At 67.0% G+C, this 395,133-nt stretch carries 360 protein-coding genes and 4 pseudogenes; 212 read left to right on the top strand and 152 right to left on the bottom strand.

The window, feature by feature from the left end:
- The 9 genes from LJF27_RS24535 to LJF27_RS24495 all read left to right on the top strand — a co-directional run.
- Positions 1–129, top strand: a 129-nt coding sequence (locus LJF27_RS24535; RefSeq protein WP_073664670.1) for an aldehyde dehydrogenase family protein, incomplete at its 5' end; no start/stop codon positions are given.
- A 357-nt stretch (positions 130–486) separates the two neighbouring features.
- Complete coding sequence (pqqA, locus tag LJF27_RS24530) at positions 487–558, top strand: pyrroloquinoline quinone precursor peptide PqqA (RefSeq protein WP_003106462.1); 72 nt, start codon at positions 487–489, stop codon at positions 556–558.
- A 52-nt stretch (positions 559–610) separates the two neighbouring features.
- Positions 611–1,525, top strand: a complete 915-nt coding sequence (pqqB, locus tag LJF27_RS24525; protein WP_003106464.1) for a pyrroloquinoline quinone biosynthesis protein PqqB — start codon at positions 611–613, stop codon at positions 1,523–1,525.
- Positions 1,526–1,534: 9 nt separating this feature from the next.
- Complete coding sequence (pqqC, locus tag LJF27_RS24520; RefSeq protein WP_003111679.1) at positions 1,535–2,287, top strand: pyrroloquinoline-quinone synthase PqqC; 753 nt, start codon at positions 1,535–1,537, stop codon at positions 2,285–2,287.
- On the top strand, positions 2,284–2,562 hold the full coding sequence (gene pqqD / locus LJF27_RS24515; RefSeq protein WP_003088542.1) for a pyrroloquinoline quinone biosynthesis peptide chaperone PqqD: 279 nt from the start codon (positions 2,284–2,286) through the stop codon (positions 2,560–2,562). The genes pqqC and pqqD overlap by 4 nt, the downstream gene beginning before the upstream one ends.
- Positions 2,534–3,679 (top strand): pyrroloquinoline quinone biosynthesis protein PqqE, encoded by a 1,146-nt coding sequence (gene pqqE, locus LJF27_RS24510; RefSeq protein ID WP_003119136.1) that lies wholly within the window; start codon positions 2,534–2,536, stop codon positions 3,677–3,679. The genes pqqD and pqqE overlap by 29 nt, the downstream gene beginning before the upstream one ends.
- 4 nt (positions 3,680–3,683) lie before the next feature.
- Positions 3,684–5,510: an alpha/beta hydrolase family protein gene (locus LJF27_RS24505; protein ID WP_003121719.1), complete on the top strand. Its 1,827-nt coding sequence runs from the start codon at positions 3,684–3,686 to the stop codon at positions 5,508–5,510.
- Positions 5,511–5,595: 85 nt separating this feature from the next.
- Entirely contained in the window at positions 5,596–6,759 is a 1,164-nt protein-coding gene (ercA, locus tag LJF27_RS24500) for an alcohol dehydrogenase-like regulatory protein ErcA (protein ID WP_003088548.1), read from the top strand.
- Positions 6,743–8,437, top strand: coding sequence for a NahK/ErcS family hybrid sensor histidine kinase/response regulator (locus tag LJF27_RS24495; RefSeq protein ID WP_003106469.1), 1,695 nt, complete (start codon positions 6,743–6,745; stop codon positions 8,435–8,437). The genes ercA and LJF27_RS24495 overlap by 17 nt, the downstream gene beginning before the upstream one ends.
- A gap of 32 nt (positions 8,438–8,469) precedes the next feature.
- On the opposite strand, the gene LJF27_RS24490 is transcribed toward LJF27_RS24495, so the two are convergent.
- From LJF27_RS24490 to LJF27_RS24465, 6 genes are all read right to left on the bottom strand, one after another.
- On the bottom strand, positions 8,470–9,678 hold the full coding sequence (locus LJF27_RS24490; protein ID WP_003450410.1) for an MFS transporter: 1,209 nt from the start codon (positions 9,676–9,678) through the stop codon (positions 8,470–8,472).
- Positions 9,679–9,802: 124 nt separating this feature from the next.
- Complete coding sequence (locus tag LJF27_RS24485; protein WP_003088555.1) at positions 9,803–10,366, bottom strand: putative glycolipid-binding domain-containing protein; 564 nt, start codon at positions 10,364–10,366, stop codon at positions 9,803–9,805.
- A complete protein-coding gene (locus tag LJF27_RS24480) occupies positions 10,363–10,719 on the bottom strand; it encodes an MmcQ/YjbR family DNA-binding protein (RefSeq protein WP_003450413.1) in 357 nt (118 codons plus the stop codon). Before LJF27_RS24480 ends, LJF27_RS24485 begins: the two co-directional genes overlap by 4 nt.
- Before the next feature lie 18 nt (positions 10,720–10,737).
- On the bottom strand, positions 10,738–11,016 hold the full coding sequence (locus LJF27_RS24475) for a peptidylprolyl isomerase (protein WP_003088559.1): 279 nt from the start codon (positions 11,014–11,016) through the stop codon (positions 10,738–10,740).
- 57 nt (positions 11,017–11,073) lie between these two features.
- On the bottom strand, positions 11,074–13,029 hold the full coding sequence (locus tag LJF27_RS24470) for an acetoacetate--CoA ligase (protein WP_003450416.1): 1,956 nt from the start codon (positions 13,027–13,029) through the stop codon (positions 11,074–11,076).
- A gap of 67 nt (positions 13,030–13,096) precedes the next feature.
- Positions 13,097–14,017, bottom strand: coding sequence for a LysR family transcriptional regulator (locus LJF27_RS24465; protein ID WP_003450419.1), 921 nt, complete (start codon positions 14,015–14,017; stop codon positions 13,097–13,099).
- A 131-nt stretch (positions 14,018–14,148) separates the two neighbouring features.
- On the opposite strand from LJF27_RS24465, the gene LJF27_RS24460 reads away from it, so the two are divergent.
- The 4 genes from LJF27_RS24460 (at position 14,149) to LJF27_RS24445 (ending at position 18,506) form a co-directional block, all read left to right on the top strand.
- Entirely contained in the window at positions 14,149–14,847 is a 699-nt protein-coding gene (locus LJF27_RS24460) for a CoA transferase subunit A (RefSeq protein ID WP_003088566.1), read from the top strand.
- 34 nt (positions 14,848–14,881) lie between these two features.
- On the top strand, positions 14,882–15,538 hold the full coding sequence (locus tag LJF27_RS24455) for a CoA transferase subunit B (RefSeq protein WP_003088567.1): 657 nt from the start codon (positions 14,882–14,884) through the stop codon (positions 15,536–15,538).
- A 149-nt stretch (positions 15,539–15,687) separates the two neighbouring features.
- Positions 15,688–16,869, top strand: a complete 1,182-nt coding sequence (locus LJF27_RS24450; protein ID WP_003121716.1) for an acetyl-CoA C-acetyltransferase — start codon at positions 15,688–15,690, stop codon at positions 16,867–16,869.
- Between the two features lie 212 nt (positions 16,870–17,081).
- On the top strand, positions 17,082–18,506 hold the full coding sequence (locus tag LJF27_RS24445) for a short-chain fatty acid transporter (protein ID WP_003088572.1): 1,425 nt from the start codon (positions 17,082–17,084) through the stop codon (positions 18,504–18,506).
- A gap of 200 nt (positions 18,507–18,706) precedes the next feature.
- On the opposite strand, the gene bdhA is transcribed toward LJF27_RS24445, so the two are convergent.
- The 7 genes from bdhA to hmgA form a co-directional block, all read right to left on the bottom strand.
- Positions 18,707–19,477, bottom strand: a complete 771-nt coding sequence (bdhA, locus tag LJF27_RS24440) for a 3-hydroxybutyrate dehydrogenase (protein WP_023116593.1) — start codon at positions 19,475–19,477, stop codon at positions 18,707–18,709.
- Between the two features lie 33 nt (positions 19,478–19,510).
- Positions 19,511–20,902, bottom strand: coding sequence for a GntP family permease (locus LJF27_RS24435; RefSeq protein ID WP_003124730.1), 1,392 nt, complete (start codon positions 20,900–20,902; stop codon positions 19,511–19,513).
- Positions 20,903–21,179: 277 nt separating this feature from the next.
- Complete coding sequence (gene hbcR / locus LJF27_RS24430) at positions 21,180–22,610, bottom strand: sigma-54-dependent transcriptional regulator HbcR (RefSeq protein ID WP_003124729.1); 1,431 nt, start codon at positions 22,608–22,610, stop codon at positions 21,180–21,182.
- 68 nt (positions 22,611–22,678) lie between these two features.
- Positions 22,679–24,031 (bottom strand): MFS transporter, encoded by a 1,353-nt coding sequence (locus LJF27_RS24425; protein WP_003088580.1) that lies wholly within the window; start codon positions 24,029–24,031, stop codon positions 22,679–22,681.
- Between the two features lie 84 nt (positions 24,032–24,115).
- Complete coding sequence (gene maiA, locus LJF27_RS24420; protein WP_003128823.1) at positions 24,116–24,754, bottom strand: maleylacetoacetate isomerase; 639 nt, start codon at positions 24,752–24,754, stop codon at positions 24,116–24,118.
- Entirely contained in the window at positions 24,751–26,049 is a 1,299-nt protein-coding gene (gene fahA, locus LJF27_RS24415) for a fumarylacetoacetase (RefSeq protein ID WP_003120210.1), read from the bottom strand. Before fahA ends, maiA begins: the two co-directional genes overlap by 4 nt.
- Positions 26,050–26,053: 4 nt before the next feature.
- Positions 26,054–27,352 (bottom strand): homogentisate 1,2-dioxygenase, encoded by a 1,299-nt coding sequence (hmgA, locus tag LJF27_RS24410; RefSeq protein WP_003100397.1) that lies wholly within the window; start codon positions 27,350–27,352, stop codon positions 26,054–26,056.
- A 160-nt stretch (positions 27,353–27,512) separates the two neighbouring features.
- Here hmgA and LJF27_RS24405 point away from each other — a divergent pair, with 160 nt between their 5' ends.
- Entirely contained in the window at positions 27,513–28,316 is an 804-nt protein-coding gene (locus LJF27_RS24405) for an IclR family transcriptional regulator (RefSeq protein ID WP_003111362.1), read from the top strand.
- 67 nt (positions 28,317–28,383) lie between these two features.
- Here LJF27_RS24405 and liuE read toward each other — a convergent pair whose 3' ends face one another.
- From liuE to liuR, 6 genes are all read right to left on the bottom strand, one after another.
- On the bottom strand, positions 28,384–29,286 hold the full coding sequence (gene liuE, locus LJF27_RS24400; protein WP_003100393.1) for a bifunctional 3-hydroxy-3-isohexenylglutaryl-CoA lyase/hydroxymethylglutaryl-CoA lyase: 903 nt from the start codon (positions 29,284–29,286) through the stop codon (positions 28,384–28,386).
- A gap of 20 nt (positions 29,287–29,306) precedes the next feature.
- Positions 29,307–31,274, bottom strand: coding sequence for a methylcrotonyl-CoA carboxylase subunit alpha (gene liuD / locus LJF27_RS24395; protein ID WP_023116592.1), 1,968 nt, complete (start codon positions 31,272–31,274; stop codon positions 29,307–29,309).
- The gene (locus LJF27_RS24390; RefSeq protein ID WP_003450449.1) at positions 31,271–32,068 is read right to left on the bottom strand and encodes a gamma-carboxygeranoyl-CoA hydratase; all 798 of its coding nucleotides are present in this window, start codon (positions 32,066–32,068) and stop codon (positions 31,271–31,273) included. The genes liuD and LJF27_RS24390 overlap by 4 nt, the downstream gene beginning before the upstream one ends.
- Before the next feature lie 13 nt (positions 32,069–32,081).
- On the bottom strand, positions 32,082–33,689 hold the full coding sequence (gene liuB / locus LJF27_RS24385) for a methylcrotonyl-CoA carboxylase subunit beta (RefSeq protein WP_003100387.1): 1,608 nt from the start codon (positions 33,687–33,689) through the stop codon (positions 32,082–32,084).
- A gap of 122 nt (positions 33,690–33,811) precedes the next feature.
- Positions 33,812–34,975 carry an isovaleryl-CoA dehydrogenase gene (gene liuA / locus LJF27_RS24380; protein WP_003100385.1) on the bottom strand — a complete coding sequence of 388 codons (1,164 nt, stop codon included), beginning with the start codon at positions 34,973–34,975 and terminating at the stop codon, positions 33,812–33,814.
- Between the two features lie 48 nt (positions 34,976–35,023).
- Positions 35,024–35,428, bottom strand: coding sequence for a liu genes transcriptional regulator LiuR (liuR, locus tag LJF27_RS24375; RefSeq protein ID WP_012614228.1), 405 nt, complete (start codon positions 35,426–35,428; stop codon positions 35,024–35,026).
- A 192-nt stretch (positions 35,429–35,620) separates the two neighbouring features.
- On the opposite strand from liuR, the gene LJF27_RS24370 reads away from it, so the two are divergent.
- Entirely contained in the window at positions 35,621–36,550 is a 930-nt protein-coding gene (locus tag LJF27_RS24370) for an SdiA-regulated domain-containing protein (RefSeq protein WP_003088602.1), read from the top strand.
- Positions 36,551–36,572: 22 nt separating this feature from the next.
- Here LJF27_RS24370 and LJF27_RS24365 read toward each other — a convergent pair whose 3' ends face one another.
- From LJF27_RS24365 to mexX, 3 genes are read right to left on the bottom strand one after another with little or no spacing between them, the layout of a single operon-like run.
- The gene (locus LJF27_RS24365; RefSeq protein WP_003100379.1) at positions 36,573–36,791 is read right to left on the bottom strand and encodes a hypothetical protein; all 219 of its coding nucleotides are present in this window, start codon (positions 36,789–36,791) and stop codon (positions 36,573–36,575) included.
- Positions 36,791–39,928, bottom strand: a complete 3,138-nt coding sequence (gene mexY / locus LJF27_RS24360) for a multidrug efflux RND transporter permease subunit MexY (RefSeq protein WP_023116591.1) — start codon at positions 39,926–39,928, stop codon at positions 36,791–36,793. The genes LJF27_RS24365 and mexY overlap by 1 nt, the downstream gene beginning before the upstream one ends.
- A gap of 15 nt (positions 39,929–39,943) precedes the next feature.
- Positions 39,944–41,134 carry a multidrug efflux RND transporter periplasmic adaptor subunit MexX gene (gene mexX, locus LJF27_RS24355; RefSeq protein ID WP_003118551.1) on the bottom strand — a complete coding sequence of 397 codons (1,191 nt, stop codon included), beginning with the start codon at positions 41,132–41,134 and terminating at the stop codon, positions 39,944–39,946.
- Between the two features lie 164 nt (positions 41,135–41,298).
- Between mexX and amrR the strand changes: the two genes are divergently transcribed.
- Positions 41,299–41,931, top strand: coding sequence for a TetR family transcriptional regulator AmrR (gene amrR, locus LJF27_RS24350; RefSeq protein WP_003088626.1), 633 nt, complete (start codon positions 41,299–41,301; stop codon positions 41,929–41,931).
- A 5-nt stretch (positions 41,932–41,936) separates the two neighbouring features.
- Here amrR and LJF27_RS24345 read toward each other — a convergent pair whose 3' ends face one another.
- Positions 41,937–42,161, bottom strand: a complete 225-nt coding sequence (locus LJF27_RS24345; protein WP_023116590.1) for a DUF3203 family protein — start codon at positions 42,159–42,161, stop codon at positions 41,937–41,939.
- A 153-nt stretch (positions 42,162–42,314) separates the two neighbouring features.
- Between LJF27_RS24345 and LJF27_RS24340 the strand changes: the two genes are divergently transcribed.
- Positions 42,315–43,676 (top strand): UDP-glucose 6-dehydrogenase, encoded by a 1,362-nt coding sequence (locus tag LJF27_RS24340; protein WP_016253509.1) that lies wholly within the window; start codon positions 42,315–42,317, stop codon positions 43,674–43,676.
- A 47-nt stretch (positions 43,677–43,723) separates the two neighbouring features.
- Positions 43,724–44,563 (top strand): UTP--glucose-1-phosphate uridylyltransferase GalU, encoded by an 840-nt coding sequence (gene galU / locus LJF27_RS24335; RefSeq protein ID WP_003088639.1) that lies wholly within the window; start codon positions 43,724–43,726, stop codon positions 44,561–44,563.
- Positions 44,564–44,743: 180 nt separating this feature from the next.
- Here galU and LJF27_RS24330 read toward each other — a convergent pair whose 3' ends face one another.
- On the bottom strand, positions 44,744–45,166 hold the full coding sequence (locus tag LJF27_RS24330; RefSeq protein WP_003100368.1) for a VOC family protein: 423 nt from the start codon (positions 45,164–45,166) through the stop codon (positions 44,744–44,746).
- A gap of 144 nt (positions 45,167–45,310) precedes the next feature.
- On the opposite strand from LJF27_RS24330, the gene gorA reads away from it, so the two are divergent.
- Positions 45,311–46,666: a glutathione-disulfide reductase gene (gene gorA, locus LJF27_RS24325; RefSeq protein WP_003100366.1), complete on the top strand. Its 1,356-nt coding sequence runs from the start codon at positions 45,311–45,313 to the stop codon at positions 46,664–46,666.
- A 54-nt stretch (positions 46,667–46,720) separates the two neighbouring features.
- Here the strand turns inward: gorA and LJF27_RS24320 are convergent, their stop codons facing one another.
- Both LJF27_RS24320 and LJF27_RS24315 read right to left on the bottom strand, forming a co-directional pair.
- Positions 46,721–47,722 (bottom strand): bile acid:sodium symporter family protein, encoded by a 1,002-nt coding sequence (locus LJF27_RS24320; protein WP_003121709.1) that lies wholly within the window; start codon positions 47,720–47,722, stop codon positions 46,721–46,723.
- Positions 47,723–47,875: 153 nt separating this feature from the next.
- Complete coding sequence (locus LJF27_RS24315; RefSeq protein WP_003088646.1) at positions 47,876–48,268, bottom strand: hypothetical protein; 393 nt, start codon at positions 48,266–48,268, stop codon at positions 47,876–47,878.
- 132 nt (positions 48,269–48,400) lie between these two features.
- Here LJF27_RS24315 and LJF27_RS24310 point away from each other — a divergent pair, with 132 nt between their 5' ends.
- The 3 genes from LJF27_RS24310 (at position 48,401) to LJF27_RS24300 (ending at position 49,956) form a co-directional block, all read left to right on the top strand.
- Positions 48,401–48,874, top strand: coding sequence for an Lrp/AsnC family transcriptional regulator (locus LJF27_RS24310; RefSeq protein WP_003100361.1), 474 nt, complete (start codon positions 48,401–48,403; stop codon positions 48,872–48,874).
- A 23-nt stretch (positions 48,875–48,897) separates the two neighbouring features.
- Positions 48,898–49,215: a winged helix-turn-helix domain-containing protein gene (locus tag LJF27_RS24305; protein ID WP_015648689.1), complete on the top strand. Its 318-nt coding sequence runs from the start codon at positions 48,898–48,900 to the stop codon at positions 49,213–49,215.
- Positions 49,216–49,284: 69 nt separating this feature from the next.
- The gene (locus LJF27_RS24300) at positions 49,285–49,956 is read left to right on the top strand and encodes a hypothetical protein (RefSeq protein WP_003450462.1); all 672 of its coding nucleotides are present in this window, start codon (positions 49,285–49,287) and stop codon (positions 49,954–49,956) included.
- A gap of 76 nt (positions 49,957–50,032) precedes the next feature.
- Here the strand turns inward: LJF27_RS24300 and LJF27_RS24295 are convergent, their stop codons facing one another.
- Entirely contained in the window at positions 50,033–50,290 is a 258-nt protein-coding gene (locus LJF27_RS24295) for a hypothetical protein (protein WP_015648690.1), read from the bottom strand.
- The gene (locus LJF27_RS24290; protein WP_015648691.1) at positions 50,287–50,541 is read right to left on the bottom strand and encodes a DUF1127 domain-containing protein; all 255 of its coding nucleotides are present in this window, start codon (positions 50,539–50,541) and stop codon (positions 50,287–50,289) included. The genes LJF27_RS24295 and LJF27_RS24290 overlap by 4 nt, the downstream gene beginning before the upstream one ends.
- A gap of 179 nt (positions 50,542–50,720) precedes the next feature.
- Between LJF27_RS24290 and LJF27_RS24285 the strand changes: the two genes are divergently transcribed.
- From LJF27_RS24285 to LJF27_RS24275, 3 genes are all read left to right on the top strand, one after another.
- Entirely contained in the window at positions 50,721–52,145 is a 1,425-nt protein-coding gene (locus LJF27_RS24285) for a PLP-dependent aminotransferase family protein (RefSeq protein ID WP_003088661.1), read from the top strand.
- A gap of 134 nt (positions 52,146–52,279) precedes the next feature.
- Complete coding sequence (locus tag LJF27_RS24280; protein WP_003100352.1) at positions 52,280–53,188, top strand: siderophore-interacting protein; 909 nt, start codon at positions 52,280–52,282, stop codon at positions 53,186–53,188.
- A complete protein-coding gene (locus tag LJF27_RS24275) occupies positions 53,188–53,862 on the top strand; it encodes a class I SAM-dependent methyltransferase (RefSeq protein WP_003100350.1) in 675 nt (224 codons plus the stop codon). Before LJF27_RS24280 ends, LJF27_RS24275 begins: the two co-directional genes overlap by 1 nt.
- Before the next feature lie 7 nt (positions 53,863–53,869).
- Here LJF27_RS24275 and LJF27_RS24270 read toward each other — a convergent pair whose 3' ends face one another.
- The 3 genes from LJF27_RS24270 to LJF27_RS24260 form a co-directional block, all read right to left on the bottom strand.
- The gene (locus LJF27_RS24270) at positions 53,870–55,528 is read right to left on the bottom strand and encodes a thiamine pyrophosphate-binding protein (RefSeq protein ID WP_023082943.1); all 1,659 of its coding nucleotides are present in this window, start codon (positions 55,526–55,528) and stop codon (positions 53,870–53,872) included.
- 242 nt (positions 55,529–55,770) lie between these two features.
- Positions 55,771–56,082 (bottom strand): AzlD domain-containing protein, encoded by a 312-nt coding sequence (locus LJF27_RS24265; RefSeq protein ID WP_003121706.1) that lies wholly within the window; start codon positions 56,080–56,082, stop codon positions 55,771–55,773.
- Complete coding sequence (locus LJF27_RS24260; protein ID WP_003162262.1) at positions 56,067–56,777, bottom strand: AzlC family ABC transporter permease; 711 nt, start codon at positions 56,775–56,777, stop codon at positions 56,067–56,069. The genes LJF27_RS24265 and LJF27_RS24260 overlap by 16 nt, the downstream gene beginning before the upstream one ends.
- Positions 56,778–57,330: 553 nt before the next feature.
- Between LJF27_RS24260 and LJF27_RS24255 the strand changes: the two genes are divergently transcribed.
- The 4 genes from LJF27_RS24255 to LJF27_RS24240 all read left to right on the top strand — a co-directional run bounded on the left by LJF27_RS24255 (position 57,331) and on the right by LJF27_RS24240 (position 62,974).
- Positions 57,331–58,707: a glutamine synthetase family protein gene (locus LJF27_RS24255; protein WP_003118546.1), complete on the top strand. Its 1,377-nt coding sequence runs from the start codon at positions 57,331–57,333 to the stop codon at positions 58,705–58,707.
- A gap of 156 nt (positions 58,708–58,863) precedes the next feature.
- A complete protein-coding gene (locus tag LJF27_RS24250; protein WP_003142573.1) occupies positions 58,864–60,234 on the top strand; it encodes an APC family permease in 1,371 nt (456 codons plus the stop codon).
- A gap of 487 nt (positions 60,235–60,721) precedes the next feature.
- Positions 60,722–61,951, top strand: coding sequence for a serine/threonine transporter SstT (gene sstT / locus LJF27_RS24245; protein ID WP_003114881.1), 1,230 nt, complete (start codon positions 60,722–60,724; stop codon positions 61,949–61,951).
- Positions 61,952–62,071: 120 nt separating this feature from the next.
- On the top strand, positions 62,072–62,974 hold the full coding sequence (locus LJF27_RS24240) for an RluA family pseudouridine synthase (protein WP_003106501.1): 903 nt from the start codon (positions 62,072–62,074) through the stop codon (positions 62,972–62,974).
- 158 nt (positions 62,975–63,132) lie between these two features.
- On the opposite strand, the gene LJF27_RS24235 is transcribed toward LJF27_RS24240, so the two are convergent.
- From LJF27_RS24235 to cmrA, 4 genes are all read right to left on the bottom strand, one after another.
- Positions 63,133–65,007, bottom strand: a complete 1,875-nt coding sequence (locus tag LJF27_RS24235) for a DUF3857 domain-containing transglutaminase family protein (protein WP_003114879.1) — start codon at positions 65,005–65,007, stop codon at positions 63,133–63,135.
- Positions 65,008–65,180: 173 nt separating this feature from the next.
- A complete protein-coding gene (gene yidD, locus LJF27_RS24230) occupies positions 65,181–65,441 on the bottom strand; it encodes a membrane protein insertion efficiency factor YidD (protein ID WP_003106504.1) in 261 nt (86 codons plus the stop codon).
- Positions 65,442–65,499: 58 nt separating this feature from the next.
- Positions 65,500–66,855 (bottom strand): hypothetical protein, encoded by a 1,356-nt coding sequence (locus LJF27_RS24225; RefSeq protein ID WP_023103215.1) that lies wholly within the window; start codon positions 66,853–66,855, stop codon positions 65,500–65,502.
- An 87-nt stretch (positions 66,856–66,942) separates the two neighbouring features.
- A complete protein-coding gene (cmrA, locus tag LJF27_RS24220) occupies positions 66,943–67,875 on the bottom strand; it encodes an AraC family transcriptional regulator CmrA (protein WP_003106506.1) in 933 nt (310 codons plus the stop codon).
- A 587-nt stretch (positions 67,876–68,462) separates the two neighbouring features.
- Between cmrA and LJF27_RS24215 the strand changes: the two genes are divergently transcribed.
- On the top strand, positions 68,463–68,759 hold the full coding sequence (locus LJF27_RS24215) for an antibiotic biosynthesis monooxygenase family protein (protein WP_003118540.1): 297 nt from the start codon (positions 68,463–68,465) through the stop codon (positions 68,757–68,759).
- A gap of 57 nt (positions 68,760–68,816) precedes the next feature.
- On the opposite strand, the gene LJF27_RS24210 is transcribed toward LJF27_RS24215, so the two are convergent.
- Positions 68,817–70,811 carry an alkaline phosphatase D family protein gene (locus LJF27_RS24210; RefSeq protein ID WP_003118538.1) on the bottom strand — a complete coding sequence of 665 codons (1,995 nt, stop codon included), beginning with the start codon at positions 70,809–70,811 and terminating at the stop codon, positions 68,817–68,819.
- Between the two features lie 327 nt (positions 70,812–71,138).
- On the opposite strand from LJF27_RS24210, the gene LJF27_RS24205 reads away from it, so the two are divergent.
- Together LJF27_RS24205 and LJF27_RS24200 are read left to right on the top strand one after the other, a co-directional pair.
- Positions 71,139–71,645 carry a sigma-70 family RNA polymerase sigma factor gene (locus LJF27_RS24205; RefSeq protein ID WP_003088700.1) on the top strand — a complete coding sequence of 169 codons (507 nt, stop codon included), beginning with the start codon at positions 71,139–71,141 and terminating at the stop codon, positions 71,643–71,645.
- A complete protein-coding gene (locus tag LJF27_RS24200; RefSeq protein WP_003107078.1) occupies positions 71,642–72,595 on the top strand; it encodes a FecR family protein in 954 nt (317 codons plus the stop codon). The genes LJF27_RS24205 and LJF27_RS24200 overlap by 4 nt, the downstream gene beginning before the upstream one ends.
- A gap of 37 nt (positions 72,596–72,632) precedes the next feature.
- On the opposite strand, the gene cynS is transcribed toward LJF27_RS24200, so the two are convergent.
- Positions 72,633–73,103, bottom strand: coding sequence for a cyanase (gene cynS, locus LJF27_RS24195; protein WP_003088707.1), 471 nt, complete (start codon positions 73,101–73,103; stop codon positions 72,633–72,635).
- Between the two features lie 39 nt (positions 73,104–73,142).
- On the bottom strand, positions 73,143–73,805 hold the full coding sequence (gene cynT / locus LJF27_RS24190; protein WP_003107081.1) for a carbonic anhydrase CynT: 663 nt from the start codon (positions 73,803–73,805) through the stop codon (positions 73,143–73,145).
- Between the two features lie 114 nt (positions 73,806–73,919).
- Here cynT and cynR point away from each other — a divergent pair, with 114 nt between their 5' ends.
- Positions 73,920–74,807 (top strand): transcriptional regulator CynR, encoded by an 888-nt coding sequence (gene cynR / locus LJF27_RS24185; protein WP_003114874.1) that lies wholly within the window; start codon positions 73,920–73,922, stop codon positions 74,805–74,807.
- 6 nt (positions 74,808–74,813) lie between these two features.
- Here the strand turns inward: cynR and LJF27_RS24180 are convergent, their stop codons facing one another.
- Complete coding sequence (locus LJF27_RS24180; RefSeq protein WP_049877510.1) at positions 74,814–76,199, bottom strand: MFS transporter; 1,386 nt, start codon at positions 76,197–76,199, stop codon at positions 74,814–74,816.
- Positions 76,200–76,339: 140 nt separating this feature from the next.
- On the opposite strand from LJF27_RS24180, the gene LJF27_RS24175 reads away from it, so the two are divergent.
- The 8 genes from LJF27_RS24175 to LJF27_RS24140 all read left to right on the top strand — a co-directional run bounded on the left by LJF27_RS24175 (position 76,340) and on the right by LJF27_RS24140 (position 88,732).
- Entirely contained in the window at positions 76,340–77,242 is a 903-nt protein-coding gene (locus LJF27_RS24175) for a LysR family transcriptional regulator (RefSeq protein ID WP_023116588.1), read from the top strand.
- 262 nt (positions 77,243–77,504) lie between these two features.
- On the top strand, positions 77,505–80,462 hold the full coding sequence (locus tag LJF27_RS24170; RefSeq protein WP_009876340.1) for a TonB-dependent receptor: 2,958 nt from the start codon (positions 77,505–77,507) through the stop codon (positions 80,460–80,462).
- 3 nt (positions 80,463–80,465) lie between these two features.
- Positions 80,466–82,274, top strand: coding sequence for an extracellular solute-binding protein (locus LJF27_RS24165; protein WP_023116586.1), 1,809 nt, complete (start codon positions 80,466–80,468; stop codon positions 82,272–82,274).
- 1 nt (position 82,275) lies between these two features.
- Positions 82,276–83,349, top strand: coding sequence for a microcin C ABC transporter permease YejB (locus LJF27_RS24160; protein WP_023086306.1), 1,074 nt, complete (start codon positions 82,276–82,278; stop codon positions 83,347–83,349).
- 1 nt (position 83,350) lies between these two features.
- Positions 83,351–84,367: an ABC transporter permease gene (locus LJF27_RS24155; RefSeq protein WP_023116585.1), complete on the top strand. Its 1,017-nt coding sequence runs from the start codon at positions 83,351–83,353 to the stop codon at positions 84,365–84,367.
- Between the two features lies 1 nt (position 84,368).
- Complete coding sequence (locus LJF27_RS24150; protein WP_010792375.1) at positions 84,369–85,979, top strand: ABC transporter ATP-binding protein; 1,611 nt, start codon at positions 84,369–84,371, stop codon at positions 85,977–85,979.
- 145 nt (positions 85,980–86,124) lie between these two features.
- Positions 86,125–87,306, top strand: coding sequence for an aminotransferase class V-fold PLP-dependent enzyme (locus LJF27_RS24145; RefSeq protein ID WP_023116584.1), 1,182 nt, complete (start codon positions 86,125–86,127; stop codon positions 87,304–87,306).
- A 202-nt stretch (positions 87,307–87,508) separates the two neighbouring features.
- Positions 87,509–88,732, top strand: a complete 1,224-nt coding sequence (locus LJF27_RS24140) for a DUF2235 domain-containing protein (RefSeq protein WP_003088736.1) — start codon at positions 87,509–87,511, stop codon at positions 88,730–88,732.
- A 19-nt stretch (positions 88,733–88,751) separates the two neighbouring features.
- On the opposite strand, the gene LJF27_RS24135 is transcribed toward LJF27_RS24140, so the two are convergent.
- From LJF27_RS24135 to LJF27_RS24105, 7 genes are all read right to left on the bottom strand, one after another.
- Complete coding sequence (locus LJF27_RS24135) at positions 88,752–89,807, bottom strand: copper resistance protein B (protein ID WP_023110094.1); 1,056 nt, start codon at positions 89,805–89,807, stop codon at positions 88,752–88,754.
- Positions 89,804–91,648 carry a copper resistance system multicopper oxidase gene (locus tag LJF27_RS24130; protein ID WP_023116583.1) on the bottom strand — a complete coding sequence of 615 codons (1,845 nt, stop codon included), beginning with the start codon at positions 91,646–91,648 and terminating at the stop codon, positions 89,804–89,806. The genes LJF27_RS24135 and LJF27_RS24130 overlap by 4 nt, the downstream gene beginning before the upstream one ends.
- 148 nt (positions 91,649–91,796) lie before the next feature.
- Positions 91,797–92,435 carry a YdcF family protein gene (locus tag LJF27_RS24125; protein WP_003088740.1) on the bottom strand — a complete coding sequence of 213 codons (639 nt, stop codon included), beginning with the start codon at positions 92,433–92,435 and terminating at the stop codon, positions 91,797–91,799.
- Positions 92,432–93,100: an HAD family hydrolase gene (locus tag LJF27_RS24120; protein ID WP_003103648.1), complete on the bottom strand. Its 669-nt coding sequence runs from the start codon at positions 93,098–93,100 to the stop codon at positions 92,432–92,434. The genes LJF27_RS24125 and LJF27_RS24120 overlap by 4 nt, the downstream gene beginning before the upstream one ends.
- A gap of 1 nt (position 93,101) precedes the next feature.
- Positions 93,102–94,265 carry an MFS transporter gene (locus LJF27_RS24115; protein WP_003114866.1) on the bottom strand — a complete coding sequence of 388 codons (1,164 nt, stop codon included), beginning with the start codon at positions 94,263–94,265 and terminating at the stop codon, positions 93,102–93,104.
- Positions 94,266–94,308: 43 nt separating this feature from the next.
- Positions 94,309–96,033: a carbamoyltransferase gene (locus LJF27_RS24110; protein WP_023116582.1), complete on the bottom strand. Its 1,725-nt coding sequence runs from the start codon at positions 96,031–96,033 to the stop codon at positions 94,309–94,311.
- Between the two features lie 179 nt (positions 96,034–96,212).
- Positions 96,213–98,855: a TonB-dependent receptor gene (locus tag LJF27_RS24105; protein WP_009876346.1), complete on the bottom strand. Its 2,643-nt coding sequence runs from the start codon at positions 98,853–98,855 to the stop codon at positions 96,213–96,215.
- 275 nt (positions 98,856–99,130) lie between these two features.
- On the opposite strand from LJF27_RS24105, the gene fusA reads away from it, so the two are divergent.
- The 4 genes from fusA (at position 99,131) to LJF27_RS24085 (ending at position 106,465) form a co-directional block, all read left to right on the top strand.
- Positions 99,131–101,239: an elongation factor G gene (gene fusA, locus LJF27_RS24100; RefSeq protein WP_003160175.1), complete on the top strand. Its 2,109-nt coding sequence runs from the start codon at positions 99,131–99,133 to the stop codon at positions 101,237–101,239.
- A gap of 171 nt (positions 101,240–101,410) precedes the next feature.
- A complete protein-coding gene (locus LJF27_RS24095) occupies positions 101,411–104,005 on the top strand; it encodes a bifunctional diguanylate cyclase/phosphodiesterase (protein WP_003120255.1) in 2,595 nt (864 codons plus the stop codon).
- A 217-nt stretch (positions 104,006–104,222) separates the two neighbouring features.
- Complete coding sequence (locus LJF27_RS24090) at positions 104,223–105,653, top strand: purine-cytosine permease family protein (RefSeq protein ID WP_023116153.1); 1,431 nt, start codon at positions 104,223–104,225, stop codon at positions 105,651–105,653.
- On the top strand, positions 105,653–106,465 hold the full coding sequence (locus LJF27_RS24085; protein WP_003114860.1) for a nitrilase family protein: 813 nt from the start codon (positions 105,653–105,655) through the stop codon (positions 106,463–106,465). Before LJF27_RS24090 ends, LJF27_RS24085 begins: the two co-directional genes overlap by 1 nt.
- A gap of 122 nt (positions 106,466–106,587) precedes the next feature.
- Here LJF27_RS24085 and LJF27_RS24080 read toward each other — a convergent pair whose 3' ends face one another.
- Both LJF27_RS24080 and LJF27_RS24075 read right to left on the bottom strand, forming a co-directional pair.
- Positions 106,588–108,249 (bottom strand): hypothetical protein, encoded by a 1,662-nt coding sequence (locus tag LJF27_RS24080; RefSeq protein WP_003142545.1) that lies wholly within the window; start codon positions 108,247–108,249, stop codon positions 106,588–106,590.
- A gap of 176 nt (positions 108,250–108,425) precedes the next feature.
- The gene (locus LJF27_RS24075; RefSeq protein ID WP_003088759.1) at positions 108,426–108,635 is read right to left on the bottom strand and encodes a hypothetical protein; all 210 of its coding nucleotides are present in this window, start codon (positions 108,633–108,635) and stop codon (positions 108,426–108,428) included.
- Between the two features lie 513 nt (positions 108,636–109,148).
- Here LJF27_RS24075 and LJF27_RS24070 point away from each other — a divergent pair.
- Positions 109,149–110,051 carry a LysR family transcriptional regulator gene (locus LJF27_RS24070; protein WP_003121680.1) on the top strand — a complete coding sequence of 301 codons (903 nt, stop codon included), beginning with the start codon at positions 109,149–109,151 and terminating at the stop codon, positions 110,049–110,051.
- A gap of 36 nt (positions 110,052–110,087) precedes the next feature.
- Here LJF27_RS24070 and LJF27_RS24065 read toward each other — a convergent pair whose 3' ends face one another.
- The 5 genes from LJF27_RS24065 to kynB all read right to left on the bottom strand — a co-directional run bounded on the left by LJF27_RS24065 (position 110,088) and on the right by kynB (position 117,649).
- Positions 110,088–111,992 carry a 10S-dioxygenase gene (locus LJF27_RS24065; protein WP_023116581.1) on the bottom strand — a complete coding sequence of 635 codons (1,905 nt, stop codon included), beginning with the start codon at positions 111,990–111,992 and terminating at the stop codon, positions 110,088–110,090.
- Positions 111,993–112,031: 39 nt separating this feature from the next.
- The gene (locus LJF27_RS24060; RefSeq protein ID WP_003114856.1) at positions 112,032–113,906 is read right to left on the bottom strand and encodes a (7S,10S)-hydroperoxide diol synthase; all 1,875 of its coding nucleotides are present in this window, start codon (positions 113,904–113,906) and stop codon (positions 112,032–112,034) included.
- Positions 113,907–114,191: 285 nt separating this feature from the next.
- On the bottom strand, positions 114,192–115,598 hold the full coding sequence (locus LJF27_RS24055) for an amino acid permease (RefSeq protein WP_003088769.1): 1,407 nt from the start codon (positions 115,596–115,598) through the stop codon (positions 114,192–114,194).
- Positions 115,599–115,753: 155 nt separating this feature from the next.
- Positions 115,754–117,004, bottom strand: coding sequence for a kynureninase (gene kynU, locus LJF27_RS24050; RefSeq protein WP_003114854.1), 1,251 nt, complete (start codon positions 117,002–117,004; stop codon positions 115,754–115,756).
- 3 nt (positions 117,005–117,007) lie between these two features.
- The gene (gene kynB, locus LJF27_RS24045; RefSeq protein WP_003114853.1) at positions 117,008–117,649 is read right to left on the bottom strand and encodes a kynurenine formamidase KynB; all 642 of its coding nucleotides are present in this window, start codon (positions 117,647–117,649) and stop codon (positions 117,008–117,010) included.
- Between the two features lie 132 nt (positions 117,650–117,781).
- On the opposite strand from kynB, the gene kynR reads away from it, so the two are divergent.
- From kynR to LJF27_RS23980, 13 genes are all read left to right on the top strand, one after another.
- Complete coding sequence (gene kynR, locus LJF27_RS24040) at positions 117,782–118,258, top strand: kynurenine pathway transcriptional regulator KynR (RefSeq protein WP_003088777.1); 477 nt, start codon at positions 117,782–117,784, stop codon at positions 118,256–118,258.
- A gap of 201 nt (positions 118,259–118,459) precedes the next feature.
- Entirely contained in the window at positions 118,460–119,734 is a 1,275-nt protein-coding gene (locus LJF27_RS24035) for an aromatic ring-hydroxylating oxygenase subunit alpha (protein WP_003142518.1), read from the top strand.
- A gap of 87 nt (positions 119,735–119,821) precedes the next feature.
- On the top strand, positions 119,822–121,654 hold the full coding sequence (gene asnB, locus LJF27_RS24030) for an asparagine synthase (glutamine-hydrolyzing) (protein ID WP_023116580.1): 1,833 nt from the start codon (positions 119,822–119,824) through the stop codon (positions 121,652–121,654).
- Between the two features lie 27 nt (positions 121,655–121,681).
- Entirely contained in the window at positions 121,682–122,191 is a 510-nt protein-coding gene (locus LJF27_RS24025) for an aromatic-ring-hydroxylating dioxygenase subunit beta (RefSeq protein ID WP_003105327.1), read from the top strand.
- A 10-nt stretch (positions 122,192–122,201) separates the two neighbouring features.
- A complete protein-coding gene (locus LJF27_RS24020) occupies positions 122,202–123,104 on the top strand; it encodes an alpha/beta fold hydrolase (protein WP_003105331.1) in 903 nt (300 codons plus the stop codon).
- The gene (locus tag LJF27_RS24015) at positions 123,101–123,757 is read left to right on the top strand and encodes a hypothetical protein (protein ID WP_003118518.1); all 657 of its coding nucleotides are present in this window, start codon (positions 123,101–123,103) and stop codon (positions 123,755–123,757) included. Before LJF27_RS24020 ends, LJF27_RS24015 begins: the two co-directional genes overlap by 4 nt.
- A complete protein-coding gene (locus LJF27_RS24010) occupies positions 123,741–124,589 on the top strand; it encodes a class I SAM-dependent methyltransferase (protein ID WP_003105335.1) in 849 nt (282 codons plus the stop codon). Before LJF27_RS24015 ends, LJF27_RS24010 begins: the two co-directional genes overlap by 17 nt.
- Before the next feature lie 91 nt (positions 124,590–124,680).
- Positions 124,681–127,332 carry a TonB-dependent receptor gene (locus LJF27_RS24005; RefSeq protein ID WP_023116579.1) on the top strand — a complete coding sequence of 884 codons (2,652 nt, stop codon included), beginning with the start codon at positions 124,681–124,683 and terminating at the stop codon, positions 127,330–127,332.
- Between the two features lie 12 nt (positions 127,333–127,344).
- Complete coding sequence (locus LJF27_RS24000) at positions 127,345–128,424, top strand: LLM class flavin-dependent oxidoreductase (RefSeq protein WP_003120261.1); 1,080 nt, start codon at positions 127,345–127,347, stop codon at positions 128,422–128,424.
- Positions 128,421–129,701: an MFS transporter gene (locus LJF27_RS23995; RefSeq protein ID WP_003105341.1), complete on the top strand. Its 1,281-nt coding sequence runs from the start codon at positions 128,421–128,423 to the stop codon at positions 129,699–129,701. Before LJF27_RS24000 ends, LJF27_RS23995 begins: the two co-directional genes overlap by 4 nt.
- The gene (locus tag LJF27_RS23990; protein ID WP_016263530.1) at positions 129,688–130,884 is read left to right on the top strand and encodes an MFS transporter; all 1,197 of its coding nucleotides are present in this window, start codon (positions 129,688–129,690) and stop codon (positions 130,882–130,884) included. Before LJF27_RS23995 ends, LJF27_RS23990 begins: the two co-directional genes overlap by 14 nt.
- Positions 130,885–130,986: 102 nt before the next feature.
- Positions 130,987–131,496 carry a sigma-70 family RNA polymerase sigma factor gene (locus LJF27_RS23985; RefSeq protein ID WP_003107976.1) on the top strand — a complete coding sequence of 170 codons (510 nt, stop codon included), beginning with the start codon at positions 130,987–130,989 and terminating at the stop codon, positions 131,494–131,496.
- Positions 131,493–132,449, top strand: a complete 957-nt coding sequence (locus tag LJF27_RS23980) for a FecR family protein (protein ID WP_003118512.1) — start codon at positions 131,493–131,495, stop codon at positions 132,447–132,449. The genes LJF27_RS23985 and LJF27_RS23980 overlap by 4 nt, the downstream gene beginning before the upstream one ends.
- A 1-nt stretch (position 132,450) precedes the next feature.
- On the opposite strand, the gene LJF27_RS23975 is transcribed toward LJF27_RS23980, so the two are convergent.
- On the bottom strand, positions 132,451–133,296 hold the full coding sequence (locus LJF27_RS23975) for a CmcJ/NvfI family oxidoreductase (protein WP_003107935.1): 846 nt from the start codon (positions 133,294–133,296) through the stop codon (positions 132,451–132,453).
- 148 nt (positions 133,297–133,444) lie between these two features.
- A complete protein-coding gene (locus LJF27_RS23970) occupies positions 133,445–134,479 on the bottom strand; it encodes an AraC family transcriptional regulator (protein WP_003118509.1) in 1,035 nt (344 codons plus the stop codon).
- A 146-nt stretch (positions 134,480–134,625) separates the two neighbouring features.
- Here LJF27_RS23970 and LJF27_RS23965 point away from each other — a divergent pair, with 146 nt between their 5' ends.
- From LJF27_RS23965 to LJF27_RS23955, 3 genes are read left to right on the top strand one after another with little or no spacing between them, the layout of a single operon-like run.
- On the top strand, positions 134,626–136,101 hold the full coding sequence (locus LJF27_RS23965) for a flavin-containing monooxygenase (protein WP_003107859.1): 1,476 nt from the start codon (positions 134,626–134,628) through the stop codon (positions 136,099–136,101).
- A gap of 10 nt (positions 136,102–136,111) precedes the next feature.
- Complete coding sequence (locus LJF27_RS23960) at positions 136,112–137,041, top strand: alpha/beta hydrolase (RefSeq protein WP_003142502.1); 930 nt, start codon at positions 136,112–136,114, stop codon at positions 137,039–137,041.
- Positions 137,026–137,781: an SDR family oxidoreductase gene (locus LJF27_RS23955; RefSeq protein ID WP_023116578.1), complete on the top strand. Its 756-nt coding sequence runs from the start codon at positions 137,026–137,028 to the stop codon at positions 137,779–137,781. The genes LJF27_RS23960 and LJF27_RS23955 overlap by 16 nt, the downstream gene beginning before the upstream one ends.
- 220 nt (positions 137,782–138,001) lie before the next feature.
- Here the strand turns inward: LJF27_RS23955 and mdrR2 are convergent, their stop codons facing one another.
- Complete coding sequence (mdrR2, locus tag LJF27_RS23950) at positions 138,002–139,435, bottom strand: transcriptional regulator MdrR2 (protein WP_003106149.1); 1,434 nt, start codon at positions 139,433–139,435, stop codon at positions 138,002–138,004.
- Positions 139,436–139,567: 132 nt separating this feature from the next.
- Between mdrR2 and LJF27_RS23945 the strand changes: the two genes are divergently transcribed.
- The 6 genes from LJF27_RS23945 (at position 139,568) to LJF27_RS23920 (ending at position 144,803) form a co-directional block, all read left to right on the top strand.
- Positions 139,568–140,458 (top strand): DMT family transporter, encoded by an 891-nt coding sequence (locus LJF27_RS23945; protein ID WP_003120268.1) that lies wholly within the window; start codon positions 139,568–139,570, stop codon positions 140,456–140,458.
- 1 nt (position 140,459) lies between these two features.
- Positions 140,460–140,918: a Mov34/MPN/PAD-1 family protein gene (locus tag LJF27_RS23940; protein WP_003106151.1), complete on the top strand. Its 459-nt coding sequence runs from the start codon at positions 140,460–140,462 to the stop codon at positions 140,916–140,918.
- A gap of 22 nt (positions 140,919–140,940) precedes the next feature.
- Positions 140,941–142,359, top strand: coding sequence for a molybdopterin-synthase adenylyltransferase MoeB (gene moeB / locus LJF27_RS23935; protein WP_023116577.1), 1,419 nt, complete (start codon positions 140,941–140,943; stop codon positions 142,357–142,359).
- A gap of 18 nt (positions 142,360–142,377) precedes the next feature.
- The gene (locus LJF27_RS23930; protein ID WP_023116576.1) at positions 142,378–143,295 is read left to right on the top strand and encodes a PLP-dependent cysteine synthase family protein; all 918 of its coding nucleotides are present in this window, start codon (positions 142,378–142,380) and stop codon (positions 143,293–143,295) included.
- Between the two features lie 81 nt (positions 143,296–143,376).
- Complete coding sequence (locus tag LJF27_RS23925; protein ID WP_003120270.1) at positions 143,377–144,072, top strand: serine O-acetyltransferase; 696 nt, start codon at positions 143,377–143,379, stop codon at positions 144,070–144,072.
- Positions 144,069–144,803 carry an alanyl-tRNA editing protein gene (locus LJF27_RS23920; protein WP_003106155.1) on the top strand — a complete coding sequence of 245 codons (735 nt, stop codon included), beginning with the start codon at positions 144,069–144,071 and terminating at the stop codon, positions 144,801–144,803. The genes LJF27_RS23925 and LJF27_RS23920 overlap by 4 nt, the downstream gene beginning before the upstream one ends.
- A 91-nt stretch (positions 144,804–144,894) precedes the next feature.
- Here LJF27_RS23920 and LJF27_RS23915 read toward each other — a convergent pair whose 3' ends face one another.
- A complete protein-coding gene (locus LJF27_RS23915) occupies positions 144,895–145,293 on the bottom strand; it encodes a four-helix bundle copper-binding protein (protein ID WP_003106156.1) in 399 nt (132 codons plus the stop codon).
- Positions 145,294–145,463: 170 nt separating this feature from the next.
- Between LJF27_RS23915 and LJF27_RS23910 the strand changes: the two genes are divergently transcribed.
- Positions 145,464–147,236, top strand: coding sequence for a thiamine pyrophosphate-requiring protein (locus tag LJF27_RS23910; protein ID WP_016263528.1), 1,773 nt, complete (start codon positions 145,464–145,466; stop codon positions 147,234–147,236).
- Positions 147,237–147,254: 18 nt separating this feature from the next.
- Here the strand turns inward: LJF27_RS23910 and LJF27_RS23905 are convergent, their stop codons facing one another.
- From LJF27_RS23905 to LJF27_RS23880, 6 genes are all read right to left on the bottom strand, one after another.
- Complete coding sequence (locus LJF27_RS23905; protein WP_003106158.1) at positions 147,255–147,731, bottom strand: DUF4142 domain-containing protein; 477 nt, start codon at positions 147,729–147,731, stop codon at positions 147,255–147,257.
- A 67-nt stretch (positions 147,732–147,798) separates the two neighbouring features.
- On the bottom strand, positions 147,799–148,740 hold the full coding sequence (locus LJF27_RS23900) for a biotin-dependent carboxyltransferase family protein (protein ID WP_016263527.1): 942 nt from the start codon (positions 148,738–148,740) through the stop codon (positions 147,799–147,801).
- Positions 148,737–149,450, bottom strand: coding sequence for a 5-oxoprolinase subunit B family protein (locus tag LJF27_RS23895; protein WP_003113622.1), 714 nt, complete (start codon positions 149,448–149,450; stop codon positions 148,737–148,739). Before LJF27_RS23895 ends, LJF27_RS23900 begins: the two co-directional genes overlap by 4 nt.
- A complete protein-coding gene (locus tag LJF27_RS23890) occupies positions 149,447–150,190 on the bottom strand; it encodes a 5-oxoprolinase subunit PxpA (protein ID WP_003113623.1) in 744 nt (247 codons plus the stop codon). The genes LJF27_RS23895 and LJF27_RS23890 overlap by 4 nt, the downstream gene beginning before the upstream one ends.
- Positions 150,191–150,222: 32 nt before the next feature.
- Complete coding sequence (locus LJF27_RS23885; protein ID WP_003118505.1) at positions 150,223–151,452, bottom strand: OprD family porin; 1,230 nt, start codon at positions 151,450–151,452, stop codon at positions 150,223–150,225.
- Positions 151,453–151,476: 24 nt separating this feature from the next.
- Positions 151,477–152,748 carry an MFS transporter gene (locus tag LJF27_RS23880; RefSeq protein ID WP_003122793.1) on the bottom strand — a complete coding sequence of 424 codons (1,272 nt, stop codon included), beginning with the start codon at positions 152,746–152,748 and terminating at the stop codon, positions 151,477–151,479.
- Positions 152,749–153,002: 254 nt separating this feature from the next.
- On the opposite strand from LJF27_RS23880, the gene LJF27_RS23875 reads away from it, so the two are divergent.
- Both LJF27_RS23875 and LJF27_RS23870 read left to right on the top strand, forming a co-directional pair.
- Positions 153,003–153,956: a LysR family transcriptional regulator gene (locus LJF27_RS23875; RefSeq protein WP_003088829.1), complete on the top strand. Its 954-nt coding sequence runs from the start codon at positions 153,003–153,005 to the stop codon at positions 153,954–153,956.
- 106 nt (positions 153,957–154,062) lie between these two features.
- The gene (locus tag LJF27_RS23870) at positions 154,063–154,860 is read left to right on the top strand and encodes a putative hydro-lyase (protein ID WP_003102129.1); all 798 of its coding nucleotides are present in this window, start codon (positions 154,063–154,065) and stop codon (positions 154,858–154,860) included.
- Here the strand turns inward: LJF27_RS23870 and LJF27_RS23865 are convergent.
- Entirely contained in the window at positions 154,845–155,828 is a 984-nt protein-coding gene (locus LJF27_RS23865) for a hypothetical protein (protein WP_023116575.1), read from the bottom strand. The genes LJF27_RS23870 and LJF27_RS23865 overlap by 16 nt on opposite strands.
- Positions 155,829–156,019: 191 nt before the next feature.
- Between LJF27_RS23865 and ada the strand changes: the two genes are divergently transcribed.
- Positions 156,020–157,096, top strand: coding sequence for a bifunctional DNA-binding transcriptional regulator/O6-methylguanine-DNA methyltransferase Ada (ada, locus tag LJF27_RS23860; RefSeq protein ID WP_003161846.1), 1,077 nt, complete (start codon positions 156,020–156,022; stop codon positions 157,094–157,096).
- Positions 157,097–157,263: 167 nt separating this feature from the next.
- Here the strand turns inward: ada and LJF27_RS23855 are convergent, their stop codons facing one another.
- The 4 genes from LJF27_RS23855 to LJF27_RS23840 form a co-directional block, all read right to left on the bottom strand.
- A complete protein-coding gene (locus tag LJF27_RS23855) occupies positions 157,264–157,503 on the bottom strand; it encodes a DUF2790 domain-containing protein (RefSeq protein WP_003117330.1) in 240 nt (79 codons plus the stop codon).
- A 125-nt stretch (positions 157,504–157,628) separates the two neighbouring features.
- Complete coding sequence (locus tag LJF27_RS23850; protein WP_003113628.1) at positions 157,629–158,729, bottom strand: NAD(P)-dependent alcohol dehydrogenase; 1,101 nt, start codon at positions 158,727–158,729, stop codon at positions 157,629–157,631.
- Between the two features lie 332 nt (positions 158,730–159,061).
- Positions 159,062–159,490: a nuclear transport factor 2 family protein gene (locus LJF27_RS23845; RefSeq protein WP_003102139.1), complete on the bottom strand. Its 429-nt coding sequence runs from the start codon at positions 159,488–159,490 to the stop codon at positions 159,062–159,064.
- Between the two features lie 147 nt (positions 159,491–159,637).
- Complete coding sequence (locus tag LJF27_RS23840) at positions 159,638–160,543, bottom strand: LysR family transcriptional regulator (protein ID WP_003142490.1); 906 nt, start codon at positions 160,541–160,543, stop codon at positions 159,638–159,640.
- A gap of 125 nt (positions 160,544–160,668) precedes the next feature.
- Here LJF27_RS23840 and LJF27_RS23835 point away from each other — a divergent pair, with 125 nt between their 5' ends.
- The 4 genes from LJF27_RS23835 to LJF27_RS23820 all read left to right on the top strand — a co-directional run bounded on the left by LJF27_RS23835 (position 160,669) and on the right by LJF27_RS23820 (position 165,986).
- On the top strand, positions 160,669–161,805 hold the full coding sequence (locus LJF27_RS23835) for an SRPBCC family protein (RefSeq protein WP_010895600.1): 1,137 nt from the start codon (positions 160,669–160,671) through the stop codon (positions 161,803–161,805).
- Between the two features lie 36 nt (positions 161,806–161,841).
- Positions 161,842–162,774 carry a LysR family transcriptional regulator gene (locus tag LJF27_RS23830; RefSeq protein WP_003102145.1) on the top strand — a complete coding sequence of 311 codons (933 nt, stop codon included), beginning with the start codon at positions 161,842–161,844 and terminating at the stop codon, positions 162,772–162,774.
- Between the two features lie 104 nt (positions 162,775–162,878).
- Positions 162,879–164,516, top strand: coding sequence for a GMC family oxidoreductase (locus tag LJF27_RS23825; protein WP_023116573.1), 1,638 nt, complete (start codon positions 162,879–162,881; stop codon positions 164,514–164,516).
- A gap of 21 nt (positions 164,517–164,537) precedes the next feature.
- Positions 164,538–165,986, top strand: a complete 1,449-nt coding sequence (locus LJF27_RS23820) for an aldehyde dehydrogenase family protein (protein WP_003160203.1) — start codon at positions 164,538–164,540, stop codon at positions 165,984–165,986.
- A 35-nt stretch (positions 165,987–166,021) separates the two neighbouring features.
- Here the strand turns inward: LJF27_RS23820 and LJF27_RS23815 are convergent, their stop codons facing one another.
- From LJF27_RS23815 to LJF27_RS23805, 3 genes are read right to left on the bottom strand one after another with little or no spacing between them, the layout of a single operon-like run.
- Positions 166,022–166,657 carry an IbrB-like domain-containing protein gene (locus LJF27_RS23815; protein ID WP_003088853.1) on the bottom strand — a complete coding sequence of 212 codons (636 nt, stop codon included), beginning with the start codon at positions 166,655–166,657 and terminating at the stop codon, positions 166,022–166,024.
- Positions 166,575–167,087: a GNAT family N-acetyltransferase gene (locus LJF27_RS23810; protein WP_003102153.1), complete on the bottom strand. Its 513-nt coding sequence runs from the start codon at positions 167,085–167,087 to the stop codon at positions 166,575–166,577. Before LJF27_RS23810 ends, LJF27_RS23815 begins: the two co-directional genes overlap by 83 nt.
- Positions 167,084–168,310, bottom strand: coding sequence for a phosphoadenosine phosphosulfate reductase (locus tag LJF27_RS23805; protein WP_003113632.1), 1,227 nt, complete (start codon positions 168,308–168,310; stop codon positions 167,084–167,086). Before LJF27_RS23805 ends, LJF27_RS23810 begins: the two co-directional genes overlap by 4 nt.
- 853 nt (positions 168,311–169,163) lie before the next feature.
- Between LJF27_RS23805 and LJF27_RS23800 the strand changes: the two genes are divergently transcribed.
- The 8 genes from LJF27_RS23800 (at position 169,164) to LJF27_RS23765 (ending at position 178,124) form a co-directional block, all read left to right on the top strand.
- Positions 169,164–169,715, top strand: a complete 552-nt coding sequence (locus LJF27_RS23800; protein WP_003120281.1) for a fimbrial protein — start codon at positions 169,164–169,166, stop codon at positions 169,713–169,715.
- Positions 169,716–169,802: 87 nt separating this feature from the next.
- Positions 169,803–170,549, top strand: coding sequence for a fimbrial biogenesis chaperone (locus LJF27_RS23795; RefSeq protein WP_003088863.1), 747 nt, complete (start codon positions 169,803–169,805; stop codon positions 170,547–170,549).
- On the top strand, positions 170,533–173,151 hold the full coding sequence (locus LJF27_RS23790; RefSeq protein WP_003102159.1) for a fimbria/pilus outer membrane usher protein: 2,619 nt from the start codon (positions 170,533–170,535) through the stop codon (positions 173,149–173,151). Before LJF27_RS23795 ends, LJF27_RS23790 begins: the two co-directional genes overlap by 17 nt.
- Positions 173,148–174,509 (top strand): fimbrial protein, encoded by a 1,362-nt coding sequence (locus tag LJF27_RS23785; protein WP_003113634.1) that lies wholly within the window; start codon positions 173,148–173,150, stop codon positions 174,507–174,509. Before LJF27_RS23790 ends, LJF27_RS23785 begins: the two co-directional genes overlap by 4 nt.
- Positions 174,499–175,212 (top strand): fimbrial biogenesis chaperone, encoded by a 714-nt coding sequence (locus tag LJF27_RS23780; protein WP_003113635.1) that lies wholly within the window; start codon positions 174,499–174,501, stop codon positions 175,210–175,212. Before LJF27_RS23785 ends, LJF27_RS23780 begins: the two co-directional genes overlap by 11 nt.
- On the top strand, positions 175,209–176,066 hold the full coding sequence (locus LJF27_RS23775; protein ID WP_003113636.1) for an EAL domain-containing protein: 858 nt from the start codon (positions 175,209–175,211) through the stop codon (positions 176,064–176,066). The genes LJF27_RS23780 and LJF27_RS23775 overlap by 4 nt, the downstream gene beginning before the upstream one ends.
- A gap of 140 nt (positions 176,067–176,206) precedes the next feature.
- Complete coding sequence (locus LJF27_RS23770; RefSeq protein WP_003088871.1) at positions 176,207–176,731, top strand: DUF4142 domain-containing protein; 525 nt, start codon at positions 176,207–176,209, stop codon at positions 176,729–176,731.
- A 28-nt stretch (positions 176,732–176,759) separates the two neighbouring features.
- Positions 176,760–178,124: a cation:proton antiporter gene (locus LJF27_RS23765; protein WP_003113638.1), complete on the top strand. Its 1,365-nt coding sequence runs from the start codon at positions 176,760–176,762 to the stop codon at positions 178,122–178,124.
- Here LJF27_RS23765 and LJF27_RS23760 read toward each other — a convergent pair.
- Together LJF27_RS23760 and LJF27_RS23755 are read right to left on the bottom strand one after the other, a co-directional pair.
- Positions 178,102–178,551 (bottom strand): DUF421 domain-containing protein, encoded by a 450-nt coding sequence (locus LJF27_RS23760; RefSeq protein ID WP_003102168.1) that lies wholly within the window; start codon positions 178,549–178,551, stop codon positions 178,102–178,104. The two genes, LJF27_RS23765 and LJF27_RS23760, sit on opposite strands and share 23 nt — an antisense overlap.
- 25 nt (positions 178,552–178,576) lie before the next feature.
- Positions 178,577–179,101 (bottom strand): hypothetical protein, encoded by a 525-nt coding sequence (locus LJF27_RS23755; RefSeq protein WP_017149004.1) that lies wholly within the window; start codon positions 179,099–179,101, stop codon positions 178,577–178,579.
- A gap of 248 nt (positions 179,102–179,349) precedes the next feature.
- Here LJF27_RS23755 and LJF27_RS23750 point away from each other — a divergent pair, with 248 nt between their 5' ends.
- The 6 genes and pseudogenes from LJF27_RS23750 to LJF27_RS23725 all read left to right on the top strand — a co-directional run bounded on the left by LJF27_RS23750 (position 179,350) and on the right by LJF27_RS23725 (position 184,244).
- Positions 179,350–179,739: a response regulator gene (locus tag LJF27_RS23750; RefSeq protein ID WP_023116572.1), complete on the top strand. Its 390-nt coding sequence runs from the start codon at positions 179,350–179,352 to the stop codon at positions 179,737–179,739.
- Between the two features lie 17 nt (positions 179,740–179,756).
- Positions 179,757–182,279, top strand: a complete 2,523-nt coding sequence (gene ligD / locus LJF27_RS23745) for a DNA ligase D (protein WP_023116571.1) — start codon at positions 179,757–179,759, stop codon at positions 182,277–182,279.
- A 75-nt stretch (positions 182,280–182,354) separates the two neighbouring features.
- A complete protein-coding gene (locus LJF27_RS23740; RefSeq protein ID WP_003088893.1) occupies positions 182,355–182,570 on the top strand; it encodes a PLDc N-terminal domain-containing protein in 216 nt (71 codons plus the stop codon).
- Between the two features lie 19 nt (positions 182,571–182,589).
- Positions 182,590–182,829: a metallothionein gene (locus LJF27_RS23735; protein WP_003120196.1), complete on the top strand. Its 240-nt coding sequence runs from the start codon at positions 182,590–182,592 to the stop codon at positions 182,827–182,829.
- Positions 182,830–182,839: 10 nt separating this feature from the next.
- Positions 182,840–183,387, top strand: a pseudogene (locus tag LJF27_RS23730) (CinA family protein).
- Positions 183,384–184,244 carry an SDR family oxidoreductase gene (locus LJF27_RS23725; RefSeq protein ID WP_003100806.1) on the top strand — a complete coding sequence of 287 codons (861 nt, stop codon included), beginning with the start codon at positions 183,384–183,386 and terminating at the stop codon, positions 184,242–184,244. The pseudogene LJF27_RS23730 and the gene LJF27_RS23725 overlap by 4 nt, the downstream one beginning before the upstream one ends.
- A 19-nt stretch (positions 184,245–184,263) precedes the next feature.
- Here the strand turns inward: LJF27_RS23725 and LJF27_RS23720 are convergent, their stop codons facing one another.
- Positions 184,264–184,452 carry a hypothetical protein gene (locus LJF27_RS23720; protein ID WP_003088902.1) on the bottom strand — a complete coding sequence of 63 codons (189 nt, stop codon included), beginning with the start codon at positions 184,450–184,452 and terminating at the stop codon, positions 184,264–184,266.
- A gap of 242 nt (positions 184,453–184,694) precedes the next feature.
- Between LJF27_RS23720 and LJF27_RS23715 the strand changes: the two genes are divergently transcribed.
- Positions 184,695–184,982 carry a DUF2513 domain-containing protein gene (locus LJF27_RS23715; protein WP_003100808.1) on the top strand — a complete coding sequence of 96 codons (288 nt, stop codon included), beginning with the start codon at positions 184,695–184,697 and terminating at the stop codon, positions 184,980–184,982.
- A gap of 52 nt (positions 184,983–185,034) precedes the next feature.
- On the top strand, positions 185,035–187,473 hold the full coding sequence (locus tag LJF27_RS23710) for a glycogen/starch/alpha-glucan phosphorylase (RefSeq protein ID WP_003100816.1): 2,439 nt from the start codon (positions 185,035–185,037) through the stop codon (positions 187,471–187,473).
- Between the two features lie 6 nt (positions 187,474–187,479).
- Here LJF27_RS23710 and LJF27_RS23705 read toward each other — a convergent pair whose 3' ends face one another.
- A complete protein-coding gene (locus LJF27_RS23705) occupies positions 187,480–187,878 on the bottom strand; it encodes a hypothetical protein (RefSeq protein ID WP_003100818.1) in 399 nt (132 codons plus the stop codon).
- Between the two features lie 498 nt (positions 187,879–188,376).
- Here LJF27_RS23705 and LJF27_RS23700 point away from each other — a divergent pair, with 498 nt between their 5' ends.
- From LJF27_RS23700 to glgB, 9 genes are all read left to right on the top strand, one after another.
- Positions 188,377–188,544 (top strand): general stress protein, encoded by a 168-nt coding sequence (locus tag LJF27_RS23700; protein ID WP_003088912.1) that lies wholly within the window; start codon positions 188,377–188,379, stop codon positions 188,542–188,544.
- 80 nt (positions 188,545–188,624) lie between these two features.
- Positions 188,625–190,754, top strand: a complete 2,130-nt coding sequence (gene katE / locus LJF27_RS23695) for a catalase HPII (RefSeq protein ID WP_003100821.1) — start codon at positions 188,625–188,627, stop codon at positions 190,752–190,754.
- A gap of 96 nt (positions 190,755–190,850) precedes the next feature.
- Positions 190,851–190,985 (top strand): PSPA7_2676 family Cys-rich small protein, encoded by a 135-nt coding sequence (locus LJF27_RS30400; protein ID WP_003088917.1) that lies wholly within the window; start codon positions 190,851–190,853, stop codon positions 190,983–190,985.
- Positions 190,982–191,473 carry an MgtC/SapB family protein gene (locus LJF27_RS23690; RefSeq protein ID WP_003100824.1) on the top strand — a complete coding sequence of 164 codons (492 nt, stop codon included), beginning with the start codon at positions 190,982–190,984 and terminating at the stop codon, positions 191,471–191,473. The genes LJF27_RS30400 and LJF27_RS23690 overlap by 4 nt, the downstream gene beginning before the upstream one ends.
- Before the next feature lie 13 nt (positions 191,474–191,486).
- On the top strand, positions 191,487–191,729 hold the full coding sequence (locus LJF27_RS23685) for a hypothetical protein (protein WP_003088922.1): 243 nt from the start codon (positions 191,487–191,489) through the stop codon (positions 191,727–191,729).
- Between the two features lie 22 nt (positions 191,730–191,751).
- Complete coding sequence (locus LJF27_RS23680) at positions 191,752–192,633, top strand: Ku protein (RefSeq protein ID WP_003100825.1); 882 nt, start codon at positions 191,752–191,754, stop codon at positions 192,631–192,633.
- 143 nt (positions 192,634–192,776) lie between these two features.
- Positions 192,777–194,771, top strand: a complete 1,995-nt coding sequence (locus LJF27_RS23675; protein WP_003100827.1) for an alpha-1,4-glucan--maltose-1-phosphate maltosyltransferase — start codon at positions 192,777–192,779, stop codon at positions 194,769–194,771.
- Between the two features lie 10 nt (positions 194,772–194,781).
- Positions 194,782–198,084: a maltose alpha-D-glucosyltransferase gene (gene treS / locus LJF27_RS23670; protein ID WP_023110067.1), complete on the top strand. Its 3,303-nt coding sequence runs from the start codon at positions 194,782–194,784 to the stop codon at positions 198,082–198,084.
- The gene (gene glgB, locus LJF27_RS23665; protein ID WP_023116569.1) at positions 198,081–200,279 is read left to right on the top strand and encodes a 1,4-alpha-glucan branching protein GlgB; all 2,199 of its coding nucleotides are present in this window, start codon (positions 198,081–198,083) and stop codon (positions 200,277–200,279) included. The genes treS and glgB overlap by 4 nt, the downstream gene beginning before the upstream one ends.
- Before the next feature lies 1 nt (position 200,280).
- Here glgB and LJF27_RS23660 read toward each other — a convergent pair whose 3' ends face one another.
- From LJF27_RS23660 to glgA, 12 genes are all read right to left on the bottom strand, one after another.
- Positions 200,281–201,276, bottom strand: a complete 996-nt coding sequence (locus tag LJF27_RS23660) for a lysylphosphatidylglycerol synthase domain-containing protein (RefSeq protein WP_003113647.1) — start codon at positions 201,274–201,276, stop codon at positions 200,281–200,283.
- Positions 201,273–202,478: a cardiolipin synthase ClsB gene (gene clsB / locus LJF27_RS23655; RefSeq protein WP_003113648.1), complete on the bottom strand. Its 1,206-nt coding sequence runs from the start codon at positions 202,476–202,478 to the stop codon at positions 201,273–201,275. The genes LJF27_RS23660 and clsB overlap by 4 nt, the downstream gene beginning before the upstream one ends.
- Entirely contained in the window at positions 202,475–203,212 is a 738-nt protein-coding gene (locus LJF27_RS23650) for an endonuclease/exonuclease/phosphatase family protein (protein ID WP_003118105.1), read from the bottom strand. Before LJF27_RS23650 ends, clsB begins: the two co-directional genes overlap by 4 nt.
- Positions 203,209–204,147, bottom strand: coding sequence for a DUF72 domain-containing protein (locus tag LJF27_RS23645; RefSeq protein ID WP_003113650.1), 939 nt, complete (start codon positions 204,145–204,147; stop codon positions 203,209–203,211). The genes LJF27_RS23650 and LJF27_RS23645 overlap by 4 nt, the downstream gene beginning before the upstream one ends.
- A 3-nt stretch (positions 204,148–204,150) precedes the next feature.
- Positions 204,151–205,398 carry a zinc-dependent alcohol dehydrogenase gene (locus LJF27_RS23640; RefSeq protein ID WP_023116568.1) on the bottom strand — a complete coding sequence of 416 codons (1,248 nt, stop codon included), beginning with the start codon at positions 205,396–205,398 and terminating at the stop codon, positions 204,151–204,153.
- Between the two features lie 66 nt (positions 205,399–205,464).
- Positions 205,465–205,881: a CBS domain-containing protein gene (locus LJF27_RS23635; RefSeq protein ID WP_003088942.1), complete on the bottom strand. Its 417-nt coding sequence runs from the start codon at positions 205,879–205,881 to the stop codon at positions 205,465–205,467.
- Positions 205,882–205,980: 99 nt separating this feature from the next.
- Entirely contained in the window at positions 205,981–208,131 is a 2,151-nt protein-coding gene (glgX, locus tag LJF27_RS23630) for a glycogen debranching protein GlgX (RefSeq protein WP_023116567.1), read from the bottom strand.
- Between the two features lie 12 nt (positions 208,132–208,143).
- Positions 208,144–208,449, bottom strand: a complete 306-nt coding sequence (locus LJF27_RS23625) for a DUF2934 domain-containing protein (protein WP_003113653.1) — start codon at positions 208,447–208,449, stop codon at positions 208,144–208,146.
- Positions 208,446–211,226 (bottom strand): malto-oligosyltrehalose synthase, encoded by a 2,781-nt coding sequence (locus tag LJF27_RS23620; protein ID WP_003158703.1) that lies wholly within the window; start codon positions 211,224–211,226, stop codon positions 208,446–208,448. The genes LJF27_RS23625 and LJF27_RS23620 overlap by 4 nt, the downstream gene beginning before the upstream one ends.
- Positions 211,219–213,273, bottom strand: a complete 2,055-nt coding sequence (gene malQ, locus LJF27_RS23615; protein ID WP_003113656.1) for a 4-alpha-glucanotransferase — start codon at positions 213,271–213,273, stop codon at positions 211,219–211,221. Before malQ ends, LJF27_RS23620 begins: the two co-directional genes overlap by 8 nt.
- A complete protein-coding gene (treZ, locus tag LJF27_RS23610; protein WP_023116566.1) occupies positions 213,266–215,017 on the bottom strand; it encodes a malto-oligosyltrehalose trehalohydrolase in 1,752 nt (583 codons plus the stop codon). Before treZ ends, malQ begins: the two co-directional genes overlap by 8 nt.
- A complete protein-coding gene (gene glgA, locus LJF27_RS23605; RefSeq protein WP_003115521.1) occupies positions 215,017–216,558 on the bottom strand; it encodes a glycogen synthase GlgA in 1,542 nt (513 codons plus the stop codon). The genes treZ and glgA overlap by 1 nt, the downstream gene beginning before the upstream one ends.
- Positions 216,559–216,925: 367 nt before the next feature.
- On the opposite strand from glgA, the gene LJF27_RS23600 reads away from it, so the two are divergent.
- The 9 genes from LJF27_RS23600 to LJF27_RS23560 all read left to right on the top strand — a co-directional run bounded on the left by LJF27_RS23600 (position 216,926) and on the right by LJF27_RS23560 (position 222,583).
- Positions 216,926–217,291 carry a DUF3509 domain-containing protein gene (locus tag LJF27_RS23600; RefSeq protein ID WP_003113659.1) on the top strand — a complete coding sequence of 122 codons (366 nt, stop codon included), beginning with the start codon at positions 216,926–216,928 and terminating at the stop codon, positions 217,289–217,291.
- Between the two features lie 328 nt (positions 217,292–217,619).
- Complete coding sequence (locus LJF27_RS23595; protein ID WP_003088961.1) at positions 217,620–218,717, top strand: DUF3182 family protein; 1,098 nt, start codon at positions 217,620–217,622, stop codon at positions 218,715–218,717.
- Positions 218,714–219,490 carry an alpha/beta hydrolase family protein gene (locus LJF27_RS23590; RefSeq protein WP_003113660.1) on the top strand — a complete coding sequence of 259 codons (777 nt, stop codon included), beginning with the start codon at positions 218,714–218,716 and terminating at the stop codon, positions 219,488–219,490. Before LJF27_RS23595 ends, LJF27_RS23590 begins: the two co-directional genes overlap by 4 nt.
- 125 nt (positions 219,491–219,615) lie before the next feature.
- Positions 219,616–220,068 carry a PA2169 family four-helix-bundle protein gene (locus LJF27_RS23585; protein WP_003113661.1) on the top strand — a complete coding sequence of 151 codons (453 nt, stop codon included), beginning with the start codon at positions 219,616–219,618 and terminating at the stop codon, positions 220,066–220,068.
- 26 nt (positions 220,069–220,094) lie between these two features.
- Complete coding sequence (locus tag LJF27_RS23580) at positions 220,095–220,304, top strand: PLD nuclease N-terminal domain-containing protein (protein ID WP_003113662.1); 210 nt, start codon at positions 220,095–220,097, stop codon at positions 220,302–220,304.
- Between the two features lie 74 nt (positions 220,305–220,378).
- Positions 220,379–220,849: a hemerythrin domain-containing protein gene (locus LJF27_RS23575; protein WP_003113663.1), complete on the top strand. Its 471-nt coding sequence runs from the start codon at positions 220,379–220,381 to the stop codon at positions 220,847–220,849.
- Positions 220,850–220,852: 3 nt separating this feature from the next.
- Positions 220,853–221,929 (top strand): M42 family metallopeptidase, encoded by a 1,077-nt coding sequence (locus tag LJF27_RS23570; protein ID WP_003088971.1) that lies wholly within the window; start codon positions 220,853–220,855, stop codon positions 221,927–221,929.
- A gap of 26 nt (positions 221,930–221,955) precedes the next feature.
- Positions 221,956–222,306, top strand: a complete 351-nt coding sequence (locus LJF27_RS23565; RefSeq protein ID WP_003088973.1) for a YgaP family membrane protein — start codon at positions 221,956–221,958, stop codon at positions 222,304–222,306.
- A gap of 55 nt (positions 222,307–222,361) precedes the next feature.
- Positions 222,362–222,583 carry a hypothetical protein gene (locus LJF27_RS23560; protein ID WP_003113664.1) on the top strand — a complete coding sequence of 74 codons (222 nt, stop codon included), beginning with the start codon at positions 222,362–222,364 and terminating at the stop codon, positions 222,581–222,583.
- 32 nt (positions 222,584–222,615) lie between these two features.
- Here the strand turns inward: LJF27_RS23560 and LJF27_RS23555 are convergent, their stop codons facing one another.
- From LJF27_RS23555 to LJF27_RS23545, 3 genes are all read right to left on the bottom strand, one after another.
- Positions 222,616–222,924 carry a hypothetical protein gene (locus LJF27_RS23555; RefSeq protein WP_003144276.1) on the bottom strand — a complete coding sequence of 103 codons (309 nt, stop codon included), beginning with the start codon at positions 222,922–222,924 and terminating at the stop codon, positions 222,616–222,618.
- A gap of 283 nt (positions 222,925–223,207) precedes the next feature.
- Positions 223,208–223,555 carry a hypothetical protein gene (locus LJF27_RS23550; RefSeq protein ID WP_003088982.1) on the bottom strand — a complete coding sequence of 116 codons (348 nt, stop codon included), beginning with the start codon at positions 223,553–223,555 and terminating at the stop codon, positions 223,208–223,210.
- Between the two features lie 12 nt (positions 223,556–223,567).
- A complete protein-coding gene (locus LJF27_RS23545; RefSeq protein ID WP_003088985.1) occupies positions 223,568–224,158 on the bottom strand; it encodes a hypothetical protein in 591 nt (196 codons plus the stop codon).
- Positions 224,159–224,387: 229 nt separating this feature from the next.
- Here LJF27_RS23545 and LJF27_RS23540 point away from each other — a divergent pair, with 229 nt between their 5' ends.
- Positions 224,388–226,340: a hybrid sensor histidine kinase/response regulator gene (locus LJF27_RS23540; RefSeq protein ID WP_010794153.1), complete on the top strand. Its 1,953-nt coding sequence runs from the start codon at positions 224,388–224,390 to the stop codon at positions 226,338–226,340.
- A 3-nt stretch (positions 226,341–226,343) separates the two neighbouring features.
- Here the strand turns inward: LJF27_RS23540 and LJF27_RS23535 are convergent, their stop codons facing one another.
- Complete coding sequence (locus tag LJF27_RS23535) at positions 226,344–226,952, bottom strand: Yip1 family protein (protein ID WP_003116977.1); 609 nt, start codon at positions 226,950–226,952, stop codon at positions 226,344–226,346.
- A gap of 160 nt (positions 226,953–227,112) precedes the next feature.
- Between LJF27_RS23535 and LJF27_RS23530 the strand changes: the two genes are divergently transcribed.
- Complete coding sequence (locus LJF27_RS23530) at positions 227,113–227,334, top strand: hypothetical protein (protein ID WP_019726163.1); 222 nt, start codon at positions 227,113–227,115, stop codon at positions 227,332–227,334.
- On the opposite strand, the gene LJF27_RS23525 is transcribed toward LJF27_RS23530, so the two are convergent.
- Both LJF27_RS23525 and LJF27_RS23520 read right to left on the bottom strand, forming a co-directional pair.
- Positions 227,318–228,268: a methyltransferase gene (locus LJF27_RS23525; protein ID WP_003144272.1), complete on the bottom strand. Its 951-nt coding sequence runs from the start codon at positions 228,266–228,268 to the stop codon at positions 227,318–227,320. The two genes, LJF27_RS23530 and LJF27_RS23525, sit on opposite strands and share 17 nt — an antisense overlap.
- Complete coding sequence (locus tag LJF27_RS23520) at positions 228,252–229,628, bottom strand: iron-containing redox enzyme family protein (RefSeq protein ID WP_023116565.1); 1,377 nt, start codon at positions 229,626–229,628, stop codon at positions 228,252–228,254. The genes LJF27_RS23525 and LJF27_RS23520 overlap by 17 nt, the downstream gene beginning before the upstream one ends.
- Before the next feature lie 185 nt (positions 229,629–229,813).
- Between LJF27_RS23520 and LJF27_RS23515 the strand changes: the two genes are divergently transcribed.
- Both LJF27_RS23515 and LJF27_RS23510 read left to right on the top strand, forming a co-directional pair.
- Positions 229,814–230,947: a carboxylate-amine ligase gene (locus LJF27_RS23515; protein ID WP_023116564.1), complete on the top strand. Its 1,134-nt coding sequence runs from the start codon at positions 229,814–229,816 to the stop codon at positions 230,945–230,947.
- Positions 230,937–231,038: pseudogene (locus LJF27_RS23510) on the top strand (hypothetical protein); the annotation flags it as partial. The gene LJF27_RS23515 and the pseudogene LJF27_RS23510, both read left to right, overlap by 11 nt.
- Before the next feature lie 10 nt (positions 231,039–231,048).
- Here the strand turns inward: LJF27_RS23510 and LJF27_RS23505 are convergent.
- The 3 genes from LJF27_RS23505 to LJF27_RS23495 all read right to left on the bottom strand — a co-directional run bounded on the left by LJF27_RS23505 (position 231,049) and on the right by LJF27_RS23495 (position 232,402).
- On the bottom strand, positions 231,049–231,318 hold the full coding sequence (locus LJF27_RS23505; RefSeq protein WP_003116974.1) for a hypothetical protein: 270 nt from the start codon (positions 231,316–231,318) through the stop codon (positions 231,049–231,051).
- Between the two features lie 293 nt (positions 231,319–231,611).
- On the bottom strand, positions 231,612–231,896 hold the full coding sequence (locus tag LJF27_RS23500; RefSeq protein ID WP_003115518.1) for a DUF2061 domain-containing protein: 285 nt from the start codon (positions 231,894–231,896) through the stop codon (positions 231,612–231,614).
- Positions 231,893–232,402: a ferritin-like domain-containing protein gene (locus tag LJF27_RS23495; protein ID WP_003113674.1), complete on the bottom strand. Its 510-nt coding sequence runs from the start codon at positions 232,400–232,402 to the stop codon at positions 231,893–231,895. The genes LJF27_RS23500 and LJF27_RS23495 overlap by 4 nt, the downstream gene beginning before the upstream one ends.
- 253 nt (positions 232,403–232,655) lie before the next feature.
- On the opposite strand from LJF27_RS23495, the gene LJF27_RS23490 reads away from it, so the two are divergent.
- From LJF27_RS23490 to LJF27_RS23480, 3 genes are all read left to right on the top strand, one after another.
- Positions 232,656–233,540 carry a manganese catalase family protein gene (locus LJF27_RS23490; RefSeq protein WP_003120176.1) on the top strand — a complete coding sequence of 295 codons (885 nt, stop codon included), beginning with the start codon at positions 232,656–232,658 and terminating at the stop codon, positions 233,538–233,540.
- Between the two features lie 83 nt (positions 233,541–233,623).
- Positions 233,624–233,794 (top strand): hypothetical protein, encoded by a 171-nt coding sequence (locus LJF27_RS23485; RefSeq protein ID WP_023115357.1) that lies wholly within the window; start codon positions 233,624–233,626, stop codon positions 233,792–233,794.
- Positions 233,795–233,898: 104 nt separating this feature from the next.
- On the top strand, positions 233,899–234,324 hold the full coding sequence (locus LJF27_RS23480; protein ID WP_003116972.1) for a low affinity iron permease family protein: 426 nt from the start codon (positions 233,899–233,901) through the stop codon (positions 234,322–234,324).
- A gap of 19 nt (positions 234,325–234,343) precedes the next feature.
- Here the strand turns inward: LJF27_RS23480 and LJF27_RS23475 are convergent, their stop codons facing one another.
- Positions 234,344–235,510, bottom strand: a complete 1,167-nt coding sequence (locus LJF27_RS23475) for a zinc-dependent alcohol dehydrogenase (RefSeq protein WP_003120175.1) — start codon at positions 235,508–235,510, stop codon at positions 234,344–234,346.
- 259 nt (positions 235,511–235,769) lie between these two features.
- Here LJF27_RS23475 and LJF27_RS23470 point away from each other — a divergent pair, with 259 nt between their 5' ends.
- Positions 235,770–236,324 carry a ClpP family protease gene (locus LJF27_RS23470; protein ID WP_003113679.1) on the top strand — a complete coding sequence of 185 codons (555 nt, stop codon included), beginning with the start codon at positions 235,770–235,772 and terminating at the stop codon, positions 236,322–236,324.
- Between the two features lie 175 nt (positions 236,325–236,499).
- Complete coding sequence (locus LJF27_RS23465; protein WP_003113680.1) at positions 236,500–236,844, top strand: general stress protein; 345 nt, start codon at positions 236,500–236,502, stop codon at positions 236,842–236,844.
- A 162-nt stretch (positions 236,845–237,006) separates the two neighbouring features.
- Here the strand turns inward: LJF27_RS23465 and exoY are convergent, their stop codons facing one another.
- Complete coding sequence (exoY, locus tag LJF27_RS23460; protein ID WP_003115517.1) at positions 237,007–238,143, bottom strand: type III secretion system adenylate cyclase effector ExoY; 1,137 nt, start codon at positions 238,141–238,143, stop codon at positions 237,007–237,009.
- Positions 238,144–238,371: 228 nt separating this feature from the next.
- Between exoY and LJF27_RS23455 the strand changes: the two genes are divergently transcribed.
- On the top strand, positions 238,372–238,785 hold the full coding sequence (locus LJF27_RS23455; protein ID WP_003089022.1) for a CBS domain-containing protein: 414 nt from the start codon (positions 238,372–238,374) through the stop codon (positions 238,783–238,785).
- Here the strand turns inward: LJF27_RS23455 and LJF27_RS30485 are convergent.
- Positions 238,745–239,011, bottom strand: coding sequence for an alpha-amylase family glycosyl hydrolase (locus LJF27_RS30485; RefSeq protein ID WP_003147575.1), 267 nt, complete (start codon positions 239,009–239,011; stop codon positions 238,745–238,747). The genes LJF27_RS23455 and LJF27_RS30485 overlap by 41 nt on opposite strands.
- Before the next feature lie 197 nt (positions 239,012–239,208).
- Here LJF27_RS30485 and hcnA point away from each other — a divergent pair, with 197 nt between their 5' ends.
- The 9 genes from hcnA to LJF27_RS23405 all read left to right on the top strand — a co-directional run bounded on the left by hcnA (position 239,209) and on the right by LJF27_RS23405 (position 247,990).
- Positions 239,209–239,523 (top strand): cyanide-forming glycine dehydrogenase subunit HcnA, encoded by a 315-nt coding sequence (gene hcnA / locus LJF27_RS23445; RefSeq protein WP_003113684.1) that lies wholly within the window; start codon positions 239,209–239,211, stop codon positions 239,521–239,523.
- Positions 239,520–240,914, top strand: a complete 1,395-nt coding sequence (hcnB, locus tag LJF27_RS23440) for a cyanide-forming glycine dehydrogenase subunit HcnB (RefSeq protein WP_003089027.1) — start codon at positions 239,520–239,522, stop codon at positions 240,912–240,914. Before hcnA ends, hcnB begins: the two co-directional genes overlap by 4 nt.
- Before the next feature lie 2 nt (positions 240,915–240,916).
- The gene (hcnC, locus tag LJF27_RS23435) at positions 240,917–242,170 is read left to right on the top strand and encodes a cyanide-forming glycine dehydrogenase subunit HcnC (RefSeq protein WP_023116563.1); all 1,254 of its coding nucleotides are present in this window, start codon (positions 240,917–240,919) and stop codon (positions 242,168–242,170) included.
- Between the two features lie 153 nt (positions 242,171–242,323).
- Positions 242,324–242,908 (top strand): TetR/AcrR family transcriptional regulator, encoded by a 585-nt coding sequence (locus tag LJF27_RS23430; RefSeq protein ID WP_023116562.1) that lies wholly within the window; start codon positions 242,324–242,326, stop codon positions 242,906–242,908.
- A gap of 130 nt (positions 242,909–243,038) precedes the next feature.
- Positions 243,039–244,076 carry an NADP-dependent oxidoreductase gene (locus LJF27_RS23425; RefSeq protein ID WP_003113689.1) on the top strand — a complete coding sequence of 346 codons (1,038 nt, stop codon included), beginning with the start codon at positions 243,039–243,041 and terminating at the stop codon, positions 244,074–244,076.
- Positions 244,073–244,417, top strand: coding sequence for a putative quinol monooxygenase (locus LJF27_RS23420; protein ID WP_003113690.1), 345 nt, complete (start codon positions 244,073–244,075; stop codon positions 244,415–244,417). The genes LJF27_RS23425 and LJF27_RS23420 overlap by 4 nt, the downstream gene beginning before the upstream one ends.
- Positions 244,418–244,422: 5 nt before the next feature.
- A complete protein-coding gene (locus tag LJF27_RS23415) occupies positions 244,423–245,298 on the top strand; it encodes an NAD(P)-dependent oxidoreductase (protein ID WP_003113691.1) in 876 nt (291 codons plus the stop codon).
- Positions 245,299–245,385: 87 nt separating this feature from the next.
- Positions 245,386–246,981, top strand: a complete 1,596-nt coding sequence (locus LJF27_RS23410; protein WP_023116561.1) for an EAL domain-containing protein — start codon at positions 245,386–245,388, stop codon at positions 246,979–246,981.
- 124 nt (positions 246,982–247,105) lie between these two features.
- On the top strand, positions 247,106–247,990 hold the full coding sequence (locus LJF27_RS23405; RefSeq protein WP_003113693.1) for a DUF1911 domain-containing protein: 885 nt from the start codon (positions 247,106–247,108) through the stop codon (positions 247,988–247,990).
- 15 nt (positions 247,991–248,005) lie between these two features.
- On the opposite strand, the gene LJF27_RS23400 is transcribed toward LJF27_RS23405, so the two are convergent.
- From LJF27_RS23400 to LJF27_RS23365, 8 genes are all read right to left on the bottom strand, one after another.
- Entirely contained in the window at positions 248,006–248,683 is a 678-nt protein-coding gene (locus LJF27_RS23400; RefSeq protein WP_003113694.1) for an amino acid ABC transporter permease, read from the bottom strand.
- 1 nt (position 248,684) lies between these two features.
- On the bottom strand, positions 248,685–249,401 hold the full coding sequence (locus LJF27_RS23395; RefSeq protein WP_003162806.1) for an amino acid ABC transporter permease: 717 nt from the start codon (positions 249,399–249,401) through the stop codon (positions 248,685–248,687).
- 80 nt (positions 249,402–249,481) lie between these two features.
- A complete protein-coding gene (locus LJF27_RS23390) occupies positions 249,482–250,288 on the bottom strand; it encodes an ABC transporter substrate-binding protein (protein ID WP_003089047.1) in 807 nt (268 codons plus the stop codon).
- Between the two features lie 298 nt (positions 250,289–250,586).
- On the bottom strand, positions 250,587–251,063 hold the full coding sequence (locus LJF27_RS23385) for a hypothetical protein (protein WP_003089049.1): 477 nt from the start codon (positions 251,061–251,063) through the stop codon (positions 250,587–250,589).
- Positions 251,064–251,144: 81 nt separating this feature from the next.
- On the bottom strand, positions 251,145–252,092 hold the full coding sequence (locus LJF27_RS23380) for a LysR family transcriptional regulator (protein ID WP_003089050.1): 948 nt from the start codon (positions 252,090–252,092) through the stop codon (positions 251,145–251,147).
- A 67-nt stretch (positions 252,093–252,159) separates the two neighbouring features.
- Positions 252,160–253,680, bottom strand: a complete 1,521-nt coding sequence (locus tag LJF27_RS23375; RefSeq protein WP_019396795.1) for a tripartite tricarboxylate transporter permease — start codon at positions 253,678–253,680, stop codon at positions 252,160–252,162.
- A complete protein-coding gene (locus tag LJF27_RS23370; RefSeq protein WP_023096752.1) occupies positions 253,677–254,207 on the bottom strand; it encodes a tripartite tricarboxylate transporter TctB family protein in 531 nt (176 codons plus the stop codon). Before LJF27_RS23370 ends, LJF27_RS23375 begins: the two co-directional genes overlap by 4 nt.
- 27 nt (positions 254,208–254,234) lie before the next feature.
- The gene (locus LJF27_RS23365; RefSeq protein WP_003089055.1) at positions 254,235–255,248 is read right to left on the bottom strand and encodes a Bug family tripartite tricarboxylate transporter substrate binding protein; all 1,014 of its coding nucleotides are present in this window, start codon (positions 255,246–255,248) and stop codon (positions 254,235–254,237) included.
- A gap of 266 nt (positions 255,249–255,514) precedes the next feature.
- Here LJF27_RS23365 and LJF27_RS23360 point away from each other — a divergent pair, with 266 nt between their 5' ends.
- The 11 genes from LJF27_RS23360 to LJF27_RS23310 all read left to right on the top strand — a co-directional run bounded on the left by LJF27_RS23360 (position 255,515) and on the right by LJF27_RS23310 (position 269,801).
- Positions 255,515–256,840 (top strand): MFS transporter, encoded by a 1,326-nt coding sequence (locus LJF27_RS23360; RefSeq protein ID WP_003113698.1) that lies wholly within the window; start codon positions 255,515–255,517, stop codon positions 256,838–256,840.
- A complete protein-coding gene (locus tag LJF27_RS23355) occupies positions 256,833–257,792 on the top strand; it encodes an amidohydrolase family protein (protein ID WP_023116560.1) in 960 nt (319 codons plus the stop codon). The genes LJF27_RS23360 and LJF27_RS23355 overlap by 8 nt, the downstream gene beginning before the upstream one ends.
- A complete protein-coding gene (locus tag LJF27_RS23350) occupies positions 257,789–258,802 on the top strand; it encodes a 4-hydroxythreonine-4-phosphate dehydrogenase PdxA (RefSeq protein ID WP_003123450.1) in 1,014 nt (337 codons plus the stop codon). The genes LJF27_RS23355 and LJF27_RS23350 overlap by 4 nt, the downstream gene beginning before the upstream one ends.
- A gap of 172 nt (positions 258,803–258,974) precedes the next feature.
- Positions 258,975–260,225, top strand: a complete 1,251-nt coding sequence (locus LJF27_RS23345) for an OprD family porin (protein ID WP_009876399.1) — start codon at positions 258,975–258,977, stop codon at positions 260,223–260,225.
- A 185-nt stretch (positions 260,226–260,410) separates the two neighbouring features.
- Entirely contained in the window at positions 260,411–261,733 is a 1,323-nt protein-coding gene (locus tag LJF27_RS23340; protein WP_003113702.1) for an MFS transporter, read from the top strand.
- Between the two features lie 30 nt (positions 261,734–261,763).
- Complete coding sequence (locus LJF27_RS23335; protein WP_003113703.1) at positions 261,764–262,939, top strand: L-lyxonate dehydratase; 1,176 nt, start codon at positions 261,764–261,766, stop codon at positions 262,937–262,939.
- A 27-nt stretch (positions 262,940–262,966) separates the two neighbouring features.
- Positions 262,967–263,962: an AraD1 family protein gene (gene araD1, locus LJF27_RS23330; RefSeq protein ID WP_003123447.1), complete on the top strand. Its 996-nt coding sequence runs from the start codon at positions 262,967–262,969 to the stop codon at positions 263,960–263,962.
- Positions 263,963–264,090: 128 nt separating this feature from the next.
- Positions 264,091–265,674 carry an aldehyde dehydrogenase (NADP(+)) gene (locus LJF27_RS23325; RefSeq protein ID WP_023103182.1) on the top strand — a complete coding sequence of 528 codons (1,584 nt, stop codon included), beginning with the start codon at positions 264,091–264,093 and terminating at the stop codon, positions 265,672–265,674.
- A gap of 648 nt (positions 265,675–266,322) precedes the next feature.
- A complete protein-coding gene (locus LJF27_RS23320; protein WP_003089139.1) occupies positions 266,323–266,943 on the top strand; it encodes a paraquat-inducible protein A in 621 nt (206 codons plus the stop codon).
- Entirely contained in the window at positions 266,936–269,239 is a 2,304-nt protein-coding gene (locus tag LJF27_RS23315) for a PqiB family protein (protein WP_019726172.1), read from the top strand. Before LJF27_RS23320 ends, LJF27_RS23315 begins: the two co-directional genes overlap by 8 nt.
- Before the next feature lie 79 nt (positions 269,240–269,318).
- Positions 269,319–269,801 carry a transcriptional regulator gene (locus LJF27_RS23310; RefSeq protein ID WP_223309047.1) on the top strand — a complete coding sequence of 161 codons (483 nt, stop codon included), beginning with the start codon at positions 269,319–269,321 and terminating at the stop codon, positions 269,799–269,801.
- Between the two features lie 65 nt (positions 269,802–269,866).
- On the opposite strand, the gene LJF27_RS23305 is transcribed toward LJF27_RS23310, so the two are convergent.
- Positions 269,867–271,819, bottom strand: coding sequence for a sigma-54-dependent Fis family transcriptional regulator (locus LJF27_RS23305; RefSeq protein ID WP_023116559.1), 1,953 nt, complete (start codon positions 271,817–271,819; stop codon positions 269,867–269,869).
- Positions 271,820–272,057: 238 nt separating this feature from the next.
- Here LJF27_RS23305 and LJF27_RS23300 point away from each other — a divergent pair, with 238 nt between their 5' ends.
- The 7 genes from LJF27_RS23300 (at position 272,058) to LJF27_RS23270 (ending at position 279,182) form a co-directional block, all read left to right on the top strand.
- Positions 272,058–273,071 (top strand): phosphotransferase family protein, encoded by a 1,014-nt coding sequence (locus LJF27_RS23300; RefSeq protein WP_003158809.1) that lies wholly within the window; start codon positions 272,058–272,060, stop codon positions 273,069–273,071.
- A complete protein-coding gene (locus LJF27_RS23295; RefSeq protein ID WP_003089151.1) occupies positions 273,068–273,424 on the top strand; it encodes a DUF6285 domain-containing protein in 357 nt (118 codons plus the stop codon). The genes LJF27_RS23300 and LJF27_RS23295 overlap by 4 nt, the downstream gene beginning before the upstream one ends.
- Before the next feature lie 50 nt (positions 273,425–273,474).
- A complete protein-coding gene (locus tag LJF27_RS23290; RefSeq protein ID WP_010794173.1) occupies positions 273,475–274,647 on the top strand; it encodes an acyl-CoA dehydrogenase family protein in 1,173 nt (390 codons plus the stop codon).
- On the top strand, positions 274,647–275,414 hold the full coding sequence (locus LJF27_RS23285; protein ID WP_023116558.1) for an SDR family NAD(P)-dependent oxidoreductase: 768 nt from the start codon (positions 274,647–274,649) through the stop codon (positions 275,412–275,414). The genes LJF27_RS23290 and LJF27_RS23285 overlap by 1 nt, the downstream gene beginning before the upstream one ends.
- Before the next feature lie 86 nt (positions 275,415–275,500).
- Positions 275,501–277,147, top strand: coding sequence for an acyl-CoA synthetase (locus tag LJF27_RS23280; protein WP_011666659.1), 1,647 nt, complete (start codon positions 275,501–275,503; stop codon positions 277,145–277,147).
- 56 nt (positions 277,148–277,203) lie between these two features.
- Complete coding sequence (locus tag LJF27_RS23275; RefSeq protein ID WP_003089157.1) at positions 277,204–277,527, top strand: DUF485 domain-containing protein; 324 nt, start codon at positions 277,204–277,206, stop codon at positions 277,525–277,527.
- Positions 277,524–279,182: a cation acetate symporter gene (locus LJF27_RS23270; RefSeq protein ID WP_003158805.1), complete on the top strand. Its 1,659-nt coding sequence runs from the start codon at positions 277,524–277,526 to the stop codon at positions 279,180–279,182. The genes LJF27_RS23275 and LJF27_RS23270 overlap by 4 nt, the downstream gene beginning before the upstream one ends.
- 289 nt (positions 279,183–279,471) lie before the next feature.
- Here the strand turns inward: LJF27_RS23270 and LJF27_RS23265 are convergent, their stop codons facing one another.
- From LJF27_RS23265 to LJF27_RS23230, 8 genes are all read right to left on the bottom strand, one after another.
- A complete protein-coding gene (locus tag LJF27_RS23265) occupies positions 279,472–280,392 on the bottom strand; it encodes an NAD(P)-binding domain-containing protein (RefSeq protein WP_049269455.1) in 921 nt (306 codons plus the stop codon).
- An 88-nt stretch (positions 280,393–280,480) separates the two neighbouring features.
- Positions 280,481–281,734, bottom strand: a complete 1,254-nt coding sequence (locus LJF27_RS23260) for an aspartate aminotransferase family protein (RefSeq protein WP_003089166.1) — start codon at positions 281,732–281,734, stop codon at positions 280,481–280,483.
- Positions 281,735–281,779: 45 nt separating this feature from the next.
- Positions 281,780–283,204, bottom strand: coding sequence for a gamma-aminobutyraldehyde dehydrogenase (locus LJF27_RS23255; protein WP_009876410.1), 1,425 nt, complete (start codon positions 283,202–283,204; stop codon positions 281,780–281,782).
- Positions 283,205–283,282: 78 nt separating this feature from the next.
- Positions 283,283–284,614: an APC family permease gene (locus tag LJF27_RS23250; RefSeq protein WP_003122776.1), complete on the bottom strand. Its 1,332-nt coding sequence runs from the start codon at positions 284,612–284,614 to the stop codon at positions 283,283–283,285.
- Positions 284,615–284,626: 12 nt separating this feature from the next.
- Positions 284,627–285,784, bottom strand: coding sequence for an iron-containing alcohol dehydrogenase (locus tag LJF27_RS23245; protein WP_003158800.1), 1,158 nt, complete (start codon positions 285,782–285,784; stop codon positions 284,627–284,629).
- 230 nt (positions 285,785–286,014) lie between these two features.
- Positions 286,015–286,890, bottom strand: a complete 876-nt coding sequence (locus LJF27_RS23240; protein ID WP_003144183.1) for an alpha/beta fold hydrolase — start codon at positions 286,888–286,890, stop codon at positions 286,015–286,017.
- Entirely contained in the window at positions 286,887–288,413 is a 1,527-nt protein-coding gene (locus LJF27_RS23235; protein ID WP_004349748.1) for a flavin-containing monooxygenase, read from the bottom strand. Before LJF27_RS23235 ends, LJF27_RS23240 begins: the two co-directional genes overlap by 4 nt.
- Positions 288,414–288,796: 383 nt before the next feature.
- Positions 288,797–289,378 carry a TetR/AcrR family transcriptional regulator gene (locus LJF27_RS23230; RefSeq protein WP_003122773.1) on the bottom strand — a complete coding sequence of 194 codons (582 nt, stop codon included), beginning with the start codon at positions 289,376–289,378 and terminating at the stop codon, positions 288,797–288,799.
- A 448-nt stretch (positions 289,379–289,826) separates the two neighbouring features.
- On the opposite strand from LJF27_RS23230, the gene LJF27_RS23225 reads away from it, so the two are divergent.
- From LJF27_RS23225 to LJF27_RS23195, 7 genes are all read left to right on the top strand, one after another.
- Positions 289,827–290,714, top strand: coding sequence for a phytanoyl-CoA dioxygenase family protein (locus LJF27_RS23225; protein WP_003158799.1), 888 nt, complete (start codon positions 289,827–289,829; stop codon positions 290,712–290,714).
- 61 nt (positions 290,715–290,775) lie between these two features.
- A complete protein-coding gene (locus LJF27_RS23220) occupies positions 290,776–292,143 on the top strand; it encodes an NAD(P)/FAD-dependent oxidoreductase (RefSeq protein ID WP_003122771.1) in 1,368 nt (455 codons plus the stop codon).
- 110 nt (positions 292,144–292,253) lie between these two features.
- Positions 292,254–292,901 (top strand): hypothetical protein, encoded by a 648-nt coding sequence (locus LJF27_RS23215; protein ID WP_003122770.1) that lies wholly within the window; start codon positions 292,254–292,256, stop codon positions 292,899–292,901.
- Positions 292,902–293,455: 554 nt separating this feature from the next.
- Complete coding sequence (locus tag LJF27_RS23210; protein ID WP_003089182.1) at positions 293,456–294,880, top strand: DUF1329 domain-containing protein; 1,425 nt, start codon at positions 293,456–293,458, stop codon at positions 294,878–294,880.
- 23 nt (positions 294,881–294,903) lie between these two features.
- Positions 294,904–296,550, top strand: coding sequence for a DUF1302 domain-containing protein (locus LJF27_RS23205; protein WP_031643083.1), 1,647 nt, complete (start codon positions 294,904–294,906; stop codon positions 296,548–296,550).
- Positions 296,551–296,558: 8 nt separating this feature from the next.
- Positions 296,559–298,961, top strand: coding sequence for an efflux RND transporter permease subunit (locus LJF27_RS23200; protein WP_023116555.1), 2,403 nt, complete (start codon positions 296,559–296,561; stop codon positions 298,959–298,961).
- Between the two features lie 10 nt (positions 298,962–298,971).
- Positions 298,972–299,934, top strand: coding sequence for a WD40/YVTN/BNR-like repeat-containing protein (locus tag LJF27_RS23195; RefSeq protein WP_003144176.1), 963 nt, complete (start codon positions 298,972–298,974; stop codon positions 299,932–299,934).
- Positions 299,935–300,018: 84 nt separating this feature from the next.
- Here LJF27_RS23195 and LJF27_RS23190 read toward each other — a convergent pair whose 3' ends face one another.
- Positions 300,019–300,885, bottom strand: coding sequence for a phytanoyl-CoA dioxygenase family protein (locus LJF27_RS23190; protein ID WP_003089190.1), 867 nt, complete (start codon positions 300,883–300,885; stop codon positions 300,019–300,021).
- 294 nt (positions 300,886–301,179) lie between these two features.
- Here LJF27_RS23190 and LJF27_RS23185 point away from each other — a divergent pair, with 294 nt between their 5' ends.
- On the top strand, positions 301,180–302,379 hold the full coding sequence (locus LJF27_RS23185) for a PucR family transcriptional regulator (protein WP_023116554.1): 1,200 nt from the start codon (positions 301,180–301,182) through the stop codon (positions 302,377–302,379).
- Between the two features lie 22 nt (positions 302,380–302,401).
- Here LJF27_RS23185 and LJF27_RS23180 read toward each other — a convergent pair whose 3' ends face one another.
- Positions 302,402–302,944: a hypothetical protein gene (locus LJF27_RS23180; protein WP_003122765.1), complete on the bottom strand. Its 543-nt coding sequence runs from the start codon at positions 302,942–302,944 to the stop codon at positions 302,402–302,404.
- 470 nt (positions 302,945–303,414) lie between these two features.
- On the opposite strand from LJF27_RS23180, the pseudogene LJF27_RS23175 reads away from it, so the two are divergent.
- A pseudogene (locus LJF27_RS23175) lies at positions 303,415–304,377 on the top strand (IS3 family transposase).
- 129 nt (positions 304,378–304,506) lie between these two features.
- Here the strand turns inward: LJF27_RS23175 and LJF27_RS23170 are convergent.
- Together LJF27_RS23170 and LJF27_RS23165 are read right to left on the bottom strand one after the other, a co-directional pair.
- Complete coding sequence (locus tag LJF27_RS23170) at positions 304,507–305,133, bottom strand: hypothetical protein (RefSeq protein WP_169311264.1); 627 nt, start codon at positions 305,131–305,133, stop codon at positions 304,507–304,509.
- 177 nt (positions 305,134–305,310) lie between these two features.
- Positions 305,311–305,952 (bottom strand): hypothetical protein, encoded by a 642-nt coding sequence (locus LJF27_RS23165; protein WP_023087971.1) that lies wholly within the window; start codon positions 305,950–305,952, stop codon positions 305,311–305,313.
- 418 nt (positions 305,953–306,370) lie between these two features.
- On the opposite strand from LJF27_RS23165, the pseudogene LJF27_RS23160 reads away from it, so the two are divergent.
- Positions 306,371–307,248: pseudogene (locus tag LJF27_RS23160) on the top strand (IS3 family transposase); the annotation flags it as partial.
- Positions 307,249–307,303: 55 nt separating this feature from the next.
- Positions 307,304–308,125, top strand: coding sequence for a hypothetical protein (locus LJF27_RS23155; protein WP_225037530.1), 822 nt, complete (start codon positions 307,304–307,306; stop codon positions 308,123–308,125).
- A 304-nt stretch (positions 308,126–308,429) separates the two neighbouring features.
- On the opposite strand, the gene LJF27_RS23150 is transcribed toward LJF27_RS23155, so the two are convergent.
- From LJF27_RS23150 to LJF27_RS23115, 8 genes are all read right to left on the bottom strand, one after another.
- Positions 308,430–309,695, bottom strand: a complete 1,266-nt coding sequence (locus tag LJF27_RS23150) for a zonular occludens toxin domain-containing protein (RefSeq protein ID WP_229601890.1) — start codon at positions 309,693–309,695, stop codon at positions 308,430–308,432.
- An 8-nt stretch (positions 309,696–309,703) separates the two neighbouring features.
- Positions 309,704–310,063, bottom strand: a complete 360-nt coding sequence (locus LJF27_RS23145) for a DUF2523 family protein (RefSeq protein ID WP_023103176.1) — start codon at positions 310,061–310,063, stop codon at positions 309,704–309,706.
- Positions 310,064–310,071: 8 nt separating this feature from the next.
- Positions 310,072–311,382: an attachment protein gene (locus LJF27_RS23140; protein WP_229601888.1), complete on the bottom strand. Its 1,311-nt coding sequence runs from the start codon at positions 311,380–311,382 to the stop codon at positions 310,072–310,074.
- A 145-nt stretch (positions 311,383–311,527) separates the two neighbouring features.
- Complete coding sequence (locus LJF27_RS23135) at positions 311,528–311,758, bottom strand: hypothetical protein (protein ID WP_229601887.1); 231 nt, start codon at positions 311,756–311,758, stop codon at positions 311,528–311,530.
- Positions 311,759–311,769: 11 nt separating this feature from the next.
- The gene (locus tag LJF27_RS23130; protein WP_025921140.1) at positions 311,770–311,997 is read right to left on the bottom strand and encodes a hypothetical protein; all 228 of its coding nucleotides are present in this window, start codon (positions 311,995–311,997) and stop codon (positions 311,770–311,772) included.
- Positions 311,998–312,092: 95 nt separating this feature from the next.
- Positions 312,093–312,392 carry a hypothetical protein gene (locus LJF27_RS23125; protein ID WP_071534550.1) on the bottom strand — a complete coding sequence of 100 codons (300 nt, stop codon included), beginning with the start codon at positions 312,390–312,392 and terminating at the stop codon, positions 312,093–312,095.
- Between the two features lie 159 nt (positions 312,393–312,551).
- Complete coding sequence (locus LJF27_RS23120) at positions 312,552–312,788, bottom strand: hypothetical protein (RefSeq protein WP_229601886.1); 237 nt, start codon at positions 312,786–312,788, stop codon at positions 312,552–312,554.
- A complete protein-coding gene (locus tag LJF27_RS23115; protein ID WP_003159146.1) occupies positions 312,785–313,825 on the bottom strand; it encodes a phage/plasmid replication protein, II/X family in 1,041 nt (346 codons plus the stop codon). The genes LJF27_RS23120 and LJF27_RS23115 overlap by 4 nt, the downstream gene beginning before the upstream one ends.
- A 146-nt stretch (positions 313,826–313,971) precedes the next feature.
- Between LJF27_RS23115 and LJF27_RS23110 the strand changes: the two genes are divergently transcribed.
- Entirely contained in the window at positions 313,972–314,325 is a 354-nt protein-coding gene (locus LJF27_RS23110; RefSeq protein ID WP_016852912.1) for a helix-turn-helix domain-containing protein, read from the top strand.
- Positions 314,326–314,896: 571 nt separating this feature from the next.
- Here LJF27_RS23110 and LJF27_RS23105 read toward each other — a convergent pair.
- The 9 genes from LJF27_RS23105 to LJF27_RS23065 form a co-directional block, all read right to left on the bottom strand.
- Positions 314,897–315,190: a hypothetical protein gene (locus tag LJF27_RS23105; RefSeq protein ID WP_031634843.1), complete on the bottom strand. Its 294-nt coding sequence runs from the start codon at positions 315,188–315,190 to the stop codon at positions 314,897–314,899.
- Between the two features lie 262 nt (positions 315,191–315,452).
- Complete coding sequence (locus LJF27_RS23100) at positions 315,453–316,718, bottom strand: zonular occludens toxin domain-containing protein (protein ID WP_229601889.1); 1,266 nt, start codon at positions 316,716–316,718, stop codon at positions 315,453–315,455.
- 8 nt (positions 316,719–316,726) lie between these two features.
- Positions 316,727–317,086: a DUF2523 family protein gene (locus LJF27_RS23095; RefSeq protein ID WP_023103176.1), complete on the bottom strand. Its 360-nt coding sequence runs from the start codon at positions 317,084–317,086 to the stop codon at positions 316,727–316,729.
- A gap of 8 nt (positions 317,087–317,094) precedes the next feature.
- The gene (locus LJF27_RS23090) at positions 317,095–318,405 is read right to left on the bottom strand and encodes an attachment protein (protein ID WP_229601888.1); all 1,311 of its coding nucleotides are present in this window, start codon (positions 318,403–318,405) and stop codon (positions 317,095–317,097) included.
- 145 nt (positions 318,406–318,550) lie between these two features.
- A complete protein-coding gene (locus LJF27_RS23085; protein ID WP_229601887.1) occupies positions 318,551–318,781 on the bottom strand; it encodes a hypothetical protein in 231 nt (76 codons plus the stop codon).
- 11 nt (positions 318,782–318,792) lie between these two features.
- A complete protein-coding gene (locus tag LJF27_RS23080; protein WP_025921140.1) occupies positions 318,793–319,020 on the bottom strand; it encodes a hypothetical protein in 228 nt (75 codons plus the stop codon).
- 95 nt (positions 319,021–319,115) lie between these two features.
- Positions 319,116–319,415: a hypothetical protein gene (locus tag LJF27_RS23075; protein ID WP_071534550.1), complete on the bottom strand. Its 300-nt coding sequence runs from the start codon at positions 319,413–319,415 to the stop codon at positions 319,116–319,118.
- A gap of 159 nt (positions 319,416–319,574) precedes the next feature.
- Complete coding sequence (locus LJF27_RS23070) at positions 319,575–319,811, bottom strand: hypothetical protein (RefSeq protein ID WP_229601886.1); 237 nt, start codon at positions 319,809–319,811, stop codon at positions 319,575–319,577.
- Positions 319,808–320,848, bottom strand: coding sequence for a phage/plasmid replication protein, II/X family (locus LJF27_RS23065; RefSeq protein ID WP_003159146.1), 1,041 nt, complete (start codon positions 320,846–320,848; stop codon positions 319,808–319,810). Before LJF27_RS23065 ends, LJF27_RS23070 begins: the two co-directional genes overlap by 4 nt.
- Positions 320,849–320,994: 146 nt before the next feature.
- Here LJF27_RS23065 and LJF27_RS23060 point away from each other — a divergent pair, with 146 nt between their 5' ends.
- Positions 320,995–321,348: a helix-turn-helix domain-containing protein gene (locus tag LJF27_RS23060; protein WP_016852912.1), complete on the top strand. Its 354-nt coding sequence runs from the start codon at positions 320,995–320,997 to the stop codon at positions 321,346–321,348.
- A gap of 571 nt (positions 321,349–321,919) precedes the next feature.
- Here the strand turns inward: LJF27_RS23060 and LJF27_RS23055 are convergent.
- A complete protein-coding gene (locus tag LJF27_RS23055) occupies positions 321,920–322,213 on the bottom strand; it encodes a hypothetical protein (protein ID WP_031634843.1) in 294 nt (97 codons plus the stop codon).
- A 348-nt stretch (positions 322,214–322,561) separates the two neighbouring features.
- Positions 322,562–323,656 carry an MBL fold metallo-hydrolase gene (locus LJF27_RS23050; RefSeq protein ID WP_196694371.1) on the bottom strand — a complete coding sequence of 365 codons (1,095 nt, stop codon included), beginning with the start codon at positions 323,654–323,656 and terminating at the stop codon, positions 322,562–322,564.
- 349 nt (positions 323,657–324,005) lie between these two features.
- On the opposite strand from LJF27_RS23050, the gene LJF27_RS23045 reads away from it, so the two are divergent.
- From LJF27_RS23045 to LJF27_RS22960, 18 genes are all read left to right on the top strand, one after another.
- Positions 324,006–324,368, top strand: a complete 363-nt coding sequence (locus LJF27_RS23045) for a hypothetical protein (RefSeq protein WP_003117251.1) — start codon at positions 324,006–324,008, stop codon at positions 324,366–324,368.
- 49 nt (positions 324,369–324,417) lie between these two features.
- Positions 324,418–325,158: an SDR family NAD(P)-dependent oxidoreductase gene (locus LJF27_RS23040; RefSeq protein ID WP_003117250.1), complete on the top strand. Its 741-nt coding sequence runs from the start codon at positions 324,418–324,420 to the stop codon at positions 325,156–325,158.
- Positions 325,159–325,373: 215 nt separating this feature from the next.
- Positions 325,374–326,093 (top strand): MOSC domain-containing protein, encoded by a 720-nt coding sequence (locus tag LJF27_RS23035; RefSeq protein ID WP_003117249.1) that lies wholly within the window; start codon positions 325,374–325,376, stop codon positions 326,091–326,093.
- A gap of 118 nt (positions 326,094–326,211) precedes the next feature.
- Complete coding sequence (locus tag LJF27_RS23030; RefSeq protein ID WP_003089218.1) at positions 326,212–326,808, top strand: hypothetical protein; 597 nt, start codon at positions 326,212–326,214, stop codon at positions 326,806–326,808.
- Between the two features lie 532 nt (positions 326,809–327,340).
- Positions 327,341–328,777, top strand: a complete 1,437-nt coding sequence (locus tag LJF27_RS23025) for an undecaprenyl-phosphate glucose phosphotransferase (protein WP_003111160.1) — start codon at positions 327,341–327,343, stop codon at positions 328,775–328,777.
- Positions 328,777–330,243, top strand: a complete 1,467-nt coding sequence (locus LJF27_RS23020; RefSeq protein ID WP_003117248.1) for a mannose-1-phosphate guanylyltransferase/mannose-6-phosphate isomerase — start codon at positions 328,777–328,779, stop codon at positions 330,241–330,243. The genes LJF27_RS23025 and LJF27_RS23020 overlap by 1 nt, the downstream gene beginning before the upstream one ends.
- The gene (locus tag LJF27_RS23015; protein ID WP_023116851.1) at positions 330,243–331,154 is read left to right on the top strand and encodes a glycosyltransferase family 2 protein; all 912 of its coding nucleotides are present in this window, start codon (positions 330,243–330,245) and stop codon (positions 331,152–331,154) included. Before LJF27_RS23020 ends, LJF27_RS23015 begins: the two co-directional genes overlap by 1 nt.
- A gap of 29 nt (positions 331,155–331,183) precedes the next feature.
- Positions 331,184–331,954 (top strand): polysaccharide biosynthesis/export family protein, encoded by a 771-nt coding sequence (locus LJF27_RS23010; RefSeq protein WP_003089227.1) that lies wholly within the window; start codon positions 331,184–331,186, stop codon positions 331,952–331,954.
- A 14-nt stretch (positions 331,955–331,968) separates the two neighbouring features.
- Positions 331,969–333,957 (top strand): GumC family protein, encoded by a 1,989-nt coding sequence (locus LJF27_RS23005; RefSeq protein ID WP_003113719.1) that lies wholly within the window; start codon positions 331,969–331,971, stop codon positions 333,955–333,957.
- Positions 333,957–335,144 (top strand): glycosyltransferase family 4 protein, encoded by a 1,188-nt coding sequence (locus LJF27_RS23000; RefSeq protein WP_003158941.1) that lies wholly within the window; start codon positions 333,957–333,959, stop codon positions 335,142–335,144. Before LJF27_RS23005 ends, LJF27_RS23000 begins: the two co-directional genes overlap by 1 nt.
- Positions 335,134–336,462, top strand: a complete 1,329-nt coding sequence (locus LJF27_RS22995) for a cellulase family glycosylhydrolase (protein WP_003117345.1) — start codon at positions 335,134–335,136, stop codon at positions 336,460–336,462. Before LJF27_RS23000 ends, LJF27_RS22995 begins: the two co-directional genes overlap by 11 nt.
- 8 nt (positions 336,463–336,470) lie before the next feature.
- A complete protein-coding gene (locus LJF27_RS22990; RefSeq protein WP_023116852.1) occupies positions 336,471–337,679 on the top strand; it encodes a glycosyltransferase family 4 protein in 1,209 nt (402 codons plus the stop codon).
- A complete protein-coding gene (locus LJF27_RS22985; RefSeq protein WP_023116853.1) occupies positions 337,670–338,773 on the top strand; it encodes a glycosyltransferase family 4 protein in 1,104 nt (367 codons plus the stop codon). The genes LJF27_RS22990 and LJF27_RS22985 overlap by 10 nt, the downstream gene beginning before the upstream one ends.
- Before the next feature lie 2 nt (positions 338,774–338,775).
- Positions 338,776–340,212, top strand: a complete 1,437-nt coding sequence (locus LJF27_RS22980) for a biofilm formation protein PslJ (RefSeq protein ID WP_003089234.1) — start codon at positions 338,776–338,778, stop codon at positions 340,210–340,212.
- Between the two features lies 1 nt (position 340,213).
- A complete protein-coding gene (locus LJF27_RS22975; RefSeq protein ID WP_023116854.1) occupies positions 340,214–341,623 on the top strand; it encodes a lipid II flippase MurJ in 1,410 nt (469 codons plus the stop codon).
- 82 nt (positions 341,624–341,705) lie between these two features.
- Positions 341,706–342,773 (top strand): acyltransferase family protein, encoded by a 1,068-nt coding sequence (locus tag LJF27_RS22970; protein WP_003089238.1) that lies wholly within the window; start codon positions 341,706–341,708, stop codon positions 342,771–342,773.
- Positions 342,774–342,959: 186 nt separating this feature from the next.
- The gene (locus LJF27_RS22965; RefSeq protein WP_023116855.1) at positions 342,960–344,693 is read left to right on the top strand and encodes an FAD-dependent oxidoreductase; all 1,734 of its coding nucleotides are present in this window, start codon (positions 342,960–342,962) and stop codon (positions 344,691–344,693) included.
- A 55-nt stretch (positions 344,694–344,748) separates the two neighbouring features.
- Positions 344,749–345,750 (top strand): DNA topoisomerase IB, encoded by a 1,002-nt coding sequence (locus tag LJF27_RS22960; RefSeq protein ID WP_003113726.1) that lies wholly within the window; start codon positions 344,749–344,751, stop codon positions 345,748–345,750.
- Here LJF27_RS22960 and LJF27_RS22955 read toward each other — a convergent pair whose 3' ends face one another.
- Both LJF27_RS22955 and LJF27_RS22950 read right to left on the bottom strand, forming a co-directional pair.
- On the bottom strand, positions 345,751–346,044 hold the full coding sequence (locus LJF27_RS22955; protein WP_003113727.1) for an inner centromere protein: 294 nt from the start codon (positions 346,042–346,044) through the stop codon (positions 345,751–345,753).
- A gap of 71 nt (positions 346,045–346,115) precedes the next feature.
- Positions 346,116–346,577: an Lrp/AsnC family transcriptional regulator gene (locus LJF27_RS22950; protein WP_003089245.1), complete on the bottom strand. Its 462-nt coding sequence runs from the start codon at positions 346,575–346,577 to the stop codon at positions 346,116–346,118.
- A gap of 309 nt (positions 346,578–346,886) precedes the next feature.
- Here LJF27_RS22950 and LJF27_RS22945 point away from each other — a divergent pair, with 309 nt between their 5' ends.
- From LJF27_RS22945 to lpdA, 4 genes are read left to right on the top strand one after another with little or no spacing between them, the layout of a single operon-like run.
- Positions 346,887–348,119 carry a 3-methyl-2-oxobutanoate dehydrogenase (2-methylpropanoyl-transferring) subunit alpha gene (locus tag LJF27_RS22945; protein ID WP_003111886.1) on the top strand — a complete coding sequence of 411 codons (1,233 nt, stop codon included), beginning with the start codon at positions 346,887–346,889 and terminating at the stop codon, positions 348,117–348,119.
- Positions 348,116–349,168 carry an alpha-ketoacid dehydrogenase subunit beta gene (locus LJF27_RS22940; RefSeq protein WP_003089248.1) on the top strand — a complete coding sequence of 351 codons (1,053 nt, stop codon included), beginning with the start codon at positions 348,116–348,118 and terminating at the stop codon, positions 349,166–349,168. The genes LJF27_RS22945 and LJF27_RS22940 overlap by 4 nt, the downstream gene beginning before the upstream one ends.
- Complete coding sequence (locus LJF27_RS22935; RefSeq protein ID WP_023116856.1) at positions 349,169–350,455, top strand: dihydrolipoamide acetyltransferase family protein; 1,287 nt, start codon at positions 349,169–349,171, stop codon at positions 350,453–350,455.
- 3 nt (positions 350,456–350,458) lie between these two features.
- Positions 350,459–351,853 carry a dihydrolipoyl dehydrogenase gene (gene lpdA, locus LJF27_RS22930; protein ID WP_003120146.1) on the top strand — a complete coding sequence of 465 codons (1,395 nt, stop codon included), beginning with the start codon at positions 350,459–350,461 and terminating at the stop codon, positions 351,851–351,853.
- Between the two features lie 132 nt (positions 351,854–351,985).
- On the opposite strand, the gene LJF27_RS22925 is transcribed toward lpdA, so the two are convergent.
- Positions 351,986–352,804 (bottom strand): transcriptional regulator, encoded by an 819-nt coding sequence (locus LJF27_RS22925; RefSeq protein ID WP_003117809.1) that lies wholly within the window; start codon positions 352,802–352,804, stop codon positions 351,986–351,988.
- Positions 352,805–352,972: 168 nt separating this feature from the next.
- Between LJF27_RS22925 and LJF27_RS22920 the strand changes: the two genes are divergently transcribed.
- The 6 genes from LJF27_RS22920 to pvcD all read left to right on the top strand — a co-directional run bounded on the left by LJF27_RS22920 (position 352,973) and on the right by pvcD (position 359,792).
- Positions 352,973–354,418 (top strand): alanine/glycine:cation symporter family protein, encoded by a 1,446-nt coding sequence (locus tag LJF27_RS22920; RefSeq protein WP_003113731.1) that lies wholly within the window; start codon positions 352,973–352,975, stop codon positions 354,416–354,418.
- A 99-nt stretch (positions 354,419–354,517) separates the two neighbouring features.
- Positions 354,518–355,504: an asparaginase gene (locus tag LJF27_RS22915; protein ID WP_003120144.1), complete on the top strand. Its 987-nt coding sequence runs from the start codon at positions 354,518–354,520 to the stop codon at positions 355,502–355,504.
- A 214-nt stretch (positions 355,505–355,718) separates the two neighbouring features.
- Positions 355,719–356,705 carry a paerucumarin biosynthesis protein PvcA gene (gene pvcA, locus LJF27_RS22910; RefSeq protein ID WP_003089256.1) on the top strand — a complete coding sequence of 329 codons (987 nt, stop codon included), beginning with the start codon at positions 355,719–355,721 and terminating at the stop codon, positions 356,703–356,705.
- Between the two features lie 17 nt (positions 356,706–356,722).
- Positions 356,723–357,598, top strand: coding sequence for a paerucumarin biosynthesis oxygenase PvcB (pvcB, locus tag LJF27_RS22905; protein ID WP_003122753.1), 876 nt, complete (start codon positions 356,723–356,725; stop codon positions 357,596–357,598).
- Between the two features lie 51 nt (positions 357,599–357,649).
- On the top strand, positions 357,650–359,152 hold the full coding sequence (gene pvcC / locus LJF27_RS22900) for a paerucumarin biosynthesis protein PvcC (RefSeq protein WP_003089259.1): 1,503 nt from the start codon (positions 357,650–357,652) through the stop codon (positions 359,150–359,152).
- Entirely contained in the window at positions 359,145–359,792 is a 648-nt protein-coding gene (gene pvcD / locus LJF27_RS22895; RefSeq protein ID WP_023116857.1) for a paerucumarin biosynthesis heme-binding protein PvcD, read from the top strand. Before pvcC ends, pvcD begins: the two co-directional genes overlap by 8 nt.
- 232 nt (positions 359,793–360,024) lie before the next feature.
- Here the strand turns inward: pvcD and ptxR are convergent, their stop codons facing one another.
- On the bottom strand, positions 360,025–360,963 hold the full coding sequence (gene ptxR, locus LJF27_RS22890) for an HTH-type transcriptional regulator PtxR (RefSeq protein ID WP_003089264.1): 939 nt from the start codon (positions 360,961–360,963) through the stop codon (positions 360,025–360,027).
- Between the two features lie 562 nt (positions 360,964–361,525).
- Here ptxR and ptxS point away from each other — a divergent pair.
- The 8 genes from ptxS (at position 361,526) to LJF27_RS22850 (ending at position 370,713) form a co-directional block, all read left to right on the top strand.
- Complete coding sequence (gene ptxS / locus LJF27_RS22885) at positions 361,526–362,548, top strand: transcriptional regulator PtxS (protein WP_023116858.1); 1,023 nt, start codon at positions 361,526–361,528, stop codon at positions 362,546–362,548.
- Positions 362,549–362,619: 71 nt separating this feature from the next.
- Positions 362,620–363,402, top strand: coding sequence for a sugar phosphate isomerase/epimerase family protein (locus LJF27_RS22880; RefSeq protein ID WP_003113739.1), 783 nt, complete (start codon positions 362,620–362,622; stop codon positions 363,400–363,402).
- The gene (locus tag LJF27_RS22875) at positions 363,395–364,345 is read left to right on the top strand and encodes a sugar kinase (protein ID WP_019681710.1); all 951 of its coding nucleotides are present in this window, start codon (positions 363,395–363,397) and stop codon (positions 364,343–364,345) included. The genes LJF27_RS22880 and LJF27_RS22875 overlap by 8 nt, the downstream gene beginning before the upstream one ends.
- A gap of 62 nt (positions 364,346–364,407) precedes the next feature.
- Positions 364,408–365,715 carry an MFS transporter gene (locus LJF27_RS22870; protein ID WP_003113740.1) on the top strand — a complete coding sequence of 436 codons (1,308 nt, stop codon included), beginning with the start codon at positions 364,408–364,410 and terminating at the stop codon, positions 365,713–365,715.
- A gap of 18 nt (positions 365,716–365,733) precedes the next feature.
- The gene (locus LJF27_RS22865) at positions 365,734–366,720 is read left to right on the top strand and encodes a 2-hydroxyacid dehydrogenase (RefSeq protein ID WP_229601885.1); all 987 of its coding nucleotides are present in this window, start codon (positions 365,734–365,736) and stop codon (positions 366,718–366,720) included.
- A 167-nt stretch (positions 366,721–366,887) separates the two neighbouring features.
- Positions 366,888–367,604: a gluconate 2-dehydrogenase subunit 3 family protein gene (locus tag LJF27_RS22860; protein WP_003110746.1), complete on the top strand. Its 717-nt coding sequence runs from the start codon at positions 366,888–366,890 to the stop codon at positions 367,602–367,604.
- 2 nt (positions 367,605–367,606) lie between these two features.
- Complete coding sequence (locus LJF27_RS22855; protein WP_003110747.1) at positions 367,607–369,382, top strand: GMC family oxidoreductase; 1,776 nt, start codon at positions 367,607–367,609, stop codon at positions 369,380–369,382.
- 11 nt (positions 369,383–369,393) lie between these two features.
- Entirely contained in the window at positions 369,394–370,713 is a 1,320-nt protein-coding gene (locus tag LJF27_RS22850) for a cytochrome c (protein ID WP_023116859.1), read from the top strand.
- Positions 370,714–370,785: 72 nt separating this feature from the next.
- On the opposite strand, the gene LJF27_RS22845 is transcribed toward LJF27_RS22850, so the two are convergent.
- Positions 370,786–371,682, bottom strand: coding sequence for a LysR family transcriptional regulator (locus LJF27_RS22845; RefSeq protein ID WP_023116860.1), 897 nt, complete (start codon positions 371,680–371,682; stop codon positions 370,786–370,788).
- An 86-nt stretch (positions 371,683–371,768) separates the two neighbouring features.
- On the opposite strand from LJF27_RS22845, the gene LJF27_RS22840 reads away from it, so the two are divergent.
- Positions 371,769–372,839, top strand: coding sequence for a CTP synthase C-terminal region-related (seleno)protein (locus LJF27_RS22840; protein ID WP_003089287.1), 1,071 nt, complete (start codon positions 371,769–371,771; stop codon positions 372,837–372,839).
- Here the strand turns inward: LJF27_RS22840 and LJF27_RS22835 are convergent.
- Positions 372,803–374,008 (bottom strand): MFS transporter, encoded by a 1,206-nt coding sequence (locus LJF27_RS22835; RefSeq protein ID WP_003117816.1) that lies wholly within the window; start codon positions 374,006–374,008, stop codon positions 372,803–372,805. The genes LJF27_RS22840 and LJF27_RS22835 overlap by 37 nt on opposite strands.
- 146 nt (positions 374,009–374,154) lie before the next feature.
- On the opposite strand from LJF27_RS22835, the gene LJF27_RS22830 reads away from it, so the two are divergent.
- From LJF27_RS22830 to LJF27_RS22820, 3 genes are all read left to right on the top strand, one after another.
- Positions 374,155–374,745, top strand: a complete 591-nt coding sequence (locus LJF27_RS22830) for a TetR/AcrR family transcriptional regulator (protein WP_003113746.1) — start codon at positions 374,155–374,157, stop codon at positions 374,743–374,745.
- A 7-nt stretch (positions 374,746–374,752) separates the two neighbouring features.
- Positions 374,753–375,268 carry a GNAT family N-acetyltransferase gene (locus tag LJF27_RS22825; protein WP_023116861.1) on the top strand — a complete coding sequence of 172 codons (516 nt, stop codon included), beginning with the start codon at positions 374,753–374,755 and terminating at the stop codon, positions 375,266–375,268.
- 121 nt (positions 375,269–375,389) lie between these two features.
- Positions 375,390–377,087: a peptidoglycan D,D-transpeptidase FtsI family protein gene (locus tag LJF27_RS22820; protein ID WP_003110751.1), complete on the top strand. Its 1,698-nt coding sequence runs from the start codon at positions 375,390–375,392 to the stop codon at positions 377,085–377,087.
- A 7-nt stretch (positions 377,088–377,094) separates the two neighbouring features.
- Here the strand turns inward: LJF27_RS22820 and soxR are convergent, their stop codons facing one another.
- Positions 377,095–377,565, bottom strand: coding sequence for a redox-sensitive transcriptional activator SoxR (gene soxR / locus LJF27_RS22815; protein WP_003089301.1), 471 nt, complete (start codon positions 377,563–377,565; stop codon positions 377,095–377,097).
- Between the two features lie 77 nt (positions 377,566–377,642).
- Between soxR and pumA the strand changes: the two genes are divergently transcribed.
- Complete coding sequence (pumA, locus tag LJF27_RS22810) at positions 377,643–378,020, top strand: monooxygenase PumA (RefSeq protein ID WP_003089304.1); 378 nt, start codon at positions 377,643–377,645, stop codon at positions 378,018–378,020.
- A 24-nt stretch (positions 378,021–378,044) separates the two neighbouring features.
- On the opposite strand, the gene LJF27_RS22805 is transcribed toward pumA, so the two are convergent.
- Positions 378,045–379,106, bottom strand: coding sequence for an NAD(P)-dependent alcohol dehydrogenase (locus tag LJF27_RS22805; protein ID WP_003113749.1), 1,062 nt, complete (start codon positions 379,104–379,106; stop codon positions 378,045–378,047).
- A gap of 208 nt (positions 379,107–379,314) precedes the next feature.
- Here LJF27_RS22805 and LJF27_RS22800 point away from each other — a divergent pair, with 208 nt between their 5' ends.
- The 5 genes from LJF27_RS22800 to arsH all read left to right on the top strand — a co-directional run bounded on the left by LJF27_RS22800 (position 379,315) and on the right by arsH (position 383,137).
- Positions 379,315–380,205, top strand: a complete 891-nt coding sequence (locus LJF27_RS22800) for an AraC family transcriptional regulator (protein ID WP_003113750.1) — start codon at positions 379,315–379,317, stop codon at positions 380,203–380,205.
- Positions 380,206–380,283: 78 nt separating this feature from the next.
- Entirely contained in the window at positions 380,284–380,634 is a 351-nt protein-coding gene (locus LJF27_RS22795; RefSeq protein ID WP_003089312.1) for a metalloregulator ArsR/SmtB family transcription factor, read from the top strand.
- A 13-nt stretch (positions 380,635–380,647) separates the two neighbouring features.
- Positions 380,648–381,931: an arsenic transporter gene (locus tag LJF27_RS22790; RefSeq protein WP_023110035.1), complete on the top strand. Its 1,284-nt coding sequence runs from the start codon at positions 380,648–380,650 to the stop codon at positions 381,929–381,931.
- Positions 381,932–381,962: 31 nt separating this feature from the next.
- Positions 381,963–382,433 carry an arsenate reductase ArsC gene (locus LJF27_RS22785; RefSeq protein WP_003112098.1) on the top strand — a complete coding sequence of 157 codons (471 nt, stop codon included), beginning with the start codon at positions 381,963–381,965 and terminating at the stop codon, positions 382,431–382,433.
- 11 nt (positions 382,434–382,444) lie between these two features.
- Positions 382,445–383,137: an arsenical resistance protein ArsH gene (gene arsH / locus LJF27_RS22780; protein ID WP_003117819.1), complete on the top strand. Its 693-nt coding sequence runs from the start codon at positions 382,445–382,447 to the stop codon at positions 383,135–383,137.
- Between the two features lie 12 nt (positions 383,138–383,149).
- On the opposite strand, the gene LJF27_RS22775 is transcribed toward arsH, so the two are convergent.
- Positions 383,150–384,004, bottom strand: coding sequence for a helix-turn-helix transcriptional regulator (locus LJF27_RS22775; RefSeq protein WP_003122741.1), 855 nt, complete (start codon positions 384,002–384,004; stop codon positions 383,150–383,152).
- 287 nt (positions 384,005–384,291) lie between these two features.
- On the opposite strand from LJF27_RS22775, the gene LJF27_RS22770 reads away from it, so the two are divergent.
- The 6 genes from LJF27_RS22770 to LJF27_RS22745 are packed head-to-tail and all read left to right on the top strand — an operon-like array spanning position 384,292 to position 389,678.
- The gene (locus LJF27_RS22770) at positions 384,292–384,720 is read left to right on the top strand and encodes a hypothetical protein (protein ID WP_003089323.1); all 429 of its coding nucleotides are present in this window, start codon (positions 384,292–384,294) and stop codon (positions 384,718–384,720) included.
- A gap of 6 nt (positions 384,721–384,726) precedes the next feature.
- A complete protein-coding gene (locus LJF27_RS22765) occupies positions 384,727–386,184 on the top strand; it encodes a M48 family metalloprotease (protein ID WP_003124658.1) in 1,458 nt (485 codons plus the stop codon).
- The gene (locus LJF27_RS22760; protein WP_003122739.1) at positions 386,181–386,852 is read left to right on the top strand and encodes a hypothetical protein; all 672 of its coding nucleotides are present in this window, start codon (positions 386,181–386,183) and stop codon (positions 386,850–386,852) included. The genes LJF27_RS22765 and LJF27_RS22760 overlap by 4 nt, the downstream gene beginning before the upstream one ends.
- Positions 386,849–387,511, top strand: coding sequence for a hypothetical protein (locus LJF27_RS22755; RefSeq protein WP_003089328.1), 663 nt, complete (start codon positions 386,849–386,851; stop codon positions 387,509–387,511). The genes LJF27_RS22760 and LJF27_RS22755 overlap by 4 nt, the downstream gene beginning before the upstream one ends.
- The gene (locus LJF27_RS30480) at positions 387,512–389,056 is read left to right on the top strand and encodes a M48 family metallopeptidase (protein WP_023116862.1); all 1,545 of its coding nucleotides are present in this window, start codon (positions 387,512–387,514) and stop codon (positions 389,054–389,056) included.
- Entirely contained in the window at positions 389,043–389,678 is a 636-nt protein-coding gene (locus LJF27_RS22745) for a hypothetical protein (protein ID WP_009876436.1), read from the top strand. Before LJF27_RS30480 ends, LJF27_RS22745 begins: the two co-directional genes overlap by 14 nt.
- Before the next feature lie 12 nt (positions 389,679–389,690).
- On the opposite strand, the gene LJF27_RS22740 is transcribed toward LJF27_RS22745, so the two are convergent.
- From LJF27_RS22740 to LJF27_RS22725, 4 genes are all read right to left on the bottom strand, one after another.
- Entirely contained in the window at positions 389,691–389,978 is a 288-nt protein-coding gene (locus tag LJF27_RS22740) for a hypothetical protein (RefSeq protein WP_003144096.1), read from the bottom strand.
- A gap of 120 nt (positions 389,979–390,098) precedes the next feature.
- Complete coding sequence (locus tag LJF27_RS22735; protein WP_023116863.1) at positions 390,099–392,231, bottom strand: TonB-dependent receptor family protein; 2,133 nt, start codon at positions 392,229–392,231, stop codon at positions 390,099–390,101.
- 131 nt (positions 392,232–392,362) lie between these two features.
- The gene (locus LJF27_RS22730) at positions 392,363–394,774 is read right to left on the bottom strand and encodes a glucose/quinate/shikimate family membrane-bound PQQ-dependent dehydrogenase (protein ID WP_023116864.1); all 2,412 of its coding nucleotides are present in this window, start codon (positions 394,772–394,774) and stop codon (positions 392,363–392,365) included.
- Between the two features lie 153 nt (positions 394,775–394,927).
- A partial coding sequence (locus LJF27_RS22725; RefSeq protein ID WP_033941793.1) for a carbohydrate porin occupies positions 394,928–395,133 on the bottom strand: 206 nt, incomplete at its 5' end.

Below are 395,133 nucleotides of genomic sequence, written 5' to 3'. Positions count from 1 at the left end.
CACGCCGCGTTCGGCGGCTACAAGAAGTCCGGCGTCGGTCGCGAGACGCACAAGATGATGCTCGACCACTACCAGCAGACCAAGAACCTGCTGGTGAGCTACGACATCAACCCGCTGGGCTTCTTCTGAGCGGTCCTCAGCCGCCGCGGATCGCTCCGACCCGCGGCCTTTCCGCCAAGGCACCTGCGGGTGCGCTCGTCCCGCGTCCCGACGCGGCTTTCCCCATGGCGGGTTCTGGCGCGACGCGGCCCTGGCCGCGTCTTTTTTTTCGCCTCGCCGCCGCCCCTGCATGGACTAGGCTTCTGCCCTGCACCAGGGCGAACCAGGGGGGCGCAACGGCGTTCTCCCGGCGAACCTTGGGCGGGACAGGCAGTCCCTACCAAATCAGGGGGAAAACTCCTTCGAAAGTCTCATTCGGAGCGAGCCCCGCTGATGTTTAACTCGACCTGCCGGAATCGCCCGGCCCCACCAGAGAGGATCGACCCCATGTGGACCAAGCCCAGCTTCACCGACCTGCGTCTCGGTTTCGAAGTGACCCTCTACTTCGCCAACCGCTGATCCGTTCGGCCCCGGTCTTCCGGGGCCTCCCTCCAGCCCGCGGGGCAGACCCATGCACATCCGTATTCTCGGTTCGGCCGCCGGCGGCGGCTTCCCCCAGTGGAACTGCAACTGCCGCAACTGTCGCGGGGTCCGCGACGGCAGCGTAGCGGCCCAGCCACGCACGCAATCCTCCATCGCCCTGTCCGACGACGGCGAGCGCTGGATCCTCTGCAACGCCTCGCCCGACATCCGTGCCCAGATCGCCGCCTTCCCGGCCCTCCAGCCGGCGCGTCGGCCGCGCGATACGGCGATCGGCGCGATCGTCCTGCTCGACAGCCAGATCGACCACACCACCGGCCTGCTCAGCCTGCGCGAAGGCTGCCCGCACGAAGTCTGGTGCACGCAGATGGTCCACCAGGACCTCAGCGAAGGCTTCCCGCTGTTCCCCATGCTTTCCCACTGGAACGGCGGCCTGCGCCACCGGCCGATCGCCCTCGATGGCGAGCCTTTCGCCATTCCGGCCTGTCCGCGCCTGCGCTTCACCGCGATCCCCCTGCGCAGCAGCGCGCCGCCGTATTCCCCGCATCGCGGCGACCCCCATCCGGGCGACAACATCGGCCTGTTCGTCGAGGACCTCGATAGCGCCGGTACCCTGTTCTATGCGCCGGGCCTCGGCGAGGTGGACGAGGCGCTGCTCGAATGGATGCGCCGCGCCGACTGCCTGCTGGTGGACGGTACGCTCTGGCGCGATGACGAGATGCTGGTCTGCGAGGTCGGCGACAAGCTCGGCCGGCAGATGGGGCACCTGGCGCAGAGCGGGCCGGGCGGCATGCTCGAGGTGCTGGCGAAGGTGCCGGCCGCGCGCAAGGTGCTCATCCACATCAACAACACCAATCCCATCCTCGACACCGCTTCGGCCGAACGCGCCGAACTGGATGCCAGCGGCATCGAAGTGGCCTGGGATGGCATGCACATCCAGCTGTAGGGGGCCAACATGAGCCGTGCCGCCATGGATCGCGCCGAATTCGAACGGGCGCTGCGCGACAAGGGACGCTACTACCATATCCACCATCCGTTCCATGTCGCGATGTACGAGGGCCGTGCCAGTCGCGAACAGATCCAGGGCTGGGTGGCGAACCGTTTCTACTACCAGGTCAACATCCCGCTGAAGGACGCGGCGATCCTGGCCAACTGTCCCGACCGCGAGGTCCGCCGCGAGTGGATCCAGCGTATCCTCGACCACGACGGCGCCCCCGGCGAGGCGGGCGGCATCGAGGCCTGGCTGCGTCTGGCGGAAGCGGTGGGCCTGGAGCGCGAGCAGGTGCTGTCCGAGGAGCGGGTGCTGCCCGGCGTGCGCTTCGCCGTCGACGCCTACGTCAACTTCGCCCGTCGCGCCAGTTGGCAGGAGGCGGCGAGCAGTTCGCTGACCGAACTCTTCGCCCCGCAGATCCACCAGTCGCGGCTGGACAGCTGGCCGCGCCACTATCCGTGGATCGAGGCGGCCGGCTACGAGTATTTCCGCAGTCGCCTGGCCCAGGCCCGGCGCGACGTCGAGCACGGCCTGCGGATCACCCTGGAGCACTATCGGACCCGCGAGGCACAGGAACGCATGCTGGATATCCTGCAATTCAAGCTGGACGTGTTGTGGAGCATGCTCGACGCGATGAGCATGGCCTACGAACTCGAACGCCCGCCGTACCACACGGTGACCCGCGAGCGGGTCTGGCATCGGGGGCTGGCATCATGAGCCTGCCGTCGCTCGACAGCGTGCCGATGCTGCGCCGGGGCTTCCGCTTCCAGTTCGAACCGGCCCAGGACTGCCATGTGCTGCTCTACCCCGAAGGCATGGTCAAGCTCAACGACAGCGCCGGGGAAATCCTCAAGCTGGTCGATGGCCGCCGCGACGTGGCGGCCATCGTCGCGGCGCTGCGCGAGCGTTTCCCCGAAGTCCCCGGCATAGACGAAGACATCCTGGCGTTCCTCGAGGTGGCCCATGCGCAATTCTGGATCGAGCTGCAGTGAAAGCGTGGGGCCGCCGCTCTGGCTGCTGGCCGAGCTGACCTATCGCTGTCCGTTGCAGTGCCCGTACTGCTCGAACCCGCTGGAATTCGCCCGCGAGGGCGCCGAGCTGAGTACCGCGGAATGGATCGAGGTGTTCCGCCAGGCCCGCGAGCTGGGCGCCGCACAGCTCGGTTTCTCCGGCGGCGAGCCGCTGCTGCGCCAGGACCTCGCCGAACTGATCGAGGCAGGGCGCGGCCTGGGCTTCTACACCAACCTGATCACCTCCGGCATCGGCCTCGACGAGGCACGCCTGGCGCGCTTCGCCGAGGCCGGGCTGGACCACGTGCAGATCAGCTTCCAGGCCGCCGACGAAGAAGTGAACAACCTGCTCGCCGGCTCACGCAAGGCCTTCGCCCAGAAACTGGCGATGGCCCGCGCGGTGAAGGCGCACGGCTATCCGATGGTGCTCAACTTCGTCACCCACCGGCACAACATCGACAACATCGAGCGGATCATCCAGCTGTGCATCGAGCTGGAAGCCGATTACGTCGAACTCGCCACTTGCCAGTTCTACGGCTGGGCCGCGCTGAACCGTGCCGGGCTGCTGCCGACCCGCGCCCAACTGGAGCGCGCCGAGCGGATCACCGCCGAATACCGCCAGCGGCTGGCCGCCGAAGGCAACCCGTGCAAGCTGATCTTCGTCACCCCCGACTACTACGAGGAACGGCCGAAGGCCTGCATGGGCGGCTGGGCCAGCGTATTCCTCGACATCACCCCCGACGGCACCGCGCTGCCGTGTCACAGCGCGCGGCAATTGCCGGTGCAGTTTCCCAACGTGCGCGAGCACAGCCTGCGCCACATCTGGTACGAATCGTTCGGCTTCAACCGTTACCGCGGCGACGCCTGGATGCCCGAACCCTGCCGTTCCTGCGAGGAGAAGGAGAGGGACCACGGCGGCTGCCGCTGCCAGGCGTTCCTCCTCACCGGCGATGCCGACGCCACCGACCCGGTCTGCGCCAAGTCGGCACGGCACGACCTGATCCTCGCGGCCCGTCGCCAGGCCGAGGAGGCGCCGCTTGGCCTGGACGCGCTGACCTGGCGCAACCAGCGCGCGTCACGCCTGATCTGCAAGGCCTGAGGCAATGGTCGACTACGGCGACTGGCCGAGCGACTGGAGCGCCGAGCGCGCGGTGGCCGCCGGGCGCGATTTCAGCGAGCTGAAGGCGGCCCATGGCGGGCTGGCCTGGGTGGAATTCGATCCGGCCAGTGCGCGCTCGCGCCTGTACCTGTGGCGCGACGGCGTGCTGGAGGAGCCCACCGCGCCGGACGGCTCGGTGCGCAGCCGGGTCTACGAGTACGGCGGCGGCGCCTGCTGCGTGACGCTCGACGGGCTGGCCTGGGTCGACGAAACCGACCAGCAGGTACGCCGCTGGCGAGCGGGCCGCGCAGCCCAAGTGCTGGGCGGCGGGGCGCAGTGTCGCTACGGCGACCTGGCCTACGTCGATGCCTGGGATGCCCTGCTGGCGGTGGAAGAGAGCCATGGGCCGACCGGGGTCGTGCATCGCATCGTGCGCCTGGACGCCGATGGCGCGCGCCGGGTGCTGGTCGAGGGTGCCGATTTCTACGCCGCGCCGCGTGCCGCCGGCCAGGGGCGGCGGCTGGCCTGGATCGAATGGGACCGTCCGCACCAGCCCTGGACCGAGACCCGCCTGGGCCTGGCGGAGAATGGGCGTACGCGCTGCCTGGCCGGAGCCGGAGGCGGCGAGTCGATCCAGCAACCACGCTTCGATCCCGCCGGCCGCCTTCACTGGCTGAGCGACCGCGACGGCTGGTGGCGTCCCTGCGCCGAGGTAGCGTTGGCCGGCCGCTTCGCCGATGCCGACCACGCTGGCGCGCCCTGGCAATTGGGCGCTTGCAGCTACCTGCCGCTGGGAGAGGGAAGGCTGCTGCTCAGTCGCGTCGAGGCCGGCGGCGGGCAACTGTTCCTGCGCGAAGCGGACGGCAGCGAGCGGCGCCTGGCCGCGGACTGGAACCGGTTCGCCGGACTGGCCGCGGATGCCCGGGCGTTCTACTGCATCGCGGCGGCGGCCGGGCGCCTGCCGGCGCTGCTGGCGATCCATCGCGACGAGCTGCGTGTCGAGGTGCTGCGTGGCGGCGAGCGACCGCTGGCGGAGGACGACCTGTCGCATCCGCAGGCCTTCGTCTATGGGCTGGGCAACGGCGAAAACGGCCACGGTTTCTTCTATCCGCCGCGCAATGCCCGCCGCCGCGTCGATCCCCGACGACCACCGCCGCTGCTGGTGTGGCTGCATGGCGGACCGACCTCGATGCATTCGCCGGCGTTCGATGCCGGCCTGCAGTTCTGGACCCAGCGCGGTTTCGCCGTGGCCGCGCTGAACTACCGGGGCAGCAGCGGCTACGGCCGCGCCTATCGGCAGCGCTTGCGCGGCCAGTGGGGGCGCCTGGAGTTGCGCGATATCGAGGCCGCGCTGGCGCAGCTGGACGCGGAGGGACGGATCGACCGCGCCCGGGTCTTCGTCCGTGGCGCCAGCGCCGGAGGCTACAGCGCGTTGCGCGCCCTGGCTTGCCTCGATGGCCTGCGCGGCGGCGCCAGTCTCTATGGGGTCAGCGATCCGTTGGCACTGGCGCGTTGCACCCACAAGTTCGAGGGTGACTACCTCGACTGGCTGATTGGCGACCCGCTGCGCCAGCGCCGTCGCTACCTGGTGCGCAGCCCGGTGCTTCAGGTCGGGCGTATCCGCGCGCCGGTAGTGTTCTTCCAGGGCGGGCTCGACGCGGTGGTGGTGCCGGAGCAGACCGAGGCGATGGTCGCCGGCCTGCGGCGCAGCGGCGTGCGCGTGGAGTGCCACCGCTATCCGCAGGAGCGCCACGGTTTCCGCCAGCCGGCCAATCGCGCCCATGCGCTGCTGGCGGAATGGCGCTTCTACCTGGGCCTGCTGGAGGATTGAAAGGGCCGCCAAGGTCGCATTGCAATAACCGACGAATGCAGTAGGCTGCCGGCAATGTCCGATAACAATAAGAATGGTCTGTCAGATGAGCCACGACCTCAGCCAACTGCGTAAATTCGTCTCGCCCGAGATCATCTTCGGCGCCGGCTGCCGGCACAGCGTCGCCAACTACGTGAAGACCTTCGGTGCGCGCAAGGTCCTGCTGGTCTCCGACCCCGGCGTGCTCGCCGCCGGCTGGGTCGCCGACATCCAGGCAAGCCTGGAGGGGCAGGGCATCGACTACTGCCTGTATACCGACGTTTCGCCCAACCCCCGGGTCGACGAGGTGATGCTCGGCGCCGAGTTCTATCGCAGCGAGGGCTGCAATGTGATCGTCGCGGTGGGCGGCGGCAGCCCGATGGATTGCGCCAAGGGCATCGGCATCGTCGCCGCCCATGGCCGCAGCATCCTCGAGTTCGAAGGCGTCGACCGGCTGCGGGTGCCGAGTCCGCCGCTGATCCTGATCCCGACCACCGCCGGGACTTCGGCGGACGTCTCGCAGTTCGTGATCATTTCCAACCAGGACGAGCGCATGAAGTTCTCCGTGGTGAGCAAGGCGGTTGTGCCTGACGTCTCGCTGATCGACCCGGAAACCACGTTGACCATGGATCCCTTCCTTTCGGCCTGTACCGGCATCGATGCACTGGTACACGCCATCGAGGCGTTCGTCTCCACCGGCCACGGGCCGCTGACCGATCCCCACGCGCTGGAAGCGATGCGCCTGATCGATGGCAATCTGGTACAGATGATCGCCAATCCCGGCGACATCGCCCTGCGCGAGAAGATCATGCTCGGGAGCATGCAGGCCGGGCTGGCCTTCTCCAACGCCATCCTCGGCGCGGTGCATGCCATGTCGCACAGCCTCGGCGGCTATCTCGACCTGCCCCACGGCCTGTGCAACGCGGCGCTGGTCGAACACGTGGTGGCGTTCAACTACAGCGCCGCGCCGGAACGCTTCAAGGTGATCGCCGAGACCTTCGGCATCGATTGCCGCGGTCTGACCCAGGGGCAGGTCCGCCAGCGCCTGGTGGACCACCTGATCGCCTTCAAGCACGCCGTGGGTTTCCACGAGAGCCTCGCCCTGCACGGGGTCGGCAGCTCCGACATTCCTTTCCTCTCGCGCCACGCGATGCAGGACCCGTGCATCCTTACCAACCCGCGCGAGTCGAGCCAGCGCGATGTCGAGGTGGTCTATGGCGAGGCCCTCTGAGCAGCAGCAGGAGGCCCTGGCCGGGTTACTCGGCCTGGGCAGCCACTCCGCGCGCAAGAGCCACTACCCGGAGCTGCTGGCGCGCCTGGAGGAGCTGGAGGCCGAGCGCAACCGCTACAAATGGCTGTTCGAGCACGCGGTGCACGGCATCTTCCAGGCCAGCCTCGGCCAGGGGCTGCGCGCCGCCAATCCGGCGCTGGCGCAGATGCTCGGCTACGACGATCCGCAACAGGTGCTCTGGTCGCTGGAGGACATGGCCGGGCAACTGTTCGTCGGCGGCGAGGCCGAGATGCGACGGATCCGCGCGCTGCTGCGCGAGCGCGGCGGCCTGTTCGGCTACGAGACGCGCCTCTGGCGCAGGGACGGCAGTCACATCGAGGTATTGATGAACCTGCTGCTCAGGCACGACGAGGAAGAATTGGTCGAAGGTTTCGTCGCCGACATCACCGAGCGGGTCCAGGCCCAGCAGCGCCTGCAGACCATGAACGAGGAGCTGGAGCGGCGGGTAGCCGAGCGCACCCACGAGCTGGAAGAGCTCAACCGCCAGTTGCGCCAGGCGCGCGACGCCGCCGAAGCCGCCAACCACAGCAAGGACAAGTACCTCGCCGCCGCCAGCCACGACCTGCTGCAACCGCTCAACGCGGCGCGGCTGCTGGTCGACACCCTGCGCGAACGGGGCCTGCCGGCCGCCGAACTGCAACTGGTGGAGCGCACCCACCTGGCCCTGGAAGGCGCCGAGACCTTGCTCACCGACCTGCTGGAAATCGCCCGGCTCGACCAGAGCGCGATCCGTCCGGACCTGGACGACTATTCCCTCGACGAACTGCTCGCTCCGCTGGCCTCGGAGTTCGAGGAAGTCGCGCGTGCCGCCGGCCTGGCCCTGCGTGCGCGGATCCCGCGACTAGCAGTGCGCACCGACGCGCGCCTGCTGTCGCGGATCCTGCGCAACTTGCTCAGCAACGCCTGCCGCTACACCGAGCGCGGCAGCGTGCTGCTGGGGGCGCGCCGGCGTGGCGGCAAGGTACGCCTGGAGGTGTGGGACACTGGCCGGGGCATCCCCGCCGACCAGTTGCAGGCGATCTTCCTCGAGTTCAACCAACTGGACGCCGGGCGCGCTTCCGAGCGCCGTGGCGTCGGACTCGGGCTGGCCATCGTCGACCGTATCGCCGGCATCCTCGGCTACCGCATCGAGGTGCATTCGACTCCAGGCCGAGGCTCGCTGTTCGCCATCGAGGTGCCGCTGGTCCGCAAGCCGGCGCGGCCAGCACCCGGCGAGGCGATTGCGCGGGTTTCGGCTGGTGATCCGCTGCCGGGACGGCGGCTGCTGGTGGTGGACAACGAGACCGAGATTCTCTTCAGCATGTCCGCGCTGCTCGGCCAGTGGGGCTGCGAGGTGCTTACCGCCACCGACCTGGAAGGCGCGCGCAAGGCGCTCGATGGCCGCGCGCCGGATGCGATCCTGGTCGACTACCACCTGGACCACGGCGCTACCGGTTGCCAGTTGCTGGGCGCCTTGCGCGAGGACTACGGCGCGGAGATCGCCGCGGTGATGATCACCGCCGACCGCAGCGACGATTGCCGCCGCGCGCTGGCCCGCCTGGGCGTGCCGCTGCTCAACAAGCCGCTGAAGCCCGGCAAGCTGCGCGCGGCCCTGAGCGCCTTGCTCGGGGAGCTCTAGAACGCGTACCGCCGCCTGGGACGGTGCACGCCCTAGCCGGGCCGGCGGCTGCGCCGGTGCAGTGCGACGGCCAGGGCCAGCCCGCCGAGCGAGGCCAGGCAGGCGAAGAGGAACATCGAGCGGAAGCCGAACAGGTTGGCTACGAAGCCCACCAGGGGCCCGGTGATGCCCAGCGACAGGTCGACGAACAGCGAGTAGGCGCCCAGCGCCGCGCCACGGTTGGAAGCCGGTACCAGGTTCACCGCTTCCACGCCGAACGCCGGGAACACCAGGGAGAAGCCGAAGCCGGTGAGGGCCGCGCCGGCCAGGCCGACCCAGGGATTCGGCGCGCTCCACAGCAGCAGCAGGCCGAGGCTTTCGACGCCGAGGCAGATGATCGCCACGCGGAAGCCGCCGAGCCGGTTGATGCTATTGGCGAACAACAGCCGGGCGCCGATGAAGCAACCGCCGAAGGCACTCAGGCAGAGCACTGCGTTGGCCCAGCCACGGCTGGCGTAGTAAAGGGTGATGAAGGTGGCGATGGTGCCGAAGCCGATCGCCCCCAGCGCCAGGCCCATACCGTGCGGGGTGACCCGGCCGAGCACATGGTGGAACGGCAGTCGCTCGCCGTGCACCAGCGGCGCCGGCAACTTCGGCCAGGCCAGGGCGAAGCCGAGCGCCCCGAGCAGGACGATGGACGCGCCCATGCTCCACAGCCCCAGCCAGTGCACCAGCAGCACCCCTAGCGGCGCCCCGAGGGCGATGGCGCCATAGCTGGCGATGCCGTTCCAGGAAATCACCTTGGCGGTGTGCGGCGCGCCGACCCGGCCGATGCCCCAGCCGATCGCCGCCGAGCCGACCAGGCTTTCCGCCGCGCCGAGTACCAGGCGGCCGACCAGCAGGCTGGCCAGGCTCAGCGCCGGCCAGCCCTGGATCGCCACCGAGAGCAGCATGAACAGCCCGCTCGCGGCGCTGCCGGCCATGCCGTAGAGCACTGCGCGCTTCGGCCCGAGGCCGTCGATGACGCGCCCGGCGTAGGGTCGGGCGAGCAGGGTGGCGAGGTACTGCAGGCTGATCACCAGGCCGGCCAGCACCGAGCCGTAGCCGAGGTCGTCGTGCACGTAGCCGGGCAGCACCGCCAGCGGGATGCCGATGGTCAGGTAGCCGATGAAGGTGAACATCACCACCGAGACGATCTGCAGGGTGACGTTTTGCCGGGCGCTGTCCTGCGCCGGCGGGGTGGGGCGGATATCGACGGACATGTGGGAAACGCGGTCGCAGTGGGTTGTCGCGGTCCGCCATGATGACCGTTGCGGATGACGAATGAAAGCAGGCTAACGGATTCGCCGGGCTATCGGCGACGCGCGGTGCCCGGCGCTAGCGCGTTCAGAGACGCTGGAAGAGACCCGGGTAATCGATCACCAGGCCCTGTTCGTCCACCAGCAGTACCGCTTTGAACGCGCTGCCTTCGAGGTTCTCGTAGAGGTAGTGGCTGGCGTCCAGGCGGGTGTAGGCCTGGCGCATGCTACGCGGCTCCAGGGCCGGGGCCTCGATGTAGAGCGCGCGGATTTCCGCGCGCTGGCCATCGGCCAGGCCCAGGCGGCGGATCGGGAAAGTGTTGGTGAAGGGGCTTGGCCAAATATCGATGTCCAGGCAACCGTCGAATGCCGGTAGCGCTTCGCCGTCGCCGTCCTGCCAGTGGCCGCGGCCATCGGCGAGCAGGTGCAGCTTGCGCACCCCGGTTTCGCTTTCGACGTGGAACACTGCCTCACGCAGATGCCAGTCGGCGTCCCAGCGCAGCCGGTAGTCCAATTGGTAGGGCAGGCCGCTGCGTTCGTCCGGCGCGCGCAACTGGCTTTCCGCCTGGTCGTCCTCCAGGCGCAGGGCCTCCCAGCTGGACGACGGCGAGCGCCACAGGCCGGCCCAGGTGTACAGACGGTCGCGACTCATGCGTCGAGTACCAGGCCGAGGCGCTGGCGCCTGGGCAGGCGCGCCACCACCAACTGATGGGAACGGACCAGGGCCTCGCGCAACTCCGCCGCCTTCATCGGGTAGGGGCGGGCCATGACGATCCAGTGCGCGCGCGCCAGGTAGGGCGCCGGACGGATGCCGGGGCGGTCGACATAGCCGAGGAACAGCTCGCTGCCGACCTTGAAGGCCAGGCCGCCGTCCTTGTCGACGAAGTCGAGGATGGCGAACATCTTGTTGTCGGCCACCGAGAACACCCGGTTCGAACCCCACTTGAGGTCTTCCCGGGCGCCGGGCAGTTGCAGGCAGAAGGCGGCGATCTGGTCGGCGGTCATGGACGCTCCGGTGGCGGTTCAGTCGCGGAAATACACTTCCAGGAGATGGTAGCCGAACTGGCTCTTCAGCGGACCCTGGAGCACGCCCACGGGTTTCCTGAAGATGGCATTGTCGATGGACCTGACCATCTGCCCCGGGCGCACCTCGCCGAGGTCGCCGCCGCGCTTGCCGGACGGGCAGGTCGAATGCTTCTTCGCCAGCGTGGCGAAGTCCTCGCCCTTGGCCAGGCGCTGCTTCAGTTGCGCGGCCTCGGCTTCGGTCTTGACCAGGATGTGGCGGGCCATGGCGACGGGCATGGAATTACCTTTTGCGGTAGGACGGAACGCGCATTCTAGCCCAGGCTCGCCGCGGCTTCAGTCGCGCAGTTCGGCGAGGTCGCGATAAAGCTCCAGCGCCTGCGGGTTGGCCAGGGCGTCGGTGTTCTTCACCGGGCGGCCGTGGATCACGTTGCGCACCGCAAGCTCGACGATCTTGCCGCTCAGGGTGCGCGGGATATCGGCGACCTGGATGATCTTCGCCGGTACGTGGCGCGGCGTGGCGTTGGCGCGGATGGTCTGGCGGATGCGTTCGCGCAGCGGCTCGTCGAGTCGCACGCCGTCGCGCAGGCGGACGAACAGCAGCACACGCACATCGCCCTGCCAGTCCTGGCCGATGGCGATGGACTCGAGGACTTCCTCGACCTTTTCCACCTGGCGGTAGATTTCCGCGGTGCCGATGCGCACGCCGCCGGGATTGAGCACCGCGTCGGAGCGGCCGTGGATGACCAGCCCGCCGTGGACGGTTTCCTCGGCGTAGTCGCCATGGGCCCAGACGCCGGGAAAGCTGGCGAAGTAGGCGTCGTGGAACCTGGTGCCATCCGGGTCGTTCCAGAAGCCCAGCGGGATCGACGGGAAATGCCGGGTGCAGACCAGCTCGCCCTTGCCGCTGGCGAGGCGGCGGCCGTCGTCGTCCCAGATTTCCACGGCCATGCCCAGCGCCTTGCATTGCAGTTCGCCGCGCCACACCGGCAGCACCGGGTTGCCGATGGCGAAGCAGGAAACGATGTCGGTGCCGCCGGAGATCGACGACAGGCAGAGGTCGCTCTTCAGCTCGCGGTAGACGTAGTCGAAGCTTTCGTGGGCCAGCGGCGAACCGGTGGAGAGCAGTGTCCTCAGGCTGTCCAGGCGGTGGCTGTGGCGCGGGCGCACGCCGGCCTTCTCGAGCGCCGCCAGGTACTTGGCGCTGGCGCCGAACACGGCGATGTCCTCGGCGTCGATGAGGTCCAGCAGGCGCTCGGGGCCGGGGTGGAACGGCGAGCCGTCGTAGAGCACCAGGCTGGCGCCCACCGCCAGACCGGAGGCCAGCCAGTTCCACATCATCCAGCCGCAGGTGGTGTAGTAGAACAGCCGGTCGCCGTCGCCCAGGTCGGTGTGCAGGCCGTGCTCCTTGAGATGTTGCAGGAGCACGCCGCCGGTGGCATGGACGATGCATTTGGGGACTCCGGTGGTGCCCGACGAATAGAGGATGTACAGCGGCTGCTCGAAGGGCACCGGGGTGAAGACCGGCTCGCCCTCGGCCTGGTAGAACCCGTCCCACAGCGCGACCTGCGCCTGGCAGCGGTAGTCCTGCGGCTGCGCCTGCGGACGGTCGTAGGGCACCACCAGCAGTTGCTCCAGGCCGGGCAGGCCGGCGAGCACCTCGTTGAGCTTGGCGGTCAGGTCCAGCGACTTGCCGGCGTAGCGGTAGCCGGCGCAGGCGATCAGCACGCGCGGTTCGATCTGGCCGAAGCGGTCGATTACGCCCTGGGTACCGAAGTCCGGCGAGCAGCTCGACCAGGTCGCGCCGAGGCTGGCGGTGGCGAGCATGCCGACCACGGTCTGCCAGGTGTTCGGCATCAGCGCGGCGACCCGGTCGCCGGGGCCTATGCCCAGGGCGGCGAGGCGCTTCTGCAGGCCCGCCACGTGACGGGCCAGTTCGGCGTGGCTGAGCACCTCGCGGCGACCGTCTTCGCTCACCGCGATCAGCGCCGGGGCATCATCGCGGCGGCGCAGCAGGTGTTCGGCGAAATTCAGCGTGGCGCCGGGGAACCAGCGCGCCGAGGGCATCTGCGCGCCTTCCTCGAGGACCGCACGCGGCGGTTGCTGGAAGCGCACCTCGAAGAAGTCGACGATGGCCTGCCAGAACGCCTCGCGCCGCTGCACGCTCCAGGCATGCAGCGCCGGGTAGTCGACCAGGCCGAGGGCGTGCCGCTGGTTGACGAAGCGTCGGAAGGCCTCCATGCGACTGGCGGCGATGCGTTCGGCGGAAGGGCTCCAGAGCGGTGCGGGCATGGCGTGTCCGTCCTTGTTGTTGTTCCGGGACATGCAGGAAGCATAACCGGACCCGCCGCTGCCTGCCTCACTCCGTGGACTGGTCCTGCGGCAGCGCCAGCGAGCGCCAGTCGGTGCCATGCAGCAGCACGTCGCTGAGAGCCTGGGCGGCGGTGGACAGCTTGTGCTCGCTCAGCCGCAGCAGGCCGACCCGTCGCTGCACCTGCGGCGCGTAGAGCGGCAGGCAGCGCGCGCCGAGTTCCTGCATCTGCTGGATGCACAGGGTCGGCACGGCGCTGACACCCAGTCCCTGGGCGACCATCCGCCCGACCGTGACCAGTTGGTGGCTCTCGAACGCCACCGGCAAGCGGCCGTGCTCGGCGGCCACGCTTTCTTCCAGGAGCAGGCGCACCGCCGAGGGGCGTTGCAGGGTAATGAAGGGCTCGCTGAGCAGTTCGCGCCAACTGACCCGCTCCTGCCCGGACAGCGGCGAGCCGGCCGGCACCACGGCGACGAAGCGGTCGCTGTAGAACGGGGTGAACTCGAGGTTTTCCAGGGACTCCGGCTCGAAGGCGATGCCCAGCTCGACGCGTCGGTTGCGGACCATCTCCAGCACCTGCTCGTTGATCACGTCGTGCACCGCCACGTTGACCCGCGGGTGGCGTTCGCGAAAGGTCTTCAAGACCAGCGGCAGCAGGTTGCCGGCGAAGGAGGGCATGGCGGCGATGGAGACCTTGCCCAGTTGCAGGGTGAAGTGCTGGCGCAGCAATTCCTCGGTATTGTCCCAGTCGGCCAGCAGGCGCAGCGCCAGCGGCAGCAGGGTCTCGCCCTCGGGGGTGAGGCTGACGCTGCGGGTGGTACGTTCCAGCAGCGGACCGCCGAGGCTTTCCTCCAGGCTCTTGATCGCCAGGCTCAGGGCCGGCTGGGAGAGGTGCAGGCGTTCGCCGGCCTGGGCGAAGCTGAGGCTCTGCGCCACGGCGAGGAAGGCGCGCAACTGCTTGACGGTCATTTATTTGTTTTTCTCATCAATGGATTGGAAAAACAAACTTAACAAATCAGTCCGCAGCGGAGAAGCTCTGTGCGACCCGGCAGTCAGACTGCCGCACGCACAATCACAAGAGCCGGAAGAGGCACAGCAGCATGAGCGGACTCGACAAGCGAGTAGGCAGTTACGAAGAGGCCCTCGAAGGCCTGACCGACGGCATGACCGTCCTCGCCGGGGGCTTCGGCCTCTGCGGGATTCCCGAGAACCTGATCGCGGAAATCCGCCGGCGCGGGGTCAGAGACCTCACGGTGGTCTCGAACAACTGCGGCGTCGACGGTTTCGGCCTCGGCGTGCTGCTGGAAGACCGGCAGATCCGCAAGATGATCGCCTCCTATGTCGGCGAGAACGCCCTGTTCGAGCAACAACTGCTCAGTGGCGAGCTGGAAGTCGAACTGACCCCGCAAGGCTCGCTGGCCGAGAAGATCCGCGCCGGCGGCGCCGGCATCCCGGCCTTCTTCACCGCCACCGGCTACGGCACCCCGGTCGCCGAGGGCAAGGAGGCGCGCGAGTTCAATGGCCGCCACTACATCCTCGAACCGGCCATCACCGGCGACTTCGCCATCGTCAAGGGCTGGAAGGCCGACCATTTCGGCAACGTCGTCTATCGCCACACCGCGCAGAACTTCAACCCGCTGGTCGCCACCGCCGGGCGCATCACGGTGGTCGAGGTGGAGGAGATCGTCGAGCCCGGCGAACTGGACCCGACGCAGATCCACACCCCCGGCATCTACGTCGACCGGATCATCCAGGGTCGCTTCGAGAAACGCATCGAGAAACGCACGCTGCGCGCCTGACGGCGGCCGCTACAACGACAAGAGGTTTCCCCAGATGGCACTTACCCGCGAACAGATGGCGCAGCGCGTGGCGCGCGAATTGAAGGACGGCTACTACGTCAACCTCGGCATCGGCATCCCGACCCTGGTGGCCAACTACGTGCCGGAAGGCATCGACGTCATGCTCCAGTCGGAGAACGGCCTGCTCGGCATGGGCGCGTTCCCCAGCGAGGCGGAAGTCGACGCCGACATGATCAACGCCGGCAAGCAGACCGTGACCGCCCGCGTCGGCGCGTCGATCTTCGACTCGGCGCAGTCCTTCGCCATGATCCGTGGCGGCCACGTCGACCTCACCGTGCTCGGTGCCTTCGAGGTGGACGTGCGCGGCAACATCGCCTCCTGGATGATCCCCGGCAAGCTGGTCAAGGGCATGGGCGGCGCCATGGACCTGGTGGCCGGCGCCGAGAACATCATCGTCACCATGACCCACGCCTCCAAGGACGGCGAGTCCAAGCTGCTGCCGTACTGCACCCTGCCGCTGACCGGTTGCGGCTGCATTCGCAAGGTGCTCACCGACCTGGCCTACCTGGAGATCGAGGACGGCGCCTTCATCCTCCGCGAGCGCGCCCCCGGGGTCAGCGTCGAGGAGATCGTGGCGAAGACCGCCGGCAAGCTGATCGTCCCCGAGCACGTGCCGGAAATGAGTTTCTGAATCGCGGCCCGCGCGGCCGGCGCCTCCACGCAAGGCGCCGGCCGCGCGGACCGTCCTTTCCAGAGGGCGTAGGATAGGAGCCTGTCGCACCGCCTACGTCCACCCGCAGCGATTCGGCCCGGCCACGGGCGAATCCAGGAGAACCATCCATGCAAGACGTCGTCATCGTCGCCGCTACCCGTACCGCCGTCGGCAGCTTCCAGGGCTCGCTGGCCGGCATTCCCGCCCCCGAGCTGGGCGCCGCGGTGATCCGCCGCCTGCTCGAACAGACCGGTCTCGATGCCGGCCAGGTCGACGAAGTGATCCTCGGCCAGGTGCTCACCGCCGGGTCCGGGCAGAACCCGGCGCGCCAGGCGGCGATCAAGGCCGGCCTGCCGGTCGGCGTGCCGGCCATGACCCTGAACAAGGTCTGCGGCTCCGGCCTCAAGGCCCTGCATCTGGGCGCCCAGGCGATCCGCTGCGGCGACGCCGAGGTGATCGTCGCCGGCGGCCAGGAGAACATGAGCCTGGCGCCCTACGTCATGCCCGGCGCCCGCACCGGCCTGCGCATGGGCCATGCGAAGCTGGTCGACAGCATGATCGAGGACGGCCTGTGGGACGCCTTCAACGACTACCACATGGGCATCACCGCCGAGAACCTGGCGGAGAAGTACGGCCTGACCCGCGAGGAGCAGGACGCCTTCGCCGCCGCTTCGCAGCAGAAGGCCATCGCCGCCATCGAGGGCGGGCGCTTCCGCGACGAGATCACGCCGATCCAGGTCCCGCAGCGCAAGGGCGAGCCGCTGAGCTTCGATACCGACGAGCAGCCGCGCGCCGGCACCACCGTCGAGGCCCTGGCCAAGCTCAAGCCGGCCTTCAGGAAGGACGGCAGCGTCACCGCCGGCAACGCCTCCAGCCTCAACGACGGCGCCGCCGCGGTATTGCTGATGAGCGCGGCCAAGGCCAAGGCCCTGGGCCTGCCGGTGCTGGCGCGGATCGCCAGCTACGCCAGCGCCGGGGTCGACCCGGCGATCATGGGCATCGGCCCGGTCTCCGCCACCCGTCGCGCGCTCGACAAGGCCGGCTGGAGCCTGGAGCAACTGGACCTGATCGAGGCCAACGAGGCCTTCGCCGCGCAGTCCCTGGCGGTGGGCCGGGAACTGGGCTGGGATGCCGCCAGGGTCAACGTCAACGGCGGCGCCATCGCCCTTGGCCACCCGATCGGCGCGTCCGGCTGCCGGGTGCTGGTGACCCTGCTGCACGAGATGATCCGTCGCGACGCGAAGAAGGGCCTCGCCACCCTGTGCATCGGCGGCGGGCAGGGCGTCGCCCTGACCCTGGCCCGCGACTGATCCATCGACCTGCCGCTCGCGGCGTGATCGCGCCATGTCCTTTCGCGGGGGCATGGCGCGCTCGTGTCCAGGGAACGAGCGGCGGACGGCCTTGACCGTCCGACCGGCCCCGTACCGTTCCGCCCCTCGGGACGACCGGGTGCCCAGGGAGCCGTAGCACACACAGGCGGCCCCGTAGTCGCCGAATAACAATAAAACCGAGAGAATCCGCGATGACCGCTATCCTTCCCATCCAAGAAAGCCGCTCCGCGCGCTTTGCCATGCGTTGCTCGAACTGGGCCGAGCGCTGGTTTCCCGACTCCTGGGTGTTCGCCGCCCTGGCCATCCTCATCGTCAGCCTGGCCGCGCTGGCCATGGGCGCCGGACCGACCGCCACGGCGAAAGCCTTCGGCGACGGTTTCTGGAGCCTGATCCCGTTCACCATGCAGATGGCCTTCGTGGTCATCGGCGGCTATGTGGTGGCCAGTTCAGGCCCCGCCTCGCGTCTCATCGACCTGCTCGCGCGGGTGCCGAAGAATGGCCGCTCGGCGGTCTGCTGGGTGGCGCTGGTGTCGATGCTCGCCTCGCTGCTCAACTGGGGCCTCAGCCTGGTCTTCGGCGGCCTGCTGGTACGCGCCCTGGCGCGCCGCAGCGACCTGCGCATGGACTATCGCGCCGCCGGCGCCGCGGCCTACCTCGGGCTGGGCGCGGTGTGGGCGCTGGGCCTGTCGTCGTCGGCCGCGCAGTTGCAGGCCAACCCGGCCAGCCTGCCACCGTCGATCCTGGCGATCACCGGGGTGATCCCGTTCACCGAGACCATCTTCCTCTGGCAGTCCGGGGTCATGCTGCTGGCGCTGATCCTGGTCTCGCTGGTGATCGCCTACATGACCGCGCCGAGCGCCGCCAGCGCCCGCGACGCCAAGGATTGCGGGGTCGACGTGAGCTTCACCGCTCCGGCCAGGCTGGCGCCGACCCGGCCCGGCGAGTGGCTGGAGCACAGCCCGTTGCTGATCATCCTGCTGGTACTGCTGGCCGGCGGCTGGCTGGTCCACGAGTTCTCGACCAAGCCGGCGATCCTGGCGATCTCCGGGTTGAACACCTATAACCTGCTGTTCCTGATGCTCGGCGCGTTGCTGCACTGGCGCCCGCGCAGCTTCCTCGACGCGGTGGCGCGCGCGGTGCCGACCACCACCGGGGTGCTGATCCAGTTCCCGCTGTACGGCTCGATCGCGGCGATCATGACCACGGTCAACGGCAGCGACGGCGAGACCCTGGCCCACCATATCTCGACCTTCTTCGTACAGATCGCCTCCCACGACACCTACGCGCTGCTGATGGGCGTGTACTCGGCGGTGCTGGGCTTCTTCATTCCCTCCGGCGGCGGCAAGTGGATCATCGAGGCGCCGTACGTGATGCAGGTGGCCAACGAGCTGCAATACCACCTCGGCTGGGCGGTGCAGATCTACAACGCCGCCGAGGCGCTGCCGAACCTGATCAACCCGTTCTACATGCTGCCGTTACTCGGCGTGCTGGGGCTGAAGGCGCGCGACCTGATCGGCTTCTCGTTCGTCCAGTTGCTGGTGCACATCCCGCTGGTGCTGGTGCTGCTCTGGGCCCTGGGCAGCACCCTGGCGTACATCCCGCCGGTGATGCCGTAGCGCGTCGGCGGACCGACCTGGCCCCGATAACTTCCTCTCCCTGAAGGGCGAAGGTTGGGGAGAGGGTAGCCGCGCCGGGAAACGAGGTAACGGCGGATAACGCCTGTGGCGTTATCCGCCCTACGCAATGGGGCGGGCGAACTCCGGATGGTTCCCTCTCCCTTCAGGGAGAGGGTCTGGGGAGAGGCTGGCCGCCCCGGCTACTGCGCCACCCAGCCGCCATCCATGTTCCAGGCCGCGCCGCGCACCTGGTCGGCGGCTTCGCTGCAAAGGAACAGCGTCAGTCCGCCGAGTTGCTCGGGGGTGACGAAGGCCAGCGAGGGTTGCTTTTCCGCCAGCAGGTCATGTTCCGCCTGTTCGGGCGAGACGCCCTCGGCGATGCGCGCGTCGATCTGCTTCTGCACCAGCGGGGTCAGCACCCAGCCGGGGCAGATGGCGTTGCAGGTCACCGGCGTGCGCGCCGTTTCCAGCGCCACACTCTTGGTCAGGCCGAGCACGCCATGCTTGGCGGCGACGTAGGCGCTCTTCCCGGCCGAGGCGACCAGGCCGTGGGTCGAGGCGATGTTGACGATCCGCCCCCAGCCGCGCGCGAGCATGCCCGGCAGGGCCAGGCGGGTGGTATGGAACACTGAGGACAGGTTGATCGCGATGATCGCGTCCCAGCGTTCCGTGGGGAATTCCTGCACCGGCGCCACGTACTGGATGCCGGCGTTGTTGACGAGGATGTCGACGCCGCCGAAGGTCCGCTCGGCGAAGGCCATCAGTTCGGCGATCTGCTCCGGGCTGGAGAGGTCGGCCGGGTGGTGCTCTGCGCGCACGCCGCGGGCGCGGACCTGCGCCAGTGCCGCGTCGACCTCGCCGAAGCCGTTGAGGAGCAGGTCGGCGCCGGCCTCGGCCAGGCTCAGGGCGATGCCCAGGCCGATGCCGCTGGTGGAACCGGTGACCAGGGCGGTCTTGCCTTTCAGGGTCATGCTGTTTCTCCCGCTGGATGAAAAAAGGGCGGATCAGACCAGGCCGGTGGCGTAGAACAGCCCGATGACGAAGAACACCGCCAGGGTCTTGATCAGGGTAATACCGAAAATGTCCTTGTACGCCTCCCGATGGGTCAGGCCGGTGACCGCCAGGAGGGTGATCACCGCGCCGTTGTGCGGCAGGGTATCCATCCCTCCGCTGGCCATGGCGGCGACCCGGTGGAGGACTTCCAGGGGGATCTGCGCGGCGTTGGCGGCGGCGATGAAGGTATCGGACATCGCCGCCAGGGCGATGCTCATGCCGCCCGACGCGGAACCGGTGATGCCGGCCAGCAGGGTGACGGTGATCGCTTCGTTGACCAGCGGATTGGGAATGCTCTTGAGCGCGTCGGCCAGCACCAGGAAACCCGGCAGCGAGGCGATCACCGCGCCGAAGCCGTATTCCGAGGCGGTGTTCATCGCCGCCAGCAGCGAGCCGGCCACCGCGCTGCGGGTGCCTTCGGCGAGGCGGCTGCGGATCGCCGCGAAACCGCTCGCCAGCACCAGCAGGATGCCCAGCAGCAGGGCCGCCTGCACTGCCCAGATCGCGGTGAGCTTGCCGACCTCGGTCTGCAACGGCGTGGCCATGCCGGCCAGTTGCAGGGTATGGACCTGGCCGTACCATTGCGGGATCCAGTGGGTGAACAGCAGGTTGGCGACCCCGACCAGCACCAGCGGCGAGAGCGCCAGCCAGGGATTCGGCAGGCGCAGGTCATCGGCGGTCTCCGGCTCGTTGCGCAGGTCGCTGCCGTAGCCTTCGCCGTTGCGCCGCGCCTTGTTCGCCTGGCGTCGCAGGTAGAGCATGCCCACGGCGAAGACGAACAGCGCGCCGAGGGTGCCGAGCCAGGGCGCGGCCCAGGCGTGGGTGCCGAAGAAGGTCGAGGGGATGATGTTCTGGATCTGCGGGGTGCCGGGCAGCGCGTCCATGGTGAAGGAAAACGCGCCGAGGGCGATGGTCGCCGGAATCAATCGCTTGGGGATGTCGCTCTGGCGGAACATCTCCGCGGCGAACGGGTAGACCGCGAACACCACCACGAACAGCGAGACGCCGCCGTAGGTGAGCAGCGCGCAGACCAGTACGATCGCCAGCATCGCCTGGCGGGTGCCGAGCAGGCGGATCGCCGCCGCGACGATGGAGCGGGAGAAGCCGGCCAGCTCGATCAGCTTGCCGAACACCGCGCCAAGCAGGAAAACCGGGAAGTAGAGCTTGATGAAACCGACCATCTTCTCCATGAACACCCCGGTGAAGGTCGGCGCGACCGCGCTGGGATCGGTGAGCAGGACGGCGCCGAGGGCGGCGAGGGGGGCGAACAGGATGACGCTGTAGCCGCGGTAGGCGGCCAGCATCAGCAGGCCCAGGGCGGCAAGGGCGATGATCACGCTCATCGGGCATATCTCCACGGCGCTGCGGGGCGCGCTCCGCATGGGGAAGGGCGCTCCGGGCCTGTTTCTTGTTGTCGAACGGTGCGGGCACCGGCGTGACGGCCTGGAACGGGGCAGGGCCGTCGGAAAGGCACATTGCGATAACCGTGCCAGGCCCCAGAATCGCGGTTTTCGCGGGCTGCGGCGAGACGAAGGGGAGCGTGGGGAATAGCGTTGTCTCAAAATGGAGACGTAATCGAGCGAAAGTTCCGTGGCTATGCAGATCTCAGTTCGTCTCTATTTAGAGATGGGTCCCGTTATCGAGACGCATGCCCAGCGCCATGATCTTCTTGTACAGGGTCGAGCGACCCAGGCCCAGGCGTTTCGCCGCTTCCACCACATTGCCGGCACTCTGCGCCAGGGCCCGTCCGATCAGGTCGCGCTCGAAGGCTTCGCGGGCCTGTTGGAAATCCCCGACCGGCCTGTCGTCCGCCGCTCGAGGCAGCTCCGGCAGCGGTTGCAGGGGGCCCAGCGCCGCGCCGAGGGCGGCGGCGTCCAGCAACGGTTGGTCGGCCAGCAGCAGCGCGCGTTCCAGCACGTTGCGCAGTTCGCGGACGTTGCCCGGCCAGGCATGCCGGGCGAGCAGCGCCAGGGCGTCGCCGCCGAGTTCGTGGAGACGGCCGTGGTCGAGGCTGTCGAGGATCGACTCGCAGAGCGCCGGGAGGTCGTCCAGGCGCTGGCGCAACGGCGGGATCTCGATCGGCAGGACGTTCAGTCGGTAGTAGAGGTCAGCGCGGAAACGGCCTTCGCGCATCGCCTGCTGCAGGTCGATGGAAGTGGCGGCGACCAGGCGGATGTCGCTGCGGATCACTTCGTTGGAACCCACCGCTTCGAACTCTTTCTCCTGTAGCACGCGCAACAGCTTGCCTTGCAAGGCCAGCGGCATGTCGCCGATCTCGTCGAGGAACAACGTGCCGCCCTGGGCCACCTGCAACTTGCCTGGCCGGCCCTTGCGCTCGGCACCGGTGAAGGCCCCCGGGGCGGTACCGAAGAATTCGGCCTCCAGCAGGCTTTCCGGGATCGCCGCGGCGTTCACGCTGACGAAGGCCTTGTGCGCCCGCGGCGAAGCGCTGTGGATGGCGTGGGCGAGCAGTTCCTTGCCGGTGCCGGTCTCGCCGAGCAACAGCACCGGCGCTTCGCTGGCCGCGCCACGACGGGCGCGGCGCTTGACTTCCAGGCTGGCCGGACTGGTACCGACGAAGTGGCTGAAGCTGTACTTGGCCTGGCGCGCCTGCAATTGCGAGCGGGTCGAGGCCAGTTCGCGCTGCATGCTCAGGTAGCGGGTCACCAGCGGCGACAGCGAACGCAGTTCGTCGAGCAGGGCGAAGCCGATGGCGCCGATCACTTCGCCGGCGTCGTCGTGGATCGGCAGGCGCATCACCACCAGCGGGTCCTTCGCGCTATCCATCATGTCCAGCAGGATCGGCTTGCCGCTGCCTACCACCTCGCGCAGCAGGCTACCGGGGATCACGCTTTCGCAGGGCCGGCCGATAGCCTGCGCCGGGTCGGCGAGGCCGAAACGCTGGGCGTAGCGCTGGTTGATCCAGACGATGCGGGCCTCGCGGTCGACGATCACCGTGCCTTCGCTGGAGCCTTCGACGATCTCGAACAGCGAACGGATCGCCTGCTGGCGTACGCGTTGGTAATCCTGGAGGCTGTCGGCGTCGTTCATCGGCGGCTCCTGCGGCGGACGGCGAAACGGGCCGCCACTGTAGCCGGGAAGCCGCTCGCGGTGAAGGCTCAGGATTCCTCGACGGCCAGCGCGGCGGCGCTTTCCCGCTGCGCCTGGGCGGCGGGCGAGCGGACCTGGAGGATCAGTAGCGCGGCGAGCCCGGCGGGAATCGCCGCAAGCATGAAGATGTTCTCCACGGATATGTGCATGCCCAGCAGCAGGCTGCCGAACAGTGGGCCGAGGATCGAACCGAAGCGGCCCACGCCCAGCGCCCAGCCGGTGCCGGTGGCGCGTACCTGGGCCGGGTAGAAGTTGCTGGCGAAGGCGTTCAGGGTCAACTGCCCGCCGATGATGCAGAAGCCGGCGGCGAAGACGAACGCCAGCAGCCAGCGCGGCTGGTCGTGGTTGAGGCCGAGGAGCAGGGTGAACAGCGCGGCGCCGGCGAGAATCGCCGCCAGCAGGCGGACCTTGCTGCGCAGGCGGTCGGCGAGCCAGGCCAGGAGCATCGCGCCGAGGGTGCCGGCGAAGAGGAACATCGAGGTCGCCAGGTTCGCCGCATTGCGTGTCAGGCCGCTTTCCTGGAGCAGCGAGGGCAGCCAGCTGACCATGAAGTAGAGCAGGATCAGGCTGACGAAGAAGGTCGCCCAGAGCAGCAGGGTCGGCCGCGCGTAACCGTGGCGGAACAGCTCCAGCACGGTCAGGCTCGCCGCCGGCTCGGCGTCGGCTTGTGCCGGCGGCGGCTGCCAGCCCGGCGCCATGCGCTCGCTGAGCTGGCGTAGGCGGGCATAGGGCGGTGCGTCGCGGAGCAGGCGCGGCAGCGACTCCGGCAGGAACAGGAGGAGGAAGGGGAACAGCAGCAACGGGGTGACGCCGCCGGCGAGGAACACCGCCTGCCAGCCGAAGCCGTCCATGAAGGCGGCGGCGACGAAACCGCCGGCGGCGCCGCCGAAGGAGAAACCGCAGGCCGCCAGGGTGACCATCAGGGTACGCAGGCGCGGTGGCGAATACTCGGCCATCAGCGCCATGGCGCTGGGCATCGCCCCGCCCATTCCGATGCCGCAGACGAAGCGCGCCAGCATCAGGCTTTCCAGGGAACCGGCGAAGACCATCAGGACGGTCAGGCTGGCGTAGATCAGCACGCAGCAGAGCAGCACCCGGCGGATGCCGAAGCGGTCCGCCAGCGGCGTCACCAGCAGCGAACCGACGGTCAGGCCGAACAGGTTGGCGCTGAACACCGGGCCGAACGCGGCCTTGTCCAGGCCCCATTCCTGGGCCAGGGTCGGCACCACGTAGCCGAGCACCTGGGCATCGTAGCCATCGGTGACCAGCAACAGGGCGAGGAGCAGCAGCAACAGCCACTGGTAGCGGGACACGGGGCGCGCGTCGAGCGCCGCGCGAAAGCTGGCGATCTGGTTGTGCATCGCAAGGTACCTGAGGTTCTTATTGGTGATGGGGCGTCCGGCGGACGCCCCCCTTTATCTTCAGGAGCGGGACTCTGCGGTCCCTCAGGCGGCCGGGGTGTCCGGCTGGTTGGCCGGATGGGCCTGGCGGAACGCCGGATGGGCGGCGGCCAGGTCGGCGACCCGGCGGATCCGTGGCCAGGCGTCCAGCGCCACGCCGAAGCGCTCGGCGGCGTAGAGCTGCGGGACCAGGTAGACGTCGGCCAGGCCTGGCCGGTCGCCGAAGCACCAACCCTGGTCGCCGATCAGTTGCTCGACGGCGGCGAGACCCTGGCCGACCCAGTGGCCGATCCACTGCCGGACCTGCTCTTCGTCGTGTCCCCACTGGCGCAGCAGGTTGAGCACGCTGGCGTTGTGCAACGGGTGGATGTCGCAGCCGACCAGCGCCGCGACTCCGCGCTCGTGGGCGCGGCGCAGCGGATCGCTGGAGAGCAGGGCGGGGTGCGGGTAGCGCTCCTCGAGGTACTCGATGATCGCCGGCGACTGGATCAGCAGCTCGCCCTCGTCGACCTGCAGGGCCGGTACGCGGCCCTGCGGGTTGAGCGCCAGGTAGGCGGGTTGGCGGTGTTCGCCGCCGTCGCGGACCAGGTTGACCGGCAGCGACTGGTAGTCCAGCCCCTTCAGCGCCAGGGCGATGCGCACCCGGTAGGAGGAGGTGGAACGGTAGTAGGTATAGAGCTTCATCCGCGCGCCCCCGGATGGGCCGCGAGCACTTTGCCGCGACATTCGCCGAAACCGATCGAGACGTGTCCCTCGCGCTTGCAGCGGGCGCGGAGGATGACCTCGTCGCCGTCCTCGAGGAAGCGCCGGGTCTCGCCGGAGGCCAGTTGCACCGGCTGCTTGCCGCCAGCGGTGATCTCCAGCAGCGAGCCGAACTGGCCGGGCTCGGCGCCGGACAGGGTGCCGGAGCCGAACAGGTCGCCGGGCTGCAACTGGCAGCCATTGACGCTGTGGTGGGCGACCATCTGCGCCACCGTCCAGTACATGCTCAGGCTGTTGCTCAGGGTCAGGCGCTGCGGCGGCAGGCCTTTCTCGCGCAGGCCCTCGGTGAGCAGCAGGACCTCCAGCTCGATGTCGAAGGCGCCGTGGGCCTGGTCGTTGTCGTCGTAAAGATACGGCAGCGGCCGCGGGTCGCCTTCGGGGCGCGCTGGCTGGGCGCGGCGGAACGGCTCCAGGGCTTCGGCGGTGACCACCCAGGGCGAAACGCTGGTGATGAAGCTCTTCGACAGGAACGGGCCGAGCGGCTGGTATTCCCAGGCCTGGATGTCGCGCGCCGACCAGTCGTTGAGCAGACAGAAGCCGGCGATGTGCTCGGCGGCGCGGGAAACCGGGATGGCTTCGCCGAGGGCGTTGCCCTGGCCGATCCAGATGCCTAGCTCCAGTTCGTAGTCCAGACGCGCACAGGGACCGAACACCGGCTCGCTGGCGCCGGCCGGCAGGGTCTGGCCGTTGGGCCGGCGCACTTCGCTGCCGGAGACGCGCACGGTCGAGGCGCGGCCGTGGTAGCCGATGGGCACGTGCTTGTAGTTGGGCAGCAGCGGGTTGTCCGGGCGGAACAGCTTGCCGACGTTCTCGGCATGGCGGATGCCGACGTAGAAGTCGGTGTAGTCGCCGATCCTGGCCGGTAGGTGCATTTGGCACTCGGCGGCCGGATGGAGCAGTTCCGGGCGCTCCGCGGCGCCTTCGCCGAGCAGCTCCAGCAGGCGCTGGCGCAGCGCCACGCGGGCCGGCTTGCCGAGGGCGAAGAAGGCGTTCAGCGCGCCGCCGCGGGTGGCTTCGGCGGCTTCGCCGGCGGCACCCTCGAACAGCCCGGCGGCCAGCGCCGCGTCCAGGTCTAGGATCGAGTCGCCGATGGCCACGCCGCAACGCGGGCTCAGGCCGGCACGGCTGAAGATGCCCAGCGGCAGGTTTTGCAGGGGAAAGTCGGCATGCCCATTGGCGGAGGCGACCCAGCTACGAGTGGGGGTTGGCTGGTTCATGGGGTTATCTCCGTTGCGGGTTGAAGGTGGATACGAGCGACGCCCAGCAGGCATCGTAGTCATTCTGCAGGGCCGGCGTCTCGAGGGCGGCACGGCTCGGCCGGAGGACCTGGCTGGTCTCGAACATGAAGGCCATGGTCTGGTCGATCCTGTGCGGCTTGAGGTCGGCGGCGATGGCCTTGTCGCAGCTTTCCGCGTCCGGGCCGTGGGCGCTCATGCAACTGTGCAGCGAGGCGCCGCCGGGCACGAAGCCGCCGGCCTTGGCGTCATAGGCGCCCTGGATCAGGCCCATGAATTCGTTCATCAGGTTGCGGTGGAACCATGGCGGACGGAAGGTGTTCTCGGCCACCATCCAGCGCGGCGGGAAGATCACGAAGTCGATGTTGGCCAGGCCGGGGACGCTGGTGGGGGAGGTCAGCACGGTGAAGATCGACGGGTCCGGGTGGTCGAAGCTGACCGTGCCGATGGTGTTGAAGCGGCGCAGGTCGTACTTGTAGGGCACGTTGTTGCCGTGCCAGGCGACCACGTCCAGCGGCGAGTGGTCAAGCTCGCAGGCCCACAGCTCGCCGAGGTATTTCTGCACCAGTTGCAGCGGCTGGCGGCTGTCCTCGTAGCGCGCCACCGGGGTCAGGAAGTCGCGCGGATTGGCCAGGCCATTGCTGCCGATCGGGCCGAGGTCGGGCAGGCGCAGCGGCGCGCCGTGGTTCTCGGCGATATAGCCGCGTGCCTCGCCGTCGAGCAGCTCGACGCGGAACTTCATCCCGCGCGGGATCACCGCGATCTCCAGCGGTTCGACTTGCAGCGCGCCGAGTTCGGTGCACAGGCGCAGACGGCCCAATTGCGGGACCAGCAGCAGTTCGCCATCGGCGTCGTAGAAGCAACGCTCCATCGAGCGGTTGGCCAGGTACTGGTAGATGCTCACGCCGGCGGGCTTGTCGCCGGGCGCGTTGGCGGCCATGCGCAGCAGGCCGTCGAGGAAGTCGGTGGGCTGCTCGGGCAGTGCCAGCGGGTCCCAGCGCAGGCGGTTGGGAGTCGGCGCATCCAGTTCGGCACCGGCGATCTGTCGTTCCAGGCGGCGGAACGGCGGATGCTTGGCCGACGGCGTGATGCGGTACAGCCAGGTGCGCCGGGCCTCGCTGCGAGCCATGGTGAAGGCGGTGCCGGAGAGCAGTTCGGCGTACAGGCCGTAGGGCGCTTTCTGCGGGGAGTTCTGGCCGACCGGCAGGGCGCCGGGGAGCGCTTCGCTGCTGAATTCGTTGCCGAAGCCCGATTGATAGGCGAGGGCAGTGGAGTCGAGGTTCATCTGAGGCCTCCGGGGAGTGGGGGCAGCTTGCCGCCGATCCGCCGGGGACCTGGCACGCTGGCTGCGTTATTTTTATCGTAATTCAATTACGCATAACGTAATTTGAGTGGAAGGCAGCGTCAAGCTATAACGTCGGCCCCGCCCGCAGGAACCCGCGTCCATGGAAAAGAACAGCAGTCCCGCCGAAACCTCCGGCAAGCAGAAGGTCCGCTCCGCCGAAGTCGGTACCGATATCCTCAAGGCCCTCGCCGAACTCTCCCCGGCGACCTCGCTGTCGCGCCTGGCGGAGCATGTGGGGATGCCGGCGAGCAAGGTCCATCGCTACCTGCAGGCATTGATCGCCAGCGGCTTCGCGGTCCAGGACGCCTCCACCAATCATTACTCGCTGGGGCGCGAGGCCCTGCGCGTGGGCCTGGCGGCGCTGGACAGCATGGACGTGCTGAAGAGCGCCGCCGCGCCGCTGGCCGAGCTGCGCGACGTGCTCAACGAGACCTGCTTCCTCGCCGTCTGGGGCAACCGTGGCGCCACCGTGGTACAGGTGGAACAGGCGGTGCGCGCGGTGACGGTGGTCACCCAGGTCGGCTCGGTGCTGCCGCTGCTCGGTTCGTCCACCGGCCTGGTGTTCGCCGCGTTCCTGCCGGAACGCGAGGTGGCCGAGCTGCGCGAGGAAGAGTTGGCCGGGCGCGCCGACCATCCGCTGGCCGACCCGGCGGCCTACGCGGTGCTCCTGGAGGGCATCCGCGCGCGCGGCCTGCATGCGATCCATGGGCTGCTGATGCCTGGGGTGGAGGCGCTCTCGGCACCGGTGTTCGACGCCCGCGGGCGGGTGGCGGCGGTGCTCACGGTGGTCGGCCCGGCGAGCATCTTCCAGGCCGAGGAGCAGGGGCCGGCGGCGGAACGGCTGCTTGCGACGACTCGGGCTATCAGTTGGCGGATGGGGTATGACGGCACCCAGGGTGGATGATGCAGTCTCCGAGCCTGAGGGTGATGTCAGGTAGGGCGGATAACCGCCCGCGGTTATCCGCCGCTTCTCAGGCCTTGGCCAGCAACGCCTTCGCCGCTCGCGATCCGTTGCTCTTGCCGAGCACCGCGCAGATGCGCTGGCCGGCGTCGACCAGGGCGTGCATGTCGACCCCGGTATGGATCTCCAGGCCGTTCAGCAGGTAGAGGACGTCTTCGCTGGCGACGTTGCCGGTGGCGCCCTTGGCGTAGGGACAACCGCCGAGGCCGGCCACCGAGCTGTCGAATACCGCGACGCCTTCCAGCAGGCTGGCGTAGATGTTCGCCAGGGCCTGCCCGTAGGTGTCGTGGAAGTGCCCGGCGAGGCGCTCGCGGGGAACCTCGCTGGCCACCGCCTCGATCAGCCGGCGGGTGGCACCGGCGGTGCCGACGCCGATGGTGTCGCCCAGGGACACTTCGTAGCAGCCCATCTGCTGGAGTTCGCGGGCGACCCAGGCGACCTGGCGCGGATCGACATCGCCGTCGTAGGGACAGCCGAGCACGCAGGAAATGTAGCCGCGCACCCGCACCTGGTGCTGGCGCGCCGCCTCCAGCACCGGTACGAAGCGCTCCAGGCTGTCCTTGATCGAGCAGTTGATGTTGCGCTGGGAGAAGGCTTCCGACGCGGCGGCGAACACCGCCACTTCCTTCACTCCCGACTCCAGCGCCGCCTCGAAGCCTTTCAGGTTCGGCGCCAGCGCCGCGTAGGTCACGCCGGGACGCTGGCGGATGCCGGCGAATACCTCGGCCGAGCCGGCCATCTGCGGCACCCACTTGGGCGAGACGAAGCTGCCCACTTCGATGTAGTCCAGGCCGGCGGCGCTCAGGTCATCGACCAGGCGGATCTTGTCGGCCACCTCGATCGGCTGTTTCTCGTTCTGCAGTCCGTCGCGCGGACCGACCTCCACCAGGCGGACCTTCTTCGGCAGGTTCATGCTGTTCCTCGTCTTGGCTGTCAGGCCTGGTTCTCGTCCAGCTCCACCAGCGGCGTGCCTTCCTCGACCAGTTCGCCCTCGCTGCAATACAGCGCCTTCACTACCCCGGCGTGGGGCGCGCGGATGCTGTGCTCCATCTTCATCGCCTCCAGCACCACCAGGGTGGCGCCGGCTTCGACCGTCTGGCCGGGCTCGACCAGGACCCGCACGATACTGCCGTTCATCGGCGCGCTCAAACCGCCCTGGTGGGCATGGGCGGCCTCGGCCTCGGCGATCGGGTCGACGGCTTCGATGGCCAGCAGTTCGCCCTCCCATTCGAGGAACAACTGGCGTCCGCGGCGCAACGCCGCCGAGCGACGGGTGACACCGTCCACCCGGCTGACCAGGTCGTCGCCGTCCAGGCGATACTGGCTGGGGCTGGCGTGGCGCAGGCGGACGCAGCGGCGTTCGTCGCGGCAGCGCAGCATCAGGTCGGCCTCCCGCGCCAGGGCGCTGCGCCAGCCGTCGTTGCGGCTCCACGGCGAATGCGGGTCGTCGTCGCGACGGTGGCCCGGTTCGCTCTGCAGCCAGGCTTCGGCGGCGGCTTGCCAGAAATGCTCCGGCAGCGCTTGCGGCGCCGGCAGCAGGTCGTCTTGGTGGCGCGCGATGAACCCGGTGTCCAGTTCGGCGGCGGCGAACGCCGGATGGCCGAGGATGCGGCGGAGGAACGCCAGGTTGGTGCGCAGGCCGCCGACCGAGGTTTCCGCCAGCATCGCCAGCAGGCGCTGGCGGGCTTCCTCGCGGGTTTCGCCCCAGGCGATCAGCTTGGCCAGCATCGGGTCGTAGAACGGCGAGACCTCGTCGCCTTCGCGTACCCCGCTGTCGACCCGCCGGCCGGGGCCGGCGGGCGCTTCGCGGTACAGCGCCAGGCGGCCGCTGGCGGGGAGGAAGCCGCCCTCGGGGTCTTCCGCGTAGAGCCGCACTTCGATGGCGTGGCCGTTCAGCGGCACCTGTTCCTGTGTCAGCGGCAGCGCCTCGCCGCGAGCGACGCGGATCTGCCAGGCGACCAGGTCGAGGCCGGTGATGGCCTCGGTGACCGGGTGTTCCACCTGCAGGCGGGTGTTCATTTCCATGAAGAAGAACTGGCCGCGTTCGTCGAGGAGGAATTCGACGGTACCGGCGCCGAGGTAGCCGATCGCCTGCGCCGCGCGTACCGCGGCCTCGCCCATGGCCCGGCGCAGTTCCACACCGAGACCGGGGGCGGGGGCTTCCTCGACGACCTTCTGGTGGCGGCGCTGGATCGAACAGTCGCGTTCGTTGAGGTACAGGCAGTGGCCATGGCGGTCGGCGAATACCTGGATCTCCACGTGGCGCGGCTTCAGCAGGTATTTCTCCACCAGCATCCGCGCGTCGCCGAAGGCGGCCTTGGCCTCGCGCTGGGCGGAGGAAAGGGCCTCGGCCAGCTCGGCCTCGCGCTCCACCACCTTCATGCCCTTGCCGCCGCCGCCAGCGGCGGCCTTGAGCAGCACCGGGTAGCCGATGCGCCCGGCTTCCCGGCGGAAAGTCTCGAGGTCCTGGGCTTCGCCGTGATAGCCGGGCACCAGCGGCACGCCGGCTTCTTCCATCAGCGCCTTGGCGGCCGACTTGCTGCCCATGGCGTCGATGGCCGCCGCCGGCGGTCCGAGGAAGAGCAGGCCGGCTTCCTCGCAGGCGCGGGCGAAGTCGGCGTTCTCCGAGAGGAAGCCGTAGCCGGGGTGGATCGCCTGGGCGCCGCTGGCGAGGGCGGCGGCGATGATCCTGTCGCCGCGCAGGTAGCTGTCGACGGGCTTGGCGCCGCCCAGGTCGACGGCGATGTCGGCTTCGGCGACGTGGCGGGCGTGGCGGTCGATGTCGCTGTGCACGGCGACGCTGCCGATGCCGAGGGCGCGCGCGCTGCGCATCACCCGGCAGGCGATCTCGCCGCGGTTGGCGACCAGGAGGCGCTGGATGCTGCGGTAGTCCGGGTTCATGCGTCGTTTCTCCAGGCGGGCGTGCGTTTCTCCAGGAAGGCGCGCAGGCCTTCCTGGCCTTCCGGGCTGATGCGGATGCGGGCGATGGCCGCCTCGGTGTAGCGGCGCAGCGCCGGGCTCAGCTCGGCGGCCTCGACCTCATGGTAGAGCGCCTTGCAGGCGACCAGGGCGCGCGGGCTGTTTTGCAGCAGGTTGGCGATCCAGGCCTCGGCCTGGCTTTCCAGTTCGGCGGCGGGACAGCTTTCGCTGAGCAGGCCCAGTTCGCTGGCGCGGCGTCCGTCGAAGCGCTCGGCGGTCAGCGAATAGCGCCGCGCGGCGCGCTGGCCGATGGCCTTGACCACGAACGGGGCGATGGTCGCCGGGATCAGGCCGATGCGTACCTCGGACAGGCAGAAGGTCGCGTCGTCGCTGCCGATGGCCATATCGCAGCAACTGACCAGGCCGACCCCGCCGCCGAACACCGCGCCCTGGACCACCGCCAGGGTCGGCTTGGGCAGGTTGTAGAGATGGGTCATGAGTTCGGCGATGCGCTGGGCGTCGGCCAGGTTGCCCTGGTAGTCGAGGTCCACCGACTGCTGCATCCAGGCCAGGTCGGCACCGCCGCAGAAGTGCCGGCCACGGCCGCGCAGCACCAGCAGGCGGACCTGCGGGTCGCTGCCGACGCGATCGATGGCCTGCAACAGTTCGCCGATCACGACGGCATTGAAGGCGTTGTTCTTTTCCGCCCGGTCCAGCCACAGGGTGGCTACGCCGCGCGGGTCGATCTCAAGCTGGATGGTCTGGAATTCGCTCATGCTGGTCTGCTCGTCACATGCGGAACACGCCGAAGGCGGTCGGCTCGATGGGGGCGTTGAGGGCGGCGGAAAGCGCCAGGGCGAGCACCTCGCGGGTCTGCGCCGGATCGATCACGCCGTCGTCCCACAGTCGCGCGCTGGAGTAGTAGGGATGGCCCTGGTGCTCGTACTGCTCGAGGATCGGTGCCTTGATCTTCGCCTCCTCTTCGACGCCGAGCTGCTGGCCGGCGCGCTCGGCCTGCTCGCGCTTGACCTGGGCGAGCACCCCGGCGGCCTGTTCGCCGCCCATCACGCCGATCCTCGCGTTCGGCCACATCCACAGGAAGCGCGGGTCGTAGGCGCGTCCGCACATGCCGTAGTTGCCGGCGCCGAAGCTGCCGCCGATCAGCACGGTGAACTTCGGCACCCGCGCGCAGGCCACCGCGGTCACCAGCTTGGCGCCGTGCTTGGCGATGCCGCCAGCCTCGTACTTCTGGCCGACCATGAAACCGGTGATGTTCTGCAGGAACAGCAGCGGGATGCCACGCTGGCAGGCCAACTCGATGAAGTGCGCGCCTTTCTGCGCGGCCTCGGCGAAGAGGATCCCGTTGTTGGCCAGGATGGCGATCGGATAGCCGTGCAGGTGGGCGAAGCCGCAGACCAGGGTGGTGCCGAACAGCGCCTTGAATTCGTCGAACTCGGAGCCGTCCACCAGCCGTGCGATCACTTCGCGCACGTCGTAGGGCTGCTTGCTGTCGGCGGGAATCACCCCGTACAGCTCCTCGGCGGGGTACAGCGGCGCGCGCGGTGCACGGCATTGCAGCTGGCCCTGCTTGCGCCAGTTGAGGTTGGCGACGCAGCGGCGGGCGATGGCCAGGGCATGGTCATCGTCCTCGGCATAGTGGTCGGCGACCCCTGAGACCTTGCAGTGCACGTCGGCGCCGCCAAGTTCCTCGGCGCTGACCACCTCGCCGGTAGCGGCCTTCACCAGCGGCGGCCCGGCGAGGAAGATGGTGGCCTGTTCGCGCACCATCACGGTTTCGTCGGACATCGCCGGCACGTAGGCCCCGCCGGCGGTGCAGGAGCCCATGACCACGGCGATCTGCGGGATGCCGCGGGCACTCATGTTGGCCTGGTTGAAGAAGATCCGGCCGAAGTGCTCGCGGTCGGGGAACACCTCGTCCTGGCGCGGCAGGTTGGCGCCGCCAGAGTCCACCAGGTAGATGCATGGCAGGCGGTTCTCCAGGGCGATGGCCTGGGCCCGCAGGTGCTTCTTCACGGTCAGCGGATAGTAGGTGCCGCCCTTCACCGTGGCATCGTTGCCGACGATCATGCATTCCACCCCTTCGACCCGGCCGATCCCGGCGACGATGCCGGCGGCGGCGACCTCTTCGCCGTAGACTTCGTGGGCGGCGAGGGCGGAAAGCTCGAGGAACGGCGAGCCGGGGTCGAGCAGGCGGTTGATGCGTTCGCGCACCAGCAGCTTGCCGCGCGCGCTGTGCCGGGCCTGGGCGGCGCTACCTCCGCCTTCGTGGATGCGGCCGAGGAGGGTGCGCAGGGCGTTGACCTGTTCCAGCATGGTCGCGGCGTTGGCCGCGAACTCGGCGGAGCGTGGATTGATCTGGGTGTGCAGGATGGCCATGGCGGTGGCTCCGTGTCGAGGTGGGCGGAAGCGGTTGGCGCCCGCTCCCGACCTGGCGATGCGCCTGTCGATGCAATGGAATGCCCTCTCCCTGGCGGCAAAGGGCCGGGAAGAGCGAGGCTTCAGCGGGTTTCGTTGAACAGCTCGCGGCCGATCAGCATGCGGCGGATCTCGCTGGTGCCGGCGCCGATCTCGTAGAGCTTGGCGTCGCGCAACAGGCGGCCGGTGGGAAACTCGTTGATGTAGCCGTTGCCGCCGAGGATCTGGATCGCGTCCAGGGCCATCTGGGTGGCGCGCTCGGCGCTGTAGAGGATCACCCCGGCGGCGTCCTTGCGGGTCGTCTCGCCGCGGTCGCAGGCGGCGGCCACGGCGTACAGGTAGGCGCGGCTGGCGTTGAGGGCGGTGTACATGTCGGCCACCTTGCCCTGGACCAGCTGGAATTCGCCGATGCTCTGGCCGAACTGGCGGCGGTCATGGATGTACGGCACCACCACGTCCATGCACGCCTGCATGATTCCCACCGGGCCGCCGGAAAGCACCACGCGCTCGTAGTCGAGGCCGCTCATCAGTACCTTGACCCCGCCGTTGACCGCGCCGAGGACGTTCTCCTCGGGTACCTCGACGTCCTGGAAGATCAGTTCGCAGGTGTTCGAGCCGCGCATGCCCAGCTTGTCCAGCTTCGGCCCGCGACTGAAGCCTTTCCAGTCGCGCTCGACGATGAACGCGGTGATCCCGTGCGCGCCCTTGTCCGCGTCGGTCTTGGCGTAGATCACATAGGTATGGGCATCGGGACCGTTGGTGATCCACATCTTGCTGCCGTTGAGAACGAAGCGGTCGCCGACCCGGTCCGCGCGCAGCTTCATCGAGACCACGTCGGAGCCGGCGTTGGGTTCGCTCATCGCCAGCGCACCGATGTGTTCGCCGGATACCAGGGCCGGCAGGTAGCGGGCCTTCTGTTCGGCGTTGCCGTTGCGCTTGATCTGGTTGACGCAGAGGTTGGAATGCGCGCCATAGGAGAGCGCCACCGAGGCCGAGGCCCGGCTGATCTCTTCCATGACCACGGCGTGGGCCAGGTAGCCCAGCGCCGAACCGCCGTACTCTTCGTCGACGGTGATGCCGAGCAGGCCCATCTCGCCGAACTTGCGCCACATGTCCATGGGGAACTGGTTGTCCTGGTCGATCTGCGCGGCGCGCGGCTGCAGTTCGGCGGCGACGAAGCCGCGGACCTGGTCGCGGAGCATGTCGATGGTTTCGCCGAGGGCGAAGTTGAGGCTGGGATAGGTCATGCTTTCACCTGTAATTGTGCTTGTCCGGTTTAAAGCTTTGAATGAGGTTTATGTTTCAACTGTCTGTTTGTTATAGCTTTTGATCAGTGCCGCTCGACAGCGCTCCTCGGCAGTATCCAGTTCCAGCTGCATCTGTTCGATGTCCAGCAACTGTTGTTCCAGCTGGGCGCGGCGCTCGGCGATCTTCTCCAGCATGGTGTTCAACTGCTTCTGGTTGCCGCTGCTCGGGTCCGGGTCGTAGAGCTCGATCAGTTCGCGGCATTCGGCGAGGGAAAAACCGATGCGCTTGCCGCGCAGGATCAGCTTCAGGCTGACCTTGTCGCGCGGCGAATAGATGCGTTCCTGGCCGCGTCGCTCGGGGGAGAGCAGGCCTTGCTCCTCGTAGAAGCGGATGGCGCGGGTGGTGATGTCCAGTTCGCGGGCGAGATCGGAGATGGTGTAGGTGATGGACATGCGCAGGCACCTGCTTGTTTACCTTTACGTTAACGTAAAGCTGCACCGAAATCCTGTCAACGCCTGGAACGGGGGAAAAATGACAGCCGTGAAAGATGCTTGTCAGAAAGATTTAATCGGCGCCTCATGAAAGGGCGCGGATGGCTCTGTTCTGCTTCGCCGAACACTGTGTTTCTCGGAGGAGTCGTAACGATGAGTCGGCTGATGACCTACAGGACGCTGCTGGCTTGCCTGCTCGCCGCGTTGCTTGCGCTGCTGGTGGCGGGCCAGCAGCAGCGCGCGTTCGAGCGAATCTGGTTCAAGCTGGAGCAGCGCTACGGCGGCGATGTTGCGCGCGAGAACGCCCTGCGCCTGGCCGACTATCGGGTCGATATCGAAGCCCGCGTGCTGGGCGCGGAGTCCAACGTCTCGGCGCTGTCCTTCGACCCCAGCCGGCGCAGCCTGGTCAGCGTGACCAACCAGGACCCGCATTTCCTCGAGCTGTCGCTGGACGGCGAATTGCTGCGACGCATCCCCCTGCGCGGTTTCCAGGATCCGGAGGCTATCGAGTACATCCGGCCCGGCGTCTACGTGGTCGCCGAGGAGCGTCGCCAACGCCTGGTGGAGATCCATGTCGACGCCGACACCCGGGTGATCGACATCGACGATCCGCGCAACGCCCGGAAGTTCTCCCTGGGCAGTGCAAACAAGCGCAACAAGGGCTTCGAGGGGTTGGCCTACGACCCGCTGCGCGAGCGCCTGTTCGTGGCCCGGGAAAAGGCGCCGGTGGGCATCATCGAGGTAAACGGCTTCTTCAACGACCGCGGCGAGGCGCTCGACCTGAGCGTCGGCGGCGACCCGCAGCGCGATCGCGGGTTGTTCCTCACCGATCTGTCGAGCCTCTACTACGACAAGGCCAGCGATCACCTGCTGGTGCTTTCCGACGAGTCGCGGGTGGTCATCGAACTGGATCGCGCCGGGGATCCGCTCGGCAGCCTGACCCTGCGTGGCGGCAACCATGGCCTGACGGACGACGTGCCGCAGGCCGAAGGGTTGGCGATGGACGACCGGGGCAGCCTGTACGTGGTCAGCGAGCCGAACCTGTTCTACCGCTTCAGCCGAGCGCTGCCAGCGGCCGACTAGGGTGGGAAAAGGACGGCGGAATTCAGGCTTGCGCGCCGGATAGCGCCGGCGCGTAGCCGATCATCTGTCGCAGCAGCGGGTCGGTGAACTGCTGTTGCCAGTCGTCCAGCTTGCCCCGAAGGTCGGGGCCGTTGGCCGGAACGATGGGGGCCGCGCGCGGCTGGCGAGGCGTCGGCGAGCAGGCGCCGAGCAGCCCGACGCACAGTGCCAGGGTGGGGAGCGAGAGTTTCGCTAGGGGCATCAGGCTTGCTCCGTGGGGATCTGGGGCGAGTTGCCGGTGCGCGGCGCCTTGCGCAACCGGAACAGGCGCCCGACCACCAGGAAGAACAGCGGTACCAGGAACACCGCGAGTACCGTGGCGGTGACGATCCCGCCGAGCACCCCGGTGCCGATGGCGACCTGGGCGCCGGAACCGGCGCCGCTGGAGAGCGCCAGCGGGACCACGCCGAAACCGAACGCCAGCGAGGTCATGACGATCGGTCGCAGGCGCAGGCGCGCGGCCTCCAGGGTCGCCTGCAGCAGGCTCATGCCTTCCTGGTAATGGTCCTTGGCCACCTCGATGATGAGGATGGCGTTCTTCGCCGAGAGGCCGATGATGGTGATCAGGCCGACCTTGAAGTAGATGTCGTTGGGCAGACCGCGCAGGCTCACCCCGAGCAGTGCGCCGAGTACGCCCAGCGGCACCACCAGGATCACCGCCAGCGGGATCGACCAGCTTTCGTAGAGGGCGGCCAGGGCGAGGAACACGATCAACACCGAGAGGGCGAACAGCGCCGGCGCCTGGGCGCCGGACAGGCGTTCTTCGAAGGACTGGCCGGACCACTCGTGGGCGATGCCCTCGGGCAGGCCCTGCATCAATTGCTCCATCGCCTGCATGGCTTCGCCGCTGCTGTAGCCCGGCGCGGCCTGGCCCTCGAGGTTGAACGAGGGATAGCCGTTGTAGCGGGTCAGTTGCGGCGGGCCGAGGGTCCAGGCGGCCTTGGCGAACGTCGCCAGCGGCACCATCTCGCCCTGCTCGTTGCGCACGTGAAGCCGGCCGATGTCGTCGATGCCCAGGCGCTTGGCGCCGTCGGCCTGGACCACCACCTTGCGCACCTGGCTGCCGTGCATGAAGTCGCCGATGTAGTCCGAGCCGAACATCACCGCCAGGGTGGTGTTGATCTCGTCCATGCTCACGCCGAGGGTCTCCGCCTTGCGCCGGTCGATGTCCAGGCGGATCTGCGGCGCCTCGCCCTGGCCGGCGAACATCACGTTGGCCAGGCGCGGGTCTTCGGCGGCGCGCGCCAGCAACTGGTCGCGGGCCTTGACCAGGGCCTCGTAGCCAACCCCGCCACGGTCCTGCAGGCGGAAGTCGAAGCCGCTGGTGGAACCCAGGTCCGGCAGCGGCGGCGAGTTCATCGCATACACCGTACGGTTGGGCAGGCCGGCGAAGCGCTGGTTAATGCGCTCGACGATGGCGCCGACGTGCTGGCTGGCCTCCCGGCGTTCCGACCAGTCCTTCAGGGTGGCGAAGATCATCGCCGAGCTGGTGCCGTCGCCGTACAGGCTGAAGCCGCCGACCGCATAGGCGTAGGCCACCGGTTCGTGCTCCGCCAGGTAGCGCTCGACGTCGCCGACGTTGGCCATGGTCTCCGCCATCGGCGTGCCTTCGGGCTGCATCACCATGATCATGAAGTCGCCCTGGTCCTCTTCCGGCAGGAACGCCTGCGGCAGGCGCACGAAGAGCAGGGCGACCACGCCGATGACCAGGGCGTAGACCAGCATCCAGCGGATCGGCCGGGCGAGGATGCCGGCCACCGCGTTGCGGTAGCGTCCGGTCAGGCGCAGGAAGGCGCGGTTGAACCAGCCGAAGAAGCCGCGCTTCTCATGGTGGTCGGCGTCGATCGGGCGCAGCAGGGTGGCGCACAGGGCCGGGGTCAGCGACAGCGCGAGGAACGCCGAGAAGCCGATGGAGACCGCCAGGGTCACCGCGAACTGGCGGTAGATGTTGCCCACCGCGCCGCTGAAGAACGCCATCGGCACGAACACCGAGACCAGCACCACGGTGATGCCGACGATGGCCCCGCTGATCTGGCGCATCGCCTTGACCGTGGCGTCGTGCGGCGACAGGCCTTCCTCGGCCATCAGCCGCTCGACGTTCTCCACCACGATGATCGCGTCGTCCACCAGGATGCCGATCGCCAGGACCATGCCGAACATGGTCAGCACGTTGATCGAGAAGCCCAGGCCGAGCATCACCGTGAAGGTGCCCAGCAGGGCCACCGGCACCACCAGTGTCGGGATCAGGGTGGCGCGGAAGTTCTGCATGAACAGGTACATCACGGCGAACACCAGCAGCATCGCCTCGAGCAGGGTGCTGACCACCTTCCTGATCGAGATCTCGACGAACGCCGAGGTGTCATAGGGGATGTTGTAGCTCACGCCCTCCGGGAAGTAGCGCGACAGCTCGTCGAGGGTGGCGCGGATGCGCTTGGCGGTGGCCACCGCGTTGGAGCCGGGCGCCATCTTCACCGCCAGGCCGGTGGCGGTCATTCGGTTGACCCGCGAGACGAAGCCGTACTCGCTCTGGCCGAACTCGACGCGGGCCACGTCGCGCAGGCGGATCGCGCCGCCGTCGCCGCGGATGCGCAGCGGAATTTCGCCGAACTGCTCGGGCGTCACCAGGGTGTCGTCGACCTTCACCGTGGCGCTGATCGGCGCCGAGTCGGGGACCCCGAGGTTGCCGATGTCGCCCACGGTGAGGCGGGCGTTGTGCCGGCGCACGGCGTTGACCAGGTCGCTGGCGCTGAGGTTCATCGAGGTCAGCTTGGCCGGGTCGGGCCAGATGCGCATGGCGTACTCGGCGCCCCAGGTCTCGACCTTGCCCACGCCCTCCACCCGGCGCAGCGCCTGCAACACGTTGGACGAGGCGATCTCGCCCAGCTCCATGGCGTCGTAGCGGCCGCTGGAGGAGGTAAGGGTAACGATCAGCTGGATGCTGTCCGCCGCCTTCTCCACGTAGATGCCGTCGCGCCGCACCGATTCGGGCAGGCGCGACTCGACGATCTTCAGGCGGTTCTGCACTTCCACCGCGGCGAGGTCGGCGTTCACGCCCTGGCGGAAGGTCAGGGTCAGCGAGGCCTGGCCGGTGCTGCTGGTGGCCTTGGTGTAGAGCAGGCCGGGCGCGCCGTTCATCTCGCGCTCGATGATCGCGGTCACCGCTTCCTCGACCACCTTGGCCGAGGCGCCGGGATAGCTGGCGCTGACGTTGACCACCGGCGGCGCGATGTCCGGGTACTGGGCGACCGGCAGGAAGCGGATCGCCAGGACCCCGGCGAGCACGATCAGCAGGGAGATCACCCAGGCGAAGACCGGCCGGTCAATGAAGAAACGAGCCATTCGTAGCGTTCTCCGTCACTGGCCCGCCGGCGAGGCGGCCAGCGGTGAGGGGGCGTCGGCGCTGGCCGGCTGGCGGACCACCGCCTGGACGCTGGAGCCGGCGGCATGCTGGGCGGCGTTCTCGACGATCACACGCTCGCCGCCCTTGAGCCCGCGGCTGATGATCCAGTCGCGGCCCTGCAGGGTGTCGGCGCGGACCTCCACGTCTTCCACCACGCCCTGTGGGTTGACCACCTTGACCACGGCGGACTGGGCGGTACGGATCAGCGCGTCGCGCGGGACGGTGATCGCCTGCGGGTTCACCGCGCGCTGCAGGCGCACCTGCACGTAGCCGCCGGGCAGCAATTCGCGATGCGGATTGCGGAACAGGGCACGCATGGCGATGGTGTCGGTGCCGGGGTCGACCGCCAGGTCGGAGAACAGCAGCTCGCCGGCCAGCGGGTACTCGCTGCCGTCGGCCAGGACCAGGCGCACGGCGATGTCCTTGTCGGCGACACCCTTCACCTGGCCTTCGCGGATCGCCCGCTGCATGGCGGCGACTTCGCCGGCCGGCTGGGAGAAGTTCACGTAGATCGGATCGATCTGCTCGACGCGGGTCAGCGGTGTCGGCGAGTCCTCGCCGACCAGCGCGCCTTCGGTGACCAGCGCGCGCCGCGCGCGGCCGTCGATCGGCGCGGTGACCGTGGCGTAGCCCAGGCGCAGGCGGGCCTGCTCCAGTTCGGCCTTGGCCGAGGCGATCTGCGCCAGGGCCTGGCGCGCGTCGGTCTGCGCTTCGGTGTACTCGCGTTCGCTGATGGCGCGGTCCTTGATCAGGTCGGCGTAGCGCTTGAGCTTGTCGGCCGCCGCCGCGTGGCTGGCCTCGGCCCGGGCCAGGGCGCCGCGGCTGATGTCCAGGGCCGCCTTCAAGGGCGCAGGGTCGATCTGGAACAGCACGGTGCCGGCGCGGACGTCCTGGCCTTCCTCGTACAGGCGACGGGTGACGATGCCGGCGACGCGCGCCCGCACTTCAGCCTGGCGGTACGCTTCCAGGCGTCCGGGCAGCTCGCTGGTGATGCCGATAGGCGCCGGCCTGGCGACGATCACGCCGACCTCGGCGGGGGCCTCCGCAGTCTTCCCGGCGTCCGCTGCTTCTTCGCAGCCCAGCAGGAATAGGGCGACCAGGGCCGCCAGCAGCCCGCGCAGCGAGCCGGTCCATTGGATGTGCATGGGTGTCCCTCGATTCGTGAACTCGCGAGCTTGCCCGGGAAAGGGCACCGCAACTCACGAGCGGCGCGACAGTAGCATATAATCAATCATGAATGATTAATTAATTGGCGTTTCTGTAACATATCCTTATGATCTGCGGCGCCTTTCCCTTGTGAGGACGTTCAGTGGCCAGGAAAACCAAAGAGGAATCCCAGAAAACCCGCGACGGCATACTCGATGCCGCCGAGCGGGTTTTCCTGGAAAAGGGCGTGGGCACTACTGCCATGGCCGACCTGGCGGACGCCGCCGGGGTTTCTCGCGGTGCGGTCTACGGCCACTACAAGAACAAGATCGAGGTCTGCCTGGCGATGTGCGACCGCGCCTTCGGCCAGATCGAGGTACCCGACGAAAACGCCAGGGTGCCGGCGCTGGATATCCTCCTGCGCGCCGGCATGGGCTTTCTCCGCCAGTGCTGCGAGCCCGGTTCGGTGCAGCGGGTGCTGGAGATCCTCTACCTCAAGTGCGAACGCAGCGACGAGAACGAGCCGCTGTTGCGCCGCCGCGAGCTGCTCGAGAAGCAGGGGCAACGCTTCGGCCTCCGGCAGATCCGCCGGGCGGTGGAGCGCGGCGAACTGCCGGCGCGGCTGGACGTCGAGCTGGCCAGCATCTATCTGCAATCGCTCTGGGACGGCATCTGCGGCACCCTGGCCTGGACCGAGCGCCTGCGCGACGATCCCTGGAACCGCGCCGAACGCATGTTCCGCGCCGGCCTCGACAGCCTGCGCAGTTCTCCCTACCTGTTGCTGGCGGACGCCTGAGGGCGTCAATCGTCCGCCATCAGGTGCCTGCGCTGGTCCTCGGCGCCGGCGACCGCCAGCCGCTGGGCGTCTTCCTCGCTGATGTGCAGGCGCTTGCCGTCGATGTAGAGCACCGACAGGCGCGCCTCGGCGTCGGTACCGATGCGCAGGCTGTCGACCGGCGCGCGATGCCGGCTGCCTTCGATCTCCACGCTGCAGACGCCTTGTTCCGAATCGATTTCGATGGACATGGGAGCCTCCTGTTTTTTCCGCCTACCTTGGGTGGACCCCGGGCATCCGCGCGGGTTCTGTCACGGTAGCTTCACGCCAGCGTCACGCGCCTGCCACCGCGCTTGGCTGCAATCGTCCGCAGAGAGAGGGCGAGGCCAGCGGAGGACGACGCCATGCGGCTATGCGTGATTGGTGCGGGCTATGTGGGACTGGTGACGGCGGCCTGTTTCGCCGAGATGGGCAACCAGGTGCGTTGCGTGGAGCGTGACCGCGAGCGGGTCGCGCGGCTGAGACGCGGCGAGATGCCGATCTACGAACCGGGCCTGGAAAGCATCCTGCGCGATCAGCTGGACGCCGCCCGCCTGACCTTCACCGCCAGCCTGGCGGAAGGCCTGGCCGACGCCGAAGTGGTGTTCATCGCCGTCGGCACGCCGTGCGGCGAGGACGGCTCGGCCGACCTCAGCCACGTGCTGGCGGTCGCCGAGCAACTTGGCGCGCAACTGCGCCAGGCCTGCATCGTGGTCAACAAGTCGACCGTGCCGGTGGGCACCGCCGAACGGGTCGAAGAGATCATCCGCCTGGGCCTGGCGCGCCGGCGCAAGCGCTTCCGGGTGGCGGTGGCGAGCAATCCGGAGTTCCTCAAGGAAGGCTCGGCGGTGGACGACTTCAGGCGCCCGGACCGGGTCATCATCGGCAGCGCCGAGACGCAGGCCGGGGAAACCCTGCGCCAGCTCTACGCGCCGTTCCTGCGCAATCACGAACGGGTCCTGCTGATGGGGCGCCGCGAGGCCGAGTTCAGCAAGTACGCGGCCAATGCCTTCCTCGCCACCAAGATTTCCTTCATGAACGAGATGGCCGGGCTGTGCGCCCTCACCGGCGTCGACATCGAGGACGTGCGCCGCGGCATGGGTAGCGACAAGCGCATCGGTACCCATTTCATCTACGCCGGCTGCGGCTACGGCGGCTCGTGCTTTCCCAAGGACGTCCGCGCGCTGATCCGCAGCGCCGAGCAACAGGGCTTCGACAGCCAGATACTGCGTGCGGTGGAAGCGCGCAACGCGCGGCAGAAGGAACTGCTCTTCGAGACCCTCGGCGAACTGTTCCAGGGACGCTGGCAAGGGCGCACGGTGGCGCTCTGGGGGCTGGCCTTCAAGCCGGGTACCGACGACCTGCGCGAGGCGCCGAGCCTGGTCCTGCTGGAGGCGCTGCTGCGCCACGGGGTGCGGGTCAGGGCCCATGACCCGGTGGCCAACGCCGGGGTCGCGGCACGCTATCCGGACGCGCTGGCGTGCGCCCAGTTGACGCTCCACGACTCGCCCTACGCGGCCGTCGAGGGCGCCGATGCCCTGGTGCTGGTGACCGAGTGGAAACAGTTCCGCCAGCCGGACTTCCAGAAAATCCGTGGATCCATGCGAACTCCCCTGTTGGTCGACGGTCGGAATCTCTACGCACCGGCGCGGATGGCGGAACTGGGCTTCATCTACCAGGGCATAGGACGTCCAAGGGCCGGGCATTGTAAGGCGAGCGCAGCCTGATTAGACTGCGCGCCATCCGCATACTTCGTCCATGTCGAAGGATTCTCATGATCAAGAAATGTCTTTTCCCGGCCGCCGGTTACGGCACTCGTTTCCTCCCGGCCACCAAGGCCATGCCCAAGGAAATGCTGCCGGTGGTGAACAAGCCGCTGATCCAGTACGCGGTGGAGGAGGCGCTGGAAGCCGGCCTTTCCGAGATCGGCATCGTCACCGGCCGCGGCAAGCGTTCGCTGGAAGACCACTTCGACATCAGCTACGAGCTGGAACACCAGATCCGCAACACCGACAAGGAAAAGTACCTGGTCGGCATCCGTCGGCTGATCGACGAGTGCACCTTCGCCTACACCCGCCAGGTGGAGATGAAGGGCCTCGGCCACGCCATCCTCACCGGTCGTCCGCTGATCGGCGACGAGCCGTTCGCCGTGGTCCTGGCCGACGACCTGTGCCTGAACCTCGAAGGCGACAGCGTGCTGAAGCAGATGGTCAAGCTGTACAACCAGTTCCGCTGCTCCATCGTGGCGATCCAGGAAGTGCCGCCGGAAGAGACCAACAAGTACGGCGTGATCGCCGGCGAGATGATCCGCGACGATATCTTCCGGGTGAACACCATGGTCGAGAAGCCGAAGCCGGAAGAGGCGCCGTCGAACCTGGCGATCATCGGCCGCTACATCCTGACCCCGGACATCTTCGACCTGATCGAGCAGACTGAACCGGGCAAGGGCGGCGAGATCCAGATCACCGATGCCCTGATGAAGCAGGCCCAGGACGGCTGCGTGCTGGCCTACAAGTTCAAGGGCAAGCGTTTCGACTGCGGCAGCGCCGAGGGTTACATCGAGGCGACCAACTTCTGCTACGAAAACCTCTACAAGACCGGCAAGGCTCACTGAGCCTCGCCGTTCCCGATGAAGAACGCCGCGTCCCCGATGGGGGCGCGGCGTTTTTCGTATGAGGCGAACGGCCATGGGGGGTATCCGCCCTACCTGAGCTGTCGGCGGGCGTGGCGTTGTTGGCGTCGGGCGAATAACCCCGCCAGCCTGGCCTGGGCCACGCGGCGCCTCCGCGCCCGGTCAGGGAATCGGCAGCGCCTCGGAACCCGGGCCCAGCGGCTGGCCGTAGCTGAACTCCACATAGTTGCCCGCGGGATCGCGCAGGCCGCAGTAGTAGCCGACCGGATAGGGCTCGTCGCGCGGCGCCCAGACCAGGCAGCCGGCGGCCTCGGCGCGGCGCGCCAGATCGTCTACCGCGGCGCGGCTGGAGAGGGCGAAGCCGAAATGACTGTAATCGTCGCTGGCCAGGTTGCGCGGCTGGCCGCCGGGCATGATGACGAAGATGAAGCGTTGTTCCTGGCCGGGTTCGGCCATCCAGACGATTTGCGAGCCTTTGCCGGGGCGCCGGTGGATCACCCGCATGCCGCAGAAGGTTTCGTAGAAGGCGATGCAGGCGTCGAGGTCGGGGACGTGCAGCGCCAGGTGGGTGAGGGTGGGGGACATCGCGCTTACCTCCACGGACAAGCATAGCCCATCGCCTGCCAGGCCCTGCGCTGAGCCGTTTCGACAGGTTTCTGCGTCGATCCGGCGGGAGCCGACGCTGGTGAATGGGTTATGCTGGAACGCATCTGATCCAGGAGTAGGAACATGTCTTTCGATTTCGATCTGTTCGTCATCGGCGCCGGCTCAGGGGGCGTACGCGCCGCCCGCTTCGCCGCCGGCTTCGGTGCCCGTGTCGCGGTGGCGGAGAGTCGCTACCTGGGTGGCACCTGCGTCAACGTCGGCTGCGTGCCGAAGAAGCTGCTGGTCTATGGCGCGCATTTCAGCGAGGACTTCGAGCAGGCCCGGGCCTATGGCTGGAGCGCCGGCGAGGCGCAGTTCGACTGGGCGACCCTGATCGGCAACAAGAACCGCGAGATCCAGCGGCTCAACGGGATCTACCGCAACCTGCTGGTGAACAGCGGGGTGACCTTGCTCGAAGGTCACGCCCGTCTGCTCGATGCGCACAGCGTCGAGGTGGACGGCCAGCGCTTCAGCGCCAAGCACATTCTCGTCGCCACCGGTGGCTGGCCGCAGGTGCCGGACATTCCCGGCAAGGAACACGCGATCACCTCCAACGAAGCGTTCTTCCTCGAGCGCCTGCCGCGCCGCGTGCTGGTGGTCGGCGGCGGCTACATCGCCGTCGAGTTCGCCTCGATCTTCAACGGGCTCGGCGCCGAGACCACCTTGCTCTACCGTCGCGACCTGTTCCTGCGCGGCTTCGACCGCAGCGTCCGCGAGCATCTGCGCGACGAATTGGGCAAGAAGGGCCTGGACCTGCAGTTCAACAGCGACATCGCCCGTATCGACAAACAGGCCGATGGCAGCCTGGCCGCGACCCTCAAGGACGGCCGGGTGCTGGAGGCGGACTGCGTGTTCTACGCCACCGGGCGGCGGCCGATGCTGGACGACCTGGGCCTGGAAAACACAGCTGTGAAGCTGACCGACAAGGGCTTCATCGCGGTCGACGAGCACTACCAGACCAGCGAACCGTCGATACTCGCCCTCGGTGACGTGATCGGTCGCGTCCAGTTGACCCCCGTGGCGCTGGCCGAGGGTATGGCGGTGGCACGGCGATTGTTCAAGCCGGAGGAGTATCGCCCGGTGGACTACAAGTTGATTCCCACCGCGGTGTTCAGCCTGCCCAACATCGGCACCGTCGGCCTGACCGAGGAGGAGGCGCTGAGCGCCGGGCACAAGGTGAAGATCTTCGAGAGCCGCTTCCGGCCGATGAAGCTGACCCTTACCGACGACCAGGAAAAGACCCTGATGAAGCTGGTCGTGGATGCCCACGACGACAGGGTGCTGGGTTGCCACATGGTCGGCGCCGAGGCCGGCGAGATCCTCCAGGGTATTGCGGTGGCGATGAAGGCCGGGGCGACCAAGCAGGCGTTCGACGAGACCATCGGCATCCACCCGACCGCGGCGGAAGAGTTCGTCACCCTGCGCACGCCGACGCGCTGAGCCGCGTCTGAACGAAGAAGCCGGCCCCTGGGCCGGCTTCTTTCATTTTCGCGCTCAGCGCGAGGGGGCCTCGGCCAGCGCCGCCGCTGCGTCGTCGCGGCGCCTGGCGTAGCGTTGCGCGAGCACCGCGCAGACCATCAGCTGGATCTGGTGGAACAGCATCAGCGGCAACACCATCGGCCCCACCGCACTGGTGGCGAACAGCACCTTGGCCATGGGCACGCCGGTGGCCAGGCTCTTCTTCGAACCGCAGAAGACGATGGTGATCTCGTCTTCCTTGCTGAAGCCCAGGCGTCGCGCCAGCACCGTGGTCAGCACCAGGGCCAGGGCGAGGATCACGCAGCAGGCGACGGTCAGGCCGAGCAGCGCCAGCCAGGGTACTTCGTGCCACAGGCCCTGGATCACCGCGGCGCTGAAGGCGGTGTAGACCACCAGCAGGATCGAGCCCTGGTCGACATAGCGCAGCACCGGCTTGTTGCGCTCCACCCAGGTGCCGATCCAGCGCCGCAGGACCTGGCCAGCGATGAAGGGTACCAGCAGTTGCAGGGTGATCTTGCCGATGGCGTCCAGCGCGTTGCCGGTCTCGCCTTCGGCGCCGAGCAGCAGCTTGACCAGCAGCGGGGTAAGGAATACGCCGAGCAGGCTCGACACGGAAGCGCTGCATACCGCTGCCGGCACGTTGCCGCGCGCCAGCGAGGTGAAGGCGATGGAGGATTGCACCGTGGCCGGCAGGGCGCAGAGGAACAGGATGCCGAGGTACAGCTCCGGGGTGACCATCGGCGACAGTGCCGGTTTCAGCGCCAGGCCGAGCAGCGGGAACATCACGAAGGTGCAGGCGAACACCAGCAGGTGCAGGCGCCAGTGGGTCATGCCGGCGATGATCGCCTGGCGCGACAGCTTGGCGCCGTGGAGGAAGAACAGCAGGCCGATGCCGATGTTGGTCACCCATTCGAAGACCACGGCGGTCTGGCCGCTGCAGGGCAGGAAAGTGGCGAGAAGGACGGTGGCGATCAGCGCCAGGGTGAAGTTATCCGGAAGGAAACGCGGTCGGGACATGGGCACGCTCTGCAGGATCGGGGGAACACATGGCAGTCTTCTGGCTGCCTGGCGAACCTGCACTGTAGCCATGGGCTGGGCGACCGGCTAACGCCAGAAGGCCAGCCGATGACGCCGAATGGACAGGGCGGCCGCCGCGCCGCCCCGAGGGGCTCAGACGACGCTGGCCAGCAGCGGCTCGCTGACGCTGGGACGGACCTTGCCGGCATGGGGAGAGAACTCCAGGCGGACGGCGAGCACGGTGACCAGCGAGCGCAGCTTCTCCGCGATCACGCTGGCGCGGTGCTGGCTGAGGCCGGGGAAGGTCAGCAGCAGGCGGATCTTGTGGTCCTCGCGGTCGGCACGAACCCGCTCCGGGGTGAAGGATTGCACGGCGAACAGGTTGAGCACCCGGCACAACAGGTCCGGATCGGCCATGCCCTCGATATGGAAGATCGACAGGGTCTCGGTATCTGCGCAGGAGGTTTCCCAGACGTTCGGGCGGATCACCTGGCGTTCTTCGCCGTCAGGGTGTTTGGCCAGGAAAAGGGGGGCGAGGGTTGACATGTGACGCTCCAGGCAGTGTTTCGACGAGAGAAATTCTCCCAGAGGCGTGCCGGATTTTTTCTCCTGTTTTTGCGTGATTTTGCGCTATATGTGCATACTTGATTCCTATATTTTTCTTTGTAGGGAATATTTATGTCCATTCCATTGGATATATACGATCAGCGTATTCTTGCGTTGCTGCAGGAGGAATCCTCGCTTTCCACCGCCGAGATCGCCGAGCGCATCGGACTTTCCCAGTCGCCCTGCTGGCGGCGCATCCAGCGCCTGAAGGAGGAGGGGGTGATCCGCAAGCAGGTGACCCTGCTCGACCGCAAGAAAATCGGCCTGAATACCCAGGTATTCGCCCAGATCAAGCTCAACGCCCATGGGCGCAAGAACCTCACCGACTTCGCCGAGGCGATGCACCAGTTTCCCGAGGTGCTGGAGTGCCACGTACTGATGGGCGCGGTGGACTTCATGCTGCGTATCGTCACCCGCGATATCGAATCCTACGAACGCTTTTTCTTCGAGAAGCTGTCGGCGGTGCCGGGCATCCAGGAAGTGAACTCCATCGTCGCCTTGTCGGAAATCAAATCCACCACTACTTTGCCCCTGCTCGCTCCCTGAGCCTTCCCGGAGAACGCCTGCCCATGACCATCAGCAAGACCAAGTCCAGCTTCTACCGCCGCCTCTACGTCGCCTACCTGATCGACAGCGGCATCGCCAGCGTGCCGGAGATCATGGCCGCCACCGGCATGCCCCGGCGTACCGCCCAGGACACCATCGCCGCGCTGGAGGAACTGGACATCGTCTGCGAGTTCGAGCAGCGGGAGGGTGCGCGCAACCACCAGGGCGGCTATGTCATCCGCGACTGGGGGGCGGTACGGCGGGAGTGGGTGGCAGAACAGCATGAACGGATCGCCGCTGCCCTGGAGTATCCTACCGGCGGCAACCTGGCTGGCCGGTGAGGGAGAAGCTTGCCCGGTGAAACCGTCTTTGGCTTACCCGATGGAAAACAAGGAAAAAGGAGATCTCGTATGGACGCACAGGAATTGCTGGACGCACTGCGAAAGAAGCTCGGCACGAGATACCAGGGAGAGTTGGCCGAGGCACTCGGCGTTTCGCTGCAGACGCTGACGAACTGGAAGAACAGCGACAAGAAACTGAGTGTCGAGCAGATCGCCGGGGCTATCGCGAAATCTCGCCAGGCCGCGGTGAAAACCTCCCAGTACGAAACCATCCGACCTGTCGTGGAGTTCTACGGGATAGAACGCTACCGTTCGCGCGATGACAGGAAATGGCAACTCTTCCAGGCGAACACCCTTTATGCGCAGGGACTCAAGGACAAGCTGCTGGATGCCCACGGCATCTACATCTTCTACGATTCCCGCGGGCATTCCATATACGTGGGCAAAGCCCGCGAGCAAAGCCTCTGGAAGGAAATGAACCTCGCCTTCAACCGTCCAAGGGCCATCCAGAAGATCGTCCTGGTTCCTCACCCGAAGAGAAACCAAACATTCAGTCCAGGCCACGAGAAGTTGCGACAGCCGAAGGATACTCAGCTGGAACTCTGCGATCTGGCGTACTTCTTCAGCGCCTATCAGGTCGTTGACGGAATGATCAACGATCTCGAGGCTCTCATGGTCCGGGGGTTCGCCAACGACCTGCTGAACGTGAAGATGGAAACCTTCGCCCATAGCCGGAGATGAGTGTTCGCGTGCGGCAGGGAGGGTGGGTTAAAAGAAGGAGGGGCTCAAACTGCCTCCCCTCCCGAGCATGCGTTCTTCAGATGCCGCGCTGTTCCAGGGTGGCCTGGCGGGCGCGCTGGGCCAGCTCCTCGGCGGGCTGGACGCTGCTGCCGGCGGTAGGCGGCGGTGACGGCATATGCGGCTTGAGGTAGGCCGCCAGGCTGACGCCGCAGTAGACCAGCAGGGCCATGGTGATCAGCGCCTTGTATGGGTCGACGTCGGATCGGCGCTTGCAGACCATACAGATATGCCCTTCGCTGGCTGGGCGTTCGCCACAGTTGCGACAGCGGATCATGCCTTTCTCCCGCCGGACCTTCCCGCCTGCCAGAACGCCAGCGAGGCTTCCTCGCGGGCCTGCTCGGCGCTCAGGCCGATATCCTTCAGCTCCGCCGCCTCCAGGTCCAGCAGCGCGCGCCGGGTCAGCTGGCGTTGCCGGGCCAGGCGATAGCCGCGACGCAGGGCCTGCGCCAGGGTGTCCATCGCGGAGAGTGGGAAGGGGCCATCGAGGCGTTGGCGGCGCTCGGATTTCGCACTGAGTCGCGTCATGCTGCGTACTCCATATTGATCGGCTGGACGACGGAGATAGAATGGCCATCGCGCGCTGTTCCGTACAGGTCCAGAAAAGGTGGGTTGACTGCATACAGATCAAGCGCTCCCCGGCCTGAATGGTGGATTTCGCCACCATCTGTACCGGTCCCGCTTTCGCTCACCCTGGAGTCCCGCTCATGACCCTTTATCTGCAACTCGCCGAGACCCTCGGTTCGCGCATCGAACAGGGCCTCTACCGTCCGGGCGACCGGCTGCCCTCGGTGCGGGCCATGAGCATCGAGCACGGCGTCAGCCTGAGCACCGTGCAACAGGCATACAGGCTGCTGGAAGATCGCGGGCTGGCCGAGCCGCGGCCGAAGTCCGGCTATTTCGTACCGGCCGCGCGACAGATGCCGCCGCTGCCGGCGATCGCCCGCCTGGCCCAGCGGCCGGTGGAAATCTCGCAATGGGAGCAGGTGCTGGCCCTGGTCAGCACGGTGCCGCGACCGGACGTGGTCCAGCTCGGCCGCGGCATGCCGGACATCTCCAGCCCTTCGCTGAAACCGCTGACCCGCAGCCTGGCCCGGCTCAACCGCCACGCCGACGCCCGTGCGCTGGCCTACGACGGGATCCACGGCTCGCCGTTGCTGCGCGAGGAAGTCGCCCGCCTGTTGGTGGACTCCGGCTGTCGGGCCACCGCCAGCGACGTGGTGATCACCACCGGCTGCCACGAGGCCCTGTCGGTGAGCATCCGCGCGGTGTGCGAACCGGGCGATATCGTCGCGGTGGAGTCGCCGAGCTTCCATGGCGCCATGCAATCGCTGAAAGGCCTCGGCATGAAGGCCCTGGAGATCCCCACCGATCCGGTCAACGGCATCAGCCTGGAAGCCCTCGAACTGGCGCTGGAACAGTGGCCGATCAAGGCCATCCAGGTGACCCCGAACTGCAACAACCCGCTCGGCTACATCATGCCCGAGTCGCGCAAGCGGGCGCTGCTGGCCCTGGCCCAGCGCTACGACGTGGCGATCATCGAGGACGATGTCTACGGCGACCTGGCCTACACTTATCCGCGCCCGCGCACCATCAAGTCGTACGACGACGATGGCCGGGTGCTGCTCTGCGGGTCGTTCTCCAAGGTCCTGGCGCCGGGCCTGCGGATCGGCTGGATGGTACCCGGGCGCTACGCCGACCGCGTGCTGCACATGAAGTACATCAGTACCGGCGCCAGCGCCCTGCAACCGCAACTGGCGATCGCCGAATTCATCGGCAACGGCCACTACGAGCCGCACCTGCGGCGCATGCGCGCCCAGTACCAGCGCGGACGCGACCTGATGATCGACTGGGTGGCGCGCTATTTCCCGGAGGGCACCCGCGCCAGCCGCCCCCAGGGCGGTTTCCTGCTCTGGGTCGAGCTGGACGAGGCGTTCGACACCCTGCGCCTGGACAAGGCCTTGCGCAACCGCGGCGTACAAGTCGCGGTGGGCTGCATCTTCTCCGCTTCCGGCAAGTACCGGAACTGCCTGCGGATGAACTACGCGGCGTTGCCGACCCCGGCCATCGAGCAGGCGGTCAGGCGAGTAGGGGAGAGCGCTTGCGAGCTGCTGGAGCCTTGCGAGGCCTGAGCGACAGTCGTGCTTTCGACGCAGTCGACGATTGCGCAAATAGCAAATGCTAATCATTCGTATTGTTTGCTAGAGTTGCCTGACGCATGCATCCGCCGGCTCCACTGGGAGCCGGTCACCAGGAGACCATCGTCATGTCGCAACCCGCCTATCGTCTGTTCAATGTCGAACTCAAGCGCCGTGAGCAACTCAGCCCGGCGCTGACCCGCTTCGTCTTCGGCGGTCCGGAGGTCGCCGAGATGAAGACCCTTGCCGCCGACCAGCGGATCAAGATCTTCTTCCCCGATGCCAGCGGCCAGCCGCCCAGCCTGCCCGGCGGCAGCGAGTGGTACCAGGCCTATCGCAGCGTCGAGCCGGCCCGCCGGCCGCCGATGCGTACCTACACCATCCGTGCGCTGCGCGCCGAGCAGGAAGAGGTCGACGTGGAGTTCGTCCTCCACGGCGAAAACGGCCCGGCCTCGGCCTGGGCGACCCACGCGCGGATCGGCGACCGCCTGCAACTGGCCGCGCCCAACCGGCAATACGGCGATGACCCCGGCGGCTACGAATGGAAACCGCCGGCTGGCGTCCGCCATATCCTGCTGATCGCCGACGAAACCGCCTTGCCCGCGGTGGCGGGAATTCTCGAGGAGCTGGCCGGCGAAACCGAGCCGCCGGTGGTCGAGGCCTTTCTCGAAGTGCCGGGAGAAGCCGACATCCTCGACCTGCCGGCGATTCCCGCTGCGCGCCTGCACTGGCTGCCGCGCCACCAGGCCGGTATCCATTCGCGCAACGGCGAGCGGATGATCGAGGCGGCGCGCCAGGCGCGGCTGCCGGAACGCGAGGTGGCGGGTGGTGCGGCCCAGGAACTGGAGGACATCGATATCGACGAGGAGATCCTCTGGGAACTGGCGAGCCCCGAGAGCGGCAGTTTCTACGCCTGGGTCGCCGGCGAGTCGGCGGCGGTGATGGCGATCCGGCGCTACCTGGTGCAGGAGCGCGGTATCGACAAGCGTCATCTGACCCTGATGGGCTATTGGCGCCTGGGCAAGGTGTTCGACTGATGGGCCGCTTCGTCGGGAAACAGGCTGACGGCTACGAGACGCGGATCGGCCGCCTGTTGCCGGGCTACGAGTTGCTGCACCTGCTCAGTCGCGCGCAGTTGCTGGCCCGTCTGCCGGAGCGGGCGCGTCTGCTCAGCGTTGGCTGCGGCGCCGGCGGCGAACTGGCGGAGCTGGCCGGGTTGCGTCCGGGCTGGCGCTTCGTCGCGGCGGACCTGTCGGCCGACATGCTCGCCCTGGCCCGCCAGCGCTGCGCCAGGCTCGGCCTGCTGGAGCGGATCGAGCTGCATTGCGGCGACGTCGCCGGGCTACCGCCAGCGCCGCCTTGCGATGCGGCGCTGGTCCTGCTGGTGCTGCATTTCCTGCGCGGCGACCAGGCCAAGCGGCGCTTCCTCGAGGCGGTCGCCGAGCGTCTGGCGCCAGCGGCACCGTTGCTGCTGGCCAACCTGATGGAAGCCCGGGACGCCTTCGAACGCCCGGTGCAGGCCGAGGCCTGCCGCTTGGCCGGGCTTTCCCCGGAGGACAGTGACGGCATGCTGCAACGCTTGCGCGAGGATTTCGATCCGTTGTCCGAGCAGCGCCTCGGCGAACTGCTGGAAGACACCGGCTTCGTCCTGCCCAGCCGCTATTTCCAGGCCGTGGGCTACCAGGCCTGGATCGCCTTCCGCGCCGGCTGAGGATGCCTCAGGCGAGGCGCGCCTGCGGCGTGATCTGGCGCGGGTCGGTCAGCAGCTCCAGCAGCGCCGGGCGTCCGCTTTCGCGGGCGCGGCGGAACGCGGCGGGGAAGTCGGCGCTGCACTCCACTCGTTCGGCGTGGGCGCCGAAGGCTCGCGCCAGGGCGACGAAGTCGGGGTTGTCCAGGCGGGTGGCGGATACCCGCCCGGGATATTCGCGTTCCTGATGCATGCGGATGGTGCCGAGCATGCCGTTGTTGACCACGATCACCACCGGCGTCGCGCCGAACTGCGCGGCGGTCGCCAGCTCCTGCGGATACATCATGAAACAGCCGTCGCCGGCGAAGCACACCACGCTGCGCTGCGGATCGCGCAGGCTGGCGGCAATCGCGGCGGGCAGGCCGTAGCCCATGGCGCCGTTGGTCGGCGCCAACTGCGTGCGGGCCTGGCGATAGCGGTAGAAGCGATGCACCCAGACGGCATAGTTGCCGGCACCGTTGGCGATCACCGCGTCGTCCGGCAGGTTTTCGCTGAGGTACGCGACCACGGACGCCAGGTCGACGCCCTGGATGGCGGGGTCGCTCGCGGCCGGGGTCGAGTAGGCCAGGTAGTCGGCATGGGCGGCTTCGCGCCAGTCCTGCCAGGTGCTCGAGGGCAACGGCGCGAGGTCGGCCAGGGCCTCGGCGAAGGCACACGGGGTGGCCTGGATCGGCAGTCGCGCCAGGTAGACGCGGTTCAGTTCCGCGCTGTCCGGATGCACGTGGATCAGCGTCTGCGCGGGGGCCGGACTACGCACCAGGCTGTAGCCGGCGCTCGGCGTTTCGCCCAGGCGCGCCCCGACCACCAGCAGCAGGTCGGCCTGGCGCAGCCGCTCCAATAGCGCCGGCGCCGCGCCGAAGCCCAGTTGTCCGGCGTAGTGCGGGTCACGGTTGTCGAACAGGTCCTGGCGACGGAACGAGGTGGCGACCGGCAGGCCATTGGCCTCGACGAAGGCGCCTAGCCGTTTCCTGGCGGCGCTGTCCCAGCCGCTGCCGCCAAGTACCAGCAGGGGGCGCCTGGCGTTCGCCAGCAGTTCGCGCAGTTCCGCCATCGCCGTGGCGCCCGGCCGCCCCGGAAGCACCCTTGGCTCCGGCGCATCGGCGACCTGCGCGAAACCGAAGAGGATTTCCTCGGGCAGGGCGACCACGACCGGGCCCGGTCGGCCCGAGGTGGCGACGCTGAAGGCGCGGCCGACGATCTCCGGGATGCGTTCGATACGGTCGATTTCCACGGCCCACTTGGCCAGGCCCGAGAACATCTGCACGTAGTCGACTTCCTGGAACGCCTCGCGGCCCTTGAAGGCGCTTTCCACCTGGCCGACGAACAGGATCATCGGCGTCGAGTCCTGCTGCGCCGTGTGCACGCCATTCGCCGCATGGGTGGCACCGGGGCCGCGGGTGACGAAGCAGATGCCTGGTCGGCCGGTCAGCTTGCCGTAGGCATCGGCCATGTTCGAGGCGGCACCCTCGTGGCGGGTGACGACGGTGCGGATGCCGTCGGCGTCGTGCAGCGCGTCGAGCACCGGCAGGTAGCTTTCCCCGGGGATGCAGTAGACGGTATCGACGGCATTGCGCCGCAACGCCTCCACCAGGATCTGCCCGCCGTTGCGCTGGGGAAGGGAGTCGGACATGAGGGCCTCGCTGCGCACGTTGTGGTTGCCCCGATCTTCGGCCCAAAGCGCGTCAGCGCCAAGCGACCTTTCTTCGCGAGTTCATTCCCGTGGCGCATGAACCTGGCATTCCTCTGTTGCGAAGGCATACAGGAAGTTCGGCAGCCAGGCGAGGCGTCGGGAGCTTTCGTCTACCGCACTCGTCGCTGCGGACTTCTATATGGATTCCTCCCGACTATCCACGTGGCTGCTATGGAGTCCACTCAGACCAACCACTTGAACAGGAAGAAGAACGCCATGCCCAGCAGCATGCTCGCCAGGGTATTGCGGGTATAGAGCACCAGCGCCACGGTGACTGCGCCGCTGACCAGGTAGGGATTGTCGTAGCCGAGGTCGATGCGGCCCTCGGGCATGAACACGATGGGGCCGCAGATCGCCGTGAGCATTCCCGGCACGGCGAAACCGAGGAACTGCCGCAGGTTGCTGCCGAGACGGATCGGCAGGCGCGGTTCGAGGAACAGGTAGCGGTTGAGGAAGACGATCGCGCCCATCCCGAAGATCACTGCCCAGACCATGGCGCCTCCCGATACAGCTTGTTGCAGATGAAACCGGCGGCCATCCCGGCGAGACCGGCGAGGACCAGCGCCGAACTCCATTGCCAGTGGCTGAACAGCACCGAGCAGAACAGCGAGGTGGCCACGCAGACCAGCGTCGGTACGTTGCGCACCAGCGGCGCGACCAGCGCGATGAAGGTGGCGGCGATGGAGAAATCCAGGCCCAGGTGTTCGAGACCGGGAATGCTGCGGCCAAGCAGGATGCCGGCGAGGGTGAACAGGTTCCAGGCGATATAGAAGGTCAGACCGACGCCGAGGGCGTACCAGCGGTTGAAGTTGCGCCGGTCGTGCTGACTGGCGAGGGCGAAGAACTCGTCGGTGAGCAGGAAGCCCAGACCGATCCGCCAGCGTCCCGGCAGAGGCGACAGGACCGGCCGCAAGCTCATGCCGTAGAGCAGGTGCTGCGAGGTCAGGAGGAGGGTGGTGAAGATGATCGAAAAGAACCCGGCACCGCCCTTGAGCATGCCGATCGCCACCAACTGGGCGGCGCCGGCGAAGACGATGGCGGACAGGCCCTGGCCCTCGGCCGGGGTGAGGTTGGCTTCGATGGCCATCGATCCCGCCAGCAGCCCCCAGGGCGCGACGGCCAGGGACAATGGGAGGATGGCGACGGCGCCGCGGAGAAAGGCTTGGCGGGGCAGGTCGTGGGCAGTCATGGGGGCATGGCGGTGGTGAACGTCGGTCCAGCATGCCAGCAGGCGCATCGGGCTGGCTTGAACGATCTTGCTCTTCGTATCCGTTATCCACGCAGGCGAAAGCGGCCGGTGTCCTTCCTTATATAAGGAGGACGGGCAGGGCAGGCGGCGGACGAGCGAGGGCCGCTCGAGGGCGCTGCGAAGAATCGAGGGAGAGAAGAACCGGAGCGGAGCTAACGCGGATGCTGACCGATCTTGTGGCCGCGGAACTTGGCGCCGAGGGACGGCTGGTAGGACATGGAACACCCGGTTTATTGCTGTTGTAGGGTTGGCACAGCTTAGCCTTGTTCAATTTTTCGTACAACGGAGCCTGTAAAATATCTGCTGCACCAGGTTGAACACCTTGCCTGGCCTGGCTTTGGCCGCTTTCGCGATGCGCTGGAAGGCCCTGTCTACGGCTATTTCGCCGTCCGCGAGGGCGACGAGAGGGCTATTGACAACAAATTGGCTTTCCGATTGACTCTGGCTCCAGCCCCCGCATGATTGAAATTTTTAACAAAAAAGGTGTTGCATCATGTCGGTACCCCTGCGTGCCGTTCAGCTCACTGAGCCGAGCCTGTTCCTTCAGGAACATCCCGAGGTCCAGTTCGTCGACCTTCTGATTTCAGACATGAATGGCGTGGTTCGCGGCAAGCGAATCGAACGCAACAGTCTGCCCAAAGTCTTCGAAAAAGGTATCAACCTTCCCGCTTCCCTGTTCGCCCTCGATATCACCGGCTCCACCGTAGAGAGTACCGGCCTGGGTCTCGACATCGGCGACGCCGACCGGATCTGCTACCCGATCCCCGGCACCCTCTCCATGGAACCCTGGCAGAAGCGGCCGACCGCGCAACTGCTGATGACCATGCATGAGCTGGAAGGTGATCCCTTCTTCGCCGACCCCCGCGAAGTCCTGCGCCAGGTGGTGGCCAGGTTCACCGAGATGGAACTGACCATCGTCGCCGCCTTCGAGCTGGAGTTCTACCTGATCGACCAGGAGAACGTGAACGGCCGGCCGCAGCCTCCGCGCTCGCCGATCTCCGGCAAGCGTCCGCAGTCGGTGCAGGTGTACTCCATCGACGACCTCGACGAATACGTCGAGTGCCTCCAGGACATCATCGACGGCGCCCGCGCCCAGGGCATCCCGGCCGACGCCATCGTCGCCGAATCCGCACCGGCGCAGTTCGAGGTCAACCTGCATCACGTCGCCGACCCGATGAAGGCCTGCGACTATGCGGTGCTGCTCAAGCGCCTGATCAAGAACATCGCCTACGACCATGAGATGGACACCACCTTCATGGCCAAGCCCTATCCGGGCCAGGCCGGGAACGGACTGCACGTACACATCTCGCTGCTCGACAAGCACGGCAACAACATCTTCACCAGCGAGGATCCCGAGCAGAACGCCGCATTGCGCCATGCGATCGGCGGCGTGCTCGAGACCCTGCCGGCCTCCATGGCCTTCCTCTGCCCGAACGTCAACTCCTACCGCCGCTTCGGTTCGCAGTTCTACGTGCCGAACGCGCCGAGCTGGGGCCTGGACAACCGCACCGTGGCCCTGCGCGTGCCCACCGGCAGCCCGGACGCGGTACGCCTGGAACATCGCGTCGCCGGCGCCGACGCCAACCCCTACCTGCTGCTGGCCTCGGTGCTTGCCGGGGTGCACCACGGGCTGACCAACAAGGTCGAGCCGGGTGCCCCGATCGAAGGCAACTCCTACGAGCAGTTGGAGCCGAGCCTGCCGAACAACCTGCGCGACGCCCTGCGCGAACTGGACGACAGCGAGATCCTGGCGAAGTACATCGATCCGAAGTACATCGACATCTTCGTCGCCTGCAAGGAAAGCGAGCTGGAGGAGTTCGAGTACTCGATCTCCGACCTCGAGTACAACTGGTACCTGCACACCGTGTGAGCATGGGCGGGCGGCTCCGGTCCGGCGCCGCCCGCCCGTTCTTCCGTCGAGGTTCCCACCCTTGCTGAAGGTAGACGGCGGCAAGCCTGCGGTTTCCGCCCGTCCGCCTTCCTTTGCTGTGCATTAGAAAAAGAAGAAATCGAGGCAAGCATACCCATGTCGAATCCTCCCCCCACCGCAGAACGAACCCAGCTTCGCAAGTCCCTCAAGCTGTGGCAGATCGTCATGATCGGGTTGGCCTACCTGACCCCGATGACCGTCTTCGACACCTTCGGCATCGTATCCGGGATTTCCCAGGGACACGTGCCCACCGCCTACCTGCTGGCCCTCGCCGGCGTGCTGTTCACCGCGATCAGCTACGGCAAGCTGGTCCGCCAGTTCCCCACCGCAGGCTCGGCCTATACCTACGCGCAACGAGCGATCAATCCCCATGTCGGCTTCATGGTCGGCTGGTCGTCGCTGCTGGACTACCTGTTCCTGCCGATGATCAACGCACTGCTGGCGAAGATCTACCTGACCGCATTGTTCCCCGAGGTCGCCCCGTGGATCTGGGTAGTGATGTTCGTGCTGATCATGACCCTCATCAACATCAAGAGCGTGAACCTGGTCGCCAATTTCAATACCGTCTTCGTGCTGGTCCAGCTGGCGATCATCGTGGTCTTCATCGGCCTGGTGATTCACGGCCTGAACAACGGGGAGGGGACCGCCACGGTGCTCAGTACCCAGCCGTTCTTCTCCGAGCACGCGCATCTCTCGGCGATGGTGGCGGGGGCGACGATCCTCTGTTTTTCCTTCCTCGGTTTCGACGCGGTGACTACGCTGTCCGAGGAAACCCGCGACGCCGGCAGGGTGATCCCGCGGGCGATCTTCCTCACCGCGCTGTACGGCGGGGTGATCTTCATCACCGTGTCGTATTTCCTGCAGTCCTATTTCCCGACCAACATACGCTTCAAGGAACCCGACGCGGCGCTGCCGGAAATCGCCCTGTACGTCGGCGGCAAGCTGTTCCAGTCGATCTTCCTCTGCGCCACCTTCATCAATACCCTGGCGTCGGGCCTGGCCTCCCAGGCCAGCGTGTCGCGCCTGCTGTACGTGATGGGGCGGGACAACGTGCTGCCGGAGCGGATCTTCGGCTTCGTCCATCCGAAATGGCGTACGCCGTCGATCAACGTGCTCATCGTGGGCATGGTGGCGCTCTCGGCGATCTCCTTCGACCTGGTGACGGCGACCGCGCTGATCAATTTCGGCGCCCTGGTGGCCTTCACCTTCGTCAATCTCTCGGTGATCGTGCATTTCTATGTGCGCGGCGGGCGCAACCGCAGCCTCAAGGAGCATTTCCACTACCTGGTCCTGCCATTGCTCGGCGCGGCCATCGTCGCGGTGCTCTGGCTCAACCTGGAAAGCACCTCGCTGGTGATGGGTCTGATCTGGGCCGGACTGGGCTTCGGCTACCTGTTCTACCTGACTCGCAGCTTCAGCCGTCCGCCGCCGCGCTTCCAGGAGAGCGAGCTGAGCCCGACCCAGTGAGGCGAGCGGTGAATGGATTCAGCGGAAATGTGAAGGAAAAAGATTGGTAATCTTCACGAAATTTTCACGGTGACGGGTCAATCATGGACCCATGGCTAACGGACTAGCCCCCCATCTGAAGCCCGCCTCATGGCGGGCTTTGGCTATCTGCAGACAGCGAATTTCGCGTTTTCCCTCCTTTTCACAGGGATTTCCGGCCTCCCGGCTGGCAATGCGCCTGCGACGACATGTCCGAATCCAGACAGAATTGGACGCCCCCAAAAAGCGCAGACACGGCTAGAATCCACGCCGTCCCGATCCGGTTCGATGGCCGTGGCGGGGGAGCCCGGTATCCGCTGGTCGGTGTTTCCTGTGGTGCTGTGCGTCCTTCCCTAGACTACCCGGCTCGCTCGAACCATCCCTTCGCGGGGGCGGAACGGCACAGGGTCGTTCGGCATGGAAGCTGCCTGGGCCGGCCTTCGACACACCTATAAGAGTAGAAATCTGCATGACATACCCTGAACGTCCCCTGCTTCATCTGCTGACGCGTACCAGCCTGGTGGGCCAGATCATCGTCGGCCTGATCGCCGGCCTGCTGCTCGCCAGCTTCTTCCCGGCCGCCGCGCTCAAGGTCGGCTTCATCGGCAAGGTCTTCGTTTCCGCGCTGAAGGCCGTCGCGCCGGTACTGGTGTTCGTCCTGGTGATGGCATCCATCGCCAACCACAAGCAAGGCCAGCAGACCCATATCCGGCCGATTCTGCTGCTGTACCTGGTCGGCACCTTCAGCGCCGCGGTGGTGGCGGTGATCGCCAGCTTCGCCTTCCCCTCGAGCCTGGTGCTGGCCAGCCATCCGGGCGAGATGTCGCCTCCGGGCGGCATCGCCGAGGTGCTCCAGTCCCTGCTGCTGAGCGTGGTGGACAACCCGGTCAACGCCCTGATCTCGGCCAACTTCATCGGCATCCTGGCCTGGGCCATCGGCCTCGGCATCGCCTTCCGCCACGCCAGCGATACCACCCGCAACCTGCTCTCCGAGCTGTCCAACGGCGTCTCGCTGATCGTCAAGGTGGTGATTCGCTTCGCCCCGCTGGGCATCTTCGGCCTGGTCGCCTCGACCTTCGCCGAGTCCGGCGTCGAGGCCCTGAAAGGCTATGCCCACCTGCTGGTGGTGTTGCTCGGCTGCATGCTGTTCGTGGCCTTCGTGGTCAACCCGCTGATCGTGTTCCTGAAGATCCGCCGCAATCCCTATCCGCTGGTGCTGACCTGCCTGCGCGAAAGCGGCATGACCGCGTTCTTCACCCGCAGCTCGGCAGCCAATATCCCGGTCAACCTGCAGCTCTGCGAGCGCCTTGGCCTGCACGAAGACACCTATTCGGTATCGATCCCGCTGGGCGCGACCATCAACATGGCTGGCGCGGCGATCACCATCACCGTGCTGACCCTGGCAGCGGTGCATACCCTGGGCATCGCCGTGGACGTACCGACCGCGATCCTGCTCAGCGTGGTGGCGTCGATCTGCGCCTGCGGCGCGTCCGGCGTGGCCGGCGGTTCGCTGCTGCTGATCCCGCTGGCCTGCAGCCTGTTCGGGATTCCCAGCGAGGTGGCGATGCAGGTGGTGGCGGTAGGCTTCATCATCGCGATCCTCCAGGACTCCGCGGAGACCGCGCTGAACTCCTCGACCGACGTGCTGTTCACCGCAGCCGCCTGCGAGGCGGAAGAGCGCAAGGCGAGCGCCGCCTGATTCGATCCCTGGGTCACGGAAGAAACCGCCTTCGGGCGGTTTCTTCGTTTCGCCCCGGCGTGCTTTGACCTGTGCGCCGCGCTGCGGCCTAATGGTCGCCCGTCCTTCCCGAGTTGCCGCATGTCGTCTCCTTCCTTGCCCGATGCCAGTCTCCGCGCCAGCACCCTGCATCTGCCGGCCGGTCCCTGGAGCACCGTGCTCGACTGTCTCTGCGCGCGTTTCCCGGCCATCGACCGCGACACCTGGCTGGCGCGCATGCAGCGGGGCCGGGTGCTGGACGCCGAGGGGCGTGCGCTGGGCCCGCAGGCGGCATATCGCGAAGGCCTGCGTGTGCATTACTTCCGCGAGTTGCCGGTGGAGGCACCGATTCCTTTCGAGGCGCGCATCCTGTACCGCGACGAGCATCTGCTGGTGGCGGACAAGCCGCACTTCCTGCCGGTGATGCCGGCCGGCGGCTACGTCGAGCAGACGCTCCTGGCGCGGCTGGCCCGCAGCACCGGCAATCGCGACCTGGTGCCGCTGCACCGGATCGACCGGCATACCGCCGGGCTGGTGCTGTTCTCGACCAATCCCGGCAGCCGCGGGCGCTACCAGGCGCTGTTCCGCGAGCGGCGCATCGACAAGTGCTACGAAGCGATCGCTCCGGCCTTGCCGCAACTGGACTTCCCGTTGCTGCGCAGGACTCGCCTGGTGCCCGGCGAGCCGTTCTTCCGCATGCGCGAAGGCGAGGGTGAGCCGAACAGCGAGACGCGCATCGAGGTCGTCGAGCGCAACGGCCGCTGGTGGCGCTACCGGCTGTATCCGGTGACCGGCAAGAAGCACCAGCTGCGCGTGCACCTCGCGGCACTCGGCGCGGGTATCCAGAACGATGGGTTCTATCCCGAGCTGCTGGACGCCGAGGGCAGCCCCGACGACTACCTGCGGCCGCTCAAGCTGCTGGCCAGGGGGCTGCGCTTCGACGACCCGCTGAGCGGGGAGAGGCGTACGTTCGAATCCGGGCTGCGGCTCGATTGGCAGGTGTAGGCGACAGGCTCGCCAGCGGAATGCTGGCGTACGTCGCCGACCCGGAGCGCATGGCGCGTTTCTATGAACAGGCGCTCGGCCTGGAGGGCTGCGCGGGCGAGTAGAAGGATCGCCCGCTGGTGCGGCTGGACGCGCCCGCCGGAGCGGGCGCGGGTCGCTCAGGGACGCTTGTCCAGCTTGACCACCAGGCGCAGTTGCTCGACGCAACCGCGGCTCTGCTCGATCAGTTTGCCGAACTCGGCGCTGTTGATCTCGTCGTGGTTGAGCCAACTGGTCTTCTGCACTTCCCGATAACGATAGTGGTAGCCGCCATCCTTGGCCGGTTCGGCCTGCAGGTCGATGTCGAACCAGGGACTGCGGATCTCGCAACTGTGCGCCGGCTCGTCAGTCTTGCCGCCGGACAGGCTGATGTCGTAGGACGTGATCTGCGGTTCGCCCAGGTACAGCTCGGCCAACTGGCCTTCGCTACGGTACTTGGCGAAGGCATCCCACTGGCTGGCCAGGTCCTGGCGGTTGTAGAAATACTCTCCGCCGAGCCGGTCGAGGGCGCGGCGGTCGGTAAGCCTGGCACTGATCGTATAGCTGGGCGGCAGCACGAACTGGCTGTCGTCGCGCTCCAGCACGCAGTCGCTGCCTTCCTTGGCGAAGTTGCGGCACAGGTCCTGGTCGGTGCTGGTGCGGCCGCGTTGGCGGTCGGCGACGCTGAGCTGCATCAGCGGCGCGTTGGAAAGCTCCACGCGCGACTCGACCCGGGCTTCGCCGTCATGGGTGTAATGCTCGCTGCGGGTCACGCGCAGGGTGTCGCCGGGCGCTTCCAGCGGAATCTCGTCGCGCCGCACCTTGCCGTCGGCGCCCAGCACCAGCGCCCAGCGCTGCTGGATGTCGGGCATGATGCGGCCGGGAGCGAACACCGGGTTGGTCGGGTCCAGCCACCAGGTCTTGCCGTCCACCTCGGCGCGGACGATGGCATGGTTCGGCGCGTACATGCCGGGCACCAGCAGGTCCCAGACCACGTCGCCGCGGCTGACCAGGGTCGGTTCGGCCTTGATCCCGGCGGCCTTGAGCATGGCGGCGAGGAGGATCGCCAGGTCCTTGCAGTCGCCGTAGCCATTGCGCTCGATCTCCGCCAGGGAGAAGGGCACGTAGCCGCGCTCGCTGGCGCGCCAGTCGCCCAGGTAGCGGTAGGTGTCGTTGATGTACTGCATCAGGCCGGCGACCTGCTCGCGAGCCGGCTTGCCCTTCACCGCGGCGACGGCCGCCGCGGCGCCCTTGGGCAGCTCCGCGGCGAGGATCTCGTTGTAGCGCGCGGCGAACGGGCCGAAGTTGTCCTGCAGGTCCAGCGAACTGCCCAGCTCCAGGCGCGGGGTATGGCGCAGGTAGGCGTTGCCGGCTTCGTTGATGTAGTTGGTGTATTGCGGCTTTTTCAGGCTGACCTTGAGGGTCTTCTTGTCGGCGCTCTGTTCGATGCGATAGGCGTCCATCAGCTCGCTGCGCACGAAGATCGGCCGCTCGGCCTTGAACTCGGCGACGAAACGGTCGTCGCGCACCGGCATCGGTGGGCGGCTGAGAATGTAGTGGAACTGGGTGCTCAGCGGCTTGGCGGTGAAGTGCTCGCGCAGGGTGTAGCTGATGCGGGTGCCGACGCGCAGGTTGGGGAACGCCAGGGAGGTCTGGCGTTCGCGCAGGAAGCCCTGGTCCGGGTTCGGCGCGGTGCGCGTATCGATCTGCGACTGGTCCAGCGGCACCGGCTTGCCGCCGGGCTGGGTCAGCTCGGCCTTCTCCACGATCAGGCTGTCGGTCTCCGCGTAGCTGCGATCGATGCGCGAGAGCATCTCGCGGCCGCTCGGCTTGAGGATGGTGAAGCTGTAGGTGCTCACGCAATCGGTGCTGTTGTCGGCGTTGAACTGGCAGCGGAACTCGGTTTCGCCGGCCAGCGGCGCCTCGGCGATCGGTTGCAGTGCGGCGAGGGCCGGGGTGGCGGCGCAGAAGACGCTGGCGGCGAGGAAGGAAGGGGAGAAGGGATGACGGGGCATCGGTGCCTCAGGATGAAACGTTTGAGCGGAGCTCCCAGGCGTCGCCTGGCGCATGGGGGCGCCGGCGATAGCCGGGGAGATGGACCCTGAATGATAGGTTTTATCAATTCCGCATGTCGACCGGCGGGTCCGGTTATGTGCGGGATGTCGCCGTTGCGATCTTTTCGCCGGCTTCATTTGCCGGGCTTTGCCGTTCTGTGGCAGGCGCACGCCTGTTCCTGGCGCTCCGGAACCGGGTCGTAGCCGCCCGGGTGCCAGGGGTGGCAGCGCAGCAGCCGGCGCGCGCCGAGGTAGCCGCCTCGCAGCGCGCCATGCACGCGGATGGCTTCCAGGGTGTAGTGCGAGCAACTGGGGTAGAAGCGGCAGCGGGGACCGATCAGCGGGCTGATTGCGTACTGGTAGAAGCGGATCAGCCCGATCAGCAGGAACTTCATGGCGAGCCCTCGGCGGGGTTGCGGCGGCGAGCGGGCATTGTAGCGCCGTTGTCGGTCCTCAAGGAGCATTCTCCGCCGCGCAATAAAGGGTCCGCCCGTCGACGAGGCTGCGAGCAGTCGCCAGGCGGCCGCGCAGGCCGGGTTCTTCCGGCGCCAGCGTGCCTTCGCGCCAATCGCCTCCGCGCAACGTAATCAGCGCCGAACGGCCGTAGCCCGGGCAGTACGCCTCGGCGTCGCCCTCCAGGTAGTCGACGCCGTCCAGGGTCAGCTCGCCGACATTCCAGCGCGCGCCGAGGTAGGCCTGGCGGAACGGCCCGTCGGCAAGGACGTAGAAGCCCCCGCGCACCTCGCTGGCCGCCGTGGCGAAGCCGATGGTGCGTCGCGGTTGCGGGATCACCAGCAGCGGTCGCCGTGGGTCGGCGAAGGCCTCCTGCAACTCGACCAGGCGCTGGCGGGTGGCGCCCATCTCGCGCCGGTAGCGCTCGCCGCGCGCCCGCGCGTCGTCGGGAAGTTCGCTCCAGGCCGGAGGCTGGTCGCGCAGCAGGTAGTCCAGCGGCCAGGTGCCGGCCGTCGCGGCTTCCTTCCAGTCCGCGTCGTCGTCGCGCAGGTCCAGCAGCACTCCGGCCAGCGCGCCGATCTCGTAGGCTTCGCTGTCGACGCCGACGCCGATCTCGTTGGTATCGTAGAAGGCCAGGGCGTACTCCCGCAGCGCCTGCCGATAGCGTTGCGGATCCTCGGCGAAATCGGTGCGGTAGCGCGCGGCGGCGGCCATCTCGATGTAGCGCGCGGTGCCTTCGCTGAGATCGACCTGCGCCGCCAGCCGGCTTTCCTCGGGAGCCGCTTCGCGCCAGCGGCGCAGCCAGCCCTGGGCGTCGCTCAGGTAGCTGTCGCGCTGCCCGGGCGTGCGCAGGGCCTGGAGCAGCGACTGGAACAGGGCATAGCGGTATTCCCGCGGGCGCGGGTCGAGCGTGGCCAGGTCGCCGCGATAGCCACCGGGCTTGCGCAGGCCCGGCCAGTCTTCCTGGGCGTAGCGATGGAAGGCTTCGTGCGGGCCGATGGCGGCCAGCGTCTCGCTATTGCCGGTATTGCTCCGCAGGTGCGCGGCGCTGATCTGCAGCAGCACCGCCGGACGGCCCCGGTAACGCGGAAAGGCATAGCTCAGGTCGAGATCCGGGTCGCTGTCGCCCGCCGCCGTGGTGCGCTGCGCGCGGCCTTCGGCATCGGCGACCCAGGTACTGCGGCCATCGCTGTAGAGGAAGGCCTTGTCGGCCATCCGCCAGCCGGGCCAGAGTCGTTCGCTGTGCTGGCCGACGGCATGGACATAGGCCAGGTAGCGGCGGGCGAACGACTCGCTGTCCGTCGCCGCGGCGGGAAGGGACAGGGCAAGCAGGAGCAGGGGCAGGGCTCGGGTCATGGCGGGTACGGTTGCGCAAGGTCGGTCGGGGCGACGAAGGTATGCCGCCGCTTCCCGATTGACCGTCGCGGCCGCTGCCGCGTTCCCCTAGGCGGTGTTGCGCGCCCGCGCCAGGTCGCGCAGCGGCGGGGCGCCGAACAGCCGGCTGTACTCGCGACTGAACTGCGATGGGCTTTCGTAGCCGACCCGGTAGCCGGCGGCGGCCACTTCCAGGCCCTCGCTGAAGATCAGCCGGCGCGCTTCCTGCAAGCGCAGCTGCTTCTGGTACTGCAACGGGCTCATCGCGGTCACGGCCTTGAAGCGGTGGTGCAGGGTCGAGGGGCTGAGGTTGACCACCTGGGCCAGTTGCTCGATGCGCAGCGGCTTGCCGTAGTTCTGGTTGATCCAGTCGATGGCGCGGGTGATGCGGTGGGCCTGGCTGTCGGCGATGGCGATCTCGTGCAGGCGCTGGCCCTGGCCGCTGCGCAGCAGCCGGTAGAAAATCTCGCGGAGGATCAGCGGCGCCAGCATCGGGATGTCGCGCGGGCTGTCCAGCAGATGGATCAGGCGCAGCACCGCATCCAGCAGGCTGGCGTCGATACGGTCGACGTAGAGGCCACGGTCGCCGCGCCGGCTGGCCACTTCCATGGGCCCGGCGTCGGAGATCAGTTGGGTGATTTCCGCAGGGTCGATATCCAGCCGGACGCAGAGGTAGGGTGCGTCCGGCGAGGCGTCGATCACCTGGCCGGCCAGCGGCAGGGTGACCGAGACCACCAGGTAGTGCAGCGGATCGTAGATATAGCGTTCCTCGGCCAACTGCACCTCCTTGCGGCCCTGGGCGATGATGCACAGGGCAGGTTTGTGCATGCCGCGCGCCGGCAGGGTGGGGCCGTCGGCGCGAATCAGGGCGAGGGGGTCGACGGCGGTGCCGTAGACACCGTCGCTGGGACAGTGCTCGAGCAGCAACTGCGCCAGTTCGCTCTGGCGCTGGCGCAGTTCGGCGGGGAGATCGACGGAAAGAAGCGGGGTGTTTTCGCTCATGCGGGGACTCGCGGGGGAAACCTTCCCAAGACTAGCGCGCGCCGCGGCTGCAGGCACTCATCGCGATGCGCGTTGGCAGGATCAGGCAAGCATTCGCCAGGAACAGGCAAGCCAGCTCGTCGCACGGGGCGCAAGCGGATGAGAAAAAACCGGAACGCGGCAGTTTCAGGCAAGAACCCGACAGTATCCGTCTACCGATTCCCCGCGCCATCCCCCTAATCTGGCTGGCATGGCGGAATCTCCGTCATGCCGATGGGAAACACATGCAGGGGGACACACCTATGTCAAATCAACAGGCCAGACTGTCATCGGGCGGCATGTCGCCGGAGCGCGCGCCGGGTGCCTTCCGTTCGCGGCCGGTGCGCGACGGCGCGCTGGTCCCCGAGGCGCCTTCCCGTTCGCCTTCCGGCCCCGCCGCGGGCGGCACGCTGGCGCGGCGGACCCATCCCGGCAACTGGTAATCGGAGGCAGGGCACATGCGTCACCCTTACACCCCACAGCGGCCGGCCGGCGTCTTGGCGCCGCCGGCCCTTCCACTCCTGGTGCCGCTTGCGCAGCGGCGAATCCATGTCGAGGAGGCAGAGAGCATGCCAGCGTTCAATCGGGCCAGTCACCTGGTCAGCATTCGCGCCCGCAGCGGCCAGTCGCACCGCCTCGGCCTGCGCCTGCAAGAGCTGGCGCAGGCGGGCCAGGCCGCGCCCGGTTGCCTGCGCTACGAACTGCGCCAGGCGGACGGGGACTCCGACCTGTGGTTGTTGCACAGCGAGTGGAGCGATGACGCGGCCATGCAGGCGTACCTGGCCGGCGACGCCCAGCGGGTCTTCGCCGAGGTGCTCTGGCAAGCGCTGGCGGCGACCCTGGACGTGCAGGAGCGGCCGTTCTGAAACCGGGCGGGCGGATGATGCGGCGCGGCGTCCGCCCGTCCCCCTTGTTCTGGCCTCTCAGCGACCCGGCGTGACCGGCGACTGGTCCGCTCGTTCGTCTTCGACGTCGCGATGTCGCTCGAAGGCGGTCGCCGGCGAGCCATCGGCATTGACCTGCAACACCGCGCGCGGACGGCCGTCCTCGCCAATGAATACCTGGCCGATCCCGGCGCTGTTCCACAGGCGCTCGCCGGCCTGGCTGTGCTGCGGAACGCGCGGGCGGATTTCCAGACTGCGCCGCTGGGTCAGCCAGTTCAGCGGCGACCAGGGCGCATAGAGCCAGCGATTGAGGCGGTCGAACCAGTCCAGCAGGCGTCGCGGGAATTCGTTCTTGATCCCGCTGCTGGTGATCTGCCAGAGCCGGGGCCCGCGCTCGCGATGGCGAATCCGGATGTCGTAGACGAAGGAGTAATGCACGTCGCCGGAAAGGATCAGGTAGTTACCCGGCGTACGCGAGTGGCGGAAGATGTTCATCATCACCGAGGCCGCGCCGCGATGGGCCATCCAGTTTTCCGCATCGACCAGCAGCGGCTGGCCGATCCAGCTGAAAAGCTTCTGTACGCCCTCGATCAGCTTGACCCCGAACATCGGCGCCGGCGACACGATGATCGCCGCCTTTTCGCCGAGCAGGTCCTGCTGGAATTCACTCAGTGCCTCCCAGTCCATCAGCCCGGAGGGCCGGCCCAGGTTGCGCTCGCTACGCCAGCGGCGGGTGCGCGTGTCGAGGACGATCAGGGTCGGGCTGCCAGGCAACCGGTAGTGCCAGTGCTGGAAGTCGAGCAGGGCATCGAGCAGGCGGTCCTGCTCGGCGCAGGGCAGCCGGCCGTCTGCCGCGGCACCCTCCATCAGGGCCGCGACCGGCGCCAGCCATTCGCCGCAATGCTGCGGGTCGTTGCCCCAGCCCTGGCAGAGCAGGTAGGCGAGCAGGGCGTTGCCGATGATCCGCCGGGAGAACGGATGGCCGTAGGCGGTCAGCTCCCAGCGTGCTGAAAGGTTCCAGTCGTCGGTGATGTCGTGGTCGTCGAAGATCATCAGCGACGAGATATGCGCCAGCGCCCGCGCCACGCGGGGCAGGCCATCGCGGAAGGCTTCGATGTGCCGGCGCTCGCCGGCGAAGCGCTGCGCGTGCCGCGCATCCAGCCCCGGCGGCGGTTCCAGCCTGACCAGGCGCCAGGGCGCCGGCGACCAGACCAGCAGGTACATCGCCAGCACCTCGGCCAGGCCGACCAGATGGTTGTGGGCGTTGGCCGAGGTGAAGATCGGCTTCTTCACCCCGCCGAAGAAGCGCTCGCGCAGGGCTTCGTTGGACTCGAAGGCGGGCAGCAGGTCCTCGCGCCGGTAGTAGGTGGCCGGGTGCGCGTAGAGTGCCTCGCTGTCGTTCACCAGTGCGCCTTCCAGGTGTTCGCCGTACAGGCCGAGGCGGTGGATCAACCCATGGATGGCCACCAGCATCGGCCCGGCGACGTCGTCGGCGTAGACCTGGTCGCCGCTCATCATCAACAACGCCGGGCGGCTTTCGGCCTGCAGCAGGTTTTCCTCCAGCAGCCGGTCGACCTGCAGCAGGCCATCGGCCGCTGGGTGATGCGGCTTGCGGCAGGAGCCGTGGAGCAACTGGTCGAGACGTGGCTTGAGCACCAGGCTGGCGCGCTGGCGACCGGGGTAGAGCAGATGCGGCGCCCATTCGGCGATTCCCGCAGGCTCCCGGCCGTCGGCGGCGAGGCGCAGGTCGTAGTCGACCAGGCGGGCGCAGGGCAACGGCGGGTCGAGCGCGACATCCAGCAGGTGCAGCCAGGCATGGGTGCCGATGCGGATGGCCGAGTGGGTTCCTTCCGCGAGGCGGACCCGACGCTCCGCCTCGCCTTCGCTGGCGAGGATCAGTTCGATGGTCGTCGGGCATGACGTGGCCAGCCAGAACACCAGGCGTCCGGGCTCTGCGCGGCGCAGCAGGGGACCGGCCAGGACCAGGGGCAGGGCTTCGTCAGGCGGGGTGTCGTTGGGGAGCGAGGCGGACATTGGTACGGGCGTTGTCGACGCGGCGAAACAAGCTGACGAGTATGCCGCTTTCGGCGGATCGCGGCGTTGCCATTTCGTAAGGAATGACGACAGTCGTCGCGGGATGGCGATCTTCTAATGCCAAAAAGTTAAGTACACCTTAATTAATATTCTTTTTTGCGTTCGAGCTTCTGCGGCATATTGCCTTCCGCGCGGGCCCGGCGGCCTGCCATCGCTGTTTGCGGGAGGGACACGTGCAATCCGACGTCGGCGCCGCCTCCCGCCGATCAAGGTTTCGCCTGCCACCCCGACGCCCGGTGGCGCAGGCTCGTAGCACGAGAGTGCGGAATGGGCATGGATCAGACACGCAATCGCCTCGTCGGCCTGATGTTCCAGAACGACTATTCCTGGCTGAGCGGGCGCCTGCGGCGCTACCTCGGCTGCCCCCACAGCGCCGAGGACATCGCCTCGGAAACCTTCCTCAAGGTCCTTGCCCTGCCGGACCCGGCAAGCATCCGCGAGCCGCGCGCGCTGCTCACCACCATCGCCCGCCGGCTGATGTACGACGGCTGGCGGCGCCAGGACCTGGAACGCGCCTACCTGGAAAGCCTGGCCGGGCTTCCGGAGGCCCTCGCGCCGTCCGCCGAGGAGCAGGCCCAGGTGGTGGAAACCCTGCTGCGCCTGGAGCGCATGCTCGCCGGGCTGTCGCCGAAGGCCCGCGCCGCCTTCATCCATAGCCAGATCGGCGGACTGACCTACGTGGAGATCGCCGGCTTGCTGGAGGTTTCCGTCAGCCGCATCCACCAGTACATGGTCGAGGGCTTCAAGCAGTGCTACCAGGTGCTTGCCGAATGAGCCAGGGAAGGCGAGAACGCATCCTCGACGAAGCGGCGCAGTGGATGGCGCTGCTGCAATCCGGCCATGCCGGCGCCGAGGAGCGCCTGGCGTTCCAGCAGTGGCGCCAGGCCGATGCCGAGCACGGTGCGGTGTTCGACCGGCTCAGCCTGGGCTTGCAGTCGTTTCGCGACGAGCCCCTGCACGGCTTGCGCGCCGAGCAATTGATCGGAGCCCTCGAGGCGCCGTCCGCCCGTCGCCGGTTTCTCCAGCGCAGCCTCGCCCTGGCGGCGTTCGGCGTGGCGACGCTGGCGCTGGGGCGGATCGGCATCGTCGGCTTCCCCTGGCCCGGCGACCTGTACACCGGCACCGGACAACGCCAGAGCTTCCGCCTGGAGGATGGCAGCCAACTGGTGCTGGACGCGCGCAGCCGGGTACGCCCCGAATTCGATGGCTACCGGCGTCGCCTGCGCTTACGCGAGGGCCGCCTGCTGGTTGACGTGGCACGGGATCCGGCGCGGCCTTTCGTCGTCGACACCGGGCGTGGCCAGGTCGAGGCGCAGGGAACCCGCTTCCAGGTCAGCGATGACGGCGCCAGCTCGCGAGTGGTGGTGCTCGAGTCGCGGGTGCGGATCACCACTGCCGACGGACGGCAATGCCTGTTGGAGCGCGGCCAGAGCGCCCGTTTCGACGCCTCGGCGATTCTCGCCCGAGGTCCTGCCGAAGGCGGCGAGAGCGCCTGGCTGGATGGCCGGCTGGAGGTCCGCGACCGCCCGCTGGGGGAGGTGCTGGAAGCGTTGCGCGCCTATCGCCGCGGCATCATCAGCGTCGCCGACGACGCGGCGGCGCTGCGCGTCAGTGGCATCTACCCGCTGGACGACAGCGGCGCGGCGCTGGCATTGCTGGAGCAGAGCCTACCGATCCGGCTCGACTACCACGGGCCCTACTGGGTCAGCATCGCCAGCCGCTGAGGCGCGCGCCCGGCGGCGAGCCGGGCGGCGCGACGCTTCAGAACGGCTTGGTCGGCAGGTACTTGCCGTCGAGGGTGATCACCGCCCGCGAGCCGCCTTCCGGGTCCTCGACCTTCTTGATGTCCAGCTTGAAGTTGATCGCGCTGATGATGCCGTCGCCGAACTGTTCGTGGACCAGCGCCTTCAGGGTGCTGCCGTAGACTTGCAGCATCTCGTAGAAGCGATAGATGGTCGGGTCGCTGGGAATGCCGCCGGGAATGCTGCCGCGCAGCGGGATGCTTTGCAGCAGGAGCACCGCGTCGTCGTCCAGGCCGAGTTGGGCGGCGACCTTGCGCGCCGCCGCCTCTGGCAGGGCATGCTGGCCGAGCAGGGCGGCGGTGACGAAGGTCAGGGCGAGACCGGTGCCGTCGGCCAGGTCCTGCCAGGACAGGCCCAGGCGGGCCTTGTTCAGGACCACGGTCTCGGCCAGTTGCTGGCGCGCGTTGGGGGACACTTGGCTGTGTTGCATGAGATGACTCTCCTTGCGGGTGGTTGTGAGGGAAGGGATTCAGGCGACCGCCTGCCCGGGTTCGCCGCCTACCGCGCGCACTTCGGGATGCTCGGCGAGGGAGACGAAGCGCCGGCTGGCGCCGTCGAGGGCGTCGATGCGGCCGCTTTCGATGTCGTAGACCCAGCCGTGCAGGTTCAGCCGACCCTGCTCCAGGGCGCGGGCGACGCAGGGGTGGGTGCGCAGGTTGGCCAGTTGGGCGATCACGTTGTGCCGCACCAGGGCGTCCAGCCGCGCCGCCTCGGAGGCGTGTTCGTGGGCGCTGTTCATCGCCCGTGCGGCCTCGGCGTGGTGCAACCAGCCGGCCACCGCCGGCAGCTGGTCGAGACAGGCGCAGGAAGCGATGGCGCCCATCGCGCCGCAGTCCGAGTGGCCGCAGACCACGATGTCGCCGACCCCGAGCACCGCCACCGCGTATTCCACCGAGGCGCTGACCCCGCCGGGCTGCGGCCCGTAGCCGGGGACGATGTTGCCGGCATTACGGATCACGAAGAGTTCGCCGGGCTCGCGCTGGGTCAGCAGTTCGGGGACCACCCGGCTGTCCGAGCAGGCGATGAACAGTGCCTTGGGGGCTTGCCGGGTGGCCAGGGACTTGAACAGTTGCGAGCGCGCCGGGTAGGCGTCGCGCTGGAAGCGGAGAAAGCCGTCGATGATGTCACGCATGGCGCTGGGCTCCTGGCCGTCGAATGGTGGGGCCAGGATGCGCGGATTGAGCCATAGGGTCCAAGACCGGTTTATTATTCCAGTCATTGGTCTGGTCTATAGTTGGATGTTTCCATGCTGCTTCGCCACCTGCGCTACCTGCTCGCTGTCGCCGAGCATCGCAACTTCACCCGCGCCGCCGAGGCGCTGCACGTTTCGCAGCCGACCCTGTCGCAGCAGGTGCGGCAACTGGAAGAGCAACTGCGCGTGCAATTGCTCGACCGCTCCGGCAGGAGCGTGCGTCCCACCGATGCCGGCGAGCTGTACCTGCTTCATGCGCGGCGTGCCTTGCGCGAGCTGGAAGCGGCGCAACGAGCGATCCACGAGGTGCGCGACCTCAGTCGCGGCCGCCTGCGCCTGGGCATGACGCCGACCTTCACCTGCTATCTAGTGGGCGCCCTGGTGGATCCGTTCAATCAGCGCTATCCGGGCATCGAGTTGAGCCTCGAGGAGTTGCCCCAGGACGCCCTGGAGGCGGCGCTGATCGACGATCGCCTGGACCTTGGTGTGGCCTTCAGCGAGCCGGGTTCGGTGGAGATCGACAGCCAGCCGCTCTACCTGGAGCGCCTGGGCCTGGTGCTGGGGGCGGAACACCCGGCGGCGGACGCGCCGCTGGCCGCCGCAGCGCTGGCGGAGTTGCCGTTGGCGTTGTTGCGCGACGACTTCGCCACGCGCCGGCACATCGACGCTTACCTGCGCCAGCAAGGGGTGACGGCGCGGGTGGCGCTGGAGGCGAACTCGATCAGCGCCATCGTCGACGTGGTTCGCCGCGGAAGACTGGCCAGCATCCTGCCGGAGGCGGTGGCGCGCCAGCAGGCCGGGTTGCGCTGCGTGGCGCTGCGGCCGGCGTTGCCGACCCGCCAGGTAGCGCTGTTCTGGCGCCAGGGCAGCCACCCCGGTGCCGCGCGCCTGGCCTTCCAGGCCCTGGCGCTGGAACTCGGCGCCGAGCTGGGCGACGCCTGAGCGGGATCAGCCGCGACTCGGCTGCAACGCCGCGGGTTCCTCACGGCGCAGCCGCAAGGCCAGGGCGGCGCCGAACAGGGCGAGCAGGGCGCTGAGCGCGGTCACCCATTCGATGCCGCGCGCCTGGCTGGCCAGCAGGCTGGCGGCATCGGCGCCGCGCACCTGGGCGTTGGCCAGCGCCACCAGCAGGGCCAGGCCGAGCGCGCCGCCGATCTGCTGGGTCATCGAGGCCATCCCCGAGGCGACGCCCTGTTCGGCGGGATCGACGCCGCTGGCGGCGCTCACCCACATGGCGGTCCAGGTCATGCCCTGGCCGATGCTGAGGATCACGATGGCTGGCAGCAGCGCCAGGAAGCCGCGCCCCAGCGGCAGGCACGCTGCCAGCAGGCCGAGCCCGAGTGCGCCCAGCAGCAGGCCGGCGACCAGCGTCGCGCGTGCCCCGTGGCGGGCCAGCAGGCGCTCGGCGACGCGGATACCGAGGGTGCAGAGCAGAGTCGCCGGGAGGAACGCCAGGCCGGTCTGCAACACGCTGTAGCCGTACACCGACTGGAAGTAGATGGCCAGGAAGTAGTACTGCACGCCGTAGCTGCTCATGAAGATCGCGGTCAGCAGCATCGCCACCTGCAGGTTGCGGTTGCCCAGCAGGCGCAGCGGCATCAGCGGGTCGCGGCTGTAGTGTTCGATGGCGAGGAACGCCAGTAGCAGCGGGACGGAAAGGTAAAGTCCGAAACGTACCGAGGGCGCATCCCAGCCCGCCTCGGGGCCCTGGACCAGGGCGAAGACCAGCAGGGTGGCGCCGGCGGTGACCGTCAGCGCGCCGGCCAGGTCGAAGCGCCGACCGCGCTGGCGCCGGGCGTCGGCCGGGATCAGGCGCAGGGCGAGCAGCGCCGCGGCGCCGGCCAGCGGCACGTTGACCAGGAAGATCGAGGCCCAGCCGAACAGCTCGGTGAGCGCGCCGCCGAGCGCCGAGCCGAGGGCCAGGCCGAACGCCGAGGCGATGCTCCAGATCGCCAGGGCACGATTGCGCGCCGGGCCCTCGGCGAAGTGATTGCCGATCAGCGCCAGGGTCGCCGGGAACAGCAGCGCGCCACCCAGGCCCTGCACGGCGCGGGCGAGGATCAACGGCAACTCGCTCTGGGCCAGGCCGCCCGCGAGGGAGGCGAGGGCGTACAGGCTTTGCCCGAGGACGTACATGCGGCGCCGGCCGAGCAGGTCGGTGGCGCGCCCGCCGAGCAGGAGGAAGCCGCCGAAGGCCACCGTATAGGCGCTCACCACCCATTGCAGGCGTTGCGCCGAAAAATCCAGCGCCCGGCTGATTTCCGGCAGGGCGACGAACACGATGGTGGCGTCGAGGGCGATGATCAGTTGCGCGCAGGCGAGCAGGGCGAGCATCCAGTTGGAAGGGGCGGCACGGTCCGTCACGGCGGGACTCCTGGTCTGGGTTGGGCGCGGCCAGTGTTTCTCATGCTGGAATCGTGATAAATAGCCTCTCCGTCCTTTCACTGATGAAAATAATCATCGATGAGATCGCCATGGACCTGAATGCCGTCAAGTTGCTCGCCCGCGTGGCCGAGACCCGTAGCTTCACCCAGGCCGCCGTTTCTCTCGGTCTGACCCAGTCCGGCCTGTCGCGCGCCATCGGCCGGCTGGAAGCCGAACTCGGCGTGCGTCTGCTGCACCGCACCACCCGCAGCGTCAGCCTGACCCCGGACGGCCAGCTGTTCTACGAGCGCTGCGCACCCTTGCTGGCGGAACTGGAGGAAGTCGAGAAGTTGCTGGTGGACCGCCAGTGCGCGCCGAGCGGTCCGCTGAAGATCACCACCCCGCAGGCGCTCGGGCGGATCGTGATCATGCCGGTGCTGCGCGAACTGACGCGGCGCTACCCGCAATTGCAGATCGAGGCGGCGATGACCGATCGCCTGGTCGACCTCACCGAGGAAGGCTTCGACGCCGCCGTGCGTCTCGGTCGGGTCGGCGACGTGCGCCTGATCGCCCGGCCATTGGCGGCGTTGCGCTGGGTCACGGTGGCGTCGCCGGAATACCTGCGCAGTCACGGCACGCCGGAGCGCCTGGAGCAACTCGCCGGGCACAACTGCCCGACGGTGCGCGACCTGCACACCGGCAAGCTGCTGGAATGGCAGTTCCAGCGCGACGGCCAGCTGCTGAGCCTGGCGGTGCGCGGCGACCTGGTGCTGGACGTGGCCGACGCGCTGGTCGACGCGGCGCTGGTCGGCCAGGGCATCGTCCAGGTGATGGGCTTCATGGCCGAGGAGGCGATCCGCCGGCGTCGACTGGTACGCATCCTCCAGCCGTTCGAACCGCCGCTGTGCCCGGTGTCGCTGATCTACCCGCCGTCGCGGCAGTGCTCGCTGAAGATCGGCGCGCTCTACGAGGAACTGAAGAGCGCGCACTGGTGCGGGGCGCTGACGTACTGACCCGAGGGCGGCAGGGCGGATAACGCCGTGTTCGGACCGGCGGATAGCCGCAAGCGGCTATTCGCCCTACACGGGGCAAGGCCGGTAGCGGAGCTGGGGGAAGCTTTTTGGGTAGGGCGAATAACGCCGGAGGCGTTATCCGCCGCTATGCCTATTCGCCCGCGCTTATAAGCTCAGAACAAAGCGTTCCAAGCCTGCCCTGCAAATCTCCCGCGCTCATCGCTCATCCCCTGGAAACCATGTTTTCGGGGGGAACCGAACGATGCCGCACCATGCTCCATCCACACGCCTGCCTTCCAGCCTGGCCCTGGCCGCGCTGCTCGCGGCGGCCTACGCCGCGCCGCCGGAGGCACGTGCGGAGACGCCCGCGCCCGCCGCCAAGGCGCTCACCTTCGACGTCGCCGCCGGCCCGCTGGACCAGGTGCTGCTAGGCATCTCGCGGCAGAGCGGCTTGCTGATCTCCTTCGAGCAGTCGCTGGTGCGCGGCCGGCAGGCGCCGGCGGTGCGCGGTCCGCTGAGTGTCGACCAGGCCCTGGAACAGGCCCTGCGCGGTAGCGGCCTGCAGTTCCGCCGTTCCGAGCGCGGCGCGGTGATTTCCGCCGCGCCGCTGCGCGCGGCCGTACCGGCGGCGAAGGTGCAGCCGCTGGCGGCGAAAGCGGAGCAGACCCTGGAGCGGGTGGTGGTGACCGGCTCGCGGATTCCCCGCGCCCAGCAGGAAGGGCCGTCGCCGGTCACGGTGATCAGCAGCGAGGAAATCCAGAACCGTGGCTACCGCAACGTCTTCGAGGCCTTGCAGACGCAGACCCAGAACACCGGCATGACCCAGGGCGAGGACTACGGCAACACCTGGCAACCGGCGGCCAACGCCCTCAACCTGCGCGATCTCGGCCCCAACCACACGCTGGTGCTGATCAACGGCCGGCGCGTCGCCGACTACCCGACCGCCTATGGCGGCTCGGTGAACTTCACCAACCTGGCGAACATCCCGGCGGTCATGATCGACCGCATCGAGATCCTCAGCGGCGGCGCCTCGGCCATCTACGGCTCGGATGCCATCGCCGGGGTGGTCAATATCGTCCTGAAGAAGAAATTCGATGGCGTCGACGTCAACCTGCGCGCCGGCACCACCGAGCGCGGCGGCGGCGACAACCAGCGCCTGCAACTGGTCGGCGGCGGCGCGACGGGCGACTTCGAAGGCCTGTTCGGCCTGCAGGTCGAGCAGCGCCAGCCGGTCTGGGCCAACCAGCGCGGTTTCATGGACAGCTACCCGGACGGCAACAACGTCGGCTACCGGCTGAACCCGCAGAGCGGACGCTACCTCGGCGACGCCTCCTGCGCCGGCCTCGGCGGCCTGTTCGGCGGCAACGTGGCGCCGGTGCCGGGCGCCAGGGGTGGCTATCGCTGCATGACCGACCAGTACTACAACAACTACTGGACCCTACAGACCAAGAAGGAAAACTACGACGGCTACGCCGGCGGCACCTGGCACCTGAGCGACAGCGGCAAGCTGTTCGCCGACCTGCTGTTCGGCTTCGACCACCTGCAGAACAATACCCGCGGGCCGTCCTTCACCTCGCCGGACTTCATCAATGCCTCCAGCGGCGACCTGGAGCGCTGGTACCGGCTGTTCTCGCCCGAGGAGATCGGCGGCAAGAGCAGCAACAACAGCAAGTGGCGCGAGGTGTCCTGGACCGGCACCCTCGGCTACAGCGACCACGTCGCCAATACTTCCTGGGAATACGAACTGGCCGCGACCCGCTCCGAGTACCGCAGCGACCGCACTACCCGCTACACCCCGGCGGCCGGGATCCTCGACCTGTACCTGGGCCGCAAGCTCGGCGAACGCGACGGCTACCCGGTCTACGATCCCGATCCGGCGCGCCTCGGACGTCCGCTGAGCGAGGAAGAGTGGCGCAGCCTGCGGCGCAACGTGACCCAGCACAGCGAGTCCTACTCGCAGACCTACAGCTTCACCGGCAACGGCGAGCTGTTCGACCTGCCGGCCGGCCCGGTGGCCTTCGCCGGCGTGCTGGAGGTGGGCAAGCAGGGCTACAGGATCCGTCCCGACTCGCAATACAACGACGGCTCTCTCTACAACGTCTCCAAGGCCAGCAGCTCCGGCGGCTCGCGCGACCGTTACGCCGCCGGCGGCGAATTCAGCATCCCGCTGCACGACACGCTGCTGGCGTCCGCCGCCGGCCGCTGGGACCAGTACAGGTTCAGCGGTCGCACCGAGGAGCAGACCACCTACAACCTGGGGCTGGAGTGGCGCCCGCTGACCAGCCTGCTGCTACGCGGCAGCTACGGCACCAGCTTCCGCGCGCCGGACCTGAACTACATCTACCAGGCCGACGCCAACGGCTACTACCCGGCGCAGAAGGACTACTACGGTTGCGAGAAAGGCGTCGACGGCGCCTGCAAGAACGGCCGGGTCGACTACGTGCAGAGCGGCACGCCCGACCTGAAGTCCGAGCGCGGGCGCTACTGGAGCTACGGCTTCGTCTGGTCGCCGTCGAGCAGGTTCGACTTTTCCGCCGACTACTACCACATCCAGATCGATGACCTGCTGACCACCCTCGATCCGGACAAACTGCTGCGCGACGAGGCGGCCTGCCGTAGCGGCGGGCTCGATCCGGACTCGGCGCAGTGCCGCGACACCCTGGCGCGGGTCGAGCGCAACGCCGGCGACGCCAGCGTCGATCCGAATCGCCTGAACAAGGTCTACGTCAATGCCATCAACGCGGCCAAGGAGCGCACCAGCGGCATCGACCTGCGCAGCAACATCCGCTGGGGCGCCGGTGACTACGGCGCCTTCTCCTCGACCCTCGGCTACACCCTGGTGTTGTCCCACGACTACAAGCAGTCCGACGACTACCCCAGCGAGAACCAGCGCGACAGCCTCGACTCCCACGACTGGCGCAGCAAACTCAACGCCAGCCTGACCTGGGACTACGCACAGTTCACCTCGACGCTCTTCGCGGTGCGCTACGGCAGCGTTACCAACGCCGCTGGCAGCGGGCGCCTGAGCCCGTGGACGGTGTTCAACGCCAGCGCCCGCTACCGGCTCAACGAACGCGCCAGCGTCGGCCTGACGGTGAACAACCTGCTCGACCAGATCAAGGAGGACGACTCCGATGGCTGGCCGTACTATCCCACCGGCAACTACGACGCCATGGGCCGCCAATGGTGGCTGGACTTCAGCTATCACTTCGGTGGTTGAGCCATGCCCGGACGCATCCTGGTCTTCGCTTGCTGCCTGCTCGCCAGCCTGGCCCGCAGCGAGCCGCGCCATGCCATCACGCTCTACGACGAGCCGGCGAAATATCCGCCGGGTTTCCAGCACTTCGACTTCGTCGACCCGCAGGCGCCCAAGGGCGGCAGCCTGCGGCGGATGGAAAGCGGCAGCTTCGACACGCTGAACCCCTTCGCCAACCGCGGCACGCCGATCAGCATGACCCAGGCCGCGCTGATCTACGAAACCCTCGGCTTCCAGTCACTGGACGAGCCGTTCACCGAATACGGCTACCTGGCGCGCTACATCGAGAAAGCCCCGGACAACAGCTGGGTGCGTTTCCATATCGATCCGCGGGCGCGCTTCAGCGACGGCGTGGCGGTCACCGCCGAGGACGTGAAGTTTTCCTTCGATAGCCTGGTCGAGCAGGGCAGCCCGTTCTGGCGCGCCTACTACAAGGAGGTCCGCGAGCCGGTGGTGGAGGATCGCCTGCGCATCCGCTTCGATTTCCGTCATGCCGGCAACCGCGAGCTGCCGCTGGTGCTGGCCCAGCTCTACGTGCTGCCCAGGCATTGGTGGCAGGGACGCGACTTCAACCGCAGCAGCATGCAGCCGCCGCTGGGCAGCGGACCTTACCGGCTGGAGAAGGCCGAGGCGGGGCGTTCGGTGAGCTACCGGCGCAACCCCGACTGGTGGGCTCGCGACCTGCCGGTCGGGCGTGGCCTGTACAACTTCGAGCGGATCCGTTTCGACTACTACCGCGACAGCGGCGTGGCCTTGCAGGCGTTCAAGGCCGGGCAGGCCGACATCAATGTCGAGACCAGCGTCAAGGCCTGGAGCAGCGGCTACGACTCGCCGGCCCTGCGCGATGGCCGGTTGCGCCAGGAGAGCTTTCCCTACCCGTACCCGGCCAGCCTCCAGGGCCTGGTGTTCAACCTGCGCCGGCCGCTGTTCGAGGACCGCCGGGTACGCCAGGCGCTGAGCCTGTTGTTCGACTTCGAATGGACCAACCGGCAGCTCTTCGGCGGTCGCTACAAGCGCCTGCGCAGCTATTTCGACAACTCGGAGATGGCCGCTCGCGGCCTGCCCGGCGCCGACGAACTGGCCTTGCTGGAGCCGCTGCGCGGGCAAATCCCCGAGGAGGTCTTCGGCCAGGCCTACGCTCCGCCGGTGAACGACGGCAGCGGCGATATCCACGAGCGCCTGGTGCAGGCCTACCGCCTGCTCGGCGAGGCCGGCTGGCATGCCGTCGACGGGCGCCTGCTGGATACCGCCGGACGGCCGCTGCGCTTCGACCTCCTGCTCCAGGGCAAGGGCCTGGAGCGCGCGCTGCTGCCGTTCCAGCGCAACCTGGCGCGGATCGGCATCGATATGCGCCTGCGCCAGGTGGACGCTTCGCAATACATCGAGCGCATACGTGCGCGGGACTACGACATGATCGTTTCGAGCTTCTCCCAGTCTAATTCGCCGGGCAACGAGCAGTACAGCTTCTGGCATTCCTCCAGCTACGCCGATCCCGGCGGCTACAACCGCATCGGCCTGAAGGACCCGGCCATCGACCGGCTGGTCCAGGCGGTGGTCGAGGCCGACTCGCGGGCCGCCCTGGAAACCGCCGTGCGCGCCCTCGACCGGGTGCTGCAATGGGGCTACTACCTGATCCCGACCTGGTATTCCGACGAGGTCTGGATCGCCAGCTGGAATCGCTTCGGCCGACCGCCGCAGGCGCCGCGCTACAGCCTGGGGCTGAACACCTGGTGGAAAGTCCGCGAGCGGGCCGCGCCGAGCCGGGAGGCGCAGTGACATGGGCGGCTACCTGTTGCGCCGCCTGGCGCTGATCCTGCCGACCCTGCTGGGCATCCTGCTGATCAACTTCGCCATCGTCCAGGCCGCACCCGGCGGGCCGGTGGATCAGGCCATCGCGCGCCTGCAGGGCGTCGACGGCGGCGGTCCGCTGGGGCGTGGCGGGGAGGGTGGGCATGGCGCTCTGGAACCGCAGCGCCACGGCGAGACCGGCATCGATCCGCAGCTGGTGGCCGCCCTGGAGCGCCAGTACGGCTTCGACAAGCCGCCGCTGCAACGGCTCTGGCTGATGCTGTCGAGCTACGCCCGGCTGGATTTCGGCGAGAGCTTCTACCGCGACGCGCGGGTCATCGACCTGATCGCCGAGAAGCTGCCGGTCTCGCTGTCCCTGGGCTTGTGGGCGACACTGATTACCTACCTGGTGTCGATTCCCCTGGGGGTGGCCAAGGCGGTGCGCCACGGCAGCGCCTTCGACCTGTGGAGCAGCGCGCTGGTGGTGGTCGGCTATGCGGTGCCCGGCTTCCTCTTCGCCATCGTCCTGATCGTGCTGTTCGCCGGCGGCAGCTACCTGGACTGGTTCCCCCTGCGCGGCCTGGCTTCCGAGGGCGCCGAGCGCCTCGGCCCGCTGGCGCGCTTCGCCGATTACCTCTGGCACCTGGCGCTGCCGGTGGGTTCGCTGGTGGTCGGCGGTTTCGCCACCCTGACCCTGCTGACCAAGAACAGCTTCCTCGACGAGATATCCAGGCAGTACGTCGCCACCGCTCGCGCCAAAGGGCTCAGCGAGCGCCGGGTGCTCTACGGCCATGTGTTCCGCAACGCCATGTTGCTGGTGGTGGCCGGGCTGCCGGCGGCGCTGGTCTCGGTGTTCTTCACCGGGTCGCTGCTGATCGAGGTGCTGTTCTCCCTCGACGGCCTCGGCCTGATGGGCTACGAAGCGGCGCTCGGCCGCGACTACCCGGTGGTGTTCGGCAGCCTGTTCATCTTCACCCTGCTCGGGTTGCTGGTGAAGCTGGCCGGCGACCTGGCCTACAGCCTGGTCGACCCGCGCATCGACTTCGCCGCGAGGAGACAGTGAGATGGCCATCGTCCTTTCCCCGCTGCACCGCCGCCGCCTCGCCGCGTTCCGCGCCAACCGCCGCGGGCGCCTGGCCCTGCTGCTGTTCCTCGCGCTGTTCGTCACCTGCCTGTTCGCCGAGCTGATCGCCAACGACCGCCCGCTGCTGCTGGAATACCGTGGCCAGTGGTTCCTGCCGGTGCTGCGGGACTATCCGGAAACCGCCTTCGGCGGCGAGCTGCCGTTCCCGCCGGACTACCGCGGCCGCTTCATGAGCGAACGCATCGCCCGCGACGGCTGGGCGCTGTGGCCGCCGACCCGCTTCGACGCGCGCAGCATCAACTACGCGCGCCCGGCGCCGGCGCCGCCCTCGGCGGAGAACTGGCTGGGTACCGACGACCAGGGCCGCGACGTGCTCGCGCGGGTGATCTACGGCTTGCGCCTGTCGATTCTCTTCGCCCTCGGCCTGACCCTGGCCTCGTCGTTGCTGGGAATCTGCGCAGGCGCGGTGCAGGGCTACTACGGCGGCTGGATCGACCTGTTCGGCCAGCGCTTCATCGAGGTCTGGTCGGGTCTGCCGATGCTTTACCTGCTGATCATCCTCGCCAGCCTGGTGCAGCCCGGGGTCGGCTGGCTGCTGGCGATCATGCTGCTGTTCTCCTGGACCAGCCTGGTCGACGTGGTTCGCGCCGAGTTCCTGCGCGGTCGTCACCTGGAGTACGTCAAGGCGGCGCGGACCCTCGGCCTCGGCGACGCCGGGGTGATGTTCCGGCACATCCTGCCCAACGCCATGGTCGCGACCCTGACCTTCCTGCCGTTCCTGCTCTGTGGCGCGGTGACCACCCTGACCGCCCTGGACTTCCTCGGTTTCGGCCTGCCGCCCGGCTCGCCGAGCCTTGGCGAACTGGTCGGGCAGGGCCGCGACAACCTCCAGGCGCCCTGGCTCGGGCTGACCGTGTTCGTGGTCCTGGCGACCTTGCTCAGCCTGCTGGTGTTCATCGGCGAAGCGGTGCGCGACGCCTTCGATCCGAGGACATGAGATGAACCGGGAACTGTTGCGAGTGGAAAACCTGAGCGTCGCCTATGGCGACACGCAGGTCGTGAAGGGGATCGACTTCAGCCTGCGCGCCGGCGAGACCCTGGCCCTGGTCGGCGAGTCCGGCTCCGGCAAGTCGCAGACCGCCCACGCCCTGCTGCGCCTGCTGCCGGGCGCGGCGCGCCTGGGCGGCAGCGTGCGCCTGGACGGCGAGGAACTGCTCGCCCTGTCGCCGCAGGCATTGCTGGCGATTCGTGGGCAGCGCATCGGCATGGTGTTCCAGGAGCCGATGACCTCGCTCAATCCATTGCAGCGCATCGGCCGCCAGGTCGGCGAGGGCCTGCGCCTGCATCGCCGCCTGCGTGGCGCCGCGCTGCGCGGGCGGGTACTGGAACTGCTCGAACTGGCCGGCCTCGAGCAGCCGCGACGCCTGCTCGAGGCCTATCCGCACCAGCTCTCCGGCGGCCAGCGACAGCGAGTGATGCTGGCCATGGCGCTGGCTTGCGAGCCGCAACTGCTGATCGCCGACGAACCGACCACGGCTCTCGACGTCACCGTGCAGAAACGCCTCCTGGAGCTGTTGCAAAGCTTGCAGCGACGGCTGGGCATGGCGATCCTGCTGATCAGCCACGACCTCAACCTGGTGCGCCGGGTCGCCGATCGGGTCTGCGTGATGCGCGATGGCCAGATCGTCGAGGAGAACGCCTGCGAGACGCTGTTCCGCTCGCCCCGGCATCCCTACACGCGCCTGCTGATCGAGGCCGAGCCGGGTGGGCTGGCGGAGCCGGTGGCGTGCCGCGAGACCTGCCTGGAGGTGCGCGCGCTGAGCCTCGACTACCCCGCGCCCGGCGGCTGGCTGCGCCGGCGCGCGGGACTGCGCGCGGTGCACGAGGTCAGCCTGCGGCTGCGCCGTGGCAGCACCCTGGGGATCGTCGGCGAAAGCGGTTCGGGCAAGTCCTCCCTCGGCCAGGCGCTGCTGCGCCTGTTGCCGGCCGAAGGGCAGATCCTGTTCCAGGGCGAGCGCCTCGACCGGCTGCACGGCAAGCGCCTGTTGCCATTGCGCCGGCAGTTCCAGGCGGTGTTCCAGGACCCCTACGGCAGCCTCAACCCGCGCCTTAGCGTGGAACAGATCGTCGGCGAAGGCCTGCGTATCCATGGCATCGGCGATGCCGGCGAACGCCGCGCGCGGGTGCTGGAGGCACTGCGCGAGGTCGGTCTCGACGAGCCTTGCCTGGAACGCTATCCCCACGAGTTTTCCGGCGGCCAGCGCCAGCGCATCGCCATCGCCCGCGCGCTGGTGCTGAAGCCGGCGCTGATCCTGCTCGACGAACCGACCTCGGCGCTCGACCGCAGCGTGCAGTGCCAGGTGGTCGAGCTGCTGCGTCGGTTGCAGCGTCGCCACGGGCTGAGCTACCTGTTCATCAGCCACGACCTGGCCGTGGTACGCGCCCTGGCCCACGACATCCTGGTGCTCAAGGACGGCCGGGTGGTGGAGCAGGGCAGCGCCGCTGCGCTGTTCAGCCAGCCGCGCCACCCCTATACCCGCGAGTTGCTCGGAGCGATACCCGCGCTGCGCCTGGAAGAGCACCTGCGGGTGGCCGGGCTGGGAATCTGAGGCGGGAAACCATGCTGACTCTAAGGATGTTCCGAAAGGTTCTTTCCAGACGCCCCGGCGCTTTTCTTAAGATCGGCCTGCGGGCCCGTCAGGGACAAGGAGCCATGTCGGCTTCCGGGTCCGTCCGATCGATTGGGGGAATGCGATGAGTTCGTTACCGTTGTACTTCGATTACGCCGCCACCACGCCCGTGGACGAGCGCGTGATCCGGGCCATGGTGGAGTGTCTCGGCTACCAGGCGTGTTTTGGCAATCCCGCGTCGAATTCCCATGCCTACGGCCGCCAGGCGCGGCGGGCAGTGGAGCGGGCCAGGGAGCAGGTGGCCGCGCTGGTCGGCGCCAGCGCCGGGCAGATCGTCTGGACTTCCGGCGCCACCGAATCCAACAACCTGGCCCTCAAGGGCGTGGCCCAGGCGCTGGACGCACCCGGCCACCTGATCACCAGTCGCCTGGAGCACAAGGCGGTGCTGGACACCGTGCAGCAACTCGCCGATGACGGCTGGAGCGTGACCTGGCTGGCGCCCGGCACCGATGGCCTGATCCGGCCGGAACAGGTGGAGGCGGCCTGGCGCGCCGATACCCGTCTGGTGTCGCTGATGCGGGTCAACAACGAACTCGGCACCCTGACCGACATCGCCGCCATCGGCGAACGGGTGCGCGAGCGCGGCGCGCTGTTCCACGTCGACGCGGCGCAGGCCAGCGGCAAGGTGGAGATCGACCTGGGCCGCCTGGCGGTGGACCTGATGTCGTTCTCCGCACACAAGACCTACGGGCCCAAGGGCATCGGCGCGTTGTACGTCGGGCCGCGCGCCGAGCGGCGGCTGAAGGCGCAGATCCACGGCGGCGGACACGAGCAGGGCCTGCGTTCCGGGACCCTGGCGACCCACCAGATCGTCGGTATGGGCGAGGCCTTCGCCCTCGCCGGCGAGCTTTTCGAGGAGGAGGGCAGGCGCATCGCCGGACTCCAGCGGCGTCTGCTGGAGGGGCTGGCGCAGATCGACGGCTGGCGCCTGAACGGCAGCGCCGACGCACGCATCGCGCATACCCTGAACCTGACCTTCGACAACCCGGCCTTTGTCCCCCAGGCACTGGAGTCCAGCCTGGCGCTGTCCAGCACCTCGGCCTGCAACTCGGCGCGGCCGGCGCCGTCCCACGTGCTTCTCGCCCTCGGCCACGATGCCGCCAGCGCTGGCCGCAGCGTGCGCCTGAGCCTCGGTCGCTACACCCGCGAGGCCGACGTCGACGCGGCGGTGGCCGCCCTCAAGGCCGCGGCGGATAGTGGCGCGCCGGCGTGGCAGCCGTTCCTCGGGGTATCCAGGGCAGGCTGAGCGGCCGGCTCGACCCGCCCTCGCCGAAGCCAGGGGCTGCGGATAACCGCGAAGCGGTTATTCGCCCTGCGGCGCCAGGGGCTTTTCGTCTTTGCCGCCATTTCCCGGCAATGTGCGCTTGGCGGATCATCCAGGTTGGGTATCATGCGTCGCCATTCCCATCCACCGCCGACGGAAGTCAGGCTTTGCCTGCGTGAGCCCAATGGACGATCTCTCCCCCGATTCCGCCTTGCCGCCTGCCGGCAGCGCCCAGGACAACGACGCGCCGCGCCAGTTGGTGGTCTGCATCGACGGAACCTCGAACCGCTTCGGCGACCAGCCGACCAACGTGGTGCGTCTGTACCGCTCGCTGTCGCGCGATCCGCGCAGGGTGCTGGCCTACTACGACCAGGGCGTCGGCACCTTCGGCCTGAAGGAAACCCTGTTCGAGTGGCAGAAGTTTCCCTCGCGGATCGCCGGCCTGGCCTTCGGCTGGGGGCTCAAGCGCAACGTCGAGGGCGCCTATCGCTTCCTCGCCGAGCACTACCGGCCCGGCGACCAGATATTCCTCTTCGGCTTTTCCCGCGGGGCCTACGCGGTGCGCGTGCTGGCCGCGATGCTGCGCGCGGTGGGCCTGATCGATGCGCACCAGCCGCACCTCTTCGACTACGCCTGGACCCTGCTCACCACCCGCATGCCGCCCCGCGACGAAGACAAGCGGGCCGGCACGCGTCGCCGCGGACCGGACTTCGGCCTGCTGGGACGCTTCCGCAAGGTCTTCGGCCGGCAGGTGAAGGTGCACTTCCTCGGCCTGTTCGACACCGTGACCTCGGTGGGCTGGGTCTACGACCCGCTGACCGTGCCGTATTCCTCGAACAACGAAATGGTCGACGTGGTCCGCCAGGCCCTGGCCATCGACGAATGCCGCTGCTTCTTCCGGCAGAACCTCTGGTTCGGCGAGAAGGACCGCAAGTCCGACGTGTTGCAGGTGTGGTTCCCCGGCATGCACTCCGATGTCGGCGGTGGCTATGCGCCGAAGGACTCGCGGCTGGCTCTGGTGGCCTTTACCTGGATGCTCGGCGAGGCGCTGGAGGCCGGCCTGCATGTCGACCCGGCGCGCAGCCGCGACCAGTTGCGCGCACGTTCGAAGCAGGGCCCGGACCCGACCGCGCCGATCCTGCCGGTGATGACCCGGCCCTGGCGCCTGGCCGAGTGGCTGCCGCTGCTGGTCTGGGACCGCCGCAGCGGCAACCGCGCCTGGCGCTGGTCGCGTGGCCGGCCGCGCTCGCGGCCGCTGGAACCGGTCGGGCAGGAAACCCGGGTCAAGCTGCACCGTTCGGTGCAGCGGCGGCTGGACGAATGCCCCGACTACCGGCCGTGCAACCTGCCAGCGCTGGAACGCTGCGACCTCATCGACGATTCGCCGTTGCTCGACGGCTACCGCTAGCGGCTGGCCGCGATCGCGTTCAGAACCACATGCGGATACCGGCGACGAAGCGCGCCTCGTCGTCGTCCTCGCCCTCGGCGCGGGCCAGGTCGGCGCTGTTGCCGTAGGAGCGGTTCCAGGTCACCCCGATGTAGGGCGCGAACTCGCGACGGATCTCGTAGCGCAGGCGCAGGCCCAGCTCGCTATCGGCAAGGCCCGAACCGATGCCGCGGGCGGGATCGTTCCTGCCGTACAGGTTGACCTCGGCGCTGGGCTGGAGGATCAGCCGGTTGGTCAACAGGATGTCGTACTCGCCCTCCAGGCGCAGCGCGCTCTGGCCGTTCTCGCCGAGGAAGGCGGTGACTTCCGCCTCGAAGTCGTAGAGCGCCAGGCCCTGCACGCCGAACGCCGCCCAGGTCTGCGGCGAGCCGGGCTTGAAATCCTGGCGCACGCCGGCGACCAGGTCCCACCAGGGACCGATGGCGTGCCCGAACAGCGCCTGGACCTCGGCGTCCTCGGTCTTGCCGTCGAGCCGTTCGCCTTCGCTGCGCAGCCACAGGCGGTTGATGTCGCCGCCGATCCAGCCGCTGGCGTCCCAGGCCAGCGCGCTACCGTCGTCGGCGTCCTGGTATTCCAACTGGTCGAGCAGGAAGAAGCTGTTCAGCGCGCTGTCGTGCACCTTGTGCCCCTCCAGCGGCGGAAAGGCGGCACGGCGGTCGGCCTCGGTCGGCACCGGGATCGGCGTACGGCTCTGGCTGGGCGCGGCCTGCGCCGGAGGTTGCCGCGCAGCGCGGCTCATCCCCGGCATCCGGCCATGGTCCATTCCCTGGTGCTCCATGGGCTGTGCCGGGGCGGGCGATGCGGCGCCGTGGTCCATCCCCGGCATCCGGCCATGCCCCATCCCCTGGTGGTCCATGGGTTTCGCCGGGGCGGAGGTCCTCTGGCCGTGGTCCATGCCAGGCATCGCGCCGTGGTCCATGGCCGAGTGGTCCATGCCATTGTCCCGCGCGGCCTCGACGGGATTCGGCAGGCCCAGCAGCAGACCCAGGGCGAGGGCACCGCCGGCCAGGCGGGCGGGTTTCGGCTGGCGGCTCATGCGTTGTCTCCTTCGTCTACCCGCACTTCGCGGAACATGCCCATCTCCATGTGGAACAGCAGGTGGCAGTGATAGGCCCAGCGTCCCAGGGCGTCGGCGGTGACCCGGTAGCTGCGGCGGGTGCCCGGCGGCATGTCGATGGTGTGCTTGCGCACCAGGAAATTGCCTTGCTCGTCCTCCAGGTCGCTCCACATGCCGTGCAGGTGGATCGGGTGGGTCATCATGGTGTCGTTGACCAGGACGATCCGCAGGCGCTCGCCGTAGGTCAGGCGCAGCGGCTCGGCGTCGGAGAACTTGATGCCGTCGAAGGACCAGGCGAACTTCTCCATGTGTCCGGTCAGGTGCAGCTCGATGGTGCGCCCCGGCTCGCGGCCGTCCGGGTCGGCGAAGCGGCTGCGCAGGTCGGCGTAGGTCAGCACCCGCCGCCCGTTGTCGCGCAGGCCGAGGCCGGGGTCGGCGAGCTTCGGTGTCGGCGTCATGGTCTGCATGTCGACCAGCGGGTTGCCGTCCTCCGAAGCCGGATGGGACTGCATCGGCATGGCGCCCATGCCCATCCTGGAGTGGTCCATGCCGGCCATCTTGGAGTGGTCCATGCCGTTCATGTCCATGCCGGCCATCTTCGAATGGTCCATGCCCTTCATGTCCATGCCCGACATCTTCGAATGGTCCATCTCGCTGGCGGGCCTCGTCGCCGCGCCATGCCCCATGGCGCCGTGGTCCATGCCGCCCATGCCCATGTCGTCCATGCCGATCAGCGGGCGCGGATCGGGCGTCGGCACCGGCGCGCTAAGCCCTTCGGCAAGCGCCAGGGTGCCGCGGGCGTAGCCGCTGCGGTCCATGGACTGGGCGAAGAGGGTATAGGCGCGCTCGCCGCCCGGTTCGACGATCACGTCGTAGGTCTCGGCCACGGCGATGCGCAACTCGTCGACGCTGACCGGCTCGACGTGCTGTCCGTCGGCGGCCACCACGGTCATCTTCAGGCCGGGAATGCGGACGTCGAAATAGCTCATCGCCGAGGCGTTGACGAAGCGCAGGCGGAGCTTTTCGCCGGGGCGGAACAGGCCGGTCCAGTTGCCGTCCGGCGGCTGTCCGTTGAGCAGGTAGGTATAGGTGTAGCCGCTGACGTCGGCGAGATCGGTGGGACTCATCTTCATCTCGGCCCACATCTTGCGGTCGGCCAGGGTCGCGGCCCAGCCGTCGGCGCTGACGTCGTCGATGAAGTCGCCGACGGTGCGCTTGTGGAAGTTGTAGTAGTCGGACTGCTTCTTCAGCTTGGCGAGGATGCGCTGCGGCTTCTCGTCCGACCAGTCGCTGAGCAGCACCACGTAGTCGCGGTCGTAGCTGAACGGTTCCGGCTCGCGGGCGTCGATCACCAGGGCGCCGTAGACCCCGGCCTGCTCCTGTAGCCCCGAGTGGCTGTGGTACCAGTAGGTGCCGTTCTGCCGGACCTTGAAGCGGTATTCGTAGAGACCGCCGGGAGCGATGCCCTCGAAGCTGAGGCCCGGCACGCCATCCATGTTGGCCGGCAGGATGATGCCGTGCCAGTGGATCGAGGTGTCCTCGGCGAGGCGGTTGCGCACCCGCAGGGTCACGTTGTCGCCTTCGCGCCAGCGCAGGGTCGGGCCGGGCAGCGAACCGTTGATGGTCATGGCGGTGGCCGGCGAGCCGCTGAGGTTCACCGGGGTCTCGCCGATGAACAGGTCGAAACTGTCGCCGGCGAGCAGGTTCTGCTGGCCCGGCCCGGCCAGGGCCCAGGCCGGGGCGCGCCAGAGACCCAGTCCGCCGAGCAGACCGGTGGCGGCGAGGCCTTTGACGAAGGTGCGTCGCGAAGTTCTGTGCATCCGCTGGTTTCCACGCAGGTGGCAGGACGGACTGCGCGAGCCTGCGCAGCCGGGAGGTCGCGGCCCCGCCAGGGCGGTGCGGCGATGCGGACACCCTAGCGGCGCGCGCCTGTCGGCAAGCTGTGGGGAAGATTACAGTGCTGTCAGCTCAGCGCGGCGGGTTCACCAGGTGGCGGTCGAAACCGCGCGCCACCAGGCGTTCCCAGGCGTCCATGACCTGCGCCGGGATCGGGCAGGCGACCTGGAAGCCCAGCGCCGGGTAACGCATGATGCGGTCAAGGTCGCCGACCATCTCGTCGATCACCCCGAGTACGCCGACCAGGTTCGAGATGCCGTCGGGAAATGCGTAGTCGGGCGCATCCACGTGTCCCTCCAGACCCGGCCAGCGGACCGGCAGGGTCAGCGCCACGCGGCGGATCGAGTTGGGCTTGGTGACGAAGGTCGCGCGGCGCAGGTCGGGGAACAGCTCGCGGGCGAAGGCGATGTTCTCGGCGAAGTTGGTCGCCCGCGGCTCGATCACGATGAGGCTGTCGCTTACCCCGCGCGCCCTGGCGTGGCGGGCGAACAGCTCGGCTTCCGGCTCGACCCAGAGATGGCGCGTCCAGTGCCCGGTGTTGCCGGTGAACAGCAGGCGTTCGGCGAGGCCGCGTTCGAGCAGTTCGCAGGCGTGGTCGCAGACCCGCAGGTCGTAGGAGCCGCATACCACCAGCAGTTCGCAGGGCACATGGCAGCGGCCCTGGCCGAGGAAGTCCCAGAGCAGCCGGGCATCTTGCAGGGTCGGGCTCATGGGACGCCAACGCTCCTCTCGCTGCCGGTCGTGGCGGGGTGCCGATGCTGGCAGTACAGCCGGTCGTCTTCGCGGACGATCCGTAGCTCGCGGAAATCCCGGACCGACCAGCGCGCGCCGGCGGCGAGCAGGCCGCTCTCCTCGCCGATCGCCACGCAGGTCGCGCCGGCGGCACAGGCGGCCTGCACGCCGCTGAGGGAGTCTTCGAACACCAGGCAGCGCGACGGTGCCACGCCGAGCCTGGCGGCGGCCAGGCGATAGCCATCCGGAGCCGGCTTGCCGTGGACCACGTCGTCGCGGCTGACCAGGGTGCGGAACGCCGCCTGCAGGTCGTGCTGGCGCAGCACGTGGTCGATGCGTGCCGGCCAACTGCTGGTGACCAGCGCCAAGGGCACGTCCAGCCAACGCAGCTGGCGGATCACCGCGGCGACGCCGGGCAGCAGGGGACAGTCGGCGCCTTCCTCCAGCGCATCGACCCGTTGCTTGAGGATCCGCCGGCGCTCCATCGGCAGGTGGCCGAACAGATAGTCCAGGGTGTAGCCGCCCGGGCGACCGTGCACGTGGTCGCGCAGGCAGTCCGGGCCGAGCGCCACGCCCTGTTCGCCGGCGACCCGGCTCCAGGCCGCGGCGATGGCTTCGCGGGAGCTGATCAGGACGCCGTCCATGTCAAACAGAACGGCTGAAAACGCTAGTCGATGCATCTCGGGCACTCTGTAGGGCAAGCCAGACCAGGACCGCGCCGCCGAGGGCGAACAGCGCCATGATCAGATAGGACCACTGCGGCAGGCCTTCGTACAGCCAGCCGGCGGCCGGACTGGCGAGGCCCATGGGCAGCGCTACCGCCAGAGAGTAGTAGATCCCCTGGGTCAGTACCCGCGCGCTTTCCGGCGCGTGGTCGCGGATGTAACGCATCACCGCGGCGTGGTAGGCGGCGAAGCTGAGGGCGTGCAGGCACTGGCCGAGGAGGATCGCGGCGAGGTGTTCGCTGCCGGCCAGCAGGCCCCAGCGCAGCGCCGCGCAAAGGCTGGAGAAGAGCATCACCTGGAGCGCCGGGTGGCGGTCCAGGATGCGGTTGGAGACGGCGAAGAAGCTGATCTCGGCGATCACCGCCAGGCCCCAGAAGGCGCCGACCGAGAACGACGAGTAGCCCAGCGTCTGCCAGCCCAGCGAGGCGGTGGTGAAGTACAACGAGTGGCTCAGTTGGATCATTCCCGCCGCGGCGATGGCCAGCAGCAGGGGGCGTTGCCGGAGGATCCCGCGCAGGTCGGGACGGCGCCTGGCGCCCGGCAGCGGCGAGTCCGGACGGCGCAGGCTGCGGCGACGGAGGAACAGGCAGGCGAGGGCGGTGAGCAGCATCGTCAGGCCGACCAGGGCGGGCACCAGTTGCTGGCCGAAACGACCGAGCAGCAGGCCGCCCAGGGTCGCGGTGAGGATGAAGGCCAGCGAACCGACCGCGCGTACCCGCCCGTAGTTCTGCAGGGCGGCCTTGTCGCGCTTGAGCAGGTAGGACTCGGTGAGCGGCAGCACGCTGGTCCAGAACGCGCCGTAGAGCACACTCAGGGCGATGAACAGCGGCAGGCCCTCGGCCAGCTGGAACAGCAGGGCGCAGGCGCCGGCCAGGGCCGCCAGCAGGGTCGCCAGGCGCAACTGGTCGATGCGCCAGTCGGCCACGTAGGTCAGCGCCACCCCGGCGATCACCTGCGGCCAGTAGGCCGCGGCGATCAACAGGCCGATCTGGCTGGCGCCGAAGCCCAGGCTGGCCAGCCAGGTCGGCCAGAACGGATAGATCAGCCCCTCGGCGGCGAAGTAGCCGGAAAAGATCAGGTACATGCCGGTTCCCGCGTCGCCGTGCCGGTTCGCTGCGGTTTGCGCCTCACTCGAAGCGCGCCCTGGCGAAGGCGTTCTCGCCCTTGCGCCAGACCAGCAGGGACTCGCCCAGCACCACCAGGTCGACCATGCCGTCCTCCAGCGCGCCGAGGGCGTCCTGCGGGGCGCAGACGATCGGTTCCTCGTGGCGGTTGAAGGAGGTGTTGATCAGCGCCGGCTGGCCGCTGCGGGCATGCCAGGCATGCAGCAGGGCGTGCATGAACGGATCGGCCTGCGGCCGGATGATCTGCGGCCGGGCGGTGCCGTCGACATGCACCACCGCCGGGCAGCGCGCGCGGAAATCCGCATGGCAGTCGTAGGTCATGGTCATGTAGTCGGCCGCCACCTGGTCTTCACGCCAGCCAACGTAGCAAGCCTCGGCGTGTTCTACCGCGGTGACCGGGGCGAATGGCATGAACTCGGTGCGTTCCATGCGCTGGTTGAGCCAGTCGTTGGCGCTGGCATCGCCGGGATGGTAGACGATGCTGCGGTTGCACAAGGCGCGCGGACCGAACTCCATGCGGCCCTTGAACATGCCCAGCACCTGGTTTTCCCGCAGCGCTTCGACCAGCGTCTCGATCAGGTTGGCTGGCCGGCTGTAGGCCAGCTGCGGGTACTGGCTGGCGATCAGCTCGGCATTCTGCGCGGCGCTGCGCGCGTCCGGCCCGAGGGCCATGCTCGGCGCCGGGAAGCGCGTACCGTTCTCGCGATAGGCCACCGCCACCGCCGCGGCCAGGGCCAGGCCGCCGTCGCCCATGCAGGGCAGCACGTAGACATCGCGGACCCCGGGGATCTCGCGCAGGCGCTGGTTCAGCTTGACGTTGCCGAACACCCCGCCGGCCAGGCACAGGTTGGCGCAACCGGTGCGCGCCACGTGCTGCCGGGCGATGGCCACCAGCAGGTCTTCGGAGTGCCGTTGCGCGGCGGCGGCGACATCCGCCGGGCGTTCCGCCGCGCAGCGTTGCAGCAGCGGATCGCTGTAGCCGTCGTAGGAGGGCAGGTACAGTTCGCCGCAGCGGGCGCGCAGGCGGCCGTTCTCCAGGCGGATCATGTCGTTCATCAGCGGCAGCAGCTTTTCCGCGTCGCCGAACGCCGCCAGGCCGGTGATCTTGCCTTCGTGGCGGTTCGGCTTGAAGCCGAGCAGGCGGGTGATGCGCCCGTAGAAGTAGCCCAGGCTGTCGACGCTGGTCTCGCGTTGCAGGACCGTCTCGCCGCCGTCGGCGCGGTAGTGGGTGACGGTGAGCGACTGGAAGTCGCCGCGGCCGTCGCAGGTGAGGGTCAGCGCCTCGTCGAACGGCGAGCAGACGAACGCGCCGAGGGCGTGGCATTCGTGATGGTCGATGTACTCGACCTTGCCGCGCAGGCCGTTGGCGCGGACGAAGGCATCGAATTCGCCGCGCTTGGCCTTGTCGTTGGCCATTTCGTCGGCGATCCGCTTGCGCAGGTGCGGCAGGCCCTCGGGACGCTCGCGGGCTTCCTCGAGGACCCGGTCCAGATAGAGGTCGAGGTGCCGCCCGGCGTCGAACCCGGCGTTCCAGCCGTAGGCGATGCGGTCGATGTCGGCCAGGTCGATGCCGGCCTCGCCGAGCACATAGTCGATGGAGCGGCTCGGCCAGGCCTTGTGGTCCTTCTGGCGGGTGAAGCGCTCCTCGCTGGCGGCGGCGACGATCCCGCCGTCGCGCACCAGGCAGGCGCCGGCCAGGTCGTTGTTGGTGATCCCGAGAATGATCATGCGGTGTCCTCTTGCGCGAACGGGTGGGGGGCGAGAGGCGTAATAGGTTGCATGGCACCGGGAGCCCAACAACCTGCCAGATCTGGTCGCCTGCGAAATCTGGCAGGGCTACCGGATCTGGTAGCTGGACAGCCGTCGACGGGCTTGCCGGCCATACCGGCCGGGCGCCCGCGCCGGCATCAGAAGCTGTAGCTGAGGCGGCCGAACAGGATGCGCCCGTAGGGATCGGTGTAGCGCGGGTCGTAGCCGCTCTGGAAGGTGTAGGTCTGGTTGCTGAACGGCGGTTCGCGGTCGAACAGGTTCTTCACCCCGAGGGTCAGCCCCAGCGCGTGGCTGAGGCGGTAGCTGCCGGCCAGGTCCCAGAGGTTCCACGAGCCGACCTTGCCGTGGCTGGCGCGGTCGTAGTCGTTGTAGCCGCTGGTGTAGCGGTTGCTCAGGGTGGCCTGCCAGGCGTCGCGGCTCCAGGTGGCGTTGGCGACGTGCTTCCAGCGGGCGATCACGCCGACGCCCTGGAAGTCGCCGACGTTGTCCAGGTACTGGCCGCCGATCTGCTGCTGGAAGTCGTAGCGGGACACGTAGGTGCCTTGCAGGTCGAGCCCGAACTGCCCGTAGCGGCTGGCCGGGAAACGATAATCGAGGCTCAGGTCGACGCCGCTGGTCTTTACCTTGCCGAGGTTGGCCAGTCCGGTGACGACGTGATCGATAGAGCCGTCGGCCTTGCGCACGATGCGTCCGGCGTAGGCCTGCGGGTCGGCGAAGATCGCCGCTTCGGGAAACTCGGCGATCTGGTTGGCGATCCTGATCCACCAGAAGTCCAGGCCGACGGAAAGGTCGCGCAGCGGCTGGTAGACCAGGCCCAGGGTAACGTTGCGCGCGGTTTCCGGTCGCAGGTCGGTATTGCCGCCGGTGGCGTTGTAGAACTGCTGGGCGCAGTCGCGGTTGGCGATGCCGCCCTGGCTCGGCTGGCCGCCGGCGCACAGGCGCGGGTCGTCGTAGTTGGCGCTGGTATAGGTGGTGAAGGTCGGATTGTACAGTTCGTACAGCGACGGCGCACGGAAACCTTCGCTGTAGGCGCCGCGCAGGACCAACTGGCGGAACGGCTGGAAGCGGAACGAATATTTCGGGTTGCTGGTGCTGCCGAAGTCGCTGTACTTGTCGTGGCGGATCGCCGCGCTGAGTTCCAGGCTGTCCAGCACCGGCACGTTGAGTTCGGCGTACTGCGCCTTCAGGTTGCGCTCGCCGCTGACCGTGGCGGCGGGATCGACGCCGAGGCTCTGCACGTTGCCGGCGAAGTCCTGGATGTCCTGGTGGAACGCTTCCTTGCGGAACTCGCCGCCCAGCGCCAGGGCCGCCGGCCCGGCGCCGAACCAGTCGCCGATCTCCCGGCTGGCGCGGGCGTCCAGGCCCTTGACGCGGCCGACCGAGGTACGGAAGTCGCCGCTCAGGGCATGGCTGCCGAGGTAGGCGAGGCCGGCGTCGGTCTGCGGCCCGAACGGGTTCAGCGTCCCGTTGGCGATGCCGAGGGCGGCGGCGCGATCATCGACGTAGCCGCTGTGGATATGGTCGACCACCTTGTTCTGGTTGTACGAGGCGCCGATATCGTAGTCCCAGTCGGCGAACCGGCCGTCGAAGCCGAGCAGCAGGCGCTGGCCGGTGTTCTGCGAGGATTGCAGGCGCGGCCCGAGCACGCTCTGTCGCCAGTTGACCTCCACCGGCCGGCTCGGGTCGAGGGCGAAGCCGCCGGGTCCGGGAGTGATGCCGTTGCCGGGATAGAAGGCGGTGCCGGGATCGATCTGCAGGCCGGTTAGGGTCCCTGGGCCGACCTGGGTAGCGTTGTCGTTGCGCGACCAGAAGTACTCCAGGCTGACGTTGTGCTCGTCGGCCAGCTTGCCGGTGGCGCGGCTGAACACCGAGGTCTTCTCGGTTTCCGGCACCAGGTCGAGGTAGCGCCACAGGCTCTGCCGGCAGATGCCGTTGCGCGGAATCAGGTCGGCGCCCTTGCAACCGCCGGCGGCCAGCGGATTGCTGGCGTTGGCGCCCTGGCTCCAGTTGCCGGGGAAGGCGGTGCCGGAGCTGTAGTCGAGGCCGCGTCCCGGCTGGTAGTTGTAGGTGTAGCCGCGGTCCTTGGCGCCGAGGCGCTCCTGCTTGTCGTAGTTGGCCACCGCGAAGACATTGAAGCGATCCTCCTCCAGCTCGCCGAAGCCCCAGCTAGCGCTGACGTTGCGCTGGTTGCCGCCGCCGTCGTGGGTGGGGGAGGCGTAGCCGCTGTCGAAGCGGCCTTCGTTCAGGCTCTTGCGGGTGATGAAGTTGATCACCCCGCCGATGGCATCGGTGCCGTACAGCGCGGAGGCGCCGTCGCGCAGCACCTCGACCCGGTCGATGGCGGCGAAGGGAATGGTGTTGAGATCCACCGCGGAGCCGTCGATGGCATTGTTCGCCAGGCGCCGGCCGTTGAGCAGCACCAGGGTCTTGTTCGCGCCGATTCCGCGCAGGTCGGCGAACGAGGCGCCGCCGGTGGCGCTGCCGACCGAGCGACTGGAGTTGTATACGCCCTGGTTGCCGGAAAGCCGGCCGATCAGTTCCTCGGTGCTGGTCACGCCCTGTTGGCGCAGCTCCTCGGCGCGCAGGACGCTGATCGGCACCGCGGTTTCCGCATCGACCCGGCGGATCGCGCTGCCGGTCACCTCGATTCGTTGCAACTGGACCGTGGGCGGGTCGACAGGCGCCTGATCCTCCGCCGCGGCGGCGCTGCCGGGAGCGAGCTGCAGGGCCAGCAGCAGGGCGGCGCCCAGCGGCGCGTCGGTGTGGAGCGATCGGTGCATGGTCGGGGCATCTCTTGTTCCGGTGTGTCCAGGGATGTCCGTCGAGCCGGGGGATTTTCCAGGGACGGCTTAGACCTTTGCGCCATGAGTTTATGTCCGCTGGGAACAAGCCCTGCCGTCGCGCCTTTCGTCGGCGGGCCGGAGCGGCAGAACCAGTCCCCTCTGCCGAGGTCGAAAAGCAGGCGTCGCGGCGGTGCTGCGGCGTCCTTTCTTCAGCTACATTTTTCTTTCAGCAGTCGTTCCCATCATCCAGGGCAGCACCCAAGGGGCAGATCATGGCTCGCACCACTCCCATCGAGCTTTATCGCAACATCGGCATCGTCGCCCACGTCGACGCCGGCAAGACCACGACGACCGAGCGGATCCTCTTCTACACCGGCGTCAACCACAAGATGGGCGAGGTCCATGACGGCGCGGCGACCATGGACTGGATGGTCCAGGAGCAGGAGCGCGGCATCACCATCACCTCGGCGGCGACCACGGCCTTCTGGCAGGGCTCGACCAAGCAGTTCCCGCACCGCTATCGCTTCAACATCATCGACACCCCCGGCCACGTCGACTTCACCATCGAGGTGGAGCGCTCGCTGCGCGTGCTCGATGGCGCGGTGGTGGTGTTCAGCGGCGCCGACGGAGTCGAGCCGCAGTCCGAGACGGTCTGGCGCCAGGCCAACAAGTACCATGTGCCGCGCCTGGCCTACGTCAACAAAATGGATCGCCAGGGCGCCGATTTCCTCCGCGTGGTCGCGCAGATCAAGCAACGCCTGGGCCATGTCCCGGTGCCGATCCAACTGGCGATCGGCGCGGAGGAAAACTTCAGCGGGCAGATCGACCTGGTGAAGATGAAGGCCATCTACTGGAACGATGCCGACCAGGGCACCAGCTACCGCGAGGAGGAGATCCCGGCGGAGCTGCGGGCGCTGGCCGAGGAGTGGCGGGCGCACATGGTCGAGGCCGCCGCCGAGGCCAACGACGAACTGATGAACAAGTATCTGGAAGGCGAGGAACTGAGCATCGAGGAGATCAAGGCCGGGCTGCGCCAGCGGACCCTGGCCAACCAGATCGTACCGGCGGTGCTCGGCTCCTCGTTCAAGAACAAGGGCGTGCCGCTGGTGCTCGACGCGGTGATCGACTATCTCCCGGCTCCGTCGGAAATCCCGGCGATCAGGGGCACCGACCCGGACGACGAAGAGAAGCACGACGAGCGCCATGCGGACGACGACGAGCCTTTCTCGGCGCTGGCGTTCAAGATCGCCACCGACCCCTTCGTCGGCACCCTGACCTTCGCCCGCGTGTATTCCGGGGTGCTGACTTCCGGCGACGCGGTGCTCAACTCGGTGAAAGGCAAGAAGGAGCGGGTCGGGCGGATGGTGCAGATGCACGCCAACCAGCGCGACGAGATCAAGGAAGTGCGCGCCGGCGACATCGCCGCGCTGATCGGCATGAAGGACGTGACCACCGGCGACACCCTGTGCGCCATCGACAAGCCGATCATCCTCGAACGCATGGACTTCCCCGATCCGGTGATCTCGGTGGCGGTGGAGCCGAAGACCAAGGCCGACCAGGAGAAGATGGGCATCGCCCTGAGCAAGCTGGCCCAGGAAGACCCGTCGTTCCGGGTGAAGACCGACGAGGAGACCGCGCAAACCATCATTTCCGGGATGGGCGAGTTGCACCTGGACATCATCGTCGACCGCATGCGCCGCGAGTTCGGCGTCGAAGCCAATATCGGCAAGCCGCAGGTGGCCTATCGCGAGACCATCCGCAACACCTGCGAGATCGAGGGCAAGTTCGTCCGCCAGTCCGGCGGCCGCGGCCAGTTCGGCCATTGCTGGATCCGCTTCGCTCCGGCCGATGAGGGGCAGGAAGGCCTGGAGTTCCACAACGAGGTGGTCGGCGGGGTGATTCCCCGCGAATTCATCCCGGCGATCCAGAAGGGCATCGAGGACCAGATGCAGAACGGCGTGCTCGCCGGCTACCCGCTGATCGGCCTGAAGGCGACGGTGTACGACGGCTCCTACCATGACGTCGACTCCAGCGAGATGGCGTTCAAGATCGCCGCCTCGATGGCCACCAAGCACCTCTCGCAGAAGGGCGGAGCGGTGCTCCTGGAGCCGGTGATGAAGGTCGAGGTGGTGACCCCGGAGGACTACATGGGCGATGTGATGGGCGACCTCAACCGCCGGCGTGGCCTGATCCAGGGCATGGAGGATACCCCGGCGGGGAAGGTGATCCGTGCCGAGGTCCCGCTGGGCGAAATGTTCGGCTATGCCACCGACGTGCGCTCGATGTCCCAGGGGCGCGCGAGCTACTCGATGGAGTTCGTCCGCTATGCCGAGGTACCGGCCAGCGTGGCCGAGGCGATCGTCGCCAGGCAGGGCCGCTGAGAGCCGCCGCGCGCCGCTGAGGCCAGCGGCGGCGCGCGCCTTTGCGGGAGCGGCAGCCGCATCTTCGGCGCCGATGCGCTTGCCAAGCGGGGTTTTTGACGCCCCCTGGATGCTTAACTATAAGACAGTGACCAAGGCCCGCACCTATACGGTCACAAGGATGGCGAATCGATGCTTGCTTCAGCGATTGCCAGCGGTACCGCAGTCTCCCAGGTCTCCAAGCATCTCCTAATGTTCCTGGCCGCCCTTTTCCTCGCCCTCGGTGCATGCGGCTGGGCGATCCTGCACATCGCCAGGCACCAGGACGACATCGCCATCGAGCAGAGCCATTTCTACGTGGAAAAGGCGCTGCAGAATCGCCGGGAAAATTCCGAGCAGTTCTCCACCACCTATTCCTTCTGGACCGATGCTTACGTCTATCTGGGAAACCGGGTCGATGTGGACTGGGCCTTCACCAAGAACAACCTCGGCTCGGTGCTCTACACCACCAACGGCTACGACGGCGTCTTCGTCATCGACGACCGTGGCACTCGCTACGCCATGCTCGAGGGCGAGCTTTCCGAACGCTCGCTGGCCGACTCGCTGAACGCCGACACCGGGGACATCCTCCGCTCCGCACGCCGTGCCGCGGTGGACGAAGCGGCGATCAGCCGCTACGTCGACTTCGACGGCGCACCGGCGATCCTGGTCGCCTCGGCGATCAAGCCCACCAGCGATCATGCGCCCATCGACCTGGCCAAGGCCTCGGTGATGGTCTTCGTCGACCGGCTGACCCCGGCGAAGCTGGCCAAGCTCGGCGGCGACTACGGCATCGCCAACCTGCACCTGCTGGCCGGCGGCGCGGCGGGCGACAAGGAAAGCCTTGCCCTGGAGGGCACTCCCCATCGCCTGGCCTGGGTGTCGTCGCGTCCGGGTAGCGCCATGCTGCGGGAGACCGCGTTGCCGCTGCTGGGAATCTTCGTGCTCGCCGCCGGGCTGCTGTTCTGGCTGAGCCGCAGCGCCGTGCTCAACGCCCGCGCGGTGGATCGCCAGCAGAAGGTCCTGAAACGCAGCAACCAGGCCCTGCTGGCCAGCGAGGAACGTTTCAAGTCGATAGCCGAGGCGGCCTCGGACTGGATCTGGGAAGTCGACGGGCATTTCGTCTTCACCTATCTCTCCGTGCGCTTCCGCGACGTCACCGGCTACCAGCCGGAGGCCTGGATCGGGCGGCGGCTGGACGAGTTGCTGGATAGCGATACGGTGAACATCGTCAAGTGGCTGGAAGGGCTGCCCGATGCCGGTGCGCCGTCCAGCCTGGTCTGCGCTTTCCGCGACAGCCAGGGCCAGGCGCGGGTCGGCAAGCTGAGCGCCAGCGCGATCCGCAACGGCGTCGCCAGCGGCTATCGCGGCACGGCGGCCGACATCACCGACGAGGTCGAAGCCCATGCGAAGATCCAGCATCTGTCCCTGCACGATGCCCTGACCGGCCTGCCGAACCGCAACAAGCTGTTCCAGTTCCTCGAACGCCTGCTGGCGGAAAAGGCTGGCAAGTCGCCGGTAGCGGTACTGATGCTCGACCTCGACCGCTTCAAGCCGATCAACGACCAGCACGGCCATCCCGCCGGCGATGCGGTGCTCTACGCCATCGCCGAACGGCTGCGCGCCTCGACCCGCGACCAGGACATGGTTGCCCGGCTCGGCGGCGACGAGTTCGTGGTGGTCAGTACCCACGTGTCGTCGAAGCTGGAAATCGAGAAGTTCTGTAGCCGGCTGATCGACGTGATCAACCGCGAGGTCGCCTACGAAGGGCACAGCTTCCATGTCGGCGCCAGCATCGGCGTGGCCCTGGCGCCGGAGCACGGCGGCGATCCGCGGGGCCTGCTGCGTTGCGCCGACGTGGCGATGTACGAGGCCAAGGCCGCGGGGCGCAATACCTGGCGTTTCTACTTGGAAGCGATGGACTCCCATCTCGCCGAGAAGAAGCTGCGCGAGACCGAGTTGCGCGCCGCCTTGCAGAACGGCGAGTTCGAGTTGTACTACCAGCCGCGTTTCCTGGCGCAGGAACAGACGATCGCCTCGGCGGAGGCGTTGATCCGCTGGAACCATCCGCGCCGCGGGCTGATCGGCCCGGACGAGTTCATCGGCCTGGCGGAAGAAAGCGACCTGATCGTGCAGATCGGCAACTGGGTGCTGCGCGAGGCCTGCGCCACCGCCGCCAGCTGGCCAGGCGAGGTGATGGTCTCGGTGAACGTGTCGCCGGCGCAGTTCATGACCGGCGATATCGTCTGGCAGGTGCGCGAGGCCCTGCGCCTGGCCCGCCTGGATGCTCGCCGGCTGGAGCTGGAGGTGACCGAGAACGTCATGCTCAACGATGTCGATGGCGCGCTGCGGACCATGACGGCCCTCAAGGAGCTGGGCGTCCGCCTCAACATGGACGACTTCGGTACCGGCTATTCCTCGCTCGGCTACCTGCGCACCTATCCCTTCGACAGCATCAAGATCGACAAGCGCTTCGTCGCCAGCATGGAGAAGACCGGGCGCGACCGTTCGATCGTGCAGGCCATCATCAATCTCGGCAACGCCCTGAACCTGCGGGTCACCGCCGAGGGCGTGGAGACCGAAGGGCAGATGCACATCCTGCGCGACGAGCAATGCCACGAACTGCAAGGGTTCCTGCTCAGCCGACCGCTGGATGCGCAGCGCCTGCGCGATCTGCTGGAGCGCGAGGCGGGGCAGACCCAGGCGCCCCAGGTTTCCGCCGAAGGCCATGCTGCGCGCCGGCCTTGAGCGGGCGTCAGAAGGGCGCACGCGGTGCCTCGGCGACCCTCGGTTCAGCGATCGCCCTGCGTATGGTTCAGAAAATGCTGAACTGATTATTTGACCTGACTGATTCCCTTCCCGTCTTCGCTTGCCGACACTCCGTCCTTCCCATGGCCTTGTGCCAGGGCCGCCGGCCGGAATGCCTGCTTCCGGCGAGCGATAACAAGAATGACGAGGAAGCCGCATGAGCAATAACAACGAGGCGTCACGCCCGAAGATCGAAGTGCGTTCGATCGATTACGTTCCCCGCCACGAGCGTCACGGCAAGGTCTGGCACCAGGCGCCGTTCTGGTTCACCGGCAATTTCGTACTCACCACCATGGTCACCGGCTTCACCGGGCCGGCCCTCGGCCTGGGGGCGCTGTACTCGATCCTGGCGATCGTCCTCGGCGTCTGCTTCGGCACCTTCTTCATGGCCTTCCATGCCAACCAGGGCCCGCGCATGGGCTTGCCGCAGATGATCCAGTCGCGTGCCCAGTTCGGCCTGCGCGGGGCCATCGTGCCGTTCGCCGCGGTGGTCTTCGTCTATATCGGTTTCAACGTGTTCAACGTGATCCTCGCCACCGACGCGATCAACACCGTGCTGCCGGGACACCGCGCGCCCTGGTACGTCCTGCTGATCGGCGTGGCGGTGTTGCTCGCCATCGTCGGCCACGACCTGCTGCATACCGTGCAGCGCTGGCTGACCTACGTGATGATCGCGGTGTTCGGCGTCCTCACCGTCAGTGCGCTGCGCAGCCTCGAAGCGGACGCGGCGCTGGGCGGTACGCCGGCGTTCTCCTGGAGCGCGTTCCTGGTCCAACTGTCGGCCGCCGCCGGCTACCAGATCAGCTATGCGGTCTACGTCTCCGACTACTCCCGCTACCTGCCGCACGAAACGCCGACCCGCAAGGTGATCTTCTGGACCTACCTGGGCGCCGCCGGTTCGGCGCTCTGGCTGATGTCGCTGGGCGCATTCCTGGCCTCGGCATTGCCGGCGCCGGACGCCATCGGCAGCGTGCGCGAGGTGGGCAACCGGCTGTATCCCGGCTTCGGCACCTTCACCGTGCTGATCGCCGTCCCGGCCCTGGTGGGGATCATGGCGGTCAACTGCTATGGCGCCATGCTCACCAGCCTCAGCGCCATCGATGCCTTCCGCAAGGTCACCCCGACCCTCAACCTGCGCGTCACCGGGATCGGCGTGATCGCCCTGGTGGTATTCGGCGTGGCCCTGTCGATCCCGGAAAGCTACCTGGGCAGCTTCAACACCTTCGTCCTGCTGATGCTGTACTTCCTGGTGCCCTGGACCGCGGTCAACCTGGTGGACTTCTACTTCGTGCGCAACGGTCACTACGCGATCAGCGAAATCTTCAATCCCGAAGGCATCTACGGTCACTGGGGCCGACCGGGGTTGAGCGCCTACCTGGTCGGGTTGCTGGCGATGGTCCCGTTCATGTCCCTGAGCTTCTACAGCGGTCCCTTCGCCGTGGCGCTGGGCGGCGCCGACGTCGCCTTCGTGGTCGGCCTGCTGGTGGCCGGCGCGGTCTATGCCTTCATGTGCCGGGCCCTGGACCTGGAGGCGGAACGACGGCTCGCCACCCTCGGCGAGCGCCTGCTGGAAGAGGGGGGCGCCTGATGGCCAAGGTTACCGTCGCCTGTTGCCAGATCGCTCCGCGGATCGGCGCACAGGAGCACAACCTGCGCCTGGCCGAGCGGGCGATCCGCGAGGCCGCACGGCGCGGCGCCAACGTCGTGGTGCTGCCCGAGCTGGCCGCCAGCGGCTACGTTTTCGCCGATCGCGGCGAAGCCCTGGCCCTGGCGGAAACCCGCGACGGACCGAGCCTGGGGTTGTGGAAAGCGCTGGCAGGCGAACTCGACCTGGTCATCGTCGGCGGCTTCTGCGAACGCCTCGACCCGCAGCGAGTGGCGAACAGCGCGGCGCTGGTGGACGCCGACGGCGTGCGGGCGATCTATCGCAAGGCCCACTTGTGGAACGAGGAAAGCGGCATCTTCGAGGCCGGCGAGCAGCCACCGCCGGTGGTCGCTACCCGCTTCGGGCGAATCGCGGTGATGGTCTGCTACGACCTGGAGTTTCCCGAATGGGTGCGCCTGCCGGCGCTGTCCGGCGCGCAACTGCTCTGCGCGCCGGTGAACTGGCCGGCGGCGCCGCGTCCCGAGGGCGAGCGGCCGGCGGAAGTGGTCAGGGTGCAGGCCAATGCCTCGGTCAACCGCCTGTTCATCGCCGCCTGCGACCGCTGCGGGCAGGAACGCGGGGTTGACTGGGTGGGCGGCTCGGTGATCGTCGACGCCGACGGCTACCCGCTGGACGGGCCGCTGCAGGGCGAGGCGGGTATGCTGCTGGCCCGTCTCGACCTTGCCGAGGCCGACGAGAAACGCATCAGTGCGCACAACCACGTGCACCGCGACCGGCGACCCGAGCTGTATTGAGCGCGCGATACCCTGGGCGCGGCAAAGCGACCCCGGTGTTTGCCGGCGGCCGGACGCAGCTGGGCGAATGAAAAAGGGCGCGGGCCAGTATCGGCGCCGCGCCCTTTTGCCGGAGGAGAACCTTATTCCAGTTCGGCTGCGCTCTCTTCCTGGCGCTTCAACCCGGTATGACTGATGGCGTGCAGAGCGGTATTGAACTGTACGGTCTCGTTGAAACCCTTGACGATCTGCGCCAGCTTCTCGCGGGCGCTTTCCAGCTTCTTGAAGCGCTCGCCGAGTTCCAGGCTGCGCTGCTGGACGCTGGCTTCGCGCTTTTCCAGTTCGGCCTGGCGCAGGTTCTGCTGGCTGCGCAACTCTTCGAGGCGTTCCTGCTCGATCTGCAGTACTTCGGCTCGCCGCGCGCTGCTGCGCTCGCGGGCTTCGACGCTTTCCGCGAGTTGTTGCAGGGCCGCGCTGCGCTCGGCGAGGAGACGGTTGCTCTGCTCGGTTTCCCGCTCCAGCGCCTGGCGGTCGTCCTGCAGGCGCTTGTGCCACTGCCGGAGCTGCTTTTCCTTTTCCTGCAATTGCCGCTCCTTCTCGTGCAGTTGCGTCTGGAGCGACTCCAGCGACTCCTGCTGCTTGAGCGCTTCCTGCTTCTGCTGGCTCAGTTGCTGGGCCATGCCGGCGAGGTCGGCCAGGGTGCCCTGCACGTCCTGTAGCAGATGCTCGGTATCGTTGCCGATATCGAGCGCGGTATCCGTATCCACGTGGGCTTCATCCTCGGGTTGGCGAATGACGGCGGCGGCCTGGGTGGGCGCCTCTCTGGCGTTGGCCCCGCCCTCGGCGCCGGCCAGGCGTGCGGGCGGCACCCGGAGGCGCAGCGACAGGCTGGGGACTCTGGCCGATACCGGTTCCGGCGCGGGTGCGGCGAGGGGGGAGGGGCTCGGGGGCATGGAGGATTCCTCGGCGGCGTCTGGAGACGGAAGGTTGGCGCTGCCCGTGGCGTCGGCGGCGTGCAGCGCGGGGTGGAGCATCTGCGCCAGGTCGGCAAGCTCCTCGCGAAGATGACTGGCGTTGTCGACGAAGGCGCCGATGGCCTCGGCATCCGCTACCTTGGCGGACTGCTCCGCTTTCGCCGCGAACTCGGCTGGCGCCCCACCCTCGGGCGCTGCCGTTTCCGCCTCCGGCCGCGGCTCGGGCTCGACGCATCCGGCCTCGGTGACGGTTTCGTCTTCCGCCGCCTCGGGCTCGTCGATGGGCTCCGCCGGCCCGTCCGTGGTCTCGTCCGCATCGTCTTCGGCGAGGACATCGGGAGCGGCGTCTTCGAAAAGGGCCTCCTGGACGAGCGGCGGGACTTCCGCGCAGGGTTCCTCGCCATCCAGGGCGGGGCCGTAGCCATGGGGGGACTCGAAGGTGACGAGCTTCATCACCCATTCGCGTTCGAGCACCAGGGAGCGGTGTTCTTCCCGCCGCGAGGGGGCGATGGCCGCGTCCTGCAGGTCGATGAGGTGGTAGGCCAGATCGCTGGTCCGGCGGTTGCCGGTGGTGGCTTCGCGGACCAGTTGGCGGAACACCTGGATGGCCGCCTCGCAGGCCTCGTCGGTGTCGAGACGGCCCAGGCGGAAGCCGTCGTCGGTCTTGAACAGGGAGGCGATGTAGACGCGCGAGTCGTTTTCGTCGACCTGTTCGTTGAGGCTGTAGGCGATGAAGTTGCGGTCGCTGGCGGGAATGGCGAAACCACACAACAAGGCCGCATTCAGTTCCGTCTGCTCGGCAGTTTCCACACTGATGGTTCGAAGAAGCATAAGCCCTGGAGATCCCGTTGGTGCTTGGAAGGTGTAACGGGCGAGGGTACCGGGAGCTATGGGCGAGGTAACTTGGACGAGTCCTATTGCCTTGTAAGAAAAATCTTGAAGATTTTACTGCGTGCCGTGCCCAGCGCACCGCGCAGGCTCGTCCGCTCGTACGGGTCCGGCGCGCTTCAGCGATCCGCCATCAGGACGACGATGGCCTCGGCGACGAAGTCGGCGTTGCGCTCCAGGGTCTGCAGGTGGTTCATGACGACATCGTAGGTTTCGCCGCCTTCATGGCGCTTCGCCCAGATCGCCAGCTCCTCCAGGGCCATGCCGAGGGCACTCTGGTTCTGGTTGAGACGGCAGAGCAGGGCGACAGTCAGGTCGTGATCCAGCATGGCGGTACTCCTGATCCTGAAAAACTCAGCGTAGCCCCCCTGGCGCTCCGCCGACACGGAAGCGGTTCACGAAAAGACGAAGCGGTTCAGCCGCTGCCGACGGGGTGGCCTGCGTTCGTGGCCGGTGCCCACGGCGCAGCGCTTTCGATAGCCCCCGGCAGCTTCGGACCGACCTGGCAAGGGGACCTATCCGAACGGCGAGGGTGGCCCGCGGTGGTGGCGCGCCGCATGGCCAGTTCCCCATGCCGCCTGGCTATACTGGCGGCGCGGGAACAAGACGCCGTTCATGAAGAGCGTCCCGGACCCGAACGTCGCGCTTCCTGTCATCTCCGCTACCTATCTTTCGTTCTTCTGCCGCGAAACGGCTTTCGGATGAAGGCGGCCGGCGGTCGCTCGTCGCGCCGTCCCGGGGTTTCCCTGTCCGTGCCGAACCGACCCGTGTTGCCAGCGAGGGGTATGTACGCAATGTCCGTGACCGATGCCAGTTTCCCGATCATCAATTGGTCGAAGGCGATGCCTTCGTTGCGCCAGCTGATGTATTTCGCCTGTGTCGCCGAGTACGGCAGCATCGGCCAGGCCGCCGAGGTGCTGCACGTTTCGCAGCCGTCGCTGTCGCGGCAGATCCAGGCGCTCGAAGCGCACATCGGCGAGGCGCTGTTCGTCCGCGGTCCGGCCGGGGTGAGCCTGACCGAAGTGGGCAGGGTGGTGCATTGCCGCGCGGTGAAGATCATCGCCGAGGCCAAGGCGCTGACCCGCGACATCGGCGACGGCGACGACCGCCAGTTGCACATCGGTTTCAGCCGCTACCTCGATCCCGGCTGGTCCGGCGAGCTGGCCCGGCAACTGAAGGAAGCGCGGGTGTGCAGCGCCGTTTCGCCATCCTGGGCGCCATCGCTGGACCTGCTCAGCCTGGTCCGCGAGTCGTCCCTGGACGCGGCGATCATCGGCGCGCCGCCGAAGGTGGTGCGCGAATACGAGCTGATGGAGATCGGCAGCTACGAGCACGTCATCGCCCTGTCGGAAACCCTGCACCGGCGACTGGCGCCCGACTGGTCGCTGAACGACCTGATTGGCGAGCCGCTGCTGGTACCGAAGGACTCGCTGTTTCCCGCCTACAGCCAGTTCATGAACGATGCGATGGATGCCGCCGCCTTCGCGCCCCGGCGCAGCGTGCGGCCGAACGACCTGAGCATTCTCCTGGCCCAGGTCGCCAGCGGCGACGGCTTCGCCTTCCTGCCGTTGTCGCTGACCAAGTTCGCCTATCCGGGGGTGGCCTTCACCGCTCTGCCGGCGGCGGTCAACGAAGGCTTCCGCCTGCCGGTGGGGCTGGCGGTGTCGCCGACTTCGCGGCTTCGTGCCAGCGACACCCAGTTCGAATGCTTCGTCGAGACCGCGCGGCGGGTCGCCGCCGGTTGAGGGACGCGGCCGGGAGCGCCGGCCGCGCGAGGGGCTTCAGAGGGTCTTCATGTACTCGACCAGGGCGCGGCGCTGCTGCTCGTTGAACTGCGCGTTGCCGTAGTCGTGGCCGCCATTGGCGTTGCCCGGCTTGCCGCTGTCGAAGAGGAAGCGGTTGGCGCCGCCGGCATCGGTGATGTAGCCGACGTTGACCGGGTCGAACTCGACGCTGCCGGTATAGAAGGTCCGTGGCCTCAGGTCCGGCGGCAGCAGCAGGTCGTAGAGGGTCGCCACCGAGCCGTTGTGCAGGTAGGGCGGGCTGGCCCAGATACCGTTCAGCGGGCGCGCCTTGTAGGCCATCAGGTCGCTGGTCATCGCCAGGCACTGCTCCAGGCGCCGGGCCTTGTCGCTGCCGGCCGCGACGTTTTCGGCCAGGAGCAGGGCGCCTGGCGCGTCCGCGGCGGTCGCTTCGACGCTGTCGGCGTCGGGGCTGTCCGGCACCGGACTGATCAGCGGCGGCAACTGCCCGTCGAAGATGCCCAGGGCGGCGGTCTGGAAGGCACCCAGGGCGACGCTCAGGCCGCGCGCGGCCAGGGCCTGGACCACCACTTCCTGGAGCACGTCCACCGCATAGGCCTGCTTGCCGTAGAAACCGCGCTGGCCGGTGCCGACGAAGGACAGGTAGGGCTTGCCGCGCACGTAGCCGGTCTTCAGCTGGGCGATGCTGTTGCAGGCGGTCCACGGGTCGGTGCCGATCGGCGCGACCTCGCCGCGCGCCTGCAGGTGGGTGAGCACGGTCTTCACCGGGGTCCGCAGGTCGTTGCGGTCCAGCGGCGTGTGGCAGCTGGAGCAATGTTGCCGGTACAGCTCGCGGCCCTCGGCGACCCTGGTCGGCTCCGGGGCGCCGAACAGCTGGTTCGGCCAGGCCGGCGGCTTCAGTTGGCCGAGCTGGTCTTCGATGCGGATCAGGTTGTCGACGTTGATGCTCGACGGGTAGCCGATGTGCAGCGCCGACTGGATCGGGCTGAGCACCTTGACGTCGGCGAATACCCCGACCGCCTCGCCGGCGTTGCGCGCCAGGGCGCCGACGTCGAACTTGCGGTTGTCGATCTCGACCACGTTGATGTGGTTCGGGTTGAAGCCGGTCCACTGTACGCGGTCCAGCTGCGGTACGTTCCACAGGAACGGATAGCTCACGGGGGCGTCCTCGGCGCCGTAGATCTGCTCGTTGGCATGCAGTTCGTAGCCCACCGAGTTGAAGATCGAACCGATGGCGTCCAGGCGGCCCGGGCCGAACTCGGGATCGTGCGGCAGGTTGAAGTGCGAGCCGTCGCGCAGGCGCACGATGGTGGCGTCCAGGGCTGCCTGCAGGCGTGCCTTGTTGGCATCGTTGTAGCCGCTGACCAGGCCGTCGGCGCCGAGCACCTTGCGGGCGAAGCGCTCGAACTTGGCGGTGTCGGCGCGGGTGCTCTGCAGGGCGCCGAGGATCTCCAGCTGGAAGCCGGCGAGGTCGCCCATGGTCTGCCCGCCGTAGACGGTCAGCTGGGTGCCCTGGTAGCTGATGTGCGAAGTGTGGCACATGCTGCAGGTCGGTCCGACCCAGGGTTCCCTGGAGCCCTGCAGGGCTTTCCAGCGCAGCTTGGTGAAGGTCAGGTCGCTGTCGTCGCTGCGGTCGACCGCGTAGCCCTGCACCACCTTCACGCTGGAACCGCCGAGGGTGTGCGGGACATAGCCGTACTGGCGGATCAGCGCATCGGACATCAGCGGTTCTTCGCTGGCGCGCTGCTCCAGCGCCACCAGCCAGGCCAGCGGCAGCATCCGCGAGCCCTGGCCGGCTTCCAGCCAGGCGGTCTTCTGGGTCTGGTTCCAGCCCTGGTCGAGGTCGACGCCGCTGTCGTCGGCGAATGCCGGGGCACCGGCGAGGACGGAAAGGATGGCAAGGCTGAGTCGCGATAGGGGCATCGGGCGGTTCTCTCTATTGGGCATGTGGGCGGGGCCGGCTCACAGGGTCTTGAGGTATTCGAGCAGCGCCAGGCGCTGGCTTTCGTCGTACTCGCGGGCGAAGTCGTGGCCGGCGTTGGAGTTGCCTTCCAGATGGGTGTCGAAAAGGAAGGCGTTGTCCGGGCCGGGCGCGGTGAGGTAGCCGACCCGGCTCGGATCGAACTCGTGGCTGCCGGTGTAGAAGGTGGCCGGCCGTTGCTCCTGGGGCAGCAGCAGGTCGTACAGCGACGGCACCGAACCGTTGTGCAGGTAGGGTGCGGTGGCCCAGATGCCGTTCAGCGGGCGAGCGATGTAGCCGAGGAATGGATGCTCGGTATTCAGGCAGTAGTCCTTGCGCGCACTCTTGTCGGTGGGGACTTCGCCGGCGGCGAGGCTCTGCGCCTGGCTGTCGGCAGGGGCGGCGCCGGCCAGCAGCAATTGTCCGGCGGGCACCGCTTGCAGGCTGTCGGAGCCGGGCAGGGTCTGCTGCCCGGTGACGATGGCGTGGATGATCTCGGCGATGCCGTCGGCCAGCTGGCCTTTCTTGCCGAGCATGATCTGGAACACCTCGGGGACCTGCATGTCGGCGATCTTCGAAGTCCGCCCGACGATGCCGACGCCGCTGGGGGTGCCGAGGGACGGTCGGAACAGGCCGAAGTAGTTGCCGCTGGGGCTGCTGAAGGTGAAGGTGTTGCAGGCCATCCACGGGTCGGTGCCGATCGGCGCGTCGTCGCCATGGGCCTTCAGGCGCACCTGGCGGACCTTGATCGGGGTTTGCAGGTCGTCGCGGCCGATGCTCGCATGGCAGGCCGCGCAGTTCTCCTCGTAGAGGCGCTTGCCCTGGGCCAGCCTGGCGCTGTCCGGGGCGCCGAACAGCTGGCTCGGCCAGGCCGGCGCCTTGAGCTTGTGGATCAGGCCCTCGACACGGGTCAGGTTGTCCACGCGGATGCTCGATATATAGCCCTCCAGGCCGGACAGCGGATGGCTGACCACGTCGCCGTAGTCGCCCTGGACCACGCCGATGTCGCCGGCCAGGTAGCCGAGGTCGAAGACCTGGCCGTTGAGGTCGAGGACCTTGACGTTGGGCACGAATCCGCTGGATTGCAGCTTGTCCATCTGCAACGTGTGCCACAGTGCCGGGAAGCTGGTCGGCGCGTCGGTCGGGTTCGCTTGCAGATGGCGGGCGCCGGAGTTGATTGCCGCGCGGTTGAGTGACTGGCCGGTGGCGTCGAGGCGCCCCGGGCCGGGTTGCAGGTCGGTCGCGGACATGCTCAGCAGGGTGTCGATCAGCGCCGCGCGTTTGACCAGGGCGGCCTTCAGCAGCTCGCGGTTGGCCGGGCTGTCCTCGCTGCCGAGGACGTTGCCGGCGAAGCGCGCGAACTTGTCGCCGTCGTCGCTGGTGCGGCGCAGCGCGGCGAGCACTTCGTCGAAGATCGCCTGGACGTTGGCCAGGGTGGCGCCGGCGTCGACGGTCAGTTCGCTGCCGCGGTAACTGATGTCGGTGGAGTGGCAGCCGGCGCAATTCAGCCCGACCCAGGGTTCGCTGGACGACTGGCGGGCTTTCCAGCGCAGGCGGGTGTCGGAGAACTGGCTGTCGTCCTGCTGGTCGAGGGCGAAGCCGCGCGGCAGGCGCAGTTCGCCGCCTTGCCAGTTGCGCAGAGGAAAGCCGAGGCGCCGGGCGTTGTCTTCGGAGAACAGGCGCTCCTCGCTGTCCGGACGTTCCAGCGCCTGGGCCCAGGCCAGCGGCAGCAGCCGTGAACCGAGCGAGGCGTCGTACCAGGAGGCGCGTTGCTCGGCGTTCCAGCCTTGCTCGAGCTGGATTTCGGTGGCGACGGCAGGGCTGCCGGCGGCGGCCAGTGCGGCGGCCAGCAGGACCCGCGAAAAGGTCGGATGCATCGTGTTCCCCTCATGGCTGACGACGTCTGCGTCCCCACAGGGCAGAGCGATGCAGTGCGCTCGATGGCTGGGCGTGCCGCCACTTCGTCCCTGACGGGAGCGCGCCGGCCGCGGCGCGCCGCGGGCCGGAACGTCCGGTTGGGCACTACGCTACGGAGTCGCGGCGGCCGGCGGGTAATGCTTTTTGTGCGACGGAAAAGGTATGGGAAACGGAACCGCCCGGTCCGGAAAGGGCGCGCCGGTCGGGCTTCGCCGTGCGCGCCAGGTTCGCAGGGCGGAGAGCGCCTAGGGCGTTGCCCGTTCTATCGGACAATCCCTGCCGGGCTTGCGGACGAAGACCAGGTAGAGTGCGCTGAGCAGCGCGAGGAACGGCACGCCGAAGACCAGGGTCATGCGGAACGCCTCGGTGAAGAAGGTGGTGACCAGGATCGCCGCCATCAGCGCCAGGCCGAGCAATGTCGACCAGGGCGCCAGGCGCATGCGGAAGGCCAGCGGCGCGCCGCCGTGGCGGGCGCGGTGGCGGCGGAAGCAGAGGTGGGTGAAGAAGATCATCAGCCAGGTGAAGAGGGCGCCGAACATCGACACCGCCATCATCAGGGTGAAGGACTGCTCGGGGTAGACCAGGTTGAGCAGGGTCGCCAGGGCGATACCGACGCTCGACAGCAGCAGCGCGTTCAGCGGCACGCCCTGGCGGCTCAGTTCGCCGAGGCCCTTCGGCGCGTGCCCCGCGCGCGACAGGCTGAACATCATCCGGGTGGTGATGTAGAGCTGGCTGTTCATCGCCGACAGCGCGGCCACCAGCACCACGAAGTTCATCACCCCGGTGGCGCCGGGCAGGCCGATCGCCTGCATCACCGTGACGAACGGGCTCTGGCTCTGCCCGGCCTGGTCCCAGGGGACGATGGCGAGCATCAGCGCCAGGGTCAGCAGGTAGAACACCACCAGGCGCACGATGGTCGAGCGGAACGCCGACTTCACCGCCTGTTCCGGATGCTCGGCCTCGGCGGCGGCGACCGCGATCATCTCCACGCTGAGATAACTGAAGATCGACACCACCACGGCGATCCACATGCCTTTCAGGCCGTGCGGGAAGAAGCCGCCGTGGGCGCTGTAGTTGTGCACGCCGTAGGCCGGGTTGGCGGAGCCGAACACCAGGTAGGCGCCGAGCAGGATGAAGGCGACGATGGCGGCGATCTTCAGTGTCGAGAAGCAGTATTCGAAGTTGCCGAAGGCTTTCACGCTGCTGGCGTTCAGGCCGATCAGCAGGGTCGAGAAGGAGATGATCCAGACCCATTCCGGGATACCGGCGAACCAGTACTTCATGTACATGGCCACCGCCGTGACCTCGGTGCCCACCGCCAGGACGATGGCCGCCCAGTAGGCGTAGCGCACCAGGAACCCGGCCAGCGGGCCGACGTAGTGCTCGGCGAAGGCGCCGAACGAGCCGGGGGTGGCATGGGCCACGGTCATTTCCGCCAGGCAGCCCATCAGCAGCAGGGTGATCAGCGCGCCGATGGCATAGCTGAGCAGGACGCTGGGGCCGGCGAAACCGATGGCGAAGGCGCTGCCCATGAACAGGCCGGTGCCGATGGCGCCGCCAATGGCGATCATGCTCATCTGCGCGGCCGAGAGCCGCCGTTGCAGGCCCTGTTCGCGGCGCGAGATGGCCTCGAAGCCCTGGGGGTCGTTCATCTGGATGTCCTCTGGAATCTTATTGGGGTTCTTATGAATTGCCGAGGGAACGTCGGTGGCGATGTGCGGGTGCCGGTCGCGGGCTCCTGTGCGCGAGAGCGGTGGGTGCTCGCGGGCCGCCCCGGGAATACCGGCGCGGTCCGCGCGGGCGGGACTCAGGTCACCTTGTGCCGGACCTGGTAGCGCGGCTCTTTCCAGGCTTCGCTCTGGAGGATTTCCAGCAACGCCTGCACCGCATCCCAGACCTCGACGAAGCGGGTGTACAGCGGGGTGAAGCCGAAGCGCAGGATGCCCGGCTCGCGGTAGTCGCCGATTACCCCCCGGTCGATCAGGGCCTGGACGATGGCGTAGCCCTGGGCATGCTCGAAGCTGACATGGCTGCCGCGCCGGGCATGCTCGCGCGGGGTCACCAGGGTCAGGCCGAAGCGTTCGCAACGGCTTTCCACCAATTCGATGAACAGATCGGCGAGGGCCAGCGACTTGTCGCGCAGGCGCTGCATGTCGGTCCGGGCGAAGATATCCAGGCCGCATTCGACCAGGGCCAGCGAGGTGATCGGCTGGGTGCCGCAGAGGAACCGGGTGATGCCTTCGCCGGGCTGGTAGCGTGGCTCCATGGCGAACTGGCGGGAATGACCGAACCAGCCGGACAGCGGTTGCCAGACACGCTCGCGCAGGCGCGGCGCGACCCACACGTAGGCCGGCGAGCCGGGGCCGCCGTTGAGGTACTTGTAGGTGCAGCCGATGGCGTAGTCGGCGTCGGCCGCGTGCAGGTCCAGCGGCAGCGCGCCGGCCGAGTGGGCCAGGTCCCAGATCGCCAGGGCGCCGTTTTCGTGGACCAGGCGGGTGACCTCGCGCATGTCGTGCAGGTAGCCGGTCTTGTAGTTGACATGGCTGAGCATCACCACCGCGGTATCCGCGTCGATCGCCGCCGGCAATTGCTCCGGGTCATCTACCAGGCGTAGCCGGTAGCCGCGCTGGAGCATGTCGGTAAGGCCCTCGGCGATGTACAGATCAGTGGGGAAGTTGCTCGATTCGGAAACGATTACCTTGCGCCCTGGCGCGTCTTCCTCCTGGATCCGCAGGGCGGCGCTGAGCACCTTGAACAGGTTGATCGATGTGGTGTCGGTGATCACCACTTCGCCGGCGCGCGCGCCGATCAGGGGCGCCAGCTTGTCGCCGAGGCGCTCCGGCAGGCCGCGCCAGTCGGCGCTGTTCCAGCTGCGGATGAGCCCCTCGCCCCATTCCGCGGCGACCACTTCGGCGGCGCGCTCCACGGCGGCCCGGGGGCGGGCGCCGAGGGAGTTGCCGTCGAGGTAGATCACGCCGTCGGGCAGGGCGAACAGTTGGCGCAGGTCGGCCAGGGGATCGCCGGCGTCGAGCGCCAGGCAGTCGTCACGAGTGGTCATCGGTTACTCCGCGGTAGGCAGGGCGCGCAGCACGGCACGCACCGGGCTGGCATCGAGGTGGGTGAATTTCAGCGGCAGGGCGAGCAGTTCGTAGTCGCCGGCGGGCACGTCGTCGAGGACCACGCCTTCGAGAATCGCCATGCCGTGGCGGCCCACCGCGTGGTGGGCGTCGAGGGTCTTGGAGTGCTGGGGGTCGAGCGACGGGGTGTCGATGCCGACCAGCCTGACGCCGCGCTCGGCGAGGCACTCGATGGTGGCCGGAGCGATAGCGCAGAAGCCTTCCGGCCAGTTCGCCGGGACCCGTTCGAAGGTCCGTAGCAGCACCCGCGAGGGCAGGTCGTCGAGCTGGCCGGCGAGGTGTTCGGGGGTCACCAGCGGGTTAGCGCCGATACAGTGGATCACCCGGCACGGTCCCATGTAGATGTCCAGCGGCACCTGGCCGATGGGCAGGCCGTCGGCGCGGTAGTGCAGGGGGCCGTCGACGTGGGCGCCGGTATGCGGCGAAAGGGTGATCCGGCCGACGTTGACCGGGCACTGCTCGTCCAGCCGCGCCGCCCATTCCTGCTGGAACGGCGTGTCGCCGGGCCAGGTCGGCGTGTTCGGGTCGAGGGCGGGACTGATGTCCCAGTAGCGGAGCGAAGTCATTGTTTTTCTCCGGAAGTCCAGCGAATGATAATGAACTAGATTTCGGAGAATTTTCGTGCGAAATGCAAGGTCGCATGGCAATCTGTTCGCACAAAATTCGAAGATAGCTATTCATTCTGATAGGAATTGCACATGTCCCTGGACGCCATCGATCTGCGCATTCTCCGTCACCTGCAGCAGGACGGGCGGATGAGCAACCAGGACCTGGCGGAGAAGGTCTCCCTCTCGCCATCCGCCTGCCTGCGCCGGCTGCGCCTGCTGGAAAGCGAGGGGATCATCCGCGGCTACTCGGTGGAACTGGATGCCGAGCGACTGGGCGTGGAGCTGGAAGCCATCGTCCATGTGTCGCTGCGCCAGGACGTCGAGGGTTGGCACGAGGCGTTCATCGCCAGGGTCCGGGACTGGCCGGAGGTGGTCACCGCCTATGTGGTGACCGGCGCCACCAACTATGTGCTACGGGTCCGGGCGCGCAACCTCAAGCACTATTCGGACTTCATCGTGAACAAGCTGAACCGCGCCGCCGGCGTCACCGATATCCGCTCTGAAATCGTCCTGCAGGAGATCAAGGCCGGTGCCGACCTGCTCGACCTGGTGAACCTGAAGAGTTGAACGGGGCGACCCCTCATAAAAGCATGAGTGCAATGAGCGGGAGGAATTTTCAGTCGTCGAGGGAAATAATTATTTTGTCTTTTTTCATGGGGTTACGAGTTATTAGCTAATGAATAAATAGTCTGCCGGAATTGATTTTCCCCGTGCTAGGTTTCCTCCGTCCCCGTTGCCGGGTTGTCAACGTTACACGGAGGTTAGGCGGTGAGTGAATATATCGAGACCGACGACGCAAGTTACTTCCGGGTCAGGCGCCAGGCCTATGTTTCCGCGGAACTGCACCGGCGCGAACTGCACGAGATATTCGACGACAGCTGGCTGTATGCCGCCCACCTCAGCGAACTGCGCGAGCCCGGCGACTTCATCACCCGCGACGTCGGCGGGCGCAACCTGATCATCCAGCGTCGCGCCGATGGCGAGCCGGCGGTCTACCTGAACGCCTGCGCGCACCGTGGGGCCAAGGTCTGCGCCGAGCGCCAGGGCAACAGCCAGCGTTTCACCTGTCCCTACCATGGCTGGACCTACGACAGCCACGGCAGCCTGATCGGCCTGCCGGACAAGGCCGCCTACCAGCATGCCGGGCAATGCCATCCGGAGCTGTCCCTGACACGGGTGAAACACGCGGTCTACCGCAACTTCCTGTTCATCCACTACGCCGCCCGGCAACCGTCCCTGGAAACCTACCTGGGCCAGGCGAAGGACTATATCGACCTGATCTGCGACCAGTCCGAGGCGGAACTGGAGATCATCCCCGGCGGCTTCGAGCATTCGATCAAGGCCAACTGGAAGCTGCTCGCGGAAAACGGCGTGGACGCCTACCACCTGCCGTTCGCCCACAAGCGCTACCTGGAATACCTGAATACCCTCGGCACCGATCCGGAGTCGCACAAGCGCCACGGTCGCGGCGAGGCGCTGGGCAACGGCCACGCGCTGATCATCAGCGGCCCGCCGTCCACCGGACGGCCGATCGCCTACTGGAGCCCGTTGTTCCCGGAAGCGCTCAAGCCGTCCATCGCCGCCAAGTTCGAACGCCTGGTGGAACGCTTCGGGCAGGCGCGGGCAGAGGACATCGCCCACACCAACAAAAGCCTGTTCATCTTTCCCAACCTGGTGATCAACGACATCCTCGGCCTGAACATCCGCTCGTTCTTCCCGACTGCCGCCGATGAGGTCAGCGTCACCGTATGGGGCGCCGGCTTCGCCGATGAGACCCGCGAGGAGCGGGCGGCGCGGATCAATGGGTTGATCTCGTTCATCGGCCCGGGCGGTTTCGGCACCCCCGACGACGTCGAGATCCTCGAATCCTGTCAGCGCGCCTACGCCCACGCCGCCCTCGGCTACAGCGATTTTTCCCGCGGCATGGGACCGGCAACCCGCCGCCACGTCGACGAGGAGCAGAACCGCGGCTTCTGGCGCGAGTGGAGCCGCCGGCTCGGGCAGCAGCCCGCCGCCCTGCGGCGTCTCGCCGTGGCCGTCTGAGCCGTCTTCAACCATCGCTCCCTGCAGATCCCTGCGCGCCGCCCTGGCTACGCGGGGAATAAAGGGTCACTGCAAGGAACGTCATCCATGTGTGGAATCACCGGCTGGACCGACTGGAGCCGCGACCTCGGCGAGCAGCGCAGCATCCTTGAACGCATGACCCGTACCCTGGCCCCGCGCGGGCCGGACGCCGAAGGCCTGTGGCTGTCGCGGCACGCGCTGCTCGGCCATCGGCGCCTGGCGATCATCGACCTGGAGAACGGCGCTCAACCGATGCTTGCCGAGGCTGGTGGGCGGGTGGCGCTGACCTACAGCGGCGAGGTCTACAACTTCCGCGAGCTGCGCGCCGAGCTGGAGACGCTGGGCCAGGTCTTCCGCACCCGCTCGGACACCGAAGTGGTGCTGCGCGCCTATCTGCAATGGGGCGAGGCTTCCTTCGCCCGCCTCCGCGGCATCTACGGCTTCGCCCTGTGGGACGAGCGCGAGCAGAGCCTGTGGCTGGTGCGCGATCGCTTCGGGGTCAAGCCGCTGTACTACTACCCGACCGCCGGAGGCGTGCTGTTCGCCTCGGAACCCAAGGCGATCTTCGCCAACCCCGAGGCCAACCCGGTGCTCGACGCCAGCGGCATCGCCGAGCTGTTCGCCCTGACCACCGCGCCGACTCCCGGCCACGGCCTGTACAAGGGCCTGCGCCAGGTCCGGCCGGGCCAGGCGCTGCGCTTCGACCGCAATGGTGTGCGCGAGTTGGTCTACTGGGCGCTGCGCGCGGAACGTCACGAAGAGGGCGCCGAGGACAGCGCCGAACGCGCCGGCCAGTTGCTCCGCGAGGCGGTGGCCGAGCAACTGGTGGCCGACGTCCCGCTGGGCAGCCTGCTTTCCGGCGGGCTCGACTCCAGCGCCATCAGTGCCTTCGCGGTGGCCGCGCTGGATGGCGACGCGCGGCGCCTGCCGACCTTCTCCGTGGACTTCCCCGGCGAAGGCCGCGGCTTCGTCCCGACGCCCTGGCAAAGCAGCTGGGACGAACCCTATGCGCAGCTGGCGGCGAACTTCCTCGGTACGCCGCACCGTACCGTGCTGGTCGCCCCGGAAGAGGTGCTGGAACAGGACGAGGCGGTGCTCCAGGCCCGCGACCTGCCCGGCTGGGGCGAGCTGGACGCCTCGCTCTACCTGCTGTTCCGCCAGATCCGCGAGCACACCACGGTGGCACTGTCGGGCGAGTCGGCCGACGAGGTGTTCGGCGGCTACCCGTTCTTCCACGACCCGAGCGCCCTCGCACACGACGGCTTCCCCTGGCTGGCCGGCAAGAGCGGGCCCTGGCAACTGCTGCGGCGGGAGGTCGCCGAACGGGTGGCGGCGCCGGAATACATCCGGGCGCGCTACCGCGAGGCCCTCGCCGAAGTGCCGCGGCTGGATGGCGAGGATGCCGCCCAGCGACGCCAGCGCGAGGTCGCCTACCTGGCGCTGAGCCGCTGGCTGCCGGCGATGCTCGAACGCAAGGACCGGATGAGCATGGCGGTCGGCCTGGAAGTGCGCGTGCCGTTCTGCGACCACCGCCTGGTGGAGTACGTATGGAACCTGCCCTGGGCGCTGAAGAGCGTCGCCGGGGAAAGCAAGAGCCTGCTGCGCCGGGCCCTGCGCGGGCACCTGCCGCAGGCGATCCTGGAGCGGCGCAAGAGCGGTTTCCCGGCCAACCCCGACCCACGTTACCTGGCGCTGCTGCGCGAGCGGGTCGGCCGCCTGCTCGACGACGGCCGCTCGCCGCTGTTCGAACTGGTGGACGCCGGGCGGGTCCGCCAGGCACTCGAACAGGGCACGCCGCTGCCCAGCCCGCGTGCCTCGGCGAGCCCGACCGCCGGCCTGGCCTACCTGCTGAACCTGGACCGCTGGCTGACCCGCCATGGGGTCGACATCAGCCTCTGAGCGGCACTTTCTTCCCGGAGGATACTCATGAGCCTTGCCTTGTCCCGTCCCGACAGCGACCTGCTGGCGCGGGTCAGCGATTTCCTCGTCGCCGAAGCCGAGCTGCTCGACGACCGCCTGCTGGATACCTGGTTCGCGCTGTTCGAGCGCGCCGCACGCTACCGGGTGCTGCCCTTGCAGGAGCAACTGGCCGGCCAGGCGCCGGAGGACAGCCTGTACATCATCGACGACGACCACGTGCGCCTGCGCGAGCGGGTCGACAGCATCCTCGGCGGGCATACCTGGATGGAGCAGCCGCGCTCGCGCACCCGCCGCCTGGTGGGCAACGTGCGGCTGAAGCGGGTCGAGGGCGAACTGGTCAGCAGCCGCAGCAACTTCGTCGTCCATCAGTTCCGCAACCGCGAGGCCTGGAGCTTCGTCGGCGAAGCCAGTCATGTCCTGCGCGACGGCCCCGGGGGCTTGCGCATCGTCTCGCGGGAGATCCGCCTGGACCACGAGACCATCAGCGCCCAGCGGCGCATCAGCATCATCCTGTGAGGCGCCGCCCATGAATACCGATCCGTTGCTGCCCGGCTTCGACTACCTGACCCTGCACACCTCCGCCGCGCGCCTCCGCGTCGCCGTGAAGGGCAGCGGCCCGCCGCTGCTGCTGTTGCATGGCTATCCGCAGACCCACCTGGCCTGGCATCGCATCGCTCCGCGCCTGGCCGAGGACTACAGCGTGGTCCTCGCCGACCTGCGCGGCTATGGCGAATCGCGGGCGCTGGACGAGGAGGGCGCCGACTATTCCAAGGCCGCGCTGGCCCGCGACCAACTGGAAACGATGGGCCAGCTAGGCTTCGAACGCTTCGCGGTGATCGGCCACGACCGCGGCGCGCGGGTCGGCTATCGCCTGGCGCTGGACCATCCGCAAGCGGTCGCGGCCTTCGTCTCGCTGACCGTGGTGCCGATCCTCGACAACTGGGCCGCGGTGAACAAGGCCTTCGCCCTCAACGCCTATCACTGGTTCCTCCTCGCCCAGCCGTACGACCTGCCGGAGCGCCTGATCGGCGCCGATCCGGAGCACTTCCTCGACTACACCCTGCGACGCATGGCCCAGGGCCGCGACATCTACCACCCGCAGGCGCTGGAAAGTTACCGCCGGGCGTTCCGCGACCCCGCCGTGCGCCATGCGATGTGCGAGGACTACCGGGCCGCGGTGGGCGTCGATGCCGACGCCGACCAGGCCGATCGCGACGCCGGCCGGCGCCTGCAATGCCCGGTCCAGGTGCTCTGGCAGGAGCGCCCCTACGCCGCCGGGCAGCATCCGCTGGAAATCTGGAAGACCTGGGCCGGGCAGGTCGAGGGCGCCGCCATCGGCGCCAGCCACATGCTTCCCGAGGACGCGCCGGACGCCGTGCTGGAGCACCTGCTGGGGTTTCTCGCCAGCCACCGGGAGGCGCTCCGATGAGCGCCGTCGAACGCGATCCGGCGGCGCAGGCGACGCTCTGGCGACAGCGGGTGTTCGAGGTGCACGCGGCGATGTCCGCCTACGTCGCCGAGCGCCATCGGCGTGAAGACCTGGGGGACTGGGTGGCGACCAGCGCGCGGATATTCGCCGATCTGCCGGCGACCGACGACCTGCGCGCCGAAGCCTGGCAGGCGGTGTTCTTCCGCGCCCAGGCGCTGATCGAACAGTTCATCGTCGCGCGCCCGGCGGATTACCGGCTCGACGACTGGGCGCGCGCCACCGCGCGGATCTATCGCGCGCTGGAACCGGCGGGGCGGGGCGATCCGGCCAGCGCCGCCGACCGTCTGGCACGCCAGGCCGCGCTCTACGGTTCGCGTTTCGAGGTGCAGGCCGAGGCTGACGGGCGCGCGGTATTCCACAACCGTCACTGCGCGATCTGGGACTACCGCGAGCGCGCCCGCGCCCGAGGCGTGCCGATCACCCTGGAGTCGGCCTGCACCTATTGCACCAAGCTGCTGTCGGCGTTCGTCGCCGCCAGCGATTGCCGCGCCGACTGGCGGCTCTACGAAGAGCCGCAAGGCCACGGCTGCGTATGGACCATCACGGCGGACAGCCTCAACCAAGGAGCAGGCGTACATGAACGCGATCATTGAACAGGCGCGCAGCCTGGACGGCTACCAGGATTCCAGCGAACTGCTGCAACGTCGCGACCAGGACTGGGTGCTCGACCGCGCCGGCATCGAGCCGCGCAGCCTGCTCGATCTCGGCTGCGGCATCGGCTCGCTGCTGCTCGGCGGCGCCCGGCGCTGGCCCGGCCTGCAACGGTTGTGGGGCATCGAGCGTTCGCCGCTACGCCTGGAGCAGGCGCGCGCGCAGTTGCGCGGGGCTGGCGTCGAGGCGCGTCTGCTGGAGGGCGACCTGCTCGACCTGCCGCCGCTGGCGGAACGCTTCGAGCTGATCAGCATGACCGCCGTGCTGCACTGGCTGTATCCCGATGAAGAGCGGCTGTTCCGGTGGGTCGCGCGGCACCTCGAGGCGCAGGGGGTATTCCTGTTCACCTCGCACCATCCGTTCGCCGAGGATGGCCTCGGCGGCGAGGACGACCTGGTCGCCCAGGCCCTGGTCGAGATGGGCCTGGCTGCGCCGGAACGGGTGGCGGCGCTCTACGCGGAAGCCGGGCTGCTGCCGATGGGCACCCGCACCCGTGGCCGGGAGGCGTTGCGCGAACGCGTCGAACGACACTTCCGGGTCGACTCCATCGTCTCCCGCCCGGCGGTCCTGCGTGTCGCCGACTCCGCCGAATACCAGCGTTTCCACGCCGCCACCTTCGGCACCTATTTCGCACCGCTGGTGCCGGCGACGCGCCTGGAGGAATTCTTCGTCCGCCTCGGGCGGATCGCCGAGCGGCGTATGCAGGCCGACGGACAGGTCAGCGAAATCCCGGTCAGTGTCTGGCGCTGCCGGGCTCGGGAGGGCGAGGCATAACCTTATGCGCAATCGGTCTGCCGCGCGGCTGAAAATCGGTACGGGCAATTGCACTCGGTGGCATCCGCAACCGATCAAGGATGAACCGACCATGTCCAACCCGCGTTCGCCACGTCTTCGACTCGTCCCCGTGCTCTGCGCGGTCGGCCTGGCCTGCCTTGGCCAGCCCGGCGAGTCGGCGGCAGAGGAGGTCCGCGCCACCAGCAGCGCCGAGATCCAGCGCTTCGACATCCCGGCCGGCGAACTGGCCCAGGTACTGCTGAGCATAGTCCGCCAGAGTCGCACCCCGATCGCCTTCGACCAGCACCTGGTGGAGGGCCTGCCGGCACCGGCGATCCAGGGCTCCTACAGCGTCGAGCAGGCGCTGCAGCGGGCCTTGCAGGGCAGCGGCCTGGAATACAGCCGCAGCGCCGCCGGCGTGCTCAGCCTGCAACGCGCCACGGCGCCGGATGCCGCGCTGCCGGCGGCGAAGCCCGCCGGGACCCTGGCCACGGTGGTGGTCACCGGCACCCGCAAGGCCGATGTCAAGGCCGGCGAGAGCCTGGCACCGATCGATGTGGTCAGCGCCGAGCAATTGCGCGACAGTGGTAGCGGCGACCTGCGCGACGCCCTGGTGCGCCTGCTGCCCTCGCTGTCGCGCCAGGCCCAGGCCTACAACGCTTCGGCGCTGACCAACGCGCAGTCGCTGCGCGGCCTGAGTCCCAACCACGTGCTGGTGCTGGTGAACGGCAAGCGCCGTCACGAGACCGCCAACATCAATGTCAGCGGCGGGCTGCAGAGCGGCTCCACCGGGGTCGACCTGGATACCATCCCGCTCGCCGCCATCGAGCGCATCGAGGTGCTGCGCGACGGCGCCTCGGCGCAGTACGGCTCGGACGCCATCGCCGGGGTGATCAATGTCATCCTCAAGTCGGCCGACCACGGCGGCCGGCTCGCCTACGACAACGGTCGCTACGGCGATGGCGACGGCCTGACCCAGAACGGTGGGGTGAATGGCGGCCTGCGTTTCGGCGAGAGCGGTTTCCTCAACCTCAGCGCGCAGTTCCGCGAACAGGCGCGGACCATCCGCGCCGGCATCGACCAGCGTACCGGGCACTACGGCAACCCGTCCATCGGCGACCCTTCGCTGCACCGCCAGGCGCTGGCCTACAACGCCGGCGTGGCGCTGGACGACAACGTCGAGCTGTACAGCTTCGCCACCTATACCCATCGCTCGGTGTCCTCGGCGCAGATCTACCAGTTGCCGTCCCTGGCGCCGCGACTCTATCCGAACGGCTTCACCCCGCGCATCACCAGCGACGAGGACGACTATTCGCTGACCCTCGGCGCCCGTGGCGGCGAGCTGTTCGGCGCCTGGGACTGGGACCTCAGTTCGACCTACGGTGCCGACCGCCCGGAGATCGGCATGGACCATTCGATCAACCTCGCCCTCTACGGCGAGACCGGCGATTCGCCGCGCTCCTTCGACCTGGCGCGCTACAAGGCCACCCAGTGGACCAACAATCTCGACCTGCGCCGCGACTTCGACCTCGCCTGGCTGCCGGCGCCGCTGAATTTCTCCTGGGGCCTGGAGCAGCGCCGCGAGCTCTACGAGGTCGAGGCCGGCGATCCCTGGTCCTACTACAACGGCGGTTCCAAGGCACTCCCCGGGCAGGCGCCGGCCACCGCCGGACAGTGGAGCCGCGACGTGCTCGGCGCCTATCTCGACCTGTCCATCGCCCTCGACGAGCGCTGGCAACTGGAGACGGCGGCGCGCTACGAGCACTACAGCGACTTCGGCAGCACCACCAACGGCAAGCTCGCCAGCCGCTACCGCTTCAGCCCCGAGGTATCGGCGCGGGCCAGTCTCAGCAGCGGCTTCCGCGCGCCGTCGCTGGCCCAGGAGAACTACACCAGCCTGGGCGTCTCGCCGACCATCGCCAGCGGCCTGCTGGCGGTCAACTCGCCGGCGGCCAGGCTGCTCGGCGCCGAAGACCTGGAGCCGGAAAAATCGATCAGCTACAACCTCGGCCTGGTGCTCGATCCCTTGCCGGACCTGAACCTGGCCATCGACGCCTATCGCATCGAGATCCGCGACCGCATCGTCGACGGTGCCACCTATTCCGGACAGCCGGCGATCGATGCGCTGCGCGCCGGCGGGATCAGCATCCCGGCCGGACTGACCCAGGTCAGCACCCACTACATGACCAACGGCGCCGACACCCGTACCCACGGCCTCGACCTCACCGCCAGCTACCTGACCCGGCTCGGCGAGTGGGGCCGGATCGACTGGCGTCTGGGCGCCAACGTCAATCGCACGAAGCTGGTCAGGAATCATCACGGGCGCAACGGCCAGCCGCTGCTCAACGACCAGCAGCAGGCCTGGATCACCAGCTCCACGCCGCGCAGCCAGGTCAGCCTGCAGGCCGACTGGAGCTACCGGCGCTGGGGCCTGACCCTGCGCGAAACGCGCTACAGCAAGACGGTTTCCGAACTGGACTACTACACCGGCGAGCATGCCTATTCGACCACGGTCTTCAACCGCTTCGAGAATTCGCCCAAGTACATCACCGACGTTGCCCTGCGCTATGCGGCGAGCCGCAACCTGACCCTGAGCGCCGGGGCCAACAATCTGTTCGACGTGAAGCCCGACAAGCTGCCGGCCGAGAGCGCCTACCTCGGCTTCAACCAGTACGACACCTATGCCTCGCAGATCAGCTTCAACGGCGCCTTCTACTACCTCGGCGCGGCCTACACCTTCTAAGGAGGACGAACCATGAGCATCGAACTGCGCGGCGGCGTGCGCGCCTCCGCGGTCATCGGCGACAGTGCCTTCGCCCGCCAGGCCGCGCGTTTCCTGCCGGACACCCGCAGTCGCGCGGTGAGCGCCTTCGACATCCAGCAGAAGGCCCGCCTGGAAGAGGCGGACGGCCTCGACGGCGCGCTGTTCACCGTTTCCGCTGCCTGGCCCGACCCCTGGCTGGTCGCCGGCTGGGCTTTGGCCGCGGCGCCGCGCCTGCGCGCCACCGTCGCGCACCGACCGGGGAGCGCCCAGCCGACCGTTGCCGCGCGCGCCCTGGCCACTCTCGACGGCCTGTCCAACGGGCGCGCCGGCGTACACCTGGTGATCGGCTCCAGCGACGCCGACGTGCGCCGCGACGGCGACTTCGCCGACAAGGACGAACGCTACCGGCGCGCCGTGGAGTACCTGGAGGTCTTCACCCGCGCCCTGGAAAGCCGCGAACCCTTCGACTACCACGGCGAGTTCTACCGGCTGGAGGACGCCGGCAGCGGCTTCCTGCCGATCCAGCGGCCGCGCCCGCCGCTATCCGTTGGCGGCTCCTCGGCGCAGGCACAACGCCTGGCGGTGCGCTTCGCTGACGTCTACGCCGGCCACTTCGCCAGCCCCACGCAGACCGCGGAGCTCAAGCGCAGGCTGAACGAGGAGGCGGCGGAGCAGGGCCGGCGGCTGAAGTTCTGGAAGCACTTCCAGGTGATCCTCGGCGACAGTCCGGCGGCGGCCCTGGACATCGCCGAGCACTACCGCCAGGCCGCTTTCGAACTGCTTCTGGCACGGCCCCTCGACGAACTGGCGGCATCGCCGCAGGTCGCCCGCGACGGCGAGCGCGACCGGCTCGCCCGGCTGGAGCCGGAGGCCTTGCGCGAATGGGTGGCGAATACCGTGCAGCGCAGCTTCGCCGGGGTGCTGGTGGGCAGCGTCGGCGAGGTGGCGGAACAGATCCTGGCCTTTCATCGCGCCGGCATCGAGATCGTCCAGCTCGAGGCCACCACCGAGAACGCCGAGGACATTCGCTTGCGCCGCCAACTGATCGAGCGCTTGAGGCGCGACGCATGAGCGGCGTCGCCCGCGAGGCCATGGAGGACGTCGCGCCGGCGCCTGGCGTCGGCGAGTTCGGCGTGGCCAGTTGTGGGGTGCTGCTGGCCTCGGTAGTGGGGGTGATCTTCGGCCCCACCGGGCTGGTGATCAGCAGCTTCTCGCTGTTCATCGAGCCGATCGCCGCCGACCTGGACTGGGACCGCGGCCAGTCGGCGCTGCCGGTGACCCTGCTGGGCCTGGCGGTAGCCCTGAGCAGCCCGCTGAAGGGCTGGCTGGTGGATCGCTGGGGCGCGCGCGCCCTGGTCCTGCCGCTGACCGCCGCGCTGGCCCTGTGCCTGGCCAGCCTGGCGCTGGCGCGCAGCGGCTGGCAGCTATACCTGCTGTTCGCGCTGCTCGGCCTGCTGACGCCGGGCAACATTCCCTATGCGCGGATTCTCGGCGGCTGGTTCGAGCGTCGTCGCGGCGCGGCCTACGGCATCCTCGGACTCGGCTTCGGCGTCGGCGGGCCGCTGGCGCTGTACCTGGGCAGCGCCTGCATCGACGCCTTCGGCTGGCGCGCCACCTTCCTCGTCTATGGCCTGCTCGAAGGCCTCCTGGCGCTGCCGCTGCTCTATGCGTTGTTCCGCGAGCGACCCGGCGACCTGCCGCAGGCGCTGCGCCCGCCAGCCGACGCGCTGCCCGGAGCGACGCCAGGCCAGGCCTGGCGCTCGGCGGACTTCTGGCTGATCGTCGGCAACCTGATCCTCGGCGTGTTCGCCGTCACTGGCGTGATGGTGCATGGCGTGCCGCTGTTGCAGGAGCGCGGCCTGTCGCGGGAAGTCGCCACCGACGTGCTGGCGGCGCTGTGGGTCGGCATGATCGTTTCGCAACCGGCGCTGGGCTACCTGCTGGACCGCTACGACACCCCGCGCATCGCCTTGCCGTTCGCCCTGCTGGCGGCGCTCGGGCTGCTGCTCCTGCTCCTTGGCGGACCGCCGGCGCTGCTCTGGGGCGCGGTGTTCCTGATCGGCCTGGGCGCCGGCGGCGAGACCGGCACCACCCAGTACTTCGTCAGCCGCTACTTCGGCCTGCGCCATTTCAGCGTGATCTATGGCTCGATCCAGCCCTTCACCTTCGCCATCGCCATCAGCCTGGGGTCCTGGCTGCTGGGTTACTTCTACGACCGCGCGGGCTCCTACGCGGGCTCGACGCTGGTCCTGCTCGGCGCGTTCGGCGTGGCGGCAGGGCTGCTGGTCATGCTCGGGCGCTATCGCTACGCCATCGACGGGGAGGCACGCAGCCATGGGCGAGACTGAACGGAGCAGGGCGGAGGTCGGCGTCTGGCTGCTGGCCGGACTGGCCTTCGTGGTCGGCACGGTGGAACTGGTGGTGGCCGGGGTGCTCGACGAACTGGCCGCCAGTTTCGCCGTCAGCCAGGGCCGGGCCGGGTTGCTGATGAGCCTGTACGCGCTGGTCTATGCGCTGCTCGGCCCGCTGCTGGTCTACCTCAGCGCCGGTATCGAGCGCCGCCGCCTGCTGGCCGGCGCGCTGCTGGTGTTCGTCGGCGCCAACCTGGCCAGCGCCGCCGCGCCGAGCTTCGCCCTGTTGCTGGCGAGCCGGCTGCTGGTGGCGGCCAGCGCCTCGGTCATCGTGGTGGTGGCGATCACCCTGGCGGTGGCCATTGTCGCGCCGGAACGGCGCGGCCGGGCGATCGGTCTGGTGTTCGCCGGCATCGTCGCCTCGCTGGTGCTGGGCGTACCGCTGGGCACCCTGATCGGCGAGTTCTGGGGCTGGCGTAGCCTGTTCCTGCTGCTCGCCGGGGTCGCGTTGCTCGGCCTGCCGCTGCTCCTGCGCCTGCTGCCGGCCATCCCCGGCGCGCCCGGCATCGCCCCGGCGGAGCAACTGCGGGCGCTGGCCCGGGGCCGGGTGCCGTTCGCCCACCTGGCATCGCTGTTGCAGATGACCGGCCAGTTCACCGTCTACACCTACATCGTGCCGTTCCTGGTCGGCAGCATGGACCTCGACAAACCGACCATCAGCCTGGTCCTGCTGGTCTACGGGGGCGGCGGCATCCTCGGCGCGCTGCTCGGCGGACGCGCCGCCGACCGCTGGCCGGGGCCGGCCACCTTCGTCGCCTTCCTGCTCCTGCACGCACTGGCCCTGGTCCTGCTGCCGTTCGCCACCGGCGGCCTGCCGCTGCTGCTGGGCGCGGTGGTGTTCTGGTGCGTGTTCAACATGGCGCCGGGGCCGGCGATCCAGAAATACCTGGTGGAACTCAGCCCGGACACCGCGGCGATCCAGATCAGCCTCAACACCAGCGCGATCCAGCTCGGCGTGGCCCTGGGCGCCTTCATCGGCGCGATCCTGGTGGACCAGGTGGCGGTGCGCGCGCTCCCCTGGTGGGGCGCCGCGCTGATCCTCGGCGCCGCCGCCTGCGGCTGGCTGTCCGCGCAGCGGCCGGCGGCGGGCACGGCGGACTGCCGGGAGCGCCTCGATTGATTCCCTACCGCGCGCCACGGGAACAGCCCCGGGCGCCGTTCCTCAACCTCCAGGCTCACTACCGCTATCCGTGGCGTGGCCTGCCAGCAGCGAACGCTTACCATGGATAGCCAAGGCTCCATCAAGAACACCCTGATCGCCCAGTTGTTCCAGCAGAACTACGACTGGCTGTGCAAGAAGCTGTCCTACCAGACCGGCTGTAGCCACAGCGCCGAAGACCTCGCCGCCGAGGCCTTCCTACAGGTCTGGATGCTCCCCGACCCGGCGTCGATCCGCTCGCCGCGGGCGTTCCTCGCGACCATCGCGCAACGCCTGATGTACGAGAGCTGGCGGCGCAAGGACCTGGAGCGCGCCTACCTGCAGATCCTCGCCGAGGCGCCGGAGGCGGTGCAGCCGTCGCCTCACGAGCAGTGGATGCTGATCGAGAGCCTGCAAGCCATCGACCGCCTGCTCGACGGCCTGTCCGGGCAGGCCAGGGCAGTGTTCCTGATGAGCCAGCTGGAAGGCCTGACCTACGTGCAGATCGGCGAACGCCTCGGATTGTCCCTGGGGCGCATCCACCAGTTGATGAAGGATGCCTTGCACTGCTGCTACCGGGGATTCCAGGAATGAGCGAGAAGCCGGAACGGCAACGCATCGTCGAGGAGGCCATCGAATGGATGGTGCGCCTGCAATCCGGCGACTTCAGCGCCGCCGAGGGCGATGCCCTGGAACGCTGGAAGGCGCTGTCGAGCGAGCATGCCGAGGTGTTCCGGCAACTGCTTGGCAGCCTCGCGCCGCTACAGGACTCGCCCTGGCGCGGCCAGCCGAGCGCTACCGTGCTGCGCGCCCTGGAGCAGCCGTCGAGCCGCCGGCGCTTCGTCGGCGGCGCCCTCGGGCTGTTCGTCCTGCTCGCCGGCGGCGCCGGCCTGGAGCGCTGGGTCCAGGCCGGCATGGGTCTGCCCGGCGAACTGGCGACCGGCACCGGCGAGCGCCGCGACTGGTTGCTGGCCGACGGCAGCCGCCTGCGCCTGAACGCGCGGAGCAAGGCGCGACCGCTGCTCGACGGCGCCCAGCGACGCCTGGAGCTGCGGCGCGGCGCGATGCGCCTGGAAGTGAAGGAGGACCCGCGCGGCGCCTTCGCCCTCGACTGCGCCGCCGGACGGGTGGACTGCGCCAGCGGCAGCCTGCTGCTGGCCGAGGAGCGCGGGGCGATCCGCCTGGTGACCCTGCGCGGCAGCGCGCGGCTGACCACCGGCGAGGGACGCCAGCTGGCGGTGGCGGCACGACGTAGCCTGCTGTTCGATGCCGGCGGCCTGCTCGAACAGGGCCCGATGCAGGCCGGAGAGGATGCCTGGGCCAGCGGCTGGCTGGAGGTCCACGACCGCTCCCTGGCCTGGGTCGCGGAGGCCTTCCGGCCCTATCTGCCAGGCATCCTCCAGCTCGACGCGGAGATCGCCGGCAACCGCGTCAGCGGTCTGTTCCCGCTGGACGACATGCACACGTCCCTGGACATGCTCGGACGCAGCCTGCCGATCCGCGTGCTGCGCTACAGCGACTACTGGATCAGCCTGCGCCCCGCCTGACTCATTCGTCGAAGAACAGCAGGCAACGCAGTTCGATACTCTGCCGCGGCGGCGCATCGGCCGGGGTGCAGGGATCGTCGAAGGCGGTGTGCGCGCCGAGGCGGGCCTGCGCGTCCTCCCGCGAATCGTAGATCTTCAGCAGCAGCGCTTCCTCCGGCAGCAGGTGCGGGTAGTAGTACCAGCGGTGCTCCGGGTTGGGCTTGACCGAGTAGGTTTCGCCCACCTTGTCGCGGTACACCAGGTCACTGGCCACCAGGTCGTCGAACGCCAGGCTGCGGGCGTCCAGCAACGCCAGCGGCGCGCGCTGCGCCGGGTGGCCGAACGGACGCCACAGGTTGACGATCTGGAAGCGTCCGGCCAGGCGCCGTTCGGCGCGTTCCGCCGGCAGGTGGTCGCGGACCCGGCGCGGCGCCGAGCGCAGGGTCTGGTCGTTGTGCACGTAGCGCACCGGTTCGCGCAGGCCGCGTTCTTCGCGCCCGGCCTGGTCGACGCGCAGCGTGTGGTCGAAGATCACCGCCTCGGCGGCGCCGGTCAGGCGGCGGAGCAGGGCGATGCTTTCCGGGTAGTAGCGTTCACGAACCTGGGCTTCATCCTCAAAATCGCCCACCGCGCTCGCCTCGCGCACCAGTTGGAAACCCTCGCGCTCCAGGCTGGCCGGTTGCGCCAGCAGACGCGCATTGCGGATCGCCACCCGGGTCGGCTGCAACAGCGCGCTGCGCTGCGGCGTCCCGGCAGGGGCCGGATAGGTGTAGGCGACCGGCCGTTGGCCGTTGTCGCGGATATAGTTGACCTCGGCCTCGACCTGCTCCGGCGCGTGCGCCGGCCATGCGTGTTGCTGGCAACCCATGTGTCGTTCTCCCGTTGCCAGCGGAGATGCCTCCGCTGCCGCGCCGCCGGATGCCGCGCGTGAACGGCCAATCTAGCCGCTGGCAGGCGGCGGCGAAACGAACATCGAGCGCTGGCGTCCTGCCTTCGTGGAATAAGCCCGGAGCGGCTCAGGACATCGCGTCGAGTCGTCGCCGCTGGCGATACTGGCGCGGCGTCATGCCTTTCCAGCGCCTGAAGGCATGGATGAAGTTGGACACCTCGCCGTAGCCGAGGCGCTCGGCGATCTCCTCCAGGCGAATCGCGCCGGTGGCCAGCAGCTCTTCGGCGAGGGCCTGGCGCACCTCGTCGAGCAACAGGCGGTAGCTGCTGCCCTCGTCGTCCAGGCGGCGACGCAGGGTACGCACGGTGAGGTGCAGTTCCATGGCCAGGGTCTGCATGTCCGGCAAGTGGCCGGGCGTCCTCAGCAAGCGGTCGCGGATGCGTCCGGCCAGACCGCCGCGCACCTGGCGGCGAGCGAGCAGGGCGCGGCACTGCTCCTCGCAGGCGCGCGCCACCTCTGGATTGGCGCCGGGCAGCGGGAGGTCGAGGAAGCGCCGTTCGAAGACCACCCGGTTGTCCGCCTGGCCGAACGCCGGGCACAGGCCCAGCTCGCGCACGTAGGGCGCGGGATCGGCGGGCGGTGGGCGGCGGAAGCCGGCGCGGAGGATCGGCAGGCGCTGCCCGGTGAGGTCGCGCTGGATGCGCAGCACGCCACCGGCGTCGCGTTCGAGGAGGAAAATCCGCAGGTCCTCGGGAATGCCGGCGTCGTCGAGCACCAGGTGCGCTTCATCGTCGTGTACCTCCAGGCGAATGCCATGGAAGGCGAAGGTCAGGTCGAGGTAGCGCAGGCCCAGTTGCGCGGCGCTGAGGAAGGTCGGGCTGCTGAGCAGGGCGAAGCCCCAGATGCCGTAGGCGTTGAGGTGATAGCGCAGGCCTGCCGCCAGGCCCGGCGCGCAGGCGTCGCCCAGGTGCCGGACCAGGTTGCGCACTACGCTCAGTTCCTGGGCCGCGTCGATTTCCCCGGAGGGATCGCCGAGCAGGCGGATATCCAGGCCGCTACCTGCCAGGCACTGCTCCAGGCCGAGGCCGCGGTCGATGCCGAACTGGATCAGCAGGTGCGCGCTGATGGCGCTGCGGCGGGGAGACCAGGGCGGAGTGGGCATGGTGGCGTCCGAGGTTGACCGAAAATCACAACTTTATGTCCGGCCCGGCCATAACGCCAGTCGCCCCGGCGAACTAGGATGCTGCCATCCGCCGCTGGGCGGAATCGCGCCGGACGGCGTGGCAAGCAACAAACGGGAGCACAACAATGCACAACGAGTCCCGCCCTGAAGCCCCCTTGCGGGTGCTGGTGGTCGGCGCCGGCTTCGCCGGTCTCGGCTTGGCGATCCGCCTGCGACAGGCAGGCATCGACGATTATCTGGTCCTGGAAAAGGCCGCCGATGTCGGCGGTTGCTGGCGGGAAAACCGCTACCCGGGCGCCGCCTGCGACGTCCCCTCGCATCTCTATTCGTTTTCCTTCGAGCCGAAGGCCGACTGGTCGCGCAAGTTCGCCCCGCAGGCGGAAATCCTCGACTACCTGCGGCATTGCGCGGACAAGTACCGTCTGCGCGAGAAGATCCGTTTCCACTGCGAGGTGGAGGAGGCCCGTTTCGACGCCGGCAGCGGCGAATGGCAGGTGCGCTGCGCCGATGGCCAGACGCTGCGCGCACGGGCCCTGGTCTGCGCCACCGGCCAGTTGAGCCGGCCGCTGCTGCCGCGCCTGCCCGGCCTGGAGCGCTTCCAGGGTCCGGCGTTCCACTCGGCGAACTGGGACGCCGAGGTCGAGCTGGCCGGCAAGCGGGTCGCGGTGATCGGCACCGGAGCCAGCGCTATCCAGTTCGTCCCGCGGATCGCCCCGCAGGTGCAACGCCTGTCGCTGTTCCAGCGCAGCGCGCCTTACGTGATCGCCAAGCCGGACCGTACCTACGCCGACTGGGAACGCCGCCTGAAGGCGCGCTGGCCGTGGCTGCAACGCCTGGATCGGGGGCTCAAGTACCTGCACCACGAATCGCGGATGCTCGCCTTCGCGACCTTCCCGGCGCTGATGAAGGTGATGCGGCTGAGCTTCCATCGTCACCTGCACCGGCAGATCGCCGATCCGCAACTGCGCGCGCGGCTGGTTCCCGACTACCCGCTGGGTTGCAAGCGCATCCTGATCAGCAACGACTATTACCCGGCGCTGGCCAGGAGCAATGTCGAACTGGTCGACACGGGCATTCGCGAAGTCACCGAAGACGCCGTGGTCGGCCGTGACGGCCGCCGGCACGAGGTCGACGCGATCATCTTCGGTACCGGCTTCGCCGCCACCGAGTTCCTCGCCCCGATGCGCATCCTCGGCCTCGACGGACGCGACCTGCGGCAGGCCTGGGCGGATGGCGCGGAAGCCTACAAGGGCATCAGCGTCAGCGGCTTCCCCAACCTGTTCATCCTTTACGGGCCGAACACCAACCTCGGCCACAACTCCATCGTCTACATGCTGGAAAGCCAGTTCCCCTACGTGCTCGGCTGCCTGCGCCAGCTCCAGGAGCAGGGCTTGCGCTACCTCGACGTGAAGCCCGAGGTCCAGCGGCGCTTCAACCTGGAGGTGCAACAGGGGTTGCGCCATACCGTCTGGGAGCGTGGCTGCGACAGCTGGTACAAGACTGCCGCCGGCAAGAACACCAACAACTGGCCGGGCTACACCTTCGTCTATCGCTGGCGTACGCGCCGGCCGGAGCTTGCCGACTATGACCTGGCCCGCTGAAGCGCCCCTGATGTCGCCGCCGCAACGCCTGCGCGCCGGTCTCCTGCGCGGTTGCCTGCGCCTGTTGTTCCGCGGGCTGGTCCGTCCGCCCATGCCAGTGGCGCTGCAACGCGGCGTGTTGCGCGGGCTGAGCCTGGCGACGCTGGGCGCCGGCGGCGTCGTCCGCGAGCGCCGCAGCCTCGCCGGCGTGCCCTGCGAGTGGTTGCGGCCGCGCGGGGTGGAGGCGCGGCGCCGGGTGCTCTACCTGCACGGCGGCGCCTACCTGATCGGCTCGCCGGCGACCCACCGGGCGATCACCACGCACCTGGCCCGGCGTTGCGCCGCCGAGGTCTGCGCGGTGGACTACCGGCGCGCCCCGGAACATCCGTTCCCCGCAGCCCGCGACGACGCCCTGGCGGTCTACCTGGCATTGCTGGAGGCCGGCCATTCGCCGCGCCGGCTGCTGCTCGCCGGCGACTCCGCGGGCGGCCACCTGGCGCTGTCCCTGGCCCTGGAGCTGAAGGCGCGCGGCTTGCCGTTGCCGGCCGGGTTGCTGCTGTTCTCGCCCTGGACCGACCTCGGCTGCCAGCGCCTGCACACGCCGGCGGCCGGCGACCCGCTGCTGTCGCGGGCCTGGCTGGAAAGCGCGGTGCGCCTGCTGCTGCCGGCCGACGCGGAGCCAGGCTCGGCCGCCTTGTCGCCGCTGCATGCCGACCTGGCGGGGCTGCCGCCGCTGCTGGTACAGGTCGGCGAGGACGAACTGCTGCGCGACGACAGCCTGCGCCTGGCGCAACGGGCCGGTGAGCAGGGCGTCGCGGTGCGATTGCAGCGCTACGCCGGTTGCTGGCACGTGTTCCAGGCTCATGCCGGCGTGTTGGCCAGCGCCGACCGGGCGTTGGACGAGGCGGCCGCGTTCGTCGTCGAATGCAGCGCGGAGGGCGACAGGTGCAGAACATCCTGATCACTGGTGCCGCTTCCGGAATCGGCGCCGCCAGCGCGCGTCTGTTCCACCGCCGGGGCTGGCGGGTCGGTTTGCTGGACATCGATGCCGAGGCGTTGCGCGGCTTGGCCGCGCAACTGCCGGGCGCCTGGCACCGCGCCGTGGACGTCAGCGAGCCCGACGTGGTCGGCGAGGCGCTTGCGCAGTTCTGTGCCGATGGCCGCCTGCGCCTGCTGTTCAACTGCGCCGGCGTCCTGCGTTTCGGCCGCTTCGAAGAGGTCGCCCTGGAGGACCACGCGCGGTTGCTGGCGATCAACCTGCAAGGCGTCCTCAACTGCTGTCACGCGGCCTTTCCGTTCCTGCGCGCGACACCGCAGGCGCAGGTGCTCAACATGGGCTCGGCATCGGGGCTGTATGGCGTACCGGAGATGGCCGTCTACTCGGCCTCGAAGTTCGCCGTGCGCGGGCTTACCGAGGCGCTGGAGCTGGAATGGCGCCGCCACGGTATTCGTGTGGCCGACCTGATGCCGCCGTTCGTTCGCACGCCGATGGTCGCCGGGCAGGCCTACCAGCCGCCGGTGTTGCGTCGCCTGGGGCTGAGACTGGACGCCGAGGATATCGCCGAGGCGGCCTGGCGGCAGGCGCACAGCCGGCGGGTACACCGGCCGGTGGGCGGGTTGTTCACGGCGCTGTACTGGGCTGGGCAGTTGTCTCCGCCGTGGGTGAACCGAGCGGTGATGGCGTGGTTGTCGCGGGGTTAGGCTCTGCGCAGGATGGATAGAACGGATTAAAGCTTGGGTGGGTTTCACGCTGGATGGTCTAGCTGCTTTTCGTGGCTGCCTCGACTTCTTGTTTCGCCGTCCCAGGCGAGTGAAATCCATGGTAGATCTCGGACCATAGGTATGCCTTAGCCAGGCGCCGGTGCTTATCGCTACCGTTGAGCCCAAGAGTCCTCCTCGGGTGGGACCGTTGCCTCCCGTATCAAGCACGCATCGTCAGCATCTCTTGGGGGCCTTCGCGTAGGAGCGCTGCCAGGACTGCGAAGCCGTCAGATAACGTATTCCCCCCTCCTGGGGAATTGCTGACGCTGATTCGAATGGCCTGGGGAAGCGTACCGCGGCCCGTACTAAAGGCCTCTGCGGTGGTGACAAGATGCTGCTGTCCGCGCATGCCTTGCTCTATTTCGATGGCGCGCCAGGGGGCTGGCACTTCTACCCAGAAATGCGGACAGCATAGATGGCTGCGATAGGTCAGGCCCTGCAGCAGGTCCACAACCAGCGCTTGGCGACGCGCGATTTCCCCTCTCTGGTATTCGAGCAGTGCGCTTGCAGTACCGTCCTCGACCCATCGGCTCGCAATCTCGAGAACCAGTGGTGTCGCCATCCAGCACGAATTGCGAAGCGCTGCTGCCATGCGACTTACCATGGATGCAGGAGCATGAACGTATCCAACCCGCAATCCTGCAGCGACCGCCTTGCTCATGCCACCGATGAGGATGCCCCGCTCAGGCAGCAGATGGCAGAGAGGGGTGGGGCGTTCGGCCATCAATACAGCATGGGTTTCGTCCTCGATGACGATCAAGCCGTGCTCGCGGCAGATCTTCGCGATTTCCTTCCGCCTGGCGCCTGACATCACTGCAGTGGTCGGGTTCTGGATGGTGGGTGTGCAGTACAGGGCGGTGATCCTGTTCGTGCGGCAGGCCTCTTCGAGGGCGTCGGGCAGTAGCCCCTCTTCATCCATTTCCAAGCCGAGCACCTTGATGCCCAACAGTTGCGCGGCACTGATCAGCCCAGGATAGGAGAGCTGCTCCGTTACCAGGGTGTCGCCGGCGCGCAGCATGGCCATAAGCACGACGAGCAGACCGTGTTGGCTGCCATTGACGCACAGAATCTGCTGGTGCTCCGCTTGAAACTCACCGTGAGACAGCCATGTTGCTCCCGCTTGCCGGTGTCGGAGCAGTCCTGTGTCGGGTGTGTAGAGCATTAACTCCTGCAGGAGCTCAGGGGCCGCACTCAATTGCTGAAGGCTGCGGGAAAGCAGTTCGGTCTCATTGCCCGGAATATGCATATTCCGGCTCATGTCGTTGCACATCTCGGTGCTGTCTACGAAATTGCGAAAGCCCGCCTCCCGAGCACGTTCTCGACCGCGGTTGCGGACGAACGTACCGTCGCCGACCCGAGCCTCAACCAGCCCCATGCGCTCCAGCTCACCATAGGCCCGGCTCACCGTGCCCGCGGTCACACCGAGCTTGTCCGCGAGGATGCGATGTGGCGGCAGCTTGACTCCCTGCCGGAGAACCCCATTGCGAATAGATTCTTCGATGCCCTGGGCCAGCCGTTTGTACTTCAGGCCGGGCCCTTCTGGTAGGAAGAATCTGAAAATTGAATCGGTGTCAATATTTGCTTTGACCGGCATATTTTCTCCGAATTAACCTCAAATAAAGAGGTTTGATAAGCAATAAAGGGCGTCAATCAAAGAATAACATGGGGGAAAGACGTGCAACTTATGTCAATTCAAGCTCTGACTATCAACAGGCGGCAGGTACGTGTGGCCAGCCTGGTGACCGCTGTTCTATTTCTAGTGGTGTGTATCAGCTGGGGGACTACCTGGCTCGGCATCAAGATCGCCGTGGAGAGCGTGCCGCCGCTAACTGCCGCCGGATTGCGCTTTCTGATCGCATTTCCGCTTTTCCTGCTCTTTGCGCGGCTGCGCCACGAGACGATCTTTTTCCCGCGGCGACTCCTGGCCTTCTTCGTCTTCGTGACGCTCGGCTACTTCAGCGTGCCCTACTACCTGCTGAACTATGGCGAGCAATACGTCGCTTCAGGTCTTACCGCGCTGCTGTTCAGCAGCATGCCCGTGTTCATCCTGATCTTCTCCGCGATCTTCCTGCGCGAGCGCATCTACCTGTCGCAGATCCTTGGTATTGCGATTGGCTTCGGCAGCCTGTTCATGATCATCAGGTCTCAAGGGCTGCATCTGGACTACACGGAGTTGTTAGGCGTACTTGCCATCCTGCTCGCGGCGATCATGCACGCACTCAGCTACGTCATCACCAAAAGGCAAGGTGCTGACATCGGCGTGATCACCTTCAATACGCTGCCCATTGGCATCGCCGGCTTGGGGCTGTTCATGGCCGGACTCGTGATGGAACACCCGAACCTGTCTGCCGTCACAAGCCGATCTTGGGCTGCCCTGATCTATCTCGGTCTGGTGGCATCAGTCGGGGGATTCATCGTGTACTTCTTCCTGCTCAAGCGTTTGAGTCCCGTTGTGCTGTCGTTCGTCTTCATCATTTTCCCGGTGTTCGCCGTGATCATCGGCGCCTGGTACGAAGGGGTTGCCATCTCTCGCGAGTTGATTGGCTTCACCGTGCTCCTATTGGCTGGATTTGCCATCACCAAGCTTCCCATCGAGAAGCTGCTCGGCAGGAGGTGACATGAATACGAACGTGTTGACCGAGCATGCATTGAGCGTGATCTACAGACACGCCTGCAGGACCTATCCAAGGGAATGCTGCGGATTCGTTCTCGCCGATGCAAAAGTGAAAGAGGGTACGAACATCCAGGATGAACTGCACATGGCTGACCCCCGGAGGTACCCACGCACGGCCGCCAACGGGTACACGTTTTCCGTGACGGATACCGTATTCCTCAACAGCAGCTTCAAGACGTGCAGCCCGGTATCCGTCATCTACCACTCCCACCCGGACGTCGGTGCCTACTTCAGCCGGGAGGATATCGACAAGGCATTGTATGCCGGGGAGCCAATGCTGCCGGTCGACTACCTGGTTGTTGATGTGGCCGCCGGCAACGTTCGCGGCGCAAAACTGTTTGCCTGGCGCAACGGACGCTTTGAATGCACACGAGAGTTCGGGCCATCGAGCCAGGACGAGTAGACATCTGGCAAGGAGCTGAAAAGTGAAGACGGTAATTTTTCCGGAAGTACTGGTACGGGCCGCCCAACTGGAAGGCGGGCGCCTGGAGGGAGCGGGCTTGACGGTTGGCGAGCTGCTGGCAGGCCTTGCCAGGAAGCATCCTTCATTACTCGGGCACCTGTATTACGAAAACGGTCAATTGAAAGAACACTTCCTGCTGACCCACAAAGGTTCGCTAGTCAATCTGGATGGCGAGCTTTCCGATGGAGATGAAGTCGAAGTCATGCTCGCGACATCTGGCGGTTCTGGCGTTGAAGCGTTGAGCGACGAAGAAGTTCAACGCTACGTTCGCCACATCACGTTGCCAGGCGTTGGCAGGGAAGGCCAGCAGCGCCTGAAGCAGGCCAGGGTGCTGATAATCGGAACGGGCGGCCTGGGTTCGCCCGCTTGCCTTTATCTGGCCGCAGCAGGAGTGGGCACCATCGGGCTGGTTGACTTTGACGTGGTGGAGTCGAGCAATCTCCAGCGCCAGGTCGTCCATGGCTATAGCACGCTCGGTATGCCGAAGGTTGAGTCCGCCCAGCGCCGGATGCAGGACCTGAACCCCTACATTGAAGTCGTAACCCACCGTTACGCCATCGACGCGGACAATGCGCAGTCACTGATTCAGAGCTATGACCTGGTATTGGATGGCACCGACAACTTCGCCACACGTTACTTGGTCAACGCGGTTTGCGCCAAGCTCGGAAAACCACTCGTCTTTGGCGCGATCTATCGGTTCGAAGGTCAGGTCAGCGTCTTCAATCTGGAGGGAGGCCCCTGCTACCAATGTCTCTTCCCGAACAATCCCCCGCCTGAGGTGGCTCCAAGCTGTAACGCAGGGGGAGTTATTGGTGTGCTGCCTGGAGTGATTGGCCTGCTGCAGGCAACCGAGGCGGTGAAGGCCCTCGTCGGCCTGGGCAAGTCCCTATCAGGCAGACTTCTTCGATTCGACGCGCTGCTCATGCACTTCAATGAAGTGAAGTTCAATCGGCGCGACGATTGTCCGGCCTGCGGCAAAACCGCTGCAGAGAATCCCCGCCACTGGAGGGAGGGATTGCTCTGCCAGGCAAGCGCGGCACCGTCGCAACGACTCGACGACGATCGCTATATCGATCCCAGCTGCCTGTTGCAGTTGATGAAATCCAACAGCGAAAACTATGCCCTTCTGGATGTACGCGACGCGGGCGAGCTCGAAGTGTGCCAGTTGCCGGGGATCGTCCACGTTCCCTTGAACGAACTCGCCAGCCATTTCGCCAATCTCGACTTCAGTAAGCGCTACATCCTCGTGTGCTACGCCGGCACTCGTGCCGAACGCGCGGCCATACAGCTCATGGGGGCAGGGTTCTCCAACGTCCAAGTGCTCGATGGCGGCATGAAGCGATGGGCGAAAGAGATAGAGCAGCACATGCCGATGTACTGAACCATAGGCAGGGAAAGCATGATCTACGATTCGCTACTCGATTTAATTGGCGGGACGCCGGTGATACGGCTGAGCAAATTGTCTGCTCGCCTGGGGGTGAGCGTATTCACCAAGCTGGAATCCTTCAATCCAGGAGGAAGTCATAAGGCGCGTATCGCGCTCTGGATGATTCTGGATGCCGAACGCAAAGGAATCCTGGTGCGCGGGAAAGGGCAGACCATTCTCGAGCCGAGCGGGGGAAATACGGGGATTGGACTGGCAATGGCGGGGAACATCCTGGGGTACCGCGTGACCCTGGTGGTTCCCGACAACTACAGCCCTGACAAGAGACAATTGCTCGAGCTGTATGGCGCTCACGTCGTGCTGTCGGATAGCAGAAAAGGGAACAACTCGCATGGCGAGCTGGCAATCCAGATACTGCTGGAACATCCGGAGTTCGTCATGCTCAACCAGCAGCGCAATCCAGCCAACCCGCAAGCCCATCGCGAAGCTACAGCCCTGGAAATCCTGAGGGACTTTGCAGGCCAGCCACCCCCGGACTTCTTCTTCGCTGGCATTGGAACTGGTGGACATATCACGGGTGTTGGAGAGGTGCTGAGGAACCACTGGCCGGATATGGCCATCTATGGCGTGCAGCCAGAGCAGTGCGACTTGCTCGACAATAGGCACGCACCGCATGAGATTCAGGGACTTTCCATTGGTATCGTGCCGGAAGTCTGCAACCTCGGCATTGTTACTGGCATGGTCGGGGTGTCGAAATCTGCCTGCTTGTCGATGATCCGGGAAGTCCTGCAAAACGACTCTGTGAGCATGGGGTTGTCCTCCGCAGCCAACCTGGTCGCGGTGCTGAACATGGCATCTGCCATGCCGTCAGGCGCTCGTGTACTGACGATGATCTACGATGGCGTCGAGTCATACATGGACGCTTTTCGATGAAGTTGTAGAGCAGAGCACGGCGATAACGCTTGCATGGTCGAAATGAGGTCGCATGCGATGGACAAACTGGTAGGTAATCTGATGCGCGCGGCATTGATGGAGTGCTGCTCACCCCAACTGGTGGAGCGGATAGTCGCTCATTCGATGTTCGAAGAAGCCAGACGTTGGTGCGAGGAAGACCTGCAGGCATTCGCCAGCAAGGATCCAGCCGCACAGGGACGGACATCCGACATTGCGTTTGGCTACAGCTCGTTCAAGGCAGTGCTGCACTACCGGCTTTCCCACATGCTGTGTCTGCGAAGCACATCTGAAGGCGATCCTGAGAGAGCGTTGGAGGCTACCGCGCTCCTGGTCTCCTCTCGTGGAAAGCTCCTGTCGGGCGCGGAAATCCACCCAAGATGCAAGATTGGCAGTCGATTCATCCTGGACCATGGGCATGGCACGGTCATTGGCGAGACAGCGGTAATCGGTGATGACTGTTACATCCTCGGAGGTGTGGTATTGGGGGCAACTGGCATATCGGCTAATCCCGCCGGTAAGCGTCACCCCACCATAGGGAGCCGCGTCCAAATCGGGGCCTTCACGCGTGTACTGGGTGACATCGCTATCGGCGACGATGTGTTTGTCGGTCCGCATTGTGTCATCAAGGACGACATCCCTGTCGGTTCAGTCGTAACCCTGCGTTCTGAACTACAGGTCATCCGAGGCCCCCACATAGTTCAGCAACTACAGCCGGCAGCCACGCAGACCCAAATTCAACCAATGGAGGCATCATGACGCAGACCGCCTCCCTTTTTCTCCAGGACTCCTACCGGGAAGAGTGTTTGGCGAGAATCACCGATGTCGTTGAAGATGGCCTGCTGCTCGACCAGACCGTTTTCTATCCCCAGGGGGGTGGCCAGGCTGGAGACAGTGGTTGGCTGACGCTGGCTGATGGCACGCGGCTCCGGATCGCCGATACACGCAAGGGGACAGAAGCAGGTGCTGGCAGGGATGCCATCCTGCATATCCCAGCTGAAGGCCAGGCAACCGTTCTCCGAGCAATGAAGCCTGGCGAGGTGGTTCTTGCGCAGATCGATTGGGTGCGTCGTTACCGGCACATGCGACTGCATACCGCAGCGCACATGCTCTGTGCTGTCCTGCCCTATCCGGTCAATGGGTGCAGCATCACTGATGAGCATGCGCGCTTGGACTTCGTGACGAGTGAACCGCTGTCCCGCGAGGCCATTGATAGCGCCTTGGCGGCAATGGTCGAGGCAGCACATCCGGTTTCGATCGACACCATGAGCGACGATGCACTGCGGGCTAGGCCGGATCTGGTGCGCACCATGAGTGTCCAACCTCCGATGGGCGCCGGGCAGGTTCGGTTGGTGAGTATTAAAGACACCGACCTGCAGCCTTGCGGTGGAACCCATGTGGCGAATACCGAAGAAGTTGGGGTGGTGCGCGTTTCCAAGATGGAGAAGAAATCAGCGCGCACCCGTAGGGTGGTACTGGTACTGGGTTGAGCGACTACCGTCGACATGGCCGTCGGTTTCCCATTCTACGCCACAGGTCACCCTCGCCACGCCCGGCAGCTCCATGCAATGCCAGAGGGCCTCAGGCCGGCAACAACGGCCGACAGGCCTCGACGAAGCGCCGGCAGGCACCCGCACATTCGCGCTCCAGCGGCTCGTCGCCATCGCAACGCTCGGCGCATGCCAGGGCATAGCGCGCCGCCAGCTCGCAGGCGGCCGGCGCCCATGGGCTGCGGCGCTCCAGGAGCAGGGCGGCGAGGCGGCAGAGGTCGGCGCAGTCGCCGGCGTGCTGGCGTTGTTCCCTGCTGGACTCGGTGCAGAGCGCCAGGTAGCGCTCGCACGCGCGGATGCAGTCCTGGGACGCGAGCCGGCAGCGCTCTTCCGGCGCCTGGACGGCGGCACCGCCGAGCAGGGCGTCGGCGTCGGTTTCCAGCAGGGAGCCGGGGTCTTCGTTTCCGGGATCGTTGATGGCGCGGGTCATGGCGGCACCTCCTGGCGATTGCGCCCATGCGGGCCCTGTTCCTTGGGCCGGTCGACGATGCCGACAGTTCAGTCGATTTCGCCGTCGGCACCGCCGCTCGATTGCCTTGAACCCTCGCCCGCGGCGCCAGTCCTCACTGGTACGACCCCAGACACGACCAGGAGGCGAGAATGTCCAGCACGGTTGCCGATCAATTGCTCGAACGCTTGAGCCAGTGGGGGGTGAAGCGCGTCTTCGGCTACCCCGGCGATGGCATCAACGGGATCATGGGCGCCATGGGCCGGCGCGCCGAGGCATTCGACTATATCCGCGTGCGCCACGAGGAGATGGCGGCCTTCATGGCCGGCGCCCACGCCAAGTTCACCGGAGAGGTCGGGGTGTGCCTGGCCACCTCGGGGCCGGGCGCGATCCACCTGCTGAACGGGCTCTACGACGCGCGCATGGATCATCAGCCGGTGCTGGCCATCGTCGGCCAGCAGGCGGCTACCGCGTTGGGCAGCGACTACCAGCAGGAAGTCGATCTGCAGAGCTTGTTCAAGGACGTTTCCGCCTATGTCGAGACCGTGGTCAGCCCGGCACAACTGCTCCATGTGCTGGACCGAGCCCTGCGCGTGGCGGTCGGCGAGCGGCAGGTGGCGACGGTGATCGTGCCCAACGACGTGCAACAGATGGCGGCCCCGAAGCGCCAGCCCCACGAGCACGGCCACGTGATGTCGGCGGTGGGCTTCGTCCAGCCGCGACCCTACGCGCGCGACGCCGACCTGGAAGCCGCCGCGGCGATCCTCAATCGCGGCCGGCGCGTGGCGATCCTCGCCGGTGCCGGGGCCCTGGGCGCGCACCGGCAACTGGAAGCGGTCGCCGAGCGCCTGGCCGCCGGAGTGGCCAAGGCGCTCCTGGGCAAGGCGGCGGTTTCCGACGACCTGCCGTACGTGACCGGCTCCATCGGCCTGCTCGGCACCCGCGCCAGCAGCATGCTGATGTCGCATTGCGACACCCTGCTGATCGTCGGCAGCACTTTCCCCTACAGCGAGTTCCTACCCAAGGCCGGCCAGGCGCGGGCGGTGCAGATCGACCTGTATCCGCGCAACATCGGTATCCGCTATCCGATCGACCAGGCCTTGCTCGGCGATGCAGGGGAAACCCTGGAGCGCCTGCTGCCGCTGCTCGAGCAGAAAAAGCACGGTGCCTGGCGCCGCCGGGTCGAGCGGGCGGTGACGGCCAGTCGCGAGGAAGCCCGGCGCCAGGCCGAAGAGCCAGCCGACCCGATCAACCCGCAGCGGGTATTCCGTTCCTTGTCGGAGCAACTGCCGGACGATGCGATTCTCTGCGGCGACAGCGGCTCGCATACCAACTGGTACGCCCGCGACATCCGCATGCGCCCGGGCATGCTCGGCTCGCTGTCGGGCAAGCTGGCGACCATGGGCAGCGGCGTGCCCTACGCCATCGCCGCCAAGCTCGCCTATCCGCAGCGGCCGGTGGTGGCGATGGTCGGCGACGGCGCCATGCAGATGAACGGCAACGCCGAACTGGTCACCGTGCAGCAGTACTGGCAGCGCTGGGACTCGCCGACCTTCATCGTGCTGGTGCTGAACAACGGCGATCTCAACCAGGTGACCTGGGAGCAGCGTGCCCTGGCCGGCGACCCGGAGTTCAGCCCGGCGCAGGAAGTGATCGATTTCCCCTACGCGCGTTATGCGGACATGCTCGGCTTCAAGGGCATCCGCGTGGATCGCCCGGAGGACATCGACGCCGCCTGGGCCGAGGCCTTCGCCGCCGACCGCCCGGTGCTGCTGGAGGTGGTCACCGACCCGAACGTGCCGCCGCTGCCGCCGCACATCAGTTTCGAGCAGGCCAAGCACCTGCTTGGCGCCATGCTGCAGGACGATCCCAAACGCTGGGGGGTGATTCGCCAGAGCGCCCGGCAGATCCTCGCGCGGCACTGAGCAAGGCGGTCGCGGCGCTCAGTCGGCGCGGCCGCTACGCAACTGGTCGGCCAGTTCGCGGTGGTGGTAGAAGCGCGCCAGCCATTCGTCGGCGAAGCGGCGCAGGTCAGGATCGGCGGAGTCCCGGGCGATTCCCTCGAAGCGTGCAACCAGACGGTCCTGCTGGCGAATCTGCGCGTCGAGGAAACCGCGCTCGTCGAAGCCGCCGGGAGCGGCGGCCTGCCGTTCGGTCTGGCGCGGCGAGGGCAGCGCCAAGGCCTTTTCCCCGGCCAGGGCGCGTAACTGGTGGTCGAACTCCTGCTGTTCGGTGAGTACGCGCTTGGCATAGAGCTGCACCGCCTTGTTTTCGGATCGGCGCATGGCTTGCTCGGCTGCCTCCACCTGGGCCTGGCTGTCGGCCAGGCTGTCGGCGAGCAGGGCGCGGGTATCAGCGGGTTCGGCCTGGACGGCCAGGGGCAACAGCAGGGCGGCGATCAGTGACAGGCGACTGGGCATGGCGAACCTCCGGACGGGACGAGTGTGCGGTGGACGCTCGCCATACGGCGCCGTTCAAAAAAACCGCCTATGCGTCCCAGGCCGCCAGCAGGCGTCGATGCTCGCGGTGCGCCGCCTCCTGCACCGTCGGCAGCAGCCGTACCGGCTGGCCTGGCAGGCATTGCGCCAGGCGCGCCAGCGCCAGCGGGGCGAGGGCGCCGAGACGGGGGTAGCCGCCGATGGTCTGGCGGTCGTTGAGCAGGACGATCGGCTGACCGTCCGGCGGCACCTGCACCGCGCCGAGGGCGATGCCTTCGGAGATCATCGACTGCTGCCGGCATTCCAGGCGCGGGCCGAGCAGACGTACGCCCATGCGGTCGGCGCGGGTATCCACCTGCCAGTCGCCGTTGAACGCATCGAACAGGCTCATGGCCGGGAAGTCGCCGATCTGCGCGCCGAGGATCAGCTCCAGGCGCGCTTCGCCGGTGCAGTCCATGATCCGTTCGCTGGGCAGGGGCAGCGCGCGCGGTCGCGCGCCATCGGCCAGCCAGCCGAGGCTGTCGCCTGCGGCCAGGGCCTTGCCGTCGGCGCGGGGGCCGCCCAGGCCTTCGCGGGCCACCGTGGCCAGGCTGCCCAACTGGCGCTCGCCGGCGAAGCCGCCGGGCGCCGCCAGGTAGGCGCGGGCGCCCTGGCGCGGGTGGGCGAAGGCCAGGCGCTGGCCGCCGCGCACGGCGAACGCGCCCCAGGCCGGTAGCGGCTGGCCATCGAGGGTCGCGCCGAGATCGCCGCCGGCCAGGGCCAACCAGCCGTCGGCACGGCATTCGGCGACGAAACCGCCGAGGGCGATCTCGATCACCGCGGCGTCCAGGGGATTGCCCAGCAGCCAGTTGGCCCAGCCCATGGACAGCCAGTCGAGGGCGCCGCCCTGGGTCACGCCGAGATGGCGGCAACCGAAGCGGCCGCGATCCTGCAACTGGACTAGCGGGGTGCTCTGGTACACCCGCAGGCCGCCGTGGATGGAGTCGTTCATGCCTGGACCTCCAGGGGCGTGTCGTCGCCGCCGAGGCGGACGAATTCGGCGTGTCCGATGGGTTCGAAACGCACCCGGTCGCCGGCGCGCAGCAGGCTGTAGCCGTCCAGGGTGAGGTCGAACAGGCGCACCGGGCAGCGCCCGAGCAGGTTCCAGCCGCCTGGCGAGGCCTGCGGATAGACCGCCGTCTGGCGCTCGGCGATGCCGACGCTGCCGGCGGCGATGCGTTGCCGGGGAGTCGCCAGACGGGGTGCCGCCAGGGCTTCCTCGACCAGCCCCATGAAGGCGAAGCCGGGGCTGAAACCGAGGGCGAAGACCCGGTACTCGCGCTGGCTGTGGCGGCGGATCAGCTCGGCGACGCCGAGCTGCTTGCGCCGCGCCAGGGGGGCCAGGTCGGGGCCGACCCGCGGGTCGTACCAGGTCGGCAGGATGTGCAGACGGCCGCCGTCCTGGCGTTTCGGGCGCAAGTCGGACAGCGCCGCGGCGATCCGCGCGCGGGCCTCGCCAGGGTCGAGCTGGAGCAGGTCGTATTGCAGGAGCAGGGTGGTGTAGGACGGCACCAGGTCGAGCAGGGCGGCGCCGAACGCCGCCCGCAGGTTTTCCTCCGCCGCCAGCAGCCAGGGCATGTTGGCTTCGTCGATGCGCTCGAACAGGCGCAGGACGAAGCTGTCGATGGCGGCCACCTCGATGCGCGGTTGCGGTTGGCTCATGCCGCCTCCAGGGCGTCGCGGATGCGCCGCACCGCAGCCAGCGAGGCGGGGTTGTCGCCGTGTACGCAGAGGGTCTGCGCCTCCAGCGCCAGGGCGCTGCCGTCGCTGGCTCGCAGCGCCGCGCCACGGGCCAGCAGGAGGGCCTGGGCGAGCACCGTCTCGGCGTCGTGGTGTACCGCGCCGGGCTGGCTGCGCGAGACCAGGTAGCCGGCGCCGTCGTAGGCGCGGTCGGCGAACGCCTCGAACCACAGCTCGATGCCGTGGGCCTCGCCCAGCGCGCGCGCCGCGGTGTTGTCGCGGGTGCTCATCAGCATCAGCGGCAGGGTGCGGTCGTAGGCCGCCAGTGCGCGCAGCACGGCGGCGAGGATCGCCGGGTCGCGCATCATGTCCTGGTACAGCGCGCCATGCGGCTTGACGTAGCGTACCCGCGTGCCCTGGGCGCGGCAGAGTCCGTCGAGGGCGCCGATCTGGTAGAGCAGCAGGTCTTCCACTTCCTGCGCCGAGCAGGCCAGCGAGCGCCGGCCGAAGCCGACCAGGTCGGGGTAGCCGGGGTGCGCGCCGATGCGCACGCCATGCTCCACCGCCAGGGCCACGGTGCGGCGCATGGTGCCGGGATCGCCGGCGTGGAAGCCGCAGGCGATGTTGGCGCAATCGATCAGCGGCATCACCTCGGCGTCCAGGCCCATGCGCCAGGCACCGAAGCTCTCGCCGATATCGCAGTTCAACAACAGGTTGTTCATGCAGGTTCCTTCAGGTCATTGCTCGCCGGACCTCACCACAGCGTCAGGCTGTAGCTGAGGATCAGGCGATTTTCGTCGAGGTCGTTGGCGAAATTCGAACGCACCGTGGCGTTGCGCCATTTCACCCCGAGGTTCTTCAGCGGCCCGCTCTGCACCACGTAGCCGAGGTCGGTGTTGCGTTCCCATTCCTTGCCGTCGTTGGCCGCGCCGCGGGCGACGTTGTCGCCGGAGACGTAGCGGCTCATGAAGCTCAGGCCGGGCAGGCCGAGCGCGCCGAAATCGTAGTCGTAGCGCAGTTGCCAGGAACGCTCGTCGACGTTGCCGAAGTCGCCGATCTGGATGAAGTTGACCAGGTACGGGTCGCTGCCGGCGATGTAGGGATAGGGATCGTCGCCACTGATCCGCTGGTAGCCGGCGGCCACCGCGTGGGCGCCCAGGCGCAGGCTGAAGAGGGCGCCGAAGGCGCGGTTGTCCAGTTCGCGGAAGCCGCCGTCCTCGCTGGCCCGGGCGAAGCGCAGGTCGCTCTTGAGCGAACGCTGTCCGCCGAGGTCGAGGGTGTGTACCAGGCCGGCGAAGGTCTGCCGGTAGATGTCCCTGAGCCGACCCTGGTGCAGGCTGGCGGTCAGCGCCGGGGTCAGGCGATAGTCGCCGCCGGCGAAGTCGAAGGCATCGCTGCGCCCGCCGATGCGGTTGGCGCTGAACACCTGGTAGTCGCTGGAGCTGTTCAGCTTGTTGCGGTCCAGGTGCGCGCCGCGCAGGGTCAGGCCGTCGATCTCCTGCACGTCGAGCAGCGCGCCGCGGAACAGTTCCGGCAGCAGGCGGGTGTCGTTGGCCGAGACCAGCGGGCTCTTGAAGTGCAGCGCGCCGACCTTGAGCAGGCTGTTGGAGACCCGCGCCTTGGCGGTCAGGCCGAGCTTGGCGTAGTCATCCTGGGAGCCGCCGGCGGAGCCGTCGGCCGGCAGCAGCCCGGTTCCTCCGCTGCCGCCGCCGGAGTCGAGCTTGAAGCCGAGCAGGCCGATGGCGTCGACGCCGAAGCCGACGGTGCCTTCGCTGAAGCCGGACTCCAGGCGCAGGAGGAAGCCCTGCGCCCATTCGTCGGCGTTGTCGCGCGCGCCGCTCTGGCGGAAGTCGCGGTTGAAGTAGAAGTTGCGCAGTTCGAGGCTGGCGTGGCTGTCCTCGACCAGGTCGGCCTGGGCGAGCAGCGGCCAGCCCAGCCCGCTGCCGGCGAGCAGCGCGGCAGCCAGGCGGGGAGTGGGATGCATGCTGGGATTTCCTCGGTCGACGGCTCAGAGTTCCAGTTGCTTGCCACGGGTTTCCGGCAGGCTGAGGGCGGCGAGGATCACCACGCCGTAGGAGACCGCGGCGAAGGCGCCGATCCCCAGGCCCAGCGAGAGCTTCTGGCCGAGCATGCCGATCAGCATCGGGAACAGCGCGGCGATGGCGCGCCCGGCGTTGTAGCAGAAGCCCTGGCCGGAGCCGCGGATGCGGGTTGGGAACAGTTCGGTGAGGAACGAGCCCATGCCGCTGAAGATGCCCGAGGCGAAGAAGCCGAGCGGGAAACCGAGCCAGAGCATGGCGCCGTTGCTCACCGGCAACTGGGTGTAGAGCAGGACCACGGTGAAGGAGCCGACGGCGAACAGGACGAAGTTCTTCTTGCGCCCGATCAGGTCGGTGAGGAAGGCACTGACCACGTAGCCGACGTAGGAGCCGAGGATCACCATCGCCAGGTAGCCGCTGGTGCCGAGCACGGTCAGCCCGCGTTCGGTCTTGAGGAAGGTCGGCAGCCAGGCGGTGATGGCGTAGTAGCCGCCGAGCGCGCCGGTGGTCAGCAGCGAGGCGCGCAGGGTGATGCTGAGCATCCCGGGGGCGAAGATCTCGTAGAAGCTGACCTTGTCGGCGCCCTGGTTGCGTTGCCTGGCCTCGCGGTAGATCGCCGGTTCCTTGACCAGCCGGCGTACCACCAGGACGAACAGCGCCGGCAACAGGCCGAGCATGAACAGCGCGCGCCAGGCCTCTTCCGGCGGCAGCAGGCTGAACATCAGCGAGTAGAGGATGGCGGTGAGGCCCCAGCCGATGGCCCAGCCGGACTGCACCAGGCCGACCGCCTTGCCGCGGTCGCGGGCCTTGATCACTTCGCCGATGAGTACCGCGCCGGCGGTCCATTCGCCACCGAAGCCGAAGCCCATCAGGGTCCGTGCGACCAGCAACTGCTCGTAGTTCTGCGCGAGGCCGCAGAGGAAGGTGAAGAAGGCGAACCAGAGCACCGTCAGTTGCAGGGTCAGCACCCGGCCGATGCGGTCGGAGAGGATCCCGGCGATCCAGCCGCCGGCGGCGGAGGCGAGCAGGGTCATGGTGTGGATGAAGCCGGCTTCGCCGGTGCCGATCCCCCACAGGGCGATCAGGGTAGGGATCACGAAGCTGAGCATCTGGGTGTCCATGCCGTCCAGGCCGTAGCCGATCTTGCAGCTCCAGAAGGCCCGGCGTTCCTGCTTGTCGAGGGCGCGATACCAGCCGAAATGACCGTCCCGGGAAGCGTCCGGGCCGGCGTCGAGGGTCATGTGTTTTTCCATGGGGGCACCGATCGTCGTTATTGGTGTTATGAAGATTCGGTGGGCGCCGTCGCACCCGGTGGTCGCATTCTTCGAGGCTGGCCAGCGAGCGTCCAACTAATTTATGCGGCCGCCGGGGATAAGAAATTTCGATGGCGGAGCAGGCCGTCATGCGTCGATCATGTGCCGCCGGAAGGTGGGCGCTGGCATGGAAGCTGCTCGCTCCCGCCACCTTGTGTCCCTTGCCCGTCGGTACCCGCCACATGAACCTGAAATTCCTCGAGACCTTCGTCTGGGTCGCGCGCCTGAAGAGCTTCCGCCTCACCGCGGAGAAGCTGTTCAGCACCCAGGCTTCCATTTCCAGCCGGATCGCCGTGCTGGAGGACGAACTCGGCGTGAAACTGTTCGTCCGCGACTCGCGCGGCGTGACCCTGACCCCGGAAGGCGACAAGGTACTGGCCTACGCCGAGCGGATGATGGACACCATGCACGCGCTGAAGCAGTCGCTCGACACCGGCGCCAGCACCCAGGGACGGATTCGTATCGGCGCCATGGACACGGTCATCCACACCTGGCTGAGCCCGTTGGTGGCCAGGGTCACGGAAACCTTCCCGGCGGTGGAGATCGAGCTGATGGCGGACACCGCGCGCAACCTCTCCGAGCAGTTGCAGAAGGGCTACCTGGACCTGATCTTCCAGACCGACTCGCTGCGCCACGAGTCGGTGCTGAACCTCGAACTGGGCAGCTATCCGCTGCGCTGGATCGTTTCCACCGGCTCGATCTACCACCGCGACTACGCCTCGCTGGCGGACCTGGCGCGGGAGCGGGTGGTGACCTTCTCCAAGCACTCGCGGCCGCACCAGGACGTGCTCGGCCTGCTGCACGCCAACGGCGTCGCGGCGCCGCGCCTGAACTGCGTGAACTCGGTGGCGGCGATGACCCGCCTGCTGCGCGACGGCTTCGGCGTCGGCGCCTTGCCGCCGGCGCTGGTCAGCCAGGAACTGGAACGCGGCGAACTGACCCTGCTGCGCCTCGGCCCGCCGCCGCCGAACCTGCCGGTGGTGGTGTCCTGGCGCGGCGGCACCGGCCTGGAGCTGGTGGACGAAGTGGTGGAGTTGAGCAAGACGGTGCTGGCCGACTACGCGGCCAACGTCGGCCCGGAGTGCATGCTCCTGGCGCCGCTGAAGAAAGGAGTGGGGCGGCTGCGTTCGCGCTGATTCGGATTTTCCGATCGCCCCCGGCGGAAAAATCTCGTTGGACGCTGACCGCCGTCCGCTTCTACAAACCTGCCAACAACGACGTCCGCCAGCGCACGGAGCCGCCATGCCCGAACCGACCTTCCACGAACTCGCGCAACTGCCGCCGCCGGTCCTGCGCCAACTGATCCGCCGCGGCGACTACACCGGCCATACCAGCGGCCTCGGCCAGCGCCACCTGCAGGCCAACCTGGTGATCCTGCAGAAATCCTGGGCCGACGAGTTCCTTCGCTTCTGTGCCCTGAACCCCCGGGCCTGCCCGCTGCTCGACGTCAGCGAACCCGGCTCGCCGCACTTCGCCAGGCTCGGCGCGGATATCGACGTGCGCAGCGACCTGCCGCGCTACAGGGTGCATCGACGCGGCCAGGAGCCCGTCGAGGTGAGCGACATCGGCACCTTCTGGGAGGCGGATTTCGTCGCCTTCGCCATCGGCTGCTCGTTCTCCTTCGAACAGGCGTTGCTCGACGCCGGCATCGGCCTGCGCCACCTCGAGCTGGGGCGCAACGTGGCGATGTACCGCAGCTCCATCGCTACCCGGCCGAGCGGTCGCCTGGCCGGGCCCACGGTGGTATCGATGCGGCCGTTGAAGGCCGCCGAGGCGATCCGGGCGATCCAGGTCACCAGCCGCTTCCCTATGACCCATGGCGCACCGCTGCACCTGGGCGATCCGGCGCTGATCGGCATCCGCGATCTGGCGCGGCCCGACTACGGCGACCCGGTGCCGCTCGCGGCGGACGAGATCCCGCTGTTCTGGGCCTGCGGGGTCACGCCCCAGGCGGTACTCGCCGAAGCCCAGCCGGAGCTGTACATCAGCCACGCGCCGGGGCACATGCTGGTCAGCGACCGACTCTACGACGAACTCTGAGAGGCGTCGTCCTTCGCCGGACCGGGGATGATCGCCAGGTGGCGCAGGGCGTCCGGCTCCAGGCTGTAGCTCTTGCCGCTCGGCGCCTCGACGAGCCGGCCGAGGGCGTAGAGGGTGAAGTAGCGCACCATTTCGGCGCAGCCGAGGATGTCTTCGAGGTAGCGCCGATGCGGATAGGCCTGCAAGGTTTCCGGGGCGACGTAGAGGAATACCGGCTTGCCGTCGATGCGGTCGCGGAACTTGAAGCGGAAGCCTTGCGGTCGGTTCGGCGAGCCGTAGCGCTTGGGCAGCAGGTCGGCGCCGCCGTAGAACACCTTGCCGGCGCTGCCCGGGGTGGCATAGCCGATGTGCTGGAAATAGGCGCGCAGCGCTATCCGGCCGAGGCCGCTGATGTGGATGTCCAACTGCTTGAATTCTTCCGCCGGCAGTTCGGTGCGGGCCTGGCGGAAGGTGTCGACGAGCTGTTCGAAATCGCGGGTGCGCCGCCGCCGTTGCGTTCTCTGCCGAGGCGCGGCGGGAGCGTCGGCGCGCACTGCGGCGGAGGCCGGCGGCTGTTCCTCGGCGTCCGGGTCCGCTGGTGGCGGCGCGGCTTCCTCGGCGATGGCCGGATCGAATTCCTCGACGTAGGCGTCCAGCTTGTCGCGGATGCGCCGCTGGCCGGCCTCCTCGGCGGATTCGCCCGGGCGCAGAGCGTCCTCGTCGTCCTCGACGAACCACTCGCAGTTCGGCAGGTGGGTGGAGTGCGGGAACTTGCTGAAGTGCGCGGCCTTGCGGGTGTCCTGCGGCAGCTTGTCGTAGTTGCTCGCCGATACCTTGATCCCCTGTGCCCGGCACCCTTCGCTGGAGCAGAGGAAGTCGAAGCGTTTGCGCGGCTCGGCCTGGGAGAAGTATTCGCGGCGGGCACTGGCGATGGAGATCACCCGATCCAGTTGCACGCAGTAGGCCAGTGCTATCCGTTTGAACGCCATGTTCCCAGTCCTTCCGCCGGTTCGAGCGGGCCATTATGGCGCCTGGCGATGGGTAGGCAAGCCGGCGGCCTCCCGCGCCTGCCGAAGCCGGACGCACGGCCTCGCTCGAATTCAAGCGCAAGAACCGGAGTTCTTGCGCTTGAACGGCGAATTAGTCTGCGGGCATCATCCGCTCCCACAGGGGAAACGCCATGAGCCAGCAGCCCGATCCTTGCAACGCCTACCACACCGACGAACAGCGCTGGGCCGCCGTGCTGGCGCGCGACGCGGCGGCGGACGGGGCGTTCGTCTATGCGGTGAAGACCACCGGGGTCTATTGCCGCCCGAGTTCCTCGGCGCGTCGGCCCAGGCGCGAGAACGTCGAGTTCTTCGCCACTGCCGAGGCCGCCGAGGCCGCCGGCTATCGGCCCAGCCGGCGCGCCGCCGGCGACCGCAGCCTGGCGGCGGAGCAGCGCGCCGAGCGGGTGGCGCAGGCCTGCCGGATGATCGAGACGGCGGAGACGCCGCCGGCACTGGAGGCGCTGGCCGCCCGACTGGGCATGAGTCCGTTCCACTTCCATCGTCTGTTCAAGGCCGAAACCGGCCTGACGCCCAAGGCCTACGCCTCGGCCTATCGTGCCCGGCGCCTGCGCGAGCGCCTGGGCCAGGCGTCCGCCTCGGTGACCGAGGCGATCTACGACTCCGGTTTCAACTCCAACAGCCGCTTCTACGAGTCCTCGTCGCAACGCCTCGGCATGCGCCCGCGCGATTACCGCGATGGCGGCGCCGGCGCGGCGATCCGTTTCGCCATCGGCCAATGCTCGCTGGGCGCGATCCTGGTGGCGCAGAGCCAGCGCGGCATCTGCGCGATCCTCCTCGGCGAGGAGCCGGAGCCATTGCTGCGCGAGTTGCAGGACCAGTTCCCGCGCGCCCAGCTACTCGGCGGCGACGCCGACTTCGAACGGCTGGTGGCGCAGGTGGTGGGCTTCGTCGAGTCGCCTCAACTGGGACTGGACCTGCCGCTGGACGTACGCGGTACGGCGTTCCAGGAACGGGTCTGGCAGGCACTGCGGGAAATACCGCCGGGCAGCACGGCGAGCTACGCGCAGATCGCCGAACGGATCGGCGCGCCGCGAGCGGTGCGTGCGGTGGCCCAGGCCTGCGCGGCGAACCGGATCGCGGTGGCGATTCCCTGCCACCGGGTGGTACGTCGCGACGGCGACATTTCCGGCTACCGCTGGGGCGTGGAGCGCAAGCGCGAACTGCTGCGCAGGGAAGAGCGGGATTGAACCCAAGGCCAGGCGATACGCGGCCCGGAATGCAAAAAGCCCACTCGATGGTGGGCTCTATGCAATGGGGCGCTGGTCCTTCAGCTGGTTCCAGTATCCATGTCAGGGGTGAAAATTTCGTGAAATGAAACGACAACCCTGACCGTTCGTCCTTTCCTATCGTGGTTTCATTCGTTGCTGCACGCACGCGCCTGCTTCAGGTAGTGCAACACCTGGCGCTCGCCGTGGGAGTCCAGGTATACCAGGGTGGCGCGCACCACCTGGCAGGTATCGCTGGGCGCCTCGTCGACGCTCAGCACCCTGGCCACGTCCAGCGGCATGCCGTAGACGTAGTCGGCAGTCGCCGCGCCGGCGATGACCGGCGCCAGCAGCGTGACGCAGCAGAGGTAGAGCCTGGCTCGGTTCATGGACGGTTTCTCTCCATTCCCCCGCGAAGCGACGGCGCAAGGGCGCCGCCGACGCCATGGGTGGAACCCGCTTCGTCGTTCGCGACGGGTTCGCCACCTCCGTCCAGCAGTATAGGATGACGGTCTCAGTGCGGCTTGATCGCCACCTTCAGTACGTTGTCACGCTGGTTGGCGAACAGGTCGTAAGCGGCGACGATGTCGTCGAGGCGGTATTCGTGGCTGACCAAAGGCCCGAGGTTGACCCGGCCCGAAGCCACGATATTGAGCAGTCGGCGCATGCGCTCCTTGCCGCCGGGGCACAGCGCGGTATTGATCCGGTGGTCGCCGAGGCCGGCGGCGAAGGCCGACAACGGAATCGTCAGGTCTTCCGAATAGACCCCGAGGCTGGAAAGGGTGCCGCCGGGCTTGAGCACCCTCAGGGCGGTCTCGAAGGTCGATTGCGTACCGAGTGCCTCGATCGAAGCATCCACGCCGCGCCCGCCGGTGAGTTTGAGAATTTCCTCGATCACGTCGCACTCCCTGAAGTTCAGCGTGACGTCGGCGCCCATTCCACGGGCGATATCGAGGCGATGGGCGTTGCCGTCGATGGCGATGATCGTGCTGGCGCCCAGCAGCCGGGCGCCGGCGGTGGCGCACAGGCCTATGGGACCCTGGGCGAAGATCGCCACGCTATCGCCGATGCGGATGTTGGCGTTCTCCGCGCCCTTGAAGCCCGTGGACATGATGTCCGGACACATCAGCACCTGTTCGTCGCTGAGACCATCGGGTATGGGGGCAAGGTTGGCCTGAGCGTCGGGAACCAGCACATACTCGGCCTGGGTGCCGTCGATCAGGTTGCCGAAGCGCCAACCGGCGGTCGCCTTGTAGCCATGGCAGGCGCAACGGCCGGATTCCACCAGGTAGCTGCCGTCCTGCGACGGTACGCCGTCCTGGGCGGCATAGGAGTTGAAGTTGGGGCAGATGGCACCGGCGATCACGCGTTGGCCTTCGCGGTAGCCGACCACCGCGCTGCCGAGCTTTTCGATGATCCCGACCGGCTCGTGGCCCACCGTCAGGCCGGGCGCGACCGGATACTCGCCCTTGAGGATGTGCACGTCGGTGCCGCAGAGCGTGGTGGTGGTGATGCGCACCAATGCATCGTTCGGCCCCACGTCGGGAATCGGCTTGTCGACCAGCTCGATACGGCCGGGCTGGATGAATACGGCGGCTTTCATCATCTTGCTCATGGAGCATCCTCACGGGTGGAGGCCCTGGGGCGGCACGGGGCGGGAAAGAACGGACGGATGCCAGGACAGTGGCGGAATTGCCGTCCGATGTCCTTGATATGGGTCATGGCCGCGATGGACGCGGGTTCGCGAAGTACCGACCTGGCGTTTTTGCTGGGAAATGTCCTCGCCCGGTTCGCTGCGGAACTACCCAAGCCCCTTCGCTGTGGCTTGGGTCGACGCTGAACGCGGGAGGGCGGGGGCGTTGCACCCATGTCGGGAGTTCGCCGCGGCGGGCCGACGCTGCGCTCTTGGCAAAGGCAGCGTCGGGCCTTGGCCCAAAGGCTATCGCCTCAGGCCTTGCTCGCGGCCAGATAGGAGGCCAGGCGCCGGCCCATCTCCTCGCCGAGGGCCTGGAGGCCGCTCATGGGGCGGACCATCACTTCGAAGTCGACGATCCGGCCGTCGTCGTCGAAGCGGATCATGTCGATGCCTTTCAGTTCGCGTTCGCCGACCCGTGCGCTGAATTCCAGCACCACGCTGCGGCCGTCGGCGCTGGCCAACTGGCGGTGATAGGCGAAATCCTCGAAGACCGTGAGCACGGTATTCAGGATCATCGAGACCACCGGTGCGCCGGCATACGGCTTGTGCGCCATCGGCGAGCGGAACACGGCATCGGGGTGCAGCAGGCGCGGCAACCCGGAGAGGTCGCGGCGGGCGATCAGCCCGTGCCATTCGGCGAGGGTGGCGGCGGCGTTGGCTTCGAGCGGCAGGCTGGTCATACGGTGGCTCCTCTGGCGGGTGCTGGACTGTATCCCCGGGGCGGCCTGGGGCCGGTTGCGGGGCGGAGCCTCACCATAGGTTGCGGGAAAGGCCTCGCTCAATGATCGAAAGTGACGGAAGACTGATCCTCGCGCGCAACCTATGACTCAGCCCTGTTCGATCTGCACGATCTGCTCGCGCAGCCATTGCAGGCCGGGCGTCGCTTCCTGCTGGCGATGCCAGATCAGGTTGACCTGCACCGGGGCCATCTCGAAGGGGACGTCCGCCAGTTGCAAACCATGGCTGCCGGCGAAGCGCTCGGCCAGGCGGCGTGGCACGGTGCCGAGCAGCTCGGTGCTGGCGACGATGGCCGGGATGGTCAGGTAGTGAGGCACCAGCAATTGCACCTGGCGCTGTACCCTGGCCGAGCCGAGGACGATCTCCAGCGGACTGCCGCGCCCGACCCGCGGCAGGATCGAGACGTGCTGCGCGGCCTCGTAGGCCGCGCGGTCGAGGCCGCCGCGGAAGGCCGGATGGCCCTGCCGGCCGATCACCACCAGGCGTTCCTCGCCGACCGGCCGGTAGGCCAGCTCGGGCTCGTCGAAGTACAGGTAGTCGATCGCCAGGTCGAGTTCGCCGCTGGCCAGTTGCGCCGGGATCGAGGCGCCTTCGTCGGGACGTACCTCCAGCGTCACCCGCGGGGCCAGGGTCTTCAAGCGGGTCACCAGGCCCGGCAGCAGGCGCAACTGGGCATAGTCGTTCATCGTCAGGCGAAAGGTCCGCGCAGTGTGCGGATCGAAGGTTTCCTGGGAGCCAAGGCCGGCCTGCAGCAGATGCAGGGCCTGGCGCACCGGCACGTACAGGGCGAGGGCGGCGGCGGTGGGTTCCAGGCCCTTGGCGGTGCGCCGGAACAGCGGCTGGTCGAGCTGTTCGCGCAGGCGGGCGAGGGCGTTGCTCACCGCCGGCTGGCTGCGATGCAGGCGGATCGCCGCGCGCGACAGGTTGCGTTCGCGCATCAGGGCATCGAAGACCAGAAGCAGGTTGAGGTCGAGCTGCTGCAAGTTCAGCTTCATGAATAATCCTCATTCTATTTATCCATTACCCTGATAAGACTGGCATCGCTACACTCGAATGCAAGCCCTTCCGCCCCGGCGGATCGGCCCGGTTCGCGGCCCAGCCAATAACAATCACACGCGAGATGCCGACCATGTCCTTCGATCCCCAACCCTTTCGCCAGCAGTACCGCGCGGCCATCCGGCCCGGCTACAACCCCTGGCTGCACGCCGGCTTCGTTCTCGCCTACGGCGGCGCCTGGATCGTCTTCTTCCTCTCCCGACTCGAGCAGCCGAGCCTGCTGGAATGGCTGACGGTGCCGGCCGCGCTGGTGTTCTTCAACTGGGGCGAGTACCGCATCCACAAGTCCCTCGGCCACCACAAGCACCCGCTGGGGCGGATGTTCTACAAGCGCCATACCGGCGACCACCACAGCTTCTTCGTCGCCGGCCAGATGCGCTACGAACAGGCCCGCGACTGGCGGGTGATCCTGTTCCCGGCCTGGCTGGTGGTGGTCTTCAGCCTCGGCGCGCTGCTCGCCTGGAGCCTGCTCGGCCTGCTGAACGACAACCTCGCCGCGCTGTTCGCCGCGACCCTGCTGCTGGGCTACCTCAGCTACGAGATCTTCCACGCCTGCGAACACCTGCCGCCGGAGCATCCGCTCAGCCGTCTGCCGTGGATCCGCCACATGCGCCGCCTGCACGAACTGCATCACCGTCGCGAGCTGATGCAGACGCACAACTTCAACCTGGTCTTCCCGTTGATGGACTGGTGCTACGGTACCCTCCACTGGGAAGCGGAAACCGCCGAGGAGCACGCCATGACCCGCATGCAGCACCGAATCGAGATCGCCCGCGGGCCCGAGGCGACCCTCGCCTACGCCGCCAGCCCTGGGCTCTGGCCGGAATGGCATCCCTCGTCGTTGCGGGTCGACGGCGCCGCTGGCCCGCTGCCGGCCGGCGCGCGCTTCGAGGAGGACATTCACGCCGGCGGCCGCGCCGGGCACTTGTCCTGGACGGTGGTCGAGTACCAGCCGGGACACCTGTGGCGCGCCAACGCCCGTGGCGACCGGGGTCTGCACCTGCGCCTGAGCTACGAATGCCAGCCGAGCGCGGCCGGCACCCGCTTCGTGCGCACCCTGGAATACCGCTTCGACGGCTGGTCGATGCGCCTGGCCAACCTGTTCCTGCTGCGCCGTCGCATCGAACGCGAGTCGGAGGAGTCCATGCACCGCCTGCGTCGGGTCGCCGAGGCGCGGATAGCGGCGGCGGAAAGCGTATGATCGGGGTCCGCGGGGGCGGATCGCAGAAGGACACCGATGAACAAGTTTGCCGAAATGACCACCTTCGTCAGCGTGGTCGACGCCCATAGCTTCTCCGAGGCCGCCCGCCGCCTGGGCACCACCAAGTCGCAAGTCAGCCAGCGTATCCAGCAACTGGAGAGGCGCCTGGGCCGGGTGCTGCTGAACCGCACCCGGCCGCTGAGCCTCACCGACCCCGGTCGCACCTACTACGAACATGCCTGCCGCCTGCTACAGGAGCTGGAGCAGGCGGAAGCCTCGGTGCTCGACGCCGATGACGACCTGCGCGGCCAGTTGCGCCTCTCCGCGCCGCTGGCCTTCACTCCGCGCTACCTGGCGCCGCTGCTGGCGCGCTTCGCCGAGCGCCATCCGCAATTGCGGGTGGACGTGCAGGCCGACGATCGTTTCGTCAACCTCCAGGAACCGCGCTTCGACATGGCCCTGCGCATGGGCCGGCTGGACGACTCCTGCCTGGTGGCGCGGCCGATCACCGCCAACCGCCACCTGCTCTGCGCCAGTCCCGACTACCTGGCGCGGCATGGCGTGCCGCAGCATCCCGAGGAATTACAGGCGCACGACGGGCTGGTCTACTACAACCGCGAGCCCGGCGGCATGCTCTGTCTGCCGGTGGACGGTGAACCGGCCTCGTTCCGCATCCGGGTGAGGATGCGCACCGACTCCGGGCACCAGTTGCTCGAAGGTGCGCGCGCCGGGCTCGGCCTGGCGATCCTGCCGAGCTTCCTGGCCGCCGATGCCTTGCTGGCCGGCGAGCTGCTGCCGGTCCTGCCTGGCTACTCGCCGGACGGCGGGCAGGTTTCCGTGGTCTACCGCAAGACCCAACGGACGCCCCGGAAGATCCTCGTCCTCGGCCAGTTCCTCGAAGAGGAAATCGGCGATCCGGCACCCTGGGACCGCGCGCTCATCGAGCGTGGCCTGTTGCCGCCGGGCTGAGTTCGGAAAAACCGAACCAGCGGTTCGCCTTCCGCTGTCTGTCGCCGAGGGCGCGCCGGGCATAGCGTTGCTCCCGTCAATCGATCTGGATACGGGAGAACCCCATGCACCAACCCGAAAACCCGGCGCGCCGCACCTTGCTGGCGCAGACCGTCGCCGGCTCCGCCGCGCTCGCCCTGGGCTCGCTGCTCGGCGGCGCGCCCGGCGTGGCCAGCGCCACGGCGGAAACGCCCCGCAAGGCCTTCGATGGCGGCAGGATCGATGTGCTGATCGTCGGCGGCGGCTCCGCCGGCGCGGTCCTCGCCCGGCGCCTGAGCGAGCGCGGCGACCGCCGGGTACTGTTGCTGGAAGCCGGCCAGGCCTATCCGGCCTGGGACTACCCCAGGATCATCGCCAGCAGCGACAGCGTCGGCGGCGACCCCTCCAGCGACTGGGGCTACCAGTCCCAACCGGGGGCGATCGGGCACCCGATCCATGCGATCCGCGGCAAGGTCCTCGGCGGCAGCTCGGCGATCAACGGCGCGGTGGCGATCCGCGCGCGGCGCGACGACTTCGCCCGCTGGAACCTGCCGGGCTGGTCCTACGACGACCTGCTGCCGGCGTTCCGCCGCCTGGAGACCCGCCAGGGCGGCGACCCGGCCCTGCACGGCGGGGACGGACCGCTGCCGGTGCGGCAACTGAGCCGCGCCGATCTCTCGCCGATGCAGAGGGCCTTCGTCGACGCCACCCTGGCCAACGGTTTCAAGGCCATCGCCGATTTCGACGGCGCCGACGCCAACGGCGTCGGGCCGTACCCGATGAATGTCGTCAACGGTGTGCGCGTCAACACCGGCATGGCCTACCTCGACAACGCCGTGCGCGCTCGCGCCAACCTGTCGATCCGCGGCGACGCGCTGGTCGACCGGGTGCTCTTCGAAGGCAAGCGCGCGGTGGGCGTGCGCCTGGCCTCCGGCGAGGAAATCCACGCCGGCGAAGTGATCCTCAGCGCCGGCGCCTACGGCAGCCCGGCGATCCTGCTGCGCTCCGGTGTCGGCCCGGCCGACGAGCTGAAGGCGCTGTCGATCCCGTTGCTTGCCGACTTGCCGGTGGGCCGCCGGCTCAAGGACCATCCGTTCTACTACAACGCCTATGCCGCCCGGCCGGAGCGCATCGGCGCGCAGTCGCCGGTGATCGGCGCCAAGCTCTGGACCCATAGCTCGCGGGCGCAGAACGGCGAGCTGGACCTGCACATCACCGCCACCCACCTGTTCCCCGCCGAGATGAGCCCGACCGGGGTCGGCTTCGTCCTCGCCGTGGCCCTGACCCGGCCGCAATCGCTGGGCAGTGTGCGCCTGGCCAGCCGCGACCCGGCCGTCGCGCCGCTGATCGACCTGAACTTCCTCGCCGAGGCCGAAGACCGCGCGCGGTTGCTGGAAGGGGTCAAGCTGGCGCGCCGGATAGGCCGCAGCGAACCGCTCGCCGGGCTGATCCACGCCGAACTCGGGCCGGGGCCCGAGGCACGCAGCGATGCGCAGATCGAAGCGGCGATCCGCGCCACCCTCGATACCTACCACCACCCGACCTCCAGCGCGCCGATGGGCCGCGCCGGCGAGCGCTGGGCGGTGGTCGACCTGGAGGGCAGGGTGCATGGCCTGCAAGGATTGCGGGTGATCGACGCCTCGATCTTCCCCGATGCCATTTCGGTGGCCACCAACATCACCACCATCGCCGTTGCCGAGCACCTCGCGCAGCGCATCGCCTGACCGACCCAGGAGAACTTGCAGATGAACGGACACGCCAGACACTGGATCGACGGCGCATGGCTCGATTCCGCGCAGCGGGGACAATCCTTCGACCCCGCCAGCGGCCAGCCGATCGGCACCTACGCCGACGGCGGGCGGGCCGAGGCCGACGCGGCGATCGCCGCCGCTGTGCGCGCCTTCGAAGATGGTCCCTGGAAGGACGACCACGCGCTGCGCGCGACAGCCCTGGAGGAAATCGCCGCGGCCTTCGAGCGGCATGCCGATGCGCTCATCGACCTGCTTGCCCTGGAGAACGGCAAGATCAAGCCCGAGGCTGCCTTCGAGGTCGGCATGGTGCCGGGCAAGCTGCGCTACTACGCCGGCCTGGCGCGCAGCGAACGGGGCGCCAGCGGCACGCCGCGCCCCGACGTGGTGTCGCTGGTGCTGCGCGAGCCGATGGGCGTCGCCGGCATCATCGTGCCGTGGAATTCACCGGTGGTGCTGATGATCCGCTCCCTGGCGCCGGCGCTGGCCGCCGGTACCACCACGGTGGTGAAGATGCCGGGGCAGACCGCGCAGACCAACGCCATGGTCGCGCGGATCATCGCCGAAGCGCCGTCGCTGCCTGCCGGGGCGGTGAACATCTTCAGCGAATCGGGTTCCGAAGGCGCCCGGCGATTGATCGACGCGGCCGAGGTGCCGGTGATCAGCTTCACCGGCTCGAGCGCCACCGGCCGAGCGATTTCCGCCGCCGGCGCGCGGCACCTGAAGCGCTTCGGCCTGGAACTGGGCGGCAAGACACCGCACCTGGTGTTCGACGACGCCGACCTGGACGCCGCCTTGCCCGTGCTGGAGAAGTCGCTGACGGTGTTCGCCGGGCAGTTCTGCATGACCGGTTCGCGCCTGCTGGTGCAGCGCGGCGTTGCCGAACGGTTACGCGAACGCCTGGCGCAGCGCCTGGAAAACCTGCGCGTGGGGCCGGCGGCGGACCCGCGCAGCGACATGGGGCCGCTGATCGACAAGGCCAACGTCGAGCGCGTCGAGCGAGCCGTACGCCAGGCCATCGCCGCCGGCGCGCGGGTGGTGGTCCGCGGCGGCCCGGTAACCGAGGGCGAGCTGGCGGCCGGCGCCTTCTACCGTCCGACCCTGCTGGAGGTCGATGATCCGGACCTGGACATCGTGCAACAGGAAACCTTCGGACCGGTGCTGACCCTGCAGGTATTCGAGCACGAGGAGGAGGGCGTCGCCCTGGCCAACCGCAGCGAGTACGGGCTGGCGGCCGGGGTCTGGACCCGCGATGTCGCGCGTGCCTTCCGGGTGGCGCGGAAGATTCGCGCCGGCACCGTGTGGATCAACGACTGGGCCAAGGTCTACGACGAATTCGAGGAGGGCGGCTACCGCCAGTCCGGCCTCGGCCGGCTGAACGGGGTCGCCGCCCTGGACGACTTCGTCGAATACAAGCACATCAGCCTGACCACCGGCGCGGCCTGAGCCTGGGCGAGCGGTGCGGCCGACGGCGCCGCCCGCTACTCCCAGGAGCGGGAATACACGTGTTCGCGGAACAGCTCGGGCAATCCGGAAACCTGCTTGAAACGCAGCACCTCGTCATTGTCCATGCCCAGTTCGCGGGCCACGTCGGCCTCGCTCCAGCCGGCCTTGAGCAGGGTCACCACGATCGCCGTCATCGGCAATACGCCGTGCACGCCGCGTGCTCGGTTGTGGCGGATGGTGGCGGCGATGCGCTCGCTGTCGCCTTCACGCCCGGCGCGTATCGCGGCGATCGGCAGGTAGCCGTGCAGACGCTGGCGCAGCGCGCCCTTGGCGCTGCCCACGCGCAGGCGGTGAAAGCCGTCGACCACCTCGTAGCGCCCGTCGGCCTGCGGATAGGCGACGATGGGCTGGGTGAATCCGTCGGACTCGATGGACAGCCTCAGCAGTCGCATCTCCGGTGGCGCGACGGTATTGGGGTTGTAGTCGTTGCCGGCGACGCGCTCGGCACGCACCCACTGCACGCAATCGACCGGCTCTTCGGCGAACGGACTGTGCGCGTGGAGCAGCCGGCGGATCCGGTTGATGGCTTCAATCCGCTCGGCAAGCGGCAACCCGTGCAGTTCGCCGAACAGCGCCTCGGCTCGCTCCGTCAGTGTCTTTGTCTGTGCCATGGGCTTTCCTCATGAGCGTCACCCAGCTACCCCGGGTGGAATGCACGGCGAAGCCGTGCGGTTCGAGAAGGCGCGCGCAGGCCTGGGGCGCGCGGGTGGTACAGGCCAGCCCGAGTTGGTCGACATGCCCGAGGACCCGCTCGCGCAGGGTGCGGAACAGCCCGCGACCGCGCGCTTCCGCACGCAGGTAGGCATCGCGCAGGCGAACCACGTCGGGATGTTGCTCCAGGCTGACGAACCCCAGTATCCGCGTGTCCCCCTGGCGGCGGAGCACGAACCAGCGGTGGTAGGGACCGTCGCTCAGCGGGTAGCCGCCGCATTCGCGGCGCACCCGGGCGCTGGCGAAGAAGCGGCCCATGCTGGCGAAGAAGGCGGCCTCGTCGTCGAACGAGCGCCACTGCAGGATCTCGCAGTCTTGCGGGCGGATCACGAGCGCTTCTCCCGACCGGGGACCAGTCTGTCGATATCGGCCTGGGAGAAGCCGAATGACAGCGAGCGGGCCATGTCCTGCTTCAGCAGGGATAGCGCGATACGCCGCCAGGACGGCTGCTTGCGACGATTCTCCAGGGCCGGGATCCCCGCGTCCGGCCAGATGGCAAGGGGATAGTCGTGCTGCTTCCACCAGAGGATGAAACGCTCGATGCGCCGCTGGTAGATGCCGCGCAGAGGCGGCGGCATGCTGCGCAGGAGGAACTGGCTGTACTCGCGCCAGGTGCCGAAGGAGGGCGGCAGGCCAAGGCCGCCACGGTAGCCGAGGAAGCGCTGGCGACAATAGCGCGCCCCATAGTTGGCGCCGGCGACGCGCCGGACTACCTTGAACCAGGTGCGTGGCTCGATCCGGTGGAACAGGTCGAGGCCCTTGCGCTGGTCGTCGCCATAGGGCTGGCAGATGCGCATCTGCGAGAACGGCACGCCGGCGCGATACATCTGGTCGTAGAGGCGGTTATAGGCGTAGCCGTGGTCGGCGACGCAACGCCAGAGATCCTCGAAACGCCAATCGTAGATCGGGAAGAAGCTCACCGCCTGCGGGTTGGCCCGGTCGCGCGCGCTCCAGGCCAGCGGCGCGGAGCCGCCCGGCGGCGTCCAGGCGCATTGTTTCGCCCGGCTCCTGCGCTTGACCGCCAGGTAGCGATTGAGCGATTCGTCCGAACGGATGCCGACCAGGAACGCGGTAGGCTCTTCCCTGGCCAGCCAGGCGTTGAAGCCGGCGACGAACTCCTCGAACTCCATGCGGTAGCGGTAGAAGGGGAAGAACGCCGGGTCGCTGATCACCCCTCGCTGCTTCGGTAGCGGGCGCACCCAGTCGGCCTCGGCGCCGGGCTCCCAGCAGCACCAGTAGGGTTCCTCCAGGCTGGAGGCGTTGCGCAGGTTGAGTGGCAGACAGACCCACCAGGGGCGTACGTCGGGACGCCCGAGCATCTCGCTGACGTGATCGATGGTGGCCTGGTACTGCCCCTCCAGGTCGATGAACAGTACGTCCACCGGGCTGCGTCCCAACTCGCGTGCCACGTCCAGCGCCAATTGCAGGGTGACCGAGCTGTCCTTGCCACCGGAGAAGGCGACACAGACGCGCTCGAAGTTCCGGAATACCAGTCGGAGGCGGGATAGGGTTGCGGCATGCACATCGGCATCCTGGTAATGCTTGCCTGCCATGGGTGCGAACCTCTTCTTTTAATAACTATTGAGGGAGACCGTTGCGACGACGGTCCATGTGCAATGTTTGTTTCGGAGTTTCTCCAGGCTATTTTTTCGAGAGTCGCGGCAGCCGGCACGTTCGGCGACGTTGGACTCCGAATCAGTGGATAACGGAAATATGTCCAGGCACTTGGCAGAGCGACGACCAACAGGCCCGACAACTGTCGTGCAGGAACTTTTTCAATGCTAGGCGAAGCCGTGGTTCGAGTTGTTGACTTGTCGCAAGACGGATTCTCCGAACAGCATCGGCGCAGCGCCCACTTGCAACGAGAGTGCGCACGCCGCCGTTGGCACTCGTCTGCGCACCGGACTTCTGAGCGGCGGCGGAAAAAGCTTGCTGCGCAAGGAGAAGCGCCTGCGGGTGAACATGGAAATTGCCCGGGAAAAGTCGACGGTAATTATTCGTTGAATAACAGGGAAGTGCATACTTCCAACTTGGAAGTTAACTGCATGGCACCATCCATGCATTACACGGATGACGGTTTTTATTATAAGTCCAAACTGGCGAAGACAAGCAAGAGAGGCCGGGATGCCAGAGTTCCATAGTCGGAAATACAAGCGTTGCAATGTCGACGGATAGCGCGAAGAGGCGGCGGTACCCTGCGAAACGAGGCAATTCCCCGAATGGCGGGCACTCGAACGGATTTATAAGTCCGCCGTTCGGCGTTCACCTCGACGCCTGTGCACGGGATACTTATATCGGTGGTTCGCACCACTGATTATCGATTTGAACTCGTTCGAGTCTTTACCGCGTTCCCGGCCGAAATAAAAGGCGGGTGGACGATTATTGCCTCACACAAGGAACATAGGCATGACCAGAACTTCGAACCCATGCGCAGTGGTATTGGCCTTTGCGGCAATTGCCGCTTCGGGAACCGCGATGGCGGCAAACACTATCACATTCAGCGGCGAAGTGACCGACCAGACCTGCCAGGTCGCGGTCAACGGCTTCACCGACCCCACGGTGATCCTCGACAGCGTACCGGTGAGCGCCCTCGATGGCGCAGTGGGCCGCAGCGCCGGCGAAACCGCCTTCACCCTGCAACTCACCGATTGCGTCGCGCCGACGGCCGACGAGCATTTCACCACCCTGTTCCAGGCCACCAACCCCAGCGCCGCCGGGAACCTGGTGAACACCGCCGCCAGCGGCGCGACGGGCGTGGCGCTGCAATTGCTCGATAGCGTCGGCGGCAACCCGGTCGACCTGGCCGGCGGCGCGGCGGTGCCCGCCGGCGATATCGTGCTCGCCAACGGAGCCACCAGCACCAGCTACGACTACGCGGTGCAGTACGTCTCCGAAGCGGCGACCGTGACGCCCGGTCCGGTACTCGGCGCCGTGACCTACACGTTGCGTTACGAGTGAATGCCGGCGGCGCATGCGCCGCCCCTTCCTTTTCCCAGCACTAAAGCCGGGCCCGGTCGCTGGACCGTGCCCGGCCAGGTAAGCCGCATGCCCAGACATTCGTACCGATCCGGCAGGACATCGGCGCTTCTGCTCGTCCTGCTGGCGAGCATCGCCCAGGCGCGGGCAAGCGTGGTGGTGACCGGGACCCGGGTGATCTATCCCGGCGAGGCACGGGAGAAGACCGTGCAACTGAGCAATCGCGATGCGTTTCCCAACGTCGTCCAGGCCTGGGTCGACATCGACGCCCCGGACGCGCCGCCGGACCAGGCGGACGCGCCGTTCCTGGTCAACCCGGCGGTATTCCGCATGGCCCCGGACAGCGGCCAGACGCTGCGCATCGTCTACACCGGGCAGGGCCTGCCGGGCGATCGCGAATCGCTGTTCCATCTCAACGTCCTGCAGATCCCGCCACGCAACAGCAGCCATGCGGATCGGAACCAGATGCTGCTGATGCTGCGCAATCGCCTGAAGCTGTTCTACCGCCCGGCGGGCATCCAGGGCCGTCCCGAGGACCTGCCCGGGCAACTGCGTTTCGCACTGGTCCGGCGCAGCGCCGGCTGGGCGGTGCGGGTGGACAACCCGAGCGGCTACTACGCCTCGTTCGCCAGCGCCACGCTCAGCGTCGGCCAGCGCCGCTGGCGCTTGCGCAGCGGCATGCTGGAGCCGCGCAGCCATGCCGAATGGCAGGCCGAAACCCGAGAAGCCCTGCCGCCGGGACGCGTGCGCCTGCACGCGCTGCTGATCAACGACTACGGCGCCCATATGGATATCCGTCATGACCTATCGCCATGAACGCCGCTGCCGCACCGGCACGGCCCTGATGGCGGGCGGCATGGCGCTGGCGGCGAGCGCCTTCGGTCATGCCCAGCCCGGCTACGAATTCGATGATCGCCTGTTGCTCGGCTCTTCCCTGGGCGGCGGCGACCTGTCGCGCTTCAACCAGGACGGTCGGATCGATCCGGGTCGCTATCACGTCGATGTCTACCTCAACGAGCGCTTCGCCAGCCGCAGCGAAGTGAGTTTCCGCGCCAACCCCGCCAGCGGCGCGGTGGAGCCCTGCCTCGACGAAGACTTCCTGCGCCAGCGCCTCGGCGCCAAGCCTGGTGACGATCCGCGCAAGAGCGGCGACGGGCGCCACTGCGCCTTTCTCGGTGCACGCCTGCCCGGCTCGCGGTTCAGCCTGGACGTCGCCCGCCTGCGCCTGGATCTCTCGGTGCCGCAAGCCTTGCTCGACCTCAAGCCGCGCGGCTACGTCAGCCCCGAGGAGTGGGACGCCGGCGACAGCATGGGCTTCGTCAACTACGACACCAACCTCTATCGCTCCGAATACCGCGGCGGCGAATCGGGACGATCGGACTACGCCTATGTCGGCCTGAACAGCGGCATCAACCTCGGCCTGTGGCGTTTGCGCCACCAGTCCAACTACACCTATTCCCGCTACAACGGGCAGGCCAGGCGCAAGTGGAACAGCATCCGCACCTATGCCCAGCGCGCCTTGCCGGCCTGGCGCAGCGAACTGACGGCGGGGGAGAGCTACACCGCCGGCAACCTGCTCGGCAGCATCGGCTACCGCGGCCTGAGCCTGGCCACCGACGACCGCATGCTGCCCGAGTCCCTGCGCCGCTATGCGCCGCAGGTGCGCGGCACCGCGGCCACCGCGGCGCGGGTGGTGATCAGCCAGAACGGCAGGAAGATCCGCGAGGTGAATGTCGCCCCCGGTCCGTTCGTCATCGACGATCTCTACGACAGCGCCTATGCCGGCGATCTGGATGTCCAGGTGTTCGAAGCCGATGGCAGCGTATCGAGCTTCAGCGTGCCGTTCGCCTCGGTCCCGGAGTCCATGCGTCCCGGCCTGTCGCGCTACAGCTTCACCCTGGGCCAGGCGCGCCAGTACGGCGACGGCGACGACCTGTTCGCCGACTTCACCTACCAGCGCGGCATGAGCAACGCCCTGACCGCCAACCTGGGACTGCGTGTCGCCGACGACTACCTGGCCATGCTGGGCGGCGGCGTCCTCGCCACCCGCTTCGGCGCCTTCGGCCTGAACAGCACCTATTCCAGCGCACGCGTCGAGGATGGCGCGCGCAAGCAGGGCTGGCGCATCGGGCTCGACTACAGCCGGACCTTCCAGCCCACCGGCACTACCCTGACCCTGGCCGGCTACCGCTATTCCACCGAAGGCTACCGCGAACTCGGCGACGTGCTCGGCTCGCGCGACGCACTGCGCCACGGGGACACCTGGGATTCCGGCAGCTACAAGCAGCGCAACCAGTTCAACCTGCTGGTGAGCCAGGCCCTCGGCGGTTACGGCAACCTCTATCTTTCCGGCTCCTCCAGCGATTTCTACGACGGCAAGAGCCGCGACACCCAATTGCAGTTCGGCTACTCCAATACCTGGGGGCAGTTGAGCTACAACCTCGCCTGGTCGCGGCAGACCACCACCTACTACCAGGAGCAGGGCGACCAGGACCCTGGCGTCGAGCTGCTCCGGCGCGACCGGCGCAGCGGCCAGCGCAACGACACCCTGACCCTCAGCGTCTCCATGCCGCTGGGTTCTTCCAGTCGGGCGCCGACGCTCAGCGCCATGGCTACCCGGCGCTCCGGCGACAGCCGTGGCGGCAGCCTGCAAACCGGGCTGAACGGTACGCTGGGCGACGAGCGTACCTGGAGCTACGCGCTGTCCGCCAACCGCGACAGCGAGGTCGCCGACACCACCTGGAACGGCACGTTGCAGAAGCAGGCGGCGCTGGCCACCGTGAATGCCGGCTATGCCCAAGGCGATCGCTACCGGCAATACAGTGGCGGCATCCGTGGCGCGCTGGTCGCCCACCGCGACGGGCTAACCCTTGGCCCCAGCGTCGGCGATACCTTCGCCCTGGTCGAGGCCAAGGGTGCCAGCGGTGCCGCGATACGCGGCGGGCAGGGCGCGCGCATCGACGGCAACGGCTATGCGCTGGCCCCCTCGCTGTCGCCCTATCGCTACAACCCGATCTCACTCGATCCCGTTGGCATCGATCCCGACGCCGAACTGCTGGAAACCGAGCGCAAGGTCGCGCCCTACGCCGGTGCCAGCGTGCGCGTGACGTTCAGGACGCTGACCGGCCATCCGCTGCTGATCCAGGCGCGGCGCGAGGACGGCAGTGTGCTGCCGCTCGGCGCCGTGGTGGTCGACGACGGCGGGGCGGCCATCGGCATGGTCGGGCAGGGCGGCCAGGTCTATGCGCGCGCGGAAAACCAGCGGGGCAGGTTGCTGGTGCAATGGGGAACGGCGCGCAAGGAGCGTTGCGAGTTGCCCTACGACCTGGCCGGTGTGTCTCGCGACCAGGCGCTGATCCGCCTGCGCGGCACCTGCCGGGCAGCCACCACCGACTCCAACCTGGAGAACGCCAGATGAACCGTACGCTTCCCCTGCTGCCCGCGCTGGCCCTCGGCGTGTTGCTGGGGCTTCCCGCCAGTGGTCAGGCGACTTGCTACCGGGTCACCTCGGTAGGCAGCGAGACGACCACCTCGAACACCCAGATCCGCCCAGGCGAAGGTACCGCCGGCAGTTGGACCGGCGCCTGCGACACCTGCAATGGCTCGCTCGGCCTGCCCAGCGTGGTCAACGTCAGCGACGAGAGTTTCCAGCCCTATCCGACGCTCATCGCCAGCGCGGTGGCGCCGCTGACCCAGTACGGCGCCACCGGCGGCTACGACCCCGAACGGGTGTTCTTCCGCTGTAGCGCCGGGGACGCCGTCTACGAGATGTTTTCTACCAACGGCGACGATCTCTATAGCGGCTACTACACCGGCGCCGACACGGTGGGCAACGACATCGGCCTGCAGGATGCCTACCGGACCGCCTGGCCCAACGTGCTGCTGCGCCTGACCAACGTCGAGACGGGGGAAACCATCACGCCGATCTGGAAGGAGCGCCAGCTCTCCGGGCTGGACATCGACTCGCGCGGCTTCCAGCTGGTCAAGGCGAAGAACCTCGCAGCGGTACGCGCCGAGCTGTACAGCGCGCCGCTGGAGGCGATCCGCTACTACTCGCCGACGATCCTCTCGCAGCCCTATTCCTACACCCAGCCGGCGGCCTACATCGCCATCAAGGGGCCGGGCCTGACCGCGCCGACCGTCGGCCAGGCGCACGTGGGCGGCAACTGGGGCGGCTGGTACAGCAACTGGCCAGGTGCCATCGGGCTGTACCGCTACGTGACCCTGAAACGCTATCCCACTTGCGCGGTGATGACGGTCACCCCGCACGTGCAGTTCCCGTCCATCACCCTGGCCGAGATCGATAGCGGCGGCGTGCGCGAGGCGCCCTTCGAACTCACCTTCAAGTGCCAGAGCGGCATGACCAACGGCACCGGGGCCGGCGCCACGGCGCTGGGCATCCGCGTGTCCAGCGGGGCCCTGGCGGCCAGCCCGGCGCTGGGCCTGGTCAACGCCAGTGGCGGACTGTCCTACCTGCTCTCCGACCGTTACGGGGAGCCGGGCATTGCCCGTGGGGTCGGCATCCGCATCTACCGCGACGGCACGCCGATGACGCTCCTGGCCAACGAGAACTCCGCCGGCGGCAGCAACGCCGAGGCCACCGGCTGGTACCCCGCCATCGGTGGCGCGACCCAGGCCAACGGCGGTAGCGGCGGCATCGACCTGTACCGCGAAACCTTCCGCGCGCGCCTGGAGAAACTCGCGCTCGGCAGCCAGCCCGGCGTCACGGCGGGGCGAGTCGAGGCCACGGCGCAGGTGGTTATCCGTGTCCAGTAGGCGCGCGCTCGCGCTGCTGGCCATGCTTTGCCTCGCGCCGACGAGCGAGGCCGGAGTGACCGCGGAGCGCACCCGCCTGGTGTTCGTGGAGGGCCAGCGCGAGGCCTCGTTGCTGCTGGTCAACCAGAATCCCTACCCGGTGCTGGTGCAGGCGTGGGTCGATGATGGCGCCCTCGACGGCGAACCGGATACCGCGCTGGCTCCGTTCCTGCCGCTGCCGCCCGTATTCCGCCTGGAGCCGGGACGCCAGCGCAGCCTGCGCCTGCTGGCTACCGGCCAGGCCCAGGCACGGGATCGCGAATCGCTGTACTGGCTGAACATCTACGAGATCCCCCCGCAAGCCACCGCCGAGGCCGCTGGCCGGCCCCGGCTCACGGTCACCCTGCGAACCCAGATGAAGGTGCTGTACCGCCCGCACGGCCTGCATCCGCACGCCGAGGACGCGGCCGCCGAACTGGGCTTCGCGCTGCGCGACGAGACCCTGCGGGTGGACAACCCGACGCCGTACTTCGTGTCCCTGGCGGGGCTGGCGCTGGAGATAGGGGAGACGCGCCTGGATCTGCCCGGAACGCTGCTGGCTCCGCGCTCGCAACGACGCCTCGGCCTGCCGCGGCGGGTGGACGGCGGGACGCGCGGCGAGGTGGCGTTCGACTGGATCGACGACAACGGCGTCAGCCGCCAGGAAAGGAAAGCTCTACAGTGAACGGTTCCCCACAGGCTCGCCAGCACGAGCACCCACCGGCCGTTGCCGCCTCCCTGGCCGGCGACCTGCGCCTCGCCCGGCGTTTCCAGGCCGCCCTGGCGCGCGGTCGGGTGCGCCTGGACTGGCAGGCCGTACGGCATGCCGGGCATCCGGAATGGGAGCCGCTCTACCGGGAAACCCTGCTCAGGGTCACGGCCGCCAGCGGCGAGCCGCCGTTGCCGACCCAGGAACTGATCCTGGCGCTGGAGCGGCTCGGCCTGGTACGCCTGCTCGATCGCTGCGTGCTGGGCACGGTCCTCGACCGGCTGAACGCCGAGCCTACCTTGCGCCTGGCCTGCAACCTGTCGCGCCAGAGCGCGGCGATGGATGCCTGGTGGGAAGCGGTCTGCCGATGGCTGGCCGCCCGTCCGCAGGTGGCACGGAGGCTGACGCTGGAGCTGACCGAGACCGCCGTGGGCGAGAGAGTCGCGACCCGGGAGTTCATCCGACGCCTGCGCGAACATGGCGTGCGCATCGCGATAGACGACTTCGGCGCGGCGCACAACAACCTGGACTTCGTTCTCGATGCCCGTCCCGATGTGATCAAGATCGATTGCCGGTATACCCGCGAAGCACGTCGCTCGGCGAAGGGCGCCGAAGTGCTGCGCCATCTGCTGGCCCTGTGCCGCGAACTGGCGCCCTGCGTGGTCCTGGAAGGTCTCGAGGAGGACGATGCGTTCGCCCGGCTGCCGACCGGGGACGTCTATCTCCAGGGCAACGCGATCGCGCCGCCGATGCGGGTCGAACCGCCGCTGTCCGTACGCCGGCCGAAGAGCCGGGCGCGGATCGAGGCGCTGGCGAGCCGCCAGGGGTGACCGGGGAGGGCGCCCGGCCTGGCACGGTCGGCGAAAAATCTGAACGGTCGGCCGGCGGCGCCGTCACAGCAGCGACGATGCCGAGGTGCGTTGTGCCGAAGTCCCGGCATTTTTTCCCTGTCACGCCAACGGAGTCGACCATGAACAGAGCAATCAGCCTTCCCCTCAAGGGAGCCGCCTGGCTCCTGCTGGTCCTGGCCCTGCCTTTCGCCAACGCCCAGGACATGAACAAGACCGCGCCACAGACCTTCGTCAGCGAGGCCTCGGCGGCCGGCGTAGCGGAAATCGAAGCCGGCAAGATGGCGCTGGAAAAGAGCACCGCCGCCGATGTGAAGGTATTCGCCAAGCAGATGATCGACGACCACGGCAAGGTCAACGCCGAACTGCGCAGCCTGGCCGAGCGCAAGAAACTGGAGGTCGAAGACGACGCCAGCCTGACCGACAAGGCCAAGGCGACCCTGCTCGACCTGCGCGACGCCTCCTTCGACCCGGCCTACGCCAATAACCAGGTGGCGGCTCACGAAAAAGCCGTGGAACTGTTCACCCAGGCCGCGGACAACCTGACCGACCCGGAACTGCAGGCATTCGCCAAGACCCATCTGCCGGCCCTGAAGCATCACCTGGAGATGGCCCGCGCGCTGGCCAAGGCGCACCCATCCAAGTAACGCCCCCGCGGGCGGAGCCTGGCCAGGCATGAGTTTCAGCCTGTGGTTGCTGGTACTGGGCTGCATCCTGCTGACGCTCGGCCTGGCCTCGGCCTACCTGCGCCTGCTGCCGGTCAGCACGTCGTTCATCTACCTGCTGTTCGGCCTGGCCATCGGCCCGGCCGGGCTGCACGCCTGGCGCAGCGGCCTGGCGGACATCAGCGGCTGGTTCGAACACCTCAGCGAGGCGGCGTTGCTGATCTCGCTGTTCATCGGCGGCCTCAAGCTGCGCCTGCCGTTGCGCTCGCCGGCCTGGACCGCTGCCTGGCTGCTGGCCGGACCAGTCCTGCTCGGCTGTATCCTCGGCCTTACCCTGGGCGCGCATTTCCTGTTCGGCCTGGACTGGGGGCTGGCCTTGCTGGTCGCGGCGATCCTCGCACCCACCGATCCGGTGCTGGCCAGCGACATCCAGGTCAACCACGCCGGCGACGACGACCGCCTGCGCTACGCCGTATCCGGCGAGGCGGGACTCAACGACGGCATCGCCTTTCCCTTCGTCATCGCCGCCCTGCTGCTGATCGGTCAGGGCGGCGGCCTGCCCGGGGAGTTCGACCGCAGCGGCCTGGACTGGCTGCTGCGCGACGTGCTCTGGGCGATTCCGCTCGGCCTGCTGGTGGGCTATTGCCTGGGCCATGGTCTCGGCCGCCTGGCCATCCACCTGCGGGCGCGGCACACCGACACCTCGGTGTCGGCCAACGACTTCCTCGCCCTGGCGCTGATCGCGCTGTCCTATGTCGGCGCCGACGCACTGGGCGGCTGGGGCTTCCTCGCCAGCTTCGCCGCCGGGATCGGCCTGCGCCACGCCGAGGTGGCGACGCTGGGGCGCGCCTCGGCACCGGCCGAGGCGCAGGCGGCCGCCGCCGACGTGCGCGAGGCAGGGCAGGCCAGCGGCGCCATCGAGTACGGCGCCGACCGCAGCGAACACCCGAAGGTGGCGGCCGGCGCGGTGATGCTCGACGTGCTCTCCTTCGGCAACCTGCTGGAGCGCTCGCTGGAAGTGCTGCTGGTGACCCTGCTCGGCGCCATGCTCTACCAGCACTGGGACTGGCGCGCGCTGCCGCTGGCGCTGCTGCTGTTCTGCGTGTGCCGGCCGGCGATGGTCTGGCTGCTGGTCGGCCGGCGGCTGATGCACCCGGCGCAGCGGCGCCTGCTCGGCTGGTTCGGCATCCGCGGCATCGGCAGCCTGTACTACCTCAGCTACGCGCTGAACCAGGGGCTGCCTACGGCGCTCGCGCATACCGCCAGCGACCTGGTGCTGAGCCTCGTCGCCCTGAGCATCTGCGTGCACGGCCTGAGCATCCAGCCGCTGCTGATGCGCCACGCGCGCAGCGTCAGTCGCCGCGATCGGGAATGATCGAGATCTTGCCGTTCTTCTCGAGGATGGCGAAGCGGATCTGCTCCATGCGTTCCAGGCCCTGGGTCTCGCGGGCGGCCAGGAGAATGTCTTCCTCGCGCAGGCGGGCCTCGGCCAGGCGTGCGTGCAATGGCCTGCCGTACTCGACGATGAGCGTCGGGGAGCCCTCGATCAGGGTGTCGAGCTTCGGATGGCGCAGCTTGAGCAGGGACAGACCGACGTCGATGACGATCAGGGTGATGATCACCAGTACCGCGTTGACCAGCGAGAAGTCGTCGCCCAGCAGCGCCTGCTGGGTGGCTTCGCCGATGATCATCAGCAGCAGCAGGTCGAAGGTGGTGATGTCGGTCAGTGAACGCCGCCCGGCGATGCGGAAGAGTACCAGCAGGACCAGGTAGAGCGCGGCGGCTCGCAGTATGGAATCCATCGTGCGCCTCCTCGGAACGGATGACTCAGGGGTAGATGAACTGGTCGAAGGCCAGGCTCTCGCCGGCGAACTCCAGTCGACTGGCGACTTCGCCGAGCTGGTTCGGCAACAACGTCAGGAACAGGCTCAGGCGACCGTCTTCGTCGAGCCTTCCCTCCAGTTCCAGGCCACCCCGCCAGCTGTGACTGCGCAGCGGTTGCGGTTGCAGGCTCTGGATGCTGTGCGCCTGTAGCAGTCCGCCGCCCAGGCGCACGCCAACTTCGGTGCCCGGCGCGCCGCGCAGATCGATGCGCAGGCGGCTGGCGGCGCCGCTGCGTTCGAAACGCTCGTAGGCCAGGGTCAGCCTGCCGCTGTCGCTGACCAGCGTCCGCGAACTCAGAGGCCCGCCGGCGAACACCCCGGTCAGCGCCAGGAGGATCACCCCGAGCAGGACCCACAGGCCCGCCCGTTCGAAACGCCAGGCGCGGCGCTGGCTTTCCAGGCGCTCCGGGATCGGATACTCGCGCTGGTCGAACGCATCGTCTGCGGTGTCTTCTGGGGCAGGGCGCATGGCTGGCTCCTTCGCTCGCGGTCTCTCAGGCTGGACCCCGGTCGACGTGGTTGGTGCCGGCGGGCTTACCAGCGGTCCGCGCGGGTCGGGCAATCTGCATGATGAACAGGCGCCTTCCGGGCACTCTGCTGATCGCACTTTGCGATCAGTCCGCGCCCAATCGCCGTGGTCACGCTGCTCCGGCGCAAGCGGGGCGGACGGCGCGAACCTTGCAGCGAAGCCTTCCTGACAATCCGACAGGGAGAACCATGGTGAACGGAGAAAACAAGATCGTCCTGGTCCTCGAAGAACACGCCGACCAGCTCTGGCGGATCGAGGAATTCCTCCTCGATCGAGGCTACGCGGTGCTCAGCGCGGCGAGTCGCGACGAAGCCCTCGACCACCTGGCCTCGGACGCGGTGATCGACCTGTTCCTGCTCAGCGAGCAGCTCGAAGGTCCTCTGAGCGGCAGCATGCTCATCGAAACCAGCCTGCCGGTGCGCCCGCGGATGCGGGTGATCCTGCTCAGCGACAGCGCTCGCGTCGGCATCGACCCGGCGGCACCCTATCCGGTGCGGCTCAAACCGGTGACCCTGGAGGAACTGGGGAAAGCCATCGACATGGTCCTGCACAGCGCGCCGGTCTGCCCCGGCGTCTGACCACCGAGGAGCCCACCATGCCCAGCAGCAAGCCGCTCGCCGAGTACGCCCGCAAGCGCGATTTCCGCCAGACCCCGGAGCCCAGCGGCCGCAAGCCTCGCAAGGACAGCACCGGGCTGCTCCGCTATTGCGTCCAGAAGCACGACGCCAGCCGCCTGCACTACGACTTCCGCCTGGAGCTGGATGGCACCCTGAAGAGCTGGGCGGTGCCCAAGGGGCCGTGCCTCGACCCGGCGGTGAAGCGGCTCGCGGTGCAGGTTGAGGACCATCCGCTGGACTATGCCGATTTCGAAGGCAGCATCCCCCAGGGGCACTACGGCGCCGGCGATGTCATCGTCTGGGACCGAGGCGCCTGGACGCCTCTGGACGATCCGCGCGAGGGCCTGGAAAAGGGCCATCTCAGCTTCGCCCTGGATGGCGAGAAACTCTCCGGGCGTTGGCACCTGATCCGCACCAACCTGCGCGGCAAGCAGCCCCAGTGGTTCCTGGTCAAGGCCAAGGACGGCGAGGCGCGCAGCCTGGATCGCTTCGACGTGCTGAAGGAGCGTCCCGACAGCGTGCTCAGCGAGCGTACGCTGCTGCCCCGCCATGGCGAAGCCGCCACGCCCGCGGCCAGGCCGGCGCGACGCGGCAAGAGCGGGGGGAAGACGCCGATGCCCGAATGGATCGCCCCCGAGCTGGCCAGCCTGGTCGAGCAGCCTCCGCGAGGGGAGTGGGCCTACGAACTCAAGCTGGACGGCTATCGGCTGATGAGCCGCATCGAAGACGGCCACGTGCGCCTGCTGACCCGCAACGGCCATGACTGGACCGAACGCCTGCCGCACCTGGAGAAGGCCTTGGCCGGGCTCGGTCTGCAGCGCAGTTGGCTGGACGGCGAACTGGTCGTCCTCGACGAGGAGGGTCGACCGGACTTCCAGGCCCTGCAGAACGCCTTCGAGGAAGGTCGCGGCGAGAACATCCTGTACGTCCTCTTCGACCTGCCGTACCACGAAGGCGAGGATCTGCGCGATGTCGCCCTGGAGGAGCGCCGCGCGCGCCTGGAGGCGCTGCTGGAAGGGCGAGACGAAGACCCGCTGCGGTTCTCCGCGACGCTCGCGGAAGACCCCCGCGACCTGCTGGCCAGCGCCTGCAAGCTCGGTCTCGAAGGCGTGATCGGCAAGCGTCTGGGCAGCGCCTACCGTTCGCGCCGCAGCAACGACTGGATCAAGCTGAAGTGCCAGTTGCGCCAGGAGTTCGTGATCGTCGGCTATACCGAGCCGAAGGGCTCTCGCCGGCATATCGGCGCCTTGCTGCTCGGCCTCTACAGCCCTGACGAGGAGCGCCGGCTGCGCTATGCCGGCAAGGTCGGCAGCGGCTTCACCGCGGCCAGCCTGAAGAAGGTCCGTGAGCGCCTGGAACCCCTCGCGGTCCGCTCCAGCCCATTGGCGAAGGTGCCGCTGGCGCGCGAGACCGGGTCGGTGCAGTGGGTGCGCCCGCAACAGCTGTGCGAGGTTTCCTATGCGCAGATGACCCGTGGCGGGATCATCCGCCAGGCAGTGTTCCACGGCTTGCGCGAAGACAAGCCGGCGCGCGAGGTGACCGGCGAGCGTCCCGCCGGCCCGCCGCCGCTGCGCGGCGCGCGCAAGGCCGGCGCCGGTGCGTCGCGGGCGGCCACCGCCGGCGTGCGCATCAGCCATCCGCAGCGGCTGATCGACCCGTCGATCCAGGCCAGCAAGCTGGAACTCGCCGAGTTCCATGCGCGCTACGCCGACCTGCTCCTGCGCGACCTGCGCGAGCGCCCGGTGTCGCTGGTGCGCGGCCCCGACGGAATCGGCGGCGAACTGTTCTTCCAGAAGCACGCGGCGCGCCTGAAGATCCCCGGCATCGTCCAGCTCGACCCGGCGCTCGATCCCGGTCATCCGCCGCTGTTGCAGATCCGCAGCGCCGAGGCGCTGGTCGGCGCGGTGCAGATGGGCAGCATCGAATTCCATACCTGGAACGCCAGCCTGGCCAACCTGGAGCGGCCCGACCGTTTCGTCCTCGACCTCGACCCGGACCCGGCGCTGCCGTGGAAGCGCATGCTCGAAGCGACCCAGCTGAGCCTGACGTTGCTCGACGAGCTGGGCCTGCGCGCCTTCCTCAAGACCAGCGGCGGCAAGGGCATGCACCTGCTGGTGCCGCTGGAGCGCCGGCATGGCTGGGACGAGGTCAAGGATTTCGCCCAGGCCATCTCCCAGCACTTGGCGCGCCTGATGCCGGAGCGTTTCTCGGCGGTTTCCGGGCCGCGCAACCGGGTCGGCAAGATCTTCGTCGACTACCTGCGCAACAGCCGCGGCGCCAGCACCGTGGCCGCCTACTCGGTGCGCGCCCGCGAAGGGTTGCCGGTGTCGGTACCGGTGTTCCGCGAGGAACTCGACTCGCTGCAGGGCGCCAACCAATGGAACCTGCGCAGTCTGCCGCAGCGCCTCGACGAACTCGCCGGCGACGATCCCTGGGCCGACTACGCCGGCACCCGCCAGCGCATCAGCGCGGCCATGCGGCGCCAGCTCGGGCGCGGCTGACCGTCCGCGAAAAAGGCGGAACTCCCCCGGCGCACAGGGCCTCCACCGTGCAACGAGATGCCGAGGAGGCCCCCGATGGATACCGCCTACCTGATCCTCGCGCTGCTGGTCCTGTTGCTCCTGGTGGATGCCTGGGCCATCAACAGCGTGCTCCGCAGCGACAGCTCCGCCAGTCGCAAGCTCGGCTGGTCGCTGCTGATCCTGCTCCTGCCCGTGCTCGGCCTGGTCCTCTGGGGCTGGACCGGCCCCCGTGGCTTGCGCCCGGTGACCTCGCCGGAACACAGCAAGTGAACCCCACTGGAGATTGCCCATGAACAGCGAAACCTGTGCCTGTCCCAAATGCACCTGCCAGCCCGGCGCCGATGCCGTCGAACGCGACGGCCAGCACTATTGCTGCGCGGCCTGCGCCGGCGGCCACCCCCAGGGCGAGCCGTGTCGCGACGCCGATTGCCCCTGTGGCGGCACCACCCGGCCCCAGGTGGCGGAGGATCGCCAGCTGGACGACGCGTTGAAGGAGACCTTTCCCGCCAGCGACCCGATCTCGCCCTGAGGAGCGTGCCATGCCCGACCTGCAACTCGCGGACGAGGCCTCTCGCCTGGTGACCTACCTGCGTAGCGCCGACCTCAGCCTGATCACCGCGGAATCCTGTACTGCCGGGCAGATCAGCGCCGAACTGTCGGCGGTGGCCGGCAGCGGCAAGGTGATGGAAGGCGGCTTCGTCGTCTATTCGCCGGCGGCCAAGCTTGCCCTGCTGGGGCTCGACCCGAACTGGCTGGAGCGTTTCAACCTGACCAGCGTGGAGGTCGCCGAGGCCATGGCCAGGGCGGCCCTGCAACGCAGTCCGGCGAGCGCCGCGCTGGCGGTCACGGGGTTGCTCGGCAGTGGAGCGAAGGACGGCATCCCGCCCGGTACCGTGTGCTTCGCCTGGGCCTTCCGGTTGCCCGCCGGCCTCGCCCTGTTCTCGCGCCGCGAGCGCTTCCACGGCGACCCCGCGCGGATGCGCCGGGAAGCCACCCGCTGGGCGCTGCGGCGCCTGCCCGAATTCCATCAACGCGCCTTGCGCGGCGAACGCGCCTGAGGCGTCCGACAGAGAGGAAACCACCATGAGCGAACAGCGACAGACCCTGCCTGCGCAGCACCAGGACCAACGTCCCGGCCACGAAAGCGAGATGCAGCCGAAGCCGGAGTTCGTTTCCGCCGATTACCGTCCGGCGGCCAAGCTGGAGGGTAAGGTGGCCCTGGTCACCGGCGGCGACAGTGGTATCGGCCGCGCGGTGGCGGTGGCTTTCGCCCGCGAGAAGGCGGATGTGGTGCTGGTCTACCTGGATGAGAACGAAGACGCGGCGAAGACCCGCGAGATCATCGAGTCGCTCGGCCGCCAGTGCCTGGCGTTCGCCGGCGACGTCGCCGACGCCGGCTTCTGCCGCCAGGTGGTGGACACGCTAAGGCAGAAATGGGGACGCCTCGACGTGCTGGTCAACAACGCCGGCGAGCAGCATCCGCAGGCGCGCCTGGAGGACATCAGCGAAGAGCAGTGGGAGAAGACCTTCCGCACCAACATCTTCGGCATGTTCCAGTTGACCAAGGCGGCCCTGCCGCTGATGGGCAAGGGCGGGGCGATCATCAACACCACCTCGATCACCGCCTACAAGGGCAACCCCCAGCTGATCGACTATTCCTCGACCAAAGGCGCGATCACCTCGTTCACCCGGTCGCTGTCGATGAACCTGGTCAACCGCGGCATCCGCGTCAACGCCGTGGCCCCGGGCCCGATCTGGACGCCGCTGATCCCGTCCACCTTCAGCGCCGAGAAGGTCGCCCACTTCGGCGCGGATACGCCGATGGGCCGGCCCGGCCAGCCGGAAGAGCTGGCCGCCAGCTACGTCTACCTGGCCTGTAACGACTCGTCCTACGTCAGCGGCCAGGTGCTGCACGTCAACGGCGGTACGGTAGTCAACGGCTGAGGCGCCCCGGCGGCCGCGTTCACTCGCGTGCCGCCGCCGGCAGCAGGGGGTAGACCCGTACCGCGCTCAGACGCTGCGGGAACAGCAGGGGATAGCAGAGTTGCAGGCGAACGTGCGCCTCGCTGGTGCTGAGGGTTGGCGCGAAAGTGGTGAGCACGGTCCGGCCGGGTTGTCCGGCGTCTGAGAAATGAACCATGAAAGCCTGCATCGGAGCGCTCCTGCCGGGATACGGGAAAGGTCACTGCTCAGTGAAGCTGCGCTCCAGCTCTCGCGCCAGTCCGCACACCGACCGTTGGCAACGGCATTCCTCCCGACTGACGCCGGCGCCCGGCGGTTCCGTCGTGCGGACAGGCGGGCCGCCGGCGAAAAAGAATGAACCATCGCGGCCGCCGCGACTCCGCTTCTAGGTAGCCGGAACGGCCGGCCGCGACGCAGACAAGGAGCATGCCGATGAAACGCGACTGGGGGTTGATCAGGGATCTGCTGGAGCATCTGGAAAGCCTTGGCTTCGGCCAGCACTGGGAAGCACGCGAGCTACCCGGTCATTGCCGCGAGGCGGTGGCCTACCACTTGCAGTTGCTCAACCAGGCGCAACTGCTCTGCGGCAGCGTCCAGCATTCCTGGACCGGCCAGGAGCAATGGGTGGTCCACCACCTGACCCTGGCCGGCCACGACCTGCTCGACCGCCTGCGCCAGGAAAGCGCGGCGGCCGCCGTGCCGGTACGCAAGAGCGCCTGAGAAAACCCCGCAAGCACCGGCCTGCAGCGGCGGGCCGGAAGGAAGCCCGGCGATGCCCGACAGCCAAGACCAGACCCCAAGTGCGGTCCAGACCCTGAAAGCCAGCATCCTCGCCAAACTGCGCTACAGCGTCGGCCGCGACCCATCCACCGCCTGCCCGCACGACTGGTTCGAAGCGGTGGCCCTGGCGGTGCGCGACCACATCATCGACCACTGGGAGGAGGCCACCCCGCAAGGTGAAGCGCCCGCGCGCAAGCGGGTCTACTACCTGTCCCTGGAGTTCCTCATCGGTCGCCTGTTGCTGGACAACCTCGGCAACCTCGGGCTGCTCGAGGAAACCCGCCAGGCCCTTGCCGAGCTGGGCGTCGACCTGCAGCGGATCGTTGCCCTGGAGCCGGACGCGGCGCTCGGCAACGGCGGCCTCGGACGCCTGGCGGCATGCTTCATGGAAAGCATGGCCAGCCTCGACATTCCCGCGCATGGCTATGGCATCCGCTACGAGCATGGCCTGTTCCGCCAGGTGCTGACCGACGGCTGGCAGCAGGAGCAGACCGAGACCTGGCTGGATTTCGGCAATCCCTGGGAGTTCGAACGACCCGAGGTCAGCTACTACATCGACTTCGGCGGCAGCGTGCAGGTCGACAGCGAGCACAGTGGCCGAGCCATCTGGCGGCCGGACGAGCGGATCCGGGCGATCGCCTACGACACGCCGATCGTCGGCTGGCGGCGTGCCAGCGTCAATACCCTGCGCCTGTGGCGCGCTCGCGCCGAGGAAGACCTGCAACTGGACCGTTTCAACGCCGGCGACCATATCGGCGCGGTGGTCGACGTGGTCAAGGCGGAGAGCATCTCGCGGGTGCTGTATCCGGCAGACAGCACCGAGGCCGGTCAGGAACTGCGCCTGCGCCAGGAGTACTTCTTCGTCTCAGCCTCGCTGCAGGACCTGCTCGACCGCCACCTGCGCCATCATCACGACCTGCGTAGCCTGCCGGAACAGGTGGCGATCCAGCTCAACGACACCCACCCGGCGATCGCCGTCGCCGAGCTGATGCGGCAACTGGTGGACGTGCACCAACTGGCCTGGCCGGACGCCTGGGCGCTGAGCGTGGCGACCTTGTCCTACACCAACCACACGCTGCTCCCGGAAGCCCTGGAATCCTGGCCGGTGGCGCTGATGGAGCGCCTGTTGCCGCGCCACATGCAGATCATCTACCTGATCAATGCCTTCCATATAGACGCGCTGCGTGCCCAGGACATCCACGACTTCGACCTGTTGCGTTCGGTCAGCCTGATCGAGGAGGGCCACGGCCGACGGGTGCGCATGGGCAACCTGGCGTTCCTCGGTTCGCACCAGATCAACGGGGTATCGGCATTGCACACCGAGCTGATGCGCGAAACCGTGTTCCATGACCTGCATCGCCTCTATCCGCAGCGCATCAGCAACAAGACCAACGGCGTGTCGTTCCGCCGCTGGCTGTTCCAGGCCAACCCGGGGTTGACCGAGCTGCTGGTGGAGACCCTCGGCGCCGACCTGCTGGACACCCCGGAACGGCGCCTGCCGGACCTCGAGGAGCACGTCGAGGACGCCAGGCTGCGGGCGCGCTTCGCCGAGCAGCGCCGGCAGAACAAGACCGCCCTGGCGCGCCTGGTGCTGGACAGCCTCGGCGTGGCGATCGAACCGGAAGCGCTGTTCGATGTGCATATCAAGCGTATCCACGAATACAAGCGGCAGTTGCTCAACCTGCTGCACACCGTGGCGCTGTACCAGGAGATCCGCAACGACCCGACCGCCGACCGCGTGCCGCGGGTGAAGATCTTCGCCGGCAAGGCTGCCGCCAGCTACCACCAGGCCAAGCTGATCATCAAGCTGGCCAACGACATCGCCCGCACCATCAACGACGACCCCACCGTGCGCGGCCTGCTCAAGCTGGTGTTCCTGCCCAACTACAACGTCAGCCTGGCCGAGGCGATCATTCCCGCGGCGGACCTCTCCGAGCAGATTTCCACCGCCGGGCTCGAGGCCTCCGGGACCAGCAACATGAAGTTCGCCCTCAACGGCGCGCTGACCATCGGCACCCTGGACGGCGCCAATGTCGAGATGAGCCAGCGGATCGGCCTGGAACACATGTTCATCTTCGGCCTCAGCGCCCAGCAGGTGGAGCAGCGCCGGCAGGCCGGGGAGCTGGAGATGGGCGGGGTGATCGCGGCCTCGCCGCGGCTGGAGGAAGCCCTGGAGGCGATCCGCAGCGGGCTGTTCTCGGCCGACGACCGCAGCCGCTACGAAGGGCTGGTGGACGGCCTGGTGCACGACGACCGCTTCATGCTCTGCGCCGACTTCGAGGCCTACTGGCATGCGCAGTGCCGGGTCGAGGAAGTCTGGCGCGAGCCCGATCGCTGGTGGCGCTCGGCGTTGCTCAACGTGGCGCGGATCGGCTGGTTCAGCGCCGACCGGACGATCAGCGAATACGCCCGGGATATCTGGAAGCTATGAAGGGCCTTACCAGAAGCCGGCCGGGTGACGGCGTTCGGGGCCCTCCAGGCGAAGGTCGAAGGCGCGGCGGAAGAATACCGCCAGCTCGCTGTCCAGCACCATCGGGTTGATCGACGCCAGCTCGGCCGGCAGGCTGTGCCATTCCTGGGCCCCGGCCAGGTACTGGCGATGGATGACCCGCTCGCCGGGAATCGCCAGCAGGCTGTAGTGGCTTTTCTCGCCTCCCGGCTCGCCGACTTCCAGGCGCAGGCGAGGATGGCCGTCCTCGTCGAGGTCGAGGTCCACGTTGCAGTCCAGGCCGTAGCTGCGCGCCTCTTCGCAGGAGTCGACGAAAAGCGGTTTCGCCACCTGTTCGACGAGAGAAATGAAATAGTGCTGGAATCGCACTTCGTCACTGTTTTCCATGGCGAGTTCCATTTGTTTTAAAGTTCGACGATTAATTATTGAATGGGTCTATCGGAATGTCAGGGGTTGCAATAGAAAAGAATAATTAAGTGCCTCCGCCTGGGCATTCTTCGGTATTCGCTCCATGATATTTGGGGTAGGGTTCCTGATCACTGTCTCCCGGTTCGAAATTCCATTCATGGCAATCGCGATCGGGTTCTTCGTTGCTTACCACGGGATCGCTGTAGGCCGGATGCTCGTAGGGTTTCATGGTGCTCCTCCGAGATGTGCGGGCTTTCATCTGACGCAATTCGGGGATTCCTGTCAATGCTGGCAATGGAATAAGGCAAGGATCTTTGAACCCTATGGATTGCGCTCGAAACATGCTGGCAAAGCGCTTCGCTTTCATTCGCTGAAAATAATCTGAACCACTGGCGAAACACCCTCTCAGAGTTAGGGCATGCGCAACGCATGCGTCCATGAAATCTGTTCTGAAGAGATTATTCGGAGGAAATAGAAATGGCACAGCATCAAGGTGGTAAAGGCAACTTCGCGGAAGACCCGAAACGTGCTTCGGAGGCCGGCAAGAAGGGCGGCCAGGCCAGCGGCGGCAACTTCAAGAACGATCCGCAGCGGGCCTCCGAGGCTGGCAAGAAAGGTGGCCAGCGCAGCCACGGCGGGAACTGATAACCGCGCAGTGAAGTGAATGGGGCGGAGCAGGGAGGCATCCGCCCCATTTTCATGCCCAGGATGAGGAGAGGAAACCGATGAGCGAGCAGAATAACGAGCAGCGCAGCCAGGCGGCCGGCACCGACACCGTCGACCGTGGCAACAGCAACGCCAAGCTGGAACAGCTGGAGGCCTATCGCGAGGACGCCACCGGAGAGGCCCTGAGCACCAATACCGGCACCCGCATCGCCGATAACCAGAACACCCTGAAGGCCGGCGAGCGCGGACCGTCGTTGCTCGAAGACTTCATCATGCGCGAGAAGATCACCCACTTCGACCACGAGCGCATTCCCGAGCGCGTGGTCCACGCTCGTGGCTCGGCGGCGCATGGCTACTTCGAGGCCTACGAGGACCTCAGCGACCTGACCAAGGCCGGCTTCCTCGCCGAGGCGGGCAAGCGTACCCCGGTCTTCGTGCGTTTCTCCACCGTGCAGGGGCCGCGCGGGTCCGCGGATACGGTGCGTGACGTACGCGGCTTCGCCGTGAAGTTCTATACCGACGAAGGCAACTTCGACCTGGTCGGCAACAACATGCCGGTGTTCTTCATCCAGGATGCGATCAAGTTCCCCGACTTCGTCCATGCGGTGAAACCCGAACCGCACAACGAGATTCCCACCGGAGCGTCTGCCCACGACACCTTCTGGGACTTCGTTTCGCTGACCCCGGAGTCGGCGCACATGGTCATGTGGCTGATGTCCGATCGCGCCATTCCGATCGCCTACCGCAACATGCAGGGCTTCGGCGTGCACACCTTCCGCCTGGTCAACGCGGCCGGCGAGAGCGTGCTGGTCAAGTTCCACTGGCGACCGAAGTCCGGGACCTGCTCGCTGGTCTGGGACGAGGCGCAGAAGCTCGCCGGCAAGGACCCCGACTTCAACCGGCGGACCCTCTGGGAGGACATCGAGAAGGGCGACTATCCCGAATGGGAGCTGGGCCTGCAGGTGATCCCGGAGAACCAGCAGGACAGCTTCGACTTCGACCTGCTCGACCCCACCAAGCTGGTGCCCGAGGAGTTGGTGCCGGTAAGGGTGGTGGGGCGGATGGTACTCAACCGCAACCCCGACAATTTCTTCGCCGAGACCGAACAGGTGGCGTTCCACGTCGGCCACGTGGTCCCCGGAATCGACTTCACCAACGACCCGCTGTTGCAGGGTCGGCTGTTCTCCTATACCGACACCCAACTGCTGCGCCTGAGCGGGCCGAACTTCAACGAAATCCCGATCAACCGCCCGCTGTGTCCGTTCCACAACAACCAGCGCGACGCGCCGCACCGGCAGACCATCAACCGCGGCCGGGCTTCCTATGAACCGAACTCGATCGACGGCGGCTGGCCGAAGGAAACCCCGCCGGCGGCGCGCAACGGCGGCTTCTCCACCTACCACGAGCCAGTCAGCGGCAGCAAGCTGCGCAAGCGCGCCGACTCCTTCGCCGATCATTTCAGCCAGGCCGCATTGTTCTGGCACAGCATGAGCGAGGCCGAGCAGGCGCATATCGTCGCCGCCTACAGCTTCGAACTGTCCAAGGTCGAGCGGCAATCGATCCGTGAGCGCGAAGTCAACCAGATACTCCTCAACATCGATCCGCAACTGGCCGCCAGGGTCGCGGCGAACGTCGGTGTGCAGCTCGCCGCGCCGGCCAACCCGGCACCGCAGCCGAAGCCGTCGCCGGCGCTGAGCCAGATGAACCTGCTGTCCGGCGACATCCGTTCGCGCAAGGTGGCGATCCTGATCGCCGACGGCGTCGCCGAGAGCGACGTCAGCGACCTGTGCGACGCGCTCCGCCAGGAGGGCGCGGACGCCAAGCTGATCGCGCCCAGCGCTTCGCCGGTGCAGGCCGAAAACGGTGCCGAACTGATCCCGGAGGGAACCTGGGACGGCCTGCCGTCGGTAGCCTTCGACGCGGTCTTCGTGCCTGGTGGCGCGGCCAGCAGCCAGGCCATCGGCGCGGACGGACGCGGCCTGCACTACCTGCTGGAAGCCTACAAGCACCTGAAGCCAGTGGCCTTCGCTGGCGATGCCCAGGCGCTGGCCAGCCAGCTTTCGTTGCCTGGCGACCCCGGCGTGGTGCTCGGCGCCACGGCCACCGATGTCTTCCCCGGCCTGCGCCAGGCATTGATGCAGCACCGGATCTGGCAGCGCGAGGCGGCGACCAAGGCGATCCCCGCCTGAGGAGCGCCGCTGGCGAATCCGATCGCACCTTCCCGTCGTCTCGTCGGTCACAGCTGGAAAGGGCGGCTGGCCGAGCGATTCGGCGGGAGGACCCGGATGACCTTGCGTTGCCTGATCGGCGGTTGCGACTGGTGCCGGCAACCGGCGTTGCGACTGGGTGAGGAAACCTTCGACTGCGAGCGCTGCCTGCGTTGCGGTGCCCTGCGCTACAGCGGGATACAACGCCGATGAGCGCCTGGGAGACGCTGTGGAAGATCCTCGGCGAGGAGTTCGCCGATCTCGCCGACTTCGAGCAGACCGCCCGCGCCGCGTTGCGCCTGCTGCTGGCGGCGGCGCTCGGCGCGGTACTCGGCTACGAGCGCGAGCAGAGCGGCAAGGCCGCCGGCCTGCGCACGCACATGCTGGTAACCCTCGGCGCGGCGCTGTTCGTCATGCCGCTGCAATTGCAGAGTGGCGGGGCGGACGCGCTGAGCCGGGTGATCCAGGGCACCGTCGCCGGCATCGGCTTCCTCTGCGCCGGCACCATCCTCAAGGCAGGTCGGGAAAGCCGGGTCAGGGGCCTGACCACCGCGGCGGGTCTCTGGGCCAGCACCGCCATAGGCGTCGCGGTCGGACTCGGTCACCAGGGTACCGCGGTGCTCGGGACGGTCCTGGCGCTACTGGTGCTGCATGTCCTGGCCTGCCTGAACCGTTCGCCGCCATCTTCCGATAGCCATTGAGGAGAGTTCCGTCATGTTCAAGGACTTCGACGCCTGTACCGCCTGGACCGACGCGATGCAGGAGCGCTGCCAGCCGGTCGGCCTGATCCTCTATCAGCCCAAGCGGCGTGGCGCGGCGGTACGCATGCTGTGGGTAGTGACCCCGGGTTGCAGTTGCCTGAGCGACGCCGAGACCGCCGCCGACAACCTGCTCCAGCGCATCACCGACATCGCCGCCGACGGCCGCGTGCGTTACGCGGACGGCGGCACGCTGTAACCATCAAGAGGAGGAAACCGGCATGGCGCGTGCGATCTGGAAAGGCGCGATCAGCTTCGGCCTGGTGCATATACCGGTGAGCCTGTCGGCGGCGACCTCGTCGCAGGGCATTGATTTCGACTGGCTCGACCAGCGCAGCATGGAGCCGGTCGGCTACAAGCGGGTGAACAAGGTCACCGGCAAGGAGATCGAGCGCGAGAACATCGTCAAGGGCGTGGAGTACGAAAAGGGCCGCTACGTGGTGCTGAGCGAGGAAGAAATCCGCGCGGCGCATCCCAAGTCGACCCAGACCATCGAGATCTTCGCTTTCGTCGATAGCCAGGAAATTCCCCTGCAGCACTTCGATACCCCGTACTACCTGGCCCCCGACCGGCGCGGAGGCAAGGTCTACGCGCTGCTCCGGGAGACCCTGGAGCGCACCGGCAAGGTCGCCCTGGCCAACGTCGTCCTGCACACCCGCCAGCACCTGGCGCTCCTGCGGCCTCTGCAGGACGCCCTGGTGCTGATCACCCTGCGCTGGCCGTCGCAGGTGCGCAGCCTGGATGGCCTGGAGCTGGACGAAAGCGTCACCGAGGCGAAACTCGACAAGCGCGAGCTGGAGATGGCCAAGCGCCTGGTGGAGGACATGGCCTCCCACTGGGAGCCGGACGAATACAAGGACAGCTTCAGCGACAAGATCATGAAGCTGGTCGAGGAAAAGGCCGCCAAGGGCCAGCTGCACGCGGTGGAGGAAGAGGAGGAGGTGGCTGGCAAGGGCGCCGACATCATCGATCTCACCGACCTGCTCAAGCGCAGCCTGCGTTCCCGCGCCGGCGGCGGCAAGGACAAGGGCAGCGAAAAGGCCGGGGCCGACGCGAAGGGTCGCGCCAAGTCCGGTGCCTCGCGTTCGCGGCGCAAGGCCTGAGGCGAGCCGCTGGGTAAATCAACCTGAACCAATCGGTCGCCGGCGGGCTCGGAATCAATGACCGTCCGCGCCGCCGGCCATTCGAGGCCGGCGGAAGCCTCGCGACCCATCGCCGAACCCACGTCCCGGAGGAGCGCGCCTCGATGAGTTCGATTGTCCGCAACAGCGACGATGATCCGCTGGTCATCGCCATCCAGCAGCCCCGTATCGCCATCGAGTCGGTCAGCCCTGTGGTGGAAGAGGGTGCCTATCCCGCGAAGACCGAGAGCGACCGCGACCTGCGCCTGGCCGCGCGAATCTTCGCCGATGGCCATGAGGTACTCGGTGCCGAGGTGGTCTGGCGGCGTGTCGGGGAAACCGCGGAGCGGCGCCTGCCGCTGCTGCCCGAAGGCAACGATTTCTGGAGCGCGCAGTTGCGCACGCCGCCCTGCGGCCGCCTGTACTTCCGTATCGAGGCCTGGATCGACCGTTTTGCCGGCTACCGCCGCGAATTGCGTGCCAAGCATGGCGCACGCCTGCCGCTGGAACTGGAGCTGCGCGAGGGCGACGAACTGCTGCAGCGCTGCGCCGAGCGCGGCGGTCCGGAGATCGCCGCCGCCTGTGCGCCGCTGGCCGAACGCCTGCAGGCCTGCCAGAGCGTCGAGGAGCGGGTGGCGCTGTGGCTGGCGGCGCAGACCGGCGAACTGTTGCGTCTGGTCGGCCCGCGCGAGCACCTGGTGCGCAGCCGCGAATACCCGGTGGAGGTGGAGCGACCGCTGGCGCGCTTCGCCAGTTGGTACGAGCTGTTCCCTCGCTCGGAAAGCGGCGACCCGACACGCCACGGTACCTTCGACGACGTGATCCGGCGCCTGCCGCAGATCGCCGCGATGGGCTTCGACGTTCTCTATTTCCCGCCGATCCACCCCATCGGCCGCACCCACCGCAAGGGCCGCAACAATTCCTTGCGTGCCGAGGCCGGCGACCCCGGCAGTCCGTATGCGATCGGCAGCGAGGAGGGCGGCCACGAGGCGATCCATCCCGAACTGGGCGACCGCGAGGATTTCCGCCGGCTGCTCGTTGCGGTGCGCGAGCACGGCATGGAACTGGCGCTGGACTTCGCCATCCAGTGCTCCCCCGACCACCCCTGGCTGCGCGAGCATCCCGGCTGGTTCGCCTGGCGTCCGGACGGTAGCTTGCGCTACGCGGAGAACCCGCCGAAGAAGTACGAGGACATCGTCAACGTCGACTTCTACGCCGAACAGGCCCTGCCGAGCCTGTGGGAAGCCTTGCGCGACGTGGTGCTGGGCTGGGTCGAGCAGGGCGTGACGCTGTTTCGCGTCGACAACCCGCACACCAAGCCACTGCCGTTCTGGGAGTGGCTGATCGCCGAGGTGCGCGGCCGCCATCCGCAGGTGATCTTCCTTTCCGAGGCGTTCACCCGCCCGGCGATGATGGCGCGCCTGGGCAAGGTCGGCTTCAGCCAGAGCTACACCTATTTCACCTGGCGCAACGACAAGCAGGAACTGGCGGAGTACTTCGCCGAACTCAACCAGCCACCCTGGCGCGACTGCTACCGGCCGAACTTCTTCGTCAACACCCCGGACATCAATCCCTGGTTCCTGCAACGCTCCGGCCGCCCCGGCTTCCTCATCCGTGCCGCCCTGGCGACCATGGGGTCGGGGCTGTGGGGCATGTACTCCGGCTTCGAGCTGTGCGAGGCGGCGGCCTTGCCGGGCAAGGAGGAGTACCTCGACTCGGAGAAATACCAGTTGCGTCCGCGCGACTACCAGGCGCCGGGCAACATCGTCGCCGAGATCGCCCGGCTCAACCGCATCCGCCGGGAAAACCCGGCATTGCAGACGCACCTCGGGTTCCAGGCCTACAACGCCTGGAACGACCGCATCCTGTATTTCGGCAAGCGCACCGCGGACCTCGCCAACTTCGTCCTGGTGGCGGTCTGCCTGGACCCGCACGAAGCCCAGGAGGCGCATTTCGAACTGCCGCTGTGGGAGTTCGGCCTGCCCGACGACGCCAGCCTCCAGGGCGAGGACCTGATGAACGGGCATCGCTGGGTCTGGCACGGCAAGGTCCAGTGGATGCGCATCGAACCCTGGCACCTGCCGTTCGGCATCTGGCGCGTGCGGCGCGTCGACGCATAAGGAGAAACCCATGGCCAGACGCGAGAAACCGGTCTTTCTCAACGACCCGCAATGGTACAAGGACGCGGTGATCTACCAGGTCCACGTGAAATCCTTCTACGACGCCAACAACGATGGCATCGGCGACTTCGCCGGGCTGATCGAGAAGCTCGACTACATCGCCGACCTCGGCGTGAACACTCTCTGGCTGCTGCCGTTCTACCCGTCGCCACGCCGCGACGACGGCTACGACATCGCCCAGTACCGTGGCGTGCACAGCGACTACGGCAGCCTCGCCGACGCCCGCCGGTTCATCGCCGAGGCCCATCGACGCGGTCTGCGGGTGATTACCGAGCTGGTGATCAACCACACCTCCGACCAGCATCCCTGGTTCATCCGCGCCCGCCACGCGAAGAAGGGATCGCGCGCCCGCGACTACTACGTCTGGTCGGACAGCGACGAGAAATACCAGGGTACGCGGATCATCTTCATCGACACCGAGCAGTCCAACTGGACCTGGGACCCGGTAGCCCAACAGTACTACTGGCACCGCTTCTATTCCCACCAGCCGGACCTGAACTTCGACAACCCGCAGGTCCTGCGCGAGGTGCTCGGGGTGATGCGCTACTGGCTGGACATGGGCGTCGACGGCCTGCGCCTGGACGCGATTCCCTACCTGATCGAACGCGACGGCACCAGCAGCGAGAACCTGCCGGAGACCCACCAGGTGCTCAAGCGCATCCGCGCCGAGCTGGACGCGCACTATCCCGACCGCATGCTGCTGGCCGAGGCCAACCAGTGGCCGGAAGACACCCGGCCGTACTTCGGCGGCGAGGATGGCGGCGAGGGCGACGAATGCCACATGGCCTTCCACTTCCCGCTGATGCCGCGCATGTACATGGCCATCGCCCAGGAGGATCGCTATCCGATCACCGACATCCTGCGCCAGACCCCGGACATCCCGGCCAATTGCCAATGGGCGATCTTCCTGCGCAACCACGACGAGCTGACCCTGGAGATGGTCACCGACGACGAGCGCGACTATCTCTGGAACCACTATGCCGCCGACCGCCGCGCGCGCCTCAACCTGGGCATCCGCCGGCGCCTGGCGCCGCTGGTGGAGCGTGACCGGCGGCGCATCGAGCTGCTGCACAGCCTGCTGTTGTCGATGCCGGGCACGCCGACCCTGTACTACGGCGACGAGATCGGCATGGGCGACAACATCTACCTCGGCGACCGCGACGGCGTGCGGACCCCGATGCAGTGGTCGGTGGACCGCAACGGCGGCTTCTCCCGCGCCGACCCGGCGAAGCTGGTGCTGCCGCCGATTCTCGACCCGCTGTACGGCTACCAGACGATCAACGTCGAGGCGCAGGCGCGCGACCCGCATTCGCTGCTCAACTGGATGCGCCGCCTGCTCGCCGTGCGCAGCCAGCAGAAGGCCTTCGGCCGCGGCAGCCTGAAGATGCTCGCGCCGAGCAACCGACGGATCCTCGCCTACCTGCGCGAATACGCCGAGGGCGAACGGCAGGACAGCATCCTCTGCGTGGCCAACCTGTCGCGCGCGGCCCAGGCGGTGGAACTGGACCTCGCCAGCCATGCCGGCAAGGTGCCGGTGGAGATGATCGGCGGCATGTCGTTCCCGCCGATCGGCGAGCTGACCTACCTGCTGACCCTGCCGCCCTACGGCTTCTACTGGTTCTACCTGGCCGACGCGACGCAGATGCCGAGCTGGCACGTGGCCGCCGACGAGCGCCTGCCGGAACTGCCGACCCTGGTGGTCAAGCAGCGCCTCGGCGAGCTGCTGCAGGGCGCATCGCGGAACATCCTGGAAGGCGAGACGCTGCCGGCCTACCTGCCGAAGCGCCGCTGGTTCGCCGGCGAGAAAGGCCAGCCACGGCTCTGCTACATCGTTCCGCTGGACGAGGCGGAGCCGCGCTGTGCGCTGTGCGAAGTGGAGATCGACGGGCTGCGCTACCAGTTGCCGCTGGGCTTCCTCGACGCCGACCAGCGCGGCGACAGCCTGCCTCAGTTGCTGGCCCTGGCGCGCCTGCGGCGCGGTCGCAAGGTCGGCCTGCTGACCGACGCCGCCAGCCTGCCGCTGTTCGCCCGCAAGGTCCTCGCGCAACTCCGCGCCGAGGCGGTGATCGCCCACGGCGACGGCGAGATCCAGTTCATCCCGGCGGCGGGACTGGCGGAAATGGACGACATCGCCGACGAAGACGTCCTGCCGTTCTCGGTGGAGCAGTCCAACAGCTCGATCCGCTTCGGCGAGCGCATGGTCCTCAAGGTGCTGCGCAAGATCCTTCCGGGGCTGCACCCGGAAATCGAGGTCGGCGGCTACCTGACCCGCCACGGCTACCCCGGCATCGCCCCGTTGCTCGGCGAGGTACGGCGGGTCGGCGCGGATGGCGAGCCGCACACGCTGATGATCCTGCAGGGCTACCTGAACAACCAGGGCGACGCCTGGAACTGGACCCTGGACAACCTGGAGCGAGCCGTGCGCGACGAGATATCCGCGGCCAGCGAGGCGCTCGAAGGGCAATACGACAGCCTCGCCGAACTGCGCGGCTTCGCCGCCAACCTCGGCGCCCGGCTCGGCGAGATGCACAGCGTACTGGCCGGCGAGTCGGACGATCCGGCCTTCGGCAGCCGCGAGAGCGACGAAGCCAGCGTCCAGGCCTGGGCGCTGCGTATCGCCGAACAGTTGCGCGAAGCCGGCAAACGCCTGAGCGAGCCGCCACGACCGTTGCAGGGCGAGGCGGCGGAACGGGCGCGGCGCCTGCTGGAACGCCTGCCGGCGCTGCTCGAACGCCTGCCGCTGCTGGCCCGGCAGGCAGCCGGCGGGCTGCTGATCAGGGTTCACGGCGACCTGCACTTGGGCCAGGTGCTGATGGTCCAGGGCGACGCACGCTTCATCGACTTCGAGGGCGAGCCGACGCGCAGCCTGGAAGAGCGCCGCCAGCGCCACAGTCCGATGAAGGACGTCGGCGGCATGCTGCGCTCGTTCGACTACGCGGCGGCGATGGTCCTGCGCAACGCGCAGAGCACCGATAGCTCGGAACAGGCCGACAGCGCCCGGCGCAAGGTCGCCATGCGCTATCGCAGCGAAGCCCGCGATGCCTTCCTGGCCGGCTATCGGGCCGCCGCGGCGGGTCTCATGCACGCCTGGCACGGTCGCGAAGGCGAGGGGGCGGCGCTGGCCCTGGCCTGCCTGGAAAAGGCCGCCTACGAACTGCTCTACGAAGCCGACTACCGCCCCGACTGGCTGGAAGTGCCTCTCGCCGGTCTGGCCGAACTCACCGAACACCTCCTGAAGGGCAAGAACCGATGAGCGAACCGATGTCCGAACGCGAACGCTGGCAACTGGAGCTGGACAAGCTGCAGCGCGGCCTGCAGGGCGATCCATTCGCCTTCCTCGGCCCGCAGCGCGACCCCGGCGGCGAAGGCGGCGTGCTGCGCGCCTACCTGCCCGGCGCGCAGCGCGTCGAGCTGCTCGACGAAGACGGCGCGACGCTCGCCGAACTGGAGCAGAGCGACCCCGGCAGCGGCTTGTTCCAGCGCCACCTGGAGCGCCTGCCACCGCGCTACCGCCTGCGCGTGCACTGGCCGGACGGCGTGCAGGAAAGCGAAGACCCCTATGCCTTCGGGCCGTTGCTCGGCGAACTCGACCTCTACCTGTTCGCCGAAGGCAACCACCGCCAACTGGCCTCCTGCCTGGGCGCGCAACTGACCCGTCACGAAGGCGTGGAGGGCGTGCGCTTCGCAGTCTGGGCGCCGAACGCCGTGCGCGTCTCGGTGGTCGGCGATTTCAACGGCTGGGACGGGCGCCGTCACCCGATGCGACGACGCTATCCATCCGGCGTCTGGGAACTGTTCGTCCCGCGCCTCGGCGAGGGCGAACTGTACAAGTACGAGTTGCAGGGCCACGACGGCCTCCTGCCGCTGAAGGCCGACCCCCTGGCGCTGGCCTGCGAGACGCCGCCCGGAACCGCTTCGAAGACCTGCGCGGCGTTGCGCCACGAGTGGTGCGACCAGGACTGGCTGGCCCGGCGCGCGGAGCGCCAGGGCTATGCGGCACCGCTGTCGATCTACGAAGTCCACGCCGGCTCCTGGCGCCACCGCGACGGCCGGCCGCCGCACTGGTCGGAACTGGCGGAGGAGCTGATTCCCTACGTGCGCCAGCTCGGCTTCACCCATATCGAGCTGATGCCGGTGATGGAACATCCCTTCGGCGGCTCCTGGGGCTACCAGCCGCTCGGGTTGTTCGCCCCCACCGCGCGCTACGGCACGCCGGAGGACTTCGCCGCGTTCGTCGACGCCTGCCACCAGGCCGGCATCGGCGTGATCCTCGACTGGGTGCCGGCGCATTTTCCCACCGACGCCCACGGCCTGGGCCGTTTCGACGGCACGGCGCTGTACGAGTACGAACATCCCTTCGAAGGCTTCCACCAGGACTGGGATACCTACATCTACAACCTTGGCCGCAGCGAGGTGCACGGCTTCATGCTGGCCTCGGCGCTGCACTGGCTGCGCACCTACCACGTCGACGGCCTGCGGGTGGATGCGGTGGCCTCGATGCTCTATCGCGACTATTCGCGCAAGGAAGGCGAATGGCTGCCGAACCGCCATGGCGGCCGGGAGAACCTGGAGGCCATCGACTTCCTCCATCACCTCAACCAGGTGGTCGCCAGCGAAACCCCCGGCGCGCTGGTGATCGCCGAGGAATCCACCGCCTGGCCCGGCGTCAGCCGTCCGGTGGCGGAGGGCGGCCTGGGCTTCAGCCATAAGTGGAACATGGGCTGGATGCACGACAGCCTGGCGTACATCGGCGAAGACCCGCTGCACCGGCGCTATCACCACCACCAGTTGACCTTCGGCCTGCTCTACGCCTTCTCCGAGCATTTCATCCTGCCGATCTCCCACGACGAGGTGGTACATGGCAAGCACTCGCTACTGGACAAGATGCCCGGCGACCGCTGGCAGAAGTTCGCCAACCTGCGCCTGTACCTGAGCTTCATGTGGTCGCACCCGGGCAAGAAGCTGCTGTTCATGGGATGCGAGTTCGGCCAGTGGCGCGAGTGGAACCACGACGGCGAACTGGACTGGTACCTGCTGCGCTATCCGGAGCATCAGGGCGTACAGGACCTGGTGGCGGCCCTCAACCGGCTGTACCGCGAACTCCCCGCACTGCATGCGCGCGACGGCGAGGCGCTCGGCTTCGAATGGCTGATCGGCGACGACCAGGCGAACAGTGTCTACGCCTGGCTGCGCCACGCGGCCGGCGAGCCATCGCTGCTGGCGGTACACAATTTCACCCCGGTGCCGCGCCAGGGCTATCGGATCGGCGTACCGCAAGGCGGCGACTGGGACGTGCTGCTCAATAGCGACGCCCAGGCGTTCGCCGGTTCCGGCGCAGGCAGCCAGGGCCGCGTCTCCAGCGAGTCGTGCGGCGCCCATGGCCAGGCGCAGTCGCTGGTGCTCGACCTGCCGCCGCTGGGCACGCTGCTGCTGCGTCCGGCCGGCTGATTCAGGCCTGGCCCTGGCGCAGGCGGCGCTGTTTGCGGCGCAGGCGGATCGCCCGGCGCTCCAACAGCAGGTAGACCACGCAGGCCAGCGCCAGGGGTAGGAGGAAATACAGCACCCGGTAGCCGATCAACGCGGCCAGCAGCACGCCCTGGGACAGGCGTCCCTGGAGCAGGGCGATGAACACCGCTTCGAGCACCCCGAGCCCGGCCGGGATATGGGTGATGACCCCGGCGATGCTGCTGATCAGGAGGATCGCCAGGACGCTCGGGTAATCCACGCTGTGCGGCAGCAGGCTGTACAGCAGGAGCGCCATCAGCGACCAGTTGCTCGCTCCGAGCAGGCCTTGGAGGGCCGCCAGCCGCCAGGACGGCAGGGTCAGCCGATGCTCGCGCCAGCCCCAGGCGCGGCGTCGGGCGAAACGGCAGGCCAGCAGGTAGCCGGCGGCCAGCGCCAGGAGCAGGGCGCCGATCAGGCGCAGGCCGTCGCTGCCGAGCTTCCAGCCCGGCGGCAAGGCCGGCAGGCCGCAGCTGAACAGGATGCCGGCGAGCAGCAGGTAGCCGAACCAGTTGGTCACCAGGCTGAAGGTGAGGATCCGGGTGATATCGGCGATGTCCAGGCCGAGCCGACTGTACAGGCGATAGCGCAGCGCCACGGCGCCGACCCAGGAACTCAGGTTGAGGTTGAACGCATTGCACACGAACGCCACGGTGAAGACCCGCCGCTTGGGCAGCGAGTGGCCGATGTAGTAGCGGCTGAGCAGGTCGAAGCTGCTGAACACCGTATAGCCGGCGGCCGCCAGCAGCAGCCCGAGGAACAGGGTCGCGGGGCGATACTCGCCGAGGGCGTGGCGGACTTCCTGCCAGTCGAGATTCTTCACCAGCAGGAACAGCAGCACCGGGACCAGCACGAAGAACGCCAGGGTCAGCAGCCTGCGCAGCCAGCGCCAGTGAGAGCGGCGCGGCGGCGTCGAGGTGGCTTCGTGACCGCTGCCGTTCATGGGTTGCCCCGCTGGCCCTGGCGTTCCTGCCAGCGCCGCGACGGACGCGGCTCCAGGGATTTCAGGCGCGGCAGATGGGCGGGTACCCAACCGGCGATGGCCGGGAAATGCCGGGAAAAGTGGAAGCCGAGGAAGATCAGCGGCGCCCGCCACCAGTAGCCGCGCCTCGCGTGGCGGCGGCTGATGCGCCGGCAGTGGCGGCGCGCCAGCTCGCGCAGGTGCTGGTAGAGCTGGCCGTTGAAGGCGACGTCGCGGATCACCAGGTTGGCCTCCAGGTTCAGCGACAGGCTGAGGGGATCGAGATTGCTCGAGCCGATGGTCGACCAGTCGTCGTCGATCACCGCGACCTTGCCGTGCAGCGGACGCTGGCAGTATTCGTGGATACGCACGCCCTCGCGCAGCAGGTAGTCGTAGAGCAGCCGGCTGCACAGGCGCACCAGCGGCATGTCCGGCATGCCCTGTAGTACCAGGTCGACGCGCACGCCGCGGCGCGCCGCATCGCGCAGCTCGCGAAGCAGGCGGTAGCCGGGGAAGAAATAGGCGTTGGCGATCAGCAGGCGTCGCCGCGCCTGGCGGATCGCCTGCAGGTACTCGCGCTCGATGTCGTCGCTGGACTGGTCGTTGTCGCGGATCACCAGGCGCACCCGCGCCGGCTGCCCGGCGCCCGACGGCCGCAACGGCGGGTAGTCGGCGTCCGGTTCGAGCAGCGCCAGGCAGGCCTGGCGGATATCGCGCACCACCGGGCCCTCGACGCGCACCGCGTAGTCCTGCTTGGCCATGTTGCCGCGACGTACCAGGTGGTCCTCGCCGTAATTGATGCCGCCGACGAAGGCCTGCCGGCGATCGATCACCACCAGCTTGCGGTGCAACCGGCGAAACAGGTTGGTGCGCATGCCGAGCAGGCGCGGGCGCGGGTCGAACAGGTGCACGCGAACCCCGGAGGCGGTCAGCCTGGCCAGGTAGTCCGGGCTGAGCGAGGCGGTGCCGTAGCCGTCCACCGTGACCTGCACCTCGACACCGCGCTCGGCGGCGGCGCTGAGGGCTTCCTGCAACTGCCGGCCGACCTCGTCCTCGAAGATGATGAAGGTTTCCAGGAGGATCTCCCGGCGCGCCTCGGCGATGCACTGGAACAGGCGCGGAAAGTACTCTTCGCCGTTGATCAGCAGTTCTACGCGGTTGCCGTCGCGCCAGGGGAAGTTCATGGCTCCACCTCCACCGCCAGCGGCAGGTGGTCGGACAGGTGCGACCAGGGCCGCCGCGAGAGGATGCGCGGCTGGCGCCCGCGGGCATTGCGCAGGTAAATGCGGTCCAGCGGCAGCACCGGCCAGCGCGCCGGGAAGCTGCGCGCCGGCCGGCCCTGGGCGCCGACGAAGACTTCGCGCAGGCCGCAACCGGCGAGCAGTTGGTCAGCGCGCTGGCGCCAGTCGTTGAAGTCGCCGGCGACCACCACCGGCTCGCGCTCCGGCAGGCCCGCCACCAGTTCGCAGAGCAGTTGCAACTGGCGCTGGCGCTGCGCCTCGCGCAATCCCAGGTGCACGCAGACCGCGTGCAGCGGACGGCCGATGTCGATCACCGCATGCAACAGGCCGCGTTCCTCGTTGCCCGCCACCGAGACGTCGAGGTTGCGGTGGGCGAGGATCGGATGCTTGGAGAGCACGGCATTGCCATGGTGGCCTTCGGGATACACCGCGTTGCGCCCGTAGGCGAACTGCGGCCACATGCTGTCGGCCAGATACTCGTATTGCGGCGCCGGCGGCCAGGACGGCAGGCGCGCGGCGTGCAGGCTATGGGAGCCGAGGACCTCCTGGAGGAACACCAGGTCGGCACCGACGCTGCGCACCGCTTCGCGCAACTCCGGCAAGATGAAGCGCCGATTGAACGGGTTGAAACCCTTGTGGGTGTTCACCGTCAGCACCTGCAGGCGTGGCAGGATCATGCGGCACTCTCCCGCAGGTCATCGGGCAACTGTCCGGGCACCGTGCGCAGGCCGCCGTCGAGTTCCAGCAGCTGCAGGAGGCGCCGGGCGTCGTAGGGTGCGCGCACCTTGACGTCGTTGTCGAAGTAGCAGTACAGGTCGCGCGCCGTCGCCTTCGCCGGGGCGTCCTGGCTGGCCCGGCGCAGGTCGTCGGCCTGGCCGCCGCCGGCCCAGGCGCGGATCCGTGCCTGCCACTGGCCCAGGGCCGCTTCCGAATAGCCGCTGCGGTACAGTTCCTTGTCGCCATGCAGGCGCAGGTAGAGGAAGTCGGCGCAGACGTCGCCGAGCAGCGGCCACTTGCCGGCGGTATCGGCCACCACCAGGGCAACCCGGTATTCGCGCAGCAGCTCGATGAACGTCGGGTCGACGAAGCTCTCATGGCGGATTTCCACGGCATGCCGCAGGCGCTGCGCCGGATCGCCGTCGAGGTAGCCCTCGCGGTGCAGGCGCGCGGCGCTGTGCCGGGCGAGCTTCTGCGCGGCGGCGCCGTCGCGCGGCAGGCGGGCGAGGAAATCGGCGAACAGCTCGCGGTCGAAGCGCATGCTCGGCGGGAACTGCCAGAGGAACGGGCCGAGGCGCTGGCGCAGGGCGAGGGGGCCGGAGGCGAAGAAGTTCGCCAGCGGCTCGTCGATCTCGCGCAGGCGCCGCACGTGGGTGATGTAACGCGGGGCCTTGACGCTGAAAACGAAGTCCTCGGGGGTATCCTCGGCCCAGCCGCGGAAGCGCTCGGGCGTCTGCAGGGCGTAGAAGGTGCCGTTGATCTCGATGCTGTTCACCGCCCGCGAGGCGAAGCGCAGTTCGTCCTTCTGGCGCAGCCCCTCGGGATAGAAGTCACCTCTCCAGGGGGCGTAGCGCCAGCCGGAAATGCCGATGCGCAGGCGTGCCGGTGCGCTCATGCATCACCCCCGGGCGCCGCTTTCCGGCGTCGGCCGGCGCGCCAGTTCGTCCACCGCGCGTTCGTCGAGGCGTTCCTCGCTGCCCTCGACCTGGCGCTTCTGCGGCACCAGTTCGACCTTGATCCAGCCGGTCTCGCGGCGGTCGAAGGCTTCGAAGGCCTCGATGGCGTCGCCGATCGGCTTCACCTGGGTGAGGATCTTCGCCGGGTCGATGCGTCCGCTGAGCACATGTTCGAGCAGCAGCGGAATGTACTTGCGGTGGTGGCAGTTGCCCATGCGGATGGTCAGGTTGCGGTTCATCGCCAGGCCGATGGGAAACTGCCGCGAGTCTTCGGCGTAGACGCCGATGATCGACAGGGTGCCGGCCTTGGCCAGGCCCTGCACCGCCCACTCCAGGGCCTGTGCGGGGGTGTTGCCGGGACTCCAGCTGGTGCCCTCCTGGCGCGGCGCCGGGGTGGCGGTGCCATGGCTGTGCTCGGCGTCCACGCCGACGGCGTCGATGGCGCGGTCCACGCCGATCCCGGCGGTCAGCCAGCGCAGGGCCTGGACCGGATCCTCGCGCTCGAAGTCGATCACTTCGGCGCCTTGCTGGCGGGCCATGTGCAGGCGGTCCGGGTGGCGGTCGATGGCGAACACCCGGGCGGCGCCGAGGAGCAACGCGCTGGCGATGGCGAACTGGCCCACCGGACCGCAGCCGAACACGGCGACGGTGTTGCCGGGGGCGATACCGGCCAGTTCGGCGCCGAAGTAACCGGTGGGGAAGATGTCCGACAGGAGTATCGCCTGGTCGTCGCTGATGCTGCTGGGCAGGCGGATCAGGCCGATGTTGGCATAGGGAATCCGCGCTTTCTCGGCTTGCAGCCCATGGAAGCCGCCGTTGGCCCGGGGACCGCCGAAGAACGCGGTGCCGGCCTGGCTGCCGCCGGGGTTGGCGACGTCGCACTGGGCGTAGTAGCCGGCTCGGCAATACACGCAATTGCCGCAGGCGATGGTCGAGGGAATCACCACCCGGTCGCCGACCTGCAGGTTGCGCACTTCGTCGCCGAGCGCCTCGACGATGCCCACGCCCTCATGGCCGAGGATGGTTCCCGGACGCATGCCGCCGACGCTGCCACGGACGAAGTGCAGGTCGGTGCCGCAGATCGCTGAGGCGGTCAGCCGCACGATGGCGTCGGTGGGTTCCTGCAGGCGCGGCTCCGCCACGTCTTCCAGGCGGATGTCGCCGATGTCATGGAATACCACGGCTTTCATGGCGTTCTCCCGGTTGGGGCCCGGCCTCGGCCGGAACGGCAAAGGCGGGCCGGGTGGAAGAAAGGCTCAGTAGTGGGCCTGGGCGACGCCCTGCAGGACGGTGGCGCTGGAGGCCTGGTCGCGGCAGCTGGCGATGTTGCCCAGGGAAACCACGCCGACCAGCCGCTTCTCGCGGTTGAGCACCGGCAGGCGGCGCATCTGGATGTCGGCCATGTTGCGGGCCACGTGCTGGACGTCTTCGTCTTCGAAGCAATAGTGGATGTCGCCGCTCATGATGCGGCCCAGCGGGGTATCCCCGGACAGGCCGCCGGCCACCGCGCGGATGGCGATGTCGCGATCGGTGATCATCCCGACCAGGCGGTCGCCTTCGCCGACCAGCAGGGCGCCGCTGTCGATCCTCGCCATGGTGGCGGCCGCCTCGCGGATGCTCTGCTGCGGGTCGGCGACCTGGACGTTGCGGGTCATGATGTCGCTGATCTTCATGCTGTCCTCCTGTGTAGGGTGGATGTGCGGGCGCCGCGTGCGGCACCTACAGGTTCCGACTGGAGGTGCCGGGGGCGGTTCAGCTTTTTTCCCCGCCGTTCATCCTTCCGCTCCGGCGCCCGGCGGTTGTAGCTCGAACAGCAGGAAACTGCGGCCGCCGACCAGGAACTCGCTGGCGAACGGGTAGCGTTCGCCGAGCGGGACCTCCGGCCGCTGGGTATCCAGCAGGCAGGTCCAGCCGCTGCCTTCGGCCACCTCGGGAAGACGGAAGGACACCGCGTCGTGGTAGGCATTGAGGATCAGCAGCAGGGTGGCATCCTCACCGCTGCGCAGGATCCCGGTGGGTTGCGCGCGGCCATCGAGGAGCACGCCGAGACAGCGGGCGTGCTCGTCGTGCCAGTGTTCCTCGGTCATCTCCTCGCCGCCGGGCGCCAGCCAGGTGACGTCCTTGACACCCAGCGCCTCGTTGTACTCGCCGACCAGGAAGCGCCCCCTGCGCAGGATCGGATAGCGTTGGCGCAGGGCCAGCAGGCGCTGGGTGAAGGCCAGCAGCGAACGGCCCTCGTCGTCCAGCCGCCAGTCGATCCAGCCCAGTTCGTTGTCCTGGCAATAGACATTGTTGTTGCCCTGCTGGGTGCGGCTGAACTCGTCGCCGGCGACCAGCATCGGGGTGCCCTGGGACAGCAGCAGGGTGGACAGCAGGTTGCGCATCTGGCGCAGGCGCAGGGCGCGGATCTCCGGGTCGTCGGTGGGGCCCTCGCAGCCGTGGTTCCAGGACAGGTTGTGGTCGCTGCCGTCGGCGTTGTTCTCGCCGTTGGCCTCGTTGTGCTTGTGATCGTAGGAAACCACGTCGCGCAGGGTGAAGCCGTCGTGGGCGGTGACGAAGTTCACCGACGCGTAGGGCCGCCGTCCACGCTGGTCGTAGAGATCGCCGGAGGCGGTTAGGCGCCGCGCCAGTTCCGGCAGCATGCCGTCGTCGCCGCGCCAGTAGGCGCGCACGCAATCGCGGAAACGGTCGTTCCATTCCGCCCAGCCGGGCGGGAAGCCGCCTACCTGGTAGCCGCCGGGGCCGCAATCCCAGGGTTCGGCGATCAGCTTGCACTTGCTCAGCACCGGGTCCTGGCGGCAGGCGACGAGGAAGCCGTGGCGCTCGTCGAAACCGTCCGGATGGCGGCCGAGGATGGTCGCCAGGTCGAAGCGGAAGCCGTCCACGCGCATCTCCGTGGCCCAGTAGCGCAGCGAGTCGGTGACCATCTGCAACACGCAGGGGTGGCTGAGGTCGAGGGTGTTGCCGGTGCCGGAATCGTTGATGTAGTAGCGGCGCTGGTCGGGCATCAGGCGGTAGTACGAGGCGTTGTCGATGCCGCGCATGCACAGGGTCGGACCCAGCTCGTTGCCTTCCGCGGTGTGGTTGTAGACCACGTCGAGGATCAGCTCCAGTCCGGCGTCGTGGAGGTGCGCGACCATCTCCTTGAACTCGTTGACCTGGCCGCTGGCGAGGTAGGCCGGGTGCGGGGCGAAGAAGGCGATGCTGTTGTAGCCCCAGTAATTGCTCATACCGTTTTCCAGCAGGTGCTTGTCGTCGACGAAACCGTGGATCGGCAGCAGCTCGACGCTGGTCACCCCGAGCCGGCGGATGTGCGCCAGCAGGTCGGCGTTCATCAGTCCGGCGAAGGTCCCGCGAACCGCCTCCGGGACCTGCGGATGGCGCATGCTGAGGCCGCGCAGGTGGGCTTCGTAGATCACCGTGCGGTCCCAGGGGACGCGTACCGGCGGGCGCTCGGCCCAGGTGAAGGCCGGATCGATGACCTTCGACTTGGGCACGAAGGGCGCGCTGTCGCGCTCGTCGAAGCTGAGGTCGGCGTCGGCCGAGCCGATGGTGTAGCCGAACAGCGCCTCGGACCAGCGCAGGCGGCCGACCAACTGCTTGGCGTAGGGATCGAGGAGCAATTTGTTGGGATTGAAGCGGTGGCCGGCATCCGGCTCGTAGGGACCGTGCACCCGGTAGCCGTAGATCTGCCCCGGGTGGGCGTCGGGCAGGTAGCCGTGCCAGATCTCGTCGGTGTACTCGGGCAATTCGATGCGCTCGATCTCCTTTTCCCCGCGCGCGTCGAACAGGCACAGCTCGACCTTGGTCGCGTGGGCCGAGAACAGCGCGAAATTGACGCCGAGGCCGTCCCAGGTGGCGCCAAGGGGGAAGGGGTGCCCTTCGCTGATCCGCGAAGGAGCGGGGCTACGCTTTCTGCTCATGCACTGGACTCCTCATTCGCCCGCTTCGGGCTTGCGGCGGCTGCGCGGCTTGGCCGCCGCCGGTTTTTCGCTGGCGGGCCGCGCCGGGGACGCGGCCCTCGGCTTGCGCGGCTTGGCGGCCGGCGCTTGCAGCAGGGCCGGGGTTTCCTTGGCTGCCTTGGCCCGACCGCGGGTCTTCTTCGGTGCCGCCGCGGCGGCTTCCGCTTCGGCCAGTTGCCGGGCCATGGCCCAGTGGCGTTCGGCCTGGCCGTCGGGGCAGCCCTCGGATTCCCAGATCTGGTAGGCGAACTCTCGTATGCGTTTTTCGTCGGCGCTCATGGGGTGTCCTCCTGGGCGAGGCGGTAAAGCAGGTTGACGGGAAAGTCGGCGAGCACTTCGGACAGGCTCAGGTGCCCGTCGCTGGGCAGCGGCATGGTGGAAAACAGGCCGCTGTAGGTGCATTCGGAGAGACTCGGCGGCAGCAGCAGGCAGGTGTCGCCCCAGGCCTCGGCCGGCACCTGCGGCTGCGTGGCGTGGCCGAGCAGGGCGCAGGCCAGGCGCGGGACCACCACCAGCAGGCAACCGTGACGACTGCGCCGGGCGAAGGCCAGGACCCGCTCGGCATGCTCGCCGCTGACCTCCAGGGGCAGGTAGTCGCCGTCGCGGAACAGGCCCGGCTGCATCCGCCGCAGCCCCAGCACGCGGGCGATCAGGGTCTGCTTGATGCGACCGTCGCGCCAGTGCTCCAGCAGTTCCGGGAAGGGCGTCGGCGCGGCCAGGGCGGCGGCGTGCCGGGCGAAGTCCACCGGCCGCCGGTTGTCCGGGTCGACCAGGCTGAAGTCCCAGTCCTCGCGCCCCTGGTAGAGATCGGGGATACCCGGGCAGGTCAGGCGCAGCAGGCATTGGGCGAGGCCATTCAGGGCCCCGGCCGGCATCAGTCGCGCCGCCGCGTTGCCCAGCGACTGGCGCAGGGCCTGGGCCAGTGGCGCGCGCAGGAGCTGTTCCAGATAGTCGGCGCAGGCGCGCTCGTAGTCTTCGTCGGGCGCGGTCCAGCGCGTGCGCAGCTTGGCTTCGCGCAAGGCCTTGCATTGCCATTCGCGCATCCGCGCGAGGAACGCTTGGTCCAGGGCGGCGCCGTCGCAAGGCGCGTCGAGCGGCCAACTGCCGAGCAGGGCCTGGAACAGGATCAGCTCGTCGCCGGGACTCGGCGCCGGCCCCTCGGCGAGGTCGCGGCGCAACGGCGTGGCCAGGCTTTGCCAGTGCTCGACGTTACGCGCGAACCAGGGCGCCAGTTCACTGAGCGCCGCAAGACGGGCGCGGGCGTCCTCGCCGCGCTTGTGGTCATGGCTGGCGGTGGCCAGCAGGGCGCGCGGGCTGGCCAGGCGCCTGGCTTCGCAGGCGGCATGGAATTCCTCGGCGGAAGCGGCGAAGCGCTGCGGGTCGAAGCCGACGTCGTTGCGCGAGAGCAGGGCCGCCGAGCGATAGCAGGCGGTATCCTCCACGGCCTTGGCTGCGGTCGGCGAACTCAACTGCTGGAAGCGCGCCAGCAACTCGCCGCGCAGGCGCCGCAGCGGACCGGGCGGCAGCTCGCGCAGCGGCTGCCCGCCGAGCCAGCGTTCGAGATGGTCGAGGACCGCCCGGTCGGCTTCGTCGAGATCCTCGCGGGCCGCCTCTGCGGCATAGCGGAACACCTCGCGATCCTGCACCGAGCGACCGCAGGCCCCGGCGTAGGTACGGTAGACCGGAAAGCGCGCGAGCAACTGGAACAGCGCGCGGCGGATACCGCCCAGGGTCAGGTCGCGGCTGGCCAGGTCGGCCCGCGCCACCCGCAAAAGACCCTGGGCGAGGTTCTCCAGGTCACCGGCGAGGCTTCCCGCCAGGACCAGTTGGCGAGCCTGGTAGACCTCGTCGAGAAACGCCTCCGGGCGTCCGCTGACCCGCTGCCAGAGTTCGCGCAACGGTCGTTCGCCGCGCGGATCGTGCTGCAACAGGCTGACCTGGTTCATGAAGTCGTAGCCGGTGGTGCCGTCGCACAGCCAATCCTCGGGCAGGCGCTCCTCGCCACCGAGGATCTTCTCAACGTACAGCAGCATCGGCGCGCCGCCGCGATGGGCGCGGATCCGCTCGCTGCGGCGGCGCAGGCGTCGGCAATAGCCGCGCGGATCGGCCAGGCCGTCGACGTGATCGATGCGCAGGCCATCGAGCAGACCGTCCTCGAGCAACTGGAAGACCTTGCCGTGCACGGCCTCGAACACCTCGCCGCGCTCGACCCGCAGGCCGACCAGTTCGCTGATGTCGAAGAAACGGCGCCAGTTGATGTCGTCCGCCGCGGTGCGCCAACTGGCCAGGCGGTAGTGCTGCGCCTCGAGCAGGCGGTGCAGGCGTTGGCGAGCCTCCTCGTGGCGTTCCTGGAGTTCGCCCAGCGTGCGCTGGAGGGCTGCGCGCGGAGCGCTCTCGGCGAGCGCAGCCGCCAGTTGACGCTGCATCTCGCGCAAGGCCTCGCGGTCCTGCCGGCACTCGCGGAAACCGCCGGCCAGGGCTGACAGGCGCGGCTCGCCGCTGTCTTCCAGCAGCTCCGGGTAGCTGCCCGGCCAGAGGGGGAAGCGCTGCTCGCCGTGGCTCGCCAGCAGGCGGCCGGCCTCGCGGTCCAGGCTCAGGCCGATCTCCCCGGCAGCCAGGACCTCGCCGTAGTCGCTGCGCAGGAACGGCAGCAGCACCTGGCCGCGCAACGCGGCGTCGTGGGATTCCCACTGGATGTCGAAGAAACTCGCGTAGGGACTCTCGCGCCCCCATTCGAGCACGTCCTGCCACCAGGGATTGGCGCCGCCGCCGATGCCCATGTGGTTCGGCACTATGTCCATGAGCAGGCCCATGCCGCGTTGCCGCAGCCCCTGGATCAGGCGCAGCAGCGCCGGCTCGCCGCCCAGTTCCGGATTGATCCGGGTCGGGTCGACCACGTCGTAGCCGTGGCTGGAGCCGGGCCGCGCGCGGAACAGCGGCGAGGCGTAGAGATGGCTGATGCCCAGGTCGGCGAAATAGTCCAGCCAGGGCAGGGCATCGTCGAGGGTGAAGCCGGCGTGGAATTGCAGGCGCAGGGTAGCGCGGGGCTCAATCATGGGCGGCCTCCTCGGCATCCCGGCGGCTGCGTTCGAGCAGGCGCAGGCGCCGGTCGACCTGCGGCGTTCCGAGCATCTGCGCGGCGTTTTCCGGCCAGCGCCGCCGCCAGTTCGGGTGGGCGTCGCCGGGGCCGGGCAGGTTCGGCTGCTCCAGGCTGCCCAGGGCGTCCTCCAGGGGCAGTAGCACCAACGGCGCGGGGGTTGCCCCGACATAGCCGATGCAGGCGTCCAGCGGTACTTCGGCGGCGGGGTCGGGATCGACCGGCGGTTCGAGGCTGGCGGCCAGGGCCCGGCGCTCCTCGGCGCGCAGTTCCAGGTCGGCCGCGCATTCCTCGGCGCTGCGGTGTCCGGCGCGGCCGCGCCAGTGGATGTCCCGGCCCCGCCACCAGCCGGACAGGCTCGGCAGGTCGTGGGTGCTGGTGGTGGCCATGGCGTCCGCCGGCCATTGCGCCGGGGGCACGAAGCGTTCGCCGCGCCGCTCGAAGAGCAGCACGCGGGTACCCAGCACTTGGCGGCGTGCCAGTTCCTCGCGCAGGCCTTCGGGCACGGTGCCGAGGTCCTCGCCGATGACCAGCGCCGAGGCGCGACTGGCCTCCAGCGCCAGCAGGCGCAGCAGCTCGCGTTGCGGGTAGCGCAGGTAGGCGCCGGCGTGGGGCGGCTGGCCGCGCGGGATCAGCCAGAGACGTTGCAGGCCCATCACATGGTCGATGCGTAGCCCTCCGGGCCAGGCCAGGTTGGCCCGCAGCATCTCGCGGAATGCCCGGTAGCCGTGGCGGCGCAGGCCTTCGGGATTGAACGCGGAAACGCCCCAGTCCTGTCCGGACTGGTTGAGGATGTCCGGCGGCGCGCCGACATTCACTTCGGCGAGCAGCTCTTCCTGCCGCGACCAGGCCTGGCTGCCGCCGCCATCGGCGCCCACCGCCAGGTCGGCGACCAGGCCGATGGCCATCCCGGCCTCGCGCGCCTGGCGCTGGGCATGTTGCAGGCAACGTTGGGTCAGCCACTGGCCGAAGGCACGGAAGTCCACTTCCTCGGCGTGATCGGCGCAGAACGCGGCCACCGCCGGCTCGCCGGGGCGGCGCAGCGGCTCCGGCCAGCGTCTCCAGTCGGGGCCGGCGCCCAGGTGCGCCTGCAGGGTCTCGAAGCGGCAGTGGTGCAGCAGGGCCTCGCCGGCTTCGCGGCGGAATTCGGCGAGGTCGTGGCGCAAGGGACTGGCGCGCTCGGTGAAGTCGCGGTGGAGTTGGCGCAGCAGGCGCATGCGCAGGTCCGCCGCCGCTGTCCAGTCGATCAGCTCCAGGCTCTCCAGGCGGGCCATCTCCGCGGCCAGGCCGGCGCGACGGATCGCCTGTTCCACCGCCGCCGCGCCGAGAATGGTCGCCGGCGCGGCGTGCAGGACATTGAAGAACAGCCGGCTGGACGGCGAGTAGGGGCTGTAGGCATGTCCGTTGGCCTCGGCCAGGGCGTGCAGCGGGCTGATCGCCAGCGCGTCGGCGCCATGCCGCGCGGCGCTGCGCAGCAGGTCCTCGAGGGCGGCGCTGTCGCCCAGGCCGCCGTCGCCGGGGCGGCGCAGGGCATAGACCTGGGCGGCCAGACCCCAGCGACGCGAGCGACCCGGGGCGAGGCTGGCCAGGGACGGACAGCTCGGCGGCGCCATCGCCACCGCCCATTCCCGCTGCTCCAGCGACAGCTGCGCATAGCCACTGCGGGCCTGCGCCGGCAGGCGGCCTTCGGCGTCCAGGCGCAGGGCGATCCGCGTGCCGTCCTCGTAGACCAGCTCGCCCGGGGTGCCGGCGGGGCCGAGCGCTTGCTCCAGCGGCTGGCCGCATTCGCCGACCAGCAGTCCGAGGTTGGCGCTGTCCTCGCGCAGCCGGGCCAGCGCGGCCAGGCTCTGTTCGATCTGTTGCGGACTCTGCGCCGGATAGCCGAGTGCTTCCAGCAGGCCGCGCTGGACCTCCGGGTCGACCCGCTGCGGCCGTCCGTTGGCGTCCTGCCAGTCGAGTTGCAGGCCCACGGCGGCGGCCAGTTCGGCCAGGCGTGCGTCACTCATGGGCGGGCTCCAGGCTGACCGCGATGCTGCGGGGACTTAGGCGGCCGCGGCGATACTCGGCACAGGCGAGGTTGTCGAGGAACAGCACCCAGGTGGCGGCCGCCGGCGGCTCGACTTCCGCTTCGAGCGGAGAAGGGTTGAAGTCGATTCGCCAGTCACTGCCGTCACCGAGTCGCCAGCGCGCCGACAGCGCGGCGCCGGCGATGGTGGTAACGCCCAGCGAACGGGCGCCGCGCAGGCGCGGGATCAGGTGTTCATGACGGATTTCCAGCAGTTGCCGGTAGAAGCCGCGCCAGGCCGGGTCGCAATCGGCCAGGCCGGGACGCGAGCGCTCGAAGGTCTCCACCGCGTTGGGGTCGGGGAGCGAAGCCAGGGTGGCGCCCTCGCCGAAGCGGCCGAACTCGCCGAACTCCTTGCGTCGTCCCTCGCGGACCGCGTCCGCCAGTTCGCCCTGGTGATCGGTGAAATACAGGAACGGTTCGCGCGCGGCGCATTCCTCGCCCATGAGCAGCAGCGGAATCATCGGCGCGAGCAGTTGCAGCGCTATCGCCAGGCGCAACGCCTGGGGTTCGGCGAGGACGCTGAGACGCTCGCCGAAGGCGCGGTTGCCGACCTGGTCGTGGTTTTGCAGAAACAGCACGAAGGCGTCCGGCGCCAGGTCGGCACTCGGTTCGCCGCGCGGCCGGCCGTGGCGGTTGGCTTCGCCCTGGTAGACGAAGCCTTCGGCCAGGCAGCGCGCCAGGCAGCGCAGCGGCTCGGGGTAGTCCTGGTAGTAGCCGTCGTTCTCGCCGGTGAGCAGGACGTGCAGCGCATGGTGGCCATCGTCGTTCCACTGTGCGTCGTAGCCCTGGCGCAGCAGGCTGGCGCGGTTGTCGTCGTTCTCCAGGACCAGGTGCACATGGCGCTCGGGGCCGGCGGCGCCGCGCAGGCGGCGGGCCATCTCGACGAGGAACGCGCTATCGGGAATCGCGTGCACGGCATCGAAGCGCAGGCCGTCGACGCGATAGTCGAGCAGCCACATCAGGGCGTTCTCATAGAAGAACTCGCGGACTTCGCCGCGACGGAAATCGATGGCCTGGCCCCAGGGCGTCTGCCGGTCGTCGCGGAAGAACGCGGCGGCGTACTGCGCGAGGTAGTTGCCGTCCGGGCCGAAGTGGTTGTAGATCACGTCGACGAAGACCATCAGGCCCATGCCGTGAGCGCTGTCGATCAGATGCTTGAGTTGCTCGGGCGTGCCGTAGGCCGACGCCGGGGCGAACGGCAGCACGCCGTCGTAGCCCCAGTTGCGGCGACCGGGAAACTCGCCCAGCGGCATCAGCTCCACGGCGGTCACGCCCAGTTCCACCAGGCGCGGAAGGAAGTGCTCGACCTCGGCGTAGGAGCCGAACAGGCCGACGTGCAGCTCGTAGATCACCGCTTCGTGCCAGGGCCGCCCGCGCCACTCGTCGACGCGCCAGGCGTAGGCGCCATGGTCCAGCACCTGGCTGTGTCCATGCACGCCGTCGGGCTGGAACTGCGAGGCCGGGTCCGGCACCCCGGGACGACCATCGATGCGGTAACGGTAGCGGGTGCCGGGCGGACAGGGCAGGGTCGCCTCGAACCAGCCGCTGTCGCTGCCTTCCAGCGGCCAGTCGCGGCCGTCGGCGGTCTCGACCCGGACCTCACGGGCGTCCGGAGCCCAGAGGCCGAAGCAGGTCCGGCCGTTGCCTTGGAACTGGGCGCCGAAGCGGCGCCGGATCGCCATCACTGGCGTACCCCGCGCAGGGCCGGAGCGGTATTCCTCAACAGGCGCCGGTACAGGCGGTTGTAAGGCTCCACCGAGTCGCTCCAGAACATCGGCGCGGCCATCGCCTTGCAGCGCATGGCGTTGAGCAGCGAGGGACAGTGGTAGACGTTGATCGCGCGCATCACCGCATCGAGGTAGCTCTGCGCGGTTTCCTCACGGAACAGGAAGCCGGTGACCCCGTCGACGATGGTATCGGCGAGGCCGCCGGTGCAGCGCGCGATCGGCAGCGAGCCGAAGCATTGCGCATAGAGCTGACTGAGCCCGCAGGGCTCATAACGCGAGGGCATGAGCAGGAAGTCGCTGCCGGCGTAGATACGGCGGGCCTCGGTCTCGTCGAAACCGATGTGCACGCCGACCTGGCCGGGATGACGCCGGGCGAGTTCGAGCATGGCCTTCTCCAGGTTCGGCTCGCCACGGCCGATGCTGACCAGACGGCCGCCGGCCTGGAGCAGGGCATCGCTGATCTCCAGGGTCAGGTCGATGCCTTTCTGCTGCACCAGGCGCGAGACCACCGCGAACAGCGGCCCCTTGCCCGGCTCCAGGCCGAAACGCTCCTCCACGTAGCGCGTGTTGGCGCGCTTGCCGGCCCATTGGCGGGCGCTGAAGCAGGCCACCAGGTGCGGATCGCAGTGCGGCTGCCAGCTATCGTCGATACCGTTGACGATGCCGCTGAGCTGACGCTTCTCGACCTTGTACTTGAGGATGCCGTGCAGGCCGCAGCCGTATTCCGGGGTAGTGATTTCCTGGGCGTAGGTCTCGCTCACCGTGGTGATGTGGTGGGCATGGGCGATGCCGGCCTTGAGGAACGACAGGCGCCCGTGGAACTCCATGCTTTCGTGGCTCAGCGCTTCGTCGGGGAGGCCCAGTTCGGCGCTGCATTGCAGGTCGCAGAGGCCCTGGTAGGCGAGGTTGTGGATGGTAAACAGGCTCGGCGTGCGCACGCCGTTCCAGGCCATGTAGGCCGGCGTCAGCGCCGACGGCCAGTCGTTGGCGTGCACCAGGCCCGGTTGCCAGCCCTGGGCGCCGCGTCCGCCGGCGATCTCGGCGGCGGCCAGGCACAGGCGGGCGAAGCGCAGGTGGTTGTCCGGCCAGTCGTTGCCCTGGTCGTCCATGTACGGCGTACCCTCGCGCTCGTAGAGCAGCGGGCAGAGCACCAGCATGACTTCCAGGCCGTCGTCGAGGGTCACCAGGCCGATCTCGCAGGGCGGGATCGCCGCCCGGCCGGGCAGGCTGCCGATGATCCGCAAGTCGCGGCAGCGCTCCAGCACCTGGCGATAGCCGGGCAGCAGGACTCGCACCGAATGCTCGCGCTTGAGGACCCTCGGCAGCGCGGCGGAAAAGTCGCCGAGTCCGCCGACCTTGACGAAATCGCTGAGCTCGGCGGTAACGAAGAGTATCCGATCCCTCTGTTGCGGCGGGTCCTGCGGGTGCAGCAGCGACGGAAAAGCGGTCAGTACCGCGGGTTCTTCCAGGCAAACGCCTGCAACAGAATGTCCCATGTCATCCTCCGGTCGTACGTTGTCCTTGGCGTTGGTCGGTCGGACTCCGTCGCGCCGTGGCATGGGCGAAGTCCTTGCTAGGGGTGACCGGAGGGGAGCGCCGGAAGTTTAGTTTTTTTTACCGGCGGCTCGGCTTGCGAGAAGCCGCGCCAGGGGGTTGCAGGCGAGACGACGGGCGCAACGGGTTGCCGAATGCAAGGCTCGGCAGGGGCTTTCTTGCAAATTGCAAATATCAATTCGCCGCTTTGTTTTTCAACCTATTGATTTATAAGAAATTAATTTTCAAGAAGAATTGGTACGCCTTCTGCTCGAAAGGGATGCGCCTGATTACCGGCGTCAAAGAATCTGATGAGACAGGAGGCCAGCAATGCTAGATACCGATGAAAACGTGGTTGAGTACCTGGAAGAGCATTTCAAGGATGTGCGCGTCAGTTGCGAACCTCGCCCTGACGGCGCGTTGCTGGTGACCTTGCGTAATAACCAGGGCAAGCGCCTGATGAGCCGGGCGATCTCCGGCCAGGAGCAGAGCAGCCCGCTGTTGCTGAACCAGGTGCTGGAACGCATCCGCCGGGACCTGATCATCGACCAGGGGCCGTTGCAGACGCGCGACAGCGACTATTTCCGCAAGCGCATCGACCTGCTCACGTTCCGCGACAGCGACAACCAGCATCTCACTCATCGCAAGGTCCTGGTCGCCGGCGGCAAGCTGCGTACCATGAGCCTGGCTCGCTGAGCAGGCTGTTTCAGCTCCGGGTCGGTCAGTCGCCGACCCGGCCTTCCGACGCATGGTCCGAACCAAATCCGTCTTCGCCCCCTCCATCTAGAAGTCATCCCTACGATGGAGGCGGACATGCGTTTTCCCACTTCTGCATCATCGGGCGCGACAGCGACCACTCCACGCAACCCCTCGAGGGATCCGGACGAATATCCGGTTCCTGACCACGAAAGCCACGTCCCCCAGGAATTCCCGGAAGAGATTCCGATGGAACAGCCCAACGAAGAGCCCCTCTCGCCCATACCGGAGCCCTGAATGCCCGGTTTCCATCCAGGAGGAGCGGAACATGAGCGCAGACCCTCGGCAGAGACTGGTGGTGGCCCATAGTGTCGATCCCGCGGCCGCCGAACACGAAGTGCAGGGCAACCTGGCCCTGGCGCGCTGGCTGGCGGAAGTCCAGAAGCTGGAGTTCGGCGGCCGCTACGAACCCGAATTGCACCAGCGAGGCCCCCTCTACCTGGTCCCGACCCGCACCCTGGTCGGCAGGGAGACCGCCGTGCGCCTGGGCGTGAACAGTGACGAAGATCTGCTCGGCGGTTTCGTCGAGCACGCGTTCATCGCCGGCAAGGCCATCGTCCATCCGCTGCCGCGCGGCGGCGTGGCGCCGGAAGGCTGGAACCCGCTGTTCGCGGAGAAGGTCCGCGACGTCGTGCTCAACGGCGTCAGCGTCTTCAGCCTGGCCGACGCACACCGCGCCGGCGCTCGCATGCTCGCCGAAGGACCGGTGCGGGCCAAGCTGGCGGAGGCCTGTGGCGGCCTCGGCCAGTACGTGGCGCACGACCTCGACGAACTGGACGCTTGGCTCGGCGGGCTGGAGGAGCGTCAGTTGGCGCAGGGCCTGGTACTGGAAGCCAACCTGGAGAGCATCGTCACCCACAGCGTCGGCCAGCTCCGGGTCAACGGTTTCCTGCTGAGCTACCACGGTCACCAGCACCAGACCCGCAACGCGCGCGGCGAACTGGTCTATGCCGGCTCCGACCTGCTGGTGGCGCGCGGTGGCTACGCCGAGCTGCTGGCCCTGGACCTGGCCCGCGAGGTGCGCCAGGCCATCGAGTACGCGCGGATCTTCGACACCGCCGCGGCGATCTTCTTCCCCGGCTGCTTCGCCTCGCGGCGCAACTACGACATTGCCCAGGGCCGGGATGGCAACGGTCGGGAGCGCTTCGGCGTGCTCGAGCAGTCCTGGCGGGTCGGCGGCGCGAGCAGCGCCGAGATCGCCGCGCTGGAAGCCTTCCGCGCCGATCCGGGGCTGCCCGCGGTGCGCGCCGCGTCGTTCGAGATCCACGAAGACAAGCGCCTGCCGGACAACAGCCGGGTGATCTACCGCGGTCCCGACGAACACGGCGACTTCCTGCTCAAGTATGCGATGACGGGGGAGGCATGACGGCGAACAGCGAACGCATCCGCATCGGGGTCGGCGACGACCGGATCGAAGGCACCTTCCTCAGCCCCCGGGCGAAGGTTCCCGGCGTGCTCTTCGTGCACGGCTGGGGCGGCAGCCAGCAGCGCGACCTGAAGCGCGCCCAGGGCATCGCCGGGCTCGGCTGCGTGTGCCTGACCTTCGACCTGCGCGGCCACGGCGCGGAAAGCGGGCGCCAGGCGCTGGTGACGCGCGAGGACAACCTGCAGGACCTGCTCGCCGCCTACGACCGGCTGGTGGCCCACCCGGCCATTGACAGCGAGGCGATCGCGGTGGTCGGCACCAGCTATGGCGGCTACCTGGCGGCGATCCTCAGCCAGTTGCGCGCGGTGCGCTGGCTGGCCTTGCGGGTGCCGGCGATCTACCGCGACGAGGATTGGCTGACGCCCAAGCTGCTGCTCGACCGCGAGGATCTCAGCGAATACCGCAGCAGCCTGATCCCGGCCGCCAGCAACCGAGCCCTGCAGGCCTGCGCGGGATTCCGCGGCGATGTGCTGCTGGTGGAGTCGGAGTTCGACAGCTATGTGCCGCACTCGACCATCATGAGTTTCCGCGCCGCCTTCCAGCAGACCCATTCGCTGACCCACCGGATCATCGACCACGCCGACCATGCGCTCAGCAGCGAGGCGGCGCAGGACGCCTATACCTCGATCCTGGTGGACTGGATCACCGAGATGGTGGTCGGCGAACGTCTCAGCATCACCCCGGCCTACGCCACCATCCATCCGGCTTTCTGAACGCTCCGCGACGGCGAGCCTCCCACCTTCCGTGGGTGCTGGTTGCTGCCCACGTTCCGTGCCGGCAGGCGCCGGCGCCGACAGATGCGAGAAATCCCGGACAGCTCCGGGCCAAGGAGAGCGAAATGAACCAGACCAACCTCGACGACACCCTCGACGTACTCAACGACCTGCTGCAAACCAGCAAGGATGGCGAGGCCGGTTTCCACGCCTGCGCCGAGGACCTGCGCGACCCGCAGTTGAAGGCGGCGATGCTGGAGCAGAGCCGCGACTGCGCCGCGGCCGCCGACGAGCTGGAGCGGATCGTCCTGGAACTGGGTGGCAAACCCAAGGACAGCACCAGTTTCGCCGGTGACCTGCATCGGCGCTGGGTCGACCTGAAGTCACTGGTCACCGGCAAGGACGAAGAGGCGGTGCTCAACGAATGCGAGCGCGGCGAGGATGTCGCCAAGCACCGCTACCAGGCGGCGCTGGAAAAATCGCTGCCGGCGGAGATCCACCAGGTGATCGAGCGCCAATACCAGGGCGTACTCCGTCACCACGACCGGGTCCGAGCCCTGCGCGACGCCCGCGCCTGAGCCGACCCCGCGAGGAGGAGCGCGCCATGAGCCAGTCCCTGGCTTTCCTGCTCATCGGCCTGGCCACGCTGGTGGGTTTCTACGACCTGTGGGCCTTCGTCAGCGTGTTCCGCAGCGATCGCAGCGTGAATTCGAAAGCCCTGTGGTCGTTGCTGATCGCGGTGCTGCCGGTGCTCGGCGTGCTGATCTGGGCGGTCGCCGGCCCGCGTGCGGCGACCGCCCGTCCTCGCGACTGAACTCGGCGGAGGAACGCGCGCTCAGCCAGAGAGAGTGCCGGAGCACTCGGATAACAAACCGATGAGGAGCGACCATGAACGCCATCGAATTGCTGGTCCATGACCACGAGACCGTGAAGAAACTGCTCAACGAACTCAGCGAGACCACCGAACGGGCGCTGAAGAAGCGCAGCGAGCTGCTGGGCAGGCTGGAGCTGGAACTGGTGCTGCACACCGCCATCGAGGAAGACATCTTCTATCCGGCGATCAGGGAAAGCGGCGGCAAGGAAGAGCTGAAAATGTACTACGAGGCCAAGGAGGAACACCGCACGGTGGATTCCCTGGTCCTTCCCGACCTCAAGCGCACCCGCCCGGATACCGTGCAGTTCGCCGGCCGGGTCAAGGTGCTCAAGGAACTCCTCGAACACCACATCGAGGAGGAAGAGGGCGAACTATTCCCACGCGCCCGGCAATTGCTCGACGCCGCCGCCCTCAAGCAACTCGGCCAGGCCATGCAGCAGCACAAGAAAGAGCTGAAAGCGCGCCTGGAAAAACGGGCGGCCTGAGGCATGCGCGAAGAAGACCGCGCCTTGCTCGAGGAACTCCTGCTGGCACGTGGCCCCGGTGGCCAGGAAGACGAGGTCAGGGCCATCTGCCAGCGGGAACTCGAGGGCTGTTGCGACGAGGTCGGCAGCGATGCCGCCGGCAACCTGGTCGCGCGCATCAGCCCGCCGCACCTGCCGCGCGAGCAGGCGCGGCGGGCCGCGGTGCGGCTGCTCGCGCACCTCGACGAGATCGCCATGATCGTCAAGCGCGTCGAGGCCGACGGTACCCTGCGCGTAGTGGCGCTCGGCGGCGCCCAGCCGGTGAGCTTCGGCGTCTGTCCGGTACAGATCCTGGCCGGCGAGGCGGTACTCGACGGCGTGCTGTCCTACGGCAGCATGCATGCTACCGGCGAGTCGCCGCAGGGCTCCGACGTGCTCTCGGGCGCGGTGCACTGGCGCGACGTACACGTGGTCACCCGGCGCAGCGCCGAGGAGCTGGCGAACCTGGGCGTGCGACCGGGTACCCGCGTGGTGCTCAACCGTCTGTGGCGGCGCCCGTTGTACTTCCAGGATTGCGTCGCCGCGCACTTCCTCGACGACCGCGCACCGCTGCTCGCAGTACTCGGCGTGGCTCGCGAGATCGCCCGGCGCCGCGATGAGTTGCACGGCGACCTCTACCTGGTGCTCACCACCATGGAGGAGGAGAGTAACGCCGGCGCGCTGTTCGCCGCGCGCCGACTGCCGGGCGACATCAGCATCGCGGTGGAAGTCGGCCCAACGGTAGCCGAATACGGCACCCGGCTGTGCCGCGACCCGATCGTCAACAGCGGCGACTCCAAGGGTTATTACAGCCGCCATGTCACCGACCGCCTGTTGCGCGCCGCCGAACGCTGCCAGTACCAGCCGCAGGCGGCGCTGCTGGTGGACTTCGCCTCGGACGCCAGCGCGCTGCTGAGCCACGGCGAGGCCGCGCAGGTCGGCTGCATTGGCATTCCGACCGAGAACACCCACGGTTTCGAGATCGTCCTGGAAGAGGGCATCGAGGCTTGCCGGCGGACGCTGGTCGAGTTCCTCGTGCAACCGCCGGACGACGAAGCCTGACCGATAACCGAAGCAAGGAGAATTCCATGAACGAATACCTGCCGACTTCGACGGCCAATGGCCTGCCGCACAACCTGCAGCGCGGCGAGCGACTCGCTTCCATCGGCGCCGGACTGGTCCTGGCCGGCTTCGGCCTGGCCCGCGGTGGCTTGCCCGGCGCCTGCAAGGCGGTCGCCGGCGGCCTGCTGGTCAGCCGCGGGTTGAGTGGGCATTGCCATGTCAAGGGCCTGCTCAATGAACCGCGAGAAGAGTTGCAGTTGCTGCGCGAAGAGGTGCAGCACCTGACCCGCCGCCTGCAGCGCCTGCAGGAGCGCCAGCGCGACGACTCGCGGCAGGACGCTGCGCTGGACGCCGAACTGCCGCCGAACCTGCCGTGATAGCCATGGGCCCTGCGCCTGGCGCAGGGCCCATCGAAGAGAGGAGGGCGAGACGATGGCCAGCCATCTGTTCCTGATCAGCTACATCCTCGACGACCAGCCGATGACCTGCGAATTGCACAGCGAGGCGGATACCCTCAGCCGCGAGGAGGCCCGCCGCCACTTGGAGGCACTGCATCGACCGCACGACGCCGAGGCGATCAGCGATATCCAGGTCAGCAAGGTGGAGCGTACCCATGAACCGGGCACCACGCCGGGACACTACCAGCAGCCCTGACGGCGGGAGGGGGAAAAAGAAGGGGGAGGGGCTCAGCCGGTGCCGGTCTGGAGTTCCGCCTCGAACTCGCCGAAGCGCCTGATTTCCTCGCGCAGGTTGAGGATGAAGGCGCTGAGGTCGCTGAAGCTGCTGCTCTTCAGGAAGTCGCTGTTGGGCACGATGTAGAGCGCGCCGTGGGGGCCGTCGACGCGGCAACTGATGGTCACCGTGAAGTCGGGGTTCAGTTGGCACTGGCAGTCGTGGTCGCGCAGTTCCTCCTCGAGGATCTTCTTCAGGTACAGGTAGGAAAGGTTCATCTGGTCAGGTCTCCCCAGTTCGCGAAGCGCAAGAAAAAGATCCACTCCGTCCCTGGAGCGGGATTAGCCTGAATCAGAGAGAAACCGTCGATACGTACAACGGTAGGGATAACTATAGGCGCCGCGCCGATGAAATACCGGCCACATCCAGAATCTGCGGGATAAGCTGTATCCCGCATGAGGCGCGGGATGCAGAATGCAAGAAGTCGTGCAGAACGCTCATGTCGGAGTGCGATCATGACGGGCGAAAAGCCCGTTCGGCGCTCCTTATGGGCATTCGAAAGAGCCTTTCGCCCATATGGTTATATGGATTTTCTCGATATTTCCTCTAGGAACCTCGCCGGCTCGTTGGCGAAGAAGCCGATCTTTTTTGCCGGGTTTCCCGCATCGCCCGCCGCAATCCCCTTGCCACCCCGTAGCCAAGCAGGCAGCCGAGCAGGGTAGCGCCGACCTGCAAGACCAACCCCAGGGCATTGGCCAGGCTCGGCGAGCGTGCGAGTACGCCGGCTTCGGGCCAGAACGCCAGCCATACCGCGACGAAGGCGAGCACCAGGTCGTACCAGGCGCCGCTGACCCCGCCCGGGCGGTAGCCGCGAACGAAAACGATGAAGGCGCTGAAGGCCAGGGCCAGCAGCAGGGTGCCGAAGGCCTGGCTGAGGGTATCGGGTCCGGACATGGCGGGTTCTCCTCAGGGCGCCAGGCGCAGGCACTGGCGCTTGTGCAGGCCGAGACGGACTTCGTCGAGCAGCGCTTCGGCGCAGGCGAACACCCTGGCGGCCTCCACTTCCGCGACGTCGCCGGCGCGGCTGAAATCGTCGATGCGCAGGCCGGCGGGCAGGCTCGGGACCTCCACCAGCGTCCAGTCCAGGCCGCTGACCGTGAGGCTGCGCTCGAGCCCGGCACCCAATTGCTCCTCGCCGGCATCGCGCGGCGCCACCAGCCATTGCCAATGGCCAAGCAGGAACAGGCGCGGTACCTCGGCGCGCAGGGCGCCATCGATCAGCGCGGCGCAGATCGGCGGCAAGGCTTCGGCGGCGTAGTCGGACAACGGCGCGAACAGCAGGTCGAGACCGGCCGCCGCCTGGCTGACCTCGATCGACGACGCCAGGCTGGCTGGCTTGCAGCGCAGCCCGGGGCGCGCCTGCAGGCTGTTGAGGTCGGCTTGCAAGGCGCTGACTTCGATCTGCCGCTGCAAGGCGGCGGCGATCAGCGCCTGGCTCAGGCTGTCGTGGGGATGGAATATCCCCAGCTTCAGGGTTGCGGTTTCCAGATTGCGCATGGGAACTCCGGGGTCGCTGCGGTGGAAAGGAGATGTCCCTACCTGCATATCGAAAGCCATACTCCGGACAAGGTTCCGGCGAATGGAATTCGCCGGCCGCGCCGGGGTCTTCCGAAAGGTCGGCCAAGTTCCTGGGGCGAGCCAGCGAGCGGCCGGAAGACGTTCTTCGTACTACCTTGCTGGGTGTGCCTTGCAGCCCGGGTCGAGCAGCCGACGAGTGAACACGTCCATGAAAACCACAAGAAAACCGAAAGTCCCCTTGAACCAGGCCACGCGCAACCGCCTGCTCGACGAAGCGGTCGACGACTACGCGATCCACACCCTGGACAGCGCTGGCCGTATCGCCAGCTGGAGCGCCGGCGCGGCGCGCCTGTTCGGCCACGACGCGAGCGAGATCCTCGGCCGCGACTACGCCTGCTTTCATACCCGCAAGGACCGCGACGCCGGCGTTCCGCAACAGGCGCTGCGCCAGGCGGATGCCGAGGGCCGCTTCGAGACCGAGGGCTGGCGGGTGCGCAGCAACGGCAAGCGCTTCTGGGCGCAGGTGGTGATCGACGCCATCCGCGACAGCCAGGGCCAGTTGCTCGGCTTCGCCCAGCTGATCCACGACCTCAGCGAAGGGCGCGCGGCCAAGGAGGCGCTGCGGCGCAGCCAGGAGCAGTTCCGCCTGCTGGTGCAGAGCGTTACCGACTACGCCATCTACATGCTCGACCACCGCGGGCGGATCACCAACTGGAACCTCGGCGCCCAGCGGATCAAGGGCTACCTGCCGGAAGAGGTGATCGGCCGGCACTTCTCCTGCTTCTACACCCCCGAAGACCGCGAGGCCGGCGAGCCGGCCCGCGGCCTGGCCGCCGCCGAACGCGAAGGGCGTTTCGAGAAGGAAGGCTGGCGGGTGCGCAAGGACGGCAGTCGCTTCTGGGCCAACGTGGTGATCGATCCGATCCGCGACAGCGATGGCCGGCTGATCGGCTTCGCCAAGGTAACCCGTGACATCACCCACCGGATCGAAGCCGAACGCGAACTGGAACGGGCCCGCCAGGAGCTGTTCCAGGCCCAGAAGATGGAGTCCCTGGGGCACCTGACCGGCGGCGTGGCCCACGACTTCAACAACCTGCTGACGGTAATCATCGGCAGCCTCGGGCTGCTGAAGAAACGCCTGCCCGGCGACCAGCGCACCGCCGACCTCTTGCAGAACGCCCTGGAGGCCGCCCAGCGCGGCGCCAACCTGACCCAGCGGATGCTTTCCTTCGCCCGCAAGCAACGTCTCGATCCGCAGCCCTGCGCGATCCCCGACCTGTTGCGCGGGATGACCGACCTGCTGATCCATTCCCTGGGACCGAGCGTATCGATCGAGACGCGCTTTCCCCTGGATCTCGACCTCGGCCTGACCGACGCCAACCAGCTCGAACTGTCCATCATCAACCTTGCCACCAACGCCCGCGACGCCATGCCCAACGGCGGGCGCATCGTCTTTTCCGCGAGCAACCAGCGGGTGCCGGCGGACAATCCCCATCGCCTCGCACCGGGCAACTATATCTGCCTGAGCATCAGCGACACCGGCAGCGGCATGGACGAGGAAACCCTGCGCCGTGCGGTGGAACCCTTCTACACCACCAAGGGAATTGGGCGTGGCACCGGGCTGGGCCTGTCGATCGTCGACGGCCTCGCCGAGCAGCTCGGCGGCCGGCTCACCCTGGAGAGCCAGCCGGGCGTCGGCACCACCGCGAACATCTGGATACCCGCCGTCCCGCGAACCCCGGAAAGCGCCCGTACGGGCAATGGCGCGACGCCGCAGGCGCCCAGCGAAAGCGAGCGGGTGCGCTTGTCCTGTCGAGTACTGGTGGTGGACGACGACCCGCTGGTGTTGAACAACACCGCGGCGATGCTGGAGGACCTCGGTTGCTCGGTACTCAAGGCCGACTCCGGCAGCCTGGCCCTGGAGATTCTCACGGCGACGCCGGAGCTGGACATCCTCCTGACCGACCAGGCGATGCCACGGATGAACGGCAGCCAGTTGGTGGAGCGGGTCATGGCCCAGGGCCGGCCGCTGAAGATGGCCCTGGCCACCGGCTTCGCGGAAAAGATCGAAGGCGCGGCGGCACAGTTGCCCAAGCTGGCCAAGCCGTTCGGCCAGGAAGAGTTGTACCTGTTCCTGACCGGCACGCTGAAGGCCGGCTGAGCCTCAGCGCAGGTACTCGCCGCTGCCGGCCAGGCTTTGCCCCCAGAACTCGATGAAGATGAAGGCGGTGGTCAGCAGGGTCAGGAAGCCGACGCCGAGGATGCAGAAGGCGTAGAACAATGTCTGCCGCTCCTGCATGCGCATGAACAGCGGCAGGCCGGTGAACAGCAGGCGTACCGAGTAGGCGCAGGCAGCCGCCGCGGCCAGCAGCAGGAGGATCCGCCAGGGCACCAGGGCGACGATCCCGGCGAGCATCAAGGGCACGGCGATCGCCGTGGTGAAGGTCAGGCTGCCCGGTACGCTGGGGCGCGACGGCGTGCGGAACAGCACCCAGCGTACGAATAAGCCCATGATCACCACGCCGGCGACGAAGCCCAGGTAACACATCGTCGCCAGCAGCAGGGCGCTGCCGCTGGAGAGGTGTTGCACGCTGTCGTTGCCCGGCAGCGACCAGCCGACCTGGGTAGTACCGATGAACAGGCAGGCCGCCGGCAGCAGCGGCAATAGCAACAGCGGAACGAGGAAGGCGAAAGGGTGATGGTCGTAGTCCTGGCGCAGACGAGGCCAGGCATTGGTGGGACTGATCAGTAGCCGAGCCATTTCGCGGGTCATGACGGGCACCTCTTTTCTGTGGCGTTCAGGAGTCTGGACCGGCCCCGCGCGAGGGGGTTCAGGTGGCGTGCCGGGCGGTCCGCGACCGCCCATCCAGGGCCTTGAACCGGAAGACGCGGGGAGCGCCGAAAGACAAACGTCCCTGTCTTCCGGAGGAGCCATGACCACCTACGAAATCCAGCACATGCGCGGCTGGCGGCGTTTCGCCCGCACCGTGCGCGCCGCCAGCCGGGCCGAGGCGGAACGCCTGTGCCTGCCCTGGGAGTGGGTGGATGACGAGGTCCTCGCGGTGATTCCGGCCGAGGCCGAGGTGGCCGAGCGCTGGCAGCGCCTGAACGAGGATCTGGTGGAAGGCCTGGAGCGCCTCAGGCGGGACGAGTGACCCGCAGGCCGACCACGGCGATCCGCTCGGCTTCGCGGTAGGCGGGGCTGTCCAACTCTTCGGCGAACACGTCCGGGTCCAGTTCCTGGTAGTCCCAGTCCCACTCCCGAGACGCCAGGCGTTCGCGGATGCGGGCGAGGAACGGATCGCCGCCTTCGACCATCGCCACCCCGGTATACAACAGCAGGCTGCCGCCGGCTTCCAGGCGCTCGAGGGCGGCATCGACGATTGCCAGCGAGAGCCCGGCGCCGAGCATCCCGCCACCATGCCGGTAGGCGCGCTCCGAGGCATCCAGGAGATAGGGCGGGTTGGCCACGATCAGGTCGAAGCGACCGGGCGCCTGGCTCAGCAGGTCGCTACGCGCCAGGGTCAGGTTACCGACCCCCGCCAGCGCCGCGTTGACCCGCGCCAGGTCGAGCGCCGCCGGATTGATATCCAGCCCGTGTACTTCGGCGTCCGGGCAGGCCATGGCGATGCGGATCGCGCCGGGGCCGGCGCCGCAGCCGATATCCGCCGCACGGCGGATGCGTGCCGGATCGGACGATGCCAGGTGGCTGCGGATCAGCCGGTCGAAGCGGTAGGTGTCGGGGCCGAAGAACACCGCGTCGGCGGCCAGGGTAGGGAAGGCCGAATGGACGAACAGTTGCTCGCCGAGGCTGGAGACGCGCACCTGGCTGCGCCAGCCGTCCGCCTCGCGGCGGATCAGGTCGGCGCCGGCAAGAAGGGTCAGCCAGTCGGCCGGCAGGCTTTCCCCGGCGAATGCCCGGCTCCAGCCGAAGATGCCGGCCAGGTCCCGGGCCATGCGGTTTTCCGGGCGGGCGTTGACGCGCTCATGGGTAGCCGGGGTGACGGTGACGAAACGGTAGTCCTGGCCTCGCAACCAGTTGCCGAGGCTGACCAGGACGTCCAGGCGCGGATCATGCAGGCTGGGCATGGGCGGCCCTCCAGCGCTGGCTGAACATCCGCGTGGCAAGGAGACCGGCGGGCCCGTGGTGGAGGTGCGGGGCCATCAGTTCGAGAAGGCGTGCGACGCCCTGCTCGGGGGATAGCCGCAGCAGCTCGCGCCGCAGCGCGACCTGCTCGGCGTCCACGTCTCCGCCCGCCGTCGCCGGCTCCGCCAGCGGCGCAAGCGGGTCCCTGTCCGCCGGAGCGGGTGCTTGCCAGTCGCCAGCGATCCAGTCGTACAGCAACTGCTGCTCGTAGGGAGTGAAGACTCCGAACATTGCCGCCCGGTCGCCCTCGATCAGGTTCCAGAAGCGGCTGCCGCGCGGATCGGCATGGCGCCGGATCCAGCCCTCTTCCTCCAGGCAGGCGAGAAACGCCGGGAACCGCCCGGGCACCGCCAGCCACTGGTTCACCGTGCGCCCGCCGATCCGGCAACGATCCGAATGCATAGCGGCGGCGTAGGGGCGCTTGCGCTCGAACATGGCCAGCAATTCTTCCTCGAGATCGAAGCCGTCGATTACCTGCGTAGTGCTCAGGCCGACCTCGTTCAGGCGGTAGCCGTTCCTCACCCGTTCGAGGAAGGCCGCGCGCCCGCCAAGCTGCGGCAGGTTGTCGTAGAGCGCGCGCAGGGCCTTGCGCGCATGTCCGCTGGCGGCGTTGTCGATGGTCACGTGCAACTGGAAGTAGTAGGGGTCGAAGCCCAGCTCGCGCAGCTCCTGAGTGGTGATCAACAGGTGCAGCGGCGGTTGCTCGTAGCCGAGGTTGTAGCCGATCACTTCGGGCAGGTAGTCCGCGGCGAGGTGGCCGAGGGCGAGTTGCTGGGTGCCCTGCAGGTAGTGGAGGTCGCTGAGGCCTTCGACTTCCTCGCTGCCGATGCTGGCCAGCAGGCGCCGGTAGAGCAGGACGTGGTTGCGTGCCGGGACGCCGTCGCCGAGTTCTTCGAGGAAGGTCTCCAGCAGCGGCCGCAGGCGTTCCTCGCCATGATGCGGCAACAGCCCATAGAGCCAGGCGCCGTCGACCAGCTTGGTCGGGGCCACGCTGCGAATGAAGTGCATCGCCTGGGAGGGAACCTGGAAGTAGCGTCGCCCTTCGCCGCGCCGACGTGCCCGGAGGTATTCGGCATGCGCCTCGGCGGTGCGCCGGGCCCCGGCGTCGAGCCAGGCCGGCCAATCGGCGGGGTCCTCCGGCAGGTCGTCGTCATGGGTGGCGGCCAGGCTCAATTGCTGGTCGAGGAACTCGCCGGCGGCTTCGAGGTGCTCGCGGGGCTCGTCGAGCAGGGCGTGGTACAGGTCGCGGACCCTGGGCGAAGGGCTTGCACTGGAGGCAGGGAGGGGCGAAGACAGGCTCATGTCGCGTTCCTTGTCGTGGGTTTGCGGGGGCGGCCGGGGCGACCACACATATGGGTGCGAGTGACACCAGGGGAAAAAGGTTTCACTGGCAGGATCGGCGGCGCGCCGGGGAACCTCACGGCGGAAAAAACGAACCTCGACGGCACTCCGGCGTCTTCCCGAGACAATCCCCGGGAGCTGCGCCGATGACCCACGACCTGGCCGCCAGCGGCCTTCGCTTCGGCATCGAGGAAGAATTCTTCCTGCTCGATGCCTCCGACCTGGACATCGTCCGCTCCGCCCCCGCCGGATTCGTCGCGGCCTGCCGTGACACGCTCGGCGAGCATTTCGCCGAGGAGATGTTCGAATGCCAGGTCGAGGTGGCCAGCCCGGTGTTCTCCACCCTGGCCGAGGCCGCGCGCTTCCACGGTCAGGCCCGGCAACGCCTGGCGCATCTGGCCATGGACTTCGGCCTGCGCTCGCTCTGCGTCGGCACCCATCCCTTCGCCGACTGGCGGCGGGCGCGAAGCAACCCGGCGGCGCACTTCGCCCGCCTGTTCGAGGACCAGGGGCGGGTGGCCCGGCGCAGCCTGGTCTGCGGCCTGCACGTGCATGTGGAGATACCGCCGAGCCACGACCGTATGGCTGTGCTCCAGCGCGTGTTGCCGTGGCTGCCGCTGCTGCTGGCGTTGAGCGCATCCTCGCCGTTCCGCAGCGGCCGGCGCAGCGGCCTGGCGAGCTATCGACGGGCACTCTGCGGCGAGTGGCCGAGGATGAACATTCCTCCTGCCTTGCCCGACGAGGACGCCTATCGCCGCCACCTGGCGCTGCTGCGCGAGACCGGCTGCATCCGCGAGGATGGCCAGGTCTGGTGGATGATCCGGCCGTCATCCCATGTGCCGACCCTGGAGCTGCGTATCTGCGACGCCTGCCCGCGCCTGGCCGACGCGCTGAGCCTGGCCGGGCTGTTCAGGGCGCTGGTGGGCGAAGCGCTGGGCGCGGAGCCGCGTGCGTTGCCGGTCGCGCGCGACGCCTGCCTGGAGGAAAACTACTGGCAGGCGCTGCGTTACGGTTGCGCCGGCCGCTATCTCGTCGAAGGCCGCTGCGTAGGTGCCGGGGACTGGCTGGAAATGGCCTGGCGACAGTGCCGGCCGCAGGCCCGCCAGGGCAACGAATGGGCCTACCAGCATGCCTGCGGGTTACTCGAAGAGACCTCCGCCGCCCGCCAGTTGCGGCGTTACCGGAAGTTGCGCGAAGCGGGCCAGGAGCGCCATCCGGCACTGCGCCGGCTGGTGGAGGAGCTGCTGGAGGAAAATCTCCAGCCGGCCTTGGCCGGCTAGCGCGCCGTTCATCATTCCCTTCATCCTCGGCTACACCGCCTGCAGCTACTACGTATTTCGCGGCAAGAGCGCCGATGCCGGCTATCACTGAGCCGGGCCGCTCAGGAACAGGCGCGCCCGATCCGCGGCGTACGGCGGGCACCGGCGAGGAGCAGGGCGAACTCGTCGTGAAGGACTTCGCTCATCCGGCGTACCGCCTCGTCACTGGCCAGGAGATCGAGGGCGACTCCTGGAATGGTGATGTTTTCTTGCGGATTGACATGGCTGCTGAATTGCAAGGTGACTTCATGGGTATCGCTGATGGAAACCAGGCAGTCGTAGCCAGCCAGGTAATTTCGGAAACTGTTGGCAATCATGCGGGGCGTAGTCATGGCTGATACTCCAGGGTGGATCGTTACTCTGACCTTAGCCGCGACGATACCGGCGAGCGAAACATGCAACGATCGACGGGCGCCTCTTCCAGGCAGGCGAAACGAAACGGCAAAGGCCTCGCTTTCTCCATCGCGAACCGACGATTTCGACGGAATTGCCGAAACGCGGGTGAGGCCAGGAAATCTTCTTTCCAAGGAGACGCGCCTACGGACACGCGAGACCCTCGTCGCTCCTCGAACCACCGGCTTGCTGCGCCCGATGGCGGCTTTCGTCGCCCTCGAAGCGCGCCGGCTCAGTCGCGGCGTTCCGACGGCACCAGATTGCCGTGGCCGTGTCCGCTCTCCCGGCGCGGCCGGGCGCCGAAGCGCTGCCAGACACGCTCGTGGAAATAGAACGCCACGGTGTTGCAACTGGGTTCGATCAGCGCGATCAGGCCGCCGGTCAGCACCGAGCCGGTCAGCGTGTAGGCCACGCCGAAGGCGATGCTGAAGTGCAGTATGGCGAAAGTCAGGGTCTTGAGCAGGGGCGCCTGCGGGTCCGATCGCCCGCAGCACGCCCCGATCACCCTTGGGTTCATCGCTTGGCCTCGGTGTCCGGCTGAGAGTCGCGGGCAAGGAAGGCCTGGGTGAGTTCCGGCAGATGGTCGCGCAACCAGTCCGCCATGGCTTGTTCCTGGGGCAGGATGCGTTCCAGCGCGGCAAGGGTTTCGGCGTCGCCGACCTCGCGGGCGGCGGCGATCAGCACGGTGTAGGCGGCGATCTCCATGTTTTCGAACACATAGCCGCTCATGGCGCCCTTGACCACTTCGTCGCTGACTGTCATGCCAGCCACCGCCTGGCCGAAGGCCATCAGCTTGGCGCCGATGTCCTTCAGCGTCGACGGACTGCTGTCCAGGCGCTTCAGACACTCCTCGAGCAGACGCTGCTGGCCATGGGTTTCCTCGATGTGCTGTTCGATCCGCGTCTTCAGTTGCGGATAGTGTTCCAGCCGCGCGGCTTGCGCTTTCAGCATCTGCTCGGCCTGTTGCTCCATGGCGTGGGCATCGCGCAGCCAGTCCAGCAGGTTTTCCTGTTTGCTCGTCATCGCGGTTCTCCTCGGTGTGTATGTGTCTGCTCAGAGGTGGCCGCCGGGCGCAGCGTTCAGTTTCTTTTCCGACCGGTAGCAGTCAGCGCAGCGGCGCCGTTGCGCCAGGCGAGACGCGTTGGGGAAAAGTTCTGAACCATCGCCCGCTGCGGGATTCCGAGCTTCCGTGCGCAGGATGAAAGCGCCGCTTCGAATAGCCGTTGTTCGAATGTCCGTCGGAGGGAAGGTCCACGAACCCACAGAGGAACGAACCATGTTCGTACATGACAAGCGACTGCAGTACACCGTCAGGGTCGCCGCGCCCGATCCTGGCCTGGCCAACCTGCTGCTGGAGCAGTTCGGCGGGCCGCAGGGCGAGCTGGCCGCCGCCATGCGCTATTTCACCCAGGGCCTCGGCGAGTGCGATCCCGGTCGCAAGGACCTGCTGATGGACATCGCCACCGAGGAACTCAGCCACCTGGAAATCATCGGTTCGATCGTCGGCATGCTCAACAAGGGCGCCAAGGGGCGTCTGGCCGAAGCGGTGGAGGAGGAGGCCGAGCTGTACCGTTCGTTGACCGGAGGCGGCAACGACTCGCATATCACCTCGCTGCTTTACGGCGGCGGGCCCGCCCTGGTGAACTCCGGTGGCGTACCCTGGAGCGCGGCCTACATCGATACCATCGGCGAGCCGACCGCGGACCTGCGTTCCAACATCGCCGCCGAGGCGCGTGCGAAGATCGTTTACGAACGACTGATCAACCTCACCGACGATCCCGGCATCAAGGATGCGCTGACCTTCCTCATGACCCGCGAGCTGGCGCACCAGCTTTCCTTCGAAAAGGCCCTGCACTCGATCCAGCCGAACTTCCCGCAAGGCAAGCTGCAAGGGATGCCGGAGTTCGCCCGGCGTTACCTGAACATGTCGCGCGGCGAGGGCGACACGCGCGGTTCCTGGAACGAGGGTGATGGCTGGGAATACGTGGAGGCGCCACAGCCGGCCATGGATGGAGGCGACGGCACGGCCAGCGTGAACCTGTCCGAGACTGAGCAGGAGGTGTTGCAGCGAATGGCAGACCGCACCCGCTCCGATCCCATGGCCGATCCGCTGACAGGTGCGGACCTGGGCGCTGGCGCGGCTGCCGACAAAGCGCCTTGAGCGCGGATGCCCGACGTCGGCGGGCGAGTCCCGGCCTCCACGCCCGGCACCTTAGCGTGGAGGCACGGCAGAGGAGCCTCGAGATGACCGCCAAGCGCGAAACACCCGAGACAGAAAACACCCCGTTGAGCCCCGACTCGCCGGCGCTACGTCCCGAGCGGGGCAAGCGCGACCAGGCGAGCGAGGCGCAACCGGAATTCGCCCCGGACGATCCCGACGTAGCGGGCCCCGGCGAAGCCCGTCGTCCCGCATGAAGTCGCCGGCGCCCGCAGGGCGCCGGTCATTTCGTCCGGTCGTTGGAAAGCCCGGCGGGGCGGGCGGTCATCAGTAGGGAGAATGCAGCAGGGAGTCCGCCGCCATGAGTTTTTCCCGTTTCGCCCAACGCCTGTCCAACTGGGCCGGCCGCCCGCCAACCTTCGTCGTTGCCCTCGGATTGATCCTGTTGTGGGCGATCAGCGGGCCGTTCTTCGACTTCAACGATACCTGGCAACTGGTGATCAATACCTCGACCACCATTGTCACCTTCCTCATGGTCTTCCTCATCCAGAACACCCAGAACCGCGATACCGACGCGCTGCATATCAAGATCGACGAACTGTTGCGCAGCACCCGACGTGCCCACAATGCGCTGCTCGGTCTGGACGACCTGGACGCCGATACCCTTCGCGAACTGCGTCAGCGCTACCAGCACATGGGCGAGCAGGACGGCGAGACGCCGGAAAGCGTCGCCGCCGAGGAAGAGCGCCAGTGCGGATGCGGCGAGGAGCGACGGCGCGCCGACTGAACCGCCGCGCCGCGATGGCTCATGGGCGCAGGACGACCTTGCGGCAATCCTCGCGTTTTTCGTCGAACAGGGCGTAGCCCTCCGGTGCGTCGTCCAGACGCAGGCGGTGGCTGATGATCGCCTCGGGATGCAGGTCGCCGTTGCCGATGTGTTCGAGCAAGGCCGGCAGCAGTGCCTGTACATGGGTCTGGCCCATCTTGAAGGTCAAGCCCTTGTCGAAGGCATCGCCGAACAGGAAGCCATGGATGAAGCCGGCATACACGCCCGGCACGCTCACTGTGCCACCCCGCCGGACAGCCGCGATGCACTGGCGTAGTGCCTTGCCGCTGCTGGCTTCGAGCTTGAGCGCGGTGAGCACGGTTTCGGTGACGCTGCCCTTGGCCTCGAAGCCCACCGCGTCGATCACCGCGTCGACGCCGCGGTGCCCGTCGGTGCGCTCGATGATCGCCGCGGCGGGATCGTCCTCCTGGTCGAAGTCGATGGGAATCGCACCGTAGGTGCGCGCGGCGAAGTCCAGCCGGTAGGGATGGTGGTCGACGATGAAGATCCGCTCGGCGCCCAACATCCGCGCGCAGGCGGCGGCCATCAGGCCGACCGGGCCGGCGCCGTAGATCGCCACGCTACTGCCCTGGCGGACGCCGGCATTGCGCACCGCCTGGTAGCCGGTGGGGAGGATGTCGCTGAGGAACAGCACGCGTTCGTCTTCCATTACGTCGGGAATCACGAAAGGCCCGCTGTTGGCCTTGGGCACCCGAACGTATTCGGCCTGGCCACCCGGCACGCCGCCGTACAGGTGGCTGTAGCCATAGAGCGCCGCGCCCGGCGGAATCTGCTTCTTGTTGAGGATCGCGCCGCGCCCCGGGTTGGTGGTCTCGCAGGCGGCGTGCAGGTTCAGGCGGCAGAAGAAGCACTCGCCGCAGGCGATGACGAAGGGCACCACCACCCGGTCGCCCGGACGCACCGCGGTCACGGCCGAGCCGACTTCCTCGACGACGCCCATGAACTCGTGGCCGAGGATGTCGCCCTGCTCGACCATCGGGATCTTGCCCCGGTAGAGATGCAGGTCGGAGCCGCAGATGGCGGTGGCGGTCACGCGAAGCAGCAGGTCGTCGGGTTCCTGCAGGCGCGGTTCGGCAACCCGATCGATACGGACATCGTGGCTGCCGTGGAAGGTGAGGGCGCGCATGGCATTGCTCCTGGCTGTGGGTCGTGCAGGTGGGGCGTGCGCAGCAGCACCGGAGTTCATTCGGCGGGATGGGTGGCGCTCGATACCGGCCCCCGGAGGCCACTGCACCACGTTGAGTCGTGGAGGCCGGCGAGGAACGCAGGCCCTCGCTCCCTGGGTGCCATTCGTCGCGACGATGGCTCACGGCGGACGTACGGCAATCCTCTGTAGGGAAACCCGTGCAGACCGTCGAGGAACCGATACGGAAAGAGAGGCGAGCATGTCCAAGCAGCACATCATCCATTTCACCGGGCCGATCAATTCGTCCACCTGCGGCAATCTGATCAACACTTGCGCCAAGGTCCTGCAACAGGAGGCCGAGGAGTTGCGGATCAACATCGCCACCATGGGCGGGGAATGCAGCTACGGCTTTACCCTGTACAACTTCCTGCGCGCGCTGCCGGTGCCGATACATACCCACAACCTGGGTACCGTCGAGTCGATGGGCAACATCCTGTTCCTCGCCGGCGAGCGACGCAGCGCCAGTGCCCACAGCAAGTTCCTGTTCCATCCTTTCCACTGGACCCTGCATGGCGCGGTGGACCATGCGCGGATGGCGGAATATGCGATGAGCCTCGACTACGACCTGGAGCTTTACGCCCGGATCGTCGCCGAGAACACCCGTGATGCGCCGGAACGCCTGGACATCCCGCGCTACCTGATGGCCTATCCGCGCATCCTTGGTCCGGAAGACGCCCTGGCTTGCGGACTGATCCATACGGTGGACGATTCGCCTATACCCGCTGCCGCCTGCCAGTGGAGTATCCATTCTTAGTTTCCCGCGCCGCCCAGCATATTCCGGCAAGCGGAAGGCCTTGGATCGGCTAATGATTTTTTCGTCCCAGGGCGCCCGCAAAGAGTTTGAACGATCCATCGCGCAAGCCTTCGGAGTAAGTGCACGCGGCGAAAAACGCCGCATCCCTTTCAACCCTCGAGAGGAGGACACGAGCATGACCGACAAACGACAAGGCATGAGCACCAGCGAAGCCGGGCAGAAAGGCGGCGCAGCTACCTCCAGGAGCCACGGCAAGGAGTTCTACCAGGAGATCGGCCACAAGGGTGGCCAGGCCAGCGGCGGCAACTTCGCCAATGACCCGCAGCGCGCCGCCGAAGCCGGGCGCAAGGGTGGCCAGCAGAGCGGAGGCAATTTCGCCAATGACCCGGAAAGAGCCGCCGAGGCGGGCCGCAAGGGCGGCCAGCAGAGCGGCGGGAACTTCGCCAACGATCGGGAAAAGGCCTCCGAGGCAGGACGCAAGGGTGGCCAGCACAGCCACGGCGGCGGACGCTCGTCCTGACCGTGCCGAACCGCTGAAGCGTACGGCGCATCCCCAACGGGATGCGCCGTTTTCACATCGGCCGAAGAGAGCCGGTCCGGGGCTTCGGAAAGTCCCGTTCGAACAGGCGGCAGGATGCCCATGCCGCCGGGGAAAGCGGGCTTTGCCAACGACCTTCGCGCATCAGACCTTACGTTGGAAAAAGTCGAGCGCCTCCTGGAAGCTGGGCCGCAGCGGCACGTTCCAGTCGGGATGGGCGGTGAAGTGATAGCCGTTGCCCTTGATGCACTCGACCAGCAAGGAAAAGCTCTTCCGATCCGCCACCACGCAGACCTCGTCGAAGCGAACGGACTCTTCTCCGACCCGATGCTCCATGGCCCGGGGAAGGTAGAAGGTGGCCGGGAAGTTGTCACCCATATGGGAGCCTGGGTTGCCCGCATCGTCGCTGTGGTGAAACATCTCCCTGTGCTCCCCCCGGCCCAGGCAGTCATTGAGGGCGTCCACCAGTTGCCGCGTGCGCGGAGTGATGTTTCCCCTGGCCATATCCTCCCTGCCATAGAATCCGTCCTCGCTCAGGGGATCCTTTGCACCGAGGGGGGTGTATCTGACCGCGGTATTCCTTCTTGCATCGAGACCACCACTGCCATGCGCCTCGATCGAGGGCGCTACCAGGAAGAGGTCATAATCGGCGGTCATCGCCAGCCCGCAAGCCGGGCTGGCCAGTACCTGCACCGCTTCCGACCGCCCCAGGCGGCTGATCCTGTAGAGACCGTCCGGCTCCTGGCGGGCTTCGAACTCATAGCGTTTGCCGCTGGGGCCCTGCGCGGTCAGGAGGCGAACCGGCCCGACACCGTCTGCCACCAAGCCGAAATTCCGCACCAGCTCCGCAAGGCGTTGCCGAGAGATCCGCAGGTCGGTCTGGGTATAGGCTCCGCCATCCATTCCCTTCGCCACAGCCAGGTTCAGCTTGCGTATTTCCGCCGTGTCGCGGTCTTCCCGCTTGCTGAGATGCTGGTCGACACAGATGAACCCCGCCTGCGGACCCCAGTTCGAGCTTTTCCCCTTCACCGAGAAGCCCTTGGTCGGGAAACCCTCTTCGATCAGCGTGGTGACGATTCTTTCAACCGGGCGAATGCCAAAGACGGTATTCGTCTGCCTGGCCACCGCCTGCATGCGCAAGGCATGTTCGACGGGAACCCCCACCCCCTGCGCATCGAACAGGTCCTGTAGAGCCCGTGCCTGCATATCCGCAGGGCGCAGTAGCGGTCCGGGCTGTGCCGTTGCGTTAGAAACCACCTGACGATGACCGTCGATACGCATGGTTCGTTTTCCCGCATATGCCAAAGAAGGAGTCGAGAATAAGAATCCGGGCAGCGGCGAGATATCAGAAAACGCGGGCAAATTTTTTGTTTTCCGCACGCTGCCCGCGCGAGCGCTAGGTAGATGGCTGCGACGCCGGGAAGAAACTTCGAACTCCCCGTATGCGGGCGATTCACAAGCAGGGAGAGCCGCGCCGAAAACGGCGCGCCGGAAGAAGGAGACAGAACGATGAAAGTCCGGGAAATCATGAGTCGCGAAGTACGTACCGTCACCCCCCAGACCACCCTCGGCGAGGCGGCGCTGCTGATGCGCCAAGCCGATATCGGCGCCTTGCTGGTCAACGAGGGCGAGCGCCTGACCGGCGTGGTCACCGACCGCGACCTGGCGGTGCGCGGCCTCGCCGATGGACTCGGAGCCGACCGCCCGGTGCGCGAGGTGATGAGCGGTGAACTGCGCTACTGCTTCGAGGACGAGGAAGTGGACCATGTGGCGAAGAACATGGCGCAACTGGAGAAGCGCCGCTTGCCGGTAATGGATCGCAACAAGCGCCTGGTAGGCATCGTCTCGCTGGCCAACATCGCGACCTGCAACGCCGACAAGCTCAGCGCCAACCTCTTGCGCGGCGTGGCCCGCGCGCACTGAGTCGGACATGACGGAACGACGGGTGGTGGCGATCTGCGGCGGCAGCGCCGGGGTCGGGCGAGCGATACACCGGTGACGGCCAGAGGGCGTCGCCGCCAAGGCGGCGCAGGTGGTCCAGGCGCGCGACCAGGCCGGGCAGGTCACCGTCGCTGTCGGTGAACGAACGCGGGTAGACCTGGTAGATCACCGCGCGTTTCCACCAGGGCGGCTGGAAGGATTGCAGCATGGGGCCTCCACGGGTGAGCCGGCTTTGCTGCTTGGCACCCTGGGGTAGGCGCGGGTTCGACTTTTCCGCGTGAACGCCTGCACCCCACCTACCAGAATTGGCAGGGGAAGATACCCACCTGTCATGGATCAATGTCCGCGCCCGGCCCGACTCCTAGTGTCGCCGGCTCCCGACTCTCTCTCACGGATGAAAGGGCAATGCACCTTCTTGAACGTCAACACGATATCCAGCCCCTCTCGCGGGCAGACATGACCATCCACCTCAATGGCCAGCCCGTCGCGGCGGCTGCCGGTGAGACCGTGCTCAACGTGCTCAATGCCGTGGGCCTGCGCCGGCTCGCGCGCAACGACCATGGCCAGGCCAGCGGCGCCTTCTGCGGCATGGGCGTATGCCACTGCTGCCTGGTCGCCATCGACGGCCGGCCCAAGCGCCGCGCCTGCCAGACCGTCGTCCGGCCGGGCATGCGGGTGGAAACCGAAAGCAACCGCTTCGACCAGGAGGAACGGCCATGAACCTGCGCCCGGTGATCGTCGGCGGCGGCTCGGCCGGCATGGCCGCAGCCATCGAGCTGGCCAGGCGCGGGGTCCCCTGCGTCCTCTTCGACGAGGCCTCGCGTCCCGGCGGGGTGGTCTATCGCGGCCCCTTGCGGGCCGGCGTCGATCCGGCCTACCTCGGCGCGCGCTACACCCGGATGCTGGAAAAACTGCGGCGCGATTTCTCCGCCTGCGCCGGGCACATCGACCTGCGCCTGAACAGCCGCGTGGTCGGTGGCGACGGCCAGCGCCTGATGGTCCTCGACGAGGCGGAACGGCTGCACGAGGTGGAGTATTCGCACCTGCTCCTGGCCACCGGCTGCCATGAGCGCAGCGTGCCGTTCCCCGGCTGGACCCTGCCCGGGGTGATGCTCCTCGGCGGCCTGCAATTGCAGATCAAGAGCGGCGTGGTGAAGCCCCTGGGCGATACCCTGATCGCCGGCAGCGGCCCGCTGCTGCCACTGGTGGCCTGCCAGCTGCATGCGGCCGGGGTACGTGTCGCCGGGGTCTACGAGGCCTGCGCGTTCGGCCGCATGGCCAGGGAAAGCCTGGCGCTGCTGAACAAGCCGCAACTGTTCCTCGACGGCCTGAGCATGCTCGGCTATCTCAAGCTCAACGGCATTCCGCTGCACTATGGCTGGGGCGTGGTGGAGGCCAGCGGCGAGGGGGAACTGACGGAAGTGACGGTAGCGCCCTACGACGAAGAGTGGCGGCCCGACCTGGAAAACGCGCGACCGGTGAAGGCCAGCACCCTGGCGGTCGGCTATGGCTTCATCCCACGCACCCAGCTCAGCCAGCAGTTGGGTCTGGAGCACGGCTTCAGCGACGACGGATACCTGCGCGCGGAATGCAACGTCTGGCAGCAGAGCAGCCAACCGCACATCCACCTGGCCGGCGACATGGCGGGTATCCGCGGCGGCGAGGCGGCGATGATCGGCGGGCGCATCGCGGCCTTGTCGATCCTCCTGCAACGCGAGGCCATCGCGCCCGCCGAGGCCATCGAACGCCGAGAATCCCATCTCGCCCGCCTGGAGGCGATCAAGCGCTTCCGCGCCGGAGTCGAGCGCTACACCCAGCGCGGCGCCCGCCAGGTCGAACTGGCGCGGGCCGATACGGTGATCTGCCGCTGCGAACAGGTCACCCGTGGCGACATCGAGCGCGCGCTCGAACAGGGCGTGCAGGACATCGCCGGGCTGAAGATGCGCACCCGCGCCGGCATGGGCGACTGCCAGGGGCGGATGTGCATCGGCTACTGCAGCGATCGCCTGCGCCGCGCCACCGGACGCCACGACGTCGGCTGGCTGCGGCCGCGTTTCCCGATCGATCCGATCCCGTTTTCCGCATTCCAGAACCTCGGTACGGAAGCCTGAACATGAACAGAACCTATGACATCGTGATTGCCGGCGGCGGCGTGATCGGCGCGTCCTGCGCCTACCAACTGTCCAGGCGCGGCAACCTGCGCATCGCCGTGGTCGACGACAAGCGACCGGGCAACGCCACCCGCGCCTCGGCCGGCGGCCTCTGGGCCATCGGCGAATCGGTGGGACTGGGCTGCGGGGTGATCTTCTTCCGCATGATGTCCTCCCGCAACCGGCGCGAGGCCCAGGGCGCGGCGGTGGCGGTGGACGCGAGCACGCCGCACATCCTGCCGCCGGCGTTCTTCGACCTCGCCCTGCAATCCAACGCGCTGTACCCGGAACTGCACCGAGAACTGATCGAACGCCACGGGATGGACTTCAAGTTCGAGCGCACCGGGCTGAAATACGTGATCCAGGACGACGAGGATCGCCAGTACGCCGAGCACATCGTGGCGCAGATCCCGCATCTGGCCGAGCAGGTGCGCTGGCTGGACCGCGAGGAACTGCGTCGTGCCGAGCCGGCGGTCAGCCACGCGGCCCACGGCGCGCTGGAATTCCTCTGCGACCACCAGGTCAGCCCGTTCCGCCTGGCCGACGCCTACCTGGAGGCGGCGCGCCAGAACGGCGTCGAGCTGTTGCCGGGAACCAACGTCACCGGCGTGCTGCGCCAGGGCCGGCGGATCAGCGGGGTGCGCATGGACAATGCCGGGGTGCTGCATTGCCGGACCCTGATCAACGCCGCCGGCGCCTGGGCCGCGGAGCTCAGCGAAATGGCCACCGGCCGGCGCATCCCGGTGAAGCCGGTGAAGGGCCAGATCGTCCTCACCGAGCGCATGCCACGACTGCTGAACGGTTGCCTGACCACCAGCGACTGCTACATGGCGCAGAAGGACAATGGCGAGATCCTGATCGGCAGCACCACCGAGGACAAGGGCTTCGACGTCAGCAACACCTTCCCGGAAATCGCCGGCCTGGTGCAGGGCGCGGTGCGTTGCGTGCCGGAGCTGCAACAGATCAACCTCAAGCGCACCTGGGCCGGCCTGCGCCCGGGCTCGCCGGACGAACTGCCGATTCTCGGTCCGGTGGCTGAAGTGGAGGGCTACCTGAATGCCTGCGGGCATTTCCGCACCGGCATCCTCACGTCGGCGATCACCGGGGTGCTGCTCGACCGGCTGGTCCACGAAGAGACGCTGCCGCTGGACATCGCGCCGTTCCTCGCCGCGCGCTTCCAGCCGGAGCCTGCCGCCGTGGCGGTCGCGGCCTGCTAGGTCCGCGAGGGGTAAATCCGCGGAGCGGGGCGGGCGCCGGACCGGCGTCCGTTCCGCACGGTTCCCGACAGCGGCGCAGTTGCCGTCGGCGCTATACTCATGGCTTCGAATTGTTTCTAGACGACTGGTCTAATTCAAGCTAACGTGCGCCCCATGAAAACCAGCTACGACGACACCCGCCAGCATCTGCTCGATACCGGATACCGGATCATGGCGGTCAAAGGCTTCTCCGGAGTCGGCCTCAACGAAATCCTGCAGAGCGCGGGCGTTCCCAAGGGCTCGTTCTACCATTACTTCAAATCCAAGGAACAGTTCGGCCAGGCCCTGCTGGAGGACTACTTCCGCATCTACCTGGCGGACATGGACCAACGCTTCTCCGCGCCAGGGCTGAATGCCCGTGAACGACTGATGAGCTACTGGCAGAAGTGGCTGGACAACGCCTGCCCGCCCTGCGACGAGCAGCGCTGCCTGGTGGTCAAGCTCAGCGCCGAGGTCGCGGACCTTTCGGAAAGCATGCGCATCACCCTGCGCGACGGCTCCGACGGGATCATCGAACGCCTGGTCGGCTGCCTCGGGCAGGGCCGCGACGACGGCTCCCTCGCGCCCTGCGATGCCCGGCACATGGCCAGCGCGCTGTACCAGTTGTGGCTCGGCGCGAGCCTGCTGAGCAAGCTGCACCGCAGCCCGGGACCGCTGGAGACAGCCATGCAGACCTCCCGCAGCCTGTTGGAAATCTGAGGTACCGCCAGGAAATACCCGCCCCGCGAGAGGCGGGTATTTTTTCGACCCGTCAGTAGTTGACTGGTCTAATTCGCCCGGCGCACGGTATGAGCCGTTCGCCACATTCGTCAGACAGAGGAGTCTGGAAATGTCCCAATCCACGCAGGTCAACCGCCGCATCGTCCTCGCCTCGCGCCCCCACGGCGCCCCGACCCGGGATAACTTCCGCATCGAGCAGGTTCCGCTTCCTGAGCCCGGCGCGGGCCAGGTGCTGCTGCGCACCGTCTACCTGTCGCTCGATCCCTACATGCGCGGACGGATGAGCGACGCGCCGTCCTACGCGCCGCCGGTGGAACTCGGCGCGGTCATGGTCGGCGGCACGGTCAGCCGGGTGGAAGCCTCGAACCATCCCGGGTTCAAGGTCGGCGATTGGGTGCTCTCGGCCAACGGCTGGCAGGACTACGCGCTATCCGACGGCAGCGGCCTGGCGCGCCTGGGCGAGTCGCCGGAGCATCCGTCCTACGCCCTGGGTCTGCTCGGCATGCCCGGCTTCACCGCCTACATGGGCCTGCTCGACATCGGCAAGCCCCAGGCCGGCGAGACCCTGGTGGTGGCCGCCGCCACCGGGCCGGTCGGCGCCACCGTCGGACAGATCGGCAAGCTCAAGGGCTGCCGAGTGGTCGGCGTCGCCGGCGGTGCGGAAAAATGCCGCCACGCCGTGCAGGTGCTCGGCTTCGATGCCTGCCTCGACCACCATGCCGCGGACTTCGCCGAACGACTGGCCGAGGCCTGCCCGGACGGCATCGACATCTATTACGAGAACGTCGGCGGCAAGGTCTTCGACGCCGTCTTCCCGCTGCTCAACGCCAAGGCCCGGATCCCGGTCTGCGGCATCGTCGCCCACTACAACGACACCGAGCTGCCACCCGGGCCGGACCGCTTGCCGGCGCTGATGGGCACGATCCTGCGCAAGCGCATCAAGGTGCAGGGCTTCATCATCTTCGACGACTACGGCCATCGCTACGATGAATTCCAGCGCGACATGTCGAAGTGGTTCGCCGACGGCCTCATCCAGTACCGCGAAGAGCGGGTCGACGGCCTGGAGAATGCCCCCGAGGCCTTCTTCGGCCTGCTCCAGGGACGCAATTTCGGCAAGCTGGTGGTGCGCGTCGGAGCCGACGCATGAACCAGGCGGTCCGTGTGGTAGCGCTGTTGCAGGCGCGCGAGGGCAGGGCGGCGGAGGTCGAGCGGCTGCTGCTGGCCTGCGTGCAGCCGTCGCGGGCCGAGGACGGCTGCCTGTCCTATGTCCTGCACCGGAGCCTCGACGAGGCCGGGCGCTTCGTCTTCGTCGAGCGCTGGGCCGACCGCGACGCCATCGAGCGGCACCGACGGATGCCGCACTACAGGGCGATGGCCGATGCCGTCGCCGATCTCCTGGCGGACCGCCAGGTGTTCCTCCTCGAGGAACTGCCAGCGGCCAGCCTGTCTCCGGTAGATCCGGAACCTACAAGACCCCACGAGGAGTGAAACGGATGAAAGTCGGATTTCTGGGCCTGGGCGGCATGGGCGCCGCCATGGCCACCCGCCTGGTGCAGGCGGGGCTCGAAGTGACGGTGTGGAACCGTTCCGCGGCGGCCTGCGAGCCCCTGGTGGCGCTGGGCGCTGCCAGGGCGGAGGAGGTCGGCGAGCTGTTCGGCCTCGACGTGGTCATCAGCATGCTGGCGGACGACCAGGCGATTCGCGGCGTGCTGCTCGACAGCGGCGCGCTCGAACGGGCGAGGCCGGGTCTCATCCACCTGAGCATGTCGACCCTGTCGCTCGATTGCGTCGAGGCGCTCGACCAGGCGCACCAGCGCCAGGGCCTCGCGTTCGTCGCCGCGCCGGTGTTCGGCCGCACCGACGTGGCGGAGGCCGGCAAGCTGAACATCGTCGTCGGCGGTCCGGAGGAAGCCATCGAGCAAGTCAAGGCGCTGCTGGAAATTATGGGACAGAAGACATGGTTTTTCGGAAAAGACCCGCGCGGGGCAATGGCGGTGAAGATCTCTGGTAACTTCATGATCGCCAGCGCCATCGAAAGCATGGGCGAAAGCGTCGCCCTGGTGAAGCGCCTGGGCGTCGAGCCCGGCCGGTTCATGGAGCTCATGTCCTCGACGCTTTTCGATGCGCCTGTCTATCGCAACTACGGCCCGCAGATCGTCGAGCAGCGTTTCACCCCGGCCAGGTTCCGCCTGGTCCTCGGGTTGAAGGATGTCGACCTGGCGCTGTCCGCCGGCAAGCGCCACAACGTGCCGCTGCCGCTGGCCAGCCTGTTGCACGACGTGTTGCTCGAAGCCATCGCCCATGGCGACGGGGAATCGGACTGGACGGCGCTGGCGAAGGTAGCGTTGTCACGATCGGGACAAATCTGAAAAGGTTCTGCGCACGGCCCGGCAGGGCCCGTGAAGCTGTTCGGCAATCTGGCGTGCTTTCCATGGATTCATTAGGCGGAAGAAGGTATGTCCGAGCGTGGAACGGCTGCAGAAGGCCGGATCAACTGGCGACGCATCCTGCCGATACTGCTCACCACCACCCTGGTGGGCGGTATCTGTGGGATCTTCGTCATCAACGAACTGGATCGCCAGCACGACGGCGCGCACCTGCGCTCGTACACCGAGAGGGCGCTGGAGCGGGCACTGGAGATTTCCTCCGCGGCGGACCAGATGCTCCGCGAGATGAACGCCGGCAGCGCGCCGGCCTGCAGCGACCGGGATCTGGAAATGCTGCGTTCCATCGTGCTCGAGTCGCGCTTCATGAGCGACGTTGGCAGGATCAGCGGCGACCGGGTCATGTGCACGGGCGTCCGGGGCCGGCTGCGCGCGCCCTGGGGATTGTCCGCGCCCGACCGGGTAGATGCCGCCGGCACCCGCTTCTGGTCGGAGGGCATGCCCCTGCCGTTGCAGGCGCTGCCCACCGGGTTGGTCAGTCGCGGCAACGCCGTCGTATTCATTGCCCCGCATGCCTATTTCGATGTCGACCACCCGGCCCCGGGCATCTCGGCGGCGGCCGTCAGCAGTGGCGGCGACTACATCTACCACCGTTTCGCCTGGGACGACGATCAGCCCCTCGAGGCGCTCGGCCGGCCCGGCTGGCCGCGCTTCATCGGCGCCCGGCAGATAAGCCTGTGCGACCCGACGCAGGACATCTGCGTGGTCTCCCTTCTCCGCGAACGCGGCCTGCTTGGCACCGAGCCCGGACGCGCGGCCATGGCCGCGGCGATCGGCGGCGGGCTGTTGTTCGGCGTCATGCTGCTGCTCAGCTACCTGTTCGGCTTCCTCAACGACGAAAAACTGCCGGCCAGGCTGCTGCGCGCGTTGAAGCGCGAGGCCCTGGAGGTGCACTACCAGCCCATCGTGCGCCTGGCCAGCGGCCGCTGCGCCGGGGTCGAGGCCCTGGCGCGCTGGACCGATAGCAGCCTGGGGCGGGTTTCCCCGGATGTCTTCATCGGCGCCCTGGAGGAGAGCGGCGACATCGAACTGCTGACCCGTTTCGTCTTCCGCCGCGCCCTGAAGCAGCTCGGGCCGTTGCTGAGGGAGCAGCGGAGCTTCTACGTCAGCGTCAACGTCACCGGCAAGGACATCGCCGACCCCGGTTTCATCGATTTCGCCATGCGCCAGATGGCCAGGGAAAGCGTGCGCCCGGAACAGGTCGCGCTGGAACTGACCGAGCGCACCACCGAGGCCCAGGGCTGCCTGCTGGCCGGGATGAACCGCCTGCGCGAACTCGGCCTGAAGATCTACGTGGACGATTTCGGCACCGGTCATTCGAACCTGGTCTACCTGGCCAACCTGCCGGTAGACGCGATCAAGATCGACAAGGTCTTCACTCAGTCCATCGGCGACAGCAGCGCCGTCGAACTGATCTTCGACAAGCTCTGCTCGATGGCCGAGCACCTGGAGATCGGCGTGGTCGTCGAAGGGATCGAGACACAGGCCCAGGCCGACCACGTGCTGCGCCGCTCGCCCGAGGCCCTCGGCCAGGGCTGGCATTTCGGCAAGGCACTGCCGCTGGAGGCCTTCCTCGACTACTACCGGAACCAGCCGGCGGGCCGCTAGAACAGACCTTCCGCGGGGCACCACGCTGCGCTAGCATCGGCCGTCCATACCGGATGCGGCCTGGACGGCCGCACTCCGGATCGCACGGAACGGCCGGAAACGGCCGCGATCACCACAGGCCGCCATGCACGCATTCCCCCTCACCCTGGACAACCGACTCGCCGAAGCCCTGCCGCTATGGCGCAACCTGGCCCGCACCGACCGGGCGCCGCGAAGGAACATCGACCTCGCCGACTGGAAAGCCGACTGGCGCGAACTGATCGCCGCGCTCGACAGGTTTTCCCGGAGCCACGGCTATCGCCAGCCGTTCGCCGCGCAAGGGCACGCAGCCCTGGAAAACGCCTGGGCCTGGGGCCAGGCCGCGGAAAACGCCAGTACGCTGCTGCTCAAGGCCATCGACCGGGGCCTGGCCGGCGCCGAACTGCGCTCCATCTACCTGGAGACCGCCGCGCTGTGGCTGGACTACAGCCGGCTGCTCGGCGCCGCCCGCGACAGCCTGCGCGAGCAGGGCGAGGTCGACTTCGAGACGGCGCCGGCCCTGGCGCCGCGCACAGGCCAGTATCCGTTCGCGCTGCAACTGCTCGCCATGGGCGTGCTGCTCGACGCCCAGGAGCTCATCCCGGCGCTGGTCGAGGAGGTCCTGCAGTTCGATACCGACCGCCTGCTCGACTATCTCGGCGCGGCCGCCCTCGGCCTGACTTCCGCCAGCGAGGAAACCTTCCATCCACGGCCGTTCGGGCAGTTGCGGGCGTTCTTCGAAGAGGCGGACGGCAGCGACGCCCAGGCGCTGGCGCCTTACCTGCAAAGCCAGTACCGGGAGTTCTTCCAGCTTTCCCCCAAGGCGCAGAAGAAGACCCGCCGCCTGACCGGCCCCTACGCCTGGGGCTGGTGGGCCATGGAGGTGTCGGCGCTGGGCGTGCTCTACGGCTGGGACGATGGCGTCCTGCGCGCCTCGCCGCATTACCTCGGCGACCTGGTCGACTACGCGCGGGCGCGCGGCGACGCCTGAGCCACCGGCCGCCGCTCAGGCCCGCCGGCGGCGGGCGAGGAACGCGGCGGCCAGGTCGAGGCTGGTGCAGAGCAGGAAGTAGAGCAGGGCGACGAACAGGAAGATCTCCGTCGGGTGGACCATCACCCGGTTGCTCACCTGGGTGGCGACGAAGGACAGCTCGCCGACGCCGATCACGTAGGCCAGGGAAGTGTCCTTGATCAGCGACACCCACTGGTTGAGGAAGGATGGCAGCATCACCGGCAGCGCCTGCGGCAGGATCACCAGGCGCAATACCTGCCACGGCCGCAGTCCGAGCGCGCGGGCGGCCGCCCACTGCCCGGCGGGGAGGCTGTGGATGCCGGCGTACACCGAGTGGGCGAGGTAGGCGCCGCCGATCAGCGACAGCGCGCAGACCACGGTGGCCAGCGCCGGTACGTCGACATGGAAGACGATCGGCAGCAGGAAGTAGGTCCAGAAGATCAGCATCAGCACCGGGATCGCGCGGAAGAAGCCGAGCAGCGCCACCAGCAGCAGGCGCGGCTTGCCGGGCAGCACCGCGAGGGCCACGCCGAGGACCAGGCCGAGTACCGCCGAAGCCAGTCCGGAGAGCGACGCCAGCAGCAGGGTCAGCGCCGCTCCGCCGAGCGGGCCGTCCGGGTAGGCGCCGAGCAGCAGGTAGGACAGGTTGTCCGAGATGACCGAGAAATCCATCTCAGGCACCTCCCTGGCGGTAGCGGCGGGTCTGCTGCAACGCCTGGCCGAAGGCTTCGATCAGGGCGATGGCGCCGATGTAGAGGAGGGTGGCGATGCCGAAGGCCTGGAAGGTCTTGAAGGTCTCGGTTTCCACCTGGCGCGAAGCGTAGGACAGCTCGGCCAGGCCGATGGCCATCGCCAGCGAGGAGTTCTTCAGCGCATTCATGTACTGCCCGAGCAGCGGCGGCAGGGCCGTGCGCAGGGCCTGCGGCAGCACCACCACGCGCCATACCTGGCGCTGGGTCAGCCCCAGGGCGAGGCCGGCGGCGCGCTGCTCGGGGCGTACCGAGGCGATGCCGGCGCGGAACTCCTCGGCGACGAAAGCCGAGGTATAGAGGGTCAGCCCCCAGGCACCGGCGAGGAACTCGAAGGACGGCCAGTCGAGCAAGGGCGTCTCGTGCGGCGTGTTCAGCCAGCTCACCAGCGCCTCCGGCAGCAGCGCGGGAACGCCGAAGTACCAGAAGAACAGCTGCACCAGCAGCGGGGTATTGCGGAACAGCGCCAGGTAGGCGCGCGCCGGCCAGGACAGCAGGTGCCGGCGCGACAGCCGGGCGATGGCCAGGGGGGCGCCGATCAGGGTGGCGAGCAGGCAACTGAGCAGGGCAAGACCGAGGGTCAGCAGGAAGCCGTCGAGCAACCAGCGCAGGTACTGCGGGGCGAGAAGTTCGCCGAACATGTGCGGGATTCCGTCGGGTAGAACGAAAAACGCGCCTCAGCGAAGTGAGGCGCGCGGGTCGTGCGGGCGAAGCGGGCCGCTCAGCTCTTGTCGCCGATCTTGTACAGGCGCGCCAGCGGGGTCTTGGTCTGCGGACCGAACCAGGTGTCGTAGATCTTCTGCGCCTGGCCGTCCTGCTCCAGCTCGCGCAGGCTCTTGTCGACGAACTCGGTCAGGGCCTTCTCGCCCTTGGGAATACCGACGCCGATCAGGTCGTTGGAAATGGTGAAGGGCGGCACTTCGTACTTGTCGCGGTCGGGCACGTTGGCCAGCAGGCCGATCAGCTTCGGACCGTCCTGGGTGATGGCCTGGACCTGGCCGTTGCGCAGGGCGGTGAAAGCGAAGGGCGTGTCGTCGTAGGCGATGACCTTGGCGCCGGGGAACTTCTCGCGCAGCACGCCTTCGTTGACCGTGCCCTTGTCCACGCCGACCCGCCACTTGTTGAGGACTTCCGGCGAGGTCAGGGTGCCTTTCTTGACGATGAACTGCTGGCCGGAGGAGAAGTAGGGGATGCTGAAGTCCACCTGCTGCGCACGCTCCGGGGTGATGGTGAAGTTGGCCAGGACCAGGTCGACCTTGTTCGCCGTCAGCAGCGGGATGCGGTTGGCCGGGTTGGTCGGCAGCACTTGCAGCCGGACGCCCAGCTTGTCGGCCAGGGCCTTGGCATAGTCGACGTCGAGGCCTTCGATCTGCTTGCTCTTGGCGTCGACGAAACCGAACGGCGGGTTGCTGTCGAAGGACGCGACGCGCAATACGCCGGCCTTGCGGATGTCCTCCAGGCGGTCGGCCTGGGCCAGGCCGGAGATCAGGGCGAGGGCGAGGGCGGTGATGGCGGGGAGTTTCTTCATGAAAGTTCCAGCTCCTTGTCGGCCGCGATCGACGATCAGGGCCTTGCAATGTGGGGCGGACATTCCGGATGGGAATGCCGCCATGTCGGCGCGGGGGTATCCCGTGGCGAAGGGAGTTTGGCAGGGGCCAAGGGTCGGGAGAAAAGAATGAATCGATCTATCTTATTTCCAGACGAAATAAGAGGTATGAAAACAAGGATTCAAGGAAATAAAAAACGATAGCGTAACGCCATGATCCGCAGGGCTTCCGCGTTGGGGGTTCGTCGTCGAGAAGGAAGGCCGGGGCCCGGCGGCCCCGTCAGCGGCTGTCCCGGCAGTCGATCACGCTGGCGTTGGTGATGATGTCCCGGCTGTCGGTGTACAGGGTGATGCTGCAGAAATAGTCGAGGATGGTCTCGTTCTCGTAGTAGCCGGTCTTGCGATAGACCGCCTCGCTACTCACCGGCGCCATGCCGGCGACCCCCTGGCCACCGACGCCGACCCAGGTCTCGCGCTGGCCGACGTACTCGGTGCCGGTCTGTATGAAGACCTTGTCCGGCCCCATGTGGGTCCGCACGCGGTTCCAGGCGTAGAAGCCGCCGCTACCGTAGGACGAAGGGCCGAGGCCCTGGTCGGGCTTGCCGAACAGTTCGAAGGCCTTGCCGGCGGGCTGGCCGATGAGCTTCTGCGCGGCGACCTTGACCTCGTTGTCGCGATTCCCCGACTGACCGAGGGAGGCGCAGGCGCTGAGACCGAGGACGAGCAGGGCGAGACCGAAGGGCTTGATCGAGGGCATGGCATTCACTCCGTTGAAATGCCGCAGGATGTTAGAGGTCCAGCCGGCTCGCGGCTATTAGCTCATTTGTGCTAGTGCCGCTCACTTCGCCAGGTGCCGCGCCTGTTCGGCATGTACGCTGGCCATGAAGGTCTGCATGGCCGAGGAGTGGACCCGGTTGCGTCGGGTGATCAGGCCGTAGGGCGGCAGGCGCGGCTCCAGCTGGATCGGCAGGATCGCCAGCAGGTGCTTGCCCGGGTAGTCCTCGATCACCGAGCGTGGAGTGATGCCGATCATGTCGGTCTGTTGCAGCAGGGAGAGCAGGGTCATGATCGAGGTGGTCTCGACGATACTGCTCGGCAGGTCGATGCGCGCATTGTGGAAGGCCTGGTTGACGATCCCGCGCATCGGGCTGGGGTGCTGCTGCAACACCCAGGTCAGCTCCTGCAACTCGCCCCAGTCCAGCTTGCGTGCCTGCGACAACGGGTTCTGCGCGCCGACCACCACGCAGAGTTCTTCCTCGCCGAGGCTGTCGAACACCAGGTCGTCGGTGCGCGCGCCGCTGGGGATGCGTCCGAGCACCACGTCCAGCTGGTCCTGTTGCAGGGCCTGGACCAGCACGTCGCTGGTGTCCACCTGGATGCTCATCGACAGCCGTGGATGACTCTGCTTCAGGGTGGCGATGGTGCGCGTCAGCAGGCTCGAGGCCAGCGCCGGGATCGCTCCGACGGTGACCCGGCCGAGGTTGCCGGACTCCAGCGCGACCAGTTCCTCGCGCATCCCGGACAGCTCGGCGAAGATCATCCGCGAGTAATAGATCAGCGTCTCGCCGAAAGGCGTCGCGCGCATGCCGCGCGGCAAACGCTCGAACAACTCGACGCCGAGCAGGTCTTCGGCCTCGTGGAGCATCTTGGTCGCCGCCGGCTGGGTCATGCCGATCTCGTCGGCGGCGCGGCGCAGCGAGCCGAGTTCCTCCAGGGCCAGCATCAGGCGCAACTGGCGCAGGCGCAGGCGGCTGTGGATGATGCTGGCGTCGGGAATCCGGGACATGGCGTATCTCGCTGGCGGCGGGGAGACCCAGGGTGACAAGAAATCCACCCCGCCGCCAGACGCAGGCTCAGGCGGCATGCCGGAGACTCCGCCGGCCACGCCGGCACAGCGCCCCGGCGCACCGCGCCAGCAACGGCCAGAGCAGCATCGCCAGCGCCGCGCCGGTCAGGCTGGCCACCAGCGGGTTGGACCAGAACACCGAGAGTTGCCCGTCGGAGAACAGCATCGACTGGCGGAACGCGTCCTCGGCCTTGTCGCCGAGCACCGCGGCGAGCACCAGCGGGGCGATGGGGTAGCCAAGTTTCTTGAACAGGTAGCCGAGCGCGCCGAACAGCAGCATCAGGACCACGTCGAGCATGGCATTGTGCACCGAGTAGGCGCCGATGGCGCAGACCATGACGATGATCGGTGCGACGATGGCGAACGGAATCCGCAGGATCGAGGCGAACAGCGGCACGGTCGCCAGTACCACGATCAGGCTGACCACGTTGCCCAGGTACATGCTGGCGATCAGGCCCCAGACGAAGTCGTGCTGTTCGACGAACAGCGTCGGCCCGGGATGCAGCCCCCAGATCATCAGGCCACCGAGCATCACCGCGGCGGTCGCCGAGCCGGGGATGCCGAGCGTCAGCATCGGCAGCAGGGCGCTGGTGCCGGCGCTATGGTCGGCTGTCTCCGGAGCGATCACGCCTTCCACCTCGCCCTTGCCGAAGTTCTCGCGGTTCTTCGAGAAGCGCCGCGCCAGGCTGTAGCTCATGAACGAGGCGGCGGTGGGGCCGCCCGGAGTGACGCCCATCCAGCAGCCGACCAGCGCGCTGCGCAGCCAGGTCAGCCAGTAGCGCGGCAGCCTGGCCCAGGTACGCAGGATCACCATCGGCGTGATGCGTGCGCGCTCGCCGCGAAACACCAGTCCTTCCTCCACCGTGCAGAGGATCTCGCCGATGCCGAACAGGCCGATCACCGCCACCTCGAAACTCAGCCCGGAAAGCAGCCAGGGCTGGTCGAAGGTCAGGCGCAGGTCGCCGGACACGGTATCCATGCCCACGGCGGCCATGGCGAAACCGATGGTCATCGCCACCAGGGTCTTCAATGGCGGGTTGCGGCTCATGCCGATGAAGGTGCAGAACGCCAGCAGGTAGACGGCGAAGAACTCGGGCGAGCTGAACGCCAGGGCGAAGCGAGCGATATGGGTGGACAGGAAGGTCAGCAGCAGCACGCCGACCAGCGCCCCGAGGAGCGCCGAGGTGAAGGCGGCGGTCAGCGCTTCGCCGGCCTGGCCGTTGCGCGCCATCGGGTAGCCGTCGAAGGTGGTGGCCACCGACGACGGCTCGCCGGGGATGTTGAACAGGATCGAGGTGATCGAGCCGCCGAACAACGCGCCCCAATACATGCAGGAAAGCAGGATGATCGCCGACACCGGCGACATGCTGAAGGTCAGCGGCAGCAGCAGCGCCACCCCGTTCGGCGCACCGAGGCCCGGCAGCACGCCGACCAGGATGCCGAGCAGCACGCCGATCACCATCAGGCCGAGGTGATGGGCGCTGAGGACCAGGCTCATGCCCTGCATCAGGGAATCGAATTCGCTCATGGCCTGGCGCTCCCGACGAAGGCCGCGAGGTCGGCCAGTATTCCGGCATCCAGCGGCACCTTGAACCAGATGGCGAAGACCAGGTAGCTGGCCAGCGCCGCGCCGCAGGACAGCGTGACGATCAGCGGCACGCCGTAGGGTTTGTCGCGGCTACGGTCGCGCCACATGAACCAGGCGATGAACAACGCGGAGGCGAGGTAGATCCCGGCGAACGGCATGGCCGCCACGTAGGCGGCGATCGGCAGGAACACCGCAAGCACCCGGCGAAAGGCCGTGCGGGCGACGAACGAGGTACCCAGCGCCCGCCAGCGGCACAGGGCCAAGAGCAGGTTGCCGAGGCTGGCGGCGCTCAGCAGCAGGCCGATGTAGAAGGGGAAATAGCCGGCCTCGGGGCCGCTGTCGCCCCAGCCGATGCCGATATCCTGGCTGCCGTACATGACGATCGCGCCGAGCGCGGCGGTGAACAGCGCCAGGCCGATCTCCACCCAGCGGGTGGCGACCAGCGGCGCATCGGATGAGCTGGACATGTTCGTCTCCTGGTCGCGCTACGCGGGTTACTGGCGAAGCCAGCCGGCTTCCTGGAACAGCGGGATGACGCGCTGGCGGTCCTTCTCGATGTAGCTCACCAGGTCCTCGCCTGCGAGGAAGGTCGGCGCCAGCGCCGAGCGTTCGACATAGTCCCTGAACTCGGCGGTCTGGCTGACCTTGCGCATCAACTCGACGTAGAAGGCGCGCTGCTCGTCGCTGACTCCGCCGGGCAGGAACACGGTGCGCGGGAAGCGGTACTGGTCGATGCCCAGGCCCTGCTCGTGGCAGGTGGGGATGTCCGCCCAGGACTGCTCGGCAGCGACCTTGGCGGTGTAGATCATGCGCTCGTGGCTGAACACGCAGAGCGGCCGGACCTGGCCGCCGCGCCACTGGCTGAGGCTTTCCGCCGGGTTGTTGAGGTTGGCGGCGATGTGCCTGCCGGCCAACTGGATGGACGCCTCGCTGCCGCTCTTGAAGGGGATGTAGGTCAGCTTGCCGCCGACCTGCTTGCCGAGCAGCAGGCTTAGAGTCTGGTCGACGTCCTTCGACTGGCTGCCGCCGAAGCGCATGCCTGTCGCGTCCTTCTTCAGATCGGCGAGGAACGCCGCGGCGTCCGCCCACGGCGCCGCCTGGTAGGTCCAGAGGATGAAGTCGTCCTCGGCCACCGCCGCCACCGGCGTCAGGTCGGTCCATTGGTAGCCCAGCCGGGCCACCAGCGGCAGCAGGTAGACATTGTTGGTGCCGATCACCAGCTTGTGCGCGTTGCCCTTGGCCAGCTTCAGGTCGAGGAAGGCTTCGGCGCCGTTGCCGCCGCCCTTGTTCAGCACCACGGTGTTGACGTCGAGCAGCTTGTTCTGGCTGATCGCCGACTGGACCAGGCGGGCGAGTTGGTCGGTGCCGCCACCGGGACCGCCGGCGACGACGATCTCCAGGTTCTCTTCGGGTTTCCAGGCAGCCGCCAGGGCGGGCAGGGCGGTGCAGCAGAGCAGGGCGCAAGCGGCCAGGAAGGAGGGGACGGAGCGCGCATATGCGGTACGCATGGAGGACCTCTGGTTGTCATTGTTGTTATGGGTAGAGCGGAGTGTGCGAAGCGCACCGATAAGCGTCCACTCAAAATAAGGCATACACCGATAGCCTGGGGTTATGAGTGGAAGCGGATGTCGGATACCTGGAGCGATAACCGTAGGAAATGGCCGTATGAGCAGCTTTGATTAGACGGTTATCGATGGAAAGCCGGATAGTGGGCGTGCCGGACCTGCCAACCCAGTTCCGCAGCACAAGAACAACAATAAAAGAGGTACGACCCATGGCTCAGGCACAGACCGCCGTGCTCCAGGCTGATCCTGCCCAGGACAAGGCCACTGCCGCAAAACCCAGCAACGTCCGCTGGCGCATCTTCGCCATCGTCTTCGCCCTGACGGTGATCAACCTGGTCGACCGGGTCTCGCTGTCCATCGCCATGCCCACCATCGCCGGTGAATTCCAGCTCACGCCGAGCATGCAGGGGCTGATCCTCAGCAGCTTCTTCTGGGCCTACGCGCTGTTGCAGATTCCCGGCGGCTGGCTGATCGACCGCTACGGCCCGCGCCGGGTGATCGGCTGGTCCACCGGCCTCTGGGGAGCCTTCCAGACCCTCGCGGCCTTCGCCAGCGGCGGCCTGTCGCTGATGTTCGCCCGGGTCGCCCTGGGCGCGGCGGAAGCGCCGCTGTTCCCCTCCGGCGGCAAGCTCAACTCGCTGTGGCTGGGCTCCAGCGAACGCAGCCGCGGCGCCGTGCTGATGGACTGCGGAGGGCCGCTGGGCGTCGCTCTCGGCGGACTGGTCATCGCCTACCTGATCGCCGTGCTCGGCTCCTGGCGCAGCGCCTTCTTCATCGCCGGCATCGCCACCCTGGCCATGGCCTGGCTGGCCTGGCACTACCTGCGCGACGACCCGGCCGAGCATCCCGGGGTCAACGCCGCCGAGCTGGACCGGATCAACGCCGACCGCACCACCCCGCTCGCCGAAGCGGACTGCCAGGCCGGCGGAAGACTGGGCATCGCCGGCCGCTCCCTGGTCGGTATCGTCCTCGGCCGCGCCAGTTGGGCCATGGTGTTCTTCGGCCTGCTGACCTGGGGTCCTAGCTACCTGGCGCAGGCGCGCGGCTTCGATATCAAGGGTATCGGCGCCGCGACCTTCGTCATCTTCCTCTGCGGCGCCGTCGGTTCCCTGGTCGGCGGCTTCCTCTGCGACCTGCTGATCCGCAAGGGCGTGCGCCGCGGCCTGGCGGCCAAGGGCCTGCTGACGGTCTCGGGCCTCGCGGCGCTGGTCGCCTTCCTGCTGTTGCCGAGCCTGGAAGATGCCTATGCCGCCGTGACCCTGCTGGCGCTGACCGCCTTCTTCCTGATGTGGGGCAGCCTGTACTGGAGCTTTCCGGCCTTGCTCGCCACTCCGGCCCGGGTCGGCCTGGTCGGCGGGGTGATGAACATGGCCGGCAGCCTCGGCGGCATCGCCGTGCCGATCCTGGTCGGGCTGCTGCTGCAACACCTGGGCGGATATGCCGCGGTGCTGGGCTTCTTCGCCCTCTGCTCGGCAGCCTTCATCGCCGGCACCCTGCTGATTTCCCTGGACAAGACCGAGGCAAAGCATGGCTGAGCTGTACGACGGGCCGATCGTCGACGCCCATCATCATTTCTGGGACCCGCAGGCGAACTACCACCCCTGGCTCGCGGAGGACGCCAAGATTCCGTTCCGCTACGGCGACTACAGCGCGATCAAGCGCCGCTACCTGCCGGCGGACTACTTCGGCGACGTCGGCGCACACCGGGTGGTCGAGACGGTCTACGTGGAAACCGAGTGGGACCCGCGCGATCCGCTCGGCGAAACACGCTTCGTGCATCACCTCGCCGAACGCCATGGCGCGCCCCACGCAGTGGTGGCGCAGGCCTGGCTGGACGCGCCGGACGCCGCCGAGGTGCTGGCGGCGCAGGCGGGCTTCGCACGGGTCCGCAGCGTCCGCCACAAGCCCGGCGGTCCGCAACGCCCGCAACAGGTCGGCGAGCTGCGCAGCCTGATGAGCGACGAGCGCTGGCGTCGCGGCTATGCCGAGCTGGCCCGGCACGGCCTGCACTTCGACCTGCAGACACCCTGGTGGAACCTCGCCGAGGCCGCATGCCTGGCGCGCGACTTCCCCGATACGCTGATCGTGCTCAACCACGCCGGCCTGCCGTCCGATCGCAGCGAGGAGGGGCTGGCCGCCTGGCAACGGGCCATGGCGCGCTTCGCCGAATGCCCCAACGTGGCGTTGAAGATCTCCGGCATCGGCCAGGCCGGCCGGCGCTGGAGCGTCGAGGACAACGCCTGGATCGTCCGCGAAAGCATCGCCCTGTTCGGCGTCGAGCGGGCGATGTTCGCCAGCAACTTCCCGGTGGACAGCCTGTGCGGCTCGTTCGACGACATCTATGGCGGTTTCAAACGCATCGTCGCCGACCTGCCGTACGCCGACCAGGAATGGCTTTTCCATAGCAACGCGCGGCGCATCTACCGCACCGTACCCGACACCGTGCGCCTGCAGCAGGCGTCGCCCGACCCGAGGACTTCCCCATGAACGCTCCATCCCTACCGCGACTGGCCATGGTCCTGGGCGATCCGGCCGGCATCGGCCCGGAACTGATCGCCCGCCTGCTGGCCGACACCGAGGTGCGCGAGAAGGCGCACATCGTGCTGATCGCCGACGAAGCGGAAATGCGCCGCGGCATGCGCATCGCCGGCTGCGAATTCCCCTACCGGCGCATCGACGCGCTGGAGACCCTGGATTTCGCCGACGCCACGCCACTGCTGCATCCCTGGCTCAGCCAGGGCGGGGACGAGTTCCCACGCAGCGAAGCGAGCGCCGTCGGTGGCCGCTACAGCCTGGAGACCCTCGCGCTGGCCCTCGAACTGACCCGCAGCGGCAGGACCGACGCGATCCTCTTCGGCCCGCTGAACAAGACCTCGCTGCACATGGCCGGCATGGACCACAGCGACGAGTTGCACTGGTTCGCCGAGCGCCTGGGGTTCGGCGGCCCGTTCTGCGAGTTCAACGTCCTCGACGACCTCTGGACCTCGCGGGTGACCTCCCACGTAGCCCTGGCCGAGGTGCCGGGCCTGCTCAGCCAGGAGCGGGTAGGGGAGGCGATCCGCCTGATCGACGACGCGCTGCGCCGCAGCGGCCTGGCGCGGCCGCGCATCGGCGTCTGCGGACTGAACCCGCACAACGGCGACAACGGCAGCTTCGGCCGCGAGGAGCTGGACATCATCGCTCCGGCGGTGCAGAAGGCGCGCGAACAGGGGATCGCCGCCGACGGCCCGTATCCCGCCGACACCATTTTCCTCAAGGTGCAGGGCGACGCCCGTGCCTTCGACGCGGTGGTGACCATGTACCACGACCAGGGGCAGATCGCGATCAAGCTGATGGGCTTCTCCCGCGGCGTGACCGTCCAGGGCGGCCTGCCGATCCCCATCGCTACGCCGGCCCACGGTACCGCCTTCGATATCGCCGGGCAGGGAAGGGCCGACGTCGGCGCCACCCGCCAGGCGTTCGAGATCGCCTGCCGGATGGGCAGGCGCAAAGCCTGATCGCCTGCATGCGACGCGACAACCAGAGCGCCGCCCCTTCGTAACGCGCTCCCTGGCGCCTCCCTGTACCGTCGCGGCGGGGCAGGAGGCGTCGCACCTTCGACGAGAGACACATCGCCTGGAGCCGCAGCGCTCCACGGCTCGCTTCGGCCTGGGAAAAGGAAAAACAACAATGACCCGTTCCGCTCCGAACCTGCTGAAATCCGCCTCGCTCGCCCCGGTCCTGCTGGCCGGCCTGCCGTCGCTCGCCGGCGCCGAGGGCTTTATCGAAGACGCCAGCGTCAGCCTCGGCCTGCGCAATCTCTATTTCAATCGCGACTTCCGCCAGCCCGGCGCGGCGCAGTCGAAACAGGAGGAGTGGGCCCAAGGCTTTCTCCTACAGGCGAAGTCCGGCTATACCCAGGGCACCCTGGGCCTCGGCGTCGAGCTGATCGGCCAGCTCGGCCTGAAGCTCGACAGCAGCCCTGATCGTGCTGGCTCCGGGCTGCTGCCACGCCACGCCGACGGACGCGCAGCGGACGACTACGCGCGACTGGGCGTGGCGCCGAAGCTGAAGCTGTCGAATACCGAGCTGAAGCTCGGCGAACTGCTGCCGGAACTGCCAATCCTCCTGCGCAACGACGGCCGCCTGCTGCCACAGACCTTCCAGGGCGGCATGCTGACCTCCAGGGAAATCGCCGGCCTGACCCTGCACGGCGGGCAGATGCGTTCGCTCAGCCAGCGCAACTCCAGCGACCACCAGGACCTCTCGGTGGATGGGCGCGGCGGGGCGTTCTCCGACCGTTTCGACTACCTGGGCGCGGAGTACCGCTTCAATGCCGAGCGCAGCCAGGTCGGGCTGTGGCAGGCGCGACTGCAAGACATCTACCGGCAGGACTACTACAGCTTGAGCCACAAGCAGAGCTTCGGCGGCTGGCGCCTGGGCGCCAGCGTCGGGCTCTTCGACACGCGCGACGAAGGTGCCGCGAAGCTCGGTGATCTGGAGAATCGCGCGCTGACCGGTTTCTTCAGCGCGACCCGCGGCGGCCACAGCCTCGGCGCCGGCTACCAGCGCATGTACGGCGACGACGGGATGCTCTACATCGCCGGCACCAGCACGCCGTTGGTCAACGACATCCAGGTGCGCAACTTCACCAGCGCCGGCGAGCGCTCCTGGCAACTGCGCTACGACTACGACTTCGTCGCCCTGGGCATTCCCGGGCTGACCGCCATGGCCCGCTACGCCAGCGGCGCCCATGCCCGGACGAAGGCGATGGACGACGGCCGCGCCTGGGAACGCGACGTGGACGTCGCCTACGTGATCCAGAGCGGCCCGCTGAAGAACCTTGGCCTGCGTTGGCGCAACGCCATGCTGCGGTCCAACCATGCCGCCGATGTCGACGAGAACCGCCTGATCCTCTCGTATTCCCTGCCGCTGCTCTGAGCGCAGGGCCGTTCTCGCTGCTGCCCGATAACCGGCGATTGGCTGATTGGTTAAAAGGTATTGCCTGGGGTTATCGATGAATGCGCAGAAGTGATTATCCGCGCGGGAGCGGCCTGGCTACAGTCGGCCCAACGCAAGCGGCCATGCCGCCTCCGCGTCGAACAACAACAAGAAGGAAGCCCTCCATGAGCGCCATGAACGACCACGCCAGGCTGCTGTCCTCGGCGATCGCCACCAGCCGCCTGCGGCTCCTGCCTTTCCTGGTCCTGATGTATGTACTGGCTTTCATCGACCGGGCCAACGTCGGTTACGCGCGGGCCTTCCTGCAAGCCGACACCGGCCTCGGCGATGCCGCCTTCGCGTTCGGCGCGAGCATCTTCTTCATCGGCTATGCCTGCTTCGAGGTACCCAGCAACCTGATGCTGCACCGCCTCGGCGCCAGGGTCTGGCTGTGCAGGATCATGGTCACCTGGGGCCTGGTCTCGGCGGCGATGATGTTCGCCGACGACGCCATGACTTTCTATGTCCTGCGCTTCCTGCTGGGCGTCGCCGAGGCGGGCTTCTTCCCCGGCATCATCCTCTACCTCACCTACTGGTTCCCGCAGCGCAGCCGTGCCCAGGCGCTCGGCCTGTTCTATTTCGGCCTGCCGCTGGCGCTGGTGCTGGGCGGTCCGCTGTCCGGCTGGCTGCTGGAGTTCCACGGCATCTTCGGCCTGGCCAACTGGCAGTGGCTGTTCGTCACCGAGGGCCTGCTGGCCTCGCTGGTCGGCATTGCCGCCTACTTCTACCTGGTCGACCGCCCGCGCGATGCCGGCTGGCTGAGCGACGAGCAGAAGCGGGCGCTGGAAGGCGAGCTGGCCGAAGAAGACACCCGCAAACAGGCACGCGGCCCGCACGGCTTCCTCAGCGCCCTGCGCAGCGGCCAGGTGCTGAAGTTCTGCCTGGTCTACTTCACCATCCAGATGAGCGTGTACGGCGTGGTGTTCTACCTGCCGACCCGCATCGCCAGCTTCCTCGACGGCCAGGTCGGCCTGAACGTCGGCCTGATCACCGCGATTCCCTGGGTCTGCGCCCTGGTGGTAACGCGCCTGGTGACCCGCCAGGCCGACCGCAGCGGCCAGCATCGCCAGCTCGCGGTGGCCATGCTGGGCATGGCCGCAGCCGGTATCGCCGCCTCGGCGCTGGCCGGCAACCTGGGCCTGGCGGTGATCGCCTTCTGCTTCGCCGCGTCCGGCTTCGTCTCGGTGCAGCCGCTGTTCTGGACCCTTCCCACCGGCTACCTGAGCGGTGCGGCCGCGGCCAGCGGCATCGCCCTGATCAACTCCCTGGGCAACCTCGGCGGCTTCGTCGCGCCGAACCTCAAGACCCTCATGGAAAGCCAGTTCGCCGACCCGCGCGCCGGCATGTTCGCCCTGGCCGCCGTCGGCCTGCTCGGCGCCTGCCTGCTGGCCCGGCTGAAGACCTCCGGATCGTCGTCCGTCCCGCTGCGAGCGCGGCAGGCCGGCTGACCCACACTACGCACCGATAGGAGCTGCGACATGAAAATCAAATCCGTCCGTACCCGCGTCTTCGAATGGAAGGGCAAGGTCGTCCCGCCGCAGGCGCACTTCTGCACCAATGCCAGCGACATCCTGTTCGAGAAGGGAGACGCCATGGGCTCGTTCCGCTTCCACGGCTGGCTGGTGGTGGAGATCGAGACCGACGACGGCCTCGTCGGCATCGGCAACTGCGCCCTGGCGCCGCGCGTGGCGAAGGAAATCGTCGACCTCTACCTGGCGCCGATCTGCATCGGCGAAGACCCGTTCGACAACGAGTACATCTGGCAGAAGATGTATCGCCGCACCCACGCCTGGGGCCGCAAGGGCATCGGCATGGCAGCCATCTCGGCGGTGGACCTGGCGATCTGGGACATCATGGGCAAGGCGGTGAACAAGCCGGTGTTCAAGCTGCTCGGCGGCCGCACCAAGGAGAAGATCTGGACCTACGCCTCGAAGCTCTACGCCAACGACAACCTCGACGCCTTCCTCGAAGAGGCCCAGGGCTACCTGAACCAGGGCTTCACCGCGCTGAAGATGCGCTTCGGCTATGGCCCCAAGGACGGCCCGACGGGCATGCGCAGGAACATCGAGCAGGTCCGCGCGCTACGCGAACTGGCCGGGCCGGACATCGACATCATGCTCGAATGCTACATGGGCTGGACCCTGGAATACGCCCGGCGGATGCTGCCGAAGCTCGCCGAGTTCGAACCGCGCTGGCTGGAGGAGCCGGTGATCGCCGATGACATCGAGGGCTACGTCGAGCTGAAGAAGATGGGGATCATGCCGATCTCCGGCGGCGAGCACGAATTCACCGGCCACGGCTTCAAGGACCTGCTGGAGCGCCGCGCGGTGGACGTCATACAGTACGACACCAACCGCGTCGGCGGGATCACCGCCGCGCGCAAGATCAACGCCATGGCCGAGGCCTGGTCGGTGCCGGTGATCCCGCACGCCGGACAGTTGCACAACTATCACCTGACCATGGCCAGCACCGCCTCGCCGATGGCCGAGTTCTTCCCGGTGTTCGACGTCGAGGTCGGCAACGAGCTGTTCTACTACGTGTTCAAGGGCGAGCCGCAGCCGGTCGACGGCTATATCCAGCTGGACGACCACAAGCCCGGCCTGGGCCTGGAGATATCCGAAGAGCACCTCAAGGATTTCATCATCATCGAGTGATAGTCGGAGCCCACAGGAGGAGCCGAGATGCGGCTGATTCAATTCGAGGACCGGGCAGGGCAGCGCCGGGTCGGCGTCGTCGAAGGCGCCGGGATACAGGTGCTGCGCGGCGTGCGCAGCACGCGCGAACTGGGGCTGGCGGCGATTCGCGCGGGCAGCGGCCTGCAAGACGAGGTGCTGCGCCGAGGCAGCGAGCCAGGCCCGGACTATGCCGGGTTGCTGGAGGAGGGAAGGGTGCTGCCGCCGCTGGATCATGACGACCCGGCCCATTGCCTGGTCAGCGGCACCGGCCTGACCCACCTGGGCAGCGCCGCGACGCGCGACCGCATGCACCAGCAGAACCAGGGCGACGAGACCGCGCTGACCGACACCATGCGCATCTTCAGGTGGGGCCTGGAGGGCGGCAAGCCACCGGCGGGCCAGGTCGGCGCGCAGCCCGAATGGTTCTACAAGGGCGACGGCGGCATCGTCGTGCGCCCCGGCGCGGACTTCCCGCTACCGGCCTTCGCCGAGGACGCCGGCGAGGAACCGGAGCTGGTCGGGCTCTACCTGATCGGCGATGACCGCCGGCCTTACCGGCTCGGCTACGCCCTGGGCAACGAGTTCTCCGACCACCTGATGGAGCGCCGCAACTACCTGTACCTGGCGCATTCCAAGCTACGCGCCTGCTGCTACGGGCCGGAGCTGCGAGTCGGCGAACTGCCGCGCCACCTGCAGGGCGAGAGCCGGATCCTGCGCGACGGCGAAGTGCTCTGGCAGCAGGCGTTCCTTTCCGGCGAGGACAACATGTGCCACAGCCTGGAGAACCTCGAGTACCACCATTTCAAGTACGCGCAGTTCCTCCGTCCGGGCGACGTCCACGTGCATTACTTCGGTACCGCCACGCTGTCCTTCGCCGACGGGATCAAGGCTGCTCCGGGGGATGTCTTCGAGATCGCCATGGCCGAGTTCGGCGCGCCGCTGCGCAATGGCATCGCCGCCGTCGAGACCGCACTGACGCCGGGGCGGGTGGTAGCGCTCTGAAGCCCCACCGCCGTGCATAGGCCGGAGCTCCACGAGAGACCCGCGGCACGGTTTCCTTCATTCCTGCGGAGCCTTGGCTCCAACCCCGCCGGCCATCCCCGGCGGGGCTTCCCCTGTATGAGGTCGACATGACAGCCATCCTCGGACACAACTTCATCGGCGGCGCCCGCAGCGCGGCCGGCACGCTCTTCCTGCAAAGCCTCGACGCCGCCAGCGGTGAGGCGCTGCCGTACCGCTTCGTGCAAGCCACCCCGGAAGAAGTGGACGCCGCCGCCGAAGCCGCCGCCAGCGCCTACCCGCACTACCGGCAACTGCCGGCCAGCCGCCGCGCGGAATTCCTCGATACCATCGCCGCCGAACTCGACGCGCTGGACGATGATTTCGTCGCCATCGTCTGCCGTGAAACCGCGCTACCGGCCACGCGCATCCAGGGCGAACGCAGCCGCACCAGCGGCCAGCTGCGCCTGTTCGCCGAAGTCCTGCGGCGCGGCGACTTCCATGGCGCGCGCATCGACCGCGCCCGGCCCGAACGCAAGCCGCTGCCACGCGTCGACCTGCGCCAGTGCCGGATCGGCCTCGGCCCGGTGGCGGTGTTCGGCGCGAGCAACTTCCCCCTGGCGTTCTCCACCGCCGGCGGCGATACCGCCGCGGCCCTGGCCGCCGGCTGCCCGGTGGTGTTCAAGGCGCACAGCGGACACATGGCCACCGCCGAACGGGTCGCCGCGGCGATCCTCCGCGCGGCCGAGCGCACCGGCATGCCGGCGGGCGTGTTCAACATGATCTACGGCGGCGGAGTAGGGGAGCGGCTGGTACGCCACCCCGCGATCCAGGCGGTCGGCTTCACCGGTTCGCTGAAGGGCGGCCGCGCCCTCTGCGACATGGCGGCCGCCCGGGCGCAGCCGATCCCGGTGTTCGCCGAGATGAGCAGCATCAACCCGGTGGTGCTGCTGCCGGCGGCGCTGAAGAAGCGCGGCGAGGCCGTGGCCGACGAACTGAGTGCCTCGGTGGTGCTCGGCTGCGGCCAGTTCTGTACCAATCCCGGGCTGGTCATCGGCATCCGCTCTGCGCAATTCTCGGCGTTCCTCGAACGCTTCGCCGCCCGCATGGACGACCAGCCGGCGCAGACCATGCTCAACACCGGCACGCTGGCCAGCTATGAAAAAGGCCTGGCGGCGCTGCACGCCCACCCGCGCGTCCGCCATCTCGCCGGGCAACCGCAGGAGGGCCGCCAGGCCCGGCCGCAACTGTTCCAGGCGGACGTCAGCCTGCTGCTGGAGGGCGACGAGTTGCTGCAGGAAGAAGTCTTCGGCCCGGCCAGCGTGGTCGTCGAGGTCGCCGACCACGCCGAACTGAAGCGCGCGCTGCATGGGCTGCACGGGCAGCTCACCGCGACCCTGATCGCCGAAGCGGAAGACCTGGCGTCCTTCGCCGACCTGGTACCGCTCCTGGAACAGAAGGCAGGACGCCTGCTGCTCAACGGCTACCCGACCGGCGTGGAAGTCTGCGACGCGATGGTCCACGGCGGCCCGTACCCGGCCACTTCGGACGCCCGCGGCACCTCGGTGGGCACCCTGGCCATCGACCGTTTCCTGCGCCCGGTGTGCTACCAGAACTACCCGGACGCGTGGCTGCCGGAAGCGCTGAAGGATGGCAACCCATTGGGGATTGCGCGGTTGGTGGACGGGGTTGGGACGCGGGCGGCGATTGACTGAAAGAGGAACCGGGCAAAGACGAGGTTCGGAGGATATCGGAGCCTCAGAGGTGTGCAGCAGGACACTGGAGGAGCCCCGGAAGAGGCCCGCCGGTGTTCCTGCCTGTAAAGCGAGTATCGATCCAGGGCTACCCGAGTGCTCCTATCGTCCCATGCCTGGACGCGGAAAAGCCGCTTCTCGGTGTCGAGGGATTCTCGGCCGATACCGCCACTTGCATCGGCATGAGACAGGAGGCGCGCCACAATCTCTCCGGGGGTCCTTCCTTCCGTGGCGAATGCCATGATGCCTCCCTGGCAGGATCGCCGCTTGGCTCCGTATAGCGCGATGGAGAAAAACACATGAGACAATATTGACTCATGTGAACTATATAAGCATCATGCGATCCCAGCGCTCGATCATCGTCCAAGCGGCATGAATAGCGAGTCCGGCCCAGCCTGGCCAGATCGAGCCGAGCGGACAACTGATGCGCGTGAGTGGCCGAACCCATGCCATCGCTGTAACGCCCCGGACAGAATCGTCTTCCGACGGCAGCCTCCCCCGACAGGTGGTTTCCCCGTGCCCATTCCCTGCCGGGCAAGGCACAGGTTGGCCGCCGCGCTGGACGACGACAAACCATCACCGTCCCGGCAGAGATCCTGGAGAACGACAATGCGTGCGATCGATGCCGGCATTCTGGTCTGCGGCGAGTGCCACCAGTTGAATCGCGCCGACGGGAACGAGCATCCGCGTTGCAGTCGCTGCGGCGCGAAGCTGCATCCTCGGCGGCCGAACAGCATTGCCCGTACCTGGGCGTTGCTGATCTCGGCGATGATTCTCTACGTTCCCGCCAACCTGTTGCCGATCATGACCGTCAACATGCTCGGCAAGGGCTCCCCGGCGACCATCATGGGCGGGGTCGTGACCCTGATCCAGGCCGACATGTTTCCCATCGCCCTGGTGGTGTTCGTCGCCAGTATCGTCGTCCCCACCTTCAAGCTGGTCGGCATCGCCCTGCTGCTCTATTCGGTGCAGCGGCACCAGCCGATGTCGGCCCGCCAGCGAATCATGATGTACCGCTTCATCGAATGGGTCGGGCGCTGGTCGATGCTCGATATCTTCGTCATCGCCATCCTCGTGGCGCTGGTCAATTTCGGCAACCTGGCGAGCATCGAGGCCAATCTCGGCGCCGCCGCCTTCGCCAGCGTGGTGGTGCTCACCATGCTCGCCGCCGTGACGTTCGACCCCCGGCTTATCTGGGACAACACCAATCTGGACGACGAGAATGAGTGATTTGCCAAGCCCGAAGAAACACAAGACCTCGAACTGGTCGGCGATCTGGGTGCTGCCGCTGGTGGCCCTGGCTATCGGGGCCTGGCTGGGCTGGCGCGCCTACGACCAGGCAGGGGTGCTGATCCAGGTGCGCTTCGAGAGCAGCGATGGCATCCAGGCGAAGAAGACCGAGGTGCTGTACAAGGGCATCGCGGTCGGCAAGGTCGTCGCGCTGGATGTCAGCGAAGATATCAAGGGCGTGGTGGCCACCATCGAAATGGACAAGGAGGCGCGCCAGTACCTGAGCAAGGGTACCCGCTTCTGGCTGGTCAAGCCGCGGGTTTCCCTGGCTGGCGTCACCGGCCTGGAAACCCTGGTATCCGGCGTCTACATCGCGGTCGATCCGGTGAAGGGCGAGAAGGAAGAACGCAACTTCACCGCGCTGAAGCAGCCGCCCCCCCTTTCCGACAGGCTGCCCGGCCTGCACCTGACCCTCAAGGCCGATCGCCTGGGCTCCCTAGAGCAGGGCAGCCCGGTGTTCTACCGGCAGATCCAGGTCGGCCAGGTGAAGAGCTTCCAGTTGGGCGATGACCAGAGGACCATCGAGATCAAGGTGCACATCGAGCCGGCCTACGCCGACCTGGTGCGCAAGCACACGCGATTCTGGAACGCCAGCGGCATCTCCATTTCCGGCGGCCTGTCCGGCTTCAAGGTGCGTAGCGAATCGTTGCTGACCCTGGCGGCCGGCGGCATCGCTTTCGCTACTTCCGATAGTCGAGGCGACAGCCCGCCGACCGATCCGAGCAAGCCGTTCCGTCTGTACGACGACTACGACGCGGCCCAGGCCGGTCTGCGCGTGAAGCTGAAGATGAACGACGTCAGCGGCATCGATCCGGGCCGCACCCCGGTGATGTTCAACGGCGTGCAGGTCGGCCTGGTCAAGTCGATCGACATGGACAAGGACTACAGCAGCGCCACTGCCGACCTGGCGATGGATCCGCGGGTCGAGGACATGCTGCTGGAAGGCACCGAGTTCTGGACCGTCAAGCCAAGCATCTCCCTGGCCGGCATCACCGGCCTCGAGGCCCTGGTGAAAGGTAACTATATCGACGTGCGCTTCGCCAAGAGCGGCGCGCCGAGTCGCGAGTTCACCATCCGCCCGAAAGCGCCGCCGCTGAACACCGACGCGCCCGGCCTGCACCTGGTGCTGACCAGCGACAAGCTCGGCTCGATCGATATCGGCGCGCCGATCCTCTACCGCCAGGTCCGCGTCGGCAGCGTGCAGAGCTACCAGCTGTCGCGCGACCGCCAGCGAGTGGTGGTGGGTGTGCACATCGAGCCGGAGTACGCGCACCTGGTGAATACCTCGACGCGCTTCTGGAACTCCAGCGGGATCACCCTGACCGGCAACCTCAGCGGCGTGCAGGTGAAGAGCGAGTCGCTGCAGACCCTGATCACCGGCGGGATTTCCTTCGACACCCTCGATCCGAAGGCGCCGACCGTGACCAAGGTGCGTCGCTTCACCCTCTTCGACAGCGAGGAGGCGGCGATGGCCCGTGGCGTGGAAATCCAGCTGAGCATCGACAATGCCGACGGCCTGCGCGAAGGCACGCCGATCCGCTTCAAGGGCCTGGACATCGGCAAGATCGAAAGCGTCGAGCTGAACCCGGACCTCTCCGGGGTACTGATGAAGGCCCGCCTGACTTCCGCCGGCGAGCGCGTCGCCCGCAGCGGAACCCGCTTCTGGGTGGTGCGTCCGGCGCTCGGCCTGCTGCGTACCGAGAACCTCGGAACCCTGGTCAGCGGCCCCTATATCGAGGCGCTGCCGTCGAGCACGCCGGGCGAGCGCCAGGCACGCTTCCAGACTCTCGCCGAAGCACCCAACCTGCTGGGTCGGGAAAACGGCCTGCGGCTGACCCTCAGTGCGCCGCGCAAGGGCTCGATCAAGCCGGGCAACCTGGTGACCTACCGGCAGATCCCGGTGGGCAAGGTCGTCGACCTGGCCTTGGGCGAACAGGCCGACCGGGTGCTGATCAGCATCCTCATCGAACCGCGCTACGTACCGCTGGTGCGTACCGGCAGCCGTTTCTGGAATGCCAGCGGCTTCGGCGTCGACGCCAGCCTGTTCAAGGGCCTGTCGCTACGCACCGAGTCGATGGAGGCGCTGATGGAGGGCGGCATTGCCTTCGCCACCCCGAACAATGCGCAGATGGGCGAGCCCGCCAAGCCGGGGCAGACCTTCGCCCTGTTCGATTCGGCCAATGACGAATGGCTGGAGTGGGCGCCCAGGATCGCCCTGAGGAACGGGGCCCGTTGATGTCGCATCGCACCGCGGCAGCATGAATCCATTCGATCAACCCAGAAGGAGAACGCCGATGTCCAGGCGTTTGCTTTTCGTGGCCACCCTGGTCGCGACCCTTTCCCTTGCCGCTCATGCCGACGAACCCCTGCCATCGGTCGAGCAGGTGATGAACGAGCACAAGGAAAAGATCAGGAACCAGCTGGAAACCATCAACTACAAGCGCAAACGGATGGTCGAGGCAAACATGGCGCTGGACGGCACCGAAGCCGAGACGTTCTGGCCGATCTATTCACGCTACCGAGGCGAGACGGACAGCCTGCACAAGGAGACATTCCAGCTCCTGCTCGAATATGCCCGCGCCTATGGTTCCGGCAGCATTACCGACGCGGAAGCTTCGAGGATGGTCGACCTCTATCGGGGATTGCAGGAGAAACAGCTGGCCGTGCTGCACCGGTACGTGCAGGAAGTGGCCGAGAAGATGTCACCTCGGCGGGCCATGCGCTTCCTGCAGATCGAAGCGCAGCTGGACGCGCTGGAGGCGTTGCAGATCGGCAAGCAGGTTCCGCTGATCAATTGAGTTTCACGGCACCGGCCGCGTCCATGCCTGGGCGAGTTCCGCATCGCCCAGGCGCATCGTTTTGCTCAGCGTGCCGAGCGAAGCCGCCGCCACAGCGTGGTCCGGCTGATCCCGAGCCGACGCGCAGCCTCGTCAAGGCTGCCCTGGCAGCTGTCCAGGGTCTCCTGTATGTAGCGCAACTGCGCGGTTTTGCCGATGGCGTGCAAATCCTTTGTGCGCGATGGCTCTTTCCGGGACCTGGGCTGAGGCTGGCCTTCGAATAGCTCGGGCAGCACGCGAGCCAGGTAATGCTCATCCACGCCGTGCTCATGGAAGATTTCGCTGGCGGAGAGCATCGCCCGTTCGATGACATTCTCCAGTTCCCTGACGTTTCCGGGCCAGGAATGGCGGACGAGGTAGGGTAGCAGGAGCGTCGTTATGCCTGCGGCACCCGGTGGCTGGCCCTGGACCAGCAGGCGCTGGCTGATTCCCTGGCAAATCAGAGGAATGTCCTCGGGCCGCTCGCGCAGGGGCGTGGTCTGCAAGCGCAGGATATTCAGCCGGTAATACAGGTCGGTGCGAAACTCGCGATCCTTCATGGCGGCCCCCAGGTCCTTGTGGGTGGCGGCGACGATGCGCACGTCGATGGAGATCGGCTCGGTGCCGCCCAGGCGCAAGACCTCTCGCTCCTGCAATACACGAAGGAGGCGAGTCTGCAGCGACACAGGCATGTCGCCGATCTCGTCGAGGAACAGCGTGCCACGGTGAGCCGCCTCGAACAGGCCGGGCTTGCCGCCTTTGCGCGAACCGCTGAAGGCGCCTTCCTCGTAGCCGAACAGTTCGCTTTCCAGTAGCGACTCGGGAAACGCCGCGCAGTTGATGGCGACGAAAGGCCCGTGCCGGCGAGGGCTCTCGTTATGGATCCCTTGGGCGAGCAGTTCCTTGCCGGTGCCGCTTTCGCCAGTGATCAGGATGGTCGAATGGCTGGCGGCAAAGCGCTTGGCCAGCTGCAACATCTCACGGTTGGCCTTGCTCGCGCCGTTGAGTTGTTCGAGCCGGTAACGCGCGGTGAAGGCACCTGGACGGCGAGTGGAGCGGATGCGTTGATCCGCGCGCTGCACGGCGGTGATGTCCTGGCAGGTGAGCACCAGGCCGGTACGCTCGCCATTCTCCAGGATCGGCAGGAGATTGCTGACCACGGCGTGCGAGCCCAGCCGGATCACCCGGTTTTCCTCGCCACCGCCATCCTCTAGCGCCTGCTGCAGGTCAAGCTCCGGGCATAGCTGCTGTAACGGTCGCCCCAGAGCCGAGCTGACCGGCAACTCCAGCAACTGGGCAAGGGCAGGGTTGAGCGATTGCACCACACCCTGGTTGTCGACCGCTGCCACACCGCTTGGAATGTGTTGCAGCACCGCGTCCAGATGCCGCCGCTTGGCGATCTCCAGGCGCTGGCTGTCGAGGACTCCCATGGCTTCCTCGAGCGCCTTGCGCGCAGTGTCTTCGCTCAGCGACAGCACGCCGTGCAGGCCTGCCTGTTCCGCCAGCTCCACCACCGTCGACGAACCGATGATGCTGCGGCAACCCAGGCGGGATACCTCCAGGACAGCCTGGCGAGCCTCTTCCAGGGTGGTGTAGGCGACCTGGTGAACCTGCACCGTGAACAGCGTTCGCATGGCTTGCAGGTCCCGGTCGATGCGGTTGTAGCTGAGCAGGGCGACATGGGAGGAGTGTTCGCGGGCTTGCTCCAGCGCACGCAACAGGTCTCCGCCGCCAACGCGCATCGTCAGAACCGGACGTGCCAGGTGTCTACGCAGGTAGGCGGCAGTGGCGCCAGCACAGACGAACACGTCGGCCTTGCCGCGCTGTTCGAGATCGCGGGCGGTTTGCAGGGCTTTGGATACCGAGGTGTCGAGCACCTCGATATGGACGTCCGGGTAGCCCGCCGCCAGGCCGGCCACCAGGCTGGCGAGGCGACTGCGCTGCCGAGGTCGTTGAAGGTGACTGACCAGCACGACGACCTGGGAAAGGGGAGGACGCATGTCGAGACCTGTTCAGAATTGAATTGTTTCGATACTGAATCAGTTCGTTGCAAAAGTGAAACCCGGATTGCTTCGTCGAGCGCCATGGAAAAACCTGGCGCCAGAGAGCGCGCGGGTTACAGGCATATCCCGAAAATTGGCCCAGGCGTTGCTAAAGCTGTCTGACAACATGACTACAGGCAGGCCCTACAACCCCATGAGCACTCCTCCTACGACCGTACGGGACGGCGAGACATTCGTGGCCCCGGACGACCAGCCACTGGTCGAGTTCATCCGCGAGCACGCCGCAGCGAAGCGGGTGGTCATCCAGGCACGCCAGCGCCTGAGCGGCGGCGCCATCCAGGAAAACTGGCTGCTGGACCTGCTGATCGAAGGCGGCCCCTGGGCTGGCGCCCGGCGTTGGGTGCTGCGCAGCGATGCGCTTTCCGCGCTACCCGCCAGCCTTGACCGCGAACAGGAGTTCGCGGTGCTGCAAGTGGTTCATCAGGCCGGTGTGAAAGTACCGCGCCCGCTGTGGCTGTGCCGCGATATGCGCGTGCATGGGCGGGTGTTCTTCCTGATGGAGTACGTGCCGGGTGTCGCCGCCGGTCGCTTGCTCAGCGCTGGCGCCGGCACCCAGGGCCGGGCGCAGCTGGCGGCGCAGCTTGGCGCCAACCTGGCGCGCCTGCATCAGGTTCGCCCGCCGTGCGCCGCGCTGGATTTCCTGCCGATGCCAACCCGCTCACCGGCCTTGGCGACCATCGACGCCTATCGCCACTACCTCGACACCCTCGCCGATGCCTATCCGGTGCTGGAGTGGGGCCTGCGCTGGTGCGAGCTGCACGCACCGCGCAACAGCATCCTGTGTCTGTTGCACCGTGACTACCGCACCGGCAACTACCTGGCCAGCGAACAGGGACTCGAAGCCGTACTCGACTGGGAGTTCACCGGCTGGGGCGACCCTTGCGAGGACCTAGGCTGGTTCACCGCCCGCTGCTGGCGCTTCACCCGCCCAGACCTCGAGGCCGGCGGTATCGGCCAACTGGAGGACTTCCTGGGGGGCTACCACGAGGTGTCTCCGCTGCGTATCGAGCGCAGCCAACTGCACTACTGGCAGGTCATGGCCACCCTGCGCTGGGCGGTGATCGCCCTGCAGCAAGGCCAGCGCCACCTGTCCGGCGAAGAGCCGTCCATTGAGCTGGCACTGACCGCACGACTACTGCCGGAGCTTGAGCTCGACATCCTGCACATGACCGGAGCCGAAGCGCCATGACCCAGCCCGATGCCCATGAACTGCTCGACATCGCTCGCTCGACGCTTCTGGAGCAACTGCTGCCAGCGCTGCCCGGCGAGCTGCGTTACCCGGCCCTGATGATCGCCAATGCCATGGCCATCGCAGCCCGCGAAAGCCGCCTGGGGGCTCTGGCCGAGGACCAGGAGCGGACACGTCTGGCCGCCTTGGTCGACGAGGCGCCCGCAGCCTTGCCCGACCTGCGCCGCCAACTGGCACGGGCCATTCGCCTGGGCAGCCATGACGCCCCGCAAAACCATAGAACCCTGGTCGAGACATTGCGCCAGGTCACCCTCGCCCGATTGGCCATCAGCAATCCCAAGGCCTTGCCCTGAACGGCGTCAGCCATCTCATTCCCGACAGACAAGCACCCAGAAGGACAACCATGAACTTCACCCTCCCGGACGAACTGCTCGCCTTGCAGGCCAAGACCCGAGACTTCATCGCCGAACAGGTCATCCCGCTCGAGAACGACCCCCGCCAGGACAGCCACGGCCCCAGCGACGCCCTGCGCCAGGACCTGGTGGCCCGCGCCCGCGCCGCCGGCTTGCTGACGCCCCACGCCAGCCGCGAAATGGGTGGCCTGGCGCTGAGCCACGTGGCCAAGGCGATCGTCTTCGAAGAGGCCGGCTACTCGCCGCTGGGCCCGGTGGCGCTGAACATCCATGCCCCGGACGAAGGCAACATCCACCTGATGGACGTGGTCGCCACCGAGGCGCAGAAAGACCGCTGGTTGCGCCCGCTGGTCCAGGGCCATGCCCGTTCCTGCTTCGCCATGACCGAGCCTGCGCCAGGCTCCGGCTCGGACCCCTCGATGCTGCGCACCACCGCCACCCGCGATGGCGACGACTACCTGATCAATGGCCGCAAGTGGCTGATCACCGGCGCAGAAGGCGCCGACTTCGGCATCATCATGGCGCGCATGGAGGATGGTACGGCGACCATGTTCCTGACCGACATGAAACGCGACGGCATCATCCATGAGCGTCAGCTGGACTCGCTGGACAGCTGCTTCACCGGTGGCCACGGGCAGCTGCGTTTCGACAACCTGCGTATTCCGGCGAGCGATGTGCTCGGCGAGATCGGCAAGGGGTTCCGGTATGCCCAGGTGCGCCTGGCGCCGGCGCGGCTCACCCACTGCATGCGCTGGCTGGGCGCCGCGCGTCGCGCCCACGACATCGCCTGCGACTATGCGCGCACCCGCGACGCCTTCGGCAAGCCGCTGGGCGAGCACCAGGGTGTGGGCTTCATGCTGGCCGACAACATGATGGACCTGCACGTGGTGCGCCTGGCGGTGTGGCACTGCGCCTGGGTGCTCGACCAGGGCCGGCGGGCCAATGTCGACTCCAGCATGGCCAAGGTGATCAGCGCCGAGGCGTTGTGGCGGGTGGTCGATCGTTGCGTCCAGGTACTGGGCGGGCGCGGGGTGACCGGAGACACCGTGGTGGAGCGGATCTTCCGCGACATTCGCCCGTTCCGCATCTATGACGGCCCGAGCGAGGTGCACCGCATGAGCCTGGCGAAGAAACTGCTCGACCAGCGCCTGGAGGCCCGCTGATGCAGCCGAACCTGACCCGACTGTTCGCCCTCGACGGGCGCCGCGCCCTGTTGACCGGAGCCTCCAGCGGCCTGGGCCGCCACTTCGCCATGACCCTGGCCGCCGCAGGCGCCGAGGTGGTGGTGACTGCCAGGCGCCAGGCGCCGCTGCAGGCACTGGTGGAGGCCATCGAGGTGGCGGGAGGGCGGGCGCAGGCCTTTGCCCTCGATGTGACCTGCCGTGAGGATATCTGCCGGGTGCTCGATGCCGCCGGCCCGCTGGATGTGCTGGTCAACAATGCGGGGGTGAGCGACAGCCAGCCCTTGCTGGCCTGCGACGATCAAAGCTGGGACCGCGTGCTCGACACCAACCTCAAGGGCGCCTGGGCGGTGGCCCAGGAAAGCGCCAGGCGCATGGTCGCGGCGGGGAAGGGCGGCAGCCTGATCAATGTCACTTCGATCCTCGCCAGCCGTGTGGCCGGCGCCGTCGGCCCCTACCTGGCGGCCAAGGCCGGCCTGGCCCACCTGACCCGCGCCATGGCGCTGGAGTTGGCGCGCCATGGCATCCGGGTGAACGCCCTGGCGCCCGGCTACGTGATGACCGACCTGAACGAGGCCTTCCTGGCCAGCGAGGCCGGCGACAAGTTGCGCTCGCGTATCCCCAGCCGCCGCTTCAGCGTGCCGGCGGACCTGGACGGCGCCTTGCTGCTGCTCGCCAGCGATGCCGGGCGGGCCATGAGCGGCGCCGAGATCGTGGTCGATGGCGGCCACCTGTGCAGCAGCCTGTAACGCGCCCTGGCGCAATAACAACAAGAACAGGAGGTATGTATGTGCGTGCAAGACCCGAGCAATGTGTCGATGAGGTGGCTGCCATGATGGTTCCGACCCTCGAGCACGAGCTTGCTCCCAACGAAGCCAACCATGTCCCGCTGTCGCCGCTGTCGTTCCTCAAGCGTGCCGCGCAGGTGTACCCGCAGCGCGATGCGGTGGTCTATGGCGCAAGGCGCTACAGCTACCGCCAGTTGCACGAGCGCAGTTGCGCCCTGGCCAGTGCCCTGGAGCGGGTCGGCGTACAAGCGGGCGAGCGGGTGGCGATACTGGCGCCGAATATCCCGGAAATGCTCGAGGCCCACTATGGCGTACCCGGTGCCGGGGCGGTGCTGGTATGCATCAACATTCGCCTGGAGGCACGCAGCATCGCCTTCATCCTGCGCCACTGCGCGGCCAGGGTGCTGATCTGCGACCGTGAGTTCGGTGCCGTGGCCCAGCAGGCGCTGGCCATGCTCGATGCGCCGCCCTTGCTGGTGGGCATCGACGATGATCAGGCCGAGCGCGCCGACCTCGCCCACGACCTGGACTATGAGGCGTTTCTGGCCCAGGGCGACCCGGGGCGGCCGCTGAGTGCGCCGCAGAACGAATGGCAGTCGATCGCCATCAACTACACCTCCGGCACCACGGGGGATCCCAAGGGCGTGGTCCTGCATCACCGAGGCGCCTACCTCAACGCCTGCGCCGGCGCGCTGATCTTCCAGTTGGGGCCGCGCAGCGTCTACCTGTGGACCTTGCCGATGTTCCACTGCAACGGCTGGAGCCATACCTGGGCGGTGACGCTGTCCGGTGGCACGCACGTATGCCTGCGCAAGGTCCAGCCAGATGCGATCCACGCCGCCATTGCCGAGCATGCGGTGACCCACCTGAGCGCCGCGCCGGTGGTGATGTCGATGCTGATCCATGCCGAGCATGCCAGCGTCCCTGCCGTGCCGGTATCGGTGATCACCGGCGGCGCCGCGCCGCCCAGCGCGGTCATCGCCGCCATGGAAGCACGCGGCTTCAGCATCACCCACGCCTACGGCATGACCGAAAGCTACGGCCCCAGCACCCTGTGCCTGTGGCAGCCGGGGGTCGACGAATTGCCGCTGGAGGCCCGGGCCCAGTTCATGAGCCGCCAGGGCGTCGCCCACCCGATGCTCGAGGAGGCCACGGTGCTGGATACCGACACCGGCCGTCCGGTCCCGGCCGACGGCCGCACCCTTGGCGAACTGGTAGTGCGGGGCAACACCGTGATGAAAGGCTACCTGCACAACCCCGAGGCCACCCGTGCCGCGTTGGCCGACGGCTGGCTGCACACCGGCGACCTGGCCGTGCTGCATCCGGACGGCTACGTGGAAATCAAGGACCGGGCCAAGGACATCATCATTTCCGGCGGCGAGAACATCAGCTCGCTGGAGATCGAGGAAGTGCTCTACCAGCACCCCGAGGTGGTCGAGGCCGCGGTGGTGGCGCGCCCGGATTCGCGCTGGGGCGAGACACCCCACGCGTTCGTCGCCTTGCGGGCGGATGCCTTACCCAGAACCACGGGTGACGATCTGGTCCGCTGGTGCCGCGAGCGCCTGGCGCACTTCAAGGCACCGCGGCATGTGACGCTTACCGAACTGCCCAAGACCGCCACCGGCAAGATCCAGAAGTTCGTCCTGCGCGAGTGGGCCCGGCAGGAGGAGGAGGCCGGCGACGCCGGCCGCTGATGGCGCTGCCGCACCCGCATATTCCATAACAATAACTAGGTTGCCCGAGGTGTCCCATGTCCAGCCTGCTATACGCGCGTATCCGCGCCAGTGCCCGGTTCCAGCAACTGGTGGCGCGCCGAAACCGTTTCACCCTGAGCCTGCTCCTGCTGATCCTGGCCACGTTCCACGGCTACATCGCGCTGGTATCGTTCTGCCCCGAGCTGATTGCCAGGCGTCTGGCGCAGGGCTCGAACATGACCTTCGGCGTCGCGGCCGGCGTGTTCCTGTTCGTGTTTTTCTGTGCCTTGTCGGCGCTCTATGTGTACCGCGCCAACGGCGAATTCGATCGCCTGACCCAGGCTCTGGTCGCTGGGCTGGAAGAGGAGCAGGGCGCATGAAGAAGCTCCTTCCCCTGGCGTTGTCGCTGCACTCCGGCCTGCTGTTGGCCTCGCCCGCGTTGGACGCTGGCCAGCGCCAGCCGCTCAACCTGCATGCCATCGGCATGTTCATGGTGTTCGTGCTGTTCACCCTGTGCATCACCTGGTGGGCGGCGCGACGGACCCATTCGACGGCGGATTTCTATAGCGCCGGTGGCGGTATCCGGGGCTGGCAGAACGGCCTGGCGCTGGCCGGCGACTACATGTCCGCCTCCACGCTGCTGGGAATCACCGCGCTCATCTACAGCTCCGGGATGGATGGCTACATCTATCTCATCGCCTTCTTCGCGGGCTGGCCGGTACTGCTGCTATTGATGACCGAGCGGCTGCGCAACCTGGGCCGCTTCACCTTCGCCGACATCACCTCGTACCGTCTCGACCAGGGCAAGGTGCGCACCATGGCCGCCATCGGATCGCTGACCGTGGTGTGTTTCTACCTGGTGGCGCAGATGGTCGGGGCCGGGCAGTTGATCAGGCTGCTGTTCGGCCTGGACTACCAGATCGCCCTGGTGATCGTCGGTGCGCTGATGATGCTGTATGTGACCTTCGGCGGTATGGTGGCAACCACCTGGGTGCAGATCGTCAAGGCATTCCTGCTGCTGGTCGGCGGCTCGCTGGTGCTGTTCCTGGCGATGCGCGAATTCGACTTCAGCTATGACAGGCTGGTCAGCCAGGCGATGGATAGCCATGCCCTGGGCGAACGCCTGCTGGCCCCTGGTGGCTTGCTGGCCGACCCGTTGACCGCGCTATCGCTGAGCCTGGGGCTGGTGTTCGGCACCGCCGGGCTGCCGCACATCCTGATGCGTTTCTTCACCGTCGGCGATGCCCGGGAGGCGCGCAAGTCGGTGCTCTACGCCACCGGGTTCATCGGCTACTTCTTCAATGTCATTTTCCTGCTGGGCCTGGCGTCGATCGTGATCGTCAGCCAGCAGCCCCGGTTCTTCGAGGGCGGGGAAGCGGGAGGCAAGCTGCTGGGCGGGGGCAACATGGTGGTCATGCACCTGGCCCAGGCAGTGGGAGGCAACCTGCTGCTGGGCTTCCTCTCCGCCGTGACCTTCGCCACCATCCTGGCCGTGGTGTCAGGCCTGGCCCTGGCCGGGGCGTCCGCCATCGCCCATGACCTGTATGCGCGGGTGATCATGAAGGGCGCGGCCAGCGAGGCGCAGGAGCTGCGGGTAACCAAGCTGGCAACCCTGGGCCTTGGCTTGGTGGCGATAGCCCTGGGCATCGTGTTCGAGAACATCAACGTGGCCTTCATGGTCGCCCTGGCCTTTGGCATCGCCGCTTCGGCCAACTTCCCGGTGCTGTTCCTGTCGATGTTCTGGTCGGGGCTGACCACCCGTGGCGCGTTGGCCGGTGGCTACGTCGGGTTGTTCAGCGCCATGGGCTTCGTGGTTTTCTCCAGGCTGGTGTGGGTGGATGTGTTGCACTTCGCCGAGCCGCTGTTCCCCTATACCCAGCCTGCGCTGTTCTCCATGCCGTTGGCGTTCCTGGTGGCGTATGGCGTTTCCCGCCTGGACCGGACCAAGCGGGCCATGGCGGAAAGGGCAGCCTTCGCCGACCAATACGTACGAGGCCAGACCGGCCTTGGCGCCAGCGGAGCCATAGACCACTGAGGCGCACACGATCGCTGTCGAACGGGTGGCAGGCTTCGAGGCTGTCTGTCGCCCGAGGCCTGGCTAGTGCCCCCGGAAGATGTCTCCGATACCGACGGTGGGGTAGTGCTCCATGCGCTGAGCCGTCCCGCGGTTGACGACGGAAGGCTTCGAAAACAGTGCACTCAGGAAGATGACCAGTACAAGGACAGCCAGTAGAAAACCGAATCGGCGCATATGATTCTCCAGCGATTTTTTATAGTTGTTGTCTTCGGGCGCTATCCATGCGGACCTTAGAAGCGCAGCGCAGTCACTGTCCCGCCGCGCTTGCGGTGTCGCATTCGCGGGCGAACAGGTGGGTGACGGCTACGATGTCCTGGTCGCCATAGCCCATGGCTGCCGCGCGTTGCACGGCCTGGCACAGCGCGTCGAAGACCGGCGTCCAGGCCCCTTGTGCGTGCAGGGCTCCGGCGATATGGGCGAAGGCCTGGGCATGCACATCGAGCCTCGCCTGATCGCCTGCGAAATCCTGCGCTTCCAGCCGACGGACCGCTTCCTCGAGTGCATCGGCGACGAAAAAGCGCGACGTGTCGAGCATGAGCCGAGCGGTCTTCGAAGGCGGCAGGCCGAAGTGGACACCAGCCCCCACGGCCTCGAAGAAAGCCACCATCGCGGCAAACGCATGCGCGTGGAGCACGGTGGCGAAGGCCAATGCTTCGTCCCAGGGGAGGAACGTCGTATGACCGGCAAGCCCCTCAAGCAGCGCCCGATGCCGTTCGAAGGCCTCAGGATCACCGGTATGAATGCTGTGGCTTTCGCGACGACCAACGTTGCGCGGGTAGGCCACGATCATCCCTTTGACGTAATGGCCGCCCGCGCGGTTGACGAGACTCTGAAGCACCAGGCCCTCGTCCCGGGCGTTGGTCGTGTAATCGACGATCGTACGGTTGGCCAGCGCCTGCATCACACCTGGCATCCCGAGCACCTCGTGGGTCGCCTGGTTGTCCAGGAGCACGAAGATCGTGGCCGGGCTTGCAGCCAGCGCGGCTTCGGCGCTCTCGCACAGGTGAGCGCCAGCGGCGACGAGCGCCGCGGCCTTGCCGGGTGAGCGGTTCCAGATCGCCACGCGCCTGCCTTGCCTGAGCAACGCTTGGGCCATGATGGTTCCCATGGCTCCGAGCCCGATCACGGACACTTCGAACTCGAAGCTTTCATCATTGTGTTCACGCACGCTCGAGGTCTCCTGATTATTGTTCTGGCTGATGTCCAACAGGTCTCCGGCCTGCGCTTCAACACAGGCCGAAGGGTGACCCTGGCAGCTATTCGCCCAGCGCTGCCGCGACCGATTCGCCGAAGGCCCTGAGGCCGTCTTCGAGTTGGTCGGTCGGAGTGTTCAGCGGTGGCATCAGCTTGATGATTTCGCCATTCGGGCCGCAGCGGTCGACCAGCACGCCCGCTTGCAGCACGCGCTGCTGGGCGTCCTTGGCGACCTCGACGTTGCCGCGGCCGAAATCGATGCCGGCGATCATGCCGCGACAACGCGCGGACGCGACGCCTGGAATTTCCGCAAAGCCGGCAACTGCGCGCTCCATGGCCGCGCAGTTGTCGGCCAGCAATTTCAGGAACTGCTCATCGTGCCAATAGCTGAGCGCGATGCGGGCGGTCAGGAACGCCAACTGGTTGCCGCGGAAGGTGCCGATGTGATCGCCCGGTTGCCATACATCCAGCCCGGCACGAAGCAACACGATCGCCATCGGCAGGCCGAAGCCGCCGATCGATTTGGCGCAGGTGATCAGGTCCGGCACCACCCCGGAGCGCTCGAAGCCGAAGAAGTCGCCGGTGCGGCCGCAACCGGCCTGGATCTCGTCGCAGATAAGCAGCACGCCGTGGTCGGTGGTCCACTTGCGCAAGCGTTGCAGCCATTGGTTGGAAGCCGGGTAGACGCCGGCCTGGATCTGCACCGACTCGACGATCACCGCCGCCGGCAGCTCCGAGCCGCTGCCCTGGTCGTTGGCCAGGCGCTCGAGGAAGCCAATGCTGTCGAATTCGCCATAGGGGCTGTCTTCGTAGGGCACGAACACCACGTCGGTGGAAAGCCCGGGGCCACGGCGAGTGCGGTTGCCGGTGACGGCCAGGGCGCCGGCGGTCATGCCGTGGTAAGCCCCGTAGAACGATACGACCTTGGTACGCCCGGTCGCCTTGCGCGCCAGCTTCAACGCCGCCTCGACGGCGTCGGCACCGGTCGGGCCGGTGAACTGGACCTTGTAGTCCCAGCCGCGTGGCTTGAACAGGTCGCGCTCGATCGCTTCCAGGAACTGGCGCTTGGTGGTGGTGTGCAGGTCGAGGGCGTGGGTCACGCCGTTGGCCGACAGATACGCGATCAGCGCATCGCGCATGCGCGGGTCGTTGTGGCCATAGTTCAGGGCGCCGGCGCCGGCGAAGAAGTCCAGGTATTCGCGGCCATCTTCGCCGCGGATCCTGCTGCCTTGGGCGGTATCGAACACCAGGGGCAAGTCGCGGCAGTACATCCGCACGTTGGATTCGAGCCTTTCGAACGTCTCGATGTTGTTCATGCAAACCTCTTGAAAAATGATCTGGGTAGTCCGGGGTGTGGGCGGTCAGTGCTTGAACATCACGTGGCGCACCACGGTGTAGTCTTCCAGGCCGTACATCGACAGGTCCTTGCCGTAGCCGGACAGCTTGACCCCGCCGTGGGGCATTTCGCTGACCAGCATGAAGTGGGTGTTGACCCAGGTGCAGCCGTATTGCAGGCGGGCGGCCAGGCGATGAGCGCGCCCCACATCGGCGGTCCATACCGAAGACGCCAGGCCGTAGTCGGAGTCGTTCGCCCAAGCCAGCGCCTGGGCTTCATCCTCGAACGACGAGACGGTCACCACCGGGCCGAAGATCTCGCGGCGCACCACCTCATCCTCCTGCGTAGCGCCGGCCAGGACCGTCGGCTCGAAGAAGAAGCCGGCACCCTCGGCGCGCTTGCCGCCGGTGACCACTTCGATGTGCGGCAACTCCCTGGCCCGGTTCACGAACCCCTCGACACGCTCCAGATGCTCCTTGGTGATCAGCGGTCCCATCTCGGTCGCCGGATCGTCCGGCAGCCCGCACCGGATGCTGGATACGGCCTCGCCGAGCTTGCGAACGAACTCCTGGTAGACCCCTTTCTGCACATAGAGGCGGCACGCGGCGGTACAGTCCTGGCCGGCGTTGTAGAAGCCGAAGGCGCGGATGCCTTCGACGGCGGCATCGATGTCGGCATCGTCGAAGATCAGTACAGGAGCCTTGCCCCCCAACTCCATGTGCATGCGTTTCACGCTCTCGGCCGTACCTTCGATGATCCGGCTGCCGGTGCGCACGGAGCCGGTCAGCGACACCATGCGCACCTGGGCATGGCTGGTCAGCGGCTCACCCACCGAGGCACCTCGACCGTGGACGATGTTGACCACGCCGGCGGGGAAGATCTCGGCAAGCAGCTCGCCCAGTTTCAAGGTACTCAGCGGCGTGTGCTCCGACGGTTTCAGCACCACGGTGTTGCCGCCGGCCAATGCCGGGCCGAGTTTCCACGCTGCCATCAACAACGGATAGTTCCACGGCGCGATGGAGGCGACCACGCCCACCGCGTCGCGGCGGATCATCGAGGTATGCCCCGCGACGTACTCTCCCGCCGCCGAGCCCTGCAGGCAGCGCACGGCGCCGGCGAAGAAACGGAACACGTCCGATACGGCGGGCAGTTCGTCCAGCAGCACGGCGTTGAAAGGCTTGCCGCAGTTGTCCGCCTCCAGGCGAGCGAACACGTGCGCCTGGGCATCGATGCGCTCGGCAAGCTTGAGCAGCAGGGCCGCGCGATCCTTGGGCGGCGTTTGCGACCAGGCGTCGAAGGCCGCATCCGCGCTCTGCACCGCGGCATGGACCTGGGCGCCGCTGGCCTCGGTAATTCGCACCAGGACGTTGCCCTGGGACGGGTTGTACACCGCGTGGCTCTCGCCTTCGCCGGCCACCAGGGCACCATTGATCAGAAGTTTGGTTTGCATATCGATTCTCGCCATTGAAGGGCAGGCTCGAAGCCGGCCTTGTGGTTGTTGTCAGAGCGTTCGATAGAAGGGTGGTCACTACGCCAGCGCGTCGGGCACCGGGTTGCGGAAGAAGCTGGTCCGGCAAGCGAGATAGACCGCCCCCAGGCCCAGCCAGCTACAGCCCATGATCAGCGCGTCTTTATCCAGGCTGACCAGCATCCACCCGGCCGTGACCAGGCCAACGAGCGGGCAGAGCACCCCGCGCAACAAGCCCGCCCCGTCTCCGAGGCGGGTATCGAAGGAGAGCCGCAACGCGCAAAGGTTGACTGCGCTGAAGGCGAGAAACGCGCCGAAATTGACCAGGGACGTCGCGGTGGCGATCGTCAGGGCAAAACCCGCGCAGCCGAAAATGCCGCAGAGCAGAATGTTGAAGGCCGGGGTCTTGTAGCGAGGATGCAGGACACCGAACAGCTTGCGCGGCAGTTGGTTGTCCCGCCCCAGGGCGTACAGCAGCCGGCCCACGCTGGCCTGGAACGACATGCCTGCGGCGAAGTGGGCGATGATGATCCCCGCCAGGACCACGGCGAAGAACAGGTCGCCGCCGATCATGCGGGCGATCTCGAAGGCGGCGCCGTCCACATGCTCGAAGGCGGGGGAGGGGTGCGCCAGGTACATGAAGTACGACGAGCCGACGTAGACCGAACCGCCGATCAATGCGACCAGCAGGATCGCGCGCGGCAGTGTCCGGCCCGGGTCGCGGGTCTCCTCGCTGAGCGTGGACAGCGCGTCGAAGCCCAGGAACGAGTACGCGGCAATGGCAGCGCCGGCCATGCTGGTGGCGAAGGACACGTCCGGGTTGAAGAACGGCTTGGCCGACAGCAGCCCGCCAGGGCCGTTGGCCGCGACGATGTAGTGCACGCACAGGCCGATGAACACGACGATGATGGCCAGTTGCGCGACCATCAACAGCACGTTGAAGCGGTTGGCGACCTGGATGCCCAGGATATTAAGCAGCGAGGTGGAGACGATGAAGCCGATGATCCACACCCATTGCGGCACCTCTGGAAAGGCCATGTTGAGGTAGCTGGCGCCGAGCAGCCAGATCAGCATCGGGATGAAGAAGTAATCGAGCAGGGCGGCCCAGCCCACCATGAAGCCGAGGTTCGCGCTCAGCATCTTGCGAGTATAGGTGTAGGCCGAACCGGCGACCGGGAACACCCTGACCAGCCGGCCATAGCTCAAGGCCGTGAACACCACGCCGATTGCCGCGATCAGGTAGGCCATCGCAGTGGTGTTGCCGCTGGCCTGCGTGATCACGCCATAGGTGCCGAACACGATCAACGGAGCGAGGAACGCCAGACCGAACAGCAGAACGGAAAACGGACCCAGCGTGCGCTTCAATGAAGCGCCGGCGATTGATTCGCTCATGACTGGCCTCCTTCACGCTACGTAGTGGTAAGCGGCGGCGACGATTTCACGGTAGGTTTCCACCGTCATTTGCTTGGCATTGCTGCCGTCGGAGAAATTCTTCTTCGACTTTTCGGCGATGCTCAGGAAGTCTTCCTCGCGCACGCCTTTCACCTCGGCGAAGCGGGGGATGCCCAGGTCCTTGCTCATCTGGAACAGGTAGCCAACGGCGGCCTCGGCGGCCTCGGCCGGCGAGAGGTTGGGGTCGATACCCAATGCGTAGGCGACCTGCGCGTGGCGGGTGATGTCGGCGTCGCGGTTATGGCCGAACACGAAGGGCAGGAAGATCGCGTTGCCCACGCCGTGTGGCGTGTCGTACATGCCACCGATGGCTTCGGAAATGCAGTGCACGCTGCCGACGTCCGCGTTACCGAAGGCCATGCCGGCGATCAGGCTGGCCACCAGCATTTGCTCGCGTGCATGCAGGTTGCCCGGCTCCAGTACGGCGGGCCTGAGGTATTGGCTGATCAGGCGGATGGCATGCAGCGCCAGCCCGTCGCTGATCGGATTCGACACACGGCAGGTGTAGGCTTCGATGGCGTGGGTGAGGGCATCCATGCCGGTTGCGGCGGCAATCGATGCAGGCAGCGTGTCGAGAATGCGGGAGTCGAGCAATGCCAGAACGGGGCCCACCCGGTAATCCTGGACGCTCATCTTGAAATGCCGGGCGGTATCGGTGATCACCGAGAAACAGGTCACTTCGCTGCCGGTTCCGGCGGTGGTCGGGATGGCGACGATAGGCGGGATGGCGTGCCTGAGGGTGAAAGAGCCCTCGTAGTCTTCGATCCGGCCCTCGTGGGTCAGCAGCAGGCTGATCGCCTTGGCCGCGTCCATCGCGCTGCCGCCGCCGATGGCCAGCAGGCCTTGGATACCTTTGCCGCGATACAGCTGCGCCGCCTGGTTGATGTCTTCGCTGCGAGGGTTTGCCTTGACGTCCGATATCTCGTCGAACGCGATCTCCCACTCATTCAGGCTGGCATACACGCCATTCAACAGGCCTGCGGCCTTTACCCCGGCGTCCGTCACGATCAGCACATGCGCCATGCCGAGTTCCCGCAGGTATTCGCCGGTGCGCTCACGCAGGTCGGGTCCCATCACGACTTTGGCGGGGAGTAAGAACTTGAATTCCATACGTACCTCTTGCTCGATTTTTGTCGTTGTTGAACGGCAGTGGAGGAATTCACGCGCAGGGCGAACCAACGGCTCCGGCGTGTGATGCATGGCTCTGCGGTCGAGAATCAACCGGGAACCTTTTTGTCTTATGTGGGCCTGGATAAGCACGAACTTCGAAAAGCCCCATGCAAGTCCCGAGGTGTAAAAAGAGGGGCGGCACCCACCCGCCCCTGAAGGGATGCTCCGTACTAATGCATTTGGCCTGCGAGCAGGGAAAGCAGCGTTCCTGTCAGGCAGGCGGGGAAGTCATGCCCCATTCCCGGCAACAGCACCAAGCGCGCCCTGGGAATGGCCGCCGCCGTGGCGAAGCCTCCGCTGGTGGCGACCATGAGGTCTTTCTCAGCATGGATGACCAGCGTGTTGCAGCGAATTCGCTGGAGTTCCTGCGTTCGGTCGCCCGAGTTGATGATGGCGCCGATCTGCCTCGCCATCCCGAGGTTGCTCGCTTCCCCGCCGCCTCGCTCCCAGGCTTGCATGGCGTAGTCGCGATGGGCCTGCTCGTCCCATTCCAGCGTCGTACCGACGGAACGCATGATCTCCACATAGTCGCGAACGCTCTCCCGCTGGTTCCGGGGAGGACGCCGGAGAAGCTGCAAGATGGTCTTGAACGCTGGCTGGCCTACTCGCAGCGATCCTGTCGTCGAGAAGATGGACGCCAGGCTCATGACTCGCTGCGGATAACGAGCGGCAAGTGTCTGGGCGATCATGCCGCCCATCGACATCCCTACGACGTGCGCCGCACCCAGGCGCAGGCCATCCATGAGGCCGATCACATCGTCGGCCATGTCGCCCAGGTCATACCCCGCAGTCGGTTTGCGGAAGAACTGTTGCAGGGTCGTGGGCGGGGTGACCTCGGTGAAGAAAGACCTGCCCGAGTCACGGTTGTCCAGCGTGATCACGCGCAGGCCCCGCTCGACCAGGCCGGCGATGAGCGCTTCAGGCCAGTAGATCAATTGCAGCCCCAGGCCGACGATGAGGATGACCGCAGGCGCGGTTTCCGGACCGTGGCTGCGATAGCAGAGGCTACGCTTGCCCGGTAGCTCGCAGAACCGATCCGCAGTCATCGCCCGCCGCCCTGAGTCTGAAGCGCCACGCTTCTGTGCAGGTAGGCGTCAGGCACCGTGCTGAACCGGAGGCATTCGTCGGCGACCTTCCCTCGGCGCAAAAGCTTGATGTCACGGAAGTAATCCATCGACATCACCCAGGGCTCGCGAGGCCCCTGGCGCGGCATGCTATCCAATGCCCGCTGGACATATCCGGCCCCGAAATCCAGCAGGGGACGGGTTTCGACACCATCCGGCGCCTTCGGCTCGCAGACGTTATGGCCCTGGCTGTCCATGAAGCCCAGCAAGCGACAGAAGTGGTCGCACAGCAGGCATACTTTCAGCGTCCAGGATGAGTTGGTATAGCCCACCGCAAAGGCAAAATTGGGTACGCCGGAAAGCATCGTGCCCTTGTACGCCAGCGTCTGGCTCAACACTACCGGCTCGCCATCCTTGTGCAGGGCGATACCGCCGAACAACTGCACGTTCAGACCGGTGGCCGTGATGATGATATCGGCCTTCAGTTCCGTGCCGGACTTGAGCAAGACACCGGACTCGGTAAAGCGCTCGATATGGTCGGTAACGACCGAGGCTTTACCTGCACTGATGGCCTTGAAAAGATCGCCTTCGGGAACCGAGCACAAGCGTTGGTCCCAGGGCTTGTAGGGCGGGTTGAAATGAACGTCGACCGGATAGCCCTTCGGTAATTCTCTACGGGTCAGCCATATGAGCAGCTTGCGGGCGAGCCCGGGGAAGCGCTGGCAGAATCGCCAGAAGACCAGGGTGATCTTGGCATTCTTGTAGCGCGTCAGTGAGTAGGCGGTTTGCGCCGGCAGAATCTTGCGAAGAAAAGCGGCAACGGAATCGTTGGCGGGCTGGTTGACGATATAGGAGGGCGTCCGCTGCAACATGGTGATGCTGGCGACCTCGTCGGCCATGGCGGGAATCAGGGTCACCGCCGTTGCGCCGCTGCCGATGACCACCACATGCTTGCCCCGATAGTCCAAGCGCTCGGGCCAGTGTTGCGGGTGGATGATTTGCCCCTTGAACTGCTCCGCGCCCTCGAAGCGTGGGCTGAAGCCTTGGTCATAACGGTAGTAGCCGCCTGCGCTGAACAGCCAGCGGCATTCGATGGTGCGGGTTTCTGCCGTGTGGCCGTCCTCGACGCATACTGCCCACAGCCCTTTGTCGCTCTGCCAATTCGCCGAGACCACTTTCTGCCGGTACTGGATGAAAGGGTCCAACTGGTATTCAGCGACGGCTTCTCGCAGGTATTCGAGAATGTCGGCGGCATCCGCCAGAGATTTCGCCTTGGTCCAAGGCTTGAAGTCGAAGCCGAAGGTGTACAGGTCCGAGTCGGAGCGTATGCCGGGATAGCGGAACAGGTCCCAGGTGCCGCCCATTCGCTCCCGGGACTCGAGAATCGCAAACACCTTGTGCGGCTGGTGACGTCGAAGGTAAGCCGCAGCGCCGATGCCAGACACACCGGCTCCTATGATCAGAACATCGAGCGGCTCAATTGGAAGAGCAGTGTGAGAGGACATGTCGCCTCCTATTGTTGTGTTATAGAGACTTGATCTTTTGACTTGATCGTTTGACCAGAATAGGCGCGAGCGAGTTGCTGGTACAAGGTGCGAAATGCACCAGGTTTCCATCGGTTTGGGTTTATTTGCACCTAGGTGCCGCAGCCAGTTCCCGCCAGGCCATGGCGGAAGGCCTGTTGCATGGACGAGAAGCGCACAGTCAACTTGCAGGACTATGAGGGGGAAGGACCGGCGAGATAGCCGCCCAGGATTCCGCTGGAAGCGGAGGCGGGGAGAGGAGAACTAGAAGAGGCGCCGCACCTGAACTGGCAAGAGGCCCGAAGAGCAGGGGCACGGCGAACCGTGTCACCATGCCCCTCTCTAGAGATGCGCCTTCGAAAAGATCAGAAGCTGGCCACCAACAGCTTCACAGCCTGGCAGGCGGCTTCGGTCTCGGCATTCAGCCGCTCCTGGTCACCATGGGCGGACCAGGCGAGAAGCAAGCCATCGAACAGGTTGATGAGCAAGCGACTGACAGTGGCCAGCGCTTCCTGGTCCAGCACCGAGCCAGCGACCTGTTCGATGGCCTGCTTCGTCGCTTCGACGGAATCGGTGTAGATCTTGCTCGCCATCGCGGGGTTGTTACGCAGATTCCAGAAAAACAGCTCGAACTGCGTAGTCGCCAGTTCCGGATGCGTGGTGAACCACCCGACCAACTGGCGCAATATCTCTGCTACCGAGTCTGCCGCCGTGGCTCCCGCCGTAACATGCAGCAAGGACTGCTGTGGCTTGTCTATCAGGGATTCATAGACCGCGTCGAACAATTCGTCCTTGGTGTGGAAGACATAGTGCAGGGAGGCCAATGGAGAATTCGCCGCGGCCGCGATGCGACGGGTAGTGGCATTCGCCACACCATATTCCGCGATCACCTTCACGGCGGCCTCAATAAAGTCTTGCCTGCGCACTTCGGCGCCCACTCGAGCCATTCAGCTTCTCCTTCTTCGGTGTTGCCGCCAGGCGACTGGTCCGCTGTCGACCGGGACGAATGCTAACGCATGGCCGTCCCCCAATCCATGAGTCGACACGCTTGAGGACCGAGGCAGCGACCCTTTGTCTCTCCAGATGTTTCGCTCCGACCGCCGGCGATGCGTAGCCGAAGCGAAACAGGATCGAGCCTGGGCAATCCGCTATCGCCAGCGCGAACCCGCGTAGAGCCGGATCTTGATTCGGCAGGCCTTTCCTGAGCGCCGAGATGCCACGCAGAATTATTAATCGTTTGACTTGATCACATGATCATGTCGTATGATCAAACCTCCTTTCCGCGCCAGGCGCAAGGAGAGGGCGGTCTGACCGCATGAGAGTGAACGCTCATGGGCTGAGGTTGATTGCGGAAGCCCTGCAGAACAATGACAACACCACACAGGTAGGCATCAGATGAGTACGCGAAGATTGACGACAGTCAGCTGCGACACCCCGATCGAGCAGGTAGTGGAAATCATCAGGCGTGATGGCGCTGTCGCTATTTGCAACTTCGTCTCGGAAGAAACCTTGAAGTCTCTTACCGAGGACCTGGACAGCTATCTGGGCGTTACCCCCTGCGGCATGGACCCTTACTTCGCCGGCACCCAGACTCGACGTACCGCGCGGATCCTGGCGAAAAGCGACTCCGCCGTGGAAGTGGCACTGAACCCCCTGTTCCTCGAGACGGCAAAGCAGGTATTGCAGACTCCCACCCATGTCTGGGTAGGGAACGATCGGGTCGAGATCACGCCCGATATCCAACTGAGCATGACCCAGGCGATACAGATCGGGCCTGGACAAGGTCTTCAACCCCTGCATCGCGACGATGCCACTTCGCTCTGGCGGCATCCGCAGTATGGTCGCGAGGCTCGCTTGCAGCTCATGCTGGCGATTACCGACTTCACCGAAGAGAACGGCGCGACGCGGGTCATTCCTGGCAGTCATCAATGGGATGACGAACGGATGCCCACCCAGGAAGAAACCATCGGCGCAGAAATGAAAGCAGGCACTGCGCTTCTCTGGCTGGGATCGGTATATCACGGCGGTGGCGCCAACAGATCCGACGCTCCTCGCACAGGCCTGACCATGGCCTATGACCTGGCCTTCCTGCGCCTGGAAGAAAACCACTTCCTTTCCATACCCGTCGAGCGCGTTCGGCAGCTCCCCTCGCAAATGCAGCGTCTGCTGGGGTGGAGTGCCAGTTCCACGCTACTGGGTTGGGTGGAGATCGATGGTCAGATGCGTGACCCGCAAGAGCTGTTGGGCATGCCCTCCTTTTCCGAGGCGGGGAAGGGGTTCTAGCGGCACTGCCATGGATCGGCCCATGAGAGGAACAACGTCCGGCAACCCGGGAGTGATGTGAATGAATGCCTTCAACGGAGCGGCACGCAACAATGCAGAACCCATGAGATTCCGCAGCCTTGGCGGATGGGTGGAGCAGCCAGACGACCTGCAGCCGGCGCTGAAAGGCCACGAGCACGCAGACGTAGTCGTGGTCGGCGCCGGGTTCGCCGGCCTGTCAACGGCGCTGGAACTAAGGGCGCGTGGAGCGAACGTCATCGTTCTGGAACAGCAGTTCGCAGGCTTCGGGGCCAGCGGGCGCAATGCCGGCTATCTGCTCGGCAGCATGGGCATAGAATGCGAGGTTTTCGTCAAGCGAGTGGGGCTTGAGCAGGCACGTAAGTTCGTCGGTTTCTATGACGAGGCCGTCACCTATGTGGAAGAGCGTTTGGCTGCGCTGGACATCGATTGCGATTACACGCCCTCGGGAATCATCCGGGCCGCCGTCCATCCCAGCCAGGAAAAGCGACTGCGAGCGAACATGGAGCTTGGCCACGCGCTGGGCTCTGTCACGCGCTTCGTGGATAGCGCCGAGATGCGCGCGCGAGGCATACCGCCCGCATTCCTGTTTGGCAGCGAGCAGCGTGGCGGCACCTTGAATCCGGGAAAGTACGTCAACGGCCTGCGTCGTGCGGCAATCAAGGCTGGCGTGAAATTGTACGAACGCACGCCGGTGCTTTCCTACTGTGAAGGGCAGGTGATTACCTGCAATACGGCCCAGGGTATCGCCACCGCCCCTGTAATGGTTCTGGCGACCAACGCCTACACGCCTCAGCTGGGAGTGCTCCGCAACAAGGTTGCACCGATCCGGGTTTCGGCAATCGAAACCCAGCCGCTATCGGCGGAGCAACTGGCGTCCCTGGGTTGGCAAGAGCGTGAAGGCCTCATTACGCCGCACTACACCATGGAAAGTCATCGCCTGACGGCCCATGACACCCTGCTGCTGACCGTGAAGCAATTGGGTTATGCCTACGGCTCGAAGACACCCAATGTTCCGGACCACGCCGCCTACGCCGCGTTGTCGAGAGTGTTGCGCGAGCGTTTTCCTTCCTTGCAGGGCCTTGCCATTCGGCATTGCTGGAGCGGGTATATCAGCGGGGCCTACGACTTCCTCCCCGTGGTCGGGGTGACAGGGGCCAGGCAGAACATCTTCTATACGGCGGGATGTTCAGGGCATGGCCTCGCCACTCAATCGCTCATGGGCGCGCTTTTCGCCGAGCGAATCGGCGGTGGAGAGCCTCCGCTGCTAGCGGCGCTGGAACACAAGACGCCATCCATGCTACCCGAGCCACTTCAATGGTGCGCCATAAAGACGGCCTTTGCGGCCGCCAGGCTACTGGATGCATGGACCGACAAGAAAGTGCGCAAAGACAAAGCCTTGAACGGCTGATAACGATGCGGGGAGTTAATGGGGTTATGCCCGTACTCCCTTGCACCGATTAGACACAAGGCATCGATACAACTCGATCTGAAGGGGCAGTTAACGTGGAACCGAGAGACTTGTTCGCTCTGCTCTCATGTATTCTCCTGGTGATTTCCGGATTGTTTTATGGCGCTGCATTCATCAGGCGGAAAAACTATTTGCTTGGTCTGGAGTTCTTGATCGTAGGTATCTCGGCATCGAACTTCACTACATTCATAGCCACCGGCTGGCAAGCCAACTACAACATCGCGATCTTTCTCGACGCCTTTTCGCGAGGGGTGGGAGTGCCAGTTATCGCTACGCTCGGGCTAATGGCAGTTACCCACGATTACAAACCGTCGCCCGCCAAGGACATCCTCATTTTTGTAGCTGGCTTTGCCGCTACCGGCGTCTATTTCCTGTCTGGAATCATCGAGGGATTCCTCCCTTATTTCTATGTATTCATGTGGTCAGCCTATACCTTGTATCTTTGCTACTTCACCTTGCAACTGGCCCGTGCAGGCGAAGCCCTCCATACTCTGGCCACCATCGCTGGCGGGCTGGCGGGCCTGGTAGTAGCGCTCAGATATGACTTCTTCCCGATTCCGGGAGACGACACGAAGATGGTCTTCATGACCATGGCCTTCCTGGCTTGGTCCTATTCCATGGTGCAGTTGTACTATGCCTATGGTGCGCTGGAGCGTTCGAACAAGGTATACGGCCAAGCGTTTCCTCGTCCGCGATAAACAATACGGCGCGACAAGTTTCTCTTTCTGACCCGATAACCTGGCAGAACTGTTCTGCTGTAACTCCATGGCAGGCCCTGGCCCTGCCTTTTACCGCCCTTCGGGGCGGTTTTTTTTGCAGGCATTACATCCGCTATAGTCCCGCTCCGCCGCGGAGCGTGCATTGTCGGATAAAGTTGCTCGATTCATGACCGGTCATATCCGATCGCTCCCTCTGACCCGAGGCGAAACGACAATTAAAAATGCCCGAGCCGATATCTACGAAAGTTCCCCTCAAGCTCTCTTGTGCCCTGTTACCAAGCATCTCCAGGTAACACATGTTTCTTTACTTCCCAAGGTGGTGCACAGGGCACTGGGCCTGGAACAGAACTTTTTCCATAACCGCCTGATTTATAACAATTAAAAAAACATGAAAGAGAACTGGCATATGGTTTGCCTCATGATCGTCCGACATGGTCAATTGATCAGGTCAAATGATCATTATCGACAGGAGCCGACTTCTTCCCCTTGGGAGGTCGAGCAACCGGTCCATGCCCTGTGTGAGGAGCCATCCAATGAAAGATGTAACTGAACGGCTGGAAGGTGAAGCGCCCACCCGTCGTGTTTTCCAGCAGCAGTTGTTCATGACCCTCGCGGTATCGACCGTGCTCTGTTCGGTCCAGGCTGCGCCCCAGGGCCCCGAGGCGCTGGGGTCGAAACTAACCCCCTTGGGCGGGGAGATCGCAGCGAGTGCAAGCGGGGATATTCCTGCCTGGACGCAGCCTGGACAGCAGGACGAGGGATGGAGCTACGGCCAGGTGCGAGGAGAGCACTGGAAGTTCAAGGGCGACAAGCCGCTCTACAGCATCGACGCGAACAATCTCGCGCAACACTCGAGCAAGCTGTCCCCCGGACAGGTCGAGCTGTTCAAGAGGATTCCCGGCTATCGCATGGATGTGTATCCGACCCGTCGGACCTGTAGCGCTCCGGACTTCGTGGTCGAGAACACCCGGCAGAACGTTGGTTTCGCCAAGCTCGATGCTGCCGGCCTCGCTCTGGACGAGGCTCACGTTCCGGGCATCCCGTTCCCCATGCCGAGTACCGGTGCCGAGGTGATGTGGAACATGAAGATGCGCTACCGCGGCGTTGGCGTCGAAATTCCCCGGACCATTTCCGGAATTTCTCCACGCAAAGGGGGGGAATGGTTACGTCAGTCGACAGATACCTTCTTCTTCACGCCCTGGGGGAAAAAGGGGAGTGCGCTCTTCTCGTCAGTTGGCCGCCTGGAGAATGCGACCTTCTTCAACTACCTCGAGCCGGCTGCTCTGGCCGGCCAGTCCGCGGTACAGACTGCCGTGGCCGGCGAACAGGCCACGACCTTCTACTACTTCCCCGGCCAGCGCCGCGTGCGGCGAATGCCGTCGTACTCCTACGATGCGCCACAGATCGGCCTGGATAACCAGTACACCGTCGACGAGGCGAACGTCTTCTTCGGCACCATGGACCGTTTCGACTGGAAACTGATCGGCAAGCAGGAGTTGCTGGTGCCTTACAACGATTTCGGTGCCTACGACACTGGCGCCAAGGTGGAGACGTTTGCCGGCAACGACTCGATCGCGCCGCAGTCGCGTCGCTATGAGCTGCATCGGGTCTGGGTCGTCGAGGCCAATGTCCGTCAAGGCATGCGCCATCAGGCGCCGAAGCGCATGTTCTACATCGACGAGGACAGCTGGAACCCGTTGCTGGCGGTGGACTACGACAAGCAAGGGCAGATCTGGAAAGTGCGCGAAGGGTTCTCGATTCCCGTGTACGAGACAGGCGCCTGCGACGTCCAGGCCCAGGTCCAGTACAACCTGGCGGATGGCCGCTACCTCTTCGACATGACCTCGATCGGTGCGGGCAAGAACGATATTCGCTGGCTCACCGAAGACAACGGCTCCCCCCGCCTGAAGCGTGACTTCTTCACCTCCGACAATCTGCGAGCCATCAGCGAGCGCTAACCGACGCCAGATCGAGAGCCAGCATGAAAAAAATAATTACGAAAGCCTCAGGCCTTGTCATCGCGTGCACAACCCCACTGGCAATGGGATTCACGTTCGAAACCGAAACCCTCAATGGCTCCTTCGACTCCACGATCACCGCAGGCATGGGTCTGCGTACCGAGTCACGGGGCTGCAACCTGATCAACCAGGGACCGACCGGGCACAACGCGCCCTCCGGCTGCCTGGCGCAGAGCTCCGGCGTGGCCGACCAGGGCGACCTGAACTACGACCGCGGCGACATGTTCACCAACTACCTCAAGGGCACCCATGAGCTGTTGCTGAAGATGCCCGAGGACATCACCTTCATGGCGCGCGGCACCTGGATCCGCGACTTCGCTGCCACCGATACCACCGGCACGCTGTCGTTCAACGCCCCGGAGAGCGTCGGCAGCAACGGGCTGAGCGACGACGCCCGCGATGACCTCGCGTTCAAGGCCCGCCTGCTGGACCTGTGGGTGAGCAAAGGCTTCGACGTGGGCGGGCAGCGGGTCCGCGCACGCCTGGGCAACCAGGTGATCAACTGGGGCGAAAGCCTGTTCGTGGCCGGTGGCATCAACAATACCAACGCCTACGATTACCAGGCCTTGGCGCGCCCCGGCGTGCAGCTCAAGGAGGCCGTGCTGCCGGCGCCGATGCTCAGTGTCGCGTCGGGCCTGGGCTCGGGTGTCAACGTCGAGGCCTACTATCAATTCCGCTGGAACAAGAGCGAATTGCCGCCGGTAGGCAGCTACTGGTCCACCACCAACGCGCTGGGTGAGGGCAGGGGGGACTATGGATTCTCCGAAAAGGACGCCCGCGACAGCGGCCAGTGGGGCCTTTCGCTGCGCTGGCAGCCGGAGGACAGCGACGTCGCCTATGGCTTCTACGTAATGCGTTATCACGACAAGTTGCCATCGTTGCGTGTCGCCATTCTCGACCCGAACACCTTCGCGGCGGCACCGACCTGGGAGTACCAGGAAGACCGGATGATGTACGGCATCAGTGCCAACATGCCGATCGGTGACTGGGCCGTCGGTACGGAGCTGTCGTACCGGCCGAAGGACTCGGTCATGCTCAACCCGGTCATCGACCTGTGTACCGGCAACGGCGGCAAATGCTGGAAGGACGAGAAGAAATTCCAGTGGCACCTGACAGGCCTGTACAGCTTCACGCCGTCCAATTCCCCGACGCTTCTGGATTTCAGCGGGGCCAGCACGGGCAGCTTGCTGACCGAACTGGTGGTCATCAAGTACCCGGGGCTGCATGACGAGGTCAATGGCGAACCGCTCGCCGCGGGACTCAATGCCTGGCAGCTGGATCCTGCCAGAGCGCCGAAGTCCCGTGGCGACAAGACCTCTTCAGGGATCAACCTGGACTTCAGCCTGACCTATGACGGCACCTTGTTGCCGGGCTGGCAGGTCACGCCGGGCGTCTTCTATGCACGGTCGCTGGGAGGACGGACACCGAACCTCAGCGCAACCTTCACCGAGGACGCGAGAAGCATGAACCTGTACCTGAACTTCGTGCGGAACCCGGCCAGTTGGCAGATTTCCCTCAACTACGCGAAGTTCATGGGCGGTGAGACGCCCTACGACCAGCTTTATCGTGACCGCGATTATGTCGGCATCGCGATCTCCCGCACCTTGTGAGGCTTGCCGTGAACGGTTCTGTAAAGCTACCTGAGGCCCCGACACGTGGCCTGTTGTCATATGTCGAAGGTGTGTTGTTCAGGCATCGCCGGCTGGTGCTGGCGAGCCTGGCGGTATTCACGCTGATCATGGGCTGGTTCGCCGTACAGCTGCGCATGGATGCCGGCTTCGAAAAGCAATTGCCAGTAGGCCACGAATACATCGAGACATTCGAGGCCTACCGCAATGACCTGCTGGGGGCGAACCGACTGACCATCGTGGTCAAGGCCCGAGAGGGCGATATCTGGAGCGCCCCGGGCCTGAAGCGGCTGTATGACGTCACCCAGGCGGTGACCTTCCTCCCGGGAGTATCGCGCAGCAGCGTGCGCTCCCTGTGGACGCCCAACGCCTTCGTCAACGAAATCACCGAGGAAGGTTTTCGTGCTGATCCGCTGGTACCCGGAACGGTTTCTCCCGAGCACCTGGATGACCGGATCATCGCGAAGATCGCCAACTCCACTGCCCAGGGCGGCTTCATCGGTACGCTGGTTTCCCGGGACCAGAGCAGCGCGATGATCACGGTGGAACTCAACGAGTACGATAGCCAGGGCGCCCATCTGGACTACGTAACCTTCAACCATCGGCTGGAGAAAGAGATCCGCCAGCGCTTCGAAGACGGCGATTTCGAAATCCAGATCATCGGTTTCGCCAAGCAGATCGGCGACATCGCCGACGGAGCTTCAGCCGTGCTGGAGTTCTGTTTGCTGGCGTTGCTGCTGACGGCGGGGGCGGTGTACTGGTATTGCCACTCGCTGCGTTTCACCTTGCTGGCGTTGGTCTGTTCGCTGGCCTCGCTGGTCTGGCAGTTCGGCAGCTTGCGCCTGTTGGGCTACGGGCTCGATCCGCTGGCAGTGCTGGTGCCCTTCCTGGTATTCGCCATCGGGGTTTCCCATGGGGTTCAGCAAATCAACTTCATCGTGCGCGAGATCGCCATCGGCAAGAGCGCCGAAGAGGCGGCACGCTCGAGCTTCACCGGGTTGCTGGTTCCCGGGACGCTGGCGCTGGTGACCGCGCTGGTTTCCTTCGTGACGCTGCTGTTGATCCCGATCCCGATGGTGCGGGAACTGGCGATCACGGCTTCGCTTGGCGTGGCCTACAAGATCGTCACCAACCTGGTGATGCTGCCGTTGATGGCGTCGTTGCTGCGCGTCGACGACAAGTACGCAGCCGCCCAGGAGGTTTCCCGGCAGCGTCGCAGCCGTTGGCTGCGGGGCCTGGCCCGGCTCGCCGAGCCACGCAAGGCGCAGTGGGTGCTCGGCGCGGCCTTGGCGGTGTTCCTGGCGGCGATCTGGCAAAGCCATGACCGCGTCGTCGGCACGCTGCAGGCGGGTGCGCCGGAGTTGCGCGAGGACTCGCGCTTCAATCGCGACGCTGTCTCCATCGCCAGCAACTACGACATTGGCCTGGACTGGCTCAGCGTGGTGTTCGAAGTCGACAAGGCTCCTTCCGAGGTGGCCTGCGAGGATGTTGCCCTGGGCCAGTACCAGGATCGTTTCGTGTGGGCCATGCAGGGGGTGCCCGGCGTCCTCTCGGTCGCGTCCTTTTCCACCACCATGCGTCAGTTCAACGAGGGCTACAACGAAGGCGACCCGAAGATGGCGGCGGTGCCCATCGACCCGATGAACTACGCCGCGCTGGCCACCGAGGTTGCGCGAACCCCCGGGCTGATGCGCACCGATTGCAGCATGTCGGCCGTGCACCTGTACCTTGCCGATCACAAGGCCACGACCATCAACCGAGTGGTGGACGCCGCCAAGGCCTTCCGCAGCGAGTATCCGATGTCAGGCATTTCGATTCGCCTCGCCTCCGGCAACGCCGGCGTCCTGGCAGCGATCAACGAAGAGGTGGAGAAGAGCGAAACCCCCATGCTGCTTTACGTCTATGCCGCCATCGCCTTGCTGGTGTTCGTGGTCTATCGCGACTTGCGGGCAGTCCTGGTGTGTTGCCTGCCGCTGACCATCGGCACCTTCATTGGCTACTGGTTCATGAAGGAGCTGCAGATCGGCCTGACCATCGCCACCTTGCCGGTGATGGTGCTGGCAGTGGGCATTGGCGTCGATTACGCCTTCTACATCTACAACCGCCTGCAACTGCACCTGGCCCATGGCCAGACGATCACCAAGGCGGTGGAGTACGCGCTGCTCGAGGTGGGCGTCGCCACCATTTTCACCGCCATCACCCTGGCCGTTGGCGTGGCCACCTGGGCCTTCTCGGAGCTCAAGTTCCAGGCCGACATGGGCAAGCTGCTGGCCTTCATGTTCGTCGTCAACATGGTCATGGCCATGACCGTGCTGCCGGCCTTCGCCGTATGGCTGGAGCGGGCGTTCCCGCGCAAACGTCCCGTGCGCATGATCGGCGCGCTGGTGCACTGAGGAGAGAAGCATGAAGTTCAGGGTTTCATTCACCGCGGCCTTGCTCGCAGCAGGATTGCCGCTGATGTCTCTCCAGGCCGCGCCGTTGCAGGCCGTGCCGGCCGTGCAGGCGGGCAATGCCACGCAGGCCACCATGCTGGCCGCCGGCTGGGCCGGAGAGCGGGTGGTTGCCGTGGGCGACCACGGTGTCGTGTTGTTGTCCGACGACCAGGGCAGGCAGTGGCGCCAGGCACGCTCGGTCCCACTATCCACGCCATTGACGGGTGTGTCCTTCGTGGATGCCAGGCACGGCTGGGCGGTGGGTCACTGGGGGGCGATCCTGTCCACCGCCGACGGCGGGGAATCCTGGCAGGTCCAGCGCCTGTCGAGCGAAGAAGACCGGCCGCTGTTCGCCGTGCACTTTTTCGATGCCCGGCAGGGCGTTGCGGTAGGGCTCTGGTCGTTGGTGCTGACCACCGAGGATGGCGGCAAGACATGGACGGAGCAGCCGTTGCAAGCGCCTCCAGGAGCCAAGCGGGCCGACCTCAACCTGATGGGGCTGTTTGCCGACAACCACGGCACCCTGTACGCCACGGCCGAGCATGGGCAGGTGCTGCGCTCCGACGACCAGGGGAAGAACTGGCGTTACTTGGATACCGGCTATGAGGGCACCCTGTGGTCTGGCGCGGTGCTGGCCGATGGGCGTCTGCTGCTGGGTGGTCAGCGTGGCACCCTGTTGCAGGGCTCTGCCGATGGCAAGGCTTTTCGCAGAGTGCCAACGCAAGGCAAGGGCTCGGTCACATCCATAGCAGTGGCTGGCGCTCGGGTATTGGCGGTCGGGCTTGACGGACTGAAGGTACGAAGCAGGGATGGTGGAAACAGTTTCCAGGAAGCACCGTCGGCTGACGGCCTTTCGCTGACGGCGGCGCTGTTCAACGCCGACGGCACGCCGCTGCTGTTTTCACGTCGCGGAGTAATGCCCCGCCAGGAATGAAAGTGTTCACCGGCCTCTTTGCTTGTCCGGGGATGCGGTTGGGCCTGGCGCCTTCGGGGCCAGGCCGGCCAGCGTGGAAGGCTTCTAGAGCTGGAGATAGTCGGCCAGGTCTGCGTAGTTATGTTGCCACAGGCCTGGGCTGCCATTGGGGTACTGGGAGCGGAAGCCGAGGATCTTCTGAACGCGCGGAGCAAGCGTTCTGACCAGTTCGAGCGGCACGATCAACGGGTAGGCCTCTTCAGGCGTGATGATCGAAGCCTGCATCGGGATGGTCAGCCCGCGACGGTAGAAGTCAGCGGTCACGTTGGCCCCGCCGCCATGAACGACTTTCCCGCCGAACAGCACGGCATCTCCTGCTTTCAACAGGGCAGGGATCGTCATTTCTGGGGTTCCTACATCGTCGAAGTCATCCCAGTCCTGGCTCCCGGGGATCAAGCGCGTGGCACCGTTTTCCTCGGTGAAATCGGTCAGCGCCAGCATCAGGTTGGTGATGGTGCGCGGCGCATGTTTATTCATGGCCACGAACGGTTGGTACTGCGCCATGTCGCGGTGCAGCATTTGCGCTTTGTTGCCTGGGCCGATCTCGATCAACTGGGCCGTGGTCAGCCACCAGTCACCGCACTCCGCGGCGTAGAGCACGTTCCCCAGGTCGTGAAAGAGGTCGTCATCGAGGATCTCCTCGCGAAAGGTCTTGCTGTGGGTGACGAGGTTGGTGAGCCGTTTGGTCTGGCGGCCATGGAACTCGGCGATCAGCTCGTGCTGGTGCTTGGAGCCGGCCTCGAGCGCGGCCAGGGGAGCGTCCAGTTCGTTGTTGATCCGTGCGACTTGTTCGGGGGTCATGAAGTTGCGGATGATCACCGCACCTGCCTGGTCGCTCAGCAGTGCAATCTCTTGCGCTGGAGTCGAGCGGGTTACGACGGGCAGGCTGAAGGTATCGCGAGAGGCTGACATTGAAAGAACTCCGGATTGAAGGAACGGTTGGCGCAGGCGGGTCGCTGCCCGGGCAACGGGCACCGGCGAACAAGCCCGCTTGCCACTGCGCTAAACCCCAAAAAAAGAACATGGAGCGTCACGGCGCCTCCTTGTATTTTTTTGTTCAGGCAGTGAGTTCATGCTAGGTTTCCCCCAACCTTGCGCCAAGGTACGAACTGCACCATTTCCTCTGTGATTTTTGAGTGTTTTGCACCGCCCATGACCAGTACGCCATCCTCCTGGCCACGCCCATCGGAAGCCGTTCGTGAACTCATGCGCAAAGGCGCCGAGCTCGCTCAGACGCTGCCGCCGGAGTGGGTCGAGCGCCTCAATCAGGCGCTGTTCTCTTCACCGGAAGATGCCAAGCTGCTGGAGGACCCGGTCATCCTCGCGGCGTGCCGGCGCGCCAACCGCGCAGAGTTGCTGCATTGGGCGAACGCCAATCTGCAGCGCCCCGGAGAACCGGTGCAACCCTACGTCTCGGCCGACATGGTGGACACGGCCAGGGAACTCGCCCGCAGAGGGCTGTCCGAGCTGCTGATGAATGTCGCGAGGTCGACACAGAACACCGCCTGGGAGCTATGGATGAAGATGGCCTTCAACCTGACGCAGGATCCCAGGGTGCTCGAGGAGTTCCTGGAGGTCTCGTCGCGGTCCATCTCGGAATTCATCGACAGCAACATGCGTGTGGTGACCCAGATCATCCTGGAAGAAAAGAGCGCCCAGGCCCATGACGACCCGATCGACAAACGAAGCCTGGTCAGTCGGCTGCTCGACGGCAGGGATGTGGATACGGAGCAATTCGGCAGGCGGCTGGGCTACAGCCTTTTCCAGAAGCACTACGCCGGCCTGGTCTGGTGCGAAAGCCCGGACGCCGAGATCCGCCTTCTGGAGGATGTGGCGCGTACCCTGGCGCAACTCACGGGCACGGCGGCGCCGTTGATCGTATTCGCCGGCCCCGCGACCCTGTGGGTCTGGAGCCATGCGGCGAAACCGCTGGACCTGAACCTGCTGCAAGGCATCGCACTGCGGTTTTCAGGGATTCGCGCGGCAATCGGCTCGCCGGGCACGGGAGTCAATGGCTTCCGTCGCTCGCATCTGGAGGCCCTGACGACGCAAAGGCTGATGGGCCGCCTGGCGGGCGCGCCCGCCGTTGCCACCATCGACCAGGTGAGGATGGTGTCGCTGATGACCCAGGACGACCGCGCGGCCAGGCAGTTCGTCTTGAGCACCCTGGGGCGGCTGGCGACGGAGCCTTCGGTGCTTCGGCGCTCGCTGCACGCCTTCCTGGCCAATGGCTGCAATGTCACCCAGACCGCAGAAGCGCTGGGCACGCATCGCAACACATTGCTGCGCCGGCTGGAGCGTGCCCAGGACCTGTTGCCCGTCCGGCTTGCCGATCATCGCATTCAGATCGCCGCGGCCCTTGAACTGGTGATCTGGAGTACTCCCCTGATCGATGATGATAAATAACCATAAAGACCGAACGCGCTCTTCACAGTAAAAAGGATGCCCCGGTCAGGAAAAGACCGCCAATAAGGAAGAGGGTGATCAGACGAGTGCTGAGCCTGAGAGGAGGCTGATGCTCGACAGTCTTGTCCAGGGCGAAATAAAGCTTTCTGAGTATTTGCCGCTCATCGATATCGTCTGCATCGAATATTGAATCGATCACCGAGTCCGCGCTTGGAAATGGGTTATGCAAGAGCGGAGCGACATCGAATGCACTTTTCTGGAGCGCCCGCGCGGAAAGCAGAGCCGAAGTGACCAGGGCCGCAAGCGCTGCGATAGCAAGAACCACCTCCAGGGGAGTGATCATGCTGATACTGGCCGAAGTGCCAAAGCGAAGCATGGTCCCATATAGAGTTATCACGCCGGCGAGGGCACCGAGTGACAACGTGAACATGAGGCGAAGGTAGACCGTCACCAGGTTCCTTGAGGAAGAAACCTGCTCAAGATAGATTTTCACCAGTGCTTCAATGGTCAGTCGGCGCGCTTCGAATACAAGCCGACGCTCGTCGGGGGAGGGGCTAGGTGACATCCGTCGTCCTTCTGCTATGGTTGCCTGCTCGTTTCATCTTCGAATAGAAAGATGAGTCCCGCCAGAGCACTTTTTGAATATTCAATGCAGGACGGCGCTTGCTGCAGCAGCGCCGTCATCGTCAATGGAACATACCTACAATTTCATCTTCATGTCATGTTCCGGTTTCGACCCAAGACAGCGGACGTCGTCCCAATGCATTCAACGTCGATCTATCCATTCGACTGTTGATTGCCAATCCATTGTCCAGACGGAGTGCCAGAGCAGCCGGCAGGCTGCGAATATGCGGCATAGATGGACCGTCATGGCTGCGGGACATTCAGCGAGAGGATGAGTATTTGCTCATGACGGGCCCGTATCGGCGATACAGCATTTCATGCAGTGGGCTCCGTGCAGAGGCGGTGACCTGCCCCCCGGTTTCAGTACCACGTCAAACTTAGTAGAGTCCGTTTTCCGAGCAGGAGACGGCAGTGAAAAAGCGTTTTATCGAAGAGCAGATTCTCGACTTCCTCAAGCAGGCGGAGGCCGGTGTGCCGGTGAAGGAACTGTGTCGCCGACACGGCTTCAGTGATGCCTCGTTCTACACCTGGCGGGCCAAGTTTGGCGGTATGACCGTGGCGGACGCCAAACGGTTGAAGGATCTTGAACTGGAAAACAGCCGATTGAAGAAATTGCTCGCCGAGGCCCACCTCGACATCGAGTCGCTGAAAGTGGTCGCCCGGGGAAAAGGGTAAGCCCGACAGCACGGCGGGAGGCGGTGCAGGAGATGCAGGCGCGAACCGGCATCTCCGAGCGTCGTGCCTGTCAGTTGATCGGGCTGTCCCGCTCGGTGTTGTGCTACCAGCCGCGAGCCAGTGTGCAAAACACCGAGCTGCAAGCCCAACTGGTGGAACTGGCCCAAGAGCGCCGGCGCTTTGGCTATCGCCGCCTGCACATCCTGCTGCGGCGTGCTGGCGTGCAGGTCAACCACAAGCGGATCTATCGCCTGTACCGCGCTGCCGGCTTGATGGTGAAACGGCGGCGCCGCCGCCATGGCGTCGCGGTGGAGCGCGAACGCCTGAGTTTGCCGAGCGCACCAAACCAAGTCTGGTCGATGGACTTCGTCTTCGATGCACTGAGCAACGGGCGGCGGATCAAATGCCCTATCAGCGCGACATCAAGCTGAAGCTGATTCAGCCTGGTAAGCCCACGCAGAATGCCTTCATCGAGTCGTTCAACGGTAAGTCCGGGACGAATGCCTCAATGAGCACTGGTTCTGTTCGCTGGCCGAAGCGAGAATCCGCATCGCGGCCTGGCGGCGGGATTACAACGCACACCGACCGCACAGCGCGATTGGCAATCCCACCCCGGCAGAATTTGCTGCAAGTTGGCGAACTCGCCAGCAGCAGCTGAAGCAGGAAAAATTAATATCAACCCCAGGGCCTACTAACTAGGCAGCGGTACTAAAACTGGGGGCAGGTCACTGCAACGCGGGCACATTGACTGCCTTGATCATCACACCTACCCAGTCTTACGCCAAGATGTTTTGGTCGGCCTACTGATGCCCCCTACCGTAACGTCATTCAGAGCAACTTGCGCTGACTTGCTTCTTCCAGAGTGCTCCGTGCCAACTTGGCCAAGATCTCATCAGTCGATTCGTTGAAGGGCAGGGCGAACACCAGCAGTAGCTGCGTCCAGGTAGTCGTTATCTCCCGTTTGACCACGCGTCCTTGTTCCTTGCCATTGGCATCGAAGAAACGAGTCTCCATGATCCACTCATTGTCAAAGGTTCCCGGAATCACCAGTAAAGTAGCGCCTGAGAGGATCGCCAGAAGCATGCTGCCGGTTTCATGGTTGCTAACCTTCACCTTGGCGTAGACGTCCGCAGTATTGAGTCCGAGCGCGACTTGCTCGAACGCTTGACTGCTCTGGTACTCTTTGATCAGCAGTCTCTCCAGGCGAGGTAGATTGAATCCGCGCTGACTGGGGGTACCGTTGAACTGATAGTCGGTATCGACCTTGAGGCTGACGGTGGGCTTGGCCGAGTTCAGTGGAATCGGCCAAGCGCTGGCGTCTGCCTGCTGCTGGTGCGAATAGGAAATGCAGCCGGTGAGTTGCAGGCAGAGAGCGCCTAATAGCGCGAGGTGGTATTTCTTCATCAGTCTTGCGCGAGAAACCTCGTCCTTGGGCGAGGAGGGATAGCGCGTCACGCGAAGCGTGACCCTGCTCTCGCTGCCTCCTTCTGGGGGGTGCTATCGGTAGGGTGTGAGAAAAAGGCGTAGCCATCGGCCTTCTGGATGATCTTGCAGTGGCTAATGCTTTGAATCGCCGTTGTTGCTGTTTGGATGGTGAAACTACCGGTTTGGCGGACTGCAACCGTTCCCTGGTCAATCCGGCTTGCTTTCACAAGGCTCCCCCTCAGGGCAGGGCAACTGCGCAGTGGCATCCTTCAGCAGCGACTCCACCAGTTGAGTGAGTTGCACACTGCCCAGGGAGAAGGCGGCATAGTCGTGATCCCAGAGGCCTGTGTTCTGCTGGACGTCCAGTGCTTTGTGGCTGCTGGCCAGCGCCTTGCCCTCAGCGTTTTCGATCAACAGGTCACCGACCAGATCGTACTTGTCCACGTAGATTGGGCCGTTCACCCAGATCCATGCAGTCAGTGTCAGCAGGGCACCTGGGATATAGCCGGGATGCGGGGTTCGCTTGCCTTCTAGCGAGGAGAAGCTGAACTTCAACACAACGTCATTGCCTTCGACCTTCGCTGGAAAGCTGATCAAGCGCCCGAAATACTCACCGCGCTCGACATGCTGCCCGATCTGTTGGGTCAGGGCCGCGCTGACGGTGCGGCGCCAGTCAGCATTGGTAATTTTCCTGTCGGTGATCTGTACCTCTTCCACCTGAACAGCGTGCGGGTAGGTGCTTTGCGCTGTTTCTGAAGGTGCGCCGATGGGACCGGCGGGATGGAACGAAACACACCCGCCCAGACCAAGCATCAGCAAACCAGTGAGTGGTGGCAGAGTCGAACGCACGGTCTCTCCTTGAACTACCCGCAACTCTGGTCGTTGCATCGAGAGGGTAGTGATGATTTACGGATATCAAGAAATGACGGAAAGCAAGGGAAGAGCATTGCGGGGCGACTTCCTTATCGCTACGTCATCGCTTCCTGGCAGCAAGCGATGCAGGTGGCTGCATTATGCCATTATGCCCTTCTTGTGTCAGGCCCTGAAGGGGAGAGAGGATTACAACGAGGAACATCCGCAGCGCACTGAACTACCGCTCGCCGCTGCGCAATTGCGCTTACTTGACCACCTGATTGCATTTGACTAGACCAAGCATTTGCATCGGATCTGAGACCGGCAGAGAACGACCAATAGCTAGCTTTGAAGGGCAGTTTGTAATCCCGGACACCGATTTAGGCGACAATCCTTGCCGTGAGAGAGGTGTCTGATGAGCAAGCAACGACGTACGTTTTCCGCCGAGTTCAAGCGAGAGGCCGCGCCCCTGGTGTTGGACCAAGGCTACAGCCATATCGACGCCTGCCGTTCGCTGGGTCGGCCTTGCGCCGTTGGGTGAAACAGCTCCAGCAGGAGCGCGACGGCGTGACCCCGAAGAGCAAGGCGCTCGCCCCAGAACAGCAGAAGATCCAGGAGCTGGAGGCTCGGATCAACCGGCTGGAGCGGGAGAAAGCGATCCTAAAAAAGGCTACCGCTCTCTTGATGTCGGACAAACTCGATAGTCGGTGGAAGTGGTCTGTTCAGCTTTCGATGTGGCGCGGTCTTGCTACTACGTCCACCGTCTTCGACGTCGTCGGGTCGATGCGCGCCGCGTTGATGCGTGAGCTGGGCCTGGTCAGCAAGCAACCGGGCTCGCACGCCTATAGACAGGCCATGGTTGAGCGGCCGGATATCCCGAATCGGCTGAACCGCGAGTTCGCGGTCCAGCGTCCCAATCAGGTGTGGTGTGGCGACATCATGTACATCTGGGCGCAAGGCCGCTGGCATTACTTGGCGGCGGTGCTGGATCTGCAGGCACGGCGGGTGATCGGCTGGGCGTTCTCGGCCAAGCCGGATGCCGAGCTGGTGATCAAGGCCCTGGACATGGCCTACGAACAGCGCGGCAAGCCACAATAGGTGCTGTTCCATTCGGATTCAGCCAGTTACGCCAGCCGCTTGTTCCGGCAGCGACTGTGGCGCTACCGGATGCAGCAGAGCATAAGCCGCCGGGGGAACTGCTGGGACAATTCGCCGATGGAGCGTCTGTTCCGCAGCCTGAAGTCGGAATGGGTCCCGCCGACTGGCTACCTGACGGTGCAGGAAGTCCAGCGGTACCACCTGCGGTGGCCGAAGAAAAACTCAACCCACTGTCCGGCCACTACAAACGGTGTTCACCGATTTCATCGTTCGGAACGCATCGTCTCTCAAGGGCAAGCTGTGGCAGTCAACGAGCGCAGACTGGTCGCTGCAACAGTATCTTCTGAGCTCCACCAGTATCAGTAATGACGTGCTCAAAATATTGCTCGATGGCGTCGTGCTTCAAGACCTATCAATGATAAAAGCAGCGCTACCTGAAGGGCGGTGGGTCATGCTGGTAGCCTCATCATTTCTGCCATACAGCTCGGAAGTCAGGGAGATCGTACTGAATACTTGCCCACATCTCGAAGGCCAGTACCTGGTTGAACGGTGGGATCTAGCAAAGGCAGAGATCGATATCAGTTCTCTCCAGCTCGACTCGATGCTCACTCTGAGCAAAAGCAAAGCGCTGCCACTCACACAGAAAATTCAGATGTGGTCAGGGCTTAGCCTAGAGACGATTGAAAGCAAACCGGAAGCGGTTCCAGAGCTCGGCCGTGTATCTATGCTGGCCAATAAAGCTGGCGAAAGGTTTGCTGATCCGCTGATGCCTGTGCTGCGACATCTGGTTCGCAACGCGAGCCTAACCTCGGAGCAGCGCTCTGAAATGCTGACACAATGTCTTCCTGGGATGAAGTGGCCGGAGGTTGCCGCAGCTCTAGGGTTGCTCGACGATGAGGACTTCAAAACCGTGAGCGCGAAGGTCAAGAAGATCAAGGTAAGAAACACCGAGTCAAACCGGAGGTTAGTCAACGAGATGAGATCTGAGGGGTACTTGGCAAGGGTGACCTCAGAGGACGACGTCATCATCGCAACCACCAGGCCCTCGGCAATGACATCTGAGGACGCCTGAGCGTTGAAGGTAGCAGCTTAGCGACCACCGTACAGCGCCAGATCGGGCTTGATGCTGACCTGCGTGGGAACAACTCGACCCTCACACATGGCTTCTCTGGCTGTTCGTAAAAGCAGCATGGACGAGGGGAGTGCTGACGTAAATCGAAGGGCTGTTCTGTGCCAACAGGTAGGCGATTCTGGAGCTCTACCGTAGATACAAACCAACGCGATAGCCCCTTAGCCTTGACGCTTTAGGACTGAATCATCCTGGCTTCTAACATAGCATTTAATTTAACATAATATACATTATGCGAAGCCAGAGGTCACAACGTGCGAGGTAAGCGGCTGTTATCAGAAACCACCGTCACCCGGGTTCCCTGCTGCGGCTGATGCGGCTGAAACGAATGCGGGGTCTGCACCTGCGCACCGGTCGCGGCGGACGCTGCGCTACGCTGGCTGCCGCCGCTCGCGGTGCTTGTCGCATCCATCACTGTCGATATCGCTCCACGGCCCGTCCAAAACGTCACACGCTCACCGTCGATATCACAGTACAAGTCAGGCGTGCGCTCGAAGAACCGGCACTTCTCAAACGGCCAGAACCGCGTGCGGCCATTGTCCGAAACGATCACGACGCGCGACGTCTTGCTGATCGGCTGGTCAGGCTGCGCATTGTAGCCATCACGCGATCGCCACGCGTCAGCCTTGCCCAGGCCAGCATGAACATACCCGGCAATCCGCCACACCGACGACAAGACCGGACCGTCTGAAGGCGTCCCATACACCGCCTGAGCGGCACGCGCTCCAGGCGCAACAGCCGGATGAACCTGCTCGGCAACCTTGGCGATCGGCACCGGCGCTACAGCATGTTTCGGCTGAGGCGGCGTGAAGAACTTGATGATTCCAGGCACGCCCACGGCCAAGCACACAACGACCAACCCAACCAGCGACCAGAAGCCCCAGGATCGCCAAAACGAACCCCGCGCATCGGCCTTGGACTCATCCCCTACACTGCCCGTTTCCGACTGCGTAGCTGACTTGTAATAGCGGTACACGTCCGGCTTGAATCGCCCCGCGGTGCTGCGCAGCAGCTTCGACTTCGGCGGGCTGTCGCCCTTGGCCACGCCGTTGTAGATATCGACCCGGAACATGGTCTTTGACTTCTTCACCATGCGGTACGTCGTTTCGACCAGCAACGTGGCCCAGCTCGCCAACTGGTCGAGGTCCTGAGTCACCATGACAACCCGCATCGAGCGGTTTTTCTTGTCCACCCGGTGCCGGTGCTCGGCCAGCAACTTTTTGTCGGCCATCGGCGCGTCATTGGTCTTCTGCCCCTTCGGCCACCGCCGCCACAATTCGTCCAGCACCAGGACCGAACCAGGCGGCGCAAAATCGGCCAAGTCTTCACGCTCAAACCAGTCTTCCGGCAGTTGCTCAATGGTCCCGCCGAAATCCATCAGCAACATATCGACTTCGAGCGGAATATTCGTCACAACATGCCGATCCTGTTTCAGCGACGGGATAATTACATGCTCGACAACGCCGTAACTTTTACCGTGCCCAGGCTTGCCCACATATGCATCAATCGCCATACATCACCTCAACCGATAATCGGAATGCGCCGGAGAATAAAGCGCAGCAGATACGCGCCCAGGACCATGGTCACGCCTGGACCAATCTGGAATGCATTGGCGAAATAAACGACCGATGGCGGAATGCCCTGGAACGCATTACCGGCTGTAACGAAGAAGTCAGGCACCGGCAACCACTCGAAAAACTTCACAACCGCAGAAGTCATCCTATGGAACACATACTCCGGCAAAACAGGGAGCAGCTCCCAAAAATAATCGAACGCATCTTGCACCCACTTAAAGAATTCATCAATTGCCTTAAGTGCACGCTGAAAGAAGTCGGTCGCCGTCTGAATAAGCTGTTTAATCGCACTAAGAATACCGTCCATATATCACCTCATGCTGACAAGAACACACGGACCGACAGCAGCGCCCAGAACGCCAGGAACACTGCCCGCAAGATCGGCTCGATCTGCGCCCACAGATCACAGTGGGAACTGAACGTAATGTTGGAGCCGAACAGCGAGATGCTCTGCGTCGGGCAGGCGCCCCCGCTGGGAAAGTTGATGCGACCCAGCGCCTGACCTATCGGTGACTTCTGAATACCCGTCCAGGCCGCTTGTAGCGACTCATCAAAGCCGGGCACCTTGTCTGTGCCGAAGGGGTTGTTCTTGACGAACGCGCAGCTATCGTCTTTGCAGCCACCCGTAAGACCCGAGCCGCCGCCAGTTCCACCACCCTCCCCTGAGCCGTCGCCACCCGTACCGCCACCATCGCCACCACCGCCAGTTCCAGGCGTGCCGCCATCGCCACCACCATCGCCGCCACCACCTGTACCGCCATCACCACCACCGCCAGTACCACCATCACCACCGCCGCCCGTACCGCCGCCACCAGTACCACCATCACCGCCACCACTGCCCGGATCAGTGGGGTCAGTTGGATCGGTGGGATCAGTCGGGTCGGTCGGATCAGTAGGCGTCTTTACGCACGTCGTGCCAGACCAGCTATAGCCAGCCGGACAACCCGGATTGTTTGGGTCGGACGGCGGCTCATCAGGATTGGTCGGCGGCGTGTCGTTCAGCGATGGGCCGGTCATGCCAGGGTTATTCGTGTCGGCTGCACAAGAGTCGCCATTCGTTTCGAGCCAGTAATTACAGAACCCCTCATTAGTCGAGCCCGGCATAAAGAAACAACCACCCGTTTTCGAACTGGTAGGAACATATTGGCACCCGTTCTTACAGCCGGTCGGCGGCGTGGAGTTCACAATGTTTCGGCCATTCAACTGATAAACCGGAGACGGCGGAGAACTAAACAAATCCGTCAGCCCCTTGATGCAATCTTCTGGAGGAGGCGGAGGCTCTTTACATGTACCGGTTATTTCGTCAGGAATCTTAGGCGCGGTGCACCCATCCCCTTTCCTGTAAATCGGGTTGTTATAGGAAGTGCTACACATCCTTTCCACGCCCTGACTAAGGCAATAAAATTCAAGGCCATAAGTCGCCATATCCTGCCGACCATTAGCCGGATAAACAATGCGCACAGCCTCGACACGCGAATAGCCAGGACTGTTAGCAATCGCAGCCTTTCGAGCCTCTTCGACAACTTCCGTATAACTTCCGTATTTCTGGGAACCACGAGGCCAATAATAATCCTCAGCAACGGCACCGAAAGAGACAAGACACAGGACCAACAAGAGTGCACGCATGATCACAGCCTCGAAAAAATGGCGTAACTACACGCCGCACCAATAACAAAGAATGCGAACTCATATAAATCCACCATCACTCAAACTCCCCTGCCAGAAACAAAAAGGGGCGACCGAAGCCGCCCCATCGAACCGCCCTCCTCGATCAGCTCCGCAGGAAGCCCAAGACCACGCGAGCGCCTTTAATGCCGGCATACACAGCGGCCAGCAGCGCAGCGACGGCCAGGACGCCGGTAGCAATGGTCGAGAAATCGATATCGCCGGTCAGACCGCTGTAATCCCAGCCAGCCGCCGAGGCGGATTGCGAGACGACCAGAGCAGCGCCTACAGCAACGGCAGAACCACTGCGAACGAACAGTTTCTTCAGGTTTTTCATGGACTTACTCCTTACATTTTTTTGATAAAGTCGAGCACGGCCTTGACGCCCAGAGCGCCGACAAGGACCGTCGCGACAAGACCGAACCCGACCGAGAACGCCTGGGCGAGTGCCTCGGTGTCCAACATCGACGGGTCGAACTGCTCAGGCACCTGGGTCAAGACCCACATGCCCGAACATAGTGGTGCCCCATCCGGCGCAATCGAGATGGAGCCATCGCAGGACAGGGCGGAAATCACAGGAAAGCCGCCATGGTGTCGGTCCAGCCCCACAGGTAGCCCGTGGCGAGGCCTACAGCGAACATCGAGAGATAACGCAGCATGGCGGCCCCCTATCAGCTAGCGGCTTGAACAGGCGCCTTTGCGGCAGCCGGAGACGCAACGCGGCGAGCTTGGCGCGGGTCAACTTCAAACCACAGTCGGTCATCTTTCACGCGGCAAGTAATGTCGCACTCATAATGACCAGCAGGCAGAATTTCATTCTGCTTAGCTGCGTAATATTCGAAGCGCTGCGGATAAGGAATACCCGGCAGATGTCCGAAGGCTTCACACATATGGTACTCATTGCCAGCTTTGGAATTACCCGAGCGAACAACGCCAGTGGTTTCAATACGGATAGTCAGTGCATTAGCCATTGTTGGTTTCTCCGGCTGTCGGTTTAGTAGTAAGCGTGCCGGCAAAGATAGACATTACTGAGTTCGTGACAGCCTGAACTTTGCCGTAACTTTCATTCCAAAGCTGGGCGCTTATGACCCGTTCAACTTCGGAGCGAAGTTTCTGGAGCTGGGATTCACTCATTCGAATACATCCCCCAAATAAAGAGTGCCTTTCTTGCTGCTGATCAACTTAGAACGATTCGCCTTATTGAAATCCTCAGCGGCCTGGACTTGTTCAGCCGGAGTTCTAGACGAAAGAACTTTCTCCAGATCATCCATAACGCTACCCTCAGTTCTGAGATTGCGCAGACGCTGTTGCATCTCCTGGCGGGAGGTAACTCGACCGCCGAAGTAAAAATCGAAGCCAGACTTCATACAGCCACCTGACGGGCCGATTTATGAATCAGCCCCCTTTCAAAGAAGAAGTTCGGAATGGCCGCAGGCTTAGCCTCAAGAATTCGAATCATCGGAACAACATTACTATCATCGCGACGATCACAACGAATATTGATATCTATGCCATACCCAAGAAGAACCTGACGATGACGATAATAAGTAGCCTTCGCTACCAAGTTTGAAATGTCATGCCCCTGCTTCCAGAGCATGTAAGTGCCGAGCACCTTGCTCGGGATTTTCATCATTTGCTCTGAATTAAGTTCTATTTGCTCTGACATATCCAGTTCCCCGATGAAATCACGGTAGAGCTTCCAAAGAACCGTGGGGGTGAGTTGAGAGGCATATTCAAGGTTCAGCGCCTTGAGTTTCTTTGAGCGCAACCGAAGTTCAACGCGGAGTTTGTTATCTATCCACTGATAGATTTCAGGGTACTGGTGAAACTCTTCCGGCAACTTATGCGAACCACCGGAAGTTATTTCATCGGCCTTGCAATAACAAACAATCGACCAATGACTTGAGCCTTTGCCGAAAGTTAGAGTCCCGCGATTATTTACCGGACGACCATGGCGTGACTTACATTTGAACTCGCCTGCACGCAACCAGGCTCGAACATCGGCCCGGCTTGGAAGTTCGAACATTCGGTTGTAATCGACGCGAGTGACGCGGTACTGCCCTGCCCTGACCTTCTGACGCTCAAAGTCAGTCGGCTCAAGGCCCACCAAGGCGCAGAGGCGTTGAAAAGCATCCCAGACGAGGGCAACGAGATCACAGGAACCAACAAGGTTATGTCCTTGCAACCACTTGCTTGGGTTGCCGTCGATGTACAGATGAGTCGCGTTGCCCTGCCCGTCCCCGCCTACGCTCCGAATATGGATTGTCGAGTCATGGGAGCCACGGACCAGCATCTTGCGCGGAGTTTCCCAAGCAACAGTCCCGTCAGCCTCGATGCAGACCACCGCACCACTGCTCAAAGGCGCGTGGTGCAGTTCGATCATGGCCGCGATCCAGTCGATCATCCCTAGAAACCTGTCAAGACGCATATATGAGCCGCAAAGGTACAAAATCTTGCCTCAGGCAGTCAACAGCATCTTGGCTTTACAGGGTTGAGATATGATCCGCCACTTTTCACTGGGAGATAGGATCGATGCACGATGAGTCAGCGATGAGTGACGTAACCATGGCGATAGGCGAGAACATACGGAAAGCCAGAGAGCGCAAGGGCCTGAGGCAAGAGCAAGTCGCTGAAATGGCAGGCATTCCCCTGTCTACATACAAGAACTACGAGCATGGCAAACAGCCACCACCCGGCGACCGAATAGGAGCCATCGCACGAACCCTCGGGGTATCAGCTGATGAACTTGTGTTCGAAGAGAGCGAGCGCCAAGTTGCTGACGAGCTACGAGCCCTATTCAAGAGGTTCGAAGTGCTTCCGCCAGACCTGAAAACCCAAGCCAAAGTGGCAATTCGGGGCCTGCTAATGAGCTATGAAGTCGAGGCCCTCAAGCACGAGGGGTAGTCTCAAAATGAGACAAAAGTCGGGTATCACCTATACCCGACTTTTCAGCCCCGCCACCCTCGCCCACCACCACCAAAACCGCACCAGAGAGCGCGTAACGATGCGAGCAGAAAGAGACGACTTCCCGCCCGTCAGAAGAACAGCAGAGCGGCGACTGGCCTACGAGATAGCCCTAGGGATATGGCTGGGCGGAATGGCTCTAGGCCTCACATCGTTCGCACTGTGGTTCTTCGCGCTGAGCGCAATGGTCGGAGCACTGAAGTTCGGCTGAACAAAGTCGTAAGGGCGCTGCCCTTACTATCCCGCTCTTGCCGCCGAGGGCTCGGGAGGCAGGGGAGATAGAGCTTCCCCTCCCTCCCTTGCGGAGGCTGTTTCAGGGGGTGCAACGTCAAGTGTTCGCTTCGCCCGGCGCTCCGTTCGACGCGACAAGTCGCGACGAGCCGGTGCGGCGGCACCTGACTGGGACAGATCGAAGGGGGGCTGCTAGCAGAAAACGAGATCCAGGACAGATCCCGCAGGAAAATTTGCTAGCACTTTTCGACCTGGTGCAGCAGCTGCAGAACGAAAACTGCTAGCGGCGACGATACCCAGGCCGCAGCGGGTTATCGGACACAAGCATATCGCGTTGCCCCGCAATCTCAGCCAGTTGCACAGCGGCGGCATGAGCATCAGCAAGCACGCCCTGGAACACACCGAGGGTCTCGCGCAGCGACCGAATCTCATCTTCCATCGCCTCGATCCGATCGCGCTGACGGATCATAAGCTCGATGCCGGCAATGAACGCCTGACTGCCAGTGCCCTTGCCGGTAGCAAGCTTGGCCTGGCGCACCAGGTCTTCGGGAACGTCGCGAATGGTCAGCAGCATGGCTTTCTCCCTGCTAGCAAAATTGATCCTGGAGCGAATGCACCAGGTCACGAAATGCTAGCAGTTCCATCGAGACGATTGCTAGCAATTTTCGTCCTGGTGCTCGCGCTCGAGGACGCAAAACGCTAGCAAACGGGGTCGCATCGCATAATGGGGATTACGTGTAAATCCAGCGCCTGGGCTGCGCATTGTCCAGGCGCTGGACTCGCCCCCTGGGCGGCTTCGCTAACGTAATCCCATCGTCATTATGCGAAGCCAGAGGTCACAACGTGCGAGGTAAGCGGCTGTTATCAGAAACCACCGTCACCCGGGTTCCCTGCTGCGGCTGATGCGGCTGAAACGAATGCGGGGTCTGCACCTGCGCACCGGTCGCGGCGGACGCTGCGCTACGCTGGCTGCCGCCGCTCGCGGTGCTTGTCGCATCCATCACTGTCGATATCGCTCCACGGCCCGTCCAAAACGTCACACGCTCACCGTCGATATCACAGTACAAGTCAGGCGTGCGCTCGAAGAACCGGCACTTCTCAAACGGCCAGAACCGCGTGCGGCCATTGTCCGAAACGATCACGACGCGCGACGTCTTGCTGATCGGCTGGTCAGGCTGCGCATTGTAGCCATCACGCGATCGCCACGCGTCAGCCTTGCCCAGGCCAGCATGAACATACCCGGCAATCCGCCACACCGACGACAAGACCGGACCGTCTGAAGGCGTCCCATACCCCGCCTGAGCGGCACGCGCTCCAGGCGCAACAGCCGGATGAACCTGCTCGGCAACCTTGGCGATCGGCACCGGCGCTACAGCATGTTTCGGCTGAGGCGGCGTGAAGAACTTGATGATTCCAGGCACGCCCACGGCCAAGCACACAACGACCAACCCAACCAGCGACCAGAAGCCCCAGGATCGCCAAAACGAACCCCGCGCATCGGCCTTGGACTCATCCCCTACACTGCCCGTTTCCGACTGCGTAGCTGACTTGTAATAGCGGTACACGTCCGGCTTGAATCGCCCCGCGGTGCTGCGCAGCAGCTTCGACTTCGGCGGGCTGTCGCCCTTGGCCACGCCGTTGTAGATATCGACCCGGAACATGGTCTTTGACTTCTTCACCATGCGGTACGTCGTTTCGACCAGCAACGTGGCCCAGCTCGCCAACTGGTCGAGGTCCTGAGTCACCATGACAACCCGCATCGAGCGGTTTTTCTTGTCCACCCGGTGCCGGTGCTCGGCCAGCAACTTTTTGTCGGCCATCGGCGCGTCATTGGTCTTCTGCCCCTTCGGCCACCGCCGCCACAATTCGTCCAGCACCAGGACCGAACCAGGCGGCGCAAAATCGGCCAAGTCTTCACGCTCAAACCAGTCTTCCGGCAGTTGCTCAATGGTCCCGCCGAAATCCATCAGCAACATATCGACTTCGAGCGGAATATTCGTCACAACATGCCGATCCTGTTTCAGCGACGGGATAATTACATGCTCGACAACGCCGTAACTTTTACCGTGCCCAGGCTTGCCCACATATGCATCAATCGCCATACATCACCTCAACCGATAATCGGAATGCGCCGGAGAATAAAGCGCAGCAGATACGCGCCCAGGACCATGGTCACGCCTGGACCAATCTGGAATGCATTGGCGAAATAAACGACCGATGGCGGAATGCCCTGGAACGCATTACCGGCTGTAACGAAGAAGTCAGGCACCGGCAACCACTCGAAAAACTTCACAACCGCAGAAGTCATCCTATGGAACACATACTCCGGCAAAACAGGGAGCAGCTCCCAAAAATAATCGAACGCATCTTGCACCCACTTAAAGAATTCATCAATTGCCTTAAGTGCACGCTGAAAGAAGTCGGTCGCCGTCTGAATAAGCTGTTTAATCGCACTAAGAATACCGTCCATATATCACCTCATGCTGACAAGAACACACGGACCGACAGCAGCGCCCAGAACGCCAGGAACACTGCCCGCAAGATCGGCTCGATCTGCGCCCACAGATCACAGTGGGAACTGAACGTAATGTTGGAGCCGAACAGCGAGATGCTCTGCGTCGGGCAGGCGCCCCCGCTGGGAAAGTTGATGCGACCCAGCGCCTGACCTATCGGTGACTTCTGAATACCCGTCCAGGCCGCTTGTAGCGACTCATCAAAGCCGGGCACCTTGTCTGTGCCGAAGGGGTTGTTCTTGACGAACGCGCAGCTATCGTCTTTGCAGCCACCCGTAAGACCCGAGCCGCCGCCAGTTCCACCACCCTCCCCTGAGCCGTCGCCACCCGTACCGCCACCATCGCCACCACCGCCAGTTCCAGGCGTGCCGCCATCGCCACCACCATCGCCGCCACCACCTGTACCGCCATCACCACCACCGCCAGTACCACCATCACCACCGCCGCCCGTACCGCCGCCACCAGTACCACCATCACCGCCACCACTGCCCGGATCAGTGGGGTCAGTTGGATCGGTGGGATCAGTCGGGTCGGTCGGATCAGTAGGCGTCTTTACGCACGTCGTGCCAGACCAGCTATAGCCAGCCGGACAACCCGGATTGTTTGGGTCGGACGGCGGCTCATCAGGATTGGTCGGCGGCGTGTCGTTCAGCGATGGGCCGGTCATGCCAGGGTTATTCGTGTCGGCTGCACAAGAGTCGCCATTCGTTTCGAGCCAGTAATTACAGAACCCCTCATTAGTCGAGCCCGGCATAAAGAAACAACCACCCGTTTTCGAACTGGTAGGAACATATTGGCACCCGTTCTTACAGCCGGTCGGCGGCGTGGAGTTCACAATGTTTCGGCCATTCAACTGATAAACCGGAGACGGCGGAGAACTAAACAAATCCGTCAGCCCCTTGATGCAATCTTCTGGAGGAGGCGGAGGCTCTTTACATGTACCGGTTATTTCGTCAGGAATCTTAGGCGCGGTGCACCCATCCCCTTTCCTGTAAATCGGGTTGTTATAGGAAGTGCTACACATCCTTTCCACGCCCTGACTAAGGCAATAAAATTCAAGGCCATAAGTCGCCATATCCTGCCGACCATTAGCCGGATAAACAATGCGCACAGCCTCGACACGCGAATAGCCAGGACTGTTAGCAATCGCAGCCTTTCGAGCCTCTTCGACAACTTCCGTATAACTTCCGTATTTCTGGGAACCACGAGGCCAATAATAATCCTCAGCAACGGCACCGAAAGAGACAAGACACAGGACCAACAAGAGTGCACGCATGATCACAGCCTCGAAAAAATGGCGTAACTACACGCCGCACCAATAACAAAGAATGCGAACTCATATAAATCCACCATCACTCAAACTCCCCTGCCAGAAACAAAAAGGGGCGACCGAAGCCGCCCCATCGAACCGCCCTCCTCGATCAGCTCCGCAGGAAGCCCAAGACCACGCGAGCGCCTTTAATGCCGGCATACACAGCGGCCAGCAGCGCAGCGACGGCCAGGACGCCGGTAGCAATGGTCGAGAAATCGATATCGCCGGTCAGACCGCTGTAATCCCAGCCAGCCGCCGAGGCGGATTGCGAGACGACCAGAGCAGCGCCTACAGCAACGGCAGAACCACTGCGAACGAACAGTTTCTTCAGGTTTTTCATGGACTTACTCCTTACATTTTTTTGATAAAGTCGAGCACGGCCTTGACGCCCAGAGCGCCGACAAGGACCGTCGCGACAAGACCGAACCCGACCGAGAACGCCTGGGCGAGTGCCTCGGTGTCCAACATCGACGGGTCGAACTGCTCAGGCACCTGGGTCAAGACCCACATGCCCGAACATAGTGGTGCCCCATCCGGCGCAATCGAGATGGAGCCATCGCAGGACAGGGCGGAAATCACAGGAAAGCCGCCATGGTGTCGGTCCAGCCCCACAGGTAGCCCGTGGCGAGGCCTACAGCGAACATCGAGAGATAACGCAGCATGGCGGCCCCCTATCAGCTAGCGGCTTGAACAGGCGCCTTTGCGGCAGCCGGAGACGCAACGCGGCGAGCTTGGCGCGGGTCAACTTCAAACCACAGTCGGTCATCTTTCACGCGGCAAGTAATGTCGCACTCATAATGACCAGCAGGCAGAATTTCATTCTGCTTAGCTGCGTAATATTCGAAGCGCTGCGGATAAGGAATACCCGGCAGATGTCCGAAGGCTTCACACATATGGTACTCATTGCCAGCTTTGGAATTACCCGAGCGAACAACGCCAGTGGTTTCAATACGGATAGTCAGTGCATTAGCCATTGTTGGTTTCTCCGGCTGTCGGTTTAGTAGTAAGCGTGCCGGCAAAGATAGACATTACTGAGTTCGTGACAGCCTGAACTTTGCCGTAACTTTCATTCCAAAGCTGGGCGCTTATGACCCGTTCAACTTCGGAGCGAAGTTTCTGGAGCTGGGATTCACTCATTCGAATACATCCCCCAAATAAAGAGTGCCTTTCTTGCTGCTGATCAACTTAGAACGATTCGCCTTATTGAAATCCTCAGCGGCCTGGACTTGTTCAGCCGGAGTTCTAGACGAAAGAACTTTCTCCAGATCATCCATAACGCTACCCTCAGTTCTGAGATTGCGCAGACGCTGTTGCATCTCCTGGCGGGAGGTAACTCGACCGCCGAAGTAAAAATCGAAGCCAGACTTCATACAGCCACCTGACGGGCCGATTTATGAATCAGCCCCCTTTCAAAGAAGAAGTTCGGAATGGCCGCAGGCTTAGCCTCAAGAATTCGAATCATCGGAACAACATTACTATCATCGCGACGATCACAACGAATATTGATATCTATGCCATACCCAAGAAGAACCTGACGATGACGATAATAAGTAGCCTTCGCTACCAAGTTTGAAATGTCATGCCCCTGCTTCCAGAGCATGTAAGTGCCGAGCACCTTGCTCGGGATTTTCATCATTTGCTCTGAATTAAGTTCTATTTGCTCTGACATATCCAGTTCCCCGATGAAATCACGGTAGAGCTTCCAAAGAACCGTGGGGGTGAGTTGAGAGGCATATTCAAGGTTCAGCGCCTTGAGTTTCTTTGAGCGCAACCGAAGTTCAACGCGGAGTTTGTTATCTATCCACTGATAGATTTCAGGGTACTGGTGAAACTCTTCCGGCAACTTATGCGAACCACCGGAAGTTATTTCATCGGCCTTGCAATAACAAACAATCGACCAATGACTTGAGCCTTTGCCGAAAGTTAGAGTCCCGCGATTATTTACCGGACGACCATGGCGTGACTTACATTTGAACTCGCCTGCACGCAACCAGGCTCGAACATCGGCCCGGCTTGGAAGTTCGAACATTCGGTTGTAATCGACGCGAGTGACGCGGTACTGCCCTGCCCTGACCTTCTGACGCTCAAAGTCAGTCGGCTCAAGGCCCACCAAGGCGCAGAGGCGTTGAAAAGCATCCCAGACGAGGGCAACGAGATCACAGGAACCAACAAGGTTATGTCCTTGCAACCACTTGCTTGGGTTGCCGTCGATGTACAGATGAGTCGCGTTGCCCTGCCCGTCCCCGCCTACGCTCCGAATATGGATTGTCGAGTCATGGGAGCCACGGACCAGCATCTTGCGCGGAGTTTCCCAAGCAACAGTCCCGTCAGCCTCGATGCAGACCACCGCACCACTGCTCAAAGGCGCGTGGTGCAGTTCGATCATGGCCGCGATCCAGTCGATCATCCCTAGAAACCTGTCAAGACGCATATATGAGCCGCAAAGGTACAAAATCTTGCCTCAGGCAGTCAACAGCATCTTGGCTTTACAGGGTTGAGATATGATCCGCCACTTTTCACTGGGAGATAGGATCGATGCACGATGAGTCAGCGATGAGTGACGTAACCATGGCGATAGGCGAGAACATACGGAAAGCCAGAGAGCGCAAGGGCCTGAGGCAAGAGCAAGTCGCTGAAATGGCAGGCATTCCCCTGTCTACATACAAGAACTACGAGCATGGCAAACAGCCACCACCCGGCGACCGAATAGGAGCCATCGCACGAACCCTCGGGGTATCAGCTGATGAACTTGTGTTCGAAGAGAGCGAGCGCCAAGTTGCTGACGAGCTACGAGCCCTATTCAAGAGGTTCGAAGTGCTTCCGCCAGACCTGAAAACCCAAGCCAAAGTGGCAATTCGGGGCCTGCTAATGAGCTATGAAGTCGAGGCCCTCAAGCACGAGGGGTAGTCTCAAAATGAGACAAAAGTCGGGTATCACCTATACCCGACTTTTCAGCCCCGCCACCCTCGCCCACCACCACCAAAACCGCACCAGAGAGCGCGTAACGATGCGAGCAGAAAGAGACGACTTCCCGCCCGTCAGAAGAACAGCAGAGCGGCGACTGGCCTACGAGATAGCCCTAGGGATATGGCTGGGCGGAATGGCTCTAGGCCTCACATCGTTCGCACTGTGGTTCTTCGCGCTGAGCGCAATGGTCGGAGCACTGAAGTTCGGCTGAACAAAGTCGTAAGGGCGCTGCCCTTACTATCCCGCTCTTGCCGCCGAGGGCTCGGGAGGCAGGGGAGATAGAGCTTCCCCTCCCTCCCTTGCGGAGGCTGTTTCAGGGGGTGCAACGTCAAGTGTTCGCTTCGCCCGGCGCTCCGTTCGACGCGACAAGTCGCGACGAGCCGGTGCGGCGGCACCTGACTGGGACAGATCGAAGGGGGGCTGCTAGCAGAAAACGAGATCCAGGACAGATCCCGCAGGAAAATTTGCTAGCACTTTTCGACCTGGTGCAGCAGCTGCAGAACGAAAACTGCTAGCGGCGACGATACCCAGGCCGCAGCGGGTTATCGGACACAAGCATATCGCGTTGCCCCGCAATCTCAGCCAGTTGCACAGCGGCGGCATGAGCATCAGCAAGCACGCCCTGGAACACACCGAGGGTCTCGCGCAGCGACCGAATCTCATCTTCCATCGCCTCGATCCGATCGCGCTGACGGATCATAAGCTCGATGCCGGCAATGAACGCCTGACTGCCAGTGCCCTTGCCGGTAGCAAGCTTGGCCTGGCGCACCAGGTCTTCGGGAACGTCGCGAATGGTCAGCAGCATGGCTTTCTCCCTGCTAGCAAAATTGATCCTGGAGCGAATGCACCAGGTCACGAAATGCTAGCAGTTCCATCGAGACGATTGCTAGCAATTTTCGTCCTGGTGCTCGCGCTCGAGGACGCAAAACGCTAGCAAACGGGGTCGCATCGCATAATGGGGATTACGTGTAAATCCAGCGCCTGGGCTGCGCATTGTCCAGGCGCTGGACTCGCCCCCTGGGCGGCTTCGCTAACGTAATCCCATCGTCATTATGCGAATCTACAGATTCACAGGACCTAGGGCAGCATCACGCATTTCGAAGCGACTCCATGGCGGCTTCCGTCTGGAGCCCTCGTGCGATCGCTCGCCGACCTAGCTTCTGCAACAGCCGTAACCCTGCACCTGCGTTTCGCTGTCGACCACTTCGCGCCACCAGCGTCGGCCGGCATGCGGTGCTTGCAGGTCGATCCGCTCGCCCATCATCGGCGTGGAAACCCGCACGCCATGTTCGGTGGCCAGTTCGAGTATCCGTTCGAACGGCTCGTACCAGGCATGCATGGCCAGGTCGAAGGTGCCGTTGTGGATCGGCAGCAGCCAGCGCCCGCCAAGATCCCGGTGAGCCTGGAGGGTCTGCTGCGGGTGCATGTGCACGTACGGCCAATGTTCGTTGTAGGCGCCGGTTTCCAGCATGGTCAGATCGAACGGTCCGTAGCGGCGGCCAATCTCGGCGAAACCATCGAAGTAACCGCTGTCTCCGCTGAAGAACAGCTTCAGTTCGGCGCTTTCGATCACCCAGGAACACCACAGCGTACGGTTCCCATCATGTAGCCCACGGCCTGAGAAGTGCTGTGCCGGCGTGGCAGTCAGGCGCAAACCGCCAGCCTCGATACCTTGCCACCAGTCCAGTTGGCACACCTTGCCTGGCGGTACGCCCCAGGCCAGCAGGCGGTCGCCTACGCCGAGCGGCGCCAGGAACAGTTCGACGAGCGGGACCAGGGCCTTGATCGCGGCGCGGTCCAGGTGGTCGTAGTGATCGTGGGAAAGAATTACCCCACGGATCGGCGGGAGATCCGCCAATGCCACCGGCGGCGCATGGAAACGCTTCGGCCCGGCGAACGGCAACGGCGAGGCGCGCTCGGAAAATACCGGGTCGGTCAACCACCAGCTACCGGCCAGTTTCAGCAGCAAGGTCGAATGACCCAGGCGGAACAGACTGCCATCGACGGTCGCATCGAGCTCGGCACGGCTCGGGCTGAGCACGGGTAAAGGCTGCCGCGGGACGGTGCTTCTCGGCTTGTTGAAAAGCGCGTTCCAGAGCACCCGGGCACCGGGTGCCGGCATGTCCGCCGGCCTGGGGCTGAGATTGTGGAAACGCCCCTGGCGCAATTGCGGGGAATCGTGATGTCCGCCGATGGCGGCTCGCCGTATCGAGGGAAGTTTCAAAGCGTCATTATTCCTGTCTGGCATTTCGACAACCGTAGCGCAGCCGCCGACATTCGTTCGCGGTCACTATTAGGCATCCTCCCCTCCTCGTCATTGCCTATTCCTCGGGAGTCCTTGCCCGATCGTGCGGGCCTGCTCAAGCGGTCGAATGCCCCGCTCGCCCCGATCGTTGAGCGTCATCGACGAGGCCGTTCCGAAGCGCCCGAAGCTGTCATCGGCGCAGAGTCAAATCGACTCCATGCGGGTCATTACGACCGCAAAAAGACCGTGTCAATATGACTCATAAACCTTCAAATCATTGATCTACATCAATAAAAAACCTGGCATGGGAAATGGAAAGCCAATGGCGACTCCTTCCCATTCAGGATTTCCCATGAAACACATGCTCCCCCTCATCGCACTGGCCCTGGCAACCACGACTCCCCTCGCCCACTCCGCCGAAGTGATTTCCGCAGATAGGGACCGAACGGTCGGCTACGGCGCCGGCGGCGTGGTTGGCGTCATGGTCGGCGCGGCCCTCGGCGGTCCCCTGGGCGCTATCGCCGGGGCCGCGCTGGGAGCCCTGGGAGGCGCCTCCGTCCAGCAGGCAACCGGTCTGAGCGAAAACGCCTACACCGTTCGCTACGAGGACGGCACGACCGAACGCTTCCGCTCTCCCAACGCCCGGTTCGACGCCGGCGACCAGGTGCAGGTACAGGGCATCCGCCTCATCCCTGCCCCGTCGCTCTCGCGTTGATCCATCCCTATCGAAGACCCGTATCTCCATCACCCCACGAGGGATTCCCATGAGTGAATTCAACGACCGGTTCGCCGTCGTCACCGGCGCGAGTTCCGGCATCGGCCTGAAACTGACCGAAACGTTGCTCGGGCACGGCGCGACTGTCCTGGCGATGGCAAGGCGCGAAGGACCGCCGGAAAGCCTGCACGCCCACTCCGGCAAGCGTCTGCACTGGCTGGCGGGCGACGTCACCCGCGAACGGGACCTGGACGCCCTGGCTTCGCGTGCCGCGTCCATCGGCCCCGTCGATTACCTGGTACCCAACGCCGGCATCGCCCAGCTCGCCGACGGCCTGGACAGCCTGGCGTTCGAGCAGCAGTGGCGGGTCAACGGCGCCGGGGCGCTGAACACCTTTTCCGTGCTCAGCCGGCAAACGAGCAAACCGGCCAGCGTAGTCTTCATCGGTACCTTCCTCAGCCAAGTGACCTTCCCCGGGCTCGCCGCCTACATCGCTTCCAAGGCGGCCCTGATCGCCCAGGCCAGGACGCTGGCGGTGGAATGGGCAGAAAAAGGCGTGCGGATCAACCTCGTCTCCCCCGGCCCTACCGCCACCCCGATATGGGCGTCGCTGGGCCTGAGCGATGCCCAGGCGGAGTCTGTCACCCGGAGCATCAACCAGCGCCTGGTCGACGGCAGCTTCCTCAGCCCCGGGGAAATCGTCGACGTGGTGATGTTCCTGCTGTCGTCGAAATCCGCCGGGCTCTACGGCCAGGAGTTGATCGTCGACAAGGGCTACGGGCTGCGCTGAGGGCCGCCGATGCCGGACGTCGTATCGCGACGTCCGGCGCCTTTGCGGTTTCCTGTCGGGACCCCACGGCAGCTCAACTAGGGGGCCTGGATGCCCCCGGCTCGCCGAGGCTATCGACGCATCCGGAGGGTCTGGCGGCTTGACAGCGGGCGAAGGCTTGGCGGACTCTATATTGTATTTAGTCGATACCATCTTGCATCTTAGAGAACCCTCCCATGCCCCTGCCTGCCCTACCCCTGGATGCCCTTCTCACCGGCCGCGCCCGGCCCTTCACCCGCCCCGGCTCGCGCAGCGGCATCGCCAAGTCTCCGCGCGACGGTGCGCTCAGGGTCACCCCCGTCGGCCTGGAAGGCGACGAACAGGGCGACCTGCGCGTCCATGGCGGCGTCGAGAAAGCGATCCACCATTACCCACGCGAACACTACGCCGCCTGGATCGCCGAACTGGGCGAACACCCCCTGCTGATGCAGGCGGGCGCCTTCGGCGAGAACTTCAGCACCAGCGGCTGGAGCGAAGCCGACGTCTGCCTCGGCGACCGCGTGCGGGCCGGGACCGCGCTGCTGGAAGTGTCCCAGGGGCGCATGCCCTGCTGGAAGCTCAACGACCGCTTCGAGGTCGCCGGGATGTCCCTGAGGGTGCAGGAGTCCGGGCGCACCGGCTGGTACTACCGGGTGCTGGAGGAAGGCGTGGTGGCGGCTGGCGATATCCTGCAACTGGTCGAACGGCGCCATCCGGATTGGTCGTTGTTGCGCCTGTCCGAGGTGCTGTTCGACAGGCGGGCCGACGCCGAGCTGCTGCGCCAGTGCCTGGCGCTGCCGCTGACGCCATCCTGGCGGCGCACCCTGGAGCGGCGCCTGGAAAAAGGCCAGGTCGAGGACTGGGGGCCGCGCCTGGAGGGAGCCCCCGGCCAGGCCGAGACGCCCAGGCCGACCTGAGGAAGCGCCGACGCCCCCCCGCAGGCAGGGAATCGGCCTGGGGATGCATGGAGTGCCGGAAAGCGGGTATAAAGCGCCAGCGTTAAGCGACCCAGACGTCTGCCAAAGGACCCCTTTCATGCTGCGGCTCTCGATGCCGGCCCTGCTCCTGGCTCTTGCCGGCTGCGCCACCAAGCCCCCCGCCAATCCCGACAACCTCTGCGAGATCTTCCGCGAAAAACCGAAATGGCACGAGGCGGCGCTGAAGATGCAGCAGCGCTGGGGCGCGCCGGTCCAGGTGCCGATGGCGATGATGTACCAGGAATCTTCCTTCAAGCATGACGCCCTGCCGCCGCGCTACTACTTCCTCGGTTTCATCCCCTGGGGCCGGGTCAGCTCCGCCTACGGCTACGCCCAGGCCAAGGACGAGACCTGGGCCGACTACAAGCGCGAGGCCGGCGGCTGGGGCGCCAGCCGCGACGACTTCGCCGACGCCCTGGACTTCATGGGCTGGTACATCCAGAAGAGCCAGCGGGTCAACGGCGTCTCCAAGTGGGACGCCTACGGCCAGTACCTGAACTACCACGAGGGCTGGGGCGGCTACCGCAACCGCAGCTACGACGCCAAGCCATGGCTGAAGAACGTCTCGCAGAAGGTCCAGTCCCGCGCCTCGCTGTTCGGCGCCCAGTACCGCAGTTGCCAGCAGGAGCTGTCGCGCGGCGGCTGGTTCTGGTAGAGCCGTCCGCGCACGCCGCGGGCCCGAACCTCTTCCGCCTTCGACGAGGGCAACGGACAACGTCCGCCAAGCCCCCCAGGTCGGACCGGCACGCTCGAACGGCCAACCTGCGTCATGGAACCGCAGGCGCATCCTGCCCAGGCAGCCCGCAGCGCCAGTGGACAGGCGGGTCTTCGAACCGGCGGCTGGCCACCTGACCGAGCGGCCTGCCCTCACCTTTCACCCCGCTTCGCTTCTCAGGCCAGAGCGCTCGCGGATTGGCGGCGTCAGATTTCCTCGTCTACTGTTTGGATAAAAGTTTGGCGCCAGAAATACGTCAATAAATTGACTAAAAAAACTTACCCAGACTACGGATATTTCCCTGGGAATGCTAAGATAGCTATCACAAAGCCACTATCGACGAATGAACCTATTCGACGGGAAAATGACTAAACCGCGTGGCAAATGAAAAATAGTCACTAAATTGACGCTTCACCGCCTTGCTCTTCCCTATCCACTCAATGGACTGCCCGTGATCGGCAGAGCAAACAACATGCATTCGAAGTCGGTAGATAGCCTGTCGCTGACACGGGCTGGATTCATCGAGTACTTCCTGGTCGCGACCAAACTGGTACACGCGCTCACCGCCATCGCCCCGGCGCTGTTCCTGCTGTACTACCCCGGCCTGGTTCCCGTGGAGCTGCGCAGCAACATGCTCGGGCTGCTGCTGTTCTTCGGCGCGCTCACGGTGATCATGTTCCAGGCACTGGACGTCTACTCCGACGATATCTTCAGCAACCGCCTGCGCTTCCGCATCATGTTCTTCGCCTGGGCCTCGGCGTTCTGCCTGCTGTTGTTCATGTACCAGGGCCTGGGCCTGTTTCCCTACCTCAGCAGCAAGCTGGTGATCTTCTGGTTCACCGGCAGCCTGCTGCTGTTCGGCGTGCAGCGCCTGCTGGTGCTGCGCCTGTACCGGGCCTGGATGAAACGCGGCATGTACCTGCAACGCACGGTGATCCTCGGCTTCACCGAGAGCGGCATGCACCTGGCCGAATACCTGGTACGCAACCACGACATCCGCTCCGGCATCATCGGCTTCATCGACGACCGCTCCGAGCGGGTCCCGGAGAACTACAACTCGCTGCCGCTGCTGGGCAACACCAAGGACCTGGAGAAGCTGATCCGCCAGGAACAGGTCGACCAGGTGCTGGTCGCCCTGCCCTGGTTCGCCGAGGGGCGCATCGGCGCCATCGTCCATCGCCTGCGGCAATTGCCGGTGAACGTCCTGCTGGTGCCGGACATGGCTGCCTTCCGGCATGCCCACAACCGCATCGTCGATGTCTCCGGGATCCCCATGTTCAACGCGTCCGAGCTGCCGCTGCGCGGCTGGTCGCCGCTGATCAAGCGCTGCGAGGACCTGGTCCTGGCGAGCATCGCGCTGGTCCTCTTCGCCCCGCTGATGGCCCTGGTGGCCCTGGCGATCAGGCTCGACTCCAAGGGGCCTGTGCTGTTCCGGCAGAAACGCTACGGCTACAACAACCGGCTGATCTGGGTCTTCAAGTTCCGCTCGATGTACACGGAAAGGACCGACGCCAACGCCGAACGCCAGACCACCCGCGACGACGACCGCATCACCCGGGTCGGCCGCTTCATCCGCAAGACCAGCATCGACGAGCTGCCGCAGCTGTTCAACGTGCTCGCCGGCAGCATGTCGATGGTCGGCCCGCGCCCCCACGCCACCGCGACCAAGGCCGCCGGCATTCCCTTCGAGGAGGCGGTCAGCGAATACAGCTCGCGCCACCGGGTCAAGCCCGGCATCACCGGCTGGGCGCAGATCAACGGCTACCGGGGTGAGACCGACACCCTGCACAAGATCAAGAAACGCGTGGAATACGACCTCGAATACATCGCCAAGTGGTCGGTGTGGTTCGACCTCTACATCCTGTTCCGTACGGTGCCAGCCGTACTCCTGACCAAGGAAGTCTACTGATGAACGCCGTCGCCCCGCTGATCCCCTGCATCGTTTCCGGCGGTTCCGGGACCCGCCTGTGGCCGGTTTCCCGGGAGAGCATGCCGAAACCCTTCATGCGCCTGGCCGATGACCAGAGCCTGTTGCAGAAGACCTTCCTGCGTATCGCCGGGCTGCCGGACGTCGCCCGCCTGCTCACGGTGACCAACCGCGATCTGCTGTTCCGTACCCTGGACGACTACCGCGCGGTCAACCGCAGCGGCCTGGCCCAGGACCTGCTGCTGGAGCCGATGGGACGCAATACCGCGCCGGCCATCGCCGCCGCCGCGCTGCATGTGCAGGAGCACTTCGGCGACCAGGCGCAGTTGCTGATCCTTCCCGCCGACCACCTGATCCGCGACGAGCAGGCCTTCGCCGCGGCGGTGGCCGAGGCTCGCGGACTCGCGGCCCAAGGCTACCTGGTGACCTTCGGCATCACCCCGGAGCGCGCCGAGACCGGCTTCGGCTATATCGAACAGGGCGCCCCGCTGGGCAACGGCTTCCGGGTCGCACGCTTCGTCGAGAAACCCGACCAGGCCACCGCCCAGTCCTACCTGGACAGCGGCAAGTACCTGTGGAACGCCGGCATGTTCTGCTTCCAGGCCGCCACCGTGTTGCAGGAACTGGAGCGCCACGCGCCGGAGGTGCTGATCGCCGCCCGCGCCGCCCTGGCCGACGGCAGCAGCCTGGAGAACGGCCAGTGCCGCCAGCGCGAGCTGGCCGCCGGGGCCTTCGCCGAGGCGCCGGACATCTCCGTCGACTACGCGCTGATGGAGCGCTCGGACAAGGTCGCCGTGGTGCCCTGCTCCATCGGCTGGAGCGACATCGGCTCCTGGCAGGCGCTGCGCGAACTCAGCGCGGCGGACGAGAACGGCAACCAGGTACGCGGCGAAAGCGTGCTGCACGACGTCAGCAACTGCTACATCGATTCGCCGAAGCGCCTGGTCGGCGCCGTCGGCGTGCACGACCTGATCATCGTCGACACCCCCGACGCCCTGCTGGTGGCCGACGCGGCGCGCAGCCAGGACGTCAAGTTCGTCGCCCAGGAACTCAAGCGTCGCGGCCACGACGCCTTCCGCCTGCACCGCACGGTCAGCCGGCCCTGGGGCACCTACACCGTGCTCGAGGAAGGCCGCCGCTTCAAGATCAAGCGCATCGTGGTGCGCCCCAAGGCTTCGCTGTCGTTGCAGATGCACCACCATCGCAGCGAGCACTGGATCGTGGTCAGCGGCATGGCGCTGGTGGAGAACGGCGAGCGCGAGTTTCTCCTCAACACCAACGAATCCACCTTCATCCCCGCCGGGCATAGCCACCGCCTGAGCAACCCGGGGATCATCGACCTGGTGATGATCGAGGTACAGAGCGGCGAGTACCTCGGCGAGGACGACATCGTCCGCTTCAACGATATCTACGGTCGCGCCCCCGCCAGCGACGAGAAGAAAGCCTGATGCGCTGCGCCCTGGTCATTCCCACGCGCAACGCCGGCGCGCACCTGGGCCGGCTGCTGCCGGCCCTGGCCGCGCAACGGCGGCAGCCGGACAGCATCCTGGTGGTGGACAGCCGCTCCAGCGACGACACGGTGGAGCGCTTCCGCGCCTTCGGCGCGCGGGTCGCGGTCATCGAGCCGGCCAGCTTCAACCACGGCGGGACGCGGCGCTGGGCCAGCCAGCAGGTCGAGGCCGACGCGCTGATCTACCTGACCCAGGACGCCATTCCCGCCTCGCCCGACAGTTTCGCCAACCTGCTCGACGAACTCTATGCCGAGGCCGACATCGGCGTGGCCTACGGCCGCCAGTTGCCGCACCCCGGCGCCGGCCTGCTCGGTGCCCAGGCGCGGCGCTTCAACTACCCGCCGGAAAGCCGCAGCAAGCGCCTGGCCGACGCCTCGGAACTGGGGATCAAGACCTGCTTCAGTTCCGACTCGTTCTCCGCCTACCGCAGCGACGCCCTGGCGGCCGTCGGCGGCTTCCCCGAAGACGTCATCGGCAGCGAGGACGCCTACGTCGCCGCGCGCCTGCTGCAGGCCGGCTACGCGGTGCGCTACGCGGCCAGCGCCGAGGTCTACCATTCCCACGATTACCGCTTGCTGGAAGAGTTCCGCCGCTATTTCGACATCGGCGTGTTCTACGGCCGCGAGCGTTGGATACGTGCCGCCTTCGGCGGCGCGGGTGGCGAGGGCAAGCGCTATGTCCTCGCCGAGATACAGGCCTTGCGTGCCGCCGGTGCCCTGTATCGCGTACCTGAAATAGCGCTGCGTAGCGCGTTCAAGCTGCTCGGCTACCGCCTTGGCCAGCTGGAACGCCACCTGCCGGTCGCCCTCAAGCGCCGCATCAGCATGTTTCCAGGCTACTGGAAGTGAACATCATGACCTACAGGAAGTGCTCCCTCATGAAACGCACCCTCCTCATGCTCGCCATGCTCGCCCTGGCCGCATGCAACACCCCCGCACGGATTCCCGCACCGGACAGCGACACCGTGGACAGCGGCAAGCGTGCCCTGGAAGAACTCGCCAGGCTACCGCCGGCGATGGAGCGGGTGCGCGTCGGGGACACCCTGCGGATCGTCCGCGATGCCGGGGAGATGCCGACCCTCTCGGCGTTCAACGTCGCCACCATCTATGAACTGACGCTGTACACCGTGCTCAACGACGGCAGCATCTACTATCCGTTCATCGGTCGCATCCAGGCCGCGCACCGCACGCCGCAGGAAATCGCCAACGAGCTGACCACCAAGCTCGCGCCGATCTACCGCGAGCCGCGGGTCACGGTGAACATCAACCAGGCGCCGGGCAATACGGTGTTCGTCGGCGGCGCGGTGCGCAACCCGTCGGCCGTGCCGATCCCCGCCGCCAACAACATGGAGCAGGCGATCCTCGGCGCCGGCGGCATCCTGCCGGTGGGCGACGCCCGCCGCGTGGCGCTCATGCGCGAGGACTCGGAAGGCCGCTACCACGCCTACTTCCTCGACTTCAGCCAGTTGATGAAGATCGGGCCGGAAGGCCGCAAGCCCCTGGCCATGCAGCGTGGCGACATCGTCTTCGTGCCCAAGTCGATGGTCGGCGACCGTATCGAGGGCGTCGACGTCTACCTGAACCAGTTGCTGCCCTTCGCCAAGTCCATCGGCGTCGGCGTCAGCTACACCGTCAACAACGATCGCTGAGGAGCGACATCGCCATGATAGAAATTCGTTCCTTGCGTGATCTGTTGCGCCTGCTGTTCATCTACCAGCGCGAGTTCAAGCTGGCGGCCCTCAGCGCGGTGGTGATCATCGTCCTCGGCGCCTTCCTGCTGCCGGCCAAGTACGAGTCCAACGCACGCCTGCTGGTCAAGCCGGGCCGTGACTCGACCCTGCCGATCGAGATCAGCAACCGCCAGGCGCTGGTGATGCCGAGCACCCAGCGCGACCCTATCGTCGACGAAGAACGCCTGCTCACCGGCCGGCCGATCGTCCGTCAGGTGGCCGAGCGCTACCTCGAGGTGCTGGCCAACCGGCCGCCGCCGGAGGGCCTGTGGAAGCGCACCAAGTTCTATGTGAAGAAGGCCATCGGCGCGGTGTTCGACGGGATTCGCGTGACCCTGGAAACCTTCGGCGTGATCGAGGAAACCACCGCGGTCGAGCGCCTGGCCAAGGACCTCGAGAAGAAATTCGAGGTCACCCATGCGGCCGGCTCGACGGTGATGGAGATCAGCTTCACCTGGAGCGAGCCGGAAGTCGCCCAGGAAGTGGTCAAGGCCTGGATCGAGATCTACATGGAAGAGCGCACCCAGGCGCTCGGCCGCAAGAGCCTGTACGCCTTCTACGAGGCGCAGACTGCCGACAGCGCGGCGCAGATCAAGAGCTACAAGGCGCAGATCCTCAAGCACCTCAACGAGATCGGCGCATCCAGCATCGAGGACCGCCTGCAGGACCTGTCCGAGCGGATCAACGTGCTGCGCGGCGAGCGTTTCAACTCGATCCGCCTGATCGCCTCCTCCGACAGCGCCCTGGAATCCACCCGCCAGCAACTCAAGGGGCTGCCCAGGGAGATCGTCACGGTGCGGCAGATCGCGCTGAACCCGGCGCAGCAGGACCTGCGCCGGCTGCTCAACCAGAAGCGCCTGGAACGCGCCGACATGATGCGCACCTACACCGACGATGCGCCGCCAGTGAAGGCCCTGGACGCCTCGATCCGTGCCCTGGAGAAGGAAGTCCAGGACGAAGGCGCCACCGTGCAGAGTTCCGAGGACCGCGCGCCGAACACCCTGACCACTCACCTGGAACGGGTCCTGCTGGACGAGACCAGCAACAACGCGGCCCTGCGCACCCAGCTCGCGGAGCAGGAAAAGCAGCTCGCCGAACTCGAGGCGCAACGGCGCGAAGCGCTGGACATCGAGCCGACCCTGGCGCGCCTGCAGCGCGAGCTGAACGCCACCGAGCGCAACTACGCGCTGTACGTCGACAGCCTGGAGAAATCGCGGATCGACCGTGAACTGGACAAGAGCCAGATCAGCAACATCTCGGTGATCGAGGAAGCCACCTACAACCCCGGGCGGATCTTCCCGAAAACCCTGCTGATGCTGTTCCTCGCCGTGCCCTTCGGCCTCGCCGTCGGCCTGCTGGTGGTCTATCTCTGCTACCTGCTCGACCAGCGCATCCACGACGGCGGCCTGGTCGAGGAGAAATTCGGCCTGCCGCTGTGGACCACCCTGCCGGAGCTGAGCAACAGCACCGCGGAGAGCAGCAACGCCTTCACCGCCAGCATCTACCGGCTGTACGGGCTGCTGCCCTACGCGCGCATCGAGGAAAAGGGCCTGACCCTGGGCCTGACCTCGGCGCGCCACGGTGAAGGCGTGACCTTCATCATCGAGCAACTGCGCCGCCTGCTGGAGGAAAACGGCGTGCGCGTGCGGATCGGCGGCGAACCGGCCCAGCCGGGTGAAGTGGTATTGCTCGACGCGCCGGCCCTGCTGGACAGCCGCGAGGCCTTCATCGCCCTGCGCCGCGCCGACCTGATCGCCCTGGTGGTAGAGGCGCAGAAGAGCACCGTGCCGGTGGTCGAGCATGCGCTGACCATCCTCACCACGGCGTTCGGCAAGGTCGACGGGATCATCATCAACCGGCGCCGCTTCGAGGTGCCGAGCAAGGTCCTGCAGACCATCGCCCGCTACCGGAGCGCGTTCTGATGCGGATCGCCCTCCTCGCGCCCCTGCCGCCGGAAAAGAATGGCATCGCCGACTACGCCAGTCATTTCCGCAACGCCCTGCAGGGTCTCGGCATCGAAGTAGCCACGCCGCTCGCCGGCGTGGCGGCCGACAGCGCGAATATCGCCAGCCGGCTGGACAGCGTCGACTGGAACGGCTTCGACCTGGTCCATGCCGAACTCGGCGGCGGCCGCCTGGGCGAGTTCATCGCCCTGCGCGAGCTGCGCAAGCGCTTCCCGCGCCTGCCGCTGAGCGCCACGGTACACGATCCGGAGCGCATGGTCTGGCGCCGCGAGCGCCTGCCCTGGCCGCTGAACCTGCTGGAACGCCTGCCCTCTCCCCTGCCCCAGGCCGCCGTGGTGCTCGCCGACCCGCTGACCCTGCGCGAAGAACGTGCCGTGGCCCAGGGCCTGACGCGCCTGGTGACCCTCACCGGCCTGGGCGGCGAGTGCCTGGCCCGGCGGATGCGCCTGCCGCCCGGGCGGGTCGAGGTGATCAACCACGGCAACCTGGAGATCGCCACGGTGCCGCTGCCGTCGCTGGACACCCTGCGCCTGCTGTACTTCGGATTCATCTATCGCGGCAAAGGCATCGAGGACCTGCTCGAGGCCCTCGCCGACCTGTTCGCCAGCGCGCCGGAGATGCGCCAGCGCGTGCGCCTGACCCTGGCCGGCGGCACCGCCGCGGAAATGGCCTTCGGCGCCGGCGGCAACTACCTCGACCAGTTGAAGGCACAGATCGCCGAGCTTGGCCTGGCCGACGCCATCGACTGGAACCTGAACCTGGCCGCCGCGGACATCCCGCGTACCATCCAGGCCCACCACGTGATGGTCCTGCCGTACCGCGAGTCGAAGAAACTCGGTCTGCTCGGCCAGCAGCGCGGCACCAGCGGCGCCCTGTCCTGGGCGGCAGCCTGCGGGCGCGGCGCGATCACCTCGGACGCTCGCGCCTTCGCCGAGGAAGTCGCCAGCGGCAACGGCGCCATCTACCCTCAGGGAGACGTGGCAGCCCTCTCCGAACAGTTGTTGAACCTCGCTCGCGAACCCCGCCTGGCACAGGCCTGGGCCGAGCGCGCCGGAGCGATCGGCCATGCGCGGACCTGGCCGCGCACCGCGCTGCGCTTCCAGGCACTGTTCAACGACATGGTGGGAACCGTTCATGGCACGTAAGGGACTCTATCTGGGCGGCAGCGCGCTGCTGCTCGCCGTGGTACTGCTGCTGGTGTTCTGGGGGCGTCCCGCCGACGCCGAGATCCAGGTACTGAAGGCGCCTCGCGCGGTGGTCTGGAAAGACTTCCTCGGGGTCAACGCGCAGTTCCTCTGGTTCAGCCCGGAGCGTTACAACAAGCAGATCGACCGCCTGCAGGACCTGGGGCTGGAGTGGGTGCGCCTGGACCTGCACTGGGACCGCCTGGAAACCGCCGAGGACCAGTACCAGCTGGCCTCCCTCGACCAGTTGGTCAAGGATCTCGAGGCGCGCCAGCTGAAGTCGGTGTTCTACCTGGTCGGCTCGGCCCGCTTCATCACCACCGCGCCGTTCTACTCGCCCTTCCAGGACCAGTATCCGCCGCGCGACCCGGAAGTCTTCGCCCGGCGCATGGCGATGCTCTCGCAGCGCTACCCGAGCGTGGCCGCCTGGCAGGTATGGAACGAGCCCAACCTGATCGGCTTCTGGCGGCCCAAGGCCGACCCGGAAGGCTACGCCAAGCTGCTCCAGGCCAGCACCATCGCCCTGCGCATGGTCGACCCGGAGAAGCCGGTGGTTTCCGCCGGCATGGCCTTCTTCAGCGAGATGCCCGACGGCCGCACCATGTTCGACGCCCTCGGCCACCTGGGCGTGGAGAGCCTCGGCACCATCGCCACCTACCACCCCTATACCCAGTTGCCGGAAGGCAACTACCCGTGGAACCTGGACTTCGTCTCCCACGCCAACCAGATCAACCGCGCCCTGCGCAACGCCGGCGTGCCGGCGATCTGGAGCACCGAGTGGGGCTGGTCGGCCTACAAGGGGCCGAAGGAGTTGCAGGACATCATTGGCGTCGAAGGCCAGGCCGACTACGTGCTGCGTCGCCTGGCGCTGATGAGTGCGCTGGACTACGACCGGATCTTCCTCTTCACCCTCAGCGATCTCGACCAGCGCGCCAGCGTGCGCGACCGCGACTACGGCCTGCTCGACCTGGACGCCAACCCCAAGCCGGTCTACCTGGCCCTGCAACGCTTCCTCAAGGTCACCGGGCCGAAGCTGCGCCCGGCCGACCCGCCGGTCACCGAGAACCTGCCCGACGGTTCCTTCAGCATCGGCTGGACCCGCGAGGACGGTCGCAACGTCTGGCTGTTCTGGTCGGCCCGCGGCGGCAACGTGCGCCTACCGAAGCTCAAGGAGGCCACCCTGCACGATCCGCTCAGCGGCAAGGTCACGCCCTTGAGCGGCAGCGACGGCCTGGAAGTCCCGGTGAAGTCCAGCCTGCAGATGCTGGTCTGGGAGTGAAGCCACCCATGCGTATTCTCTGGATCCTGCCCTACTCGCCCTGGCCCACCACCAGCGGCGGCAAGACCCGCCAGTACCACCTGCTGCGCAGCCTCGCGGCACGCGGCCACCGGATCACCGTGCTGCTGCACAGCAAGCAGCCGGTGAGCGCCGAGGACCGCCAGGCCCTGGAGCCCTTCCTCGAACGCCTGGTCGTGCTGCCGCGCCGACCGCTGCGCAGCCTCTCCACGCTGCTCGCCGCGCTGTTCGCGCCCTACCCGCTGCTGGCCAGCGTCAACGGCCTGTCGCCGGAGCTGCAACGCACCGCCACGGAGTTGCTGCGCGAGCCCTGGGACGTGGTCCAGGTCGAGCACAGCTATAGCTTCCAGCCCTACGAGCGACCGCTGCGCGACGCCGGCCAGCCGTTCGTGCTCACCGAGCACAACGTCGAGTCGTCCCTCGGTGCCGCCACCTACGACCGCCTGCCGGGCTGGGCGCTGCCCTTCGTGCGCTACGACCAGTGGCGTTACCGCCGCTGGGAACGCCGGGTGATGAGCCAGGCGGCAGCGGTCGTCGCCGTGACCGAGAAAGATGCGCGGCAGCTCGGCGCGATGCTCGGGCGCCCGGTGCCAGTGGTGGTCAACGGGGTCGACTGCGAGCACTTCGCCGCCGCCCGGCCGACGCCCGAAGCGCAGCGCGTGCTGTTCCTCGGCAACTACGAATACGCACCGAACGTCGATGCCGTGGAATGGATGCTCGACGAGATCCTGCCGCGGGTCTGGGCACACTGCCCCGAGGCGCGCATGAGCGTCTGCGGCTATGCGCTGCCGGCGGAGTGGGCGCAACGCTGGAGCGATCCGCGCATCGAATGGCAAGGCTTCGTTCCCGACCTGCTGCAACTGCAATCGAGCAGTTCGGTGTTCCTCGCCGCGCTGCGCCATGGCGGCGGTTCGAAGCTGAAGGTGCTCGAGGCCCTGGCCGCCGGGCTGCCGCTGGCGAGTACCGCGCAGGGCGTTTCCGGCCTGGAACTGCGGGACGGCGAGGACTACCTCGGCGGCGAATCCGCCGAGCAGCTCGCCAACGCCGTGGTGCGCCTGTTGCAGGACCCGGCGCAGGCCCGCGCGCTGGGCGAGAACGGCCGCGCCTACGTACGTCGCGCGCACGACTGGAGCGTCGCCGCCAGCCAACTGGAACAGGTCTACGCCGGCCTCGCCGAAGGAGCGCCGGCATGCGCATAGGACTCGACTACCGCACCGTCGGCAGCTCGCCGCACTCGGGCATCAGCCGCCAGGTCTATGCCATGGAGCAGGCCCTGGAAAGCCTACCCGGCACGCAGGTGACCCGCTTCACCGTGGCCCCTCTCGACGACCCGCTGCGCCAGCGGGCGGTCTGCCCGCCGTGGGGCTGCCCGCGCACCGCGATGCACCAGCCGCACCAGCGCCTGCGCTTCGAAGCCGGGTTCCTCCCACGCGCCTTGCGCGAACAGGACATCGACCTGTACATCAGCACCTTCAACATGGGCCTGCCGCTACCGCCGCGTCCGCCGGGCGTGCGCTATGCGCTGCTGATCCACGATCTGTTCCAGATCACCCTGAAGAACTACCACGCCAACCGCCTCAAGGCACTGGTCTATCGGATCAGCGACTACCTGTCGATCGCCTATGCGCTGCGTGTCGCCGACCGTGTCTGGACCCCTTCGCAGTACAGCGCCGACGAGGCTGTGCGGCTGTTTCCCGGGGTCGCCGGGAAAGTCCGGGTGCTGCCCAACCAGGTCGACGGCTTCGCCGGCGAACCCGCCGACCTCTCGGCACGCGGCCTGCCGCCACGCTACTGGCTGCTGGTGGGTACCCGCGAACTGCGCAAGAACGTGCCCTGGTTCGTCAGTGCCTGGACCCGGGCGCGCGCCCAGGCGCCCGGCGTGCCGCCGCTGGTGCTGGTCGGCAGCCTCGACCACCTGCCCGAGGAACAACGCGGCTTGCCCGGCCTGCACGCGCTCGGCAGGCTCGACGACGCCGAACTGCACGCGCTGTACCGCCAGGCCGAGCGGCTCTGGCAACCGTCCTACGCGGAAGGCTTCGGCCTGCCGGTGGTCGAGGCGCTGAGCGTCGGCACGCCGGTGGCGGTGGCCAGCGGCACCTCGCTGGACGAAGTCACCCCGCCGTCGGCGCCGCGCTTCTCGCCCAGCGACGGCGCCGCCCTGGAACGCCTGATGCTGCGCCTGGCCGATGCGCCGCGCGAAGCCTCGGCGGAAGAACTCATCGCCTGGGCCGCGCGCTTCAACCGCGAAGCCTACCGGCAACGGCTGGCCGCACTGATCGAGGAACTGAGTTGAGAATGTCGTTGGGAAACCTCGTCGCTGTCGTCTTCGGCCTGGCCTTCGGCGGAGCGCTGCTGATGCTCAGCCCGGCCAAGGCCGGCGCCGCCATGGTCGGCCTGGCGGCCGCGGTCACCATCCTGCGCTTTCCATTCTGGGGACTGCTGCTGTTCGCCCTGGTGGCGACCTTCATGCCCTACTCCACGGTCAACGTGGGGATCCGTTCGACGGTCAGCGAAGCGATTCTCGCCCTGACCTGGGGCGCGGTGCTCTGGCACATCTTCCTCTCGCGCCTGCCGCCGGCGCCGGCACTGCGCTACCGCTCCACCGAGCGCATGCTGCTGTGGCTGATGCTGTTCACCGTGCTGCCGTTCGTGGTCGGCCAGGTCAGCATCAAGGCCGAGGCCAGCGGCCTGTCGAACTGGCTGCGCTGGTTGCTCAACCTGTCCATCGTGTTCCTCGCCGGACGCCTGCTGGTGGAGCGCAAGAACCGCGAGACACTGGTCATCGCCCTGCTGCTGGGCACCCTGGCGATGCTGCTGATGTCCATCGCGGTGTTCATCCGCTACCGCTCGGCGTCGGGGATGGCGCCGATCCTGGCGATGTTCAACTACGCCAACCTGGACACCCTCAAGTTCGGCCTGGAGGCGCTTTCCTCGCGAATGGGCTCGCCATGGATGCACCCCAACGCCACCGGCGGGATCATGGCCCTGCTGCTGCCCCTGGCGTTCTGCTACGGGGTCGCCAACCAGGGCTGGCGGCGTGGCCTGGGCCTCGCCGTGGCGGTCCTCGGCGCCGCCGCGATCCTCCTCGCCAGTTCCCGCGGGGCGATGCTCAGCCTGGCGGTGGTGCTGTTCTGGATGTCCCTGCGCAAGGTGCCCTACACCGGCCGCCTGCTGTTGCTCGGGGTCGGCCTGGTGGTGGTCCTGGTGCTCAGCTACCCGCCGTTGCAGGAACGCCTGGCGACCATCTTCTCGCCGCAGAACGCCAGTACCGAGGTGCGCTTCGACGAATACCGGATGTTCCCCAAGGCCGTCGCCCGCTATCCGCTGGGAATCGGCTTCAAGGTCGACCCGCCGGTGCCGGGCACCGACCTCCTGGGCATCTCCAACCTGTGGCTGAACTTCATGTACAAGGTCGGCCTCGGCGGCATGCTGCTGTTCATCGCGGTGACCTGGCGCTGGTGGCGCGAAGCCCGTCCGGAGAAAGGCCCGATCCGCCTGACCCGCGACAACGCGATCTGGCTGGGCAGCACAGGCGGCATCCTGGCGGCGCTGGTCAGCGGCCTGTTCGACCACTACTTCAGCTTCGCCGTGGTGATGATCGGCCTGTTCTGGCTGCTGGTCGGGATCAACCTGCTGGAAGCCCGCCGGCTGTTCCCGGAACGCCAGCCGCAACCGCGGGCGGTGGGTTATCGCAAGCTCAAGCGACAGCTCGAGCGCGGGGCCGAGGCCTGAGATGCTCGGCTCCGCCTTCTGGCTGACCCTGGCCACCCTGCTCGGCCTGTGCCTGGGCTTCGCCCGCGAATGGCTGCTGGTGGCCTCCTGGGGCGCCGGCGAGCGCAGCGACGCCTTCCTCATCGCCCTGTTCCTGCCCGAGGCCCTGCGCATGTCGCTGGCCGGCGGCGTGCTCAGCGCGGCGGCCCTGCCACTGTTCCTCGAACGCCAGGGCGAACGTCGCCTCGACTGGCTGGCGGCGATCCTCCCGGCGCTGCTCGGTATCGCCGTGGCGCTCAGCCTCCTGCTGCTGGCGGCGGCGCCCTGGCTGGTGCGCTTGCTCGGCCCGGGCCTGGCCGAGACGGCCAGCGCCCAGGCCGCGGCCAACTTGCGGATCCTCGCCTGGTGCGTGCCGGGGCTGATGCTCCATGCGCTGTTCAGCATCCCCCTGCAGGCCGCCGAGCGTTTCGTCCTGGCTGGGCTCGGCTCGCTGCTGTTCAACCTGCCGCCGGTGCTCTACCTGGCCTTGCACGGCCAGGCCAGCCAGCCCGAACAACTGGCCCTGGCCTGCCTGCTCGGCAGCCTGCTGATGCCGCTGGTGCTGCTGCCTTCGCTATGGATCGAGGGCTGGCGGCCCTGGCACTGGCGCCTGTCCGGCGTCGAACTGGGCGAGCTTGGCGGGCGCATCGCTCCGCTGTTGCTGAGCAACGCCGCCAGCCAGGGCCTGGCGCTGGTCGAGCGGCTGGTGGCGTCGCTGCTCGGCGAAGGCGCGGTGACCTGGGTCAACCTGGCGCGCAAGCTGATGAACCTGCCGCTGATCGCCCTGATGAGCCTCAACCAGGTGTTGCTCGGCATGATGAGCCGACGCCAGGGTGGCGAGCGCCTGGCCCTGCTTCGCCGCGGCCTGGAGACCGCCAGCCTGCTGACCCTGCCGGCCGGGGTCGGGCTGGTCGCTGCCGCACCCGGCCTGGTGGCCCTGTTGCTGCCGCGGCAGACCGCCGGCTCGCCGTTGCCGGCGCTGCTGGCCTGGTTCGCCGTGCCACTGGTGTTCGGCGCCTGGAATGCCTTACTGGCGCGTTACGCCTACGCCGCCGGCGATACTCGCCTGCCGCTGCGCTGCGAGCTGCTCGGCAGCGCGCTGAACGCCGCGCTGCTGGCGGTCCTGCCGTTGATTTTCGGACTGCCGGGGATTCCCCTCGCGGCCCTTGGCGGGGTGCTCTGCACCGCGCTGCTGCTGATGCGTCGCCAGGCCCTGCTCGGCGCCCTGCCCTGGGCCCGGCTGTGGCTACTGAACGCCCTGGCCATGGCGCTCGCCGCCGGCCTGCTGTTCCGCATCGACGGTATCTGGCTGCAATTGGGCCTGGGCACCGTCGCCGGCTGCCTGGCGCTGCTCGGCATGGCGCTCTGGCTGCGGCCCTGGCGCACCGATTGACCCATGGCTCCGGGTAGGGAGCCTGGCCCTGGGGGCCTTCGAACAACCACTGTGAGTTAGCGCGTCAAGCGGGAGTTGCAAAGTGAAAAAACGCTGGATTCAGATGGATGTGACCCGCGGCGTGGGCATCCTGATCATCGTCTTCGGGCACAGCTGGTTCGTCGCCAGTTCGCCGACCGTGCTCTATCCGTTGCTCTCTCCGTTCATCCTGCCACTGTTCTTCTTCATTTCCGGGGTGTTCTTCAGGACCGAGCAACCCTTCGGCGAGATGGCCCTGCGCAAGGCCGACGCCCTGCTCAAGCCGTTCTTCGTGACCATGCTCGGCTACGTCATCCTCCGCGACCTGCTGCGCGGCCAGCCGCTGCTGCCGGACATCGGCGGAGTGCTGTACGCCTCGGTCGACACCCTGCCCTGGCAGGCGCTCTGGTACCTGCCGCACTTCTGGGTAGCGACCCTGTTCGCCTGGTTCATGCTGCGCGTCATCCAGCGTCTCGGCCTGTCCCTCGCCGCCAGTTGCGTGCTGCTGGCCGTGCAACTGGGCCTGGGCATCCTGTTCCTCAAGACGTTCTGGCAGATCCCGGTGGAGTTCGGCGGCGAACAGTACCTGCTGCCGGGCCTGCCGTTCAGCCTGGACATCACCCTGATCAGCAGCGCCCACTTCATGTTCGGCTATGTCCTGCGCGACGTCCTGCGTCGCCACCAGAGTTCGTTGCTGACCCTGTGCATCGCCCTTGCCGTGACCACCGCCAGCTTCCTCTACTACCCGACGGTGGTGGACATGGCGCAGCGCCGCTACGACCACTGGTTCTGGGCCACCGTCCAGGCGGTGAGCGGCGTCTACCTGTGCTGGGCGCTGTCCGGGCTGATGATGAAGATCGACTGGCTGGGCAAGGCGATGACCTACATCGGCCAGTCGACCCTGATCCTGCTGATCTTCCACGGCGAGATCCAGCACAAGACCTTCAACCTGCTGGTCCACCTGGGTCTGTCGGAACCGGCCGCTGCCAGCGTCGCCCTGGTGATCTCGGTGATCGTCTCGCTGCTGATCGGCGAAGTGATCAAGCGCGTCGCGCTGCTGCGCGCCCTCTACTTCCCCTTCCCGGTGCGCAAGAAGGCCGCCGCGGTCCAGGGCGGCGGCGAAGCGCGCTGACGCCCTCGGCCCGGTGCGCCTGCGCCGGGCCTTTCCCCTCCCGTCTCCCTTTTCCCTAACGGGCGGCCGACCTCGCTTCGACCTGGCCGATGATCGCCCGCTCCTTTCGCTGAGCGGGTTGGTACGCGGGCATTGCCTCCCTAGAATATGGAACATCGTTCCGAAATCTTGAAAAAGGGAGAAGCCATGACCTCTGCGGCCGTCGAGACCACCCCGCTAACCTGTGACGTGCTGGTCGTCGGCTCCGGCGCCGCCGGGCTGGCGGCGGCGGTGACCGCGGCCTGGCACGGGCGCCGGGTAGTCCTGGTGGAGAAGGACCCGGTGTTCGGCGGCGCCAGCGCCTGGTCCGGCGGCTGGGCCTGGTTGCCGCGCAACCCGCTGGCGCGTCGCGCCGGTATCGAGGAGGACATCGAGCAACCGCGTACCTACCTGCGCCACGAACTGGGCGAGCGTTACGACGCCGCGCGGATCGACGCCTTCCTCGAAGCCTGCCCGCACATGGTGGCCTTCTTCGAGCGCCACACCCACCTGCGGTTCGTCGACGGCAACGGCATCCCGGACATGCATGGCGACACGCCGGGCGCCGCCGAGGGCGGCCACCAGTTGGTCGCCGCGCCCTATGACGCACGGCAACTGGGCCCGCTGCTGCCGCGCCTGCGCAAGACCCTGCGGGAGACCTCGTTCATGGGCATGCCGATCATGGCCGGCGCCGACCTCGCCGCCTTCCTCGACCTGACCCGCTCGCTGCCGGCCTTCCTGCATGTCGCCCGGCGCTTTTCCAGCCACCTCTGGCACCTGCTGCGCTACGGTCGCGCCATGCACCTGGTCAATGGCGTGGCCCTGGTAGCGCGCCTGGCCAAGTCCGCCGAAGCCCTGGGTGTGCGCCTGATCGAATCGGCGCCAGCCCGCGAACTGCTGCTGCGTGACGGCAAGGTGGTCGGCGCGCTGGTCGAGAGCGCCGAGGGACTCCTGCGCATCGAGGCAGGCGCCGTGGTCCTGGCCTGCGGCGGCTTTCCCCATGATCCGCAGCGCCGCGCCGAGCTGGCCCCCACCCTGGACACCCTGCTGCCGCTGCCGCCGCCGGGCTGCAACGGCGACGGCTTGCGCCTGGGGGAAAGCGCCGGCGGCCGGGTGGCCGACGACCTGCGCTCGCCGATCGCCTGGGCGCCGGTCTCGCGAGTTCCCCACGGCGATGGCGAGACCGGGCACTTCCCGCACATCATCGAGCGCGGCAAGCCCGGGCTGATCGGCGTGCTGGCCAACGGCAGGCGCTTCGTCAATGAGGCGCACGGTTACCACGACTATGTCGCCGCCCTGCTCGAGGCCACCCCGCCCGGGCAGCCGGCACGCTCCTGGCTGGTCTGCGACCGGCGCTTCCTGCGTCGCTACGGCCTCGGCTACGTGCGTCCGGCGCCGCTGCCGATCGCCGCGCACCTGCGCAGCGGCTATCTCAAGCGCGGGACCAGCCTGGATCAGTTGGCAAGGAGCTGCGGCATCGACCCGTCCGGCCTGGCCGCCACCGTCACCGAATACAACCGCCACGCCCGCGAGGGCCGCGACCCAGAGTTCGGCCGCGGCGGCACGGCATTCAACCGCAAGCAGGGCGACCCGGCGTATCCGGGGCCGAATCCCTGCGTCGCCCCCATCGAACGCGGACCGTACTACGCGGTGCAGGTCGAGCCCGGCTGCTTCGGCACCTTCGCCGGGCTGAAGACCGACGCCCAGGCCCGCGTGCTGGACGGCGGCGGCCAGCCGATCCCCGGCCTGTACGCGGCGGGCGCGGACATGGCGAGCCTGTTCGCCGGCCACTATCCCTCCGGCGGCATCAACCTGGGGCCGGCGCTGACCTTCGGCTACATCGCCGGCCGCCATATCGCCGGCGCCCTCGGCTACGAGCAGGAGCAAGCGCAGCGCGGTTGAACGTTCCAGCGGGCGCAGCGGCCTAAACAGGCAAGCTTTCCTTCGGAACCCAAGCATGAGCGCAGCGCCACCGGATATCCCCGCCCTGCCCGCCGGCCTCTGCTACGTCGACGACCGCCAGCCGGGCATCCGTCGACGCCGGCAGGGCAAGCGCTTCGTCTATTTCGATGCCGACGGCCAGCGCATCGGCGACGCCGAGGAGATCCGCCGGCTGGACAAGCTGGCCATTCCGCCGGCCTATCGCGAGGTCTGGATCTGTCCCGACCCCAACGGCCATCTCCAGGCCACCGGCCGCGACGCCCGTGGGCGCAAGCAGTACCGCTACCACCCGCGCTGGCGCGAGGTACGCGATGCCGACAAGTACGAGCGCCTGCTGCGCTTCGGCCAGGCGCTGCCGCGGCTGCGCCGGCACATCGACGCCCAGTTGCGCCTGCCCGGCCTCGGTCGCGACAAGGTGGTGGCCCTGGCGGTTGCGCTGCTCGACGCCACCCTGATCCGCGTCGGCAACCACCGCTACGCCCGCGACAACCGCTCCTACGGCCTGACCACCCTGCGTACCCGGCACGTGGACGTGAACGGCAGTCGCATCCGGTTCCGCTTCAAGGGCAAGAGCGGCATCGAGCACGACGTCAGCCTGGAGCATCCGCGCCTGGCGCGGGTGCTGCGGCGCTGCCTGGAATTGCCCGGCCAGGACCTGTTGCAGTACCTGGACGAGGACGGCCAGCCGCACCGCATCGGCTCCCACGACATCAATGAGTACCTGCGCCGGCATACCGGCGAGGATTTCAGCGCCAAGGACTACCGTACCTGGGCCGGCAGCGCGCTGGCGCTGGAGCGCCTGCGGCGTGCCGAAGCCGACGGGCTTGGCGCGGTGGTGGCGGAGGTCGCCGCCGAATTGGGCAACAGCGTGGCGATCTGCCGGCAATGCTACATCCACCCGGCGATCATCGAGGCCTACCAGGCCGGGCAACTGGGCCAGCTCAGGCGCGCCCGCAAGCGCCGCTGGCTGAGTGCCGAGGAAGCGACCCTGCTGGCCTTCCTCGACACGCCCGGCTGATCAGTTGCCCGGGTGCGGATCGATGCCGTGCCGGCGCAGCAGGCCGAGCAGGCGGCCAATCTCGGTCTGGCAGGCTTCCAGTTCCTTGCGCAGGGTGTGTTCGCGGCGCTGCTGCTCCAGCTTCACGCGTTCGAGTTCGGCGCGCGCCTCACGGCGGATCTGCCGCTCGCGCTCCTTGTCGGAATGCTCGGCGCCGAGGGCCTCTTCGGCCTTGCGCGCGCGGTATTCGCGCATCCGCTGGGCGGCCGACTTGGCCTTGCCGCTCGGCTTGGGCCCGGGTTTGCTGGCTTTCATGAACGCCTCCATCTGCGTAACGTTACGCAATCAGAATAGCGTAACGTTACACAGATAGACAGGGTCTATGCTTAGAGCGGCGGGGCCGAGCGCAGCATCACCGACTTCAGCGCGAAGGCCGACTTGATGCCAGCCACGCCGGGAATGCAGGTCAGGGTATTGGTGAGGAACGCCTGGTAGGCGGCGAGATCCTTGACCACAACCCGCAGCATGTAGTCCGCATCGCCGGTCATCTGGAAACAGCTCATGACCTGCGGCGCATCGACGATGCGTTCCTCGAAGCGAGCGAGGTAGTCGCCGGTCTGCTTTTCCAGGGACACCGAGACGAACACGCTCATCGCCCCGGACAGGCGCTCCTCGTCGAGCCGGGCGAAGTAGCCCTGGATGTAGTGTTCCTCTTCCAGGCGGCGTACCCGGCGCAGCGTCGGCGTCAGCGACAGGCCGACCTTCTGGGCGAGATCGCGCCAGCTCAGGCGGCCGTCGTCGGCCAGGGCACGGAGGATTTTCAGGTCGATGCGGTCGAGTTCAGCCATGGTGCGTTGTTTCTCTTGTTAGCGATTCTTGTAGTTCAAACAACCCAATACTGCCGGAATACCTTAGTCAATTTGGAGCAAAAAACTAGCACCCGAAGCCTATACTGAAATTACAAAAACAAAACCCGAGGGCCTCACCATGAGTGACGTCACCCAGTACGACCGCGCCTGCCGTACCCCGGCATGCCTGCAACCCGCCCCCACCCACAGGACGGGAACCCGCCATCCGCCCAGTCCGCCGCTTCGAGCGCCGTTCGCCCGTTTCTGATCTCTCCAACCGTTTGGCCCGGACCGGGCCGGAGGCCTGTCATGAGTGATTACGAGCCGTTGCGTCTGCATGTCCCGGAGCCCACCGGGCGTCCTGGCTGCAAGACCGACTTTTCCTATCTGCACCTGTCCCCCGCCGGCGAGGTACGCAAGCCGCCGGTGGATGTCGAGCCCGCCGAGACCAGCGACCTGGCCTACAGCCTGGTACGTGTGCTCGACGACGACGGCCACGCCGTCGGTCCCTGGAATCCGCAGCTCAGCAACGAACAACTGCTGCGCGGCATGCGGGCGATGCTCAAGACCCGCCTGTTCGACGCGCGCATGCTCACCGCGCAACGGCAGAAAAAGCTTTCCTTCTATATGCAATGCCTCGGCGAGGAAGCCATCGCCACCGCCCACACCCTGGCCCTGCGCGACGGCGACATGTGCTTCCCGACCTATCGCCAGCAAGGCATCCTGATCACCCGCGAATACCCGCTGGTGGACATGATCTGCCAGCTTCTCTCCAACGAGGCCGACCCGCTCAAGGGCCGCCAGCTACCGATCATGTACTCGAGCAAGGAGGCCGGTTTCTTCTCCATCTCCGGCAACCTCGCCACCCAGTTCATCCAGGCGGTCGGCTGGGGCATGGCCTCGGCGATCAAGGGCGACACGCGCATCGCCTCGGCCTGGATCGGCGACGGCGCTACCGCCGAGTCGGACTTCCACACCGCCCTCACCTTCGCCCATGTCTACCGCGCGCCGGTAATCCTCAACGTGGTCAACAACCAGTGGGCGATCTCCACCTTCCAGGCCATCGCCGGCGGCGAAGGCACCACCTTCGCCAACCGGGGCGTGGGCTGCGGGATCGCCTCGCTGCGGGTCGACGGCAATGACTTCCTGGCGGTCTACGCCGCCTCCGAGTGGGCCGCCGAGCGCGCCCGGCGCAACCTCGGGCCGAGCCTGATCGAATGGGTCACCTACCGCGCCGGCCCGCACTCGACTTCGGACGACCCGTCCAAGTACCGCCCCGCCGACGACTGGACCAACTTCCCGCTGGGCGACCCGATCGCCCGCCTGAAGCGGCACATGATCGGCCTCGGCATCTGGTCGGAGGAACAGCACGAAGCCACCCACAAGGCCCTCGAAGCCGAAGTGCTGGCCGCGCAGAAACAGGCGGAGAGCCATGGCACCCTGATCGACGGCCGGGTGCCGAGCGCCGCCAGCATGTTCGAGGACGTCTATGCAGAACTGCCGGAGCACCTGCGCCGGCAACGCCAGGAGCTCGGGGTATGAATGCCATGAACCCGCAACACGAGAACGCCCAGACGGTCACCAGCATGACCATGATCCAGGCGCTGCGCTCGGCGATGGACATCATGCTCGAGCGCGACGACGACGTGGTGGTATTCGGCCAGGACGTCGGCTACTTCGGCGGCGTGTTCCGCTGCACCGAAGGCCTGCAGAAGAAATACGGCACCTCGCGGGTGTTCGATGCGCCGATCTCCGAGAGCGGCATCATCGGCGCCGCGGTCGGCATGGGCGCCTACGGCCTGCGCCCGGTGGTGGAGATCCAGTTCGCCGACTACGTCTACCCGGCCTCCGACCAGTTGATCTCCGAGGCGGCGCGCCTGCGCTATCGCTCGGCCGGCGACTTCATCGTGCCGATGACCGTACGCATGCCCTGTGGCGGCGGCATCTACGGCGGGCAAACGCACAGCCAGAGCCCGGAGGCGATGTTCACCCAGGTCTGCGGCCTGCGCACGGTGATGCCGTCCAACCCCTACGACGCCAAGGGCCTGCTGATCGCCTGCATCGAGAACGACGACCCGGTGATCTTCCTCGAGCCCAAGCGCCTCTACAACGGCCCGTTCGATGGCCACCACGACCGCCCGGTGACGCCCTGGTCCAAGCATCCGGCCAGCCAGGTGCCGGACGGCTACTACAAGGTGCCGCTGGACAAGGCGGCGATCGTCCGCCCCGGCGCGGCGCTGACCGTGCTGACCTACGGCACCATGGTCTACGTGGCCCAGGCCGCGGCCGACGAGACCGGCCTGGACGCCGAGATCATCGACCTGCGCAGCCTCTGGCCGCTGGACCTGGAAACCATCGTCGCCTCGGTGAAGAAGACCGGCCGCTGCGTCATCGCCCACGAGGCGACCCGCACCTGCGGGTTCGGCGCCGAGCTGATGTCGCTGGTGCAGGAGCACTGCTTCCACCACCTGGAGGCGCCGATCGAGCGCGTCACCGGTTGGGACACCCCCTACCCGCATGCCCAGGAGTGGGCGTATTTCCCCGGCCCCGCGCGCGTCGGCGCGGCATTCAAGCGTGTGATGGAGGTCTGAATGGGTACCCATGTGATCAAGATGCCGGACATCGGGGAAGGCATCGCCGAGGTCGAACTGGTGGAGTGGCATGTCCAGGTCGGCGACTCGGTCAATGAAGACCAGGTCCTCGCCGAGGTGATGACCGACAAGGCCACGGTGGAGATTCCCTCGCCGGTGGCCGGACGCATCCTCGCCCTCGGCGGCCAGCCGGGCCAGGTGATGGCGGTGGGCGGCGAACTGATCCGCCTGGAGGTGGAAGGTGCCGGCAACCTCGCCGAGAGTCCGGCCGCGGCGACGCCGGCCGCGCCCGTCGCCGCCACCCCGGAGAAACCGAAGGAAGCCCCGGTCGCGGCGCCGAAAGCCGCCGCCGAAGCGCCGCGCGCCTTGCGCGACAGCGAGGCGCCACGGCAGCGGCGCCAGCCCGGCGAACGCCCGCTGGCCTCCCCCGCGGTGCGCCAGCGCGCCCGCGACCTGGGCATCGAGTTGCAGTTCGTGCAGGGCCGCGGTCCCGCCGGACGCGTCCTCCACGAGGACCTCGATGCCTACCTGACCCAGGATGGCAGCGTCGCGCGCAGCGGCGCCGCCGCGCAGGGGTATGCCGAGCGACACGACGAACAGGCGGTGCCGGTGATCGGCCTGCGTCGCAAGATCGCCCAGAAGATGCAGGACGCCAAGCGACGCATCCCGCATTTCAGCTATGTCGAGGAAATCGACGTCACCGATCTGGAAGCCCTGCGCGCCCATCTCAACCAGAAATGGGGTGGCCAGCGCGGCAAGCTGACCCTGCTGCCGTTCCTGGTCCGCGCCATGGTCGTGGCGCTGCGCGACTTCCCGCAGTTGAACGCGCGCTACGACGACGAGGCCGAGGTGGTCACCCGCTACGGCGCGGTGCACGTCGGCATCGCCACCCAGAGCGACAACGGCCTGATGGTGCCGGTGCTGCGCCACGCCGAATCGCGCGACCTCTGGGGCAACGCCAGCGAAGTGGCGCGCCTGGCCGAAGCCGCGCGCAGCGGCAAGGCGCAACGCCAGGAGCTGTCCGGCTCGACCATCACCCTGAGCAGCCTCGGCGTGCTCGGCGGGATCGTCAGCACACCGGTGATCAACCATCCGGAGGTGGCCATCGTCGGCGTCAACCGCATCGTCGAGCGACCGATGGTGGTCGGCGGCAACATCGTCGTGCGCAAGATGATGAACCTCTCCTCCTCCTTCGACCACCGGGTGGTCGACGGGATGGACGCGGCGGCCTTCATCCAGGCCGTGCGCGGCCTGCTCGAACATCCCGCCACCCTGTTCCTGGAGTAAGCGATGAGCCAGATCCTGAAGACTTCCCTGCTGATCGTCGGCGGCGGTCCCGGCGGCTACGTCGCGGCGATCCGTGCCGGGCAACTGGGCATTCCCACCGTACTGGTGGAGGGCGCCGCCCTCGGCGGCACCTGCCTGAACGTCGGCTGCATCCCGTCGAAGGCGCTGATCCACGCCGCCGAGGAATACCTCAAGGCCCGCCACTATGCCGGCCGGTCGGCGCTGGGCATCCAGGTACAGGCGCCGAGCATCGACATCGCCCGCACCGTGGAATGGAAGGACGCCATCGTCGACCGCCTCACCAGCGGCGTCGCCGCGCTGCTGAAGAAACACGGGGTCGATGTCGTCCAGGGCTGGGCGAGGATCCTCGACGGCAAAAGCGTGGCGGTCGAACTCGCCGGCGGCGGCAGCCAGCGCATCGAGTGCGAGCACCTGCTGCTGGCCGCCGGCTCGCAGAGCGTCGAGCTACCGATCCTGCCGCTGGGCGGCAAGGTGATCTCCTCCACCGAGGCGCTGGCGCCCGGCAGCCTGCCCAAGCGCCTGGTGGTGGTCGGCGGCGGCTACATCGGCCTGGAGCTGGGTACCGCCTACCGCAAGCTCGGCGTCGAGGTGGCGGTGGTGGAAGCGCAACCACGCATCCTGCCGGGCTACGACGAAGAACTGACCAAGCCGGTGGCCCAGGCCTTGCGCAAGCTGGGCGTCGAGCTGTACCTCGGGCACAGCCTGCTGGGCCCGAGCGAGAACGGCGTGCGGGTCCGCGACGGCGCCGGCGAGGAGCGCGAGATCGCCGCCGACCAGGTACTGGTGGCGGTCGGCCGCAAGCCGCGCAGCGAAGGCTGGAACCTGGAAAGCCTGGGCCTGGACATGAACGGCCGGGCGGTGAAGGTCGACGACCAGTGCCGCACCTCGATGCGCAATGTCTGGGCCATCGGCGATCTCGCCGGCGAGCCGATGCTCGCGCACCGGGCCATGGCCCAGGGCGAGATGGTCGCCGAGCTGATCGCCGGCAAGCGTCGCCAGTTCGCCCCGGTGGCGATCCCCGCGGTGTGCTTCACCGATCCGGAAGTGGTGGTCGCCGGGTTGTCCCCGGAGCAGGCGAAGGATGCCGGCCTGGACTGCCTGGTGGCGAGCTTCCCGTTCGCCGCCAACGGCCGCGCCATGACCCTGGAGGCCAACGAAGGCTTCGTCCGCGTGGTGGCGCGTCGCGACAACCACCTGGTCGTCGGCTGGCAGGCGGTGGGCAAGGCGGTCTCGGAACTGTCCACGGCCTTCGCCCAGTCGCTGGAGATGGGCGCCCGCCTGGAAGACATCGCCGGCACCATCCACGCCCATCCGACCCTCGGCGAAGCGGTCCAGGAAGCCGCCCTGCGCGCGCTGGGACACGCCCTGCACATCTGATTCCCGCGAACCTCGGTAGCCGGCCAACCACCGGCGCACATTACCCCCTTGCCCGTCGGGCAAGGGGGCTTTTTTCGTGGCCGCGAACCGGGTCGTCAGCAGGTATCACCGCCCTGCGCGATCCCCCGCCCCTCACTCCGTCTCCAGCAACCCATGCCGCAAGCTCCCCGCCGCCAGGCGCTGGCGAATATCCTCGTCGATCCGCGGATCGTCCGGGCGGTACAGGCGCACCTGGCGGTAGGCGTTGATCCGGTTGATTTCCGCACCGAGGTACTCCCAGACCACCCGGCTGCATGCCGGGGTCCGCCGGTCACCGCTGGAAACGCCCATCTTCAGGCCGTTCAGGCGGGTGATACGGCTCTTGAAACTGGGAATGAGGATGGTCTGGCTCATCTCGTTGAGGGTCAGCGACTCGTAGTCGATCAGGAACACCCGGTCCTGCAACTGGAAGGCCGCGCCGAGATAGCGGCAACGCGCCCACTCCTCCGCCTGCACGTCGGTACTGCTGGTGCGCTCCTGGCGTTCCTGGCGCTCGAAGAGGAACACGCCGTCCTCCTCGTAGAGATGCACCAGGGAGAGCAGGATGCTGCCTGGCACCGACATGCAGTTGGCATATTCGAAGTAGTAGCCGCAGTAGCGGCCCAGGTCGCCGGCCTCGGCGCGCAGCGGTTGCAGCAGCCGCAACAGCGGGTCGTTGCTGGGCTGGCGCGGCTGGGCGCTGGTGCGGGCGCCGATCAGGCGGGCGAACTGCTCGGGCGGCAAGCCCAGCTCGTAGTCCTCGACGCCGAAGAAGTCGCCGATCCGCTTGCGGTTGTACGGCGTCGGCTGGCTCTGGCCGCTGAGGTACTTGTTGAACTGTGCGCGATTGATCGCCAATTGCCGGCAAACCTCGGAAATCGAGCGGTAATGGCTGCAAAGCAGCTTGAGATTGGCGCCCAGGTGCTCGGACATCGATGGCTCCAAAACTGATGCTATGGACGCGATTCTAGCATCAGGTCGCATCAAGCAGGAGCAACCCGCGAAATTGTAACCAGGTGCGTCATGGCCAACCATGCGCCGCGCACCAAGGCGCTGCCGCAGCGCACGCCGGTACCAGAATAAGAACCGAGGTAGACCTCCATGCTTGAAATGCTCAACGATTTCCTTTCCGGAAAAGTCCTCATCGTCCTGATCGTCGGCCTGGGTGCCTACTTCACGATCCGTTCGCGTTTCGTCCAGTTCCGCCACTTCGGCCACATGTTCGGCGTATTCAGGGAATCGCTGCGCGGCCAGGCCGGCCAGCTCAGTTCCTTCCAGGCCCTGATGCTGAGCCTCGCCGGCCGGGTCGGCGCCGGCAACATCGCCGGGGTCGGCATCGCCGTGACCCTCGGCGGTCCGGGGGCGGTGTTCTGGATGTGGGTCACCGCGCTGGTCGGCATGTCCAGCAGCTTCTTCGAATGCACCCTGGCCCAGGTCTACAAGCGCAGCGACGGCGACGGCCTGTATCGCGGCGGCCCGTCCTACTACATCCAGCACGGCCTGAAGCTGCGCTCGATGGCGGTGGTCTTCGCGGTACTCCTGCTGGTGACCTACGGCTTCGCCTTCAACGGCCTGCAGTCCTACACCGTCACCCATTCGCTGCAGAACGCCTTCGGCTTCGCCCCGCAGCACACCGGGATCGCCCTGGCGGTGCTGCTCGGCGTGGTCTTCATCGGCGGCATCAAGCGCATCGCCGCGGTCTCCGACCTGCTGGTGCCGATCAAGACCCTGGCCTACATCGGCGTCACCCTGTACGTCATCGCCAGCCAGATCGAGCACGTCCCGGCAATGCTGGAAACCATCGTCAAGAGCGCCTTCGGCCTAGACCCGGCGTTCGGCGGCCTGCTCGGCAGCGCCATCGTGATGGGCGTCAAGCGTGGCGTCTTCGCCAACGAGGCCGGCCTGGGCAGCGCGCCGAACGTCGCCGCGGTCGCCGCCGTGCGCCATCCGGCGGCACAGGGCGTGGTCCAGGCCTTCAGCGTGTTCCTCGACACCTTCGTGATCTGCACCTGCACCGCCCTGCTGATCCTGCTCTCGGGCTTCTACACCCCGGGCTTCGAAGGCGACGGCATCGTCCTCACCCAGAACTCCCTGGCCGCGGTGGTCGGCGACTGGGGCCGGGTGTTCGTCAGCGTGGCCCTGTCGCTGTTCGTCTTCACCTGCATCCTCTACAACTTCTACCTGGGCGAGAACAGCCTACAGTTCCTCAGCCGCAACCGCCTGGTGCTGATCGGCTACCGCGCGCTGGTGCTGGCCCTGGTGGTCTGGGGCTCGGTGCAGGACCTGTCCACCGTGTTCGCCTTCGCCGACATCACCATGACCTGCCTGGCCTTCGTCAACCTGATGGCCCTGGCCCTGCTGTTCAAGGTCGGCCTGCGGGTGATGCGCGACTATGACGTGCAGCGCCGCGCCGGGATCAAGCAACCGGTGTTCGACTCGGCGCAGTTCGCCGACCTCGACCTGGACCGCGAAGCCTGGCCCGCCGGCCAGCGCGCCGAGCCCCCGGCGCAGGCGGACGCCGAGCCGCTGCCGAGCGGCAATCGCTGAGTCTCGCGCAGGCGCCCTCCCCCCGGAGCGGCGCCTGCGCCACAATGGTGTCCCCTCTTCGCACGTCCGGCGCGAAAAGGCCCGACACAAGGATTACGGATGCTCCCAGTCAAGAACCTCTTCGTGCTCTACACCGGCGGCACCATCGGCATGCTGCAGACCCCTCAGGGACTGGCTCCGGCCGGTGGCTTCGAAGCGCGCATGCGCGACCACCTGCAAAGCCTCGGCGACGCCCCGGACCTGCGCTGGCGCTTCGCCGAACTGCAACCGCCGCTGGACAGCGCCAACATGACCCAGGGCAACTGGCTGGCGATGCGCGACGCCATCGTCGCCGCGCTCGACGCCGGCCACGACGGCGTGCTGCTCCTGCACGGCACCGACACCCTGGCCTACAGCGCCGCGGCGCTGTCCTTCCTGCTCCTCGACCTGCCGATCCCGGTGCTGCTGACCGGCTCCATGCTGCCGGCCGGCGCGCCGGGCAGCGATGCCTGGGACAACCTGGTCGGCGCCCTGCGCGTCCTCCAGGAGGGCCACGCGCGCGGCGTACAGGTCTATTTCAACGATGCCCTGCTGCACGGCGCGCGAGTCAGCAAGCTGCGCAGCGACGCGTTCGACGCCTTCGCCGAACTGCCGCGACCGCGCCACGCCGAGCATGCGCCGGCGCCCGCGGCGCTCGGCTACCGCCAGCCGCGCCGGGAAGTGAACCTCGCCGTGCTGCCGCTCTATCCAGGGCTGCGCGCCGCGCACCTGCGCGGGCTGCTCGACAGCGGCGTGGAAGCGCTGCTGCTGGAATGCTATGGCAGCGGCACCGGCCCGTCCGACGACGAGGAGCTGCTGGCGCTGCTGCGCGAAGCCCACGCCCGCGGCGTGCTGCTCGCCGCGGTCAGCCAGTGCGCCTACGGCCAGGTCGAGTTCGGCGTCTACGCCGCCGGCAGCCGCCTGCGCGACGCCGGCCTGCTCTCGGCTGGCGGAATGACCCGCGAGGCGGCCCTGGGCAAGCTCTTCGGCCTGCTCGGCGCCGGCCTCGGACGCGACGAAGCGCAACGCTGGTTCGCCCTCGACCTGTGCGGCGAGAACGCCGACTGACCGCCCTGCGGCCGCCCGCCGGCGGCCGCTTCCTTCAGCCCTCCCCGCGATACGCGACAACGCCGGCGGCCCGCCCGTGCCCGGCGCCCATCGTCAAGCTTCAGCGAACAGTGTTTCCGGCCTTCCCCGGTTTATCCCCCGGCGGCGAGTCCACAGGATGTCGCCTTCCGCTGCCGGCCCCGCCGGCATCCGCCCACAAGGAGGAAACACCTGCATGTACGCCATCGCCGAAGACACCCTTCCCGCACGCGTATTGAAAGAACTGTTGCTCTATCGCCGCCGTTACCCCGAGCATCGCCAGAGCGCCAGCGAAGCGGACGAGATCCGCCGCATCGAACAGGTCCAGTTGCCGCGCATCGCCGCCTTCATCGAAGCCGGCGAGCCCATCGAATTCGTCCTGCCGGCGTTTCCGGCCAAGTCGCCGAACCCCGGCAAGGTTCTCGACAGCCGTCCGGACATGGCCGAGCGCCTGTCGCTGTCGTTCCTCAACCACCTGTGCCAGCGCATCCAGCTGTTCTATGCACCGGGCGCGAAGATCACCGTCTGCTCCGACGGCCGGGTGTTCGGCGACCTGGTGAGGATCGGCGATGCGCACATCAGCGCCTACCAGGATGCCTTGCGCCTGATGATCGAGGAGATCGGCGCCACCCATATCGGCGTGTTCAACCTGGAGGACGTACGCGCCTTCGAGGCCCAGCGCGACAACCACGAGCAGCTCCGCCAGTTGCTGATCGACGGCTACGCCGAGCCGCTGGAAAGCATCCGCGAGACCCTGCTGGCCAGCGAAGAAGGCCTGCTGCTGTACCGCGCCATCACCCGTTTCCTCTACGAGGACGGCCTGACCCCCGACTACCAGGGCTCGAAGACTGCCCTGCAACGCGACGCCAAGGAGCGCGCCTACGGGGTGATCCAGCGCAGCTGGGCCTGGGGCGCGCTGCTGGCCGACCAGTTCCCCCGCGCGATCCGCCTGTCCATCCATCCGCAGCCGGCGGACAGTCTGAAGTTCGGCATCCACATGATGCCGACCCGCGACGACTGGCTGACGCCCTGGCACGGCGTGGCGGTGAACACCGAGGACCGCTTCGTGCTGATGAAGCGCAGCGAGGTGCTGGAACTCGGCGGCGAGCTGGTGCAGATCAACGGCCAGCCCAGTCACTACCGCCTGCCGGCCAGGGCCGCCCGGCGCGCCGCCGTGGCCTGAGCCCGAGGAGCCAGACGATGAACGCCTATCTCAGCGATCAACCGGTACGTCTCTCGCCGCTGCGCGACGAACAGGGCAACCAGCCGCGCTTCGGCCTGCTGCTGGAGCCCGGCCGCCCCGGCATGCACGTCGGCGAGCTGCCGGCGCAGTGGCTCAAGGGCCTGGCTCGCAGCCACCACCTGCTGCTCCTGCGCGGCTTCGCCGCCTTCGCCGACGCCGAGAGCCTGACCCGCTACTGCCACGACTTCGGCGAAGTCATGCTGTGGCCGTTCGGCGCGGTGCTCGAGCTGGTGGAACAGGAAGGCGCCGAGGACCACATCTTCGCCAACAACTACGTGCCGCTGCACTGGGACGGCATGTACCTGGAGACGGTCCCGGAATTCCAGGTGTTCCACTGTGTCGACGCGCCCGGCGACAGCGACGGCGGCCGCACCACCTTCAGCTCGACCCCGGCGGCGCTGCAACTGGCCGACAGTAGCGAGCTGGAACTCTGGCGCCGCGCCAGCGGCCGGTACCAGCGCAGCGCGGCGCACTACAGCAGCCGCTCGGCGGCGCCGATAGTCGAGCGCCACCCGCGCCGCGAATTCCCCATCCTGCGTTTCTGCGAACCGCCGGTCGAGGGCGACGCCAGCTTCATCAACCCCTCCGAGTTCCACTACGACGGCATCGCCCCGGAACAGCGCGGCGAACTGCTCGACAGCCTGCGCCGCTGCCTGTACCACCCACAGGCGCACTACGCCCACCGCTGGCGCAGCGACGACCTGGTGATCGCCGACAACCTGACCCTGTTGCACGGTCGCGAGGCCTTCGCCCACCGCGCGCCGCGCCACCTGCGGCGGGTGCATATCCACGCCGAGCCGGCGCTGCGCAACCCGCACCTGCAGCGCGACTGACCGCCCCGCCGGCCGTGCGCGCCACGGCCGGCGTCCCGACAAGGAACCAGCATGAGCCATTCCGTCCCCAACGCGCTGATGACCGGCGCCGACTATCTCGACAGCCTGCGCGACGGTCGCCAGGTCTACCTCAACGGAGAACGGGTCGCCGACGTCACCCGGCACAGGGCGTTCCGCAACGCCTGCCGCAGTATCGCCGGGCTCTACGACGGCCTCCACGGCGAGCAGCGCGACGTCCTCACCCGGGTCGATGCCCAGGGTCGCCGCAGCCACCGCTTCTTCACCCCCGCGCAGAACGCCGAGGACCTGCTCGGCGCGCGCGAGGCGATCGGCTGCTGGTCGCGCATGACCTACGGCTTCATGGGGCGTACCCCGGACTACAAGGCGGCGTTCATGTCCGGGCTGGAGGCCGGCGCCGGCTTCTACGGCGACTACCGGCAGAACGCCTGCGCCTGGCACCGCGCCTTCGCCGACCGCGGGCTGTTCCTCAACCACGCGATCATCAATCCGCCGCTGGACCGCAGCAAGGCGATCCACGAGATGCGCGACGTGTTCGTCCACGTCGAACGCGAGACCGACCAGGGTATCGTCGTCAGCGGGGCGAAGATGCTCGCCACCGGCAGCGCCATCACCAACGCCACCTTCGTCGCCCCGGTCGCCTCGGCGCAGATGGAAGCCGGCAAGGCCGAGGACTTCGCTGTTGTGTTCTTCGCCCGCATGGACAACCCCGGCCTGCGCCTGATGTGCCGGCCATCCTACGAGGAGCGCGCGAGCAGTCCCTTCGACTATCCGCTGTCCAGCCGCTTCGACGAGAACGACAGCGTGCTGCTGTTCGACAAGGCGCTGATTCCCTGGGAGGACGTCCTGGTCTACCGCGACCTGCGCCGCGCCACCGGCTTCTATGCCGAGTCGGGCTTCGCCAACCTGTACAACTTCCAGTCCGGCATCCGCCTCGGGGTGAAGCTGGAGCTGATGATCGGCCTGCTTTCCCTCGGCGTGCGCGCCAATGGCACCCAGGGCTTCCGCGGGATACAGGCTGCCCTCGGCGAGCTGATCGCCCTGCAGCACCTGCTGCAGGCGCTGACCACCGCCATGGCCCGCGACCCGGAGCGCAACGCCGCCGGGTCGGCGGTGCCGCGCCTGGAGTACGCCAATGCCCTGCGCATCCAGGTGCCGCAGATCTGGAAGCGGGTCCGCGAGCTGCTGGAAAGCGCCCTCGGCGGCGCCCCGCTGGTCACCGTCTCGGGCGCCGCCGACCTGCGCGACGGCGAGGCGCGGCGGCTGGTGGACAGCTACTACCGCGGTGCCGAGCTGGAGCCGGAGCAGCGCCTGAAGCTGTTCAAGCTGATCTGGGACGCCACCGGCAGCGAGTTCGGCGCGCGCCACGCGGTCTATGAGAGCCATTATTCCGGCAATGCCGAGCAGATCCGTCTCGACTCGCTGGCCTGGGCCAGCCGTCGCGGGCACCTGGCCTACTGCGAGGCGATGGTCCAGCGCTGCATGGCCGACTACGACATCCACGGCTGGCTGCGGGGGCCCTGGCAGCATGACTGAGCGCAAACGCTGGCTGGCCGGCTGCCTCTCGGCCCTGCTTTCCCTGCCGCTGGCCGCCGCCGTGCCGGGCCCGGACGCGCCCGCCGACCTGGCGCGCGGCAAGGCGATGGCGCAGAAAATGTGCTCGCGCTGCCACGACGACGACGGCAACGGCGGGCCGCGGCCGAACCGCAGCTACCCGAAGCTCGCCGGGCTCGACCGGGAATACCTGTACAAGCAGATCTACGACCTCAAGACCCAGCGCCGGCGCAACCCGGCCACCAACGGCCGCGGCGAGGAGCTGAGCGCGGCGGACGTGGTCAACGTCTCCGCCTGGTTCGCCGCCCAGCGCATGAGTGCCGGCGAGCAGACCCTGGCCGACCCGAGGCAACGCGAACACGGCCGCCAGCTCTTCGAGAACGGCCTGGCGCAGCGCGGCGTACCGCCCTGCGTCACCTGCCACGGGCCCGCCGCCCAGGGCCTGGCGGCGCTGAAGGCGCCGCGCCTGGCCGGGCAATGGGCGGAATACCTGGCAACCCAGTTGCACGGCTTCCGCGACGGCAAGCGCGGCAACAGCGCGACCATGCGCGCGGTCGCCGGCGGCCTGGAGGATAGCCACATCCAGGCGCTCGCCGGCTACCTGGGCAGCCTGGGGCCGTAGGGCGAATAACCGCTCGCGGTTATCCGCCGCCTATCCGCGACGCCAGCGGCGGATAACGCCTGTGGCGTTATTCGCCCTACGCCAGTTGGAATGGCTTGCGACCGAGATGCTGCCGAAGCCCGATCCGTAGGGCGAATAACCGCTCGCGGTTATCCGCCGCCTATCCATGACGTCGGCGGCGGATAACGCCGGTGGCGTTATTCGCCCTATCCCCAGGCACGGATGCCCGGCCTCATTCGCTCTGCGCCAGGCGGAACGGCTCGCGACCGAGATGCTCGCGCAGCGACTCGATGAACGCCCTGACCCGCACCGGCATGTAGCGCGCCGAGGGGTACAGGGCATAGATGCCGCCCTGCGGCAGGCGCCAACCGGGCAGCAGCCGGACCAGCCGTCCGCGGGCGATCTCGCGGGCTACCAGGAAGCTCGGCAGCACGCTGACGCCGGCACCGTCGAGCACCAGGCGGTACACCGCCAGGGTGTTGTTCGCCAGCAGGCGCCCTCGGGTCTGTACCGTGGCACGCTCGCGCTGGCGTTCGAAGGTCCAGGTCCAGGGCGTGCTCAGGCGGGTATGGCCGATCCATTCGCAACGCGCCAGGTCGTGCGGCTGGAGCACCGGCGGCAGGCCGGCGAGGTATCCCGGCGTCGCCACGGCAACCTGCTGGAAGTCGCACAGCTTGCTGGCATGCAGGCCGGAGTCGCGCGGCCAGCCGATACGTACCGCGAGATCGATGCGCTGGCCGACCAGATCGCTGAACTGGTCATCGGCCAGCATTTCCACCTGGACCTTGGGAAACTGCCGGATGAACGCCGCGGAAACGCTGCTGATGTGCCACTTGACGAAGTCCTGCGGCGCGGTGATGCGCAACCGGCCACTGGGCTCGCCCTGCAGGTCGCGCACATCGGAGAGCGCGCCGTCCAGCTCGCCGAGCATGCGCTGGGCCACGCCGAACAGCAGTTCGCCGCGATCGGTAAGGGTCATGCGACGGGTGGTACGGGTCAGCAACTGGATCCCGAGGTCGGCCTCCAGGCGTCGCAACTGCTCGCTGAGTAGCGATTTCGACAAGCCCAGGGCCTCCGCCGCGGCGGTGAAGCTGTTGTGTTCGGCGACGGCGACGAAGGCATACAAGTGATTCAGGTTCAGATGATTCAATCGCTCCAGGGCGGCGCTCATCCTGTCATTCCTTAGCCGGGAAGTGGGTCCGGACGGGTCTTGTCGAAAAATCCTGCTGCGACGGAACGGCGGCATTCGACAGGACCCGCAACGATCGGTGAGCGTGATGACGCGACCGGGCGGTCAGGTCGTCGATAAAGACCGCCAGGCGCGCATAAGTTTCAGCGCGCCACCTTCGTTTTCCGATAAATGAGAACTGCTTCAGACGGTCGGCCGGGTGCTTTTCATGTCAGCGAAGCTCGCCTGATTGATCGCTTTCTACCGACAAAACCTTCTTAAAGTAGTTTCTCAAGTATTGGACAAACTTCCTTTTTATTTATGGAGATATGGCACATTCATTCCATTCGACATTAATAATTGCAAACCATCATTCGAAACGATTATTCGGTTTTCATGAACAACGTCCTGGCCTCATGCCTGGCTCGGCCCCGGTAGGCGTTTTTTTCCCGTTGACGGGCATCGGCCTTCTGGTATTTTCTGAAACCGGTTTCAACTCCTGGCATCCGCTGGCGAAGACCAGCCGGACACACCAATAAGAACAGCACCAAGAGGTACCAGGTCCGTGAATGGTTCAGTACTGCCCAGCCGTGGCCGCGTCACCATCAACCAGGTGGCCGAGGCCGCCGGCGTCTCCAAGGCCAGCGTGTCGCGCTATATCGGCGGCGACCGCCAGTTGCTCGCCGATGCCACCGCCCGGCGCATCGAGCGCGCCATCGACCAGCTCGACTACCGCCCCAACCAGATGGCCCGAGGCCTCAAGCGCGGGCGCACACGGCTGATCGGAATGCTGGTGGCGGACATCCTCAACCCCTACTCCGTGGCCGTCATGCATGGCGTGGAAACCGCCTGCCGCGAACACGGCTACAGCCTGGTGGTGTGCAATACCGACCGCGACGACGAGCAGGAGCGTCATCACCTGGCCGCCCTGCAGTCCTACAACGTCGAAGGACTGATCGTGAACACCCTCGGCCACCATCCCGGCGAATTGCGCGCCCTGCACCGCGAACTGCCGATGGTGCTGGTGGACCGCCAGTTGGCCGAGTTGGATACCGACCTGGTCGGCCTGGACAACGCCGACGCCGTCGAACAGGCCCTCGACCACCTGCAGCACCGCGGCTTCCGCGACATCCTGCTGGTCACCGAACCGCTCGACGGCACCAGCTCGCGGATCGAGCGGGTCCAGGCCTTCAATGCCTCCATCGGCCGGCGACCGGCGCTCAAGGGCCAGGTCCTGCAAACCGACGACTTCTTCCGCGACGGCCTGCGCGCCTTCCTTTCGGCCAGCGGCCCCGGGCCGAAGGCGCTGTTCACCTGCAACGGCGTCGCCACCCTCTGCGCCACCCGCCAACTGCGCGACCTCGGCTGCCGGCTGTTCGATGAGGTCGGCCTGCTGGCCCTGGACGAACTCGACTGGTACCCACTGGTGGCCAGCGGCATCACCGCCCTCGCCCAACCCACCGCCGAAATCGGCCGCACCGCCTTCGAGCGCCTCCTGGCGCGACTCGAAGGCGACCGCGAGCCGGCGCGCCGGGTGACCTTCCCGGCGCAACTGATCGTTCGCGGCTCGACCCATCCACGCGGCTAGCGGCCCGCCGCCGGCGCGTTGCCGGCGGCTTTCGCACGGCTTGAAATGAAACCGGTTTCAGAGGATCGCCAATGTCCCTTCACCCCGTCTCCATCAGTCTTTCCAGCTATGGCGCGGACCTCGTTCGCAGTCGCGGCCAGGCCAGCTTCCTGCCCTTGCTGGCGATGGCCGGCGCGCAGCGCGTGGAACTGCGCGAGGAACTCTTCGCCGGCCCGCCGGATACCGAGGCGCTGACCGCCGCCATCCAGTTGCAGGGGCTGGAGTGCGTGTTCTCCTCACCCCTCGAGCTGTGGCGCGAAGACGGCCAGTTGAACCCCGAGCTGGAGCCGACCCTGCGCCGCGCCGAAGCTTGCGGAGCCGGATGGCTCAAGGTCTCGCTCGGCCTTCTGCCGGAACAGCCCGATCTCGCCGCCCTCGGCCGGCGCCTGGCGCGCCACGGCTTGCAACTGCTGGTGGAGAACGACCAGACGCCCCAGGGCGGCCGGATCGAGGTGCTGGAACGCTTCTTCCGCCTCGCCGAACGCCAGCAGCTGGACCTGGCGATGACCTTCGACATCGGCAACTGGCGCTGGCAGGAGCAGGCGGCCGACGAAGCCGCCCTGCGCCTTGGCCGCTATGTCGGCTACGTGCACTGCAAGGCGGTGATCCGCAACCGCGACGGCAAGCTGGTCGCGGTGCCGCCGTCGGCCGCCGACCTGCAGTACTGGCAGCGCCTGCTGCAGCATTTCCCGGAAGGCGTGGCGCGGGCCATCGAATACCCGCTGCAGGGCGACGACCTGCTCAGTCTCAGCCGCCGGCACATCGCCGCCCTCGCCCGCCTCGGCCAGCCCCAGGAGGAACGCCAGCATGGCTGACTTCGAGATCCTCTGCTTCGGCGAGACCATGGCCATGTTCGTCGCCGAACAGCCCGGCGAACTGGACCGGGTCGAGCAGTTCGGCAAGCGCATCGCCGGCGCCGACAGCAACGTCGCCATCGGCCTCGCCCGCCTCGGCTTCGCGGTGGCCTGGCTGAGCCGGGTCGGCGACGACTCGCTCGGCCGCTTCGTACTCGACAGCCTGACCCGCGAGGGCCTCGACTGCCGCTTCGTCGAGGTCGACGCGCAAGCGCCCACCGGGTTCCAGATGAAGTCCCGCGAGGTCGATGGTGCCGACCCGCGGGTCGAGTACTTCCGCCGCGGCTCGGCGGCCAGCCGGCTGAGCCTCGCCCATATCCGCGAAGAAATGCTCGGCGCCCGCCACCTGCACGCCACCGGCATTCCGCCGGCACTCTCGGCGAGTGCCTGCGAACTGTCCCACGAACTGATGCGGCGCATGCGCGGCAAGGGCGCCAGCCTGTCCTTCGACCCCAACCTGCGGCCCTCGCTGTGGCCCAGCGAGCGCCGCATGATCGCCGAGATCAACGCCCTCGCCGCGCATGCCCACTGGGTCCTGCCGGGCCTGGAGGAAGGCCGCCTGCTCAGCGGCTGGCAGGAACCCGCGGATATCGCCGCGTTCTACCTGGACATGGGCGTCGACGCGGTGGCGATCAAGCTCGGCCCGAGCGGCGCCTACTATCGCGATGCCCACGGCGAAGGGCTGGTCCCCGGCGTGCCGGTGGCGACCGTGGTGGACACCGTGGGCGCCGGCGACGGCTTCGCGGTCGGGGTGGTCAGCGCGCTGCTGGAAGGCCTGCCGCTGCCCGACGCGGTGGCGCGCGGCAACTGGATCGGCAGCCGCGCGGTACAGGTCCGCGGCGACATGGAGGGGCTGCCGAAACGCAGCCAACTGCTCGACCGCGAGCGCCGCAGGAGCGCCTGAACCCGCCGCCCACGCGGCACCTGTTGCGACAAGAACAAGACAAGCTCAGGAGATACCCGACCATGACCATGCCTCGCCTCGCCAGCAGCCGCTGGTGGTACATCATGCCGATCGTTTTCGTCACCTACAGCCTGGCCTACCTGGACCGCGCCAACTACGGCTTCGCCGCCGCCTCCGGGATGGCCGACGACCTGCGGATCACCCCCGGGCTGTCCTCGCTGCTGGGCGCGCTGTTCTTCCTCGGTTACTTCTTCTTCCAGGTGCCGGGGGCGATCTACGCGGAAAAGCGCAGCGTCAAGAAGCTGATCTTCGTCAGCCTGATCCTCTGGGGCGGACTGGCCACCCTGACCGGGATGGTCGCCAACGTCTATCTGCTGATCGGCATCCGCTTCCTCCTCGGCGTGGTCGAGGCGGCGGTGATGCCAGCGATGCTGGTCTACCTCTGCCACTGGTTCACCCGCGCCGAGCGCTCGCGGGCGAACACCTTCCTGATCCTCGGCAACCCGGTGACCATCCTCTGGATGTCGGTGGTCTCCGGCTACCTGGTGGAGCATTTCAGCTGGCGCTGGATGTTCATCATCGAAGGCCTGCCGGCGGTGATCTGGGCCTTCATCTGGTGGCGCCTGGTGGATGACCGCCCGCGCCAGGCCGCCTGGCTGAGCGGCTCGGAAAAACGCGACCTGGAAGACGCCCTGGCCGCCGAGCAGCAGGGCATCAAGCCAGTGAAGAACTACCGCGAGGCGTTCCGTTCGCCAAAGGTCATCGTCCTCTCGCTGCAGTACTTCTGTTGGAGCATCGGCGTCTATGGCTTCGTCCTCTGGCTGCCGTCGATCCTCAAGCACGGCGCCAACATCGACATCATAGAAGCCGGCTGGCTGTCGGCGCTGCCCTACCTGGCGGCGGTGATCGCCATGCTCGGGGTGTCCTGGGCCTCGGACCGGTTGCAGAAACGCAAGCGTTTCGTCTGGCCGCCGCTGCTCATCGCGTCCATCGCCTTCTACGGTTCCTACGCCCTCGGCAGCGAGCACTTCTGGCTGTCCTACGCCCTGCTGGTGCTGGCCGGGGCCTGCATGTACGCGCCCTACGGACCGTTCTTCGCCATCGTCCCGGAAGTCCTCCCGGCCAACGTCGCCGGCGGCGCCATGGCGCTGATCAACAGCATGGGCGCGCTGGGCTCGTTCTCCGGCTCCTGGCTGGTCGGCTACCTGAACGGCATCACCGGCGGGCCCGGAGCTTCCTATCTGTTCATGAGCGGAGCGCTGCTGCTGTCGGTGCTGCTCACCGTGTTCCTCAACCCGCACGCCGACAAGCGCGAGCCCGATGCCGCTCGCGCGCACGCCTCGCGGCGGGCCGCGCCGGCCCACCCCTGACCGACTCCGGAGCATCCGATGAAGAAAGTGGTTCTCTACAAACGTCTCTCCGCGCCCCTGATGGAACGCCTGCGCGAACGGGTCGAGGTGCTCCTGGTCGAGGAGCCCGGCCGCGACGGCCTGGCCCGCCTGCGCGACGCCCTGCCCGAGGCCCACGGCCTGCTCGGCGCCAGCCTGCGCCTGGACGCCGGACTGCTCGACCTGGCACCGCGACTGGAAGCCATCGCCAGCGTCTCGGTGGGCGTCGACAACTATGACATCGACTACCTCGACCGCCGCGGCATCCTCCTCAGCAATACCCCCGACGTGCTCACCGAGACCACCGCCGACACCGGCTTCGCGCTGATCCTGGCGACAGCCCGGCGGGTAGTGGAACTGGCCGGCTGGGTGCACGCCGGGGAATGGAAGAAGAGCGTCGGCGCCGCCCAGTTCGGTACCGACGTGCATGGCAAGACCCTCGGTATCGTCGGCATGGGCCGCATCGGCGAGGCCCTGGCCCGGCGCGGGCACCACGGCTTCGGCATGCGCGTGCTGTACCACAGCCATAGCCCGAAGCCCCACGTCGAAGAACGCTACGCAGCGAGCTACCGCCCCCTCGACGCGCTGCTCGAGGAATCCGACTTCGTCTGCCTGACCCTGCCGCTGACCGCCGCCACCGAAGGCCTGATCGGTGCCGCGCAGTTCGCCCGGATGCGCCCGCAGGCGATCTTCATCAACATCTCCCGTGGCCGGGTGGTCGACGAGGCGGCCCTGATCGAGGCACTGGCCCAGCGGCGGATCCGCGCCGCCGGCCTCGACGTGTTCGAGCGCGAGCCGCTGTCTCCCGACTCGCCGCTGCTGCGCCTGCCGAACGTGGTGGCCACTCCCCACATCGGCTCGGCCACCGAGGAAACCCGCGAAGCCATGGCCCGCTGCGCGGTAGACAACCTGCTGGCGGCCCTCGCCGGCGAGCGGCCGCTGAACCTGGTCAATCCTTCGGCCTGGGCGCGACGGCGAGGCGCCTGAAGGCCGCGCCGGGCCGACGCCCGGCGCGCCGTTCTGCTTCACTTGCCGGTATTGGCCTGCCTGAATCCTTGCTGAAACGTTTTTTCAACGTGACACATGAACTTATAATTAGCCTGCTAATCATTATCAGAAAGACGAAACCGTGATGATCCAGAGAGGACCCCACCATGCCCGATGACAAGGCCGTCAACGGCCGCCGCGACTTCCTGCGCAAGACCCTGACCGTGATCCCGGCGGTGACCCTGGCCGGCTATGGCGTCGGCCATGCCATGCAGACGCCCGCCGCCGAGCAGGACAAACCCCGCGAACGCTACCAGCCTCGCTTCTTCACCAACACCGAATGGGCTTTCGTCAACGCCGCGGTGGCGCGACTGATCCCCAGCGACGACAACGGCCCCGGCGCCATCGAGGCCGGGGTGCCGGAGTTCATCGACCGACAGATGGAAACCCCCTACGGGCACGGCGCACTCTGGTACATGCAGGGGCCGTTCGTCACCGACGCCGCGCCGGAGTTCGGCCATCAGTTGAAGCTGGTGCCACGCGACATCTACCGGGTCGGCATCGCCGCCCTGGAACGCTGGAGCAAGGCCAACCAGGGCAAGCCGTTCGCCGAGCTGGAGCCGTCGGCGCAGGACGACATCCTGCAACGCCTGGAAGCCGGCCAGATCGACCTGCAGGACCTGCCGGCCAAGCTGCTCTTCGGCCAGTTGCTGCAAAACACCCACGAAGGCTTCTTCTCCGATCCGCAGCACGGCGGCAATCGCGGCCTGGTGGGCTGGAAGCTGGTCGGTTTCCCCGGCGCCCGCGCCGACTTCATGGACTGGGCCGACCGCGGCGAGAAGTATCCCTTCCCGCCGGTGGCGATTTCCGGCGAGAGGGGTTGAACATGGCGACGACACTCAAACCGGTGGACGCGGTGGTGGTCGGCTTCGGCTGGACCGGAGCGATCCTGGCCAAGGAGCTGACCGAGGCCGGGCTCAACGTGGTGGCGCTGGAGCGCGGCGAGAACCGCGATACCTATCCCGACGGCGCCTACCCGAACACCCTCGACGAGCTGACCTACAACACACGCGGCAAGCTGTTCCAGAATCTCTCCAAGAGCACCGTGAGCATCCGCCACGGGATCAACGACACCGCGCTGCCCTACCGTCAGCTCTCCGCCTTCCTTCCCGGCGACGGCGTCGGTGGCGCCGGCCTGCACTGGTCCGGCGTGCATTTCCGGATCATGCCCGAGGAACTGCGCCTGCGCAGCCATTACGAGGAACGCTACGGCAAGAAATTCATCCCCGAAGGCATGACCATCCAGGACTACGGGGTCAGCTACGAAGAGCTGGAGCCGCACTTCGATTTCGCCGAGAAGGTCTTCGGCACCTCCGGCACCGCGCATACGGTCAAGGGCCAGGTGGTCGGCAAGGGCAATCCGTTCGCCGCCGACCGCTCGGACGACTTCCCGCTGCCGGCGCTGCGCCAGGTGTACTCCGCGCAACTATTCCGCAAGGCCGCCGAGGAACTCGGCCTGCACCCCTACGACCTGCCGGCGGCCAACGCTTCGGGGCCCTGGACCAACCCCTACGGGGTGCAGATGGGGCCGTGCAACTTCTGCGGCTTCTGCAGCGGCTACGCCTGCTACATGTATTCCAAGGCCTCGCCGAACCTGAACATCCTGCCGGCGCTGCGCCAGACCCCGCTGTTCGAACTGCGCGCCAACTGCAACGTGCTCAAGGTCAACCTCGACAGCGACGGCAGGCAGGCCACCGGCGTGACCTACGTCGACGCCCAGGGGCGCGAGATCGTGCAGCCGGCGAAGCTGGTGATCATCAGCGCCTTCCAGTTCCACAACGTGCGCCTGCTGCTGCTCTCCGGCATCGGCAAGCCCTACGACCCGCGCACCGGCGAGGGCGTGGTGGGAAAGAACTTCGCCTACCAGAACATGGCCACCATCAAGGCGTTCTTCGACAAGGACGTGCATACCAACCCCTTCGTCGGCACCGGCGGTGGCGGCGTGGCGGTGGACGACTTCAACGCCGACAACTTCGACCACGGACCGCTGGGCTTCGTCGGCGGCTCGCCAATGTGGGTCAACCAGGCCGGCTCCAAGCCGATCGGCGGCCTCGCCGTGCCGCCCGGCACGCCGAGCTGGGGTAGCGGCTGGAAACAGGCGGTCAAGGACGCCTACACGCACACCGTGTCGATGGACGCCCACGGCAGCAACATGACCTACCGCGACAACTACCTCGACCTCGACCCGACCTACAAGGACGCCTACGGCCAGCCACTGCTGCGCATGACCTTCGACTGGAAGGACAACGAGATCCGCATGAGCCGCTACGTCACCGAGCACATGCGCAAGATCGCCGAAGCGATGAACCCGAAGGCCATCTCGGTGAGCGTCAAGAACTTCGGCGACCACTTCAATACACGGGTCTACCAGACCACCCACCTGCTCGGCGGGGCGATCATGGGCAGCGATCCGAAGACCAGCGTGCTCAACCGCTACCTGCAGAGCTGGGACGTGCACAACGTCTTCGTCATGGGCGCCTCGGCCTTCCCCCAGGGCACCGGCTACAACCCCACTGGGCTGGTGGCGGCGCTGGCCTACTGGTCGGCCAAGGCGATCCGCGAGCAATACCTGAAGAACCCCGGTCCGCTGGTGCAGGCATGAGGAGCGCAACGATGAAACCGACAGCCTTCCTCGCCCTCTCCGCCCTCGCCTGCGGCATCGCCCAGGCCGCCGCAGCGCCGGACCCGGCCCTGGTCAGGCAGGGTGAATACCTGGCCCGCGCCGGCGATTGCGTGGCCTGCCACACCGCCAGGGACGGCAAGCCGTTCGCCGGGGGCCTGCCGATGGAAACGCCGATCGGCGCGGTGTACTCGACCAACATCACCCCGGACCGCAAGACCGGCATCGGCGACTACAGCTTCGAGGACTTCGACCGTGCCGTGCGCCACGGCGTGGCCAGGTCCGGCGACACGCTCTACCCGGCGATGCCCTACCCGTCCTACGCGCGAGTCAGCGAAGCGGACATGCGCGCCCTCTACGCCTACTTCATGCATGGCGTGGAGCCGGTGGAGCAGCCCAACAAGGCCAGCGACATCCCTTGGCCGCTGTCGATGCGCTGGCCGCTGGCATTCTGGCGCTGGACCTTCGCTCCCGAGGTGAAGGACTTCCAGGCCGCCGCCGGGCAGGACCCGGTGCTGGCGCGCGGCGCCTACCTGGTCGAAGGCCTTGGCCACTGTGGCGCCTGCCATACCCCGCGTGGGCTGGGCATGCAGGAGAAGGCCCTGGCGGCGAGCGATGGCGCGGCCTACCTGTCCGGCAGCGCGCCGCTGGAGAACTGGATCGCCAAGAGCCTGCGCGGCGACCACCGGACCGGACTGGGCAGCTGGAGCGAAGCCGACCTGGTCAGCTTCCTGCGTACCGGCCGCAACGAGCGCAGCGCGGTGTTCGGCGGCATGTCCGACGTGGTGGTGCACAGCATGCAGTACATGACCGACGCCGACCTCACCGCCATCGCCCGCTACCTCAAGTCGCTGCCGCCGGCGGACCCCGCCGACCAGCCGCACGTCTACGACGAGAGCGTAGCCCAGGCACTGTTCCACGGCGACGACAGCAAGACCGGCGCGGCGCTCTACGTCGACAACTGCGGGGCCTGCCACCGCACCGACGGCAAGGGCTATGCGCGGGTCTTCCCGGCCCTGGCCGGCAACCCGGTAGTGACCGGCAGCGACCCGACCTCCCTGGTGCACATCGTGCTCAAGGGCGGCACCCTGCCGGCCACCCACCAGGCACCGTCGAGCTTCACCATGCCGCCGTTCGGCTGGCGGATGAACGACCAGGAGATCGCCGACGTGGTCAACTTCATCCGCACCAGCTGGGGCAACCAGGCGCCAAGCGTCAGCGTCGACGAGGTCAGGCGCCTGCGCAAGGACACCGGCGCGGCGGCGGTGGGCGACATTCCGCCGCCGGGATCGGCCGCGGCGGATCGCGGCTGAGCGCCAGGCCTGCCATTCCAGCCCCTCTCCCGCTCGCGGGAGAGGGTTGCCATACCAGGCACGGCCACCCCTTCACTCATCTCCCAATCGCACATGCCGCCCCAGCTCGTCGAACAACGCGACCACCGAGCGCAACGCCCGGCAGTCCGGACGGGTCAGCAGCCACAGGGCGCTGGCGCAGCCCTCGAGGTCGGCGTCCAGTACCCGCAGGCCGTCGCCGTCGCGTAGCAGGTAGGCAGGGATCGCCGCCAGGCCGAGGCCGGCGCGGGCCATCTCGGCGACCGCCAGCACGCCGTTGCAGCGGTAGGCCGGCAGCACCCCGGGATAGTGTCGACGACGCCAGACCACGCTCGGGTGGTCGGGAAGGAAATCGTCCGGGGCGATCCAGTGCAGCATGGCGGGCTCCGTCGCGTCGCGGCCCTCCAGGTAGCGTTCGCTGGCGCAGAGCACGTAGCGCACCTCGCCGAGGTTGCGCCCGACCAGGTGTTCCGGCGGCGTGCGGGTCATGCGCAGGGCGATGTCGGCGTCGCGCCGGCTGAGGTTGGCAAAGTCGTTGGAGGTCGCCAGCTCCAGTTGCAGGGCCGGATAGCCAGGCATGAAGCGCGCCAGCGCCGGCAGCAGCAGGCCATGCAGGACGGCGTCGGAGCAGGTCATGCGCACGGTACCGCTGAGCACCTCGCGCTCCAGTTCGAGGCCGATGCGCGCCGCCTCCAGCGCCTGCTCCGCCAGTTCCGCCTGCTGCGCCAGACGGCGGGCGGTCTGGTTCGCCAGGTAGCCGCTGCGGCTTTTGTCGAACAATGCCTTGCCGAGGTTCTTCTCCAGCCGGCGGATGGCCCGGAAGACCGTCGACACATCGACCCTGAGCAACTCTGCGGCCCGCGCCAGGCTGCCGCCGCGAACCAGGGCGAGGACCAGGGCAAGATCGGCATGGTCCAGGCGATATTGCAGCGGTGCATTTATCTTTTGCATTGGCGCCGATATCGAGTGCGGAAACGCAACTATAGAGTGAGCGCCAGGGCCCGCCAACCGGCGTGGCGAAACTGGAGCGAAAACGGATGTCCACCCCTCCCGCGGCGCCGCTGCGCATTGCCCTGGTCGGCGACCACGACCCGCACATCACCGCCCACCGGGCGATTCCCCTGGCCCTGCGCCTGGCCGGCGAGGCACTCGGCCTGGAGATCGCATTCGACTGGCTGGCCAGCGACCGCCTGCCCGCCGAGCCGGCGCTGGAGCGCTATGACGGGTTCTGGTGCGTGCCGGGCAGCCCCTATCGCGACGCCGACGCGGTGCTGCGCCTGATCGCCCATGCCCGGGGCCGGCGCCGGCCGTTCCTCGGTACCTGCGCCGGCTTCCAGCACACGATCCTCGAGTTCGCCCGCAACGCCCTCGGCTGGCAGGCGGCGACCCATGGCGAGGAGCATCCGCACAGCGACCAGGCGGTGATCGCCGCCCTGCCCTGCGCTCTGCTCGAAGCCCGCGAGGAAGTCCGCCTGCTGCGCGGCTCGCGCCTGGCCCTGGCGTATGCCGCCGACTGGATCGAGGCGGACTACCATTGCCGCTACGCAATCGCCCCGCGCTTCGCCGCGGAACTTACCGGCGGCGCACTGCGGGCCAGCGCCTGGAGCGCCGACGGAGCGATCCGCGCGGTGGAGCTGGAACAGCATCCGTTCTTCGTCGCCACCCTGTTCCAACCCGAGCGGGCAGCCCTGGCCGGCGTCCTGCCGCCACTGCCGAAGGCATTCGTCGAGGCGTGCCGGACGCAGCGCCGCGACCGTCCCCGGCGCGGCCCGACACCTTATTACGCAGTGATCTTCAGCTCCCATCGCAGCGCCGTCGACGACGGCTACGCCGAAGCGGCCGAGCGCATGCTGGAACTGGCCAGCCGCCAGCCGGGCTATCTCGGCGTGGAGTCGGTCCGCGGCGCCGACGGTTTCGGCATCACCGTCTCCTACTGGGACAGCGAGGCGGCGATCCGTGCCTGGAGCCGCCACGCGGAGCACCGCGACGCCCAGGCGCGCGGCCGGCGCGACTGGTACGCCGGTTTCAGCGCGCGGATCGCCCGGGTCGAACGCGAATACGCCTTCCCGGCTCAGCCGGACACCGCGCAGTCTCCGGCCTCGTCCTGAGCCAGCACCCGGAAGCAGGCCAGGGCCAGCAGCCAGGCCAGCCAGCCGGCGCCGACCGCGACGAGGAAACCGCTGGCGGCGCCGTAGCCCTCCACCACCCAACCGGCCAGCGCCGAGCCCAAGGCCATGCCGATGCCCAGCCCGGTGATGGCCCAGGTCAGGCCTTCGGTGAGGCGCGCCGGGTCCACCGCGCGCTCGACCAGGCCCATGGCCAGGATCATCGTCGGCGCCACGCTGAAGCCGGCCACCAGCACGGTCAGGGCAAGCGCAAGGATGCTCTCCACCCCTAGCAGCGGCATCAGGCTCAGGGCCATCAGCGTAACCATGCAGAGCAGTTGCCGGGAAAGCGCCAGGCGCCAGCGCAGCAGCCCGAACAGCAATCCCGCGAGACATGAGCCGACGGCATAGACCGACAACACCAGGCTTGCCGCAGCCTTGTTGCCGTGCGCCTCGGCGAAGGCCACGCTGACCACTTCCACCGCGCCGAAGATCACCCCGATGGCGGCCAGCACCAGCGCCAGCACGCGTACCGCCGGATAGGCCAGCGCGCTGCCGGCGCGGCGCCGCGGATGGGCATGCAGCGGCGGTTCGGTGCCGCGTTGCAGGCTGAACAGGCTCACCCCGGCGACCAGGAACAGCGTCGCCAGCAGCGGCCCCGCCTCGGCGAACCAGCCGACGCTGAGGCTCACCGCCAGCACCGGCCCGATGATGTAGCACACCTCGTCCATCACCGATTCGAAGGAAAACGCCGTGTGCAGCTTCGGCGAGCCCCGGTACAGCTCGGTCCAGCGCGCCCGTACCATGGCCGGCATGCTCGGCATCGCCCCGGCGAGCAAGGCGAACAGGTAGAGCCAGGCATTCGGCGCTCGATAGTGCGTACACAGCAACAGCGCGCTCATCGCCAGGGCGCTGGCCAGCGCGGCCGGGAGCAGCACCCGGCCCTGGCCGAAGCGGTCCACCAGGCGCGATACCTGCGGCGCGAGCAAGGCATTGCAGAACACGAAGGTGGCCGCCACGGTACCGGCCAGCCAGTAGTCGGCATGCACCTGGGAAAGCATGGTGACGATGCCCAGGCCGGTCATCGACAGGGGCATCCGCGCCAGCAGGCCGGCGGCTGAAAAGCCCTTGGCGCCGGGCGCGGCGAACAGTTCGAGATAGGGGTTGCTCATGGAAAGCCTCGGCTGGCCGGCTCCAGCGGAACCGGCGACGACGGGAGAAGACGAAATTCACATACGCTGCGTATGTCAAAAATCATGGAGACATACGCAGCGTATGTCAATTATCCTGAAGCCCCTTCGCCACCCGGAGACCTCGCATGGCCCGCAAGCCTCGCGCCGAGATGATCGAGGAAACCCGCGCCAAGCTGATCGACGCCGCGCGCCGAGCGTTCGCCGACAACGGCTACGCCGGCGCCTCGATGGACGAACTGACCGCCAGCGCCGGCCTCACCCGCGGCGCGCTGTATCACCACTTCGGCGACAAGAAAGGCCTGCTGGCCGCGGTGGTGCAGCAGATCGACGACGAGATGAATCTTCGCCTCGGCGCCATCCTGGCTGCCGGCGAGGACCTCTGGAGCGGCTTCCGTGCCTACAACCGGGCCTACCTGGAAATGGCCCTGGAAGCGGAAATCCAGCGCATCGTCCTGCGCGATGCCCCGGCCATCCTCGGCAGCCCCAGCAGCGAGGCCAGCCAACTGCGCTGCCTAAGCTCGATGACCGGGCAACTGCGCGAACTGATGGACAGCGGGCGCGTCCGCCGCACCGACGCCGAGGCCCTGGCCTGGCTGCTCAACGGCGCGCTGGTGGACGCCGCCCTGCGTATCGCCAACGCCGAACACCCGCCGGAGAGCCTGGCCAGGGCCTGCCAGGCCCTGGACGTGCTGCTCGACGGCCTGCTCATGGAGTGAAAAGCCAATGGACTACCGCATCAGAACCAGCCGCGACGAGGACGCCGCGCTGCTCCCGGCCATCGAGCGCTCAGCCGGGGAAAGCTTCCGCCTGCTGCCCGAGCTGGCCTGGATCGCCGACGCCGGGGTCGCCGGGGTGGACTTCCATCGCCGCCTGATCGAGCGCGGCAGCCACTGGCTGGCGGAAGACGCCGATGGCCAGCCGGTCGGTTTCCTCGCCGCCGAACGCTGCGCCGACGAGTTGCACATCGCCGAGTTGTCCATCGCCCTGGCCCACCAGCAACAGGGCCTGGGCCGCCGCCTGCTGGAGCGCGCGGTGACCTACGCCCACGCCAGCCACTGCCGGGCGCTGACCCTGACGACCTTCTGCGACGTGCCCTGGAACGCGCCGTTCTACGCACGCCTGGGCTTCCAGCGGCTGACCTGGCAGGAAGCCGGCGGGCGCTTGCGCGCGATCCTCGGCCACGAGCAGGAGATCGGCTTCGCCGCCGACAGCCGCTGCGCGATGCGCCTGGTGCTCTAGACGGCGGCAAAGGGCTTGACCGGCGGGTGGCGGGTGACGGTACAGTTGCCAACTGCAACAGGATGTTTCAGCACTGCCCCGGACGGGCTTCCGCTCTCCCTCTTCCCCAGTGTGCCCTTGCATGAGCAGTCAACGCCGAAACTACCGCTTCATCCTTGTCGTCACCCTGTTCGTCCTCGCCTCCCTGGCCGTCTCCGGACGGTTGGTCTATCTCCAGGTCCACGACCACGAATTCCTCGCCGACCAGGGCGACCTTCGCTCGATCCGCGACCTGCCGATCCCGGTCACCCGCGGCATGATCACCGACCGCAACGGCGAGCCGCTGGCGGTATCCACCGAAGTCGCGTCGATCTGGTGCAACCCCAGGGAAATGGCCGCCCACCTCGACGAGGTGCCGCGCCTGGCTGGCGCCCTGCACCGCCCTGCGGCGCCGCTGCTGGCCCAGCTCCAGGCCAACCCGAACAAGCGCTTCCTCTACCTCGAGCGCGGCCTGTCGCCGATCGAGGCCAGCGAGGTGATGGCCCTGGGCATAACGGGGGTACACCAGATCAAGGAATACAAGCGTTTCTACCCCAGTTCCGAGCTGACCGCGCAGTTGATCGGCCTGGTCAACATCGACGGCCGCGGCCAGGAAGGCACCGAACTGGGCTTCAACGACTGGCTGAGCGGCAAGGACGGGGTACGCGAGGTGGCGATCAACCCGCGCGGCTCGCTGGTCAACAGCATCAAGGTGCTGAAGACGCCCAAGGCCAGCCAGGACGTGGCCCTGAGCATCGACCTGCGACTACAGTTCATCGCCTACAAGGCGCTGGAAAAGGCCGTGCTCAAGTTCGGCGCGCACTCCGGCTCGGCGGTCCTGGTGAACCCGAAGAGCGGGCAGATCCTGGCGATGGCCAACTTCCCCTCCTACAACCCGAACAACCGCGCCAGCTTCGCCCCGGCCTTCATGCGCAACCGCACCCTCACCGATACCTTCGAGCCGGGCTCGGTGATCAAGCCGTTCAGCATGTCGGCGGCGCTGGCCTCCGGCAAGTTCGACGAGAACAGTCAAGTCAGCGTGGCACCGGGCTGGATGACCATCGACGGGCACACCATCCACGACGTCGCCCGGCGCGACGTACTGACCATGACCGGGGTACTGATCAACTCCTCGAACATCGGCATGAGCAAGGTCGCCCTGCAGATCGGGCCCAAGCCGATCCTCGAACAGCTCGGCCGGGTCGGTTTCGGCGCGCCGCTGTCGCTGGGCTTCCCCGGCGAGAACCCGGGCTACCTGCCGTTCCACGAGAAATGGTCGAACATCGCCACCGCCAGCATGTCGTTCGGCTACAGCCTGGCGGTGAACACCGCCGAGCTGGCCCAGGCCTACTCGGTGTTCGCCAACGACGGCAAGCTGGTGCCGCTCAGCCTGCTCCGCGACAACCCGCAGAACCAGGTGCGACAGGCGATGGACCCGCAGATCGCACGGCGCATCCGGGCGATGCTGCAAACCGTGGTGGAAGACCCGAAGGGCGTGGTCCGCGCCCGCGTGCCGGGCTACCACGTGGCGGGCAAGAGCGGCACCGCGCGCAAGGCCTCGGGCCGGGGCTACGCGGACAAGTCCTACCGTTCGCTGTTCGTCGGCATGGCGCCGGCGTCCGACCCGCAACTGGTGCTGGCGGTGATGATCGATTCGCCGACCAGGATCGGCTACTTCGGCGGCCTGGTCTCGGCGCCCACCTTCAGCGACATCATGGCCGGATCGCTACGCGCCCTGGCGATCCCGCCGGACAACCTGCAGGACAGCCCGGCCGTCGCCGACCGCCAGCACCACGGCTGACCGCTGCCTAGCCGTCGTGCTCGCGGCCCTCGGCGTCCAGCCAGTGCGCTCCCGGCCCCTCGGCGGAAAGCTGGTCGCCGGGGTTGCGCAACGGGCAGGCCTGGAGCGACAGGCAGCCGCAACCGATGCAGCCGTCCAGTTGGTCGCGCAACAGCAGCAGCTTGTCGATACGCTCGGTGAGATCCTCCTTCCACTGCGCCGACAGGCGCGCCCAGTCCGCCGCGCTAGGGCTGCGCCCCGCCGGCAGGGTCTGCAGGGCGCGAGCGATCTCCGCGAGGGGAATGCCGACCCGCTGGGCGACCTTGATCACCACCACCCGGCGTAGCGTCTCGCGACTGAAGCGCCGCTGGTTGCCGGCGTTGCGCTGGCTGCTGATCAGCCCCTTGGTTTCGTAGAAATGCAGGGCGGAGACCGCCACGCCGGCACGCCTGGCCAGTTCGCCGACGCTCAGTTCACGAGATGCGCAGGAATTCTTCATGATTGGCTTGACCTCAAGTTTGCTTGAGGTTTTACCCTGGGCCGGCCCTCGACACAAGTCACCCGGAGTAACCCGCCATGCTCATCCCCTCCTCCTATTGCTGCACCGACGATCAGTGCCCGGCCGCTAGCGAGCGGTCGCCGTGCTACGCGCAACTCATCGATATCGAGGTGGAACCCGCCAGCCAGTTGTCGCTGGCGCTGGAACAGAACGCGCACCTGCAACGCCTGGAACGCTGCTTCAGGAACTGCCCGGGCTACCTGTCCGCCAGCCTGCACCCCAGCGAGGACGGCCAGCACGTGCTGAACTACACCTGCTGGCGTTCACGCGAGGACTGCGAACGCGCCTGGCAGGCCCGGGAGGACGCGCAAGGCCCGCTGAGCGCGGGCGTCTGGCGGCTGGGGGCGAAAAGCGTGCGTTTCGAGACCTTCCTGGTCGACGCCGAGGGCTGCTGAGCCCGCCGGCGCCGACGGCCCGTCTCAGAAGGACTTCTGCAGGGAGGCCATGTCGATCACGAAGCGATACTTCACGTCGCTGGCCAGCATCCGCTCGTAGGCCTGGTTGATCTGCTGGATCTCGATCATCTCGATGTCGCAGGCGATCCCGTGGGCCGCGCAGAAATCCAGCATTTCCTGGGTCTCGGCGATGCCGCCGATGGCCGAGCCGGCGATCGAGCGGCGTCCCATCACCAGTTGCGCACCGTGCACCGCCGGCTCCAGCGGCTCGAGCAGGCCGACCAGTACGAGGGTGCCGTCGCGCTTGAGGGTCGCCAGATAGGGATTGAGGTCGTGCTGGTGCGGCACGGTGTCCAGGATCAGGTCGAAGCGTCCGGCGACGGCGGCCATCCGCTGTGGGTCGGTGGAAAGGATCACCTGGTCGGCGCCGAGCCGCCGCGCTTCCTCTTCCTTGCCCGGCGAGCGGGTGAACAGGGCCACCTCGGCACCGAGCGCCCTGGCGAACTTCAGGCCCATGTGACCGAGGCCGCCCAGGCCGACCACCGCCACCCGGCTGCCGGGACCGACCTTCCAGTGACGCAGTGGCGAGTAGGACGTGATCCCGGCGCACAGCAGCGGCGCCGCCGCCTTCGGATCGAGCCCCTGGGGAATGCGCAGGACGAACCTGGCCGAGACCACGATGCGCTCCGAGTAGCCGCCGAAGGTCGGCAGGCCGTCGTGGCGGTCGCGGCCGTTGTAGGTCAGGGTCGGGTATTCCGCGCAATACTGCTCCAGGCCCTCGGAGCAGGCGGCGCAGTGCCGGCAGGAGTCGACCATGCAGCCGACGCCGACCAGTTCGCCGACCGCGAAACCGCTCACCGCCTCGCCGACGCTGGCGACCCGGCCGATGATCTCGTGGCCCGGCACCAGCGGGTACAGGCTGTTGTGCCATTCGTTGCGCGCCTGATGGAGGTCCGAGTGGCAGACGCCGCAGTAGAGGATGTCGATCACCAGGTCGTCGGCGCGCGGCGCGCGGCGTTCGAAGCGATGGGCGGTCAGCGGGGTGCTGGCGGACTGGGCGGCGTAGCCGCGGATCTGTAAGGTCATCGGTGTGTCCTCTTCGCAGGATGGCGGGCCGCGACGGCTTGCTGGCGGCGGTCCGTTCGGGGGGCAATTGTTCGCCGGATGGGCGCCGCCGCAGAATGTCCATTCCTGTCGAAGCCTTGCCCATTCGTGCCGATGTTGCGTGCCGCCACTGCCCAGGCGCGCACGGGGTTGCTACGTTTGCCTCCCCTCCTGGAGAAACAGCCAAGGCATGAGCACTACTTCCACCGACATGGCGTCGCTGATCGCCACCCTGCAAGACGAACCGGGTTTCGACGCCACCCGCATCCCCGGGGTTCGCCTGATGCGCGCCGAACAGGCCTATCCGCGCAGCCCGGTGTTCTATGAGCCGCGCATCTGCATCCTCGCCCAGGGCCAGAAGATCGGTTTCCTCGGCGGCGAAACCTACCGCTACGACGCCGAACGCTACCTGGTGATGTCGGTGCCCCTGCCGTTCGAATGCGAAACCCACGCCTCCGCCGCCGAACCCTTGCTGGGAGTGAGCGTCGACGTGGATATCGGCACCTTGAAGGAACTGCTGCTACAGATGGAAGAGGCTCCCGGCAGCGACGACGACAATGAGCTGGCACCCAGCGCGCCGATGGCTTCGGTACCGCTGGACGCGGGGATGGCCGATGCGGTGATGCGCCTGCTGGGCTGCCTGCAGAGCCCGCTGGACAGCCATATCCTCGGCCCGCAACTGGTCCGCGAGATCATCTTCCGCGCCCTGCGCAGCGAGCAGGGCAACGCCCTGCGTGCGGTGGCCGGCCGGCACAGCGGCTACGGGCGCATGGCCAGGGCCCTGCGGCGCATCCACACCGACTACGCCAGTGCGCTGGACATCGACACCCTGGCTCGCGAGGCGAACATGAGCGTGTCGACCTTCCACCACAACTTCAAGGCGATGACCTTCACCTCGCCCCTCCAGTACCTGAAGAGCGTGCGCCTGTACAAGGCCTGGAGCCTGATGGTGCAGGACGGGCTGAACGCCAGTACCGCCGCCAACCAGGTCGGCTACGAGAGTCCCTCGCAGTTCAGCCGCGAGTTCAAGCGCTACTTCGGGCGCACGCCGAGCGAGGAAGTCCAGGCCGCCCGCCGCTAGCCGGCGGGAGCGGGGGCGCTTGCAATACATACGGATATCCGTATATTCAGCTTTCCATATATCCAGGAAGGCCCAGCGATGCCCAGCCCCGCCGAAGTGTTCAAGTGCCTGGCCGACGAGACGCGCGTTCGCGCCACCCTGCTGATCGTCGACCAGGGCGAACTGTGCGTCTGCGAACTGATGTGCGCCCTCGCCGACAGCCAGCCGAAGATCAGCCGCCACCTGGCCCAGTTGCGCAGTGCCGGGCTGCTCCTCGACCGTCGCCAGGGCCAGTGGGTGTATTACCGCCTGAACCCTGCGCTGCCGGCCTGGATCCACGAAGTCCTGCAAGTGACCCTGCGGGCCAACGGCGACTGGCTGCAAGCCGACGCAGCGCGCCTGCGCGACATGGACGGCCGCCCGCAGCGCGCCTCCGCCTGCTGCCAATAGCGCGAGCCGCCCCATGCTGATCGCCTTCGCCATCTTCCTGTTCACCCTGGTCCTGGTCATCTGGCAGCCCAGGGGCCTCGGCATCGGCTGGAGCGCCAGCATCGGTGCCCTGCTCGCCCTGGCGCTGGGCAGCGTCGCGCCGGGCGACATCCCGACCGTCTGGAACATCGTCTGGAATGCCACCGCCACCTTCATCGCGGTGATCGTCATCAGCCTGCTGCTGGACGAGGCCGGCTTCTTCGAATGGGCCGCGCTGCACGTCGCGCGCTGGGCTGGCGGCGACGGCCGGCGCCTGTTCGCCTTCTGCGTGCTGCTCGGCGCGGCGGTCTCGGCGCTGTTCGCCAACGACGGCGCGGCGCTGATCCTCACGCCCATCGTGATGTCGATGCTGCTGGCCCTGCGCTTCAGCCCGGCGGCGACCCTGGCCTTCGTCATGGCGGCGGGCTTCATCGCCGACAGCGCCAGCCTGCCGCTGGTGGTCTCGAACCTGGTGAACATCGTCTCGGCCGACTACTTCGGGCTCGGCTTCGGCGAGTACGCCGCGGTCATGCTGCCGGTAAACCTGGTGAGCGTCGCGACCTCCCTGCTGGTGCTGTTCCTCTATTTCCGCCGCGACCTGCCGCCGGTCTATGCGCTGGAGCAATTGAAGCCGCCGCGGGCGGCGATCCGCGACCGCGCGACCTTCATCGTCGGCGGCTGGATGCTGCTGGTCCTGCTCGCCGGGCTGTTCGCCCTGGAGCCGCTGGGCGTCCCCGTCAGCGCGGTGGCCGCGGCCTGTGCGGCGCTGCTGCTGGCGGTGGCCGGGCGCGGGCGGGTGATCTCGACCCGGCGGGTGCTGCGCGAAGCGCCCTGGCAGATCGTGGTCTTCTCGCTGGGCATGTACCTGGTGGTCTACGGCCTGAAGAACGCCGGTCTCACCGACCTCCTGGCGCAGCTCCTGAACCGCCTGGCCGAGCACGGCGTATGGGCGGCCGCGCTGGGTACCGGACTGCTTTCCGCCGCCCTCTCGTCGGTAATGAACAACATGCCCAGCGTGCTGCTCGGCGCCCTGTCGATCCAGGCCAGCGACACCGCCGGCGCGGTGCGCGAAGCGATGATCTACGCCAACGTCATCGGCTGCGACCTGGGTCCGAAGATCACCCCTATCGGCAGCCTGGCGACGCTGCTCTGGCTGCACGTGCTGGCGCGCAAAGGCATGCGCATCACCTGGGGCTACTACTTCAGGGTCGGCGCCCTGCTGACCCTGCCGGTCCTGCTGGCGACCCTTTCGGCCCTGGCCCTGCGCCTGGCCATCTGACGGCCGCCGGCGACGGCGGCAGGAGCATCCCATGCGAGTCCTGTTCATGTGCACGGCCAACAGTTGCCGCAGCATTCTTTCCGAAGCCATGTTCAACCACCTGGCCCCGCCGGGTTTCGAGGCATGCAGCGCCGGCAGCCAGCCCAGCGGGCGGGTGCATCCGCGCAGCCTGGCGACCCTCGAACAGGCCGGCATCGCCACCCACGGCCTGTACAGCAAGGGCAGCGAAGCCTTCGAAGGCGCACCGCCGGACATCGTCATCACCGTTTGCGACGCCGCCGCGGGGGAAGCCTGCCCGCTGTATCTCGGCGCAGCGCTGAAGGCCCATTGGGGCCTGGCCGATCCCTCCGCCCTGGATGGCGACGAAGCCCTGCGGGATGCGGCGTTCCACGCCACCCTGGCACGCATCGAACAGCGTTGCCGAGCCTTCCTCGGCCTGCCCTTCGCTACCCTGGATCGCGACCAGCTCAAGCGTGAGCTGGAGCGCATCGGCTCGCTCTGACCGGAGGAAGCATGTCCGAACAACTACCCAACCTCGATCCCGCGCTGCTCGGCGACCCGCCCCCCGTCTCCGGGCACAGGCCGCGCATCCTCCTGCTCTACGGCTCGACCCGCGAGCGCTCCTTCAGCCGCCTGCTGGTGCTGGAGGCCGCACGCCTGCTCGAACGCTTCGGTGCCGAAACGCGGATTTTCGACCCTTCCGGGCTGCCATTGCCCGATGATGCACCGGTGGAGCATCCCAAGGTCCGCGAGTTGCGCGACCTGGTGCAGTGGTCGGAAGGCCAGGTCTGGTGCTCGCCCGAGCGCCACGGTGCGCTGTCCGCGGTATTCAAGGCGCAGATCGACTGGATTCCCCTGGCACTCGGGGCGGTGCGCCCGACCCAGGGCAAGACCCTGGCGGTGATGCAGGTCTGCGGCGGCTCGCAGTCGTTCAACGTGGTCAACCAGTTGCGCGTGCTGGGTCGCTGGATGCGCATGTTCACCATCCCCAACCAGTCCTCGGTTCCCAAGGCCTACCTGGAGTTCGACGAAGCGGGCCGGATGAAGCCATCGCCCTACTACGACCGGGTGGTCGACGTGATGGAGGAGTTGTTCAAGTTCACCCTGCTCCTGCGCGAGCGCACGGACTTCCTGGTGGACCGCTATTCGGAGCGCAAGGAAAGCGCCGAGCAGCTTTCCGCGCGGGTCGACCAGCGTTCGCTCTGAACCGCGTCCGCCTCACTCGCGCCCCGGCGGATGGCCGAAGCGCGCGCGGTAGGCATGGGTGAAGTTTTCCGGACTGGAGTAACCCAGGCGATAGGCTATCTGCGCGATCTGCCAGCGACCCTCGCGGACCATCTGCCGGCCGATCTCGAGACGCCGGTCGCGGACGTACTGCAACATCGAGCGACCGAACTCGTTCTTGAAAATCCGCCGCAGGGTGGTTTCGCCGACCCCCAGTTGGCGCGCCAGTTCGAGGCTGGCCGGCGGCTCACCGAGGTTCGCCTCCAGCAGGCGGCGCGCTTCATGGGCCAGGTCGCGCTGGGCGCGTGGGGTGCGCGCGCGACGAAGGTCCGCGCCGCCCAGGTAGGCGGCCAGCTCCACCAGCAGGCCCAGGGTCAGGCTCTCTTCGTGCAGGCGTCCGAGGGCGCCGCGGTATGGATTCTGGTAGAGGCGCTCGAACAGGGCGGTGATGGCGCCGCAACGAGACAACTGGGTAAAGCTCGCGCCGTCGCCCTTCAGCCGCGCCAGCGGCCGCAAGGCGCCATCGCCGGTTTCCAGTTCCTCTTCCAGATAGCTGGCGGCGATCCGCAGCCCGCCCAGGCGCACGCGGCTGCCCGCCGGCAGGATATCGAAGGCCTCCATCGGCTCGCCGGTGCCGAGCACCGAAGGACCGCCCAGGTTGTAGAGATAAGGCTCGCCGCCGTCGACGCTGTGCCGCCACTGGCCGTCGAACATCTGCACGATGCACAGGCCTTCCGGCAGCACCTTGTGGGTTCGCAGCGGCTCGGTGAAGCTCAGGTCGCAATCGAAATACTGCATCGACGGGCGCACCGTCCGCGCCTGGTAGTGACCGGTGGCGCTGCCGAGCATTTCGCGCGCGTCGAGGATCTGCGACTGGCTCAGGGGTGAAGGAGCGTCGAAATAGAGCTCCGTGTCGTGGTAGGGATTCCAGCTTTCCATGGCGTAGGTATCGGTGGGACGCAACCATCTGAACCGGTTCAGGCAGCGGCTTTCCAGGATGGTTCCGTGCGCTGATCGAACCGAACCTGTGGGCGACGACGCTTTTCCTGTGAGCGGCGGCCGCCTCGGTTGTTCGTGGCTCGCGCCTGTATTAATAGATGCGCCCCTTTTACATCGCGTTGCCAAAGGGGGCGAGAATGATAGCAAAGTGGACTGCGGCACTGCTGATGGGCGCACTGGCGTGGGGATCCTGCACGGCGCAGGCCGAAGAGGCGCGGCCGCCAGTCGCCGACAAGGTGGTGGCCTACCAGGGCCAGCAGGGGCTCAAGGTCTGGACCCTGCGTATCGGCGAAGCGGCGGCCGGCGAAGCGCTGTTGCAGGTCGAAGGTCTGGACCACGACTGGGACCGCCTGATCCACAAGGTAAAGGTGGAAAAGAGCGCCAGGGACAGTCGCTACTCCACCGAACTGAACGGCAGCAAGTATGTGATCCTGATCGTGCGCGACGGCTGGGGCGAGCTCTACCTGCCCGGCGAACAGCAGACGCGGCAGGTCGCCTATAGCGAGTCGCTGTCGTCCGCAGGCGAGCCCCAGGCATTCCTGACCGACTACCTCGAGCAGAAATAAACGCGGATGAGCCACGATACGCTGCGGGTAAGGCTGCTCGCATTCCTCTTCCTGATTCCCCTGGCGCTCTACGCCTGGTCCGCCGTGCAGGCCTTCCGGGTCGACTCGACCCTGCGCGACGAACAGTTCATGCGCGACTGGAGCGCCTCGGTGCGCAACGACCCGGACGCCGCCGGCGCCATTCCCCGTCACCTGTTCCGTCCGGCCTATGGCGTCGAAGGTCATCTTCACCAGTTCGCCGAAGACGCCGAGGCCATCCGCCGCGACCATCCTTGGCTGGCTCTGCGCGGCTGGCTGGCCGCTATCGGCAAGCTCTGCGCGCTGGCGTCGGCGCTGGTCGCGGCCGCCTTGCTGGCGAGACTGGAATACGACGGGCGCCGCTCGATGCGCTCGCAAGCCTACCTGCTCGGCCACCTCGCGCCGGCCTGGCGGCGCCTCGGTCGACTGGTCCCGCTGCACGCTGGCCTGCTGGTCGCCGCCCTGGCCAGCCAGTTGCTCTACGAAGCGCTGTGGAGCTACAGCCACTGGCACAGCCACGGCTTCGTCGCCCTGCTCTTCTCGCTGCCGCTGTGGCTGCTGTTCCTCGGCGGCCTGCTCATGCTGCGGCGCCTGCGCGGCGAACTGCTGCCGCTGGAGGAACCGGTGCTCCACCTGCTCGGCCGCGAACTCGACCGGGTCGCCGCGCCCGGCCTCTGGCAATGGCTGGGACAGATCGCCGACCGCGCCGGAGCGCCGCTACCGGACCATGTCGTCACCGGCATCGAGCACTGCTACTTCGTCACCCAGGCCAAGGTCCTGCTGGCACCCCGCGGCATTCCGCTGGAGGGACGTACCCTGTACATCCCGCTGACCTATGCCTCGGTCATGAGCGAGGCCGAAAGCGCCGCGATCATCGGCCACGAACTGGGCCACTTCGCCGCCGGAGACACCGCCCACGGTGCCTCCCTGTCGCTCCTGCAGCGGCAGGTGCGCCTGCGCATCGAACGCATCGCCGCCCCCGAGGATGGGCGTGTCGGCCTGCTCGGCAAGCCGGGCCTGTGGGCCGCGCTGTACTTCCTCGATCGCTTCGAGCGCGCCTACCTGCACTGGAATCGCCGCCAGGAACTGGCCGCCGACAAGGTCGGGGCGCGGGTAGCCGGCGCGCGGGTCTTCGCCATCGCGCTGCTACGCACCTGCGCCCTTGCAGGACTGATCGAACGCCTGCTGGCCAGCCCGCAGACGCGCAACCTGGTGCATGCGCTGACCGACCATCTGCGCGGGAACTCCCTGGAACTGGACGAACACGACAGCGCTCGCCGCCTGGAACACCCCTTCGACAGTCACCCGCCGACCTACCAGCGGATCGCGGACCTTTCCCTGGCGCTCGACGACGATCTGCTGCGACAGGCAAGGCGCATCGTCAGCGCCGACGACACGCAGTGGCTCAACCGCCTGCTCGATGCAGGCCACGGGGAAAGCCGGTGATCCCGCCGGGCGCGCAAACGCCCTGCCCCGCCGGGACAAGGGGCGACGAAGCCACGCAGTTGCGGCGCTTCGTCGCCAGCGTCCCCAACCGGATAAGCATCGGCGCCGCCCGTGGCGCGGCGCCGCTGTCCGCCCTGCTCGGCCTGCTGCTGCTCGGCGGCGCCTGGACCTTGCGCGACCACCCCGGTCCCGGCCATGAGGCGGCGGCGCTGTGCCTGCTGGCGGCGGCCGCCCTCCTCATGTGCCTGGCCTGCCTGCAGCGCAACGCCAGGAGCGCGCCGTTCCTCGTCCTCGGCCAGGGGCGCCTGCGCGCCCGCAGCCTGTCGGCGCCGCTGGACCTGCTGGAGGTCGCCGACCTGCGCCTGGAGGACGGGGTCTGGTTCTCCGCGATAGTCCTCGAACTGCACGGCAAGGCGCTACCGGCACCATCCACGCGCCCGCTCGATCCGTTCGCCGCGCGTGCCGTCAGCGAATGCCGGGACGGCCCACGGGTTCGCCTGCTGTCCCCCGGCTGGCGCCTCAACGGTCGCAACCTGTCGCTACTGGAAGCCGCGGAGGTCATCGACCTCTACCTGGACATCGCCCGCGCCCAGGCCCGGCTCCGCCAACTGGGCGAGATCCCGCCCAGTGCTTCCTCTTCACTCCCAACTCCAAGGATATTTCCATGAGCAACCAGGAACCCCGGGACCTCGTCTCCAACCTCGCCGAAACCCTCGGTGCCGAACACGAAGAGCTGAACCAGGCGAAGACCGCCGAGGTCATCGCCCACCTGGAGCGGGTGATCGCCAACGTACCGCCGGCCACCGAGTTCACCAATACCCGCAAGTACGTGGTGCTGGGTCCGCTGCTGAGCATCGTGCCCTTCATCATGACCGGCATGTGGTTCTCCCAGGGCAAGCCGGGGGTCGGCGTCGTCGGCTTGCTGCTCGGCCTGTTCGGGCTGTTCCTCGGCTACCAGCATCGCAACTCCGGCAAGACCCCCTTCATGCGCCTGACCCGTACCCAGCTCTGGGCCGACAGCCTGTCGGCTCCGGTCGAGCTGGCCGACGTCATCGATTTCAGCGTCAAGGCCGACATGCTGCAAACCACCCAGACCCTCCACCTGCGGCCCGAAACGCCGCTGCCGACCCATCGCGCCGTACGCCAGGTGTTCGCCTCCCAGGCCATGGCCTTCAAAGGCAAGGACCCGCGCATCACCATCATGTCGGCCGGCCTGCAGAGCGATGGCAAGAAGCTGGACTGCGACGACATGGCGGCGATCCTCGACGCCTACATCCAGGCCGCCCACGCCCAGCGCTACCTGCAACAACTGCGCAGCCAGGGCTGAGTGAAGGGCACGGTCCATCCGCGAAGGCTGCTGCTTTGCCTGGTGCTGGTTCCAGCGCTGCTGGCGGGGCTCGGCGCCTGGCAGTCCTGGCGCGCCGAGCAGCAGGCCGAGCGACTGGGCGCCGCGCAGCAGCGGGTCGAGCGCGCGCTCGCCGAAGCGCGGGCGCTGCCGCCGAGGGCCAGCGTCCGGGTGGACGGCCGGGCCTATGTGCGCGACCTGGCCCTGGCGCGGCTCGACGAGCAACTCGCCGACACACGAAGCGCACAGCGCCTGAATCGCTTCGCCGCCGTCCTCGCCGATAGCGGAGCCTGCCTGGCGGCGCTGGTCGCCGTATTGGGAGCCGTCTCCCTGGCCGGCATCGCCGGCGCCGCACGCAGCGCACTGCGCTCGCGTCGCTGCCTGCTCCTGTGGTTCGAGCTGGGCCGACGCCTGCTACCCTGCCTGCTCCTCGCCCAGATCGGCCTGCTCGCCCTGGCCCTGGCCTGTGCCGGAACGTTCGAGATCCTCGGGCTGTGGCGGGTCGGCCAGGTTCCGGTCAGCGAAGGACGCACCCAACTGAGCGTGGCGCTGATCCTTCTCGGCCTGCTGGCGTCGGCGTGGCAAATGCTGGCGAAGATCAGCCGCTTGCGCCTGCGCCCGGCGCCGGCCCTGGATGTCATCGGCCGCCGGCTGGGCGAAGAGGATGCACCGGAACTCTGGACGCTACTGCGCGAGCTGGCGGCGCGCCTCGACACGCCAGCCCCGCAGCACCTGTTGGTAGGTCTCTGCGACGGCTTCTACGTGACCGCCAACCGCGTCTGCCTGCAACCTTCCGGCGAGCATCTGGAAGGACGCAGCCTATACCTCTCGCTACCGTTGCTGGGCCTGCTGGACCGCGCCGAACTGAGTGCAGTGATCGCTCACGAACTGGCCCACTTCGCCGGCCGCGACGCCCATTACAGCCTGCGCTTCCTGCCGATCTACCAGGGCGCCGCGAGCCAACTGGCCGCCATCGAGGAGCAGGAAGCCAACGTCTTCGAACGTGCGGCACTGGAACCGGCGCGACTATTGGCCGGGTACTTCCTCGAACGTTTCGGCCTCGCCGTGAACCACTGGAGCCGCCTGCGCGAATTCGCCGCCGACCGCCGCGCCGCACAACTGGCCGGTGCGCCGGCGATGGCCTCGGCCCTGCTGCGCAGCGCGGCGGCCGGCGCGCCGATACGGGCGTTCCTCGAACACTGCCTGCTCGCTCCGGCGCGCGCGCCGAACAACCTGGTGGACGCCATCCACGTCTACCTGGGCCAGTCCGGCCTGGAAGCACCGGCCCCCGGGGCGGAGGGACTCCAGGTCCATCCGCAGGATACCCACCCTCCGCTGGGCCTGCGCTGCACGGCGCTGGGAGAGAGCTTCGAACGCACCTGGGCCGGGACCGCCGGCCGGGCCGTTCCGACACGACCGCCGAGCCAGGCGCTGGGCGTCTGGTTCGGCGCCCCCCTGGCGTTGAGCCGAGCGCTCAGCGCCGACCTGCTCGGCAAGACCTGTGAGAATCCCCATGCAAGAAACTGACGAAACCCTCGACGAACTGCCGCCGCTGGAAGCCCGCTGCGAGATCCGCGAGGTCTCGCGGGGCACCGCCTGCGTTGCCCTGCTCGCTGGCCTGGTGGCTGGCGCCACCGGTCTCTGGCTCGCTTCGCTGCCCCACGCCTGGCGCCTGGCCAGTGGCCAATGGCTGTTCTGGCTGCCAGCCGCGCTGCTGCTGGGCGGCGGCCTGTACGCCTGCCTGGCGGGCGTGTTCCTCTACCGGCGCCACGGCCAGGTCGCGCTCACCCTGACGCCGGAGAGCATCGCCTTCGCCAACGCGCCGCAGGTGCCGATGTACACCTTCCAGTCGCTGGAGATCGAGCGCGGGCGCTGGCTGGAACTCACCTTCGCGACCACCTTCGACTGCACGGCGCCGAGCTTCGACAACCATGCCCGTTTCGACCCGCGGGCTTTCGCCCGCCCCGAAGCCCGCGCGGTGGCCGGCGGCAAGCGGGTCAAGCTGGCGCTGTGCGGCGCCGCGCTGAACGGCCAGAAAATGGAGCTGGAGCCGCTCGCACGACTGATCTACCGGTACATCCTCGCCGGCCATCGCCAGCGCGCCCTGCAACATCATCGCGCGCCCGGGAGCGACGGCAGCGGGGCCTGAAGCGAGCAACGCTCAGGCTGCGCGCTGGCGTTGCCAGTCCACCGCGGCTTTCAGGCGCGCCACCACCTTGCGCACGAAGAGCGGGTCGTCCGCCACGCAGAGCTCCGCGCTGACCCACTCCGGCCAGCCGGCCCCCTGGCGTTCGCGGGCACCCAGCAGGCGCTCGACTTCGTCGCGCACGGCGCACTCCAGGCGTTCGCTGGCACGATTGCGGGACAGGTGGAGGCGCAGGCAGGCCTGTTTCTCGCGCTCCAGGGCGCGGCGTCGGGACAGCGGCAGTTCGGCAAGGTTGTGGCTCATGATCGGTGCTCCTTGTCGCGCAGGCAGGCGATTTCCGATTACTGTACATCCATACAGTAATCGGAATTGACGACGCTGACAAGGGCTGGCCGGGTAGCGCGAACAAGCGCATCCGGCACTTCAGAACTGGTATTCGACCCCGGCTCCCGCGTACCAGGACAGCCCGGGGGCCGCTTCGTAGTAACGCCGGTTGCCGTCGCCGACGATGACCGAGCCGACGTACTGGCGGTCGAACAGGTTGTCCAGGCGCACCAGCTGGTGGAAGGCCCAGGCTCCCAGGCGCTGTTCGAAGCGGGTGCGCCAGTTGAATACCGCATAGCTCGGCGCGGCCTTTTCGCTGTTGCTGTCCTCGACGTAGACCTGGCTGCGGTACATGCCTTCCCAGCCCATGCTGATGCCCTCCGCGGGCTTCCACACCAGTTCGCCGAACAGGCTGCTTTCCGGCACGCCCGGCAGGTGCTTGCCCTTGCCGATGGTCTTGCCGCCGGCCTCGAAATCCGAATCGTAGGTGGCGGATAGCCGGGTATAGGCCAGGTTGGCGTTCCAGTGCTCGCTCAGTTCGCTCTCCAGGCCCAGTTCGAAGCCGCGACGCAGGGTCTTGCCGGCGTTCTGGTAGCTGGTGCGACCGCCGAGGGAGCTGGCGACGACGATCTCGTCCTCGGTGCGGATCTGGAAGATCGCCGCGTTGACCCGCGTATTGCCCCACAGGCGCGCCTTCAGCCCGGCTTCGTACTGGCTGCTGGTGGCTGGCTTGAGGCCGAAGTTGAAGACGTCCGGCGCGTTCGCCGCCACCGGCGCATAGGCCATCTCCGCCTGGGTCGGAGTCTCGAAGCCCTTGCCGGCGCTGAGGTAGCCGTGCAGGTCGGGGGTGAAGGCGTACATCACCGAGAACGACGGGGTGTTCTTCCGGTAGCGCCGCGAGCCGCTGGCATCGCCGTTGCTCAGGTAGCGGTCGTCGACCTCCATCTTCATGGTGCTGTGGCGCACCCCGGCCTGCAGGGTCCAGGCGTCGATGGCCCAGCTCGCCTGCAGGTAGGGATCGAGGCTGGTGGCGGTGTCCACCTCGTCGCGGCGCAACTTGCCCTTCACGCCGAGCTGGTCGCCGTTGAAGTTCTGGTAGCCGCGACGGTCGTCGCGGCTCTGGTCGTAGTCGAGGCCGACGGTCAGGTTCAGCTCGCCCGGCGCCTGGCTTACCGGTTGCAGCCAGCGCACGGTGCCACCGTGGAAGTCGCGGTCGAAGTCGATCACCGCGCCGTTTCTCTGGCAACGCGGATTACTCTCGCATCCTATCTGCTTGGGTATCGCCTGATACTGCACGACACTGCGCTTGCCCACGTAGGCGTTGACCTGCAAGGTCGCCTCGCCGAAGTAGCGCTCGTAGTTCATCCCGGCCTGCTGGTGGTCGATGCTCTTGCGCGTGTCGTACAGCTCGGCGTTGGCGGTGACGGAGCGCGGGTCGTGCTTGTAGGCGTCCCAGGTCTGCCCCAGCGGATCTTCAGTGTCGTTCTGTTCCAGGCTGCTGTAGATCAGCGCCACGCGGCTGTCGGCGTCGGGCCTGAAGTTGAGCTTGGCGAAGGTCTGGTCGCGGCGCGCGGCGCTGTGGTCGCGGTAGCCGTCGGTGTCCATCCGCGAGGCATCCACCAGGAAACCGACCCCGTCGCCCTCGCCTTCCGTGTACAGGTGGTTGCGGCTCAGGCCATCGCTGCCGACGGTGGTTTCCGCGCCGACCCGCGGGGCGCCCTGGCCGTCGCGGGAGAACATCTGGATCACCCCGCCGGCGTTGCTGCCGTAGATCGTCGAGGCCGGCCCGCGCAGTACCTCGATGCGCTCGGCGACGTCGAGGTTGAGGGTCGCGGCCTGGCCCTGGCCATCCGGCGTACTGGCCGGGATGCCGTCGGCGAGCAGCTTCAGCCCGCGGATACCGAAGGCCGAGCGGGCGCCGTAGCCGCGCGAGGAGATTTGCAGGTCCTGGGCGTAGTTCTGGCGGTTCTGCACCACCAGGCCAGGTACCCGCGGCAGGACTTCGGAGAGGTTGATGCCGAGCTGGCCGTCGGCGATCTGCCGACGCTCGATGCTATCCACCGAGAACGGCAGGTCGAAGGTGTCGCTGGGGTTGTAGCTGCCGGTCACCACCATGGGTTCGAGGCTGCGTCGCTCCTCGCCCTGGACGGCGCAGGCGATGGCCAGGCCACAGAGCGCCAGGGAGCCGGGCAACAGGTGGGAGACGAAGCTGGGTCGGGGTCGGGACGGCATGCAGGGTTCCGCGGGTCGCAAGGTATCGAAGGGGCTTTGCCAAGGGCGGGAACGCGCCTCCCCTTGGCAAAGCCCCTTCCGGGCCGAGGCCCGGAAGGCCGGGAGCCGGCTGTGGGCTCCCGGTGGGCGGGTCATTGCCTGGGCAGGGCGTAGGCGATGATGTAGTCACCCATGCGGGTACCGAAGGAGCCGTGTCCGCCAGCGACGATCAGCACGTACTGGCGACCGTCCTTGCCGGTGTAGCTCATCGGCGTGGCCTGGCCGCCGGCCGGCAGGCGCGCCTGCCAGAGCTGCTTGCCGTCCTTCACGTCGTAGGCGCGCAGGTACTGGTCGAGCGTGCCGCTGAGGAAGGCCACGCCGCCGGCGGTGGTGATCGAGCCGCCCATGCTCGGTACGCCGACGGTGAGGCCGATCGGCACCGGGGTGTTGTCGCGGCTGGTGCCGTTCTTGTGCTGCCAGACGACCTTGGCGGTGGTCAGGTCGATACCCGCCACGTCACCCCAGGACGGCGCCTGGCACGGCAGGCCGATGGGCGACATGAACGGATGCATGATCACCGCGTAGGGCGCGCCGGTGTTCGGCTGCACGCCGCTGGTCTCGCCCTCGCGCTTGCTTCCGCTGGGCACCTTGTCGCGCGGCACCATCTGCGAGACGAAGGCCATGTAGTTGGGGCTGGTGAAGAGGATCTGGCGCACCGGGTCGACCGACACCCCGCCCCAGTTGAACACTCCGACGTTGCCCGGATAGATCAGGCTGCCCTGCTCCGACGGCGGGGTGTACTGGCCCTCGTAGCGCAGCGAGCGGAACTGGATGCGGCAGAGCATCTGGTCGAACGGGCTGCTGCCCCACATGTCGCGCTCGGTCAGCGGCGGGCGCAGCAGGTTGAGGTCGGAACGCGCCTGGGTCGGCGCGGTATGGTCGCCCTCCACCGCGCCCTGCGGCGCCGGCACTTCGCGGATCGGCACGATCGGCGTGCCGTCGCGGCGGTCCAGCACGTACAGGCTGCCCTGCTTGGTCGGCGCGATCAGCGCCGGCTTGACGTCATCGGCGGTCTTCAGGTCGAGCAGGGTCGGCTGGCTGCCGACGTCCATGTCCCACAGGTCGTGGTGGGTGAACTGGTAGTTCCAGCGCAGCTTGCCGGTGTTCAGGTCGAGGGCCACCAGGCCGGCGCTGAACTTCTCGGCACCGGGGGTGCGGTTGCCGCCCCACTGGTCGGGCATCTGGTTGCCCAGCGGCAGGTAGACCTGGCCGAGCTTCTCGTCGACGCTGGCCAGCGACCACATGTTCGGCGAGTTGCGGGTATAGAACTTGCCGGGAGCCAGGGGCTCGGTCTCGTCCGGGTTGCCGCTGTCCCAGTTCCACACCAGCTTGCCGTCGTGCACGTCGAAGGCGCGGATCACCCCGGACGGCTCGTTGGTCGACTCGTTGTCGGTGACGTGGCCGCCGATGATCACCAGATTGCGGGTGACCGCCGCCGGCGAGGTGGAGTAGTAGCCGCCCGGGGTGAACGGACCGATGCCGGCCGTCAGGTCGACCGCGCCCTTGACCCCGAAGTCCTCGCAGACCTTGCCGTTGTCGGCGTTGATCGCGATCAGGCGGGCGTCGGCGGTGGGCAGGAACAGGCGCCGCGGACAACTGGCGGCGACCGCCTTGCCGGCCTCGGAGAGCGCGGCCGGCGGCGCGCCGACGTCGCTCCTGGCGTACTGCTCTTCGTCGTAGTAGGAGACGCCACGGCAAGTCATGTGGGCGAAGCCCTTGAAGCCTACCGGGCTCTGGATCTGCGGATCGAAGCGCCAGATTTCCGCGCCGGTGTCCGGGTCGAGGGCCAGCACCTTGCTGTGCGCGGTGCAGGCGTAGAGCATGCCGTTGACCTTCAGCGGGGTGTTCTCGTTGGTCAGTTCGAGCGGATCGTCGGCGGTCGGCAGGTCGCCGGTACGGATGCGCCAGGCTTCCTCGAGCTGGCCGACGTTGGCCGGGGTGATCTGCTTCAACGGCGAGTAGCGGTCGCCGAACTCGGTGCGCCCGTAGGCCTGCCAGTCGCCGTCCGGCATCGCCGGGGCGGTGCTGGTCATGCCGCTGTCGCGGTCGATGCGACCGACGATCTGCCCCGGATTGGTGAACTGGCTGCCCACCGCGGCGGCGCCGGCCAGGACCACCGCCACGCCCAGCGCCGCGGTGCCCAGCGGCGCCGGACCGTCGGCCAGCAGCGGGCGGCGGAACCAGGGTAGCCAGAGCAGCAGGCCGAAGACGAACCACAGAGCCAGGCGCGGCACCAGTTGCCACCAGTCCAGGCCGACTTCCCACAGCGCCCAGACGGTGCTGGCGAACAGCACCAGAGCGTACAGGCCTAGCGCCGCACGCTTGCCCAGCAGCAGCAACAGTCCGCTCAGGGCCAGGCCGATGCCGGCCAGCAGGTAGTACAGCGAGCCGCCCAGGCTCGCCAGCTTGATGCCGCCGGCCAGCAGCGCCAGGCCGGACAGCAGGATCAACAGGCCGAGCAGGCTCGGCAGCAGGCGCGATCGACTGCGGTTACCTTCGCTCATCGTCCGGTACTCCCTTCGGGGTTGATGACAGGCATTGCTTACTCTCCTATTACGTTCTGCACGCCGGGCTGTTCAGCCCGCCGCGCCGCGTTGGGCGGCGCTGAAGAAATGGCCGCTGGCCATGACCGAATCGCGGTTGTCCGAAGCAACAGCCTAGAACACCGTCTGGATCTTGATCCCCGCCACCAGCGCGTTGTCGACCTCGTCGACCCCGCCCGGCTGCTTGATGTATTGCAGGTTCGGCCGCACCGTCAGCCAGTCGGTCACATGCACCCCGTAGTACAGCTCGGCGTTGTACTCGGTGTCCTGCAGCGGCTGGTACAGCGGGTTGTCGTAGTCGTCGATGCCGTTCACCTGGT

Source organism: Pseudomonas sp. 203-8 (genome assembly GCF_020708595.1).
Lineage (GTDB): Bacteria > Pseudomonadota > Gammaproteobacteria > Pseudomonadales > Pseudomonadaceae > Pseudomonas > Pseudomonas aeruginosa.
Note: the sequence above shows the minus strand (reverse complement) of the source record. Positions and strands in the feature narration are given on the sequence as shown.

Coding starts and splice junctions, on each gene's coding strand:
- kynU (WP_003114854.1), bottom strand. CDS start 117,004: ATGACCACTCGTGACGACTGCCTGGCGCTCGACGCCGGCGATCCCCTG.
- LJF27_RS24175 (WP_023116588.1), top strand. CDS start 76,340: ATGGACCTGAATGCCGTCAAGTTGCTCGCCCGCGTGGCCGAGACCCGT.
- LJF27_RS24505 (WP_003121719.1), top strand. CDS start 3,684: ATGGTCGACTACGGCGACTGGCCGAGCGACTGGAGCGCCGAGCGCGCG.
- ada (WP_003161846.1), top strand. CDS start 156,020: ATGAGCCAGCAGCCCGATCCTTGCAACGCCTACCACACCGACGAACAG.
- LJF27_RS22920 (WP_003113731.1), top strand. CDS start 352,973: ATGCTTGAAATGCTCAACGATTTCCTTTCCGGAAAAGTCCTCATCGTC.
- LJF27_RS23515 (WP_023116564.1), top strand. CDS start 229,814: ATGACCCACGACCTGGCCGCCAGCGGCCTTCGCTTCGGCATCGAGGAA.
- LJF27_RS23230 (WP_003122773.1), bottom strand. CDS start 289,378: ATGGCTCGAGTGGGCGCCGAAGTGCGCAGGCAAGACTTTATTGAGGCC.
- LJF27_RS23365 (WP_003089055.1), bottom strand. CDS start 255,248: ATGCGTACCGCATATGCGCGCTCCGTCCCCTCCTTCCTGGCCGCTTGC.
- pvcC (WP_003089259.1), top strand. CDS start 357,650: ATGAGCCATTCCGTCCCCAACGCGCTGATGACCGGCGCCGACTATCTC.
- LJF27_RS23315 (WP_019726172.1), top strand. CDS start 266,936: ATGAGTGATTTGCCAAGCCCGAAGAAACACAAGACCTCGAACTGGTCG.
- LJF27_RS22840 (WP_003089287.1), top strand. CDS start 371,769: ATGTCCACCCCTCCCGCGGCGCCGCTGCGCATTGCCCTGGTCGGCGAC.
- cmrA (WP_003106506.1), bottom strand. CDS start 67,875: ATGAGCGAAAACACCCCGCTTCTTTCCGTCGATCTCCCCGCCGAACTG.
- LJF27_RS22845 (WP_023116860.1), bottom strand. CDS start 371,682: ATGCAAAAGATAAATGCACCGCTGCAATATCGCCTGGACCATGCCGAT.
- LJF27_RS24075 (WP_003088759.1), bottom strand. CDS start 108,635: ATGCTGGATCACGACCTGACTGTCGCCCTGCTCTGCCGTCTCAACCAG.
- LJF27_RS24110 (WP_023116582.1), bottom strand. CDS start 96,033: ATGATCATTCTCGGGATCACCAACAACGACCTGGCCGGCGCCTGCCTG.
- LJF27_RS23095 (WP_023103176.1), bottom strand. CDS start 317,086: ATGGACGGTATTCTTAGTGCGATTAAACAGCTTATTCAGACGGCGACC.
- LJF27_RS23120 (WP_229601886.1), bottom strand. CDS start 312,788: ATGAAGTCTGGCTTCGATTTTTACTTCGGCGGTCGAGTTACCTCCCGC.
- LJF27_RS23805 (WP_003113632.1), bottom strand. CDS start 168,310: ATGGCAGGCAAGCATTACCAGGATGCCGATGTGCATGCCGCAACCCTA.
- LJF27_RS23980 (WP_003118512.1), top strand. CDS start 131,493: ATGAGCGAGAAGCCGGAACGGCAACGCATCGTCGAGGAGGCCATCGAA.
- LJF27_RS23235 (WP_004349748.1), bottom strand. CDS start 288,413: ATGTCCTCTCACACTGCTCTTCCAATTGAGCCGCTCGATGTTCTGATC.
- LJF27_RS24285 (WP_003088661.1), top strand. CDS start 50,721: ATGACCCTTTATCTGCAACTCGCCGAGACCCTCGGTTCGCGCATCGAA.
- LJF27_RS23940 (WP_003106151.1), top strand. CDS start 140,460: ATGAATACGAACGTGTTGACCGAGCATGCATTGAGCGTGATCTACAGA.
- LJF27_RS24120 (WP_003103648.1), bottom strand. CDS start 93,100: ATGGACGGCGTCCTGATCAGCTCCCGCGAAGCCATCGCCGCGGCCTGG.
- LJF27_RS23480 (WP_003116972.1), top strand. CDS start 233,899: ATGAGTTTTTCCCGTTTCGCCCAACGCCTGTCCAACTGGGCCGGCCGC.
- LJF27_RS23675 (WP_003100827.1), top strand. CDS start 192,777: ATGAGTTCGATTGTCCGCAACAGCGACGATGATCCGCTGGTCATCGCC.
- pqqC (WP_003111679.1), top strand. CDS start 1,535: ATGAGCCGTGCCGCCATGGATCGCGCCGAATTCGAACGGGCGCTGCGC.
- LJF27_RS23290 (WP_010794173.1), top strand. CDS start 273,475: ATGAACTTCACCCTCCCGGACGAACTGCTCGCCTTGCAGGCCAAGACC.
- LJF27_RS23540 (WP_010794153.1), top strand. CDS start 224,388: ATGAAAACCACAAGAAAACCGAAAGTCCCCTTGAACCAGGCCACGCGC.
- LJF27_RS24270 (WP_023082943.1), bottom strand. CDS start 55,528: ATGTCCGACTCCCTTCCCCAGCGCAACGGCGGGCAGATCCTGGTGGAG.
- LJF27_RS23890 (WP_003113623.1), bottom strand. CDS start 150,190: ATGAACAACCTGTTGTTGAACTGCGATATCGGCGAGAGCTTCGGTGCC.
- LJF27_RS23620 (WP_003158703.1), bottom strand. CDS start 211,226: ATGATTGAGCCCCGCGCTACCCTGCGCCTGCAATTCCACGCCGGCTTC.
- LJF27_RS22745 (WP_009876436.1), top strand. CDS start 389,043: ATGCAAGAAACTGACGAAACCCTCGACGAACTGCCGCCGCTGGAAGCC.
- yidD (WP_003106504.1), bottom strand. CDS start 65,441: ATGAAGTTCCTGCTGATCGGGCTGATCCGCTTCTACCAGTACGCAATC.
- LJF27_RS22855 (WP_003110747.1), top strand. CDS start 367,607: ATGGCGACGACACTCAAACCGGTGGACGCGGTGGTGGTCGGCTTCGGC.
- maiA (WP_003128823.1), bottom strand. CDS start 24,754: ATGAAGCTCTATACCTACTACCGTTCCACCTCCTCCTACCGGGTGCGC.
- LJF27_RS23975 (WP_003107935.1), bottom strand. CDS start 133,296: ATGGGTTGCCAGCAACACGCATGGCCGGCGCACGCGCCGGAGCAGGTC.
- LJF27_RS24390 (WP_003450449.1), bottom strand. CDS start 32,068: ATGAGCGAATTCCAGACCATCCAGCTTGAGATCGACCCGCGCGGCGTA.
- LJF27_RS23070 (WP_229601886.1), bottom strand. CDS start 319,811: ATGAAGTCTGGCTTCGATTTTTACTTCGGCGGTCGAGTTACCTCCCGC.
- LJF27_RS23475 (WP_003120175.1), bottom strand. CDS start 235,510: ATGCGCGCCCTCACCTTCCACGGCAGCCACGATGTCCGTATCGATCGG.
- LJF27_RS24005 (WP_023116579.1), top strand. CDS start 124,681: ATGTCCAACCCGCGTTCGCCACGTCTTCGACTCGTCCCCGTGCTCTGC.
- LJF27_RS23645 (WP_003113650.1), bottom strand. CDS start 204,147: ATGAGCGCACCGGCACGCCTGCGCATCGGCATTTCCGGCTGGCGCTAC.
- LJF27_RS23915 (WP_003106156.1), bottom strand. CDS start 145,293: ATGACCCGCGCCATCAACGATCCCGGAAACGAAGACCCCGGCTCCCTG.
- LJF27_RS24305 (WP_015648689.1), top strand. CDS start 48,898: ATGACCATCAGCAAGACCAAGTCCAGCTTCTACCGCCGCCTCTACGTC.
- LJF27_RS24240 (WP_003106501.1), top strand. CDS start 62,072: ATGTCGTCTCCTTCCTTGCCCGATGCCAGTCTCCGCGCCAGCACCCTG.
- LJF27_RS23350 (WP_003123450.1), top strand. CDS start 257,789: ATGAACGCTCCATCCCTACCGCGACTGGCCATGGTCCTGGGCGATCCG.
- LJF27_RS24405 (WP_003111362.1), top strand. CDS start 27,513: ATGGAAAAGAACAGCAGTCCCGCCGAAACCTCCGGCAAGCAGAAGGTC.
- LJF27_RS22925 (WP_003117809.1), bottom strand. CDS start 352,804: ATGTCCGAGCACCTGGGCGCCAATCTCAAGCTGCTTTGCAGCCATTAC.
- LJF27_RS23255 (WP_009876410.1), bottom strand. CDS start 283,204: ATGCAAACCAAACTTCTGATCAATGGTGCCCTGGTGGCCGGCGAAGGC.
- LJF27_RS24280 (WP_003100352.1), top strand. CDS start 52,280: ATGTCGCAACCCGCCTATCGTCTGTTCAATGTCGAACTCAAGCGCCGT.
- LJF27_RS23560 (WP_003113664.1), top strand. CDS start 222,362: ATGGCCAGCCATCTGTTCCTGATCAGCTACATCCTCGACGACCAGCCG.
- LJF27_RS23075 (WP_071534550.1), bottom strand. CDS start 319,415: ATGGCTAATGCACTGACTATCCGTATTGAAACCACTGGCGTTGTTCGC.
- LJF27_RS23010 (WP_003089227.1), top strand. CDS start 331,184: ATGAAACGCACCCTCCTCATGCTCGCCATGCTCGCCCTGGCCGCATGC.
- arsH (WP_003117819.1), top strand. CDS start 382,445: ATGTCCGAACAACTACCCAACCTCGATCCCGCGCTGCTCGGCGACCCG.
- LJF27_RS23770 (WP_003088871.1), top strand. CDS start 176,207: ATGAACAGAGCAATCAGCCTTCCCCTCAAGGGAGCCGCCTGGCTCCTG.
- LJF27_RS23575 (WP_003113663.1), top strand. CDS start 220,379: ATGAACGCCATCGAATTGCTGGTCCATGACCACGAGACCGTGAAGAAA.
- LJF27_RS23765 (WP_003113638.1), top strand. CDS start 176,760: ATGAGTTTCAGCCTGTGGTTGCTGGTACTGGGCTGCATCCTGCTGACG.
- glgX (WP_023116567.1), bottom strand. CDS start 208,131: ATGAGCAGAAAGCGTAGCCCCGCTCCTTCGCGGATCAGCGAAGGGCAC.
- LJF27_RS24295 (WP_015648690.1), bottom strand. CDS start 50,290: ATGATCCGCTGTCGCAACTGTGGCGAACGCCCAGCCAGCGAAGGGCAT.
- LJF27_RS23090 (WP_229601888.1), bottom strand. CDS start 318,405: ATGCGTGCACTCTTGTTGGTCCTGTGTCTTGTCTCTTTCGGTGCCGTT.
- LJF27_RS22935 (WP_023116856.1), top strand. CDS start 349,169: ATGGGTACCCATGTGATCAAGATGCCGGACATCGGGGAAGGCATCGCC.
- LJF27_RS23225 (WP_003158799.1), top strand. CDS start 289,827: ATGAGTACGCGAAGATTGACGACAGTCAGCTGCGACACCCCGATCGAG.
- LJF27_RS23585 (WP_003113661.1), top strand. CDS start 219,616: ATGAACCAGACCAACCTCGACGACACCCTCGACGTACTCAACGACCTG.
- clsB (WP_003113648.1), bottom strand. CDS start 202,478: ATGAACTTCCCCTGGCGCGACGGCAACCGCGTAGAACTGCTGATCAAC.
- LJF27_RS23660 (WP_003113647.1), bottom strand. CDS start 201,276: ATGAACGGCAGCGGTCACGAAGCCACCTCGACGCCGCCGCGCCGCTCT.
- LJF27_RS23535 (WP_003116977.1), bottom strand. CDS start 226,952: ATGACCCGCGAAATGGCTCGGCTACTGATCAGTCCCACCAATGCCTGG.
- LJF27_RS24080 (WP_003142545.1), bottom strand. CDS start 108,249: ATGCTTCTTCGAACCATCAGTGTGGAAACTGCCGAGCAGACGGAACTG.
- LJF27_RS23905 (WP_003106158.1), bottom strand. CDS start 147,731: ATGCCCAGTCGCCTGTCACTGATCGCCGCCCTGCTGTTGCCCCTGGCC.
- LJF27_RS23835 (WP_010895600.1), top strand. CDS start 160,669: ATGCCGACCATGTCCTTCGATCCCCAACCCTTTCGCCAGCAGTACCGC.
- LJF27_RS24165 (WP_023116586.1), top strand. CDS start 80,466: ATGCCCGGACGCATCCTGGTCTTCGCTTGCTGCCTGCTCGCCAGCCTG.
- LJF27_RS23400 (WP_003113694.1), bottom strand. CDS start 248,683: ATGGATTTCTCGGTCATCTCGGACAACCTGTCCTACCTGCTGCTCGGC.
- LJF27_RS24345 (WP_023116590.1), bottom strand. CDS start 42,161: ATGTCCATCGAAATCGATTCGGAACAAGGCGTCTGCAGCGTGGAGATC.
- LJF27_RS24025 (WP_003105327.1), top strand. CDS start 121,682: ATGAGCCTTGCCTTGTCCCGTCCCGACAGCGACCTGCTGGCGCGGGTC.
- LJF27_RS23925 (WP_003120270.1), top strand. CDS start 143,377: ATGCGCGCGGCATTGATGGAGTGCTGCTCACCCCAACTGGTGGAGCGG.
- mexX (WP_003118551.1), bottom strand. CDS start 41,134: ATGCACATCCAATGGACCGGCTCGCTGCGCGGGCTGCTGGCGGCCCTG.
- LJF27_RS24015 (WP_003118518.1), top strand. CDS start 123,101: ATGAGCGCCGTCGAACGCGATCCGGCGGCGCAGGCGACGCTCTGGCGA.
- pqqE (WP_003119136.1), top strand. CDS start 2,534: ATGCGCAATTCTGGATCGAGCTGCAGTGAAAGCGTGGGGCCGCCGCTC.
- LJF27_RS24090 (WP_023116153.1), top strand. CDS start 104,223: ATGAGCAATAACAACGAGGCGTCACGCCCGAAGATCGAAGTGCGTTCG.
- LJF27_RS23325 (WP_023103182.1), top strand. CDS start 264,091: ATGACAGCCATCCTCGGACACAACTTCATCGGCGGCGCCCGCAGCGCG.
- LJF27_RS23715 (WP_003100808.1), top strand. CDS start 184,695: ATGAAACGCGACTGGGGGTTGATCAGGGATCTGCTGGAGCATCTGGAA.
- LJF27_RS22860 (WP_003110746.1), top strand. CDS start 366,888: ATGCCCGATGACAAGGCCGTCAACGGCCGCCGCGACTTCCTGCGCAAG.
- LJF27_RS24115 (WP_003114866.1), bottom strand. CDS start 94,265: ATGTACCTGATCTTTTCCGGCTACTTCGCCGCCGAGGGGCTGATCTAT.
- LJF27_RS23525 (WP_003144272.1), bottom strand. CDS start 228,268: ATGCCCAGCCTGCATGATCCGCGCCTGGACGTCCTGGTCAGCCTCGGC.
- LJF27_RS24470 (WP_003450416.1), bottom strand. CDS start 13,029: ATGCCCGCACCGCTCTGGAGCCCTTCCGCCGAACGCATCGCCGCCAGT.
- LJF27_RS30400 (WP_003088917.1), top strand. CDS start 190,851: ATGACCTTGCGTTGCCTGATCGGCGGTTGCGACTGGTGCCGGCAACCG.
- LJF27_RS23685 (WP_003088922.1), top strand. CDS start 191,487: ATGTTCAAGGACTTCGACGCCTGTACCGCCTGGACCGACGCGATGCAG.
- LJF27_RS23270 (WP_003158805.1), top strand. CDS start 277,524: ATGAAGAAGCTCCTTCCCCTGGCGTTGTCGCTGCACTCCGGCCTGCTG.
- LJF27_RS23690 (WP_003100824.1), top strand. CDS start 190,982: ATGAGCGCCTGGGAGACGCTGTGGAAGATCCTCGGCGAGGAGTTCGCC.
- LJF27_RS24065 (WP_023116581.1), bottom strand. CDS start 111,992: ATGCCCCTATCGCGACTCAGCCTTGCCATCCTTTCCGTCCTCGCCGGT.
- LJF27_RS24370 (WP_003088602.1), top strand. CDS start 35,621: ATGAGTCGGCTGATGACCTACAGGACGCTGCTGGCTTGCCTGCTCGCC.
- LJF27_RS22825 (WP_023116861.1), top strand. CDS start 374,753: ATGGACTACCGCATCAGAACCAGCCGCGACGAGGACGCCGCGCTGCTC.
- LJF27_RS23750 (WP_023116572.1), top strand. CDS start 179,350: ATGGTGAACGGAGAAAACAAGATCGTCCTGGTCCTCGAAGAACACGCC.
- LJF27_RS23125 (WP_071534550.1), bottom strand. CDS start 312,392: ATGGCTAATGCACTGACTATCCGTATTGAAACCACTGGCGTTGTTCGC.
- LJF27_RS23830 (WP_003102145.1), top strand. CDS start 161,842: ATGAACAAGTTTGCCGAAATGACCACCTTCGTCAGCGTGGTCGACGCC.
- LJF27_RS22875 (WP_019681710.1), top strand. CDS start 363,395: ATGGCTGACTTCGAGATCCTCTGCTTCGGCGAGACCATGGCCATGTTC.
- LJF27_RS22830 (WP_003113746.1), top strand. CDS start 374,155: ATGGCCCGCAAGCCTCGCGCCGAGATGATCGAGGAAACCCGCGCCAAG.
- LJF27_RS22940 (WP_003089248.1), top strand. CDS start 348,116: ATGAATGCCATGAACCCGCAACACGAGAACGCCCAGACGGTCACCAGC.
- LJF27_RS22965 (WP_023116855.1), top strand. CDS start 342,960: ATGACCTCTGCGGCCGTCGAGACCACCCCGCTAACCTGTGACGTGCTG.
- LJF27_RS23970 (WP_003118509.1), bottom strand. CDS start 134,479: ATGCCCACTCCGCCCTGGTCTCCCCGCCGCAGCGCCATCAGCGCGCAC.
- pvcD (WP_023116857.1), top strand. CDS start 359,145: ATGACTGAGCGCAAACGCTGGCTGGCCGGCTGCCTCTCGGCCCTGCTT.
- LJF27_RS23900 (WP_016263527.1), bottom strand. CDS start 148,740: ATGAACGACTCCATCCACGGCGGCCTGCGGGTGTACCAGAGCACCCCG.
- LJF27_RS23845 (WP_003102139.1), bottom strand. CDS start 159,490: ATGACCAGCCTGCCGCTCGAAGCCAACGCCGCCGCCACCCTCGCCGAA.
- LJF27_RS23500 (WP_003115518.1), bottom strand. CDS start 231,896: ATGAACCCAAGGGTGATCGGGGCGTGCTGCGGGCGATCGGACCCGCAG.
- LJF27_RS24235 (WP_003114879.1), bottom strand. CDS start 65,007: ATGCCCCGTCATCCCTTCTCCCCTTCCTTCCTCGCCGCCAGCGTCTTC.
- LJF27_RS24205 (WP_003088700.1), top strand. CDS start 71,139: ATGGGCATGGATCAGACACGCAATCGCCTCGTCGGCCTGATGTTCCAG.
- LJF27_RS24255 (WP_003118546.1), top strand. CDS start 57,331: ATGTCGGTACCCCTGCGTGCCGTTCAGCTCACTGAGCCGAGCCTGTTC.
- LJF27_RS23395 (WP_003162806.1), bottom strand. CDS start 249,401: ATGTTCGGCGAACTTCTCGCCCCGCAGTACCTGCGCTGGTTGCTCGAC.
- hmgA (WP_003100397.1), bottom strand. CDS start 27,352: ATGAACCTCGACTCCACTGCCCTCGCCTATCAATCGGGCTTCGGCAAC.
- pqqD (WP_003088542.1), top strand. CDS start 2,284: ATGAGCCTGCCGTCGCTCGACAGCGTGCCGATGCTGCGCCGGGGCTTC.
- LJF27_RS24000 (WP_003120261.1), top strand. CDS start 127,345: ATGAGCATCGAACTGCGCGGCGGCGTGCGCGCCTCCGCGGTCATCGGC.
- araD1 (WP_003123447.1), top strand. CDS start 262,967: ATGCGGCTGATTCAATTCGAGGACCGGGCAGGGCAGCGCCGGGTCGGC.
- LJF27_RS23085 (WP_229601887.1), bottom strand. CDS start 318,781: ATGAAAAACCTGAAGAAACTGTTCGTTCGCAGTGGTTCTGCCGTTGCT.
- LJF27_RS23355 (WP_023116560.1), top strand. CDS start 256,833: ATGGCTGAGCTGTACGACGGGCCGATCGTCGACGCCCATCATCATTTC.
- LJF27_RS30485 (WP_003147575.1), bottom strand. CDS start 239,011: ATGCTGCAATCCTTCCAGCCGCCCTGGTGGAAACGCGCGGTGATCTAC.
- LJF27_RS23335 (WP_003113703.1), top strand. CDS start 261,764: ATGAAAATCAAATCCGTCCGTACCCGCGTCTTCGAATGGAAGGGCAAG.
- LJF27_RS23725 (WP_003100806.1), top strand. CDS start 183,384: ATGAGCGAACAGCGACAGACCCTGCCTGCGCAGCACCAGGACCAACGT.
- LJF27_RS23870 (WP_003102129.1), top strand. CDS start 154,063: ATGCCCGAACCGACCTTCCACGAACTCGCGCAACTGCCGCCGCCGGTC.
- LJF27_RS23275 (WP_003089157.1), top strand. CDS start 277,204: ATGTCCAGCCTGCTATACGCGCGTATCCGCGCCAGTGCCCGGTTCCAG.
- liuD (WP_023116592.1), bottom strand. CDS start 31,274: ATGAACCCGGACTACCGCAGCATCCAGCGCCTCCTGGTCGCCAACCGC.
- LJF27_RS23105 (WP_031634843.1), bottom strand. CDS start 315,190: ATGCTGCTGACCATTCGCGACGTTCCCGAAGACCTGGTGCGCCAGGCC.
- LJF27_RS23320 (WP_003089139.1), top strand. CDS start 266,323: ATGCGTGCGATCGATGCCGGCATTCTGGTCTGCGGCGAGTGCCACCAG.
- LJF27_RS24290 (WP_015648691.1), bottom strand. CDS start 50,541: ATGACGCGACTCAGTGCGAAATCCGAGCGCCGCCAACGCCTCGATGGC.
- LJF27_RS23865 (WP_023116575.1), bottom strand. CDS start 155,828: ATGGCGTTCAAACGGATAGCACTGGCCTACTGCGTGCAACTGGATCGG.
- LJF27_RS23895 (WP_003113622.1), bottom strand. CDS start 149,450: ATGAGCCAACCGCAACCGCGCATCGAGGTGGCCGCCATCGACAGCTTC.
- LJF27_RS23145 (WP_023103176.1), bottom strand. CDS start 310,063: ATGGACGGTATTCTTAGTGCGATTAAACAGCTTATTCAGACGGCGACC.
- LJF27_RS23570 (WP_003088971.1), top strand. CDS start 220,853: ATGCGCGAAGAAGACCGCGCCTTGCTCGAGGAACTCCTGCTGGCACGT.
- LJF27_RS23635 (WP_003088942.1), bottom strand. CDS start 205,881: ATGAAGATCAGCGACATCATGACCCGCAACGTCCAGGTCGCCGACCCG.
- pqqB (WP_003106464.1), top strand. CDS start 611: ATGCACATCCGTATTCTCGGTTCGGCCGCCGGCGGCGGCTTCCCCCAG.
- LJF27_RS23370 (WP_023096752.1), bottom strand. CDS start 254,207: ATGTCCAGCTCATCCGATGCGCCGCTGGTCGCCACCCGCTGGGTGGAG.
- LJF27_RS23035 (WP_003117249.1), top strand. CDS start 325,374: ATGCCCCTGCCTGCCCTACCCCTGGATGCCCTTCTCACCGGCCGCGCC.
- LJF27_RS24135 (WP_023110094.1), bottom strand. CDS start 89,807: ATGAGCCGCCAGCCGAAACCCGCCCGCCTGGCCGGCGGTGCCCTCGCC.
- LJF27_RS23625 (WP_003113653.1), bottom strand. CDS start 208,449: ATGAGCGCCGACGAAAAACGCATACGAGAGTTCGCCTACCAGATCTGG.
- hcnA (WP_003113684.1), top strand. CDS start 239,209: ATGCACCTTCTTGAACGTCAACACGATATCCAGCCCCTCTCGCGGGCA.
- gorA (WP_003100366.1), top strand. CDS start 45,311: ATGTCTTTCGATTTCGATCTGTTCGTCATCGGCGCCGGCTCAGGGGGC.
- LJF27_RS24310 (WP_003100361.1), top strand. CDS start 48,401: ATGTCCATTCCATTGGATATATACGATCAGCGTATTCTTGCGTTGCTG.
- LJF27_RS23045 (WP_003117251.1), top strand. CDS start 324,006: ATGAAACACATGCTCCCCCTCATCGCACTGGCCCTGGCAACCACGACT.
- LJF27_RS23580 (WP_003113662.1), top strand. CDS start 220,095: ATGAGCCAGTCCCTGGCTTTCCTGCTCATCGGCCTGGCCACGCTGGTG.
- LJF27_RS23250 (WP_003122776.1), bottom strand. CDS start 284,614: ATGAGCGAATCAATCGCCGGCGCTTCATTGAAGCGCACGCTGGGTCCG.
- LJF27_RS23850 (WP_003113628.1), bottom strand. CDS start 158,729: ATGAGCAAGATGATGAAAGCCGCCGTATTCATCCAGCCCGGCCGTATC.
- LJF27_RS23295 (WP_003089151.1), top strand. CDS start 273,068: ATGACCCAGCCCGATGCCCATGAACTGCTCGACATCGCTCGCTCGACG.
- LJF27_RS23855 (WP_003117330.1), bottom strand. CDS start 157,503: ATGAACCGAGCCAGGCTCTACCTCTGCTGCGTCACGCTGCTGGCGCCG.
- LJF27_RS23795 (WP_003088863.1), top strand. CDS start 169,803: ATGCCCAGACATTCGTACCGATCCGGCAGGACATCGGCGCTTCTGCTC.
- LJF27_RS24020 (WP_003105331.1), top strand. CDS start 122,202: ATGAATACCGATCCGTTGCTGCCCGGCTTCGACTACCTGACCCTGCAC.
- LJF27_RS23825 (WP_023116573.1), top strand. CDS start 162,879: ATGCACCAACCCGAAAACCCGGCGCGCCGCACCTTGCTGGCGCAGACC.
- LJF27_RS23050 (WP_196694371.1), bottom strand. CDS start 323,656: ATGCCAGACAGGAATAATGACGCTTTGAAACTTCCCTCGATACGGCGA.
- LJF27_RS24215 (WP_003118540.1), top strand. CDS start 68,463: ATGCCAGCGTTCAATCGGGCCAGTCACCTGGTCAGCATTCGCGCCCGC.
- LJF27_RS23040 (WP_003117250.1), top strand. CDS start 324,418: ATGAGTGAATTCAACGACCGGTTCGCCGTCGTCACCGGCGCGAGTTCC.
- LJF27_RS23700 (WP_003088912.1), top strand. CDS start 188,377: ATGGCACAGCATCAAGGTGGTAAAGGCAACTTCGCGGAAGACCCGAAA.
- LJF27_RS24460 (WP_003088566.1), top strand. CDS start 14,149: ATGAGCGGACTCGACAAGCGAGTAGGCAGTTACGAAGAGGCCCTCGAA.
- LJF27_RS22835 (WP_003117816.1), bottom strand. CDS start 374,008: ATGAGCAACCCCTATCTCGAACTGTTCGCCGCGCCCGGCGCCAAGGGC.
- LJF27_RS23360 (WP_003113698.1), top strand. CDS start 255,515: ATGGCTCAGGCACAGACCGCCGTGCTCCAGGCTGATCCTGCCCAGGAC.
- LJF27_RS22980 (WP_003089234.1), top strand. CDS start 338,776: ATGTCGTTGGGAAACCTCGTCGCTGTCGTCTTCGGCCTGGCCTTCGGC.
- LJF27_RS22865 (WP_229601885.1), top strand. CDS start 365,734: ATGAAGAAAGTGGTTCTCTACAAACGTCTCTCCGCGCCCCTGATGGAA.
- LJF27_RS23590 (WP_003113660.1), top strand. CDS start 218,714: ATGACGGCGAACAGCGAACGCATCCGCATCGGGGTCGGCGACGACCGG.
- LJF27_RS23340 (WP_003113702.1), top strand. CDS start 260,411: ATGAGCGCCATGAACGACCACGCCAGGCTGCTGTCCTCGGCGATCGCC.
- LJF27_RS23280 (WP_011666659.1), top strand. CDS start 275,501: ATGGTTCCGACCCTCGAGCACGAGCTTGCTCCCAACGAAGCCAACCAT.
- LJF27_RS24060 (WP_003114856.1), bottom strand. CDS start 113,906: ATGCATCCGACCTTTTCGCGGGTCCTGCTGGCCGCCGCACTGGCCGCC.
- LJF27_RS22740 (WP_003144096.1), bottom strand. CDS start 389,978: ATGAGCCACAACCTTGCCGAACTGCCGCTGTCCCGACGCCGCGCCCTG.
- LJF27_RS23345 (WP_009876399.1), top strand. CDS start 258,975: ATGACCCGTTCCGCTCCGAACCTGCTGAAATCCGCCTCGCTCGCCCCG.
- LJF27_RS24485 (WP_003088555.1), bottom strand. CDS start 10,366: ATGAGTCGCGACCGTCTGTACACCTGGGCCGGCCTGTGGCGCTCGCCG.
- katE (WP_003100821.1), top strand. CDS start 188,625: ATGAGCGAGCAGAATAACGAGCAGCGCAGCCAGGCGGCCGGCACCGAC.
- pumA (WP_003089304.1), top strand. CDS start 377,643: ATGCTCATCCCCTCCTCCTATTGCTGCACCGACGATCAGTGCCCGGCC.
- LJF27_RS22960 (WP_003113726.1), top strand. CDS start 344,749: ATGAGCGCAGCGCCACCGGATATCCCCGCCCTGCCCGCCGGCCTCTGC.
- LJF27_RS23470 (WP_003113679.1), top strand. CDS start 235,770: ATGTCCAAGCAGCACATCATCCATTTCACCGGGCCGATCAATTCGTCC.
- LJF27_RS24465 (WP_003450419.1), bottom strand. CDS start 14,017: ATGACCGTCAAGCAGTTGCGCGCCTTCCTCGCCGTGGCGCAGAGCCTC.
- LJF27_RS23990 (WP_016263530.1), top strand. CDS start 129,688: ATGGGCGAGACTGAACGGAGCAGGGCGGAGGTCGGCGTCTGGCTGCTG.
- LJF27_RS23140 (WP_229601888.1), bottom strand. CDS start 311,382: ATGCGTGCACTCTTGTTGGTCCTGTGTCTTGTCTCTTTCGGTGCCGTT.
- liuR (WP_012614228.1), bottom strand. CDS start 35,428: ATGTCCATCACCTACACCATCTCCGATCTCGCCCGCGAACTGGACATC.
- LJF27_RS23180 (WP_003122765.1), bottom strand. CDS start 302,944: ATGTCACCTAGCCCCTCCCCCGACGAGCGTCGGCTTGTATTCGAAGCG.
- ptxR (WP_003089264.1), bottom strand. CDS start 360,963: ATGAGCGCCGCCCTGGAGCGATTGAATCATCTGAACCTGAATCACTTG.
- LJF27_RS23245 (WP_003158800.1), bottom strand. CDS start 285,784: ATGGAATTCAAGTTCTTACTCCCCGCCAAAGTCGTGATGGGACCCGAC.
- liuE (WP_003100393.1), bottom strand. CDS start 29,286: ATGAACCTGCCGAAGAAGGTCCGCCTGGTGGAGGTCGGTCCGCGCGAC.
- LJF27_RS23505 (WP_003116974.1), bottom strand. CDS start 231,318: ATGACTACGCCCCGCATGATTGCCAACAGTTTCCGAAATTACCTGGCT.
- LJF27_RS23185 (WP_023116554.1), top strand. CDS start 301,180: ATGCGCAAAGGCGCCGAGCTCGCTCAGACGCTGCCGCCGGAGTGGGTC.
- cynT (WP_003107081.1), bottom strand. CDS start 73,805: ATGCGTGACATCATCGACGGCTTTCTCCGCTTCCAGCGCGACGCCTAC.
- LJF27_RS22770 (WP_003089323.1), top strand. CDS start 384,292: ATGATAGCAAAGTGGACTGCGGCACTGCTGATGGGCGCACTGGCGTGG.
- kynB (WP_003114853.1), bottom strand. CDS start 117,649: ATGACTTCGCTCCGCTACTGGGACATCAGTCCCGCCCTCGACCCGAAC.
- LJF27_RS23030 (WP_003089218.1), top strand. CDS start 326,212: ATGCTGCGGCTCTCGATGCCGGCCCTGCTCCTGGCTCTTGCCGGCTGC.
- LJF27_RS23800 (WP_003120281.1), top strand. CDS start 169,164: ATGACCAGAACTTCGAACCCATGCGCAGTGGTATTGGCCTTTGCGGCA.
- LJF27_RS23020 (WP_003117248.1), top strand. CDS start 328,777: ATGAACGCCGTCGCCCCGCTGATCCCCTGCATCGTTTCCGGCGGTTCC.
- LJF27_RS24340 (WP_016253509.1), top strand. CDS start 42,315: ATGCGGCTATGCGTGATTGGTGCGGGCTATGTGGGACTGGTGACGGCG.
- LJF27_RS23375 (WP_019396795.1), bottom strand. CDS start 253,680: ATGAGCGAATTCGATTCCCTGATGCAGGGCATGAGCCTGGTCCTCAGC.
- LJF27_RS23495 (WP_003113674.1), bottom strand. CDS start 232,402: ATGACGAGCAAACAGGAAAACCTGCTGGACTGGCTGCGCGATGCCCAC.
- LJF27_RS24490 (WP_003450410.1), bottom strand. CDS start 9,678: ATGTCCGTCGATATCCGCCCCACCCCGCCGGCGCAGGACAGCGCCCGG.
- LJF27_RS23720 (WP_003088902.1), bottom strand. CDS start 184,452: ATGCAGGCTTTCATGGTTCATTTCTCAGACGCCGGACAACCCGGCCGG.
- LJF27_RS24170 (WP_009876340.1), top strand. CDS start 77,505: ATGCCGCACCATGCTCCATCCACACGCCTGCCTTCCAGCCTGGCCCTG.
- LJF27_RS23380 (WP_003089050.1), bottom strand. CDS start 252,092: ATGTCCCGGATTCCCGACGCCAGCATCATCCACAGCCGCCTGCGCCTG.
- LJF27_RS23190 (WP_003089190.1), bottom strand. CDS start 300,885: ATGTCAGCCTCTCGCGATACCTTCAGCCTGCCCGTCGTAACCCGCTCG.
- asnB (WP_023116580.1), top strand. CDS start 119,822: ATGTGTGGAATCACCGGCTGGACCGACTGGAGCCGCGACCTCGGCGAG.
- LJF27_RS23425 (WP_003113689.1), top strand. CDS start 243,039: ATGTCCCAATCCACGCAGGTCAACCGCCGCATCGTCCTCGCCTCGCGC.
- kynR (WP_003088777.1), top strand. CDS start 117,782: ATGTCCCTGGACGCCATCGATCTGCGCATTCTCCGTCACCTGCAGCAG.
- LJF27_RS23000 (WP_003158941.1), top strand. CDS start 333,957: ATGCGGATCGCCCTCCTCGCGCCCCTGCCGCCGGAAAAGAATGGCATC.
- LJF27_RS22755 (WP_003089328.1), top strand. CDS start 386,849: ATGAGCAACCAGGAACCCCGGGACCTCGTCTCCAACCTCGCCGAAACC.
- LJF27_RS23530 (WP_019726163.1), top strand. CDS start 227,113: ATGACCACCTACGAAATCCAGCACATGCGCGGCTGGCGGCGTTTCGCC.
- LJF27_RS24105 (WP_009876346.1), bottom strand. CDS start 98,855: ATGCACCGATCGCTCCACACCGACGCGCCGCTGGGCGCCGCCCTGCTG.
- LJF27_RS23115 (WP_003159146.1), bottom strand. CDS start 313,825: ATGATCGACTGGATCGCGGCCATGATCGAACTGCACCACGCGCCTTTG.
- LJF27_RS22950 (WP_003089245.1), bottom strand. CDS start 346,577: ATGGCTGAACTCGACCGCATCGACCTGAAAATCCTCCGTGCCCTGGCC.
- LJF27_RS24085 (WP_003114860.1), top strand. CDS start 105,653: ATGGCCAAGGTTACCGTCGCCTGTTGCCAGATCGCTCCGCGGATCGGC.
- LJF27_RS23210 (WP_003089182.1), top strand. CDS start 293,456: ATGAAAGATGTAACTGAACGGCTGGAAGGTGAAGCGCCCACCCGTCGT.
- LJF27_RS23965 (WP_003107859.1), top strand. CDS start 134,626: ATGCACAACGAGTCCCGCCCTGAAGCCCCCTTGCGGGTGCTGGTGGTC.
- LJF27_RS23385 (WP_003089049.1), bottom strand. CDS start 251,063: ATGCCCTCGATCAAGCCCTTCGGTCTCGCCCTGCTCGTCCTCGGTCTC.
- LJF27_RS23135 (WP_229601887.1), bottom strand. CDS start 311,758: ATGAAAAACCTGAAGAAACTGTTCGTTCGCAGTGGTTCTGCCGTTGCT.
- LJF27_RS22765 (WP_003124658.1), top strand. CDS start 384,727: ATGAGCCACGATACGCTGCGGGTAAGGCTGCTCGCATTCCTCTTCCTG.
- LJF27_RS24210 (WP_003118538.1), bottom strand. CDS start 70,811: ATGTCCGCCTCGCTCCCCAACGACACCCCGCCTGACGAAGCCCTGCCC.
- LJF27_RS23705 (WP_003100818.1), bottom strand. CDS start 187,878: ATGGAAAACAGTGACGAAGTGCGATTCCAGCACTATTTCATTTCTCTC.
- LJF27_RS23985 (WP_003107976.1), top strand. CDS start 130,987: ATGGATAGCCAAGGCTCCATCAAGAACACCCTGATCGCCCAGTTGTTC.
- LJF27_RS23735 (WP_003120196.1), top strand. CDS start 182,590: ATGAACAGCGAAACCTGTGCCTGTCCCAAATGCACCTGCCAGCCCGGC.
- LJF27_RS23390 (WP_003089047.1), bottom strand. CDS start 250,288: ATGAAGAAACTCCCCGCCATCACCGCCCTCGCCCTCGCCCTGATCTCC.
- cynS (WP_003088707.1), bottom strand. CDS start 73,103: ATGCAACACAGCCAAGTGTCCCCCAACGCGCGCCAGCAACTGGCCGAG.
- LJF27_RS23240 (WP_003144183.1), bottom strand. CDS start 286,890: ATGACTGCGGATCGGTTCTGCGAGCTACCGGGCAAGCGTAGCCTCTGC.
- LJF27_RS22995 (WP_003117345.1), top strand. CDS start 335,134: ATGGCACGTAAGGGACTCTATCTGGGCGGCAGCGCGCTGCTGCTCGCC.
- glgA (WP_003115521.1), bottom strand. CDS start 216,558: ATGGGACATTCTGTTGCAGGCGTTTGCCTGGAAGAACCCGCGGTACTG.
- LJF27_RS23885 (WP_003118505.1), bottom strand. CDS start 151,452: ATGCATCCCACTCCCCGCCTGGCTGCCGCGCTGCTCGCCGGCAGCGGG.
- LJF27_RS22730 (WP_023116864.1), bottom strand. CDS start 394,774: ATGAGCGAAGGTAACCGCAGTCGATCGCGCCTGCTGCCGAGCCTGCTC.
- LJF27_RS22775 (WP_003122741.1), bottom strand. CDS start 384,004: ATGCTCGGCAGCGCCACCGGTCACTACCAGGCGCGGACGGTGCGCCCG.
- LJF27_RS24445 (WP_003088572.1), top strand. CDS start 17,082: ATGACCGCTATCCTTCCCATCCAAGAAAGCCGCTCCGCGCGCTTTGCC.
- LJF27_RS22805 (WP_003113749.1), bottom strand. CDS start 379,106: ATGACCTTACAGATCCGCGGCTACGCCGCCCAGTCCGCCAGCACCCCG.
- LJF27_RS22955 (WP_003113727.1), bottom strand. CDS start 346,044: ATGAAAGCCAGCAAACCCGGGCCCAAGCCGAGCGGCAAGGCCAAGTCG.
- LJF27_RS24265 (WP_003121706.1), bottom strand. CDS start 56,082: ATGGTCTGGGCAGTGATCTTCGGGATGGGCGCGATCGTCTTCCTCAAC.
- LJF27_RS22880 (WP_003113739.1), top strand. CDS start 362,620: ATGTCCCTTCACCCCGTCTCCATCAGTCTTTCCAGCTATGGCGCGGAC.
- LJF27_RS23840 (WP_003142490.1), bottom strand. CDS start 160,543: ATGAAGCTGAACTTGCAGCAGCTCGACCTCAACCTGCTTCTGGTCTTC.
- LJF27_RS24155 (WP_023116585.1), top strand. CDS start 83,351: ATGGCCATCGTCCTTTCCCCGCTGCACCGCCGCCGCCTCGCCGCGTTC.
- fusA (WP_003160175.1), top strand. CDS start 99,131: ATGGCTCGCACCACTCCCATCGAGCTTTATCGCAACATCGGCATCGTC.
- LJF27_RS23465 (WP_003113680.1), top strand. CDS start 236,500: ATGACCGACAAACGACAAGGCATGAGCACCAGCGAAGCCGGGCAGAAA.
- LJF27_RS24275 (WP_003100350.1), top strand. CDS start 53,188: ATGGGCCGCTTCGTCGGGAAACAGGCTGACGGCTACGAGACGCGGATC.
- mexY (WP_023116591.1), bottom strand. CDS start 39,928: ATGGCTCGTTTCTTCATTGACCGGCCGGTCTTCGCCTGGGTGATCTCC.
- LJF27_RS22990 (WP_023116852.1), top strand. CDS start 336,471: ATGCGTATTCTCTGGATCCTGCCCTACTCGCCCTGGCCCACCACCAGC.
- hbcR (WP_003124729.1), bottom strand. CDS start 22,610: ATGAACGACGCCGACAGCCTCCAGGATTACCAACGCGTACGCCAGCAG.
- LJF27_RS24435 (WP_003124730.1), bottom strand. CDS start 20,902: ATGAGCGTGATCATCGCCCTTGCCGCCCTGGGCCTGCTGATGCTGGCC.
- LJF27_RS24180 (WP_049877510.1), bottom strand. CDS start 76,199: ATGCTCGCCCTGCTCGCCTGCGCGCAACTGATCATCGCCCTCGACGCC.
- LJF27_RS23550 (WP_003088982.1), bottom strand. CDS start 223,555: ATGTCCGGACCCGATACCCTCAGCCAGGCCTTCGGCACCCTGCTGCTG.
- LJF27_RS24225 (WP_023103215.1), bottom strand. CDS start 66,855: ATGACCCGAGCCCTGCCCCTGCTCCTGCTTGCCCTGTCCCTTCCCGCC.
- LJF27_RS23820 (WP_003160203.1), top strand. CDS start 164,538: ATGAACGGACACGCCAGACACTGGATCGACGGCGCATGGCTCGATTCC.
- LJF27_RS24010 (WP_003105335.1), top strand. CDS start 123,741: ATGAACGCGATCATTGAACAGGCGCGCAGCCTGGACGGCTACCAGGAT.
- LJF27_RS24495 (WP_003106469.1), top strand. CDS start 6,743: ATGGCGAGGCCCTCTGAGCAGCAGCAGGAGGCCCTGGCCGGGTTACTC.
- malQ (WP_003113656.1), bottom strand. CDS start 213,273: ATGAGTGACGCACGCCTGGCCGAACTGGCCGCCGCCGTGGGCCTGCAA.
- LJF27_RS24260 (WP_003162262.1), bottom strand. CDS start 56,777: ATGACTGCCCACGACCTGCCCCGCCAAGCCTTTCTCCGCGGCGCCGTC.
- LJF27_RS24200 (WP_003107078.1), top strand. CDS start 71,642: ATGAGCCAGGGAAGGCGAGAACGCATCCTCGACGAAGCGGCGCAGTGG.
- mdrR2 (WP_003106149.1), bottom strand. CDS start 139,435: ATGCCGGTCAAAGCAAATATTGACACCGATTCAATTTTCAGATTCTTC.
- LJF27_RS23920 (WP_003106155.1), top strand. CDS start 144,069: ATGACGCAGACCGCCTCCCTTTTTCTCCAGGACTCCTACCGGGAAGAG.
- LJF27_RS23600 (WP_003113659.1), top strand. CDS start 216,926: ATGCTAGATACCGATGAAAACGTGGTTGAGTACCTGGAAGAGCATTTC.
- LJF27_RS23305 (WP_023116559.1), bottom strand. CDS start 271,819: ATGCGTCCTCCCCTTTCCCAGGTCGTCGTGCTGGTCAGTCACCTTCAA.
- LJF27_RS23520 (WP_023116565.1), bottom strand. CDS start 229,628: ATGAGCCTGTCTTCGCCCCTCCCTGCCTCCAGTGCAAGCCCTTCGCCC.
- ligD (WP_023116571.1), top strand. CDS start 179,757: ATGCCCAGCAGCAAGCCGCTCGCCGAGTACGCCCGCAAGCGCGATTTC.
- hcnB (WP_003089027.1), top strand. CDS start 239,520: ATGAACCTGCGCCCGGTGATCGTCGGCGGCGGCTCGGCCGGCATGGCC.
- LJF27_RS23285 (WP_023116558.1), top strand. CDS start 274,647: ATGCAGCCGAACCTGACCCGACTGTTCGCCCTCGACGGGCGCCGCGCC.
- LJF27_RS22945 (WP_003111886.1), top strand. CDS start 346,887: ATGAGTGATTACGAGCCGTTGCGTCTGCATGTCCCGGAGCCCACCGGG.
- LJF27_RS23420 (WP_003113690.1), top strand. CDS start 244,073: ATGAACCAGGCGGTCCGTGTGGTAGCGCTGTTGCAGGCGCGCGAGGGC.
- LJF27_RS23640 (WP_023116568.1), bottom strand. CDS start 205,398: ATGAAAGCCGTGGTATTCCATGACATCGGCGACATCCGCCTGGAAGAC.
- LJF27_RS24095 (WP_003120255.1), top strand. CDS start 101,411: ATGCTTGCTTCAGCGATTGCCAGCGGTACCGCAGTCTCCCAGGTCTCC.
- treZ (WP_023116566.1), bottom strand. CDS start 215,017: ATGGCGATCCGGCGCCGCTTCGGCGCCCAGTTCCAAGGCAACGGCCGG.
- LJF27_RS24480 (WP_003450413.1), bottom strand. CDS start 10,719: ATGACCGCCGACCAGATCGCCGCCTTCTGCCTGCAACTGCCCGGCGCC.
- LJF27_RS23415 (WP_003113691.1), top strand. CDS start 244,423: ATGAAAGTCGGATTTCTGGGCCTGGGCGGCATGGGCGCCGCCATGGCC.
- LJF27_RS23545 (WP_003088985.1), bottom strand. CDS start 224,158: ATGCGCAATCTGGAAACCGCAACCCTGAAGCTGGGGATATTCCATCCC.
- LJF27_RS23150 (WP_229601890.1), bottom strand. CDS start 309,695: ATGGCGATTGATGCATATGTGGGCAAGCCTGGGCACGGTAAAAGTTAC.
- LJF27_RS22975 (WP_023116854.1), top strand. CDS start 340,214: ATGCTCGGCTCCGCCTTCTGGCTGACCCTGGCCACCCTGCTCGGCCTG.
- soxR (WP_003089301.1), bottom strand. CDS start 377,565: ATGAAGAATTCCTGCGCATCTCGTGAACTGAGCGTCGGCGAACTGGCC.
- LJF27_RS22820 (WP_003110751.1), top strand. CDS start 375,390: ATGAGCAGTCAACGCCGAAACTACCGCTTCATCCTTGTCGTCACCCTG.
- LJF27_RS23455 (WP_003089022.1), top strand. CDS start 238,372: ATGAAAGTCCGGGAAATCATGAGTCGCGAAGTACGTACCGTCACCCCC.
- cynR (WP_003114874.1), top strand. CDS start 73,920: ATGCTGCTTCGCCACCTGCGCTACCTGCTCGCTGTCGCCGAGCATCGC.
- liuA (WP_003100385.1), bottom strand. CDS start 34,975: ATGACCTATCCCAGCCTCAACTTCGCCCTCGGCGAAACCATCGACATG.
- LJF27_RS24425 (WP_003088580.1), bottom strand. CDS start 24,031: ATGCACAACCAGATCGCCAGCTTTCGCGCGGCGCTCGACGCGCGCCCC.
- LJF27_RS24300 (WP_003450462.1), top strand. CDS start 49,285: ATGGACGCACAGGAATTGCTGGACGCACTGCGAAAGAAGCTCGGCACG.
- liuB (WP_003100387.1), bottom strand. CDS start 33,689: ATGGCCATCCTGCACACCCAGATCAATCCACGCTCCGCCGAGTTCGCG.
- LJF27_RS24160 (WP_023086306.1), top strand. CDS start 82,276: ATGGGCGGCTACCTGTTGCGCCGCCTGGCGCTGATCCTGCCGACCCTG.
- LJF27_RS23995 (WP_003105341.1), top strand. CDS start 128,421: ATGAGCGGCGTCGCCCGCGAGGCCATGGAGGACGTCGCGCCGGCGCCT.
- LJF27_RS22790 (WP_023110035.1), top strand. CDS start 380,648: ATGCTGATCGCCTTCGCCATCTTCCTGTTCACCCTGGTCCTGGTCATC.
- LJF27_RS24365 (WP_003100379.1), bottom strand. CDS start 36,791: ATGCCCCTAGCGAAACTCTCGCTCCCCACCCTGGCACTGTGCGTCGGG.
- fahA (WP_003120210.1), bottom strand. CDS start 26,049: ATGAACCAGCCAACCCCCACTCGTAGCTGGGTCGCCTCCGCCAATGGG.
- LJF27_RS24315 (WP_003088646.1), bottom strand. CDS start 48,268: ATGTCAACCCTCGCCCCCCTTTTCCTGGCCAAACACCCTGACGGCGAA.
- LJF27_RS23195 (WP_003144176.1), top strand. CDS start 298,972: ATGAAGTTCAGGGTTTCATTCACCGCGGCCTTGCTCGCAGCAGGATTG.
- LJF27_RS24450 (WP_003121716.1), top strand. CDS start 15,688: ATGCAAGACGTCGTCATCGTCGCCGCTACCCGTACCGCCGTCGGCAGC.
- LJF27_RS23565 (WP_003088973.1), top strand. CDS start 221,956: ATGAACGAATACCTGCCGACTTCGACGGCCAATGGCCTGCCGCACAAC.
- LJF27_RS23260 (WP_003089166.1), bottom strand. CDS start 281,734: ATGAACAACATCGAGACGTTCGAAAGGCTCGAATCCAACGTGCGGATG.
- LJF27_RS23055 (WP_031634843.1), bottom strand. CDS start 322,213: ATGCTGCTGACCATTCGCGACGTTCCCGAAGACCTGGTGCGCCAGGCC.
- LJF27_RS22850 (WP_023116859.1), top strand. CDS start 369,394: ATGAAACCGACAGCCTTCCTCGCCCTCTCCGCCCTCGCCTGCGGCATC.
- LJF27_RS22795 (WP_003089312.1), top strand. CDS start 380,284: ATGCCCAGCCCCGCCGAAGTGTTCAAGTGCCTGGCCGACGAGACGCGC.
- LJF27_RS24145 (WP_023116584.1), top strand. CDS start 86,125: ATGAGTTCGTTACCGTTGTACTTCGATTACGCCGCCACCACGCCCGTG.
- LJF27_RS23595 (WP_003088961.1), top strand. CDS start 217,620: ATGAGCGCAGACCCTCGGCAGAGACTGGTGGTGGCCCATAGTGTCGAT.
- LJF27_RS24055 (WP_003088769.1), bottom strand. CDS start 115,598: ATGAACGACCCCCAGGGCTTCGAGGCCATCTCGCGCCGCGAACAGGGC.
- LJF27_RS22915 (WP_003120144.1), top strand. CDS start 354,518: ATGCTCCCAGTCAAGAACCTCTTCGTGCTCTACACCGGCGGCACCATC.
- LJF27_RS23790 (WP_003102159.1), top strand. CDS start 170,533: ATGACCTATCGCCATGAACGCCGCTGCCGCACCGGCACGGCCCTGATG.
- LJF27_RS22985 (WP_023116853.1), top strand. CDS start 337,670: ATGCGCATAGGACTCGACTACCGCACCGTCGGCAGCTCGCCGCACTCG.
- LJF27_RS23960 (WP_003142502.1), top strand. CDS start 136,112: ATGTCGCCGCCGCAACGCCTGCGCGCCGGTCTCCTGCGCGGTTGCCTG.
- LJF27_RS24455 (WP_003088567.1), top strand. CDS start 14,882: ATGGCACTTACCCGCGAACAGATGGCGCAGCGCGTGGCGCGCGAATTG.
- LJF27_RS23005 (WP_003113719.1), top strand. CDS start 331,969: ATGATAGAAATTCGTTCCTTGCGTGATCTGTTGCGCCTGCTGTTCATC.
- LJF27_RS23025 (WP_003111160.1), top strand. CDS start 327,341: ATGCATTCGAAGTCGGTAGATAGCCTGTCGCTGACACGGGCTGGATTC.
- LJF27_RS23680 (WP_003100825.1), top strand. CDS start 191,752: ATGGCGCGTGCGATCTGGAAAGGCGCGATCAGCTTCGGCCTGGTGCAT.
- LJF27_RS24150 (WP_010792375.1), top strand. CDS start 84,369: ATGAACCGGGAACTGTTGCGAGTGGAAAACCTGAGCGTCGCCTATGGC.
- LJF27_RS23015 (WP_023116851.1), top strand. CDS start 330,243: ATGCGCTGCGCCCTGGTCATTCCCACGCGCAACGCCGGCGCGCACCTG.
- LJF27_RS24070 (WP_003121680.1), top strand. CDS start 109,149: ATGCCTTCGTTGCGCCAGCTGATGTATTTCGCCTGTGTCGCCGAGTAC.
- LJF27_RS23650 (WP_003118105.1), bottom strand. CDS start 203,212: ATGATCCTGCCACGCCTGCAGGTGCTGACGGTGAACACCCACAAGGGT.
- LJF27_RS23710 (WP_003100816.1), top strand. CDS start 185,035: ATGCCCGACAGCCAAGACCAGACCCCAAGTGCGGTCCAGACCCTGAAA.
- LJF27_RS23740 (WP_003088893.1), top strand. CDS start 182,355: ATGGATACCGCCTACCTGATCCTCGCGCTGCTGGTCCTGTTGCTCCTG.
- LJF27_RS23760 (WP_003102168.1), bottom strand. CDS start 178,551: ATGGATTCCATACTGCGAGCCGCCGCGCTCTACCTGGTCCTGCTGGTA.
- LJF27_RS23815 (WP_003088853.1), bottom strand. CDS start 166,657: ATGGCACAGACAAAGACACTGACGGAGCGAGCCGAGGCGCTGTTCGGC.
- LJF27_RS23110 (WP_016852912.1), top strand. CDS start 313,972: ATGAGTGACGTAACCATGGCGATAGGCGAGAACATACGGAAAGCCAGA.
- LJF27_RS23100 (WP_229601889.1), bottom strand. CDS start 316,718: ATGGCGATTGATGCATATGTGGGCAAGCCTGGGCACGGTAAAAGTTAC.
- LJF27_RS22735 (WP_023116863.1), bottom strand. CDS start 392,231: ATGCCGTCCCGACCCCGACCCAGCTTCGTCTCCCACCTGTTGCCCGGC.
- LJF27_RS23490 (WP_003120176.1), top strand. CDS start 232,656: ATGTTCGTACATGACAAGCGACTGCAGTACACCGTCAGGGTCGCCGCG.
- LJF27_RS23060 (WP_016852912.1), top strand. CDS start 320,995: ATGAGTGACGTAACCATGGCGATAGGCGAGAACATACGGAAAGCCAGA.
- treS (WP_023110067.1), top strand. CDS start 194,782: ATGGCCAGACGCGAGAAACCGGTCTTTCTCAACGACCCGCAATGGTAC.
- LJF27_RS23430 (WP_023116562.1), top strand. CDS start 242,324: ATGAAAACCAGCTACGACGACACCCGCCAGCATCTGCTCGATACCGGA.
- pvcA (WP_003089256.1), top strand. CDS start 355,719: ATGTACGCCATCGCCGAAGACACCCTTCCCGCACGCGTATTGAAAGAA.
- LJF27_RS23785 (WP_003113634.1), top strand. CDS start 173,148: ATGAACCGTACGCTTCCCCTGCTGCCCGCGCTGGCCCTCGGCGTGTTG.
- LJF27_RS23410 (WP_023116561.1), top strand. CDS start 245,386: ATGTCCGAGCGTGGAACGGCTGCAGAAGGCCGGATCAACTGGCGACGC.
- LJF27_RS24130 (WP_023116583.1), bottom strand. CDS start 91,648: ATGCACAGAACTTCGCGACGCACCTTCGTCAAAGGCCTCGCCGCCACC.
- LJF27_RS24320 (WP_003121709.1), bottom strand. CDS start 47,722: ATGTCCCGACCGCGTTTCCTTCCGGATAACTTCACCCTGGCGCTGATC.
- hcnC (WP_023116563.1), top strand. CDS start 240,917: ATGAACAGAACCTATGACATCGTGATTGCCGGCGGCGGCGTGATCGGC.
- LJF27_RS23405 (WP_003113693.1), top strand. CDS start 247,106: ATGCACGCATTCCCCCTCACCCTGGACAACCGACTCGCCGAAGCCCTG.
- LJF27_RS24140 (WP_003088736.1), top strand. CDS start 87,509: ATGGACGATCTCTCCCCCGATTCCGCCTTGCCGCCTGCCGGCAGCGCC.
- LJF27_RS24330 (WP_003100368.1), bottom strand. CDS start 45,166: ATGTCCCCCACCCTCACCCACCTGGCGCTGCACGTCCCCGACCTCGAC.
- LJF27_RS22785 (WP_003112098.1), top strand. CDS start 381,963: ATGCGAGTCCTGTTCATGTGCACGGCCAACAGTTGCCGCAGCATTCTT.
- LJF27_RS22870 (WP_003113740.1), top strand. CDS start 364,408: ATGACCATGCCTCGCCTCGCCAGCAGCCGCTGGTGGTACATCATGCCG.
- sstT (WP_003114881.1), top strand. CDS start 60,722: ATGACATACCCTGAACGTCCCCTGCTTCATCTGCTGACGCGTACCAGC.
- bdhA (WP_023116593.1), bottom strand. CDS start 19,477: ATGACCCTGAAAGGCAAGACCGCCCTGGTCACCGGTTCCACCAGCGGC.
- LJF27_RS23485 (WP_023115357.1), top strand. CDS start 233,624: ATGACCGCCAAGCGCGAAACACCCGAGACAGAAAACACCCCGTTGAGC.
- LJF27_RS23930 (WP_023116576.1), top strand. CDS start 142,378: ATGATCTACGATTCGCTACTCGATTTAATTGGCGGGACGCCGGTGATA.
- LJF27_RS23875 (WP_003088829.1), top strand. CDS start 153,003: ATGAACCTGAAATTCCTCGAGACCTTCGTCTGGGTCGCGCGCCTGAAG.
- LJF27_RS23065 (WP_003159146.1), bottom strand. CDS start 320,848: ATGATCGACTGGATCGCGGCCATGATCGAACTGCACCACGCGCCTTTG.
- LJF27_RS22800 (WP_003113750.1), top strand. CDS start 379,315: ATGAGCACTACTTCCACCGACATGGCGTCGCTGATCGCCACCCTGCAA.
- lpdA (WP_003120146.1), top strand. CDS start 350,459: ATGAGCCAGATCCTGAAGACTTCCCTGCTGATCGTCGGCGGCGGTCCC.
- LJF27_RS24125 (WP_003088740.1), bottom strand. CDS start 92,435: ATGAGCCCGACCCTGCAAGATGCCCGGCTGCTCTGGGACTTCCTCGGC.
- LJF27_RS23205 (WP_031643083.1), top strand. CDS start 294,904: ATGAAAAAAATAATTACGAAAGCCTCAGGCCTTGTCATCGCGTGCACA.
- LJF27_RS23755 (WP_017149004.1), bottom strand. CDS start 179,101: ATGCGCCCTGCCCCAGAAGACACCGCAGACGATGCGTTCGACCAGCGC.
- LJF27_RS23910 (WP_016263528.1), top strand. CDS start 145,464: ATGTCCAGCACGGTTGCCGATCAATTGCTCGAACGCTTGAGCCAGTGG.
- ercA (WP_003088548.1), top strand. CDS start 5,596: ATGAGCCACGACCTCAGCCAACTGCGTAAATTCGTCTCGCCCGAGATC.
- glgB (WP_023116569.1), top strand. CDS start 198,081: ATGAGCGAACCGATGTCCGAACGCGAACGCTGGCAACTGGAGCTGGAC.
- galU (WP_003088639.1), top strand. CDS start 43,724: ATGATCAAGAAATGTCTTTTCCCGGCCGCCGGTTACGGCACTCGTTTC.
- LJF27_RS24250 (WP_003142573.1), top strand. CDS start 58,864: ATGTCGAATCCTCCCCCCACCGCAGAACGAACCCAGCTTCGCAAGTCC.
- exoY (WP_003115517.1), bottom strand. CDS start 238,143: ATGCGTATCGACGGTCATCGTCAGGTGGTTTCTAACGCAACGGCACAG.
- LJF27_RS23220 (WP_003122771.1), top strand. CDS start 290,776: ATGAATGCCTTCAACGGAGCGGCACGCAACAATGCAGAACCCATGAGA.
- LJF27_RS23880 (WP_003122793.1), bottom strand. CDS start 152,748: ATGACCCTCGACGCCGGCCCGGACGCTTCCCGGGACGGTCATTTCGGC.
- LJF27_RS24475 (WP_003088559.1), bottom strand. CDS start 11,016: ATGCCCGTCGCCATGGCCCGCCACATCCTGGTCAAGACCGAAGCCGAG.
- pvcB (WP_003122753.1), top strand. CDS start 356,723: ATGAACGCCTATCTCAGCGATCAACCGGTACGTCTCTCGCCGCTGCGC.